We start from the raw sequence: 411,332 nt of genomic DNA on the forward strand, positions 1-411,332 counted from the left end.
CGACGTGCGTGCCCTGCGGACGGGTGATCCGGCCGCGCATCGCGTCGCGATCTTCTTCTCGGACATCACCGAGCGTCGGCGGGTCGAGCGGCGGGCGGAGGCCGGCGAGCGAGAGCTCCGCCTCATCACCGACGCGCTCCCGGTCCTGATCTCGTTCATCGGCGCGGACCACGTCTACCGCTTCGCCAACAGGGCCTATGACTCTTGGTTCTTCCTCCCGTCCCAGGAGGTCGTCGGCCGGGATGTCCGCGACCTGCTCGGTCCCGAGGGCTACGCCGCGCGAAAGCCCTTCATGGACCGGGCGCTTGCAGGCGAGGCCGTCACCTTCGAACTCGACTGGCCGCACCGCGACGGCCGGCCCCGGGTCGCCGAGATCCGCTACCTGCCCCGCAGGTCTACGGACGGCGGCGTCGACGGCTTCCACGTGTTCGTGCACGACGTCACCGACCGCAAGCGCACGGAAGTCGAGCTCGCGCGCCAGGTCGCCGACCGCACGGCCGAGCGGGACCAGATCTGGCAGGCGTCGTCGGACCTGCTCTGCATCGCCAGCCTCGACGGCTACTTCGTCAGCCTCAACCCGGCATGGCCGGCGAGGCTGGGCTGGTCGGAGGCCGAGCTCAAGGCCCACCCGTTCCTGGACTTCGTGCATCCCGACGACGTCGCGGCAACCGTCGCGGCCGCGGGGGGGCTCTCACGCGGCGAGGCTCAGCTTACCTTCGAGAACCGCTACCGGCACAGGGACGGTAGCTACCGCTGGCTTTCCTGGAACGCGGTGCCGCGCGACGGCCAGATCTACGCCTCCGTGCGCGACGTCACCGAGATCAAGGCCCAGGCCGAGGCCCTCGCCAGGACCGAGGAGGCGCTGCGCCAGTCCCAGAAGATGGAGGCCGTCGGCCAACTGACCGGCGGCCTGGCGCATGACTTCAACAATTTGCTCGCGGGCATCTCCGGCTCGCTCGAACTGATGCAGACCCGGATGTCGCAAGGGCGGATGGGCGACCTCGACCGCTACATGAGCGTGGCCCAGGGTGCGGCCAAGCGCGCCGCGGCGCTGACCCACCGGCTCCTTGCCTTCTCCCGGCGCCAGACCCTCGACCCGAAGCCAACCAACGTGAACCGCCTGATCACGGACATGGAGGAGCTCATCCGACGCACGGTGGGGCCTGCCATCCATCTGGAGGTGGTCGGCCTCGCCGGCATCTGGCCGGCTCTGATCGATCCGGGCCAGCTTGAGAACGCGTTGCTGAACCTGTGCATCAACGCGCGCGATGCCATGCCGGATGGCGGCCGCATCACCATCGAGACCGCCAACAGGTGGATCGACGAGGCCGGTGCCCGACAGCACGATTTGCCGCCCGGCCAATATCTCGGCGTCTGCGTCTCGGACACCGGCACCGGCATGTCGGCGGAGCTGATGAACAAGGTCTTCGAGCCCTTCTTCACCACGAAGCCCTTGGGCGAAGGCACCGGCCTCGGCCTGTCGATGGTCTACGGCTTCGCCCGCCAGTCCGGAGGTCAGGTCAGGCTCTATTCAGAGATCGGGGAAGGCACCACGGTGTGCCTGTACCTGCCGCGCCACTACGGCGATGCCGACGAGGACGAGGTTAGCCGCAAGCTCGCCGAGGTCGGGCGTGCCGGACAGGGTGAGACCGTGCTGATCGTCGACGACGAGCCCTCGGTCCGCATGCTCGTGACCGAGGTGCTTGAGGATCTCGGCTACACCGCCATCGAGGCCGCAGACAGCGTCGCCGGCCTGAAGGTGCTTCAGTCCGACGTGCGCATCGACCTGCTGGTGACGGACGTGGGCCTGCCCGGCGGCATGAACGGGCGCCAGATGGCGGATGCCGGCCGCGAGAGCCGGCCCGACCTGAAGGTGCTGTTCATCACCGGCTACGCCGAGAATGCGGTGCTCGGGAACGGCTACCTGAGCCCCGGCATGCAGGTCCTGACCAAACCGTTCGTGCTGGAGACGCTCGCCTCGCGCATCAAGGACCTGACCACGGCGGCGTGAGGGAGGATAATCGAGGCATCGGCCGTGTCCCGTCGGCGTGTAGGTACGGATGTCATCTCGAACGGCAATTGTCGGATTGTGGGCGTAGGCATTGCATGACATGCGTAACCCAGTCGACGATGAGCCGTCGGCCGGATCTTCCACGCATGACCAGCGATGCCGTTCACCCGTTCGAGGGCAACTTGCTGCTCGCCGCGCTCGCGCCGCGTGACGTGGCACTTCTCGCGCCGCATCTCGCCCGGCAGGAACATGACCGGGGAGACCTGCTGTTCCGCGTCGGCGAGGACGTCTCGCACGTCACCTTCCCCCTCGACCGGACCGTCGCCACCCTGGTGGTGCCGCTGAGCGGTGGCCGGACCGCCGAGACGGCCACGGTCGGGCACGAGGGGGCGGTCGGCGGCGTGGTCAGCCACGGCTACCTGCCCGCCTTCACCCAATGCGTGGTCCAGGTCGAGGGTGCGGTCCTGCGCATGGACGCGGGCCGCTTGCGCGAGGCCAAGCGCGCCTCCCCGACCCTGAACGACCTGTTCGTGCGCTACGCCGACTGCCTCCTTGCGCAGGTCCTGCAATCGGTCGCCTGCAACGCCGCCCACCCCATCGAGCAAAGGGTGCTGCGATGGCTCCTAGGCCTCCAGGACCGGGTCGGCACCGACGCCTTGCCGGTCACCCAGGTCGTGCTCGCCGGTATGCTCGGCATCGGGCGCACCTACGTCACCACGGTGCTGACCAAGCTCCAGGACCAGGGCCTGATCCACGTCGGACGCGGCCGCATCCACATGCTCGACCGGGCACGGACGGAAGCCGCCTGCTGCGATTGCCACGCCCGGGTGCGCGGGCACTTCCGCACCGTCCTCGGGGCGATCCACGCGCCCGACGGCGAGATCGTCGCCGTCGAGGCGACGGAGCCCGGAACGGAACCGCCGCCCCGGCCCGATGCAATCCTTCCGGAATTCCGGGAGGCTGGTCGATGACCGCCCCGACGGCCACCCCGTTCGAGGTTTCCCGACCGTCGAGACTTGCGGCGCTCGACGCCTACGGCATCCTCGATACCCCTCCCGAGAAGGAGTTTGACGACATCGTCCAGCTGGCTCGGAAAGCCTGCGCGACGCCTGTGGCCCTGGTCAGCCTGGTGGCCGGCGACCGGCAGTGGTTCAAGGCCCGCGTCGGGTTCGAGCCGTGCGAGACCACGCTCGACAAGTCGGTGTGCGCGCATGTCCTCGGGCAGCCTGACCTCCTCGTCATTCCCGACCTGCGGGAGGACCATCGCACCAGGGATAACCCGCTGGTCACAGGCGACCCGTTCCTGCGCTTCTACGCTGGCGCGCCGCTGGATGCGGCGATCGGCGGGTGCCTCGGCTCCCTGTGCGTCATCGACGTCGAGCCGCGACCCGATGGCCTGACCACGGACCAAGCGGAGTCCCTCCGGGCCCTGGCCCGTCAGGTCATGGCCCAAGTGGAGCTCCGGCGGTCGCTGGCCGAACGCGGCGACATGATCGCCATCCAGCGTCCGACCGTGGCCCAGCACGAGGCCCTGCTCGCCGCCCAGGCCGCCGTCGTGGGTTCGGGTGGCCGGCACCATGACGTCCTCGACGCGGTCGTCGGCGGCGTCCTGCGGGCCCTGCCCCAGGCCGAGGGCGGCGTCGTCGAGATGCTGGAGGGCGACGAACTCGTTTACCGGCACGCGGCCGGAAACCTGCTCCGCCATGCCGGCCTTCGCCTACCGCTCCACGGCAGCTTGGCGGGTGCGTGCCTTCTGTCCGGACGGGCACGGGCGGTGTCGGACGTGCTCGACGACCCCGACGTGAAGCGCGACCTGGTCGAGCGACTCGCGTTGCGGTCGTGCGTGGTCGTTCCGATCACGCGGGACGGAGAGGGCATCGGCGTCCTCAAGGTCCAATCCAGTCGGGCCGGCGCCTTCTCGCAGCGCGACGTGGAGGTCGTCGGCCTGTTCGCCGGCACCGTCGCCGCCGGTCTCTACAAGGTCGGTGAGGCCGAGGCCCGGAGCCGCGCGAAGGACGCTGACAAGCGCTACAAGACGGTGTTCAACAGCGCCATCGACTACGCGATCATCGTGATGGGCCTCGACGGGCGCGTCGACGACTGGAACGAGGGCGCCACCCGCATCCTCGGCTGGTCGCCGGCGGAAATGGTTCAGCGGCCGGCCGACGTGTTCTTCACGCCGGAGGACCGGGCGAACGGCATCGCCGGCAAGGAGATGCAGGGCGCCCTCGACCATGGTCGCGGCGTCGACGAGCGCTGGCACCTGCGCAAGGACGGAAGCCGCTTCTGGGCCAACGGCGAGATGATGGCGCTGCGCGACGAGACCGGCGCCGCCGTCGGCTTCCTCAAGATCCTGCGCGACCGCACCGAGCAGCGCGAAGCCGCCGCTAGGCTGCAGGCAAGCGAGGGCTTCCTGCGCAGCGTGCTCGATTCCTCGGCCGACTGCATCAAGGTGCTCGATCTCGACGGCCGCATCGAGTCCATGAACGAGGGCGGTCGGCGCGTCATGGAGATCGACGACTTCGCCGGCATCGCCGGGATGGACTGGACCGGGTTCTGGGATCAGGCAGACAAGGCCGATGCCCGGGCGGCCGTAGACGCAGCCGTGTCGGGTGGCGTCGGGCGCTTCACCGGGCCGGCCTGCACGATGAAGGGCACCCGGAAGTGGTGGGACGTGCAGTTGACGCCGCTCCGTGACGGCGACGGTGCGGTCGCCAAGCTCCTGGCCGTATCCCGGGACGTCAGCGCGAACCGGAAGGCCGAGGAGGCCCTGCTCGCCAGCGAGACGCGCTACCGCGACCTGTACGACAGCATCGACGCGGGCTTCTGCGTGATCGAGGTCAAGCTCGACGCGACCGAGCGGCCGCTGGATTATCGCTTCGTGGAGGTGAACCCGGCCTTCGAGCGGCAGTCAGGCCTTAAGGGCGTTCTTGGCCAATGGATGCGCAGCCTGGCCGACGGCCACGAGGAGCATTGGTTCGAGATCTACGACCGCATCGCCCGCGGCGGCGCACCTGAGCGGTTCGAGCACGTGGCGAATGCCCTCGGGGACCGCTGGTTCGAGGTCTACGCCTATCCCTTCGGCGGGCCCGGCTCCCATCAGGTCGCCGTGCTGTTCAACGACATCACCGCGCGCAAGCGCATCGAGGACGCGCTCAGGGCGAGCGAGGCGAGCCAGCGCTCGATCCTGGCGACCGTGCCGGTGGGCATCCTGTTCGCCGAGGCGCCCTCCGGCCGCGTGGTCGGGGGCAACGCCTTCATGGAGAGGGTGATCGGCCGGCCGACCATCGAGCCTGGCGGCGCCGAGAGCGACAGCGAATGGGTCGCCCGTCATGCGGATGGTCGCCCGGTCGCCCCGACCGAGTTCCCGGTCGCGCGCGTGATCCGCGAGGACCTGGAGCGCGCCGAGCTTGAGGTCGAGTTCGAACGCCCGGACGGCAGCCGCATCTGGACCCAGATCGTCGCCACGCCGGTGCGTGACGCGGCTGGGGCCGCCACCGGGGTGGTCGCGGCCATCTCCGACATCGACGCGCGCAGGCGGGCCGAGGAGCAGCGCGACCTGCTTAACGCCGAGCTCAGCCATCGCATGAAGAACCTCCTGGCGATGGTTCAGGCCATCGCCTCGAACACGTTGCGCGGAGCCACCGACATCGAGGTCGCCAAGGAGGTGCTGGCCGACCGCCTGATTACCCTCGGGCGGGCGCATGACCTTCTGCTTGGAGGGGCCGCGGAGCATGCCGGAATGGAACACGTCATCCGCGGGGCGGTCGGCCTGCAGGACGACGGTTCCGGCCGGGTCCGCTACCGCGGCCCCGAGGTCGAAATCGGCGGCAAGGCCGCGCTCGCCCTCGCGCTGATGGTCCACGAGCTCGCGACCAACGCCGCCAAGTACGGTGCGCTCTCGACCGAGGAAGGCCATGTCGACATCGTCTGGACCCTGGCGGGCGAGGAAGCGGGACGGACGCTCGCCGTCTCGTGGTGCGAGAGCGGCGGCGTGCCCGTCGTCCCGCCATCGCGAAAGGGGTTCGGGACGCGCCTGATCGAGCGCGGCCTCGTCGGTGCGGTCGACGGGAAGGTTTCGCTGACCTACCCGCCGGACGGCGTCCGATGTGTCGTCCAGGCACCACTGCGCAACTTCCAGGATGCGCTTTGAGATCGTCCCGCAACACCTCGCCGACCTTGTCGTTGTCGCTGCGGCCCTTCTTTCCCCGGAGCCCCGAACCCCCGCCGCATGCTCGTTGAACCAACGTCACGAACGAAGCCATTTCCGCGTGCCGGCGGTGAGATGGGTGCGCTCATGCGCGCCCATGAATGGTCCCGCACGCCGGTGGGCCTTCCACAGGGCTGGCCCACCGCCCTGAAGGTGACCGTCAACCTGATCCTGGCTTCGCCCGAAAGCATGTTCCTGGCCTGGGGCCCGGACCTGACGTTCTTCTTCAACGACGCCTACCGCCCGATCCTCGGACCGAGGCTCTCCCAAGCGCTCGGCGCCTCGTTACCCGAACTCTGGCCCGACGCCTGGGAGCAGGTCCGGCCGATGGTCGAACTCGCGCTGGCCGGCACCGCGAGTCGCTATGACGACCTGCCACTCATCACGGCTCGGAACGGCGTCGGGGAGCGGACCTGGTGGTCGTTCTCGTATTCGCCGGTGTTCGACGAGGATGAGGATATCGGCGGTTTCCTCTGCGTCGTGTCGGAGACGACGCAGCGGGTCCTGTCCGAACGTGCCCTGCGGGCGCGCGAGAGGGAACTCCTGCTCATCACCGACACGCTTCCGGTGCTGATCGCCTTCATCGATCAAGACCTCGTCTACCGGTTCGCCAATCGTGCCTACGAGGATTGGTTCTTCAGGTCGCCCGAAGAGGTGATCGGACTGAGTGTCCACGACCTTCTGGACGAGGCCGGCATCGCCGCACGGCGCGCCGCCTTCGAAGCCGCGCTGGCTGGTGAGCCGGTCAGGCTCGAACTGGATTGGCCGCATCGTGACAGGCGCCCGCGGATCGCCGACATCCGCTACCTGCCGCGCCGGGCGGATGACGGGACCGTCGATGGTTTCTACGTCTTCGTCCTCGACGTGACCGACCGCAAGCAGGCCGAACATCACCTGCGCGAGATGAACGAAGCCCTGGAGCGTCGGGTCGCGGAGAGGACGAAGGACCGCAACGCCCTCTGGCAGCTCTCGTCGGACATCATGCTCCGGTGTGGGTTCGATGGCGTCATCATCGCGGTCAATCCGGCGTGGACCGAGGTCCTGGGCTGGGGCGAGGGGGATTTGGTCGGGAGCAACATCTTCGAGTTCATCCACCCCGACGACCTCAAGCATACGGCGGAGGGTGCATCCGCATCCTCCGATGGACATGCCTTCACCCGTTTCGACAACCGCTACCGACACAAGAACGGGGAATACCGATGGATCTCGTGGTCGACCCGACCGGACGAGGACGCCATCAACGCCGTCGGGCGTGACTTCACCGACGAGCGCGCCAAGGCCGATGCGCTACAGGCCGCCGAGGACGCCTTGCGCCAAGCCCAGAAGATGGAGGCCATCGGTCAGTTGACCGGAGGCGTCGCGCACGATTTCAACAACCTCCTCACCGTTATCAAGTCGTCGACCGACCTGCTCAAGCGGCCGGACCTGCAGGAGGAGCGGCGTCTCCGCTACGTCGGCGCTATCTCGGACACGGTGGACCGAGCCGCGAAGCTGACGGGCCAGTTGCTGGCCTTCGCCCGCCGGCAGGCGCTCAGACCGGAGGTGTTCGAGATCGGGCACAGCCTGTCGTCCATCGGCGACATGGTCGGCACGCTGACGGGATCGCGCATCGATGTCGACGTGCGCGTCCCGGCCCATGCCTGCTTCGTCGATGCCGACCCGAGCCAGTTCGATACCGCCATCGTCAACGTGGTCGTCAATGCCCGGGACGCGATGGCCGGCGAGGGACGGCTCGTGATCGCGATGACCGAGGTTTCCGGCATCCCGGCGGTCGGCGTGCATCCCGCCGCGCCAGGTACGTTCGTCGCCGTGTCGATCACCGACACCGGCGCTGGCATCGCCCAGGCGGATATGGACCGGATCTTCGAGCCCTTCTTCACCACGAAGGGTGTCGGACACGGGACCGGGCTCGGCCTTTCGCAGGTCATCGGCTTCGCCAAGCAGTCCGGTGGGGACGTCCATGTCGAGAGCGAGGCCGGCCACGGGACCACCTTCACGCTCTACATCCCGCGCGTGCCCGATCCCGTCGCCTCGGACATCCCGGACGACGAGCCCGAACCCCTGGTCGACGGCCACGGCACCCGCGTGCTCGTGGTCGAGGACAACGTCGACGTGGGTAGGTTCGCGACCCAGGCGCTGGCCGAACTCGGCTACGTGACCGTCTGGGCCGCGAACGCCGACGAGGCACTGGCCGAGTTGGCCAGGGACGCGGCCCGGTTCGACGTGGTCTTCTCCGACGTCGTGATGCCGGGCATGGACGGGATCGACCTCGGGCATGAGATCAGGCGGCTTTACCACGACCTGCCGGTGGTGCTGACGAGCGGCTACAGCCACGTGCTGGCGAAGAACGGCACCTACGGATTCGAGCTGCTGCACAAGCCCTACTCGGTGGAGCAGCTATCACGCATCCTGCGCAAGGTCGCGATGTGGCGTCGGCGTAAGAGCGCCTTGGGCCTCTAGTGGTCGGAATCTAACAGTTGATACCGTCCACTCTCGACCCTTCTCAGACCCGTGGAAGGTCCGCTTCTCGGCAGCTAAGTCGAGGATGACCCACGTCCAGGGTGGTGGATTTCCGCTGGTCCGCTTAAGGAAGTGAGGGCTGAGAAAGTAGCCCTCACTCGATCGAGCAACCGCAGTGATCAGCCTTCATCCGCGTTCCCGAAGAGCGGTGTTCCGATCCGGGCCCATAAGGCGTCAGGCGATACAAATGCCGGGAACCTCGACCTTACGGAACAGATGGGGGCTCGCCCTCGCGCTCTCTGGATACTCCGAGAGTTTCGCCCGAAACTCGGGGTTGGCGAAGGCGGCCCGGAAATGGGCGACGGACTGCCAAACCGCATAGTTCAGAAAGACACCGCTTCCCGCGATGCCGCGATGGAGCTGTGTCGAGATGAAGCCCGGCTGCCGCTTCATGATCGCCGCATCGCGGCTCCAGACCTCCAGAAGCGCGTCCGCGTCCTCTGGCGGGACGACGAAGGTGTTGATCAAGACGACCGGACCGGCCTCCTCGTCGGCCAACTGGTCGGCGAGGGTCACGGTGCTGTCCATTTCGATGAATGTCGACATCGGGTGCTCCCTGGGCAGGCAGGCCAATGAGTTGCCCGCGTGATGCCCACATGGCATCATGGTGTCATTATCAGCGAAATGGCATCATGATGTCAATAGGGCGGTGATCTCTGCGATGTCCGAAGTTTCTCCCTCTGCTGAAGCGCTGACCGATCTCGTTCTCACGCTCTTCCGGGTCAACAACGCGACGCTGATCTGGGGCGACCGCCTGGTCCAGCCCTTCGGGCTCACCAGCGCGCGCTGGCAGATCATGGGGGCCATCGCCTATGCAGATCGGCCGCAGCCAGTGGCTTGGCTGGCCCGGGACCTCGGCGCGAACCGGCAGAACGTGCAGCGCATCGTCAACGAACTCGCCAAGGACGGCTTGGTGGCCTTCGAGACCAACCCACACCACAAGCGCGCACAACTCGTAGTTTTGACCATGGCAGGTCGGCAGGCCTACGAAGCCGCCGTTCGGGCTTGGTTTCCGGCGGCCGGCGACTTGGCTAAAGACATCCCTTCCGACGATGTCGCCACGGCGCTGCGTGTTCTCGGAACGCTGCGTAACAGGCTCGCGGAGAGCGGCGCCGATGCCGAGGAACGGAGCGCGTAGCTCACGGTCGGCTGACGCCCCCGACGCCCCGGGTATCGTCCACAAGCCCGGCTGCTTTCGGGGATCGCTGGCGGAACGTCCGCTTGAGGGCGAAGGGTCAGGGTCTGCTCCCCACCCTTCTCGGACGATCACAAGGTCTTTTAGCGGGTGGTCGTGTATGCACAAGCAAACACAATAAGTAATAAATTTACATTCTGTCTCAAATCGGGACCAGATGATAAAGGATATACGACATTAAGCGATTGCCATTCTTTCCATCGATCGCCATATATTCACCGTGGTCGGCTCATTTCAGGGCGCTGACGATTGAGGGACCGCGTGTGCTCTTGCCCCCAGCACAACGGCACACGTGGCACCCCTCAAGCAGACTGAACTTCGCAATCGCCTCCTGCGCGCGCTGCCGCCGGAGGACTTCGCTGCCTTAGCGCCTGCGCTGCGCCCCGAGGTGATACCCCTCCAGCGAGTACTCATCTCAGCCAACACGCAGATTAGGACCGTCCACTTCATGGAGGCGGGCATTGTCTCCGTCACCTCCGATGCGCCCAGCGGCCGCGTCGAGGTCGGTTTGCTCGGCCGCGAGGCCCTGGTTGGTGCCTCTCCAGTTCTGCTCGGCGACGATCGCAGCCCGTTCACCCACTTCGTGCAGGCGGCCGGGCACGTCTTGACGGTCGATGTGCCCGACCTGCGCGCCGAAGTGGAGCGACGCCCCGCCCTGCGCAGTCTCCTGCACCGCTACATCCAGGCCCAAATCGTCCAGACCGCGCAGACCGCGTTCGCGAACGCCCGGTGCGGTACGCCGACCCGCCTGGCTCGCTGGCTGCTGATGTGCCACGATCGCGGCGAGGGCGACGACATCACGGTCACGCAGGAGTTCATGTCGCTGATGCTGGGCGTCGAACGGCCCGGCGTGACGATGGCGATGCGGACGCTGGTGAAGGACGGCCTCGTCGCCAAGGGCCGGGGCCGCGTCCAGATCATCGACCGGGAACGCCTACTCGACTTGGCGGGGGACGGCTACGGCTTGGCTGAGACCGAGTACGCCCGGCTGATCGAAGGGAGTGCCGACCCGGAAGCGCCGTAGCCCGAGCATTCACCGCATCATGGGTGGGGCTCATCAGCCAGTTCGCGCAAGTATGCTAACGCGCGGTGGCGATCCTCTGCGGTCTTGATCCGGTCCCAGAGCCGTGCGCACTCACTTGCCCCGGCAAGGCGTTCGGTCGCCTCGGTGTCGGCGAAGAAGCTCCCAACAGGAATACCGAGGCTGGCGGCCATCGCGGACAGCTTCGCCAGACGGGCGACATCTGCGGGATCGCTCATGCTCACCTCCAGCAGTCGCATCCGGATACGTCCGCAACCTTATAGCCCCCGAAGCGGAGTGTAAAATTCTTACACTTTTAGTGTGATTGCATCAGAGGTGGTATATCAGCATCAGTCTCAGCTCACATGTCGCTCGCTGATTGGGTAACTTTTCTTGATGTGTTGGACGTCAGGGAGCCTTCTCAGGCTTCTGCATCGCGTGCGCGAGGGCCACGGGCTCGCCAGATGTCGGTGCTCTGACCTCATCCAGGGCTCGCGCCTTGGTTTTCGCGTTCCGCAGAAACGACATCGCCTTCGCCCGGTCCTGGGGCTCTTCCAGCGCGAACCACAGGTTCAGCAGTTCAAGGGTCTCACTCAATTGGTGTTGGTTCTGACCATAGAAGGCTTCCGGGGAGCAACCGAGTGATGCGGCAAGGCGATCAAGCAAAGCATTCGCCTTCTCGCGCTGGATGGGCGTCAGATTGCTGGAAGACATAGGCCCTCGAAGTCACAACATGGGATATGTAAAAAATTTACAAAACCTCAGCGTAAGAAAATTGCATATCCCGCATTGCTTTCCACGCCGTGCGGCTCATACCTACCCAACCAGATTGAGGAAACATAGCCGACTGCGATGCCGATGACGGACGAAATGGTCGCACTGGCCGAGGTGTGCCTTGAGGCAAACGAGATCGTGCAGGCGTATGGCACACCTGAGATGATGACCCTCATGCGCTTGCTATTGTTTCAAATCGGCCAAGAGATCGCGCGTTGCGAAGTTGAGCCCAGGGCGAAGCTCGACGGTGGCTAAGAGCGGCGGCTCCATGCAGGCGCCTATGCGAATTTGACCCGGCTTGTTCGATGATCCGCTTGCGACAGCGGAAGAACGTCCGCTTCAGGGCGAAGGGTCAAGGTCCGCTCCCCACCCAGCGCGGACGTTCGGGCGGATGCCATGCGTCAGATTTTCAGTACTTGGGCAGCGGAGTCCGTCCCACCCCGGCGCGTGGACCTGCCGTAAGCTTCGAGTGCGATCACGACGGGAGCCGGTGCCGGTCCAACGCCCTTCGTCGAATTCGACCACCCGCCACATACTTAACGAACCGTCGATCCCGGCAACGGGCACCGGGAAGCGCTTCCTGATGCCCGTTGCCCTCGGAGTCGCGAATCCCGCGCTCGAACCGATGGGGAACCAAGGCGGCTTGCAACGGGGGTTCCCGCTCCCGGTCACGTCATCCCCGGCCTGAGCGCAATCACGGCGCGTGTATGAGATCCCGTATCCGCGTGGCCAGGGCCTCCATCGCGAACGGCTTGGTCAGCACCCGCATCCCAGGGGCGAGATGCCCGTGTCCGACCGCGGCGTTCTCGGCGTAGCCGGTGATGAACAGGACCTTGAGGTCGGGCCGGTGTACGAGGGCGGCGTCCGCCATCTGACGCCCGTTCATGCCCCCCGGTAGCCCGACGTCCGTCACCAACAGGTCGATGCGCACGTCCGACATCAGCACCTTCAGTCCGGCGCCGCTATCCGAGGCCTCGATGGCGCCGTAGCCCATGTCCTCCAGGATCTCGGTCACCAGCATGCGCACGGTCGGCTCGTCGTCGACGACCAGCACCGTCTCCCCCCGTTCGGCGCGTTGGAAGCCAAGCGCTGCGGTTGTGGTCTCGTCGAGCTCTGCATCGCCGTGGTGGCGCGGCAGGTAGAGGCAGACGGTGGTGCCCTGGTCGATCTCGGAATAGATCCGGACTTGCCCTCCCGACTGGCGCACGAAGCCGTGGATCATGGACAAGCCGAGGCCGGTGCCCTGTCCTGTCGGCTTGGTGGTGAAGAACGGTTCGAACGCCTTCTCGATCACCTCGGGACGCATGCCGCCGCCGGTGTCGGTGACGCAGAGCGATAGGTACTGACCCGGTGCCAAATCACGTTCTGCGGCCGCGCGCTCATCCATCCACTTGTTGGCGGTCTCGATGGTGATCCGACCGCCATCCGGCATGGCGTCGCGCGCGTTGATGCAGAGGTTCAGCAAGGCGTTCTCAAGCTGCGGCGGGTCGACGAGGGCTGACCAGAGGCCCGCCGTCCCGACCACCTCGATGGCGACGGACGGCCCGACAGTGCGCCGGACGAGATCCTCCATCCCGCCGACCAGTCGGTTCACGTCGGTCGGCTTGGGATCGAGGGTCTGCCTCCGCGAGAACGCCAGCAGCCGGTGCGTCAGGGCGGCGGCGCGCCTGGCCGCACCCTGGGCGGCGTTGATGTAGCGGTCGAGCTCCGTGAGCCGCCCCTGGCTCATTCGGGCCTGCATCAGTTCCAGGCTGCCGGAGATGCCGGCGAGCAAGTTATTGAAGTCGTGCGCGAGGCCTCCGGTCAGCTGCCCGACGGCCTCCATCTTCTGCGATTGCCGCAATGCCTCCTCGATCCTGAGACGCTGCTCAATCCCTTCCGTGACCCGGGCTTCCAGCGTGGCGTTGAGGTCCCGCAAGTCGGCGCTCGCCTGCTCGGCGGCCTTGCGGGCCTCCAGGATCTCGCGCTCGTAGCGGCGGCGTTCCGAGGCGTTGAACACCGTGATCCGGATGAACCGGACCTGCCCATGCTCGTCCATGCGCGCGACGGCGTTGGCCAGGACCGGCAGGACGCCGCCGTCGGCGCAGCGCAGGTCGAAGGCGACCTCGTCGAAGTGGCCCTGCATCCGCAGCAAGGGCGCGAATTGGGTCTCGTAGAAGATCTTGCCGGGGACGGTCAGCAGGTCGAGGACGCGGCGGCCCACGAGGCTCTCGGCGTCGTAGCCCGTCCATGTCGAGAACGTGCGGTTGGCCCGGGTGATGCGGCCGCCCGATCCTATCGAGAGGTACCCGCAGGGCGCGTTCTCGAACAGGTCCTCCAGGTCGTCGGCCTCGGGCGGGGCGACGGGTGCACTCATCGAAGGAAGGCTTCGATGGCGGCGACCGTCGCGTCCGGGGCGCTCAGGTTCGGGCAGTGACCCTCCGCCTCGATCACGACAAGCTCGCTCGCGGGAAGGCGACGGTGAAGGTATTCGCCGACGGCTCGGGGTGCGATCACGTCCTCGCGGCACTGGAGGATCAGGCAGCGCGCCGTGACCCCGTCGAGGTCGTCGCGGCTGTCGGACAGGAACGTCGTCCGGGCGAACGCCTTGGCGATCTCGGGGTCGGTGCGGCAGAAGCTGTTGGTGAGCTCTTCGGCGAGCTCCGGACGGTCGGGATTGGCCATGATGACCGGGGCCATCGTCTGCGACCAACCCATCGGATTGCTATCGAGGAACTCCAGCAGTTCGTCGAGCTCCTCCCGCTTGAAGCCGCCAACGTAGTCGCCGTCGTCGATGTAGCAGGGCGAGGGCGCGACCAGGACGAGGTCCGAAAAGAGTTCCGGGGCTGACTTCGACGCAAGCACGCCAACCATGGCGCTCACCGAGTGACCGACGAACACGCCGTCGGAGATGCCGAGCTCGCGGCCGATCTCGACCAGGTCGGAGGCGTAGCCGTCGAGGGAGGCGTACTTGGCGGGGTCGAAGGCCGACAGGTCCGATCCACCGGCGCCGACGTGGTCGAACAGGACGGTGCGAAACCTGTCCCGAAAGGCCGGCTCGACGAAGCGCCACATGTTCTGGTCGCAACCGTAGCCGTGGGCGAAGACCATCGCCCGCTCGCCGGGCCCCAGGCCGTTGGCCTGGACATTGTTCCGTCTGAGAACCGACATGGCTTGACCGAATCCATCGTAACGCCGGTCGGGTGACGTTGCGGGACGCATATCCTCGCCGACGCAGCCTGCACGGATTGAGACCAGACAACGCTTCCAGGTGCCGGATCGACCGTATCGTCGATCCGGCACCTGGAAGCCGAGAAGAGCGATTTGTCTAGGACGCGCCTGCGCCCTGGCACGTCGCTTTCCTACTTGGCAAACGAAAGGGTTCCCCGACCGCGGAGGTCTCACGCAGCGTCTCGAAGCACTGAGCGCCGTTCCGCGCGAGCACCCGTAGGGCACCGTCGATCCCGGCGCTACTGCGTCGGCACCAGCATCGCGCTCACGGCAGGGTCCAGCGGCACGTCGAGACGGCACCTTACGCCACCCGCCTCGAAGTCGAGATCGATCTCCCCGTCCAGTTCCCGCCGAACGCCGCCGGCGATCAGGCGGGTGCCGAAGCCCGCCCGCCTCGGGGCGGCGACCGGCGGCCCGCCACTTTCCCGCCACGCCAGCCGAAGGCGAAGCATTCCGGATTCGCCCGTCGTGACCGACCACTCGACTCGTACGCGCCCACCAGGGGCGGAGAGCGCACCGTACTTCGCCGCGTTGGTGGCTAGCTCGTGCACCGTCATGCCCAAGGCCAGCACGTGGCGCGGCGGCAAGGACACCTCGGGACCGTGGAGGGTGATGTGGTCCGGTCCAGTGCGATAGGGCGAGAGCTCGTTCTCCAACACCTCGGTCAGGGACGCGCCGCTCCATTCGTCACGGGTCAGCAGGTCGTGCGTCTTCGAGAGCGACAGGATGCGCGCCTCCAGGCGCTCGCCGGGGGCCTCGCCGCCGCGGGTCGATTGCCTGGCCAGAGCCTGGACCGTGGCGAGCGTGTTCTTCACCCGGTGGTTCAACTCGTGCAGCAACGTGACCTGCCGCTCCTGCATCTCCCGACCGCGGGCGACCTCGTCCTTCAGTTCGGTCTCGTTGCGCCGGAGAACTCCGGCCATGGCGTCGAGCTTGCCCCCGAGCTGCCCGAACTCGTCCGGACCGGATAGTCCGGTGCGGGCGGCCAGATCACCCGTCTGCCAAGCGGTGGCCGCCCGCAGCAACCGCCCGAACGGGCGGCGAATGAACAGGCGTCCGGCGGCCAGCGCCGCGCCGACGGCGAGCGCCGCGCTGACGGCGATCAGGATCAGGCCGCGTCGCGCGGCGGCATCGACGTCCGCGAAGGCCACGTCCCGGTCGCGCCCGACGGTGACCCATGCCCGCACCGCTGTGCCCCGCGGCCGGGCATTGGCGAGGACCCGCTCGCGCCCGTCGATGCCGAGGTCGATGCGCACCCCCTCGCCGCGGGATGCGAGCCGGCTCTGCCGCTCGGCGGGGACGGGCCGGCCGATCCACTCGAGGCCGTCCGGCCGGCGTGCGATGATGACGTTGTCCTCGTCCGCCACGGTCAGCGAGGTGCTCGGCATGCGCAGGGCCTGCTGCAGGTGCTGGGACAGCCATGCGAGGTCGACGGAGGCCACCACCACGCCGCTGATCGTGCCGTCTGTTCCATGGATCGGCTCGGCGAAGTGGATCGAGTCCTTCCCGGTGGCGACGCCCCGGGCGTAGTTGCCCATGACGAAGCCGTTCTCGGACATGGCACGGCGGTGGTAGGGCCGCGCGGCGTTGGTGTAGGCGTCGGGAAGCGATCCGATGCTGTTGCACACCACGGCGCCGTCCGGGCGCGTCAGCGCCAGGAGGTTGACGTGGGGGAGCACCGAGGCCGCGCGGCGCAGGTAGTCCGTGCAGGCGGCGGGGTCGAAGCCGCGCACGCTCGGATCCTGGGCCACTAGGTCGAGGGATTGGCGGACGCCCTCGGCGAGTTGGGCGAGGTCGTCGGCCACGGACCGCGCGGTGGCCATCGTGTCGGTCCGCACGGCCTCGTCGCGGGCGGCGCGCAGGGCGAATTCGTTATAGCCCTGGATCGCCAGCGCCGGGGCGAGGGCGAGCAGGACCAACAACAGGATACGGGTCGTCAGCGACATCGGGCGGCCCGGACCATGGCTCGGCGCCGGGCGCGCGAACGCTGGTCGTTCGAGGAAGGTTCATGACTATCGCCGGCATGTCCGAGATGCCGGCGAGATATGTTGATGGTCTCTTCCGACCGCCGGCCTTCTTCGTCCCGCCTACTCGGCCGCATTCTTGCGGCTCCGCGGTTTCGATGCCGCCCGATGAAGGATGCGACCGAGCGCCTCGACCGAGTACGGCTTCTGAAGGAGCTCGAAGCCGTGGTCGCTCTCCTGGGCGAGGACGTGGCTGTACCCGCTGGTCAGGACCACCGGCAGGCCCGGATACAATCGCCGGACCTCGCGTCCCAGATCGACCCCGTTCATGCCCGGCATGACCACGTCCGAGAACACCACGTCGTAGGTTCCCGGTTTCTCGGCCAACGTCGCCAGTGCCTCGTCGGCGTTCGCGACCCAGTGCGTGCCGTAGCCGAGCTCCTCCAAAGTCTGAGTCGAGAAGGTGCCGACGTCCCGGTTGTCCTCGACCACGAGGACACAGGTGCCACGTCCGTCGAGTACGGCTTCGACCGATGCCGGCTCGTCGGTCCTGTCCGCGATCCCCTCCGCCCGAGGCAGGTAGAGCGCGAACGTGGTGCCGCGCCCGACCTCGCTCTCGACCTTCACCTCACCGCCCGACTGCTTGGCGAACCCGAACACCTGGGACAGCCCGAGCCCGGTGCCCTGGCCGACGCCCTTCGTCGTGAAGAACGGCTCGAAGATCCGGTCGATCTGCTCGGCCGGGATGCCGGAGCCGGTGTCGGACAGCGCGATCCGGACGTAGTCCCCGACCAGCGCGGGATGCGAGCGCATCGCCGGCACGACCCCCACCGCCTCCACCGTGATGTCGAGGCGGCCCTCGCCGTCCATCGCGTCGCGGGCGTTGACCGCCATGTTCACCAGCGCGGTGTCGAACTGGCTCGGGTCGGCGTTGATGTGGCACGTCTCCTCGCCGACCTGGATCGAGACGGCGATGCGGGCGCCGGTCAGGGTCCCGACCATCTCGCCGATGGCCCTGACGCTTCGACCGACATCGAACACCTCCGGTCGCAACGCCTGGCGGCGCGCGAAAGCCAGAAGTTGCCCGGTGAGCTTGGCCGCCCGGTCGACCGTGTCGGAGATCGCGCCGATGTACCTGTCCCGCCGTTCCTCGGGGAGGTCGGGTCGCTTGAGGAGGTCCGTCGACGACTTGATGACGGTGAGCAGGTTGTTGAAATCGTGCGCGACGCCCCCGGTTAACTGTCCGACCGCCTCCAGCTTCTGCGATTGCCGCAACGCCTCCTCGGCCTGGAGCAGGGTCGCGGCCCGCTCCTTCTCCTCAGTGACGTCGCGAGAAACGCAGTAGAGCAGCCCGTCGACCGGCACCGCCGTCCAGGACAACGTGCGGTAGCCACCGTCGCGGGCGCGGAAGCGGTTCTCGAAGGCGAGGGTCAGGCCGCCCGTGGCGAGGCGGGCGACCTCGGTCCGGGTCCTCTCGCGGTCTTCGGGGTGTTCGAGCCACTCCGAGGTCTTGCCGACGATGTCGTGGTAGTCCCACCCCAGGATGCGGTGCCAGGCCGGGTTGATGCTGATCCAGACGCCGGCGGCGTCGGCGACGCCGAGCATGTCGCGGCTGACGTGCCAGATCCGGTCACGCTCCTGGGTGCGCTCGGCGACCTGATGCGCCAGCGTCTCGTTGAGGGCGCGCAGGTCCGCGGCGACGCGGTCGCGCTCGGCCTCCACGGCGCGCCGCGCATCCACGTCAAGAAGCACCCCGGGAAAGCTCAGAGGCGTCCCGTCCGCGGCATGCTCGACACGGCCGTTCGCCTCCAGCCAGTAGTAGTTCCCGTCGGCGCGCCGGACCCGGTACTGATGGGCGTAGGGGCCCCCGCGCGCGATGGCCTCGGCGATAGCCTCGGCCAGCCCGGCTTGGTCGTCGGGATGGACGGTCGCGACGATCCGGGCGAGCGGGATGCCGTCCCGGCCAAGCGCGGGGTCGAGGCCGAAGGCGCAGGCGAACGCCTCGTCGACCGTGAACCGATCGTTGGGCAGATCCCAGAACCAAGTGCCGATGATCGCGCCGGCCGCGAGCGCCAGCTGGACGCGCTGCACGTTCTCTCGCGCCACCGCCTCGCTGGCACGCAGGGCCGCCTCCGCCTCCTTGCGGGCGGTGATGTCGGTGAACAGCACCGCGACCTCCCGGCGGCCGGCCGGCTCGACGCGATGGGCGGCGACCTCCAGGTGACGGCCATTCGGCGCGAACTGGCGCTGGAACCGGACGGGCTCGCCGCTGTGTAGCACCTTGCCGTAGATCCCGAGCCAGCCGTCGGCGCCCTCGTCGGGGATGATCTCGCGCAACGTCCGCCCGACCGCATCCGCGATGCCCAGGTGATGCGCGAAGGCGGGATTGGCCTCGACGTGCACGTAGTCGCTGAGAGGACCGCGCGGCCCGTCCAGAAAGCGGATGACGCAGAAGCCCTCGTCGATGCTGTCGAACAGGGTCCGGTAGCGCTCCTCGCTGACCGCGAGCGCGTCGCGCGCCGTGCGCTGCTCGGTGACGTCGCGTGCCACTCCGGAGAACCGCACCGGACGGCCGGAGGGGTCACGCTCGATTTCGCCCTTGCGGGCGATCCAGCGCAGCTCGCCGGTATCCGGGCGACGGATGCGGTACTCGACGTCCCGGGGCGGGCCGCCGAGCCGGCGGGTCTCCGCCGTCGAGACGAGGTGCGCGTCCTCGGGGACGACCAGCCCTTCGAGCGCCGTCGCGGGATAGCTCGCCCGCTCGGGCAACCCGTAGAGACGGCAGAGCTCCGGGGTAGGGGTGAGGACGTTGTCGGCCATGTCGACGGTGAACAGGCCGACGCCGCCGGCCGCCTGCGCCTGACGCAGCCGCGCCTCGGACTCTTCGAGCGCCTTCCCCGCCAGATGTTGGCCGGTGCGGTCGCGCAGGATCTTGAGATAGCCGACGAGGCCGCCGTCCTCGGCCTGGAGCGGCATCATCTCGCCCGAGGCGTAGATCCGCGAGCCGTCCTTGCGCAGATGCCAGCGCTCGTCTGTACCGCCGCCCTTTTCCCGAGCGCTCTTCATCTCCTGCTCGGGAATGCCGGCGGCGACGTCCTCCTCGGTGAAGAAGACGTGGGCCGGCCGGCCGCACATCTCCGCCTCCGACCAGCCGAGGATGGCCACGGCGCCCGCGCTCCAACCCGTCACGCGCGCGTCCAGGTCCATAGTCACCATTGCGTAGTCGATGGCGCTGTCGAGGATCTGCCGGTGACGGGTCTCGGTCTCGCGAACCCGGCGCAGGGCGTCGTCGCGGACAGCCGCCGACCGCCGCAGCTCCATCTGCGCCATGACCTGCCGGGCCAGGGCCTGGAGGGAATCGGCCTGCTCCGGCGTCAGCCCTTCCGGTCGCGGCATCCCGTCGATCACGCACAGGGTCCCGAGCGCCACGCCCTCGGGGGTCTCCAGGCGGGCGCCGGCATAGAACCTGAGCCGGGGCTCGCCCGTGACCAGCGGATTGTCCCGCGTGCGCGGATCCTCGGCCAGGTCGGGAATGACCAGCAGGCTCGGCCGCACTAGGGCATGCACGCAGACCGACTGGTCGAGGGGCGTCTGGCAAGGATCGAAGCCGATGCGGGCCTTGAACCACTGGCGGTCCCCGGCGGCGAGGCTGACCAGGGCGACCGGCGTGCCGCAGATGCGGGATGCAAGCAGCACGATGTCGTCGAAACCCTGCTCGGCCGGCGTGTCGAGGATGCCGTATTCGTCGAGGGCGGCGAGGCGGGCCGGATCCCGCGCGGCGTCCTCAGGCGCGGTCACGGGCGGCCTCGGAATTGGCGGCTCCGCGGATCGCCTTCGCCTCGTCTCGCTCGATCAGCAGGCGCAGCGCCGTCCTGACGACCTCGCTGATGCAGGTGTACTCGCCCCTGGCGACCTGAGCCTCGACATACGCGATCAGCGGTTCGGTCAGGGCGATGTGTCGGGAATGCTTGGCGGCCATCCTGGCGCCTATAACAGCTGGACTCTCGGGTGTCGCAGTTGCGACACCGGCCTCACAACGACGTGCACGGGCAGGATGTCGCGCCGGTGCCGAGACCGTCGTGATGCGGATTTCGAGAAACTGGGTTTCCCCGGGCTCATCGCTTGGGATGGCGCCGGACACGCCCCCCCGCGACGGGACATCCCTGCGCCGGCGGATCGAGCGATGACTTCGGCGGCGAGCAGGCCCCGCGTCGCCGTTCGCATGCCCGCGACCGGCGGCGACGCCATGAAAGCCGACCTGCGAGGCCATCCCTGATCGGACCGTTAGGATCCCGTGACGGTCGATGCGGCGTGCATGGTGCGGGAAATGGGCAGCCGGAACAGGAAGGTCGTCCCCCGGTCGACGGCGCTCCTGACTTCGAGCACGCCACCCTGGCGCTCGACGAGATCTCGGCACAGCAGCAGGCCCAGGCCGCTCCCGCGCTCGCCCGCCGTTCCGTTCGTCGTCGTCCGCCGGTCCAGCCTGAACAGGTCGTCGACCCTGCCCGGCGGCATGCCCACGCCGGTATCCGCGACCGAGATTTCGACCTCGTCGCCCTCACGTCGGGCGGCGACCGTAATGGTGCCGCCGGGCAGCGTGAACTTGATCGCGTTGCTGACGAGGTTGCGCAACACCGTGGCGAGCATGTCCCGCTGCGCCCGCACCACCGTGCGGCCGCAGGACGCTTCCAAGCTCAGCCCCTTGTCGGCGGCGGCCTCGGCGGCTCCCTTCATGACGTCTCCGGCCAGCGTGCCGAGGTCGACGTCGGTGAGCGTGACCGCCATCGTGTCCATCTGTAGGCTCGCCCAGGAGAACAGGCTTTCCAGAAGGGCGTAGGCCTGCGTCGCCGCCTCGTGGATACCTTTGGCGCGGCGCTCGATGGAGGCGGGGTCGCGCGCCGCGACGGCCTTTCCGAGCACTTCCGACAGTCCGAGCAGCGCCTGGAACGGGTTGCGCAGGTCGTGGGCGATGATCGAGAACAGCAGCGACTTCTGCCGGTTCAGCGTGTCGAGTTCGAGGGACTTCGCCTCCGCCTCACGACGGGCTTCGGCGAGTTCTGCCTGGAAGGCGCGTCGAGCCTCGGCGAAGCGGATCGCCCGCGCCAGGCCGGAAGGCGTGACCTCGGCCTTGTCGATGTAGTCCAGCGCGCCGGTCCGCATCAGCCGCGTCGCCAGGTCCGGGTCGGCCTCGCCGGTCAGCATCAGCACCGCCCGCGCCTCGCCCTCGGCCGCCAGCAGGGTCTTCAGGAGCGCGAACGTGTCGATGCCCGGCAGGCGATAATCGAGCAGGATACAGTCGAACGTTTCCTCGGAGGCGAGGCGCTCGCCATCCTCGCCGCCGGCGGCCTCGGTCAGGGTGTGGGCGAGGCCGGACTTGGCGAGCGCCCGCCGCACGGCCGCGCGGTCGACCGCGTCGTCGTCGATCAGCAGGATGCGGGTCGGGTTCGTCACGATGGGGACTATGCAGGAAACTCGACCACCTTCCAGTAGTGCTCCAGGAGCGCCACCGCTTCCATGAAGGTGTTGGCCGGGTCGCGCTTGACGATGTAGCCGGCGACGTTGTGGCCGTAGGCCCGCATCCGGTCCTCGTCGGCCTTCGACGTGGTGATCATGAACACCACCGCCGAACGCAGGTCCTGGTCGGCGCGGATCGCCTCCAGGAACTCGATGCCGTTCATGCGCGGCATGTTCAGGTCGAGCAGGATCAGGTGAGGCCTCGGCAGCTTGGTATGTCCGTTCTCGCCGCGCAGGATCTCCAGGGCCTCGACGCCGTCGCGGGCGACCGTGATCGGGTTGCCGATCTTGCTCTTCTTGAAGGCGCGCTTGAGCCCCTGAACGTCCACCTCGTCGTCGTCGACCAGTAGGATGTTAACCGTCGAGCCCATCCGCCTGTCCCTTCCGGCCGTCTCGCGGCCACGTGAAATGCACCGCCAAGCCGCGCCCGTCGGGCCCGTCGGAGAGCCAGACCTTGCCACCCTGGCGGTCGACCAGCTTGCGCACGATGGCCAAGCCCATGCCGCTGCCCTCGACCTCGTCGCGGGGCTTGAGCGTCTGGAACATGCCGAAGACGCGCTCGCGGAACTGCTCGGGTATGCCCGGCCCGTCGTCGGTCACGACGAACTCGAACGCGTCCCCCGCAGGCTTGGCCTCGACCCGGATATGCCCCTCGGCCGGCCGGTCGTGATGCTTGATGGCGTTGCCGATCAGGTTCTGCAAGGCCTGGGTCAGCGGAGCCCGGGCCGCCGGTAACGTCGGCAAGGAATCGTCCGCCGTGATCGCGAAGCCTTCGGGAGGGCTGACCAGGATGGCGAGTTCCTCGACGAGCGCCTTCGTGTCGACCGTGTCCATCGTCGCGTCGGCCCTTCCCGCCCTGGAGTAAGCCAGGAGGTCGTCGAGCAGGCTGTCGAGCCGCCGCACCCGGCTCTTCAGCAACTCCATGTTGGTCTGGACCTCACCGGTCAGCGAACCCTCCAGATCCTCCTCGATCCAGCCGACGAGGTTCTCGATGCCACGCAAGGGCGCCTTGAGGTCGTGCGAGGCGACGTAGGCGAACTGCTCCAGTTCCTCGTTGGAGCGGCGCAGATCGATGGCGTGGCGGGCGAGCCGGCGCTCAAGCGCCTTGCGCTCGGTGATGTCGGTGTTGGTCCCGAACCAGCGCAGGATGGCCCCGTCCGGCCCGCGATGAGGTTGTGCCAGCGACAGGAACCAGCGGTACTCGCCGTCGGCGCCGCGGAGCGGGAAGGTGTCCTTCCACGGCTCGCCGGTCCGGAACGCCTTGCTGATGCGCTCCACGACGCGCTCGACGTGATCGGGGTGGTGGACGTCACGCCAGCCCCAGCCAGCCATCTGCTCGATGATGGTTCCGGTATAGTCGTACCAGCGCTGGTTGTACCAGATGATTTCGCCGTTCGGCTCGGCGACCCAGGCCATCTGGGGCAGCGTGTCGGCGAGGGCGCGGAAGTCGTCCGTGGTGAGGTTCGCGGCTCGCTCCACGCGAGGGGCTCCCATTCTTGCAGGCGAAGCTGCGGCGATAGGCACATACACCCAGGCTGAGGCTACGTCATCAATGCGTGGCATCCCAAAAACGACAACGGCAACTACAAACGTGGCGTTCAACGTCAGTTTCTAGGCGTGGGACCAACTACCGTCTCCCACTCCAAGCCGAAGTTGACGGACGGCTGACGAACGGCCGCTTTGGAGTAACTTCAACTGCGCTTCCGGCGGCCGGGTTGGGTCGCATGCGGAATGACCGCTCGGGGTGGATTTCCGCCAGTCCTGTGTGGATGGCTCCCGTATTGCAAGCGGCGAATTGAGCTTCTGACGCGTTGGTCGGGTGCAGTCTTGTGTCCGGCCTTTTGATGCAGTCGTTCATGTGACCGCTGGCCCTGATGGTATCCGCGAGCTGGGTCCCACTCTGCTTTGCGGGCTTTCACGCCCTGGACTAGCGGCGGGGTGTCCCGGCTCCCGGGCTGACCGGTTCGCCATCAACTCTCATCGTCCTCGCAACCTGGAAAAGTCTCCTTGCCGTGCTGTCAGGCGGCCGCGGCCAGGGGTGCGCGGTAGGTGCCGCCGCGGGTCATGATCGCCCAGGCGACCCGTGCGGTGCGGTTGGCCGCCGCAACGGTTACCACGCGCACTGGCTTGCGCTTGAGCAGCGCCGGCAGCCGCGGGTCGACCGAGGTCGGAGTCGCCTTCGCGCGCCGGATCAGAGAGGTCATGCCGACCACGAGCAGGCGACGCAGGTAGCGGTCGCCCATGCGCGAGATCCGGCCCAGGCGCTCCTTGCCGCCGCTGCAGTTCTGCAGCGGTGTCAGTCCCAACGAGGCCGCGAACTGCCGACCGGAGCGGAAGCGCTCGGGCTCGCTCACCGAGGCGGCCAGCGCCGTTGCCGAGACGATGCCGACACCGGGGATCGTCGCCAGGCGCTGTGACAGGTCGCTGTCCCGATGCCAGGCCAACAACTCCTTCTCCAGCCGGGTGAGCTGGATCTGTACGGCGCCGATCTGATCGGCCAGCCCGGTCACCACGCGTTGCGCCAGTGGTGGCACCTCGGCTGCGTCTCCGGCCGAGAGCCGGGCTGCCAGTTCGAGCGCGTGCCGCAGGCCCCGCGCCATCTCGATCCCGAACTCGGCGAGCAGGCCGCGGATCATGTTCACCAACTGCGTACGTTGCTTGACCAGCAGGTCGCGCGTCCTGTGCAGCGCCAGCGCTGCCTGCTGCTCGGTCGACTTCACCGGCACGAAGCGCATGCTCGGGCGCGTCACCGCCTCGCAGATGGCAGCGGCATCGTTCGCATCGGTTTTACCGCGCTTCACATACGGCTTCACGTAAGCGGGCGGCATCAGCCGCACGTCGTGGCCGAGGCTCATGAGTTCCCGGGCCCAGTGATGGGACGTTCCGCACGCCTCCATGCCGACCAGGCATCGAGGCAGCTTGGCGAAGAACGGCACGACCTGCGCCCGGCGTAGCGCCTTGCGAACGACGACGTGCCCAGCTGCATCAACGGCGTGAACCTGGAAAATGCTCTTGGCCAGATCGATGCCGACGGTGGTGATCTCCATGGGGATGGCTCCTGCATCTGCGTGGCTGCTGCTTTGACAGCAACCACATCTTGGCACCGAGATGCCGTCAGTCGGAGCGGGAGCCATCCACCCCATCTGCTTTCGGACGGCAACGTACGTGAGCAGACGTTGCCGCCGCACCCGTTCACGACATCTCTCGGACGTTCGAGTTGGCGCGTATCTCCGGCCGGCGGTGATCGGGAGCGGACGCTTGTGCAACACGTACTGTATCGACTTAGGCGGAACCGCCGATTCTGCGCCCCATGGCACCCCGGCGACGGTCAGTTGCCGAGGCGTGGGCGTAGCGAGACCACGTTGCCGTCCCCGGCTGTGGTCGGAGTGGAATGACCGAGCGTCTCCGCGACCTTGACGGCGAGTTGCTCGCGCTTGAACGGCTTGCCGATCAGGCGGACGCCATCGTGCAGCCGGCCGTGATGGACGATGGAATTCTCGGTGTAGCCCGACATGAAGAGGACCTTCACGTCGGGACGCATCGCCGTGACGCGCTCAGAGAGCTCCCGGCCCCGGACCTTGCCCGGCAGGATGACGTCGGTGAGCAGCAGGTCGACGGAACCGGTGTATGCGCCGAAGATGCGTAGGGCCTCCTCGCCGTCGGCGGCTTCCAGGACGCGGTAGCCTAGGTCCGAGAGGATCGCACAGGCGATCTCGCGCACGGCCGGCTCGTCCTCGACGACAAGGATCGTGGCGTTCCCGCGAGGCAACTCGACCGGGGCCGCGGAACGCTGACCCGCGGCCGTGACCGCGCCCACCGCCCGCGGCAGGTAGATCTTCACCGTCGAGCCCTCACCAGGCTCCGAGTAGATCTTCACATGGCCACCCGACTGCTTGACGAAGCCGAACACCATCGCGAGCCCCAGGCCCGTGCCCTTGCCGTCCGGCTTGGTCGTGAAGAACGGTTCGAACACGCGCTTGATCACGTCGGAGGTCATGCCGTGACCGGTGTCGGAGACCGCCAGCATGGCGTAGTCGCCGGCCGTCACCTCGGCGTGGTCGCGGGCATAGTGCTCGTCGAGGATCTTGTTGCCGAGCTCGATGGTGAGACGGCCGCCACCCGGCATGGCATCGCGGGCGTTGAGGGCGAGGTTCAGCACGGCGCTTTCCAGTTGCGCGGGATCGGCCATCGCCGGCCAGAGGCCCGCGCTCTCGACGTAGCGCACCTCGATGTGCTCGCCGAGGGTGCGCCGGAGGAGCGGTACGAGGTCCGGCATCGCCGCGGCGAGATCGATAGCGGCAGGCGCTAAGGGTTGCTTACGGGCGAAGGCCAGGAGCTGGCCGGTCAGCGTCGCCCCGCGTTGCGCCGCCCAGGCCGCCCGCTCGATCCGAGTCTGTAGCTTGAGGTCCTCAGCCCCGAGCTTGGACCGTACGAACTCCAGGTTACCGAGGATCACCTGCAGCAGGTTGTTGAAGTCGTGCGCGATGCCGCCTGTCAGCTGGCCGATGGCCTGCATCTTTTGCGCTTCGCGCAGGACACCCTCGGCCTGGGCGCGCTTGGTCATGTCGGTCACGGTAAGCACGAACCCGCCGTCCGGCATCGGGGTGCGGCGGAGCTCCAGGTGGTGCTCATCGGCGCGGACGCGCTCGTAGACCACGGGCTCGCCGGTGGCATTGCGACTGTGGTGGATCTGGTCCTCGGTCTCCAGGGCGGGACGGCCCGCCTCGGAGGTGTGCTCGACGAATGCGACGTAGGGCGTGCCGGGACGGAGCATCGCCTTCGGGATGTCGAGCAGGACCTGGAAGCAGTGGTTCCAGTTGGTCATCCGGCGGTCGGCGCCGAAGACGGCGATGCCTTGGCTCAGGCTGTCGAGGGAGGCGCGCAGGCGAAGCGCCAACGTGCGCTGCTCGGCCTCGACCTTGTTGGAGCGCGACCATGCCTGGTTCAGGAGGCGTGCCGCCACGATCAGGACAAGTGCCGCGAGGACGGCTCCGCCGAGCACGAGCCAGCGCACCCAGGCGGCGCGGGCGTCGTTCTCTGCCAATCGGGTGTCCAACAGGCCCTGCTCCTCGACCAGCATGGCTTGCAGGACACCCTCGGCATGCGTCTGGTAGGTGCGGCCCGCGTCGGTGTTGACGATGCGCAGCGCCGCATCGAGACCGCTGTCGCGCCGTGATTGCACGGTCTGCGCGAGCTCCTCCATCTTGTGCTGGATGACTGGCGAGAGATCGCGCAGGCGACGTTGCTGCGCCGGGTTATCGATAGTGAGCTTCTGCAGGTCGCCTTGCAGCAGGCCGACGCGGTCGCGGGCCTCGTTGTAGGGCGTGAGGTAGTCGTCCTTGCCCGTGAGCAGGAAGCCGCGCTGTCCGGTCTCGGCGTCGCGCAGTGCGATGGCGAGGTCCTTCATCGACGCGAGAACCCGGTAGCTGTGCTGCGACCACTCCCGTGCCTCGCGCGAAGCCCCGAGACGCTCCCAGGTCACGCCACCGACGAGCGCCAGTATCGCGAGCAGCACCGCGAAGACGAGGAGGTTGGCACGGGCGACGAGGTGCTTGGTCATGTCGTTTCCGTGACCGACCGCGCCGCCGTACGGGAAGGGGGGCGACGGTGCGGCGAACCGGGCAAGGCCCCGGAACGGGGACCGACGCGGCCTGTCGATGCATTTGGTAGCGCAATGCCGAATGATTGCGGGGGAATTAGGGTCTTCGTTTGAGAGCCCCCTGCATTGGGGCAGCCATACGAATTGCGCTGGAAGCGGAGATTTGAGTCGGCGGTGGAGGGAAACGAGAGCTCCGATCGGATCGATGCATGACGGCTGCCTCCGATACTGGTCCGCTTGGAAAGAGTACATCGCGTTGAAAAGACACCGAAAACGAACCGATAATTCGCAGAAACGATCTTATGACGAGTCCAGCAAGCGCGATCCCGGTATCCTGTGATCACCGCATGTAGCCCGGCCATCGACAGGCTACGAAGGGCCAGGCCATGACCCAGGGTACCGGCCGGGGGCCGAGCTCGAACGTGGTCCCGTTGCGGGCCGGCGGAGCCCTCTCCGACGGTGAAGCCGACGGTCCTTATCGCCTCGATCTTCCATCGAGCGAGGCCGCGGACAATCCCTACGATCCGTGGAACGCCTGGAACTTCGGTCGTGAGCTTATCTCCGCGAGCCAAGACTGCGTCGAGGTGATCGACCAAATGGGTCATCTACGTCTTCGGAACCCGATGGCGCGCCGTGTGCTCGGCGACGGCGACCTGGTCGATGCTGACCATGAGCCATGGTCGTTATCGTGGCCCCCGGCCATTCGCGAGACGGTCTCGGACGCGTTGGCGGTGGCGGCAACGGTGGGCACGGCGCGCTTCGATGGATGTCGCCCGGCGCCCCAGGGTGGAACCGTGTACTGGGACGTCGTCCTGTCCCGGATCGTCGATGTCGACGGCCGGCTCGTGGGCGTGATGGCCGTTTCGCGGGACATGACCCAGTTGCGGCGGATCGAAGACGGACATGACCTGCGCAGCCGCGAATTGAGCCATCGCCTCAAGAACATGTTCGCCCTGGTCAACGGGCTCGTCACCCTCTCGGCGCGGAACCTCCCGGCCGTGCAATCCTATGCCGGGACCCTGCGCGACCGCTTCACGGCCATGAGCCGGGCACTCGAATACCTGCACGTTCCACAGGTGGACGAGCGCTCGTCCCGTCCGCAACAGACCCTTCAGGGCCTGCTGTGCGCGCTGCTACGACCCTATGACGAGGCGGGCAGCGCGGAACGCCGGTTTGTCCACGGCGCGATGGACGACGTCCCGGTCGGCGATGGATCGGTGACCGGCCTGGCCCTCGTCATCCACGAACTGGCCACGAACGCGATCAAGCACGGTGCTTTGTCGGGGAACGGCGGCACCGTCACCGTCGATTGCCGACGCGTCGGCGCGGACATGAGTATAGTCTGGACCGAACGCGGAGGTCCTCGCATCGGATGCCCGCCCCGCAACGAGGGGTTTGGATCGAAGCTCACCGAGCGAACCGTCTGTGGGCAGCTGTCGGGGACCATCTCCCACCATTGGGAATCGGATGGTCTTAAGGTCGTCATAGGCCTCCCGTGGGCGAGCCTGGCGTCCTGAGCCTGGGCACAAGCAAGGAGGTGCGCGACCTCCCAGGCCCTCCCGAGGGACCGTGTCCGTGCACGGCGGCCAGGACGGACGCCGTCGCCTGGCCCGTGGCAGATGGACCGTGGCGGAAACTGCGGGCCCCGTCGCCGGTTGTCGCATCATTCGGTATCCCGGAGGCGTCGCCGTCCTGGACATGGGGGGCGATCCTAGTCCGCTACCTCGGGAGTTCGTCCAGGTGTCGTGTACGAACGAGGACTGGCCTGACGGGGTGGATCTCCGGCTCCTTAGGGCGGCTGTCGAGGCGGCCGGCGAGGCCATCCTGATAACCACCGCCGACCTCGATGAGCCGGGACCGATCATTGTCTATGCGAACCCTGCCTTCGCCCGCATGACCGGGTACGAGGCTCACGAGGTAACGGGGCGCAGTCCACGCTTCCTGCAAGGGCCAGGGACCGACCGCGCCTTGCTGGAGGGGACCCGCGCCGCGCTGACTGCTGGGAATGCCTTCCAGGGCGAGACGCTCAACTACCGCAAGGACGGCACGGCCTACATGGTCGAGTGGCTGATTACGCCGGTCCGCGGCTCCAACGAACGCATCACCCATTGGGTCTCGGCCCAGCGCAACGTGACCGACCGGCGCGCCTTCGAGGACCGGCAGGCCATGATGGTCCGCGAGCTCCATCATCGGGTGAAGAATACGCTGGCCACCGTGCAGGCGGTCCTGAACGCGACCATGCGCTCGTCCGCGTCGATGGCGGAGTTCGGCCGCGCCTTCACGGGTCGGATCGTCTCCCTGGCCCGGACCCACGCCCTGATCACCGAGGACCACGCCCAGGCCGCCTCGTTCGAGGGCCTGCTCCGGGCCGAGCTTGGCCCCTACGACGAGAACGGCCGCGTGACGCTAAGCGGACCGGACGTGCGGCTTCCCTCCGAACTCTCGGTGCCGATCGGCATGGCGCTTCATGAAATGACCACCAACGCCCTGAGGCATGGGTCGCTCGCCCACCCGGCCGGACGCGTCTCGGTGTCGTGGACGGTCGAGGACACGAACGGCGGCCGACACCTGGTGTGGGTTTGGGATGAGCGCGGGGGGCCGCCGCCAGGCCCCCCGACCCACGAGGGTTTCGGCACGCGACTGATCAATAAGATCCTAACCGCGCAGGTCGCGGCAGAGGTGAACGTCGCCCTCGATGGCGGCGGCCTGCGCATTCATGTGCGCGTTCCGCTCGGCCGATGACGGGCAATAAGGCCTCAGACTGCTTCCATACCCTGTTGATCGTGCCGTGGAGCCGATGGGTCCGAACACGAGAGGAGCTTGCGATGATCAAGCTCTAGACCTGGTCGCCCCCGAACGGGGGCAAGATCCTGATCATGCTGGAGGAGTGCGGCCTGCCCTACACGGTGGCGGCGGTGAACATCGGCAAGGACGAGCCGTTCACCTCCGACTCCTGAAGGTGGCGCCCAACAACAAGATCCCGGCCATCGTCGACGACGAGGCCGAGGGCGGGCCGCTCTCCATGTTCGAGCGCGGGGCGATCCTCGCCCAGTGCTTGTGTCAGGGCCGCTGGAGCGGGTCCAATCGCTAATTTTTAGGGTTCGATAGACGGGCGGAATGATCCCAAGGCGGCCCAAGCGACTCCAAATAAGGGGCATCGCAGGCTGACTGAGGACGCTCGGTGCTCCTCTTACCAAGCTGGACAAAACGAAGTGGCCCGCTGCGGCAGTAGATCTAGAGGTCCACTTTCAGGCGGCTGTCGCAAGACCCTGTACGGCCGGGTTGGGGCGACATTCGGTGGACCGCTTTCCGACCGTATTGGGTGGATTTATGCTGACCTGACCGGTATTTTGGACCGAGCCAATTGAGAGGCTACTGCATGGTAGCGGCCATGGGTAGCCGGAAGGCCAGATCCGGGAAGGTGACAGGCGCGGGCGGCCGGTAGCCCAAGGACGAATGCGGTCGAACGCGGTTGTAGGTATTCTGCCAGATCCCAATCACGGTCCGTGCCTCCTTCAGCGAGTAGAAGATCTCTTGGCGTAGGCACTCGTCCTTCAGCTTGCCATGGAAGCTCTCGCAATAGCCATTCTCCCACGGGGATCCTGGCGCGATGTACTGGATCTGCGAGCCAGCTTTGGCGACCCACTTGCGCAACGCCTTCGAGATCATCTCAGGACCATTGTCGCAGCGGATGTTCTCCGGGATGCCGTGCAGGCACATCGCGTCGGCCAGCGCCTCGATCACGCCGAGGCTGTTGATGCGCCGCGCCACCTTCAGCGCGAGGCAGGCACGGCTGTGCTCGTCGATCAGCGTCAGGATGCGCAGGCTGCGGCCATCGTGCGTCTGGGCTTGCACGAAGTCGAAGCTCCAGACGTGATTGCGGTGAAGTGGTCGTAGCCGCACGCAGGAGCCATCGTTCAACCACAGCCGGCTTCGCGGCCGATGCTTTTGCGGAACCTTGAGCCCCTCACGACGCCAGATCCGCTGAACCCGGTCTTTCCCCACCTGCCAACCCGCTGCCTGCAGCAGCGCGGTGACGCGGCGGTAGCCGTAGCGCCCGTACTCGGACGCCAAGGCGATGATGGCGCGGGTCAGCGCATCCTCGTCAGCCGGTATCGTGGGCACGTAGCGTTGCGTGCCCCGGTGCTGGCCGACGATCCGGCAGGCGTGGCGCTCCGAGAGGCCGTACTTCTCCTGGATCGCGTCGACTGCCTGCCGGCGTCGCTCCGGGGCTACAAGTTTCCCGAGGCGACATCCGCCAGCACTTGCTTCTCGAGGGACAAGTCAGCCACGAGCCGGCGCAATCGCGCGTTCTCCCGCTCCAGATCCTTCATCCGACGGGCCTGATCAATCTGCAGGCCGCCGTACTCCTTGCGCCAGCGGTAGTAACTCTGCTCGGAGATCTCCGCCTCCCTGCATGCAAGGGCCAAACTCTTGCCCTGGGCCGTCTGCACCTCAATCTGACGCAGCTTGAGCACGACCTGCTCCGCGTTCGTCTTCTGGCCTCGCCGCATGTCCAACTCCTTTGGTCCTGGCTGATCCTCTCAATCAGCCCGGTCCAAAGCCAGCCGGTCAGGTCAATGCCAGTCTGCTTCCGGGAGACGAGATGGCGAAACCGGACGTTCGATAAGATAGCGTCAATCGGTGGCTTCGCATCCACTCTGATCATTTAGCTTTCTGCAACAACTTCCGACAACCGGACGCGATTAGCTGTCGTCTGTCAAAGCGGAACGGCTCGGGTGAGCGTGCAGACTGAGGAAACATTTTAGTGGAACTGGCAGCCAGCGAGCAATATTGTAATCGACGTCAAGTTTCATCTGCCCAAAACCCGGCGCCGACATTCTCCCGTCCCAGATAATCTAACTAATTTGGGGTTTTTCCGCTTCGTATCTCAATTCCCTGCATCGGCAGGCACGTTCCGGCAGTCGCGCGGAGAAAGTTCATGTGCGATCCCAGTGGCGGCTTTAGAATTTGCTAGGGTGGCGAATAGTGGCACTTCGGTCGGCGCAGACGTATCCCTAGGGACAAGCAGGGGCGTCCGATGTGCCGGGGAACGCCCGTCCGAGGGGACCAAGGCGCGCCAATCACCACGAATACGCCGTCCCTCCGCGATACGTACTGTGAACCCATGCGCATCGAAGAACTCCAGGAGCGGCATGGTTATGTTGCGACCGATGCCGGCCGTCTCGCGGAAGCGTCCGACAGTGAGCAGCCCCTCCGGATGTGCCCCCGCCACCGCGTCCGCGATCCGCGCGAGTTCGGCGGCCGCCTCTGGCAGCACGTAGTAGCTCTTCGAGATGCGCAGGAGCCAACCGAGGCGCCCGACCTTGTCGAGCAGGTGTCGGAGATCGTCCGGTTCGCGACCGAGGCGGTCGGCCACGACGGTGAGGCGGGGCTGGTCCAGTCCCGCCTCCTCCAGCACGGCGCGCGCAGCCTCGTAGAGCACCGCATCGGCCGGCCGCAGACGCGCCACGTGGTCGGGCAGGTGCAGGAGGGGTCCCCGGCGCGCGAGCCGTCCCGTTCGGACGAGTTCGTCGATGGCAGCCGGGAGGGCCGGGCGTTCGGAGCCTGGTACGGCCGCCGCGATCTCGTCGGAAGAGAGCCCGGGGTTGTCGGGCTGCGCCATGTGCGCCCGGGTCAGCTCCGACACGACCCCCGCGGCCAATGCCGCAACCCGCGCACCCTGGAACGCGATCCGCCGACCGGGCTCCACGACCGCCCCCGCCTCGGCGACGAGGGCGTCCAGGGTCGCCGCCGGCAGGTTGCGCAGGCGGGCGAAGCGGGTGAGGTCGACCCCGTCTTCGGAGGCGCCGAGAAGGCCGTGCAGCGCCTTCGCGTCATCCAGGGTGTCCATCGCGGCCACGACTGCCCGACGGCCGGGCGTCCACGGTCCGCGGCGGGGCCCGTCCACATCGATCACCCGACCGCCACCGAGCGTTCGCGTGGCCGAGACGTCGCGCAGGACGAACCGGTCCCCGGCCAGGGCGCCGACCTCGCGGTCGAGCGTGATCACCGCGTGCGCGGTCGCGCCGGGCTCGACCGCTCCGCCCTCGGCGAGAGACAGCCGCCCCGTCACCGCGACCGTGCCGAGGTGGAGCTGGACGGGGGTGCGGTGGCGCAGGGGCCGAACCTCGTGGGGCAGCACGCGCAGGGATACGTCGAGGCGGGTGGCCGGTCCGTGCAAGTCCGGCGCCAGGATCCACGCGCCGCGACCAACCTGTTCCGGGGACAATCGCGGGCCGGCCAGGTTCAGGGCGCAGCGTTCCCCGGCGCGCGCGGTGTCGGCCACCGTGTCGTGGACGCGCACGCCGCGCACCCGCACCTCGCATGCTCCGGGGGAGACGAGCAGCCGGTCGCCCACCCGCACGGCGCCTGCGTGCACCGCACCGGTCACGATGAGACCGGCCCCGGACACGGTGAATCGTCGGTCGACAGCAAGCCTGAAGCCGCGCCCCGCGTCGTCCGGAACGTGAGGCTTGGCCGCGGCTTCCAAGAGTCGGGCGACCTCGTCGATGCCCACGCCCGTGAGTGCGGAACAGGCGACCACTGGCACTGCGTCGAGCCTAGTGCCAGCGAGGAGGGCACCGATCTCCGCCTTCACCGCCGCGACGCGGTCCGGGCCTACCCGGTCGGCCTTCGTCACCGCGACGACGCCCGTGTCGATGCCGAGGAGGTCGAGGATGGCGACGTGCTCGCGGGTCTGCGGCATCACCCCGTCGTCGGCGGCGACGACGATGAGCGCGCAGGCCACGCCGGTGGCGCCCGCGACCATGGTGCGCACCAGCCGCTCGTGGCCGGGCACGTCGACGAAGCCGAGCGGGACCCGCAGGAGACCGCCCTCAGGCGCGTAGGCGAACCCAAGGTCGAGGGTGATGCCCCGGGCCTTCTCCGCGGGCAGCCGGTCGGCGTCGACCCCCGTCAATGCCTTGACCAGGGCTGTCTTGCCGTGGTCGATGTGCCCGGCGGTCGCGACGATCATGGTTTGCCTCGACCGAGCGGCATCCGGGTTGGAGGGGCCGGCGCGGGTGTCCCCGCGCCGGCTTCGTTCTCAGGCCGAAGCCCTCAATCTTTGATCCGGGTCTCGGCGAGCTCCGACATGCAGGTGTCGTAGGCCGTGAAGGCGACCCGGTCAGAGACCGCGAACAGGGTGAAGGGCGAGTACAGGAACAGGGCCTTGGACCTGTCCTGGACGTACCGCTCCACCTCGCGGGTCACGCCCTCCACATCCTCTCCCGTCGCGTGCAGGAGCTTGTCGTAGAGGGCGTCGAACGCCGGGTCCTCCGGACCCTGGCGCAGGGTCGCGTCCTTCCCGAAGAACTCCCGGTGCACGCAGGCGACCGGATATTGCGGCGTCCAGTCGAAGTACCATTCGAGCTTGACGTCGAAATCGTCCGGCAGGTCGCCCCGGTCGCTGACGAACCGGGCCGAGAAGCCGATCTCTGCCAGGTTCCGGCCAATTGCCTCGACCACGCCCTTCCAGGCGGGAGACGAGACGAACACGAGGTCCCGGCCCCCGAGCCCCGCCTTCTCCAGCACCGCCTTCGCGGCCTGGGGATCGTGCGGTAGGGGTGTCATGCTGGGATCCGCGCCGTAGCGGCCGGGTTGGATGAAGGCTGGGATCACCGTGCCGTAACCATGCGCCCCCTGGTCGAGGATAGCCCGCCGGTCGATGGCAAGGTTGAGCGCCTTGCGCACCTCCGGGTCGCGCCAGGGCGATTCCGGTCGGTTCTCGTTGAAGACGCCCGTGAGGATCGTCTTCGCCTTCTTGGTCTGGATCCTCCCCTTATCGGAGACGGGGAAGCCCTTGGCTTCGTCAGGGGTGAGGTCGAACACCACATCGACCCGGCCGTCACCGGCCGCGACCGACTTGATGCCCTCGGCCTTGCCGATGACGTTGTCGTAGACGATCCGGACCGTCGGCCTGCGGGCCGGGTTCCAGTACGTCGGGTTGGGCTCCATGACCACGCGGTCGGAGCGGCTATCGATGAGCGAGACGCCCTCGGTGAGCACAAACGGGCCAGTCCCCCACGGACCAGGCGCGTCGATGACTCACCAATGACCTTCTGCCGAGCCCGTCTTCGGGTCGACAAAACCCCACTCGTTCCAGAACCGCGTCGACGGCAGGTGCATGCCGCGCAGCTTCATCAGCGCCGCGGAATCACCACCGGGAAAGCGCATCCGCACGGTGCGGTCGTCGACCGCCTCGCAGGTCACGTCCCGGGCGAAGTTCAGGAAGGCGCCCGGCGGGTGCGGGTTGGTCCATTCCTGGACCTTGTCGAAGCCGAGCTTGAACATCGCCGCGTCGAAGGGCTCGCCGTCCTGGTAGACGGCCTCGCGCATCGTGAGTTCGAGGGTCTCCCCATCGAGCCAGCGCCAGCTCTCGGCGAGGCTCGGCTGGCCGATGCCGGCGTGATCGACGCGGTTGGCCTCCTCCATCGTGTTCCAGGTGATGGAGAGCCAGTTCACCGGCGACGGGTCGACCACCGTCACCGTGTTGTGGGGTCCCCAGGGCTGGCCGCCCCCGGGATCCCCGGTCGCTTGCGCGTCCATGTCTCCTCCTCGTTGTCATGACCCGCATGGCGTGCGGGTGGCGTCCGGCTCGACGTGAGCCGAATTGGTCGAACGCTGGCGCATCGCCGCCGCTCTGTCTGGCGGCGCCAAGGGACCATATACGCGATGGGACTTGTGCATCGCCGCTCGGCCCCTTGGCGGAAACCATTTGCCCTGTCGGCGCCTTGGGACGCTTTGGGCGTCCGAAAGCGTCAGTCGTTTGGCGCGACGGCGTTATCGGCGACGCGCGCAGCGAGATCCTTCAGTTCCTGGCGGAGGTCGGCGAGGTTGCGCTCGCCCAAGCCGGCGCGGCAGACGACGGCCTGCTGGGCCACCGCGACCTTGTCCTCCAGGAGCCGGCCAGTCTCCGTCAGGGCGACGAGGACGATGCGTCGGTCCGCGGCGCGGGCCCGGGTGACGAAGCCTGCCGTCTCCAGGCGGTCGACGAGGGGCGTGATCGCGCTGGATGTGAGTTGCAGCCGGGCGGCCAGGTCATGCACCGCCGTCACGCCGTCCTGCCAGAGCGCCAGCATGACGAGATACTGCGGGTAGGTCAGGCCGAGCTCGCCCAGCAGCGGCCGGTAGGCGCGCACGACCGCGTTCGTCGCCGCATAGAGGGCGAAGCAGAGTTGGTCGTCCAGTTTGAGCCCAGGTTCCTTCGTCGATCTTGCCATTGACCGGTGCTCCGTTCAGACCTTAATCATTCATGCGCGAACGATGCTGTCAACCTGTCGCGTTCTCTCGATTGGCGGGGCGCCGACCCCGCCGACGGTTCGACATCGTCCGCATCGAGCGAGACCTGACACAAGGGTCCGCCAACGGAGAGGAAACGACATGACGAGCAAGATCCTGTTCGCCGCGCTGACGTTCGCCGGTCTATCGGCCACCCCCGCGCTCGCGCTCGACGTGACCCGGACCGCCACGGTCGCGGCGCCCCCGGCCACGGTCTGGAAGACCATCGGCGAATTCTGCGGCATCGGCGACTGGCACCCGGCGGTCGAGAAGTGCGTCCTCTCCGAGAAGGGTAGCAAGAAGGTGCGCACGCTGTCCCTGAAGGGCGGCGGTACCATCGTCGAGGAGCAGGTCGCCCGCGACGACAGGAAGATGGATTACACTTACGCCATCCTGGAGAGCCCGCTGCCGGTCGAGGGCTACAAGTCGACCCTCTCGGTCGCGCCCGACGGCAACGGCTCGAAGCTGACCTGGACCGGCAGCTTCAAGGCCAAAGGCGCGCCCGACGCCAAGGCCGAGGAGGTCGTCGCCGGCATCTACGAGGGTGGCCTCAAGGGCATCTCCGAGAAATCCAAGTAGCGCCGCGTCTCCGCCCGTTGCGGCTGCCGTCGCGGGCGGGGCGAACTGACGACGGAGGAGCCACTCATGAGACACCACGGTCATTGCGCGATCCTCGCGGTCGCGGTCCTGCTCGCCGGCACCGGCTACGGCACCGCGGAAGACGGACACGATACGAAGGGAATGGTCGCCATCGGCGATGCCTCCGGCGTGATCTACGGGCCCGGCCCGTCAAATCTCCCCAAGGGCACGCAGCTGAGCAAGCTGGCTGGCGATCCGGCCAAGCCAGGCCCATTCGTGCTGCGCATCAAGTTTCCGGCCAACACCGTGATCGCGCCCCACACCCACTCTCTGCCGGAGACGCTGACCATCCTGTCCGGCTCGATCCATCACGAGCACGGCGAGACCATCGACAAGGCGGCCGGCAAGGTTCTGAAGGCCGGCGGCTTCGTCTACCTCCCGCAGGACATGCCGCACTCGCTCTGGACCACGGACGAGCCGGTCGAGCTCCAGGTCAACGGTTCCGGACCCTTCGGGCTGAACTACGTCAACCCAGCCGACGACCCGAGCCGCAAGACGGACTGAGGGCCGGCATCCCGAAGTCCAGGAACAACTCGCCGCGGCGGGTCCCTCCGTGGCGTTGCCGCCTATCGAGACCGGCTGAACCGGGATAGACCCTCCATTACCATGACGAGGACGGCTTGATGACGATGAATGGCGCCGAGGTCCTGAACAGGATCCTCACGGAGGACGAGGCTGCCATCCTCGAAGCCTGGAACGTGGCCCTGAAGGAGGGCACCTCACTCCAAAGTGGCCGCATCCGCGAGGCCGAGCTCCAGACACAGGCCAAGGCCGTGCTTGGTCAGCTCCAGGATGCTCTGGCCTCTGGAAGCCTCGACGCCGACGCCGCGGGCTACGCCCCCCTGCGGGAGACCCTCGCTGACATCTCACGCTCGCGGGCGATCCAGGGCTTCACCCCGACCGATACCGCCAACTTCGTCCTCTCGCTCAAGGAGCCGATCTTCGAGGCGCTTCGGCGCAAGTCCGACGCAGACGCCTCCGCGCTTGCAGCTGGCATCTTGGCGGCCGGCAAGTTGCTCGACCGGCTCGGGCTGCAGACCATGGAGTTCTTCATGGCGAGCCGCGAGGAGGTGATCGGACGACAGGGGCAGGAGATCGCCGAGCTTTCCACCCCGGTGGTGCGGCTTTGGGACGGCATCCTTGCCCTACCGCTCATTGGCACCCTCGACAGCGCCCGGACCGGCGTCGTGATGGAGAACCTGCTCCAGGCCATCGTCGACGAGGAGGCCGAGATCGCCATCATCGACATCACAGGCGTGCCGACCGTCGACACGCTGGTCGCCCAGCATCTCCTCAAGACAGTCGCCGCCGCCCGACTGATGGGCGCCGACTGCATCGTCTCCGGCATTCGCCCTCAAATCGCGCAGACCATGGTCCACTTAGGGGTCGAGCTGAACGTCGTCTCGAAGGCGACCCTGGCCGATGCCTTCGCGGTGGCCCTCAGGCGCACCGGCCGCAAGGTGGTGCGCCAGCAGTCTCCGGCTGAGGAGCGCCGCTGACGCCATGGACCGCATCCCGATCCTCAAGCTGGGCAGCGCGCTGATCGTCACCATCCAGGTCGACATGCACGACCGCCTTGCGATCGCCTTGGAGGAGGACCTCACGGCGACGATCGCGCGCACAGGCGCGCGCGGCGTGCTCATCGAGATTTCGGCGCTGGAGATCGTCGATTCCTTCATCGGCCGCATGCTGGTCAGCATCGCCGCAGTCTCGCGCGTCCTCGATGCCGAAACCGTCGTGGCCGGGATGCGCCCCGCTGTGGCCATCACCCTGGTCGAGCTTGGGCTGGAACTCACCGGCATCAAGACGGCTCTCAACGTCGAACGGGGCATGGCGCTGATCCAGGCCCAGCTTTCCGAGGAGGACGCCGGGCACGGGAGCGACCGTGACCGTCACGAAGACTGAGACCTTCCCCGTCCGATCCGGCGACGACGTGGTCCGCGTGCGCCAGCGCGTGCGTGCACTCGCCGTGGAGATCGGCCTGGGGCTCGTCGACCAAACCAAGATCATCACCGCCGCGAGCGAGCTTGCGCGCAATACCCTCGATTACGGAGGGGGTGGCGACGTCCGCATGGAGATCGTGCAGGCGGGGATGCGCAAGGGCCTGCGCCTGACCTTCGAGGACGAAGGACCGGGCATCGCCGACATCGAGCAGGCGATGACCGACCATTACACCTCCGGCGGCGGCCTCGGGCTCGGCCTCGGCGGAGCCAAGCGGCTCTCGAACGAGTTTCACATCGAGTCGACGCCTGGAGCAGGCACGCGCGTGACCATCGCGCGCTGGAAGTAGCCATGGACCGGGTCACCGTCACGGAAGCGAGCCAGGTGGCCGAGGCGCGGCGGCGTGCCGTGGCCGCCGCGCAGTCCATCGGGTTCGACGAGACCGCGGCTGGACGGGTGGCCCTCGTCGTGACCGAGCTCGCCACCAACGTCGTCAAGTACGGCGTGCCCGGCGAGATCCTCGTCGGGACCTACGAGGACGCCACCGGATCCGGGGTCGAGATCCTTGCGCTGGACAAGGGTGGGGGTTTCTCGGACCTCGGTTCGGCCCTGCGCGACGGGCACTCCACCGGCGGCAGCGCCGGCGAGGGCCTCGGAGCGGTGCAGCGCCTCTCCGACGCCTTCGACATCGCATCGCGGCCAGGCGTGGGCACGGCGGTTCTGGCGCGCCTGTTGGGCGTCCGGACGACCGCTGCGGCATCGGCAGCGACGTTCGGCGCGGTGACGGTGCCCCTGAGGGGCGAGACCGCCAATGGGGACGCCTACGCCGTGCATGAGCGGCCCGACGGCTGGACGGCCATCGTGGCGGACGGTCTCGGTCATGGACCCGAGGCAGCCAAGGCGTCCGAGGAGGCCTTGCGGTGGTTCCGCCATCATCGGGACAAGTCCCCCGGCGCGATCCTGTCCGCCATCCACGCGGGGCTGGCGCACACCCGGGGCGGGGCGGTCTCGGTCGCACGCTACAATCGGGACGCCGGCATCCTCACGTTCGCGGGCATCGGCAACGTCCTGGGAGCCGTCGTCTCTGGCGCAGTGACCAAGCGCACGGTCTCCCTCGCGGGCACCGCCGGGCACGCGGCCCGGCGTATCCAGGAATTCGAGTACCCGATGCGCCCGGACGACCTGTTCGTCCTGTGCTCGGACGGGATCGTCACCGGATGGTCCCTCGACGCCTTCCCCGGCATCGCGGGGGGCTATCCGTCACTGGTGGCGGGTGCGATCTACCGCGACTTCGCCCGGGCCCGCGACGACGCCACCGTGCTCGTCGTTCGGGAGGACGCGGCATGAGATGGCCTCTCCTCGCAAGCCAGGTCGAGCACGAGGACGACATCGTCACGGTGCGCCAGCGCGTGCGCCGCCTGGCAGAGCGCCTCGGCTTCGAGATCCAGGACCAGACCCGCATCGCCACGGCGGTGTCCGAGATCGCGCGCAACGCCTACGGCTACGCCGGCGGCGGCCGGGTCGAGTACGGCCTCGACGAGGGGCCTGGCGGCCAATCCCTGGTGATCCGCGTGATCGACAAGGGACCTGGCATCCCCCACTTGGACGAGATCCTCGAAGGTCGCTACCGCTCGACGACGGGCCTGGGCATCGGCATCACCGGCTCCCGCCGGTTGATGGACCGCTTCGAGATCGAGACCGAGACCGGCAAGGGCACGGTCGCCACCTTCGCCAAGCGACTGCCGCACGGCGCGGAATCCTTCACGGGAAAGCGGCTCGCGACCCTCGCCGAGGACGTGGCCCGCGCGCGGACCGAGGAACCGCTGGTCGCCCTGCGCGAGCAGAACCGCGAGCTCCTGCGCAGCCTCGCCGAGCTCGCCGAGCGCCAGGAAGAGACGGAGCGCCTCAACCGTGAGCTCGCGGAAACCAACCGCGGGGTCGTTGCGCTGCATGCGGAGTTGGAGGCGCAGGCCGCGCAGTTGCGAGAGGTAGGAGCTTCCCTTGAAACTCAGGTCGCCGCGCGGACGGCCGAGCTCGCTGAGGCGAACGCCCGTCTCCTCGCCGAGGCGGTCGAGCGCGAGCGGATGGAGCAGGACCTTCGGCAAGCGCAGAAGCTTGAGGCGGTGGGCCAACTCACCGGCGGCGTCGCGCACGATTTCAACAACCTGCTGACCATCATCCGGTCCTCCGTCGACTTCCTCCGTCGCCCCGACCTGCCCGAGGAACGGCGCAAGCGGTACATGGATGCGGTCTCGGACACCGTCGACCGCGCGGCCAAGCTCACGGGCCAGCTGCTGGCCTTCGCGCGCCGGCAATCCCTGAAGCCCGAGGTGTTCGACGCCGGCGAGCGCCTGCGTGGCGTCGCCGACATGCTCGACACCATCACCGGCGCCCGCATCCGCGTGAAGGTCGAGGCTTCGGACGCGTCTGCGCTGGTGCGGGCCGACGTCAACCAGTTCGAGACGGCGGTGGTGAACGCCGCGGTCAATGCGCGGGACGCCATGGACGGCGTGGGCACGCTGACGATGCGCGTGCTCGCCGGGCAGCCCATGCCGTCTATCCGCGGCCATGGCGGCTCGCGCGGGCCGTTCGTGGCCATCTCCCTCACTGACACCGGCTCGGGCATCCCACCCGGCGTTCTTGGACGCATCTTCGAACCGTTCTTCACGACGAAGGCCGTGGGACGCGGCACCGGGCTCGGACTTTCCCAGGTGTTCGGCTTCGCCAAGCAGTCCGGCGGCGACGTCGACGTGGCGAGCGAGGTCGGCGTGGGCACGACCTTCACGCTCTACCTTCCCGAGGTCTCGGACAGGCTGGCCGAAATGCCCGTCCTCGACCGCGACGCCGGAGTGGCGCCCTCGGGCCAAGGCCAGCCGGTGCTTTTGGTCGAGGACAACCTGGAGGTCGGGCGCTTCTGCGCCCAGATCCTGGAGGACCTTGGTTACGCGCCCGAATGGGTCGTCAACGCAGAGGAGGCGCTCGAACGCCTGGGCGCGGACGGGGCCGGCTTCCAGGCCGTCTTCTCCGACGTGGTGATGCCAGGCATGGGCGGCATCGAACTCGCCAGAACACTCCGCATCCGCATTCCCACTTTGCCGGTCGTATTAGCCTCGGGCTACAGCCATGTCCTGGCGCGCGAGGACAGCCATGGCTTCGAGCTCCTGCACAAGCCGTACTCTGCCGCGCAGATCGGCCGGGTCCTGGGACGGGTCATTCCCGCTTCGCCCTTGCCGGCGGATGGGTGACGACAGGCTCGTTATACTCAGCCCGTAGCCGCCCAAGGACCTCAATCGCCACTGCCTTGCCACCCTCGGCAAGTTGCTTGCGCACGGTCGCCCCGGTGAGGCTCATGGCCGAAGGCTGGCAATGGTTCAAGGCGCGATCCGGCTCGCGCATGCGCGGCAACGCCTTGATCGGACGACGGCCAAACGCCGTCGGTCAGGCGCGCGAACGCCCCGGTTCCTGGCCGGGTGAAACCTTTTTCTCCCCCTCTTCGTACAGGACCCATCGATGGTCTTTCAAAAGGCGAGGGTGCTACCCCTTTCGCCTGGCTTGGCGCGTGCAAATCACTATCGGCACAGTAATTTTATACTCATCACAGGAACTTCGAAAGAAGTTCGATGCTTTTCAGGCTGTCTAACGGGAAAACTACACTCCCAATAGGAGACAGCGCATGAAGACCTCCACGCTCGCCCTCGCCACCGCCATGATCGGTGGCCTGCTCCTGGGTGCCGGCTCCGCCTCCGCCGCCCCGATGGGCCCCAATGGCCTGAACGCCGGCCAGTCCGACGTAACCCAGGTCCGCATGATGCACGGCGACCGGATGATGATGAAGAAGCGCATGATGAAGAAGCGGATGATGCGCCGTCACATGATGAAGAAGCGCATGATGCACCGCATGTGATCGGTCAGCACTGATGCGGCGGGACGGTCTCCGGGCCGTCCCGCAGTACCCACCGAGCAGAAGGGAACGGCACGCCCGTGCCACGCATCTACCTGACACGCTCCGCGCCGGATGTCGGCGAGGTCGAGCGCCGGCGGTGGATGTTCCGACACCCCGCCGTCATCCGCGTCACCCACTGGGTCAACGCCGTCTGCCTCCTCGTGCTGCTGATGAGCGGCCTGCAGATCTTCAACGCCCATCCGGCGCTGTACTGGGGCAAGGCGTCGACCTTCAATGCGCCGCTGGTGTCGATGTCCTCGACCGAGGACGATCCGCCCAAGGGCGTGACCACCGTGCTGGGCCACAGCTTCGACACGACCGGCTGGCTCGGCTCGTCGGCCGGCGCCGACGGCCAGGCGGCGGACCGCGGCTTCCCGGCCTGGCTGACGCTGCCGAGCGACCAGGACCTGACCGGCGGACGCTCCTGGCATTTCTTCTTCGCCTGGGCCTTCGTCCTGAACGGCCTCGCCTACCTTCTCTACGGTCTGATCAGCGGCCAGCTCAGGTTCCGCGTGATCCCGTCCCGCGACCAGGTCCGGCACTTCGGCGCTTCGGTTCGGGAACACCTGACGCTGCGTTTCCCGCAGGGGGACGAGGCCAAGCGCTACAACGTTATCCAGAAGCTCACCTACCTCGTCGTCCTGTTCGTGCTCCTGCCCGTGCAGGTGCTGGCCGGTCTCGCGATGTCTCCGGCGATGGACGCGGCCTTCCCGTTCCTGCTCGCCCTGTTCGATGGCCGGCAATCGGCCCGGACGGTCCACTTCGTCGTGGCGGCGCTCCTCGTCCTGTTCGTGGTCGTCCACGTCGCCCTGGTCGTGCTCTCTGGCTTCTGGAACAACATGCGCGGGATGCTCACGGGTTGGTTCGTGATCGAGCGGAAGGTCGAGCCGGCATCCGGGCATGGGTCTTCGGAAGGCACCCCATGATCTCGCAGCCAAGCCGTCGCTCCCTGTTGCTCGGAGCCACCGCGGCGGCCGGGACCGCGATGCTCGGTGGTTGCGACCGGCTCGGGGAGGCCGAGTGGTTCCGGCGGACGCTCAAGACCGGCGAGGACGCCAACCTGTTCGTCCAGCGCCTGCTCCTGTCCGAGCGGACCCTCGCACCGGAGTTCGCCGAGGCGGACATCTCGCCCTGGTTCAAGCCGAACGGCACCGAGGGCCCGCCGGACAAGGCCTACAAGGCCCTGGCGAGGGGCAAGTTCGCCAAGTACCGCCTGGAGGTCGGAGGCCTCGTTGAGGCCCCGTTCAAGCTGTCCTTGGCCGACCTTCGCCAGCTTCCCGCACGCACGCAGATCACCCGGCACGACTGCGTCGAGGGCTGGAGCGCCATGGGCAAGTGGACCGGGGTGCCGCTCGCCGAACTCCTGACCCGGGCCAAGCTGAAGCCCGAGGCGCGTTACGTCGTGTTCCACTGCGCCGACACCATGGACCAGGGCGAGGACGACGACACGACGGCGGACGACGACGGGGCGCCGGCTGGCAACGCGAACCCCGCGATGACGAAGCAATCGGGCTCGGGCGAGGACAGGCGGGATTCCGGCGGCCAGCAGCCGTCCGGCGCCGCCTCGGCCGAGGGGTCCGAAGCGGTTCGATACTACGAGAGCATCGACCTGGTGGACGCCTTCCATCCACAGACCATCCTGGCCTACGCGATGAACGGGAAGGACCTTCCGGTGGCGAACGGCGCTCCCCTGCGCCTGAGGGTCGAACGCAACCTCGGCTACAAGCAGGCCAAGTACGTCATGCGCATCGAGGTGGTCGAGAGCTTCGCCGACATCGGGGACGGCAAGGGCGGCTACTGGGAGGATCAGGGCTATGCCTGGTACGCCGGGATCTGATGCGCGCCTTGCTATTGGGCGAACTCCCGCGGCGGCCATCCTCGGGGGCCCAGCGTCGCGATCAATCAACCTGTGACACCATGGCATACGGACGGGTTTCATGGCCCGGTGCCGCCACGTTGTACGACACTGTCATTCGGGCTAGCGCGTCGGCATGATCGAGCGAAGGCCCATCAGCGTATCGCTGACCCCGGAGTTGCACGCCTTCGTTAGCGACCTCGTCGCGTCCGGCGGATACGGCAACGCGAGCGAGGTGGTGCGGGCCGGCCTGCGCCTGCTCCGGCACGAGGAAGCCGCACGCCTGCGACATGGATCGAAGGGCGCGGCCGCGTCGGAACACCCCCCCATGCGAACTGGCTCCGGGCAAGGCCGGCGTGACGTCCGTGGCTGAGGCCGGGCACGGTACGCATCCCTTCCTGGTGGGTGGCGGGGCGATGGGCGCGTCGATGCGCGGCCACGACTGGTCGGGCTCTCCCCTCGGTTCACCCGAGTCGTGGCCGGCGCCCCTGCGCATGGCCGTCAGCCTGATGCTGAACTCGGCCTTCCCGATGTTCCTGGCCTGGGGGCCTGGCCTGGGTTTCCTGTACAACGACGCCTACGTCGAGATCCTCGGCGCCAAGCATCCGGCCGCCCTCGGAGAGCCGTTCGAGCGGGTCTGGTCGGAGATCTGGGACGACATTCGTCCCCTGGTCGAGCGGGCTACGGGTGGTGAGGCCACCTTCAGGGAGGACCTGCCTCTCGTCATGATGCGCAGGGGCTACCCGGAGGACGTGTGGTTCACGTTCTCGTACTCGCCGCTGCGCGGGGAGGACGGCTCGGTGCAGGGGATGTTCTGTGCCTGCACCGAGACCACCGCGAAGGTAAGGGAGGAGCGCCGCAACGCCTTCCTCCTGGCCCTCGGCGATGCCATGCGCATCCACGACGACCCCGACGATCTGATCGCGGCCGCCTGCGGCATGCTCGGCCGGCACCTCGGCGTGCAGCGGTGCGGGTTCGGCGAGGCCGATGCCGCCGGGGTCCATTACACGGTCGAGCGCGACTGGACGGACGGCACCATGCCGAGCCTCGTCGGGATCCACCGCCTTGCCGATTTCGGCGAGGCCGCGATCGGCGAACTGCGCGCTGGTCGCAGTCTCAGGGTGGACGACGTGCCCTCGGACCCCCGGACGGCGCCGAGCGCAGCCTCCTATGAAGGCATCGGCACCTTGCGGGCTCTCCTGTCCGTGCCGTTGGCCATGGAGGGACGCCTCTGGGCCTCGGTGTTCGTCAACCAGTCCGTCCCCCGCCGCTGGACCGATGACGAAGAGGCGTTGGTCCGCGACGTGGCCGGGCGGATCTTCACCGCCCTGCAGCGGGCGCGGGCCGAGGCCGGCCTCGCCGAGAGCGCGATGCAATTGGAGGAGGCCCTCGCGGCGACGCAGGAGAGCCGAACCCGGCTATCCGTCGCGCTGGACGTCGCGCGGCTGGGAACCTTCGACTGGAACACGGTGACGGGCGAGGTCGCCATGGACGAACGCGCCCGAGAGATCTTCGGGTTGCCATCTGTCGGCGTGATCCACCAGGGCGAAGTCTTCGGCGTCATCGCGCCTGACGAAGTCGCGGGCGTCACCGCCGCGGCCGAGGCAGGTTTCCGTGACGGGGCACGTGTGGACATCGGCTACACCATCATCCTGCCGGATGGGGACCGCCGTTCGATCCTCAGCGCGGGTCATCCGGTCGATACCTCCGGCCTCCGCCACATGGTTGGCATCTTCAATGACGTCACCGCCCTCAGGCAGGCCGAGGCGGACCTGCGCCAGGCGAACCAGACCCTGGAGCAGCGGGTTGGGGAGCGCACGCGCGAGCTCATGGCCGCCGAAGAGGCCCTGCGGCAGTCGCAGAAGCTTGAGGCCATCGGGCAGTTGACCGGAGGCGTCGCGCACGACTTCAACAACCTCCTCACGGTCATCAAGTCGTCGACCGACCTGCTCAAGCGGCCGGACCTCGCCGCGGAGAGGCGGGACCGCTACGTGGCCGCCATCTCCGATACCGTCGACCGCGCCGCCAAGCTGACCGGGCAGCTCCTCGCCTTCGCCCGTCGCCAGGCCCTGAAGCCGGAGGTGTTCGCCGCCTGCGACAGCGTTCGCTCACTCTCGGACATGGTGGGCACGCTGACCGGCTCTCGCATCGAGATCGTGACGGACCTTCCGGAGCGGACCTGTTTCGTGCACGCCGACCCGAGCCAGTTCGACACCGCGCTCGTCAACATGGCGGTCAACGCCCGCGACGCCATGGACGGCGAGGGTCGCCTCGACATCCGCGTGCGTGCCGTCGAGGCGATGCCGGCCATCCGAACCCACGCGGCCATCCCCGGCGCGTTCGTGGCGGTCTCGATCAGAGACACCGGCAGCGGCATTCCCGAGGAGCGGCTGGAGCGGATCTTCGAGCCGTTCTTCACCACCAAGGGCGTGGGCCAGGGCACTGGCCTCGGCCTCTCCCAGGTGTTCGGTTTCGCCAAGCAGTCCGGTGGCGAGGTCACGGTCGAAAGCGAGGTCGGTCGCGGGACCACCTTCACGCTCTACCTCCCCCAGGTGGCGGAGGAGACGCGAGCCCCGGACACGGGCGAGCCCGAGCCGCTCATGGACGGCCACGGGACCTGCGTGCTCGTCGTGGAGGACAATGCCGACGTCGGGACCTTCGCCGTGCAGACCCTGACCGATCTCGGCTACGTGCCGGTGCTCGCCGGCAACGCTGAGGAGGCCCTGGCTGAGTTGGCCCGGGACGCGGACAGGTTCGACGTCGTCTTCACGGACGTGGTGATGCCGGGGATGAACGGCATCGACCTCGCGCATCGCATCCGGGAGGAGCACCATGACCTCCCGGTGCTGCTCGCCTCGGGTTACAGCCACGTCCTGGCCCGGAACGGGACCTACGGCTTCGAGCTGCTGCACAAGCCGTACTCGGTGGAGCAGCTTTCGCGGTTGCTGCGCAAGGTCGCCACCTGGCAACGCCGCAAGCGCATCCTGGGCGCGACTTGATCCCATTCCGCAGCCGCATCCCAGCGCCGTATGGGCCGAAATGCCCTTCGTGCTGGCGCTGTCCGCCGATCCGAAGGGCGCCGCCGGCCTGGAGCCGCTCGCCGCCTTCATGACCAACCCGGCCGGCGCGGCCATCGTCAACGCGATCGGCCCGATCCGGCAGGTCACCCGCACGGATGCCAGCGCGAGCCGCCGCTACCTCGTGATCACCGCGGGCAAGCCCGGCGAACTCGGCGGGGTCGTCCAGATGCAGACGTTGGATTGATCGAGTGGGGGGCGGAAGTCCGGAAGGCGAACATCCATAAGAGTGCCGTCGCGGCGCGAGCCCAGTTTCGATGTCTGCTTTCGAGAACGACCTTGGACCGCTTCTACGGCGTAGTTGGGTCGCTAGGGGTCCGTCTGCTTTCCGAGTATGGCCTGGGGCGAAGCGGACCAGCATCCATCAGCTACGGACCGTTAGAACGATTGCCTGCGACCGCTGAGGATGGCAGCTGGCGCCGTGTCCGAGCCGCTGGCCAGGACGCCTAGGACGAGGGTCAGCACGTCCAGGCCGACCTCGACATCGGCAGGCTCGACCGAACCCGCCGATCCCCACCCCACAGAACCCCGGCACCGCAGCAGCACCGATCCAATCGGTGCGACCACAGACATATTGGAGGCATCGGTCGTGATGCCGTGCGGCAGTTGCACGATGGGGTGTCCCGACGCCTCGACGGCGCGCTGGAACAGGCCGACCAGACCCGGGTCACACCGGGTGGCATCGGGATCGATGCCTCGCTCGATGGCGATCTCCAGCCGGCGACGTCCTGCGATCCTGTCGAACGCCGCGACGAGTTCCGCGACGATCGCGTGCCTTCCGTCATCGTCGGAGGACTGGACGATGACGGCGAACGTCACGGAACCCGTCACCACGGAGACCGGGACCGACTGAGCGTCCACTCGCCCGACCGTGACGGTGGCACGATCCCGAGAGGGCCCGATGCGCTCGGCTTCGAGGACGCACTCCGCCATCCCAGCAAGCGCATCGTGCCGAAACGCCATCGGGACCGTCGCCGCATCGACGGCGGCGCCCTTCAGCGTGATCCGAAGGACTGACGACGCCGTCAGGGCCGGAACCACCCCGACCGGGGAGCCCGATTGTTCCAGCGTGGGGCCGGCCTCGGCCGCGACTTCGACATAAGCGAGCACATCGCCCACGGAACGCCTCGCGCCCGTGAGCCCCTCGGGGTCGAGGCCGTGCGCCTCCATGGCTTGGCGCAGCGTGACGCCGTAATCGTCATCGAAGTCCAGCATGTGCGGATCGATCCGGCCGACCACGGCCCTGCTGCCGAGCCTGGGTACGGGGAACCGGGACGCCGCATCCTCGACGAAGGCGATGACCTCGACGGCGTAGTGCAGGGGAGTGCCCTGCCGGACCATACGCTCGACCGCTGCGATGCCCATGAGGACGCCGAGCGTGCCGTCATGGCGGCTGGCGTCCGCGCGCGTGTCGACGTGCCCCCCGATCACGATGGCCGGGCCTCCCGGGATCGATCCCTCGATCCGGCCGACGAGGTTGCCGGCGGGATCGCGCCTGGCTGACAAGCCTGCCCCCTCCATCCAAGCGAGGACGAGTCCCTCGGCCTCCGCCTGCCTCGGGCTGAAGACGCGCCGGGTCAAATTCCAAGTGTAGGCGCTGATCCGGGCGAGGCGTTCGATGCGCTCGATGACGATTTCGGCCGTGCTCACGACGGGACACCCGCCGCTATGCCGACCGTGGTGCTGGCAGGTTGAGATCGCATGGGTGCTCCATGATCCTGACGATGCGGGATCCTTGAGGGACACGCCCACCTGAGGCCGATCCGTCGGTACGGTCAGGCAAGCGTCGAGGACGGGGCTGAGCGGCGCGACGCGTCACCCGAGCGGCCACGCACCCTCGACCCCAGGTACTTCCCCAGCATGACGTCCGGTTGAGCCCATGTAACGTTTTGTGACAACGGCGTGTTTCGCGTTGCCCGGCCGGCCGGCGACCGTATGTGGGGGGTATGAGCGAGGCCCCGACCATCGTCATCGTCGAGGATGACGCCGACATCCGCATCCAGCTCGTCGCCTACCTGGAGGGCGAGGGCTTTCGCGTTGTCGGCCTCGACGGGGGGGCGGGCCTCGACCGGCACCTGGCAGCCGGCCCGGCCCCGGACCTGATCGTGCTGGACTGGATGCTCCCGGGCGAGGACGGTCTCTCCATCTGCCGGAGATTGCGAGAGGCGGGCGGGCCGCCCGTCGTCATGCTGACCGCCAAGGACGAGGACATCGACCGGGTGCTCGGCCTGGAGATGGGGGCCGACGACTACGTCTCGAAGCCCTTCAATCCCCGCGTCCTGCTCGCCCGAATCCGCGCCGTCCTGCGCCGCACGCAGGGTACCGCCGCCCAACCGGCCGACGCCGGCCCGGAGACGCTCGCGGTGGCCGACCTCGTCGTCGACCTCGCCGCGCGTCGGGTCACGGTCGGCGAGGAAGCCGCCGAAATCCCCCTGACGAGTGCCGAGTACGACCTGCTGCACTGCTTCGTCACCCGGCCGCAGCGGGTGCTGTCGCGCGACCAGCTCCTCGACTGGACGCGCGGCCGCACGGCCGATGCCTTCGACCGCACCATCGACGTGCAGGTGAGCCGGCTGCGGCACAAGCTCGACGCCTCCGGCAGTTCCGTCGCGCCCCTGCTGAAGACCGTGCGCAACGCAGGCTACATCCTGGCCGCACCGACGCGTCGCGTTCCGTGATGGCCCGGGTCGGCCTGCTCGGACGGATCATGCTGCTCCTCCTGGGGGCGCTCTCGCTGCTGGTCCTCGCCACCGTCGCCCTGGATGGCTGGCAGCGGCGCCAGGAAGGCCCGCGTTTCGCCACGCGTTTTCCGCGTGTCGACCAGGCCGCGAACATCGTCACCCTGCTGCGGGATGCGGACCCGGCCCTGCGGCCGGCGATCCTGAAGGCCGTCAGCGGGGAGGCGCTGCGGGCCGAGATCGCCGACGCGGCCCCCGACGAGGCCGGCCTGATCCGTGAGCCGCGCCTGGAACGACGCCTGCGGCGGATGACCGGTGACCCGGAAGGCCCCCTGCGGGCTTACACCGACACGGCCATGCTGCATCGGGGCGTCGCCCCGGAGGACGTGAACGACCAGAGCCGGAACCGACCCATCGGCCAGCTTGCGACGGCGACCTACCGGCTGCCGGATGGCCGGATCCTCGTCATCTCGGCCGTCGAGAAGCATCGCTCGATCATGCCGTGGTTGCTCGGCCAGCCGCTGAGCCTGTGGGTGGCAATCCTCGGCGCCGTCGTCGCCGCCCTCGTCCTCGTCGGAACGCGCCACGAGCTCGCCCCGCTGCGCCGCCTCACCGAGGCGGTCACCCGGTTCGACGGGCGAGCCCATCAGCCGGTGGCGACGCCCAGGGGCGCCCCCGAGATCCGAGGCCTCTCGCGGGCGGTCCAGGACATGCAGGACCGCATCGTCGGCCTTCTGGGCGAACGCTCGCTGCTGATCGGCGCGATCTCGCATGACCTCAAGACCTACCTGACCCGACTGCGTTTGCGGGCCGAGGGGGTGGCGGACCCGGAACGGCGGGATCGGCTTGTCGAGGATCTCGACGCCATGACCGAACTGATCGACACGTCCCTCGGCTTCGCCAGAGGCACCGCAGTCGAGGTGGGCCGGACGGCGGTGGACCTCGGCGACCTCGTCGCCGTTGAGGTGGCCGAGCACGCCGCGCAAGGCGCCGATATCCGGCTGTCCGGCGAGGACGTGCAGGATGCGGTCGTCGCCGGCGACGCGGTCGCACTGCGTCGGATCGTGGCCAACCTGATCGGGAACGCCGTCAAGTTCGGACATTCCTCGGTCGTCGTCGCGGTGGAGCGCACTGGCGAGCTGTGCCGGGTCGTCGTCGAGGACGACGGTCCGGGCATCCCGGAGGCGGAGCGAACGGCCGTGTTCAACCCGTTCTACCGGATCGAGCAGTCTCGGAACCGCCGGACCGGCGGCACCGGCCTCGGCCTCGCCATCGCCCGACAGATCGCCGAGGCCCATGGCGGCACCGTGCGGGCGGACGTGAGCCCGCTCGGCGGCGCCCGTCTCGTGCTGACTCTGCCCGCCATCGTCTGAGGGCCGCGCCCGGCGGGCTTCGTTACAAAACGTTACGCCGACGCATCCGTCCGTCACATCTGGGAGGCAAGCGGGGACGATCCTGCCCTCATCGGTCGCAACGCCGGCTCAGGCGATGCGGCTCACGTGAGAGCAAAAGGATTCGACGATGTTGAAGCTCCTAGCCCCCGCCGCCCTCCTGGCCGTCCTCGCGGCCCCGGCCACGGCGCTTCCGCTGGTCCAGGACGCCGTCTCGACGGGATCGGACGGTGCCGAGATCATCCAAGTCTACGGTGGTTGCGGCCCCTACGGCCATCGCGGTCCCTACGGCGGCTGCCGCACCGGCGGACAGTGGGGCGGGTACGTCCGCGGCCGCTCGTGCCCTGCGGGCTTCCACATCGGACCCTACGGCCGCCGCTGCTGGCCGAACTGAACCGTCCCGCCCATTTCCCGAAACCGGCGTCCGGCCGCGTGCCGGACACGCATGGAGGCAGACATGATCCGCAAGCTCGTCGTACCCCTGGCCCTCGCCGCAGGGCTTCTCACGGCCGGTTCGGCCGCGGAGGCCCGGGACGGTTGCGGCCTCGGTCTCCACCGCGGCGTCTATGGCTGGTGCCGGCCGAACCTCGGCTATCGCCCTTACGCCTACGGTCCCGGCTACCGTCACTTCGGTTATCGCGGATGGGGCGGTCGCCGTTGGCACTACGGCTACCACTACGGCTACCACTACGGCTGGCATCGCCGCTTCGGATGGCACGGCGGACACCGCTGGGGCGGCTTCCGGCATGCAGGTTGGCATCACCGCTGGTGATGCCGACCACCCCGCACCGGGGCGACCACGCCTCCAAGGCATGACCCTCGTCCAGCAACCCCGCCGGAGACCTCGCATGCCCTGTGCCGACAGGATTGCATCGCCGCGGTTCAGCCGTCGCGGCGTGATCGCCGGATCGGCCCTCGGTCTCTCGGCGCTCGCCATCGCAGGGCTGGCGGCGATGGCGTCTCGGAAACCCAGGGTCGGCCATGTCGCTGATCCGGGCCTAGCCGGTCCGCTTGGCGACGTCTGGGTGGGATCGCCCCGGGCACCCGTGACGCTCGTCGAGTACGCCGCCCTGACCTGCCCGCATTGCGCGGCGTTCCACGACGGGACCTGGCCGGCCGTCAAGGCTCGCTGGATCGATACCGGACAGGTACGCTTCGCCCTGCGTGGTTTTCCCCTGAACTCTCTCGACACGGCCGGCTTCATGCTGGCCCGGGCCGACGGCGATCGGGACTACTACGCGCGCACCGACCTCCTGTTCGAGCGGCAGCGCGCCTGGGCGTTCGTGGAAAAACCGCTGGATGCCATGCGGGAGTTGATGCGGCAGGTGGGAATCGGTGGTGACCGGTTCGATGCCATACTGCGCGACCAAGCTCTCTACGACGGCGTGCAGGGCGTGTTCGCGCAGGCGACCTCCGCCCTGGGCGTCCACAGCACGCCGACCCTGTTCGTGAACGACGACCGACACGAGGGCGCACTGACGGCGGACGCGCTCGGCGAGACCATCGTGCGAGCCCTGGGACGGAAACCGCGTTGAAGCTCGCCGTTATGGTGCACGAGTGACCACGCTCGGTGGCCGCCCGTCGCTGCGACCGAGTTCCGCGAGATAGGTTCGCAGCAGCGACGCCCGACGCGGACGGAGACGTGGAGTCCTTCCGCACGATGGGCTGACGCTCGATCCCCCGCGTCTTCGCCGCGCTCTCCGGCCGGTGCCCTGATCCTGCGATCAAGGGTTCAGGTGTCGAGCAGGTAGGGCACGACGATGTCTTCGGCGGTGAAGCGGCGCTCCGTCAGGCCCTGCTCGTGATGGTAGCGCAGGACCGCATCGATGGCCGCCCGGTTGGCGGACATGCCGTAGGGCCACCAGTCCGAGCCGAGCAGCTCGCGATCCCGCAGCAGGAGATCCGACAGCCAGGGTATCATCACCCCCATGCTGTTGAAGGTCAGGCCCCGAACTAGATCCTCTTCGGCCACCGTTTTAGCCTCGCAGAAGCCGCGATAGACTGCCCGTACGATCGCTGGTTCCCGCTCGGCCAACTCGCGCGTGACCACGACGGTGTGCATGATTGGGAAGATGCCCGTGCGCCGATAATAGTCGCGCTCGACCGCTTCCGCGTCGGGGAACAGCCGACGGACCTTCGGCGAGCCGTCGAGAACGCAACGCGGCACGTCGGCGGAGATCAGGGCGTCGATTTCCCCAGTCTCCAGGAGGACGCCGAGGTCGGTACCCTTCGGCGCCACCGTGACCGGGACGTCCGCGGGGTGGGACTGGGGCACGAAATCGATCGGCTCCATCGGGAAGTCGATGCCGCCGACGATCCAGCGGTTGCGCTCGGGCCGGAAGCCGAACTCATCCATAAGGATGCCCTTCGGCATCACGCCGGCATCGTGCCCGTAGAGGGCCAACTCGCCGATGGTCCTGGCCACGAGGTCTTCAGGTCGTTCGATCCCGCTCGCGGCGTTCACGTAGATCGCCGAGTGACGGAACGCGCGGTTCAGGAAGACCGGCAGCGCCAGGAAGGGCGACGATCCCTGCGCGAACGTGCGCAGGAAGTAGGTCAGACCGAGTTCCGAGACGTCGTAGGCGCGCCGGCGGATCATCGCCTCGAAGATCTCGGGGACGATTTGAGCCGTGTGATATCGCGCCTCGACGCCCGCGATCCCGACACTGCCGTCGGCGAGCGGGCGGGTGCGGTCGTAGTTCCAGAAGGCGATGTCGAGGGTGCGGTCGGGCATTGGAGGCTCCTGTCCGTTCGCCCCAAGTTATAGTAAACGCGTTTATCATGTGAACCCCCGCAGGCCGGGGATGCGCGGCTTGCGCTGCGGTCGTAGGAAAGGCCATGGCCACCGATCCGCAGACACTTGCCGACCTGTTCGAGCACGAGACCCTCGGCGCACCCGAGAACGCGGTGGGGTTCGTGTTGTGGCGGGTCGTCCATCGCTACGTTCGCGAGATCGACCGAGCGCTCGCGCCCGTCCATCTCACCCACCTCCAGTTCACCGTGCTGGCGATGACCGCTTGGATGGCACGATCCGGCGAGCCCGTGACCCAGGTCGCCCTGGCGCGGTTCGGGGACGTCCACCCCATGCAGGTGTCGCAGGTCCTGGGGACGCTGGAGGACAAGGACATGGTGGCGCGCGCGCGCAGCGTCGCCGACACCCGGGCCAAATGCATCGCGGTGACCGAATCGGGCGTCGCCGCACTTCGGCGGGCCATGCCGCTGGCCATCGCGGTCCAGGAACGACTGTTCGGCGAGGCGGGCGCACCGGGCGGCAGCCTGCTGACGGCCTTGGCATGGTCGGACACGCGTTCCCCGCACTGATGACGTGTTCTCTATCAGGCCCGGAATGGGTTTACTTCGTCTCATCGGTGAAGGCGTCACGAGGTGGGGGACGGAGACCGCATGACCATGCTGTTCGAGGCCATCGCGTCGTGGCATGCGTCTTCCTTCGCGACCCGTTCGTCGGACGAGGCGTGGGATGTTGTCGCTGCGCTGCCGGGCATGGTCGTGAGGCTGCTCGGTACCCTGGATGACGGCTACGGCATCGAAGGCGGCATCGCCGTTCACCGGACGGCCGAGGTCGAGGGCGGGGCCACGTTGAAGGGTCCCCTGATCGTCGGCCCGAACTGCCGCGTGGCCGCCGGGAGCCTTCTGCGCGGCGGGTGCTGGCTCGATGGCGGCTGCGTCGTGGGGCCGGGGACCGAGGTCAAGTCGACCATCATGTTCCGGGGATCGAGGCTCGCGCACTTCAACTTCGTGGGCGACAGCATCCTCGGCCAGGACGTGAACCTCGAAGCCGGGGCGATCATCGCGAATTACCGGAACGAGTTGCGCGACCCGCACCTCCGGCTCACTTACCGTGGGGAGCTTATCGAAGCTCCCGTGCTAAAGTTCGGCGCGCTCGTCGGGGACGGATGCCGCATCGGCGCGAACGCGGTCGTCGCGCCGGGCGCCATTCTGGCGGCCGGGACGGTCGTTCCCCGCCTCGGATTGATCGATCAACGACCACCCTCCTGAGACGTTCGAAGTCATGTCCGCTTTTGAGGATCGCTGAAAACGGCCTGAGTGGCTGTTTCGGGTCGCCAGCGGAACGTCCGCTTCTGGGAGAAGGGTCCGCGTCCCACCCCATCTCGGACGTTCGAGGATGGGTGCCAAGCGTCAGATCATGACCACACGCACCCGTGGAAAAGGAGCCGCGACTGCTGGTCCTGAGCGGGGTCGCACGTGTCGGTTTACCGGCGAACGCATCGTGGACCGTAGACAGGTATCGCCAACCCCGGCCTGGGCTGGGAAAGAGCGTTCACCGCCCAGAGGCACCATTGGCGCGGGTGAACGGTGCTCAGGTGGCCGCGGTGGCACTAGCGCGGCAGCCGGGGCTGCCGGTCGTCTTCGCGAGCCGGTACTCCGAGACCGCGGCCAATGAGGAGGTCGTCGAATCGACGGCGGCCCTGCCGAGGATGCCGTTCGGCGTTTCGGACCTCGAAGAGGTGCTCGGCGTCGCGCTCGGAACGCCTTGACGTCCGACCCGGTGCGGGCGGCGCCCCTCGACGACCATCCGAACCAAGCATTCACGTGGCGACGAACGACGAAACGCAAAAAGCTGGAAGCAGGCCATGGGAAGCGCTACCCACTTCCCACTTCCCGTGGATCACGTTGGCGGCTGGAGGTGTCCTCGCTTCGGTGAGGGGTACGCTTCCCTATTCCCCGAGGTGACGGATCAGCTGTACCCCCTCCTGAACTGTACTGTCCTACAATCTCCCTCCGCGAACCGGTACCGATGATATCGCCAAACCCGTCATAGTCCTCGGACGCGAGTGACCTCGACCGCCGAACCGGTTGTGGTTCCGAGGGACTGATCAGGGAGGGTCGACGGATCAGGAAGCGGCATAGGACGCCGAGCTTCAAATGCCCAAGGCTGACGTCCGATGACGAACCCCAGCCTCAATTCACTCTAGATTGCTTCTGTGCGGAAATTTGGTGTTCGAACGCGCATCAAAGGGTCGGCGGTCAACACAGTAATGCGCGAGCGCGGCCAGCAGCAGCAGGGCGATGATTTTGGTGATCTTGATAGCCGGGTTTAGCGTCGTGCTTATCTTGATCCTCGAAAATAAACAAGTAGTGTTATCAGCCAATAGTGCCAATCGAGCCGCAGCTTTCCGGTAAGGCAACCCACACTCCTCGGCAACGATGGCTATGTGCCTCGCAATGTTACCAGCGTAGTGATCCGCCTGAGTCGGTCCTGTGACCTCATATCATCCCGGACCAGATTTTGACGGGAGGGCTCATCGCCTAGGCCCCGTCTTCGCATTGGAGGGGGACCGTCGCTTGCCCGAACGGGTGCTTATCGCGGAAGGCTTCGACGTAGGAGCTGTTTTCTTTGAGGGAAGACGTGGTTTCTTCGTCGGCGCAGGCCCGACGCGCCCGATCTCGGGACCTGTCACCGCACATTGGGTCAATTCGCTCCTGACCACGCCTGCGATGCCCTGGGCGATGTCCTCGTAGGCCTTGTCGCGACTGGGCCACTCGTTGGCCGGCCTACCGTCGCGCGGGAGGGACTTGAAACGTGCCATCGGCGTACCGAGCCATCCGCAGGTGCGGATGACCGCGGCGACCACATGCATGGTCTTTCGCTCCCGCCTGCCCAGGGCATAGCGGTATTCCTTTTCGAAGCAGTACGTCGATGCGATGTAGTCCGGGCTGATGACTCCGACGAAGATTCTTGCGCGGCGGAGTGCCCGCTTGATCTCCGGGGCCAGTTCGCCTCCGGCCTCTATGTCCCGGTCATACCAGAGTTCGATGCCCTTCCGCTCCAAAGGTCTCAGGTGCTTACGCAGGCGTTCGAGATGGATCTCGTCCTTGTGCGAGTAGGACAGGAAGATCGTCAGGACTGGTGGGACGTCGTCGCGAGCAAACTTTGCCTTCAACGGTTTCGTCTTGATCGCGGAGGCACGCGTCGATTTCGCCTCACCAACCTTTTTCGACGTCCGTACGTTTGCAGCCCGGGCAATGGACATTCGACAGCCCTTCGTTCCGCCGCCTTGCCTCACGAACCTCCTCGGCGGTCAGGATGCTCGTCTCGAACCTCGTGCCGCAATTCCGGCAGCGGTATCGCATCGCGAATGGCATTCTCGGCCTCCTCGACTTCGTGGTGACCGGCCGAGGGATCCGTCCTGAACTGGACGATTCCCACGTGCCCGTTTTGTTCCGTTTTCGACTTGGGCGGCCAAAGGACTTCGGCCGCCCAGGTGATTGATGAGTTGTGAGACCGCAAACAGGACCTACGTCCAGACTTCCCTATTGCGAACTATCAAACATCCTCTTTATACAACCAAACTCCCTTGTCGCCTTAAACAGCTATATCAACCCGGCATAATCAACTGCACCCCGTTGTGCTTCCGCAAATCTCGCCCTTTGAGCAGGATCCATTCCGGACTAGCCAAGCACGCGCTGACTTGAGCAAACTTTCGGTATTTCAGGAACACCAAAACCCGCGAGAAAGACCGAACTCAAAGGCGGCCCACACCTGCGCCGACCGCCGCGCCTACGAACAGCCGGTCGTGCTGCCGCAGGTGTCGCACTTCAGGCAGGTTCCGTTGCGGACCAGCGTGAAGTTCGCGCATTCCGGGCAGGCCTCGCCGACGTAGCCCTTCATCTTGGCCTCGGCGCGCCGGTCGGCGACGCTGCGCTCCGGCTTGGCGAAGGGCAGGGCCTCGATCGACGTCTCCGCGTGGCCGGCGAAGTCCGGCTCCGCCTTGAGCGCGGTGGCGCCGCGCATGGCGTGGACCACGCCGCCGGCCGGGGCCGACTGGCCCGCGTTGCCGGCGCCGACGCCGACGGTCGCGCCGGACGGGCCGCCCTGGATCAGGGTCAGCCGGTCGGCCGAGCCGCGCAGCAGACCGCGGGAGACGACGCTGGCGGCCGTCTGCTGCGGCTTGCCCGCCTCGCGGGTGGTGTCGCCCTCGCCGCCGCCGAGCACGGTCGAGCCGATCTCGGAGGGGTCGACATGGGCGAGGTCCATGCGGGCGAGGTACGAGATCGCCAGCTCGCGGAAGACGTAGTCGAGGATAGAGGTCGCGTTCTTGATCGCGTCGTTGCCCTGCACGAAGCCCGCCGGCTCGAAGCGGGTGAAGGTGAAGGCCTCGACGTATTCCTCGAGCGGCACGCCGTACTGGAGCCCGAGCGAGATCGCGATGGCGAAGTTGTTCATCAGGCTTCGGAAGGCGGCGCCCTCCTTGTGCATGTCGATGAAGATCTCGCCGATGCGGCCGTCGTCGTACTCGCCGGTGCGCAGGTAGACCTTGTGGCCGCCGACGACGGCCTTCTGGGTGTAGCCCTTGCGCCGGTGCGGCAGCTTCTCGCGCGAGCGGATGCGCTCGACCCGCTCGATCACCCGCTCGACGATTCGTTCGGCGAGCTGCGTCGCCTTGGCGGCGGCCGGCGCCTGCACCAGCGCCTCGACCATGTCCTCCTCGTCGTCCTCGTCCTGGATCAGGGCCGAGTTCAGCGGCTGCGACAGCTTGGAGCCGTCGCGGTAGAGCGCGTTGGCCTTGAGCGCCAGGCGCCAGGACAGGGTGTAGGCCGCCTTGCAATCCTCGACCGTGGCGTCGTTGGGCATGTTGATGGTCTTGGAGATCGCCCCCGAGATGAAGGGCTGCGCCGCCGCCATCATGCGGATGTGGCTGTCGACCGAGAGGTAGCGCTTGCCGATCCGCCCGCACGGGTTGGCGCAGTCGAACACCGCGTAGTGCTCCTGCTTCAGCCCCGGCGCGCCCTCGAGCGTCATCGCCCCGCAGATGTGGGTGTTGGCGGCCTCGACGTCCTTCCGCGAGAAGCCGAGGAACGGCAGCAGCTCGAAGGTCGGGTCGGAGAGCCTGTCCGCCGGCACCTTCAGGGTGTCGGTGAGGAAGGCGTCGCCCAACGTCCAGCGGTTGAACACGAACTTGATGTCGAAGGCCGACTTCAGGCCCGCCTCGATCGCGGCGATCTTGTCGTCGGTGAAGCCCTTGGCCCGCAGGGAGCCCGGGTTGATCGCCGGCGCCTGGCCCATCGAGCCGTGGCCGACCGCGTAGGCCTCGATCTCGGCGATCTCGGATTCGCGGTAGCCGAGCGCGCGCAGCGCATCCGGCGCGGCCTGGTTGATGATCTTGAAGTAGCCGCCGCCGGCGAGCTTCTTAAACTTCACCAGGGCGAAGTCGGGCTCGATGCCGGTGGTGTCGCAATCCATGACGAGGCCGATCGTGCCGGTCGGCGCCAGCACCGTCGCCTGCGCGTTGCGATAGCCGTGCTCCTCGCCGAGCCGCAGGGCGCGGTCCCAGGCGGCGCGGGCGTGGTCGCCGAGATTGCCCTGCGGGATGTTGGCGTGGTCGAGCGGCACCGGGGCGATCGAGAGGAACTCGTAGCCCTCCGCCTCGCCGTGCGCCGCGCGGCGGTGGTTGCGGATCACCTTGAGCATGGCGTCCGCGTTGTCCTCGTAGGCCGGAAAGGCCCCGAGCTCCGCGGCCATCTCGGCCGAGGTGGCGTAGGACACGCCGGTCATGATCGCGGTCAGCGCGCCGGCCAGCGCCCGGCCCTTATCCGAGTCGTAGGGCAGGCCCATCGTCATCAGCAGGCCGCCGATGTTGGCGTAGCCGAGGCCGAGCGTGCGGTACCTGTAGGAGAGCTCGGCGATCTCCTTCGACGGGAACTGCGCCATCGTCACCGAGATCTCGAGCACCACCGTCCAGAGGCGGTTGAGGTGCTCGAACGCCTCGACGTCGAACTGCTTGGTCTGGCGGTCGTACATCGTCAGCAGGTTGGCCGAGGCCAGGTTGCAGGCGGTGTCGTCGAGGAACATGTACTCGGAGCACGGGTTCGAGGCCCGGATCCGCCCGCCGGTCGGGCAGGTGTGCCAGTCGTTCATCGTGGTGTTGAAGTGCAGGCCCGGATCAGCCGAGGCCCAGGCCGCCTCGCCGATCTTCTCCCACAGCTCGCGCGCCGGCAGGGTCTTGGTCGTCTTGCCGGTGGTGCGGGCCTTCAGCTCCCAGGGCGCGTCGGTCTCGACCGCGCGCAGGAAGTCGTCGGTCAGCGAGACCGAGTTGTTGGAGTTCTGGCCGGCCACCGTGAGGTAGGCCTCCGAGTCCCAGTCGGTGTCGTAGACCGGGAAGTCGATCTTGGTGAAGCCTTGGCGGGCGAACTGGATCACCCGCTTGGTGTAGGAATCCGGCACGGCGTCCTTGCGGGCGGCCTTCACGGCCTTCTTCAGGGCCGGGTTGCGCTCGGGGTCGAAGCAGGCGTCGCCTTCCGCCTCGCACTGGGTGCAGGCCTTCATCACCGCGGCGAGGTGCTTGGAGACGATCTTGGAGCCGGTCACCAGCGCGGCGACCTTCTGCTCCTCCTTCACCTTCCAGTCGATGTACTGCTCGATGTCCGGGTGGTCGATGTCGACGATGACCATCTTGGCCGCGCGCCGGGTGGTGCCGCCGGACTTGATCGCGCCGGCCGCCCGGTCGCCGATCTTGAGGAAGGACATCAGGCCGGACGACTTGCCGCCGCCGCCGAGTTTTTCGTTTTCTCCACGAAGCATCGAAAAATTCGAGCCGGTGCCGGAGCCGTACTTGAACAGGCGCGCCTCGCGGACCCACAGGTCCATGATGCCGCCCTCGTTGACGAGGTCGTCCTGCACGCCCTGGATGAAGCAGGCATGCGGCTGCGGGTGCTCGTAGGACGAGGCGGACTTGGTCAGCTCGCCGCTGCGGTAGTCGACGTAGTAATGGCCCTGGGCCGGGCCGTCGATGCCGTAGGCCCAATGCAGGCCGGTGTTGAACCATTGCGGCGAGTTCGGCGCGACCATCTGCTTGGCGAGCATGAAGCGCAGCTCGTCGAGGAACGCGGAGGCGTCCTCCTCAGAGGTGAAGTAGCCGCCCTTCCAGCCCCAGTAGGTCCAGCAGCCGGCCAGGCGGTCGAACACCTGCGTCGCCGACGTCTCGGAGCCGGTGCGCTCGGCCTCGGGCAGCTCGCCGAGCGCCGCCTCGTCCGGCACCGAGCGCCACAGGAAGGACGGGACGTCGTTCTCCTCGACCCTTTTCAGGCGCGCCGGCACGCCGGCCTTGCGGAAGTACTTCTGCGCCAGCACGTCGCTCGCGACCTGGCTCCAGCTCTCGGGCACCGAGATCCCGTCGAGGCGGAAGACGGTCGAGCCGTCCGGGTTGCGGATCTCGGACAGTGCCTTGCGGAACGGGATCGCCGCATAAGGCGAGGAACCGGACGTGGTGTAACGACGCTCGAACCGCATGAGACGCACCTCTCCCGACGAGGCGCAGAGGCGCCCCGGGGTTGAATCCGGAGATCCGAAGAGCCGAATCCGGGCGCCTGAAGCGACGCTGCCCGGATCGGCCGACGTTGGTAAGAAGGTGGCTGGACGCGCACGGATCGAACGGATCGGCGCTCCCGAACCATGACCCGGACATTAACGCCGGGCCGGCCTTCACGTCAACAAGTGGTGTTCGGCCTCCCGGTTCCACGCTAGATGTTGTGGTCTTGGCGGTAAAATTGTGGATAAGTCGGCGCCGGCCGTAAGTGCTGTTTCCGCCTCCTGGATTTCGCGCGGAAAATTTTTGCGTCCACAGCGTCGTCGGGGCGCCCGAAAACGCCCGCGCCGCGCCGCCGCGCCGGCATGGCCGCCGGGCAACGGGGCCGGTCCGCGGCGACGCCCGCCCGGCGGCGTCACCGGCGCCCGGACTCGGGTTTCGGACTTGGTTCTGGACTTGCGGGCACCCGCTGCTCATAACCGCGCTCTGCATGCGCAGCCCGGATCGCGATCCCCGGCCGCGCGTGCGAGCAGGCTTCGGAGACGGCGATGGCGCTCAAGGACACGCTTCTGCGCATCTTCACGTGGTGGAACGGGCAGACGATGTCGCTCGCGCTCTACACCGCGCGCAGCGGCAACTTCGTCGGCAGCGACGACCACGGCAACAAGTACTACCGCGCGCAAGGGGCGCTGATCGACCGCTCGGTCGGCTCGGAGCGGCGCTGGGTGGTCTACAACGGCTACGCCGACGCCTCGAAGGTCCCGCCCGGCTGGCGCGGCTGGCTCTGCCACAACATCGAGCTGCCGCCGAGCGAGGAGGCCTACACCCCGCGCGAGTGGCAGAAGCCCCACGTCGAGAACATGACCGGCACGGCCGACGCCTACCGCCCGAAGGGCTCGCAGCTCTCCTGGGGCGCCCGCCCCGCCGCCACCGGCGACTACGTGCCGTGGACGCCGGGCGAATAGCCCCCCACCAGTCCGGCCGGCACGTCTCCCCTCCGGTTGGATAGGCCTCCGAGGCCGGATCTGCTTTGACGACCCGGTCTCCGTCATTCCGGGGCTGCGCAGCAGAGCCCGGAATCCAGGGCCGCCGCGAGGCGCAGACTGGAGCGAGACCCGCGGCGCTGGATCCCGGGCTCGCCTCCGGCGCCCCGGGATGACGGGGAGGGGCCGGAAACGAGACCTGCAGGCCCTGTCCGCCCGCGTCGCGACCACGGAGGCCGCGCCCTTTTTCCACCACCGTTTCCGTATTGAACGCGTCGATCCGCCGGCCGCGCGCCGCGTCGTTCACTTGCCGAGAGGGGCGTGCCTTGAGCCGCATCACCGCACGGGCCGCGTTCGGCCTCGCCGCCCTCGCGCTCTGCGCAGGCCCGGCCTCCGCCGACAAGATCAAGAACCCGACCGCGGTGTTCTCCGGCCTCGACAAGATCACCGGCCGCATCGTCTCGTTCGAGGTGGCGGTGGACGAGACCGTGCAGTTCGGCGCGCTGCAGCTCACCCCGCGGGTCTGCTACACCCGGCCGCCGACCGAGAGCGCCAAGACCACGGCCTTCCTCGAGGTCGACGAGGTGACGCTGGAGAACAAGTACCGCCGGATCTTCACCGGCTGGATGTTCGCCTCGAGCCCCGGCCTGCACGCGATCGAGCACCCGATCTACGACGTGTGGCTGGTGGATTGTAAGGGCGGCAGCGACATCATCGCCGAGGCGCGCGAGCAGGAGGACGTGCCGGCGATGGCCGCCAAGCCCGAGCGCAAGCGCGGCACGAAGGACGCCGCCAAGACCGTGCAGCAGGTCAACTCCGCCGGCCAGGTCGACGTCGAGGCGCCGCGCGGCGTCCCGGTCCAGCCGCGCCAGAAGCCCTCGCGCAAGTTCTTCCCGTCGAACGAGGGCCCGGCCCCGGCCCCGCCGCAGCCCCCGCAGCCGCAATCGATCTTCGACGCGATCTTCCGCTGACCGCATCCCCCCTTTCCCTCCCCCCTGAAGCGGGGGAGGGAAGGGGAGCCTCACGCCTCCGCGGAGCCCGGCCCGAGGGCGGCCAGGGCCTGCGCCCCTCCGACGCTGCCGTCCGTCGGCCAGGCGTTCCAGTCGGCGGCGTGGCCCAGCGCCTCGGCGAGCCGGCGCTTGTAGACGTGGCGCGGCAGCTCCTCGGCGCCGAACTGGGCGAGGTGCTCGGTGACGAACTGGGTGTCGGCGAGGCGGTATCCGCCGGCGCGGAGCCGTCCCATCAGGTGGACGAGGGCGACCTTCGAGGCGTCGCGCACCTCGTGGAACATGCTCTCGCCGAAGAAGGCCGCCCCCATCGAGACCCCGTAGAGGCCGCCGACGAGCCGGCGCGGCTCGCCGGCGTAGACCTCGATCGTGTGGGCGTGGCCGCGGTCGAACAGCGCGCCGTAGAGCTCGCGGATGCGGCCGTTGATCCAGGTGCGCTCGCTCTCGCGGCGCGGGGCGGCGCAGCCGCCGATCACGCCGTCGAAGTCGGTGTCGCTGCGGACCTCGAACACGTCCGAGCGCACCGTGCGCGCGAGCCGCTTCGACACGCGGAACCCGTCGAGCGGCAGCACCCCGCGGGCGCGGGGCTCGACCCAGTACAGCGTCGGGTCGTCGGCGTCCTCGGCCATCGGGAAGATGCCGGCGGCGTAGGCCTTGAGAAGGATCTCGGGCGTGATCTCCACGCGGGTGCCGTCGTGCATGGCGGCGATTCTGGCGTGCGCGCGTCCGGAACGCCAGTGGGGCGGCCGCGCAAATCCACGGCGCCGACGCCGCGGGCCCGACCGGCCGGCGATCGCGATCCTTCTGCGGTTCGATCCGTCCGCATCAGGACCGACCTGCAGGGGCGGCGATCTTTGGAAGCACATCCCCGGCCGCATTGGCTAGGATCATCAGCATCGAACCCAAGAGGTGGCAGCACGCCGCCCGGAGGCCGGCATGATCGTCGCCATGCGCAAGTCCCGACCCGAGGCCCGTCCGATCCCGTCGTGTCGTCGCACCGACGGCACGGGGAAGGATCGCAACACGGCACGGAAGGACGACGGCGATGGGCCATCACGACACGGCATTTGACGCATCCGGCGCGGGACGGACATTCGGATCCCGCACCTTCGCCCTGGCCGCGCGGGCGCACCGCCGGCATTACGGCCGGGCCGCCTTCGCCACCGCCATCGACGACGGCCTGATGCCCGACGAGGTGCGCGGCATCCTGGCCGGCCGCAGGATCGTCGACGCCTTCCCGGTGCGCCGGGGCGAGAGCCCGCCGGCCTATGCCGGCCGCGCCGTGGCCGAGATGATGGTCGCCTACCTCGCGAGCGAGACGCCCTGAGCGGCGAAGCGCCCTCGCGGGCGACCCGGCCGACGCGGTCGGCCCGACCCTGATCCCACCCCGAAGTCCAGTCCCACCCCGAAGTCCAGCCATCGGACGACCTGCGCGACGCCGCAGGCGAGAGGTTTCGGCATGCCGATCCACACCCGTCGCCGCATCCCATCCCGGTTCGCGTTCGCCTGCGCCGCCTCCGCCCTCGGCCTCGGTTGCCTCGTCGGCGCGGGCTCGGCCGACACGCGGACCTCCCTGCGGATGGCCTTCGCCGGCGCCTCGACCGATCTGGCGCAGCGTTTCGCCCCGGCGGACGCGGCGGCGCGGGTCGCCCTCGGGCCGGGCGGGGCGGACGTGCGGGTGGCCGGCGACCTGATGGACGGCGTCGCGCTGCGGGTCGAGGCCCTTCTGGCGGCGAACCCGCAGGCCCGCCGCATCCACCTCACCAGCGGCGGCGGCCTGGTCGAGGAGGGCCTGGCGCTGGGGGCGCTGATCGCCGAGCACGGGCTCGACACCTACGTCCCCGACGAATGCGCCTCGGCCTGCACCCTGGCCTTCGTCCGCGGCCGCGCGCGCTACCTCGGCACGGCCGGGCGCCTCGGCTTCCACGCCCCCTACGAGGCCGGCCTGTTCGGGCAGACCTTCGCCGTCGACGCCAGCCCCGAGCGGGCGGCCTATCGCGACGCCGGCCTCGCCGCGGACTTCACGGCGGAGGCGCTGGCGGTCGCCTCCGACGACATTTGGATGCCGGATGCTGAGCGCCTGATCCGGGCCGGCGCCGTCACCGAGGTGGTGGAGCCCGACCGCTTCCCCGACTCGACCCTCGACGACGACGACGGCCCGGAGGCGGCCCGCGCGCAGGTGCTGCGCAACCTGCCGATCCTCGCGCAGGCCGACCCCGCCGCCCTCGACCGCATCGCCGCCTGGTACCGCGACGGCTACCGGAACGGGCGCTCGGAAGCGGACGCCTTCGACGGGTTGCGCGCCCGGGCGAACGACCACCTCAGGGTCCTGTTCCGCCGGGCCGACGACGCGACCATCCGGGCGCTCGGGCATGCGGCGCTCGCAGCGTCGCGGGCGGTGGGGGCGGGCGACGGTGATGCGTGCGAAGCCATCGCCGGCGGCGACGTGGTCGCGATCGACGAGGCCCTGCGGCACGCCGCGCACCCGGTGCCGAGCCTGCCGGCGCTGATCGTGCAGGCGCGACGGCAGAATGCGGCGCCGACCGAGGGAGCCGCCGCGGGCGACGACGCCCGCCCGCGCCGGCACGCCCGGCGCCCGCCGGCGCGCTGCGCGGCCCGGATCGCGGCGCTGCGGCAGGCGCTGGACCGCCCGGCCCGCGAGGCGGCGGCCGAGGTGCGGGGGCTGCTCCTGACGGAGGCGCCGCAGGTCGCCGCGATCGCCGCGCCGTGAGCCTCGCGCGCCGTCCGTCGCCGGGCGACGACCGGTTCCGTCAGCCGCGAAACCGCGGGGACCGGAAGACGAAGGCCGTGGCCGCCCCCGGCACCGGTGAGGATGCGCGGCGCCCGCCGGAGCCGGCGCCGCGGTAAGCCGAGGCTGCACCCCTGATCCGGATTGCGGGCGTGGCCGCTGTCCGGCCGGGGCCGTTTCGGAGCGGACGCGTCCACGCGTCCCTCCCCTCGACGGATCACGGGCTTGCCCGGAATCCGCATCGCTTGCGTGCCCGATTCCGCGTGCCCCCGGTTCGGGCGGGCCCGATTTTGGGGGGGCGGGAAGATCCGAGCGGTGCCCGGGCCGTCTCCCGGCCCGGGCGTCGTCTCACGCCGCCTCGAGCAGGCGGCGGGCGATGACCTGGGCCTGGATCTCGGCCGCGCCCTCGAAGATCGAGAGGATGCGGGCGTCGCAGAGCACGCGGCTGACGGCGTACTCGAGCGCGAAGCCGTTGCCGCCGTGGATCTGCAGGGCGTTGTCGGCCGCCGCCCAGGCGACGCGGGCGCCGAGGAGCTTCGCCATGCCGGCCTCGAGGTCGCAGCGCTTGCCCTCGTCCTTCTCGCGGGCCGAGAAGTAGGTGAGCTGGCGGGCGATGTTGATCTCCACCGCCATCATCGCAAGCTTGTCGGCGACCCGCGGGAAGCTGATCAGGGCTTTTCCGAACTGCATCCGCTCCTCGGCGTAGCGAAGGCCGAGGTCGAGGGCCGACTGGGCGACGCCGATGGCGCGGGCCGCGGTCTGGATGCGGGCCGACTCGAAGGTCTGCATCAGTTGGGCGAAGCCCTTGCCCTCGACCTCGCCGAGGAGGTTGTTGCCCGGCACCTCGAAGTTCTCGAAGGCGAGCTCGTACTCCTTCATGCCGCGGTAGCCGAGCACGTGGATCTCGCCGCCGGTGAGGCCCTGGACCGGGAACGGCTCCGCGTCGGTGCCGCGGGGCTTCTCGGCGATCAGCATCGACAGGCCGCGGTGGCCCTTCTCCTCGGGCTTGGTGCGGACCAGCACCGTCATGATGTCGGCGCGGACGGGATGGGTGATCCAGGTCTTGTTGCCGGAGATCTTCCAGGTCTCGCCGTCCTTCACCGCCTTGGTGCGCAGCGAGGCGAGGTCCGAGCCGGTGTTCGGCTCGGTGAACACGGCCGTCGGCAGGATGTCGCCCGAGGCGATCTTGGGCAGGAAGCGCTGCTTCTGCTCCTCGGTGCCGCCGCACAGGATCAGCTCGGCGGCGATCTCCGAGCGGGTGCCGAGGGAGCCGACGCCGATATAGGCGCGCGACAGCTCCTCGGAGACGACGCACATCGAGATCTTCGGCAGGCCCATGCCGCCGTATTCCTCCGGGATCGTCAGGCCGAAGACGCCGAGCTCGGCCATCTTGGTGACGATCTCCATCGGGATGTAGTCGTTCTTGAGGTGCCACTCGTGCGCCTGGGACACCACCTCGGCCTTGCCGAAACGGCGCATCTCGGAGCGGATCGCCTCCATGTCCTCGTCGAGGCCGGAATCTCCGACGGTGGCCGACGCCACGCCGTCCCGGATCTTCTGGACCAGGGCGGCGCGGTTCTCCGGGGTGTTGCCGTCGGCGATCAGCGCCTCGACCGCGTCGGTGCGGAACAGCTGCACCTCGCGGGCGGTGAGCCCGAGCGAGCCGACCGGGCGCACCATCTCGCCCTGGCTCATCGGGATGCCCGAGACCATCTGCTCGAGGTACTCGCCCGCGCCGATCTTCACGAGCAGCGTCTCGGTCTCGCCGAGGCGGCCGGCCGCGCGCAGGTTGGCGGCGTAGGTGCCGAGCTCGCGCACCGCCTCGCCGTAGGTGGCGATCCAGGCGAGGCCGTGGGCGGCGTGCTGCTCGGCCTCCAGCTTGGCGGCGTCGACCTTGCCGTCCGTGCCCAGCACGCGGGTGCGGACCCGGCGGGTCGCCTCGGCGACGAGACGTTTCGCGGATTCGCCGGCGGCCTGCGTGAGGGCGACGAGATCCTGCGGCTCGGGCTGGAAGGCGGGCGAAGCGGACATGGCTAGCACTTTCGTCTGAACGTTTCCGGTTGCGAGCAATATAGGCCCGATCCACCGGGACGTAGCAAATTCTTGAGGCTCGGAGCCGCAATTCGTCTTGAATTTTCTATCCAGTCGCGTGCAATTTTCCTCAACGCCGCAACCGGTTGGCGAAACCGGCGCGACGTCGCGGGTGCCGTCGCCGCGCCCTCTCGCCTAGCCTCGGTTCGCCACCGCGACGCCGATCGCGGCCACCGCCATGCCGGCGACCTGGAGCCCGGTCAGCGCCTCGCCGAACATCAGGTAGGCCATGGTCGCCGAGACCGGCGGCACCAGGAACAGCAGCGCCGAGACGCCGGCCACCGCGCCGCGCCGGATCAGCACGAGCAGCAGCAGGATCCCGGCGACGGAGCTGACCAGCACCGACCACGCCATCCCGAGCCAGACCGGCAGCAGCGGCGGCACGGCGAGGCCGTCGCCCGACAGCAGCGCCAGCGGCACCGCGACGCCGCAGGCGCCGACGAACTGCAGGGTCGCGGTGGCCAGCAGGTCGGCGTCGGCACCGGTGCGCTTCTGCCAGAGCGTGCCGAGCGTGATCGCGGCGACCGCGCCGGCGCACGCGGCGAGCGCGACCGGCGGGATGCCGGCCGGGTCGGCGGCGCCGATCTTCGGGGCGAGCACGAGCCCGGCCCCGAGGAAGCCGAGCCCGATTCCGCACCAGCGGCGCAGGCTCACCGCCTCGCCGAGCACCGGCCCGGCCAGCATCGCCGTCGCCAGCGGCTGCAGGCTGCCGACGAGGGCCGCGATCCCCGCGGGCAGGCCGCGATGGATCGCCCAGAACACGCCGACGATGTAGCAGCCCTGCATCAGCACGCCCGCGACCATCGCGTCGCGCCATCCCGCGCGGGTCCGCGGCCAGCGGGCGCGAAGCGCGAGGGCGATCGCGCCGAGCACCAGGGCCACGCCGATCACCCGCAACGCCACGAAGGGCAGCGGCTGGGCATGGGGGGCCACGAACCGGGCCGCGATGAAGCCGGTCGCCCAGATCAGGACGAACAGGCTCGGGATCAGGACGTTTGCGAGGAGGGCGGGCATGGTGCCGCGCAGGCAGCACGCGCCGTCCGCGCTGACAACCGAAAAAGCCGGGGCGCCCCCGCCCCGGGACAGGGGGCGCCCCGCCGTTGCCCGAAGGCTTCACCCCGGCACCGAACGCCGCCCCCCGGCCCTCGACGCGTTGACGGGGACGGGAACGCGATCACGTATCCGAAAAACGCATCCTCCATCGGGTAGCATCGCCGCACGTGACAAACGCTTTGACGGAAGGATCTCGGCGATCACCGCGCATCCCCTCGCCCCGCACGCGGGGAGAGGCTCGCACGGACCTCGTCGTCCGTGCGGGAAGCGCAGGCGAAGCCGGAGCGGCGGTGAGGGGGCGGCCCCGAAAGAGCCTCCTCCGTCGACGCCCCCTCACCATCGGCTGCCGCCGCGCTTTGCCGACGACGTGGTCGGCAAAGCCCCCTCCCCGCGTGCGGGGAGCGGGGAGGGCGGCATGAAACCCCTCCGTACCGCCCTCGAGGTCGCGGGCATCGCCGCGCAGCGCTTCGTCTCCCATGACGGCTGGGCGATCGCGAGCCACATCGCGCTGTCGATCCTGACCTCGCTGTTCCCGTTCCTGATCCTGCTCGCGGCGCTCGCGGGGCTGCTCGGCACCAAGTCCCTGGCCGACGAGGCCGGCCTGCTAATCTTCGACGCGTGGCCGCGGGAGGTCGCCAAGCCGATCGTCGGCGAGGTCCACCGGGTGCTCACCGAGCAGCGCGGCGGGGTGCTGACGGTCGGCGCGCTGCTGGCGCTGTACTTCTCGTCCTCCGGCGTCGAGAGCCTGCGGGTGGGCCTGAACCGCGCCTACGGCCTGCGCGAGATGCGGCCGTGGTGGCTGACCCGGCTCGAATCGATCGGCTACGTCGTCTGCGGCGCCTGCGCGATGCTGGCCTTCGCGCTGCTAGTGGTGCTCGGCCCGCTGATCTGGCGCAACGTCGTCCTCGTCGCGCCGGGGCTCGAGCCCCTGGGCCTCACCGTCGCGATCGCCCGGATCGGCATCACCGCGCTGCTGCTTGCCGCGGTGCTGATCATCGCCCACAAGTTCGTCGCCGCCGGCCGGCGCTCGTTCCTGGCGGTGCTGCCGGGCATCGGCGTAACGCTGCTGCTGTGGTTCTTCGCCGGGCTCGGCTTCGGGTTCTACCTCGACCGCTTCTCGAACGCCTACGCCTCGACCTACGGCGGCCTCGCCACCGCGATGGTGTTCCTGGTGTTCCTGTACTGGCTCGCGGCGATGTTCCTGTTCGGCGGCGAGATCAACGGCACCGTGATCGCGGCCAAGCGCAGCCGGCTGCGGGCGCGGATGCACGCGCGCCAGGCGCGTCCGCCGGTTGCCTAGGACGAGACGCTTTGCCGGGAACCGAGTCCGCCTCGGGCTGTTGGCCCCAGGACTCCATGTGATCCGAAACCTCATCCGGTCAGCTTCCCCGAAACGGGAGGCGGGCCGTTTTCTTTTGGCCGCTCGCGCCGGCGTCAGCCGACGAGGTCGTCGAGCGTGACCGCGAGGGCGTCCGCGATCCTCCGAAGGGTCTCCACGGTGCCGTCGCGCTTGCCGGTCTCGATCTGCGAGAGGAACGGTTGGGCGATGCCGGCCTGTGCCGCGAGCGCCGCGATCGTGAGCCCGCGATGCTCGCGCCAGACCCGGATGCGGTTGTCGCCGCCGAGCAGCCGGTCCACGACCTCGGCGGGGATCAGCTCCTCCTCGCCGGTCGCAAGCTTCAGGCGGAACTGCGCGACGGCGGCCTGGTCGGCCGCGTCCTCCGCGGCCTGGGTCAGCGCGGTGTAGTCGGCCTCGCTCAGGATCACGAGTCGCTCGCCGGCCGGTGTCGTGAAGCGATGCGCGTTCATGGCAACGTCCTTCTCGGTCGGGCGCGATGGCGCGGGCATCGTGGGGATCGACCGCTCAATCGTGGGCACTTGCCCGGGGCGTCACCTTGATGATCGCGACGATCTCGCCGTCTTCGGTGAACAGGACGACCTCAGGCCGCCAGAGCCAGCACCGCTTCGCCCTCGTCCGCCTCGGCGGCCATGAACTGCGCCCGGGCGAGCTCGGCGAAGCGGCCGTTCTGCGCGACCAGGCCGTCGAAGGTGCCGCTCTCGACGATGCGGCCCTCGTGGAAGACCAGGATGCGGTCGGCGTTGCGGATCGTTGCGAGGCGGTGGGCGATGACGAAGGTGGTGCGGCCTTCCATCACGGCTTCCAGCGCGCCCTGCAGGCGGCGCTCGGTGGCGGCGTCGAGCGCGCTCGTCGCCTCGTCGAGGATCAGGATCGGCGGGTTCTTCAGGATCGCCCGGGCGATCGAGAGGCGCTGGCGCTCGCCGCCCGAGAGCGAGCGGCCGCGCTCGCCGATCACCGTGTCGAGGCCGTCGGGCTGGCGCGCCATGAAGGCGGAGGCCTGGGCGCGCTCCAGGGCGTCGAGCATCTCGGCATCGGTGGCGTCCGGGCGGCCGACCTGGAGGTTCTCGCGGATCGAGCGGGCGAACAGCATCGGCTCCTGGAACACCACGCCGATGTTGTGGCGCAGCGACGACACCGCGACGTCGCGGATGTCCATCCCGTCGATGCGGATCGCGCCGGCGCCCGGGTCGAAGCTGCGGTGCAGCAGGCCCAGCGTCGTCGACTTGCCCGAGCCGGTGGTGCCGACGAGCGCGATGGTCTCGCCGGCGCGGGCCGCGAACGACACCCCGTCGAGCGCCTTGCGGCGGCCGTCGTAGGAGAAGCCGACGCCCTCGAACTCGACCTCGCCGGCGAAGCGGGCGACCTGGACCGCGTGCGAGCGGTCGCGGACGGCCGGCACCGTGTCGAAGATCGTGAAGAACTCGGCGATCTTCGGCGCCTGCTGGAACAGGCCGTTGACGAAGCCGACCACGTGGTCGAGGCGCGTCACCAGGGCGGTGGCGAGGCTCATGAAGGCGACGACCTCGCCGACCGAGGTCTGGCCGGCCTGGTAGAGCATGATGCCGGTGACGAACACCGCGGTCATGGTGATGGTGGCCGACGCGCGGGTCGCGACGTTGGCCAGCGCCCACCACGACAGCACCGGGATCTGCGCGGCGAGCAGGTTGCCGATGATGTCGCGCATCGCGTCCTTCTCGGCCTTGGCGCGGGTGAAGGACTGGATCACGGCGACGTTGCCGAGCGCGTCGGAGGCGTGCGCGGCCAGGCCCGAATTGTAGAACTCGACCTCGCCCTGCAGCGTCTCGGTGCGGCGCATGACGAAGGTGGTCAGCGCGGTGAAGACCAGCACCAGCACGAGCAGGATCGAGCCGAGCTGCCAGTTCACGAACAGCGTCATCGGCAGCAGCACGCCGAGCGAGACCAGGGCCGCGAAGTGGTCGCGGAAGAAGCCGAGCCACAGGGCCGACATGCCGTTGGTGCCCTCCAGCATCGCCTTCAGCACGCGGCCGGAATGGTTCGCCGAGTGGAAGGCGAGCGGCAGGTCGAGGACGTGCTCGAAGTAGTTCGCCATGGTGGAGAGGCGATTGCGGTGGGCCAGCCGGTCGGCGTGGAGCGCGATGGCGACGCCCGCCGCGATGGTGAAGAAGCCGAACGCGACCCAGGCCGCGATCAGCGGCAGCATGGTCTGCAGGCCGTTGCCGCCGCGCTTGAGGTGGGTCAGCCCGTCGATGATGCGGCCCATGATCAGGGGTTCGGCGAAGGCCGCCACCGCCAGCGCGACGTTGGCGAACCCGAGGCCGATGGCGAGCCGCTTGTCGTTGCCCAGAAGGCTCAGAACGCGCGCGTATAGACGAAACAGCGACATGTCAGCTCCGAACACCGACCTCAGGCGCGCCCCGTGTTGTCCGGGCCCAGCGCGCTCTTCCCCCTCGAACCCGGTCCGCGGCTGCGGTCCGGGTCTTCCTTCTTCCGTCGCGCTCCGTCCGATCGCCGGAACGGTGAATTCGGGAATCCCGAGCTCCGGGCTCCCAAACGCTTGGCGCGACGGGACTTATGCCAGGGGCTGGCTGAACGGCGCCTGACGGATCCGCCGCGCTGCGGGGAGGCCTTTACGGTTCGTTCAGCAAGATTTCCTAACCTCGTCCCCGAGGGCTCCACAAGCGCGCGATGCGCGCAGGCGCGCGAATTTCTCGCATCGCGCGTCGTGCACGGGGATCTCGCGACCGCGACGTTCGGGCCGGCCGCGCCACAGGCCCCCGGGCCACATGATCGGGCGCCGACGGCGCCGGCCGGAACCTCGCGCGCCGACGCTGCGCCGGATGCCCGACCGCATCGCGGATCACGGGGATCGAGCCCGATCGAGGATGCGCCGACGGGGACCTGCCCCGGGCCGGCGGCTCAGCGCGCCGCGCCGATCTCGCGCAGGTACCGCGCCGTCCCGGGGTTGAGGCTCCCCGCCGGCACCGTGGCGGCGAGGTTCGCGGGATCGCTGTCGCGTCCCTGCGGCAGGCGTCCGGCCAGCCCGGCGCCGGCCCGTCCGATCGCCGCGATCAGGCGGTGGGCCGCCTCGGGGTCGAGGCCCGGCCGGGCGAGGACGAGGCTCCACGAGCCCACGGTCTCGATCGCCGAATCCTGCCCGCGGAAGCTGCCGGCCGGCACGGTCATGCGGCGCAGCGAGGGCCGCGCGGCGAGCGCCCGGTCGATCGCCTGCGGCGACGGGCCGACGAAGCGGGCGCCCCCGGGCATCGCCGCGACCGCCGCGAAACCCGGCCAGCCGATGCCGCCGCCCCAGAGCGCGGCCGCGCGCCCGTCGGCGACCATGGCCGGGCCGTCGCCGGCATGCTCCAGGAGGATCGGGACGATGTCGCGCTCCGGGTCGAGGCCGGAGGCGGCGAGCACCGCGCGGCCCATCACCGTCAGCCCGGAATTCCGGGTGCCGAGCGCGACGGGCATGCCGGCGAGGTCGGCGAGGGTACGGACCGGGCTCGCCGCCGCGACCACGAGCAGGCCGGGCGTGGCGTACATCGGCGCGACCGCGGTGAGCCGCGGGCCGTCACCCGCCGCCAGCGCGTCGTAGGCGAACTCGCCCTGCACCAGCGCGAGGTCGAGGGCGCCCTCGCGCAGCAGCCGGACGTTCTCGGCCGAGCCGCCGGTGGCGCGGGTCTCCAGGGTCAGGTCGGGGTCGACCGCGCGGACCGAGGCCGCCAGCGCCGCGCCGTAGGCCGGAAAGCCGCCGCCCGGGGTGGCGGTGCCGAGGACGAGGCGAAGCGGCTCGGCCCGCGCGGACGAGGCGAGCATCAGGCAGAGAGCGACCAGAACAGGCTTCACCCGCATCGCACGTGTCCGCCTCCGCGCCGGGGCCGTCGCTCGGCCGTCATTTCGCGGTCAGCAGCGCCCAGTAGACCTTGTACTTCGATCCGGGCGCGTAGGCGGTGGCGATGCCCATGCGGGCGGCCTTCGGATCGAGCATCACGGCGTTGTGGGGCGGGCTGTCGCGCCAGCCGGAGAAGGCCTCGGCGAGGGTGTGGTAGCCGGCCGACAGGTTGGCGTTGGCCGACGCGAAGCCGAGCCGCTCGACGGCGCCCTTCACGGTCTGCGCCTTGCTCGGCCGGTCGGCGAGCGCCATCGACGCCGCCTCGGCCTCGGCGAGCTTCTGGAGCTCGGGGTCGAGGGCGAGCGCCGCCTCGCCGCGGCCGCGGCGATAGGCCGAGATCATGTCGCGGGCGGCTTCGGTGTCGACGTGGGCCGCGTTGTTCGACAGGGGCAGGTAGAGGCTCGGCAGCGCCGCGGTGGTCTGCGTGTCGGTGGCGCACCCGGCCAGCAGCGCCGCGCCGGCGAGCAGCAGGGCGCCCGCGCCGTATCGTCCGATGCTGCCCACGTGTCCGATCCGCCGCTCGCCATCGGCCCGCGTCGATCGGGCCACCGCCGCGACATATAGGGTGCCCGGGGGCGCCGTGCAGCGGCGACGTGCATCAGGATTGACGAACCCTTCACCGGCTCGCGCTTAAGCTGTACCGAATGGAGCCGTCGATGCCGGGCCGTCCCGGCGCGCTCCGGTCCGGGTCGGGAATCGCGTGGGAATCATCGAGGCGAACCTGCGGGGCGGCTTCGTCGGTGCGACGTCGCCCGCCGCATGACCGGACCGCCCATCCACCCCGACGTCGCCGCGGCGTCGGCGACGATCCGCTCGGCCGAGGCGCAATTGCGCCTGATCCGCCGGGACGCCGAGCGGCTGGCCGAGCGCCAGCGCACCTTCGACCGGGCCGCGGCCGCGGCCGGGATCGGGGTGTGGGAATGCCGCCTGCGCGACGAGGCGATCGACTGGTCCTCCGGCGTCTACGACCTGTTCGGCATCCCGCGCGGGACGGCCCTGTCGCGCGGGCGCGCCCTCGAGCACTACCCGGAGGCCTCGCGCCGCGCCCTCGAGGCGGCCCGCTCGCGAGCGATCGCCGAGCGGACCGGCTTCCGCCTCGACGCCGAGATCCGCACCGCCGCCGGGCAACTCCGCTGGATCCGCCTGACCGCCACGGTGGAGGCGCGCGCGAGCGTCGCGGTCCGGCTGTTCGGGATCAAGCAGGACATCACCGACGAGAGGCTGGCCGCCGAGGCGGCGCGCCGACGGGCCGATCTCGACGGGATGACGGGCCTCGCCAACCGGATGTGCTTCGAGGACCGGCTCGCGTTCCTGTGCCGGCAAGGCGCGGGCCTGCTCGTTCTCGTCGACCTCGACGGCTTCAAGGCGGTCAACGACGGCTTCGGGCATGCGGCGGGCGATGCCTGCCTCCGGGAGGCGGCCGACCGCATCGCCGGGCTCTGCCGCCGGGCCGACCTCGTGGCGCGGATCGGCGGCGACGAATTCGCCATCCTGCTCGGCGGCCATGGCAGCGCGCGCGGCGCCGAAGCCCTGGCGGGGCGGATCGTCCATGCGATGGGCCGCCCGATGCAGGTCGGCGGCGTCACGATCCGGGTCGGCGCCTCGGTCGGCATCGCCGCCGTCGCGGGCGGCGGGCCGGCGGATGCCTTCGCCCGCGCCGACGCGGCGCTCTACGCCGCCAAGCGCGCCGGGCGGAACACCTTCCGCACGCACGGCGCATCGATCCGCTTCGCCTGACCGGCCGGCATCGCGCCGTCGAGCCCCGGGGGCGACGGCTACGCGCGTCCGGCTCCCGCCGCCATCGCCGCCGCCGCCGCGTCGAGCCCCCAGGCGAGGAGGTCCTTGGCTTCCGCGGCGGTCGGCGCCTCGGTGTAGCACCGCAGCTCGGGGGCGTTGCCCGAGGCGCGGAAGTGGATCGTGCGGCCGCCGCCGAGCGCGATCCGGATCCCGTCCTGCGCGTCGACCGCCTCCGGGGTGCCGACCGGCTGCAGGAAGGTCCGGCGGAACGACGCGTCGCCGAGGCTTTGCAGGAGGGCGCCGCTGCGCTCGGCCGGCGTGTCGGGCAGCCGGTCGCTCGCCATCTCGCCGACGTTCAGCGAGGCTACGAGGTCGGCCAGCGCCAGCCCCGCCTGCCGGGATGCGGCCAGCGTCGCCAGGATGGGCAGCATCGCGTCGCGCGTCGGCAGGGCGGGCAGGACCTTGTCGCCGACCGCGACGTCGGAGCCGAGCAGGAAGCCGCCGTTCGCCTCGAAGCCGGCGACCGCCTTCGCCCCCGCCCGCCGCGCCTGCTCCATGCCGGCGATGACGAAGGGCGAGCCGACGCGGGTGCGCAGCACCTGCCCGAACCCGCCGGCCTGCTCGATCGCCGAGCCGGCGGTGACGGGCACCACCACCGCGTCGACGCCGAGATGGCGCGCGGTGATCAGGCCGAGCACGTCGCCGCGCACGATCCCGCCGGCGGCGTCCGCGACCAGCGGCCGGTCGGCGTCGCCGTCGGTGGTGACCAGGGCGTCGAAGTCGCCCGAGGCCATGACCTCGGCGATGAAGGCGACGTCCTCCGGGCGGTGGGCCTCGGTGTCGATCGGGACGAAGGTCTCCGAGCGGCCGATCGGCGTGACCTCGGCGCCGAACGCCGCCAGCAGGTCGGCGAGCAGGTCGCGGGCGACCGAGCTCTGCTGGTAGGCGGCGACGCGGATCCCGCTCAGGGTGTCAGGCGGGAAGACGTCGCCGTAGCGGCGCCGGTAGCGGTCGATCACGTTCGGGTCCGGCGTCGCGGCGACGGGGGCCGCCATGGTCCCGGCCGTGGCGACGTCGCCGAGGGCGGCGAGGATCGCGACCTCGTCGGCCTTGGTGATCTCGCCGTCGGGCCGGTAGAACTTCAGGCCGTTGCGGTCCTGCGGGATGTGGCTGCCGGTGACCATCACGGCGCAGGCCCCGCGCCGCATCGCCTCGAGCGCCAGCGCCGGCGTCGGAAGCGCGCCGCAATCGATCGCCGCGAAGCCCGTCGCGGCGGCGGCGGTGGCGACGGTGGCGGCGATGCCGGCGCTGCTGTCGCGCAGGTCGCGCCCGATCACCACGGTGCGGCCCGGGCAGCACGCCGCGCCGACGGAGCGGAAGAACGCCCCGGCATAGGCGTAGCTCGGCCACCCGACGAGGTCCGTTACCAGGCCGCGCAGGCCGCTCGTCCCGAACTTCAGGCTGCTCACGACGGCCTCTCCATGCCTCTCACCGATCGTCGACGAAATTCCCCTACGGCACGGATCGGCCCAGCGTCGCCCTGGCATGTTCGAGCACGTCGGCGAGCGCCGCGTCCCAGTCGGCCTTGGGCGTCCAGCCGGTGGCCTCCGTCAGGCGCGTCGCGTCGCCGGCCGCCACCGGGATCTCCGACGGGCGCATCCGGTCCGGTGCGACCCGGACCTCGAACGGCACCCGCGCGTGCCGGCGCAAATCGTCCACCACGCTGGCGATGCTGCGCGGCCGCCCCGAAGCGACGTTGAACACCGACCCGTCCGCGATGTCCAGGCCGCGCCCGATCAGATCGACATAGGCCCGCACCACGTCGCCGACCGGCAGGAAGTCGCGCTCGGCCGCGAGATTGCCCACCGCCAGCACCGGCGCCACCAGCCCGGCCTCGATCCGCGCGATCTGGCCGGCGAAGGACGGCACCACGAAGCGCTCGTCCTGGCCGGCCCCGATCTGGTTGAACGGCCGCAGGATCACCAGCCGCACCTCCGCCTTGGCCAGCAGGTCGCGCAGGATCGCCTCGCCGAACCACTTCGAGCGGGCATACGGCCCCTGCGGATCGGGCACCGCCGCCTCGGTCAGCGGCCGGCCGGCCAGGAACGCCCGGCCGTAGACCTCGCCCGAGCTGACGAACAGGAAGCCCGCGCCGGGGGCGGATCGCGCCACCGCCTCGGCGAGGTTCAGCAGCCCGACGAGGTTGACCCGCCAGGTCTCCCCCGGCGCATCCGCCGATTGCTGCACCGAGGCCATCGCGGCCAGGTGCAGCACGTCGGTCGGGCGGAACGCGGCGACGCTGGCGTGCAGCGCCGCCTCGTCCAGCAGGTCGACCGTCTCGTAGGCGACCCGCTCCGGCAGGACGGCCGGGCGGCCGCGGCCGATGCCGAGGATCCGGTCCGCGGCCCCGGTGCCGGCCGACAGCGCCGCCAGCGCGTGCCGCCCGACGAAGCCCGCCGCCCCCGTGACCAGGATGCGCTTCACGCCCGCACGCGGCTCCGCACGCGGGCCGGGGCCGTCGCGCTGCGGCGCAGGCCGGTCACGCGCGCCCGCCCAGGCGCTTCAGGTCGGCCTCGACCATCTCCTGGATCATCGCCTCGAGCGAGATCTCGGCCTTCCAGCCGAAGGCGGCCTCGGCCTTGGCCGGGTTGCCCAGCAGCACCTCGACCTCGGCCGGCCGGTACAGCTTCTCGTCGATGACGAGGTGGTCGTCGATGGCGAGATTCACATGCGCGAAGGCGAGCGCGCACATGTCGCGCACCGTGGTGGTGCGGCCGGTGGCGATCACGAAGTCGTCGGGCTTGTCCTGCTGCAGCATCATCCACATCGCCCTTGTGTAGTCCTTGGCGTGGCCCCAGTCGCGCTTGGCGTCGATGTTGCCCAGCCACAGCTCCTTCGCCAACCCGAGCTTGATCCGCGCGACCCCGTCGGTGACCTTGCGGGTGACGAACTCGACCCCGCGCAGCGGGCTCTCGTGGTTGAACAGGATCCCGTTCGAGGCGTGCAGGGCGAAGCTCTCGCGGTAGTTGACCGTCATCCAGTGCGCGTAGAGCTTGGCGACGCCGTAGGGCGAGCGCGGGTAGAACGGCGTCGCCTCGCTCTGCACCTGCTCCTGGATCAGGCCGAACATCTCCGACGACGAGGCCTGGTAGTAGCGCGCGTCGGGCTTGAGGGTGCGCACGCATTCGAGCAGGTTGACCGCGCCGAGCCCGGTGATCTGCCCGGTCAGCAGCGGCTGCTGCCACGAGGCGGTGACGAACGACTGTGCGGCCAGATTGTAGACCTCGTCCGGCTGCACGGCTTGAACGATGCGGGCCAGGCTCGACAGGTCGAGCAGGTTGCCGTCGTGGAGCTCCACGTCGTTCTCGATCCCGAGCCACTTCAGCCGGTGGTCGAACACCCCGGCATGGCTCGAGCGCCGCACCACCCCGTGCACCGCGTAGCCCTTCGACAGCAGCAGCTGCGCCAGATACGCCCCGTCCTGCCCGGTGATGCCGGTGATCAGTGCCGTCTTGGTGCTCATCTGCGAAGCCTCTCCCTCTGAACGTGACATTCCGTCGGTCGATGAGCGAGAGCCGCCGCGATCCGCGACTGCATATCCGCCGGCACCCGGGCCTTCAACGCGTGTAAGGCCCGACATCCGTGGCCGATCCGCGGGCGGCGTGCGGGTCCGGGCCCCCGGCGGCCGTCGCGTCGCCCGCGGCGTCGCGCGTCCGCCGCCTGCGCGAATCATCCCGCCCTCTCGCGAACGATGCGGAAGGTTTGGCCAAGGACGCCCGTCCCTGCAACCCAAGCGAGTATGATCGCGCGAGATATCTACCGAGGCGTGCTTTCGGCGCCGCCGGCGCGCTACCGCGCGCCGATCGCGCTCAGGTCGCGCCGTCCGTCGCGGCCCTCCTCGGCGGCCGGCGGGCGGAACCGGCCGGCGATCTCCGAGAACGCATCCTGCATCCCGTCGAGGCCCTGCACCGTGACGATGCTGGAGCCCGGCCCGAGCGGCGGGATGAAGCCCGCCTCGGACAGGGTCCTGAACACCGAGAAGTTCAGGTCGTTCTGCACCTTCTGGCCGAGGCTGACGTCGACGATCATCACCACGAGCTCGAACTCGAGGAACGGGTCGCCGATCTTGCGGAACACCACGCGCGGCGCCGGCTCCTTCAGCACGTCGGCGTGCTGGGCGGCGCAGGCGAGCAGCATCTCGGCGGCGCGCGCCGGGTCCTGGTTGCGCAGCACGTTGACCACCAGCGAGACCCGGCCCGTCCGGTCGCCGCGGACGCGGTTCTTGACGATGCCGGAGATCAGGTTCGAGTTCGGGACGATCACCGCCGAGCGGTCGAAGGTCTGGATCTCGGTGGAGCGCACCGAGATGCGCTTCACGATGCCCTCCGAGTCGCCGATCACCACCTGGTCGCCGACGCGGATCGGCCGCTCCCAGAGCAGGAGCAGGCCCGAGACGAAGTTATTGACGATCGATTGCAGGCCGAAACCGATGCCGACCGAGAGCGCGCCGGCCACGATCGTCAGCTTCTCGAGGCTGAGGCCGAGATAGGAGAAGGCCAGCGCCAGGGCGAGCAGGAAGCCGCAATAGCCCGACACCGTCGAGATCGAGTTGCGCAGGCCCGCGTCGAGGTCGGTGGCGGGCAGGTAGACCTGGTCGAGCCAGCGCTGGACCGCGCGGGTGATGGCGATGCCGAGGACCAGGATCCCGAGGCCGAGCGCGATCGTCGAGAGCGAGATCGTGACGTCGCCGACCTTGAAGCCGAAGAAGGCCTGCCGGATCGAGGAGACGATGTCGGTCGAATCGAGGCCCCAGGGCGCGAGCACCAGGAGCGCCACGATCAGGAACAGCAGCACCCGCGCGGCACCGGTGGAGAGCACCGCGATCTGGTTGAGCGAACGCTTGCGCAGGCCGGTATTGGCCTGGAGCGCGGTGGCGAGCCGCGTGTCGTCCGAGAGCGAGCCGCCGACGAAGGTGTCGGCGCTCTGCACCAGCAGGTAGAGCAGCACCAGCAGGCTCGCGGTCCAGACCAGCTGGTCGATCACGAACGCCGCGAAGGCGACGTAGCCGACGAGGGCGGCGACGCCGATGACGGCCACCGCCGCCCAGCCGACGAGCCGCGCCGGGCCGCCGATGCCGGTGGTGGTCTTCGTCGGCACGTAGGGGCCGAAGCAGGCCTCCTCCTCCTCCTCCTTGTCGGCGAAGCGGTGCAGGCCGATGGCCAGGATCAGCGCGGTGGCGACCGCGCCGATGCCGCGGGTGGCGATCGAGATCGGCAGCGCCGCCGAGATGCCCGAGTTCAGCGCCTCGATCGACTTCACCACGGTGATCACCGTGGCGATGCCGACCGCGAGCCGCGTCACCCGGATCGCCGCCGCGTCGCTCACCGGCGCCGGCCGCCACTGCGGCTTGTCCGGCGAGAGCAGGCCGTCGCACAGGGCCTCGACGAAGGCGATGAAGGCGAGGCCGGCCAGGATCGCGCCGGCCACCGGAAGCAGCCGGGAGGGCAGCAGGTCGGTGGCGTCGAGGGCGTAGTACACCGTGTAGGATCCGATCACCGCCGGCACGGTGCCGAGCAGCAGCACCCGCCACGCGCCGAGCAGGGTCTGGCGCCGGCTCGGGTCGGTCATCGCCGCGTCGCGCCGGCCGAGCCGCGGGGCGATGTTGCGCCGGCCGAAATACAGCGCCACGGACACGCCGAAGGCGAGGCCAAGCATCAGCAGGTTGCCGAGCGTTCCGTTGCGCGAGAACAGCAGCAGGATGTCGGACAGCGCGCTCTGGAGCGAACGGATGTCGCGGGGGACGTCGGCCGCGACCCGGCTCCAGAGCTGCGGGCTGACCAGCGCCTGGCTGCGCTCGAACAGCCCCTTGGTGAAGGATTCCCGGCGCCGGTTCGAGACCCGGTCGATGATCTGGTCGCCCTGGACGAGGAGCGAGCGCGCCAGCCGCTGGGTCTCGTCGATGCGCGAGACCGCCGCGTCGCGCTCGACCCGCTCCTGGGCCACCTCCGGGCTCTCCTCGGCGTCCTTCGGCTTCGGCCCGAGCTGGGTCAGGCGCTCGCGCGCCGATTCCAGCGGCGCGTCGAGACGGCCGATGATCGTGCGGATCTCGTCGGTGACCGGGCCGACGCCGTCGCGGATGGCGGAGAGCTCCGGCGTGCCGAGATCGGTGCGGGCCAGCTCTTTCTCGCGCGCGGCGAGGTCGTTCTTGGCCGCGTCGAGCCTGGCCCGGACCGCCTTGAGCGCCTCGGACATCTCGGGTTTCGGAGGGGCCGGCTTGGCGTCCGCCGGTTTCGCCTCGACCGGCTTGCCATCCGAGGACTTGCCATCCGAGGACTTGCCATCCGAGGACTTGCCCTCGGCCGGTTTGCCGTCGGGCGCCTTCTCGGCCTTGGCGGGGGCCGTCGGCTGCGCGGCGGGCGCCTGCGCCTGCACGAGGCCGGGCGCGAGCAGCAGCGCCGCCAGCGAGGCGACGATCACCGGACGGATCGGGCTGCGCAGGCGCGTTTCGCGGGCGGTTCGGCTGCGCGCGGACGGGCGACGGCTCATCGAATTCCTTGGGTGCTCGGCGGCGGGGCAGGGTGGGGCGGGAAGGGGCGTGGGCGACGCGGCGCTCGTCCGCGGCGCCCTGCCGCAAAAGACGCTTCGTGTCGCCGATCAATGGGGCGAAAGCGTGCCACGTCGGCCCGAGGGCGCCAGGGGAGACGATAATCCTCTCTCCCGGCACCGTCCCGACGCGGTCGCGGAACGCGCCGACCATGCCGGTTCGCGATCGGCGGGCCTCCCCGCAACGGCGTATCGCTCGGGCGCGTTCACGTCGCCGTGAGATCGAAGAGGCGGCGGGCCGCGCCCGAGCCCGCCCGCCGAGACGACCGTGCGGGCGCCGCCGCCCTGTCCCTTTGAGAGGCAGCGCTATCATCTCCGCGCGTAGCATCGTTTTAATGATAACCAGTCATGAACAGCGCGGACCGAACAGCAAGGTAGGCTGAAATAGAGACCCGAGCGACGCAAATAGCGCCGAATGGGTCTGGAAATAAGAAAATAATCAAGCGTCACGATCGGGAAGTCGCGTCGAGCAAAGACACCAGCACACTTGCCTGAAACGTCGGGCGTCATCCGACGATCACGGCAGGATTTGACCAACAATCGAAATCCACCCCGCGCATGCGCGCCCTGCGCACGCGTGCCGGCGGCATCGCCTTGCCTGTCCAGATCTCTGCGTTGCGTTCCTTGAGGACATACCGGCCGTCATGCCCAGCCATCGACCCTGCGACCGCCCCGCTGCGCGCCTGCACCGCGACCTCCTGACCACGACCGCCTTGGCCCTGGCGCTCGGCCTCGCCGCGACGGGCTCGGCCTCGGCACAGGCCTACAATGCCGGCACCGGCGCCACCTCGGCCGGAGCGAATTCGACCGCGGTCGGCCCGAACGCGGCGGCCGGCGGCGACGAGTCCTTCGCCGGCGGCTACAACGCGAGCTCGTCCGGTGCCGGATCCGTGGCGATCGGCTCGGGCGCCGCCGCGCAATCGGCGACGACCAACCAGGGCATCATCAACTACCGGGACGCCAACGGCGTCGGCAACCCGACGGCCGGGACCGGGGGCGACATCCGGAACGGCGCGAACGGCAGCACCACGCCGCCGGGTCCCGGGGAGGTCAATGCCGGCGCGCAGCCGTCGGGCACCGCGATCGGCAAGAAGTCCACCGTCGGCGCCGCCGGCGGCGTCGCCGTCGGCTACAACAACGCAGCCGGCACCGGGACCTTCAACTCGACCGCGATCGGCGCCAACAACGCCGCGTCCGGCTCCTACGGCGTCGCGATCGGCTACGCCAACATCGCCACCGGCCGCTCGACCCTGTCGCTCGGAACCAACAACCAGGCGCTCGGCGACGTCGCCATCGCCCTGGGACGGCAATCCTACGCGGTCGGCGACTTCTCGTTCGCCCAGGGCTTCATCGCCAGCGCCTACGGGCAGGATGCGCTGGCGCTCGGCCGGCTCTCCGTCGCCGGCGAGACCGGCAGCAACCCGACCGCCAGCAACATCGCGATCGGCGACAATTCCAACGCCGTCGGCGGCTCGGCGCTGGCGCTCGGCAGCGGCGCCTCGGCGACCAAGGCGCGCTCGGTGGCGCTCGGCGCCGGCTCGATGGCGCTGCGCGGCAGCCTGAGCGGCACCGAGGCCTACACCACGACCACCCTCTCCTCGGCCAACACCGAGCTCTCGGTCGGCGCGGCGGGCGCGGAGCGGCAGATCACCAACGTCGCCGGCGGCCAGCAGGACACCGACGCGGTCAACCTGCGCCAGCTCCGCTCGGTCGGGAACGGCGTCGCCGGGAACGCGACCGCGCTCGGGGGCAGCTTCGGCAGCGACGGCACCTACACGGCGCCGAGCTACAGCTACAACGGAAAGCCCTACACCACCGTGCCCGGCGTCGTCGGCGCCATCGACCAGCTCGGCCTGCGCTACGACACCGACGGTTCGGGCAACCGGCTCGCCGGCATCGACCTGACCCGCGGCGGCAGCGTCGGCTCGGCGGTCGGCATCACCGGGCTCGCGCCGGCGACGACCGACAGCGGCGCCGTGGCGCTGTCGCAGATGCCGCTGCGATATTCCACGTCGGCGGACCCGACGACCGCGAACCCGGCCACGCCCTCGAACGACGCGACGCTGGTCGGCGCCAACGGCGGCGCTCCGGTCGCCCTGCACAACGTCGCCCCGGGAAGCCTCGCCTCGGGCTCGACCGACGCGGTCAACGGCGGCCAGCTGTTCACGACGAACCAGGCCGTGGCGACGAACGCCGGCAACCTCACCGCGCTGCGCAGCGGCCTCGACGCCGGCACGATCGGCCTCGTCCAGCAGGATGCCGCGAGCCGCACCATCACGGTCGGCTCGGCCACCGACGGCAGCGTGGTCGACTTCACCGGCACCGCGGGCGCGCGCCGCCTGACCGGGCTCGCCGCCGGCAGCGCCGACGGCGACGCGGCGACGGTCGGCCAGCTTCGCCTCGGCGGCAACGCCGTGATGCAGATCTTCGGGGCGGGCGCCGCGTTCAACCCGGTGACCGGCGCGTTCACCGCCCCGGCCTACGCCGTCGGCGGCCAGACCTACGGCGACGTCGGCTCGGCGCTCGCGGCGACCAACCGCCTCGCGGTGCAGTACGTGCCGGACGGCGCGAACAACCCGACCGGCGTGGTCGACCTCGCCCGGGGCAACGGCGGCAACGCGGTCGCGCTGCGCGGCGTCTCGGCCGGCCGCCTCGCCGCGGGCTCGACCGATGCGGTCAACGGCGACCAGCTCTACGCGACGAACCTGCGGGTCGCGACCAACACCAGCGACATCGCCACCAACGCGGGCGCGATCGGCACCCTGCGCCAGGGCATCACCGACGGCACGATCGGCCTGGTGCAGCAGGACCCGACGAGCCGCGCGATCCTGGTCGCCGCGGCGACGGACGGGGCGCTCGTCGACTTCCGCAACAGCGCCGGCAACGGCCGCGTCCTGCGCGGCGTCTCCGCCGGCGCGGTCGCCGCCGGTTCGGACGAGGCGGTCAACGGCAGCCAGCTCTACGACACCAACCAGGCGGTGGCGGCCAACGGCGCCCAGACCAGCACCCTGCAATCGGCGATCGGAGCCGGCACGATCGGCCTGGTGCAGCAGGACCCGACCACCCGCGACATCGCCGTCGGCGCGGGTACGGACGGCACCCGCCTGACCCTGCGCAACGCCTCGGGCGGCACCCGCCTGCTCACCGGCCTCAGCGACGGCACCATCGCCGCCGGCTCGGCCGATGCGGTGACCGGGGGGCAGCTCTACGACACCAACCAGGCGGTGGCGGCGAATGCCAGCGGGCTCGCCGCCACGAACGGCAACCTCGCGAGCCTCCAGAGCGGCATCGTGCAGGGCACGATCGGCCTGCTGCGGCAGGACCAGGCCAGCCGCGAGCTGAGCATCGGCGCCGCGACCGACGGCACGGTGCTGAACCTCGCCAATGCCGGCGGCACCGGCCGCACCGTCGCCGGCGTCGCGGCGGGGACGCTGTCGGCGGCCTCCAACGAGGCGGTCAACGGCAGCCAGCTCTACGCGACGAACCAGGCGGTCGCGGGCCTGTCGGCGGGGGTCGCCAACGGCACCGTCGGCCTAGTCCAGCAGGACCAGGCGACGCGCGGGCTGACCGTCGGCGCCAATACCGACGGCACCACGGTGAGCTTCGCCGACCGCAACGGCACGGCGCGCACGCTCACCGGAATCGCCGGCGGCCGGATCGCCGCGGGCTCGACCGAGGCGGTCGACGGCGGGCAGGTCTACGGGCTCTCCGCCTCGCTGGCCAAGAGCCTCGGCGGCGGCGCGGGCGTGGCCGCCGACGGGTCGGTGACCGCACCGAGCTACGCGATCCAGGGCTCGCGCTTCGGCGACGTCGGCTCGGCGCTCGGCAGCCTCGACGCCGCGGTGACCAACCTCAACACCGTCGGCAGCCGCTACGTGGCGGTGCGCAGCACCGGTGCCGCGGCCCAGGCCACCGGCGCCGACAGCGTCGCCATCGGCCCGGCCTCGGTGGCGAGCGCGGCCGGCGGCGTCGCGCTCGGCGCCAACGCGGTCGCCCGCCGCGCCGGGCTCTCGGGGGCCGCCGAGGCGTTCTCGGGGGCCGCCGTCGCCTCGACCGCGGGCGCCGTCTCGGTCGGGGCCGAGGGCGCGGAGCGGCAGATCGTCAACGTCGCCGGCGGCACGCAGGACACGGATGCGGTTAACCTGCGCCAGCTCCGCGCGGTCGGCGGCAACCTCGCCGGCGCGCTGGGCGGCGGCGCGGGCTTTGCCGCCGACGGCAGCTTCACCGGGCCGACCTATGCCATCGGCGGCAAGGCGTATTCCGGCGTCGGCGACGCGCTCGCGGCGGTCGACACCTTCGCCGTCAAGTACGACGTCGACCCGGCGACCGGCGGGCGCGGGCAGTCGCTGACGCTGGCCGGCAGCGACCCGAACCAGCCGGTGCTGATCCGCAACGTCGCCGCCGGCGTGCTGGCGACCGACGCCGCCAATCTCGGCCAGGTCACGGGGCAGGTCGCGACCGCGAAGGCGCAGAGCTTCGCCTATACCGACCAGCGGGTGCAGGCGAGCTACGCCGCGAGCACGGCCTACACCGACGCCCGCGTCGCGCCGCTGGAGAAGCAGATGACCGCCTTCGGCAGCCAGCTCGCCGGCCTGCAGAACGAGGTCGGGCAGGTCCGCCAGGAGGCGCGCCGCGGCGCGGCGATCGGCCTGGCCGCCGCCTCGCTCCGCTTCGACGACCGCCCGGGCAAGCTGAGCATGGCCGCCGGCGGCGGCGTGTGGCGCGGCGAGGGCGCGGCATCGATGGGCATCGGCTACACGCTCCCCGACGGGTCCGCGCGGGTCAACGCCACCGGCGTCGCCGCCGGCCGCGACTTCGGGATCGGCGCCGGCGCCAGCTTTACCCTCAACTGAGGCCGGCGATGCGCGCGCACGCCACCGCGGCGGCCGCCCTCGCGGCCCTGCTGCTCGCCGCGCCCGCGTGCGGCCAGGGGCACGAGCCGTCGGGCGGAGACGGCCTCCTCGGGTCGATCGCGATGCGCGGCACCGTCTCCACCGACGACCCGCCGCGCGCCCAGTTCGCGGCGCCGGCCTACCGCGTCCACCCGCCGGAGGGGGCGCCGCCGCCGGGCGAGGCGCCGGGCGACACCCGCCGGATGATCCAGGCCTTCGGCGGCTGGACCCTGATCTGCGACGAGAACCTGCGCCGGCGCCGCCGGGTCTGCAACGCGTCGCAATCGATCGTCGACGGCGACGGGGTCTTCGCCTTCAGCTGGTCGCTCGCCGCCACCAGCGCCGGCGCGCCGGTCTTCGTGGTGCGCGCGCCGGTCGGGGCGTGGTCGGCCCACACCGTCGGGCTGACGTTCGGCACCGCCGAGGAGACCGTAATCCGCCTGGAAAGCTGCAACGCCAGCCTGTGCCTCGGCTTCCTGCCCGTCGACGAGGCCCTGCGGCGGGCCATCGCCGGGCGCGCCGCCGTCCGCGTCCGCTATCGCCGGAGCGAGAGCGCCGCCCCCGTCGCCATCGCGACCTCCCTCGACGGCCTCGCCGCGGCGATCGCGGGCATCAGGTAGCTCGCGCGCCGGTCTCGGCGCCTCAGCGCGGGGCGCGGGCCAAGTACCCGCGCCAGCCGCCGTAGCGGCCGATCTCCTCGGCGCCGACGACGCCCTCGGCCTCGACCAGGAACCCCTTCGGCCGGGTGCCGTCGGACAGGTGCAGGGTGCCGATGCCGAGGGGCTCCGGGATGGCGGACACGAAGCGGCCGAAGGCGTCCGGCGACAGTTCCCAGACCTCGGTCTCGATCGCGACGCCGGTGCCGGCCGCCACCCGCAGCAGGCCCGGCCGGTGCGGCGGGCCGCCGGGGAGCGCGTAGAAGCGGTAGTCCGGTGCCGTCGCGACCGCGCGCAGGAAGCGGGCGCCGAGGCGCGTGAGCTCGCCGTTGAGGGCGAGGCCGGAGAGGTGCGCGCCGACCACCGCCAGCTCGATCGCCTCGCCCGCCGCCCGCCCCGCCGGCTCGGTCGCCGCCGGCACCGGCACGGCGCTCGCCCCGATCGGCACGCCGGACGCCGCGTGCAGCCGGGCGCCGAGCGCCGCGAGCAGCCCGTCGCGGCCGCGGGGGGCCAGCAGCGTCACCCCCGCGGGGAACGTGTCGGCCCGGAAGCGCCCGGGCACGGCGAGCGCGCACCAGTCGAGCAGGTTGACGAAGTTGGTGAAGGTGCCGAGCTCGCTGTTCGGCCCGATCGGGTCGGCGGCGAGGTCCGCCACCGTGCGCGGCCGCGGATAGGTCGGCACCGCGAGCACGTCGACCGCGTCCCAGACCGCGTCGGCCGCCCGCCGCAGCTCGGCGAGGCGATAGAGCCCGCCGAAGGCGTCGGCCGCCGAGAAATGCTTGGCGTTCTCGATCACGGCCCGCGTCGTCGGATGCAGGATCTCGGGCCGCGTCTCGATCACGGCGCGGATCGCCTGGTAGCGCTCGGCCACCCACGGGCCGGTGTAGAGCAGGCGCGCGGTCGCGAACATCGGCGCGAAGTCGACCGGGCGGCCGGCGCCGACGAGGGCTTCGAGGTCGGCAAGGCTCGCGGCGAAGGCCGCCTCGGACAGGGCGTCGCCGGCGAAGTCCAGCCCCTGCGCATCCGGCACGCCGAGGCGCAGGCCGGGCGGGACCGCGGACGCGGCGGGCACGGGCAGGCTCCGCGAGAACGCGTCGGCGGGATCGTAGCCGGCCATGGCGCGGAAGGCGGCGTCGGCGTCGGCCACGGTGCCGGCGAAGACCGAGAGCGTGTCGAGCGTTCGGCAGGCCGGGACCATGCCGCGGGCCGAGACGCTGCCGAGCGAGGGCTTCAGGCCGACGACGTTGTTCAGCCCGGCCGGCACGCGGCCCGAGCCCGCCGTGTCGGTGCCGAGCGCGAAGGCGACGAGGCCGCGGGCGACCGCCACCGCCGAGCCGCTGCTGGAGCCGCCCGGCACGTAGGCCGGGTCGAGGGCGTTGCGCGGCACCGGGTAGGGCGTGCGCACGCCGACCAGCCCGGTGGCGAACTGGTCGAGATTGGTCTTGCCGACGAGGATCGCGCCCGCCGCCAGGAGCTTTTCGACCGCGTGGGCGGTCTCGGTCGCGGTGTAGGCGAAGCCCGGGCACGCCGCCGTCGTCGCCATCCCGGCGACGTCGACGTTGTCCTTCACCGCGAACGGGATGCCCCAGAGCGGCCTGCCCACCGGATCGAACGGGCCGAGCGCGGCGAGCGCCGCCGCGGCCTCCGCCTCCGGCACCAGGCTCAGGAAGATGCTGGGATCGCCGGCGGCCGCGATGCGGCGGTAGACTTCCGCCAGGATCGTGCGCGGGTCGTCGCCGGCGGCGTAGGCCGCGTGCAGGGCGGGAATCGTCGGGAACGGGGGCATGGCGTCTCGCGGTGTTGCTTCTCGAAAGCGATCCCATCCCGCCCCGCGTCCCGAGGCGCCCGCCCCGGCGGGCCTCGAAGGCGGCCTCCTTCGAGGCCTCCGCTCGGCTGCGGCACCTCAGGACGAGGGGGGTGGGAGCGTCGGCGCTACAATCCGGCTAGCCGCGCCGCCGTCCGGGCGATCGCGCCCTCGGGGTCGATCAGCGCGTCGAGCACGGTGAAGTGGTTCGCGCCCGTCACCGGGATCAGCGGCCCGTCCAGCCCCAGGGCGCGGCGGGCGGCGTGGTAGGCGTCCGACTGGCGCCGGAGCTCGGGCAGCTCGTCGGCGCCGTACAGCACCGCGACGGGCGGCGCGCCCGGGCTCAGGTGGCGGATCGGCGAGAGCGCCGCGATCTCTTCCGCGCTCAGGCTCAAGGCGTCGTTGAGATTCGTGCCGGCGATCGGCGCGAGGTCGAAGAGGCCGCTGATCGCGAGCCCGGCATCGGCCCCGTCGGCGACCTGCGCGGCGAGGTGCCCGCCGGCCGACCAGCCGGAGACCACGAGCCTGCGCCCGCCGCCATCGGCGCGCAGCAGCGCCAGGGCGGCGCGGGCCTCGGCGACGATCGCGGTCAGGCTCGCCTCCGGCGCCAGGGTGTAGCCGACCAGCGCCACGTCGAGCCCGAGCGCCAGCGGCCCCTCGGCCATGCAGGAGAACCCGCGCCGGTCGTTGCGCTGCCAGTAGCCGCCATGGAGGAAGACCAGCATCGGTGCGCTCGGCTGCCCGCAGCGGAACACGTCGATGCGCTGGCGCTCGCCCGGCCCGTAGGCGAGGTCCAGCGCCTCCGCATGGCGCTCGCGGAACGCGGCGCTGCGCGCGCGCCAGCCGGCGACGATGGCGGCGCTGTCGGCCACCGCACCGGAATTGTCGTAGGCCCGGCTCAGCGCCGCGCGGTCGAGGTCTTGCCAATCGGTCGTCTCGGGCATGGTCGCCGGCCTCTGGTTTGCGATCGTGCTCATGCCGCAGCCGTTCGATCAGGCGCCAGGCCCTCCGAAGCAGGCGCGGGCCCCCTCTCCCGGGCGGGAGAGGGCTGGGGTGAGGGATGAGAACCGTCCGGAGAGGTCACGCCCCTCACCCCCACCCTCTCCCCCTGGGAGAGGGGGCCGCGTCGCGGCTCCGAGACGGATACGATCCTCGCTGCCGCAGCCACCTCAGGCCGCCTTCGGCGCATGGTGGCTGTGGAGCTGGGCCGAGAGCATGCGGCGCACGTCGTTGAAGGCGGGGCTCGACACGTCGCGGCGGCGGGGGAGGTCGATCGCGTGCACCGCCTCGATCCGGCCGGGGCCGGGCGACATCATCACGATGCGGTCGGCGAGGAAGATCGCCTCCTCGATCGCGTGCGTCACGAACAGCACGGTGAGGCCGGTGCGGCTCCACAGGTCGAGCAGCTCGTCCTGCAGCCGTTCGCGGGTCATCGCGTCGAGCGCCCCGAACGGCTCGTCCATCAGCACCACCTCGGCCTCGTTGGCGAGCACGCGGGCGATGGCGACGCGCTGCTTCATGCCCCCCGAGAGCTGGTGCGGGTAGGCGTCGGCGAAGGCCGCGAGGCCGACGAGGTCGATGTAGCGGGCGGCGGTGTCGCGCACCTCCGCGGCCGGGCGGCCCCGCGCCTTCGGGCCGAAGCCGATGTTGTCGCGCACGCTGAGCCAGGGGAACAGGCCGTAATCCTGGAACACCATCCCGCGGCTCGGGCCCGGGCCGGGGATCGGCTTGCCCCACATCAGGGCCTCGCCGCCGGTGGCCGCCTCGAAGCCGGCCACGATCCGCAGCAGGGTGGACTTGCCGCAGCCCGAGGCCCCGAGCAGGCAGACGAACTCGCCGCGGCGCACGGTGAGGTTGGCGCCGCGCAGGGCCTCGGTGCTGCGCCCCTGCGAGCGGTAGGTCTTGGAGACGTCGCGCACCTCGACGATCGGCAGGGTCGGGTCAGCCATCCGAGGATCTCCGGTTCTCAACCATGCGCGGGGCTCCACGCGAGCAGGCGGCGCCCGATCTCCATGACGATCCGGTCGGAGACGAACCCGGCGACGCCGATCACCACCATGCCGCAGATGACGATCTCGGTGCGGGAGAGCTGGCGCGCCTCCATGATGATCGCGCCGAGACCCGTCTGCACCCCGGTCATCTCGCCCACCACGATGACGACCCAGGCGAAGCCGAGGCCGAGGCGCAGGCCGGTGAAGATCGAGGGCAGGGCGGCCGGCAGCACGACGCGGGCGAACTGCGCCGTCCCCGTGCATCCGAGCATGGCCGCGGCCTCGAACAATCGCGGCTCGACCGAGCGCACGCCGAAGATCGTGTTGACGAGGATCGGGTAGAACGCCCCGAGGAAGACCAGGAAGTAGGCCGAGCGCGGCCCGAGCCCGAACAGGATCATCGCCAGCGGCAGCCATGCGGTGACGGGCACCGGCCGCAGGATCTGGAAGGTCGGGTCGAGCAGCGCCCGCATCAGCTGCACGCGTCCGATCAGCAGCCCGAGCGGCAGGGCGGCGGCCGCGGCCAGCGCGAACCCGCCGAAGACGCGGGCGAGCGAGGCGGCGAGATGCGTCCACAGCGTGCCGCTGAAGGCGTCGTCGTTGATCCCGCCGACGGCCAGATCCCGCATCTCGGTCCAGACCTCGGCCGGCGGCGGGATCAGGCTGTAGGGTCTCCCGACGGTGGCGAGGTGCCAGACCAGCGCGAGCGCGACGGGGAGGGCGAGCGCGAGGGCGGGCGCCGTCAGGCGCCGGAGGATGTTCACGGCGAACGAGGCCCGGTCGCGGGCGGTCCCCGTCGTCGAGGGGACCGCATGCGGCGCGTTTCCCTCCCCCCTCTGTGGGGGAGGGTGGGCCTCGCGTGAGCGAGGGTCGGGAGAGGGGAGCGCGTTGTCCGGAAAGGTCGCTCCCCTCTCCCGACCCGCTTCGCGGGCCACCCTCTCCCGCAGGGGGGAGAGGGAGGATGCCGAACCCGGTTCGAGGGGAGAGAGTGCGGTCGGGCTCACGACGCTCACGCGTCCCGCATCGCGTCGACGAAGGTGGTGTCGATGAAGCCGGGCTCGGGCAGGCGCTTGATCTGCTTGAGGGCGAGCATGTGCTGGGCGTAGGCCTCGGCCTTCTTGACCTCGTCCGGGCCGAGCTGCCACGTCAGGTCGACGTTGGGGGCCGAGATCGCCAGCGCCTCGCGCTTCTGGCCGAGCTTGGCCACCGCCATGTCGATCATCGCGTCGCGGTTCTTGGCCGCGAACTCGGTGCCCTTGCGGTGGATCTCCAGCATGGTGCGCACGAGGTCCGGCTTGCTCGCGATCGTGTCGCGGTGGGTGCCGAACACCATGTTGAGCGAGCCCATCGCGGTGCCGTAGGGGTACTCGACGAGCTGGCCGACTCCGCTCGACAGGCTGACGCCGGGGGCGGGCTCGGCGCCGACATAGGCGTCGATGTCGCCCCGCGCCAGGGCGATGTGCATCTCCGAGAACGAGATCCGCACCGGCACGATGTCCCGGATCGACAGCCCCTCCATCCGCATGCGCTCGAGGGCGAACACCTCCTGCGTCGAGCCGGGCCACAGGGCGACGCGCTTGCCCTTGAGGTCCTTGATCGCGCGGATGTCGGAATCCTTCCTGGAGATGATCGCCATGCCGCCGTTGCAGGTCGAGGCGATCACCGTCAGCGGCTCGCCGGCGGCCGCGCCCAGCGTCGCCGAGGCGATGCCGAAGGTGCCGAAATCCACCGACTTGGTGACCACCGCGTTCTTGCACTCGGTCGGGCTCTCGAACGGGATCACCTCGACCCGGGTGCCCGCCGGCGTGAAGCGCTCGTAGAAGTACGGCGCGATCGAGTGGATCAGCTTGAGCGAGCCCATGCGGATCGTCACCGGCTCCGCCGCCCGGGCGACGAACGGGGCCGAGACCAGCCCGGCCCCGAGGCCGGCGAGGAGGGTGCGGCGGTCGATCATGGCTTCACTCCGGGGTCGGCGACGATTTGGAGCCTAGTTGCGCCGACCGTTGCAAACGAGTGCTCGTTCGGGATCGTGCCGTTGCGGTTCGGGCAACGGGTGGCCTAGGCTTGCCGGAGCGGGTTGCAGGACCCGTGCCCGAAGCGGGTCTTGGCGATGAAGCACACCCGGACGCTGGCCTGCATCGCCGAGATCGCCCGAAGCGGCTCGATCCGCCGGGCGGCCGAGCGCCTGAACATCGCGCCCTCGGCGCTGACCCGTCAGGTCCAGGACATCGAGTACGAGCTCGGCACGCCGATCTTCGAGCGGCTGGCGCAGGGGATGCGGCTCAACGCGGCCGGCGAGCTGCTGGTCCGGCACGCGCGCGACCAGCTCGCCGACCTCGAGCGGGTGCGCTCGCAGATCGCCGACCTCTCCGGGGTCCGGCGCGGGCACGTGGCGCTCGCCTGCAGCCAGGCCTTCGTCACGCAGGTGGTGCCGGAGGAGGTCCAGGCCTATCGCGCGCGGTTTCCGCTGGTCGGGTTCACGGTGCAGGTCCGCGACCACGTCCAGGCGGTGGCGGCGCTGACCGCGTTCGAGGCCGACCTCGCCCTGGTGCTGCAGCCGCCGCCCTCGGCCGACCTGCACGTTTTGTATTCCTGCCGCCAGCCGCTCTGCGCGCTGATGCGGGCCGGCCATCCCCTCGCCCGCGAGACCGGGCCGGTGCGCCTGCGCGACTGCCTCGCCCACGCGATGGCGCTGCCCGACCGGTCGCTGGCGATCCGCCTGCACCTCGAGCAGGCCCTGGCGCGGCGGGGGGTGCCGCTCGGGCCGGTGGTCGAATCGAGCTCGCTCGAGTTCCTGCGCAACCTCGTGCTGCGCGAGGAGGCGGTCAGCCTGCAGGTGCCGAGCGGCATCCCCGACGATCCCCGCCTCGTCAGCCGCCCGATCGACGGGCGCGACCTCGACCCGATGGTGATGATCCTCGGGCAGCTGCGCGGGCGCCTGCTGTCCGTCGCCGCGGCGAAGTTCGCCGATCAGCTCACCCAGAGCCTCGACCGGCGGCAGGCGGGGGCCTGAGGCGCGGGAGCGAAACCGCGGCCGCCGACTTTCCCGTGCGGGCCAACCAGGACAGCGACGCCATGAAGACCGACCGACGCCTGATCTACGCGAGCGAGAACGGCGACCGCTGGTGGCTCCGCCGCGCCGACGGCGCCGAGGCCGTGATCCTGCACGAGCCGAACGCGTCGTCCGGCGGCCGCACCTCCGAGACCGCGATCGGCGCCTTCCTGCGCGCCGGCGCGGGCGGGCCGGAGCACCGGGCCCTGCTCGACCTGATCGGCACGCTGGTCGACCAGCCGCCCGCCGCCCCGCCAGCCCCCGCGCCGGAGCCGGGCGCCGCCGCGGCCGAGCCGACGCCCGGCGAGGAGCTGGCCTGATCCGACGCGCCGGCAGACAAGCTCGGAAGACCGGGCCTCAGCGCGCCTTCAGCACCATCCGGCACTCGGCCGGCAGGGCCGCCATGGTCATCGGCGGCCGCGGCTTCGGCTTGGTCTTCGCCGGCTTCGGGTGGAGGATCGCGTCGCTGAACCAGTAGGCGAGCTCCTCGCCGCAGCCGTCGCCCGGGGGCGGGGCGGCCTGGTCGCCGCAGGAATCCTGGCCGTCCGGGCAGGCGAGGCGGATATGGTAGTGGTAGTTGTGCCCGTACATCGGGCGCACCTTGCGCAGCCAGCCGCGGTTGCCGTCCGCCTCGCGGCACAGGGCCTTCTTGATCGCCGGGTTGACGAAGATGCGCGCCACCTCCGGCTGCTCGGCGGTGAGGCGGATCAGGCTCAGCCGCTCCGGCGTCCAGGTGTCGGGGTCGATGTCGAGGCGGTCCGGCCGCACCATGTCGGTGGCCGAGGTCTCCTCGCGTTCCGCCCGCGTCATGCGCCGGTCCGGCATCGGGGTGAGCCACACGTCGGCGTCGAGCCCGAGCTGGTGCGAGGCGTGGCCGGTGAGCATCGGGCCGCCGCGGGGCTGGGACATGTCGCCGACGAGCAAGCCCGGCCAGCCGACCCGCGGCGCCTTGCCGGCCAGCCGTTCCAGGAAGTCGACGAGGTAGGGCGTGCCCCAGTTCCGGTTGCGCGACAGGCGCATCACCTGCCACGTCGCCCCGTCGATCGGCAGCGCGGCGCCGCCCGAGAAGCAGCCCTTGGCATAGGAGCCGTAGGCGTGGGTCGGGCCGGAGCTCGGGCCGGTGACCCGGCCGAACAGCGCCTTGGCCGGGGTCGAGGGCGCGTCGGGATTCTCCAGCGGCGGCAGGGGTTTGGGGTTGAGGCTGCCCTTGTCCTGGGCGTGGGCGGCGGAGGCCGCGAGCGCCGAGGCGAGCGCGAGGGCGGCGGGGAGGGCGAGGCGGCGCTTGTGCATGCGGGTCTGTGTATCCGGTCCGGCGGTCGCGCGTCGAGGATCGGAACGTCGCCCGCCGCCGGGGCGTTTTTCGGGCAGACCCGTGCCGCGCCCGCCGAGCGCGGGCGCACCCACCGAGCCCGAGGCCGCCGCATGACGCCCGCACCCGAGATCCCGGCCGCGAACCCCGACGAGCAGCCCCGCAGCCTGATCGCCCACGACCGCGTCGTCGGCACCGACGTGCGCCGCCCCGACGGCACCAAGGTCGGGCGGATCGAGCGCTTGATGCTGGACAAGCGCTCGGGCCAGGTCGCCTACGCGGTGATGAGCTTCGGCGGGTTCCTCGGTCTCGGCGAGGGGTTCCACACCCTGCCCTGGGGCGTGCTGCGCTTCTCGCCCGAGCACGACGCCTACGTCGTCGACATCACCGAGGCGCAGCTGCGCGACGCGCCGCCGCGCTCGCCCGAGGGCACCGATCCGGCCGAGGACCGCGCCTGGGAGGAACGGGTCCACCGCTACTACAACGCGGCGCCGTACTGGGGCCTGTGACGCGGGTGCGGCCCGGCTACGTCGTCGGCCCGCACCAGCCCGGCAGGTAGTTGGTCTCGGGCGCCTTGGCCAAGGCCATCGCCTCCTCGAGCGCGGCCGAGAAGTCGTTCTCGACCCGCTTGGGCTTGATGTGGCGGCGGAGATAGTCGGCCCAGAGGAACTCGCTGAACGGCGTGGTGTCCTTGGCGAAGCCGCCGGCCCGGCGCAGCTCGCCGGCGAGGCTGCGGAAGGGGTCGTCGGCGAGGTCCCCCATCGTCTTCGGGATCTCCTTGAACCCGACGCGGACGCCGTCCGCATCGTAGGGGTGGACCCACGATTTGTGGTCGCACACCGTCCAGAACGCATCCTTCTCGAGGTGGTGCAGGTCGGCGACCACGGTGACCAGAACGCTCTCGACGCCCTCCTCCATGAGGGCGCGGGAGAGGTGGTGGTGGTCGATGACGTAGTGGTGCTTCTTCGGCCCGAGCAGGGTCGGCACCATGTGCGCCCCGAGGAAGGCGGCGCGCTTGTCCTCGTCGTAGTCGCGCCAGCGCCGGCGCTTCTCGGCGACCTCCCGGTAGCCCACGGTCATCTGCGTCGGGCGCAGATCCGCGATCGGGACGGGCGCCAGCACCGGCTCTCGGATGGCCATCGATTCGGTGTTCCCACGGCCGGGCTCTCGAGGCCCCCGCGGCGATCTGTCATGATTCCGGTGCCGGCGGGAAGGCGCGATCGGCACCCCGCCGTTCACGGTTGCGACAGCCGGCGGCCTCGCAGCCGAGCCTCGCAGCCGAACCTTGCAACGGCTGATTTCAGCGATGCCGTCGCGCTGCCCGCGGCACGCGCATGCGCGCCGCCAGGGCCGGGTCTCAGGTCGAGACCGGGCTGTCCTTGCGCAGGTGCCGAAGCGCGCGGAACGGCAGCAGCAGGAACTTCACGAGGGCCCGGACCGCGAGGAAGGCGGCGACCGAGGCGACCAGGGCAATGGTTTTCAACAAGGGCTCGCGCGCTCCATCCGAGGGGGTCGTCCGAGGGGTCGTCCGGCAGAATCGTCATCGCGGCGGCCCCGGCCGGGCGCCGCATCCGCGGTGCCGCTGGGGCCACGCCGTCAGGACGCGCTCCAAAGCCGGCGAGATTAAGAGCGCCTAACAGAACGGCACCCTGAGCGTTGATGTGCGTTGGTGTTTCATGGCCCGCGCACTTCTTCCCGACGATCTCTGGGACGAGATCGCCCCGCTGCTTCCGCCTCCCCGACCCCGTCCGAAAGGCGGTCGACGGCCTATCAAGAACCGGGCGGCCCTGACAGGCATCCTGTTCGTGCTGCGCTCTGGATTGCCCTGGGAGATGCTGCCGGCCGAGATGGGCTGTGGCTCGGGCATGACGTGCTGGCGCCGCCTGCGGGACTGGCAGGCGGCGGGCGTCTGGACCCGCCTGCATCAGGTGCTGCTGGGGCGACTTTACGAAGCCGGCCAGCTCGACTGGAGCCGGGCCAGCCTGGACAGCGCGTCTGTCCCGGCGAAAAAAGGGGCTCTGCCACAGGCCCGAACCCGACGGATCGCGGCAAACCGGGCACCAAGCGCCACCTCGTCGTCGATGCCCGCGGCACGCCCTTCGGCCTGACCTTCACGGGGGCCAACCGCCACGACAGCGTGATGATGGCCCCGACCCTCGATGCGATCCCGCCCGTGGGCAGCGGCCGGCGCGGTCGCCCACGCCGCCGTCCCCACAAGCTTCATGCCGACAAGGCCTACGACGCCCGTGCCCGTCGCCAGGAGTGCCGCGCCCGTGGGATCGTCCCTCGCATCGCTCGGCGCGGGATCGACAGCAGCGAGAAGCTTGGGCGTCACCGTTGGGTAGTCGAGCGCACCCATGCCTGGTTCAACCGTTTCCGACGCCTGCCCGTACGCTACGAGCGCCGCGCCGACATCTACGAGGCCTTCACCAACCTCGCCGCCAGTCTCATCACCCTCAACCAAATCAGGCGGTTCTGTTAGGCGCTCTAAGCTCGACTTTGGCCACTCATGCGGCGTGGCAGAGGGCATAGGCCCAGGGCGCTGGCAAACGGAAGCCGGGTTTTGTTCGGGCGCGTCGGCGCGGTGATGTTGCCAAAGTCCGCTCGCGCCAGATCGCATAGCGCACGGCGGCCAGAGCATCGGCGAAGGTCGGGCGCGGTTTGGGGTACCACGCGGCGGCCGCGATCCGTTGCCGTTGGCGGACTGGGAGCCGTGCAGCCAGCAGCGTGACGATCGAGAACAGGGCGAGCAGGCAGGGCGTGGTGCGGGCGATGGCCTTGTCCGACCACTGCCGCTGCGTCTCGACACCGAGATGGGCGCGCGCTTCCTGGAAGGTGACCTCAACGGTCCAGCGCCGCACGAACCACCCCACGATCTGCGCGGGCTCGCGCACCGGTTCGGTGCAGAGCAGGGCCTGCGGTGCAAAGCGGCTCTCGGGATCGCGCACCAGCACCCATCGGATCGGCACGACCGGCAGACCGCCGTGCCGCCACACGGCGGTCCCGGAGGCGATCTCAAGGGTGCGCTCGCCCGCCCCGTACCAGCCGGGCACCACGACCGCGTGCCAGCGCGTGTCCTTGGCCGCGAGGATCGCGGCGAGCGTCGGCAGCCGCGCGCCTTTGGTCCGCGGGCGTCCAATCGTGCCGGGCGGCCGAGGTGGGGCCGGCTCGTAGAGAGCAGCATCCAGCCGCAGGCGGGTGATCGCCGTGATGCGAGCGCGGCGCATCGCGTCGAGGAACAGCAAGGCCGAGAAGCCGCTGTCGCCCACCACAACGAGGTCGCGTGCGCGCAGCCAGCGGCGAGCCTGGAGAGCGAGTTGGCGTCCGACGTCGAGCAGAGGCTTGTGCCGACGGCCCCGTTCGCGACAGGCGCGCTCTGACGGCACCAACGCGGTTAGGAACGGCAGCGCCCAGACGCGCCCCGCCCAGGGGATCGGGGCGAGCACCATGAGGCTCATCCAGCGCAGCCCGCTCGCCTTGACGAAATGGCTGTCGGAGGAGCGAACTGGATCACGGTAGATGCCCTTGGCCGCGATCCGCTTGCCGCGGCGGCGCTCGATCGTATCGTCCAGTCCCAGGACCACGGGGCCGCGTTGCGCGAACGCATCGACGAGGAGCCCGAGCAGGATACGGCTGCCGGAGCGCGGGCACCACGCCGCTCGGTTGAGGATACGGTGGACGTTCACGAACCGCCGCTCCTGCGCGCGGCCGATGATGCGCAGGACGCTCGTCACCGTGCGCCGCCCCGGCGTCAGGATCGCGCCGATCAGCAACAGCTGAGCATGGCGCCAGGAGCGGTGGACGAACAGCGGCGCGAACGCCAGGATGATCCCGGCAAAGCGGGTGGGCAGGGGCAGCATGGCGGTGTCTCTTGGCGGGGACGCCACCAGCCTATCCCTCACGCCCGCTTCGTCACCTCCGCCCACTCCACGCGCCGCAAATGGCCAAAGTCGAGCTAAGGGGCTCGATCCCGGAACCATGCGGCCGGCGGAGCGGGCCGCCGGGCCCGCCGCGAACACGCCGCCCGCTTTGAAACCCGTGCCGCGCCGGGCCCGCTCCGGCGGCGTTTCGGCTCGGCCTTGCCAAAGCCCTGCGACGATCTGTAATAATGGCAGGCCCTGTCCGGTCCTCACGGGATCGTTTGTGCGCCGACGCCCGCGAACGGGCGACGGCGCGCCCTCGGCGGCGACGCTTCTCCGCCGCTGCGGCCCTGGACGGCCGGGGATCTGCACACGCGACGGGCCTCGTCCCGGCGCATGAGTTTCATGGAATTCGCGGCCGCCTCGGCATGACGGGACGGTCGAGATGGTTTTCGCGAGGTCGGGAATACAGATGGACGGAGGCACAGCATCGATTGCCGTTGCCCGTGCCGTCAGCGTGCGCGATGCGCGTCGCGCCGATCCGTCCGTTCCCCCGATCAGGTTCAACCCCAGGCGCAGCGGAAGCGCGCGCCGAGCGGCGGTTGACGGCAATCCCTTCAGTTCAGCCCCCGCGGCCTCGGTTTCGAGGCCGGCGCGAGCCCTCTCCCTGACGGCCTTCAGGCCGGGCGAGGCTCCACCGGGACACGGGCCCAGGAGAGCGACGTCCGCCGCCATGTCGAAAGTTCGTCATGGCCAACAACAAGATGCTCATCGACGCGATGCATCCGGAAGAGACCCGGGTCGTCACGGTTCACGGTTCTAGGGTCGAGGAATTCGACTTCGAGGCGGCCAACCGGCGCCAGCTTCGCGGCAACATCTACCTTGCCAAGGTGACGCGCGTGGAGCCCTCGCTCCAGGCCGCCTTCGTCGAGTACGGCGGCAACCGCCACGGCTTCCTCGCCTTCTCGGAGATCCACCCCGACTACTACCAGATCCCGCTCGCCGACCGGCAGGCGCTGCTCGAGGACGAGGCCCGCGACGCCGAGGAGCACCGCGAGCGCGAGGAGCGCCGCCGCAAGTCGCCGCGCAACAACGGCCGCCGCGTCCGCGGGCGCCGGGCCGAGGCCGCCGCGGCCAAGCTCGACGAGACCGTGAGCGCCGAGGACGTCGCGCACGCGACCGAGACGTCGCACGAGGCTTCGCACGCGGACGAGCACGGCGCCCAGGCCGGCGAGCCCCGTCACGACGAGGCCCAAGGGCACGAGACGCAAGGGCACGAGACGCACGTGCACGAGGCGCCGGCGCACGAGACCGGGTCCGGCGCGGATCACGCCGGCGGGACGGCGTCGGGCGAGGCGCCGGCCGAGGGCGCCATCGCGCCGGGAAGCGACGCGTCCGCCAGCCTGCCCGAGACGGCGATCGGCGAGCCCGCCGCGGAGACGCAGGACACGGCGGAGGCCCACGCGCCCGAGGCCGACGCGCCCCGCGATGCGGTCGCTCCCGAGGCCGCCGACGCGGCGCCGCGCCCCGAGGCGATCGTCGCCGTGGCCGAGAGCCTCACCGTCGCCGAGGCGCCGGCGGCGTCCGAGGATGAGCCCGACGAGGACGAGTCCGACGACGAGGACGAGGACGACGATTCGGACGACGAGGACGAGGACGGCGACGACGAGGAGTCCGACGAGGACGAGGGCGACGAGGATCCCGACGCCGAGCCGAAGATCTCGCAGGTCGGCGGCAACGGCGACGCGCTCGGCGAGCTGCCAGAGCGCCCGCGCAGCCACCGCCGCCACTACAAGATCCAGGAGGTGATCAAGCGCCGCCAGATCATCCTGGTGCAGGTCGTCAAGGAAGAGCGCGGCACCAAGGGCGCGGCGCTCACCACCTACCTGTCGCTCGCCGGCCGCTACTCGGTGCTGATGCCGAACACCGGCCGCGGCGGCGGGATCTCCCGCAAGATCACCTCGGCCGCCGACCGCAAGCGCCTCAAGGAGACCGCCCAGGCGCTGGAGGTGCCCGACGGCATGGGCGTGATCCTGCGCACGGCGGGCGCCTCGCGCACCATGCCGGAGATCAAGCGCGACTTCGAATACCTGATGCGGCTGTGGGAGAGCGTGCGCGAGCTGACCCTGTCCTCGACCGCGCCGGCGCTGGTCTACGAGGAGGGCTCGCTGATCAAGCGGGCGATCCGCGACCTCTACAATAAGGACCTCGACGAGGTCCTGGTCTCGGGCGAGGCGGCCTACGCGGAAGCGCGCGACTTCATGCGGATGCTGATGCCGCAGCAGGCGAAGGTGGTGAAGCCCTATCGCGACCCGACGCCGATCTTCGCCAAGCATGGCGTCGAGCAGCAGCTCGACGCGATGTTCTCGACCCACGTGACGCTGAAGTCCGGCGGCTACCTCGTGATCAACCCGACCGAGGCCCTGGTCTCGATCGACGTGAATTCCGGGCGCTCGACCCGCGAGCACGACATCGAGGACACGGCGCTTCGCACCAACATGGAGGCGGCCGAGGAGGTCGCCCGCCAGCTGCGCCTGCGCGACCTCGCCGGCCTGGTGGTGATCGACTTCATCGACATGGAGGAGAAGCGCAACAACCGCGCGGTCGAGAAGAAGCTCAACGACTGCCTGAAGAACGACCGCGCCCGCATCCAGGTCGGGCGGATCTCGCCCTTCGGCCTGATGGAGATGAGCCGCCAGCGCATCCGCACCGGCGTGCTCGAATCCTCGTCGATCCCGTGCGTGCATTGCGGCGGATCGGGCTTCGTGCGCGCCACCGCGTCGGTCGCGCTGCACATCCTGCGGGCGATCGAGGAGGCGCTGCTCAAGGCGTCGAGCCACAACCTGATCCTGCGCACCCGCACCGAGGTGGCGCTCTACATCCTCAACCAGAAGCGCGGGCACCTGCACGAGCTCGAGATGCGCTTCGGCGTCAGCGTGACGATCGCCGCCGACGAGCGGCTCGGCGCCACCACGGCCTACCAGCTCGATCGCGGCGAGCCGGCCCAGCGCGCCGAGGGCCCGGTCACCGGGATCCGCGCCGTGGCGATCTCGCCGATCTCCGAGATCGAGGAGGACGACGGCTTCGAGGAGGCCGAGGACGAGACCGCCGAGGAGGCGCTCGCGCAGGACGCCCTCGGCGAGGCCGATGCGGACGACGAGGCCGAGGATGCGCGCGAGGCCGGTGCCGAGCGCTCGGAGAAGTCGGACGAGGGCGACGGCCAGCGCCGCCGCCGGCGTCGCCGGCGCAAGCGCGGCGGCCGGCCCGAGGGCGGCGAGGCCGAGCGCGGCGCGCAGGCCGGCGCCGAGGCGGGCGACGAGGACGCCGAGGGCGACGCCATCCCGGGCGATATCAACGAAGGCGAGGCCACGGAGGGCGGCGACGCCGAGCCCGCCGAGGCGCAGGCCCGCGAGTCCGCGGCGCCGGCCGACGGCGAGGAGGATGCCGGCGGCCGGCGCCGGCGCCGGGGACGTCGGGGCGGCCGCGGCCGCGCCGAGGGCCGCGGCCGGGACGGCGGCGAGGCCACACTGTCCGAGGCCCTCCTGTCCGAAGGCGCCGCGTTCGAAGCCGACGCGTCGCCCGACGAGGCCGGCGATCCGATCGCCGAGCTGCAGCCGGAGCAGCCGGTGAGCGCCGAGGCCGTCGCCGAGGCGATCGCCGCGGCCGTGCCGCCCGTCGAGACCGCGGTCGAGCTGCCGGTCTCGAGCCCGGTGGAGGCGCCGCCCGCCGAAGCCCCGGCGCAGCCTTCCCCCGAGCCGGCCGCCGCCGAGGAGCCCGCGCCCGCAGCCCCCGCACGGGCTCCGGAGCCGGTGGCGGTGGTGCTCAGCGAGCCGTCCGATCCCGACCGGCCGAAGCGGGCCGGCTGGTGGTCGCGCACCAAGGCGGCGCTCACCGGCGAATGAGCCTGCGCGAGACGGGCTGAACCGGATCCGGCTCACGACACCCCGTGTCGTGAGCCGAATTTTTTGGGAATGGACACCAATCGGCCGCGGGCGGCCGGGTGGAGCGCCGTTCCTGCGTCCGCCGCCGCCGGTCGCGCCGGGCAAGCCCCACGGCCCACGGCAACGGGTCGAGGTCCCGGGAACAGCCGAATGTCGGCCGCTCTCCGAGCAAACGCGCCCGGTCTAAACCCCTTATTGACCTATTCCATCTTAGGTTGAAGCTTTACGGCAGGGGACACAATCGATGTTGAGCTACTTCCGCAAAGCCAGGACTGAAAGGCCGGCCCTTTCGGTAGTCGCTCCCGCCAGCGTTGCCCCCGCCGTCCTCGACCGCGTCGCCGACGAGGCTCCCGCGCCGCTCGCGCCGCCGGCCGACCCCGAGACGTTGCGGCTGCCCGGGCGCCTGTCGGCCGCGGCCTCCTCGGCCGGGACCTCGATCGGCTGGCTCACCCACGATTCCGCCCAGGTCGCCGACCAGGCCCGGCTGATCGCGGCGGCGAGCGAGGAACTGGCCGCCTCGACCAGCGAGATCGCCGCCCGCTCGCAGACCTCGGCCGAGACGGCCGAGCGTGCGCGCGAGGGCATCGTGGTCTGCGCGGCCGACATGCGCCAGGCCGGCGAGCGGATGCAGGAGATCCAGGTCGGCACGTCCGAGATCGGCGGGCGCCTCGAAGGCTTCGCGGCGGCCGCGCGGCGGATCGAGGAGATGGCGACCGCGATCGCCTCGATCTCGGCCCAGACCAACCTGCTGGCGCTCAACGCCACCATCGAGGCGGCGCGCGCCGGCGAGGCGGGGCGGGGCTTCGCCGTCGTCGCCGGCGAGGTGAAGGCGCTGTCGGGCCAGACCGCCCGCGCCACCGACGAGATCCGCGCGCGGCTCTCCGCGCTCCAGACGGAGCTGTCGGCGATGCACGCCGCGGTCGGCCACAGCCGCGCCGCGGTCGCGGCGGGCTCCGAGGTGATGGACCGCGCCAACGCCCGCGTCGAGGCGGAGAGCGCGGCGGTCGCCGAGGCCGCCTCGGAGATGCGGGCGATGGCCGAGGTGATGGAGCAGCAGATCCTCGCCACCGGCGAGATCGCGACCAATGTCGGCCGGATCGCCGCCGGCACCGAGAAGTCCCGCGGCGAGATCCAGGACGCGATCGGCCAGCTGGAGGCGCTCGAAGCGATGAGCCGCACCCTGCTCGACCGCATGGACGGCGACCCGCTCACCCTCGCCCTCGCCCGCCTGCCGGCCGACTGCGCCGCCTGGAAGCGCCGCCTCGCCTCGGTGCTGATCGGCGCGGTGCCGCATACCGGCATGATGACGATCACCGTCGATCCGATCCTGCCCGCCGGCGTCCGCGCCGGCGTCGCCGATGCCGCCGCCCGCGCGGCTGCCCTCTGCGCCGGGGTGAAGGCGCAGGACTGGACCGCCGCGACCGCCGCCTTCCAGGCCTTCGAGGCGGCGACCGCGACGGCGCTGGCCGCCGCCTCGGTCGCGGACGCCGCCGTCCTGGCGGCCTGACCGGGGCGTCCGCGCCACGCTCACGCCAGCCAGGTTCGCAGGCGCCGCACCGCTTCCCGGCACTCGGCCTCCGAGCCGGCGAAGGAGAACCGGACGTGGTGGTGGCCGGCCTCCCGGTCGAAGTCGAGGCCGGGGGTGGCCGCCACGCCGGCCTCGTCGAGCATCCGCCGGCAGAAGGCGGAGGCGTCGTTGGTGAGGCGGGCCACGTCCGCGTAGAGGTAGAACGCGCCGTCGACCGGATGCGTCCGCCCGAGGCCGAGGCCCGGGAACGCGTCGAGCAGGATCGCGCGGTTGCGGGCGTAGCCGTCGCGCACCGCGTCGAGTTCCTCGGTGGCGTCGAAGGCGGCGAGCGCGCCGACCTGCGAGAGGGTGGGCGCCGAGATGTAGAGGTGCTGGGCCAGCCGCTCGATCGGGCGCACGAGGGCGTCGGGCACCACCATCCAGCCGACGCGCCAGCCGGTCATGCAGTGGTACTTCGAGAACGAGTTGATCACGATCGCGTCCGGGTCGAACCGCAGGGCGGTCGTCGTCGGCACGCCGTAGCCGAGCCCGTGGTAGATCTCGTCGGAGACGAAGGGCAGGCCGAGCGCCCGCGCCGCCGCGCACAGCTCCGCCAGCGCCGCCTCGCCGATCACCGTGCCCGAGGGGTTGGCCGGGCTCATCACCAGAACGCCCGAGAGGGCGTGCGCGGCATGGGTCTCCCGCAGCAGCGCAGCGGTGGGGGCGTAGCGGTCGGCCGCGCGGAGCCGCATCGGCACCGGCACCAGGTCGAGGGCCGCGAGGATGTTGTGATAGGCCGGGTAGCCCGGCTGGGGCACGCCGACGCGGGCGCCGGCGTCGAACAGGCTCAGGAACGCCAGGATGAAGCCGGCCGACGAGCCGGTGGTGACCACGACCCGCTCCGGCGCCACCGCGATGCCGTAACGCTCGCGGTAGTCCCGCGCGATGCGCGCGCGCAGCTCCGGCATCCCCAGGGCCTCGGTGTAGGGCACCCGGCCGCCCTCGAGCGCGCGCTGCGCGGCGGCGATCACCGCCCGCGGCGCCGGCGCCGAGGGCTGCCCGACCTCCATCCGCACCACGTCCTCGCCGGCGCGCGCCTTCCCGGCGGCGGCGGCCATCACGTCCATGGCGAGGAAGGGCGCGACGGCGGCGGCACGGCGGGAGATGGGGATCATCGGACGCTTGTACCCGGGCGGCGGCCGCGGGTCAGCCCTCGGACGGGTCGGCGATGCTGCGCAACCCCCCTCAATGCCCGACGAACCCCGCCGCCATGTTGACGGCGAGCGCCAGCACGCCGGTGTTGAACAGGTAGGCGTAGACCGTCTGCACGGTGGCGATCCGGCGCATGCGCTTGCTGGTGATGTTGGTGTCCGAGGTGGCCGCCGCCGCGCCGATGGTGACGGTGAAGTACAGGAAGTCCCAGAAGTCGGGGGCGTCGTCGCCGTGGAAGTCGAGGCCGCCGCGGCTCTCGCCGGGCGCGTCGTCGCCGTAGTAGACGTGGGCGTAGTGGATCGTGAAGACGAGCTGCACGAAGGCCCAGGTGCACAGCACGGTCGCCCCGGCGAGCGTCAGGTCGAAGACCTTGCCGGCGCCGCTCGCCTTGCCGCCGAGCACCAGCACGCCGACGGCGGCGAAGCTCGCCGCGGCCGCGAGCAGGGTGAACACCGTCACCAGGGCCGCGCTGTCGTCGAGGCGCGACGCCTGCAGGCGCAGGGCGTCGCGCGACTGCCCGGTGGATTGGTGGACGATCAGCACCGCGTAGGCCACGATCCCGGCGCACCAGCCGGCGAGCAGGCGGGTGACGAGGTCGGCGCCCGGCATCAGCAGCGCGCCCGCGGCCATGATGCCGAACGCCGCGAGCAGGCGCGGGCGGAGCCGGAAGGCCCGGATGGGATTGATCATCGGCGTGACGCCTCGCGGGAGAAACTTCGATCGGGCACGACAGGATTTGACCCGCCGCCGTGAAAACGCCTAACCCGGCCGATAGCGGACCGGCCAGACCCCGGTCCGGCCCGCCCGCCGCGCCCGCCCAGCGAGGACGTATGCCTCTCTCCCGTTTCCTCTCGGCCTCCCGCCGCGCGCTGCTGCTCGCCGTCCCCTTGGCCGTTCCCTTGGCCATGCCCCTCGGCCTCCCGGCCCGGGCGCAGACCGCGCCGGCCGCGCCCTTCACCGATGCGCAGCGCGCCGGGATCGAGGCGATCGTCAAGGACTACTTGATCAAGAACCCCGACGTGCTGCAGGAGGCGATCGCTGAGGGCGAGAAGCGCCAGGCCGAGACCCAGCGCCTGGCCCAGGCCGCCGCGCTCAAGGAATCGCAGAAGGCGCTGCTCGACAGCCCGCACGACGTCGTCGCCGGCAACCCGGCGGGCGACGTCACGATGATCGAGTTCTTCGACTACAATTGCGGCTATTGCCGCAAGGCGCTCGGCGACGTGCAGGCGCTGATCAAGGCCGATCCGAAGCTGCGCGTGGTGATCAAGGATTTCCCGGTGCTCGGCCCGGAATCGCTCGAGGCCAGCCAGATCGCGCTCGCCGCCAAGCAGCAGCTCAAGGGCGACAAGCTGTTCGAGTTCCACCAGAAGCTGCTCGAATCCAAGGGCCGGGCGAACGGCGCCAAGGCCCTCGACGTCGCCAAGGCGATGGGGCTCGACGTGGCCCGGCTGCAGAAGGACGCCCAGGGCCCCGAGGTGAAGGCGGCGCTCACCGAGAACCGCGGCCTCGGCGACAAGCTCGGCCTGTCCGGCACGCCCGCCTTCATCATCGGCGACGAGATCATCCCCGGCGCCGTCGGCGTCGACCCAATCCGCAAGACCATCGCCGACGTCCGCCAGTGCGGCCACGCCTCCTGCTGAGGCGAGAAAGGGTGTCGCGAACGCGCCCGGTCGTCTAAGACCGGCGCCTTCGCGGGATCCGGGCCCCGGTCGCGCGGCCGCGCCGGCGGATCGGCGCCGCCGCGGCGGTCACCCCAATCCCAGGTCAAGCCCCCAGAAGACAGGCCCGATGTCCAAGCACGACCCCATCGATGCCGATCTCGTGCGCGAGCTCGCCAACCTCGTCACCGAGACCGGCCTGTCCGAGATCGAGGTCGAGAAGGGGGATCTGCGCATCCGCGTCGTCCGCCGGCTCGAGCCCGTGAGCGTCCAGGTGGCCGCGCCCGCCGCGATGGCGGCCCCGGCGGCGCTCGCGCCCGTGCCGAGCCCCGGCCCCGGCGCCGCCCCCGAGCGCGGCAAGACCCATCCCGGCGCCGTGCCGTCGCCGATGGTCGGCACCGCCTACCTGCGCCCCTCGCCCGAGGCGAAGGCCTTCGTCGAGGTCGGCTCCCGGGTCGAGGTCGGCGACAAGCTGCTGCTGATCGAGGCGATGAAGACCTTCAACGAGATCGTCGCGCCCCGCGCCGGCACGGTGGCCGCGATCTTCGTCGAGGACGGGCAGCCGGTCGAGTACGGCGAAGCCCTGATCGTCATCGAGTAGTCGGGCGCGCCTGTCCCCACCCGAACCGCGCACCCTCCGCTCGAAAGCGCCCCTGCCATGTTCGACAAGATCCTGATCGCCAACCGCGGCGAGATTGCGCTTCGCATCCTCCGGGCGTCGAAGGAGCTCGGCATCAAGACCGTGGCGGTACACTCGACGGCCGACGCCGACGCGATGCACGTGCGGCTCGCCGACGAGAGCGTCTGCATCGGCCCGCCGGCCGCCCGCGACAGCTACCTCAACATCCCCTCGATCATCGCCGCCTGCGAGATCACCGGCGCCGACGCGGTCCATCCCGGCTACGGCTTCCTCTCGGAGAACGCGCGCTTCGCCGAGGTGCTGGCCCACCACGAGATCGGCTTCATCGGCCCCAAGGCCGAGCACATCCGGATCATGGGCGACAAGATCGAGGCCAAGCGCACCGCGCTCAAGCTCGGCATCCCGTGCGTGCCCGGCTCCGACGGCGGCATCGAGGACCCGGAGGAGGCCAAGCGCGTCGCGGCCGAGATCGGCTACCCGGTGCTGGTCAAGGCGGCGGCCGGCGGCGGCGGGCGCGGCATGAAGGTGGCGCGCTCGGAAGCCGAGCTGAGCCAAGCGCTCGGCATGGCCCGCTCCGAGGCCAAGGCGGCGTTCGGCGACGACGCGGTCTACCTGGAGAAGTACCTCACCAACCCGCGCCACATCGAGGTGCAGGTGCTGGGCGACGGCCGCGGCGGCGCGGTGCACCTGGCCGAGCGCGACTGCTCGCTCCAGCGCCGGCACCAGAAGGTCTGGGAGGAGGGCGGCTCGCCCGCGCTCAACGAGGCGATGCGGGCCGAGATCGGCGAGATCTGCGCCGACGCGATGCGCAAGCTCGGCTACCTCGGCGCCGGCACCGTCGAGTTCCTGTACGAGGACGGGCGGTTCTACTTCATCGAGATGAACACGCGGATCCAGGTGGAGCATCCCGTCACCGAGATGATCACCGGCATCGACCTCGTGATCGAGCAGATCCGGGTCGCGGCCGGCGGCGCCCTGTCGGTGGCGCAGGGCGACATCAAGGTCGAGGGGCACGCCATCGAGTGCCGCATCAACGCCGAGCACCCGGCGACCTTCCGGCCCTCGCCCGGCCTCATCACCTACTACCACCCGCCCGGCGGCCTCGGCGTGCGCGTCGACTCGGCCGCCTTCCAGGGCTACCGCGTGCCGCCGCACTACGATTCGCTGATCGGCAAGCTCATCGTCCACGGCCGCACCCGCAACGAGTGCCTGATGCGCCTGCGCCGGGCGCTCGACGAGTTCGTCATCGACGGCGTCGACACCACGCTGCCGCTGTTCCGCACCCTGGTGCGCAACCCCGACGTCCAGAACGGCGCCTACGACATCCACTGGCTCGAGCATTTCCTGGAGGGGGGCGGCCTCGACGCCTGATCTCGTCGCGGCGGATCGGCACGAAACCGGTCTTCCGCAGGCCCGCGCGGGGCTCGAGCCGGGCCCGAATCCAGGATCCCGCGGGGATGATCCGGATGCGATGCGGGGCGTCGGCCGGTGGAACCGGAACGGAAGCGCCCGCCGCCCGTTGCTAGGTCCCATCGCACGCCATCGAAACGGATCTCCATGCGCCTCGCATCCCTCGCCCTCGTCGGCGCCCTGATCTCAGGCCCCGCCCTCGCCCAGGATGCCGGCAACGTCGGCCAGCCCTCGCGCGCCGTGCCCCAGGCCGGCCAGACCACCGGCGGCCCGCGCGACACGGTACCCGGCGCCGGCGGCGCGATGACCACCGGCAGCACCGCCACCCGCCCGGCCGGCGCGATGGGCGCGACCCCCGGTGCCGGTGCCGTCGACTCCGCCAAGGGCGGCAACGCCGACCAGACCAACAAGATGGCCCCCAACGCCGGCGCGACCTCGGGCGGCCCCGCCCGCTGAATCGCTCCGCCCGTCGCGGATCGCGAGGCCGGTTCCCGGAAGGGAGCCGGCCTTTTCGTTTTCCCATCCTTCGCTGCGGCGACCCGGACAGATCGTTCGAGGCGCCGACCGGCCCCCTCTCCCGCACGGGAGAGGGGACCTGCGTTGTTTCCGGCCGCGACGCGGACGCATGACGGCCGGCGCGGTGGGCAGCGCAAGCCCGCCGCACCACCCAGGCTGGACATCCCACCGCCGCCGGACTGGAATGGCCGCATCAGGCGAAGGCCGGCACGGGAGGCGACGATGTCCGATCCGATCGTGATCGCGGGGGCGGCGCGCACGCCGATGGGCGCGTTCCAGGGGGAGCTGGCGCGCGTGGCGGCCCCGGAGCTCGGCGCCGCGGCGATCCGCGCGGCGGTGGCGCGGGCCGGGCTTCCCGCCGACGGCGTGTCCGAGGTGGTGATGGGCTGCGTCCTGCCGGCGGGCCTCGGCCAGGCGCCGGCGCGCCAGGCGGCGCTCGGGGCCGGCCTGTCCGAGGCGACCCCGTGCGCGACCCTGAACAAGGTCTGCGGCTCGGGCATGAAGGCGCTGATGCTCGGCCACGACATGATCGCGGCGGGCTCGGCCGGGACCGTGGTGGCGGGCGGCATGGAATCGATGTCGAACGCGCCCTACCTCCTCGACAAGGCGCGGGGCGGCCAGCGCCTCGGCCACGGGCGCATGCTCGACCACATGTTCCTGGACGGGCTGGAGGACGCCTACGATCGCGGCCGCCTGATGGGCACCTTCGCCGAGGACACCGCGCAAGCCTACCAGTTCACGCGGGAGGCGCAGGACGCCTACGCCCTCGAATCGCTGGCCCGCGCCACCCGCGCGACGGCGGAGGGCGCCTTCGCCGACGAGATCGTCCCCGTCGGCGGGGCCGCGACCGACGAGGGCCCGCGCCGGGCCCGGCCCGAGAAGATCCCGACCCTCAAGCCCGCCTTCCGGCCCAACGGCACGGTGACGGCGGCCAACGCCTCGTCGATCTCGGACGGGGCGGCGGCCCTGGTGCTGATGCGCCGGTCGCAGGCCGAGCGCGGCGGCGTCGCGCCGCTGGGCATCGTCCGCGGGCACGCGAGCCACGCCGCGGCGCCGGCCTGGTTCTCGACCGCGCCGATCGGCGCGATCGGCAAGCTGCTCGACAAGGTCGGCTGGCGGGCCGGCGACGTCGACCTCTACGAGATCAACGAGGCCTTCGCGGTGGTGGCCATGGCCGCGATGCGCGACCTCGACCTGCAGCCCGACCGCGTCAACGTCCACGGCGGCGCCTGCGCCCTCGGCCACCCGATCGGCGCCTCGGGCGCCCGCATCGTGGTGACGCTGCTGGCCGCGCTCGCCCGCACCGGAGGCCGCCGCGGCATCGCCGCGCTCTGCATCGGCGGCGGCGAGGCGACGGCGATCGCGGTGGAGCGGACGTCCTGAAGCAGGGTCGAGCGTGGCGGATACCGCCTCGCGTGACGACAATGCGACCACGCCATGAGCCGGTGCTCGTTCCGTGATACGAGGATCGCAAAAAGGGTGCTAGCCGGCGAGCCGACGGTTCGGGGCGGCCGCAACGGCGACCGCCGATTCCCCGAGGCGGGGTCGGTCGCCGAACCGGTGCACGACGTGGCGGCCCAGCGCGATCGCCGGCCTCTCGATCCATCGATACATCAGCGTCGCGACGCCGACGGTCACGAGCGCGGTCGCCGCGGCGAAGACGTGGACCGGGACGACCGGCTCGTATCCCGCCAGCGCGTGCTCGAGCACGACCTGGACCACGGGCCCGAACAGGTAGATCGAATAGCTGATCGCACCGAGGCCGACGAAGACCCGTCCTTCGATCCTGACCTTCACGGCGAGGAGCGCGAAGAGCGCCATCGCCAGCCAGTAGGTGATGACGTACTTCACCCAGCTCTCGTGAAAACCCATGTCGCGATTGTAGGCGAGCACGGACACCAGTGGCACGGCGAGGATCAGCGCCGCCGTCACCAGGGCCGATGCGGAGCCCCAGCCCGCCCGCTGCTCGAAGACATGGTAGCGCAGGCACAGGCCCCAGAACATCACGGCGAGCGAGAGCGGCACCGCCACGGGGAACTTGCGTTCCAGATGGAAGCGCAGGCCGGCCAGGACGACGGCGGCCGCGATGAGCGAGAGCGCGCAGACCACGGCACCCGTGCGGTCGTCGAGGCGACCGATGACGAACAGCCCCACGCAGATGGCGTAGAAGATCAGCTCGATCTGGAGCGTCCAATACAGGCCGATGATGTTCTCCACGCCGAGGAACTGCTGCAGCATGGTCATGTTGGCCGGCACGAGCAGGTTCGGCACGTCGCGGCCGGCCCACACGAACAGGACGAGCAGGCCGCACGGGATCGAGAGCCAGTAGGCGGGATAGAGGCGGAAGAACCGCGAGACGGCGAAGGCCAGGACCGGTCGGCGGCTCGGCTTGAAGAGCGAGAACGGGACGACGAAGCCGGAGACGGCGAAGAACAGCGTGACCGCGATCTTGCCGACGTCGAGATACGCGGTCAGGTGCCCGAGCAGGTCTCGCTCCAGCGGAGACGGCCCGAGCTGAGCCCTGAGACCGAATTCGACGGTATGGGCGTAGATCACCGCCAAGGCGGCTAAGCCGCGGATCGAATCGATGCAGTGGAGGCGGCGCATGACGGCATCGATCACGTTCGCCCTCGGATGCAGGGCGCGGCGACGATTGCAGGCGGTCCGAGTCTCGACAAGCCGCTTCGAAGGGCTTGGTTAAAGGCCGGCCGGCGACGCGACGGGTGCCCCGCGGAGGCTCGACGATCGGCAGGATTCGCCGTGGATCGGCGCAAGACACCTGAGGCGGGATCGTCGAGGCAGGCAGGAAGGCGAACCGGATCCGACCAGAGACGCACATCGAGCCCGATAGGTCCGATCGAACGCCGGAGCGGTCGTCCTCGATCGGGGAGCCCGGCCGTCGGGCGAAGGTCCGCGCGGCATCGTCAACGCAAGGCTTCGTCGCCCGAGGACGCCGGCTTGGCGGAGCGCCCGCCTCGCGGCCGCGGCCCTGCGAGGCGGGGTCGGCGGCGACCGAAGCCGAACGCGATGCGCGGTCCGCGTTCGGCCGCTAGCGTTTGCGGGAGGCTAGGCCGCCACGCCGGTCCCGATCGGGCAGGCGACGCCCGTGCCGCCGAGGCCGCAATAGCCGGCCGGGTTCTTGGCCAGGTACTGCTGGTGGTAGGCCTCGGCGAAGTAGAAGGTCTGGCCGGAGACGATCTCGGTGGTGACGTCCGGGAAGCCGCGGGCCTTCAGCGCGGCGGCGTAGGCCGAGCGCACGGCCTTGGCCGTCGACTCCTGCGCGGGATCGGTGAGGTAGATGCCGGACCGGTACTGCGTGCCGACGTCGTTGCCCTGGCGGTACCCTTGCGTCGGGTCGTGGCTCTCGAAGAAGGTCTTGAGCACGGATTCGAGCGGCAGCACCGCCGGATCGAAGGCGACCAGCACGACCTCGTTGTGCCCGGTGCGGCCGGAGCAGACCTCCTCGTAGGTCGGGTTCGGGGTGTACCCGCCCTGGTAGCCCACCGCCGTGACGAACACGCCCGCGGGCAGCTGCCAGAACTTGCGCTCGGCGCCCCAGAAGCAGCCGAAGCCGAGGCCGATCGTCTCGGTGCCCGGCGGGTACGGGCCCTTGAGCGGGTTGCCGTTGACGAAGTGGGTCTCGGAGGTCGGCAGCGGATCGGGGCGGCCGGGCAGCGCGTCGGCCGGGCTCGGCATCTCGGCCTTCTTGCGGAACATCTGCAGCATCGGGCATCCTTCGGGCGGCGGGTTCGCGTCAAACCCGTATATGGGGTCGCCCGCCCGGTTGATGAAGCGGCCGGTCGCCTCAGGAGCGCGTGAGGAACCCGATCGGCTCGCGCGCCGGCTGCCCGAGCCAGAGCAGCACCGCGCCGAGGCCGAGGCCGAGCAGTGAGGCCGGCGCCAGGGTGAGCGGCAGCACCGCGAGGTTCCACAGCCACGGCGCCACGCCCTCGACCGTGGCCTGGAGCGCGCTCGCCTTGTCCTTGAACAGCGTGAACAGCAATTCGCTCAGCGGCGTGATCCGCAGGCCGTTGTTGGCGACCGAGCGGGCGCCGTCGTAGACCAGGGCCACGAAGCCGCCGGCCAGCAGCACGAAGCCGAGGAGGCGCAGGAGGAAACGGAACATCGTCGGGTCTCGGGAGCACGCGCGTCGGCCGGTCCGGAGGGCGTACGAGCCCCGCCCCCGCCGCGCAAGCGGTTGCCGCGCCCGCGCCCGCCGTGCCACAGGGGCGGCCCCGGCGACAGGAACCGACCACCCGTGACCATCCGCGTACAGGCCCCGGTGCCGCCGGCCCTCGTCATCTTCGATTGCGACGGCGTTCTGGTGGACAGCGAGCCCCTGAGCCTCGCCTGCCTCACCGCCGGGCTCAACCGCATCGGCGTCGCGATCGACGTCGAGACCGTGCGGGCGCGCTTCGCCGGCACCTCCATGGCCTCGATCATGGGCCACGTCGCGCGCGACTACGGCGTCACGGCGCCCGATGGGTTCGTCGCGGCGGTGAAGGCCGAGACCCTGGCGATCTTCGACGCGGAGCTGCGCGCCATGGCCGGGATCGCCGAGGCGGTGGCCGCCCTCTCGCTGCCGACCTGCGTCGCCTCGAGCAGCGATCCCGTGCGGCTGCGCCACTCGCTCGGCCTCACCGGCCTGCTGCCGCTGTTCGACGGGCGGATCTACTCGGCGGTCGAGGTCGCCCGCGGCAAGCCGTTTCCCGACCTGTTCCTGCACGCCGCCGCCCGGATGGGGGTCTCGCCCAACGCCTGCCTGGTGATCGAGGACAGCGTGCCCGGCGTCACCGCCGCGCGGGCGGCCGGGATGCGGGTGCTCGGCTTCACCGGCGGCGGCCATTGGGGCCACGACCGCGACGGGGCCGACCTGCTCGCGGCCGGGGCCGCGCGGGTCTATCGCGACCACCGCGACCTCGCCGCGAGCCTGGCGGCGATCGGCGCGCAGGGCTGAGGCAGGATCGGGCTGCCGCCCGGGACGGCGGCGCGGGTTTGTGCCCGAAAACTGCAAAAAAACGGAAACGGCTTCCTTTGACGCCGCGCCGGCAGATCTCCATCTTAGCGAGGTCGGGCGATGCCAAGCATCGCCGACCGCGGTGATTTGAGGAGCATCGCTTGCGCCGCGTCATCAAACGCTAAAGCACTGCCGGACGACGCCGTCCTGCGGTCCTTCAACGTCAGGAGGACTCCTACCGTGATCCGATACCCCTCGACCCCCGCTCTCCCCGTGCACGGCGCGCGTATGCGCCGGCCTCGTGGTTGCTGTCGCGGCTGACGTTCGCGCGCCGACAGACGATCCGACCGCCCAGCACCGCCGGCATCGCGACCGGCCCCGGGAGACATCCGTCATGCCACAGCTTCATCCGGCCGCGCAGGCCGCCCCGACGCACGACCTGTTCGCCGACCACCTGACCCAGCGCGCCCGCAACCGCCTGCACGCGGAGCCGCCGCCGACCCGGATCATCGAGGTGGGCGAGATCGCCGCCGGCATCGCCGTGCCCGAGCCCGGCGGGGTGCGCTTCTTCTCCTCGGCCCGTGCCTTCGACGAGCTCGACGGCACGGTGTTCCGCAGCACCGAGCAGGCCGCCCGCGCCGCCCGCGAGCGGTTCCGGGCCCGCACCCGGGTGTCGGGCGCCCGACCGGGCGGGGGCAGGCCGGCCGCGGTCTGAGGGGGGCTACCCTTCCTCCCCCCTTACTTGCACTCCTCGCGGGTGCGCTTCATCGCCTCGCCGAAACCGGCCAGCGCGTACTCGTCGCTGGTCGGCCGGCCGCGCATCGAGATGGTCTTGACCAGGAGCTTGGGCACCCGGCCGCTCATCTCGGAGACGACGCGGGCCTCCTCCGAGGGGTTCTGGAGCCAGGCGTTGCCGTCCTTCACCACGAGGCCGTAGCGGGCGCTGCCCAGGGTGATCGCCGGGTCGCTCGGGGCGGCGGCGGCGCCGGGCCTGGCCTGGGCGGCCGCGGGCTTGGACGGGAAGCCGAGCATCACCGCGATCTCATTCTGGACGTTCTCGCCCTTGCGCACGGTGACGAACAGGTAGGCGGTGTCGCGCTTGAGCGTCGCCGGAGAGCGGGTCTGCGGCTGGGCGATGGCGTAGCACAGGCGGGTCTTGCCCTGGCCGCTGGCGAACACGTTCCAGTCGCCGAAGATCGCCACCGGCGTCGCCTGCTGCATGCCGGGCGGCGTCGGCGCTTCCTTCGGCGTCCGCTCGCGGCCGCCCCGGCGGCGGCGGTGGGAGGCGGCGGCCGGCGCCTCCGCCTCCTGCGCCGAGGCCGCCGAGATCCCGAGCAGCCGCGCAACCGTCGGTGCGCTGCCGGCGGGCAGCAGGCACGTCAGCGCGAGCGCGCCGAGCGGGAGCAGGCAGAGGGCTGAACGCATCGTCACTTCCCGGTCGGCTGGCCGGCGCGCCGGGCGCGCCGAGGGCTCGGTCGGCGCGACACCGGCACCGGACGCGGGAGTCATGAAGCCTGCGCGCCGCTTCGGCAAGATGGGGTCTCGGGCCGCCCGGATCGGCGCCGCCCGGCGCCGTCAGCCGGCGTGGATCTCGGCGGCGGCGTTCTGGGCCGCCATCGCCGCGACCGGCAGAGCCGGCGCCTCGCCGAGGTCGATCCGCACCGGGGGTTGCGGCGCGGTCGGCGCGGGGGCCGGCTTGGGCTGGGGATCGTTGTAGGGCGTGTTGTAGCCCTTGCGCACGGCGGCCCAGTAGGCGTCGCGCGCGAGGCCGGAGCCGACGAGGGCCGCGTCGATCATCGCGGTGGCGGTGGCGGCGAGTGCCGGGGTCTCTTCCGGCTTCGTCCAACTCTCGACGGGCATGCTCGCGGTCTCCGATGCGCTTGCGCCGCTGTAGCAGGGCTTACCTAGCTAGACCGTGAACGCGCCAGGCGGCTTTCGGTTGCTGTGCACCATTTTCAGGCAGCCGGCTCCGCGAGCCGCGTGAGCCAGCCCTCGGCCTGCGCGCGGACGTTGGCCGGGGCGGTGCCGCCGAAGCTGACCCGGCTCGCCACCGAGTTCGCGACGCCCAGCACCGCGTAGACCGCCTGCGTGATCTGCGGCTCCGCCTCCTGCATCTCGGGCAGCGACAGTGCCTCCAGCCCGACGCCCTTGGCCGAGGCCATGCCGACGAGGCGGCCGGTGACGTGGTGCGCCTGGCGGAACGGCAGCCCGAGCTCGCGCACCAGCCAGTCGGCGAGGTCGGTCGCGGTGCTGTAGCCGGAGCCCGCGGCCCGCGCGAGGACCTCCGCGTTCGGCTCGAGGTCGCGGACCATGCCGGTCATCGCGGCCAGGCACAGCGACAGCGCCTGCAGCGCGTCGAAGGTGCCCTCCTTGTCCTCCTGCATGTCCTTCGAATAGGCCAGCGGCAGGCCCTTCATCACCGTGAGCAGGCCCATCAGCGCGCCGACGATGCGCCCGCTCTTGGCCCGCACCAGCTCCGCCGCGTCGGGGTTGCGCTTCTGCGGCATGATCGACGAGCCGGTGGTGTACCCGTCCGACAGCTTGACGAAGTCGAACTGCGCCGAGGTCCACACCACCAGCTCCTCGGCGAAGCGCGAGAGGTGGATCGCGCAGATCGAGGCGGCCGAGAGCGATTCGAGGGCGAAGTCGCGGTCGGCGACGGAATCGAGGGAGTTCGCCGTCGGGCGGTCGAAGCCCAGCGCCGCGGCCGTGGCGTGCCGGTCGATCGGGAACGAGGTGCCGGCGAGCGCGGCCGCGCCCAGCGGGCACTCGTTGAGCCGGGCGCGCGCATCGCGGAAACGGCCGCGGTCGCGCGCCAGCATCTCGACATAGGCGAGGCAATGGTGCCCGAAGGTGACCGGCTGGGCCGATTGCAGGTGGGTGAAGCCCGGCATCACCGTGCCGGCATGGGCCAGCGCCTTCTCCGCCAGCGCCCGCTGCAGCCCGGCGGCCTGCGCGTCGAGGTTGTCGAGGGTGTCGCGCACCCACAGCTTCATGTCGGTGGCGACCTGGTCGTTGCGCGAGCGCGCGGTGTGCAGGCGCCCGGCGGCCGGGCCGACGATCTCGGTCAGCCGGCTCTCGACCGACATGTGGATGTCCTCGAGCTCGCGCTTGAACACGAAGCCGCCGGACTCGATCTCCGCCTGCACGGCCTTGAGGCCGCCCTCGATGGCTGCCACATCGTCGGTCGGCAGGATGCCCTGGGCGCCCAGCATCGCGACATGCGCCAGCGAGCCGCGGATGTCCTGGGGGGCGAGGCGCTTGTCGAATCCGATGGAGGCGTTGATCTCCTCCATGATCTCGGCGGGGCCGCTCGCGAAGCGTCCGCCCCACATCCGGTTGCTCATGGTCTTCCCGATCCTTCCGCTCGCGCTCGAGCATTCCCCGTGATCCCGCGATCACGGGGAATGCGCCCGCCTCTCGTGTGGTCGCATTCTCTTCACGCGCGCCGGCATCCGCCGCGCTCGAAAATGCTCTGGGGTACGCAACGATGATGCCTGGACGATTGATGGGCGCCGCGATCGGCGCCGGCCTCGTCACCGCCTTGGCCGCCGGCCTCGCCCTATACGGGACCGGTGCGGGGCCCGGCAACGCCCCCGCGCCCTGTGCCGCCTCGGCCGCGGCGGTGGCCCGGGTCGACGCCGCCGCCCGCGGGGACGTCGCGGCGATGCAGGCGCCCGAGAAGGCCCGGCCGGCACCCGACATCGCGTTCAAGGGGCCGGGCAACGGAGGGAAGGACGGGGGAGGGGAGGCCGACCTGCGGCTCTCGGATTTCCGCGGCCGCCTCGTCCTCCTGAACCTGTGGGCGACGTGGTGCGCGCCGTGCAAGGCCGAGATGCCGGCCCTCGACCGGCTCGAGGCCGCGCTCGGCGGCAAGGATTTCGCGGTGGTCGCGATCAACCTCGACACGCGCAACCTCGACAGGCCGCCGGTCTGGATGCGGGACAACGGCATCGCGCGGCTGGCCTACTACGCCGATCCCGGCGGCCGCGTGCTGCCGGCGGTGCAGCGCGACACCGGCTCGCCCGGCCTGCCGACGACCCTGCTGGTCGACCCCGCCGGCTGCACCATCGGCGTGATGAAGGGGCCGGCCGAATGGTCGAGCCCGGACGGGCTCGCGCTGATCCGGGCGGCCCTCGGGCGCACGTCCTGAGCCCGCTTCGGAGCGCGGGCGCGCTGTCCATTGGACTTTAAGGCAAGGCGCGAAGCCGGGGGCCGGCGGATGATTTGCCGCGATGCCCGATTGCCTGAGGCCGGACCCTGCGCCATAGCTCGGCTATAGCCGAGGTTGGGCCATGATCTTCGTAACGGATGCAGCCGGAAAGGTGGTCTATCTCAGTGATGAATGGACTGTTCTGACCGGTCAGCAGATCGAAGACGTATCGCAACAGGGATGGAGCAAGGTCATCCATCCGGACGACCTCGCCGTCGTGCGGACCGTGGTCGCCGAGGCGAGCGTCGCCCGCAGCGAGTTCACCGTGCGCTATCGCCTGCTGTCGCCGGACGGGCGGGCGACCTGGGTCGTGGCCGGCGCGGTGCCGTCCTTCGGGCCGCCCGAGCGGACCTTCCTCGGCTTCTTCGGCTCCATCAGCCGGCTCGCGTCGCCGCCGCCCAAGAGCACGGCGACCGGGTCGCTCGGCCGCTTCACCCTGCCGTCGCCGGTGGCGGATTCCGAGCCGCGCTCGGTCTTGGAGCTGGTCGCCGACCACCTGATCACCGCGCACGCGCTGATCATGCAGGGCGGCGGCACCTGCGCGCTGGCCGCGGTCGAGGTCGCCCTGCACGAGGTCGGCCGCGAGCTCGTCCGGGCCTCCGCCACCGCGCAGGACGGCTCGAACCTGCATTAGAGCCTCGTCGCGCGCGGCGGATTCCGGCTCGCGTGAGGACGATGCGATCTCACGACAGGCCCTGACGGCGCGGCGTCGGTTCGGCGCGCCTCACGCCTCGGTGTCGGCGTCGAGGTCGCGCCCGCGGGTCTCGTGCATCATCCAGGCGGCGATCGTGCCGAGCACGCTGAACGCGACGAGGTAGTAGGCCGGCGCCAGCCGGTCGCCGGTGATCGCGATCAGCTTGTTGACGACGTAGTTCGTGCTGCCGCCGAAGATCGAGACCGAGAAGGCGTAGACGATCGAGAGCCCGGTGCTGCGCACCGCCCGCGGCAGCGATTCGGGGATCGCGACGATGATCGCCGCCGCGTTGATCGAGGACAGCGCCGACATTAGGAACGTCACCGCGTAGACCGAGGCCGCGGTCGGCGCCTGCGCCAGCCACCAGAAGGCCGGCACCGCCAGCACCACGATCGCGGCCCGCGGCCACACCAGCACCGGGCGCCGCCCGAACCGGTCGGCGAGCCAGCCGCCCAGCAGCGGGAACACCACCGAGGCGAGGCCGAGGGCGATCGGCACCGCCGTCGACACCGTCTCGGTGAGCCCGAGGGTGGCGTGCGCGTAGACCGGCATGTTGGTGCCGATGGCGTTCGAGACGGTCGAGGCGGCGATGACGACGAAGGTCAGGAGCAGCAGGCGCCCGTGCTCGCGCAGCAGCCGCACCACCACCGCGCCGGTGGAGGCGGCCGCCGCCGGATCCTCGCCCTCGCCCGCGGTCTCGGGCAGGTGGCTGCGGATCACGAGGCCGACCGGCACGACGCCGATGCCGAGCAGGAACATGACGCGCCAGCTCCAATCCGCCATCGCCGCCTCGCCGAGGACGATGGTGAGGCCCGTCGCGACGATGCCGGCGAACAGGGCGGCGCAGCCCTGGCTCGCGATCTGCCAGCTCGCCACAAAGCCGCGGTGCCTCGGGGGCGCCGCCTCCAGCAGGTAGGCGGTGGAGGGGCCGACCTCGCCGCCGAGCGCCAGCCCCTGGATCAGCCGCCCGACGATGACGATCACCTGCGCCCAGCCGCCGAGCGTCGCGTAGGACGGCGCCAGCGCCAGCATCAGCATGCCGACCGCCATCAGCGCGATGGTGATCAGCATGGCGGGCTTGCGCCCGGCCCGGTCGGCGAAGGCGCCGATCACGATGCCGCCGATCGGCCGCATCACGTAGCCGATGCCGAACAGGGCGAGCGAGGCGAGCAGGCTGTCGGTGGCGTTGTCGGACGGGAAGAACGCCGCGCCGATCGGCACGGCGAAGAAGGCGTAGAGCGTGAAGTCGTAGAACTCGAGCGCGTTGCCGAGGACCACGGCGCCGACAGCCTTGCGGTTCAGGGCCCGGTGGTCCGGTGTCGTCGTGGCGGTCATCGCGCGTCCTTGCGTCATCGGTGCCCGCATAGACGTCCCGAGCCCGGACCGCCACCGGCAGGGCTTGCCCGTGGGCGCAAACCCGGGCACCCCCGGCGCCATGACGAAGCCGCGCCCCCGTTCCGCGATCCGCGCCGCGCTCGCGAGCGAGGCGGCCGGCGGCCTCGTGCTGATGGCGGCCGCCGCCTGCGCCCTCGTCGTCGCCAATACCGGGCTCGCCGGGACCTACGCCCAGGCGCTGCACGCGCCGCTCGGCCCGTTGAGCATCCAGCACTGGATCAACGACGGCCTGATGGCGGTGTTCTTCCTGCTCGTCGGCCTGGAGATCAAGCGCGAGGCGCTGGACGGCGCGTTGCGGACCTGGCCCGATCGGGCGCTGCCCGGCATCGCGGCGCTCGGCGGGATGGTGGTGCCGGCCCTGGTCTACCTCGCCTTCAATGCCGGCGCCGGGACCGCGCGGGGCTGGGCGATCCCGGCGGCGACCGACATCGCCTTCGCGCTCGGCGTGCTGGCGCTGCTCGGCCGGCGGGCGCCGGTCTCGCTCAAGATCCTGCTCGGCGCGGTGGCGATCGTCGACGACCTCGGCGCCGTGCTGATCATCGCGCTGGCCTATACCGGCGGCCTCGACCCGACGATGCTCGGGCTCGCGGCCGTGGTGCTGGCGCTCCTCGTCGGCCTGAACCGCTCCGGCGTCGTCGCGCTCGCGCCCTACCTGCTGCTCGGCCTCGTGCTCTGGGTGCTGGTGCTGCGCTCGGGCGTCCACGCCACGGTGGCGGGCGTGCTGCTGGCGCTGACCATCCCGATCCGCGTGAGCCCGGGCCGGCCGGAGGACGCGACCTCGCCGCTGCACCGGCTGGAGCACGCGATCACGCCTTTCGTCGCCTTCGGGATCGTGCCGCTGTTCGGCTTCGCCAATGCCGGGGTGCCGCTGCGCGGCCTGTCGCCCACCGCCTTCCTCGACCCGGTGACGCTGGGCGTCGCGTTCGGGCTGTTCCTCGGCAAGCAGGCCGGCGTGTTCGCCGCCCTGCGCCTCGCGGTGGCGCTCGGCCTCGCGCGCCGGCCCGGCGGGGCGAGCTGGGTCCAGGTCTACGGCGTCGCCGTGCTGTGCGGCATCGGCTTCACCATGAGCCTGTTCATCGGCGCGCTCGCCTTCTCCGATGCCGCCCACGAGACGGAGGTGAAGCTCGGGGTGCTCGCCGGCTCCCTGCTCTCCGGCCTGGTCGGCGCCGCGATCCTCGGGCTCCCGTCCGCGCGGAGCCCCGCCCGGGCCTGAGCCGGGCCCGGCGAGCCGGCTGGCGAATCCTCGAAAACGCCCCTTGCCAGCGTGGGCCGGGCGGGTCTAGCCTCTCCTCATGGCGACGCGGCCCCGATGCGAGGCTCCGTCGCCGGAGCGAGACGAAGAGGAGGTCTGCCATGCATGCAAGCCCCACCCACGTCCATTCCGCCGACACCGGTGCCGGTGACCAGGACGATCCGCCGAGCGCCCATCGACAGGGATAGAGGTTTTCGGGAGGGTTTTAGGCGCCCGACCCCGCGGCCCCGAGCGCCGCGGGACGCACGCCGGACAGCACCCTCGAACCCGGGAACGTGGCCCCTGCCACCGGCCCGTCGGCGAAAGCCGGCGGGCTTTTCGTTCGTGCCTCCCGCGTGCCGCCACGGTGCGTAGCGCGCCGCCCGCGCGTCGTCCCGTGCTCCATGCCGATCGAATGCAAAATTACTTACGTATCCGCGCCGCGCCGCCCTTGCGCGCGGAAGCCGAAGCGGTAACGTCGGGCATCATTACAGGATCGGAGAATCACCGCGGAAGAAGAGCGACGGCTAACGATTCGGTCAACGCAGCACAGGATGGTCCCCATGTCCGAGACGATTCGCGTCAAGCCTACCCAGGACGGCACCTATACGGTCTATCGTGGGTCCACCGCCCTGATCTCCGGCCTCACGCGCCTCCAGGCCGAACGCTACGAGGCCAGCATCGGCGACCGCCGGCGTTCCGGGCTTCTCGCCGCCACCGCCTGAGCCGAACGTCAGCCCAGCGCGAGCGGGCCGAGATCCATCACGGTTCCGCCCGCTCCGATCCCGCGCTGCGCCGCCGAGACGACGTGGCGCCCCCCGCTCTCAGAGAACGCGTACAGGATGTAGGCTGCCCGCCGGGCGGCCTCCGACCCGTGCCCGCCGGCCTGCGCGCCGGGCCGCGCCGAGGCGGATGCGCCGCCGACCACCGGGATCGCCCGCCCGCCCGGCCCCGCCACGTGGGCGACGCTCGCCACGTGGTTGTGCCCGTGCAGGACGAGGTCGGCGCCGACGCGGCCGAGCATCGCGCTGAAGGCCGCGGCATCGCGCAGGTCGCGGCCCGGGCTCGCGCCGCCGGGATGGGGCGGGTGGTGGATCATCACGACGCGCGCCGGCCGCGACGGGTCGGTCGCCAGCGTGCGCAGGAGCGATTCGGCCGCCGCGATCTGGCGCGGCCCGAGCCGGCCGGTGGCGACGAACGGCACCGTCGGGATCGCGCTCGACAGGCCGACCAGAGCCAGCGGCCCGCGCCGGCGCAGATAGGGAAACGTGCCGCTGCCGCCGGCGTCGTCGGCGGTCCAGGCACCGCAGGCCGCGAGCAGGCCCTCGAGGGAGCCGCGCACGTAGGCGTCGTGGTTTCCCGGCACGAAGCTGACCGCCTCGGGCGTGCCGAGCGCCTCCAGGAAGATGCGCGCGGTGTCCCACTCGCTCGGCAGGCCGATGTTGCACAGGTCGCCGGTGCAGGCGACGTGGTCGGGCGCCTGCAGCCTCAGATCGGCGACGAGCGCACCGAGCACCTCCATGTCGTGGCTGCGCGAGCGCCCGCGGCGCCAGTTGGCGTAGCCCGTCGCGCGCTTGCCGAAGAGCTGGCGCAGGCGCGGCCGCGGCAGGGGGCCGACATGCGGGTCGGTGAGGTGGGCGAGGCGGAAGGACACGGGGGACCGCATCGCGGTTGAGGCCGGCCGCGTCAAGCGAGCCGGCGCGTGCCGCGCGCCGGCCGAGCCTCACGCCGCGCGACGATCAGGGTTCATGCCGCGCGACGATCAGGGTTCATGTGAAGGCGACCATCCCGACGCCGACGATCATCAAGGCCGCCCCGAGCACGCGCCACAGGCTGGCCGGATGGACCTCGAACCCGACCCAGCCGTAGTTGTCGAGCACGATCGAGGCGACGACGCCGACCGTCACGATGAGGCCGAGGAACGACGCGGCGCCGATCGCGGGCGCGGCGTAGAGCTGGGCCAGGATCAGCAGGACGCTGAGGCAGCCGCCGAGCCAGCCCCACCAGGGCACCGCGGCGACCTGCTCCCAGCTCGGCACGGCGAGCTTGCCGAATGCCAGGCCGCCCAGCAGCATGAAGGCCGTGCTGACGAAGAGGATGACTACGGCCGCCGTGACCGGCAGGCCGAAGCTCTTCGAGAGGGTCGCGTTCTGCCCGGGCTGGATCGCGTTCGCGAGGCCGGCGAGGACGGTCAGTCCGTAGAGATACCACATGACTCGGTATCGCGCGGCCGAACCGCCCAGTTTCCCGATTCGGATCGCCTGCGACGAAATGGTGGCGGCCGGCGCCCCGTCGGATCGGGCGACGCGCTCAGGCGCTGCCGATCAGCACCCCCACCGCCAGCACCAGCGCGCCGCCGAGCACGATCTGCAGCACCGCGCGGCCGAACGGGGTCGCCATGTAGCGGGTGCGGATCGCGGCGATGGCGAGCAGCTCGATCGCCACCACCAGCACCGCGAGGCCGGTCGCGAGCGCGAAGGCGTTCGGCCAGTGGCTCGGGATCGCGTAGGGCAGGGTGTGGCCGAGCCCGCCGAGCGCCGTCATCGCGCCGCAGACCAGGCCGCGCATCCACGGGCTCCCGCGCCCGGTGACGCGGCCGTCGTCCGAGAGCGCCTCGGTGAAGCCCATGCTGATCCCGGCCCCGAGCGAGGCCGCGAGCCCGACGAGGAAGGTCGCGCCGTTGCTGTGCGTGGCGAAGGCGGCGGCGAAGATCGGGGCCAGCGTCGAGACCGATCCGTCGATCAGCCCGGCGAGCCCCGGCTGGACGTAGGCGAGCACGAAGGCGCGGTGGGCGTCGTCGTGGGGTTGCGGGGTATGGGGGTCGACGACGAGGGTCGCGTCCATGATCGATATCCTATTTAGATCGATTCTAAGCTACACATTGGAATTGATCCAAACAACCCGTTTCGCGCGGTTTCGAGGTGTTTTTGGGCACGCCGCGCAGCGATCGGCCGCCCCGGGACGCCCGGTCTCGGTTGCGCGGGCCGAGGCGACGGGTCTAGACAGCCACCGGGCGGCGCAGGACGGCGCCGTCCCGCTGTCGCGTCCGAACTGCCCGACCCGTCGCCAGGCGCGGTCGGCGCCTTGCCGCCCTCCGGCCGTCGCGCCCCCGCGCAAGCCCGGCCGAGCCTCGGAAAGCGAGACATGAATCCCACGCCGACCGTTCCCGCCGTTCGCGTGCCGCAGCATTGCGCGGCCTCGCCCGGCGATCGCGGCCCGTCCGCACGGGGCCCGGTGCGCCGGGCTTCGGCACGATGAGCCTGGGCAAGCGCGTCATCCGCCATCCGGCCGTGCAGGGCGCCCTGGGACGGCTCGCGGCCGGCTACCTCACGCTCGTGCGCCGCACCAACCGCTTCACCGTCGAGCCCGCCGGCGCCGATCCCTGGCTCGACGGGATGTCGCCGTTCATCGCCGGGATGTGGCACGGCCAGCACATCATGGTGTCGTTCGCCGGGCGGCCGGTGGACCGGGTCGCGACGATCATCTCGAAGAATCCCGACGGCAACATCAACACCATCGCCCTGGAGCGGATGGGCGTGCGGGTGATCCGCGCCTCCGGCGCCCGCGGCCGCATGGTCAAGGACGCCAAGGCCAAGGGCGGCGCCGAGGGCTTGCGCGCGATGATCCGGGCCCTGAAGAACGGCGAGATCGTCGCCTTCTCGGCCGACGTTCCGAAGGTCTCGCGCCGGGCCGATGCCGGCATCCTCACCCTGGCGCGCTTCTCCGGCCGGCCGATCGTGCCGGTGGCGGTGGTGACGAGCCGCCACATCCGCTTCGGCAGCTGGGACCGCGCCTGCCTCGGGCTCCCGTTCGGCCGCGGCGCGGTGGTGTTCGGCGAGGCGGTCTTCGTGCCGCGCGATCCCGACCCGGAGACGTTCGAGGCCCTGCGCGCCCGCCTCGAGGCCGAGATGAACCGGGTCCACGACCGCGCCTACACCCTCGTCGGCCGCCTCGACCGGGTCGGGGACAACTGGCTCGGGGCCGCCGCGCCGCGCGCCGAGGCGGCATGAGGAGCCCGGCATGAGGATCCGGGCATGAGGGCGCCGCCCCTCACCTTGGCCCTCAAGGCCTATCGCGGCGGCCTGTGGCTCGGCGAGCCGGCGGTCGCCGGCCTGCTGGCGTGGCGGGCGCGGCAGGGCAAGGAGGACCCGACGCGGCTGCCCGAGCGCCGCGGCCTGCCCGGGCGGGCGCGGCCGGTCGGGTCGCTGGTCTGGATGCACGGGGCCTCGGTCGGCGAATCGCTCTCGCTGGTCGGCCTGGTCGAGGGCATGATCGCCCGCGGCTTCTCGGTGCTGGTCACCACCGGCACCCGCAGCGCCGCCGAGCTGATCGGCGCGCGCCTGCCGGCCGGCGCCGTGCACCAGTACATGCCGCTCGACGCGCCGCGCTGGGTCGAGCGCTTCCTCGACCATTGGCAGCCCGACCTCGCCCTGGTGGCCGAATCCGAGATCTGGCCGAACACGGTGGTGGCGCTGCATGCCCGCGCCATCCCGCTGCTGCTCGTCAACGGGCGGATGTCGGAACGCTCGTACGTGGGCTGGGCGCGCGCGCCGCGCACGGCGCGGGCGCTGCTCGCGCGGATCGCGATCTGCCTGACGCAGACGCGGGACGACGCCGAGCGCTTCGTGCGCCTCGGCGCGCCGCGGGTGAGCGTGGCGGGGAACCTCAAGTACGACGCCGCCGTGCAGCCGGCCGATCCGCAGCAGGTGGCCTATCTCGGCGACATGATCGGCGACCGCCCGGTCTGGGTCGCGGCGAGCACCCATCCGGGCGAGGACGCGGCGGCGGCCGAGGCCCATGCCGCGCTCAAGGGCCGGTTCCCGCGGCTCCTGACCATCGTCGCCCCGCGCCACCCCCATCGCGGCGGCGAGGTGGCGGCCTGCGCCACGGCGCAGGGCCTGCGCAGCGCGCGCCGCTCGGCGGGCGGGCGCCCGCACCCGTCGATCGACCTCTACGTCGCCGACACGATCGGCGAGCTCGGGCTGTTCTACCGCCTGAGCCCGCTGGTGTTCCTCGGCGGCTCGCTGGTGCCGCATGGCGGCCAGAACCCGATCGAGCCGGTGCGCCTGAGCAGCGCCGTGCTGCACGGGCCGCACACGGAGAACTTCACCGAGGTCTACCGCGCCCTCGATGCCGGAGGGGGCGCCGCCGCGGTCGCCGACGCCGCCGAGCTCGCCGCGACGCTGGCCGACCTGATGGCCGCCCCCGACCGCATCGACGCGATGACCCGGGCCGGGCAGCGCGCCCTGGTGCCGTTCGAGGGCGCGGTGGAGCGGACGCTGGCGGTGCTCGACCCCTTCATCGCCCAGATGAAGCTCGCCGCCTTCCATCAGGGCTGATGCGCCCGCCGCGCTTCTGGCAGGACGGCCCGGACCATCCGGCCGCACGTCTGCTGGCGCCGCTCGGGCGCGCCTACGGCCGCCACACCGCCGCCCGCATGGACCGGCCCGGCGCGCGGGCGGAGTGCCCGGTCCTGTGCCTCGGCAACTTCACCCTCGGCGGCGCCGGCAAGACCCCGAGCGCGATCGCCCTGGCCGCGCTGCTGCGCGACCTCGGACGGACGCCCGCCTTCCTCAGCCGCGGCTACGGCGGGCGCCTGCCCGGGCCGGTCCTCGTCGATCCCGCCCGCCACGGCTGGCGCGACGTCGGCGACGAGCCGCTGCTGCTCGCCCGCCACGCGCCGGTCGTCGTCGCCCGCGACCGCGTCGCCGGCGCACGCCTCTGCGTGGCGGCGGGCGCCGACGTCGTCGTCATGGACGATGGCCTGCAGAACCCGACCCTGGCGAAGGACCTCGCGCTCGCCGTCGTCGATGCCGGCGTCGGCACCGGCAACGGGCTGGCCTTCCCCGCCGGGCCGCTGCGCGCGCCGCTGGCGCGGCAATGGCCGCATGTCGGCGGCCTCGTGCTGATCGGCGAGGGCAGGGCGGGCGAAAGCGCGGCCGGCGAGGCGGTGGCGGCGCAGGCCCTGGCGCGCGGCCTGCCGGTCCTTCGCGCCCGGCTGGTCCCCGAGGGCGCCGCGGTCGCCGGCCGCCGCGTGCTGGCCTTCGCCGGCATCGGCCGTCCTGAGAAGGTCTTCGCGTCGCTGCGCGAGGCCGGCGCCGAGATCGCCGCGACCCGCAGCTTCCCCGACCACCATCCCTACCGCGACGCCGACCTCGCGCGGCTCGCAGCGGAGGCCGACCGTCTCGGCGCGGAATTGGCCACCACCGAGAAGGACCACGTCCGCCTGCCCGAAGCCTTCGCCGCGCGGGTGCGGGTGCTGCCGGTGCGCCTGGCCTTCGCCGATCCGGACGGCGTGCGGGCGCGGGTGCTGGCCGGGCTCCGGATCGGGCCGTGAGCCGCCGGACGATCCGCCCTCCGCGTTGCCATCGGGGCCCAACCCCGCTATAGGCGCTCCACGCCCGCCAGACACCCTTGGAGGCACGGGCGCGTGGGGTTTCGGTTCGGCCGTCCGTCTCGGGCGGCCTTCGTCGTTTCCCCGACCATTCATCAATCGAAGGATCACGCCATGAGCGCAGTCAAGACGCTTGAGGCCGTGGCACGCGACCGGGTCGGCAAGGGGGCCGCCCGGGCCGTTCGTCGCCAGGGCCAGGTTCCCGCCGTCGTGTACGGTGGCGGCCAGCCGCCGCAGTCGATCGCCATCGACCTCATCCGCACCCGCACCCTGATCTACGCCGGCGGCTTCAAGACCACGCTGTTCGAGATCAACGCCGGCGGCAAGAAGACCCGCGCGATCCCGCGCGACTTCCAGCTCGACCCGGTCAGCGGCGTGCCGATGCACGTCGACTTCCTGCGCGTCGTCGCCGGCCAGACCGTCACCGTCGAGGTGCCGGTGCACTTCCACAACGAGGACGCGGCCCCCGGCATCAAGCAGCAGGGCGGCACGCTCAACATCTCGCTGCACACCTTAGCCGTCGAGGTCGCCCCCGACCAGATCCCCGACGGGATCGAGATCGACCTCACCGGCCGCCAGATCGGCGACGTGATCCACGTCTCCGACGTCACCCTGCCGGCCGGCGTCACCTACACCGGCGAGGCCGCCGACCCGATCGCCAACGTCGTGCCGCCGACCGTGCTCGGCGCCGAGGTCGAGGCCGAGGAGGCCGCGATCGCCGAGGCGCAGTCGGCGGAAGCCGAGGCCGAGAAGGTCGAAGCCGAGGCCGAAGAGGCCGAGGCCACCGAGGAGAAGAAGGAGGACTGAGCCCTTCGCGGGCGCGATCCTCCCGCGCCGCCGCCCCGCGGCGGCGCGGCTTCGAGACGATGCCCCGGCCGCGAGGCCGGGGCATCGTCGTTTCGGGAAGGTCGGAGACAGTCGTCATGCGGCTCATCGTGGGCCTGGGCAATCCGGGCAAAGCCTACGCCCGCAACCGTCACAACATCGGGTTCCTCGCGGTGGACGAGATCGCCCGGGTCCACCGGGCGAGCCCGTTCCGGCGCCGCTTCCAGGGGGAGGCGGCCGAGGTGTCGTTCGGGGCCGAGCGCGCGATCCTGCTGAAGCCGCAGACCTTCATGAACGAGTCCGGCCGCTCGGTCTCGGAGGCGCAGCGCTTCTACAAGATCGCGCTGTCGGACGTGATCGTCCTGCACGACGAGCTCGATCTCGCCGCGGCCAAGATCCGGGTGAAGCTCGGCGGCGGGAATGCCGGGCACAACGGCCTGCGCTCGATCACCGCCCAGTGCGGCAACGACTATCGCCGGGTGCGCCTCGGCATCGGCCATCCCGGCGACAAGGCCCTGGTGCACGCCTACGTGCTCAACGACTTCGCGAAGTCCGAGGAGCCGTGGGTCGAGGACCTGTGCCGGGCGATCGCCGACGAGGTGGCCCTGCTGGCGGCCAACGAGAACGAGAGCTTCCAGAACAAGGTCCACCTCGCCATGGTCGGCCGCGGCTGGGCCGACGTGAAGCGGCCGGGCGAGAAGGCCACCAAGAATTGACACGAAAACACGAGGACACGATATCGAAGGCCGTTGGAGGCCGTCCGATGAAGAACGTGACCGTGACGATGGACGAGGCGGTGCTCCGTCGCGCGCGAATCGCCGCCGCGACGGAGGGCAAGAGCCTGTCGAAGTTCATCAGCGAGACCGTCGAACGTCGGATCGGGCATCCGACGACCCAGACGGAGGCTTTGGAGCGGTTCCTCGCCGGGCCGCCGCTCCACGTTCTGGACGAGAACGGGAAGGCGCCGCCGAGGAACGAGCGCTATCGTGACGAGTGATCCGGCCTTCGCTGCCGGATCCGCGATCGTCGACCCGCGCGTGTTCGTCGACACGAACGTGTTCCTGTATGCCCGGGACGACCGATTTCCGGAGAAGCAGGCCGAAGCCTTGCGCTGGCTCGCGGCGTTGGCGAAACGAGGTTCGATCGTCGTCGGTCCGCAGGTTCTCGGTGAGATTCACGCCGTCCTCCTGCGGGGAAAGCTTCGAATCGCGCCGGAGGAGGTGCGCCGTACGACGCTCGCGCTGGAAGGCTGGTCCTCCGGTGCGACGGATCTCGATCTGATCGCCGATGCATGGTCGTTGCGCGAGCGGACCGGTTTTCAATGGTGGGACTGCGTGATCCTCGGGGCGGCGATCCGATCGGGTTGCCGGTTCCTGCTCTCCGAGGATTATCAACACGGCCGCGAGGTCGAGGGAACGACAATCATCAATCCGTTCCGGGTTTCACCCGAGACGATCCTGATGGACTCTTGAGGAATATCATGGGCTTCAAATGCGGCATCGTCGGCCTGCCGAACGTCGGCAAGTCGACCCTCTTCAACGCGCTGACGCAGACGGCGGCGGCGCAGGCCGCCAACTATCCGTTCTGCACCATCGAGCCCAACGTCGGCGACGTGGCGGTGCCCGACCCGCGGCTCGACGACCTGGCGAAGATCGCCGCCTCGAAGGAGATCATCCCGACGCGGCTGACCTTCGTCGACATCGCCGGCCTCGTGCGCGGCGCCTCGAAGGGCGAAGGGCTCGGCAACCAGTTCCTCGCCAACATCCGCGAATGCGACGCGATCGCCCACGTGGTGCGCTGCTTCGACGACGGCGACGTCACCCATGTCGAGGGCAAGGTCGACCCGGGCGCCGACATCGAGACGATCGAGACCGAGCTGATGCTGGCCGACCTCGACAGCCTGGAGAAGCGCGTCTTCGCCCTGGAGAAGCGGGCCCGCGGCGCCGACAAGGAGGCCAAGGAATTCCTGGACCTCGTCAACCGCGCCCTGCCGTACCTGCGCGAGGGCAAGCCCGCCCGCATGGTCGCGCGCAAGCCCGAGGAGGAGCGCCTGTTCCAGCAGCTCGGCCTGATGACGGCCAAGCCCGTGCTCTACGTCTGCAACGTCGACGAGGGCGACGCCGACAAGGGCAACGCCTACTCAAAGGCGGTGCAGGAGCGCGCGGCGGCGGAGGGCGCCCAGGCGGTGGTGGTCTCGGCCAAGATCGAGAGCGAGATCGCGGTGATGCCGGCCGCCGACCAGGGCGACTACCTCGAGGCGGTGGGGCTGGCCGAGCCCGGCCTGAACCGGGTGATCCGCGCCGGCTACGACCTGCTCGGGCTGATCACCTACTTCACCGTCGGCCCGAAGGAGGCTCGCGCCTGGACGATCACCAAGGGCACCCGCGCGCCCGCGGCGGCCGGCGTGATCCACACCGACTTCGAGAAGGGCTTCATCCGCGCCGAGACCATCGCGTTCTCCGACTACACCGCGCTGAAGGGCGAGTCCGGCGCGCGGGACGCCGGCAAGCTCCGCCTCGAGGGCAAGGAGTACCTCGTGCAGGACGGCGACGTGCTGCATTTCCGCTTCGCCAACTGAGGCGCTCGCCCATGCCCGGCCCCGACACGTCCGGCCTCCACTTCGAGGATTTCGCCGCCGGCCAGGTCCGCACCGGCGCGCCGCTGACGGTGAGCCGCGACGACATCGTCGCCTTCGCCCGCGCGTTCGACGCGCAGCCGTTCCATCTCGACGAGCGGCTCGCGGAGACGACCTTCGCCGGGCGGCTGATCGCGTCGGGCTGGCACACGGCCTCCCTCGGCATGCGGCTGCTGCAGGCCGGGCCGATGGGCGGGCACTCCTCGCTCGGATCGCCCGGCATCGCCGAGCTGCGCTGGCTGAAGCCGGTGCTGCCGGGCGATACGCTCTCCGCCACCCTGCGCGTCGACGAGACCCGCGCCTCGGCCTCGAAGCCCGACCGGGGCTTCGCCGCCTGCCTGCTCACCCTGGAGAACGGCCGCGGCGAGGCGGTGATGACCCAGGCCTTCACCGTGATGCTCGCCCGGCGCGGGGCCGAGCCGGCGCCGCCGCGGATCGTCGAGACCGGCGTCCCGCCCGCGGTGGTCGAGCCGGACGACGCCGAGATCCTGTCGTTCCTGAAGGACGCGGCGATCGGCGCGACCCGCGATCTCGGCGCCTACGCCTTCCTGGCCGAGGCGATCCTGGCCTTCGGCCGCGCCTACGACCCGCAGGTGTTCCACACCGATCCCGAGGCCGCCAAGGCGACGCATTTCGGCGGGCTGTGCGCCTCGGGCTGGCACACGGCCGCGGCCTACATGAAGCGGCTGCTCGCGACCCGCGCCCGCGACCACGCCCACACCGCCGCCCGCGGGCAGGCGCCGACCACCGGCCCGTCGCCGGGTTTTCGCGACATGCGCTGGCTGAAGCCCGTCTATGCCGGCGACACCGTGCGCTACGCCACGACGCTCACCGACAAGCGCGCCTCCGCCTCCCGCCCCGGCTGGGGCCTCGCCTTCGCCGACAACGTCGGCGTCAACCAGCGCGGCGAGACCGTATTCTCGTTCAAAAGCTCGGTGTTCTGGCAGTGGGCGCCGTGAGGCGGGCGCGGGGTCAGTCCCGCGGGCCGGCATCGCGCCGTGCCTCGGAGGGCGTGCGCCCATAGGCACGCCTGTAGCGTTGCCCGAAGTCGCTCATGTGCACGAAGCCCCACCGCCGGGCGATCTCCGCGATCGTGATCTCGGGATCGAAGGCGGAGGTCAGGTCCTCGTGGGTGCGCGCGAGCCGCCGCTCGGTGATGAACGCGATCGCCGTCTGCCCCATCCGTTGACGGAACTGGCTCTGGAGGGAGCGGACGCTGAGCCCGGCCGCCGTCGCGATGAGCGACAGGGTCATGGGCCGCGAGAGGTTCGCCTCGATGAACTCGAGAGCGATGCCGAAGCGCGACGCGGAAGGTCCGTCGCCGGGGCCGGTGCTACGCGCGCGCGCTTCGGCCAGACGGACAGCAGCTGATAGCTGAGGATCTCCTGGATCAGCGGAAACGCGATGTCGCCGCCGCGATCCGACGCCTGCCCGCGGCGCTGCACCTGCCGCATCATGTGGAACAGGGCGATCATGCCCGGCGTCGAGACATCGGCGATCGGCTCGAAGGACGGCACGCCGTGCTGTCCGCCCGTCAGCGCGGCGTTGGCGGCCGCGAGCGCTTCGAACGTGATCGTGCCGTTGATCGCGTTGAAGGCCTGCGAGGCCTGGATCTCGCCGACCTCCTCGAAGCCGACGAGGGTCGCATGTTTCGGCGTGCCGCGCGTCCTGCCCGCATGATTGCGGTAGGTGATGTGCCCGTTCGCGATGAACCGGACCGTCATCATGTCGGAATCGACCCTGGGCTTGCTGATGAAGCCGCTGGACGAGCGGGTTTCCCACAAGCACAGGGTGCTGCCCTTGCTGCCGATCATCTGGATGTCGGGCTTGACCGAGCGGAGCACGTCGAAGTTGATCGCGAAGCTGCTCAGGTCGTTGAAGCTCTGAAGCTGGCGCGCGGAAGCGATGCGGGCGGCGAATCCGTTCTGCGGAAGCCACGCGGCGCGGTGGTTCGAAGCCTGACCCGTCATCCCGTCAACGTGAAGCCCGTGCCTGCGAACCTGTCCCGATCGCGTCGCCCATGATGACATCCCGCGGCCGCGTCCGCCAATCGCGGGCGTCCACGCAGGGATCCCGGGCGGAGCGCACCGTGCGAAAGCCCCGCCGGGACCCGCCCCGCTGGACGATGCCCTAGGCACCCCCGCGCTGCGCCTGGTGGTGCAGCAGGTTGACGATCAGCGCGGTCCAGCCGGTCTGGTGCGAGGCGCCGAGACCGCGGCCGGTGTCGCCGTCGAAGAACTCGTGAAACAGCAGCGCCTCCTCGGCGCCTTCGGCCGACGGGATCGGCGCGCGCGCGCCGTGGACCGGGCGGCGGCCCTCCGCGTCCTTGGCGAACAGGCCGATCAGGCGCTCCTGCAGGGCGTCGGCGATGGCGGCCAGCGTGCACATCGCGCCCGAGCCGGTCGGGAACTCCACCAGGAAGTCAGTGCCGTAATAGGAGTGGAAGCGGCGCAGCGCCTCGATGATCAGGTAGTTCGTCGGCATCCACACCGGCCCGCGCCAGTTCGAGTTGCCGCCGAACATGTTCGAGGTCGAATCGGCCGGGTCGTAGCGCACCGTGAAGGAGGCGCCGAACTCGTTGAGCACGTAGGGCTGGTCGCGGTGCGCCTTGGAGAGCGAGCGCACGCCGAAGGGCGAGAGGAACTCGGCCTCGTCGAGCATGCGCCGCAGCAGCGCCTTCATCCGGTGGCCGCGCAGCAGCGACAGCAGCTTTCGGTCGCCGACGCCGCCCTCGTCCCAGCGCGAGACCAGGCAGGCGAGGTGCGGGCGGTTCTCCAGGAGCCAGTTGAGGCGCCGGGCGAAGTCCGGCAGGCGCTGGAGCACGAAGGGCTCGATCACCTCCACCGCGAACAGCGGCACGAGCCCGACCATCGAGCGCACGCGCAGCGGCAGCATCCCGCCGCCGGGCATGTCGACCTCGTCGTAGTAGAACGCGTCCTCCTCGTCCCAGAGGCCGAAGCCCTCGCCGCCCATGTCGGTCATCGCCTCGGCGATGAGGAGGAAGTGCTCGAAGAACTTCGAGGCGGTGCTCTCGTAGACGTCGTTGTGGAGCGCGAGCTCGAGGGCGATGCGCATCATGTTGAGCGCGTACATCGCCATCCAGGCGGTGCCGTCGGCCTGGTGCACCATGCCGAAGCCCGGCGGCGGGCGCGAGCGGTCGAACACGCCGACGTTGTCGAGCCCGAGGAAGCCGCCCTGGAAGACGTTGCGGCCGCCGGCATCCTTGCGGTTCACCCACCAGGTGAAGTTGATCAGCAGCTTGTGGAAGACGCCTTCGAGGAAGGCGAGGTCGCCGCGGCCGCCGCGCCGGTCGCGGTCGATCTCGAACACCCGGTAGGTCGCCCAGGCGTGGACCGGCGGGTTGGTGTCGGAGAACTCCCACTCGTAGGCCGGGAGCTGGCCGTTGGGGTGCATGTACCATTCGCGGGTCAGCAGCAGGAGCTGCTTCTTGGCGAAGTCCGGGTCGAGCAGCGCCAGCGGCAGGCAGTGGAAGGCGAGGTCCCAGGCGGCGAACCACGGATATTCCCACTTGTCGGGCATCGAGAGCACGTCGGAGGCGGCGAAGTGGCGCCACTGCGTGTTGCGGCCGCCGTCGCGCTCCCGCGGCGGCACCGGCTGGAGCGGGTCGCCCTGCAGCCAGCGCCGCACGTCGTAGGCGTAGAGCTGCTTCGACCAGATCAACCCGGCGGAGGCCTGCCGGAAGATCGCGCGCGCGTCCGCATCCGCGATTCCGTCCTGCAGGTCGTCGTAGAACGCGTCCGCCTCGGCGATGCGGCGGTCGCGCACGGCGTCGTCGGCGTCGATCGGGCGCGTCCGCGTCCCGGCGGAGAGCCGCAGGCGCACCCGCCGGGTCTCGCCGGGCGCGAGGCGAAGCGCGTAGTGCAGGCCGAGCTTGGTTCCGGCGTCGCGGCGGACCGCCGCGGCGTCGCCCTCGACGATCGCGGCGTGGAGCCCGTCCTTGAACGGGCCCTCGGCCTCCGGCTGGCCGGCGTGCCGGCGCAGGTTGGTGTCGTTCTCGCAGAACAGCACCTCGGGCTCGCCCTCGAAGGCCAGCCGGTAGCGCCCGAGCCGCGGGTGCTCGCAGGCGATGCCGCCCTCCGGATGACGCGCGATCCGGGGCCGCGGCAGCGCACCGTCGTTCCGCCACGACCAGGTGTTGCGGAACCAGAGCTGCGGCACGAGGTGGAGGTCGGCGGCGTCCGCGCCGCGGTTCGTCGCGGTGATCGTGGCGTGGACGTCGTCGACGTCCGACTTGGCGTATTCCACCGTCACGTCGAAGAAGCGCGACCCCTCGAACAGGCCGGTCTCCTCGATCTCGTATTCCGGCACCTCGCGGCTGCGCTGCAGCCCCTCGCGCACGAGGTCCTCGTAGGGGTAGGCCCCCTGCGGATAGCGGTAGAGGAACTTCAGGTAGGCGTGGCTCGGGACCGCGTCGAGGTAGTGGTAGATCTCCTTGACGTCCTCGCCGTGGTTGCCCTCCTCGTTGGTGAGGCCGAACAGGCGTTCCTTCAGGATGCGGTCGCGCCCGTTCCACAGGGCGAGCCCGAGGCAGAGCTGCCCGCGCTCGTCGCAGATCCCCGCGAGCCCGTCCTCGCCCCAGCGGTAGGCGCGCGAGCGGGCCTCCTCGTGGGTGAGCGAGCGCCACGCGTTGCCGTCGCGGCTGTAATCCTCGCGCACGGTGCCCCATTGCCGCTCGCTGAGATACGGCCCCCACAGCGACCACGCCCGCTCGCCGCGCGCCTGCTCGGCGATGCGGCGGCGCTCCGCCCAGGCGATCGCCTCGCTCATGCGCGGGACCCGCAGCCCGGCGCGGGGCGGGCGTCGGCCCCGGCGCCGCGAAGGATCGCCCCGACGGGCCTGGGGGAATGCGGAGGAACGGTCATGACATCCCGAGGGGCCGATGGGTCGATGCCCCGCCCCGGATGCATCATCAGAGCCAGTCGGCGGGCCGGCACGGAAATCGGGCCGACCGCGCGTCCCGGGCGTCCGGAGCTTCGGCGCGCGGGCCGGCCGGATCGAACCCGTGCCGAGGCTCGAGCCCGGGCCGACACCTTCGTCTGCGGATGACGAGGTCTGTCGACCGGCAGCAACGTCGGCGGCTCGTGCGATGAAGACTGCCTTTAATCTGGGCAGAACCTGCGCCGGAAGCACGCCTGATCTGCGGAACCTCGCGTATCGGCTCGGTGTTCAACGGCTACCTGCGACCCTACCTGCGACACCACGCGCGGCTTCCACGGATCTACGATGCTCGTCCAGACCGGTTTCACCATCGCCTTCAACACCTTCGGCCAGACCCCGATGAACCTGCTGCTGAACGTGCGGCCGGAGCGCCGGGCCGACCTCGTCACGCCCGAGGTCATCGCCTTCGATCCGCCGGTGCCGGCGACGCAGCACGTCGACGCCTTCGGCAACGTCTGCACCCGCATCGTCGCGCCGGGTGGCCGGATCACCATGTCGGCCGACTTCACCGTCGGCGATTCCGGCGAGCCCGACGCGTTCGCGCCGCAGGCCCGCCAGCACCCGGTGCAGGACCTGCCCGACGACGTGCTGCCGTTCCTCCTCGGCTCGCGCTACTGCGACACCGACAAGCTCTCAGCCACCGCCTGGTCGCTGTTCGGCGCGACGCCGGAGGGCTGGGCCCGCGTGCAGGCGATCGTCGACTTCGTCCACAACCACCTGCGGTTCGACTACCAGCTGGCCGACAACACCCGCACCGCCCATGACGGCTACGTCCAGCGCGTCGGCGTCTGCCGCGACTTCGCCCACCTGGCGATCGCGCTGTGCCGCTGCATGAACATCCCGGCCCGCTACGCCACCGGCTATCTCGGCGACATCGGCGTGCCGAAGGACCCGGCGCCGATGGATTTCTCGGCCTGGTTCGAGGTCTATCTCGGCGATCGCTGGTACACGTTCGACGCCCGGCACAACACGCCGCGCATCGCCCGCATCGTTATGGCGCGCGGGCGCGACGCGACGGATTGCGCGCTCACCACCAGCTTCGGCACCGCCTACCTGATGCAGTTCGACGTGCACACCGACGAGGTGTCGCCGGACGCGGGCGCCATGGCCGAGGCGGCCTAAGGCGCGCCGGCACCCGTCTCGACCAGCCGGTCGAGGAAATTGCCGATCTCGCGGCGTCTCTGGTCCGGCTCCAGGACGTCGGCGCCGAGCCCGTGCCGCCAGGCGAGCGGGCCGGCCGCCGCGCCGCCCGCGTGGAGCGCGGCGATCTCCGCGGCATAGGCCGAGACCGCGGCGGCATCGGGCGCGAGGCCGGCCTCGACCACGTCCGCGGCGCTGACCCGCAGCATCGCCGCGAGCTCGTCGAAGTCGAGCTCGGGGTGGTACTGCGTGCCCCAGAACAGGCCGCCGCCGTGCGGGATCTCGATCGCCTGCACCTCGAGCAGCGCGTTCCCGGCCAGCACCCGCGCGCCGGGCGGCGGCGCGATCACCGCGTCCGAATGGATCGCCGGCGCGTCCCAGGCCGCGCCCCGGCCCGACAGCAGCGGGTGGCCGCGGCCTTCCGCCGTCGCCGTGATGCGGCGGGCGAAGCCGTATTCCGGCCCGCGCGGATTGGGGCCGACGTCGCCGCCGGCGACGACCGCGGCCAGTTGCGTCCCCCAGCACGAGCCGAACACCGGCAGCCCGGCCTCCAGAGCCACGCGCATCAGGTCGCACTGGCGCGTCACCGCCGGGCTGCGCTCGCCGACCTTCAGGGGCGAGCCGGTGAAGATCACGCCGTCGTAGGCGGTAAGCGCCACGCCGTCGGGCAGGGCGGCGTCGGCATCGGCCGGGCTGAGCAGCCGGCATTGCGCCTCCGGGCGATAGGCGTGGACGACGTCGGCGTAGGATTCGGCCGAGGTGCGGCCGGTGACCGCGACGTGCTGGGCGCGGTCGTCGCGCGTGTTGCCGTCCGCGATGAGCAGTCGAAGCATGGGGGCCTTGCGGGAGATCGTCGGAATCCGGTCACGGGCAACGTCCGGCGCCGCCCGATGGTGCTGCGACATAGGCGCAGTCTCACCGCCGGGCGTGATCCGGAGCCGGTCCGGGCGACCGCCGCGCAGCCCGCCATCCGCGGGTCTCGGGACCTATCGACGGCTGCCGCGTTGAGGCAGGGCCGTTCCTGAGGCAAAGCATTCCATCAGGGGCCGGCGGACAACGTGCCGCCGGCCGAGCGCCCGATCCACCCTGCGTGATGACGATGACGACTGATCAGACACCGCGCGTCGCACCCTACGTCCGGGACACCCTGTCGACCGGGATCGCCGGGCTCGACGACGTCCTGTCCGGCGGCCTGACCAAGGGGCGGCTCTACCTGCTCGAGGGCACGCCCGGCGCCGGCAAGACCACGCTCGCCCTGCAGTTCCTGCTCGACGGCGTCGCGCACGGCGAGAAGAGCCTCTACGTCACCCTGTCGGAGAGCGCCGAGGAGCTGCGGGCCTCGGCGGCGTCGCATGGCTGGTCGCTCGACGGCGTCGAGCTCTACGAGCTCGTCAACGAGCTCGGCCTCGACCCCGAGAGCGAGCAGTCGATCCTGCACCCCTCCGAGGTGGAGCTCGGCGAGACCGTCCGCGAGGTCATCGAGCGGGTGGACGCGCTGCAGCCGAACCGCGTGGTGTTCGACAGCCTGTCCGAATTGCGGCTGCTCGCCCAGAACCCGCTGCGCTACCGCCGCCAGATCCTGGCGCTGAAGCAGCTCTTCGCGGCGCGGGGCTGCACGGTGTTCCTGCTCGACGACGGCACCACCGACGTGCAGCTCCACAGCATCGCGCACGGCGTCCTGCTCCTGGAGCACACCCCGCGCGAGTTCGGCGCGGGACGGCGCCGCCTCCGCGTCCTAAAGATGCGCGGCGTGAAGGCGCGGGGCGGGTACCACGACTTCGTCCTCGAGACCGGCGGGATCGAGGTGTTCCCGAGCCTGATCGCCGCCGAGCACCACGCCGACTTCGCGCCGGTGACCGTCACGACCGGCGCGCCGGGCCTCGACCTCCTGCTCGGCGGCGGGCTGGTGCGCGGCACCAACACGCTGCTGCTCGGGCCGTCCGGGGCCGGCAAGACCACGACCGCGGTGCGCTGCATGCTGGCGGCCCTGGAGCGGGGCGAGAAGGCCACCTACTTCCTGTTCGACGAGGGCCGGGCGACCCTGCTGGCGCGCGCGGCCATCCTCGGGATGGACCTGCAGCCGCACATCGCCGACGGCGACCTCAGCATCGCGCAGATCGATCCGGCCGAACTGGCGCCGGGCGAGTTCGCCTGCCGCGTCCGCGAGGCGGTGGAGCGGGACGGCGCGTCCTGCGTCGTCGTCGACAGCCTCAACGCCTACATCCACGCGATGCCGGGCGAGCAGTTCCTGATCCTGCAGATGCACGAGCTGCTGACCTACCTGAACCAGAAGGGCGTCACGACTCTGCTGGTGCTCGGGCAGCACGGCGTCATCGGCGAGGTCCGCTCCGACATCGACCTGAGCTATCTCAGCGACGGCATCCTCCTGTTCCGCTACTTCGAGGCCAAGGGCGAGGTCCGCACCGCGCTCTCGGCGGTCAAGAGCCGGGTCAACGCGCACGAGCGCACGATCCGCGAGCTGAGGCTCTCCCGCAACGGGATCCAGGTCGGGGAGACGCTGACCGACTTCGAGGGCGTGCTCTCGGGCCTGCCCGCCTACGGCGGCAAGGTCGCGATGCTGCGCAGCGACACGGCGGAATGAGCCGGCCCGGCCCCGACGAGACCCGCGTCCTTATCCTGGCGCCGCGCGGACGCGACGCGGTGGTGATGGAGCAGCTGCTGGCCAAGTCCGGCACCGCCGCCACGGTCTGCGCCGACGGGGCCGCGTGGCTCGCCGGCCTCGAGGCCTCGGCCGGCTCGGCGATCGTCACCGAGGAGGCGCTGGCCGAGGTCGACCCGGACTCCCTCGCGGCCTGGATCGAGCGCCAGCCGCCCTGGTCGGACTTCCCGTTCATCATGCTGGCGACGCGTCAGGCGGGGCGCCGCCCGGCGCGGGGCGCGGCCATGGTGGAGCGCCTCGGCAACGTCGTGCTGCTGGAGCGCCCGATCAACGCCGAGACCCTGATCAGCGCCGTCGCCTCGGCGCTGCGGGTGCGGCGGCGCCAGTACCAGGCCCGCGGGCACATCCGCGAGCGCGAACAGGACCAGGAGCGCCTGCGCGTCGCCAACGAGACCCTGGAGCGGCGGGTCGCCGAGCGCACCCGCGAGGTCGAGGCCGCCCGCGAGACCCTGGCCTTCGCCCTCGATTCCGCCGGCATGGGAACCTGGGACCTCGACCTCCTCACCGACACCGCCCGCCGGTCGGCCCGCCACGACGCGATCTTCGGCTACGACGCGCCGCTGCCGCATTGGGGCCGGCAGACCTTCCTCGCCCACGTCCACCCGGAGGATCGGGAGGCGGTGACGGCGGCCTTCGCGCAGGCGGCGCGGGCGGGGACGCTCGACATCGAATACCGGATCGTGCGCCCCGACGGGGCCGTGCGCTGGATCGCGGCCAAGGGCCGGGCGGAATACCGCGCCGACGGCACGCCGGTCCGCATGGCCGGCATCGTCCTCGACCGCTCCGACCAGCGCAACACCGAGGAGGCGCTGCGCCAGGCGCAGAAGATGGAGGCGATTGGCCAGCTCACCGGCGGCGTCGCGCACGACTTTAACAACCTCTTGACGGTCATCGTCGGCGGCCTCGACATGGTCCTGCGCAAGCCCGACAACGTCGAGCGGGTCAAGCGCCTCGCCGACGCCGCGATGACGGCGGCCCGGCGCGGCGAGCAGCTGACGCAGCAGCTCCTCGCCTTCTCGCGCCGGCAGATGCTGCGGCCGCAGACGCTGAACCCGAACCGCCTGCTCATCGACTTCCGGCCGCTGGCCGAGCGCGCCGCCGGCGCCGCGATCGAGCTCGCCTTCGACCTCGACCCCGCCCTCGACCCGATCCGCGTCGACCCCGCCCAGTTCGAGGCGGCGATCCTCAACCTCGTCGTCAACGCCCGCGACGCGATGGAGGCGGGAACCGGCAGCGCCCGGATCGAGGTCCGCAGCCGCAACGTCCGGCTCGACACCGCGGCCGTCGCCGACAAGGGGGTGCCGCCGGGCGCCTATGTCGAGATCGCGGTGTCCGACACCGGCAGCGGCATCGCGCCGGACCTGATGGCGCGGGTGTTCGAGCCGTTCTTCACCACCAAGGAGGTCGGCAAGGGCACCGGCCTCGGCCTGAGCCAGGTCTACGGCTTCACCCGCAGCGCCAAGGGCTTCGTCGCGATCGAGTCCGAGGTCGGGCGCGGCACCACCTTCCGCCTGCGCTTCCCGCGCTCGGCCGACCCCGCCGGCGAGGAGACGGGCATGGGCGAGCGCGGCGTGCTGCCGCTGCGCCGCGCCGGCGAGGGCGAGACCGTGCTGCTCGTCGAGGACGACGAGCAGGTCCTCACCATGGCCGTCGAGAGCCTGGAGGAGCTGCGCTACAAGGTCGTCGTCGCGCGCAACGCGGCCGAGGCGCTGGCCCATCTCAAGGACGTCCAGCGCATCGACATCCTGTTCTCGGACGTGATGATGCCCGGCGGCATGAACGGCTCGCAGCTCGCCGCCGAGGCGCAGCGCCTGCGGCCCGGCCTCAAGGTCCTGCTCACCTCGGGCTACGTCGCCGACCTCGACGAGGGCCAGGTCATCGGCCGCGGCGAGCTCCCGGTGCTCAACAAGCCCTATCGCCGCGACGAGCTCGCCCGGTCGCTCCGCCTCGTCCTCGGGGCCGACGACGCCTGAATGGGCCGCCGATCCGACGAACCGGGAGTGCAGCGGCCGTGAACTGGATCTATCTGGCGATCGCGATCGTCGCCGAGGTGATCGGCACCAGCGCGCTGAAGGCCTCCGCCGGGTTCTCGCGGCCGGTGCCGCTGCTGATCACGGTCGCGGGCTACGGCGTCGCGTTCTTCTTCCTCGCGCTCACCCTGCGGACGATCCCAATGGGGGTCGCCTACGCGGTCTGGTCGGGCGTCGGCATCGTCCTGATCTCGCTCGTCGGCTGGCTGGTGTTCCGCCAGGGCCTCGACGCCCCGGCCCTGATCGGCCTCGGCCTGATCGTCGCCGGCGTGGTGGTGATCAACTGCTTCTCGAGCACCGCCGGGCACTGAGCCGCCGGCCGCGCGGCACGGTTGACACGCCGCCCCCCCCTCACCATAAGGGCCCGCGCGGCCCGATGGGCTGTCCTTTGGGGGAATGTCCCGAGCGGCAAAGGGGGCGGACTGTAAATCCGCTGCGTAAGCTTCGTAGGTTCGAGTCCTACTTCCCCCACCACGTCCTTCCTTGCGATCATCACCGGCATCGTCCTGCTTCGCACGGGCCTTGCCGCGCCGGGCGAGCCTCCGGGCGGTCCGTGACGGCGGCGGATTTCGCCCTGCGACCGCAGGGTCCGCCGGCTCGCCCGGGCAACCTTCCGTCGTCGTTACCGGCCACGACACGGCCCGGCGCGGATCAGGCCTTCCGCGTCCGCGCCCCGAAGATCGACGTGCCGACCCGGACATGGGTCGCGCCCATCTGGATCGCGGCCGGGTAATCGGCGCTCATGCCCATCGAGAGGATCGGCAAGTTGTGCCGCCGGGCGAGCGCGGCGAGCAGGGCGAAGTGGGCCGAGGGCGGGTCCTCCACCGGCGGCACGCACATCAGCCCCTGGATCGCCAGCCCGTGGGTGCCGACGCATTCGGCGAGCAGGACGTCGAGGGCGTCGGGCGAGACGCCGCCCTTCTGCGGCTCGTCCCCGGTGTTGACCTGGATCAGCAGCTTCGGCGTGCGCCCCGTGCGGGCGATCTCCTTGGCCAGCGCCGCGGCCAGGGACAGCCGGTCCAGCGAATGGATCACGTCGAACAGCTCGACCGCCTCGCGCGCCTTGTTCGATTGCAGCGGCCCGACGAGGTGGAGCTCCACGTCCGGGTAGCGGTCCTTGAGCGCGGGCCACTTGGCGCGCGATTCCTGCACGTAGTTCTCGCCGAACAGGCGCTGGCCGGCTTCGAGGGCCGGCAGGATGCCCTCGGCCGGCACGGTCTTCGAGACGGCGATGAGGCGGATGCCGGCGGGATCCCGCGCGCAATCCTCGCTCGCCCGGGCGATCCCGGCCAGCACCTCGGCGAGGCCCGCGGCGACGTCGGCCTCGCCGACGGGCGGCTTGCCGGAGATCGGCGGCTCCGAGGTCGGGGGCGTATCGATCGGCGTGTCGGTCATTGAAGTCCTTTGGGCGGGTCGTCCGGCCATCGCCGGGGAAAGGTGGGCGGGCCCGCGGCGCTGTCCAACGCCGCCGCGCGGGTGAGGGCGATTCTGCACCTCAATGCCGGGATCGCGCGCCCGGCGCAAAGCCATCTGTGCTTGCATCCGCCACAGGGATCACGCGCCGATGGATCGGCCTCGATTGCCACGCCGGCAGATCCGTTGGCCGAGCCCGCCGCGAATGTGCTAACGCCGCCGCTTCCCCGGTCCGCCCCGCCCGATCCCGGTTTTCGACGACGCCATGACCCATCCTCCCAGCCACCAGACCCTCGAGCGCTACAACGCCAAGGATTCCGAGCCGCGCTGGCAGGAGGCCTGGGCGCAGGCGCGGCTGTTCGAGACCGACAACGCCGACGCCCGCCCGAAATACTACGTGCTGGAGATGTTCCCCTATCCGTCGGGGCGCATCCACATGGGCCACGTGCGGAACTACGCGATGGGCGACGTGGTGGCGCGCTACAAGCGGGCAAAGGGGTTCGCGGTGCTGCACCCGATGGGCTGGGACGCCTTCGGGCTGCCGGCCGAGAACGCCGCGATCGAGCGGAAGACCAACCCGCGGGACTGGACCTACGCCAACATCGCGACGATGCGCGGGCAGCTGCAATCCATGGGCCTGTCGCTCGATTGGAGCCGCGAGATCGCGACCTGCGATCCGGACTACTACAAGCACCAGCAGCGCATGTTCCTCGACTTCCTCGGCAAGGGGCTGGTCACGCGCCGCACCGCCAAGGTGAACTGGGACCCGGTCGACCACACCGTGCTCGCCAACGAGCAGGTGATCGACGGGCGCGGCTGGCGCTCGGGCGCGCCGGTCGAGCAGCGCGAGCTGACGCAGTGGTTCTTCAAGATCACCGACTTCGCGCAGGATCTCTACGACGCGCTCGACGGTCTCGAGCGCTGGCCGGAGAAGGTCCGGCTGATGCAGCGGAACTGGATCGGGCGCTCGCAGGGGCTGCAGGTCCGGTTCGCCCTCGCGACGGCGGTCGAGGGGGTCGGCGAGGCGATCGAGGTCTACACCACCCGGCCCGACACCCTGTTCGGCGCGCGCTTCCTGGCGATCGCCGCCGACCATCCCGTGGCGGCGGCCCTGTCCGGCGCGAACCCGGCGCTGCAGGCCTTCGTCGACGAATGCCGGCGCATGGGCACGGCGCAGGCGGCGATCGACACGGCGGAGAAGCTCGGCTTCGACACCGGGCTCACCGTGCGCCATCCGCTCGACCCGTCCTGGACGCTGCCGGTCTACGTCGCGAACTTCGTGCTGATGGAGTACGGCACCGGCGCCGTCTTCGGCTGCCCGGCGCACGACCAGCGCGATCTCGACTTCGCCAACAAGTACGGCCTCGGCAACACTCCCGTGGTCTGCCCCGAGGACCAGGATCAGGACAGCTTCGTCATCACCGACACCGCCTTCGACGGCGACGGGCGGATGATCAACTCGCGCTATCTCGACGGCATGACGACGGGCGAGGCCTTCGAGGTGGTGGCGAACCGCCTGGAGGCGGAGGTCCTCTCCGGCCGGCCGGTCGCGGCCCGCAAGGTGCAGTTCCGCCTGCGCGACTGGGGCGTGTCGCGCCAGCGCTACTGGGGCTGCCCGATCCCGATCATCCACTGCGAGGCCTGCGGCCCCGTGCCGGTGCCGGTCGCCGACCTGCCGGTGAGGCTGCCCGAGGAGGTCTCGTTCGACCAGCCCGGCAACCCGCTGGAGCGCGACCACGCCTGGCGCACCGTGCCGTGCCCGTCCTGCGGCGCGGCGGCGCGGCGCGAGACCGACACGATGGACACCTTCGTCGACTCGTCCTGGTACTACGCCCGGTTCACCGCGCCGTGGCTCGCGGACCGGCCGACCGACCCGGCGGCGGTGAATCGCTGGCTCGCCGTCGACCAGTATATCGGCGGCATCGAGCACGCGATCCTGCACCTGCTCTACGCGCGCTTCTTCATGCGGGCGATGCAGGCGACCGGCTGGTCCGGCGTCTCGGAGCCGTTCGCCGGCCTGTTCACCCAGGGCATGGTCGTCCACGAGACCTACAAGGACGCGGCCGGCGCCTGGGTGCCGCCGGCGGAGGTGCGGTTCTCGACCGAAGACGGCGAGCGCCGCGGGTTCCACGTGAAAACCTCGGCGCCCATCGCGATCGGCCCGATCGAGAAGATGTCGAAGTCGAAGAAGAACGTCGTCGACCCCGACGACATCATCGCCTCCTTCGGCGCCGACACCGCGCGCTGGTTCATGCTCTCGGATTCGCCGCCGGAGCGCGACGTGATCTGGACGGAGGAGGGCGTGCAGGGCGCCGCCCGCTTCGTGCAGCGGGTGTGGCGGCTGGTGAACGCCGCCGTCTCGGCCACCGGATCGGGCGGCGGCGACGCGGCCTTGCGCAAGGCCGCGCACAAGGCGCTCGCCGCCTTCGGCGAGGATGTCGAGCGCCTGCGCTTCAACCGCTGCGTCGCCCACGTCTACACCCTCGCCAACGCCCTTGAGGACGCGTTCCGCGGCGGCGCCTCGGCGGCGGCCGGCCGCGAGGCCGCCGGCATCCTGGTCCAGCTGATCGCGCCGATGATGCCGCACCTGGCCGAGAGCTGCTGGGCGGTGCTCGGCCGCGACGGGCTGGTCGCGCAGGCGCCGTGGCCCGGCTTCGACCCCGCTTTGCTGGTCGAGGATACGGTCGCGCTCCCGGTGCAGGTCAACGGCAAGAAGCGCGCCGACGTCACCGTCCCGCGCGACGCCGACGCGGCGGCCGTCGAGGCCCTGGTGCTCGCCGACGAGGCGGTCCGGCGCGCCCTCGAAGGCCGGACGCCCCGCAAGGTCATCGTCGTGCCCGGGCGGATCGTGAACCTGGTGGTGTGAGGAGGGGCTGCCCCCTCCCCCCTTAAGCGGGGGAGGGTGGCCCGCGCAGCGGGTCGGGAGAGGGGAGCGGCATTTCCGGATACGGCGCTCCCCTCTCCCGACCCTCGCTGACGCGAGGCCCACCCTCCCCCGCTTAAGGGGGAGGGAAGAGGCGTGCGATCGCTCGTGGATCGACCGAACGTCGTCTCAGGCCGCGAGCGCCCGGCTCACCGTGGCGCGCAGGTCCGCCAGCGAGAACGGCTTCGTCAGCACGTCGGTGACGATGGCGTCGAGGCCGCGCGCGCGCTCGCGCTGGTCGGCGAAGCCGGTCATCAGCAGGATGGTCAGGTCGGGGAAGTCGCGCTTGGCCGCGAGCGCCAGCGCGATGCCGTCCATCAGCGGCATGCGGATGTCGGTGAGCATCAGGTCGAAGGCGCCGTCGGATTCGTTCAGCCGGTCGAGGCCGTCGCTGCCGTCGATCGCCGTGACCACGGCATGGCCGTCGATCTCGAGGCCTCGCTTGAGGAAGCCGCGGACCGTCTCTTCGTCATCCACCAGAAGGATGCGCGCCATGTCGCCTGTATTCGATCCACCGAGGGAAGGCCGTCCGGCCCGGACACGTCTAGAGATCGTCTAAACATCGGCCGTCCTGTCAAGACATTTGAGGACGAAAAGCCTGGAAGTGCCGGAGGGTTGCGAAAATGCCGCGTCCCGAAACGCGGTTCAGGCCCCGCCGAACAGGTCCGGATCTTGGCTGTCGTAGTCGACGACGCCGACGAAGGGGAGCTGGCGGAAGGCGTGGGCCGCATCCATGCCGTAGCCGACGACGAAGGCGTCGGGGCAGGTGAAGCCGACGAAGTCGGCGTCGATCTGCACCGCGCGCTTGCCCGGCTTCTCGAGCAGCACCGCGGTGAGGACGCGCGAGGCGCCGCGGGCCATCAGCAGGTCCTTGGCGAAGACCACCGTGCGGCCGGATTCGAGGATGTCGTCGACGAGCAGCACGTCGCGGCCGCGCACCTCGCTCTGGACGTCGCGCAGGATCTCGACCTGGCCGGAGGAGATCGTGCCGGTGCGGTAGCTCGACAGGTGCACGAACTCGACCTGCGGCGACAGCCCGACCCGGTGCAGGGCCCGCAGCAGGTCGGCGGCGAACATGAAGCTGCCCTTCAGCACCGCCACCACGAGCAGGTTCTGCGGGGCGGCCGCCTTGATCTCGCGGGCCAACGCCTCGTTGCGCGTGGCGATGGTGGCTTCGTCGAAGAGGACGCGGACGCGTCGGGAGGGCGTGGTCATGCGCCTCCATACCCTATTCCGGCGCCGTCCGGCCACGGCCCGCCGGCGGAAAATCGACGGCGGCGCGGTCGCCCGCGACCTACTCCGCTTTCGCCGTCTCGGGTCTGGCCGTCTCCGGCCTGCCCGACTCCGGCTTGCCCGCATCCGAGAACCGGACCTCGATGCCGCGGCCCTGCTCGGGCGGATCGGAAAACCGGCCGGCGAATCGCGCGGTCTCGCCCTGCGCCAGCCGGCTGCGCGGCGGGGCGATGGTGTAGGTCCTCACGACGCCCGCGGCGGCGTCGCGCATCACGACGCTGATCGGCGGCACCAGCACCCCGCCGCGGGCGATGCCGACGAGGTCGCCCTCGACCGCGAGCTCGGCCGGCTTCTCGCCGTCGGCCGGGGTGCGGACCGCGGCGACGTCCCGGATCTCGAGGCCGCGCAGGTTCACCGGCAGGCCGATGCGGGCGAACAGCCCGGCCGCCTGCGGCAGCGCCTGCACCACCGGCACGCGGGCGAGGCAGGCGAGCGGGATCGCGGCCAAAACCACGAGGCAGGCGGCCAGGGCCGGCGACAGCCCGGCGATCCCGCCCTTGCCCTGGTTCCGGCCGAGCGGCTTGTAGCCGAGCTTGGCCTTCTTCGCCCGCGTGCCGCGCGGCGGTGCGGGGACGTTGTCGATGGTGTCGGCCGTCGCGGCGCTGCGCACCGCGGCGGAGGCCTCGGCCCAGGCATCCTCGGAGACCGTCTCGTCGGCGCCGGGGCTGGCGGCCTGCAGCTCGGCCTCGTGGGCGGCGATCACCTCGGCCGGCGACACGAACCAGGTCTCGCGGCAGGCGGCGCAGCGCACCGAACGCCCCTCGGTGCCGACGCGGGCGGTCTCGATGCGATATTCGCTGGCGCAGGTCGGGCAGACGATCAGCATACGCGGCACGCTCGTTGGCGGGGGCAGCCGGGCGGGACCTGCGGCGAAAACCCTTGGGCGATCGTCTTCGGTTAGGGTTAAGCTCCGGTGAAACCGCCCGGAGCCGGCTTGAAATGGCCATGCGCGGCGGTCATCCCGGTGCGGACGGCATGGACCGGGACGGAACGGGAGCGAACGGGCCCTTGCGCGAAACGGCGACGACGAAAAGCCTGCTCTCCGGGGCGGAAGGGCCTGTGGTCCAGTTCGAGAACGTCGGCATGCGCTACGGCCTCGGGCCGGAGGTGCTGTCCGACGTGAGCTTCCGCATCCAGCCGCACTCGTTCCAGTTCCTCACCGGGCCGTCGGGGGCCGGCAAGACGACGCTGCTGCGGCTGATCCTGCTCTCGGTGCGTCCGACCCGCGGGCTGGTCTCGGTGTTCGGCAACGAGGTCAGCGGCATCTCCAGCGCGTCGCTCACCGGCCTGCGCCGCCGCATGGGCGTGGTGTTCCAGGATTTCCGCCTGCTCGACCACCTCACGACCTACGAGAACGTGGCGCTGCCGCTGCGCGTCCAGGGCCGGGCCGAGACCAGCTACCGGGCCGAGGTCGTTGAGCTGCTGCGCTGGGTCGGCCTCGGCGAGCGCATGCACGTGCTGCCGCCGCTGCTCTCGGGCGGCGAGAAGCAGCGCGCGGCCATCGCCCGGGCGCTCATCGCCCGGCCCGACCTGCTGCTCGCCGACGAGCCGACCGGCAACGTCGACCCGAGCCTCGGGCGCCGCCTGCTGCGGCTCTTCCTCGAGCTGAACAAGCTCGGCACCTCGGTGATCATCGCCACCCACGATTTCGGGATCATGGACTCGGTCGATGCCCGCCGGATGGTGATCGGCGACGGCCGCCTGCGGATCGAAGGCTGATGGACACGACCCGCGAACGCAGCCAGGCCGCCAGGACGGCCCCGGACAGGGCCGCGGTCGATCCGGCGCTGCCCCCGACCCTGCGGCGCAACGCGCCCCTGGTACCGACCGATTCGGCCGCGAGCCGCTCGCTCGCCGCCGTCATCGCCATCCTCACCTTCCTCGCGGGCCTGTGCGCGGGCGCGGCCGAGATCGTCGCGTCGAGCGCCTGCCAGTGGCAGGGCACCGTGGCGCAGGAGGTGACGATCCAGGTACGCCCGGCCCCCGGCCGCGACCTCGACGCCGACATCGCCCGGGCCGACGCCATCGCCAAGGCCGAGCCCGGCATCGCCGCGACGCGGGTGTTCTCCAAGGCGGAGGCCGAGCGCCTGCTCGAGCCCTGGCTCGGCAGCGGCCTCGACCTCTCCGACCTGCCGGTGCCGCGCCTGATCACCCTGAAGCTCGGCGACCAGTCCCCCGACCTCAAGCACCTGCGCGCCGGCCTCGCCGAGGCGATGCCGGGGGTCGCCAGCCTCGACGACCACGCGCTCTGGCTGCAGCGGCTCTCGACCGCGGCCAACACCTTCGTCGGCATCGGCGTCGGCATCGTCGCGCTGGTGCTGGTCGCCACGGGCCTCGCGGTGGCGTTCGCCACCCGCGGCGCCATGGCCGGAAACCGCGAGGTGGTGGAGGTGCTCCACTTCGTCGGCGCCGACGACGACTTCATCGCCCGCGCCTTCCAGCGCCGCTTCTTCGGGCTGGGGCTGCGCGGCGGGATCATCGGCTCGGCCGCGGCGCTCGCCGCCTTCGCGCTGGCCGGGCTGCTCGCCCGCACCTGGCGCTCGGGGCCGGCGGGCGACGAGGTCGAGGCTTTGTTCGGCGCCTTCCACATCGGCTGGCGCGGCTATGCCAGCGTGATGGCGATCGGCGTCATCGCCTCGCTCGTCACCGCCGTGATCTCCCGGCTGACCGTGCGGCGGTTCCTGGCCTGAGTCGCGCGTCCGGCCGGTCCGGCACCGCGCCCCGTCGGGCATCGGGGACGAACGGTTCCGAAAATCCCCGTGATCGGAAGTGCTTGGCCGTGCGTTAACCCTCCGGAAAGGCTTTGCGTCCGCAAATGCCGCCTCCGCCCCGCCGCAATCGGCGCTATTCTCCCGGAGCATGACCACGCGTATGGCGCGCGCCTTCGATCCGAGACAGGCCGGCCCCGGCGCCGAGCTCACGGGCTGGGCCTGGGACGCCCGCCCGAGGGCGATGCCGGCGGCCGCGCCCGCCGCGCGGCCCGTCGGCCCGGTGGCGCTGACGATCCTCGGCCTCGCCGGCCTCGGCGCGGTCGCGCTGCTCTCCGGCTTCCTCGCCTTCGTCGCCGCGCTCGACCGCAGCGAGCGGGTGCCGCAGGGCCGTGCCGACGGGATCGTCGCGCTGACCGGCGGCGCCCAGCGCATCGGCGACGCGATCGACCTGCTGGCCGGCGGCTACGGCCGGCGCCTGCTGATCACCGGCGTCAACGAACGCACCAGCCGCGACGAGATCGCCCGGCTCAACCCGACGCAGCGCCACTGGATCGATTGCTGCGTCGACCTCGACTACCGCGCGCGCAACACCATCGGCAACGCCATCGAGACCCGGCGCTGGATGCGCCACAACCGCTTCAGCACCGTCGCGGTGGTGACCTCGAACTACCACATGCCGCGGACCCTGATCGAGCTCGACCACGCGCTCCAGGGCGCCGACCGGATCGTGCCCCATCCGGTGATCGCCGAAGGCTTCGACGCCGCCGATTGGTGGCACAGCCCCTCGGCGACCAAGCTGCTGGCGTCCGAATACCTGAAGTTCCTGGTCGCCTGGGTCCGCACCCGCTTCGAGACCGACCCGGAAAGCTCGCGCGTCGCGATCCTGATCGGCCGCGGCAAGCCGGTGAAGGCGCCGGTGCGGATGGTCGCCGAGCCGCTGCTGCGCGATCTGCAGTAGGCCGCCCGCGCCGCTCGCCGGCCCCACCTCATGAAAAAGCCCTGCGTGCCGGGGCATCGCAGGGCTGATCGGGGGCACCGTCGCCGAGGCGACGGGCCGATCGAAGGCTGAGCGTCGCTCAGAGCGGCTTGGCGGGGTAGGTGCGCACGCCGGGGCGGGCGGCCGCGCCCGAAGGAACGCCCTGGCTCGCCGTCGCGCCGGACGGGTCGGTCGCGGTCAGCGCCGGGCCGCTCCAGCCCTCGGACCGCCAGCTCTGCGACCGCTCGTCGACGTTGACCGAGCCGTGCTGCTCGAGGATGTCCATCGCCGTCGTGGCGTGGGCGTCGTCCGTACGCACCGTCACCAGGGTGCCGCCGCGGCGGATGCCCTCGTTGTAGGTGTGGGCGTCGTTCTCGCTGATCCCGGCGCCGGTGAGCGCGCCGACGAGGCCGCCCGCGGCCGCGCCGATGCCGGCGCCCGTCAGGGTCGCGACCAGCCAGCCGGCCGCCACGACCGGCCCGACGCCGGGGATGGCGAGCAGGCCGAGGCCGGTGAGGAGGCCGGTCGCGCCGCCGACCACCGTGCCGAGCGAGGCGCCGGTCCCAGCTCCCGTCTCGGCCTTGTGGGCGGTCTCGGCATGGTCGCCCGTGCCGAGCCGGCCGGCATGCCGGTCGCCCTCGTTGTTGCTGACGACGCTGATGTCGCCGTGCGAGATGCCGGCCGCCTCGAGGCGGGACACCGCGGTGCTGGCCGCGTCGTAATCGTCGTAGAGCGCCGTGATGGTTTGCTGAGCCATGGTCAAATCCTGGATGTCGTGGGAATTGCGTGCCTGCGCCTCAGCCGTCCGGGGACGGCGATCACTGCGCGGCGACGTTGCCCTTGAAGTCGACGCCGACCTTGACCGGCTTGCCGTTCAGCATCGCGTCGCCGCGCCAGATGCCCTTGTCGTCCTTCATCAGGCCGCGGACGTCCTTGTAGCCGGCATCCTCGAGACGCTTGTGCGTCTGGGCTTCCGTGAAGCTGTTGGCGCCTTCCTCCAGCTTGGCATGCGCGGCCGCGTTGGCGGTGGCGGGCTTGCCGGCGTCGGGCCGGTCGGTGTTCGGACGCGTGACGGCTTCCTGGCCACCGGACTTCTCGCTGGACTTGGCGTCCGGAGCGGGGTTGCCCGTCGTCGTGGTCTGTGCGGACACGGTGCCCGTACCGAGAAGGGTGACGAGCGCGATGGCGGTCAGATAGCGTTGCAAGGCGGTTTCCTCTACTGTTGGTCCCCTTCAATTCCTTCGTGGCGCGAAGCGTTCCACTTTATATTTTGCGAGAACATCGTGTCGGCGGCTAACGACGGCGACGAGCTTTGCGATCACGCACGGCTTGCTTGGGAAATATTTCGCAGCAGTTGCCACAGCGTGCGCGATGACCAGGACGCGCGCGAAACATCGCGCTCTTCCCTCCCCCCGACGGATCTCGGGCTTGCCCGAGATCCGCACCCTGTGTGCCCAAGTCGGGCAGGCCCGACTTGGGGACGGGGGAGGGAAGAGGCGTCGCCGCTTCGGTTGCAGGGATGAGAGCCGGGAGCGAAACGACGGCACGGGGCCGGGCCGATAGGAACCGGCCTCCACCCCCCTTCACGATCACCCGCGGCAGCGGGCCTTGATCGCGGCGGAGAATTCCTTCTCGGAGTCCTGGACCTGGGTCAGCCGGGCGCCGCGCTCGAAGCCCGAGAGGCAGCGACCGTAGACGCCGGCGACGCGGCGCATGGTGTCCACGTGGCGGCGCCAGATCCGGCAGGCCTTGGCGTCGTCGCCGTCGGCCTGCTCGAGCTGGTCGAGCGCCTGCCGCTGCATCGATTGGGCGACGAGCACGTCGCGGGCGCAGGTGCCGTCGGCCGCGCCCTGCTGCGCCGCGGCCGCCGCGGGCATGGCGAGGAACGCCGCGAGCGCGGCCCGGCGCAGGATGCGAGGCCCGCTCATGCGGCCTGCGAGGCCGAGGTGTGGGTGAGCAGCGCGTAGAGGGCGTGCCCGTCGCGGGCCGCGCGGATCCGGTCGAGGATTCCCGGCTCGCGCAGGATGCGCGCGACCTGGGCGAGCGCCTTCAGGTGGTCGGCGCCCGCGCCCTCGGGGGCGAGCAGCAGGAAGGCGAAGTCGACCGGGCGGCCGTCAAGGGACTCGAAGTCGACCGGGCGGTCGAGGCGGGCGACGAGCCCGAACAGCCGGTCGAGCCCCGGCAGCTTGCCGTGCGGGATCGCGACGCCGTCGCCGATGCCGGTGGAGCCGAGGCGCTCGCGCTGGAGCAGGGTCTCGTAGACGTCGCGGGCGTCGAGCGCCGGCAGGCGGCGGACGGCCTGGGCGGCGAGGTCCTGCAGCACCTGCTTCTTGGCCCGGGCGCGGAGCGAGGGCACCACGGAATCCGGATCGAGGAATTCCAGCATCGGCATTGAAGGACCGCCCGTCCGATCGAAAGCCATGGGGGCCCCGCCCCCATGAAGAGGGGGCGCGCCGCGTTGTCCGCGCGGCCCAGCCCCGAAAACATCAATCCCCGCGCCGACGGGCCGGTTCCGGCTCCCTCGGCTCAGGCCGCGGCGCTCGGCGGGTCGACCCAGCCGATCGCGCCGTCGCTGCGCCGGTATACGACGTTGATGCGGCCGGTGCCAGCATGGACGAAGACGATCACCGGGGCGCCGGTGAGGTCCAGCGCGGTGACCGCCTCGCTCACCGAGTGGCGCTTGAGGGTCTTGGTGCTCTCGGCCACGATCGGCGGATGGTTCGAGCCGTCGTCGGGCTCGTCCTCGTCCTCCTCCGGCGCGGCGAAGACCGCATAGGCCGCCTCGACCGCGGCGCCGTTCGGGCCCCCGTTCGGCCCTTGGGCGTGCTCCTTGAGCCGGTGCTTGTAGCGGCGCAGGCGCTTCTCCAGCCGGTCGGCGGTCTGCTCGAAGCTGGCGCGGGCGTCGTGCGCGGTGGACGACGCCTCGATGGTGAGCCCGGAGACGAGGTGCAGCACGCAGTCGGTGCGGTAGGCGGTGCCGTCGCGCCGGAGCGTGACGTGGCCGGTGCTCGAGTCGTTCATGTGCCCGTCGAGATACTTGGACAGGGTCGCCGCCATCCGCTCGTCGACCCGGCCCCTGAGGGCTTCGCCGAGGTCCAGGCCGTGGCCCGTGACGCGCAATGACCCCATGTATCCTCCGGTTTGGTTGACCCTGGTCTCTTGCCCGCGGATCGAGGCCCGCGGGCTTCGGCGGAACGCCGACCCGCCGTCGCGGCGGGGGACGGAGTTAAGGAGCCGGCGCAGGGGAAGTCAACGGAGAGGACCGGCCCCTCCGGCGACGGCCGCGACCCCGGGGCGAACCCGAAGCCGCGGCGCCCGAGCGCGCACCGGCCTCGACTGCCGGCGCGTCACCCGCCCGCTCGGTCGCCGCCGGCCGGCTCGTGGATCGGGCAGCCGTTGAAGCGCTCGCGGAACGCGGCCGAGTGCTTGTAGGGCGCGTTGCGCGCCCGGTTGATGTTGCCGAGCGGCCGGTGCGCGGCGAGCCCGGTCCAGACGCTGAAGCGCATGCCCTCGTCGACCGCCTGCACCCGGCCCGGCTCCCAGCTGTCCTGCGGCCGGACGGTGATCAGGCCGACCCGCTGGAACGGCGCCTCCGCCTCGTCCCACTCCACCGTCGGATCCTCCACCGGCTGGCGTTCGAGGTCGCGGCAGAGCTGGACCCGGAACTCCCACACGCCCTCGATGCCCCACATCTCGGACTGGACCGTCTCGCGGATCGCGTTCGGTCGCCCCGAGGCGTCGATCTCGGTGCCGGTGAGCGCGGTCAGCGCCGGGGCGACGGGGGCGACCGAGAACTTCGCGATGTGGTCGCCGTACCGGAACGGGGTGACGCTGTAGTAGGTCTCGCCGAGCGGATCGACGTTCGGTGCGCCGCCGAGCGCGCCGATGGTCGGGCTGTCGATGCCGACCGCGTGCAGCGCCTTGTTGACCCCGCGCAGCACGGTGGAGGCGGCGACCTTCAGGCCCTCGGCCCGGTCGGTGGTGCCGGCGAGCAGCTTCAGGCTGCCCAGGAACTTGTCGGCGTTCGGCGCCTGGAACACCGTGCCGTTGACGAAGATGAAGTTCTGCGTGGTGCCCTCGGCGTCGGGCAGCCGCTCGCCCGCGACGTCGAGCACCTTCAGGGCGAGGCCGCGCGGCAGCGAGACGGCGTCGGGCAGGATGTCGCCCGCGTTCGTCGAGAGCCGCAGGTAGACCTTGTGCTCGCCGGGCGTGGCGAACAGACCCTGCGCCAGCTCGGGCGGCAGGTCCGCGTCGATCCTGAGCACGCCCTCGAGGATGCCGTGCGCCTTGGCGTGGACGGAGCGCACCGCGTGCCCGGAATCCTCGGCCACCGTCTTGAGGATGGTGTCGAAGGTCTCGTTGAGCTTGTCGATCGTCCGCCCTTCCTCGACGGTCACGGTCTCGACGTCAGGATTGTAGTGAACCGGGCTCGCGAGCATGCAACGTCTCCTGAACTTGCTTGCGCACAACCAATCATGTCCGGATCCGTTCCCGGTTCGAGCCTCGGATCCAGGCTATAGGCCGCCGCGGACGGCGCACGCGACCGGTTCGCGGGCTCTCAGCGCGCCATCATCGCCCCGGGCTGCACATCCCGCCCTGCGCATAGCGCTCGCGCCGGCGCTCGATCGAGGACGGGATCCGCAGCGATTCCCGGTACTTCGCCACCGTGCGGCGGGCGATGTCGACGCCCTCGCCGCGCAGCTTCTGCACCAGGGCGTCGTCGGAGAGCACGTCGTCCGAGGTCTCGCCGTCGACGAGCTGCTTGATGCGGTGGCGCACGGCTTCCGAGGAATGCGCGGCGGTGCCCGCCGCGCCCGGGATCGCGGCGGTGAAGAAGTACTTCATCTCCAGGGTGCCGCGGCTGGTGCCGATCGCCTTGTTGGAGGTGACGCGCGAGACGGTGGATTCGTGCATCCCGATCGCCTCGGCGACCGTCTTCAGGTTCAGCGGCCGCAGGTGCGCGACGCCGTGGACGAAGAACCCGTCCTGCTGGCGCACGATCTCGGTGGCGACCTTGAGGATCGTGCGCGCGCGCTGCTCCAGGCTCCGGGTGAGCCAGTTCGCGGTCTGCAGGGCCTCGGAGAGGAAGGCCTTGTCCCCCTCGGCCTTCGCACCCCGGACCACGCGGGCGTAGTAGCTCTGGTTGACCAGCACCCGCGGCAGCGCCTCGCCGTTCAGCTCCACCAGCCAGGAGCCGTCGGGGGCCGCGCGCACGAACACGTCGGGGATCAGCACCTCGACGCCGCTGGAGCCGAAGGCCCGCCCGGGCTTGGGGTCGAGCCGGCGGATCTCGGCCAGCATCTCGACGAGGTCCTCGTCGTCGACACCGCACAGGCGCCGCAGCGCCGAGAAATCGCGCTTGGCCACGAGGTCGAGGCGGGAGACCAGCGCCTGCATCGCCGGGTCGAACCGGTTCTGCTCGCGCAGCTGGATAGCCAGGCACTCGGCGAGGTCGCGCGCGGCGATGCCGGCCGGATCGAAGCTCTGGACGAGCTTGAGCACGCCCGCCACCCGGTCGAGGGAGGCGCCGAGGCGCTCGGCCACCGCGTCGATCGATTCGCGCAGGTATCCGGCCTCGTCCACCGCATCGATCAGGAAGCCGCCGATCAGCCGGTCGGTGGCGTCGCGGGTGGCGAGGTCGAGCTGGCGGCCGAGATGCTCGCGCAGGGAGGTCTCGACGGTGAGCGTCGCCTCGAAGTCCGGCGCCTCCGAATCGAAGCTGCCGCCGGTGCTGCCGTAGGGCGCGGGCGTCAGCGAGAGCATGTCGCCGGTGGCCGCCTCGCGGATCGGGCTCGGCGCGTCGTCGGGGTAGACGTTGTCGAGGCGGGCGTCGAAATCGCCGTCGATCTCGCCGCGGCCCGGGTCGACCTCGGCGGCGGTCCACTCGGCGGCGCCCTCGAAGGTCTCGGCGGCGGGTTCCGCGCCCTCGGCCGGCCCCTCGGACGGCTCGGCCTCGGCGCGCTCCAGGAGCGGGTTGCGCTCCAGCTCGGCATCGACGTAGGCCGCGAGATCGAGCTGGGAGAGTTGGAGAAGCTTGATCGCTTGCAGAAGCTGCGGTGTCATCACCAGGGACTGGCCCTGGCGCATTTCCAGCCGTTGCAGCAAACTCATCGCGTGGCCTCGGTCCTCTTCGGTGAACAGGCCGCGCCCCGCGTTATTACGCTATAGGCACGGTTCTTGCTTAAGCCCTAGTGAAACGCTGTAAACCGATCCCGGCCGCGCGTCAAAGCGTGATGGCCGGTCGTCGCGTTGGTTCGGGGGACGGTGGCACCGGCGCCACAGCCACGGGGGGCGCCCGTCCCGCTCGCCGACCCGGCGGGCCGATGGGCTCGGCCCGGCCGCCCACGCAGACCTCGCATGCCGAAGCGGCGCGATCCCGCTCGGGAATCGTGCCGGCTCGACCGGCCGGCGGGGGCGCGGTTCGGCACTCGCGCATGCGGCGATCGGGGGCGATGGCCGCCACCCTGCAGCCGTCGCCAGGGCGGCGCGGGACGTCGCGGATGCGGTCGAGGCGCCGCAGCTCGTGCCGCGCTCCGGTCCCGTGCTCAGCTGCGCAGGCCGGGCGCCTCCTGGCCCGTGCGGGCGACGTACTCGGTGTAGCCGCCGCCGTACTGGTGGATGCCGTCGGGCGTGAGCTCGAGCACCCGGTTCGAGAGCGCGGCCAGGAAGTGGCGGTCGTGGCTCACGAACAGCATCGTGCCCTCGTAAGCGGAGAGCGCGTCGATCAGCATCGCCTTGGTGCCGATGTCGAGGTGGTTGGTCGGCTCGTCGAGCACCAGGAAGTTCGGCGGGTCGAACAGCATCTTGGCCATCACCAGCCGCGCCTTCTCGCCGCCCGAGAGCACCCGGCAGCGCTTCTCGACGTCGTCGCCCGAGAACCCGAAGCAGCCGGCGAGCGCGCGCAGGGAGCCCTGGCCGGCCTGCGGGAAGGTGCTCTCCAGGTCCTGGAACACGGTGAGGTCGCCGTCGAGCAGGTCCATGGCGTGCTGGGCGAAGTAGCCGAGCTTGACGCTGCCGCCGACCGCCACCGTGCCGTCGTCGGGCTGGGCCGAGCCCGTCACGAGCTTCAGCAGCGTCGACTTGCCGGCGCCGTTGACCCCCATCACGCACCAGCGCTCGCGCCGGCGGATGCCGAAATCGAGGTTTTGGTAGATCGTGCGGCTGCCGTAGCGCTTGTGCACGCCCTTCAGCATCACGACGTCGTCGCCCGAGCGCGGCGCCGGCTGGAACTCGAACGCCACCGATTGGCGCCGCTTCGGCGGCTCGACGCGCTCGATCTTGTCGAGCTTCTTCACCCGGCTCTGCACCTGGGCGGCGTGGCTCGCCCGCGCCTTGAAGCGCTCGATGAACTTGATCTCCTTGGCGAGCATCGCCTGCTGGCGCTCGAACTGCGCCTGCTGCTGGCTCTCGTTGAGTGCGCGCTGCTGCTCGTAGAAGGCGTAGTCGCCCGAGAAGGTGGTCAGCGTGCCGCCGTCGATCTCGATCACCTTGCCGACGATGCGGTTCATGAACTCGCGGTCGTGCGAGGTCATCAGCAGCGCGCCCTCGAACCCCTTGAGGAAGGATTCGAGCCAGATCAGGCTCTCGATGTCGAGGTGGTTGGAGGGCTCGTCGAGGAGCATCACGTCCGGGTTCATCAGCAGGATGCGGGCAAGCGCCACGCGCATCTTCCAGCCGCCGGACAGCTTGCCGACGTCCCCGTCCATCATCTCCTGGGAGAAGCTCAGGCCGGCCAGCACCTCGTAGGCCCGGCCTTCGAGCGCGTAGCCGTCGAGCTCCTCGAAGCGCGCCTGGACCTCGCCGTAGCGGGCGATCAGCGCGTCCATCTCGTCGGCCCGGTCGGGATCGGAGAACGCCGCCTCCAGCGCCTTCATCTCCAGGCCGACGGCGCTGACCGGGCCGGCGCCGTCCATCACCGCCGAGACGACGCTGCAGCCCGACATCTCGCCGACGTCCTGGCTGAAGTAGCCGATGGTGACGCCGCGATCGGTGGCGACCTGGCCCTCGTCGGGCTCCTCCTCGCCGGTGATCATCCGGAACAGGGTGGTCTTGCCGGCGCCGTTGGGGCCGACGAGGCCGATCTTCTCGCCCTTCTGCAGGGCGGCGGACGCCTCGATGAAGACGATCTGCCGGCCGTTCTGCTTGCCGATCTTTTCGAGGCGTATCATGCGGTCAGGGACCCTCGGGATGGTCCCGCGGGCCTTACGGCATCGGGCCCGCGACCGGAAGGGCGCCGGGCTATCGCGCGAAGCGGGCCTGCAGGCTGTGCCCGTGCATCCGCGCCGAGAACACCACCTTTGCGCCGGCGGGCAGCGGCCCCTTGAGCGCGCCGACCATGCGGTTCGGCGCGGCGCCGGCGAGCGGCACCGTCTCGGTCCCGGCCCCGGTCTGGACGAAGGCCTTGCCCGTCAGCCCCGCGGTCGCGGCCGGGCCGCCGTCGTCGTCGGTGACGAAGAACGTCAGCGCGGTCTCCGACGCGACGAGCTCGATCGGATGCCCGTCCGCCACCACCACGACGCCGCCGTTCGGGCCGGCGGCGCGGGCCGGGGCGGCGAGGGCAAGGAGGAGGGCGATGGCGAGGACGGGGCGCATGGACGGCTCCTGGGTTTTACGGGGTGGCGACATTGGTTCAGCAGGACTAGGTGCGTCTTCCCTCCCCCCTTTGCGGGGGAGGGAAGTGACGCACCGTCAAAACGCATCGGCCGTCGCAACCCCGGTCGGCGCCTCCGCCCGGGCGGCGGCGCGCAGGCGCTCCACCGGCCGGCGGCCGAAGCCGAGGAACAGGATCGGCGTCAGCACCGTGTCGAGCAGCGTCGCGCTGATCAGGCCGCCGAAGATCGTCACGGCGACCGGGTGCAGGATCTCCTTGCCGGGCGCGTCGGCGCCGACGAGCAGCGGCGCCAGCGCGATGCCGGCGGCGAGCGCGGTCATCAGCACCGGCGTCAGCCGCTCCAGGCTGCCGCGGATCACGAGGTCCGGCCCGAACGGCAGGTCCTCGTGGATCGCGAGGTTCAGCCAATGGCTGATCTTGAGGATGCCGTTGCGCGTCGCGATGCCGGTCAGGGTGATGAAGCCGATCATCGAGGCGACCGAGAGCGGCTGCCCGGCGAGCCACAGGGCGACCACCGAGCCGATCAGCGCCAGCGGGATGCTTCCGAGGATGATCAGCGTCAGCACGGCCGAGCGGTAGCGCCCGTAGAGCAGGGTGAAGACCAGCGCCAGCGACACGAGCGAGTGCAGGCCGATGGTGCGCGCCGCCTCGCCCTGCGCCTGGAACGCGCCTTCGAGGCTGGTCGCGTACCCGGCCGGCAGCTGCGTCCCCCCGACCTGCTGGCGGATGGCGGCGACGACCCGGCCCATGTCGGCGCCGGGCGCGGTGTTGGCCTGGACGACGATGCGCCGGCGCGCGTTCTCGCGAAGGATCTGGTTCGGGCCGTCGGTCTCGCGGATGTCGGCGATCTGGCGGGCCGGCACCCAGCCGGAGGGCGTCTCGACCAGGAGGTCGCCGAGCGCCTGGGTGGTGCGCTGGGTGTCGGAGAGCCGCATCACCACGTCGAAGCGGCGGATGCCGTCGACCACGCGCGAGACCACCTGGCCGTTCGAGAGCCGGCTCAGCTGGTCCACGAGCGCCGCCGGCTGCACCCCATAGAGGGCGGCCCGCGCGTAGTCGACGCGGACCTCGAGCTGCGGGATCAGCACCTGCTTCTCGACCTGCAGGTCGGCGATGCCGGGGATCGCGGACAGGCGCTGGCGCAGGTCGTCGGCGAGGCGCCGCAACGTATCGAGGTCGTCGCCGAAGATCTTCAGCGCGATCTCGGCGCGCACCCCCGAGAGCATGTGGTCGAGCCGGTGCGAGATCGGCTGGCCGACGTTGACGGAGACCGGCAGCAGGGCGAGGCGGGCGCGGATGTCGGCGACGAGGGCGTCCTTGGGCCGGGCGCCGGGCTTCAGGTCGACCTCGAGGTCGGAGGAGTGGACGCCCTCGGCATGCTCGTCGAGCTCGGCCCGGCCGGTGCGGCGGCCGACCGAGCGCACGTCCGGGATCTCGAGGAGCAGGCGCTCGGCCACCAGCCCCATCCGGTTGCTCTCGGGCAGCGAGATGCCGGGGTTGAACGCCATGTTGACGGTGAACGAGCCCTCGTTGAACGGCGGCAGGAAGGCGCGCGGCAGCCACGTCGCCGCGACGGCGGCGGCCGCGACCGCGAGCCCGGCCGCGAGCAGGATCGGGCGCCCGCGGGGCAGGGCGACGCGCAGGGTCGCGGCGAGCGCGCGCTTGAGCCCGCGGATCAGCCCGCTCTCGTGCTGGTCGAGGCGCTTGAGGCCGGGCAGGAGGTAGTAGGCCATCACCGGCGTCAGGGTGATCGAGACCACGAGGCTCGCCAGGATCGCGACGATGTAGGCCTGCCCCAGCGGCGCGAACAGCCGGCCCTCGATGCCGGAGAGCGCGAACAGCGGCACGAACACCAGCACGATCACCATCGTCGCGTAGACGATGCCCGAGCGCACCTCCTGCGAGGCGGAGACCACCACGTCGAAGGTCGAGCGCGGGTCGCCCGCCGCGCGGTTCTCGCGAAGGCGCCGGAAGATGTTCTCGACGTCGACCACGGCGTCGTCGACCAGCTCGCCGATGGCGATGGCGAGCCCCCCGAGGGTCATCGTGTTGATCGACAGGCCGGCGAGGTGGAAGGCGATGGCCGTCGCCAGGATCGAGACCGGGATCGCGGTGAGCGAGATCGCCGTGGTGCGCAGGTTCAGCAGGAACGCGAACAGGACGATCGCCACCACCGCGATCGCTTCCGCCAGCACGTGCTCGACATTGCCGATCGAGGTCTCGATGAAGTTCGCCTGCCGGAAGATCAGCCGGTCGGCGCGCACGCCCTTCGGCAGGGTGGCGGTGATCTCGGCGAGCGCCGCCTCGATCCGCGCGGTGAGCGCGACGGTGTCGGTGCCGGGCTGCTTCTCCACCGAGATCACCACCGCCGGCGCGCCCATGTAGCCGGCATCGCCCCGCTTCACGCGCGCCGAGAACGACGCCTCCGCCACCTGCCGCAGGAAGACCGGCCGGCCGTCGACCGTGGCGACGACCATGTTGCGCAGGTCGTCGAGGTCCATCGTCCGGCCGAGGTTCCGGATCAGGTATTCGCGGGCGTACTGGTCGGTGAAGCCGCCGCCGGTGTTGGTGCCGAACTGCGCCAGGGCCGCCTCGAGCTGGGCCTGCTTGACGCCGAGCGCCCGCAACGCGGCGGGCTGCGGCGCGACGCGGAACTGGCGGACCTCGCCGCCCATCGGGATCACCTGCGCGACGCCGGGAATCGAGAGCAGGCGCGGCCGGATCGTGAAGTCGGCGATCTCGCGCAGGCGCATCGGATCGACCGTGTCGGCGGTGAGCGCGACCATGACGATCTGCCCCATGATCGAGGAGATCGGCCCCATCGTCGGGCTCACCTCCGCCGGCAGCTGCGGCCGCGCCATCGCAAGGCGCTCGGCCACCTGCTGGCGGTTGCGGTAGATGTCGGTGCCCCAGTCGAACTCGACAGTGACCACCGACAGCCCGACGCCGGAGACCGAGCGCACCCGGGTGACGCCGGGCAGCCCGTTCATCTGCGTCTCGAGCGGGAAGGTAACGAGCTGCTCGACCTCCTGCGGCGCAAGCCCTTCGGCCTCCGACATGATGGTGACGGTGGGCCGGTTGAGGTCGGGGAAGACGTCGACGGGCAGCCGCGTGACGGTGAAGGCGCCGTAGACGACGAGGATCGCGGCGACGGCGAGAACCGCCAGCCGGTTCCGCAGGGCCTGGGTGACGAGGAGCGTGAACATGCGCGGGCTCCCCGTCAGCGGATCTGGTTGAGGAGCTCGGCGCCCTGCGTCACGATCCGCCGGCCGGGCTCGAGCCCGGAGACCACCCGGACGCGGGCGGCGTCGAGGGGCTCGACCTGGACCTCGCGCGGCGCGAAGCGCTCGGGGGCGACGTGCTCGTAGACCAGGGTCTGGCCGTTGCCGCCGCGGACCACGCCGAGCCGCGGCAGGGCGAGGCCGGTCTGCTGCGTGTCGGTGGCGGCGAGCACCGTCACGAACTGGCCGGTGCGCAGCTCGGGCGGCGCGTCGCGCACGGCGAACTGGATCGGCACCGCCTGGGCCCGGTCGGCGAGGCCGGCGCCGCGATAGGCGAGCTCGAGCCGTCGGCCGTCGGCGAGCCGCGCGGTGGCGTCGGCGGTGCTGGCGAGCGCGTCGAAGCTCAGCGCCTCGACCCAGAGCCGGGACGGGTCGACGATCTTGAACACCATCGCGCCCGGGCTCGCCATCTGGCCGGCGACCGCGTTGGCCTCGGCGATCACCCCCGAGACCGGCGCGGACAGCGCCTCCGGCTGCGAGCGGACGCCGTCGAGCGCCGTGCGGCGGTCGACGAGGCCCTTCAGCTCGGCATCCGCGTCGTCGATCTGCACCTGCGAGACCGCGCCGCCGGGGCTCAGCTTGCGGTAGCGCTCGACCCGGCGCGCGACGATGGCGATCTGCTGGTCGAGCTCGCCCTGGCGCTGGCGCATGTCGGACACGTCCACCGCCTGGACCGGCGGCGTGACGAAGGCCAGCACCTCGCCCTTGCGCACGCGGGTGCCGAGGCGCGGGAACAGGCCGGATTCCGGCGGCGACAGCCGGCCGCCGACCGAGGATTGCACCACGCCGCTGCCGTTCGGGTCGGCGATGATCCGGCCGGGCAGCTCGGTCGTCCGCGCCAGCACGCCCGACGCGGTGACGAGGGTGCGCAGGGTCAGCACGCGCTGGGTGGGTTTCGGCACGAACACCGACCCGTCGGGCAGGCGGCGGGCGAGGTCCTGGGCGCCGGTGGCGGCCATCGGGGTCGGGGCCTCGTGGTCGTCGTCGCCGTGCGCGAAGGCCGCCGGCGCCAGCACGAGCCCGGCCGCGAGCACGACGAGGGCGAGTGCCGCGCCGCTCCGGCGCCCGCGCATCAGCACCGTCGCGAGGATGCCGAGCACGAAGCCGGCGCCGCCGACGAGGAACGGCATCGGGTCGGCGCTGCGCAGGTGCAAGCCGAAATCGTGGGCGACGGCGAGGCCGGCATGCCACGGCGCGGGCTCGGGCGTCGGGGCCGGCGGCACCGGCACGTCGAGGTCGATCGGGAACAGGTCGGTCTTGCCGCCGACGGTCACCGTGAACAGCACGTCGTAGTCGCCGGGCACCGCGCTCCAGGGGGCGTCGAGGCGGTAGCTCCCGTCGGGGTCCGCGACCGCGGCGGCCTTGCCCGCCGGCGTCTCCGCCTCGACCGTCGCGTCGGCCACGGGCTCGTTGGTGTCGGCACGGTCGAGGAACAGCGTCAGCCTGCCGTCGCGCGCCACCGCGACGAGCTCGAGCGCGTCGGTGCTCGACGCGCCGCGCGGGGCCTCGACGGCGGGCGCCGCCTTCGGCCCGTCGGAATGGTCGTGGCCTTCGTGGGCGCGCGCCGCGCCGGCCCACAGGCCGAGGGTGAGCGCGGCCGCCGCGAGGGCAGCCGGGAGCCGGATCGTCATGGGAGAGCAACCTTCGCATCGGGACGGGCGCGACTCGTCGGGACGAGCCGCGTGGCGCGCGCCGGGGCGGCGCGCGCAGCCTCAGGCGAAGGGTCTGGGGGGCTCGGGAAGGGCCTCGGATACGGCGCTCGGGCGCACGGAATCCGGCCCCATCGCGACGCGGTCGCCGCTCGGGCGGTCGGCGCGGACGCCGTCCCCGTCCGAGGCCGCGACGAAGACGTGGGCGCAGCAGCAGCCCGGGCAGGCGAGGCAATCCGCCCGGTCGGCGGCGGCCTCCGGCGCGGCGATCACGGCGGCGACGCCCGGGGCGGCCTTCGAGGCGTGCCCGACGCGCGCATGCCCGGCGCCGGGGTGGTGGGCGTGCCCGGCATGCGCCTGGGCGAAGGCCGGGACCATGACGAGAAGCGCCGCGACCCGAAGGATCGCAGCGAGCCGTCGCAGAAGGTGCCGGGCCTGTCGCATCGTGCGTGAGCCTAGCACGATTCGGGCTTCTGGACAGGGCGTCGAAGCGGGTCCACCGGGGCGTGGCCTTCCCCGGCGCGAAGGGCGGACGCCGCATCCGCTTCGGTCGCGGCTCCGCAGGTGGCGAGGGCATCGACGACCGCTTCGGGGTGGCGATGGATCGTCCAGATCAACGTCATGGCCGTGGCGTTCGGCCTGGACTTGCCCTGTTCCCAGTTCTTGACGGTCGCTTCCTCCAGCCCGAACCGGAGCGCGAACTGGGCTTGCGAGAGATGCAGGGCCTCGCGCACGCTTCGGACGGAGATCGGGTCGGGTGCATGCTTGCGGACGGCGATGCCCAGCGCCGTCAGTTCCGACGTCAGCCGGCTCAGGCTCTCGACCTTCGGCACCTCGACATAGGCCTCGCCGGTGTCGAACACGTCCGTCATGACCGCGTGAGCCGCCTTCACCGGAAGATGCCTACGGACCAGGGCGCGGGCCGCCGCCACCGTGTCGAGGTGCGCGTCCGGCAGCCGCTTGAGGCTGAGGCGCTCTACGGAGCCGTCGGGGACGAGGGTCCCGTCCCGGATTTGCACCCGTGGTCCGAACGCCGCCAACAATGTGGATCGCGTCGACATCCAATTCCTCCATGACCCCCTGCGCGATGTCGCGGAGCACGGACGCGCACCACTTCGTCATCGGGTCGCCGCCGACGTGCATGCCGTTCAGCTCGAGGGATCGCCCCGAGAGCGTCACCTCGGCCATCACAGCGAGCGAACCCCAGGGGGGCCGCACCTCGACCGTGAAGATCGGGTCGTCGCTGTTGGCATGATCGACGACGATCCGAACCTTGCAGGCCGACAAGGAGCTCTTCCTGTGCGCAGATTGCCTATAAGATAAAAAGATGCGCAGACGTCAAGGCCGCTGCAGCCCCGATCGGGATCGAGGCTCGGAAGGCGATGGCTCCGAATCGCGGGCGCAAGGGTGCCATGACGGAGGGAGGGACGTCGCTTCGAGCGCCGGGCGCGGGGGCATCCGAGGCTGCGGCTCCTACTTCCCGCCCGTCCGCGCCAGGATCGCCCGCATCTGGGCGATCTCGCGCTTCTGCGCCTTGACGATCTCCTCGGCGAGCGCCCGCACCTCCGGGTCCTTCGAGTATTGCAGCGCGACCCGCGCCATGCCGACGGCGCCCTCGTGGTGGGGGATCATGCCGCGCACGAAGTCGGCGTCGACGTCGCCGCTGTAGCGGATCGCCATGTCGGCGTGCATCCGCGCGTCGACGGCGCGGAACGCCCGGGTGGAGGGCGCCTCGCCCGCGGCCGGCGCGGGATGACGGCCGGCGTGGTCCATGTGCTCGTGGTCCATGCCCTGTGCCAGCACCCTGCCAGCGAGGAGGACGGCGACGGCGATCAGGGCGGGCCGGACGGTGTTGCGCATGGGGTCGGGTCTCCTCACGGGGATGCGCCGCACCGTGGAGCTTGCCGGCGTGGCAAGGTCAACCGCCACGGTCGCGCCGGGATGAGTCCGGGCCGCCGCCGAGCAGCCGGCCGCCAAAAATCCCGTTCAGCCCGATCACGCCGAGCACGGTGACCGCGTGGATCAGGAGGTCGGTCGCGGTGGCGTCGTGCGGGTGGAACGGCACGAGGAGGGTCGCCGCGGCCGCCGCCGCCGCGAGGCCGCCGAGCGCTGCGGTGAGGTTCGGGTGCAGCGGGCAGGCGCGGCGCAGCATCGCCACCAGCAGCACGGAGAGCGGCAGCGAGACGCCGACGAGGAAGGCGAAGCAGCCGCCCATCGCGTGCCCGTCGGCCGGCGTGGTGCCGGGGGCGAGCCAGCCGCGCAGGCACCCGAGGCCGCTCGCGCCGATCCAGAACGCGGCCGGCGCCAGCGGCAGCAGCGCCCAGCGCAGGGAGCGGCCGGGCACGCTCGTCATGAAGGCGGCGAGCGCGGCCGCGACCGCGGTGAGACCGGCGCCGAGGGCGGCCACGCGCAGGTCCGGCGTGGCGAGGCGGATGCGCAGGCCGTCCATGTCGGCCATCGGCATCAGGATCGCGGCCAGCGCCAGCACCGCCGCGAGCCAGGCCGCCGCGCGCCAGGCCGGCGGGCTGAGCCGGCGCACCGGCGCGAGGCCGCCGACGAGGTCGTCGACCAGGGACTCGTGCACGGATTCAGACATCGCCGCCCTCCTTGTCCCGGGCCAGCGTCCCCCGCAGCGCCTTCAGGGCGCGGTGCAGGTTCACCTTCAGCGCGCCCTTGCTGCGGCCGGTGAGCGCCGCCGCCTCCTCGAGCGAGCGCTCGGCATAGGCGAGCTGCTCCACCGCCTGCCGCTGCCCGTCCGGCAGCGCCGCGACGGCCCGCGCCAGCGCGGCGTTGCGCTGGTCGGCCTCGATGCGCATGCCCGGGGCGGGGCCGGCATCGGCGTGGGCCTCGTAGGCGAGGGGATCGTGCACCTCCTGCGGGCGGCGCCCGGCCCGGCGCAGCCGGTCGATCGCCCGGCGCTGGGTGATGGCGCGCAGCCACGGCAGGAAGGGCCGCGCCGGGTCGTAGCTCGCCCGCGCCTTGTGGATCGTCAGCAGCGTGTCCTGCACCACGTCGTCGACCGCCTCGCCGCGCACCCCTTGCGCGCGGGCGATGCCCGCGATCACCGGCAGGCAGGCGTTGAGCAGCCGGCGATAGGCCGCCGCATCGCCCCCCTGCGCCGCGGCCATCGCCGTCGCCAGACTGTCCTCGAGCGCCATCGCCGCCCTGTCGCCGCGTCGTGTCCCGGACCCTAGCGCAACGCGGCCCCCGGGGGAACGCGCCAGCAGCGGTGGAACCGGGCCGATGGCGGGCAGGTACATCGGCAAGCCTCGCGGGAGACGTCGGGCGCCCATCGCCCGCGTTCGTCTTCGCCGAGGAACGCGCGACGGTTACGCTCGGGCGGCCGGCCCGAGCCGCGCCGCGCCGAGGATCCGCCCGTCGGCGCCCTGCACGATCACCGCGGCGTCGGCGCCGGCCGGCAGCGGCACTTCCAGCGTCGCCGCCTGCCCGGCCCAGCGGCCGATCTCGGACACGGCGCGGACGATGTTGGCCTGGGCGAGGGTGCGGCCGGCATTCTCGCCGCGGGCGACCCGGGTGGCGTGGCTCGGATCGAACCCGACCAGCGTCACGGTGCCGGCCCCGCGCCCGGCGCCGAGCGTGACGACGAGGGCGTTGCCGCGCCGTGCCAGCGCCACCGGCGCCTCGGCGGCGGCGGCGGCCTGCGCGCGGGCGATCGCGGCGCGGACCGCGCCGGCGTCGGAGCCGACGAGCCCGACCTGCCCGTCGATCACCGCCTCGGGGGTGTACGAGCCGCCGCCGAGCCTTTCGGCGTAGGCCGCCTGCCGACGGGTCGCCGCCGGCAGGGCGAAGGTGTCGCGCCAGTCGAGGTGGTCCCAGTAGGTGACGTGGAAGGCGAGCGGCAGCACGGCGCCGCCCTCGCGCGCGATCTGCCCGAGCAGCGCCTCGGCCGGCGGGCAGGACGAGCAGCTCTGCGAGGTGAACAGCTCGACCACCACCGGCCGCCCGGCCGCGTCCGCCGGGGAGACGGCGGAAGGGGAGAACGGGGCGCCGAGCAGGGCGGCGAGGAGCGCGAGCGGGATCGTGCGGCGCATGGCGGGTCTCCGGACGGGTGCGATGCCGTGCCCTTCGCGGCCCGGCCGGGCCGGTTACCCGGGCTTACCCCTCGGTCTCCTCGCCGGCCGGCTTGTCGTCGTCGCGGGCGCGGTGGAGCAGGAAGATCGAGGCCACCATGGTGAGGATCAGGCCGGCGAGCACGCCGAGCTCGATCATCGAGGCCTGGAACAGGGCCGCCTTCTCCTGCGTCCAGTCCTTGCCGTGCATGATCTCGGAGGATTGCAGGGTGATCACCAGCACCCGCCGGATCGAGGCGATCAGCCCGACGATCAGGAACGGCTCGCAGGTGAGCTTGCCGGAGCGCATCGAGACCCGCACCGTGTGCAGGATCTCCACCAGCATCAGCAGGAACAGCAGCCGGTCGACCACCTCCAGGGTCTGCGCGGCGCCCCCGAGCGAGCGCAGCGCCTCGAAGGTGAGCCCGACGGCGTCGACCAGCGCGATCAGCGCGGTGAAGGCCAGCAGCAGGCCCAGGGCCGCGTAGATCGCGTGCTCGGTGTGGAGGAAGACGAAGCTCGACGCGCGGGTCAGGCGCCCCTGCGATTGCGGATCGTCGGCCATGGCGTGCCTCCCGGACGCGTCTTCGTTCCGATGAGACAGGATCGTGCGGCCGGCGTCCAGCGGAAGCCTGGCGGCGGGCGGGGATCGCGGGCGTCCGCGCGGCGGAACGGTTTCCCGGATGGTCCCGTTGCTCTCGTGCAACATAGGAGAAAGACATGCTGACCGGCGGCCTGCTGTGGCTCATCGGGATCCCGATCCCCGTCATCCTCCTGATCTGGTTCTTCTTCCTGCGCGGCCGCTGAGGGCGGAGGGCGCCTCGCACGGGACCGCTCGGCGTCCCCGTGCCTTCTCCGTCCGCGCGTGCTTGCGTCGTCCGCGCCCGCAGCGGAAGCACTGCAACGAAAAGGGCCGGCGCGCCTCGCGCGCACCGGCCCCGAACGCCTGCGGATCGCGCTACTTGGTGATCTTCACCGAGACCGGGTCGCTTGACGGGAAGGTCTCCTCGAGGGCGTCGTCGAGGCGCTCGCCCATCTTGTCCTGCTGGTTGGCGGGGTTCTTCTCGTCGCCGGGCTTGGCGCTGCCCTGCTGGAACCCCGGCTTGTCCGCGCCCTGCGGCGTCTTGGTGTCGTCGGTCATCGGGGCTGCTCCTGCCGTCACGAGGCGCCGAGGGCGGCGCCGGTGCCGGATCAACGCGAGGCGGCCCCGGGTGTTTCACGCCGCGTCGGCCGGGGGAGGGCGGCGCGCGAGGTCGCCCGGCCCGGCGCCGCCTCGCGCAGCACCGCCTCGTAGACGCCGGCGAGGCGGTCGAGATGGGCGTCGAGGGTGAGCGGCGCGGCCCAGTAGCGGGCATGCGCGGCCCGGCCCATCCGGGCGGCGAGCGCGTCGTCGGCGAGCCGGCGCAGGTGGGCGGCGAGCGCGTCCGGGTCGCCGGAGCGGAACAGGAAGCCGGTCTCGCCGTCGACCACCGCCTCGCGGCCGGCGCAGGCGTCGCTCACCACCACCGGCGTGCCCAGCGCCAGCGCCTCGTAGACCGTGAGCGGCTGGCCCTCGTACCAGACGCTGGGGAAGACCAGCGCGCGGGCGGCGCCCATCAGCGCCTGAACGCCGGCGGCATCGCGCCAGCCGAGCATCGCGGCCTCGGGGTAGCGCGCGGCCAGCGCCGCCCGTTGCTCGCCGTCGCCGACGAAGACCGCGCGGATGCCGGCCCGCCGCGCCGCCTCCGCGAAGATCGGCGCGCCCTTCTCGGTCGAGATCCGCCCGACGAACAGAAAGTCGCCCGGCGCCCGCTCGGTCATCGGCCGGTGCGCCACCGCGATTGGGTTGTCGACCCGGTGGAAGCGGGTCCCGCGCGGCAACAGCGGGCCGACCACCCGCTCCTGCAGGTCGCTGATCGTGATCACGTGGCGGAAGAGCGTCGGCAGCTCCGCGACCTGCGTCATGCCGAGGTGGCGGACCACCCGCGCGAGCTTGCGCGGGAAGCTCTGCGCATCGCAGTTCGTCGTCAGGCACGCGCCCGACATCGGCGTGCGGTGGCAGATCGCGGCGGCCGGATATTCGTAGAACCCCCCGGTCGGGCAGACCAGGAAGAACTCGTGCATGGTGTAGAGCAGCGGCAGCCGCGCGCGCCGCAACGCCACGCCGATCGACGGCGACAGCGCCTTGGCGAAGGCGTGGACGTGGACCACGGTGTCGTCGGGGTCGCACGCCGCCAGTTCCGCGGCGAGCGCGCGGGCCGCTTCGCGGTTCCAGATCGCCTGCGCCAGGAAGGCGAGCTTGTTCGTCGTGGTCGAGATGTCGTCCTGGTTCAGGCAGACCACGCGGATGCCGGCGGCGGCCAGGCGCGGGTCGGCCGGGCCGCAGGCGGCGAACAGCGTCACGCGGGTGCCGCGGGCGGCGAGCCCGAGGGCCGAGTCGAGCGCGACCTTGGCCTGGCCGCCGTTGACGTAGGCGTGGTCGGCGACGAGGACGACGTGCACGAGGCGGCTCCCGCTCCCTGGATGTCCCCACGTTTACCGGACCGCAGTTGATCCCGCGTAAACCTCGGGCACGCCGCCGATCTGCGGTTGTTCCCGCTCGGATCGTCCCCGCTCGACCGCCTGATCTCTCGATCTCCTGCGCCGGTGTCGCCATGCACGTCGTGATCCTGGCCGAGTTCGCGAGCCCGAGCGGCGGTGCCGAGAAGGTCGCCGTCGAATCGGCCCGCGGGCTGGCCGAGGCCGGGCTCCGGGTCACCTACGTCCAGGGCATCACGGGCCCGGTCGACCCGCTGCTCGACCATCGCAACCTCACCCGGATCTGCCTCGACCTGCCGGACGTGTGGGCGCGCAACCCCGTCGCCGCGGCGGTCGCCGGCATCTGGCACGCCCGCGCCGCGCGGGCGCTCAGCGACGCAATCGGGCGGATGGCGCGCGCGCCGGACGTCGTCCACGTCCACCAGTGGACCCGCAGCCTGTCGCCCGGGATCTTCCCGGTGCTGCTCGCCACCGGCGCCCCGGTGGCGCTGACGCTGCACGACTACTTCCTGGCCTGCCCGAACGGCGTCTACTACCGCTTCGACACGGCCGAGCCCTGTGCCCTCGCGCCGATGTCCGCCGCCTGCATCCTGGCGCCGTGCGATGCCAGGAGCCGCCTGCACAAGCTGGTCCGCGTCGCCCGCACCGCGGCGGCGCGGCGGGCGGTGTCGGGACGCGGGCTCCACGTCGTCCACGTCTGCGACGCGAGCCGCGCGCGGATGGGCGCGATGCTCGGCGGCTACGGGCTCACGCATCACCGCATCGACAACCCGGTGCGGGTCGCCCCCGGCGCCCCGGCCGCGCCGGAGCGGGGCGACGCCGTCGCCTATGTCGGGCGCCTGACCCGCGAGAAGGGCGCCGACCTCGTCGCGGCGGCCGCCCGCGAGGCCGGCCTGACGGCGTTGCTCGTCGGCACCGGGCCGCTGGAGGCGGAACTGCGGGCCATGCCCCACGTCGAGATGCTGGGCTGGCAGGCGCCGGAGGCCGTGCAGGCGGTGTTGCGCCGCCGCGCCCGTGCGCTCGCCGCGCCGTCGCGCTGGTTCGAGACCGGGCCGCTCACCGTCTACGAGGCGCTCGCCGCCGGCATCCCGGTCGTCGCCTCCGACCGCTCCGGCGCCGCCGAGAAGGTGCTGGACGGCACGAGCGGCTTCGTCGTGCCGCCCGAGCCCGCCGCCCTGTCGGCGGCCTTCGTGCGCCTCGCCGACGACGCTCGCGTCGCCGCGATGGGCCGGGCCGCCCACGGCCGCTTCTGGGCCGCGCCGATGACCATCGCCCGGCACGCCGAAGCCTCGGCCGCGCTCTATGCCGGCTTGCTGCGGACGCGGCGTGACGCGATGCAGCACGCATAGGCCGGCGCGGCGCCCGACCCGCGCCCGCCCTGAGGACGATGCGAAGCGATCGGCCGATCAGATCAAGTTTCCGTGCGGTTTCGCGATCCCCCGCGACGTCACGATCGCGCCGTCGTCGCCATCGCGACCCTGTGCCCGACGGATGATTGCAGCAACATCGGGGGCAATCTGTCAGGTGTGGCGCTTGGTGGGGTCCCGGATCGATGCCGAAGCAAGAGTCTCTGCTTAATAAGCGCGGCTTTCGCCTCGAAAAGCGGCGTCTTGACTTATTATTGCAATGCAACATAAATCCGCCTCGCACGGGCGATCGCTTCGAGACCGCCGGTGACGACGCCACCCGAGGAGCCGATTCATGCAGACCCCGAATTTCGAGATCCCGACCGAGATGCGCGATTTCGCCGAGAAGAGCGTCGACCAGGCCCGCACCGCCGTCGGCACCCTGATGGGCAACGCGCTCAAGGCCGCCGAGCAGGTCCAGAGCTCGGGGCTCAACCTCCAGTCCTCGATGCAGGCCGCCGTCGCCAAGGGCTTCGACCACGCCCAGACCAACGCCAACGCCACCTTCGACTTCGCGCAGAAGCTCGTGCGCACCAAGGACCTGCGCGAGGCCTTCGAGCTGCAGTCCGAGTTCGTCCGCAGCCAGATCGCCGCGATGCAGGCGCAGGCCAAGGACCTCGGCGCCCTCGCGCAGAACGCCGCGCGCTGAGCCGCCGCTCGGCCCCGTGCGGGGCCGAGGATCTTCCGCCGCGCACCGGCGCGGCGGCCCCGGCCTTCGGTCGGCACCGGGCTGGATCGTCCGGTCTCGCGGCCGTCGCGTCGGCGTGCCGATCCGCGGGCGCCGATCGCCGCCGCACCCCCGATGCATTGCGCCGGCCGGCAACTGGACTACGTTCGGCCCGTGCGATTCGGGCTCGAACGGAACGACACGCGGACGGCCTCTAGGGATCTCGACGATGGGCAAGCAACGGACGCCGCAGGGACGATCGACCGGCCGCCGCTCCTCCTCGACCCCGCCCGGCACCCTGCAGGGCAAGACGGGTGAGGCCAAGACGGGTGAGGCCAAGGCGGGTGAGGCCAAAAGCGCTCGCGCCGCCGCGCTCGAGGCGGCGCTGCACCCGCCGGAGGAGTCGCTCCCGCCGGTGCCCTCCGAGGCGCCCCCCGAGCCGCTTCACGCGCACCTGATGGACACGGTCTCGCCCGAGGCCCTCGGCACCGCGACCGGCACCCCGACGTCGGCGCCCGAGCCGGACGCGCCCCCGGCCGAGATACCGGTCCCCGCCGACGCCAACCTGGCCGAAGCCGCCTTCGCCGAGATCCCGAATCCCGAAGCGCCGCCGGTCTCCGAACCGGAAGTTGCCGGCCCGGCTGCGGACACGGCGGCCGCACCTGTCGATGAGCCCGTGCCTGCCGACGAGCCCGTGCCGGTCGCGGCCGCCGCGCCGGAGCCGGAGGCTCCGCCCGCCTACACCAACGTGGTCCCGCTGAAATCCGCCGCGCCGGCGCGGCCGCCCGAGCCCCGGTCGGCGCCCCAGCCCGGCGAGGCGCCGGTGCAGCTGTCGGACGGTGCGCTGCCGTCGCCGGCCTCCTGGCGCGCCGGGCGCCGACCCGTCCCGGCCCTGCGTCAGGACCTCGAAGGCCTCGGCGAGACCCTGTTCGCCTTCATGCGCGACGAGAGCTCGGCGGTGCTGACCCATCTCAACGCGCTGAAGGACGCGCGCTCGCCGGCCGACGCGATCCGCCTGCAGGTCAACGAGATGCAGCGCGTCGCCGACGCCTCGCTCACCTGCTGGAGCGAACTCGCCCGCCGCGCGACGCGGATCGTCGGCCACCGCTGAGGCTGCCGCGCCGCCGTCCGCTCGCCAACGCGCGGATCCCGGCAAATCCGACGCGTCGTCGCGCCGAAGGCGAGCCCGGGAGCCAGGACCGCCGGTCGCGCCCCGATCGGTCTCGTCGGGGGGGGCGGATCCCGGGTTCTGTTGCGCAGCCCCGGGATGACGGAAAGGAGCCGGTTCGGTCGGCGCGCGGCATCCGTGCACGAGACCGCCGGCGGCGGAACGTCCCTGTCGCCTCCCGGTCACAGCGGCTGCCGGAATGGAGCTTGGCCGGAAACCTCCGGTTAACCATGTCGCTCCTATGCCGTATCGGAGGCTCGGGAGGCCGACCGATGCTGCGATCCGCGCGCCTGATCCGTTCCGCGATCCTGACGGCCGCCGTCGCGCTCGCCGCGATGCCCGCCTGCGCGCAGAACGGCGACCGGGCTCCGCCCGCGGTGGCGATCGCGGCCGACCTCGCCGCCTCGCCCGCGGGCACCAAGCTCACCCTCACCCTGTCGAAGCCGGTCGATGCCCGCGCCTTCGTGATGGAGCGCCCGGACCGGGCGGTGATCGACCTCGCCGAGGTCAACTTCCAGCTCGCGCCCGAGACCGGCCGCCGCCGCGAGGGCCTGGTGCAGTCGTTCCGCTACGGGCTGTTCGCGCCGGGGCGCTCGCGCATCGTCGTCGATCTCGCCGGCCCCGCCACCGTGGGGCGGATCGAGACCGCGACGCGCCCGCGCGACGGCGCCGTGATCCTCACCGTGCCGTTCCAGCGCGCCGACCGCGAGAGCTTCCGCAAGGCGGCCACCGCCGGCGACCTCGCCCCCGCGGCCGGCAAGGCCGTGGCGCCGGCCGAGCCCGCCGACCGGCGCCCGCTGATCGTGGTCGATGCCGGCCACGGCGGCATCGATCCCGGCGCGATCGCGGTGGGGGGCGTGTTCGAGAAGGACATCGTCTTCGGCTTCGCCCAGGCGCTGGTCGCCCGGCTCGAGGCCGGCGGCCGCTACCGGGTGGCGATGACCCGCGACCGCGACGTCTACGTGCCGCTGTCCGAGCGCGTGCGCATCGCCCGCGACGCCAAGGCCGACCTGTTCGTCTCGATCCACGCGGATTCGATCTCGTCGGCGCCGCAGGTGCGCGGCGCGACGATCTACACCGGCTCGGAGAAGGCGACCGACAGCGAATCTGCCAAGCTTGCCGAGCGCGAGAACAAGGCCGACGCCGCCGCCGGCGCCGAATCCGGCGACGGGCCGCCCGAGATCGCCGACATCCTGCAGGAGCTGACGCTGCGCGAGACCCGCGGCTTCTCGTCCGGCTTCGCCAAGACCCTGATGGGCCAGCTCGGGCCGGTGATGGAGATGAGCACGAAGCCGCACCGCGAGGCCGGCTTCAAGGTGCTGCGCTCGCCCGACGTGCCGAGCGTGCTGGTCGAGCTCGGCTACCTGTCGAGCCAGCGCGACCTCGACCTGCTGCAATCGGCCGAGTGGCGCGCCTCCGTCACCGGCTCGATGGCCAAGGCGATCGACCAGTTCTTCGGCAACCGGGCCAGCCTGGTCCGCCCGGTGGTGCCGAACCGCCGCTCGGCGGCAATCGCCCCAGTTTCACCATAGATCCGGTGTCGATACGGGGCACTCGAGACCCCGTCGCGCCGTCCATTCTTCGGTCATCGTCGGCGGGGATCTTCCAGGCTGCGGGCATGCCGGATCGGCGTGCGCCTCGCGGGCAGCCCCGACCCCCCTAGCCGAATGCGCTCCGCGCGCGGCCGAAGAAACCGACGGACGGGAAACCGGATGCGCCTCATCCTTCGCTTCTTCGGCTTCCTGTTCAGCGCCTTCGCGGTGCTGTTCGTGATCGCGGCCGCGGGCGGCGCGTTCTTCTACTGGAAATACAGCCAGGACCTGCCGGACCACGCCGTGCTCGCCAACTACGAGCCGCCGGTGATGACCCGCGTCCACGCCGCCGACGGCTCGCTGCTGGCCGAGTACGCCAAGGAGCGCCGGCTCTACCTGCCGATCCAGGCGATGCCGAAGATCATCGTCGCCGCCTTCCTCTCGGCCGAGGACAAGAACTTCTACAAGCACGGCGGCATCGACCCCGAGGGCATCGTGCGCGCGGCGCTGACCAACGCCAAGAGCGGCAAGCGGCAGGGCGCCTCGACCATCACCCAGCAGGTCGCGAAGAACTTCCTGCTCTCGAACGAGCAGACCTTCGACCGCAAGATCAAGGAAGCGCTGATCGCGCTGCGGATCGAGGCGACCTACTCCAAGGACAAGATCCTCGAACTCTACCTCAACGAAATCTTCCTCGGCACGATCGTACCGGGCCGCAACCTGCACGGCGTCGCCGCCGCGGCGCTGGATTATTTCGGCAAGTCGGTGCACGAGCTGACGATCAACGAGGCGGCCTACCTCGCCGCGCTGCCGAAGGGGCCGAACAACTACCACCCCTACCGCAAGACCCAGGCGGCGCTCGACCGCCGCAACGAGATCATCCGCCTGATGGCGGAGAACAACTACATCACCAAGGAGGAGGCGGACGCCGCCAAGAAGATGCCGCTCGGCGTCAACCCGCGCGTCGCCTTCCCGAACGCCGCCAACGCCAACTACTTCACCGAGGAGGTCCGCCGCGAGATCTCCGAGCGCTACGGCGAGAAGAAGCTCTACGAGGGCGGCCTGTCGGTGCGCACCACCCTCGACCCGAAGATGCAGGCCCTCGCGCGCAAGGCGCTGGTCGACGGCCTCGTGCGCTACGACCAGTCCCATGGCTGGCGCGGCCCCGTCACCAAGGTCGACCTGACCGGGCGCGACTGGGGCATGGCGGCGGCCGAGGTGAACGCGCTCGGCGACGTCGCGCCGTGGCGGCTCGCCGTGGTGCTCGGGCAAGGCGGCGGCGGCGTGCAGATCGGCCTGCAGCCCAAGCGCGAGGCCTCGGGCCAGGTCGCCAAGGACCGCGACACCGGCACGATCCCGCCGGACGGCATGCGCTGGGCCGGCCGCCCGAACCTCGCCGCGGGCGACATGATCTACGTCGAGGCGATGGATGGCGGCCGCGGGCAGTACCGCCTGCGCCAGAAGCCCGAGGTGTCCGGCGCCATCGTCGCGATGGACCCGAACACCGGCCGCGTGCACGCGATGGTCGGCGGCTTCTCCTACGACGAATCCGAGTTCAACCGCGCGACCCAGGCGATGCGCCAGCCCGGCTCGTCGTTCAAGCCGATCGTCTACTCGGCGGCCCTCGACAACGGCTACACCCCGTCCTCGATCGTGCAGGACTCGCCGATCACCATCGAGGCCGGCCCCGGCCAGGAGGCGTGGACGCCCTCGAACTACGACGGCAAGTCCGGCGGGCCGCACACCCTGCGCTACGGCATCGAGCACTCGAAGAACCTGATGACGGTTCGGCTCGCCAAGGACGTCGGCATGCCGCTGATCGCCGAGTACGCCCGCCGCTTCGGCGTCTACGACGACATGCTGCCGGTGCTGCCGATGTCGCTCGGCGCTGGCGAGACCACCGTCATGCGGATGGTCACCGCCTACTCGATGCTGGCCAATGGCGGCCGCCGCATCCGCCCGACCCTGATCGACCGGATCCAGGACCGCATCGGCGAGACGATCTACCGGCACGACAACCGCAAGTGCGTCGGCTGCGATGCCGAGAAGTGGTCCGGGCAGGACGAGCCGAAGCTGGTCGACGATTCCGAGCAGGTGCTCGACCCGCTGACCGCCTACCAGATGGTCTCGATCATGGAGGGCGTCGTGCAGCGCGGCACGGCGACGATCCTCAAGCAGATCGGCAAGCCGCTCGCCGGCAAGACCGGCACGACCAACGACGCCAAGGACGCGTGGTTCGTCGGCTTCTCGCCGGACCTCGCGGTCGGCATCTACATCGGCTTCGACAAGCCGCGCTCGCTCGGCGACCGCGCCACCGGCGGTGGCCTCGCCGCGCCGATCGCGCTCGACTTCCTCAAGGTCGCCCTCAAGGACAAGCCGCCGACCCCGTTCCGGGTGCCGCCGGGCATCAAGCTGATCCGCGTGGCGCTCGGCTCCGGCATGCGCGCCGGATCGGGCGAGGGCGCCGGCACCATCCTCGAGGCGTTCAAGCCCGGCACCGCGCCGCCGGATTCCTACGTCGCCCCGGCCGGCCAAGCCGCGGCGCCGGCCACCGTCCCGGCGGATGCCGACCGCGCGGTGCAGGCCGGCGGGCTGTACTGAGCGGGATGCCTCTCTTCCCTCCCCCTGAAGCGGGGGAGGGTGGCCCGCGAAGCGGGTCGGGCGAGGGTCAGCGCGCCGTTCGGAACCGTGGCTCCCCTTTCCCGACCCTCGCTGACGCGAGGCCCACCCTCCCCCGCTCCAGGGGGGAGGGACGTAGTTCCGATGCGGAACAAAAAAAGCCGCCCCTGACGGGCGGCTTTGAAGTCTCAGGGAGGCATCAAACAGAGCGGGACGGAGGTCTCACTCGACATCCAGACATCTGGAATGCCCCGACATTCAATCGAAAAAGTTAACGCGCGGTTAAGGATCCGGCGTTCCTCAAATCATCGCCCGGTTCGACCGGGCCGACATCAGTATCGGCGGCCGCTCAGGCGGCGAGGCTGGTGAAGAGACCACGCCCGTCGGTGCCGCCGACCAGGCCTTCGACGAAGTTCTCCGGGTGCGGCATCATCCCGAGGACGTTGCCGCCCTCCGAGTAGATCCCGGCGATGGCGTTGAGCGAGCCGTTGCGGTTGGCGGCGATCGTCACCTGCCCGTCGGCGTCGCAGTACCGGAACGCGACCCGTCCCTCGCCCTCGATCCGGGCCAGCGTCTCGGGGTCGGCGAAGTAGTTGCCCTCGCCGTGCGCGACGCAGACGTCGATGACCTCGCCCTTCGCGTAGGCGCCGGCGAAGCGCGTGTCGGTGCGCTCGACGCGCAGCGTCTGCCGGTGGCAGATGAAGCGACGGTCGACGTTGCGCATCAGCACGCCCGGCAGCAGGCCGGATTCGCACAGGATCTGGAAGCCGTTGCAGATGCCGAGCACCAGCCCGCCGCGGGCGGCGTGCGCGCGGACCGCATCCATCGCGGCGGCGCGGCCGGCGATGGCGCCGCAGCGCAGGTAGTCGCCGTAGGAGAAGCCGCCGGGCAGGACGGCAAGGTCGGTGCCGGCGGGAAGCGCGGTGTCGGCGTGCCACATGGTCGTGACCTCGGCCCCGGCAAGCCGGAGCGCGCGGGCGACGTCGGCGTCGCGGTTCGAGCCGGGGAAGACGACGATCGCGGCACGCATCACGCGATCTCGATCGCGTAGTTCTCGACCACGGTGTTGGCCAGGAGCTTCTCGCAGGCGGTCTTCAGCGTCGCCTCGGCGCCGGCCCGGTCCGCGGCCGCGACCTCGATGTCGAACACCTTGCCCTGGCGCACGCCCTCGATCGACGCGATGCCGAAGGACTTGAGCGCGGCCTCGATCGCCTTGCCCTGCGGATCGAGGACGCCGGTCTTCAAGGTGACGACGATGCGGGCTTTCATGATGGGCCACTCAGCAGGGTCTGGATCGGAAGAAGGCGGTGACGAACGTCGGGGCGGCCGAGCCGGGCGCGGGGATCGACACGGGACGTGCCGAGACCGGGCATCACCGGCGCGCGGCCCGAGGTGCCGTGCGCAGGGGCTCGATGCTGGTCGCGCGCTGCCAGAGCTGGAGCATGATCCAAGCCGCGACCACGCTGAACAGCCCCATCAGCACGTGGCCGACGGTATCGCCGAGCTCGAACAGGCCGGCGATCGCCCAGCCCGCGGCGATCGCCACCGCGAAGACTTCCGTTCCCACCAGCACCATCATGCTGAGGATCGTGATCAGGTTGCGGGTGTTCACGAGGACCCCTTCCTCCGGCGGCACGGATGTGCGTCCCGCTTGCGAAGGCGGCAGTACCCCGATTGTCGCATCCTGTGCAACCGATAAGCGGAGGGCCGGGAGGCCCCCCGCCTCAGCGCGGCGCCCGCTTGGCGAGGATGCGCTGGAGGGTGCGGCGGTGCATGTTCAGCCGCCGCGCGGTCTCGCTGACGTTCCGTCCGCACAGCTCGTAGACCCGCTGGATGTGCTCCCAGCGCACCCGGTCGGCCGACATCGGGTTCTCGGGCGGGTCGGCCCGCTCGCCGGGCTGCGCCATCAGCGTCCCGTGGATTTCGTCGGCATCGGCCGGCTTGGCGAGGTAGTCGAACGCCCCGAGCTTCACGGCGGTGACGGCGGTGGCGATGTTGCCGTAGCCGGTGAGGATCACGCCGCGGGCCTCGGGCCGGCGCTCCTTCAGGCGGGCGATCACGTCGAGCCCGTTGCCGTCGCCGAGCCGCATGTCGATCACCGCGAAGGCCGGGGCCCGGGCCTCGACCACGGAGACGCCCTCGGCCACGCTCTCGGCGACCTGGACGTGATAGCCGCGCGCTTCCATCGCGCGGGCAAGGCGGGTCGAGAACGGCTTGTCGTCGTCGACGATCAGAAGGCTGCGGTCGGAAAACGCGGCGAGCGGGTCGGCGTCGTTGAGCGCCACAGCATCCGGGGCGCCCGACGAGCTCGATTGCGTCAGCATGAGAAGCTCCTCAAACATTTCGTTGTATTCGTTGAAAGTTTATATAGGCGCGACATCGCCCGCGGGCAGGGGTGGCCGGGTACCGAATTCGGGGGCATGACGGAGCGCCGCACCCCGCTCGAAGATGTGGCGCGCCCAGGAGATCCGGACCTGCGCCCCGTGCGTTCCCGGCTTCGAGGCGTTGGCCAGGGTGATCTGCGCGCCCGAGCGCTCGATCAGCGTCTTGGCGATGAACAGCCCGAGGCCGAGGCCGGCGCCGACCGTGCCGCCCTGGTTCTGGCCCGCCGTGCGGTCCGGGCTGCGGGTGGTGACGTAGGGTTCGCCCGCCCGCAGCAGCACCTCGGCGGAGAAGCCGGGGCCGTCGTCTCGGATCTCCAGGGTGACCCGGTCCAGGGTCCAGCGCCCCTCGATCACCACCCGGGCGTCGGCGAAATCGACCGCGTTGTCGAGGATGTTGCCGAGCCCGAACATCACGCCGGCGTTGCGGCGGCAATCCGGCTCCGGCGCGTCGCCCGCGCTCGATATGTCGAGGGCGATGCCCATCGCGCGGTGCGGCGCCACCAGCTCCTCGATGAGATGGCTGAAGCTCAAGGTCTCGAGGAAGCCGGCCCCGTCGCCGTCGAGCGAGGTGAGCTTCGAGAGGATGCCGCGGCAGCGATCGACCTGCTCGCGCAGCAATTGCAGGTCCTCGGCGACGGCCGGCGGCGCGTCGGGGCCGAGCTGGCGCACCAGCTCCTTGGTCACCACCATGATCGTGCCGAGCGGCGTGCCGAGCTCGTGCGCCGCCGCCGCCGCCAGCCCGTCGAGCTGCGACAGGTGCTGCTCGCGGGCGAGCACCAGCTCCGTCGCGGCCAGCGCCTGGGCGAGCTGTCGCGTCTCCTCCGAGACCCGCCAGGCGTAGACGCCGGTGAAGGCCGTGCCGAGCAGGATCGCCGTCCACACCCCGGAGACGTAGAGGAACGGCAGCTCGATCCGGCCGTCGGCGAACCACGGCAGCGGGCGGTGGACGAGGGCCAGCAGCGTCGCCAGCCCGATCGCCAGCAGGCCGAGCGCCAGCGTCCGCTCCGGCGGCAGCGCGGTCGCCGAGATCAGCACCGGGGCGAGGAACAGCAGCGAGAACGGGTTCTGCAACCCGCCGGTGAGGAACAGCAGCACGGCGAGCTGCACGATGTCGAAGGCCAGCAGCAGCGCCGCCGAATCGGCGCTCAGCCGGTAGCTCGCCGGGAAGCGGATGCGCAGGCCGAGGTTGAGCCACGACGAGGCGGCGATCGCCAGGAAGCACCAGCCGAACGGCAGCCCGAGCCCGAGCCCGAACTGCGCCCCGACCACGGCGGCGCTTTGCCCGGTGATCGCGAGCCAGCGCAGGCGCACGAACGTGTCGAGCCGCAGGTGGCGCGCGTCGCGGACGAAGCCGCTCGGATCGGTGTCGAGCATGATGTGTTCTACGATAGGGCCGCGGCCCCTCCCATCCAGGGCCCGCGACGCTCCGGCGGCCGCCGCGTCAACCCGCCTCGTCCAGCTCGGGGCCGCGGGTGGCGTCGAGGCCGGCGCCCGGGATCGGCGCGATCGGCACCGGCGCGCCGGTGCGGGCCGCCTCGTAGATCGCCTCCATCAGCACCTGGTCCTGCAGGCCCTCCTCGCCGGGGGTGCGCGGCCGGCGGTTCTCCTGGATGCAGCGCGAGAAGTGATCCATCTCCAGGGCGAACTGGTTCTTCGCGCCGAGCACCTTGGTGTCCTGCGACACCGCCTTGCCGTCGCGATGGGTGATGACGAGGCGCTGGCCGACATAGGCGAAGGCGTTCTGCAGATCGATGTCGGCGCCGCCGGTATGCACCGACAGGCGGCGCGATTCGTGGACGCCGTAGCTGGTCATGCACTGCGCCAGCACGCCGGAGGGGAAGCGCAGGGTGAAGCTCACGCTCTCCTCGACCTCGCGGAACTTCGGGTCGTCGGGCGGCGAATAGGTGTGCGCCTGGATCAGGTCGGGCTCCTCGCCCAGCAGCGCCCGCACGCCGTTGAGGCAGTAGAGCCCGATATCCGGCAACGCCCCGCCGCCGGACAGCGCCTTCTTCAGGCGCCACTGCTCCGGCAGGCCCGAGGTCTGGCCGTTGAAGGCCTGGATCATCCGCGGCTTGCCGAACTCGCCCGAGCGCACGAGGCGCACGACCTCTCGGTTGTAGGGCTCGTACTGGCAGCGATAGGCGATCATCAGCTTGACCTTGGCCTGCTCGCACGCCGCGATCATCGCGCGGGCTTCCGCGGAGGAGGCCGCCATCGGCTTCTCGCACAGCACGTGCTTGCCGGCCCCCGCCGCGGCGACGACGTCGTCGCGGTGCACCGCGTTCGGGGTGACGATGTAGACCGCCTGGATCTCGGGATTGGCCTTGAGCTTGTCCCAGTCGCCGTAGCCGTAGACCGCGCTCTCGGCGACGCCGTACTGCTTGGCCACGAGCTTGGCCTTGTCCGGCGTGCCCGACATGAGCGCCACGAGCCGCGAGCGCTTGGCCTCTCCGAGCGCCGGGAGGATCTCGTCGAGGCTGAGGCGCCCGAGGCCGACGACGCAGTAGCCGACCCGCTGGCCCGGCGGCTGCGGCGCGGGCGTCGGCGCCGGAGGCCGGTCGCCCTGGCCGCGCCAGTTCGGGAACTGCACGCGGCCGCCCTGAACCGCGCCGGTGTCGGCCGGCACCGTCGGGCCGGGCGTCGTCGCGGCGCGGGCCGCGTCCGCAGCCGCGAGCGCCGCGCCGGTGAGGGTGACGCCGCCGGCCCGCAGAAGGGTCCGTCGCGAGAGCCCGTGATCGTCTGCCATGCATCCCCGTCTCGGTCGGTGAGAAGCGGGGAAACCCGGGGCCGGATCGCAGGGTTCCGCCGGGCGCCGGCGCGCTCAGTGCAGCCGGTCGGGCGGGGCGGCCGCATTCCAGGCGGCCCGGGCTTCGGCCGCCGCGCCGTCCTCGCGCGCCGGTTGATCGAGGAAGGCAAGGCCGGCCTGGGTGCCGTCGCGCCAGACGACCTCGGCGCGGCGGGTCTCGTTGCGGCCGGTCACGTTGCGGCCGGTCACCGTGAGGTCGACGACGCGCGGCAGGACCACGTCCTCCGCGACGACGATGCGGGCGCCGGTCAGCGAATGGTCCCGCAGGCGGCACGCCGTCTCCGGCAGGAACGCCGCGAGGCGCAGGGTGCCGCCGAGGCAGGCCCGGCGGCGGTCGCTGTGGCGGCGCTCGATCTTGGGCGTCGTCAAGGTCACGAAAGTCATCCCGGATCTTGTTGGCATTTCATCAATGCAAGGGAGCACGAAAAGCTTCGTCTCGTCAGGTTTAAGTGATGGTTAACCCTAACGGCGCCGGGCGGGCATGCGGCCGTCATCGGGCCGGCGGCGGGTCCGGCGCCTCGACGCCGCCGCTGCGCTGGAGCTGGAGCGCGACGAACCAGCACAGGGCCGCCCAGGCGGCGCCGATGCACCACCCGGCCAGCACGTCGCTCGGCCAGTGGACGCCGAGGTAGATCCGGCTGATCCCGACGAGGAGGGTCATGGTGACGCCGAGCGCCAGCACCAGCGCCTTGACGCGGCGGTAGCGGTCGATCCGCGCGAGCAGCGTCGCCAGGGTCAGGTAGGCGATCGCCGACATCATCGCGTGGCCGCTCGGGAAGCTCGCCGTGAACACGTCCATGCCGTGCGGCACCAGGTCCGGCCGCGGGCGATGGTAGAACAGCTTCAGCACCGTCGAGACCAGCTCGCCGCCGCCGACCGCGCCGATCACGAACAGACCGACCCGGCGCTTGCCGGACAGGGCGAGGTAGGCCGCGACCGACGCCGTCAGGAACACGATGGTGAAGACGCTGCCGAGCCCGGTGATGTCGCGCATCGTCTCCTCGAGCCAGCGCGGCCCGATCGGATCGGACAGGTCGGCCGGGTTGCGCAGGGCGAGCAGGATCTTGCGGTCGAGCGCCTCGGTCGAACCCTCGCCGACCTCGTGCGCCAGGGCGAAGAAGGCGTAGCCGAGCCCGCTGACGCAGATCAGCGCCAGCAACGGCCCGACCTCGTTGAGGCGCAGCCGGAGCCAGACGGAGGTGGCGTGGGACAGGAACGGGATGCGCCGCAGCGGGGCGGGGGGGCTCATCGCGCCGTGCCCGATCGATCGCGGGCGCCGTGGGGAGGATTCATCGAGACCATCACGCGTTCTCGCCGAAGGCGAAGCGCGCCCGCTCGGCCCAGGGACCGCCGAGGTAGCGCCACAGGCGGGTGGCCGGCGCGGTGAAGCGGAACGGCGCGAAGTCGTCGGCGAGGGCGGCGTGGAGCGCGCGGGCGGTGTCGGGGTCGACCTTGTTCTGCACGGTGACATGCGGGCGCCAGCCCTGCTTGTCCTGGGCGGTGAGGTGGGCGTCGAAGGTCTTGGCGAGGCGCGCGCGGAAGGCGGAGAGCGGCTCGGAATCGAGGACGTAGGCCACGCCGCGGCCGGTGAAGCGCAGCCCCGTCACTGCGACCTCGGGCGGCGGCACGGTGCGCGCGAGCATCGCGATCGTCTCGCGCACGCCCGCCTCGGCGGCGCCGGGCAGGTTGTGGAACAGCGTGGCGTGGGCCGGGATGCGGTTGAGCGCCTTCGGGAAGTGTTGGCGCCGCAGGCCGTCGAACCGCGCGAACGTGTCCGCGTCGAACTCGAGCGTCAGGATCAGGGGCGCCTGCCGGGCGTCCTGTCCCGGCTCCTCTTGCTTCAGCGCATCTTGCGTCGGCGTCTCTGGCATGCGGGCTTCCTGTCGCGGCCGGACGGAGATGGCGCGGCGCGCGATCAGGTCCAGTAGAGGATCCGCGCCGCGGGCAGGTCGCGGGCGAGCGCGGCAAACAGCGTGTCGCGCATCGACCGCATCAGCTCCTTGGGGAAGACGTACTTCACCGAGCCGAACTTGGTGAGCTTCTTCGCGCGCTCGGCCTCGTCGAGCGGCAGGTCGGAGCCCGGGTACCAGCCCTGGAGCACCTGCTTCGAGCCCGGGGTGAAGCGGTGGGTGATCAGCTCGGCGGTGAGGTCGAGGTCGGGCACGTCGGCGAGCGCCGCGGCGGCCTCGCGGATCAGCCCGGCATAGCCGGCCTCCCAATCCGGCACCGGCAGGATCGGCGCGATCGTGAGCCCGACGGGATAGCCCGCCAGCGCCACGGCCCGCATCGCCTGGAGCCGCGCGTCGAGGCTCGCGGTGCCGCCCTCGTAGCGCGTCGCGGTGCGGGCGTTGACCGAGAACCGGATGCGGGTGCGGCGGTTGTGCGGCAGGTCGAGCAGCGGCTCGACCGCGGCGAACTTGGTGGTGAAGCGCAGCTGCACCGGCGCCTCCCAGGCACCGAAATGCCGGATCGCCGCCGAGAGCGAGCCGGTGAGGTGCTCGATGCCCAGCGGATCGGTGTAGCACGAGGCCTCGAAGGTGGTGCCTTCCTGTGCCCGCTCGGCCTGCGCCGAGGTCACCGCGCCATGGCCGAGATAGGCGCCGAGATTGGCCAGGATCGCGTCGAGGTTGGCGTAGGCCCGCGTCACCGGCGGCCCCGACAGGGAGCCGGCGAGGTAGCAGTACTGGCAATGGGCCGGGCAGCCCTCGGCGAGGTCGAAGCGCCAGTCGGCCGAGGGCGGGATCGGCTGGAGCCGGAGCTTGGTCGGCGGTGCCACGACGAGGGCGAGCGTCGCCTTCGCCTCGATGTAGGCCCGGCGCGGGTCGGCCTGGCGCAGGCCGGTGAGGCGGTTGGCCGTCAGGCGCTCGACCGTGAGCCCGAGCGCTTCCGCGCGGGCGAGCATCGCCCGGCCGTGCGCGTGCTCCAGGGCGGCCGGCGTCGCCAGGACGCGCCGCGGACGCCACAAGCGTGCCGGCCGCGCCGTCGACGAGACGGCCGGCGCGGGCGGCGGCGAAAGGACGGGCGGCGAAAGCACCGGTGGCGCGAGGGTCTGGGCGGGCTCCATGAGGGCCGAACGCCCCGGCACCCGTGCCGGCTCCTCACTTCCGCCGGGCGCGGCCTGCGGCTAAAGCACCGGCCATGGCCCCGAAGCGTTCGCCCGTCCCCCCCGTCCGGGAAACCGTCCACGAGGGGCGCGACGGCTGGCTGTTCCTCATCGGCGGCAGCAACGACGTCATGCAGCGCTACCGCGGGACCCTGCGGCAGTGGTGGACCCTGCGCGGCTGGACCCGGCTGATCACGGCGCGCGCCGCCCGCGCGGCCGGGCTCGGCATCCGCTGCGTCCAGCTCATCGTGCCGGAAAAGCTCTCGGTCTACGATCACAAGACCATCGACCTGCGCTACGATCCGGCCCGGGCCTCGACCCGTCGCCTCGCCCGCAAGCTCGCGGGGCAGGCCACCTATCTCGACCTGCTCGGCCCGTTTCGCGCGGCCCGCGACGGGCCGGTGCCGCTCTACCTCAAGACCGACACGCACTGGTCGGCCGAGGGATGCCTGCTCGCCTATCGCGAATTGATGCGGGCGCTCGCCGCGGTCCCGCCGGCCGACATCGGCACCCGGCCCGTCCTCGTGACGGAGCGGGTGATGGATCTCGGCGCGAAGCTGCCGGGCCGGCCGGTCGAGCGCCTGGTGCGCCCGCAGATCCACCGGGACGCGGTGCGCGTCGAGACCGGGGCGCTGCTCGCGGCCTCCGAGGAAGCGGGAACCGAGGTCGACCTGCATGTCGGCGCGCACGTGGTCTACCGCAACGCCAACCCCGCCGCCGACCCGCGGCGCGTGGTGCTGTTCGGCGATTCCTACGCGCATTTCGCGCCGATGCTGCTCACCGGGCTGCTGGCCGAGAGCTTCGCCGAGGTGCACTTCGTGTGGTCGTCGAGCTTCGACTGGGCTTACGTCGAGCGGGTGCGCCCCGACATCCTGCTGTTCGAGCTCGCCGAGCGCTTCCTCGCCCGCCTGCCCGCCGACGACTTCGATGTGGCCGCCGGGCGCCGGGCCGGCGCGGCCGGCTAGAGCATTCTCCGCGATCCCCGGATCACGTGGAATGCTCTCCCGTTGCAAGATCGCGTCAGGGGATCGGCTGGCTCAGGGTGGTTTCGACGAGGACGTCGTCAGTCTGGGCCGCGAGGTAGAGGTCCGGCGTCCACGCGATGCCGAGGAGCAGGACGACGATCGCGAGGAGGCCGGCCAGGCCCAGCGTCACCCCGTCGGCCTGCCGCCGCAGCGCGTGGATCGCGGCGCATCCGGCGGTGAACACGGCCGCCTCGGCGGCGGGGATCGCGAGGGCAAGCGACATCGGGCCTTCTCTCCGGACGTTTCGGCGGGATCGTGCCACCCGTCTCACGGTCCGGCATCGAATGCGAGATGCCGAGGCCTGCGCGGGGCGACGACCGAGGAAGACATCCAAGCAGGAAACGGGCTAAGTGCACCTCACAAAACCCCCGACCTCCGCGGCCGTTCACTATGTCGGCGATGCCACGACGGGGGTTTTGTGAGAGGCACCAAGCCTGCCACAACCTTTCCCCCTCGCCGCGTCGCCCTCCCGACGGACGGCGCGACGCGCGAAACAACGGATCGCACCCATGGGATTGCTCGTCGACGGCGTCTGGCAGGATCAGTGGTACGACACGGCGTCGACCGGCGGCCGCTTCGAGCGCTAGGCCTCCGCCTTCCGCAGCTGGGTCACCGCCGACGGGTCGCCCGGCCCCTCGGGCGAGGGCGGGTTCAAGGCCGAGCCCGGGCGCTACCACCTCTACGTCTCGCTCGCCTGCCCGTGGGCGCACCGCACCCTGATCGTGCGGGCGCTGAAGGGCCTCGAGGACGCGATCTCCGTCTCCGTCGTCGACCCGCACATGGGCGCCGAGGGCTGGGTGTTCGGCGACAGCCCCGGCGCCACCCCCGATCCGATCCACCATGCGACGCGGCTCTACGAGGTCTACCGCGCCGCCGACCCGCGCTATACCGGCCGCGTCACCGTGCCGGTGCTGTGGGACCGCGAGCGGAAGACGATCGTCTCGAACGAATCGGCCGAGATCATCCGCATGCTCGACGGGGCCTTCCACGGCGGCGGGCCGGACCTCTGCCCGGACGACCTGCGCGGGGAAATCGATGCGGTGAACGCCCGGGTCTACGACCGGGTCAACAACGGCGTCTACAAGGCCGGCTTCGCCACCGCGCAATCCGTCTACGTGGAGGCCTTCGCCGCGCTGTTCGCCGAGCTCGACGCGCTGGACGCCCGCCTCGACCGGTCGCGCTACCTGTGCGGCGCGCGGCTCACCGAAGCCGACATCCGGCTGTTCACGACGCTGGTGCGGTTCGACGCGGTCTATGTCGGGCACTTCAAGTGCAACCGGCAGCGCATCGCCGACTACCCGAACCTGTCGAACTACCTGCGCGACCTCTACGCCCTGGCGGGCGTCGCCGGGACGGTGGACCTCGTCCACATCAAGCGGCACTATTACGAGAGCCATCCCACCATCAACCCGACGGGCATCGTCCCGGTGGGGCCGGCGCTGGACTTCGCCGCGCCCAACGACCGGGCCCTGCGCTTCGGCGGGTGAGGCGAACGCGCGCCGGGCTCGACGGATGCGCGCGGCGCGTTAGATCGGACGGCATGACGCTCGCACAGACCTCTCGCCGCCTCGCCCTCGCCCTGCTCGCCGCGCCCTTGGCGCTGTCGGGCCCCGCCCGGTCCCAGGCCGCGGTGCAGCTCGACGGCACCTGCGAGAAACTGACGATCGAAGGGAAGGACGCCACCTCGGCCTGCAGGCCGACCCTTGGGAACAGCGCCGAGCGTCGGCGCACGACCTTCGACTTCACCACCACGGACGGGCGCACGCTCAGCTTCAGCGGCACCGGCGCGCAGCAGGAGCGCACCGAGGAGACCGACCCGCTGCAGCCGATCAACCTCGTCACCACCGGCACGTCGAGCGACAAGGGCATCGTGCGCAACCCGACCCCGGCGGTCGGCGCCTGCACCTTCTCGACGCCGGCACCGGGCAAGACCACCATCGCCTGCGAGGCCTCGACGCCGGACGGCCGCACCTTCGCCGGGACCTTCGTGACGCAGGCCAAGGCCGCCGCCGGCGCCCCCGCGCAGTAGGCCCGGCGTTTCGAGGGTCGGGGCGCACCGCACGACGCGCTCCACCCTGGGATGCAGCGATCCGGTCTCGGCCCGGCACCGCGCGCGGGACAGCCCTCGGGGACCGGCGAAAACCCGACGAAACCTGCGGATTTGCCCGATTCCGCCGCGCGAGAGCGCGCGCACCGCACTGGTCAGCCGCGTGCCCGAGTCCCATGTACCCGGTCTGGCGACATTTGGTTCCAAGGCCCGACACCGCATGCTGAACGACACGCTCGCGACGGACGCGCACCCGGGTGCGTCCGACCTGATCCGGGAGACCACCACGGCCGGTTTCCGGCAGGACGTCATCGCCGAATCGGCGAACCGTCCCGTTCTGGTCGCGTTCTGGTCGCCGCGCGCACCGTCGAGCAAGACGCTGCTCGCCGTGCTGGAGAAGCTCGTCCGCGCCGCCGCGGGCAAGGTCGTGCTGGTCAAGATGAACGTCGACGAGCATCCGGCGGTCTGGGGCCAGATCGGCCAGCAGCTCGGCCTGCAGGGCGTGCCCGCCGTGGTCGCCATCGACCAGGGCCGCCCGGTCGACATGTTCGAGGGCGCCCTGCCGGAAGCGCAGATCAAGACCTTCTTCGACCGTCTCGCCGGCCCGAGCGAGATCGATCAGGTGATGGCGGAAGCCGCGCAGGCGCTGGCGGAGGGCGACCTCGCCGGCGCCTCCGAGCTCTACGCGGCGGTGCTCGGGCAGCAGCCCGACAACGTCGCGGCCCTGGCCGGCCTGGCCAAGATCCAGCTCGACGCCGGCGAGCTGGAGAACGCCAAGCAGGTGCTGGCGATGGTGCCGGAGGCCAAGGCCGCCGACCCGGGGCTCGCCGGCATCCGCGCCGCGATCGTCCTGGCCGAGCAGGCCGCGGCGCTCGGCGACCTCGCCGGCCTGGAGGCGGAGGTCGCCGCGAACCCGGACGCGCACCAGGCCCGGTTCGACCTCGCCCTCGGCCTCAATGCCGGGAACGAGCGCGAGAAGGCGGTCGATCACCTGATCGAGATCATCCGCCGCGACCGGACCTGGAACGAGGACGGCGCGCGCAAGCAGCTGCTCCAGTTCTTCGAGGCCTGGGGCCCGATGGATCCGGCCGCGATTCGCGGACGGCGCAAGCTCTCGACGCTGCTGTTCGCGTGAGGGCGGATCTGCGGGTGCAGAGGGAAGCCGAAGGTTCTGTCTTGCTGGAGGCATCATGAGCACGCATGCGGGCTACAAGGGGCCGGGCGATTGCCCGCCCGTCATCCCGGTCTTCCCCCTGCCCGGCGCCCTGCTGCTGCCGCGCGGGCAGATGCCGCTCAACATCTTCGAGCCGCGCTACCTCGCGATGGTGGACGACGCCCTGCGGACCGACCGGGTCATCGGCATGATCCAGCCCGACGCCGAGGGCGGCGCCTCGCCGTTGAACCCGAAGCTGTACCGCGTCGGCTGCGCCGGGCGGATCACCCAGTTCGCCGAGACCGGCGACGGGCGCTACCTGCTCTCGCTGACCGGCATCGGCCGCTTCCGGGTGATGAGCGAGCTGGCCACCACCGGCGCCTATCGCCGCTGCCAGGTCAGCTACGACGACTTCGCCATCGATTTCACCGCGCGTGCCGGCGAGGACGCGGTGGACCGCGAAGGCGTGCTGCGGGCGCTGCGCGACTTCGTCGATTCCAACGACCTCAAGGTCGACTGGGCCGGGATCGAGGAGGCGCCGAACGAGGCCCTGGTCAACGCGCTGTGCATGATGAGCCCGTTCGGCGTCCGCGAGAAGCAGGCGATGCTCGAGGCCGCCGACCTGAAGACCCGCGCCGAGATCCTGGTCGCGGTCACCGAGATGGAGATGGTGCGCAGCACCGGGCCCGAGCCGACGATGCAGTGACGGCTCGAAGGACGGCCCGGCGGCGACGAGCGCCTGCGCCTTCGCGACCGACCGGCACGGCTTCCCATGGAGAACCAGAGCATGACGCAGGACATGACCACGCAGAGCACCGCCGTCGAGGCGACCCGCGTCGACCCGAAGCTCCTCGAGCTGCTGGTCTGCCCGCTGACCAAGGGCACCCTCGATTACGATGCCGGCCGCCAGGAGCTGATCAGCCGCTCGGCCAAGCTCGCCTACCCGATCCGCGACGGCATCCCGATCATGCTGCCGGAAGAGGCGCGCCAGCTGACGGACTGAGCCGGGGCGAGGACGAGGGCATGGCGTTCAAGGCGAAATCCGCCTCCGAGACGAAGGCGGCCGAGCTCGCATCCGCGATCGTGCGCATCGCCGACCGGGACGGCGCGCCGCTGCAGATCGGCGTCGACCGGCTGCGCCAGGGCAACCCGCGGCTGACGCCGCTGGCGATCGGCCAGCTCTACCGCAAGCATCGCGACCACCTCGACGCCGCCCTCGCCGAGCGCGGCTACACCCTCGTCGGCTATGCCGACCAGGGCCCCGGCCGCGGCATGGAGTTCGAGATCGACCCCGCCTGACACGGGACCCGGCCGGGGCGTCGAACGTGCCGCGGTACCGGCCATCGCCCGCCCGTGGTAGGGGAGGCGATGCCCCGCTGGCTTTTCCTCACCTTCGTCGCCGCCGTGGCGCTGGCCGTGCTCGGCAGCGCCATCATCGTGCTGCGCGCCCCGCCGTCCAAGCCGCCGGCCGCGAGCCTGTCCTGCGCACCGATGCCCTGCCCGGGGACCGCGCCGACGGCGTGAGCCCCGGCCGAGCGGCCTTCGCCGGCCATTTCCGCACGGGCCTCGGACGAGCCGCGGGGCCCCCCTCGCCGCCGCGGGCGGGGAGGCCTGCACGATGCGGCACCGTCGCGAAACGCCTCAGAAGAAGATCGGCCGCGCGCTCGCGTGGTGCTCGCCGAGCACGGTGCCGGTGGCGGGCTCGATCTCCTTGAGCACCACGTCGTAGCCCCAGAGGTCGGCGAGGTGCTGCAGCACGCGCCGGGCGTCGTCCTTCTGCAGGGTGATCTTGTTCAGCGCCTTGTGGTGCAGGATCAGGCGGCGGTCGCCCTCGAGGTCGACGTCCACCACCTCGATGTCGGGATCGAGCCAGGCCACGTCGTACTGGCGGCCGAACGAGCGGCGCATCTTGCGGTAGCCGCGCTCGTCGTGGATCGCGGCGACGTGCAGCTCGGGCTGCTCCGGATCGTCGGCGACGTGGAACAGCCGCATGTCGCGCATCAGCTTCGGCGACAGGAACTGGGCGATGAAGCTCTCGTCGCGGTAGTTCTCCCAGCAATCGCGCAGCACCGCCATGCCGTCGCCGGTGCCGGCGATGTCGGGGAACCACTGCCGGTCCTCCGCCGTCGGCTGCTCGACGATGCGGGCGATGTCCTGCATCATCGCGAAGCCGATCGCGTAGGGGTTGTGGCCGCTGTAGCTGCGGTCGTCGTAGTTCGGCTGGCGGATGACGTTGGTGTGCGACTGCAGGAACTCGAGATAGGCCGCCTCGCCGATCAGGCCCTTCTCGGAGAGCGCGTTCATGATCCGGTAGTGGCAGTAGGTGGCGCAGCCCTCGTTCATCACCTTGGTCTGGCGCTGCGGGTAGAAGTACTGCGCCACCAGCCGGACGATGCGCAGGATCTCGCGCTGCCAGCGCTGCAGGCGCGGGGCGACCTTCTCCAGGAAGTAGAGGATGTTCTCCTGCGGCAGCTCGAGCAGCGCCTTGCGCCGCTCGATCGCCTGGTCGGCGCGCGTCGCCCCCGCCTTCGCCGGCAGGGTGCGCCACAGGTCGTTGTAGATCTGCTCGCCGTGCTCGACGCGCTCGCGCTCGCGCCGCTGCTCGGAGGCGAGGTCCGGCCGCTTCTTGCGCGGGTAGCGGTGCACGCCCTGGCTCATCAGCGCGTGGGCGGCGTCGAGCACCTGCTCGACGGCCTGATGGCCGTAGCGCTCCTCGCAGCGGGAGATGTAGGTCTTGGCGAAGTCGAGATAGTCGAGGATGCCCTCGGCGTCGGTCCACTGCCGGAACAGGTAGTTGTTCTTGAAGAAGTGGTTGTGGCCGAACGCGGCGTGGGCGATCACCAGCGTCTGCATCGTCGCCGTGTTCTCCTCCATGATGTAGGAGATGCATGGGTCGGAGTTGATGACGATCTCGTAGGCGAGCCCCATCATGCCGCGGCGATAGCCGGATTCGTGCTGGGCGAAGTGCTTGCCGAACGACCAGTGCTTGTAGAACAGCGGCATGCCGATCGACGCGTAGGCGTCGAGCATCTGCTCGGCGGTGATGATCTCGATCTGGTTCGGATACCACGACAGCCCGAGCGCCCGCGCCTCGACCTCGCAGGCGTCGTGGATGCGCCGGATGGTGTCGAAGTCCCAGTCGTTGCCGGTGAACAGCGGTTTTGGGGCGCCGGACGTCGCGCGTGTCTTGAGAGCAGTCATATCGCCTCCCGATCGGCCGGCCGAAGCGCGACGTACCCCCTCTCCCGTGCGGGAGAGGGTTGGGGTGAGGGGGCAGGTCCGTCCGGAGAGGTCGCCCCCCTCACCCTGTCCCTCTCCCAACCGGGAGAGAGGATCCGCGCCCCGACATGACGACCTGCGAAGCTCAAGACTCCGCCTCCGCCCGCGCGTCCTTGCGCCCGAACAGGTCGCGGAAGACGGCGTAGATCTCGCGGCGGTGGTTGACCTTGCGCATGGCGATCGGGCCGCCGGCCTTGGCGATAGCCTCGTAGGTCCGCCACAGGGTGGTGCGGTGCTCGACGAAGCCGGCGCGCGGGCCGTTCTCGTCGCCGACCTCGAGATAGGCGAAGTGCTGGCAGGCCGGCAGGATGTGGGCGCGCAGCAGCTCGGTCGAGGTCGGGCCGTCGGAGGAGACGTTGTCGCCGTCCGACGCCTGCGCCGCGTAGATGTTCCAGTCGTTGGGGTCGTAGCGCTCGGCGATGATGCGCTTCATCTCCACCAGCGCCGAGGAGACCAGCGTGCCGCCGGTCTCGCGGGAGCCGAAGAAGGTCTCCTCGTCGACCTCGGTCGCCCGGTCGGTGTGGCGGATGAACACGATCTCCACGTGTCGGTAGCGGCGCGTGAGGAAGATGTGCAGCAGGATGTAGAACCGCTTGGCGAGGTCCTTCATGTGCTCGGTCATCGAGCCGGACACGTCCATCAGGCAGAACATCACCGCCTGCGCGATCGGGCGCGGATACGGCTCGAAGCGGCGGTAGCGCAGGTCGATCGGGTCGACGTAGGGGATGCGCCGCGTCCGCTCGCGCAAGCCCGCCAGCGCCTCGGCGAGGTCTGGTAGCGCCGGGTCGCCCTCGTCCAGGCCGGCGATGCGGGCTTCGAGCGCCGCCACCTCCTCGGGCTTCGGCCGCTTCAGGGCGATGCGCCGCGACATCGAGTTGCGCAGCGTCCGGGTGAGGGCGAGGTTGGCCGGCGAGCCGGTCACGGTGTAGCCGGCCCGGCGCAGCCCCTCCGTCTCCACCACCGCCAGGCGGCGCTTGGCGAGGTCGGGCAGCTCTAGGTCCTCGAGGAACAGCTCGAGGAACTCCTCCCGGGTCAGGACGAAGCGGAACGCGTCCTCGTTGTTCTCGCCGCCGTCCCCGCCCTCGCCGGAGCCGCGGCCGCCCCCGCCGCCCTGCGGCCGCTCGATGCGGTCGCCTTCCACGTAGGTCTTGTTGCCGGGCAGGATGTGGTCCTGGAGGCCGGTGCCCGGCTGGCGGGAGAAACGCGGCTCGCGCACCCCGTCGGCCGGCACCGTGACGCGGCCGTCCTTGCCGAGGTCCTTGATGTCCTTCTCGCGGGCCGACTCGCGCACGGCCCGCTGGGCCACGTCCTTAACCCGCCTAAGGAAGCGCTGCCGGTTGGCGAGGCTCTTGCCTCCTGGATTCAATCGACGGTCGACGATGTGCATTCGGTGATCAAATCCCCGCCCGCAAGATCCGACCGGGATAACGCGCCGGCCGGTCGTCCGAAATCATGGCGGATCTCGATCAGGTCCCCGAGGGGACCGAATCATCCCGCCTGCTTCACCCGCATGTACCACTCGACCAGGCGGCGCACCTGCCGCTCGGTGTAGCCGCGCGAGACCATCCGGTCGACGAACTCGCCGTGCTTCTTCTCGGTCTCGCCGTCCTTCTTCGAGCCGAACGAGATCACCGGCAGCAATTCCTCGACCTGGCTGAACATCCGCCGCTCGATGACCTCGCGCAGCTTCTCGTAGGACGTCCACGAGGGGTTGCGGCCGCCGTGCTGGGCCCGCGAGCGCAGGGCGAACTTCACTACCTCGTTGCGGAAGTCCTTCGGGTTGGCGATCCCGGCCGGCTTCTCGATCTTCGTCAGCTCCTGGTTGAGAAGCTCGCGGTTGAGCAATTGCCCGGTCTCGGAATCCTTGAAGTCCTGGTCCTCGATCCAGGCGTCGGCGTAGTCGATGTAGCGGTCGAACAGGTTCTGGCCGTAATCGTGGTAGGATTCGAGGTAGGCCTTCTGGATCTCGTGGCCGATGAACTCGGCGTAGCGCGGCGCCAGCTCGCCCTTGATGAACTCGAGGTAGCGCTTCTCGGTCTCGGGCGGGAGCTGCTCGCGGCGCAGCGACTGCTCGAGCACGTACATCAGGTGCACCGGGTCGGCCGAGACCTCGGTGGTGTCGTGGTTGAAGGTCGCGGCCAGCACCTTGAAGGCGAAGCGGGTCGAGATCCCGTCCATGCCCTCGTCGACGCCGGCCGAATCCTTGTACTCCTGCATCGAGCGGGCGCGGGGGTCGACCTCGCGCAGGGACTCGCCGTCGTAGACGCGCATCTTCGAGAACGCGTTGGAGTTGGCGTGCTCGCGCAGGCGCGACAGCACCGAGAACCGCGACAGCATCTCCAGGGTGCCCGGCGCGCAGGCCGCATCCGAGAGCTCGGAGCCCGAGATCAGCTTCTCGTAGATGTGCTGCTCCTCCTGCACGCGCAGGCAGTAGGGCACCTTGATCACGTAGATGCGGTCGATGAAGGCTTCGTTGTTCTTGTTGGTCTTGAAGGTCTGCCACTCGGACTCGTTCGAGTGCGCCAGGATGATGCCGGTGAAGGGGATCGCGCCGATGTTCTCGGTGCCGACGTAGTTGCCCTCCTGCGTCGCCGTGAGCAGCGGATGCAGCATCTTGATCGGCGCCTTGAACATCTCGACGAACTCGAGGACGCCCTGGTTGGCGCGGTTCAGGCCGCCCGAGTAGGAGTACGCGTCCGGGTCCGCCTGCGACAGCGTCTCCAGCCGGCGGATGTCGACCTTGCCGACCAGCGAGGAGATGTCCTGGTTGTTCTCGTCGCCGGGCTCGGTCTTGGCGATGGCGATCTGGCGCAGGCGCGAGGGCCGGACCTTGATCACCTTGAACTGCGAGATGTCGCCCTCGAACTCGTCGAGACGCTTCAGCGCCCACGGGCTCATCAGGCCGGTCAGGCGCCGGCGCGGGATGCCGTAGCGGCTCTGGATCTCGGCGCCCATGGTCTCGGGGTCGAACAGCCCGAGCGGGCTCTCGAAGACCGGCGAGACCTCGTTGCCGGCCTTGAGCACGTAGACCGGATGGACCTCCATCAGGGCCTTGAGACGCTCGGCCAGGGAGGACTTGCCGCCGCCGACGGGCCCGAGCAGGTAGAGGATCTGCTTGCGCTCCTCCAGGCCCTGCGCCGCATGGCGGAAGAACGAGACGATCCGCTCGATCGTCTCCTCCATACCGAAGAACTCGTGGAAGGCCGGGTAGGTCCGGATCGTCCGGTTCATGAAGACGCGGCCGAGGCGGGCGTCCTTCGAGGTGTCGACGAATTCCGGCTTGCCGATCGCGTCGAGGATGCGCTCGGCGGCGCTCGCGTACATCAGCGGCTCGTCGCGGCACGCCTCGAGGAATTCGGAGAGCGTCATCTCCGTGTCGCGGCGCGCTTCGTACCCGCGGGCGAAGCTCTGGAAAAGGTCGTTGGTCGCATGCATCGGCATTCGATAACCCTCTCAGACCGTCAACAGCTTCATCCTGTCCTGCCGCGAACGCAACCGACAGGCCCGCATTTGTCGCAGTGCGGCGAACACGGTGACGCTGCGTGTGCTGGATGCAACACCCGTCGGGCTGAAATGCGGCATCCGTCAAGCTTCCCCGTGGTCGTCCGGCCGGATCGAAAGAACGATCCGGCCGAAAAAACGTGCACTCCGAGCTTTCGGTTGCCTCCGATCAGAGATCGCTGCTGTCTTTCTTGGCATCGGTGTCCTTCTTGGCCGACGCAGCCTCGACGGTGATTTTGATATTCTGCGTCTGCACTTGACCGTCCGCGTTCTTGATTTCGAACGTCACCTCGTCGGCGCCGGTGTAGCCGGCCTTCGGCTGGTAGAAGAGACCCTGGACCGCGGTGTCCTTGTTCGGGCAGCGATAGGAAGCGGGCGTCTTCTGCTTGCCGACCTTGGTGATCAGCGCGCCGTTCTTCGGCGCGCCCGAGACCTTGAACTCCGGCATCGGGCCGGGCGAGCAATCCTTCTTCAGGTTCGGGACGATGGCGATCCGAACCGTCTTGCCGGAGGCGACGGTCTCGCTCTTGGTGATCGTCGTCTGCGCGAAGGCGGGCGCGGCCAGCAGGAGAGCGCCGGCGGCGAGCGCGCGGACGGGGCGAAGGGCGGACAGGGTGGCGCTCACGGGCGTGTCTCCGAACATCTCTTGGCGCGGCATCCGGAGCCATGGGGCCACGTGCCGGCCGAGCCGATGTGGGGATGCCCACGACGCCCGTCGAGGCCGCAGGCCCGTGCCGGCAGCCGGGACCGCGATTATTGCTGAAGCGCGGCCGCGACCACGCCGGTGACGCGGGCGATCTGCGTGGCGTCGAGCTCGCCTTCCAGGGCCGCCGCGAGGCTGCGCTCGACCCGCGCCCGCTCGCCCGCATCCGAAGTCGGGGTGACGGGGATGTCGGTCTCGTCGAGGCCGCAGACCCGGCGGATCGTCTCGGCCGCGGCCAGCAGCGCGCCGCGATCGGTCGGCCCCATCTCCCAGAGCGGGTTGCGCAGGCGGCTGACGACGCGCCGCGCGTCGCGATAATCCCGGTCGACGTGGGTCGCGGCCTCGATCTGGCTGACGAGGAACATCAGCTCCAGGACCTCGGAGGCCGCGTCGGGGCACGCGCGCACGATCCGCATCACGCGGCTGATGAGTTCCTGCGTCGGCGTCATCGAACGGCGGGGTGCGCTCATGCGGCGATCAACGCGGATCGGCCCGCAAAGTTCGCCGCGCCGTGACGCATCGCGCGGCGTCGTCGCGACGCAGCCCGGGCGCCGCTCAGGCCTCGGGCGGGGCGCGGAAGGCCGCCAGCGCCTCGCGGCAGGCGTAGAGGTCCTGCAGCGCGCCGGCCAGCGCCCCGCGGTCCAGGGCCTCATGATCCGAGGTTTCGCGATTCGACCCGTCGCGATCCGGGGTCTCGGGTTCGGCGCCGTCGGGGGACGACATGGCCGGGCCGCTCGTCTCCTGCATCACCGGCGCGGCCGCCACCGCCTCGCCGCGGCCAACCGCCTGGACGAAGCGGACGCCGTTCTCCTTGAGGACGCGCTGCGCCCCCTCGATCGTGTAGCGCTGGACGTGGAGCAGGTGGCGGATGCCCGCGACGAGCGCGACGTCGCCGGGACGGTAGTAGCGCCGCCCGCCGGCCCGCTTCACCGGCCGGATCTGGCCGAACCGGGTTTCCCAGAACCGCAGGACGTGCTGCGGCACGTCGAGGGCTTCGGCCACCTCGGTGATCGTGCGGAACGCGCCCGGATCCTTGTCGACGGGTCCGGACGCCTCGGTGAGGGCAGCGAGCGCCATGGATCGATCCGGCTACGAGGGCGGCGATGGGCGAGCGGTCAGTCGTCGGCGTGGGCGGCGCCGTTTAGGCCGTTGATCCGGGCCTTGAGCACGTTCGAGGGCTTGAACACCATCACCTGGCGCGGCTCGATCGCCACCTCGACGCCGGTCTTCGGGTTGCGGCCGACGCGCTTGCCCTTCGACCGCACGACGAAGGAGCCGAACGAGGACAGCTTCACGGTCTCGCCCTCGGAGAGGCAGGCGCAGATCTCGGACAGGACCGTCTCGACGAGGGCGGCGGATTCGGTGCGGGAGAGGCCGACCTGCTGGTAGACGGCCTCGCTCAAATCGGCGCGCGTCACCGTCTTGCCTGTCATGCCTCGACCCCTCGCGGTTCTTCTTGCCGGGAGCGGTCGTTTCCGACGTATCCCTATGATCTGCCACGCTAATCCCCGGTCGGGCCCGGGTCAACCGGGGCGGCTCCGGAAATTGTTTTCGGCTACCAGCGGATCAGCGCTGCGCCCCAGCTGAAGCCGCCGCCGATCGCCTCGATCATCACGAGGTCGCCGCGGCGGATGCGGCCGTCCCGGCGGGCCACGTCCAGAGCCAGCGGGATCGATGCGGCCGAGGTGTTGCCGTGGCGGTCGACCGTCAGCACCACCTTGTCGCGCGGGATGCCGAGCTTGTCGGCGGACGCCTCGATGATGCGGCGGTTGGCCTGGTGCGGCACGAACCAGTCGAGGTCGGCCGCCGTCGCGCCGCCCTTCTCGAGCGCGTCGACGATCACGTCCATCACCGAGCCGACGGCGAAGCGGAACACGTCCTTCCCCTCCATCCGGAGATGGCCGGTGGTGCCGGTCGAGCCCGGGCCGCCGTCGACGTAGAGCTTCTCGCGGTGGCGCCCGTCCGAGCGCAGGCTCGCGCTGATCACGCCCCGGTCGCCGCTCGCCCCCGCGGCCTCCTGCGCCTCCAGCACGATCGCGCCGGCCCCGTCGCCGAACAGCACGCAGGTGGTGCGGTCCTCCCAGTCGACGATGCGCGAGAAGGTCTCGGCGCCGACGACGAGCGCGCGCCGGGCCGCGCCGGTCGACAGGAACTTGTCGGCGGTGGAGACGGCGAAGACGAAGCCGGCGCAGACCGCCTGCAGGTCGAAGGCGGCACCCGCCGTGATGCCGAGCGCCGCCTGGATCTGCGTCGCGGTCGAGGGAAAGGTGTGGTCGGGCGTCGAGGTGGCGCAGATCACGAGGTCGATGTCGTCGCCGGTGAGGCCGGCATCGTCGAGCGCAGCGCGGGCCGCGCGGATGCCGAGCACCGACGTGGTCTCGGTGGCGTCCGCGAGGTAGCGCTGCCGGATGCCGGTGCGCTGGACGATCCATTCGTCCGAGGTATCGACCCGCTCGGCGAGCTCGGCGTTGGTCACCACCCGCGCAGGAAGCCCCGAGCCGGTGCCGACGACGACGGAACGCAGGGTTGTCATCGGATTCCTTCCCGTCGCGACGCCGGCGCAACAACCATCGGTTGTTAGACCTGCATCGCTCCGATCTCCATCGCATTCGTTCACCGACCCCGATCCCGGGCCGGTGCAGGCGTCTCGTGCCGGTGCAGGCGGCCCACGCCGGCGAAGGCCCGGCCGGGCACCCATCCGGGCCGGGGCGAAGTCAGGCCGGCGCGAGCGTCGGCGTCTGGTCGAGCATCTCGCGGATCGTGCGCATCAGGTCGTGGCGGGCCATGTCGTGGGCGAGGTCGACGGCGGCCGCGAAGCCTTGCGCGTTCTCCGAGCCGTGGCTCTTGATGACGATGCCTTCGAGCCCGAGGAACACGCCGCCGTTGGCCCGGCTCGGGTTCATCTTCTCGCGCAGCGCGCGGAACGCCTGGCGGGCGAACAGCGCACCGATCTTGGCGGACAGCGTCCGCGTCATCGCGGAGCGCAGGTACGTGCCGATCTGCTTGGCGGTGCCTTCCGCGGTCTTCAGCGCGATGTTTCCCGTGAAACCTTCGGTGACGACCACGTCGACGGTGCCGCGGCCGAGGTCGTTGCCCTCGACGAAGCCGTGATAGGCGAAATTCGGCAAATCGATCTCGCGCAGCAGGCGCGCCGCCTCCTTCACCGCCTCGTTGCCCTTCATCTCCTCGGTGCCGACGTTGAGCAGCCCCACCGTCGGGCGCTCGAGGTCGAACACGATGCGGGCCATGGCGGAGCCCATCACCGCCATCTCGATCAGGTGCTCGGCATCGGTGCCGATGGTGGCGCCGACGTCGAGCACCACGCTCTCGCCGCGCACCGTCGGCCACAGGCAGGCGATGGCCGGGCGCTCGATGCCGGCCATGGTCTTCAGGCAGATCTTCGACATTGCCATCAGCGCGCCGGTGTTGCCGGCGGAGACCGCGGCATCGGCCTCGCCGTCCTTCACCGCCTGGATCGCCTTCCACATCGACGACTTGCCGCGGCCCTGGCGCACCGCCTGGCTCGGCTTGTCGTCCATGGCGACGGCGTAGGTGGTGTGGCGGATCTCGACGCCGCCCTTGAGGCGCGGCTCGGCCGCCACGAGGGGGGCGACCACCGCCTCGTCGCCGAAGATCAGGAAGGTCGTCTCGGGATGGCGCTCGCGCGCGAGCGCGGCACCGGGCACGACGGTCGAGGGGCCATGGTCGCCGCCCATGGCGTCGAGCGAGATGCACACGCGTTGGGACATGAAGGGGTTGTCGCGGCCTTTGACGGAACGCCGTCGCGGGGGCGACGGCCGGGATCGGCGCGGCGGAAAATAGCGATCCAGCCCCGGCGGGCAAACGAATTCTCGCGCAGGGGCAGGGTGCGGCCCGATTTGGCGGCCCGCGGACCCGGGAGCCCGCTACGGCTCCTCGGAGCGGAGCGTCCGCAGGACGTCGAAGGGTTTCACGTCCTCGCCGAGCTGGACCGCCTCGAACACCACCCCGGGCTTGCGCGGATAGGGGTCGATCCCGAGCGCCAGGAACTCGGCGGTCAGAAGGCCGAAGTCGATCCGCCCGCCGACGATCGGGTCGGGGATGTCGGCATCCTCCGCGTCGGTGCCGGCGAGGCGGTCGGTGTCGGTGAAGACCACCTCCACCGGCTCGGAGACCCTGGTCTCGAACGGCTCGAGGCTGACGGTGCAGACCAGCGTCACGGTGCCCTCGACGGTGCCGGTGACGACGAGGCGGCTCGTCGGGCCGGACACCGAGAACTGCCCGGCGAGGTCGCGGATCGCCGGAATCTTGAAGTCGGCGGCGAGCGCCGTGCACTCGGCCGGCGTCGCCTCGACGGTGACGGCGCCGCGGCCCTGCGGCAGCCGCGCCACGCTCACCCATCGGGACAGGGGGGTCTCGCTCACGCTCATCGGGCTTCCAGGTCGAGTGTCGGGGCATCGCCCGCATGCGGGAAGGACGGGCCGGCGCCGAGCAGGCCGTCGAGGTCGGCCTCGGCCAGCGCGCGGTCGGCGGCGAGGACGTAGTCGGCGAGGCCGGCGGCGGCTTCGGGATCCTCGCTGCCGAGCACGTTGCGGGCGAGCGCAATGCGGAGCGCGGCGGCATCGCCCGCGTCGAGCGCCGCGTCGTAGTTGGCGGCGCGGCCGTAGAACGCCGCGCCGAGCTTCTTCATGCGCTTGGGCACGCCGAAATCGCCGACGCCGAGCTCGCGCAGGGACGCGTCGAGCTGGAGGAAGACCGAGTTCACGAGGTCCTGCGCCACGTCCGCCGCCGGCGCCGGCAGGCGGTTCAGGCGGCGCAAAGCCAGGATGACGTGGAGGATGAGCGATTCGAAGCGGCCCTCCACGCCGTCGGGCACGCCGAGCGCGGTGTAGAGGCCCGGCTGCCGCGAGGCCGCGTTGAGGCGCATGTGCAGGGTCTCGATGGACCGCCGCCGCGCGTCGTTGCGCCGGAAGAACCGGGTGATCATGGGGTCCGCCCTCGGCCCGGAGGCCGGCCCCCGGACCGCGCCCGGCGGAACGGCCATGCCCGGTCGCGCAGCGTTGTGGCCTGTGGCCGAGCTTGCCTTGTCAAAGCCATAACCCCGCGGTACGGCAACCCACGGTCAAGGTGCAAGCATTCATCAGACCGCCCCTGGTGTCGCGCTCCGGCGTGCCTAGCGGCGTCCCGTCCCATCAGCAACATAGGGTGGCCGATGTCGCGCCGTCTCGTTCCGTCTCTCGCGCGCCTCGGCCTCGTCGGCCTGCTCGGCCTCGGCCTGTCGGGCTGCATCGGCGAGGAGCTTCGCCACGGCTACCAGATCGACCAGGCGGCGCTCGCCACCGTCAAGCCCGGCATGAGCCCGGAGCAGGTGCTGCAGACGCTGGGCACCCCGTCCACGGTCTCCACCGTTGGCAACAAGTCCTGGTACTACATCTCCCAGAACACCTCGCGCACGGTCCTGTTCCTTGGCGAGCAGGTCGAGGACCAGAAGGTCACGGCGGTGTACTTCACCCCCGCCTTCAAGGTGGAGCGCGTCGCCCTGTACGGCCTGCAGGACGGCAAGGTGTTCGACTTCATTGAGCGCACCACGCCGACCAGCGGCGCCGACCGCGCCTTCCTGAGCCAGCTGTTCAAGGGCCTGACCAAGTACGAGCCCTTCGGCAGCGGCAACGGCGCCAGCGTGGTCCCGGGCGCCCAGCGCGGCATGTGAGGCGTCGGGCGAAGGCCCGACCCCGAACCGTCCTTCCCCCGTTTGCGGGGGGAGGGAGGCGGCCCCGCGAGGGCTCATCGTCGTGCCGACAGGACGGCCTCCACGATCTGCGCGGGTTCGGCGAACATCAGGTCGGGGCGGGCCGCCGACAGGGTCGCCGCGTCGGTGTAGCCCCACGCGACGGCGCCGAAGGCGCAGCCCACCGCGCGCGCCGCGTCGAGATCGCGCAGCTCGTCGCCGACGCAGAGCACCGCACCCGGCTCGATCCGCGCATGGCGCAGCAGGCTTGCGAGACGCCGTGCCTTGCCGAACACCGACGCGCCGCAGGCGTAGCGGCCGATCCGGGCGGCGTCCGGCCCGAGCACGCGCCGGACGTTCGCCTCGGTGTTCGAGCTGAGCACGGCCGTCGCGACGCCCGCTTCGCCGAGCCCCGCCAGCATCTCCGAAGTTCCGGGAAACGGATGCAGCAGCGCGGCGTCGCGCGCGGCGAGCCCGTGCATGTGGCGGGCGATCAGCGGCAGCTTCCAGCGCGGCACGCCGAGGCGCGCCATGATCGCCCGCGCCGAGAGCCTGCGGAGCTCGTCGGTCTCGTGCGCCGCGACCCGGCGGAAGCGGTAGCGGTCGGCCACCGCGTCGAGCACGCTGCAGAACCAGGGAAAGGTGTCGGCGAGCGTCCCGTCGAAATCGAGGACGACGAGGCGATATCCGCGAGCCGGGGCGGGACGGATCAGAACCGCAGGGTCTCCGCCGGGACGTCGAGGCGCAGCACGAGGCCGCTCGGCGTCCAATCGTGCTCCAGGATGCCGTCGAGCTGGCCCGTGACGCTGCGCTCGGCGAGTTCCGTGCCGAAGCCCTTGCGCGTGGGGGTCGAGGGAACGGGTGGCCCGCCGCGCTCGGCCCAGGTCAGGCGGTAGCGCGAATCGGTCCGCCGCCCGGTCAGCGTGACGGTGCCGGCCTCGTTGGAGAGCGCGCCGTACTTCACAGCGTTCGTCGCCTGCTCGTGCATGATCAGCGCCAGCGCGGTCGCCGCGCGCTCGCCGACGACCGCATCGTCGCCGTCGACGGCGATGCGGCAGCGCCCATCCTCGGCATAGGCCGACAGGATCAGGCGCATCAGCCCGAGGACGGTCTGGCCGCCGACCCGCGGCGCGCTGCCGGCGGAATGCGGGCGGACGTATTCGTGGGCCTGGGCCAGCGCCCCGAGCCGCTCGCGGAACGCCTTCGCGAACGGGCGCGCGCCGGGATCGCTGCGGGCGCTGAGCGCGGCGATGCCGCCGACCACGGCGAAGATGTTCTTGATCCGGTGCGACAGCTCCTTGATCAGCAGGTCGCGCGCCTCCTCGGCGCGCTTGCGCTCGCGCAGGTCGCGGGTGACCGTCCCGTAGCCGGCATGGCGGCCGGCCGCATCCCGCACGGCGAACACCGTGAACAGCACGGCGATGGCCTCGCCGGTGGCGAAGTGCCGGAACGCGAGCTCGCCCTCCCACCAGCCGTCGCGCTCGAGCGCCGGCATTGCCACGCCCTCGAGGGCTTCGCGGCTCTCGAGGGTCACGTAGTCGGCGATCGTGGTCCGCAGCGCGGCGTCAAGGTCGGGCAGCCCGACCAGCGCCAGCGCGGCCTCGTTCAGGTGCGCGATCCGCCCGTCCTCGGTGGCCAGCCCGATGAAGTCCTTCGAGGTCTCGACGACGGCGGCGAGCTTGCGCGCGTCGGCGACCGCCTGCCTCAGGTCGTGGATGTCGGTGCAGGTCCCGAACCAGCGCTCGATCCGCCCGTCGGCGCCGCGGATCGGCATCGCGCGCCCGAGAGTCCAGCGATAGGCGCCGCTGTGGTGGCGCAGGCGGTACTCGACCTCGTAGGGCGCACCGGTCGCGAGGCTGTGGCGCCAGCGGCTCCAGGCCTCCGCCTGGTCGTCGGGATGGAACATGTCGGTCCAGCCGGCGCCGTCGGTGGAGCCGTGGGGCACGCCGGTGAATTCGTACCAGCGGTCGTTGTAGAAGTCGTGGAAGCCGTCGGGCTGCGTGGTCCAGACCATCTGCGGCATCGCCGAGGTCATCACCCGGAAGCGGCGCTCGCTCGCGGCCAGCTCGCGCTCCCGCGCATCGACGTCGGCGAGGGTGCGGCGATGCTCGACCAGGGTCGAGATCTGGCGGGCGAGCGCGGCCAGGGTGTCGCCCTGGGCCCTGGTGAGCCCCTCGGGCCGCGCGGTGCGGTCGAGGACGCACATCGTGCCGATCGGGGCGCCGATCCGGCTGCGGATCACCGCCGCGGCGTAGAAGCGGAACCCGTTCTCGGCCCGGATCGCCGGGTTGTCGCGGGTGCGGGAATCGACGGTCAGGTCGGTGATGACGAACAGCCCGTCGGCGTGCGAATCGTCGGCCTGGAGGGCGTGGACGCAGACCGAGCGGTCGATGCCGGTCTCGCGCTCGCCGTAGCCGATCTCGGCCTTGAACCACTGCCGATGCGCATCGACGAAGCCGATCAGTGAGACCGGAACGGCGCAGACCAGGGCGGCGATCCGCGCGAGGTCGTCATAGGCCGGGTCCGGCTCGGTATCGAGGATCCGCAGCGCGCGAAGCTCCGCGAGCCGCTCGGCCTCGTTCCAGCGCTCTCGTTCGGTCGCATGCGTCTGGCTCGCGATCGTAATCGGCAGCTCCCGAATTCCCGAGCCAGAGATAGGCGGCTTGCGCCGCCGCGCCTAGGTTCGGGAACGGACGAAGCGCCGGTTTCGTTCGAAGCGGGCCGCGAGCGCCCGTTCGTGGGCGCGTTCGCGGCCCGCACCCCGACGAGGGACGGGAGCGGGCCGCGGGAGTCGCCTCAGGCCGCCTTCGCGGCGTCGAGCGTCGGGTAGTCCACGTAGCCCTCCGGGCCCTGGCTGTACCAGGTCGCGGCCACGTCCTTCTGGAGCGGGGCGTCGGCGGCGATGCGCGCGGGCAGGTCCGGGTTGGCGATGAACGTCCGGCCGTAGGCGATCGCGTCGGCCTCGCCGGCATCGAGCGCCGCCTGGCCGCTGCGGCCGTCGTAGTCGGCGTTGAGGATCAGCGCGCCGTCGAACACCCGCTTCATCGCCGGGGCGATCGGCGGATGGTCGGCCTTACCGAAGGTGCCGTTCGGGCCGGGCTCGCGCATCTCCAGGAAGGCGATGCCGAGTTCCGACAGCGCCTTCGCCGCGGCCACGAACAGCAGCTCGGGATCGGAATCGTTGGCGCCCTGGATCGCGCCGTTGGGCGACAGGCGCACGCCGGTGCGGTCCTTGCCGGCGACCTCGGCCACGGCCTGCGTCACCTCGCGCAGCAGGCGCACGCGGTTCTCGATCGAGCCGCCGTAGGCGTCGGTGCGGTGGTTGGTGCCGTCGCGCAGGAATTCGTCGATCAGGTAGCCGTTGGCGGCGTGGATCTGCACGCCGTCGAAGCCGGCGGCCAGCGCGTTGCGGGTGGCGTTGCGGTAATCCTCGAGCAGCCGCGGGATCTCCTCGACCGGCAGGGCGCGCGCCTCGGCATAGGGCTTCTTGCCGGCGTAGGTGTGCGCGTCGTCGGGCGCGGTCGTGGCGGAGGACGAGATCGGCGCGGCGCCGTTGAGGAAGTCCGGGTGGACGAGGCGGCCCATGTGCCAGATCTGGCAGACGATGCGGCCGCCCTTGTCGTGCACCGCCTTGACGATCGGCTTCCAGGCCTCGACCTGCGCCGCGTTCCAGATCCCCGGGGCGTAGGGCCAGCCGAGCCCCTCCTGGCTGATGCCGGTCGCCTCGGTGAGGATCACGCCGGCGCTCGCGCGCTGGGCGTAGTATTCGATCATCAAGGGGGTGGGCACGTGCTCGCGGCTGGCGCGTCCCCGCGTCAGCGGCGCCATCCAGATGCGGTTCTTCGCGTCGATGGCACCGACGCGGATCGGATCGAGCAGTGAAGGCATGGGCTTCCCGTGTTTGGATGGGGTGGGGGCGGCACGCCGCACCCCGTGTGACGCATAGGTGGCGGGAACGATGCCGCCCGCAAGGCACTGGACGCATGGGCGACCCTGCCGGGGTGCGCGGGCGCACATGGTGTCGCGGGCGGCCTTCCCTTCGCTCCGCGGATCACAGGATCCGGGCATGCAGGGAGCGGGCATGACGGGCGCGCATTCGCGTTCGCGTCGCGGATCGCGTATAGCTCGACGCCTCATTTCCAAGGTCTTTGCAAGAACATGGCGACGGCGTCGTTCGACACCGCCCGGCGCGCGGGCAGCGATTTCTCCGGCATCGAGAAGGCGCCCGAGTTCCGGCCCGAGCCGGCACCTGCGGCGGTGCCCGGGCAGCGCAGCTCGCTCGTCGGCCTGCCGCGGGCGGCGCTGAAGGAGCGCCTGCTCGCCGTCGGCGTCGGCGAGCGCGAGAGCAAGATGCGCTCGGGCCAGCTCTGGAACTGGCTCAACGTCCGCGGCGCGCAGGACTTCGACCAGATGACCAACGTCGGCAAGGCGCTGCGGGCGCAGCTCGCCGCCGCCTACACCCTCGACCGGCCCGAGGTGGTCAGCCAGCAGGTCTCGCGCGACGGCACCCGCAAGTGGCTGCTGCGCATGGCCCCGACCGGCCGGCACGACCACAACCGCGGCGCCGAGATCGAGTGCGTCTACATTCCGGGGCCCGACCGCGGCACGCTCTGCGTCTCGTCCCAGGTCGGCTGCACGCTGACCTGCTCGTTCTGCCACACCGGCACGCAGCGCCTGGTGCGCAACCTGTCGGCGGCCGAGATCACCGCCCAGCTCGTCGTCGCCCGCGACGCGCTCGGCGACTGGCCCGGCCTGATCCCGTCGCGCGACGCCTCGGGCAGCGGCGAGGTCGGGCGGCTCGTCACCAACATCGTGTTCATGGGCATGGGCGAGCCGCTCTACAATCTGGAGAACGTCGTCGACGCGGTGGCGACGATGTCGGACCCGGAGGGGCTCGCGCTGTCGCGCCGGCGCATCACGGTGTCGACCTCCGGCGTCGTGCCGCAGATCCGGCGGCTCGGCGAGGAGGCGCACGCGATGCTGGCGATCTCGCTCCACGCCGTGCGCGACGAGCTCCGCGACGAGCTGGTGCCGCTGAACCGCAAATACCCGATCGCCGAGCTGATGCGCGCCTGCCGCGAATATCCCGGCCTCAACAACGCCCGCCGCATCACCTTCGAGTACGTGATGCTGAAGGGCGTCAACGACACCGACGGCGACGCGCGCGAGCTGGTGCGGCTGCTCAAGGGCATCCCGGCCAAGATCAACCTGATCCCGTTCAACCCCTGGCCCGGCAGCCGGTACGAATGCTCGGACTGGGAGCGGATCGAGCGCTTCTCCGAGATCGTGTTCGACGCCGGCTACGCCTCGCCGGTGCGGACCCCGCGCGGCCGCGACATCCTCGCCGCCTGCGGCCAGCTCAAGAGCGAGACCGAGAAGCTGCGCGCCCGCGAGCGCATGCTGCTCGACGCGGGCGGCGACGCGGCCGGCGCGGTCTCGGCCCAGGGCTTCTACGCCCTTCACGACGGCGAGGAATGAGGGGGCCCGGCACCCCTCCGGTGTGGGCCTTCTGGCAGAGGTAACCGTCTCTTCCCTCCCCCGCCGAGGGGGGGAGGGGGAGCCGGCCTCGCTCAGCCCTGCGGCAGGTCCGGCGTGATGCCGAGGGCGTCCATGCCCTCCTCCAGGAGGTCGCCGGCATCCGGCGTGCCGAGCAGCGTCTTCACCGCGCCGTCGCCGGCGCCTTCGCGCTCGCGGGCGAAGCGGACCGCGTCGGCCCATTCCTCCGGCTCCATGTCGCCGCGGCCGACATAGAGCAGCGCCAGCAGGTCGGCGCGCTCGTCGTCGTTGAGGCCGGCGATCATGCCGCGCAGCTCCGATTCGGTGGCGTCGTCGGTGCCGGAGGTGAGCACGTCGGTGGCGCCGTCGTCGATGGCGTTGGAGCCGGAATCCGGATCGGTCGCGCCCTCCTTCACCTCGACCGCGCGCAGGCGCAGGATGATCTCGGTGACCGTATCGGGGGCGATGTCCATGTCGAGCTCCGGTTGGCGGTCCCGTCGGGGGCCTGAAGCTGCGACAACTGGCGAGAGCGGTGCCGGTTCGCCCGGCCCGGCGCCGTCGTGCTTCCGCGCGGTCGGATTTCGCCGCCCGTTCGCTCCGCGGCGCCCGTGAAGATGCGCGCACGTCGCGGCGCCACGCGGTGCTACGCTGTCGCCGGGGCGGGCACGCGCGGGGGCGGGGGATGAAGCGGGACGGGCTCGTCGGCTGCCTCGCGCTCTACGCCGCGCTCTACGGCGCCTACGGCTGCATCTCGCCGATCCTGCCGAACGTGCTCGCCGCGGGCGGCCTGCCCCCGGAGCGGATCGCGATCCTGCTCGCCGCCGCGACCCTGGTGCGGCTCGTGGCGGGCCCGCTCGCCGGGCGCTCCGCCGACCGGCACGCGGCGACCCGCCCGATCCTCGCCGCCGCCTGCGGCCTCACCGCGCTCGCGGTCCTCGGGCATCTCCCCGCGCGCGGGTTCTGGCCGTTCCTCGCTGTCGGCCTCGCCTACGCGGTGACGACCGCCCCGCTGGCCCCGCTCGCCGACGTGCTCGGGCTCGCCGCGGCGCGGGGCGGCGCCGCGTTTCCCTACGGCTGGGTGCGGGGCGCCGGCTCGGCCGCCTTCATCGCCGGCGTCGGTGCCGCCGGCTGGCTGGTGCAGGGGTTCGGGCTCGCGGCCGGCCTCGTCGCTGGAGCGGTGCTGTTCGCGGCCGCCGGTGCGGCGGCGCTCGCCGGGCGGGACCCGGGCCTCGCGCGCGACCGGCCCGTCGCCGCGCCCGGGATCGGCTTCGCCGACGTCCTCCGCCTTCCCGCCTTCCGCCGCACGGTGCTGGTCGCCGCCCTGGTGATCGGCGCGCATGCGATGCACGACGCCTTCGCGATGATCCTGTGGCGCGAGGCCGGCATCGGGGCGGGCGCCGCCGGCCTGCTCTGGGCCGAGGCGGTGGCGGCGGAGGTGTTCGTGTTCCTGATCGCTGGCCCGCCGCTGCTGGCGCGGATCGGGTTGCCGGGCGGCCTCGCGGTCGCCGCCGGCGCCGGCGCGCTGCGCTGGGCGGTGCAGGCCGAAACGGTGGCGCTGCCCTGGCTCGCCGCGATCCAGTCCCTGCACGGCCTGAGCTTCGCGCTCCTGCATCTCGCCTGCCTCGGGCTGATCGAGCGGACCGTGCCGCCGGCCGCCCGCGCCACGGCGCTGACGCTCTACGGCACCGTCGGCCTCGGGCTCGCCGGCGCGGCGGCGACGCTCGCGTCCGGCCCGCTGTATTCGGCCTTCCACGGCCGCGGCTTCTGGGCGATGGCGGTGCTGAGCCTTGCCGCGCTGCCGCTCGTTCCGCGCTTGCGCCCGCCGTCGGAAGGCACGACCTCTGCGTGACGGCGCGTTTCATGGTACAAAACCGGAACATGCCGTCGGTCCCCGCAACCCAACGCCCAGGTCCATGCCGCACGTCGCCGAGATCCTGATCCCGCTCGCGATCGACACCGCCTACAGCTACGCGGTGCCCGCGGGCCTGGCGCTGGCGGCGGGCGACGTGGTGCAGGTGCCGCTCGGGCCGCGCGAGACGGTCGGCGTGGTCTGGGGCGTGGCGGAGACGGCGGGCGGCTCGAACCTGCGGCCGGTCACCGGCCGTCTCGGCGTGGCTCCGCTCTCCGAGCCGCTGCGCAGGCTGGTGGACTGGATCGCGCGCTACACCCTGGCCCCGAAGGGCTCGGCCCTCGCCATGGTGCTGCGCCTGCCCGACGAGGCGGCCGCCGCCGAGGTGGTCCGCGTCGGCGTCCGCACCACCGGCAAGCTCCCGGCCCGCCCGACCAAGGCCCGGGACAAGGTTCTGGCGGTCGCCGCCGACGGCGAGATCCGGGGCAAGAGCGGGCTCGCCAAGACGGCCGAGGTCTCGCTCTCGGTGGTCGACGGGCTGATCGACGACGGCGCGCTGGAGACGGTGGCGCTCGCGCCCGAGCCGGTGGCGCTCCCCCCCGACCCGGAGTTCCCGCGGGTGCCGCTGTCGGAGGCGCAAGCCGCGGCGGTCGCGGACCTGGTCGCCGCCCCCGCGGAGGCGGGCGGGAGCGGCGCCGTCCTGCTCGAGGGCGTCACCGGCTCGGGCAAGACCGAGGTCTACTTCGAGGCGGTGGCGGAGTGCGTCCGCTCAGGCGGGCAGGCGCTGATCCTGATGCCCGAGATCGCGCTGACGGCGCAGTTTCTCGACCGCTTCGCCCAGCGCTTCGGCGTCCGTCCGGCGGCCTGGCATTCCGGCATCGGCGGGCGGCGGCGCGAGCGGCTGCGCGCCGGGGTCGCGGCCGGCGAGGTCCGGGTGGTGGTCGGCGCCCGCTCGGCCCTGTTCCTGCCGTTCCGGAAGCTCGGCCTGATCGTGGTCGATGAGGAGCACGAGAGCGCCTACAAGCAGGAGGACGGCGTGCACTACCACGCCCGCGACATGGCCGTGGTGCGGGCCAAGCTCGAGGGCTGCCCGGTGGTGCTGGCCTCGGCGACGCCCTCGATCGAGACGCGGGTCAACGTCGAGCGCGGGCGCTACCGGCGCGTGCGGCTGCCCGAGCGCTTCGGCGGCCGCCGCCTGCCCGACATCCAGGCGATCGACATGCGCCTCGACAAGCCGGAGCGCGGGCGCTTCCTGTCGCCGCCGATGATCAACGCGGTGAAGGCCAACCTCGCCGCCGGCGAGCAGGCGCTGCTGTTCCTCAACCGCCGCGGCTACGCGCCGTTGACGCTGTGCCGCGCCTGCGGCCACCGCTACCAGTGCCGGAACTGCTCGACCTGGCTGGTCGAGCACCGCTTCCGCAAGGCCCTGGTCTGCCACCAGTGCGGCTACAGCGAGCGCCGGCCGGACGCCTGCACGGAATGCGGCACCTTCGACAACCTCACCCCCTGCGGCCCCGGGGTCGAGCGCATCGCGGAGGAGGCCGCCGAGCTTTTCCCGGATCGCCGGATCATCGTGCTGTCGAGCGACTTTCCCGGCGGCGCCGAGCGGCTTCGGATGGAGCTCGAGGCGGTGGCGGCGGGCGAATGCGACATCGTCATCGGCACCCAGCTCGTGGCCAAGGGCCACAACTTTCCGCACCTGACGCTCGTCGGCGTGCTCGACGCCGATATCGGCCTGACCTCGGGCGATCCGCGGGCGGCCGAACGCACCTTCCAGCTGCTGCAGCAGGTGACCGGCCGCGCCGGCCGCGGCGAACGGCCGGGCCGCGCGCTGGTGCAGACCTACCAGCCCGAGCACCCGGTGATCGCGGCCCTGCTGTCGGGCGATTCGGAGCGCTTCTACGAGGAGGAGATCGCCGCCCGCGAGGCGGCCGGCCTGCCGCCGTTCGGGCGGCTCGCGGCGCTGATCGTCTCCGCCAACGACCGCGCGGCGGCCGAGGCCCACGGGCAGGCGCTGGCCCGGGCCGCCGAGCCGCCGGACGGCGTGATGGTGCTCGGGCCCGCCGAGGCGCCGCTGGCGCTGGTGCGCGGGCGCTACCGCTTCCGCCTCCTGGTCAAGACCGAGCGCAACGTCGACCTGCAGAGCTACCTGCGCGACTGGCTAGCGCGCGGGCCGAAGGTGCGCGGCAACGTGCGCGTCGCGATCGACGTCGACCCGCAGAGCTTTTTGTAGGCGACCGGGATCGCGTTTTGTAGGAAGGTGCGGCGCCGCCGAAGTCCCGACCGGCGGCGTCCATTTCAGGAGCGCGCATCGTGCTGAGCTACACCAAGAAGCCCGAGTCCAGCGTCGCCGAGATCGTGGTCGACGGGAAGATCACGGACGAGGAGATGAACGCGGTGATGACCGCGATGAAGGCCGACCTCGACAAGGGCGGCAAGCTCAAGCTGCTGGAGGACATCCGCGCCTTCGAGGGCATGGAGCCGGCCGCCTTCTTCAAGGACCCGCGCTTCGGCCTGTCGATGATGAAGGGCATCAGCCACGTGGCGCTCGTCACCGACGCGCAGTGGCTCAAGGTCGTCGCCGAGACCTTCGGCTTCGTCTCGCCGGCCCAGATCAAGGTGTTCGAGCGCGCCCGCCTCGACGAGGCCCGCACCTGGCTCGCCGCCGCCTGAGCGGCGAGAAACCGTCCCGGGGCGGCCTGCCGCCTACTCGGCCTGGGCGGTGCGCGTGGTGTTGCGCCGCGCCGTCCAGCGGCCGGAGCACAAAGCCGAGACCTTCCAGGTCCCGGCCCCGCCCTGCGCCTGCAGCCGACCCGAGGCCGCGCCGCTCGCGGCGCCGTTCGAGACGCTCAGGCCCACCGTCCCGTCAGCCCCGACCTGCCCGCTGACCCGGGCGGCCGTCGCCGCCGACGCGGCGCGCACCTGCCCGTCGCGGATCGCGACCGAGGTGCTGTAGCGCGCGTCGCACAGGCCGCTCTCGGTCACGAGATCGACGGCCCAGGTCCCGTTGAAGGCCCCCGGCTCGCCGGCGGCGGCCGGCGTGAGGATCGCGCCCAAGAGGAGGCCGACGAGGGCGATCGGGGTGAGCTTCGACATTCGGGACCTTGCTGTTGAGCGGGAGCGGCCGGCGGACGGACCGTCGGGGTGCCGGGGAATCAAACCTCGACTCTACATCTTGTGCGGTGACGCGCAGATGAACGACGGAAACGGCAAGAGTATGACGACGCGCGCGAGCGCCGGATACAAGCTGGACCGTTGACGCAAGCCGGCGATGACTGGACGCGCCCCGTCGGATCCTTGCCACGCTTTCGCAAGCCGGTTCGCTGAACGGGATGGCCTGCGCTGGACCGCTCTTGAGACGCTCTTCCGCGCGATCGAGGGCGTGGCCGACCGCGCGGTCGCGCGCCGCACCGTCATCATCCGACGGCGCGCACCACCTCCGCCATCGCCGGGCGCGCGCCGACCTCGGCCTGCACGCAGGCGCGCTCGAGATCGCGCAGGGCCGCCGCCTCCGGGAAATCGGCGGGCGCACGGTCCAGCACCTCGCCGATCAGCAGCCCGAAGGCGCGGACCTCGACCCGCTGCAGGGCTACGCCGGGCGGCCCGTCGGGCAGCACCGAGGCCGCGCCGAAATCGCTGAGCACCGCCTCGCCGGTGGCGGCGTCCCACAGGATGTTGTGGCCGTAGACGTCGCCGTGCAGCAGCCCGCGCGCGTGGAGATGGGCGAGGCCCGCGGCGAGGCCGCGGACGAGGCGCAGCAGCGCCGCCGGGGCGAGGCGCAGGGCCGGGTCGTAGACGTCGCGGCTGCAGCTCGCGAGGCTCGGCGGCCCGGCGAGCACGCGCCGGTCCGGCGGCAGGAGCGGCATCAGCAGCCCGTCGGTCCCGTCCGGGTGGCCGGTGATCCGCCCGAGCGCGCCGGTGAGGTTCGGGTGCGCCCCGGCCGCGAGGCAGGCCTCCATCTCCCGCTCGGGCAGGCCGTCGCTGGTCATCGTCCCCTTGAACAGCTTGAGCGCGACCGGCCGCGGCGGCGCGGTGCCGCCGGGGCGCCACAGCGCGCGGTGCACCCGGCCCGACGTGCCCTCGCCGAGGAGCGCGCCCGCGTCGAGGTCGGCGAACGGGACCAGGGCGGCCGAGGCTCGCGGCGCATCGCCCTCGAACGCGTTGCCGGCCCAGGAGGTCCAGGCGAGGGCGGGGAGGGCCGGAAGCCAGGCGGGCAGCGCGTCGAGGCGGTTGGCCGCGAGACGGATCAGCTCGAGGTCGTCGCAGCCCGCCAGGCTGTCCGGAAGGCTGCGCAGGCGATTGCCCGAGAGCATCAGCTTCCGCAGCCGCGGCCGGTGCCCGAGCGCGTCGGGCAGGTGCGCGATCCGGTTGTCGGTGAGCGTCAGCCAGCGCAGGCGCGGCGGCAGCGCCTCGCCCGGCACCTCCGCGAGGCCGCAGCCGCGAAACCCGACCTGGCTCAGCGCCCTGCAATCCCCCAGGACCGGCGGCAACGTCGCGAACGGGTTGCCCGAGCAGAACAGCACCTGCAGCCGCGTCAGGCGGCCGAGATCGTCGGGGAGGGCGGTGAGCGCGTTGCCCGAGAGGTCGAGCACCTCCAGCGTGTCGGCCAGCCCGAAGATCTCGGGCGGGAGCACGGTCAGGCCGGCGGCCGGCAGGCGCAAGGTGCGCGCCCCGGCAAGGTCGCCCCGGCGGAGGGCGTCGAGGGTGTCGTGCGTCGCGTCCTGCATCGTCGGTCGGCGCTCCGGCCCGCCTGGGAAGCCGGCCTCGTCGCACGAACCGGGATCCTGCAGCAAACCCTTACAAAAAGGAAAAAATATCGTTCTTAGGATTATGGGCTTGACATCGGCACGCTCCTCCGGCATAAGAACCGCACGCTCCAGAAGTGTGACGAGACGGTCTCGGGAGGCGGCGGATGGGCAGCGCAGCCGGGGCCGTCCCGCCGGAGGTCGTCGCCGCCGTGGAACGGCTGGTGCGGCACGGCGAGGCCAGCCTCGCGCGGATCGCCGCCGCCGCCGGGCTCCCGCAGACGACCGTGACGGGCTGGATGCGCGATCGCGGATGGGCGCGGACGCGCCCGGTCCGCCCGCGCGGGACCGACGACATCCTGGCCGATCTCGCCGCCCTCGAACGGTGCGGCGATCCGGTGCGCGTGCCCGCCGACCTCCCGGTGCTGCGACGGCGGCTGCGTGCGCATATCGGCCGGCAGATCGCGACGTTCGATGCGGCTCTGCGCGGCGAGGGGGCGGCGGTGATCGATTCCGCGCGGACCCTGCGCGATCTCGGGGGCCTGAAGCGTCTGCTCGACGACCTCGCCGCCGACGATCCCGCCAGCGAAGGGGAGGGCGATGGCGACGGCCGAACCCCTTCCGCCCTCGACCTTCCGGGCCTCCGCGCGGAGATCGCGCGCCGCTATGGAGGATGCCGCGGCGACCGGCCGGATGGCCGCCTTCCTGGCGAGCCTGCCGCCGCCGCTCCTCCGGGCGCTGGCGCTTGACTGGCTGCATCAGGCGCGGCCCGACCAGCTTCCGCCGCCCTGGGAGGACGACTGGACCACCTGGGCGGTGATCGGCGGCCGCGGCTGCGGCAAGACGCGGACGGGGGCGGAGTGGGTCGACGCGCTCGCCCGCGGCGACCCGGCCTTCACCGACAGGGCGATCGGCCGGATCGCGCTCGTCGGCGAGACCTTCGCCGACGTGCGCGACGTGATGATCGAGGGCCCGTCGGGCCTGCTCGGGCTGCCCGAGCGCGGCGGCCGCCCGCGCTGGTCGCCGAGCCGGCGCCGGGTCGAGTGGGCGAACGGGGCGGTGGCGTCGGCGTTCTCGGCCGAGGAGCCGGATTCCCTGCGCGGTCCGCAATTCGGCGCGGCGTGGTCGGACGAGATCGCCAAGTGGCGCCGGCCGGATGCCGCCTTCGACATGCTGCAATTCGGGCTGCGGCTGGGCGCCCGCCCGCGCAACCTCGTCACCACCACGCCGCGGCCGATCCCGCTGATCCGCCGGCTGATCGCCGACCCGCGCTGCGTGGTCACGAAGGCCCGTACCGCCGACAACGCCCGAAACCTCGCCCCCGCCTTCCTGGAGGCGGTGGTCGGACGCTACGCCGGCACCCGCCTCGGGCGGCAGGAGCTCGACGGCGAGCTGATCGACGACCGGGCCGACGCCCTGTGGACGCGCGAGACGATCGAGGCGGCCCGCGTCGCCGCGGCACCCGATCTGTCCCGCATCGTCGTCGCGGTCGACCCGCCGGCGAGCTCGGGCCGCGCGGCCGATGCCTGCGGGATCGTCGCGGTCGGGGCGTTGGGCGAGACCGCCTACGTGCTCGCCGACGCGACGGTGGCGCGCGCCAGCCCGCAGGCCTGGGCCAACGCCGCGCTCGCGCTCTACCACCGCCTCGGCGCCGACGGGCTCGTGGTCGAGGTCAACCAGGGCGGCGAGATGGCCACCGCCGTGCTCGCCCAGTGCGATCCGGCGGTGCCGGTGACCCCGGTGCGGGCCACACGGGGAAAATACCTGCGGGCCGAGCCGGTCTCGCTGCTCTACGCGCAAGCGCGCGTCCGCCACGTCGGGGCGCTGCCGGCGCTCGAGGACGAGCTGTGCGATTTCGGGGCGGACGGGCTCTCGTCCGGCGCCTCGCCCGACCGCCTCGACGCCCTGGTCTGGGCGGTGACGCACCTGCTGCTCGCGCCCCGCGCCGAGCCGCGCATCCGCAGCTTCTGATGCCGGCCCACGCGACTGCGGGGCGGCGGCCATCCGCCGGGCCTCATGGGTTTCGACCCATGAGGCGTCGGACAACACGCATCTCGAGGAGGCGCCCGATGCCGACCCTGCTGACGAGGCTGGCGCGGGCCGCCGGCTACGTGCCGGCCGTGAAGGCGGCCCCGCTCTCCGGGCCGAGCGTCGCCCTCTACGGGGACGCCCGCGCCGTCTGGACCGCGCGCGACGGCACCGCGCTCGCCCGCGAGGGCTACCAGCGCAACGCCGTGGTCCACCGCGCCGTGCGGCTCGTCGCCGAGGGCGCCGCGTCGATCCCGCTGGTCGTCACCGGCGCGGAGGCGGCCGACCACCCGATCGCCGCGCTGCTGGCGCGGCCGAACCCGCGCGAGGGCGGCACCCGCCTGCTGGAGACCCTGTACGGGCACCTGATGGTGTCCGGGAACGCCTATCTCGAGGCGGTGTCGCTCGACGGGATCCCGCGCGCCCTGTTCGCGCTGCGCCCCGACCGGATGCGGGTGGTGCCGGGGCCCGACGGCTGGCCGGCCGGCTACGTCTACGAGGTCGGCGGCCGCCGCGTCGCCTACGACGAGTCCGGCGCCGTGCCGCCGATCCTGCATCTCGCCCTGTTCCACCCCACCGACGACCATTACGGCCTGTCGCCGATGGAGGCGGCCGCGATCTCCCTCGACATCCACAACGCGGCCGGGGCCTGGAACAAGGCGCTGCTCGACAACGCGGCGCGCCCCTCCGGCGCGCTGGTCTTCGCCGGTGCCGGGGCGAGCTTGAGCGAGGCGCAGTTCGTGCGGCTGAAGGCCGAGCTGGAGGCGAACTACCAGGGCGCCGGCAATGCCGGGCGGCCGCTGCTGCTCGAAGGCGGGCTCGACTGGAAGCCGCTGGCGCTGTCGCCCAAGGAGATGGACTTCGTCGAGGCGAAGGCCGCGGCCGCGCGCGAGATCGCCCTGGCCTTCGGCGTGCCGCCGCTGCTCCTCGGGCTTCCGGGCGACAACACCCACGCCAACTACGCCGAGGCCAACCGCGCCTTCTACCGCCAGACCCTGGTGCCGCTCGCCCGCCGCACGGCGGAGGCGATCGCGCACTGGCTCGCGCCGGCCTTCGGCGACGTCCGCCTCGAGCCGGATCTCGACGCGATCGAGGCGCTGGCCAGCGAGCGCGAGTCGCTGTGGCGCCGGGTGCAGGCGGCCGACTTCCTGACGCCGGCCGAGAAGCGCGCGGCGGTGGGCTACCCGCCCGAAGCCCCGGAGCCCGGGGCCTGAGGCCCCGGCGCAGCCCGATCTTTCCCTGCCCGCCACGGGAGACCGCCATGGACGGCCACTTCACCGGCTATGCCAGCCTGTTCGGCGTGCCCGACCTCGGGCGCGACATCGTGCAGGCGGGGGCCTTCGCCGCGAGCCTGCGGCAGCGCGGCGCCGCCGGCGTGCGGATGCTGTGGCAGCACGATCCCGCCGAGCCGATCGGGCGCTGGCAGGCGCTCGCCGAGGATGGGCGGGGCCTGCGCGTCGAGGGCCGCCTCAACCTCGCGGTGCAGCGGGCGCGCGAGATCGACGCGCTGATGCGGGACGGCGCCCTCGACGGTCTGTCGATCGGCTTCCGCACCCTGGAGGCGCGCCCGCGCGGCGGCTTCCGCCAGCTGCGCGCGGTGGATCTCTGGGAGATCTCCCTGGTGACCTTCCCGCTGCAGCCGGGGGCGCGCGTCGCGAACGCCCCGCTGCCGGCGGAACTGCGCGCCTTCGCCCGGCGCCTCGCGCCGGTGCGTGCCGCCGGGCGCTCCGCCACCCCCGCCGGGTGGTGAGAGGCGGCGTCCGCGCTCTTCCCTCCCCCCCCTCTGCGGGGGAAGGGAAGAGGTCCCGCGGGCACGAAGGGCGCACCTCCAAATCCCGGTTCATCCCCTCGTTTTCCAACGGTGAGGCTCACATGACCCGTCACGAGACCTTCGAGACCAAGTCCGATCGCGTGCTGCTGGAGAACAAGGCCGGGCGGCCCGGCGCCGAGCCGGGCACCGCGCGGGACGCCTTCGACGGGCTGACCCAGGCCTTCGAGGCCTTCAAGGAGACCAACGACACCCGGCTCGCCCAGATCGAGGGCCGGCTCGGGCCCGACGTGCTCACCGAGGAGAAGCTCGCGCGGATCGATGCGGCGCTGGACAGTGCTCGGACGCGCCTCGACCGCATCACCCTGGACCGCGCCCGCCCGCCGCTCGGCCGGCCCGAGCAGCCGCGCGATGCGGCCGCCGACGAGCACAAGACGGCGTTCGACCTCTACGTCCGCGCCGGCGAGAGCGGCGGCCTGAAGAGCCTGGAGGCCAAGGCGCTCTCGGCCGGATCCGGGCCGGACGGCGGCTACCTCGTGCCGCAGACCATCGAGCGCGAGGTGCTCAAGCGCCTCGCCGACCTGTCGCCGATCCGTGCCATCGCCAGCGTCCGCACCATCTCGGGCGGCCAGTACAAGCGCGCGGTGGCGACCGGCGCCCCAATCGCCGGCTGGATCGCCGAGACCGCGCCGCGCCCGGCCACCGACGGGCCGGTGCTGTCGGAGCTGAACTTCCCGGCGATGGAGCTCTACGCCATGCCGGCCGCGACCCAGACCCTGCTCGACGACGCCGTGGTCGACATCGACGCCTGGCTCGCCGACGAGGTCGAGACCGCGTTCTCCGAGCAGGAGAGCGTCGCCTTCGTCACCGGCAACGGCGTCAGCCGCCCGCGCGGCTTCCTCAGCTACGACACCGTGGGCAACGACGCCTGGGTGCCGGGCAAGATCGGGATCGTCGGCACCGGCACGGCCGGCGCCTTCCCGGCGGCGAACCCGGCCGACGTGCTGTTCGACCTCGTCTACGGCCTCAAGGCCGGCTACCGCCAGAATGCCGGCTTCGTGATGAGCCGGCGCACGCAGAGCGCGATCCGCAAGTTCAAGGACAACGAGGGCAACTATCTCTGGCTGCCGCCGACCGCCTCGGACCGGGCCGCGACCCTGCTCGGCTTCCCGGTGACGGAGGCCGAGGCGATGCCCGACATCGCCGCCGGCAGCCTCGCGCTCGCCTTCGGCGATTTCCGCCGCGGCTACCTCGTGGTCGACCGCACCGGCCTGCGGGTGCTGCGCGACCCGTATTCCGCCAAGCCCTACGTGCTGTTCTACACCACCAAGCGCGTCGGCGGCGGCGTGCAGGACTTCGCCGCGATCAAGCTGCTGAAGTTCGCCTGATCCGGGCCGCGGGCGGCGTCCCCGCCCGCGTCGACGGCCCGCCCCCGGGCCGGCCTCACGCGCCCTGGCGCCGTGCCAGGGCGCGGCCCACCTCCAGCAGCAGCGTATCGACGAGGGTGCGCAGGCGCTTCTGCCCGGTCCGGTCGATCGCCACGCGGGCGGCCAGGATCTGGTCGGCGGCCTGCTCCAGCGGATCGGCCGGGGGCAGCAGGCGGAGCTTCGGCCGGGGCAGGACGTCGAGCCTCGCGCGCGTGTCGGTGACGTCGAAGAAGGCGCCGTGGCCGTGCATGCCGGTCTCCGTCCGGGTCACGTGGCCGCGGTTGCGGATCCAGCGGATGTCGCCGCCTTCCGTGACGATCCGGAAGTCGGCGGAGAACGAACCGCCGGTCTCGCGCACCTGCCTGATCCGGTCGAACACCCAGTCGCGATCCTCCGGGTGGATGCGCGCGAGCGACTCGTCGAGCGTGAGGGGCTTGCCGGCGAGCGACGCGTCGCCCGCCATCACGTCGCAGGCGCCCTCGTCGAGGACCGAGCGCCCGGCCGCGACGTTCGTCTCCCAGGCGCCGACGAACCCGAAGGCGATGAGCGCCGAGGCGAGCGAGGGCGTGGCGGGTGTCGAGCCGTCGAACATGAGCGATGCTCCCGGGAGCGAAGCCGCATCGCGTTCCGGTTGAGGCCGGATGCGTCGGCGCCGTCGCATCAAGCGGTATCATTCACTGATTTGAAAATGCAATCGACCAGATGCATGGGCGACGATCGCGCGACCGCACGTGAAACCTGGTCCTTCTGCAAATTCCGGTTCGGGTCGGGGTTCAGCGGTTGCGCCCGGGCCGGGCCATCCAATCCGAGCGGTTGCCGCGGCCGGCCGGCATCGCCTGGCCGACCTCGATCCGGGAAAGCTCGGCCGAGCGTGCCGCGATCCACCCGGTGTGCTCGGCCACCGGCGTCACCGCCGTGAACCCGCCGCAGGCGGTGCGGCGGCGGGCGTCCTGACGCATCGCCCCGCTCGACCAGCTCACCACGCCGACGATCTGGTAGCCGCCGGGGCCGCCCGACAGGATCGGGCCGCCGGAATCGCCGAGGCAGGCGCCGGCGCCGGCGGTCTCGGCCATGCGGCGGCGGTCGGTGACGACGGTGACCCGGTTGGCGACCTGCAGCGACCCGATCGAGACGAGGTGCGCCTGGCGCAGCGTGCGGGCGGTGTTGCGGCGGTTCTCGGCGACGACGCCGAAGCCGGCGATGTCGACCGCGTCGCCGTTGCCGATCGAGCCGGCGCCGCGCGGATCGAGGGGCGCGTAGTCCGTGCCGAGCGGCTGCTCGAGCTTGAGCAGGGCAAGGTCGACGCCCGGCTGGTCCTCCGGCGTGGTGCCGGGGACGAATTCGGGATGCATCGAGGCGGCGATCACCGAGACGCGGCGCTGGCGGAAGCCGCGGTCGACCGCCACGATGCTGTAGCCCGCCGGCTGCATCACGCAATGGGCTGCGGTCAGCACGAGATCGGGCGCGATCAGCGTGCCCGAGCAGATCTCGCCCTGGGTGCTCTCGATCCGCACCACGAAGTTGCGCGTGCCGTTCGGGTCGCGGGTCACCTCGCCGTTGATCACGGCCGAAGCCGGTGCCGGCAGCGAGCCGAGGAGGCCGACGGACAGGCCGCCGAGCAGGGCGCCGCGGAGCACAGTGGCGAGCATCGTTCTCTCCGGGGGCCGAGGGCGCTCTCGGCAGGTGGGACTGAAGCCTAACGTAAAGCAATCCGTCGGCCAAGGTTCGGTTCCTCGGGGCCGGCGGGACCGCCGGCTCAGTGCCAGCGCGCCGTCCGGTCCCAGCCGGCGAGCGTGCGGTCGAGCCAGTCGCGCTGCGGCGCGACGCGGACGGCCTGGGTCAGGCCACCGCAGGCGCCGCCGATCCAGGCGGTGACGGCGACGACGCCCGCCGCGTCCGAGACCGGGCCGCCGGAATCGCCCTGGCAGCCGCCGGCGCGGCCCGCTGCCTTGAGCCAGACCAGGATGCGGCTCGGGCCGTAGGGCTCGATCACCGGCAGGGCGACGCTGCGGAAGGTGCCGGTCGAGCGCGGGTCGCCGGGCCGCTCGGCGCCGTAGCCGGCCAGCGTCAGCGTCTCGCCGGCCCGCGGGCTCGCGGTGCTGAACGTCGCCGGGGAAAAGCGCGGCGGCAGCGGCGTCGCCGTGCGCAGCAGCGCGAGGTCGATCGAGCGCCGCCGGCCGGCGATCGCCCCGGCATCGTAGCCCGGATGGACCGCCCGGGCCGCGACCTCAACGAGGACCGGCTGCCCGGACGCGTCGCGGAAATGGACGCGGTGCTCGAGGCCCGCGCCGGCGCAATGGCCGGCGGTGAGCACCGTGTCCGGCGCCACCACCACGGCGGAGCAGACCCCGCCCTTCGACGACAGCACCATCACCGCGCCCTCGGGCGTCGCCTCGGCGCCGCCGACCACGGCATGCGCCGGCCCGCCGGCCCACGCCAGGGTCGCGAGCCACGCCAGGCCGATCGCGGCCGGGCGGGGAACGCGCTGTCCGAACACCATCGAGACCCCTCGATCCACGCTTCATGGAGATGCGCGATGATGCCGATACGCGTGGCCGGCGCCGTCGTCGAGCCGGTGAGCGTGCCCGAGCTGCGCGGCTACCTGCGCCTCGACCCGGACGACGCCACCGAGGACGACCTGCTCGCCGGCCTGATCGCGGCCGCCCGCAGCGAGGTCGAGGCCGAGACCCGGCGCATCCTCGTGCCCGGCACCTGGCGGATGGTGCTGGACCGGCTGCCCGCGGACGGGCGCGTGCCGGTACCGCTGAGCCCCCTCGTCGCCCTGGTGCGCGCCGGGTTCTCCGCGGCGGATGGCAGCATCGCCGAATTCGCCGCGGGCTCGGCGAGCCTCGCCGCCGACCGGATCGAGGCGCCGGGCCTGCTCTTCGCCGCGATCCCCGATGCGGCCGGGCGCGCCGTGCTAGTCGATCTCGTGGCCGGATACGGCGGCGACGGGCCTCCGATCCCGCCGCCGCTGAGGCTCGCCGTGCTGCGGCGGGCCGCCGCCCGGTACGAGCACCGCGGCGACGACGCCTTCTCGGACGGGGCCGACCTCGCGTCGGCGACCGCGCCGTTCCGCCGGCTGCGGCTGTGATCCGCGCCGCCGGACGTGCTCGCCCGAACCCGCTTCGCGATGTCCCGTACCCCGGAGGCCACCATGCCCGACACCGTTCCGCGGGCGATCGGCACGCGCCGGCGCCGGCTCGTGCTGGAGCTGCCGGTGGACGAGCCCGACGGGTTCGGCGGCATCCTCCGGCGCTACGTCGCCGGGCCGGTGCTGTGGGGGGCGATCGAGCCGGTCGGCGCCGTCGAGCGCCTCCGCGGCGGGCGCGACGACAGCGTCGCGACCCACCGCATCACCCTGCGGGCGCGCACCGGGCTCACGCCGGCGATGCGGCTCGCCGCCGGCCCGCGCCGCTTCGCCATCCGGACGATCGTCGATCCGGACGAGCGCGACCGCGACCTCGTCTGCCACGTCGAGGCCCTGTCGGAGGCGAGCCCATGACCGACGCATCGCCCGGCACGGCCCTCGCCCCGCCGGCGCCGAGCCCGCTCCTCGCCCTGCGCGCGGCGCTCATCGCGCGGTTCTCCACCGATGCCGCGCTCGCCCGGCTGATGGGGGGCACGTTCCGGCTCTACGACGAGCCGCCGGCCGGCGCGCAGCCGGTCTACGCCCTGTTCGGCGACGCCGAGATCCGCGACGATTCCGTCGACGGCGCCGTCCGCTGTAGTTTCTCAGAGAAGTTTCCGGTTTCTCGCACAAGCTTATACCAGTTCTCAAATAAGTTTGTTTGCGGCCTCGTAGATGCATGCTGGAAAGCGCAGATCTACCGCACCGTCATGCTATCCGGCCGTTCCTCTTACGCAGTGCGCTTTCAAATTTTTGGGGACAGGAGGGAATTTTTACCTTGAGCGTCAGAGCGGTTTGACTCAAAGATCTAGTTTTTTTGGCAATTTTCTTGCTCTAATGGGGCCATAAATCTGATTCTTCGGCGATAGCGAGAGTGAATAATAATTAGAAGCGAGATTTTCCAGCTAATCTGAATATAAAAATATCTTCACGTCAAATAGCGGAAATTGGCATCAGCTTGTCCACGGGTTTCGACCACCGGCATTCTGCCTTGTTCGCTAGTGTGAACTGTGACGGACTGCTCTTGGGCTTCCGTATCTATCCACAGGCCAGGCGACAGGAGGCAAACGGAAGCTTGCGCTTTGTTCTTTGTCCGTTCTACATCCATTCTATCGCCTATGAAGCAGGCGATCTCCTGAAGCCGACGCTTGCCGTGTGCTCTGATTCCTTCGAGCCAGCCGCGTCGCTGCATTCGATCCAGCCCTCACGCTGACGGCCGGCGCTGCTGCCTGGCCGTGGGAGATCATGACATGTTGCCGTCCTCGACGACCCCGAACGACCAGCATCAAGATGCCCAGGTGCCCGATGCGCTCGCCCGCGCGTTCCTGCGTACCCTCGAGCAGGAGGAGCGTAGGAAGACCAAGCTCAAAGGCGATCTCGGGTTAGATTGCGATTTTAACCAGGAGAGTGAGGATCCGGTCGAGCGCATCCTGGCGCAGACCGAGGGCGAGAGAAAAACCGAGCACGTGCCCCTTCCTGCGGATCTCGCCGCGGTAGCTGTCCTCGTCGCTCGCGCTATTGAGGCGGAAGACGGTCTCGTTCGCCGACTGCGGCGAGAGGCGCCGGTCGTCGTCATCACCACCCATCTGCCCGATCTCGTCGAGCCAGTGCGGGATATCCTCGAGAGATGCGCCTTCCGACCCGGTGTCCGCGCGATGGATCTGAGCGGAAACCGACCGGTTGCTCTGGGAGCAAAGCAAGCGGGCCTGCTCGTCCGCGACGGCTCGCACAAAGAGCACAGGACGGATGTCGGCAACTCGATGGTCGCCTCGGCACTCCACGCGCGCGTTCCCATCGTCGGCGTCGCTCCCGACCCGATGCGCCAGTTGCCGCGCGATCTCCTTCGCGCGGCCGAGCATCGCCTTATGCTCCCGGGCCTGGATCGGAGCGGGCTCGATCTCGTCATCGATGCGGTCACCGGCGGTTGTCCGACACGCCGGATCGATCCCGATCTGGTCCGTACCCTCGACATCGCAGACCTGCCGATCGCATTCCGAGGCGCCGCTTCGCCTGACGCCTGCATCGATGCGATCGCACGGGTCATGGCTGCCAAGGCCGACTACCTCCAGTCGGGGCCGTCACTCGAGGAACTCGACGGGTATGGTGTGGCCAAGGATTGGGGTCTGGCCCTTGCCGTCGACTTGCAGACGTATCGGATCGGCCGCCTCGCCTGGGCCGACATCGACAATCGGGGCCTGCTGCTGTCGGGGCCGCCGGGGGTCGGCAAGACCAGCTTCGCACGCGCCCTGGCAAAATCCGCGCGTGTCCCTTTGGTGGCGACTTCGGTCGCGGAATGGAACGCATCGGACTATCTTTCCGGCACCCTGCAGTCGATCCGCAGGGCGTTCGCACAGGCTCGGGCCCAGGCTCCTTGCATCCTCTTCATCGACGAGCTCGATGGGATCTCGGACCGCGCGCAGATTCGCGGCGAGCACGTGCAGTACTGGACCCAGGTGGTGAACCTGTTCCTCGAGTTGCTCGCCGGCGTCGAGGAGCGCCCGGGCGTGGTGGTCGTTGCGGCCTCGAACCATCCCGAGAAGATCGATCCCGCCGTGAAGCGAGCCGGACGCCTCGATCGGGAGATCACGATCAAGCGGCCGGACACGACGAGCCTGGCCAGGATCTTCCGGCATCATCTCGGAGCCGACGCTCTGGCCGGGGCTTCGTTGCTGCCGCTCGCCCTCGCCGCGCGCGGCAAGACCGGAGCCGATGTCGAGGCCTTCGTGCGCCGCGCCAGGGGGGCAGCGCGGCGTGCAGGGCGCCAGATCGATCTGGAAGACGTCCTGGCCGAGATCCGCCAGGGACGGCTCGCGATGTCCGAGGAGGCGCGGCGGCGCGCTGCCATCCACGAGGCGGGCCATGCGATCGTGGGCCGGTCGCTCGGCCACAGCGCAATCGTCGACCTCACGCTCCACGACGGAGGCGGCGAAGCCCAATTCGAAGCTCCCGTCGATGGTGCTGCGACACTCCCGCAGCTCGAGGCGGCGCTCGCTATGCTGCTCGCCGGCCGCGCGGCCGAGGAGATCGCGTTCGGCGACATCTCGATCGGCAGCGGCTTCGGTTCGGGCTCGGACCTCGCCCAGGCGACAGCGTTGGCCCGCAACATCGACCTGCAGTTCGGGCTCGGCAAGCTGGGACCCTACTATGTCGACCCGGCAGATAGCCCACTCTACCTCGTCCACGGTCTCGTCGAGACGGTGGCTGCGCGGCTGCGTGCGGCTTATGCACGAGCTCGTACTGTTCTGGAGACACAAATGCCGGCGTTGCGCGCGATCGCCTCGGAACTTGCCGCGGCAGGCTACCTTTCCGCCAAGGATGTCGACCGGATCATGCAGGTTCATGCTGCGCCTGCGCATCTGGTCGAGATGCCCGTACCGGCCTTTGCGATGGGGGAGGCGTGATGTTCGCGCTTCCTCCCGATGAACCCGATCTCGGCGATTTGCAGCTGTTGGCCGAGGCCATCGAAGAATTGTGCGCGATCCTCGACGGCGACCGCGAAGCTGTCATCGAAGGCTTGGCCGAGCTTCTGAGACGACGCACCGCGTTCGAGGCCCTGAAGCGTCGCACCGAATTCCACCGCGACGCTCTGAAAGACCCGCGGATCTGAAATCGGAGGCGAATTGCTGCCGGGGCCGTCGTTTCCCCGGTTCGTGCGACGCCGCCGCTGACCCTTCTCCACGACCAGAAACCACCACCGAATGTCCTGCCCGAACCGGCCGCAACGTGTGCCGGAGCAATGGAGCACGTCCATGTCCGTCCTGAACCAGGGGAATGGCCCCTTTCCTCGTCTCGCCGAGAACGCGCGGAAGTATCGCGCCATCGCAGACGATCTCGATCGCATCGCCCGAGGGTGGCATCCGGGTGAGGACGAACTGCGTGATGCGCCGAGAATGTGGAAGTGGCGCGTAGTCGAGTATCCCGTCCCACATCTGGTCGGAACCGTCCTCGGCCATCCGCTGCTCCGAGACGGCGAAAACCGGACGAGCGAGATTTTAACCTATGATCCCGAGAGAGGCTACGCCCGTACGATCTCAAGGTTTTATAGGCTAGAGTCGGCATCGGCCGATTAATGCCTGACGTCCCATCATTGCTCTGGTCCGGCCTGAGTGAGAGCTTTGCAGTTTTGTGGAACCCAGATGGGAGGATCGGGACGATTACGAACACATCCACTCGTGAGCAGATCGCCTTTGCGCTAAAGTAGGTCGAGACTGAAATGCAGTTCACAGAATCGAAAAGAAGCCGAAATCTGCGCTTGCCTGAGATTGTCCGCCAACAGATGATTTGAGGCTCTTGCATCAAGCTCGGATCATGGCTGTTCGCGGAGGAGACCGCACCCCTCACGAGTGCCAAGGCGACAAGGTGCTGGCAGTTCACGTCCTGCATGGACTGTGGCCTGCGATGCCGACCGCATCGGTCGGCAGATTCATCACCACCTGCCGGACGTCTTCGGAGTACAAGCCATGCCGGCTGCATAGTGTCAGCACGGCGTCGAGCGGCGACTGGATGGGATAGCCGACCGAAAACGTGTTGATCGCCGTCTCGGGGACGGAGAAGCGGCTGCCGATGCCCTCCAGCATCGCCTCAGGTTTCGGATCGGTGGAGAGCGCGATGAAGAGGTTGTGCGTGCCGTCAAGCACGTCGGAGACGCCTGTTAGGCCGACTTGAACGGAGACCGCGGTGACGCCGTTGCAGGCGCCCATGCCGGCGAAATCAAGCGCCTTCTAGATGTGATCCTCGTCCTTTACCCAGCGAGTAATGTTCGTGTTGTCACAGAATAGATAGGGGCGCTAGAACTTCGTTCTGCCAGAAAACCGGAAGGCCTGGGTCTGATCTGCGCCAATATGGCCATACTTGCCCAGGGTCGGGACATACACCTTCACGCCATCGTCTTTAGTGAGCGCGTAGGCATAATCGAAGCGGATGGGTCCGAGCGGCGAATTCCAGAGGATCGAGGCACCGATGGATGATCTGATCACCGCCTTGTCGCGGACGTTGACGCACTCCGGCTCGACACCGATCGTGTAGGCACTTTACTTGCAGCCTGTCGTCGCGCTGTACCCGTTGATGAAGCCGTCACCGTTCACATCGAAAGTGCGCTTGCCCTTATAGCCGAACAATGTTCCAGCATCCGCAAACAGAGCACCCTTCAATCCGAGGTCACGCGGCACGTAAGGCAACGGGAACTGGACCTCGAGGGTGCCGCCGACATAGGTCGAGCCGCCGATGGCGTTGGAGCGGGCGTCGGTGGTGCCGACGTCGCGCGGGCCGATGCCGTTCGGGGCGAAGCCGCGGACGAGCGACGGTCCGAGGAAGAACTGGTCGGTGATGCGCAGCGGGTTGCTGTCGAGCGCCTCGATGTGGCCGCCCTGGATGCGCACGAAGCCGACGACGTCCTCGTAGATCTCCTTGTAGTACCGGGCGTCGCCGGTCACGCGGAAGAACTTCGAGTCGCCGCCCAGGCCGGCGAGGTCGGGCTTCAGTTCGGCGTAGAGGCCGTTCCGGGGCGCGCCGATCACGTCGAGCGTCGAGTAGGCGAGCGTCAGGCCGGCGAGCGAGGTGAGCGTGTTGCCCTGCGAACCCTTGATCGCGATCGAAGCTTCGCCGTTGTAGGCGCAGTCCGGATACTTGGCGAGGCCGCCGACGTCGCGACCGTTAAGGATCTGCCCCGGCGCATAGACGGTGGTGAGGCCCGGGATCGGGTTCGAGCAATCGTTGTAGGGCTGCTTGATCGAGTTCGGGACCTTCAGCTCGGTGTTGTGGAGCGAGTAGCGCAGGGTCACGCCGAAGGCTTCCGTCACCGGCAGGCCGATGCGGATCTGGCCGCCGTAGACGGTCGTCTCGTAGCGCGAGTAGCGGGTCAGGTCGCTGTACTTGTAGAACGCGTCGAAGCCGGCCGCGAGGCGGTAGCCGAGGAAGTACGGCTCGGTGAACGAGAAGTCGACCCCGCGCGAGTACTGGCCGCCGGTCCCGGCGACGCGGACGTACTGGCCGCGACCGAGGAAGTTCGACTCGGAGACCGAGACCTCGCCGATGATGCCGTCCTGGGTGGAGTAGCCACCCGCCACCGAGAACGAGCCCGTGGGCTGATCCTCGACGTCGATGTTGATCACGACGCGGTCGGGCGAGGAGCCGGGCTCGTTCGAGAAGCGGACCTTCTTGAAGAAGCCGAGGCCGTTCAGGCGGCGCTCGGCGCGGTCGGTCAGCACGCGGTTGTAGGCGTCGCCCTCGGCGATATCGAGCTCGCGGCGGATGACGTAGTCGCGGGTGCGGGTGCTCGCGAGCGCCGCCGGCGCACATGCGTCGAAAGGCCCACCGTGTAGCAGCTGTTCAGCCGCTGAACAGCGATTGGCAGAAGAGTTGAGCGGGGCGATGTCCACCGCGGAAGGGTGTCGGGCATTTTACCTCTCCTACAGGGTGGCAGGTGTATCGTCCCGCCTGAACCTTGAAGTTCCTGGATCGTGATCGCCTGCCCGTGGTCTCGCCGGGCAGACACCTACACGGCACGCCGGTCCAAATGCAGCCTTCCCCCTTTTTCCCGATCGATCCTACGGACCAAACTGAAGCTGCCGCTGCCACTCAGGCCATTATCCTCAATCAGCTCGCCGAGGGCGTAATCGTTACCGATACGGTGGGCAGGATCACGATGGTGAACGGGGCTGCGGCTGCCATCCACGGTGTCGCTCGACTCGATGTCGAGCCGGATGCCTACAGCGACACTTACCACCTCTTAACCGAGGATGGCCGACCGTATCCGCCGCTTGATTTGCCGCTTGCTCGTGCAGTGCGGGGAGAGACAGTCCGAGAGGCACGGTGGCGGATCGTTCGACCGGATGGTGTCGGGGTGCTTGCGATCGGCAATGCACAACCCCTTCGCGGGGTGAATGGCGAGCAGATCGGAGCCGTGCTGACGTTACGAGATGAGACTGCGAGGGAGTCCGCGGAGCGCGCCTTGTTCGAACTAAACGCGACACTCGCACAGCGTGTCGAGGAGCAGACGCGCGTTGCGGAACAGGCACGCATTGAGGCCGAGCGGGCAAGCGAGTCCAAGAGCATATTCCTAGCGGCGATGAGCCACGAGATCCGCACACCGTTGAACGGCATCCTCGGCTACACCGACTTGCTTCTTGACGGGCCCCACTTGCAGCCGGAGGACCAACGCCGATTGGAGCTGATCCAGGGTTGCGGCGCTGCACTCGTCACCGTCGTCGACGACATCCTCGACTTTTCGAAGATTGAGGCCGGGCAGCTCACCCTCGACCCGGTGTCGTTCCCGCTGTTTTCGATGATCGACAACACCGTCTCGATCGTCCGCGGCGGCGCCCTCAAGAGCGACCTGCGGATCGAGACCCGGATCGACCCGGACCTGCCAGCTTTCGTCCACGGAGACGTGAACCGCCTGCGCCAAGTGCTGCTGAACCTTTTGAACAATGCCGTGAAGTTCACCCCCGCCGGCTCGGTGACCCTAGTGGTCACCCGCGAAGGCTCTGACAAGCGCGGGCACGACCTACGCTTCGAAGTGACGGATACCGGCATCGGCATCGATCCGGCGCAGCAGGACAGGTTGTTCAAGCGGTTCAGCCAGGTCGACGGCTCGATCAGCCGTCGCTTCGGCGGCTCTGGGCTTGGCCTTGTCATCTGCCGGCAGCTGCTTTCGCTGATGAACGGCGAGATCGGCGTGGTGAGCCGCCAGGGTGTCGGCTCGACCTTTTGGTTCACCCTAACACTGCCCAGCGGCGAGTCGCCGGTAGCCAAGCGGCCTACCTCGACACCAGCCACGTTGGAAGCTGGCACCGTGGTGCAGTCTTTACGCTTACTGCTGGTGGAAGACGTGCCGATCAACCAGGAGCTTGCTTGCGCCGTACTGGAAGCTCAGGGCCACGTGGTCGACGTGGTCGGAGACGGCGCCGAAGCGATCACAGCGGTCCAGGTAGCGATCAAGACCGGGCGTACCTACGACCTCGTTCTGATGGACGTGCAGATGCCGGTGATGGACGGCCTGACTGCGGCCCGTCACATCCGCGCACTACCACCACCGGCCTGCGAGATCCCGATCATAGCAATGACGGCCAATGTGCTGCCTCAACAGGTCAGCGCAGCTCGGGCAGCTGGTATGGACGACCACGTCAGCAAGCCGTTTCGCCAAGCCGACCTCTACGCCACCATCGCTCGCTGGACCGGAACCCAGCGCGAGCCCCGCCTTGCGCTGGCATCCGCGGCGATGGATGGGTCCGAAACCGTTCTCGACAGTGCGGTGTTCGGCGCTCTGAAGGACGGGTTCGGGGCCGAACGCGTGGCGTCGCTCCTCGACCTGATGGGCAGCGAACTGCGCGACCGCTTCCGATCCGCCGAGAGCGACCGGGTCCAGGTCGCCCACGACGCCCACGCGCTGGTCTCGGCCGCCGGCATGCTCGGCTTCACCCGGTTGTCGCGCCTCTGCCGCGAGATCGAGGCGGCCGCTCAAGGCGAGGCGGACCTGCGCCCGCTTATCCACCGCTTGGAGGTCCATCGGGCTGAGGTGCTCGGCACGATCCGTCACCTACAAGCGGCGTAAAATGCATCCCAAGAAGAGATCACCCTTCAGAGGGACACTCATGATGACGTGGCAGTTGACTGCCATCTTATCGCGGCGACAAGCGGTCCAAGTCAGATTGCCGATCGAGAAGATTCCTCACCAACAATAGATCAGGCTTCCGATGACGGTAGTTGGCTGGTTGCGATTACAAAATCCGAACGAGCAGGTCTGGAAGTTGCGATCAAAAATGTTGTAGCCGTTCACCTGTACACGGAACCCATTGTATCGCGGGTCGAGGGCGGCGAAGTCGTAGGCGACCAGTGCGTCGTAGAGCGTCACGGCGGTGTTGCGTACCGTGTTGAGATCGTCCGCGTAGCTCGAATCGATGTAGCGGATGCCGCCGCCAAGCTGGAGGCCGCGCAGAAGTGAGGATGGCGGGAAGGCGTAGGTCAGGAACGAGGCATATGTGTCGCCGGGGATGCCGGAGACTCGGTTGCCGTTGATCGAGTCCCCGGTCGAGGCGATCGCATTCACGAACCGGAGGTCGACATGCGTGTAGGCGACAGTCAGGTTCGTGCCCGGCGCGAGGTTGGCGGTGGCCTCGGCCTCGAAGCCACGGGAGCGCACCGACCCTACCTTTCAGCGCGTTATGGAACGGCTCATTGCCTTAGTCGCGACGCGTAAGCGGACCGGCAGAAAGCCACCCCGAACCAAGGTTGCCGGAGGGCCGATGAACGGCCGCTTTGAATAAGCGCCGACGGCGGTCCGGGTGGCTGGGGTGGGTCGGGATCGGAATGGCTGCTTGGGGTGGATTTCCGCCGGTCCGCTTCCGCAACGACAGGCAGCAGAAGCGGACATTCGTACAGATGATCTGGGATCAGGCTACGCGCACTGTAGCTAGGAAGCGGGCCACCTCCGCCCCAAGATGCTCGGATTGGCGCGACAGTTCGGAAGCCGCGCCCAGCACTTGGGTCGCCGCTGCACCGGTCTCCTCGGCTGCGCCTGCGACACCAGCAATGTTGGCCGTGACCTCGCCGGTCCCCATCGCGGCTTGCGAGATATTGCGGACGATCTCCTGCGTCGCCGCGCCCTGCTGCTCCACGGCGGCGGCGATCGAGGCGGAGACGGCGTTGATCTCGGCGATGCGGGCGGAGATCCCGGCGATCGAGTTCACGCTCTGCTCGGTCGCGGCCTGGATCCGGCCGATCTGCGCGCCGATCTCGCCCGTCGCCCGCGCGGTCTGCCCGGCAAGTTCCTTCACCTCGGAGGCGACGACGGCGAGTCCCCTGCCGGCCTCGCCGGCCCGCGCCGCCTCGATCGTCGCGTTGAGCGCGAGCAGGTTCGTCTGGCCCGCGATGTCCGAGATCATCTTGACCACGTCGCCTATACGGGTAGTAGCGTCGCGCAGTTCCTGGACCAGGACCGCGGTCTGTGCGGACTCCTGCACCGCAATGTCGGCGAGTTCGGCCGAGCCCTGGACCTGGCGGCCGATCTCCTGGACCGAGGAGCCGAGCTCCTCGGCCGCCGCGGCGACCGTGCCGACGTTGGACGCCGCCTCCTCGGCCGCCGCGGCGACGGTGGTGGACTGGCTCGCAGTCTCGGTTGCCGTTGCCGTCATGGTCTGGGCGGTGGCCTGCAGCTGCGTCGCGGCCGCGCCGACAGTACCGATGATACTGCCCACCGCAGTCTCGAAGTCGTCGGCCATCTGGCGCATTCCGGCCTTGCGCTGCGCCTCCGCCGCCAGCCGCGCCTCCGCCGTGTCTGCCTCCAGCTTGCGCGTCCGGATCAGGTTCTCCTTAAACACTTGGACTGCATCAGCGATTGTGCCGATTTCAGTGTTTGCCCCCTGATGCGGGATCGTCACCGCCTCGTCCCCCGATGCCAGTGCCTGCATGGGACGCACGATCGAGCCGATGCCATGCGAGATGCTGTGAACAATCAAGACCGTGACGAGGAGCGTGAGAACGGTCGCTGCTACGATGATCGTCAACATAATAGCTCGCGCCATCACAATGGCGCGTTCGCTGTCCATCACCGTCGCGTCGGCTGCCGCGTCGTTGAGGGCGACGATCGCGTCGAGGGCCGCCGCTGCTGCCTTGACGCGCGGACGCACATTGGCGGTTGTTTCAGCAAGAGCAGTGGCCTTGTCACCCTTGCGGGAGTGGGTGATCACCGCTGGCACTGCATCGAGGTATGCTTTCCAATTCGTCTGAAACGTTTGAAACAACTGCTGTTCCTACGACAAACTGATCAGTGGTTCGTAGACCTTAATGAGCTTTGCAACGACAGCAGTTTTCTTGCGAAGCTCATCCTCTTCGAACTCCATACGTTCTGCTTCGGGGTACAGAATGTGATTGACGACGCTGACACGCACGTCGATCACGCCTGCGCGCAGTGATGCGGCAGTTTTGACGCTCGGTAGGCTATCCCGGCCAACCTTCTCGACCGAGTAGCCTAAGGTGGAGATGCCATTCCAGCCAGTTCCTCCTACGGCTAGAACGAACAGAAGGATGCCAGAGAAAGCGAGCACGAGTTTTGTGCGGATGGAAAGATTCGACGTAAACAAGTCAGTGAATCCTATTAGGAAACTATTTTGCCGATGAACGACCTAAAAGATCATACGATATCATAGTTAAAAGTAGCTTATCAAAACATTCCAGCGACTTGATATTATAAAAATGCACAGTTTTTGAACGCATATAAGGTGATTCTCTAGCAGGCCACTCGATCGTAGCGGCCAGCCGGCACCTCGGAGTCATTCGTCACTATCGGAGTGCCTGGCTCCTATGCATTCATGAAATTAAAGATTTGACGTAGCTAATGCATTGTAGGCGTAATTTTTTATCTCTTATCATTTGGAATGCTTCCAGTAATTCTGAGCAGTCTTTCAAACGCTCGGATCGCTCATCGTCAAGACGAGAAAAATTCCAAAACGCTTCAATTGGTACATCCAATATATCTGCTATTTTAATAAGGGTATTTTGTGTTTCAGGCATTTGTATTAATGTCTCCGATGTTTAACATGGGCGTTGTTTTTTGATAGACTTTCATCCGCGCAGCTCTCAGATCTTCCGAGATGCGAGATTTCTGCTTCAGAAGCTCAGCTGCTGCGCGATACGGTATCGGTAAATTCGCGGGTGGGCTGGATGTCGTTTAGGGACGCTGCGAATGCCTCGACCAGGGCTGCCTCTAGACGGTCCGGCGTCATGCGCCTCAGGATCGCGATGGCCTCGACCTGCGTCATGGCTGGGCGATAGCATCGATGCTCGGTCAAGGCGGCATAGATGTCACAGATGGTCAGTAGGCGGACTGGATCGGAGATAGATGCATCGCTCAACCCGTCCGGATACCCCGAGCCATCCAGCATCTCGTGATGGTGGCGCGTGACGGCCAGCGCGAAGACGTCCGTCATCCCCGCTGCCATCAACATATCGTGCCCGAGAGCGGCGTGCGTCCGCATCACTCCCAACTCATCGGCGTCGAGGGCACTCGGCTTTTGCAGGATGGCCAGCGGGATCTTCGCCTTTCCCACGTCGTGCACCAGCGCTCCACGAACGAGCGAGGTCCGGTCATCGTGCGAAAGGCCGAGATGAAGCGCGAAGTGAGCCGCGAGCCCGGCCACGAGGAGGCAATGGCGGACGGTCATATCATCATGCGCTCGGACAAGTTCGAGCCACGGCCGAAGACCTCCCACCTTCACGGCGCGGAGAACAGGGTCGATCTCGTCGTCGATCGCCTCCAGGTCGACGCGCCCGTGTCGAGCCGCCTTGAACATGTCCGTGAACAGCAAATCCGCCCGGTCGAAGCTATGCTCGACCAGAAGGTCGGTCATGGCCTTGCCGGGTGCGATTTGACGAAACAGTCCTGTCACAAGTGCGCTCGGCAGAGTCTGAGGAGGAAAGCACGCGGTCGCGCCAAGTTGTTCAGCCTGCCGGAGTTCCTCACTACGCATCGTCTGCAACACACAGACCATCGGCAATGCGCGTCCGCCGAGGCGGTCGGAAAGCTTGCCGAGGCAGCGCCGCGCCTCGGCGCGTTCCAACGAGACGTCTGCGATCACGCCGCGGACGCGATCGAGATCGAGATCGGTCCAATCGTCGGCCAGCCCGGCCATCCGACAATGAGTGACGTGTCGGGCGGCATCCGCAAGGGCACGGCTGCGATCCGGCCTGTCGGCCAGCATGACAACACTACGGAATGGCATCGCTCAGACCGCCTTGGAACTACGAGGGATCCGCTTGGAGATGCGCGAGCGAATCTTGGCGTAGGCGGGCGATACCATGGGGTAATCCTCCGGTAGGCCATAGCGGCTCCGATACTCGCTTGGCGTCATCCCTTTAGCGGTCAGATGGCGCTTGAGTGCTTTGTATGCTTTGCCATCGATGAAGCTCACGAGGCGGTCATGCCTGATGGAGGCGGCAATCGCCGAGCGGGTCGGAAGGACAAAAACAGGCGTCTGGGCCTCGCCGCTCTGCAAAGCTTGCAGGGTCGCGTAGATGTGCCGGATTGTATCTGCTAGATCCGCGGGGGGGTATGGCATTGTGAGAGACGTACGAAGTCAAAACAGCTACAGTTTTATCCATTATTGACATATTTTCCAGTCCTAATCGTTGATAATGAATAATAAAATCTCGGATTCATGTCTAGTACGAGAAATTTAAGCAAATCCATCAACTAGATCTGCTCGGATTGGTAGTATGGTCTCAAAAGTCGGCACCGATTTTCACGCGCGATTTAGTGATTTGACCCGCTCCAGGCCACGGTTATTTATATCCAGCGTGGAAAGAGAGAATTTGCTCCACAGCGCGAAAAATCATGCCTGAGAGCGAAATAAGTTCTGGATTGCAGTTCCTAGATGCTTACGCTGTTAACGACTTCTAAAATACATCCGAGGGATAGTTTTCGGTTCTGGCAAGCCGCCCTCTTCGAGCGAGTCGTACCGGTCGAGCTGAAAAAAATAGGCTTTAAGCCGTTTGAGGGCACGCTCGAAGGCGTGAATGTCGGTCCGCTCACAATGACACGTGTCACCCAGAGTGCGATCCGCACCGAGGCGACGCCTGGAACGATCCGACAGCACGACAAGCATGAGACGGTTTCGGTTGTGCTGATGCTCTCCGGGACGCTGGCCTGCGCGCAAGGAGGGCGTGAGTCAGTGCAGCGGCCCGGTGAGTTCGTAGTGCTCGATCGTAAGCCGACTGTCATGGAGACTAAGGAACACAGCCGCTCGCTCATCGTCGAGGTTCCGCGCGAGCGCTTGGAGCGGATGCTGGGCCCCGTCTCGCAATATGCAGGGCTGACGGTCGGCTCCAATCAGGTGACCACATCTCTGGTCACGAACTTCATCGACGAGCTGACCCGGATCCAGGGGCAGCTCAGTCCGGATCTAGCCGAGCGCTTGTCCGGCATTGGGATCGACCTGCTCGTTGCGGGCCTATCCGAGCGCATGGCCCGGGAGGCACCGAGGCCGTTGGCTGGCACGCTCTTGATCCAGCGGGCGAAAGCGTACGTCGCGGCCAATCTCGGCGACCCGACCCTTGATCCATCTCAACTCGCGATTGCCATGGGGGTCTCCCTCAGGCGGCTGCAGCAGCTGTTCCAGGAGCACGGCGAGAACATTGGTAGCTGGATCTGGCAACGGCGGCTGGAGTTAGCCGCCTCCCGGTTGTCTGACTCAGGTTGCATCCGCCCCTCTCTCGCGGCGCTGGCATACGACTGTGGCTTCATCAGCCAGTCACACTTCTCCAAGCGTTTCAAGGATCGCTATGGCATGACGCCTGGCGAATACCGGGCCAGCGCGATCGGGATGCGATAAGAGCGGTGCTTAGGGGATTTTGACGCAAGTGTCCGTTTCAACGTGTGGGAAGATACGATCTCAACGACGAGTTTGGGTCGGAGGCGGAACGTCTGCTTCGGGGCGGACGGCTAAAGCCCGCTTCCCACCCCGAGCCGAAGTTTCCGGACGGCTTACGGACGGCCGCTTTGGAGGAACGCTTACTTCGCCTCCGGCGGCCGGGTTGGGTCGGAAGCGGGATGGCTGCTCGGGGTGGATTTCTCTCGGTCAGCTTTGGGCAGGCGATCCATGGAAGCGGACATCGTCGGTGAGCCTACTCCCGACGCGTAGGCCGCCATTCGCAAAATCAGGAGCGTTGTACAGTGGGTGCCTCGGTCGTATGTCCAGGCGGGCCGCGTTGGATACCCTGGTAGCCGAGCCAGCCGGTATAGAGGCCAACCAGCACGATCAGCGCCGCCGAGGCATAGGGTGCCTGCCGCGCGAAGCTGCTGAACCTGGACCAGCGGCTGGCGATGTGCTTGACGCTCAACGCCGCGATCACGCCAGCCGACACCATGGTGATCGCCAGCCCGATGCTGAAGCACACCACCAGCACGAACCCTAGGCTGAGCTGCTTTAGCTGGATGCAGAGCAGCAGCACCGTGATCGCCGCCGGACAGGGGATCAGACCGCCCGTCAGGCCGAACGCCACGATCTGTCCCGTCGTCACCTGCCTGCCCGCGAACCGCCGCCGGATATCGTCGGCATGGGCTCGTGCATGGGCATCGTTCTCTTCGCCCAAGTTCATGTGGTCGTGGTCGTGGTCGTGGTCGTGTTCCTCGAACGCCACTTCGTGGATTTCCGTGCCGGCCGACCCAATCAGGTCCAGCCTCGCCGTGAAGGCATGCGGCTCCGGGATCTCCTCCATGCTCTCCAGGAAGTCGCCCCCGTTCGTGAAGGAGTAGGTCTCACGGAAGCCATCCGGTCGAATGGTCTGAAGGCTGACGCGCTGCGGTGGGGGCAGCACGCCCTTGACCCGGCCCAGGCGCCAACGGGGTTGCACGCCGTCCTCGAACACCTCCAGCTTGAACACGCCGTCGCGGGCGGTCACGAGCTGCGCCTCATCGTGGTGGTGATGTTGATGCTCGGCGTGCTGCTCGCGCCACGTCCGCCAGAGCATCCAAAGCGCAATGCCGACGATGATGACGGCGGAAGCGAGCTGGAAGTACGGCTCGCTGGTCTCGCCGCCCCACTGCTGTCCGAGGTACTGTCCGCTCAGCGCGATCACCCACACCACCGCCGTGTGTGAGAGGGTCGCCGCAAGACCCAGCAGTACCGCCTGCGTGACCGTGCCTCGCACCGCGATGATGAACGCCGCCATCATCGTCTTCGAGTGACCGGGTTCGAGGCCGTGTAGGGCCCCCAGCAGGATCGCGGACGGGACGAATAGCCATGCGTGTGCGGTCCCCTGCTGGAGCAGGTCGGTCAACGGCATCATTGGGCAGACCCCTCGTTATTTGAGGTAGGTGCGAACCACCTCGATCAGCTCGGTCGCGCCCCGAGCGCGGTCGGGATCGGTCTCGGTGGCTGGGTTCACGACGTGATGGCGGATGTGATCCTCCATCAGCTCGGCGGTCAGGCCGTTGATGGCCCCACGCATCGAGGCGACCAGCATCAGCACGTCCGTGCAGCCGATCTCGGCCTGCAGGGCTCGCTCGACGGCTTCGGCCTGTCCTTTGATCCGTCGCACGCGCGCCAGCAGCTTGGTCTTGTCCTTGACGGTGTGAGACATCGATGGTCCTTCCGGATAGGTCATATAGGGGGGTACCCTATATGATGTCGAGTGTGGGTATCGCCTTGGAGGCGGAGGGTCCTCGTCGCGGGCGGCTGCGTCGTTCACACATGGCGCAACCCCGTCACCGGCGGGGACGAGATCCTAAGGGGCCCCCTCGGTTTCTTTGGTCGCTCGGTCTGCCGGTAGCCGCGGTCGCGTTCGATGCGCACATGCATGCGCCTCGGTCATTCGCTGAGCGGTTTCCATGAGACTCGTGCCAGCCGTCTGACGGGAGCATGCCGGCGGCCGACAATGTGGCTCTGTGAACGGTCGATGGGATCCCCTCGTGGTCACGGACCGATTTACGAGAGGGGCTGACCGGATGCACCGCCTACCAGCGCGAAGGCTTGACCGAGGTCGGCAGGCGCAGCCGCCTCGGGGAAGGGAAGCGGTTCTGTTGCTCGGTGCCCAGCGTCAAGTCACGGTCGGGTCGTGCAGAGCAGGAACGGCGCGTGCAGCGTCGCGAAGCCGAGGCGCTCGTAGAAGGCTTCTAGACTGCCAGCGGCGCATTGCAGGAAGACGGTGGCGGCTCCACGGCTGCGCGCCTGCTGCAGGGCGGCGGCGGTGATGCTGGCCCCGAGGCCGCGGCGCTGCCGGTCGGCGCGGGTGCTGACGTTGTAGAGACCCGCAAGGTCACCCCGGATCATCAGGCTGGCGCAGGCGGCCGGGCCGCTTTCATCCGACAGCACGAGGTGGAGCGGCACGACGTCCGGCCGGCCTCGCGCCACCCGGAAGGCCGGTAGGTAGTAGCGGCGCAGATGCGCCTTTACCGCCGGCACGTCCGAGAGCTGGGCGAACACGCTCTCGAAACCGGCCGGCGGCACGGGGCCTACCTGCACGGCGATCGACACGTCCTCGGAGGCCGCGGCGTAGGCGGTCTGCGCTGCCATCCAGCGGGCTTGATAGGTCACGGCGGGCTCGAACAGCGTGCGCAGGGCGACATACTCGTCCGCGTCCCGCGCCAGGAACGCAGGGTCCCGGCCTCGCCCAAGGGCCGCCGCACCGGCCCAGGCGAACTCTTTGGATGTGCGGATGCCGAAGGCGAAGTTGAGGGTCGGATCGGTGATGTTGCGCGACCAAGCATAGCAGGCGCCGTTCGGGCCGCGCTCGACCCCATCGATTAGGCTGCCGGTCAGTGCCGCGAGGTGGGCATCGCGCAGGGCCTCGAAAGAGGGACGGGCCGAATAGGGGATCACGCGGCACTCGCCTCATCGTTGAAGCTTCGGAGCGTCAGCAGATCGGCGACCCGCGCGTGCAACTCCGGCGACAACACAATGTCGAGATGGTCGGTCTCAGGGATCGTCTCCGTGGACAGCAGCCGCGTGGTCAGCCCGCTCCAATCGATCACCGGCAGGCCGCGGGCGAGCGAATCACTCGCTGTGAACGCGCGGATCGGGACCGCCGAGGGTGCGAGCGTGAGGTCGCGGAACTGGATTGCGTGGTCGACGAGGGTCCATAGCATGCGCTCGCGGCTGCCGACCTCGGGGCCGTCGGCGGGCAGGGGCTGCGGCTCGGCGGCCATGAAGCGCAGGAACTGCACCTCGGCCTCCGAGTCCATGCGGGCACGCAGGGTCTCCCAATGTGAGCGCATCAGAGAGCGATCCGACGACGCGGCGATCATCGCCTCGTGTATCGCCCGCTCATTGGGCTCGATCGGCCGACCGGCGCCGACTGCAAAATTTGGCTCCAGACCGCAGGCGTCAAGCATGCCGACGAAGGCCAGCGGGAAGTCGGGGCCGAGCAGCCGTGCCGTCTCGTAGGCGAGCACTCCGCCCCAGGACCAGCCGATGAAGACGCAAGAGCCTTTCCGACCGCGCATCAGCTTTCGCACCCGCTCGGCATAGGCTTCGGCGAGATCGGTCGGAGACGGCAGTGGCCGTACGTCCTCGACCAGTGACGCGCAGAGGAAGCCGTAGGCGGCATGACCGGCCCCGAGATGGGCGACAAGCGGCTCGTACTCGCGTGTGCTGACGAGGAGGCCGGGAAACAGCACGAGGAGCGCAGCGTCGGATTTCGGCTCACCGCTTGCGAGCCTTACCATCGGCGCAAGGCCGTCATCTGAGGCCCCAGCATCAGCTTCGATCCTGGCGGCCAGCTCGACGATCGTCGGATCGCGCAGGAGATCGGCGACGCCGATGCCGCCCTGGGGGGCGATCAGGCGCAGGCGCGCGACGAGGCGCAGAGCCGAGAGCGAATCGCCGCCGAGGGCGAAGAACGAGCGGTCGACTACGGGAACGTGATTGCCCAGCACCTCCGACCAGATCGCTGCCAGACGGCGCTCAAGGGCGGTGCCAGGTGGGCGCCCGCGACGGTCGTCGGCGGCCGGGTCGGGGAGCGCATTCCGGTCGAGCTTGCCGTTGATGGTCACCGGAAGCCCGGGCAGGATGGTGAGGCTCGCCGGGACCATGTAGCTGGGCAGCGTGCGGGCGAGGCCGGAACGCAGGCGGCCGGCCTCCGGGCGACGCCCGCGGGCAGGGACCGCATAGCCGGCAAGATACGCGCCGCCGGGGCCAGTGCGGTGCAGGACGACGGCTTCCGAAACGTCGGGCAGGGCACGGAGGGCCGCCTCGACCTCGCCGATCTCGACCCGGTACCCGCGGATCTTGACCTGATCATCCGCTCTGCCGGCAAAAGCCAGCGTCCCGTCAGGGCGCAGACGTACACGGTCGCCGGTGCGGTACATCCGGCCGCCCCCCGGGGTGAACGGGTCGGGTAGGAAGCGCTCTGCTGTGAGCGCCGGACGACGCCAGTAGCCCCGGGCGAGGCCGCCGCCAATGTAGAGCTCGCCGGTCTCGCCTTCGGGAATGGGCTCAAGATTGGGCCCGAGCACGTAGGTCGCACGCGCCCCGACCGCGCGGCCGATCGGCGCGTAGGCTTCGTCGAAGGCCGCCCCCGGCGCCACCGCCCAGATCAGCGGCGAGATCACGCATTCGGTCGGGCCGTAGCCGTTGATCAGCATCCGCGGCTTCAGGGCGCGGCCGAGGGTGTGGAAGGTCTCGCGGGGCATCGCCTCGCCGCCGAAGGAATAGACCTGGACGTTCGGGGCCTCGCCGAGGCGTTCGGCCCAGTCGGCAAGCTGCCCGACATAGCTCGTGGGGAAGCCCGCATGGGTCACCCGGTAGCGGCGGATACGGGCCAGCGTCTCGGCCGCGGTCCACAGTTCGGCCCCGCGCAGTACGATGCAGCCGCCGGCCGAAAGCGGCGTCATCCAGCGCTCGTGCGCGCCGTCGAAGGCGAAGGACAGGAAGTGCAGTTCGCGCGAAGCCTCGCCCATCGCATAGGCTTCCGCCGTGGTGCGGCAATGCATGGCCAGCGGCCCGTGCTCGACGAGTACGCCCTTCGGTCGCCCGGTCGAGCCCGAGGTGTAGATTAGGTAGGCGGGGTCGTCCGGCCCCGGCATCGCGGGCGGCGCGGCGCCTGGCGGGGCGGTGAGGTCGGCGAGATCGAGGCGCGCGACAGTCGCTTGTAGGTCAAGGCGGGCGGCGATGTCGGCAGTGGCGATGCACTGCGCGATGCCGGCATTCTCCAGCATCATTCGCACGCGGGCGGGCGGGTATTCGGGGTCGAGCGGCAGGAAGGCGGCGCCGGCGCGCAGGATCCCGAGCAGGGCGACGATCATCTCCGGAGAGCGGTCGAGGGCCACCGCGACGAGATCGCCCCGGCCGATGCCGCGGGCCGCGAGACCGTCCGCGACGTTGGCCGCCCGTGCGTCAAGGTCGCCGCGCGTCAGCGTGCGGTCCTCGAACAGTACCGCTGGGTGTCCGGGAGCCGCTGCGGCGAGGCGCGCGAGCCGGGCCGGTACGCTTTCGGCATCCGCGTCGGACGCAGGCAAGCCGGCCACGCGGGAAGGCGTATTGGCAGGATCGTCGAGCCACGCCCGCGCATCCGCGATCCCGCAGGGGCCGTGGATTGTGGTCCAGCCGGCCGGTAGGTCGCGGGCTGAGGGCCAGAAGGCGCCGTGCCCGGCGCGATCGACCACCACGACCAAATCGGCCGCGGTCCATTCCGTCCCGTTCGGTGCGTCCAACGCGCCCTCCCTTCCGTACCCCTGCCTCCTGTCTGACGGTCGGCCCCGCCCGCGGTTCACGAAAAAATCCTGCGGCGGCCTGAGAGAAATTCCTGAACCGCGGCCCGGCCCGTCCGTCATGGGGGTGTCGGCACCAGACGGAGGACGGGTTTGAGCGAGGTCGAGACAATGACGATTGGGGAGGTAGACCTCCGGGTGGAGGGCACGCGCGAGGCCCCGATCGTCTTCGCGTCGGGTGCGGCAGGCCCCGAGCTCGCGGCGGGCGCGCTGCTCGCCCGCGCCGAAGCTTTGACGGCCGAGGACCCGGCGGTGACGCACATCGGCGTTGAGACTGACGACCCGCGAATCGCAGCCCGCCTTCTCACGCTCGGTGCCGCGCGGCGGATCGGAGCCCAAGTCGAGATCCTGCCCGGCCTGCTCTGGCAATGCGCCGGGCGCTGGCTGCCCGAGGCGCGGCCGCCGTTCCCCGAACTGCACACGGTCACCGACGGCCGCCGCCATCCCCTGCGGCCCGAGACGCCGCGGGGTATCGTCTATGCACGCGCCATTCCCTGGCTCGGGCGCACCTTGAGCTTCCGCACCCTCACCGAGTCCGGCGATGCAGCCCTGTTCTCGAACTGGATGAACGACGCCCGTGTCGCCGAGGTCTGGGAGGAGCGCGGGACATTGGACGAACATAAAACCTATCTCGCGCGGCTCGACGCCGATCCGGCGAGTGTCGCGCTGTTCGGCTGCCTCGATGGCGTGCCGTTTGGTTATTTCGAGCTGTACTGGGCGCGCGAGGGCCGCCTCGGTCCGCTTTACGAATCCGGACTGTTCGACCGCGGCTGGCACGTGGCGATCGGCGATCCTGCGGTGCGGGGGCGCGCCCACCTCTCGGCGTGGCTACCCTCGCTGATGCACTACCTGTTCCTCGACGATCCGCGCACGCAGCGCATCGTCGGCGAGCCGCGGGCCGACCACGCCCAGCAGATCCGCAACCTGCACGGCTCCGGCTTCGGCACGATCGCCACGGTCGACTTCCCGCACAAGCGCGCGGCGCTGGTGGCGCTGTCGCGCGACCACTTCTTCCGCGACCGGCTCTGGATCCCCGGAGCGGCGGCGGCCGACGCAACCTCGCGCCCACCCGCCGTCCCCATCGCCTGAACCAGACCGTCCTCAACGGCCGCACGCGGCCGGCCCCGTCGCAACGCAGCCTGAGACCCCCATGACGGATCAACCCACCACGGACGACATCATCGGCATCGGCTTCGGGCCGGCCAATCTCTCCCTCGCCATCGCCCTGCAGGACGCGATGCGCGACGGCACGGTGCGACCGAGCCTACGCTTCCTCGAACGGCAGCAGAGCTTCGGCTGGCACCGGGCGATGATGCTGCCCGGCGCCGACATGCAGATCAGCTTCGTCAAGGATCTCGTGTCGCTGCGCGATCCTACGAGCCCGTTCAGCTTCATCAACTACCTGCACGTGAAGGGACGGCTCAACGCCTTCCTCAACCTGAAGACGTTCAACCCCTCGCGGATCGAGTACAACGACTACCTCGCCTGGGCAGCCGACCACTTTTCGGACATCGTCGCCTATGGAGAGACCGTTGAGGCGGTGGAGCCTGAGACCCGCGACGGCCGGCTCGCCGCCTTCGTGATCGCCGCGCGCGACGCCGACGGCACGATTCGACGGCGGCGCTGCCGCCACCTCGTGATGGCGGCCGGCGGCGACCCAGCGATCCCTTCGCCGTTCGCCTCCTTGCGCGAAGACCCGCGCCTGATTCACTCCTCATGGTACCTGCCGGGGATCGCCGCCGCGCTTGGGCCCCCGCGTCTCGACGGCGGGCAGCTGCGCATCCTCGTGGTCGGTGCCGGCCAGAGCGCCGTCGAAATCGCAACGGACGCCGGCGAGCGCTACCCGCGGGCGCTCGTCGACCTCGCGATCCGCGGGCCGGCCCTGAAACCCGCCGACGACAGCCCCTTCGTCAACGAGATCTTCGATCCGGCCGCCGTCGATCGGGTCCACGACGCGCCGGAAACGGTGCGGGCGGACCTGCTGGCCGCGCATCGCGCGACCAACTATGCGGTGGTCGATGCCGACCTGATCCAGTCCTTCTACGCTACGCTCTACGATCAGGAGGTTCGCGGCGAGACGCGCTACCGCCTGCGCCGCGGCACCCATGTAACCGCGCTCTCCAGCGATGCCGACGGCCTTCACGCTACACTCTACGACGAAGTCGCCGGCACCGAGGAGACGCAGAGCTATGCTGCGGTGATCTGCGCCACCGGCTACGAGCGCGCGGCGGTGCCGGCGGCCCTCGACCCTCTGCGACCCTTCATGAGTTCAGAGACCGTCGACCGGCACTATCGCCTACCGCTGGGACCGTGCGAACCGCGGGTGAGCCTGCACCTGCAGGGGGTGAGCGAGCCGAGCCATGGTCTCACAGAGACTCTGCTCTCGATCCTTCCCATTCGGGCCGAAGCGATCGCGCAAACGATTCTCGCCGACGAGCAGGCGGCGCGCGCCGCGATCCGGCCCGCCATGGGTGCACGATGACGAGAATCGGCCGCCGCCCAATCGACCTCGACGGCGACCGGGTCGTCGCCCTGGTGCTGCGCCTGTCGGGGCCGGCGATCCTCGGTATCTCGGCTCACTCTCTGCAGATGCTAGTCAATGCGTGGTTCGTCGCCGATCTCGGGGCTTCGGCCATCGCCACCATCGCCATCGCCTATCCGGTAACGTTGCTGGTCGCCGCGCTGGGCTACGGCGCTGGTATCGCCGCCGCCTCGCTGATCTCACGGGCGCTCGGCCTCGGCGATCGCGGCCTCGTCGACGAGGCCGCCTCTCTCGGCTTTTGGCTCAGTCTGCCCGCAGGCTTCATGCTGAGCGCGGTGATCCTGGCCGACACCCCTGCCTGGCTCGGGCTGCTCGGCGCCGATCCGACACTGGCCGCGGCGGCCGCCCCCTACACCGCGCTAGCGACGGTCGGCACCGCGCTGATGCTGGTGATGATCGTCGGCGGCTTCGTGGTGCGGGCGCAGGGCCATGCCGCCTTGAGCGGCGCGGTGATGGTCGGAAGCTTTGGCCTCAACATCGTGCTCGACTGGCTGTTCATCCGGGTGGTGGGGCTCGGCACCGCGGGAGCGGGCTGGGCGGCGGTCGGCTCGCAGGCCGCGGGTGCCCTGGTCTATCTCGTCCACTTCGCTGCCGCGCGCGGGCCCGACCGGGTGCGATTCCGGATGCCATGGGGCGGCAGGATCAGGTCGGACCTCCTTGGGCAGACCCTATGGCTGTCTCTGCCGGTCACGGGCTCGAGCCTGCTCGCCGCCTTTGCCATGGCTCTGTTCGTCGAGGCCGCCGCCCCCTACGGCGACGCAGTTGTAGCCGCGCAGGGGCTTGCCCTGCGCCTCGCCATGGTCGCGGCCCTGCCGCTACTCGGCATGATGGCTGGCGCTCAGGCGGTGTTCGGCCATGCCAGCGGCGCGGGCCGGCACGACCGGCTTCACCGCGCGCTCGGCTTCGTCGTGGCCGCCTCGCTCGTCTACGGTGTGGTCGTTGGCGCAGCGATGCTCGCATTCGCCGGGCCGCTCGCAAGCCTGTTCGCGCATGATCCGGCCACCGCCCTCGAAGGCGCGCGAGCGCTCGCCGCCTTCGCAGTGGCCTTCGTGCCGATCGGGCTACAGCTGGTTGCGGCGACCCTGTTCCAGGCGATCGGCGCGCCGCGGCGGGCGGCCGCGGTGTCGCTCGCGGCGCAAGGGCTCGCCCTGATCCCGCCGCTGCTGATCCTGCCGCGATTCCTCGGCTACGACGGCGTGCTCGCAAGCCGGGTCGCGGCCGAGTTCGTCGCCGACGCGCTGGGGCTCGCTCTGCTGATGGCGTGGCTGCGCGCCGGCGCGGGTACCGGCCGGACATCCGGCACAGCGGCGGTCGAGCGCCGCGAGGCAGTGCAGGTGGCCGCGGCGCACGAGCCCGCACACCAGCGCGCGTGAGACCCCGAGCCGGGCAGCGACGATGGTCTGCGGTACGCCCTCGAACCGGTGCAGCCTGAAGGCGGTGCGCGCGGGCTCTGGCAGCTCGGCCACCGCCGCCTCCACCTGCCGCAGCGACTCGCGCGAGACAGTCACGTTCTCGGGCGTCGCCGCCTCCAATGACAGGCCAGCCTCCGTGAGGTCTAGGGGCATGAAGGTGCGGCGCTCGAAGCGTTCGCGGCGTGCACGGTCGATGGCGAGGTTGCGTACCATGCGACCGACATAGGCGCTCTCGGAGCCGGCGCTGATCGAAGGCGGATCCGCGGCGAGCCGGAGCATCACGTCCTGCACCACGTCCTCGGCCTGCGCGGCGCAGCCCAAGATCCGCCGGGCGCCGGCGAGATAGCGCTCGCGATTGCGCTCCACCGCCGCGAAGCTCCACGGCCTCTCGGCGTTCGCACAAACCGATCGTGCAAACGAGACCGTGCCCGCTTTCGAAACCAGTCCTCGGCTCATCATCGTCGCACCCGCATCGTGCCTCGGCAAGACTCGGCTAGCATAGGCGTTAGGTCACAAACAGTAAAAATCCAATTCTTTATCTTAAATAGTTACAATCTAGCGTATTATGGATATGAAGACGCTGATACGTCGAAATTTGTTGCTCGATCGTGTCTACGGAGGGATCGAAGCATGCGCTCCCCCCACTGGTGTGGCAGGTCGTCGGATCGAGAGGCGCACGCTACCAGCGGTAGATCAGGCTTCCGATGACGGTAGTTGGCTGGTTGCGATTACAAAATCCGAACGAGCAGGTCTGGAAGTTGCGATCAAAAATGTTGTAGCCGTTCACCTGTACACGGAACCCATTGTATCGCGGGTCGAGGGCGGCGAAGTCGTAGGCGACCAGTGCGTCGTAGAGCGTCACGGCGGTGTTGCGTACCGTGTTGAGATCGTCCGCGTAGCTCGAATCGATGTAGCGGATGCCGCCGCCAAGCTGGAGGCCGCGCAGAAGTGAGGATGGCGGGAAGGCGTAGGTCAGGAACGAGGCATATGTGTCGCCGGGGATGCCGGAGACTCGGTTGCCGTTGATCGAGTCCCCGGTCGAGGCGATCGCATTCACGAACCGGAGGTCGACATGCGTGTAGGCGACAGTCAGGTTCGTGCCCGGCGCGAGGTTGGCGGTGGCCTCGGCCTCGAAGCCACGGGAGCGCACCGAGCCGCCCGCGGTCTGGAACAGGATGTTCGTCGCGTCGGGGATCAGGATGCTGGATTGGTTGATCTCGAAGCCGGCGAACGCCGTCTGGATGCTGGTACCGGGGATCAGGTACTTCACGCCGGCTTCGATCTGATCGCCAGTGGCCGGCTTGAACGCTTGGCCGTTCCGGTCGAGGCCGACCTGCGGCGTAAAGGTTGTGGCGTAGCTGGCATACGGCACGAGGCCCGGCGCGAGCACGTAGCCGAGGCCGACGCGGCCGGTGAAAGCGTTGTTGTCCTGTCGCGAGACCGCGGTGTCGGGCGAGGATCGGGTGTCCTGGAAGACCTGATCGTACCGTCCGTTCACGGTGAGGATGAAATTGCCGAACTTCGCCTGATCCTGCAGGTAGATGCCGACTTGGTCCTGGGTTTGGCGCGCCGCCGCTCCGAGGGCTGGCGTGGCGATGAACTGCTGCCCATAGTTGCGCGTGACGAGGTTCAGGTCCGGTACTGCGACGTTGTCGTCGTAAAAGGAACCGAAGCGGGTGGTCAGGCTGTAGCGGGCGTAATCGACGCCGCCAACTACCGTGTGGGCGACCGGGCCTGTAACGAAGTGCGCCTCGATCTGATTGTCTAGGGTCTGTTGGACGAGTCCGGCGCGGAGATATCCGTTGTCGCGTGCAGCGATGGTACGCTCGGCGTTGATGGACGTGATATCCACGTACTTTGCGTTCAAGTTCAGGCCGTAGTTACGAAAATTCTGGCGGAAGATCAGGTCAGGCGTGAATTTATGCTCGAAGGCGTAGCCGACCCGGTACTGAGTTTGGTCGAGGCCCGCGAAGCGCGGATCGCCCATGTAGAAGTTCGTCGCACGGAACCCGGGGTCGTTGTAGAAGAACGTCGTCGCCGGCGTGTTGGTAATCTGGAACTCGCTCAGGAAGGTGAAAGTGGTGTCGGCCGAGGGCTTCCAGGTGAAGGCCGGGGCGATGTTGAACTGGTCGTCGTTTGTGCCAAGACCGATAAACGAGCCGGCTTCGCGGCGTACGCCTGTCAGGCGGTAAGCCATCGTTCCGTCGGACCCAGCGAGTGGGCCGCCGACATCGAAGTTGCCCTGGAAGCGGTCGAAGCTGCCGGCCTGAAACTGCACCTCGCCGAACGGCACGAAGACGGGGCGCTTGCTCGTGATGTCGAGGATGCCGCCGGGTGAGCCGAGTCCGTAAAGGCCCGATGCTGGCCCACGGAGGATCGTCAGCGCCTCGGCACCGTAGGGCTCGCTCTTCGGGTAGGCGAAGCCGCTGCCGATCACGCGCAGGCCGTCGCGATAGATGCCCTGGTTCGTGAGTACGTCAAAGCCGCGGATGAAGATCTGGTCGAATCGCGAGTCGAAGCCTGAGCGGGCGGAGATGGCACCTGGAACGTAGTTGATGGCGTCGCTGAAGGTCTGGACGTTGCGATCGTTGAGCTGCTCGCGGGTGACGACGGAGACCGATTGCGGAACCTCGATCAGCGGGGTGTTGGTTTTGGTCGCGGCCGTAGCGACCCGGGCGGTGTAGCCGGTGATACCGGATGGTCCGCCGCCGCCGCCGCTCGTCGCCGCGGTGCCACCGTCGCCAGCGCTGAGATTCAGCCCGCCGGAGCCGGATGACGAGGTCACGTTGCCCGGTACCACCGCCTCGACTGAGAGCTGGTCAAGCTGAACGGCAGCGTCCTGCGCCATCGCATTCCCAACCAGAGCGGTTGTGGTCATGAGTACGGTGAGAAAGGCAGAACAGTGAGGCATGGCGCACGCTGACTCGCGCCTGGATCGGCGCAACGCCGAACTCATCTCGGTTCAAGAATAATGTGGCAAGTCAGAAACGTGATGTAAATCACACACTTAGAGCGCTTCAAATCTGAAGCTATTCTAAGATTGAGCTTGCCTGACTGGACTGGCTTTTGCGACTCATGCCGCTAAGCGGTTCGATCCACTTGCCGAGGTCTGCGCAATTGGCTTGGCGCTTCATCACAATGTTCCGCTTCTCACCGTGGTAGCTGTCCCGCACCGGGATGAATCCAAGCTTTGCATAGAATGGCTCGGCCGTGACAGATGAAGGCACTGCCAGCACAGCGCCCCCCTTCTCCACGGCAGCTCTCTCGATCCGAGCTATCAGGACCCTGGAAAATACCATAGCCCTGGAATATAAGATCGACGAAGACCGTCCGCACCACCCTATCATACAAGCTTGCCTTGCCGACGATGGTGGTTTGATCGGGAGCAACAAACACGAGCCGACGCGACAGCAGCTCGGACACTGCCACAGGGAAGAAGATTTACTCCACGCGGGCAATCACTGCTTCGGAGTAGTCCTTGGCATTGGTGTCACGTAGCGCCGCGATAATAACCCGACTGATGCCATCCGCATCGCCGAAGCTCGCAGGACGAATGACGCAATCCATTCTGAGACCTCCACACCGCCCGACGGGCTGAACCTCCCGATATGATAACATGACCGCTTTCAGGTGATCCCGGCAGTCCGACGGATGCCCGAGTTGGGGTTGGAAGCGGGATGGCTGCTCGGGGTGGAACTGAGACGGTCCGCTTATGGGCGACCAAGGTGCCGGAGCGGACATCGCGCCCTTCCACCACGTGTCGCGGCCTGCCGACAGTGGCGGTGCATCGTAGAGGTCTCACGCCGGAGGCATGGGGATACGCGCGATGACCTTAATCTCGAAGTCGAAGCCGGCCAGCCATGTCACGCCGACAGCCGTCCAATTCGGGTAGGGGGGCGCTCCGATCTCAGCATCGCGCACCGCCATAATCGTCGCAAACTGCGCTTCCGGGTCGGTGTGGAAGGTGGTGACGTCCACCACGTCGTCGAAGGTGCATCCCGCCGCCGCGAGGACGGTGCGCAGGTTAGCGAACGCACGCCGGACTTGGGCCTCGAACGTCGGCTCGGGCGAGCCATCCTCACGGCTACCGACCTGGCCGGAGACGAAGAGCAGATCCCCCGAGCGGATGGCGGCGGAGTAGCGGTGCGCGTCGTAGAGCGCATGACGGGCGGCGGGCGACACGGCTTCGCGCTTCGACATGGTCGGATCTCCTTGGGTACTGCAGCACGAGGCACGAAGATCGCGCCGTTCGGATGGGCGGCAAGCGTGTCACCCCGCGCCCAGGATTAGGGGGACGGCGCCGGCGATCATCAGCGCAGCCGTGACCCCGTGGATGCCGAGTGCCCTGCCGGCCGAGCCTCGGGCCGCGAGGACGAGCGACATGTCGCCAGCCGGGATCAGAGCTTCCACCAGGAGGACGATCCCAACCATGCGCGGCCCGTCCCACGCCATTACGGCCAGCACCACGAGCCCGGAGACAACGTCGCGCACGCCCTTAAGGCGTAGCCACCACGCGACGTTTGCCCCCGCCTCGGGCAGCGGTAGACCAAAGCTTTGTGTCGCCCCCCGCGGATTGGCGAGGTACATGAAGCCGATGGCGATGATGCCGATCGCGGCCAGCAGCGCGACACCCATCGAGAACCAGTACATCAGCATCTCCCATCTTGGCGAGGCAGCAGGGTACCTTGGCAGTTCATGCCGTACAGATGCCGGGAACCTCCACCTTGCGGAATAGGTGCGGGCTCGCTGTCACGTTGTCTGGATAGGCTCCGAGCTGCGCTCTGAACTCGGGGTTTGCGAAGGCTTCCCGGAAGTGCGCCACGGATTGCCAGATCGCATAGTTCAAGAACGTGCCGCTGCCGGCTGTACCTCGATGAAGCTGGGTCGAGATGAAGCCCGGCTGACGCTTCATGACCTCGGCATCGCGGCTCCAAGCCTTCAGCAGCGTGTCGGCATCCCCGGGTGGGACGACGAGCGTATTGATCAGCACCACCGGACCGTTCGTGTCGTCACGTAATTGGTCTGCGAGCGTGATGGTCGCGTCCATTTCCACAAACCTAGGCATGTCGAGTTCCTTGTCACAACGAAGCCAAAATGGCATCGTGATGTCAAAGCTCGCAGATCGACATTATGGTGTCAACAAGGTTCACGTATGCCTCGTAGAACGCCCTCGGCCGAAACGCTGACGGATCTCATCCTCACGCTCTTCCGCGTGAACAACGCTACACTCGTCTGGGGCGACCGGTTGGTTCGACCCTTCGGCCTGACGAGCGCCCGCTGGCAGGTCATGGGGGCCATCGCCTACGCCGACCGACCGCAGCCGGTGGCATGGCTCGCCCGCGACCTTGGGGCGAACCGGCAGAACGTCCAGCGCATCGTCAACGAGCTTGCGCGGGAAGGCCTGCTCCAGTTCCAAGACAATCCGCACCACAAGCGGGCGCAACTGGTCGTGCTGACCGAGGCGGGCAAGCGTGCCTACGACAACGCGATCCGATCCTGGGACCCGGCCGCTGACGAATTGGCGACGGGTCTATCCTCAGACGAACTGGGTACCACCCTTCGCGTGCTGAGCGTATTGCGCACCCGACTGACGGCAAACAACGCGGGCGAGGGCGAAGCCGATATATGACGCACGCCGAGCGTCTGCTTTCCGGAACGAGGCGAAGCACCCGCGATGTCGAGGTTGGGTCGGGACCCGCCGGTCCGCTCTACGACCGAATTGGGTGGATTTTTGCCGGTCTGCTTTCGAGACGTGTAAAGATATTTAAGTAATTAAAGGTGATATTTTTGATGATTTTCGATCATGGTATCAGGCATTTGGACAGATGTGGGATAGGAATAATTTTATAGATTGATTTGGGATGGCTTTCAAATTTTGAATTTAGGATCATTCCCGTGGCGGCTAGGACCACTGTGGATAGGAACGATCATGAGTAACGCGGCTACTGCGCAAATTCTGCCTTCTTCTCTACAGGGCGTCCCCGGCCTCAAAATGCGATCAGTCAACATCGCTCTGGCGTTGGCGACGCTGGCGCTTCCGGTGGCGGTCGCGAGTAGCTTCGGTATTACCACCAGCGTGGGTTTGAGCAACGTACTCGTTGCGGGGTCTTTCGCTTACCTGCTGCCCGCCGCCTTCGCGGCTACACTCATCGTTCCTGCCGTAGATGCCGCCCGCCCGTGGACACGGGTTGTCGACATCGCCGCCGCTGCGCTCGCCTGTGGGTTCCTGGCCTTCGTTGCATATGCAATCATTAGCGCCATCGGCCAAATTAACGACGCACAGCGCGCATTCGGATCAATGATAGGCGGTTATCCCCGTCAGTCGTTCGCGAGCATCTTTCCTGGTATCGGTGCAATTCCCATCGCAATCCTCGCACTCATGTCTTCATGGAAGGCTTGGCGCGGGCGCTGATGGGGGCACTTTGTTAGTGGGAGAGACGCGATAGGAGAGCAGTTTATCGCCGTTTTATTACGCAGTGAGCGGCTCAGTACTGTGAAAACTAAACCGTTGAATGGCAGCAGGCCACGTGCGTCGCGCAGGGCCTGCTTCCACAATGCAAGCTTTACTGAACGATCCACCGGCTGGTGAAATGCTCGTTCTGTTTGTACCGAGCTAGCTTGGGTCCAACGTCATCGCAGACCTCACCGAAGGGATCGCGTGTGACGCTGAACTCGGCGTCGTTTACATATCCAGTGACGTAGCAGACGTCCTGATATTCCCCCTTGATGCGGTTGCGCATCCTGACCCGCGTGGTGACCAGCGCCGTCTCCAGGGGGCGGTTCTTGTAGAGTGAGGTGCCGTAGTCGAGGATGCGGGTCTCGATCGACATGAACTCCCAGCGATCGTCGCGCTGGGCCGCGTAATGCCGGGCCAGCCTCGGGTACCGTTCGAAGAAGCCGGCCGGCTGCTCGCCGGTGGCAAAGCTCCGGGCCTCGTCACCGAAGGTCTGCTCGAAGAAGCGGGCACGTTCGTCATATTGCTTACGGAGGTCTCGTTCCTGCACGTCACGCCGGGCGCTTTCCGCTTTTTCCTTTTCCCGATCGAGCTTCTTCCGCTCCTCCAACTCGCGTTGGCGCGCGAAGATCTGCTCGGCGCTACGCGTCTTGTCCTGCTCGATTCCGGCCCTGGTCTGGGCCACCTCGGCCGGCTCGATCCAGAGCGGCAGAAAGCGATAGTTGAGACTATCCCGGGTCATGGCCTCGGTCAGCGTGGCGAGATCCACCGTCGAAGCGTAGACGGCACCGCACTCGCCGCGCTTCACCGCAATGAACGCACCGTCGGCTGAGGTTGGCGTAATGACGGGTGTGCTCGGCAGCTCATCGCCGATGCGATCTGCCAGCCGGCTGAGGATGGCCGCGTGTGCCTCCGCGGCGTCCGTCGTGACCTGGCACAGGGCACTCGACGTGTTCGGTCCGACAACGAGACCAAAGCCGTTCCCGGTGCGACCACGGACGCGCGCCTCAACCTCATTGGCCTTGGCGGCCTCGGCTTGCTTGGCATTTGCAAGCGCGGCCGCGTCGATGACCTCGAGCCGCGCAAACAGGTTCCCGTTCACGGCCTCGACCAGGGTGATCATCCGGTCGACCGGCTCGCGCAGAAGGCGTTCGCGCTCGGCAAAGATCAGATCTTGCTTCGCGAGGTCGTTTGCGCCGCAGGTCGCGAGTGGCAAGGCGAGCTTAGCTCCGAGTGCTGCGCTCCGGTCGCGGATCTGTCGGTTCAGGAACACGTCCGACAGCGGTGCATGGAACAGGCAAGCGGCAGCGCGCCCGTCCTCAAAAACGAGTTCGCCGCGCAGGTTGCGCACCACCGACGGGGCCTTGCCGCTGTCGTTATACAACACGATGAGGTCGCCGCGGCCGCCTTCGATCAGGAAGCGGCTCTTGGCGGTGACCGCTCGTGCGAGCCGTGCCGCCTCGTCGATGCGAGCACGTTTCCCAGCGTAAGCTTCGGTGAGCTCCTTCAGGCGGGCATCAGGCGTTTCGGCCGTGATCCCGGCGACCTCGGCAACGAAGCCACCCAGGAAGGTCTGAAGGTCCTGTGGGATGCCGCCTTTCAGGGTGGTCTCCGCTTCACTCTGATCCCGCTTCAGGCGCTCGACGAGCGCGCTGCGGCTGCGCTCGGCCTGGTCGCGCTCGCGCCGACGCTCGTCCTCTTCGCGCTCGCGGCGCTTGGTGGCGTCTTGATTGGTTAGCGCGGCCTGGGCCTTGGCGACCGTGTCCGGTGCGATCCAGATCGGCAGGTAGCGGAAGGTCAGGCCGTCCCGTGCCAGCCCTTTGACGAGAAGAGCCAAATCTTTGGCGGTGCCAAGGACGGCTCCACATTGCCCCCGCTTGATCGATAGGAAGGCCCCGTCGGCCGTGGCCGACACCATGGTCGTCGCCCCGCGGAGCTCGGCCTTCAGCAAGCCCTCGAAGGGCTGCAGAACCTGATCGTGAAGTGCTTTATCGCCGGCCGCGATCCGACAGATCGTGCGTGAGCCGTTGCTGAAGGCGAGCACGGTGAGGCCGTCCGAAGTCCCGCGGGCGACCTCGGTCTCGGCTTCAGCGGCGCGGATCCCTTCGGCTTGCCGCTCGGCCTCGATGTCAGATTTCAGGACCGTTCCGGCAAGGCCGTAGACGCCCGTGTCGACGGCTGAGGCGATGGTGCCGAACAGGCTGGCATTGGCACGCAAGCCGCCGCGCTCGAAGGCGATGAGGTCAGCGCTCTGCTGTTGCGCGCTCGAGCAGGGAGCCAGCGTCTCCTTTACCGGAGCCCCGAGGCTGCGCGCCTTTGCGGTTAGCTGCTCCAGGGCAATGCGGTCGGCCGGCGCTTCGGGGAGGGCGCAGGCCACCGTGCGTTCGGGATCGAAGACGAGGTTGCCGTCGAGACCGCGCACCACCGCGACCGCCCGCGGCGAGCTGTTGTAGAGCAGCACGATGTCGCCGGCCTCGCCTTCGACAAGGAACCGATTTTTGTCGGTGACGGCACGCTGGACCGCCTCGGCCTCGCGGACCCTTGGTTCGATCTGCGAAAATCGCTGCTGAATGGTCTCGGCAAGCCGCGGTACGTCCTGCGGGGAGGCCCCCTGGGCCTGCTGGAGCAACACAGCCAATTCCGGGCGAAGGTCGTCCGGTACGGGTCCGGTCAGGAGCGTCTCGACGCGTTTGCGTTGCTCATCGAGGTTGCGCTGCGCCTGCTGGCGTGTCGCGCGATCCCGCTCGTCGACACCAAGATCCGAGAGATAGCTTTCGTACCGCCGCGCGACCGCGTCGATACGCATGGGCAGGCTCGGATCCGTTACGATGGCGACACTTGGAGCGGAGGACGACCCACGACCGAGCCGGCTGGCGATCGCATTGCTGAGAAAGCCATCGCCGGTAAGGCCCTCGGCGTCGGCGAACGCTGTGATGCCTCGGCGCGTGATGCTGCCGTAGACGCCGTCGGCGGTGGCGTCCGCAGGCAGATGACCGGCGTTGAGCAGGGCCTCCTGCAACCGCACGTGCTCCTCGATCGGTCGATCGAGTTCCTGTCTCGCAGACGTCGGACCCTCACGGTTCACCCGCGCCGCCCAAGTGTCCTTCTGGCGCTTATACGAGGCCGCAATGCAGGGGACGGCTTTAGCGCGGAGCGCTGCCGTCACCTTGCCCGTCTCAGGAACACGGCAGGCGTCGATCGTCCGTTTGATGAGATCGTTTGAATCGGCCTTGAGCTCAGCGCCGGCGTCGGGCTTGAGGTGGCGAAGCGCATAGAACGTCCGCGCCATCTCGAGATCGATGCGTCGCAGCCCAGCATCCTCGCAGATCAGGATAGGAAGCGGCGTGTTTGCGCGCTCGCAGTCGAAAGAGGGACCGAGATCGCGCGGTCCGGAGGCTGGCTTCACCGGTTGGATCACGCGCGGCGGCTCGGCCACAGCGAGGGCCTCGCGGCGCAACTCGCCCAGGCGCTTGCGCAGGGCCTCGGGCGTCTCGGTCTTCGTGCGGGCCTCGGCCTGGGCGCGCAAGCCGCTCATCCGATCGAGGGAAGCTACACGTACGGCCTCGGCCTGGGACAGCGCGCTGAGGTTGCTGATCTCGCGGCCGATCGCATCCGTGTCTGGCGCTGAAGGCCCGGTCCGGGCATTGATCTGTTGATCGATCCGGCCCTGGATCCGGGCAACCTCGGCCCGGACGACAGGGGAGGCGTCGCGCTGATAGTTCGCGAGCGATCCCTTGAGCACCTGAAGCTGCTCGGAGCGTCCCTGGGCCTCGGCGCGCGCCTGGCGCATCTCACGGGCTTCGCTGGTTTCTACGTCGGCGACGAAGATCCGCGTGCCTGAGAAATGTAGGTCGATCGCCTCGCGCGGCTCGACGGCGTGGATGTGATTGTCGCTATCGCGATAGGCGAAGGACTGATTGCATGTGGTCGCGACCGACCAATTATTTTCGTCCGGGGCCGTGCAGCTGAAGCCGCGACGCAGGTTCGGTTCGGTGAAGCGTCGGCATTCGGTGAACAGGCCGCCAAGCCGGCCGTCGTCCGGACCGATGCCGCGTTGGATCAGTCCGGCGATGTCGGAATTTCGCCGCGCCAGCGCTCGGTCCAGGCAAGATCGGTCCGTGGCGGGCAGGCGGGACCACGCTTCGCGTGCCGCCTGACCCTGGGCTGCGCCGAGCAGGCCCCCAAAGATGTCGAGCGGCGTCACCTGCGCGGAGGCGGAGCCGATGGTCGTGGCCAACACAACGACATGCCAGAAACCGCGCGTACCGAGCCAGGCCATACCGTCCCCCGTTTGACGGGGATGTTCGCCGGTTGCGTCGTCTCATTCAAGGTTGCAGACGCCACAGTCAAAGCGATAGTGCAGGCGGCGGACGTGGCCGGGAAAGCTTTATGTGCGATCGCAGACCAGCGCATGGACGAAACGGCATGATCGTCGACCAGCCGCCTCACATTTTTGTCCGAGCGCTGCCCAATTTAATCAGAAAAATGTCGGCAGCTCAAAGCGGATGAGCCAGCGCAATGCGATAGTGTCCCATGCGCTGTATTTTCGCGGCCTGACGAATTCCTTAGATTTGACTGTACTAGCGGACCGGAGATTTAGTTCGGGTTACCTTACCGTCAAAGCCACATGAAAATCCGTGATAGGGCATGCACCCCGATTCATTAAGGCTTACGCTACAATAGTCTTTCGAGAAGCTTGCGTCGATTTCGCAGGTGGTCACGGAGGTTTTCTTTGTGAACACGACCATGCCGTCAAAGCGGATTTTTCCGATGATGTCGATGCCACCGCTGCAGCCGTCGGTGCCGACACTGATCTCGGCCTTCACGCTGTCGCCGCGGCCCTGGGTGATGATCATGGTCATTAGCGCGGGGGTCTTCTGCTCGTAGGTGCCGAGCATCTTGGCGCGGGCGGCGGCGATCGCCGCACCTTCCGTGGCGATCCAGTTGATCGCGCTGGCATGCAGGGTGCTCGGCTTGGGCGCATCAGGGGTGTAGATGATTTCATCCAGCCGCCACGCTCCGCCCTCCTTGATCAGCCGGTAATGCTGCGTGTGGCGGCGCGGGCCGTCCTCGTTCTGAGAGACGAGCGTGGCAGCGATCGTTACCGCTGTGTCGGATTCTGAGACGATGCGAAAGTCCGAATAGGTCGAGAAGCTATCGCTCGGCCGGCCGGTAAAGGCATTGGCGTCGAAATTGTTCTCGCCGACGTCGCAGGAACGGATCCAGTCCCTGGCCAGAGCGGTGGAGATCAGGCGCTTCATCACCGGTGTGACGGTGGTGCGATTCAAAACGATGGTTTCACCGCCTTTGCGGTCGTAGGCCACGATCGCGCGCAGGACCGCCTCGGGCGTGTCCGAGGATGGTACGGCCAGTGCTGGCAGGCAGAGAGCACCGACGAAGAGCGTCACCAAGGCGAGAACGGAGTGTTTGAGCATCGGGTCGTACAAGTTTGTGAAGACCGGCCAGATGATGCCCTCGATCAGTGAAGATTTTCTTGAGCTGCTCGACGGTCTTATAAAAAGCTCTGAGTAATAGGGTTTTTCTCGTGCTGGGATACCGGGTGCGTTTGTGGGTGTTAGCGTCCGGACCCATAACGGTAGCGTAGATGGGCCAGAGGTGACTCACGGCTCCCGCGGGAGGGGCAGATGGACCATTTCTGGCTGACTGGCCAGCAGAGGGAGCGCAATGCCAAGCCAAAGACCGTACGCGCGTCAGTCTGAGCGCATCGAACCTACGGCGAGCCTGCTTTGCCCTGAACGAAACCAGAGATCGTCCTGCCATCGAGAGATGCGCGGGGCTTTCCGTTCCCGACATGACCGTCTTGAATGAGAACGGATCAAAATTTTCAATGCACAGGACCCCTTAACTGCGTCGCGGCGTTGGCCTTCGTCGTACCCGGATGGATCAAATTTTATCGGTTTTTCTGACGCCTTCACAGGTTGTGTCTGGCAGTTTTCCTTCCGCGCCGGTGAGAGAGACCAGGCAGGGGAATACGGACATGAAGAAGCTTCTTGCTGCGGCCACGGCCGCCCTCACGCTAACGGTTGCGGCAGCACCGTCGGCAGAAGCGCGCGGATTTCATGGCGGTGGCGGAGGCTTCCACGGCGGTGGCCGCGGCTCCGGCGTTTACCATGGTGGTCGCGGCTTCGGCGGCGGTCATGCATTCGGTGGCGGCTATCGCCATTTTGGCGGCTACCGCGGCGGCTACCGCCACTATGGCTACCGGGGCTACTACGGTCCGCGCTACGGCTATGGCTATGGCCCGGGTTACTATGGTGCTGACGCTGGCGCTCTCGCTGCTGGTGCCGCTCTCGGGCTCTTTGGTGCCGCGATCGCTGGCGCGGCCGCTGGTTACTGAGAAGCCCGGCAGATGACAATCTCACGAACCTTCCTGGTCGCGTCCGTGGCTGTTGTCGGCCTGAGCTCTGCATCCGCATCCAAGGCGGACGAAAAGATGTATCTGAGCCTGGGTAGCCGAACGCCGGCTGCCCGGATCATCGCCTCGAGCGGGCTCGGCACCGCCGATGCCCAGGCAACGGGCCGGGTCCGAGTCGAGGAGGCGCGCGAAGTCTGCGAGGGCTTCATCATCGGCTCACCTAGAAAAATCCGAGATTGTGCTCGCGGGCTGATGGCGGACCATGCAGGGCCAGTCCACGCCAGTGCCGACTGCATGGCCGGCGTCTTGAGGGACACGAGCGGCGATGTTCTTCGCTATGCCGGTGAATGGTCTAAGGAGGATGCGTACGGGTCAGAACGCTCGAAGTGGCGTGGCTCCGATGGAAAAGTGCTCGGCAATTTTATGGCGTCCGGCGCAGCGACCGCATCCGCTCAATGGGCCGCCCTCTGCGGCCCGAATGCCAAACCGGGCCATCCGACCTTCGCCGACGAGATGCGGGCGCGGGTAGCCCGTCGCTCGAATGGTACACCCCGAGAAGCCTTCAAGGACTTGATCAGCTTCGATCGTCTTGGCGGCTGGAACGCCCTGTTCGCTCCCGAATCAAACCCAGCCATGAAGCGGTTGCTCTCCGCAGAACTGGCCAAAAACTGGGTCCTTGCCACCAGTCACGGCGAGCCTGTCTTCGATGCGAGTCCGTTCACAGGCAAGCAAAACGACGGCTTCTCGACCTACTCCATCACGAAGATCTCCGAGGCGGACGATAGCACCAGCGCTCAAATCGAAGCTGTGTTGGATACCTCGCAAGCGGTCGGTATCCAACGTCACAAACAACTTTATATGTTTGTCAACGAGGATAATCGCTGGAAATTGAATGAGATCAACTACGACCTCGAACATGGTCCACGGTTCCTTCATAGCTACCTTCGCGATTATCTTCGCCGGGTTGCCGAGCAGCCCATAAAAAAGACGGCGCGATCGCGATAGATCCGTTCCTGTCGCAAATTACTGAGTCGATCGATCATCAGCTTTTGTACCGGTGGAGCATTCTCGTGCGCGTATGGGTCCTGCTGACAGCGATCTGTGGCGGTCTCATCGTCTCAGGCGGCACTATGGCGGCTGAGGTGACGTACTCGGACACGCACGGCTCGCATTGCCGTCAGCTCGTCGAACACAGCGAGCTCAGCACCTACACCTGCCGCTGCCCTAAAGGGCGAAGCTTGACCGTCTTTGATGCTGGCATGATCGGTGGCCTGACCCATGGATCGGGACCGGAGGCGCAGAAGTGGCAACCGGCGACCCGCATCACCGGCGATGGCATTGGCAAGAAGGTGGAATGGCGAAGTGTGGCTGGCGTTCCCTACGCCGCCATCCATCGGGTCCATACACCGCGCGGTTCGGTCTTGGTCATCACCCACCTGTCAGTGGCCGGTGGCTGCCATGTGGGTTATGTCGATGGCGCTCTTCCCGCTGCAAATGCCCGTGCGGCGGCGATCGCTGATGCTTCGCGGGACAGGTTCCGTTGCGGAACGGATAAAGCTGAGACCGTTGGGCGAAAGCTATACGACGCAGACTAATTCTACTATTTGAGACAAAATGGGATCAAATTGATATTGATGATTCCCAAAATTCATCTGTTTTCTGGAGAAAACCGTGAAACAGTGCGTATTGCTTTCCGCGGTGCTAGTGTTCCTCGCCCCTGTGTCAGCGATCGCAGATACACTGCAAGGGCCTGCAGCCAACATCGTGAAGACGTGGTTCACAACCGATCGTTCGTTGCAATGTTACGATCGTCAGGGAAATGACGCAGGTTGCGAATTCGGGCCCGACGCCAACGTGTTCGTCAAATATGCCCCCTCGGGCGACACGGCGGTGGCTTTCGCGACCTACGTCAACGATCCGACTGGGAACGCGGAGCAGTTCGCGGTCGCGATTTTCCGGAAGAATTCAAATGGTTGGCGGTTCGTGCGCAACGTGCAAGGGCCTTCCGGCAAATCGGCGTCCAACGTGACGTTCCGAGGCGACAATGTCGGGTTTGATACGGAAGTCTGGCGTAAGAACGATGGCCGTTGTTGCCCAACAGGCCGGAAACATTGGACCATTCCGCTCCGTTGAGCGTCGGCACTCATCGGGTGGGCTGACCTGACCGGCTGGCTTTGGACCGGGCTGATTGAGAGGATCAGCCAGGACCAAAGGAGTTGGACATGCGGCGAGGCCAGAAGACGAACGCGGAGCAGGTGGTTCTGAAGCTGCGCCAGATCGAGGTTCAAACGGCACAGGGCAAGTGTTTGGCCCTGGCCTGCAAGGAGGCCGAGATCTCCGAGCAGAGTTACTATCGCTGGCGCAAGGAGTACGGCGGCCTGCAGATTGATCAAGCCAGGAAGATGAAGGATCTGGAGCGGGAGAACGCGCGATTGCGCCGGCTCATGGCTGACTTGTCCCTGGAGAAGCAAGTGCTGGCGGATGTCGCCTCGGGAAACTTGTAGCCCCGGAGCGACGCCGGCAGGCAGTCGACGCGATCCAGGAGAAGTACGGCCTCTCGGAGCGCCACGCCTGCCGGATCGTCGGCCAGCACCGGGGCACGCAACGCTACGTGCCCACGATACCGGCTGACGAGGATGCGCTGACCCGCGCCATCATCGCCTTGGCGTCCGAGTACGGGCGCTACGGCTACCGCCGCGTCACCGCGCTGCTGCAGGCAGCGGGCTGGCAGGTGGGCAAGGACCGGGTTCAGCGGATCTGGCGTCGTGAGGGGCTCAAGGTTCCGCAAAAGCATCGGCCGCGAAGCCGGTTGTGGTTGAACGATGGCTCCTGCGTACGGCTGCGGCCTCTCAATCGCAATCACGTCTGGAGCTTCGATTTCGTCCAGGGCCAGACCCATGACGGTCGAAGCCTGCGCATCCTGACGCTGATCGACGAGTATAGTCGCGCCTGCCTGGCGCTGAAGGTGGCGCGGCGCATCAACAGCCTGGGCGTGATCGAGGCGCTGGCCGATGCGATGTGTCTGCATGGCATCCCAGAGTGACCCTGACCTGACGTCCCCCCATCGCTTTGGTCCGGCTTGAGTGCGAGTTTTCCGGTTTTGTGAGACCCTGACGGGAGGAGCGGAGCCGTGAAGAAGAGTAGGTTCACCGAAGAGCAGATCGCCTTTGCGCTGAAGCAGGCCGAGACTGGGACGCCGGTCGCGGAGGTACTGCGCCGGATGGGCATCTCCGAGCAGACATTCTACCGCTGGAAGAAGCTTTATGGCGGTTTGGGCACGGGCGAACTGCGGCGGCTGAAGCAGCTTGAGGAGGAGAACCGCAAGCTCAAGCAGCTCGTGGCCGATCTGAGCCTCGACAAGCACATCCTGCAGGACGTGCTTGCAAAAAAGCTCTGACGCCTGCTCGGCGACGCGACCTCGTGCACCAGGTTCAAGAGGCGCACGGGGTGAGTGAGCGGCGCAGCTGCGTCGCGCTCGGCGTCGGCCGGTCGAGCATCCGCTACCGCTCGACCAAACCCGATCAGGCACCGCTGCGGATGCGCATCTGCGATCTGGCCAAGAGCCGGGTGCGCTACGGCTACTACCGGATCTACATCCTGCTGCGCCGGGAAGGTTGGCGAGTGAACCATAAGAGGGTTCACCGTCTCTACCGGGACGAGGGGCTGAGCCTGCGGCTCAAGCGGCCGCGCCGGCACGTCAGCGGGGCACACCGGGAGCGTCAGCCTGCCGCGCTCCGGCCGAACGAGCGGTGGTCGATGGACTTCGTCTCCGACGCGTTGTTCGACGGCCGCCGGCTGAGGGCCCTGACGGTCGTCGATGCATTCACGCGCGAGGCTCTGGCGATCGAGGTCGACCAAGGCATCAAAGGCGAGCAGGTCGTGGCTGTCGTCGGACGCTTGGCACTGCTGCGCGGAGCACCGAGCGCGATTCAGGTCGATAACGGGCCTGAGTTCGTCTCGAAAGCACTCGACCGCTGGGCCTACGAGAACGGTGTCACGTTGGACTTCTCGCGCCCTGGCAAGCCGACCGACAATGCCCTGGTCGAGTCGTTCAACGGCCGCCTGCGCGACGAGTGCCTGAACGCGAACTGGTTCTTGTCGTTGGCCGACGCCAGGAGCAAGATCGAGACGTGGCGGCGGCAGTACAACGAGAGCCGACCTCACACCGCCCTGGGGTGGCGAACGCCCCAGGAATTTGCCTTGGCGGCGGCCCTGCAGGCCGCCGAATGAGACCCGGAAGCTCACCTTTCGGACGGACCAAGATCCGGGGGACCCTCATGAGACCCGGAAGCTCACCTTTCGGACGGACCAAGATCCGGGGGACCCTCAAGCCGACGATGCACTAACTTCGAACTTGGGCCACAGGATAGGGGCAGGCCAATTGATAGAGCCGCTTCACCACCAAACGCGGCACCCTCACCGCTGACTCACGGCAGCTTGGACGCGCGCTACGCTGCCGGCCTTACAGCTCCATACGATCACCTTCCCGTCAGCAGACAAGTAATGACATATGTTGGCTTTTTGGATACCCTCAAAGCTATCAGCGCTACGAAGCCTGTAAGCTCGCGTAGCGCTGGTGCCGCGTAACATTTGCGTGGTGGAGAGCTTAGAGCTTCGGTCCGCTATCGGCGTTGGCGACCGCCGATAGCGGAGATCTCGTCAACTGAACGATGAGGACGTAAATATCCTTCTCAGGATTAAGTAAATACGCTTCAATCGGCCAGTTCCTCTTCTGATCAGTGTACTTCGTTGCACCAAATTTATCTGTAGCCTGAAAAGACCTGCCCCATACAAATTGTTTACCTCTATAATTCGATCCCTCCATACGCCCGCTGATCGAAGCAACGGTCTCAAAACTATCTACGTAGTTCCCGTATTTCCGTACAAGGGCATCTGTAACAGATGATTCCGTAACGCCGACAAGCGTTTGGACGCCGATAATCGTAGTGACTTTGCGAGGAGAAGCCGATGTTTCACGCTGCAGGATAACAGTTCCGCAATTCCGCTCAGCATCAAGCTCAGCTTGACACTTAAGATTGGTTCCCATTACTTGTGGAGAGCTACCCATCCACATTCTATTTTCAATGTCGACGCCCTTTATTTGAGCAAATTGGTGATTCAAACGGTCTAGGCTGTCGAAGCTTTTAGAGCTGTACGATCCATAATTCGACTTAACCCATGCGAGATATTTCGACTCATCATCACCAATTTTAAGCCCACGAAATTCCATTTTATCTGCGGGAACATCTTCATGCGCCGCATTGGCGGCCGACAACAGTGGGCGAAGAGCCTCATTGCTTTTCATCGCCGCAATGGCATTACCGTTTCTTGGATCGAGAATGCGAACCTCGCGTACCTGCATCCGAAGTCGGTTCTCACCAACTGCATCGTTTGCGAAAGGCCGAGCCTGTAGCTCGTAGACAACAGATCTGCTATTACGAAGATCGGCCAGAGTTTTTCTGGCCGCCGTTGATTCGATCTTCCAAGTCGAAAACTCTTTGTAATTTTCGAATGATACTGTGTACGGCGCGCGACTATAAAAGTTTAACCCTATGTTCGGCTGGAATAGGTCTAACGGGAAACCACCGTTCGCCGAATCGTACTCATTGAAAGAGCCGCTAACTCGCAAGGTGACAGTATCAACGTCACGCATGGACTCATACTCCCGCCGTAGACGCTGAGTTTGCTCACCAAGCACGGAGCTACGATCAAACTCAGAAGCTTGACGAAACTGCTGACTATCACGTGCTAAAGCATCAAAATCGGGTGGCTGAGCACCAATAGAACGATATAGGAGCTCGATTTGGTATGGACTGGGCGAAGTAAGTGCCCGAGATGAAGCGCTGGATGAAAGCAGAAGAAGGGCAACGCCGGCTTGGCTGAACAGCTTCATGATCATTGACAAACTCAGCGGAAAATTGGCTATGTGACGGATGTATCTGGCCCTCGCAAACTTAATGACCCGGCCAACTTTCTTGGTTGCCAATATTTTAAAATCAAAAATTATGGTTTCTGACTAAAAAACTCTAATCATCTGTCGTTTGGTAGAGGAACGCACCTAAGTCAATCAGTTAATGGACCAGAGATGCTGGTGCAGCTTTTCCTTGCTGCTTTCCTTTTTGCGTCTAATTTTCAGATGTCTTGCAGTCCGCAGCGGTATCCCAGGCACGCAAATGCAGCGCAACGCACAATCGCCCCGGGTAAGACGTCCCAAATTCTAGTGATTTTGAAAACGTGATCTCAGGTTGCCTCTGCCATCTTCCTCGTCAGCACCAAAACCGTAGATCGGTCAGGGGATTGCAGAGATGAAGAAGTTTTTCGTCACCGCCACGGCTGCCCTCACGCCGTCCCTTGCAGCAGCTCCAGTCGCCGAGGCGCGCGGCTTCCACGGTGGTGATGGTGGTGGCTTCCACGGCGGTGGACGTGGTTTCGGCGGCTTCCATGGTGGGCGTGGCTTCGGCGGTGGTTACCGCCACTTCGCGGGATACCGGGGCTTTTATCGCCACTACGGCTACCGGGGCTACTACGGTCCCCGCTATGGCTACTATGCTCCGGGTTACTACGGAGCCGACGCCGGCGCGCTTGCCGCAGGTGCAGCCCTCGGCCTGTTCGGGGCTGCCATCGCCGGCGCGGCCGCAGGCTACTGAGACCAGCGCCCATGACGATCTCGAGAGGCTTACTGGCAGCGGCCACCGCGATGGTCGCCATGGGCGTGCCCTTTTCGGCCAAGGCCGAAGAGAGGATGTTTTTAAGTCTGGGCAGTCCCGCTACCACGCCCCGCCTTCTGGCTGAGTGCCCGAACGGCGCGTTCCGCCTTAGGTCCGCTTTTGGGCATCGTGTTGGTGCACCTGATCGGCTGGGTTGGGTCGCTATTAGAAGGGCGGCTTTGGGTGGATTGTTGCTCGTCTGCTCTTGGGTACGTTCCCAATAAAGCGGACCGTGCACGAATGGTGGAACGTGAACCGCGGCGATCTAGCCTCTCACAAGCAGCGCGCCCACTCGTTCGATTAAATTACAGCATCCGTTGATACGCTGCAGCTAAGGTGTTGACGGGGTAGGGTCGGCGTGCCAGATTTTGCGGCGCTGCGTCACCCTCGGTGCGCTGCCGTAGGCGTTACCGTCATCCAACGCGTCCTTCCGCCGAGCGGATCCCAGCAGGGAAAGCCTCGGCCCGTAAGGCGCACCGGTATGACTGCATCCCCACACCCCCATTCTGTTTGTTCTTCCGAGATCGGCACCCTTCCGGCGCTGGCGCCGGTTGTCGCGGCCGTCTTCCTTGGCTTCCTCGCGGTCGGCGTGCCCCTCGCGGCCATCCCGATCGCGGTCGGCGAACGCCTGGGCTACGGCGCCGCGACCGTCGGCGCGGTCATCGGCCTTCAGTCGCTGGCGACCCTGCTGACCAGGCACCAGTCCGGCACGCTCAGCGATCGTCGCGGCGCGCGCAACGCCGTTCTCCTCGGCTGCCCCGTCGCGGCGGGGTCTGGGCTGCTCTACACCGCCGCGGGCCTCCTCCCCCTCGCACCGAGCGGCGTCCTCGCGCTCCTCGGCCTCGGCCGCTTGCTGATGGGCCTGGGCGAGAGCCTGTTCCTCACCGGACTGATGAGCTGGGGCATCTCGCGCGTCGGCGCGGCGCGCACCGGCAAGGTCATGTCCTGGGTTGGAATCGCGATCTACGCCGCTCTTGGGCTCGGCGCCCCCCTCGGGCTGGCCCTGCAGTCGGCCGGTGGCATGGTCGGCGTCGGCGCGGTGGCAGCGCTCGCCCCGCTCGTCGCCTACGCCATCGCGCTCCGCCTTCCCCCGGTGCCGGCGACCGGGGGCCAGCGCGTGCCGTTCCACCACGTGCTCGGCCTGATCTGGCGTCCGGGCCTCGTGCTGGCGCTGGCCACCGTCCCCTTCGCCACCATGGCGGCGTTCCTCGTGCTGGCCTACGCCGCGCACGGCTGGGTGCAGGCTGGCACGGCGCTCTTCGGATTCGGCGCGGCCTACGTGCTCGTACGTCTCGTGGCCTCGGGTCTGCCCGACCGCTTGGGCGCGGTCCGGGTGGCTGCTGGTTCGCTGACGTTCGAGGCACTGGGTCAGGCGCTGATCTGGTCTGCACCGGCGCCGGACGTCGCGGCCCTTGGTGCCACGCTGACCGGGCTCGGGTTCTCTCTTGTGTTCCCCGCCATGGGGGTGCTGGCGACGCGCGCCGTGCCGCCCGAGCAGCGCGGACGCGCGGTAGGCAACTTCATCGCCTTCGCCGACATTGCGCTCGCCGTGACCGGCCCCATGGTCGGCTTGGCCACGGCGTGGTTCGGGGTGTCAGCCGCGTTCCTCGTCGGCGCCCTCGCGACTGTGCTGGCCCTCGGCCTTTTGCCCGCGCTCGGGCGGGCCGGCGCGCGCTGACGCGCGTCCTTCCCCTGCCGTCTCCCCTTGCCGCGACCGCCGGTGCGCGGGACCGCGCACGACCTCACCCATCACTGAGAGCTTCGAACCATGTCCACCCTGACCTCGCTCCCCGTCACCACGCTCCTCGACCGCCTGTACGCGGAGGCGGAGACCTCCTGGACGGGCTACGACGCCGTGCTCGGCGGCTTGTCCGAGGATGAGCAGGACCGGCTAATGCGCAGCCGGACGGAGTATCGCGACCTCTACGAACGCCTTCAGGGGATGCCCTTGGCCGTCTCTCGCGAGACGGGCCGGCTCCTCTACATGCTGTCCCGTGGGGCGCGCGCGCGCACCATCGTCGAGTTCGGCACCTCGTTCGGGCTCTCGACGATCCACCTCGCCGCGGCGCTGCGGGACAACGGGGGTGGTCGCCTCATCACCTGCGAGTTCGAGCCGACCAAGGTCGACCGGGCGCGAGAGCATCTGAAGGCCGCCGGCCTCATCGACCTCGTGGAGTTCCGCGAGGGCGAGGCGCTGCAGACCCTGTCCGTCGATCTCCCCGAGACGATCGACCTCGTGCTGCTCGACGGCGCTAAGGCGCTCTACGCGGACGTGCTGGGCCTCTTGGAGCGCCGCTTGCGCGCCAGCGCGTTCGTGGTCGCCGACAACGCCGACGCCTGCCCCGACTACGTCGCCCGCGTCCGCCACCCGGGGCGGGGCTACCTCTCTGTGCCGTTCACCGACGACGTCGAAGTGTCCATGCGCGTGGGCTGAGCCTCGCGGTCGCTCATCCTCCATCCCCTCATCAACGAGAGCCCGATCCCATGAAGATGTCCGGCAACACCATTCTGATCACCGGCGGGACGAGCGGCATCGGCCGCGCGCTCGCCGAGGCGTTCCACGACCGGGGCAATACGGTCATCGTCACCGGCCGCCGTCAGGCACTGCTTGACGCGATCACGACGGAGCGCCCAGGCCTCGTTGGCCTGCCGCTCGACCTCGACGATCCTGCCTCTTACGCGCGTCTGGCGGAGAGCGTCCGAGCGCGCTTCCCCGCGCTGAACGTACTGATCGCCAACGCTGGCGTGTCGCGCACCGAGGACCTGACGGCGGACGCATGGGACGCCGCAGCCGCGCAGGCGATCCTCGACACCAACGTCTCGGGCGTGCTGCGCACCGCGGCGGCGCTGCTCCCCATCCTCAAGCGCAACGCGGACGCGACGTTCATGGCGACGAGTTCGGCGCTCGCCTTGGTGCCGCGCGCCGACTTCCCCACCTACTGCGCGAGCAAGGCCTTCTTGCACTCCTGGCTGATCTCGCTGCGCCATCAGCTCCGCGACTTCCCGGTCGAGGTGCTCGAACTTTCGCCGCCCTACGTCCAAACGGAACTCACGGGGGCACAGCAGGCCGCCGATCCGCGGGCGATGCCGCTCGGTGCCTACGTGGCCGAGGTGATGCAGCTCCTGGAGCGGGGGGATCACCCGCGGGGCGAGATCCTACTTGAGCGCGATCAGCCGCGCCGCTGGGCCGAGCGGGACGGAACCTTCGACGTGCTGTTCGCTGCGATGAACCCAACTGCATAGCCGCCTTGGCGGCGTTCACTTGCGATTGCCCTCCCGAATATGACGAGGCCGGCAACCAAACGACTGCTTCCAAGCGTGTTGCGGACGACCTCGAACGACGAGGTTGGGTCGCTAACGGACTGGCCGCTTGGGGTGGAGTTCTGCCGGTCCGTTCCTGGGCCATAATGCGTAGAGGCGGACGTCCTCCCAAGCGGGCACATCCACTGCTTCGTGTCAGCAGCCGGGCCTCGCCCTGGCAGGCCTCCCGTCGTTCAGACTAGCTCACGATCATCGGGAGGCGAACCTCGTGGTCGCACATGCCCGGTCCCGATCCGGTGACCTCCAAGACGCCCGCCTCGCCGAGCGCGAGGACACGGGCGAACTTGAACTTCGTCGCCGGTGCCCGCCCTGTTGGGTCCGCTGCAAAATTTAGGGGGTTGAGTGCGCGCCCGATCAGCGTGATGAGCAGCTTCTGTTTCCGCGTGGCTTGTGCCATCAGAACGGCGTCGAGCCATCTCCACACCTGCGCTTTGAACTAGATTCGACACGCGGACCAATCAAGAGAGACCTTGTTTTGTCCACGCGCAAAGCAGTGCACGGCGCTTTGAGATAACTACCTGCTGCTCCCACAAAGGCATGAGGGCTATTTGCCTCAACCCATACCGGCCCACTCCTCCTTTGGGTCAAGAATCTCCCATCCTCAAAAAATATGAAGTCATTTTTGCAAACGTTTGCCTCCACAATCTTGGCTGATACAAAACGTAACATGCAGGTCGCTTTTTGGGATGGTATACGCTCCGCATCACGCTCAAATCCACGATCATTGTAGAAAGAAAAGCGATGGCGGCAGGTGCAACCAATCAGGGCTCAGTTGTCAGCCAAGGCGATCATGCGATGGGCACTGATGCCGCACGAGCGACATATGGCTATGATGGAACAGGCATTACGATCGGTATCCTGTCATCAAGCTTCAACACTCTCGGAGGGGAGGATGCGGACGTAGCGAGCGGTGACCTTCCTCGCGATACACGGATACTGCCAGGACAGGACGGTCAGGGCGATGACGAGGGTCGAGCCATGGCTCAGGTCGTCCATGATATTGCCCCCGGAGCGAGCATCCTGTTCGCCACCGCTAAAGGTGGCCTGCAGGCCTTCGCCGACAACATCGTGAGGCTGGCAGAGGCCGGCGCCAAAGTCATCGTCGACGACTTTTTTTACGCTAACGAGACGAGCTATCAAAACAGCGTCGTCACGCAAGCCATTGATCATGTCGTGAAGCAGATGGGCGTGACCTATGTGACGTCAGCAGGCAATAACGGCAACAAGGGCTACGAATCGCCTTTCATTGCTGCGACGGCGTCCGTTTCGATCGCGGGTCAGACGGAAACTTGGCATCAGTTCGCTTCAGGACAGAACTATTTACCTATCACCGTGGGCGGATCAGATGGCACGAAGACGTCGGCGACGTTCAGCCTGCAGTGGGATAGTCCCTCCGCGTCTGTGAGCCCCGACCATGGCGCGACCGCCGACCTCGATGCCTTCGTTTTCGACAGTTCCGACAAGCTGTACAGATCCTTCACGGAAATGGGATCGGTCGGCGGCAACGCGTTCCAGACTTTCTCTCTTCCGATCGCGTCGACGACAGCCACCTACTATGTCCGGATCGGCCTCCACGCCGGATCGGCGCCCGACGATTTTCGTCTGATTGACGAGAGCAACGGCGCCCAGGTCACCCTAGGTGACGTTCCGACCAACACCAGTCACGCGACCAGCAACGGCCACCATGCGGCCCCCGCCGCGATCAGCGTGGGCGAGGCTATCTACGAACATACGCCCGCTTACGGGACGAACCCGCCAAGGCTGGATCCCGGCTCCGCCCTTGGGCCGTCCACCATCACCTACGATACGGATGGCAATCCCCTCCCGACCCTCATCCATCCCAATGCCCCGACCCTGGTCGGCCCAGACGGCATCGACACGACCTTCTTCGGAAACGGGGATCAGGATCAGACCGGTCATCCCAATTTCTTCGGCACATCCGCAGCGGCCCCGCATGTCGCGGGACTTGCCGCCCTCATGCTGGAGGCCAACTCCATGCTAACCAGCGAGGACATCCGCGCTCTGTTGCAGGATGGTGCCATCGACATGAACAACCCCTACACGCCGGGTTTCGATAAGGGATTCGATGCTGCGAGCGGAGCGGGCTTTGTTCAGGGGAGCTCTCTCGGCTTTGCCTCGACCGGAACCATCACGAATGATCAGCACAAAGTGACGCTGTTCGGGACGCACCTCGCCGATACGTTCGTTGGCGGGAACGGTGCGCAGACGTTCCACGGTCAAGGGGGCACCGATACCTACGCAGGCAAGGCAGCCGACCTTAATGGCGATACGATCGCCGACTTTATCAACGCCGACACGATCCATGTTACCGATGCGAGCGCGCAGGTTTACGACTTACGCGTCGCGGACGGGCACTTGTCGTTCGCCCTGTCGATGGACGGGACGCAGGTCACGACAATCGCCCTCGGCGGCAACGCCTTCTCGGGATCCGTCCACCAACATGCGGATGCGCGGGACGGGGTGGATATCACCGTTTCGAGCGACCCGACCGTTTCCGACGTATTTCGTTTCTACGACCCGACAACGGGCGATCACTTCTTCACTGCAAGTCCGGTCGAGGCGACTGCGGTCATGCGCAACCTGCCCGAGTACACGGTCGAAGGTGCGCCTTGGGCCGCACCCGAAAAAGGAGCCGACACCATCGATGTGTTCCGCTTTTACGATACATCCTCAGGGACGCATTTCCTGACGACCGATGTCGCAGAACGAGATGCAGTGCTCTCGAGCCTACCCAGCTACCATTACGAGGGCGTTGCCTTCGAGGCCTACGCCCATGCTGGAGCAACTGACACCTTCGCCCTGGAGCGCTTCTACAACGACGATACGCATGCTCACATGTATGCCGCGACGGATGAAGCCGCTTCCATCCGTACGGGCGAAGCGGGTCATGGCTGGCAGGATGAGGGCGGGGCCTTTATCGTTCACGCACCGAACCATGATGTTTTTGGAGTATAGCTACGAGCAGGATGATCGGTATTGCCAAGAATACTTTATTTGCTCGCGCTCATATGACCAATCCAGAAACTGGCTTTCGTTTTCGAGTGGCAATTAGGCCGGTTTGCCAGAGGGCTGGGGCGTCCATGCCACGCTAGCCCTATTCCTGAGTGGCAGATGGCATGAGGGCGCACTGTCTAGCAAAGCACTCGACAAGGTCGTTCACACCCTGGCCAGCGAAGGCCGAGCACGACCGTATAGGGATCGCGAGCGGCTCCCGACGATCGGCGTGTAGTGCCCGCTTGCGCCTGGCCAGCACCGAATTGTGTAGTGGACGCTTGCGAGATCGGCCGATCGACGCCCCCCGCCTGGACAACGGACGTTGCGATTTCAATGCGGTCGATTTGCGTTGCGATGGAAGGAGAACACGATGGTGACGAGTAACAGGCTTCGCTCAGTCGCGACGGCGACGCTCATCGCCATGGCGGCAGCGATGCCGCCGGCGATGGCCGATGAATCGATGTCTGCCATCACCGGTCATTGGCACGTTGCGAAGGTTGCAGTGCCCGACAGCGGCGTCCAGGCGCTCGTTGACAACGACCCGAGCCTGATGGGCAAGCGGCTGACATTTACGTCTGCCCAGTTGGTTTGGAACCAGATGCCGTCCACCGGCGATGTCTGCACCAGCCCCAGTTTCGAGCAGCTCGATCAGTTGTCACAGGACGTGCGGCCCGAGCTACGCAAGCTCGGCATGCGCCAGCCCGTTGCCTACACGCTTCATTGTCGATCGGGCGGTTGGGGTCCGAGCCGTGAACCGACGATCTACCAGGGCGCGGCAGGGGCTCTAGCACTCCCCTGGTATGACGGCACGATGCTGATGCTCGTTCGCGACCCCGGTAAGCGTCCATGAGACGACAGGGCCTAGCAGGCGGCGAGGGTGGTTCAGCATATAGGCGTGTTAGCCATCTCAACGTCCGCTTCGGAGTATATGATTTTGCAGTCTGAACGACCGGGTTGGGTCGGGACCCGTCCGACCGCTCTACGAGCGGGTCGGGTGGGAGGCCGCCCGTCCGCTTATATTAGGTATGTGTTCGAAAGCGGACGATGGCTATGCAATCACGTTAAGGCACCAATCATGTGTAAGAAAAACAGGTAGTTTCTGCCGCAACAGTCCCATCTTCCGCCCTTTCGTCCGCAAGGCGTTGGATAGCGTCATTGACCTGCATGCGGGCCCTGTCGAGCAACAAGCCGAACCGTAGCAATTTTACTCTGCCCAGCTTTAATATGCAGTATTATCGTCTAATTGCGCAGCCAAATATGATATAAAATCCTTTTGACACGCAGGTATCTTCGTAGTAAATTATCTATTACTAAGCATTATTGATGCGGTGCTTACTTAGCAAGCGTGTTAATTATTATTTAGGTACAAATTTACACCAACAGTATTGCTGTATATCTTGTAAGTTTTTCGAAAAAAAATTTATAATGAGAATCTCGAAATAGTCGGAAGTGCGTCGTGTTCAGTTTTAATGAAATAAGCAAAAGTTATAAAGGTCGTGCAGATAGCACAACTTGCCTAGCGCTTTCGAACGTAACCTTCGATGTGCGCGACGGGGAGTTTTTATGCCTTATTGGTCCGTCTGGATGCGGCAAGTCGACCCTGCTGAATATCATGGCAGGATTTGACCGCCCGTCGAGCGGCAACGCGCTGTTCAGGGGATCTCAGATTGAGGATCCAGGACCCGATAGGACGGTGATCTTCCAGGATTATGGGCTTTATCCTTGGCTGACCGTCGAGGAGAACGTCGGATTTGCACTGAATGCTAAATCCTTGTCGAAACAGGAACGACGACAAATCATAGCGCGCCTCGTAGATTTCGTTCGACTGAATGGTTTCGAGGATCGCTTCCCGGACGAACTGTCAGGCGGTATGCGCCAGCGCGTGAGCCTGGCGCGTGAGCCTGGCGCGTGCGCTGGCGCCTGATCCGAGCGTCGTCCTGATGGACGAGCCCTTCGCGGCGCTCGATTCGATCACGCGCGACCTGCTGCAGGAGGAACTCCTCCGCATCTGGGCCGTCTCACGGCAAACATTCGTCCTGATCACCCACAACATCGAGGAGGCTGTCTTCCTCGCAGATCGGGTCCTGGTCATGAGCGGCCGCCCCGGGCGCATCGACAGCACCGTCGAGGTCGATCTTCCTCGACCGCGTACGAACGCGATCCGGGTCGATCCCCGCTTCGTCTCAATTAAGGAGGCGATCTCGGCACGGTTGCGGGCCAGCGTCCTCGCGCAGCACGGCGGGAGGCACTGAGCCATGGCCGAAGGCGTCGCAACGACAACCGCCTCGTCCCTGGCCTCCTCGGGCATCAGGGCCATACCGTTCGCGGCGTGGGGATGGATCGCCGGGGCCGCCTACGAGGCGAGGCGCTTCGTCCTCATCCCGCTCCTTCTCGCCGCCTGGGAACTGGCGGTGCGCGGCGGATGGCTAAACGGAGACCTCGTGCCCCCGCCCTCGGCCGTGCTGCGCGCGCTTCGTGACCTCGCCGCGAGCGGCATGCTCTGGGAGGACATCGGCGCCAGCATCCAGCGCGTGACGGTCGGCTTCGGAATCGCGGCGACCGTCGGGATCGCGTCCGGCCTTCTGCTCGGACGCATCCGGTGGCTGGCCTTCTACGTCCTTCCCCTCGTCGACCTCGTCCGTCCCATCTCCGTCATCGCATGGATCCCGCTCGCCATCCTGTGGTTCGGCCTCGGCGACCGACCGGCCTGGTTCATCATCGCCCTGGGCGCGTTCTTCCCGATCTTCAGCAACGCCTACCTGGGCGCGGTTTCGGTGGCCGAGATCCACCTGCGGGTGGCGCGATGCTTTGGAGCGGGTCGCTGGTTGACCCTGAGAAAGGTGCTGCTGCCCTCGGCGCTCCCGTACATCCTGACAGGGCTGCGTGTCGGACTGGGCGTGGGGTGGATGTGCGTGATCGCGGCCGAGCTGATCTCGTCGACGTCCGGGCTCGGTTACATGATCCAGCTCGCACGCACGACGATAGAGACCGAGAAGGTCCTCGCCGGCATGGTCGTCGTCGGACTGCTGGGTCTGTGCATGAACGGGATCATGCTCGGGCTCGAACGAGCCCTCGTTCGACGCCGGTGACCACCCCCCATCCTCGCACACCAACGGATGACTTCCATGCACCGCAGGCACTTCCTCGTCGGCTCGGGCCTCGCCGTCGGGGCCTGGTCCGGCCTTGCGCCGGCCCCGACCCGGAGCCAGGACCGCATTAAGGTCACGCTCGGCTACCAGTCCCTGTGGGCGGGCGGCGGCAGCATCTTCGAGACGCTTCGGCACACCAACATCCTTGAGCTGCACGGCATCGAGGCAACCTTCAGGACGTTCACCTTCGGTGGGCCCCTGGCGGAAGCCGCCGTGGCAGGCGCCATCGACAACGTCTTCGCGGCCGATGCCCCGACCCTTCGGGGGATGGCGAGGATTCCCGGCTCGAAAGTCCTTCACCGCACGCACGACCAGCGCTTCGCCGTGGTTGCGCGGCCCGATTTCACGGGCGGCCTGGCCGATCTGAAGGGCAAGCGCATCTCCGGACCTTTCGCGACGACGGTCTTCCCGCGCTGCGTCCAGGCCATTGTCGCCGCAGGGGTCAAGGAGCCCTTCAAGGAGATCCGCATTGTCAATCAGGACGTCGCGGAGCAGGCCGACGCGATGCGGGCCGGCGCCGTCGATGCCGTGACGACTTGGGATCCCACCCTTGAAAACTTGATCCGGCAGAAGCTCGGTCGCGTCGTCTGGCAGGCCCCGCTGGGGGCCGGGTCCGGTATCCAGGGTTTCTCGGGTTCATGGTTGCAGCGCTATGGCCAGGACGGAGCCGTGAGGTTCCTGAAGGCTTGGATCGTCGCCACCTGGTGGACCTCTAGGAACATCGAGCAGGCGGATGCCTGGTTCAGCAAGACGTCGCGTCTCGACGCCTCGATCCTGGATGTGGCGAGCAAGGCGGACCGCTATCTTCGGGCGCCGGTCGCCGACGTGAAGGCCCTGGATTTCCTGGTCTCGCCGCAGGAGGTGCAGGACACCCAAGGGGTCCTCGACTTCCTGCATGAGCAGAAACTCCTGTCGAACCGGATCGAGGCGGCGCGATTCTACGACATGGCGCCCCTGGAACGGGCCCAGCGGGAGATCGCTGCCGGCGACCACGTCGATGTCGGCCGCATCGACATCACCGCCTGAGACGAGCGCAATGGACCTACGACCCGATCTGCCGGACCCGCCCGAACCGGGCAGTTTCGGCGACAGCCCGCTGTCGCGGGCGCTCGCGCAACCCCTGATGCTGGGGCTGTTTCTGCCGATCCAGAGCGGGGGGTGGTCGCCCTCCCTCGAACCTCGCTCAACCACCTGGACCTTCGACTACAACGCCGAACTCACGCTCCGGGCCGAGGCCCTGGGCTTCGATCTTGTCTTCGGCCTGGCGGAGTGGGTCCGTCACGGCGGGTATGGCGGCGTGTCCCGGTTTCGCGAGGAGTCGCTCGATCCGTTCATCACGGCTACGGCCTTGGCCGCGCTGACCAAGCGGATCATCCTCATCTCGACGATCCACATCCTCTACGGCCCGTGGCATCCCCTTCATCTGGCGAAGTTCGGCGCGACCCTCGACCACATCGCGGGCGGGCGTTGGGGCGTCAACGTCGTTACCGGCTACGCTCCGCGCGAGCCCGTGATGTTCGGCATGCAGAAGGTCGAGCACGACCTGCGCTACCGCATGGCCGACGAGTTCACGACCATCCTGAAAAAGCTGTGGCGTTCGAGCGAGAACGTCTCTCTCTCGGGAGCGTACTGGCAGCTGGAAGATGCGTTCGCGCGCCCGCAGCCGCGCTTCGGCCGGCCGATTCTCGTGAGCGCGACGGGCTCCCCCGCCGGCTTCGATTATGCGGGACGCCATTCCGACATCGCCTTCATCACGAGTCCGGCCGGTGCCAAGCTTGAGAACGCCTTGCCGGCCCTGCCGGACCATATCGCCGCGATCAAGGCCGCGGGCCGGAAGCATGGGCGTGACCTGCGAACGCTGATCAACCCCATGATCGTCTGCCGGGACACCGATGCGGAGGCCTGGGATTACTACGACCGGATCGTCAGGAATGCGGATCAGGGCGCGGTCGATGGCTACGCCCGACACCATGCCCTCGCCGACAGCAAGGCGTGGAAAAACCACCGGCCGCAGGATCGCATCCTGGGCGGAAACATCCACATCATCGGGGGGCCTGACTACGTGACGGAGCAACTCGCCAACCTGAAAAGCGCTGGCTGCGACGGCTTGCAGATCTCGTTCTACGATTTTCAGCCGGACCTCGACTTCTTCGGGAAGAGGGTGCTGCCGCTGATGCGTCAGGCGGGTCTCCGCAACTGATGATTTCCCAAACTGCCGCCCTGCCGATATTATCATTATTAGCATTGGGGCGCTTGGCAGCAGATAGCCTAAAAATCTAATTCTCCCTTCTGCCGAACGATAGCAAAGGGTGAGATCGCTTCCGAATTGTACCTGATTGCGTTTCTACCACGAGGCTGGATTAGTTGAGGCTAGTCCACCTCTCTGGCGGATCATTTCCAACGGTGACTGGCAGCTTTCGGCTACCTCTAGCCGTCCAGATGAGCCTCCCTAAATGTCCGGTTCCCGGCATCGCGTGAAGTAACTTGAATGGCTGGGTCGGGTGGAGAGCAGTCTGGCTGCTTTTGAGCAGTGATGCCACGAAAACGGACCTCAGCTCGCACCGGGAAAGTCGACGGCTTTGCGCCCATCTTGGGCGTTCGGTAATCAAGAGCACGGTCAGGTCCCTCTAGGATCGACGTCGGGATTTTTTCATGCTTACCGAAGGGACTTAGATTTAAGCGTCCAGCTCCTCGAATGCAGCGTCGAGAGGTTTCGAAACTGGTAAGGCAGGTGTGCGACTCATCCGACCGTAGGTCCATGCTTTCCCCAAGCATCCGGCAAACGGACCTCCCTGGAACTTGCAAAGGACTGCGAGAGCTCTTCACAAGTCGATCGCCCCAGTGGTTCATCGATTGTCGAGATACGCCTTCATGCGCTCGGCCGTCGGTCCGGACGAGGCCGGGTTCTGGCCGGTGATCAGCAGCCCGTCCCCGACCACGTACGGCTCCCAGTCGCCGGCCTTGGAGAACACGCCGCCCGCCCGCTTGAGCTCGTCTTCGACGAGGAAGGGGACGATGGCAGTCAGGCCTACGGCCTCCTCCTCGGTGTTCGTGAAGCCGGTGACGGCCTTGCCGGCGACGAGCGGCTTGCCGTCGGGCGCCTTGGCGTGACGCAGAACGCCGGGGGCGTGGCAGACGAGGGCGACAGGCTTGGCGGCCCGGAGCGTCGTCTCGATCAGCCGGATCGAGGCGGGGTCCTCGGCCAGATCCCATAAGGGGCCATGCCCGCCGGGATAGAACACCGCGTCGAAGCCCTCGTGGGTGACGCCGTCGAGGCGGCCTGTGTTCGACAAGGCGGCGCTGGCTTCGCCGTCCGCCTCGAAGCGTCGGGTCAGGTCGGTCTGGGCGTCCGGCTCGCTGCTCTTGGGATCGAGCGGCGGGCGGCCGCCCGCGGGCGAGACCAGCACCACCTCCGCACCGGCATCCTTGAACACGTAGTAGGGCGCGGCCAACTCCTCCAGCCAGAAGCCGGTCTTGCGCCCGGTGTCGCCGAGTCGGTCGTGCGAGGTCAGCACCATCAGGATCTTCATCGTCGGTCTCCGGGGGCGGTCTGAGGTCTATCGTTCTGGATGCCGTCATCGACTTTGGCGCTGATCAAGCGCAGATTCCGTATCAACGACGGGTCGTCAGGGACGCTGCGGGACCGCGCCCCCGCCTTCGTAGGCATCAAGCTCTTCCCGGAGATAGGGTGCCGTGCGGCTCGCCCGCGCCTCGGCGACCACTTCGGGACGGCCGGCCGCGACGACAATGCCACCCAGGTTTCCGGCACCGGGCCCCACGTCGATGACGTGATCGGCCCCCGCGACGACGCGCATGTCGTGCTCGACCATGACGACCGTGTTGCCCGCATCGACCAGGCCGTTGAGCTGGAGCATCAGGCGATCCACGTCGGTCGGGTGCAGCCCGGTCGTCGGCTCGTCGAGGACGTAGAGCGTGCCGCCGCGCTGGCCCCGCTGCAGCTCGGTGGCGAGCTTGATGCGCTGGGCCTCGCCGCCGGAAAGTTCGGTCGCCGGCTGGCCGAGGCGCAGGTAGCCGAGGCCGAGATCGCGCAGCACGGTGAGCGGGCGTAGCACGGATGGCTCGTCCGCGAAGGCAGCGCAGGCGCGCTCGACGGTGAGCCCGAGCACGTCCGCGATCGTCAGCCCGTTCCACGTCACCTCCAGGGTCGCGGGCGCATAGCGGGAACCGTGGCAGGTCGGGCAGGGGGCGTAGACGCTCGGCATGAACAGGAGTTCGACGCTGACGAACCCCTCGCCCTCGCAGGCCGAGCAGCGGCCCTTAGCGACGTTGAAGGAGAAGCGGCCGGCGTCGTAGCGGCGGCGCCGCGCCTCGGGGGTGGCGGCGAACAGCTTGCGGACGGCGTCGAACAGGCCGGTATAGGTCGCGAGGTTCGAGCGGGGCGTGCGCCCGATCGGCTTCTGGTCGACCTGGACCAAACGCCGGACCCCTTCCAGGCCGCCGACGATGCGCCCTTCCGTCGGGCCCGGCGCGTCGTCGAGGGGATCCTCCGGCTCGTCGTCGGTCTCGACGGGCCGTCCGAGGCGGTCGCCGACGAGTTCCAGCAGGGCTTGGCTCACGAGGCTCGACTTGCCGGAGCCGGAGATGCCGGTCACGGCGGTGAGGCATCCGAGCGGGAACGCGGCCGAGACCCCGCGCAGGTTGTTGCGGACGATCCCCTCCAGGCGCAGCCAGCCCGAGGGCTCGCGCCGCGGACGCCGCGGCGGCTTGACCAACCCGAACAGGTGCAGGCGCGTGCGCGACGCCTCCACATCGCGAAGACCTTCCGGCGGCCCGCTGTAGAGCACGGTGCCGCCGTGCTCGCCCGCCGCCGGGCCGACATCGACCAGCCAGTCGGCGCGGCGCATCGTGCCGATGTCGTGCTCGACGACGAACAGCGAATTGCCCGCGGCGAGCAGGCCCGCCAGCGCTTCGTGCATGGCGTCGCCGTCGGCGGGGTGCAGCCCGGCCGTGGGCTCGTCGAGCACGTAGGCCACGCCGAAGAGCTGCGAACGGAGCTGGGTGGCGAGGCGCAGGCGCTGCAGCTCGCCCGAGGACAGGGTCGTGGTGACCCGATCCAGCGACAGGTAGCTGAGACCCAGCTCCGCCAGCGTCCCGATCCGATCGACCAGGTCGGCGGCGAGGCGCTGGGCGGCGAGGCGCTTCTCGATGGAGAGGTTCGGCGTCGCGCGCACGTCCGGCGCCCCCGCATGGGCCGACGCGCCCGCAGCGGCGCGCCGGGCGCGATCCCGTCGGGCGGCTTCGCGGTCGAGGGTCTCCTGGGCGGCATCCTTGGCGGGGCGGTCGTCGGGCAGCCTGTCCTCGGCCGCCGGCCGCATCGCCTCGGCGAGCTCGGAGAGCGTCATGCGCGACAGCTCGCCGATGTCCAGCCCGGCGAAGGTGACCGAGAGCGCCTCGGGTTTCAGGCGCTTGCCGTGGCAGGCGGGGCAATCCTCGCTCACGAGGTAGCGCGCGGCGCGGCGGCGCATGAGGGCGCTCTGCGAGTTGGTGAAGGTGCCGAGCACGTGGCGGCGGGCGCTCGTGAACGTGCCCATGTAGCTCGGCTCCAGGCGACGCCGACGGGCTGCCTGCGTCTGCTCCGGGGAGAGTCCGGCATAGACCGGCTCCTGCGGCTGGTCGTCGGTGAACAAAATCCAGTCGCGAACTGCCCGCGGCAGATCCTTCCAGGGCGTGTCGACGTCGATGCCCCGGCTGACCAGGATGTCGCGCAGGTTCTGCCCGCCCCAGGCCTGCGGCCAGGCCGCGACGGCCCGCTCGCGGATCGTCAGCGAAGGGTCGGGCACCATGGACGTTTCCGTGGCGTGGTAGACCCTTCCGAGCCCGCCGCAGGACGGGCAGGCGCCCTGGGGCGTGTTGGGCGAGAAGTCCTCCGCGTAGAGCATCGGCTGGCCCGGCGGGTAGGTGCCGGCCCGCGAGTACATCATCCGCACGAGGCTCGACAGGGTGGTGACGCTGCCGACCGAGGAGCGGGCGCTGGGCGTACCGCGCTGCTGCTGCAGGGCGACGGCGGGGGGCAGCCCCTCGATGGCGTCGACGTCGGGCACCCCGACCTGATCGATCATCCGCCGGGCATAGGGTGCGACCGACTCGAAGTAGCGTCGCTGGGCCTCGGCATAGAGGGTGCCGAAGGCGAGTGAGGACTTGCCGGAGCCGGAGATGCCTGTGAACACCACGAGGGCATCGCGCGGCAGCTCCACGTCGACGTCGCCCAGATTATGCTCGCGGGCGCCCCTCACCGTGACGTAGCCCGGCCGTCCCGCGCCTGATCGAGCAATCCTCACCGGTTCTCTCGGCTTCGGCTGGTCCATGGGACATCCTCTCGACATATCAGTTCTCGCAGGGCACCGGGCGTTGCCGCGCCGACGAGAGGTTTAGGAGCGCGGGAACCACGCGCCAGTCGATCGCTCGGAATGCACGCAGGCGGTTCAAACGAAATCCGCAGTTTTCATCCTCGGCAAGCGGGTAAGTACGGCCGAAGGAGCGTTTGCACGGCTTGGGTCGGAAAAGATCCCGAACAGTCGGCCAGGAAACAGCCCCGGCAGCACAACCGCATTGCCAGTGAACGACAAACGTCTGTGGTGGGCCGTCTTGGGCGACGCCTGGAGGGCCGCGTTTTGATGGCCGCTGTATGCGGCGCGAAATCGCTCGCGCCGACGATGGAGAAGGCTGCCGCCGCCGGGGTAGACGGCGGCAACAAGGTCCGTGGGCGTCTCACCGCTGCTGGCCCGGACGCCGGTGCCGCGTTCGGGCTGCATGATCAATCCAGCGTCGAACACTCGCTCCGAGGCGCGCATCGCGATCCGTTCCTTCCGCCTGCAGCGGATTTTCATGGGCCCTACAGCATGGGAAGTCGGCGTGGCCGGGAGCCGAGCGGGAATGCCGCGTCGATCCGGGCAAGTTCGGCTTCCGTCAGCTGCAGCGCGGCGGCGGCCGCGTTGTCGGCGACGTGCTCGGGGCTGGACGCCTTGGGGATCGTGAGCAACGACGGTCGCCGCACCAGGAAACGGAGCGCCACTTGACGTGCGGTCGCGCCGTGGCTCGACGCGATCTCCCCCAAGACGCGGTACCCCGACGTGTACGGGCTGGGAAAGCTGCCATGGCCGAATGGGCTGTAAGCGACCGTGGCGATACCGTGCTCCTCACACCACGGCAGTACCGCGTGCTCGATGGCACGCTCCTGGAGATGATAGAGGACTTGGTTGCAGGCGATCCGGCCCTCGCCCCCGGCTTTCCAAGCGGCATCGAGGTCGGGCACGTCGAAGTTGCTCACCCCCCAGGACAGGATCTTGCCCTGCTCGCGAAGCCGCTCGAAGCCGGCGAAGGTGTCCTCCAGTGGGTGCGGACCGGGCCAGTGCAGGAGGTAACAATCCAGCCTGTCGGTGCGCAGGCGCGCGAGCGAGCGCTCGCAGGCCGCCACGGTCCCCGCGCGCGTCGCGTTGCTGGGGAGGACCTTGGAGACGAGGAAAACCTCCTCGCGCCGTTCAGCGATAGCCTCGCCGACCACGGTCTCGGCGTCGCCGTACATCTCGGCCGTGTCGATGTGGGTCATGCCGAGGTCGAGACCCCGCCGCAGGGTCGCGACAGCGGTGGGTCGGTGCGCGTCGTCAATGTACCAGGTTCCCTGGCCGATCACCGCAATCTCGCGTGGCACAGGACCGAACGGACGCCGCTCCATGCTCTTCGGTCCCGACGGAGAGGGCGTTTGCTGTGCAGCGTCAACGGCGGCTTTCGGTTTCATTGGGCGGCTGCCTGTCGCGACGGTCCCCGTGCGCTCGCGAACAGCTTGATCACCTCCGGGTTGAAGGCCGGGATGTCGTCGGGTTTGCGACTCGTGACCAAGCCCTGATCGACGACAACCTCCTCATCCACCCACTCCGCGCCGGCGTTCTTGAGGTCGGTCATCAGCGACGGCCAGGAGGTCAGGCGCCGTCCGCGTGCGGCCCCCGCCTCGATGATGGTCCAGGGGCCATGGCAGATCGAGGCCACGGGCTTGCGGGCGTCGAAGAAGGCCTTCACGAACGCGACCGCCTCGGGCAGCGCGCGGAGCATGTCGGGGTTGATGACGCCACCCGGCAGCAGGAGCGCGTCAAAGCCTCGGACCGGGCACTGTCGAGGGGCATGTCCACCGGGAAGGTGCCGCCCCAATCCGTAAAGTTCCAGGCCTTCACCCGACCGTCCTTGGGCGACACGAGCCGGGTCTCGGCACCCGCCTCGTCGAGGGCTTTGCGCGGCTCGGTCATCTCGATCTGCTCAGAGCCGTCCGTCACCAGGATCGCGACCTTCAGGTCGTTGAGGGTTTCAGAAGTCATGTTCCTCTCTCCGTTCGACAAGGATTGGGTTCGGGACGGCCCTCACCGCCCGCTCGGACGCCGCGGCCCGCTCGAGGAGAGGGCGGGCCCTTTGAGGCGACGCCGGGCTGAAACGGCTGAACGCTCAAATCGTAGTTCCTGCGGCCAGCATGAGCGCGTTCCCGGCGTCGGCCTGCGATCCATGGGGCACCGGCCCCCCGCTACCGGGGAAGCTTCGAGGCGAGCACGTCGAATTCCTGGATCGAAGGCGGCTCGGAGAATAGTTCGGACGCCTGTGCCTCCAGCGCCTGCGCGACGCCGCCGGACAGATGGGCCTGCCGGCCCGCCTCGTCGGGGAAGGCGTCAAAAATTCCGAAGGTCGACAGTCCGATTCGAACGGCGAACCAAGCTGTTGTCGCCGGCTCCTGCTCGACAATCGAAAGGCCGCCGCGCAGAAAACTTTCCACGTCGGCCTCTCTTCCGGGCTTCGCTTCCAGTCGTACGAAAAGCGCTTTGGTCACCATGGTAGGCTTCCTTGGAGGGTGAGGATTGGTCGTTCCAGCCCCGAGCATTGGATGGATTTCCCAACCTGAAGCCGCGGCTTCTATGAGAAGCGTGTCATGCATTCCGCGATTGTATGATCCGGTAGAGTCCTAAGGTGTTGTCCGCAGCCTGAATCGAATATTCCTCAATTTCAGACAATTGCTTTACGTCGCAGAAACAGCGATGTCCTGCCGACGTTCGAAACCGGCAATGAAGGTTGAGGCGACCCGTCTTCGGGGATCAAGACGCTGGGCCAAAGTCAGCTCTTCCGGTGCTATTTCTCGGCGGCGGAGCAGCGGCTCTCGAGTGCGCGTTCGACGAAGCTAACAGACCAGCAATAGCGAGCGCGTGCGGGCGCTGTTTTCGATACGCTCGGACGAAGCGTTTCAGGGGTGTGACTCCCTCCCGGGTCTGAACTCTTCGATGTGGTAGGCCATCGCAGGGGCCAGTCGTGCGATGTGTGGCTGCCACCGCGCCCGCAACCCGACATAGGTCTCTGGATCCGGCCCGCCCGGTATCGGCTCGACGCCGGCTTCCGAAAGCCGCCCGACGGCCGTTGCGTAGCGGGTACGCCATGCCTCGCGCTCGGGACAGTTTGCGTCGGCGGGCGTTGGCAGATCCCCGGGCTGGAACGTCGTTTCGAGCGTGACGACAAGCAGCATGGCGACGCGCCAGATCGCATCGACAGCGGCGCTCTCCTTGAGCCATGCGGCCTGACCATCCACAATTCCGCTTCGGATCAGCGACACCGTGTCGAGCGCGATGAACGCCTGCGCCGAGACGGAATAGAAGGGCTGCCGGAACCGGAAGTAGAACAGCACCGGATAGAAGTGATGCGCCTCCTTCATTTCGGCGAGGGACCCAGCGACATCGGCCAGGTGGGTGTATCCGGAACTGAACTGTCCTCCGGGCCCGAGACGTACCAGGAGTTCGGCCGCATCCGAGGTCTCAGCCGCCAGCAGATGCAGCTTCAGGCCGAGGGCATTGCGCTGCCGAAGCGCGCTGTAGACCTGCATCACGTAGGTCAGGACCAGCGACGTCACCGACATCCCGATGAGCGAGTTCACGAGGTAGAGGACCCGGTAGGCATCCGTGGCCGGTTTGAAGTCGCTCGCCCCCACGATCGCGATGCTGCTGCCGCCCGCGTACAGGGCGGTCACGAAGTCGGCCGGGGTTTCGCCCCCGCTCGCCCGAACGGCCGTTCCCAATGCCGGGTGGATGATGAGGCCGGCTCCGACGGTCAGCCCCATCGACCAGAAGAGGACGTAGACGATGAGGATGACCGGGCCGCAGGTGGAGAGCACCGCACCCCGTCGCCCTGCGAAGAGGTCGCCAGCACGGCGGAAGATCGCCCAGATGAGATGGGCCACCCGGTCCGCGAACAAGCCCGTTCCGATGCGTGCGTAGAGGACAGTTAGGAAGACGTCGGCGAGGACGAGCCCCATCACGAGCGCGCCTGACACCTGCTCGAGAACAGGGAGCATCTGGCCTACCATTCCGTTGCGTTCAGGCGTTGGCCAATGTCCAGGGACGCATCGCCTCCGGGCCGATGATGTCGGACGGTTGCGTGAAGTCGCGAGCCGCTCCCCGCATCGCCTCGGCAGGACGCCGAAATCCGCTGCGGCGGCGGTAGTCCCGTTTGACCTTCTCGGATGGAGCGAGGGGTGCCTTCGCGAGATTCTGCGCGCAGATCACGTCGACGGCGGTGACGCTCACCAGAGCCAGTAGTGCCAGCAGCACGTTGTGCTTGCGGGGATTGGGGTCTTCAAGCCCGGGCAGAACCGTGGCGATGTCGAGCGCGTCCCCCGCGACGCGTGCCGAGATCCAGGGGGTCGGATCGCCTGAGCCCAAGATCCCGGCTCCTTGGACGAGTTCGCGCACGCCATAGGCCCGGATGACCGGGGCCGAGCGCGGCATTCCGAGCCAGCGCGCAATGGAACCGCCATAGGCGAGTTCGGTGAGACCGAGACCGATCGAGAACCAGCCGAGACCTTGGGCGAGTGCCCGGGTTCCGGGATCTGGCCTACGGCGCGGGTCCGAGGTGAGATAGCTCGGCAAAGGCGTCTGCGCGGGGGGGCGGCTCCGGTCGCGTGGGTACGTGGACTCGGACATGCTGGCTTCCTCGGTGGACACGGGGGCGAAGCGGCAGAGCCGCCGCAGCGCAGCGCGCTGCGGCACCAGTCACGGCCGGAGCACGACCTTGATGCAGTTGTCCTTCTTGTCGCGGAAGGTCTTGTACATCTCCGGTCCCTGTTCGAGCCCCGCCCGGTGGGTGATGACGAAGGAGGGGTCGATCTGCCCGTCGGCGATCCGCTTCACGAGGTCGTCGGTCCAGCGGTTCACGTGAGTCTGGCCGGTGCGGACGGTGAGGCCCTTGTTCATCAGGGCACCCATCGGGATCTTGTCGACGAGGCCGCCATAGACGCCGGGGATCGACAGGATGCCGGCGGGACGGCAGACGTAGATCATCTCGCGCAGGACCGTGGCGCGGTCGCTCTCCAGCATCACCGCCTGCTTGACGCGGTCGTAGACCTGTTCGAGCGCGCGCGGTGAATGGGCCTCCATGCCGACGGCGTCGATGCACTTCTCCGGACCCTTGCCGGCCGTGAGTTCGTTCAGCCGCTCGACGGTGCTCTCCTGCGTGTGGTCGATGGTGATGGCGCCGCCGGCCCGGGCCATCTCCAAGCGCTCGGGCACGCTGTCGATGCACACCACCTGCTTGGCGCCCAGCAGGATCGCCGAGCGGATCGTCATCTGGCCGACCGGGCCGGCGCCCCAGATTGCCACGGTGTCGGTGGGCTGGATGTCGGCCTGCACCGCCGCCTGCCAGCCGGTGGGAAAGATGTCGCCGAGGAACAGCACCTGCTCGTCGGTGAGCCCCTCCGGCACCTTGATGTGGGTCTTGTCGGCGAAGGGCACGCGGACGTACTCGGCCTGCCCGCCCTGGTAGCCGCCGGTGAGGTGGGTGTAGCCGAACAGGCCCGCGGTGGTGTGCCCGAAGGCCTTCTCGGCCAGGTGCTTGTTGCGGTTCGAGCGCTCGCAGACCGAGAAGAAGCCGCGCTTGCACTGGTCGCACTGGCCGCAGATGATCGTGAACGGGATCACCACCCGCTCGCCCTTCCGGAGGGCGCCGTTCACGCCCTTCCCCGTCTCCACCACCTCGCCCATGAATTCGTGGCCCATGACGTCGCCCTTCTCCATGCCGGGCATGAAGTGGTCGTAGAGGTGCAGGTCCGAGCCGCAGATCGCGCAGGCCGTGACCTTGATGATCGCGTCCCGGTCGTCCTCGATCCGCGGATCGGGGACGGAGTCGCAGCGAATGTCTTGCGTGCCGTGCCAGACCAGAGCTCTCATTGTGATCTCCTCGGAAGCGTCGGTGACGATTCATCTCCGTCGCGCGAGCGGCGAGCCATCCGGAGGATCCCTAGGGAGATTCCCGAGTCGCGGCTCGTGGAGCAGCCTCACCCGGTCGAGCCGGGCCTACCTGTTGCGGCTCCGGGCAGTGCCCCGGGGAACAGGCACGACAGCATCGACGATGTCGTGCCGGCGCTGAAATTTTCATCGATGCCGATCGTCTATTCGCCTATCGCGCGAGAGCAGAAGACGTGCGATACGCATGGGTACCGAGAAAATGCGGAACATCAGCCCGTTGTAACTTAGGAGGGCGGATGTCATGCTGAGTCGTTCGCGATCAGAAGCTGGGCCGATGGCGACCCTCGACTACGCCCTCGGGGGAGTCGAGCGAGCGCTTCGCGATCAAAGCCCCCTGCTTGCATCGATCCTGAACACCCTGCCCCTCGGCGTCGGCATCTATGATCATCACGGGCATCTCGTTCTTTCCAACGCGCTCATGCACCCTTACGTCGGGCTGATCGGGCAGGCCTCGCGCGATCCGACTCAGATGAATCGCTGGCGCGGGTACGAGGGCGACGATGGGCCGATCACGCCCGATCGGTACCCGGGCAACCGGGCCTTGCGCGGCGAGACGGTCTTGCCGGGAGTCGACTTCCTCCACATCGAGCAGGACGGACTGGAACGCTGGCTTCGTGTCGCCGCGGCGCCCTTCCTTCGCGACGGCAGCAATGAAGCGGTCGTCGTCATCCAGGATGTCGATGATCTCAAACGGGCCGCGAAGCGGATCGAGGCTGCATCGGCGGAACTGGCCAGTCAGTCCCGCTTTCTCGAGGCAACGCTCTCGTCGATTCCGGATTTCGTCTACGCCTTCGATCCCTAGAAGCGTTTGGCCTACGCGAACGCGGCCATGCTGGCCCTGTTCGGCCTGCCTGCCGAGGAGATGCTGGGCAGAACGTTCGCTGACCTCGATTACCCGTCCGACCTTGCCGCTGAACTCAACGGGCACGTCGATCGCGTCCTGAATGAGGGCGTGACCACGGAGGGCGAGGTCTATTACCGGAGCCCGACGGGCTACGGCGCCTACTTCGACTTCCACTGGGGGCCCGTCCGCGCCGATGACGGCTCGGTCGAGTTGGTCGTTGGCGTTTCCCGAGACACGAGCGAGCGGCGCGCCATGGAGGAGAAGCTCAGGCGGAGCGAGGCTCGCCTCAGGGCCGCAACCGAACTCGTCGGTCTCGGCATCTACTCATGGGACCCGATCACCGGCGCCCTCAACTGGGACGCGCGCGTGCGCGAGATGTGGGGCGTCCCCCCTGACGCGCCGGTCGACGTCGGCGTCTTCGAGGCGGGAATCCACCCGGAGGAACTCGCGCGGGTCCATGACGCCATCGCGGCCTGTGTCGATCCGGCCGGGGACGGGTGCTACAACATCGAATATCGGCTGATGAGACGCGACAGCGGCGAAATCCGGCATGTCGCGACGTCCGGTCGGACGACCTTCGCGGACGGTCGCGCCGTCGGATTCATCGGCGCCGTGATCGACGTCACGGCGCAACGCTGTGCCGAAAGGTTTGTCCGAGAGAGCGAGGCACAGTTCCGCAGCTTCGCGGAGCATAGCCGGAGCCTCCTCTGGATCGGCGATCCGGAAGCGGGACAAATCGTCTATCGAAGTGCCGCCTTCGAGCGGATCTGGGGCGTGCCGTGCGCGGAAGGGCCGACCGCGTTCAGTGAATGGATAAAAGATGTCCACCCCGCCGATCGGCAGCAGGTCGAACGGTCGCTCGAGCTTGTCCGAGCCGGTGAGGCGGTTCAGTTCGAGTACCGGATCATCCGTCCCGGGGATGGCGCGATCCGCTGGCTGCGCGAGACCAGCTTTCCGATCCGGGACGAGAACGGTACAGTCCATCGATTGGGCGGGATCACCGCCGATCTGTCGAACCAGGACGAGCATCAACTCTACATCGTCAGCACGAAAATCGGTGAGGCGCGACGGCTCGCAAACATGGTTCGAAGCCTTGAATATCGTGTCCGAACCTTCGATAGCGCATCTGCTTTCCTCGACATGGCCCCGGTCCTCACGCCGGGTTGCGTACTTGTCGACGTCCGGCAGTCGAGGAATGAATGCCTTGCGATCCCGCGGGAACTCAGGGCGCGTTCCATCGCGTTGACGACCATCGCGCTCGGTTCGCCCACGGCAGATGTCGCTTCGGCGGTCGCCGCCATGAAGGCTGGCGCCATCGACTTCGTGAGCCTGAGCGATGAGGATGCACCGCAATCCGCGCTGCTGATCGCGATATCCGAGTGTCACAGTGACGCCCGGCCGACGACATCCGATGAGAGCGCCGCGGCGCGGTTGGCGCGGTTGACGCCTCGAGAACGCCAAGTCCTCGTCGGCCTCGTCGACGGTGGAACCAACAAGACGATCGGCCAGCACCTCGGTATCAGCCCCCGCACGGTGGAACTGCACCGCGCCCAAGTCATGAACCGCCTCAACGCAGCCAGCCTAACGAACCTGCTCCAGACCGCGCTGGCCGCAGGGATCGTGCCGTCAGGCTGCGTCGGTCGCGATCAGCAAAAGCTTACCTAGGATCGCTCCGATCCTGTTCGGCCTGCCCTGGCAGCCCCAGGGGGAAGAAGCTTCTGAGAGCATTTTCGCTCAGCCGATGGCGATCGCATGTGCCCCGGCAGGCAGATTCGACGATCGCAATCGCGAGCTGACGTCGTGTCTCCGCCGCGAAGCGATCAGCCGCGCAAGCGAGGTTTGCAGCGAGCATCGAGGTCCAAGCCAGATCGAACCCTTTGCACATCGCTTTGACAATATCGGGAGTGAAGACCGCAGCGTTGGGGTCCATTCGTTCGAGGTGCGAGCCCTCCCAAATCCCCGTTGTCCGACCAGCCGAAGACCACCGATGTATACTGCCCTTCATTCGTGCCTCCCCTGATCAGTCAAGAAGGCATTCTGTCAAGGCCAACGCTACCCGGTAGCTCCCTAAGGGAAGCTACATACGGCAGAGGTGGCGGCTCCTTCCCCGGCAACGCGGCGGCGAACATGCGTCCAGGGACAACGAGGGAGAGCGAGGTCGCCGTGTTTTCGAAAAGGCCTCATCTGCCGTAGGCATGCGCTGCTCATCGGTTCAGACTTGTTCCCCCGGCTGTCATGTCCGTAGCTTATGGCGCACGATCGCCGGCATGCTCCGCGTGCATCGAAATAATCTCAGAACCGCTCGAAGCGAAAGCGGCCTTGGTAGACAAACTTGCTTCAATGAGACGCCATTCCCAACCGGAAGGCCGATATTAGGCAGTGGCAGCGGATCAGAGGTGTCACGCCACATGTCCGCTTCTGCACACCGCATCGGGGAACGCGAACGACTGCGTTGGGTCGGTATCCGCCGGTCCGCTCAATGGCGGGCTTAGGTGGATTTTTACCTGTCCGCTTCCGGAAAGCAATTCGCTGAAGCGGACGTCTGACAGAATCACGAAGCGCGACAGATCATCGCCTCAAGGCGATCCACAGACTTGTCGTGGGATCAGTCACCCGCTTTGATGTTTTCCAGCTGAACGTCGCTCGCCTTTACCGCAAACGTAAGTACTTCGAGACCGCGGGTTCTCAAATAAAACGGCATGGCGCCGACCGATCTGGCGATGGCCCGGACGCTTACGGCTCAGATAGCGTTCTGCCTGGGGCCAACAGCGAGAAACAGCCTTTCACCGCCCGGTTGCGCCACTCATGGACACTAAAGTCATTTATATGTCGCCGGGATGCATATCCGCGCTCATTGTAATTCCACCCCGGGGCAATGACGTATCATAATTTGGTGCTAGCAGCGCGCCGCCTCTGCTTTCAGAACATGAAGCTCAGATCATATCGCTCATAGCTTCGTAGGAGGGCAAAGATGTGGTGCCACCTCTGTCATTGGGAAAGGCAGGCCAAGCAGGGTGGCAATCTCGATCCCTTCATTTCCACCCAGCAGATCGGCCAGGGTATAGCGGTCGAGAACCGCGAGAAACGCCAACAGGGCTTCACCGAGCGCACGCCGAAGGCGGCAAGGAGCCGTGATCAAGCAGGAGCCGCCTGCGAAGCACTCGACCAGCGCGAGGTCCTCCTCGGTCTGGCGCACCACCACCCCAACGACGATCTCCGCCGGGGATTTCGCGAGCCGCATGCCGCCGCCGCGGCCCCGGATCGTGCGGATCAGTCCAAGCCGTCCGAGTTGGTGCACCACCTTCGTCAGATGGCTTTCGGAAATGCCGTAGGCCCGCGCGATCTCGGCAATCGAGCTTTGCCGCGGCTCATGCAAGCCGACGTAGATCAAGGTTCTCAGGGCGTAGTCGGTGTAGCGCGTCAGACGCATGGCAGCTCCCGTCGAGCCATAAGGTATATATCTATTGCACCTTTTCAATCCGGCGTTCATAAGGTGTATTCCATATATACCTTATGAGAGATGCAGATGTCGATCCCGCTCTCCCCGGCCACCATTGCCCTGATCAAGGCCACCGTACCTGCCCTTGAGGGACACGGCCTCACCATCACCCAGCGCATGTACGAGCGCCTGTTCGTCGACGCGGAGATGCGTGCCCTCTTCAATCAGTCCCATCACGGCGAGACCGGGTCTCAGCCCAAGGCGCTGGCCCAGGCCGTGCTCGCCTACGCACGCAACATCGACAACCTCGGCGTGCTCGCCGGCGCCGTCGAGCGGATCGCGCAGAAGCACGTCGCCCTAAGCATCCTGCCGGAGCATTACCCCCACGTGGCGGAGGCTCTGCTCGGCGCGATCCGGGACGTGCTCGGCGAGGCAGCCACGCCCGAGATCTGCGCCGCCTGGGGAGACGCATATTGGTTCCTCGCCGAACTGCTGATCGGCCGCGAGGCCACGATCTATCGCGACCTCGCCACGAAGCCCGGCGGCTGGAACGGTTTGCGCGAGTTCGTCGTGGAGAGCGTCACCCGGGAGAGCGAGACGATCTGCTCCCTCGTGCTGGTCCCGTCCGACGGGAAGCCGGTCCTGCGTCATGAACCGGGGCAGTATCTGGGCTTCCAGTTCGACCTCCCCGGCCACGGCGTGCTCAAGCGCAACTACTCCATATCCTGCGCCCCGAACGGTCACGCCTATCGCATCACCGTGAAGCGGGAGGCCGCGCCGGGCGTGCCCGCCGGCGTCGTCTCGAACTGGATGCATGACCATGCCGGACCGGGAACCTCGGTCCGGGTCGCTCCGCCGGCCGGGGATTTCTTCCTCGACCGAGGCACGGACGGGCCGGTGGTCCTGGTCAGCGGCGGCGTCGGGCTTACCCCCATGATCAGCATGCTGGAGACGATTGCCGAAACCTCGCCGGAGCGTCCGACCTGGTTCGTCCATGGCGCGCTGAACGGACGGGTCCACGCCATGGGCGCACACGTACGAACCCTGACCGACGGCCACGCGAACCTGCATTCCCGCTTCTTCCATGCGGAGCCGGACGAGCGGGAGCCCGCCGACAGGCACTCCGCGGAGCCCGGCCTGGTCACCGCGGAGTGGCTGGTGGCGAACACCCCGCGGGAACTGGCGACCTACTACCTGTGCGGCCCCAAGCCCTTCCTGGCCGCGCTCGTGAACGGGCTCGGGCGCCAAGGCATCCCCGTCGAGCGTATCCGATTCGAGTTCTTCGGTCCGGCCGATGAACTGGTCGAGGCACCGAGACGGGCCGCCTGAGCCCCATCGCGTCGCCGCACGAAGTGCGGGCTGACCGAGACACCCCACAGGACCTCGTCGAGATATGACGAGGGCCGCCGGATGAGGGATCCATGAGCAACCAATCGGTTTCATCCCCGGCGCTCGACCGGTCCGCGTGGTTTGTCGTCGGCAGCGGCCTTGTCGCCCTCGGCGTCGCCATGGGCATCGGTCGTTTCGCCTTCACGCCGTTGATGCCGCTGATGATGCGCGACGGCACCCTCAGCGCCGCGGCCGGTACGGAATGGGCGGCCGCCAATTACGGTGGTTATTTCATCGGCGCCCTGACGGCGTCCTGGTTCTCGTCCGATCCGCGCCGCGGGCTGCTCCTGAGCCTCCTCGGCGTCGCGCTGACCACCCTTGCGACCGCCCAGGTGGGTGCGGAGGGGGCGCTCGCCGGCGCCCTGCTGCGGGCGGCGGGCGGCCTGTTCAGCGCCTGGGCATTGATCTGCGCCAGCAGTTGGTGTCTGGCGGAACTGGCCCGGCGGCAGGTCTCGCACCTCGGCGCCTGGATCTACACGGGCGTCGGCCTCGGAATCGCGCTTGCCGGCATGTTGTCCTGGCTCGGCGGTCGACAGCCGGCGGCTTGGTTGTGGCTGGAACTCGGGGCCGCCGCCGGTGCAGGTGCCCTGTTCGTCTGGATGCGTTCCCGGGCCCCCGGCGTGACCCCGGCGCCGGTCGAGGAACACGAGGCGACGGCCATCGCGAACAACGCCCGCGGGGGACACCTGTCCCTGGCCCTCTGCTACGGTGTCTTCGGGTTCGGCTACATCGTGCCGGCCACCTTCCTGCCCGCCATGGCACGCACGCTCACGCCCGACCCGCTGGTGTTCGGGTTGATGTGGCCGCTGTTCGGCCTGGCCGCAGCGCTGTCCGTGGCGGCGGTGGCACGCTGGCTGCCGACGTGGTCACGCAAGCGGCTCTGGGCGGTGGCACAGGGGACCCTGGCCCTCGGAACCGCCCTGCCGCTGATCGCGCCGTCCCTCTGGGCCATCGCCGCGTCGGCGGTCCTCGTGGGCGGAACGTTCATGGTGATCAGCATGGCGGGCCTGCAACTCGCGCGCGAGGAGCGGCCAGACAACCCGACCCCCTTGCTGGCAAGGCTGACGGCGGCCTTCGCCGCCGGTCAGATCGGCGGACCGGTATTGATCTGGATGATCGGGACCCGGCAATGGGCCGGCCTGGACGCGCTGGGCCTCGTCGGCGCCTGGGCCACCGTGCTGCTGCTGCTTAGCGCGGTGTGGCTATGGCACGACGCCCGTCGTTTCCGGGCGTAGGCGGTCGGGCCTTACCGGTCGTGGGGTGGATCCCGACCGGTCACACCCATGCGGTCGCGAACTCAAGGCGTGCGCCGACCGGCATCGCGTGAATGAAATGTCGGACGGGCGAGCCGGCTCCCATTGGAACGGGGCGGCTCGACCATGACGTCGGGATCGGGGCCGGACCCAGCCATGGCCGGCATATCACTCGGCCCACGATTCCCGGGGGATGCTACCTCGCCCCGCGAACGCCCTTGGGGTCGTCCCCGGGCTGCGTCAGTCTGGCCATGAATGTCCGCGCCAACTGCGCGACGTCTTCGGTCTTCTCGTCGAGCGCAAAATGTCCGGCATCCAGGATATGCACGTTGGTATCCGGTACATCGCGCTTGTAGCCTTCGGCGCCCGGCACGATGAACGACGGGTCGTACCGGCCCCACATGACCAACATGGCCGGTTGGTGTTCCCGCAGCCAGGCTTGCCATAGGGGATAGGAGGCCACGTTGGTCCGGTAGTCGTAGAGGAGCGCCGCCTGGATCTCACGTTGACCGGGGCGGGAGAGCCACGCAAACTCATCGTCCCACGCGTCCGGATTGTACCGCTCCGGATTTGGGCTGTTGCCGAGATGCCTCTGCTTGGTTCCTTGATACCCGACGAAGGCGTCGATCTGTTCGGGATGGGCGGCCGGATCTTCCCAGAATCTGGCGATATTCGACCACTTGGGGCCCAGCCCCTCACGATAGGCATTCGCGTTCTGAATGATGATCGCCTGCACCTTTTCGGGTGCCGCCATTGCCATGCGGAAGCCAATCGGGCCGCCGTAGTCCTGCATGAACAACGTGTACCGTGTAAGACCCAACTGGTTCAGCAGTTGCGCCGTGGTCTCGGCGAGATGTTCGAACGTGTAGCGATAACGGTCCGGGGTGGGTGCCTCACTCTGCCCAAATCCCGGATAATCCGGTGCGATCAGATGATACTTGTCGGCCAGGAGTGGGATCAGGCTCTCCCACATCCGCGACGAGGAGGGATAACCGTGCAGGAGCACAATCGTCGGCGCATCCTTCGGACCCGCTTCGCGATAGAACAGCTTCACACCTTCAACTTCGGCCGTCTTGTAGACCGTTGTGGCCGTCGTGTACGGCAGGCTTTGCGCCGGCAAGGAAGACAGCAGAACACTCAAGGCTATGGCTCCGATCATTTTCATGGGATTGTTGGCAATCTTTGAAGCATGATGCGGCATAACACCCTGTACGGTTGACCAGGGTGCTGTGAGTTTTGCTAAAACCGCGGATCGGCAACTAAGCGGATTACTGCATCGTCGGCATGACGAAATCGGCGCCCGCGCGGATTCCGGTAGGCCAGCGGGTCGTGATGGTCTTGAGGCGGGTGTAGAAGCGCACACCCTCGGGGCCGTGCATGTGGTGGTCGCCGAAGAGGGAGGCCTTCCAGCCGCCGAAGGAGTGGAACGCCATCGGCACCGGGATCGGCACGTTGATGCCCACCATGCCGACCTCGATCTGGTGGGCGAACTCGCGCGCGGCGTCGCCGTCGCGGGTGAAGATCGCGGTGCCGTTGCCGAACTCGTGCTCGTTGATGAGCTTGGCCGCGGTGGCGTAGTCGGGCACCCGCGTGACGGCGAGCACGGGACCGAAGATCTCCTCCTTGTAGATCGTCATGTCGGGGGTGACCCGGTCGAACAGCGACCCGCCGATGAAGTAGCCGTCCTCGTAGCCCTGGAGCTTGAGGTCGCGGCCGTCCACCAGGAGTTCGGCACCCTCGGTCACTCCCTGGTCGATGTAGCCCCGCACCTTGTCGCGATGCTGCTTCGTGACGAGGGGGCCCATCTCGGCCTCCGCGTCGGTGCCCGGGCCGACCTTCAGCGCGCGGATCTTCGGGATCAGCTTGGCGACCAGCGTGTCGGCGGTCTTCTCGCCCACCGGAACGACAACCGAGATGGCCATGCAGCGCTCGCCGGCCGAGCCGTAGGCGGCGCCCATCAGCGCGTCGACCGCCTGGTCCATGTCGGCGTCCGGCATGACGATCATGTGGTTCTTGGCGCCGCCGAGGCACTGGGCCCGCTTACCGTTGGCGGTCGCCGTGGCGTAGATGTAGCGGGCAATCGGGGTCGAGCCGACGAAGCTCACGGCGCCGACGTCGGGGTTGTGGAGGAGCGCGTCAACCGCCTCCTTGTCCCCCTGCACGACCTGGAACACCCCGTCGGGCAGCCCGGCTTGCTTGAGCCACTCGGCCATCAACAGGGCCGTCGAGGGGTCGCGCTCGGAGGGCTTCAGGATGAAGCAGTTGCCGCAGGCCAACGCCACCGGGAACATCCACATCGGCACCATGGCCGGGAAGTTGAACGGCGTGATGCCGGCGACGACGCCCAGCGGCTGGCGCAGGGAATGGCTGTCGACGCGGGTACCGACGTTCTCGGTGACCTCGCCCTTGAGAAGCTGCGGAGCGGAGGTCGCGAATTCGACCACCTCGATTCCCCGCTGGATTTCCCCGGCGGCGTCGGAGAGCACCTTTCCATGCTCGGCGGTGATGACCGCGGCCATCTCGCCGATGCGGTCCTGCAGGATGCCGAGGAACTTGTTGAGGATGCGGGCGCGGCGCAATGGCGTCGTGGCGGCCCAGCGCGGGAAGGCGGCGCGTGCGCTGGCCACGGCGGCGTCCACCTCGTCACGGCTTGCGAGCGCGACGGCGCCGGTCTGCTCGCCGGTCGCGGGGTTGAAGACCGGAGCGGTGCGTCCGGAACGGCCAGGCACGCGGGCGCCGCCGACGAAGTGCTCGATGGATCTGACCTGGGCCATGGTTTCCTCCCGGTACCGGCAATGCATGTCGTCGCCTGTTTGGCTCGCCCCTTCTCGTCCTTCGATTTTTGCTGTTCAACAGGCGTTCCCGCCAAACCGATGTGCACGAATGGATGCCCATGAATTGGGACCACCTGCAGGTCTTCCTCGCCGTCGCCCGACATGGGCAGATGCTTGAAGCCAGCCGCAAGCTCGGCCTCAACCACGCCACCGTGGCGCGCCGCATCGAATCCTTGGAGGCTGCGCTGGGGGCCCCCCTGTTTCACCGCCGACCCAACGGTTCCGCGCTGACCGACGCCGGCGAAAACCTGGTACCGACGGCCGAACGCGTCGAGGCGGAGATCGTTGCCGCGGCTGCACGTCTGAGCGCGATGGAAGCCGAACCGAGCGGGACCGTTCGCATTGGCGTGCCGGACGGCCTCGGCAACCTGTTCCTGGCGCGCGAGCTCGGCCTGTTGGCGACGCGGTATGCAAACCTCGTCATCGAGCTCGTCCCGCTGCCCCGCTCGTTCTCGCTCTCAAGACGTGAAGCCGATCTTGCCATCGGTCTCGACCGGCCGGCGCACGGGCGCCTTATCCTCTCGAAGCTCACGGACTACACGCTGGGACTCTATGCGGGGCAGGCCTATCTCCAGCATGCGGGGCATGTGGAGAGCGAGGAGGATCTAGCCGGGCATGCCGCGGTCATCGGCGTGGACGACTACGCTTACGCATCCGCCCTCGACTACATGACCTTCCTGCAAGGCAAGACGCGGAGCGTATTTCGATGCGCCGGTGCCGTCGGTCAGCTGGAGGCGGTACGCGCCGGAGCCGGAATCGGCATCCTCCACGACTTCGCCGCGTCCGACTGCCCGGACCTCGTCCGCGTGCTTCCACACATCGTGTTCGAACGAACCTATTGGTTGCTGTCCCACCCCGATAGCCATGAGGTCCGCCGCGTCTCGGCCTGCCGGGAATTCATCATGCGACGCGTGCGCGAGGAGCGTGGACGCTTCCTGCCCAGGGACGCCTCGAACTATGCGACGCCCTGAAGGCCGTTGCCTGCCATCACGAGATCGAAGCCTTCCTTGGGCAGAAGATCGAAGATCTCGTAGGTGCAGTCGAGGAAACGTTCGAACGCGGCGGTCAGCAAGCTATCCCGGCGATAGACGATCAGCGTCTGTGCGAAGCCCGCCCCGTCCGGAAGCGCATGGATCGAAACCCGCCCGCTCCGCTGCATCGGTTCGGCGACGACCCGTGGCAGCAGCGATATACCCATGCCGGCCTCGACGCAGCCGATGATCCCGTCGAGGGTGCCGAACTCCATCCGTCGAACGTGCACCAGACCGTGAGTTCCGAGGAACGTCTCCAGCCGCAGTCGGTAGGAGCAGCCGGTCTTGAACACCAGCACCCGCGCTTCCTGCTTGCTCGCCAGCATGGCGACGACCTCGTCGTGTGTGCGAAACTTCGCGCCTGCGACAAGCACGAGTTCCTCCTCCAGCACCGGGACGGCGGTCAGGTCGTCCTGGCTGATCGGCCCGGAAACGAACGCGGCCTCAACCTTCCGATCCAAGACCGCGGAAATCAGCGATTTGGTCGGGCCGAGTTCCAGTTCGATGTCCACCTCGGGATACTTGCCGGTATAGGTCGTCAACAGGCGCGGCAGCCGAAGCGCGGCGGTGGTTTCCATCGAACCCAGGCGCAGCGATCCGCGCGGCGTCTCGTCGGACAGGACGGCCTGCTCGGCATCGGCCAGCAAGCGCGCCACCTGCGTTGCATAGGGAAGCAGCCGCTCGCCGGCTCGGGTCAGCGTGACGCCCCGCGTGCCGCGATAGAACAGGGGTGTGTGAAGGGCCTGCTCCAGCGCCCGTATGCGCCCCGTGACGTTTGACTGGACCGTATTCAGTACCGCTGCCGCCCGCCCGATCCCGCCGGCTTCGGCGACAGCCGCAAAAAACATCAGGTCTGCACTATTCATGACATCTCGATCCAAGATGGGTGCCATCAGAAGGAATCATTATTCCTGAAATCATGGCTCGGCTACATGATTTTTCCCAGCACCGAATCGGCACCAGGGACCGACGGGCGCCGGGGACAATCATGGCACTGCGAACCCGTCTGACCGAGGCGTTCGGGATCCGTCATCCCATCGTTCTCGCACCCATGGACCCGGCTTCGGGCGGCGCCTTGGCCGCGGCCGTCAGCGCCGCCGGCGGCCTCGGGCTCATCGGCTGCGGCTACGGCAACCGCGAGATACTTGAGAGCGAGTTCGCCAAGGCGGGCAATCAGCGCGTCGGCTGCGGGTTCATCACCTGGTCGATGGCGAAGGATCCGGTTCTGTTGGACATGGCGCTGGCGCACGAGCCGGCGGCGATGATGCTGTCCTTCGCAGATCCGACCCCGTTCGCGGAGAAGATCCGGGCGGCCGGCGTACCGATGATCTGCCAGGTGCATAGCCTGGAACATGCCCGTCGCGCGCTCGACGCCGGCGCCTCCGTCCTGGTGGCCCAGGGCACCGATGCCGGCGGTCACGGCCTGACCACCCGTGGCACCATCACCCTCGTCCCGAGCGTGGTGGACCTTGTGGCAAGCGAGCGCCCGGAGGTCCTCGTCCTCGCGGCCGGTGGCATCGCCGATGGGCGCGGCATCGCCGCGGCGCTGATGCTCGGTGCGGACGGCGCACTGCTGGGCAGCCGGTTCTGGGCCACGCAGGAAGCCCTGATCCATCCCTCCGCCAAGGATCGCGTCCTCGCCGCCACCGGCGACGAGACCGTGCGGACGTCGGTCTACGATATCGTCCGGGGTCGCGCCTGGCCGGTCGAGTACACCGGACGCCTGATGCGCAACCGGTTCATCGAGACCTGGCACGGCCGCGAGGACGAGTTGCGCGGCCTTGCGGCCGAGGAGCGCGAGAAGGTCGAGGCCGCCGACCGGAGCGGTGACCACGACGTCTCGAACGTGACCGTCGGCGAGGCGATAGGCCTGATCCGGGACCTGCCCCCGGCGGGTGCGCTCGTCGAGCGCCTGGCCGCGGAGGCCGAGGCGCAGCTCGCATCGGTCTCCCGCGCCTTCATCGCCGCCTGACTTCCACTCGATTCACGAGGTGACCCATGCCCTTGCTACGCTTTGACCTGGTCCAGGGCCGCAGCCCGGCCGAGATGCAGACGCTGCTCGATGCCGCCCACGATGCGATGCTGGAGGCCTTCCAGGTGCCTCCCGGCGACCGTTACCAGATCGTGCATGAGCATCCACCGGCACACCTGGTTGTCGAGGACACTGGCCTGGGCATCCCGCGGACGGACAAGCGCGTGGTCCTGCAGGTGACGACACGACCCCGAAGCCGCGAGATGAAGGAAGCTTTCTACCGGCTCCTCTGCGAGCGGTTGCAGGAGAAATGCGGGATACCGCCCACCGACGTGGTCGTATCGATGATCAGCAACACCGATGACGACTGGTCGTTCGGACACGGACGCGCGCAGTTCCTGACCGGTGAGCTTTGAAAGCTCCCGAAGCTGGAAGGCCATGCCGCACACGGGAAGAATCATGATCGGCATTTATTGACCTGATCGATGAAATCATAAGCTCGGCCTCGACTTGCATGTGACGTGCGGTCTTGGATCTTCATTGTTCGAATATTGGAGACGGCACGTCATGGAACCAGCCACCCCCCCGCTGCGCGGGCATGATACGCAGAACGTCCATTTGGGCGTGGTCCTCACCGTCATCCTCATGGCGGCCTACTTCGGCTTCGTTACGATGGGTGCGTTCGCGCCCGCGCTTCTGGCCCGCCCGGTCCTATCCAACGGCACCGTCACCTGGGCTTTCGCCTATGGCCTGTTCGTCATCGTCCTCGGCGTCGTGCTGACCGGCATCTACGTGCTGGCGGTCAACCGCGCCGATGCGCGCCTGTCGGGGGAGTGAAAGTCATGCCCATCGGTCGACACGCCGTTCGCGCCGCGCTTGCCTCCGTTTCCATCCCACTTGCCACGCCGGCGTTCGCGGCGGCGGGCGAGACCTCCAGCCTCAACCTGACGGCAATCGGGCTCTTCCTCACCTTCGTCCTGCTGACCCTCTGGATCACCTGGAAGGCGGCCCAGCGCACCAAGTCGGCCGACGACTTCTACGCCGCCGGCGGTAACATAACCGGTTTCCAGAACGGCCTCGCCATCGCCGGCGATGCGATGTCGGCCGGTGCCTTCCTGGGTCTCACGGCCCTGGTGTTCACCTCGGGTTTCGACGGTTTGATCTACGCCATCGGCTACACCACCGGCATGCCCATCGTGGTGTTCCTGCTGGCCGAGCGCCTGCGCAAGCTCGGACGCTACACGTTCACGGACGTGGTCTGCTCGCGGCTGAGCGAACGCCCGATCCGGATCTTCGCGGCCTGCGCCTCGCTCGTCGTGGTGGCCTTCTACCTGATCGCCCAGATGGTCGGCGCAGGACAGCTGATCCAGTTGCTGTTCGGCCTCGACTACCTCTATGCGGAGTTCCTCGTCGGCGTGCTGATGGTCTGCTACGTGATGTTCGGCGGCATGGTCGCCACCACCTGGGTGCAGATCATCAAGGCCGGCCTGCTGCTCGCCGGCGCGTCGCTGATCGTGCTCCTGGTGCTTGCCGCCTACGGCTTCGACTTCGGAGCGCTGCTGGCACAGGCCACCAAGGTACATCCCAAGGGAGCGGCGATCCTGGCTCCGCAGGCCGCACCCAAGGACCCGCTCTCGGCGCTGTCCCTGGGCCTGGCGCTGATGTTCGGGACGGCGGGGTTGCCGCATATCCTGATGCGCTTCTTCACGGTGCCGGATGCCCGTGCGGCGCGCGTATCGGTGTTCTGGGCGGCGACGTTCATGAACTACTTCTACGCCCTGGTGTTCGTCCTCGGTTTCGGCGCGCTCGTCATGACCGCCGGCAACCCGACCTACATCGACGTGGGCGGTGCGCTGCGCGGCGGGGGCAACATGGCGGCGATCCACCTCAGCCATGCGGTGGGCGGCAACGCGATGATGGGGTTCATCTCGGCGGTCGCCTTCGCGACCATCCTCGCGGTCGTCTCGGGCCTGACGCTGGCCGGCGCCTCGGCGGTCAGCCATGATCTCTATGCCGGAGTCATCCGCCGGGGACGCCTCGACGAGAAGAGCGAGGTGCGCATCTCACGCATCGCGACCTTCGCGCTCGGCCTGATCGCCATCGGCCTCGGCATAGCCTTCAAGGGGCAGAACGTCGCCTACATGGTCAGCCTCGCGTTCGCGGTGGCCTGCTCCTCGACGTTCCCGGTGCTGTTGCTGGCGCTCTACTGGCGGGGTCTCACCACGACGGGCGCCGTGGTCGGCGGCACCGTAGGCCTCGTCAGCGCCCTCGGCCTGACCCTGGTCGGACCGGCGGTCTGGGTGAAGGTGCTCGGCAACCCGGCGCCCCTGTTCTCCCTGGATCCGCCGACGCTGGTGACCCTGCCGCTGGCCTTCGCGACCTGCTGGCTGGTCTCGCGTCTCGACAGGAGCGCACAGGCCGCCAACGACCGCGAGCGCTTCGACCTGCAGCAGGCCGTCTGATCCGCCGGCCGACCGCCTGCATGTGCCGACCATGGTTCTCGCCGTGGTCGGCACATTCCGATGGCGAAGGCATCGGAATGTCCGATGAGGGGGGTCTGTAGGAAGCATTATCCACGAGCGGGCGCGGCGACTATACGCCGGCCCAGGCGGTCGCCCGCACCGCCACGAGGCCGTTCCGGGGATGCGGATATGACCTTCAAGCTGTTCGCAAGGCGTGCCATCGCGCAGATCGTCGAGGCGCGGGTCCGCGAGATCGTCTCCGTGCTGGATGAGGACAAGGTCGCCCATGACGCAGGGGCGCCCGCGGGCGAAGCCTCCGCCCCGCGCCTGATCCATCATATGCGGACGGACGTCACGACCTGCGACGACGCCCCCGACTGGGCCGAGATCTCCGTGGGATTCGGTTCGCTCAATCCGGGTATCGCCGGCGAACTATGGGGACTTATCGTCATGCCGCGGACGATGCGCACGTTCGACCCTGCGGAAGTGACGTTCGTCGCCCCCACCTATCTGGCATCGGGAAGAACGCGACGGGGCCCGAGCGGCCAATGATCGCCGGACAGGCGATCCCGTCCATTCAAGGGTTGGACATCATGCCTCGAACGGCGCGCCTGACCGATTTGCTCGGGCTCAGGCACCCCATCGTGCAGGCCCCGATGGCTGGCGTCTCGACGCCTGATCTGGCGGCAGCCGTCTCGAACGCCGGGGGCCTGGGCTCCATCGGCATCGGGGCGAGCACCGTCGCGCAGGCTCGCGAGATGATCGAGGGCACCCGAGCCCGGACCGACCGGCCGTTCAACGTCAACGTCTTCTGCCATCCGGCCGCCCAACGCGACCCGGAACGCGAAGCCGCGTGGCTCGCCCACCTGGCACCCTTGTTCGCGGAGTTCGGTGCGACCGTCCCGGAGACCCTCACCGAGATCTACAAAAGCCACCTCGACGACGACGAGGCATTCGAGTTGCTGCTGGAGACCCGGCCGCCGGTGGTGAGCTTCCATTTCGGGCTTCCGCGCGCAAGGAGCCTGGCCGCTTTCCGGGAAGCCGGCATCAAGACCATGGCGTCCGCCACCACGCCCGACGAGGCGGTGCGGATCGAGGCGGCCGGCATCGACGTCGTCATCGCCCAGGGCATCGAGGCCGGGGGGCATCGCGGCATGTTCGACACCGAGGCCCACGACCCTGGGCTGAGCACTTCGGTGCTCGTTAGCTTGCTTGTGAAGCGGACCAACCTGCCCGTGGTCGCTGCCGGCGGGATCATGGATGGGCGGGGCATCCGTGCCGCGCTTGAACTGGGAGCCGCCGGCGCGCAGTTGGGCACGGCGTTCATCCTCTGCCCGGAAAGCGCGGCCAATGAGGCCTACCGCGCCTCGCTCCGAAGTGACCGGGCCTATGACACCCGCCTGACCACGGCGATCTCCGGCCGGCCTGCGCGTGGTCTCGCGAACCGCTTGATCCTCCACGGCATCGCCGCTGGTTGTCCGCCGGCCTGTGCCTATCCGCTTGCGTATGATGCCGCGAAATCCCTTCATGCGGCTGCCTCGGGTAGCGGTAGCGACGCCGCCGCGGCGCAATGGGCCGGACAGGGGGCCCCCTTGGCCCGGGAAATGCCGGCGGCCGACCTCGTCGCTCAGCTTGTCCGGGAGGTTCGGGAAGCCTAGGTTTTAATCTCAGTAAGCTTGACCACGTGGAGGGCTGCGAAGGGTGGATTTTTGCCTGTACGCTTCCGAGCGGCAACGCACGGAAGCGGACGTTGCCGTCCCGCCCGCTCACGACCCTTCTCGGACCCCCGAAAGGTCTGCTTCGCGGCAGGTTAGCGGAGGATGACCTACGTCTGGGTCGGGTGGTTTCCCGCCATTCTGCTTTCGGGCAGTGATCGATGGAAGCGGACATCGCCTACGCGCCCGCTCACGACCCTTAAGCGACCCTCGGAAGGTCCTGTGTGGATGGCTCCCGCATTGCAAGCGGCGAATTGAGCTTCTGACGCGTTGGTCGGGTGCAGTCTTGTGTCCGGCCTGTTGATGCAGTCGTTCTTGTGACTGCTGGCCCTGATGGTATCCGCGAGCTGGGTCCCACTCTGCTTTGCGGGCTATGATGCCCTGGACATTCAGCGGGGTGTCCCGGCTCCCGGGCTGACCGGTTCGCCATCAACTCTCATCGTCCTCGCAACCTGGAAAAGTCTCCTTGCCGTGCTGTCAGGCGGCCGTGGCCGCTGGTGCGCGGTAGGTGCCGCCGCGGGTCATGATCGCCCAGGCGACCCGTGCGGTGCGGTTGGCCGCCGCAACGGTTACCACGCGCACTGGCTTGCGCTGGAGCAGCGCCGGCAGCCGTGGGTCGACCGACGTCGGCGCAGCCTTCGCGCGCCGGACCAAAGAGGTCATGCCGACCACGAGCAGGCGGCGCAGATAGCGGTCGCCCATGCGCGAGATCCGGCCCATGCGCTCTTTGCCGCCACTGCAGTTCTGCAGCGGTGTCAGCCCCAACGAAGCTGCGAACTGCCGACCGGAGCGGAAGCGCTCGGGCTCGCTCACTGAGGCGGCCAGCGCCGTTGCCGAGACGATGCCGACACCGGGGATCGTCGCCAGGCGCTGTGACAGGTCGCTGTCCCGATGCCAGGCCAACAACTCCTTCTCCATCCGGGTGAGATGGATCTGTACGGCGCCGATCTGATCGGCCAGCCCGGTCACCACGCGTTGCGCCAGTGGTGGCACCTCGGCTGCGTCTCCGGCCGAGAGCCGGGCTGCCAGTTCGAGCGCGTGCCGCAGGCCCCGCGCCATCTCGATCCCGAACTCGGCGAGCAGGCCGCGGATCATGTTCACCAACTGCGTACGTTGCTTGACCAGCAGGTCGCGCGTCCTGTGCAGCGCCAGCGCTGCCTGCTGCTCGGTCGACTTCACCGGCACGAAGCGCATGCTCGGGCGCGTCACCGCCTCGCAGATGGCAGCGGCATCGTTCGCATCGGTTTTACCGCGCTTCACATACGGCTTCACGTAAGCGGGCGGCATCAGCCGCACGTCGTGGCCGAGGCTCATGAGTTCCCGGGCCCAGTGATGGGACGTTCCGCACGCCTCCATGCCGACCAGGCATCGAGGCAGCTTGGCGAAGAACGGCACGACCTGCGCCCGGCGTAGCGCCTTGCGAACGACGACGTGCCCAGCTGCATCAACGGCGTGAACCTGGAAAATGCTCTTGGCCAGATCGATGCCGACGGTGGTGATCTCCATGGGGATGGCTCCTGCATCTGCGTGGCTGCTGCTTTGACAGCAACCACATCTTGGCACCGAGATGCCGTCAGTCGGAGCGGGAGCCATCCACCCCATCTGCTTTCTAGCTGCTTGCCAAACGATCATCTACGACTGGCCTGCGGCACGACGGCTTCGAGACGGAAGCTCAGGGACTGGTTGCCACGCTGAAAAGGAAAGCGGCGCGTCCCCAATGAGGACGCGCCGGAGAGTGGGCTTGTGGTCTCAGGAACAAGCAGACGTACGGCATATCAAAATTCAGCCGGATCGCTGTAGCCGATTGGATACAGCGTTCTTCAACCTCTTGCTTCGCCTCCTTAGGGCATTCGTTTAGGCGTGAGCGTCAGATCGTGCTTGGTTCGAACCAGGCAGCACAGCGTGGACGTAGCTTGCGAGACTCGCGCTGCGCAGCGGGTGGAAAGGTTTTGCACCGTCGCCGCAACTGCGCTTGACCCAGGCGGTCGCTTCGTGACTGACGCATTCGACGGGGAACAGCACCAGGTCGCTTTGTCCGACGAGACCCGGAAGCAGGCTGAGGCTTTCCTCGATGCCGCCGTCATGGCTCAAAAGCCGGCCGCCGCGCTCCGACGTGAAGCGCCGGAGGTTCGCGACCTGACGCGGACGGCCACCGACGTACAGGAAGGTTCGACCTTGGAGACAGGCGGGATCGATCGCTGACGTGTCTGCCGAGACGGAAGTGGTCTCGATCACGGCCTCCAGCGCGGCGACCTCAGCTGCAAGCGCTCGACAACGACCGCCCTCCGCTTCGAGGTCCTGGCTCAGCCGATGAGAGGCCTGCATCAAGATCGCAACCTTCTCCTCCAACGCCTCCGCATGTGCCTGTTCGCGTGCAAGGCGGCCTTCCAGAGTTTTCATCGCTGCCTTGAGCGACGCTTCGGGGTCGTCAGACGGACGGGGCAACGGCGCTGAGCGATCTGTGTCGGCGGCGCGGGCCTGCGAGCTGAGGGCGTCGCGCTGCTCCATCAGTTCGAGGATGCGCCGCTCCTGCCGTAGGGCTTCCGCCTCCTGCGCAGCCAGATCCGCTTCGAGCTGGCGCAGGCGTCGGATGTCGGCACGGTTCGACTGCCCGACGAGATGCGAGAGCATGTGCACCTCGCCGAAGACGTCCTGCACCAGGGGCCAATCGGTGGCCGGATGGGTGATCGCGGCCCAGTAGGCACCGGGGATCTCGCCGCGTTCTAGATACTCGCGCCAGAGTGTGCGGACTTCCGCGGCAGTGCTGGCCTCCGTGAAGCGCTTGATCTCGCGCTCGTGGCGGCGATCCAGAGTCTTCTGCAGGAGCTTGGCGCCGCCATCGCGCCGTCCGGCCATCTGCACGATCTCGCCGTGCAGCCGGTGCTCCGTCATCGTTCGGGCATCCAGCCGGCCAAGCTTGGCCAGAATGCTACGCGCCTCGGCGTTGGTCAGACACGTGCCGACGATCGAGCAGTGCAGGTTGTCGGCCAGTTCCCAGATCCGGTCGCGGGGCCTCTCGGCCGGGTCGGCCACCGGCGGCAGGAAAGTCGACCTCACGGCGCCAGCCGCAAGCGCCTGGAGCGCTGGTCCGCTGATGTGAGGGCCTTGGGTCACGCCGCACCTCCGCAATCGCTATATTCCGTCAGATATAGCCAATCTGTCGTAAAGGTGGTTGCTTGCCTAGGGGGGTAGGCATGAGGGCCGAACGAATTCGGGGAGTCAGCCTGCTACCGAGGCCGAGGTCAGGCGTTGCAGGAAGGGGGAGGCCGCACGCTCGGCCGCGCGTTCGATCGCTCGATAATGCGCGACGACCTCGATCCCAAATGCCGAGAGCTGCGCCCCGCCGCCACTCTTGCCGCCGATTTGCGCGGCGACCACGGGCTGTCCGAACCCCTTGTTCATCGCCTCGACCAGCATCCACGCTCGCCGATAGGACATCCCGATCGCCCGGCCGGCCGCCGAGATCGAGCCGTGCTCGGCGATCAGCTCCAGAAGTTGCACCTTGCCTGGCCCGAGCTGGTTGTCGGGTCCGAGATCGATGCGGATGCTCAACCGTGCCATCGGGTCCTTTCGTCCTGCAGGTGACCATAACCCGGATCGAACGCCGACGCTTCCATCCGTAACTGGCGCCCGATGTATCCTGCGGTATATAGCGTGCCGTACCTACTGCAGCGATCGCTGCCATGATCGCCCCTTCGGAGACGAGCCTGCATGTTCACTTGCACCGGATACGCGTCATCGAGTGCCGAGGCGCCGCTCGCGCCCTTCACCTTCCAGCGTCGGGATCCCGGTCCGTCCGACATCGAGATCGAGATCGTCTATTGCGGCGTCTGCCATTCGGACCTGCACCAGGCCCGCAACGAGTGGCAGAACACCCTCTATCCGTGTGTGCCCGGCCACGAGATCGTCGGGCGCGTCACGCGCGTCGGCGCCGAGGTCTCGACCTTCAAGGCCGGTGACCTCGCCGGCGTCGGCTGCATGGTCGGGTCCTGCCGGGAGTGCGCGAGCTGCAAGGAGGGGCTGGAGCAGTATTGCGAGCCCGGCTTCACCGCGACCTACAACGGCCCCGAGCCTCAGACCGGTGGCCACACCTTCGGCGGCTATTCGAGCCATGTCGTCGTCGACAGCCATTTCGTCCTGCGCATCCCGCAAAACCTCGACCTCGCCGGGGTCGCGCCGCTGCTGTGTGCCGGCATCACGACGTACTCGCCACTGCGCCACTGGAAGGCCGGACCCGGACAGAAGGTGGGGATCGTGGGCCTCGGCGGCCTCGGTCACATGGGCCTCAAGCTCGCACATGCCATGGGCGCGAAGGTCACCCTGTTCACGACCTCCCCAGGCAAGGAGGCGGATGCCAAGCGCCTCGGCGCCGACGCCGTGGTGATCTCGAAGGACGCGGACGCGATGGCCGCCCAGGGGGAGACCTTCGACTTTATCCTCGACACGGTGGCGGCCGAGCATGACATCAACGCCTATCTCGGCTTGCTGAAACGCGACGGCACGCTCGTGCAGGTCGGCGCACCCGAGAAGCCGCTGCCGATGCAGGTGTTCAGCGTGATCTGGCGCAGGCGGAACTTTGCCGGGTCGCTCATCGGCGGGATCGCTGAAACCCAGGAGATGCTCGACTTCTGCGCCGAGCACGGCATCACCTCGGACATCGAGATGATCCCGATCGACCAGATCGAGACCGCCTACGCCCGCATGCTGAAGAGCGACGTGAAGTACCGCTTCGTCATCGACATGGCCTCGTTGTCGAAGGCTGCCTAAGGTCCGGGCGATCGTCGCCACGGAACTTCGTCGCGACGATCGCGTGGATGGCGAGCGGGATCACCTCGTCGCCAACCGCGCCGAAGCACAGGCCCCAAGGACAGGCCATGGCCACCTGGCTCGACACGACACAGCGCTATGGCCGCATCAGTCGCGGCTTCCACTGGCTCATGGCCGCGCTCTTCGCGTGGCAATTCGCGGGGGCGCTGCTCTACGTCGGCATCGGCGACACCGCGCTCACGCGGTTCGTCGGTGGAAGCCACTTCACCTTGGGCTTCACCCTGTTCGTTCTGGTCCTGCTACGCGGAGCCTGGGGGCTGATGAACCTGGGCCGACGACCTCCACACCCTGGGCGCCTCGGCCGCGCGGCGGTGGCCGGTCACGGCCTGATCTACGCGCTGATGATCGTCGTGCCGGGGATCTCGCTTCTACGCCAGTATGGGTCGGGCAAGGGCTTTTTTCCCTACGGGATCCCGCTCATGCCGGTGCGGGACGACAAGATCGCCTGGATGATGGTTCCCGGTGACCTGTTCCATTACTGGCTCGGCTTCGTCCTCATGACGGTCGTGCTCGGTCACATCATCATGTCCGTCCTCCACCGCGTCCTCTGGAAAGAGAACGTGCTGGTGCGCATGACGTGAGCGGATGGCGACGAGGACGATCGTTCCTGACCGCGGCCGACGCATCTCCTGCTGACCACGCAAACGACCCGGAGAACACATCCTCGATGCGCAACCTCACTCGTGCCCTCCTCGTCACCGGTCTTCTGCTGGGTGCCTCGATCACGCAAGCCGCCGAAACCGCGACGGTCTTCGGGGCGGCGAGCCTGAAGAACGCCCTCGACAATGCCGGCAAGGCTTTCACCGCGCGGACCGGGATCGAGATCAAGGCGAGCTACGCCGCCTCCTCGGCGCTCGCACGCCAGATCGAGGCGGGCGCGCCGGCCGACCTCTTCGCCTCGGCCGATCTCGAATGGATGGATTACCTCGACAAGAAGACGCTCATCCGACCCGAAAGCCGGGTGAACCTGCTCAACAACCGCCTCGTCGTCGTTGCGCCCAAGGACGCGAAGGAGAGCGAGGTCCCGTTCACCGTAGAGGGCTTCGCCAAGGCGCTTGGCTCTGATGGGCGGCTTGCCACTGGCGAGGTCACGTCGGTGCCGGTGGGCAAGTACGCCAAGGCGGGCTTCGAGAAGCTCGGGCTCTGGGCGACGATCCAGCCGCGGTTGGCGCAGGCCGACAACGTGCGCGCGGCGCTCGCCCTGGTCTCGCGCGGCGAGGCGCCGCTCGGCGTCGTCTACGAAAGCGACGCGAAGTCCGATCCGGGCGTGAAGGTGGTCGGCGTGTTTCCGGCGGACAGCCATCCGCCGGTGGTGTACCCGTTCGCCGTCACGTCCGAGGCTAAGGGTGACGGCGCGGCCCGCTTCCTCGACTTCCTGAAGGGGCCGGCGGCCAAGCCGTTCTTCGAGGCTCAGGGCTTCACGGTCATCACAGTAGAATAGGCAATTCCGGTATGAAAATCTCCGCACGCAACCTCATCAAGGGCAAGGTCGTCGCCGTCGAGAAGGGCGCGACCACCGCGCACGTCAAGATCGAGATCGCTGGCGGTCAGGTCATCACCTCGGCGATCACCAATGAGGCGGTCGACAGCCTGAAGCTCACGGTCGGCGGGGAGGCCTACGCCGTGGTCAAGGCGTCCGACGTGATGATCGCGGTCGACTGAGCATGTCCATTTCCCGCGCCCTCCTCGTTTCTGGATTGTTGGCCTTTTCAGGCAGCACGGCCATGGCCGAGGATGTGCCCGCCTGCGCCAGCTTCGCGTGGTCGGTGGCGCGGGAACGGACGGCCTTTGCAGCACCCGACCTGCCGACAGTAACCTCCGGGTCTGCGCTGTCGGGCGGGACGGGTGCGGCGCGCCTCGTGCTGAAGCCGATCGCCGATGTCACGCTCCTGTTCCCGTCGGAGAAGGCATTGAAGCCGGGTACGTTCGCCGGTTCCGTGACGGCTACGATCCCGGCCGCCGGCACCTATCAGGTGACGCTCTCGGACGACGCCTGGATCGACGTCAGCCAGGACGGCCGCACGTCTCTCAGACCCTCGGCTCACAGCGGCAAGGCCGCTTGCCCGGATGTCCGCAAAAGCCTGCGCTTCGTCCTCGATGCCGGCGCGGTAACCATCGAAGTCAGCCGTGCACCAGCTCCGGATATCAAGCTCGACCTCCTCGAGGCCGAATAGCTTCTCGGCTGCGTAACGCGAGGCGCCTCAGGGCGCCGCGATCGGTTCAAGCTCATGTCGGGCGAGGATCGCCTGTGCCTTCTCCGAGACGAGGAACACCGCGAGGCGGGCGGCGTCCGGGCTGTCGCTCAGGAGCGCCATGCCATAGGTCGCCGGCACCGAGAGGTGTGGGGGCAGCGGGACGAGGCTGAGGCCGGGCGCCTCCTGCATCGTGCCTTCCTGTCCGCTGCAATAGTACAGCAGAGCGTCGGCGTTATTGCCGAGGAACACGGTGGCAGCAGGGCTTCGCCCGGCCACCGGCACCATCGTGTTGGGGGAGCCGAGCAGCCTCAGGGCCTTCTTCTCCAGGATCGCCTTGGCGCCGGGGTGGATGGTCTCGGCTCGGTCGAACACGGCCTGGGCGTAGTCACCGCCGGGATCGGCACCCGGTGTCGAGGTCGCGAGCCGCAGGTCGGGCTTGAGCAGGCGGTCGAGGAGGTTCTCGGACGTCAGCCCGAGGTCGGCACGGGCGAGAACGCATAGCTTGTTCCGAGCGAAGGGCACCACGTCCCTGGCCTTGCCGGCTTCTGCAAGGCGACGTGGCCCCGTGAGGTCGGCCGAGAGAAAGAGGTCTGCCTTCTCCCCGCCCTCGATGCGCTGACGCATCAGGCCGGCTGGCCCGAACACCGGAGCCGCGACGGCATCGGAGGGAAGGCCCGAGGCGGCGATGACGTCCTTGAGCGCCGCCACGAGACTGCCTGCGGCGAAGATCCGAACAGGCTCCGCTCGGGCCGGGGCGACAGCCGCGAAGGCGATAGTCCCGATCAGTGCGAGGGTCCCAAAGGTACGATGGGTCTTCGAAAGGCGTGTGTCGGGCAACGTCGGCTCCGGCTCGATACAAGCGCTGTATCTGCTGGGATATAACCGGGCGTAGGTCAAGGTGGCTGATGGCGTCGCTACACTGCCAATAGGCTTCGTTCAGGCACCGGTTTCGTAGTCGCCCAGCTGCGGTGGTGCGATCGGCGTGAAGAGGGATCGATCGGGCTTGAGGTCGAGCAGCGGCGTGCCGTCGAGGCAATCGAGCCCTCGCACGGTCAGGATGCCTCCCTCGATCGCGATGAGCGTAACGATCGAGGTCCCGATTGGGTTCGGCCGGACGGGCGAGCGTAGGGCGAAGGTGCCCCGCGTCGTGCCGTCGTTGGCTGGGCTTTGGCGCACCAGATCGCGCCGGGAGGCGTCGAGCCAGTAAAGAACCTCGATCCGAGCAAATTCGCCCAGGCCGTCGAGTGCGGCGATCCATGGCTCGAAGACCTCGATCCGGCACGACGGGCCATCCGCTCGTCCTTGCCGCGGACAAGCTAGACGGTCGGTCCAGGGCGTGCGGATACGGCCGATGTAGGTCAATCCGGCGTCGCGCCCCTCAGGAGGGGTGATCGCAACTTCACCGGTACGGATCTCGTTGAGGCGCACCATGCCTCGTGTTGTCCCACAGGTGCGACCTATGCGCCATTGCGAGGGCGCCAGTCCTCACACCGCACGGCATACAAGTGAGGCACGTCCACTTGCCGGACGATGTCCGCTTCCGGGAGAAGGATTAGGGTCCGCTTGCCAACCTTCTCGGACCTTGCTGCACGCAGCCGTACGAGTCGGGAAAACGGTCCGATACCCGACATATCGCTCAGGTTGCTATCGACCCTTCTCGAACCCGCGGGAGGTCTGTTTCTCGGTAGCTTTGTGAACCAGGATCTACGACCAGGACGGGAAGAAAGCAGATCTTTGATAATGGGGCCATTATGCTCTAACGGCGCGCTAAGAACGGATGCTGGTCGGCAAGCAACACGCCGGGAACGATAAGTATCGGTCCTTCGGGTCTACCGAACTCTGGCGGTGGGCCTGGCGGACGACCTTGTCCGAATGCACCCCGGGGTGGGCCCCCGGGTGGAGCGCCATCAGGCCCCCCCGACAGCACCACGCCCTGACGATTCACGCCCACGACCAACGTCGCCGCGTAGTGATCGGCAGCCTCCTTGATGTCGCAGAACGCTATGCGACCCGGATCCATTCGGGCGAGCATATCGGTGCTGTTGAACGTGTCGCGAGGGCGCGTCCGTCCGCCATACGCGGAGACGTTAGCGAACAGGTACTCGCTCAGTGCATCTGGGAAGTAGGTCTGCCCCATCAGCACGTTGCGGCCGTCCAAGAAAATCTTGAAGTGAATGTGCGGCGTTCGTCCGGGATACCAGGCCGGATAGATCGTGCGGAACGCGACCGAGCCAGACCCGTCGGTCATCTGCGTACCACGTAGGAACGCACCCTGCGTGCGAGACCCGCCGGGTCCTCCAGCGTAGCCTGAGTACTCGCCATCGGCGCCCGCACTCCAGATATCGACTCTTGCTCCAGGTAGCGGGCTGCAGGGTCCTGCTTCTATCACGGACATGCGAAGGATCAGCGGGACCCCGGGGAGCCCTTCCGTGACGTCCGATCGCTCAAGATGCGGATCGAAGTAGAAAGGGCCTTCGACGGCCTGCGGCGTCAGCACGCAATGTTGAGTTACCGGGGCGGGCGGTGAAGCGTTTGCCGTAGCCGGCCGAGCGCCGACCATGGTGAGCGGGAGCCCAAGAGAAGCGCCGAGGGCACTGCGTCGATTGAAGCTAGAGGCGGGGTTGAATGTATTTTTCATGGCGACCGAGTAGTGGGTAAAGGCACCAAAAGATGCCCAGATTGCAGGCGGCCGTACTCGGGACGCCAACGATGATACGTGACTTCTGTTACCTCGACGGGTCTAATTACTCCCGTGCCCTCGCGACACTAAAATATCAACATAGCTCAGTTTGGCAACAATCTTTTCAGCCGGATGCTTATTACGTCTCATTGCAAAATCATCTTTTACTCACATAACCGACTTATATAATAAATACCAGCATTAATGTATATCGGTTTGCATGCTGACTAGAATTTCGATCCGCCTGAAAAACGGAAGGCCTGGGTTTGATCTGCGCCAATGTGGCCGTACTTGCCCAAAGTTGGAACATACACCTTCACGCCATCGTCTTTAGTAAGCGCGTAAGCATAATCAAAGCGGATCGGCCCGAGTGGAGAGTTCCATAGGATCGAGGCGCCAATGGACGATCGGATGACCGCCTTGTCGCGCACGTTGACGCACTCCGGCTCGACGCCGATCGTGTAGGCGCTGTACTTACAGCCCGTCGTCGCGCTGTAGCCGTTGATGAAACCGTCCCCGTTCACGTCGAAGCTGCGCTTACCCTTGTAGCCGAACAGCGTGCCGGCATCAGCAAAGACTGCACCCTTCAGGCCGAGGTCGCGCGGCAGGTAGGGAAGTGGGAATTGGACTTCCAGGGTGCCGCCAACGTAGGTCGAACCGCCGATGGCGTTGGAGCGGGCGTCGGTGGTGCCGACATCGCGCGGGCCAATGCCGTTGGGGGCGAAGCCGCGGACCAGCGACGGCCCGAGGAAGAATTCATCGGTAACGTTCAGGGGCTTCCCGTCGAGCGAGTCGATGTGGCCACCCTGGAATCGGATGAAGCCGACGACATCTTCGTGGAACTCCTTGTAATAGCGCAGGTCACCCGTCACGCGGAAGAACTTCGAGTCGCCGCCGAGGCCCGCGACGTCTGGCTTGATTTCAGCGTAGAGGCCATTGTGCGGGGCGCCGATGACGTCCAGCGTCGAGTAGGCGAGCGTCAGGCCGGCGAGCGAGGTGAGCGTGTTGCCCTGGGAGCCCTTGATCGCGATCGAGGCCTCGCCGTTGTAGGCGCAGGACGGGTAGATCGCCTGTCCCCCGACGTCCCGCCCGTTCAGGACCGTGCCTGCGGCATAGACCGAGGTGTATCCCGATATGGGGTTCGAGCAGTCGTTGTAGGGCTGCTTGATCGAGTTCGGGACCTTCAGCTCGGTGTTGTAGAGCGAGTAGCGCAGGGTCACGCCGAAGGCTTCGGTCACCGGCAGGCCGATACGGAGCTGGCCGCCGTAGACGGTGGTCTCGTAGCGCGAGTACCGGGTCAGGTCGCTGTACTTGTAGAACGCGTCGAAGCCGGCCGCGAGGCGGTAGCCGAGGAAGTACGGCTCGGTGAACGAGAAGTCGACGCCGCGCGAGTACTGGCCGCCGGTCCCGGCGACGCGGACGTACTGGCCGCGACCGAGGAAGTTCGACTCGGAGACCGAGACCTCGCCGATGATGCCGTCCTGGGTGGAGTAGCCGCCCGCCACCGAGAACGAGCCCGTGGGCTGATCCTCGACGTCGATGTTGATCACGACGCGGTCGGGCGAGGAGCCGGGCTCGTTCGAGAAGCGGACCTTCTTGAAGAAGCCGAGGCCGTTCAGGCGGCGCTCGGCGCGGTCGGTCAGCACGCGGTTGTAGGCGTCGCCCTCGGCGATATCGAGCTCGCGGCGGATGACGTAGTCGCGGGTGCGGGTGTTGCCGCGGATGTTGATGCGCTCGACGTAGACGCGCGGGCCGTCCTCGACGACGAAGCCGAGGGAGACCTGATGGGTCGCGCGGTCGCGCTGGCCGGTCGGGCGGACCTGGGCGAAGGGATAGCCGGCCCGGGCGACGTCGTTGGTCAGGCCCGACAGGGTCTTCTCGACGTCCTCGGCGTTGTAGACGTCGCCGACCGTGGTGCGGATCTCGCCGTCGAGGTTCTTCGTGTCGAGGCCCGGCAGGCGGGAATCCACCGCCACGGCGCCGACCGTGTACTGCTCGCCCTCCTCGACCGTGACCGTGATCACCCAGCCGTTGGCGTCCGGGCCCTCGACGTAGCGGGCGTCGGCGTTGACGATGCGGAAGTCGGCGTAGCCCTTGCGCAGGTAGTAGCGGCGGACAAGGTCGAGATCGTTGGCGATGCGATCGGGATCGTAGACGTCGGAGGTCTTGATGAACGACAGGAAATTCATCTCGGACGAGGAGACCAGCCCCTTCAGCGTCCGCTCGCTCACGGCGTTGTTGCCGACGAAGGTGATCGACACGATGCCGGTCTTATCGCCCTCGTCGATCTGGTAGATCACGTCGATCGAGCCGTTGGGCAGGTCGACGGTGCGGTAGGTGACCTTGGCGGTCCCGCGGCCGGCGCGGCGGTAGACTTCCTTGATCCGCGCCATGTCGGACTTGATCACGGCCTCGTTGAAGGCGCCGCGGGCCTTGGCCTCGACCTGCCCTTCGAGCGTGGCCTTCTCGATCTTCTTGTTGCCCTCGAACACGACCCGGTTGATCAGGTTGTTCTCGCGGACCGTCACGACGGTGCGGCCGCCGCTGGCGGCGACCTTCACGTCCGCGAACATGCCGCTGGCGAGCAGGTTGCGGCGGGCTTCCTCGGCGGAGCCCGATGCGGTGCCGGTGACGTAGGAACGAATGACATCCGCGTCGACGCGTTTGTTACCCTGCACAATGATCTCGGCGGCGATCGCGTCGCTAGCGACTAGCACCAACATGAGGCCGATAGCCCAGACCGGACGAGGCGATGTGCGCAAGTTATTTTTTGAAGATCCGCGTGCCGGTCGCAGGCAATGGGGATGCACGGGCGAACTCGCTTCCGATAAGCCGAATGGCGACTGCGCTTATGAGTGGGAATTTTACCCACGGCAATCGATGGCCTTCTGGTGCGTGCGATTTGGCACGGCTACGGTCAGATCCCAGTGGGGATGCCCGTCGACGAGACAGCGGTGGGTCGGCGACGGCAGATCGTGTGGTCCATGTCCCTGATGCTTTGGCCTGCAGGCCTTCAAAAGCCTAGGCGTCATCTTTGGAAGACGATGTAGGGTCGTCGACCGCATCAACGCATAGCAACGTAATGTTAAGGTGCTTGTGGGTAAATTTCACACTCAATGACGACCGGGCGATCCGGTCCCTCGATCTTCGGGTAGCTCAATGAGCAGTATCTCATCCTCGACATCACAGATCTTCGCTCAGCGGTCTCCACCGCCGCCACGGCCTCAGGGGTCGATGAAGGATCAGATGTCCTCGACGATCAGCACTGAGTTGTCTGCGGGTTCCCTCAGCAGCACAGATGCCACGGCCCTCACCTCAGCCCTCACCTCGATCGACACGAGCCTGTCCGCAGACTCCACGAGCGCGACGGCGAGCAAATCTACCTCGAAGCTCGATCCCTCTTCCATGAAAGATAAGATCGACGGCTTGATTTCTGACCAAGTCAGTGCCGGAAGCCTCACCGACGATCAGGCTACCGAACTGAAGAACCTGTTCGCGAGCGGTGGTCAGAGTACGAGTTCCGGGACGGCCAATGATGTCGGTGGCGCTGGCGCACCTCCGCCCGGGCCGCCTCCGGGACCGCCCCCGGATGGCTCCAGCTCCGATACCTCATCGAACGATGATTCGAACGGCACGACATCCGGCAGTTCATCGGTCAGCGACCTTCTCAGCTCATTCATCAAGCAATTGCAGAGTTCCCAGTCCAGCAGCTCGGCTTATGGCGCAAGTGGGACGAGCAGGAACAGCTACGCATCGTCGGCCTTGGTACTCGATACCAGCGCTTGAACAAGAGATGGGTGAGGGCACGTCGAGAGGTTGGCGAAAGTTGCAAGCACGAAGATTAGGCGTGTAAGGGCGTTGATCACGAGATGATCCCGCCTTTTTAAAAGCCTCTCGGTCGATCTAAGCCTCTGCCTTCGCCCACGTGTGACGGCAAGTCGATTTGGGCCGACCGTGCAGCCAGGATGGCCGAGCGGGCAGACCGTCCCGCCGTTATGAGACGATGCTACCCGCCACACTCCCCGCGATCTTTAGCGTACACTCCGTAAAACGACTGTCACGATTTGCTTGCGTCGGCGTTCCAGCAGTTACCTGGAACGCCGACGTATGTATATTGGATGACGCCCGCCTAAGGACAGGCCGGACGACCGAGGCCATCAAGGCGACCGTGCAGGGCGTCGTCGCGGCCGGTGATGGGGTTTCGCCAGGTTTGAACGAAACAGCCGCCCGCCACGAGCAACCCGTGGCTCGGCACGAACCACACCGGCCATGCTAGCAACAGTAGGACGGCATAGACGAAGGCCGCCGTCCAACAAGCGAGTCGTCTCCGATGGTGGATGACGAGAGCGAAAATCCCGCGTCGATCCGGGGTATCGCCATCATCGGCGCCGATACCCCCGCGAGGTAGGTCATCATCCCCGCGGTCCGGAACGTCGGGCTGGCCGGTCATCAGAAGCGGTAGTTCAGCCCAGCGCGCACCAGCCCGAAGCCGGCATCATTGCGGCCGGCGCCGTAATAAGCGGCGTTGGTCGCGTCGTAGTAAGTGGTGCCCGAGGATCGCTTGCCGAGGTTGAGGTACAGCGCCTCGATCTTGGCCGAAAGCTTGTCGGTGAATGCGTACTCGACGCCGCCGCCGACGGCGTAGCCGGTCCGCGTCGTGTCCGGCAGCGTGTAGGGATAGGCGGCCGCGTTGGCCGAACGCGATCCGCCGCCGTAGGCGAAGCCGCCAGTGCCGTAGATCAGCACCCGATCGAAGGCATAGCCGACGCGGCCGCGCACGGTGCCGAAGTAGTCGAGGCTTGGGCGGACAGAGTAGTAAGGCGTCGTGCCGAGATAGGCCGCATCCGCCTTGGCGAAGGCGGTACCCTGGATGTCGGTCTCGACACCGAGCACGAAGCCGGAGCCCGGGGTGAATTGATAGTTGTAGCCAACCTGCCCACCTCCGGCGAAGCCACCCTTCGCCCCCCCGCCGGTAACGGTGCCGTAGGTCGGGTCGGTGAAGCCGCTGCTGGAATTACGGAACGCGTAGCCAGCGTTCACGCCGGCGTAGAACCCGGACCAGGTGAAGGCGGGCGGGAGCGGCAGGGGCAGCGGCGGCGCTCGTCGGGGCAGGTCGGCGGCCTCGACGGTCGAGAGCGCACCGACGAGGGCGGCGGCGGACAGCAGGGTGCGGACGAGCGCCGGGAGGGCGACCGGGATGGATGTCGACATTGGGGTTCTCGTGTCGGAAGTAGAGGTTTTAAGCGCCGTGCATCTGCTGGCCGTGGTATCCCCCTCCACCTGAGTTGGAGGATGGCCCACGCGTTACCGACGCACGATAGGATGAGCTGTCAGTTCACGCTCGATTACAGTGTCGACATCAACAAACTAACGATGGCGACGGCCACGATCATGCAGAGCGCGAGATCGAGGATGCGGGCGCTCCCGCACGCGGTTCGATTGTAAGGGGAAATGGCAGACTGCCTCGGAGCAGTGGCGGTATTCATCGGCGCCAATCCCAATTGGAGGTGATGAGAAGTGCCTCCCGGACCGGGTTTCCGGCTCGGGAGGCACCGTCGTACGCCGCAGCCTGTCGGGAGGGGAATCCTGGGGCTGCGGCCTGCATCGCCCCCGGGACCGCGACGCGGTGGACCCTGTCCGCGGCGACGACCCCGATAGCGGGCAGGGCAAGGGCGGCGAGGCAGGCGGCGAGCCGGCCGAGCCGCGAGAGGTCCGCCCCCGCCGGGATCTGGCGCGCGCCGCGCAGGTCCGCGATGAGGGGCGGCATGCGGAGACCGACGAGGATGCGTTTCGGTTCGGTCATCGTCTTCTCAGGCTTAACCACGTGGGAAATTTGACCACGCGATAAATCTATGTGTGCAAAATTCCCACGTCAATTAGTAATTTGTCGAACTGGGTGCGCTCGCGCACTATGTGGGATTGTGTCCCACGCTGTGCCCAGTAATGCTGCCGCCATGTCCGAGACCGTCAACGACCCTTCTGAGGGAGCTGCCCTGCACGCGCCGGTGGCGCGCCTGCTGCGCCCTCTGGTCCGGCTGTTCGTGGCGCGCGGCATCACCTTCCCGGCGCTGACGAACCTGCTGCGCGAGCTCTACGTCAACGTCGCCGAGTACGACTTCGCGCTGCAGGGCAAGGAGCAGACCGACAGCCGAGTCTCGCTGCTCACCGGCATCCACCGCAAGGAGGTGCGGCGCCTGCGCGGAGCCGGGGCGCCGGTGAGCGCGGTGCCGGCGGTGGTCTCGCGTACCAGCCGGATCATCGCCCGGTGGCTCGCGGACCCCGCCTTCACCGACCCGGACGGGCGCCCGCTGGCGCTGCCTCGCGTAGGCGAGGACGGCCCCTCCTTCGAGGCCCTGGTCGCCGGCGTGACCCGCGACCTGCGGCCCCGCGCCGTGCTCGACGAATGGCTCGACCGCGGGCTCGCCACCCTCGACGGCCAGGACCGGATCGTCCTGGCCGAGGCCGCCTACGTGCCGCGCGGCGGCGGTGAGCCGCAGCTCTACTATTTCGGGCGCAACCTCCACGACCACATCGCGGCCTCGGTCGCCAACATCCTCGGCGAGGCGCCGCGCTTCCTCGAGCGCGCGGTGCATTACGACGGGCTGTCGGAGGACCTGGCGCGGCGACTGGAGGCGCGCGCCAAGGAGATCGCGATGGAGGCGCTGACCCAGGCCAACCGCGAGGCCCACGCCGCCTGCGCCACCGACCCCGGCGGCCCCCACCGCTGGAACTTCGGCCTCTACGTCTACGCCGAAGCCGTGCCGCCGCTTGAGGGTGCCCCCTCTGCCGAGGACGCCCTGCCGGACGCGTCGGCGGATGAACGTTGAGGGGGCGGACCATGCGTGCGTTCCCGACCCGCCGGCTCGTGCTGCGTCTGCTCGCGGGTGTCTGCACCGTGCTGCCCGGCGCAGCGCGTCCCAAGGACGCCGTACGCGACCAAGGGATCGGCGGCACGGGCATGAAGCGCACGGACGAGCTGCGCGAGGGTCCCCTGGGCGAGGGCGACCGCGGCATCGGCGGCACGGGCGTGATCGGCACGATCCGTGGCTTCGGCTCGATTTTGGTCAATGGCCTGCGCATCGCCTACCCGGCCGATGTCGGCGTACTCGTGGACGGTGAGCCGAGCAAGGTCTCGGACCTAAAGGTCGGGCATGTCGTCCGCGTCGTAGCCCGTCCCGAGGGTGGCGGGCTGGCGACCCAGCGCATCGACGTGACGAGCGAGGTTGTCGGAGTTGTCGAGCGGGCGGACCCCGGTCGGCTCACGGTGTTGGGACAGCGCGTCACGACGGCGGGCCTGTCCGGGGACTGGCGACCCGGCACACGCGTGGCGGTGAGCGGCCTGCGCCGCCCGGACGGGGTGATCGTTGCGAGCCTGATCGAGCCTCGCGTCGGCGGTCCCGAACGTGTCGCCGGCCCAGTACGGCGCGGCGCGGACGGGACCTCGATGATCGGTGATCTGCGGCTCAGTGGGGATGGGACGCTGCCACCGGGCCAGCGTGCCTCGGTTATCGGCATGGCGGCGGACGGCGGGCTACGGGTCACGAACGCGGCCAGCGTCGCCTTCCCGCCCGGCCTTCGGCGGGCGTCAATCGAGGCGTATATTGGACGAACCGGGGCTGGGCTCGCCCTTGGCTCCGGCCTCGCAGTGGCAGGGCAGGCCGGGTCATCGGTGCCTCGTCAGGGGAGCGTGCGTGCCGTCCTCATCGCGGACGTAGCTCGCGACGGGGTGCTCACTCTGGAGCGACTGCGATTGGAGGGGTGGATCGCGCCCCAGGAGCCGCAGGTCAGGCCAGGCAACGAGACGCCGCGCTTCGAGCGCGAGCGCGACCGGCTCGATTTGCGCGGGCTGCCTGCCGAGCGGCCTAGCGACTTCAGCGCTGCGCCCAGGAGTTGGCCGAGGGCCTTGGAAGGGACCAATCCTCCGGGCCCTGTCATCGACACGCGGCCAAGCTCCGGCGGCATCCCAGGCAGTGGACCGGGTCCCGGGGGCGGGGCGGCCGGACCCGGAGGCGCGGGGACGGGCTTCGGTCAGCCCGGCGGCATGCCGGGGACCGGCTTCGGCGGTCCGGGCGGGCCTGGAAGAGGGCGGTGACGGTCCGCCGGCGGCGGGCCGAGGATCATGACTCGCTTGCATCATCGGAATGACCACGGTCCACGAGGGTGCTCGAACGCGATCATGCCAATCGTTCGTGCATGTAGACCAAGGGGGGCTACACGGTGCCCCGTTTGCAAGACGTCCCATGATTCGATCTGTTATCGTCGGGAAGCGGAGCAACGCCCGAAAGGTCTATCTGATCAGCACGACCCCGGTCTGGGATGACGCCGTGTTGGACGAGCACACGGCCTTGAACGTTGCGGCATAGGATCATGCTGGCATTTACTCAGCCATCTTCAGACCGAAGGGCTTGATCGCTGATCGATACCCAGCATCTACAGATGCGTTCAGATCATATCGGCCGTTCGCACTCCTGGGCGGTAAGCACATCGGAACCGGCATATTTGATTTATATTAGTATTAACAATATTATACAAATTAATAATCTCGAAAGTATGCACTGTATTCTTTACTATCATTAGTCGCCTGTCCAGAACGAATTGCGTATTGTATGCTTCTATGTATAGACACCAAATTAATCAATCGTTTTGACATTAGAAAAACCAGTTCATTTTATAAACTCATCGATCCTCTTCGTCCGACGGCGGTCTAATAACTGTTGATCGACGTAGTGGCTCAATGGCTTCTCAAATCACATATCATGTTTGCCGTTTGTAAGCCGCGTTCAAGACTCAACGTGGATCCCCGTCGGGCCCAGCGGATGAACAGACGGGAAAATTTCGCCGATGAACCGCAGTCGCCATCAGATTACGTTATTCTACCATGGGTTGTAATGATATCATTCTTCGTGTTGCAGTTTAAAACGGAAATGTGATCATAGTTTTTAGGTAGGGCGTGCACAAACATGAAACGAATCGATGTTTTTACTCAGGCTCCAATAATGGCCTATCGAGTGGGATCGTGAGTTTACTTGACCTATCCAGTGCGTGGGGGCTGGGTTTAGCGAAGGGCGGTACCCGGCTGTATCGGGCCAGAGACGGTGCCACGGCCGTGGAGTTTGGTCTCATCGCGCTGCCGTTCTTCGCTCTGCTCGGCGGTTGCCTTGAGAACGGTCTTGTCTCTTGGGAGCAGGAAATTCTTCAACAAGCCGTCGTTGACGCTGGCAGGCAAATTTACACGGGCAACTTTCAGACCACAAATGCCGGCGTTACCGATGCTGCGACTTTGATCAGTCGGTTCCGTACCGCGATCTGCACTCAGCCCAGCGGCGCGGCGCGCATAACAATCTTCACCTGCTCCAACGTTCGAGTGAGCATCACGCAAGCGTCGAACTACGCGTCCGCCACGACAGTTTCGCCCGTAGCGACCAATGCTAATGGCGTCAGCGACTGGAACGCAAATTTTCAGAGTTATACCTGCGCCGGAGCATCTGCTATTATGGTGGTGCAGGCCGCCGTGGATATTCCAGTGTTCTTCCCACTGTTGGGGGCCACTTCGTCCAGTTTACCTAACAAGCGACGCGTGTTGCAAGCCGCTACAGTGTTTAAGGTTGAGCCGTACGCGACAAAGTCTGTGTGTTCGTGATGGGAAAAAATTTCGAAAGATATTCGCATTTTAAGGAAGATCAGCGCGCAGTCGCGGCGGTCGAATTTGCCCTTGTCCTGCCGGTACTTATCGTCATTTATTTTGGAACAGTCGAACTCACGCGCGCCGTGGACGCAAGCCGCAAACTAACGCTATTCACTCGGACACTAGGTGATCTGTCAGGCAGGGCAGACAACCCAAACCCTACGACGAATGACATGGCAACAATCGCGGGGGCAGCGACGGTGATCCTCAAACCGTTGGACGCATCAGGGCTGCAGATCGTCGTCAACTCCATGGGCGTGGAGTCCATCTACGGAGGACTCTATGGCGGTGTCTGCTCCAGTTGGTCGCAAAACGCGACCAAGCGTCCGGCATTACAGATCAACGGCACCAATGGATTGCCGGCGACACCGGCAGCCTACCAGTTCGACGGCGCTCGTTACATACTTGCCGAAGTCACGATGAATTACACGCCGATCATCGGTAGCTCGCTCTACAAGTGGATTTTCGGTGCACGTGGCCTGTCTTTCACAAGACAGATCCCTTGGTCGCAGAGAACCGTCAACGAGATCATCATGCCGGGTGGCTCAGCCTGCCCGAACTATAACTGACGCCTGAGAGAATGCCGTGTCCCTACCGCTGGATCAGGTAAGCTGTTGGCTCAGGCGAGCAGCGCGAAGCTATACGCGCGCTCGATCTGGCCAGGTCGCTCTTATCTTCTCTCTCGTGGCCATACCGGTGCTGTTCGCCTCTGCCGCGGCGGTTGATTATGGGCGACGTAACGCCGCCAAAGCGCAGCTTGACGCGGCTCTGGACGGAGCCGTGCTGGCGGTGATGTCGCAGAAGAGTAACACTATTTCGACAACCAACCTCCAAAATATGGAAACGCAGTTTCGTACCGAAGCCGCCAAGGTTCCCGGCATCGCGGTCACTTCCTTCACTCCAGGTTCACCGGTTAACGGGGCTTCGTCTTTAAGCTTGACGGCAAATTATACTGCAACTGTCAAAACTAGCTTGGCGTCAATGATGAATATCATGACGATGAATATCAGCGGATCGTCATCGAGCACAAGAAATCTGTTTCAGTACATCAATTTTTACCTGCTCCTAGACAATTCGCCTTCGATGGGTCTGGCTGCCACCGATACTGACGTTAGCAATATGAAGATTGCCACGGGAGGCTGTGCCTTTGCCTGCCATCAACATACATTCGACAGCAAAGGAAACATTACTGGCGATAGTCAGAATGACAACTATCACATTGCGCAGAAAAATAATATCAAACTTCGCATACAGGTTCTGAGGGATGCCGTCTCTGCCTTGGTGGACCAAGCCAATTCGAGCATGTCGTTATCTCAACAATTCCAGATGGAGATGTGGACGTTCAACGACTCCACGACACAGACCAGATTGCAGTCGATGACTCCGACGCTTAGTCAGATAAAGTCCGCTACAAGCAGTATAGATATCGCATATGCTTATTATAATCAATCCGATAATCAAACGGACTTTGAGCGCGCTATCGCAAAGATGAACTCTACCATCCCTGCCAGCGGCACGGGTACCACGTCAGCTTCACCGATCCGGTTTTTGTTTTTTGTTACTGATGGCGTCGAGGACACCGGCGGCAGCGTAACCAATCAAAGCGCAGGATTTCAATATCAAAGCAATCGGTTCATTGGTCCGTTTAGCCCTTCGACTTGTAACGCACTGAAGAATAATAACGTCAGGATCGGCATCATTTACACGCAGTATCTTCCGATCTACGATAATGATTTTTACAATTCCTATGTTCGGCCTTATGAAACGAACATCGGTCCCGCTCTCAAAGCCTGTGCATCGGACGGGCTGTATTTCCCTGTAGTGTCGGGCGGTGACATCACCGCCGCCATGCTGCAGTTGTTTTCGACAGCAGTGGCATCTGTCAGACTCAGTAATTAATAAAGCTGGTAAGGCGGTTTTGCAATGTTAAGGACACACAAGAGAAAAGTCTCTTACGCCTCGTATAGGCCAAAAATTCTAATAACTGCACTTTCCGCGGCTTCAGTACGGCGCCGGTCTATTAAATTAATGTTTCGGGAATCGAGGTCCTGATTAGCGCGGTTGTCACGTCAGACTACGGTTTTGACCGCTTTAGGAAAGCCTCGACGTTCATCGATATGCCTGACATGGGTCCGTTGCGGGAGGACTGCTCATGTTGGGCAGCAGCTTGGCTGCTTTCAGTCACGGGATGTCTTTAAGCGGACATAGGTCTTACGGTCGAAGCCCGACGCCCGAACTTCTGACCTCATCGGCCAAGCTGATAATGATACTTGCGACCGGCGTCACGGAGCTATGCTAAGGTCCGTCGGGACGATCTGCGAACGCAGCGATTTAGATCACCAACATCGTTGTGTTCCTGCACGTTAGCGGGAGCGGTTCATGTCTGTTGATAGCCGACCCAAAGATCCGCCTTCCGCCCAAAAAGGTTTCCACCAAGGAAATCGAAATTTACTCAGGTCTGCCGGTCTGAAATGGTTGGCAAACCTGTTAAGCTTCGGCGCAACGCCCCGCGCTGCCTATCGATTCAAGATCACGGGGCTGCCAGGAGTAATCGTCGACCCACGAGTGAGAGGGGTTGCGTAGAATGAAGCGTCGCGAGGGAACCGAGGCCCCGCTTCCGGACGCATCCCTTGGAGTCGGTTACGACAGGATGCCCTCGAACACGACGGCGCAGAAACACAGTGCGACGGCGACGTCCCAGTCCGTGAGCCGTGTGCCTGTGGGACTCTGCCTTCGCAAGGCCGCCGAAAGGCCCGCGCAGGCGGCGATCGCCATGACGGCGATGAGCCCCGAGCCCGGCCACAGAGTTGCCGCCATCAGACCGACCGGCAGGGTTCGCATCGCGACCACCATTACAGGCCGGCAAACCCGCGATGAAGTGGTCGCCTACACTCGGTCTCGGGCGGGTCCCGAGGCGTTCCGAGCCATATGCGCTCCAGTTCCCGCTCGAAGCGCGATCCACGCGGCCCGAGATGTGAGCGCATCCGCGACGGCGAGGAAAAGACGCGTCGGGCCCGGTCCGAGCCGGCCCTCGCTGAAAGCCGAGACGCTGCGGCGCCGCACCATCCTCGACAGGGCGAGCAAGCCAAGCACCATGAGCGTCACGGGCGAGTGCCGGCGCGTCCTCATTTGGGGTCCTCCAGGCTGAAGGTCCTGGCCGCCTCGTCGTAGGCGAAGGCCTCGGCGTAGCGGCCCCATGAGATCAAAGCGTGAAGGGTCTGGTCCGCGTACTCCTCAGACATGTGGTCCTCCAACTCGACCTGGAAGCGGGATCGTGGCGCGGTGTGCGCGGCGCGGTCGTCGAGTGGCCTGACCGGCTGGCTTTGGACCGGGCTGATTGAGAGGATCAGCCAGGACCAAAGGAGTTGGACATGCGGCGAGGCCAGAAGACGAACGCGGAGCAGGTCGTGCTCAAGCTGCGTCAGATTGAGGTGCAGACGGCCCAGGGCAAGAGTTTGGCCCTTGCATGCAGGGAGGCGGAGATCTCCGAGCAGAGTTACTACCGCTGGCGCAAGGAGTACGGCGGCCTTCAGGTCGATCAAGCCAGGAAGATGAAGGATCTGGAGCGCGAGAACGCTCGTCTGCGCCGGCTCGTCGCCGACCTTTCTTTAGAGAAGCAGGTGCTGGCGGACGTCGCCTCGGGAAACTTGTAGCCCCCGAGCGACGCAGGCAGGCGGTGAACGGCATCCGTGAGAAGTACGGCCTCTCGGAACGTTACGCCTGTCGGATCGTCGGCCAGCACCGCGGCACGCAACGCTACGCGCCTACCGTGCTGGCCGACGAGGATGCACTGACCCAGGCCATGATCGCCCTGGCGTCCGAGTACGGACGCTACGGCTACCGCCGAGTCACCGCGCTGCTACAGGCAGCCGGCTGGCAGGTAGGCAAAGACCGGGTTCAGCGCATCTGGCGTCGCGAGGGGCTGAAGGTCCCCAGCCGACATAGACCCCGCAGCCGCTTGTGGCTGAACGATGGCTCCTGCGTGCGGCTACGACCGCTTCATCGCAATCACGTCTGGAGCTTCGACTTCGTGCAAGCCCAGACGCACGATGGCCGCAGCCTGCGCATCCTAACGCTGATTGACGAGCACAGCCGTGCCTGCCTCGCGCTGAAGGTGGCGCGGCGCATCAACAGCGTCGGCGTGATCGAGGCGCTGGCCGACGCGATGTGCCTGCACGGCATCCCGGAGCACATTCGCTGCGACAATGGCCCAGAGATGATCTCCAAGGCGTTGCGCAAATGGGTCGCCAAAGCTGGCTCACAGATCCAGTACATCGCGCCAGGATCCCCGTGGGAGAATGGCTACTGCGAGAGCTTTAACGGCAAGCTGCGCGACGAGTGCCTACGCCAGGAGATCTTCTACTCGCTGAAGGAGGCGCAGATCGTGATCGGTCTATGGCAAACCACCTACAACCGCGTTCGACCGCATTCGTCGCTGGGCTATCGGCCGCCCGCGCCCGTCAGCTACCCGGGTCTAGCCTTCCGGCTACCCATGGCCGCCACCATGCAGTAGCCTCTCAATTGGCTCGGTCCAAAATACCGGTCAGGTCAGGCGCTGGTCAATCGAAATAAACGCGCACTCCCCTGTTGGCCTCCACAGTACAATTTCGGACTTATCGCGAAAACTCTTGGCTGGTGCTATATTTAGGTGAGGACGTGCCAACCTGGCTGTAACCGGGCTGTAGTTTGAGCCAGCCAATCTCCTGAGTGTTGACGATGCGAGGCAACGGAAAACCCTTCGAGCAAGGCCAGAGTGGCAATCCGGCCGGACGCCCCAAAGGTGCTCGTCACCGGACGACGCTTGCCATGGAGGCGTTGCTGGAAGGTGAAGCTGAGGCCCTGACCCGCAGGGCCATCGAACTCGCCCTGGACGGTGACGGCCCGGCGCTGCGGCTCTGCATGGACCGCCTCGCGCCGGTTCGGAAGGACCGGCATGTCATCTTCGATCTGCCGGCGATCGACACCACGGCCGACCTGCCAAAGGCCACACACGCCCTCCTGCAAGCCATCGCAGCCGGCGAGCTAACCCCGTCCGAAGCCGCCGACATCGGCAAGGCCGTGGACGCCCATGTTCGTGCGATCGAGGTCACGGACCTGCATCAGCGCCTCGCCCGCCTCGAAGAAGGAATGCAGCAATGACCTCCCGCGTCATCGACCTCCGCCTGCGCAAGATCGAGAAGCAGCAGAGCGTCAATCGCTTCGACCGCATGTCCGAGGATGAGTTGAACGACGACATCAATCAAAGCCTTGTTGTGGTCTGTGAGGGCTACCCATCGGTCAATGCCGCCGCAGAGGCGTTCCGGGCTTCACCCAGCCTCGAAGACCACCAGCTTGCGGACCAACTCGACTGGTATATCGGCTATGTCGCCGAGGAGCGCGCGGCCGGCCGCATGAACTGAAGACAGGCTGGCGAAGGCGCCCCGACCCTGATCCTAACCGATCGCCCCCCAGGCGTCGGACCCGACATCTACGTCGAGGACTGGCAGGCGTGGATCGCCGACAGCCTCGGCATCATCACGAACGGCGTCCTGTGCGTCACCAGTCCCGAGCTGACGGCGGACGAGTGGGAGGCGCGGCATGTCGCGGCGTGTTGATATGGACTGCTGGAGGGTTCGATCACTCAGCGGCGACCGATGCGCCTCCATCCTCGAAGCGATGGGCGAACTGTGCCTCGTAGAGGCGGTGATAAGTACCCCCAGCAGCTAGCAACGCATCGTGGCGCCCCTGCTCGACGATGCCGCCCGGGCCCACCACTACGATGCGATCGGCATTGCGGATCGTAGCGAGGCGATGGGCGATGACGAGCGTCGTTCGGCCCTTTGCTAGTTCGGTCAGCGAGTCCTGGATCGCTCGTTCGGTCTCGCTGTCGAGTGCGGAGGTAGCCTCGTCCAAGATCAGGATCGGCGGGTTCTTGAGGAAGACGCGGGCGATGGCGAGGCGCTGCTTCTGGCCACCCGAGAGCTTCACCCCGCGTTCGCCGATCACTGTGTCGAGGCCGTCCGACAGGCCGTCGATCAGCGCGTCGAGCTTGGCCCGGCGCGCGGCCTCTACGATCTCGGCCTCACCCGCGTCGAGCCGACCGTAGGCGATGTTGTCGCGGATCGTGCCAGCGAATAGGAACACATCCTGCTGAACGATGCCGATCTGCCGCCGCAGCGAGGCCAGCGTCACGTCGCGGATGTCGAGGCCGTCGATCGTGATGCGGCCCGCCTCAACCTCGTAGAAGCGCGGGACGAGCGAGCAGAGGGTGGTCTTGCCGGCCCCCGACGGGCCGACGAAGGCTACGGTCTCGCCAGCGTCGATCGCAAGGTCGAGGTTCGATAGGACTGGGCGATCCGCCGTGTAGCCGAAGCGCACGCCCTCGAAGCGGATGTTGCCGCACAGGGTCGAGACCGCCACCGCACCGGGCCGGTCGACGATGTCCGGCGCCGTGGCCATTAGCTCGGAGTAGCGGCGGAAGCCGGCGATGCCCTTGGGATAGGTCTCTACAACCGCGCCGATCTTCTCCAGCGGCCGGTAGAACACCCCAACGAGCAACAGGAAGCCGACAAACCCTCCGGGTGAGAGTTCGCCCCGCACTACGAAGGCTGCGCCGCCGAGCAGCACCACGATCTGCACCAGCCGCATGCCGAGGTAGTTGATCGACAGGCTGGCGGCCATGATCCGATAGGCTTCGAGCTTGGTTTCGCGGTACTTCCGGTTGTCGCTCGCGAACAGGCGCTTCTCGTGCGGCTCGTTGGCGAAGGCCTTCACCACGCGGATGCCGCCGACATTCTCCTCGATGCGTGCATTGAAGGCGCCGACCCGACCGTACTGGGCCTGCCAGTTCCGGGTCATTCGGCCGCCGTAGCGTAGGCTAACGAAGGCGATCACCGGCACGATGCCCGCGGTGAGCAGGGCAAGTGGTAGATGCACGAGGATCATGAGGGCGAAGGCGCCGACCAGCGTCATGACAGCGATGAACAGGTCTTCCGGCCCGTGATGGGCGACCTCGCCGATCTCCTCCAGGTCCTTGGTCACCCGGGCGACGAGGTGGCCGGTCTTCTGGTTGTCGTAAAAGCGGAACGAGAGCTCCTGGAGATGATCGAAGGCGCGCGCCCGCATCTCGGTCTCGATGTTGATGCCGAGCACGTGGCCCCAGTAGGTTACCACCACCATCAGGCCGGCATTCGCGACGTAGATCGCCGCCAGCGCCGCCGCCGCGACGAGGATCAGCGTCCAGTCCTGGCGCGGCAGCAGCTCGTCGACGAAGCCCTTCACCGCCATCGGGAAGCCAAGCTCCAGCAGGCCCGAGAGGACGGCGCAGCCGAAGTCGATCAGGAACAGGGTCCGATGAGGGCGGTAATAGGCGAGAAAGGCCTTCAGCATGGGGCTTTCGAGTGATCGATCGGGCACGCGCCGCCGCAGGAGGCAACGCCGGGCAGCCGGTAGCGCATACAGCACACGCGGCGGCGGCGCTCCCCTGCGGCGAAGGCCTGCGCCAACGGGCAGCGGTCGAAGGCGTCCGCATCGCAACGGCTGAGGCATGCCTGAGCCTGGGCCGCGATCGGCGCGGCGAGTCCCGCATCGAGGTTCAATGCGTGTAGGGTGACGTCGGCGGCGACGCCCGCATTGCCCCAAAGCACGCGGCGCGACAAACCCGAATGGGCATGGCAGAGGTCGAAGAACGGCCGCAGGTGCCCATCGACGAGCGGCACCAGCGCGGCCTCGGACCCCGCCGGCGGGCGATCGGCATCGAAGAGCAGGAAGCGCGAAACGGTCCCGGTCTCGTCACATTCGAACCCGGTCCGATCGAAGGCGATCGGGAGCGCCTGCCCGAGGCGGCTCAGGGCGGTGAAGTACGGGATGATCAGGGCAGCGAGGTAGGACTGGGTCCAGAGCGAGACCACCGCGCGCCGGTCCACCGGTCCAAACGGTTCGCCGAACGCGTTGATCACGGCGTCGAAAGCCGCCCGGGCGCGCAGGGTCGAGAGCGACCGGGCGCCGGGACGGCTTGGCCCCGCGGCGATCCGGCCGCCGAAAGTCGCGAGCGAGGCCGGCACCTGCGCGATCACCGCCTCGATCATGCGAGCCCCATGGCGCGATCGCCGTCCAGAGTCCGGCCGATCGCCGCCCGCAGGCACAGGACCGCGACGGCGTAGAACGGGATCGCGAGGGCGAAATAGGCTGCCCAGCCGACGAGGCCGGCTAGCGCCGGAGCCGCTACGCGCAGCGGCATCGCGGCGAAGAACGCGGCCCCGAACAGCAGCGCGTAGTCGGTCGCGGGGCGGGGCCCCTGTGCCCAGCGATAGATCGTGTTGAATACCGGCACGCCGAGGCCGCCGCCGCAGACGAAGCCGAGGATCGTCGCCGCGATGGCGAGGCTGGATAAGCCAGCGGCGCTCGCCGCCAGCATCGCGCTGCCGCAGGCGATCACGCCGACGGCCGAAATGGTGATCAGGCGGATCGTCCCAACCCGCCGGACCAGGGTGCCCGAGAACGCCGCCATGACGAAGTTGATGATCGGCGCGACACTGCCGGTCACGAACCCCACCTCGGAGAGCGGCACCCCGAGATCGAGCAGCACGAGGTTGTTGACGCCTGACACCGCGAACATCGCCGCGAAGTACAGGCCCAGCACCAGCACCTGCGGCGCTAGGATGCGGAGGCGGCGAAGGGACCCGTTCTCGTGCCGCGCCGCGGCGTCCGGCCGCCGGAGGCGCGCCTCGGGGTAGCGCAACATTGGTAGCAGGCAAAGGGTGTTGAGGCCGGCGACGGCGAGAACCGCATTCTGCCAGCCGATGGCCTCGTAGCATGCGATGAGCAGGCCGGCGCCGGCGGCGCCGCCGAGCGAGGCGCCGCAGAGTTTGGCCGAGGCCGCGTAGGGGCGCCGGTCGTCAGGCACAGTCTCGACCACGAGCGCCTCCAAAGCGACGTCCATGGTCGCTACGCAGAAGCAGGTCGCCACCGCGACCCCGAGCAGCACGAGAAGCGGCCACGTCTCACCTAGGCTCAGCACAGCGAGTAGCGCGATGGTCGCGGCCTGCATTACGGCGATCCAGCCGACGCGGTGCGGAAGACGGGGAAGCCGGATCCTGTCGACGGCGACTGCCCAAAGGAAGGTCAGACCGACGGGCAGGTTGATCAGCTGCAGCAGGCCGATCTGGACCAATTCGATCCCCCGTGCCCGAAGGATTAGGGGTGCGCCGCTCGACAGGAAGCCGAGCGTCGTGCCGAACGTGATGTAGAGGCAGAAGAACGGGACGAGGGGTCGTACCCAAGCCAGCGTTCGAACCGTATGCATCGGTGACGATCGCCTATGATGGGGCGCGGGATCGCCGAGACGGCGATCCAGGTTTGTTTGCCCGCGAGGTGGCCCGCACCGAAGCGGAGGGGCCTTCGTCGGGCGCATTCGAGCTAGAACGCCGTCGTACGGAGTGCCGAAGTACGCTCAAAGCAAAAAGCCCATAAAACGCTCCGAAATTACTTTAGAATTGGACTAAACTGTGGATGGCCTGAGTGTTATTAACAGCAATCCTTGATGGTGTCGCGACCTTGATCTGCCAATTGAGGCAGTGACCCTGCGTTGCAGAACCGTCACACCGACCGTATGCCTGTTTGATCCCCCCTTGTCTCTCGCCTGGCTTGTCCGTAGCCAGAGGCCAGAAACGCTAGTTAAATCAGCAGTTTAGGATTGTTATAAACTACGACCTGTTGGCTTGGCAGGCCGGCGCTGGCGTATGTCTTTGGGGCGGTATCATGTGTGATTTTCGGCCAAACATCTTCCACAAGCAGCGTGGCGCGGTAGCTCGTGTGGCTCTTGCCGGTGTGTCGCTTGCAAGCCTGAGCATTGCTGCGCTCGCACAGGAGGCGACGTCACCGCGCCGTGGCATCACCAATCCTCCGGCCGAGGCAAGCGTGCAGCTTGAGACGCTGACTGTCGAAGGTCAGGGCGGTCCGGCCGCGTCCGTGACGCCAGGCGCTGCCGTACGCCGGATCGAAAGTCCGACGGGTCCGGTGGACGGCTACGTTGCGACTCGCTCGGCCACTGCGACGAAGACCAACACGCCGCTGATCGAGACGCCGCAATCCATCACCGTCGTCGGCCGCGAGCAGATCGATGCACAGAAGGCCCAAACCCTAACCCAGGCGACGCAGTACGTTGCCGGTGTCTATTCAGGCACCTTTGGAGCCGACTCCCGTGTGGACTATTTCACAATCCGCGGTTTCGTCGCGAGCGATTACGGCATCTATCGCGACGGGCTGCAACTCCTGAACTACGGGTTCGGTACCTTCAAAGTCGAAACCTTCGGCCTGGAGCGCATCGAGATCTTGCGTGGACCCGCGGCTGTTCTGTTCGGTGCGGGATCGCCGGGTGGTATCATCAACCAGATCACCAAGCGCCCGACGCTGGATCCATTCGGCTACGTCGAGGTCGGCGGCGGCTCATTCGATCAGAAGTACGCCGCCTTCGATGTCGGCGGTCCGGCCGACGAGTCGGGACACTGGTTCTACCGGCTGACTGGTTTCGGTCGCACCGGGGGGACCCAGGTCGACGGTGCGCCGGAGGATCGCGGCTACATCGCGCCGGCCTTAACCTACAAGCCGGATGGAGCGACCAAGCTGACCGTGCTGACGAGCTACCAGTACGACAACACGGCCGTGACCTCAAACTTCCTGCCCTACTCCGGCACCGTGCGCCGGAACCTCTCGGGCCTTTACATCCCGCGTTCGCTTAACCTGGGTGATGCCAACTTCAATACATTCCGCCGTCAACAGGCCTCAGCTGGCTACGAGTTCGAGCACGCCTTCGACGAGACCTGGACCATCCGGCAGAACTTGCGCTACTCGTTCAGCGAAAGTTTCCAGAACTCGGACATTGGACAGCTCGGCTACAGTGATGCCGCCCAGACCCGGCTTGCCCGCTATCAGTTCCTGACATCGAGCAAGATTGGGATCTTTCAGATCGACAACCAAGCTGAAGCACGCTTTTCCGATGGCCTGTTTCGTCACGATCTTCTCTTCGGGCTCGACTACAAGAATTTTCAGTTGCACGACAACCAGGGTACTAATTTCGGCAACTTTTATGCTGTGCCCGATATTAGCATCATCAATCCGAGCTATGGACCAGCGACGGGCCGTCCCTCGCCCTACCTCGTCAACGCGGACTCCTTCACGCAGCTCGGCTTGTATTTTCAGGACCAGATCAAGCTCACCGATCGTCTGACGCTCGTCCTCGGCGGCCGCCAGGACTTCGCGGACAACCGCGTGGTCGACAAGCTTGCCGCCGGGGCCAGCAGCAACGGTCGCAGCGACAATGCCTTCACCTATCGCGCAGCGTTAATTTATAATTACGATTTCGGGCTGGCACCATACATCAGCTACTCGACCTCGTTCCAGCCGCTACTTGGGACGGACGCCAACAACCAAGCGTTTAAGCCAGAGACGGGCGATCAGATCGAGGGCGGCGTCAAGTTCGAGCCAATAGGCGCGGGCTACTTCCTGACGCTCGCCGGCTTCGACATCCATCGCCAGAACGTTCAGACACCCGTTCCGAACACCTTCTTCTCGTCCCAGATCGGACAAGTCCGCTCCACGGGCTTCGAGGCGCAGTTCACCTTGAACCTCGCCGAAGGCCTGAACGCGGTCGCGGCCTACACCATCTACGGCCTGACCACGGAGAGGAGCGCTGACCCGGCCACTATTGGCAAGGTTCCGGTCAACGTGCCTGAGAACTTCGCATCGTTGTTTCTTGATTACACGATCCCCGTCGGCGAGTGGCGCGGCTTTGGCTTCGGTGGCGGTGTGCGTTACATTGGCCGATCCTATGCCGACACGCTCAACACGTTGCGGGTGCCAGAATACGTGCTGTTCGACGCGCAGGTGCACTACAACTGGGACCGGTGGCGTCTGACTGTCAACGCGACCAACATCGCTGACCGACGCTTTGTCTCTTCATGCCAGTCGTCTCTATCATGCTTCTACGGCGACGCCCGTCGTGTCGTCGCTAGTCTCGCTTACAAGTGGTGAGGTCGTTGAGCGTCTTCTGCCGATGGACGCTCACTAATCTGTCTCACAAATCGTGTCTTTGGTTCGGTCGGCCAATCGACGTATTCTTGATTGACGCCATGCCCGATCCGGCTTGCGCCCACGTGTCGGTCGAACCAAAGTCATTGCTAAAGGATCCATGGCACGAGCCTCCTCGTGCCAACCCGCTTCTGCCATTGCTAGGAGCATCTGAGTCCAAAATGGCCGATGACGCCAGCGACGAAAACGTTGATATACAGTGCTGTGTGAGCCGTACGCTTTCGGACAATCTGTCCATCTACGCCCATTCATAGAAACGTAGATAATGCCTGATAGTGCATGGCGATCGTTCGATCTTGGTTGCTTGTCATCAGGAAGGTAAGCAGAAATTATATCCCATTGCGCATCGTTGAGCCAAAATAGCCCATCTTGATCCCCCAGCCCACACATTACAAAAACCCACTCCCCGAGTGCCCCTTGAAGGCGTTCGCCCGGCGGATGTAGCCGACCACCGTGCGTGGATCGCGGTGGCCCGACTGATCCATGATGCGGGCGAGGTCCGCACCGCGCTCTGCCGCAGACGTGATGTAGCCGGCCCGCAGGCTGTGCGCCCCGAACGTCGAGGCATCGAGCCCGGCGGCCGTGCAGTAACGCTTGATCGAGATAGCATGGTATGCCTCTCCCGGCTGTTCGCCTCCTTACCAGGGCGCAGGCGGCATCGTACTGCGGCCTGTCAGCGGCAGCTTCCACAGCGCGGTGTTCGGTGGCCCCGATTGATTTTTGCGACAAGCGCCTGGAGCGGTTTGACCGTCAGGATTTAGACGTGTGGATTGATGCTCTGAAGACACCCACGTCTGGAATGAAAACCGTTGCCGAGGCGCTGGCGGAATGGAGACAGAGCAACAACGTTCCGCGTTCGCCGCGAGGGGGGCGAAACCGTTAGCCCGAGAACGGGGGAGGGGTCGGCATCCAGTTCCGGGAGCAGAAGGCGCCGTGAGGGCTCGATAAGATGAAAGGTAAGCTGCGGCCCAGCCAGCATTACCGGCTGACGCTACTGGCTGGCGGACCACGTCGATATGCCAAGGGGGACCAGGAAATCCCCGGGCTGATGAAGGTGGGTCTTGTTGAGCCGACCGGAGCCGGTTGGGCAGACGGATCACGGGAGTGGGAGATCACGGAGGCAGGTCGCGTGGCATTGCGGGACCATGCCACGAGTGAGAGGGGATGAGCGCTGACCGACATCCGGTTCCGGGGGCGGAAGGCGCCGTGATCATCTCCGACGACGCGACGGACCCCGCCGTCATCGAGAGCCAGGTTCGGACAGCCCTCGCGGCAGAACGGGCGGCCGATCTTCAAGGCGCTAGCGCATTCGCTGCGTCATGCCGAACCGGCGACGTGGATGCGATGCTGCGAGCGGCCGACTTCCTGAACGACCGGACAATTGACGGATGGCGCCTTGCCATGGGGCGGGTCGCACGCCTGTCTGCGGTTAGTCCCGAGATCCGCGCTGCGTTCGTCGATATATGGATCAAATCGAAGCACATACCCGTGAAGGTAGGCCGCAGGCCCACGATGGCGCGAGCGCTCCGTGTCCTGATGCCGCCCATCCCACTGGCCGAGCCTCTACGCCTGTTCCGCGGAACGTCGGACACCGAGCATCGCCGTCACCTTTACGGCTTCTCATGGTCAACGCGGAGCGAAATCGCGGAGAGGTTCGCTGCGCAGGCTAGCCTTGGACCAGGAGGCGCAGTGCTCCTTGATACCCTTGCGCCGATCGGGTCCCTACACCTCCGGCGCGAGGATGAGGGCTACGACGACGAGGGCGAAGTTGTCGTGAACCCCTAGGCCCTAAGCACGTCAAGGGTGTGGCACGCATCGCCGAAGCTGTACAGGGCACTGATCCGTACCAGCGATAGCGTTAGTTACTGGGCACGGTCCGCCGCGACCTCGACCAATGGATAGACCGCCGAAAGGGAGAGCCTGATGACGTCCCCCCATCGCTTTGGTCCGGCTTGAGTGCGAGTTTTCCGGTTTTGTGAGACCCTGACGGGAGGAGCGGAGCCGTGAAGAAGAGTAGGTTCACCGAAGAGCAGATCGCCTTTGCGCTGAAGCAGGCCGAGACTGGGACGCCGGTCGCGGAGGTACTGCGCCGGATGGGCATCTCCGAGCAGACATTCTACCGCTGGAAGAAGCTTTATGGCGGTTTGGGCACGGGCGAACTGCGGCGGCTGAAGCAGCTTGAGGAGGAGAACCGCAAGCTCAAGCAGCTCGTGGCCGATCTGAGCCTCGACAAGCACATCCTGCAGGACGTGCTTGCAAAAAAGCTCTGACGCCTGCTCGGCGACGCGACCTCGTGCACCAGGTTCAAGAGGCGCACGGGGTGAGTGAGCGGCGCAGCTGCGTCGCGCTCGGCGTCGGCCGGTCGAGCATCCGCTACCGCTCGACCAAACCCGATCAGGCACCGCTGCGGATGCGCATCTGCGATCTGGCCAAGAGCCGGGTGCGCTACGGCTACTACCGGATCTACATCCTGCTGCGCCGGGAAGGTTGGCGAGTGAACCATAAGAGGGTTCACCGTCTCTACCGGGACGAGGGGCTGAGCCTGCGGCTCAAGCGGCCGCGCCGGCACGTCAGCGGGGCACACCGGGAGCGTCAGCCTGCCGCGCTCCGGCCGAACGAGCGGTGGTCGATGGACTTCGTCTCCGACGCGTTGTTCGACGGCCGCCGGCTGAGGGCCCTGACGGTCGTCGATGCATTCACGCGCGAGGCTCTGGCGATCGAGGTCGACCAAGGCATCAAAGGCGAGCAGGTCGTGGCTGTCGTCGGACGCTTGGCACTGCTGCGCGGAGCACCGAGCGCGATTCAGGTCGATAACGGGCCTGAGTTCGTCTCGAAAGCACTCGACCGCTGGGCCTACGAGAACGGTGTCACGTTGGACTTCTCGCGCCCTGGCAAGCCGACCGACAATGCCCTGGTCGAGTCGTTCAACGGCCGCCTGCGCGACGAGTGCCTGAACGCGAACTGGTTCTTGTCGTTGGCCGACGCCAGGAGCAAGATCGAGACGTGGCGGCGGCAGTACAACGAGAGCCGACCTCACACCGCCCTGGGGTGGCGAACGCCCCAGGAATTTGCCTTGGCGGCGGCCCTGCAGGCCGCCGAATGAGACCCGGAAGCTCACCTTTCGGACGGACCAAGATCCGGGGGACCCTCACTGACGCCCCTTCGTTCGACCAGTGGCTGGACACCCTGGATACTCGCGTTCCGCCCGATGGGCCTATACAGGAGCGCGAACCTCACTAAGGGCGTCCGCCATCCCTGGCTGAGACTTTTGCACGCCGTGTCCGTTCGGCTTTGGCGAACCGCTCCCCCATGCCCTCGGCCTTCCGAGCCTCCACGAACCGCTCCCCCCAATCTATACGAGGGGCAGGCTCAACAGCGGGTAGGCCGGGCTGCACCTCGGGATAGAGGTCGGGCCTCTGCCGCTTCCGCCACCGGTCAATCGCCTCGATGTCGTACAGGCCGGTTGTCTCGTCGGGCACGGGGAAACCGCGGGCGTAGAGGCGTCGCCGGTACTCCCCGAACTGATCTGGGGTCCGCCCCATACGGCGTGCGGCCTTGTCGGCCGGGACATAGGCCGGATCGACCCGGAACCGGACGGCCGGCGCTGGTGGGAGCTTCCTCGTGACGACGCGGCCTCGCCGCGCCTGCTGTTCGCGTACCCGTCCAGAACTCCCAGAGCGCGGGCCAAGCCATCAACCTGGCGCTTCGCATGGGCGACCTCACGCTCCATCCGATCCAGCAGCAGCAGGTAGACCGTGCCGTGTTGGACGACGATGCGGGCAACCAGTTCGTGCGCCTGCTCAATCTCCGGCAGGGTGTAGGGATGGCCGTAGCCGAGACTGTCCGCCATCATTGGCAACGCCTGGTCCAAGATGAGATCGTTGCCATGTTCAAGTGATCGGCGACATGACGGTGGAGCCATGTCCGACATCGACCTCACTGCCTTTGCTCACCCCGCGATCTCACCCGATCACCCCCTATAAGATACCAAGACCGAAACCGGGTGCGCTCACCGGGTTTTCGGGAGCCGACTAGGAGTATGGCGAGGGGCCGCGCCCATCCTGAGGTCGGAGTACGTAGTGGCGCGTTCTCTGCTCCCGACTTTCATCGTTCTGGCGATGATCCATCAGCACAGGCAGCAGAGGAGCGCTGTGCGATGGACTGGCACGATCAGCAGGACCTGGCGCGATACCGGCGCCGGAAGCGGAAGCAGCGGGACTACCAAGCCGATTACCGAGCGAAGCTGGCCGAGGCCAAGACGCCTGAGCGCGACGACGTAGCGGCCGTACTGATGGGGGTCTACCTCGACGTGCTCGTGCTCGATCACAAGGCCGCCGTAGAGTTCTCCCGACGCTTGGTCGAGGGGCTGGTCGCAGATGGCTATGACCGGCAGGCCAGCATGGAGCGGATCAGGGCGATGGCACGAAGAGTGCGAGCCCGGATGCAGGCGAAGGGCGGGCTGACTGCGACGGAATAGCGGGGCCCGGCGAGGGCTTTCGAAGCCTCACACCGTTGACGGCTGATTAACCGATCGCGGGCAGCTTGCCCCCAAGCCGGACTCAGAACCGGTTCGCTGGTGACACATGCGAAGAACCCGTCCTCCGTGATCAGATCGGGGGACGGGCCTGCTGCCTATCGCACGGCCTGCCACATTGGCACGCCAACGGGACGCCCAGGTCGGTCCCGCCGGAAGGTCTGGTTCCCGTACCGGATCCAAGTGTCGCCGATCGTCTCGACGCGGCGGGCGTTGATCATCAGGCCGCCCCAGTAGTCGACGTGGATTACAATTAGCAATCTGGGTTATTTTCCGATATTTTTTGCTTCGAGCATACTGTCTTACTCTTCTGTATGTAGCGGCGACCTTTCGCTGGCATAGGCTCACAATTATGCGCTACCATAGAAAAAGTTACCATTGGGCAGTGCTCATCTGCCATGCAGTTGCAATGCTGCTGGCGGTCCTGCAGTTTGACTTGGGTAATCGCGCAATCCGTTCCGAAGTAAATTAGTATATTAATACCACACGAACGGCAGGTATCTCTTGCGATCCGCATCGTCGCCCTCCGCTCCCTTCAAGAGGACCCAGAGCAAATTTCGCCTTTAATAGCTAGGAATTGAAAAGCGTTCCAAAGAAAACTACAATCTTAACTTGTAGTTGACAGTCAGTACAGATAGCCGGCATCCGAATTGCGCCATAATAGCCTAGGTTAATCTGCCGCAGTAGTCGACGCGGACCACGCCGACGGTCGGGTGCACGCCGAACAGGTTGGTGGCCGTCCAGTCGAGGGCGATGGCGTCCTCACCGAACCGGTCGAGGAAGTCGATCGCCGCCTCGCGCATCTCCTGCCAATGCGGGCTGCCAAGCGACCGCCTGGCGAGTCGCTCAATCAAAAGCGTCCACCCCATTCGCGACGGCCACGTCGTACGACCAACGGCTCAAGCATTCGACAGCGCATTACGCTTGGAAAAGGCTTGACGATCATCCGCGACAGGTAGAGCGGTGGGCCTCCGCCCGTGGAGAAGACGACCTTGAACGATCAAGCCGAAGCTCAGCCCAACAATTTCGTCGAACTCGCTGCCGACCTCGTGGCGGCGTATGTGTCGAACAACAACGTACCCGTGTCCGAACTACCTAAAGTCCTTGCCAGCGTGCACGCTGCCTTGTCCGGGCTTGGCAACGCGGCACCCGCGGAGTCCGATACCCTTGAGAAGCCGACGCCGGCTCAGATCAAGAAGTCGGTCACGCCGGATGCGCTGATCTCCTTCATCGACGGCAAGCCCTACAAGACGCTGAAACGGCACCTGACCGGGAACGGTCTGACGATGCACGAGTACCGGAAACGCTACGGCTTGCCGTCGGACTACCCTACGATCTCGGCCACCTACTCTGCACAGCGCTCCGAACTGGCCCGATCCATTGGCCTCGGGCAGCAACGGCGCAAGGCAGCTCCCAATGCAGTGGAAGCCCCCGAGGCAGCCCCGAAAGCCCGCGGCCGGAAGAAGGCCTGAGGCCTCTTAGTGGGCTCCGTTCCGGCGTACCGCGGCATCCGTCGCGGTACCATGCTTCCAACCGTGCGCCCGCATCCTGCATCCCGGCCAAGTTGCGTATCGGCCGCGCTCGTGAGATCCGGGCCCCCCCACCGCATAAGCAGATCGCGGCGGGGGCGAGCCGTTCAGCCTAACAGATCTCGATGCCGATCGCGCGGAGGGCTTCAACTGCTTCGTGGAACGGATCATCGATCACGGTGCCGTCGGTCGGCCCAGCAGGATCGCGGTCCGCACGGCCAATCGCCGAGCGCCATCCTTCGCCGTGGGTTCGGACAGAGTGGCACTGGCATGGCGGCTGGCTTTCACCGTGGCAGCAAGGTCCAGCGTGTGGCCGCTCGCGAACCCAAACAGGCCCACCGCGCCACCCTTCAGGAACGCCTCCACCGCAGCGTTCACCTCGTCGGAGGCGATCGTCTTAGCCTTGATGAGGTCGCCGGTCGTTAGGTCAGTCATGGGGCGAGTATCCAAGCATCCCGATTTGATCGACGGGTTTGCCGAGGGGCAACAGATTGGAGCACCACTTGCTGCCTGCGAAGGCGACGTGTTGCCTCCTTATCTCGCCTGCGCCTCGCCGAGCCCTTACCGTTGACTTAGCTCGACTTTGGCCACTCATGCGGCGTGGCAGAGGGCATAGGCCCAGGGCGCTGGCAAACGGAAGCCGGGTTTTGTTCGGGCGCGTCGGCGCGGTGATGTTGCCAAAGTCCGCTCGCGCCAGATCGCATAGCGCACGGCGGCCAGAGCATCGGCGAAGGTCGGGCGCGGTTTGGGGTACCACGCGGCGGCCGCGATCCGTTGCCGTTGGCGGACTGGGAGCCGTGCAGCCAGCAGCGTGACGATCGAGAACAGGGCGAGCAGGCAGGGCGTGGTGCGGGCGATGGCCTTGTCCGACCACTGCCGCTGCGTCTCGACACCGAGATGGGCGCGCGCTTCCTGGAAGGTGACCTCAACGGTCCAGCGCCGCACGAACCACCCCACGATCTGCGCGGGCTCGCGCACCGGTTCGGTGCAGAGCAGGGCCTGCGGTGCAAAGCGGCTCTCGGGATCGCGCACCAGCACCCATCGGATCGGCACGACCGGCAGACCGCCGTGCCGCCACACGGCGGTCCCGGAGGCGATCTCAAGGGTGCGCTCGCCCGCCCCGTACCAGCCGGGCACCACGACCGCGTGCCAGCGCGTGTCCTTGGCCGCGAGGATCGCGGCGAGCGTCGGCAGCCGCGCGCCTTTGGTCCGCGGGCGTCCAATCGTGCCGGGCGGCCGAGGTGGGGCCGGCTCGTAGAGAGCAGCATCCAGCCGCAGGCGGGTGATCGCCGTGATGCGAGCGCGGCGCATCGCGTCGAGGAACAGCAAGGCCGAGAAGCCGCTGTCGCCCACCACAACGAGGTCGCGTGCGCGCAGCCAGCGGCGAGCCTGGAGAGCGAGTTGGCGTCCGACGTCGAGCAGAGGCTTGTGCCGACGGCCCCGTTCGCGACAGGCGCGCTCTGACGGCACCAACGCGGTTAGGAACGGCAGCGCCCAGACGCGCCCCGCCCAGGGGATCGGGGCGAGCACCATGAGGCTCATCCAGCGCAGCCCGCTCGCCTTGACGAAATGGCTGTCGGAGGAGCGAACTGGATCACGGTAGATGCCCTTGGCCGCGATCCGCTTGCCGCGGCGGCGCTCGATCGTATCGTCCAGTCCCAGGACCACGGGGCCGCGTTGCGCGAACGCATCGACGAGGAGCCCGAGCAGGATACGGCTGCCGGAGCGCGGGCACCACGCCGCTCGGTTGAGGATACGGTGGACGTTCACGAACCGCCGCTCCTGCGCGCGGCCGATGATGCGCAGGACGCTCGTCACCGTGCGCCGCCCCGGCGTCAGGATCGCGCCGATCAGCAACAGCTGAGCATGGCGCCAGGAGCGGTGGACGAACAGCGGCGCGAACGCCAGGATGATCCCGGCAAAGCGGGTGGGCAGGGGCAGCATGGCGGTGTCTCTTGGCGGGGACGCCACCAGCCTATCCCTCACGCCCGCTTCGTCACCTCCGCCCACTCCACGCGCCGCAAATGGCCAAAGTCGAGCTTAGAGCGCCTAACAGAACGGCACCCTGAGCGTTGATGTGCGTTGGTGTTTCATGGCCCGCGCACTTCTTCCCGACGATCTCTGGGACGAGATCGCCCCGCTGCTTCCGCCTCCCCGACCCCGTCCGAAAGGCGGTCGACGGCCTATCAAGAACCGGGCGGCCCTGACAGGCATCCTGTTCGTGCTGCGCTCTGGATTGCCCTGGGAGATGCTGCCGGCCGAGATGGGCTGTGGCTCGGGCATGACGTGCTGGCGCCGCCTGCGGGACTGGCAGGCGGCGGGCGTCTGGATCCGCCTGCATCAGGTGCTGCTGGGGCGACTTTACGAAGTCGGCCAGCTCGACTGGAGCCGGGCCAGCCTGGACAGCGCGTCTGTCCCGGCGAAAAAAGGGGCTCTGCCACAGGCCCGAACCCGACGGATCGCGGCAAACCGGGCACCAAGCGCCACCTCGTCGTCGATGCCCGCGGCACGCCCCTCGGCCTGACCTTCACGGGGGCCAGCCGCCACGACAGCGTGATGATGGCCCCGACCCTCGATGCGATCCCGCCCGTGGGCAGCGGCCGGCGCGGTCGCCCACGCCGCCGTCCCCACAAGCTTCATGCCGACAAGGCCTACGACGCCCCTGCCCGTCGCCAGGAGTGCCGCGCCCGTGGGATCGTCCCTCGCATCGCTCGGCGCGGGATCGACAGCAGCGAGAAGCTTGGGCGTCACCGTTGGGTAGTCGAGCGCACCCATGCCTGGTTCAACCGTTTCCGATGCCTGCCCGTACGCTACGAGCGTCGCGCCGACATCTACAAGGCCTTCACCAACCTCGCCGCCAGTCTCATCACCCTCAACCAAATCAGGCGGTTCTGTTAGGCGCTCTAAGCTCGACTTTGGCCACTCATGCGGCGTGGCAGAGGGCATAGGCCCAGGGCGCTGGCAAACGGAAGCCGGGTTTTGTTCGGGCGCGTCGGCGCGGTGATGTTGCCAAAGTCCGCTCGCGCCAGATCGCATAGCGCACGGCGGCCAGAGCATCGGCGAAGGTCGGGCGCGGTTTGGGGTACCACGCGGCGGCCGCGATCCGTTGCCGTTGGCGGACTGGGAGCCGTGCAGCCAGCAGCGTGACGATCGAGAACAGGGCGAGCAGGCAGGGCGTGGTGCGGGCGATGGCCTTGTCCGACCACTGCCGCTGCGTCTCGACACCGAGATGGGCGCGCGCTTCCTGGAAGGTGACCTCAACGGTCCAGCGCCGCACGAACCACCCCACGATCTGCGCGGGCTCGCGCACCGGTTCGGTGCAGAGCAGGGCCTGCGGTGCAAAGCGGCTCTCGGGATCGCGCACCAGCACCCATCGGATCGGCACGACCGGCAGACCGCCGTGCCGCCACACGGCGGTCCCGGAGGCGATCTCAAGGGTGCGCTCGCCCGCCCCGTACCAGCCGGGCACCACGACCGCGTGCCAGCGCGTGTCCTTGGCCGCGAGGATCGCGGCGAGCGTCGGCAGCCGCGCGCCTTTGGTCCGCGGGCGTCCAATCGTGCCGGGCGGCCGAGGTGGGGCCGGCTCGTAGAGAGCAGCATCCAGCCGCAGGCGGGTGATCGCCGTGATGCGAGCGCGGCGCATCGCGTCGAGGAACAGCAAGGCCGAGAAGCCGCTGTCGCCCACCACAACGAGGTCGCGTGCGCGCAGCCAGCGGCGAGCCTGGAGAGCGAGTTGGCGTCCGACGTCGAGCAGAGGCTTGTGCCGACGGCCCCGTTCGCGACAGGCGCGCTCTGACGGCACCAACGCGGTTAGGAACGGCAGCGCCCAGACGCGCCCCGCCCAGGGGATCGGGGCGAGCACCATGAGGCTCATCCAGCGCAGCCCGCTCGCCTTGACGAAATGGCTGTCGGAGGAGCGAACTGGATCACGGTAGATGCCCTTGGCCGCGATCCGCTTGCCGCGGCGGCGCTCGATCGTATCGTCCAGTCCCAGGACCACGGGGCCGCGTTGCGCGAACGCATCGACGAGGAGCCCGAGCAGGATACGGCTGCCGGAGCGCGGGCACCACGCCGCTCGGTTGAGGATACGGTGGACGTTCACGAACCGCCGCTCCTGCGCGCGGCCGATGATGCGCAGGACGCTCGTCACCGTGCGCCGCCCCGGCGTCAGGATCGCGCCGATCAGCAACAGCTGAGCATGGCGCCAGGAGCGGTGGACGAACAGCGGCGCGAACGCCAGGATGATCCCGGCAAAGCGGGTGGGCAGGGGCAGCATGGCGGTGTCTCTTGGCGGGGACGCCACCAGCCTATCCCTCACGCCCGCTTCGTCACCTCCGCCCACTCCACGCGCCGCAAATGGCCAAAGTCGAGCTAAGAGGATCGGCCAGGACCTAAGGAGTCGGACATGCGGCGAGGTCAGAAGACAAACGCGGAGCAGGTTGTGCTCAAGCTGCGCCAGATTGAAGTGCAGACAGCACAGGGCAAGAGTTTAGCCCTTGCATGCAGGGAGGCGGAGATGTCCGAGCATGTCCGACGTCAGCACCTGTGGGACAGAATGAGGGTCTTCACGAACGGAGGATGGCTGGTTCATCGTAGCCCCTGAGGAGCGAAGATGAAGCAGACATCCGGACCGGCCAAGAAGCCGGCAGAAGCGGTGATCAAGGACATCCGTCGGGCCACACGTCGGCAGTTCTCGTCCGAGGAGAAGATCCGTGTGGTGCTGGAAGGCTTGCGTGGCGAGGACAGCATCGCGGAGTTGTGCCGACGTGAGGGGATTGCCGCCTCGATGTACTACGGCTGGTCCAAGGAGTTCCTGGAGGCTGGCAAGAAGCGCCTGTCCGGTGACACGTCTCGTGCGGCCACCACGGATGAGGTGCGGGATCTCCGTCGCGAAGCGGGGGCGCTGAAGGAGGTCGTAGCTGATCTCGTCCTGGAGAACCGTTTGCTTAAAAAAAGCATGAGCGGGGCTGGGGGCGACGAGGCATGAGGTACCCGGCCCCCGAGAAGCTGGAGATCATCCGGCTGGTCGAGCAATCCCACCTGCCGGTGCGTGCCACCCTGGACAAGCTCGGCATCACGCGCTCGACGTTCTACCGCTGGTACGACGCCTACCAGCGCGGCGGCCCCGAGGCGTTGAATGACCATCCTTCGCAGCCGAGCCGGGTCTGGAACCGTCTACCTGCAGAGATCCGCGAGCAGATCGTTGCCTTGGCTCTGGAGCAGCCTGAACTCAGTCCGCGTGAGCTGGCGGTGCGCTTCACCGACGAGCGGCGCTACTTCGTCTCGGAAGCGACCGTCTACCGGTTGCTCAAGTCTCAGAACCTGATCACCAGCCCGGCCTATATCGTCATCAAGGCCGCCGACGAGTTCCGCGATAAAACCACCGCGCCCAACCAGCTTTGGCAGACGGACTTCACCTACTTGAAGGTCGTTGGCTGGGGCTGGTACTACCTGTCGACGGTCCTGGACGACTTCTCACGCTACATCGTCGCCTGGAAGCTGTGCACGACGATGCAGGCCAGCGACGTCACCGCCACGCTCGACCTGGCGCTGGGTGCGGCTGGGCTCGATCAGGCGCGGGTGATGCCGCGGCCACGCCTGCTCTCCGACAACGGTCCAAGCTACGTCGCCAGCGACCTGGCTGACTGGCTCGGCATTCGGGGCATGACCCACATCCGCGGTGCGCCATGCCATCCGCAAACGCAGGGCAAGATCGAGCGTTGGCATCAGACACTCAAGAACCGCATCCTGCTCGAACACGCGTACTTGCCCGGCGAGTTGGAGACGCAGGTTGCCGACTTCGTCGAACACTACAACCATGCCCGAGCCCATGAGAGCCTGAGCAACCTCACGCCCGCCGACGTCTACTTCGGACGCGGCGAAGGGATCCTGGCCGAGCGGGAACGCATCAAGCGCCAGACCCTGATGGATCGCCGCTTGCGCCACCACGCGCAGGCTGCCTAACCTCTTACCCCAGATGAACCAGAGCCTCCGCTCCTGAACACCGCTGAATGTCCCAAATCATCTGACGACGGACAGATCACCCGGAACGCCCCATTCGCCTCTCGGATCCTGATTTCCCGGACACCCGGCCCGACCGTCGCCATCGGCTTCCAATCGTCCGGCTCGTAGCCTTGCTGGAGCCGATCGATCTGGTGCCCGCCCGCTTGGCGCGCGTCGCGGGGGAAGCCAGGCAGGTCGTCGAGCGAACCACCGCGAAACACAACCGCCTTCGCACGATCCGCCATGTCGGGGCCTCACGACGCAGAACGATCCCCAAGACTATACAAAAATTTGTATGAGCCGCAATCGCGGCTCGCTCGGTCCCACGGAGCCCGCCATGGCCACGCTGATCCTGTCCACGGCGGGGGCGGCGGTCGGGACCGCGCTCGGCGGGCCGATCGGGAGCGTGGTCGGGCGGGTGGCCGGCGCGGCGGCGGGGGCCGGGCTCGACGGCGCCCTGTTCGGGGCGGGGACGAGCCCGCGCTTCGTCGCCGGGCCGCGGCTGTCGGACGTCGCCGGCCTGTCCTCGACCGAGGGCGATCCGGTGCCGCGCGTCTACGGCCGGGCGAAACTCGGCGGCACCCTGATCTGGGCGACGCGGCCGCTCGAGGTCGCCAACACGGCCGTCGAGCGGGCGTCCTCCCCGGCGAAGGGCGGCGGCGGCCAGAAGACCGTGCGGACGCGCTACGCCTACTTCGCCAACCTCGCGGTCGGCCTGTGCGAGGGCGAGATCGCCCTCGTCCGGCGGATCTGGGCGGACGGGATCGAGCTCGACCGCACCGCGATCACCTGCCGGGTCCATGCCGGCGCGGCCGACCAGGCGCCCGATCCGCTGATCGTCGCCAAGGAGGGCGCCGACGCGCCGGCCTATCGCGGCCTCGCCTACGTGGTGTTCGAGGGGCTGCCCCTGGCCGATTACAGCAACCGCATCCCGCAATTCGCCTTCGAGGTGGTGCGGCCGGTCAACAGCGTCGCGCCGCTGATCCGCGCGGTGAACCTGATCCCCGGCGCGTCCGAGTTCGGCCTCGACCCGATGCCGGTCACGGTCGATCTCGGCCTCGGCCGGACGCGGGCCGCCAACCGGTTCCAGCTCCAGGCGGCGACCGACGTGGTCGCGTCGCTAGACGCGCTGCAGGCGTTGTGCCCGAACCTCGCCCGCATCGCGGTGGTGGTGGCGTGGTTCGGCGACGACCTGCGCGCCGGGCACTGCACGGTCGCGCCCCGCGTCGAGATCCGCGACAAGGCGACCACCGGCGACGGCTGGCTCGTGGCCGGCCTCGACCGCACGCAGGTCGCGCCCGTCTCCGCCGCGCCGGACGGCACGCCGGCCTATGGTGGCACGCCCTCCGATGCCGGCCTCGGCCGCCTGGTGGCGGAGCTGGCCCGGCGCGGCCTCGCGGTGGTGCTCTACCCGTTCGTGATGATGGACGTCGCCGCGGGCAACGCGCTGCCCGATCCCTACGCGCCCGGCAGCGTCGGCCAGCCGGCCTACCCCTGGCGCGGCCGCATCACCTGCGATCCCGCCCCCGGCCAGCCCGGCAGCCCGGACGGGACGGCGGCGGCCGAGGCGCAGGTGCTGGCCTACTTCGCCGGCGCGCAGGGCTATCGCCGGCAGGTGCTGCACTATGCCGACCTCGCGGCCGGCTGGGCGGCCGCCGGCACGCCGCTCTCCGGCTTCGTCCTCGCCAGCGAGCTCGTCGGCCTCACCCGCGTGCGCGGCGCGGGCGAGACCTGCCCGGCGGCAACGGCGCTGATCGACCTCGCCCGAACGGTGCGCCGGAGGCTCGGGCCGTCGGTGAAGCTCGTCTACGCCGCCGACTGGACCGAGTACGGCGCCCAGGTCCGCGACGGCGGCGCCAGCGTGCGCTTCCCCCTCGACGCGCTGTTTTCCGACCCGAGCATCGACGCGGTCGGGATCGACTATTATCCGCCGATCTCGGACTTTCGCGACACGCCCGTGCAGGCCGACCTCGCCGAGACCGACACGATCTACGACCGCGGCTTCCTCAAGGCCCGGCTCGGCGGCGGCGAGGCGTTCGACTGGTACTACGCCGACGACGAGGCCCGCGCCGCGCAGCGCCGCAGCCCGATCACCGACGGCGCCTACGGGAAGCCGTGGACGTTCCGGCCCAAGGACCTCGTCGGCTGGTGGTCGAGCGCGCACGTCGAGCGGGCGGGCGGGGTCGAGACCCGCGCCACGGCCTGGGTGCCGCGCGGGAAGCCGATCTGGCTCACCGAGATCGGCGTGCCGGCGGTCGACAAGGGCACCAACGGACCCAACGTCTTCCCCGACCCGAAATCCTCCGAGAGCGCCTTTCCGCCCGCCTCGCGCGGCCTGCGCGACGAGCTGATCCAGCTGCGCGGCCTGGAGGCGATCCTGTCGCGGTTCGATCCCGCCGCGGCGGGCTTCGTGGCCGCCGACAACCCGCTCTCGCCCGTCTATGGCGGGCCGATGGTCGACCCGGGCGCGGTCTTCGTCTGGGCCTGGGACGCGCGGCCCTACCCGGCCTTTCCCGCCCAGGGCTCGGTCTGGGCCGATGCCGGCAACTGGCGGGTCGGCCACTGGATCACCGGCCGGATCGAGGGCTGCGACCTCGACCGGCTGATCGAGCGGATCCTGTCCGACCTCGGCGTCGCCGTGCCCGTCGCGATCGAGGCCGCCGCCTACCTCGACGGCGCGGTGATCGACCGGCCGCTCTCGGCCCGCGCCGCCCTGGAGCCGCTGGCGCAGCTCTACGGCCTCGACGTGTCGGCGGTCGCCGGCACCCTGCGGCTGCGCGGGCCGCGGCGCGAGGCGGCGGTGATCATCGCCGACGACGACCTCGTGCGCGTCTCCGAGGACGAGGCGCCGCTGCGCCGGGTGCGCGCCGAGGAGAGCGGCCTGCCGCGCTCGATCGAGATCGGCTTCACCGATTCCGAGAACCCGGACTATCGCCGCGCGTCCGCCGCCGCGATCCGGCCGGCCGGCGGCCGGCGGCGCGAAACCCGGATCGAGGCGGCGGTCGTCACCCGGCGCGAGACCGCAGAAAACCTTGCCGAGGCGCTCCTCGACCGGGCCATCGCGGGCCGCGACACCGCCGGGCTGACGCTCAGCCCGCGCCGCCTCGATCTCGAGCCCGGCGACCTGCTGGCGACGTCGGCCGGCCTCCAGCGCATCGTGCGCATCGACGACGGGCCGGCCGGCCGCCGGCTCGAGACCCGCGGCGTGCCGCTGCACGGGCCGGGCACGCGGCCGGCGCGCCGCGCGTCGACGACCCGGCCCGTCCGGCCTCCGCTGCTCGCCGGCGCCCCGTTCGCGCTTGCCCTCGACCTGCCCGCCGACCGCGGAACCCCGACCGCGCTTCAGTACCTCGCGGCGACCGCCGAGCCGTGGCCCGGCGCGCTGGCGATCTGGCGCTCGGACGGCGCGGGCGCGCCGCTGACGCTCCACGGCACCGCCGACTACCCGGCCTGCCTCGGGCGGACGCTGACGGCGCTGCCCCCGGGGCCGCTCTGGCGTCTCGACCGCGCGACGCGCCTCGATGCGACCCTGCGCAACGCCGGCGCGCTCGGCAGCCTCGACCTGCCTGCGATGCTGGCCGGCGGCAACCTGTTCGCGGTGATCGCGCCGGACGGCAGCGTGGAGGTGATCGCGGCGCAGGAGGCCGTGCTCGTCGGGCCCGAAACGTTCCGTCTCGGCCGGTTGCTGCGCGGGCTCGCCGGCAGCGAGGCGGCGGCATCGCGCCCGGCCCCGGCCGGAAGCCTGATCGTGCGCCTCGACGACGGCGCGGTAATTCCCCTCGTCGACCGGCTCGACGAGGCCGGACGCCGGTTCCGCTACCGGATCGGCCCGGCCTCGCGCGATCCCGGCGACCCGTGCTTCGTCGAGATCTTCGCCGCCGCCGGCCTCGCGGCGCTAGCGCCGTCGAGCCCGGTCCATCTCCGCGCCCGGCGCGAGCCCGGCGGCGTGCGCCTGTCGTGGATCCGCCGGGCGCGCCGCGACGCCGACAGCTGGGACGTCGCGGACATTCCCCTCGACGAGGCGGTGGAGGCCTACGCCGTCACCGTCTTCGCCGCCGACGGCCACGGGCTGCGCAGCCTCGCCGCCGCCGGGCCGAGCCTGCTCTACGCCGACGAGGCCGCGGATTTCGGCGGCCCGCAGGCGGTGCTCGACATCGCCGTCGCGCAGGTCGGGGCGGTGTTCGGGCCGGGCCCGGCCACCCGCGCGCGCGTCGCCGTGCGCCGGGGCTGACATCTCGATCCCTCGACGGAGCCCGCCGATGCCGGACACCACGCAGAACCTCGCGCTGCCGCTGATCGCGGCCAACCAGGCGCAGAAGCACGTCACCCACAACGAGGCCCTGGTGCAGCTCGACGCGCTGGTGCAACTCGCCTGCCTCGACAAGGACCTCGCCGCGCCGCCGGCCGCCCCGGCCGAGGGCGACCGCTACCTTGTCGTCGCAGCCGCGCCCACCGGGGCCTGGGCCGGGCTGTCGGGCCAGGTCGCCTGCTTCCGGGACGGGGTCTGGGTCGGGCTCGCGCCCCGACCGGGCTGGCTCGCCTTCGTGGCCGACGAGGGCGACCTCTACATCTTCACCGGCAGCGCCTGGACGAGCTTCCGTGCCACCCTGGCGAGCCTCCAGAACCTCGCCCGCCTCGGGATCGGCACCGCGGCCGACGCCGTGAACCGGCTGGCGGTGAAGTCCGAGGCCGCTCTGCTCTCCTGGGACGACGCGACGCCGGGCTCGGGCAGCGTGCGGCTCACCCTCAACAAGCAGGCGGCGGCGCGCGATGCCGGCCTGGCGTTCCAGACCGGGTTCTCGACGCGGGCGCTGCTCGGCACCTTCGGCGCCGACGACGTGGCCCTGAAGGTGAGCCCGGACGGCGCGAACTTCTCGACCGCGCTCTCGGTCTCGGCGGCGACCGGCCGGCTCGCCCTCGGGCGGATCGCCGGGCCGGTGGAGATCGGCACCCATGCCGGCGCGCTTCCCGACGCGCCGCCCCAGACGGTGCTGCGGGTCTCCGGCGCCGACGGGACGACGCCGCGGCTCGTCCTCGACGGATACGGCGCCAACGCCGCGGGACACCTCGCCTTCCGGGCCGCGGCCGGGAACGCCGCCGCGCCGGCTGCCCTGCCGCCGGGTGCCGCGATCGGGCAGCTCTCCGCATACGGCTACGGCGCCTCCGGCTACGCGTCGGCGCCGCGGGTGCAGGTCGCCTTCCTGGCCTCGGAGGCGTGGTCGGACGCGTCGCAGCCGACGCGGATCAGCCTGCGCACCACGCCGGCCGGCACCACGGCCACGGCCGAGGCGTTCGCCGTCGAGGCCAGCGGGGCGGTGCGCCTCGCGCCGCTGGCCGCCGACCCGACGACGGGGCTCGCGCAAGGGCAGCTCTACGCCGACAGCACCGCGACCGCGCTCAAGTGGTACACCGGCACGGGCTGGGCGCGGATCAGCAATTTCGCCAAGGCGGCGGCGACCACGAGCTTCGACAACTACGTCCCGGCCGGCGCCTGGACGAAGGTGCAGTTCAACATCGCCGACAGCAACGACCAGGGCGCGTTCGCGGCCGCGACGAACCGCTTCACCGCCCCCGAGGCCGGCCTCTATCGGGTCTCGGCCATGCTCACCTACAAGCGCAACAACGCGAGCGCGCCGACGGCCTTCGAGGTCCAGCTCTACCGGAACGGCGCCCCCGCCGGGCGCGGCCGCGCCGCCGCGACCGGTGCGCTGGTGGACGGGGTCACCGCCCTGTCGCTCGCCACGACCCTGAAGCTCGCGGCCGGCGACGGCGTCGAGGTCTGGGTGCGGTTCACGGGGGCCGACGGCTACGTGGCCGCGGCCGACGCGTCCTTCGGCGCGCAGCAGCTGGGCTGAGGCCGGGCGCCCGCCGCACCGTCCGCCGTTCCCCGCCCCGGAGATCCCCATGAATCTCACCCCCATCGGCGAGGCGTGCCTCATCGCGCGCGAGGGACGGCGGCTGACGGCCTACCGCGATTCCGTCGGCGTCTGGACCATCGGCGTCGGCCACACCTCCGCGGCGGGGCGCCCCCGCGTCGTCTCCGGCCTCGCGATCACCGCGGCCGAGTGCGACGCGATCTTCGCGCGCGACGTCGCGGCCTACGTCGCCGCGGTCCGCGACGGCCTGACGGCGGCGGTCGGGCCGCACGCCTTCGATGCCCTCGTCTCGCTCTGCTACAACATCGGCCCGGCGGCCTTCGCCGGCTCGACCGTCCTGAGACGGATCAACGCCGGCGACGCGGCCGGTGCCGCCGACGCGCTGCTGCTGTGGCGCAAGCCCGCGGCGATCCTGCCCCGCCGCCGCGCCGAGGCCGAGCAGCTCGTCACCGCCTACGCCGTCGCCCTGCCGCGCCCGACCGTGAACGCCGCGCGGCTCCGGATCGCGGCCCCCGTCGCCGCGGTCACGGACCCGGGCGTCGCGACCCCGGTCCTGGTACCGACCGTGCCGCGGCCGGGTCGGCTCGCGCGGCTGCGGCACCGGATCGAGGCCTGGCTCGCCGCGGCGGCCGCGCCGGCGAAGGCCCGGGCCTGATCCGCCGCGCCCGATCCCAGATCCCGTGCCGGCCGGGTCCAGCCGCGCAACCCCAGCCGAAGGATTCGACCATGTCCCGCTTCTCCGCGGCGCCGGCGCTCGCCGGTGCCCTCTCGATCGGCCTCGCGGCCCCGCCCGCCCTCGCCGCGGCGGGGGGCGCCGTCGTGCTGCCCTGGGGCGACTGGATCGTCGGCTTCGTCACGACGGCGCAGGCGGTGCTGACGCCGCTCCTCGTCGCCCTGGCGACCGGGCCGATCGCCCGGTTCGCGCCGCTGCTCGGCTATGTCCTGTCGAAGTCCGTCGTGGAGGGCATGGTCCGCCGGGTCACCGACTACGCGCTCAACGCGGTGGCCGGCGCCGCCAAGGGGCAGGTGCTCACCGTGCCGGTCGGCTCGGCCGTCATCGCCGCGGCGGCGGTGCAGCGGGCGTCCGACCAGGTGCCGGGCTTCGTCGTGAAGGCCGCCGGAGGCCTGCCCGGCATCGCCGAGAAGGTGTTCCGCCGCCTCGCGTTGGAAGACCGCGCGACCGCCGCCAACACGCTCGCGCCGGCCCTCGCCGCCGCCGGCCTCGCGGCGCGATAGCGCCGGAGCGACCGCCCCGTCCGCGGCCGGGACGCCCGTGCGGGTGCTCGAACGACACGCTGGCATCCGCGGAGGGACGGCATGGACGCGACACCACGAAGCCCGGCGGAGCGCGACCCCGCCTGCCGCCGGGCGGCCCTCGCGGCGATCGGCGAGGGCGTCGGCCGGGTGCTGCCGTCCCCCGACGACGGCCTCGGCGAGACCCTGATCCGCCGCGCCTACGCCGAGCGTGCCGCGACCGAGCCGGACGAGGACCGGCTGGTCGTCCGGTTCGGCACCGAGTGGCGCAGCTTCATCCGGCACCAGACGCCGGACCGCCTCGCCGCCCTCGACGCGGTGATCGACGACCGGATCGAGCGGCGGGCGCTGGCCCGGTACTACCGGCGGATGAAGCATGCGGCGGTCGCCGTCGCCGTCACGGCCTTCGCGCTGGCGCAGTTCGGGATCGACCGGCTGCCGCTCGTCCGCCAGATCTGGCGGCTGTTCCGGGGAGATCTGCGATGAGCGCCGCCCTCGACCGCTGGCTCACCCGGCTCTACCACGCGGTCGGCGGGAGCCTGTTCCTGGCGCTGTGCGCCTTCGTCTCCTACACCGCCGGCGACTGGCACTGGCCCTACCGCGTCCGCTCGACGGACCTGCTGACGCCCGAGGTCGCGCCCGGCGGCGCCCTGCGCCAGACGCGGGTGATCGCCTACGGCGCCGAATGCGCGCTGCACGTCACGCGCCGCCTGCAGAGCCTCGGCGCCGACGGGCGCCGGGTGATGCTCCCCGAGATCGCCTTCGATGCGCCGCCCTGGGACCGCGACGGCCGGCCCCAGACCATCGAGACCGAGATCCCGGCCGACTTCCCCTGCGGCCCCGCGATCCTGGTTGAGAGCCCGTCGGCCGCCTGCAACTGGCTTCAGCGCACCGTCTTCCGCCACCGCCAGCCGGACGCGATCACCCCGTTCCGGGTGACCTGCGGCGGGGTCACAGGTCCAGCATTCCGGGCGACGGCGCGTGCACCGTGAAGGCCGCCCCCTCGTGAATCCAGCTGCCGCCGGCCTGGGCCTTCTCGAAGGCCGCCGTCTCGGCGGTGCCGGCCGTGTAGTGGTGCTCGCCGGTCGCGGTGTCGAGGAAGCGCTGCACCGTCAGCGCGTCTGCGCCGGCCAGCGCCGGGTCGGCATAGGCCTGGAACGCCACGCCCTCGTCGTGGAAGCTCGGCATCATCGCGTCGATGTGGTCGCGCTCCGTGGGGCTCGCCGTATAGAAGTGCTCGCCCGTCCGCGTATCGACGAAGCGGAACACGTCCACCGTGTCCGCGCTCGCGGCGGGCGCCATCCAGGCCACGCCCTCCGCGGTGTAGGACGGCAGGTTCTGCGCGACGTAGGCCCGTTCGCTCGCGCTCGTCGTGTAGAGGTCGTCGCCGGTGCTCGCGTCGCGGAAGTGGAAGGTGTCGCTCGGCGACGCCGCGGTCGGCGCGCTCGCATAGGCCCGGATGTAATCGATCGTCATCTGCGCCGACGCCGCGTCCGGGTCGCCGGCCCAGGCCCCGCCGACGGCGAGGTTGGCGATCAGGTACATCGGCTTGTTGAGATCGGCCGGCGTGGCGGCCTGGAAGGTCGGGTGCCCGTCGTAGTACCAGGTGATGGTGTCGGGTTCCCAGTCGACGCCGTAGGTGTGGAAGCCCGACGTCATGTCCGGCACGGCGACGTTCGCCTCGTCCAGGTAATGCGTCGCGTCGACCCGCTGGCTGCCCGAGACCTCGCTGTGGACGGTGTTGCGCAGGGTGTTCGGGTCGCCGCCGACCATCTCCATCACGTCGAGCTCCGGCGGCCAGCTCCCGTCCGCGGGCAGCATCCAGAACGCCGGCCACATGCCGTGGGCCGCGGGGAGCTGCGCGCGGATCTCGAAGTAGCCGTAGGTCTGGCTGAAGCTGTGGTAGGTGTTGATCATCCCCGACGTGTAGGTCTGCCCCTCGATCGAACCCTGGATGTCGGGGGCGGCCGGCGCGGCGGAGATCGTCAGCGCGCCGTCGGAGACCTGGAACGGGTCGGGCAGGCCGGCCGTGCCGCCCGCGGCGCCGTCCGCGCCGGCGACGTAATATTGCAATTCATCGTTGTATGGCATCGTCCCGGTCGCGCGGACCTTCGTCGACCATTGCGGCGCCCCGACCGTGTCGAGGCCCGTCGTGCCGTTCCACGGCGTGAACGCGTCGAACTCTTCGGCGAAGGTCAGCGTCGCGGTCTGCGACAGGTGGTTCGGATCGATCGCCATGACAGGTCCCGCCTCACGCGGGCGGCCGAAGCCGCCGCGCATGATGAATACAACCGAGAGTAGAATAATCGGTTTACAAACTTGGTTCCGCGGTGCGCTGGGTCGTTTGCGGTCTTCGGCCGCCGCTTCGGGCGCCATCTGCGTCTTCGTTGGGCGGGTTCGCGTATAAACTACCGACGGCCTCGGCGTTCGACAGTCGTCGCGCATGGCCTCTTCGTCGCCGATCCTCGCTCCGTCCGGCGGCGGCCGGACGCGCATCCCCGTGGATCGCACGGGGTATGATGGAACCGCTGCGGTTCTCGGCCGTAACGCTTCGCAGCTTCCCACGGACCTTCGATGAGACCCGCCGCCGCCCGAGCCACCCTCCGCCCGCACGGCCCCGGTCATGGGTCCGCGGCCGGCGGCATTCAGGGCGCATTCAGTGCCTCGGGCCGACAGTCCCTCCCCATGCGCTACCCCCTCGCCCTCGCAGCGATCTGCCTGACCGCCGCGGCCCTTGCGGCGGGCGGCCTCGGCATATCGGCGGAGGAGACCCGCGAGGCGGCCCCGGCCGTCGCCGCGCCCGGCCCGCCGCAGCTGCGGGTCGAGGAGTGCCTGTCGCCCGCCGACATGCGCGAGGAGGTGTCCGAGCGCCGGGTGATCGCGCCGGTGACGGCGATCAAGGCCGCGCGCACGGTGATCCCGCGGGCCGAGATCCAGCGGGCGAGCCTGTGCCGCCACGCCGACGGCCTCGTCTACATGCTGACCGCCTTGCGTCGGGACGGCCACTTCGTGCACGTGATGGTCGACGCCAAGACCGGCCAGGTGGCGGGCCAGTACTGACGGCCGGGAAGGCCGTCGCTCGAGGGAGGGTGATCCGTGCGTCTGCTCGTGGTCGAGGATGACCGGGACATCAACCGGCAGGTGGTCAGCGCGCTGGAGGAGGCGGGCTACGTCGCCGACAAGGCCTTCGACGGCGAGGAGGGCGGCTACCTCGGCGAGAGCGAGCCCTACGACGCGATCATCCTCGACATGGGGCTGCCCAAGGCCGACGGCGTCAGCGTCCTGCAGAAGTGGCGCCGCGCCGGGATCAAGACCCCCGTCATCATCCTCACCGCGCGCGACCGCTGGTCCGACAAGGTCGACGGGTTCGATGCCGGCGCCGACGACTACGTCACCAAGCCGTTCCACATGGAGGAGCTGATGGCGCGCGTCCGCGCGCTGCTCCGCCGCGCCGCCGGCCACGCCACCAGCCAGATCGCCTGCGGCCCCGTCACCCTCGACACCCGCTCGGGGCGGGTGTTCGTCGACGGCAACCCGATCAAGCTGACGAGCCACGAATACCGGCTGCTCTCCTACCTAATGCACCACACCGGCCGCGTCGTCTCCCGCGCCGAGCTGACCGAGCATCTCTACGACCAGGATTTCGACCGCGATTCGAACACCATCGAGGTGTTCGTCGGCCGCCTGCGGAAGAAGCTCGCGGTGGACCTGATCCAGACGGTGCGCGGGCTGGGCTACCTGGTCGACCCGAGCCAGCCGCCGGCACGGGTGTGACGGAGCGGGCTACAACCGAGCGCGACCGTCATGTCGGCTCGAGGGGAAGCCTTCCCGCCGAGCCGGATCACGGTATCCCACCCGGCGGTCGGTCCCGCCGCCCGTGCCGCAGCATGCGCCACCCATGAACGCCGTCCTCAGCCTGTTCTCGCTCCGCCGTCGCTCGATCGCCGTGCGGCTCGCCGTCTCGGCGCTGCTCGCCAGCTCCGCGATCCTGCTGATCGCCGCCTGGATCCTGACGACGCTGTATCGCGAGACCACCGAGCGGGCCTTCGACAGCCGGCTGCTGGTCTTCGCCAACAACCTCGCCACCGACCTCGTCACCCCGAGCGACACCGAGAGCCGGGCCTTCACGCTCGGCGACCCGCGCTTCGACCTGCCGCTGTCGGGCTGGTACTGGCAGGTCGGCAAGCCCGACGCCCGGCCGCGGGACCTGCGCACCTCGCGCTCCCTGGTCGGCGTGCCGTTGAAGCCGGCCACCGATCCCGACGGCAAGGCGGGGGTCGGGCAGATCCGCCAGGGCTACGGGCGGGCGCAGGACGACCGGCTGCTCCGCATCATCGAGCGCGACGTCGACCTCGGCGAGGACGGGCGCTACACCGTGCGCGTCGCCGGCCCCGCCGACGAGATCGTCAACGACGTCGAGCGCTTCCGAAATTCCCTGTTCATGACCTTCGGCCTGCTCGGCCTGTCGCTCGCGCTGACGACCCTGCTGCAGATCCGCTTCGGCCTGGCGCCGCTGAAGAAGATGCGCGCGGCCTTGGGCGCGATCCGGCGCGGCGAGGCCGACCGGATCACCGGCACCTATCCGCGCGACATCGCCCCGCTCACCGGCGAGGTGAACCTCCTGATCGAGACCAACCGCGAGATCCTGGAGCGCGCCCGCACCCAGGTCGGCAACCTCGCCCACGCGCTCAAGACGCCGCTCTCGATCATCGTCAACGAGGTCGGCGCCTCCGACGCCCCGGCCGACCTCGCCGAGAAGATCCGCGAGCAGGCGGCGGTGATGCGCGACCAGGTGAACTACCACCTCGACCGGGCGCGCGCCGCCGCGCTCGCGGGCACGCTCGGGACCTCGACCGACGTCGAGCCGGCGCTCGCCGGCCTGGTGCGGACCTTCGGGAAGATCTATCGCGACAAGGACATCGCCTACGAGGTCCATGTGCCGCCGGGCCTGCGCTTCCGCGGCGAGCGCCAGGATTTCGAGGAGATGGTCGGCAACCTCGTCGACAACGCCTCGAAATGGGCGGCCGGCCGCGTCGCGATCCGGGCCGAGGCGGTGGATGCCCACGATTATCCCCACCTTCTCGTGGCGATCGAGGACGACGGCCCCGGCCTGCCGGAGGAGGCGCGCTCGGCGGTGCTCGGGCGCGGGCGGCGGATGGACGAATCGAAGCCCGGCTCCGGCCTCGGCCTCTCGATCGTCGCCGACCTCGCCACGCTCTATCGCGGCCGCTTCCGCCTCGAGCAGGCGGCGCTCGGCGGCCTGCGCGCCGTGCTCGAGGTGCCGGGCGACGTGCCCAAGGGTGCCGCCGGGCATTGAGCCCTGCGGCCGTGGCGGCGGCCACCCCCGCCCCGTCGCTCCCGTCCCGTCGCCCTTGCCCTGTTTGCTCTCGTCCCGTCCGCCCTTGTCATCGCGAAAAACTTGCGTGACACCGTGACGCCGAGGGCGGGCATCGTGCCGCCCGTGCCCGCTCTCTACCATCAGCGGCACGGCCATTCGGCTCCAGCGGGGGCCGTCTTATCAATCGAAGGGATGGAGCGGCCGCGGCCTCGCCTTGCGCGAACCGGGACCGCTTCGAAGGTGCGATGACGGCGATCTGGTTCATTCTGGCGGGCATGACCGCCGCGGCCGTCCTGGCCCTGCTCTGGCCGATGTCGCGCCGCGTCGCCATCGTCCCCGATGCGGCCGGCACCGTCACCGAGACGGCGTTCTACGAGGACCAGCTCGCCGAGATCGAGCGCGACCTCGATCGTGGGCTGATCGCCCCGGCGGAGGCGGAATCCGCCCGCACCGAGGCCGCCCGCCGGCTCCTGCGCGCGAGCCGCGCGCCGGGCCCCGGAGAGGCGAGCGTGGCCGAGCCGCGCCTGCGCCAGCGCCGCGCGGCCTCGGCCTTCGCGCTCTCGACGATCCCCCTGGTCGCCCTGCTCGCCTACGGCCTCTACGGCTCGCCCGACCTGCCGGCCCAGACGCCGGCCGACCGCCAGGCGGTGCAGTCGGGCGCGCAGGACCTGATGAAGGCCGTCGGCCAGATCGAGGCGCGGCTGGCCGCCGACCCGAACGACGCGCGGGGCTGGGCCGTGCTGGCGCCGGTCTACATGCGGCTCGGGCGGTTCGAGGATGCCGCGCGGGCCTACGCGGCGATCGTCCGGATCAAGGGCGAGACCGCCGAATCCCTGTCCGACTGGGGCGAGGCGATGGTGGCGGCCGGCAACGGCATCGTGCCCGAGGAGGCCAAGGCCGCCCTCACCCGCGCCCTCGCCCTCGACCCGAAGGCGCCCAAGCCCCGCTTCTACCTCGCCCGTGCCGCCGAGCAGAACGGCGACACGGCCGAAGCGATCCGCCAGCTCACCGCCCTGAACGACACGAGCCCAGCCGACGCGCCCTGGCTCGGGCTGGTGCGCGAGAACCTGGCGCGGCTCAAGGGCGAGCCCGCACCGCAATTGTCCGGGACGCCGTCGAAATCCGCCCCCGGGCTGCCGCCCGAGCAGCGCGCCGCGATCCAGGGCATGGTCGACGGCCTCGACGAGCGGCTCGCAGCCAAGGGCGGCAGCGCCGACGAGTGGCTGCGGCTCGCCCGCTCCCGCGGCGTGCTCGGCGAGCCCGAGCGGGCGCAGGCGGTGCTGGAACGCGCCCGCGTCGCGCTGAAGTCCGATCCCGCGGCGCTCGCGAGCCTGGAAGCGGGTGCGCGCGACCTCGGCCTGTCCGGCAGGCCGGCCGATGGCATGGCGCGCGATGGGCGCAGCGCCGCGCCTCCGGCCGCCCTGAACGCCACGACACCCGAATCCCGCGCCGAGACCGAATCGGCGGCCGCCGCGGTGTCGGCGATGCCGCCGGCCGAGCGCGACGCCGCGATCCGCGGCATGGTCGCCGGCCTCGATCGCCGGCTAGCGGCCAAGGGCGGCAGCGTCGACGAGTGGCAGCGCCTGGTGCGCTCCTACAGCGCCCTCGGCGATCCCGAGCAGGCCGGCAAGGTCCTGAGCCGCGCGCGGATGGCGCTCGCCGCCGACCCGGGCGCGGCCGAGAAGCTCGACACCCTGGCCAAGGAGCTCGGCCTTCCGGTCCGCCCCTGACGATCTGTCCCGGCACGGGCGACTTGACCCGGGACGCGTCGCGTCCGACATCCGAGGGACAAGAATGAGGACGGTCCCGCACCGGGCCGACCTCCGTGAGGTCGGCACCGGGGCCGGACCAACCCGCCGGGGACGGACCCACTCGTGACGCGCAAGAGCCGCCGCCTGATCCTGATCGCCGCCTGCGGCGCCGTCCTGGCGCTCGCCGTCGGGCTCATCATGTCGGCGATGAGCGGCTCGATCGTGTTCTTCCGCTCCCCCAGCGAGGTGGCGGCACAGGGCGTCGGGCCGGGCACGCGCTTCCGCCTCGGCGGCCTGGTCAAGGACGGCTCGCTCCAGCGCGGGCCGAACCAGACGGTGGACTTCGCCGTGACCGACACCAACGCCACCGTCCAGGTCCAGTATACCGGCCTTCTGCCCGACCTGTTCCGCGAGGGGCAGGGCGTGGTCGCCGAGGGGACGCTCGAGCCGGGCGGCATCTTCCGCGCCGACATCGTGCTGGCCAAGCACGACGAATCCTACATGCCGCGCGAGGTCGCCGACGCGCTCAAGGCGCAGGGGCGCTGGCAGGAGGGCGGCAAGGACGGCAAGGGCTCCGTGAGAATGGACCCGCCGAAGGCCGCCGACGCCGCGCGCCCGAACCTCGGACCGCGCACCGAGCGCTGAAACCGATGTCCGAACGCCGAAAACCGATGTCATTGACTCGAGGAACCGCCGCTTGATCGTCGAGGTCGGACATTTCGCGTTGGCGCTCGCGCTGGCGCTCTCCCTGGTCCAGTCGGTGATGCCGATCTGGGCCGCCCGCTCGGGCGACGCCGCCCTGCGGCAGGTGGCGACGCCGGCCGCGCTCGGCGCCTTCGCCTGCGTGCTATTCGCGTTCGCCGCGCTGACCTACGCCCACGCCACGTCCGACTTCTCGGTCCAGAACGTGGTCGAGAACTCGCACACGACGAAGCCGTTCATCTACAAGCTCTCCGGCGTCTGGGGGAACCACGAGGGCTCGATGCTCCTCTGGATCCTGATCCTCACCCTGTTCGGCGCGATGGTGTCGGTGGCGCGGGACTCGGTACCGCCGGTGCTGCGGGCCAACACCCTGGCGGTGCAGGGTTTCATCACCTTCGTCTTCGTGCTGTTCGTGATCACCACCTCGAACCCGTTCACGCGGGCGGTGCCGGCGCCGGTGGAGGGCAACGACCTCAACCCGCTGCTGCAGGATTTCGGCCTCGCGGTGCATCCGCCGCTGCTCTACGTCGGCTATGTCGGCTTCTCGATCACCTTCGCCTTCGCCATCGCCGCGCTGATCGACGGGCGCATCGACGCCGTCTGGGCCCGCGCCGTGCGCCCGTGGACGCTGACCGCCTGGAGCTTCCTGACGCTCGGCATCGCGATGGGCAGCTACTGGGCCTATTACGAGCTCGGCTGGGGCGGCTGGTGGTTCTGGGACCCGGTCGAGAACGCCTCGCTGATGCCGTGGATCGCCGGCACGGCGCTCCTGCACTCGACCGTGGTGATGGAGAAGCGCGACGCGCTGAAGGTCTGGACGGTCCTGCTCGCGATCCTCACCTTCTCGCTCTCGCTGCTCGGCACCTTCATCGTGCGCTCGGGCGTGCTCACCTCGGTGCATTCCTTCGCCACCGACCCGACCCGCGGCATCTTCATCCTCGCGATCCTGATCCTGTTCATCGGCGGCTCGCTGACGCTGTTCGCGTGGCGCGCCCCGATGCTGCGGCAGGGCGGCCTGTTCGCGCCGATCTCGCGCGAGGGCGCGCTGGTGATGAACAACCTGTTCCTGGTGGCCGCCTGCGCCACCGTGCTGGTCGGCACGCTCTACCCGCTGCTGCTCGAGATGCTGACGGCGGAGAAGATCTCGGTCGGGCCGCCGTTCTTCAACTACACCTTCGTGCCGCTGGCGATCCCGCTGCTGCTGATCGTGCCGTTCGGGCAGACGCTGGCCTGGAAGCGCGGCGACGCGCTCGCCGCCTCGCAGCGCCTGTTCGCCGCGCTGGGCCTCGCCCTGGCGATCGGCCTCGGCACCCTGGCCTGGACCTGGGGCGGCCCGGCGATGGCACCCGTCGGCGTGGGACTGGGCGCCTACCTCATCGTCGGCTCCGTCCTGGAGATCGTCTCGCGGGCCCGCGGATACGGCAGCAGCCGCACCCGCGCGGTCGGCGTGGTCTGGCGCCGGGCGCTCGGCCTGCCGCGCTCGGCCTGGGGCACGGCCATCGCCCATGCCGGCGTCGGCGTGGTGGTGCTCGGCATTGCGGCGCAGGGCTGGGCCACCGAGGGCCTCGCCACCCTGAAGCCCGGCCAGACGCTGGCCACCGGCCCCTACGTCGCGACGCTCGATCGCGTCGCGCCGCGCCCCGGCCCGAACTACGAGGAGGTCGCGGCCTTCCTCACCATCCGCAACAAGGCCGGCGACGAGATCGGCCGGGTCGACACCGGCAAGCGCTTCTACCCGAGCCGCAAGATGACGGTGACGGAATCGGGCCTGCTCACCCGCGGCGTGAGCCAGGTCTATGCCAGCCTGGGCGAGATCGCGCCCGACGGCAGCATCGGCCTGAGGCTGTACTACAAGCCGCTGGTGCTGCTGATCTGGCTCGGCGCTGTGGTGATGGCCCTCGGCGGCGGCCTGTCGCTGACCGACCGGCGCATGCGCGTCGGGGCGCCCGCCCGCGCCAAGCTCAAGCCGGTTCCCCCGCACGCGGTCCCGGCCGAATGAGCCCCGCGCGCGCGCTCCGCCGCGTCCTGCTCGCCGGCCTCGTGCTCGGGGGGGCGACCGCGGCCCAAGCCGTGCAGCCGGACGAGGTGCTGAAGGACCCCGCCCTCGAGCATCGCGCGCGGGACATCTCGTCGGGCCTGCGCTGCCTGGTTTGCCAGAACCAGTCGATCGACGATTCGGATGCGCCGCTGGCCAAGGATCTGCGGCTGATCGTGCGCGAGCGGCTCAAGGCCGGCGACACCAACCAGGGCGTCGAGAATTACGTGGTGAACCGCTACGGCGAGTTCGTGCTGCTGCGCCCGGTCCTGGCCCTGCATACCGTCCTGCTGTGGCTGACGCCGCTGCTCGCGGTGCTGCTCGGCGGCTTCGGCATCTGGCGCCTGTCGCGCCGGAAGGCGCCGGCGCCGGAGCGCGGCCTGTCCGCCGCCGAGGAGGCCGACGTCGCGGCGCTGCTCCGCCGGGAGTGATCCGCGCGCCGTGGCGTTTCCCGGACGTCCGGCGCATGATGCGCGCCGGCGGATTCGAGACGGCGCGTTCGAAACGGCACGAGTCTTGGATCCGCCTTTCGCGAGAAGAACCCGCGAAGGGGAACGCGCATGGCCACGGCGACTCTCACCATCTCGAGCCGGAACTACTCGTCGTGGTCGCTTCGCGGCTGGCTGATCTGCAAGATGGCCGGTCTCGACTTCGAGACCGAGGTGCTGCCCGGCGGCGACGAGACCTCCCGCGCCGAGCTCCTCCACCTGTCGCCCTCATTCCTCGTGCCCCGCCTGCACCACGAGGGCATCGTGGTGTGGGACACGCTGGCGATCGCGCAATACCTCAACGAGACCTTCCCCGAAGCCGGCTTCCTGCCGAAGGACGCCGCCGCGCGGGCGCATTGCCGCTCGATCAGCGGCGAGATGCATGGCGGGTTCATCAACCTGCGCTCGGCCCTGCCGATGAACCTGAAGGCCTTCCACCCGCGCTTCCGGGTGTTCAACGGCGCCAGGGGCGACATCGAGCGCATCGTCACGATCTTCGACGATTGCCTCGCCCGCTACGAGGGCCCGTTCCTGTTCGGCGAGCGCCCGACGCTGGCCGACGCGATGTACGCCCCGGTCTGCACCCGCTTCCGCACCTACGACGTGACCCTGCCGCCGCGCGCCACCGCCTACCGCGACGCGATCCTGCACTGGCCGCTGATGGTCGAGTGGGCGGAGGCCGCCGCCGAGGAGCCGGAGGAGATCGAAGAGCTCGACATGGAGTTCTGAGGACGGGCTTCTTCCCTCCCCCGCAGAGGGGGGAGGGGAGGTCGCGCGCGAACCTGCCGAAGTGCCTACCCCTTCGGCCAGGCCCGGATGTCGACGAAGCGGCCGGCCACCGCCGCCGCCGCGGCCATGGCCGGGGAGACGAGGTGGGTGCGGCCGCGATGGCCCTGGCGGCCCTCGAAGTTGCGGTTCGAGGTCGAGGCGCAGCGCTCGTTCGGGCTGAGGCGGTCGGCGTTCATGCCGAGGCACATCGAGCAGCCCGGCTCGCGCCAGTCGAAGCCGGCGGCCTTCAGCACCGCGTCGATCCCCTCGGCCTCGGCCTGCGCCTTCACCAGCCCGGAGCCCGGCACCACCATCGCCGAGACGCCGGCGTGGACCTTCTGGCCCGCGACCATCTTGGCGACGATGCGCAGGTCCTCGATCCGGCCGTTGGTGCAGGAGCCGATGAACACCCGGTCGAGGGTGATGTCGGTGATCTTGGTGCCCGGCGTCAGCCCCATGTAGGACAGCGCCTTCTCCTTCGAGGCGCGCTTGTTCTCGTCGAGGATCGTCGCCGGATCGGGCACCGAGCCCAGCACCGAGATCACGTCCTCGGGGCTCGTGCCCCAACTCACGATCGGCGGCAGGCTCGCGGCGTCGAGCCGGACCTCGCGATCGAAATGCGCGCCCTCGTCGCTGACGAGGCTCTCCCAATAGGCGCGGGCCCGTGCGAAGGCCTCGCCCTTCGGCGCCATCGGCCGGCCCTCGCAATAGGCGTAGGTCGTGGCGTCGGGCGCGACGAGGCCGGCGCGCGCGCCGCCCTCGATCGACATGTTGCAGATCGTCATCCGGCCTTCCATCGACAGCGCGCGGATCGCCTCGCCCGCATATTCGATGACGTGGCCGGTGCCGCCGGCGGTGCCGATCTCGCCGATGATCGCGAGCACGATGTCCTTGGCGCTCACGCCGGCCGGCAGCGCGCCGTCGACGGTGACGCGCATGTTCTTGGCTTTCTTCTGCAGCAGCGTCTGCGTGGCGAGCACGTGCTCGACCTCCGAGGTGCCGATGCCGTGGGCCAGCGCCCCGAACGCGCCGTGCGTCGAGGTGTGGCTGTCGCCGCAGACGATGGTCTGGCCGGGCAGGGTGAAGCCCTGCTCGGGGCCGATGATGTGGACGATGCCCTGGCGGCGATCGAGCGCGTCGTAGAACTCGATGCCGAAATCCTGGACGTTCTGCGCCAGCGCCTCGAGCTGGATCCGGCTCTCCGGGTCCTCGATGCCCTTGGAGCGGTCCGAGGTCTGGACGTTGTGGTCGACCACCGCCAGCGTCTTCTCCGGGGCGCGCACCGTGCGGCCGGCCACGCGCAGGCCCTCGAAGGCCTGCGGGCTCGTGACCTCGTGGACGAGGTGCCGGTCGATGTAGAGCAGCGTCGAGCCGTCGGCCTCGACGTCGACGACGTGGTCGTCCCAGATCTTGTCGTAGAGGGTGCGCGGGCTCGTCATGGCTCTGGTCGCTTCGCGGCGTGTCTGTGGCCGGCCTCTAGCCGGCGCGGAGGTCTTTAGTAAGGTTCGAAACGCGATTTCGGAAGTGCTCGCCGGCCGGCCGCCGCAAATGGCTGACCGGCATCGGCTGCAGGGGTGGCGGCCGGCCGCCTCCGGTCACGGCCGCCAGAACGGCTTGTCGGCCTCCGCGCGGACGGCACGGCGGTCGAGGCCGGCGTCGCGAAGCTGGTCGTCCCGCAGGCCGGCGAGTTCGCGGCGCGCCCGGTGGCGCCGGATCCAGGTCCGCACCACGGACGGATCGAGACCGAAGATCCGCCAGCGGTCGGAGGCAGGTGGCGACTGGGGTAGGGCCGTGACGGCGGGCATGATCAGCGGTCCGAAGCGGGGAGGGGAAAGCGATCCGGCCGGGATTGCCCGGGCAGGATTGAACCGATACGAACCTCGGTTCAATGTGTTTATTGGCCTCGGATCAATTTGGCGTATGACCGATTATCGGAGCGTCGCCGACGCGGTCGCGGCTGAGATCGCCAGCGGGCAGATCAAGCCGGGCCATCGCCTGCCGCCGCAGCGCGCCTTCGCCTACGAGCGCGGCATCGCGGTCTCGACGGCGAGCCGCGTCTACGCCGAGCTGGCCCGGCGTGGCCTCACCCTCGGCGAGGTCGGGCGCGGCACCTACGTCCGCTCGGACCTGAGCGCTCCGGTCCGGATGCAGCCGGAGCCGGCCCCGGGCGCGGTCGACCTCCAGCGTACCCATTCCAACCTGCCGGAACAGGACGTCGTGCTGACCGAGGGGCTGGCCGCCCTCTCGCGGGCCGGCGCCACGGGCGCGGCCCTGAACCAGTACGGACCGGCGGGCACGCCCCGGGCGCGGGCCGTCGCCGCCCGCTTCCTCGCACGCGGCGATTTCGCCCCCGATCCCGACGGCGTCCTGTTCACCGGGAACGGGCGGCAGGGCTTGGCCGCGGTCCTGGCGGCGCTGGCGCGGCCCGGGGACCGCATCGGCTGCGAGCCGCTGACCTATCCGGTGGTGAAGGGCATCGCCGCCCGCCTCGGGATCGCCCTCGTCCCGCTCGCCCTCGACGCGGAGGGCATCCGGCCCGACGCGATCCTGCAGGCGCATCGCGCCGCCCCCTTGAGCGGCCTCTACCTCCAGCCGACCCTGCAGAACCCCCTCGGCCTCACCATGGGGCCGCATCGCCGGTCCGAGATCGCGGCGGTGCTGGCCCAGACAGGCCTCGTCGCGATCGAGGACGCGGTCTACAGCTTCCTCTCGGATGCGGTGCCGCTGGCGGCCCGGGCGCCGGGCCGGACGATCGTGATCGACAGCCTGTCGAAGCGCGTCATGCCGGGGCTGACGGTCGGCCTGATCGCGTCGCCACCCGATTGGACCGACCGCCTCTCGGCCTCCGTCCGCCAGGGCGGATGGGCCGCGACCGGGTTTCCGCTCGCCGCCGGAACCCACTGGATGGGCGACGGCTCCGCCGTGCGGCTCGCCGTGGTCAAGCGCGCGGATGCGGTCGCGCGGCAGAACCTGGCCCGCGACTGCCTGGGCGACCTGTCGATCGGCGGCGACCCCTGTGCCTATCATCTCTGGCTCGACCTGCCCGAGACCTGGCGCGCCGAGGCCTACGCGGCGGCGGCCCTGCGGCAGGGCATCGCCATCACGCCGGCCTCGGCCTTCGCCATCGTCCCGGGGCATGCCCCGAACGCCGTGAGGCTCGCGCTCGCCGCGCCGCCGCGCGACGACCTGCGCCGCGCCCTCACGGCGCTGCGCCGCCTGGTCGATGCGCGCGACGACCAGATGATCGACGAGATGGGATAGCCTGGACCCGGAGCCGCGCGGCCCGTACGGCCTTGTCGCCACCGCATGGGGCGCCCATCATCGCGCCGGAACCACGCCCCGACGGCGCCAGGAGCCGACCTTTGAGCCTTCGACCCGAACTCCTGATGCTGAAGCCGATGCTTGCGAGCGTCGGCGAGGCGTTGACGCCCGCCTTCGACCTGCATCGGCTCGACGCCGCGACCGACCGCGACGCGTTCCTCGCCGAGGTCGGCCCACGCATCCGCGGCCTCGCCGTCAACGCCCAGGCCAAGGTCGACGGGCCGCTGCTGGACCGGCTGCCCAACCTGGAGATCGTCGCCAATTTCGGGGTCGGCTACGACACCATCGATGCGGCCGAGGCCGGGCGGCGCGGCGTCGTCGTCACCAACACGCCGGACGTGCTCACCGACGAGGTCGCGGACCTGGCGATCGGCCTGCTGCTCGCCACGGTGCGGCAGATCCCGCAGGCGGACCGGTATCTGCGCGCCGGGCGCTGGCCGGAGAAGCCGTTCCCGCTCACGGCGTCGCTGCGCGGGCGCCGGGTCGGCATCCTCGGGCTCGGGCGGATCGGGCGGGCGATCGCGAGGCGGCTCGAAGGCTTCGGCGTCGCGGTCGCCTATCACGGGCGGCGCCCGCAAGGCGACGTGCCCTACGCCTATCATCCGACCCTGGTCGGGCTGGCGCAGGCCGTCCACGTGCTGATGGTGGTGGCGCCGGGCGGCGCCGGCACGGACGGCCTGGTCGATGCCGCGGTGCTCGCCGCCCTCGGGCCGGAGGGCCTCCTGATCAACGTCGCCCGCGGCAGCGTGGTGGACGAGGCGGCGCTGGTCGCGGCGCTGGAGGCCGGCACGATCCACGCGGCCGGCCTCGACGTCTTCGCCGCCGAGCCGCACGTGCCGGAGCGGCTCGTCGCCCTCGACCGGGTGGTGCTGCTGCCGCATGTCGGATCGGGCACGCACGAGACCCGCGCCGCCATGGGGCAACTCGTCGTCGACAACCTGATCTCGTGGTTCGAGGGCCGCGGGCCGCTCACGCCGGTGGCGGAGACGCCCTGGCCGGCGGCGGGCGCCCGGGCATGAATCCGGCCCGGAACACCGTCTGCCTGCGGCTGGCCGCCGGGGCCTGGCTCGCGCTGGTCGGCGCGGCCGCCGGGCAGGATGCTCCCGCCCCGTCCGCTCCTCCGGCCGTGCCTGCATCCGAGCCTCCGGCCGCGCCCGCACCCTTCGCGATCACCCTGCCCGAGGGGCGCGGCGGCGTGCCCGGCACCTGGGACCTCTCGCGCGACGGCACCAACCGGCGCTGCGTGATGACGCTGGCCTCCGAATCCGGCGAGGCCGGGCAGAAGGTGTACTTCCCGGCCGGGTGCCGGCGGTCGGTGCCGGTGGTGGGCGCGGTCGCCGGCTGGCTCTTCGCCGACGGCGTCGTCCGCCTCGTCGACCGCAACGTCCGCCCGGTGCTGGCCTTCGCCAAGCGGCTCGACCAGCGCAGCTACGTCGCCACCGCCGAGGCGGGCGAGAGCTACAGCCTGGTGCCCCTCGAGATCGCGGCGATGCGCGCGTCGAGCCCCCTCGACCCGACGGCGATCGCCGCGGCGCCGCCCGAGGCCGCGCCCGATCCGGTGCCGGCGCAAGCTCCGCGGTCGGCCCCGGGGCCCGGGGCGCCGGCGGGGATCTACGCGCTCGACCGCCTGCTCAACCGCGACGTCTGCCGCCTCGATCTCGGCGACGGGCCGGGTGCGCCGGTGCGCCTCCTCCCGGGCTGCCGCGACAGCGGGATCGAGGTGTTCGATCCGGCGACGTGGCGCACGAGCGAAGGCCGCATGACCCTGGTGGCCAAGCGCGGGCACGTGGTGAACCTCGTGCCCGCCGGCGACGGAACCTGGCGGCGCGACCCGGAGACCGGCGTCGCCTTCGTGCTCCGCCGGGTCGCGCCCTGAGGCTTGCCGCCGCCGGGCTCGTCCGCTGCTCGCGACGGGCCTTTACTTGGCAGCGTCCGCCTTACCGGCATCGTCCTTCGGCTTCTCCTTGCCGAGGTAGATGTATTCCGGCGCCGCGCGGAGCTGGTCCTTGTCGGTGTTGATCATCGCCCGCAGCGCCTTGCCGTCGACGCGCTGCAGATGCATCGCGCTCGGGTCGACCGCGACGTACTTGGTGCCGATCCCGAGGAAGCCGCCGACGCCGACGACCCAGGCCTTCACCTTGCCGTCGAAGCCGATCACCACGTCGGCGATCTCGCCGATGGTCTCGTTGGCGCCGTTGATGATGGTCTGGCCGACGAGCTTCGAGCTGACCATGTCGTCGGGCGACTGCGCGACGAAGGTCGGCCGCAGGTTGTCGGTGAAGGTCGCGGGCTGCCCCGGCACCGCCTCGACCGGCTTCATCGGCGCCGCCGACGCGTCGGGCTTCACCGGATCGGGCTTGACGGAGTCGGGCTTGACGACGTCGGGCTTGGGCGCATCCGGCGAGGCCGTCGCCGGCTTCTCGGGCGGCACGGCCTGGGTGCCCGGCGCGGCCGTGGTCGGGGACGACGTCTGCGCGAGCGCGAGGCTCGGTCCCAGGGCGGTCGTGCCCAGGGTGAGGAGGACCGTTCCGGCAATCAGGCTGCGCATCGCGTCTCGTCTTTCCATCGTCGCCCCGAGCCCGATCCGGCCCGGGGTCTACAGTGAAGCTCCCCCGCAAAAGGCCCGCCGCATCAGAAGGTTCCACCGTGCCCGCGTGGTGCGCCGGCTCCGGAAAACGCGCGGGGCCCGCCCTGGACCTCGCGGCCGCGTGCGCCATCTGGTCGTGGGCCGAGCCCGCGACCGCTCCGGAGGCCGTACCCGCCCATGACCCTGCTCCGCCGCGAAGCCCTCACCCTCCTCGGTGCGGCCATGGGTGCCGCCGCCGGCAGCGCCCACGCCCTCGATGCCGGGACGCGCGCCACCGCCTTCGCCTTCGACGGGCCGGAGGGCGGGGCGATGCCGCTGTCGGCCTATGCCGGGCGGCCGATCCTGGTGGTCAACACCGCCACCGCCTGCGGCTATGCCGGGCAGCTTACCGGGCTGCAGACGCTGTGGACGCGCTTCCAGGAACGCGGGCTGACGGTGATCGGCGTGCCCTCGCCGGATTTCGGCAACCAGGAGCCCCTCGACGGCGCCGCCATCGCCGAGGCCGCCCGCAAGAACCACGGCGTCACCTTCCCGCTCACCGCCAAGACGCGGGTGAAGATGCCGGGCGCCCACCCGTTCTACCAATGGGCGGCGCTGGAGAAGCCCGGCGAGACGCCGCGCTGGAACTTCCACAAGTACCTCGTGGCCCGCGACGGAACGCTGGCCGCCGCCTTCGCGACCCAGGTCGAGCCGACCGACCCGCGGGTGATCAGCGCGATCGCCGCGGCGCTCGACAAGGCTTGAGCGTCACGGCCTGAGGCTCACGCCGCCGGCGCCTTCTCCCGGTCGGCCCCGCGCGACACCTTCAGCAGCGCGTCGAGCTCGCGTCCTGCCGCCTCGATGCGCGCGGCCACGGTCGCGTCAGCGACGACGCCGTCCGCGATCTCGTCGCCGCCGGCATAGACCGAGGTCGGCGCGATGTGCGCGGAGAAGAACCCGAACAGCGGCCGGAGCGAGTGCTCGACCACCAGCGCATGGCGCAGGCCGCCCCCCGTGGCGGCGAGCGCCACCGGCATGCCGACGAGGGCCTCGGCGTCGACGAAATCGAACACGTGCTTGAACAGGCCGGAATAGGCGCCCTTGTAGACCGGCGTCCCGACGATCAGCGCGTCGGCCCCCTCGATCGCCGCGACCAGCGCCTCGGCCGCCGGCGGGAGGCCGTCGCGCGTGAGCGCGCCGAGGCCCGGCCCGGCATCGATCAGGTCGATCACGCTCAGGTCGATGCGGCGACGGCGGCCGAGCTGCGCGCCGATCGCCTCGACGAGCGTGCGGGTGCGCGAGGGCCGGTTGATGCTCGCCGAGAACGCGACGACGCGGGGCAGGGGCACGGATGGAACCTCGGGACTCGCCGGAGCGCCCCGGCCCATGGAGGCCGGCGGCGCGATCGGTCCGTTGTGACCGGTCCGGCGACGCTTGGGAACCACCGCGGGCCGCGACTCCGGCACCGTGTCAGGGCCTGTCCGTCCGCTCCCTGGGGGCCCCGACGGAAGACCCGAGGTCATGGCGCCGGTCCTTCGAGCGCGGGGGACGATCCGGCGGAGCGCCGGATCGGAGGCTGAGGACGGCGCCCACGAGACCGGGACCGGTCGGCCCGTGCTTCGGGCCGAAGCCGCGCAGCCGCCGGAACCGGACCGCGCAGGGGGGGCGAGCCGGTGCGCAGGGCGACGACCGCCTCGATGCGGTCGACATCCGATAAGGATCGCGACGTCGACCAGCGCCGGCCGCCACAGCCGCGGCGCGACCGCCCACGCGATGCCGAGCGTGCCCGCTCAGGCGGAGAACGGCTCCGGTCCGCCCGCCGCACGCTCCTTGGCCCGTGCCATCGGGGCGGTTCGTAGCGGGACGCCGAAGGCGATGTGCTTCGCGATCGTCGTCACCGCGAGCGCCGCCGGCGTCGAGACCGGAACCAGCGGCATCGTTCCCCCGAGCGTCGCCCCAGGCCGGAAGCGTTGCACGCGCCGGTTGGCATCTCCTGAACCGGCGCGGGCGCGCGGGCGGCGTTCCGTTCCGCAAATGCGAAAGCTTGACAGGCGGGGCGAAGTCCTCGCGATGGTGCCTCCCCGAAGCGTCGGAGACCGGTCCGCCCATGAACTCGCTCGTCCCGCGCCTGAACGGCTACGCGCCCTACGCCCTGTCGCTGCTGCGCGCGGTGACCGGCCTCGTGTTCCTGCAGCACGGCACGCAGAAGTTGCTCGGGCTTCCGCCGCGGACGATGCCGGCGCCCGAGCTGCTCTCGCTCGCCGGTGCCGCGGGCCTGCTCGAGCTGGTCGGCGGCACGCTGATCGTCCTCGGGCTGTTCACCCGGCCGGTCGCGTTCCTGCTGTCGGGCCAGATGGCGGTGGGCTACTTCCTCGTCCACGCGCCGAAATCGCCGTTTCCGGCGGTGAACGGGGGCGATGCCGCGATCCTGTTCTGCTTCGTGTTCCTCTACCTCGTCTTCGCGGGCGCCGGCCCCTTGAGCGTGGACGCCGCCCGCGCCGGCCGCCGCTACTGAGCGAGGCCGTCGACCGGGTCGGCATCGATCCGCACCCGCAGGATCGCGTAGGGCGGCTCCTGCAGGTCGCGGCCGTGGTTGTACTCGGGCCGGCGGTTCACCTGGGCGGCCGAGATGTAGAGCCAGCGGTCGGCGGTGATCCAGAACGTGTCCGCCCAGATCAGCCGCGGATCGGAGGCGATCACGGTGATCGTCCCGTCGGGGTCGCGCCGCCCGACGGCGTTCTGCTCCTGCAGGCTGAGATAGACCCGGTCCTTGGAATCGGTGGTGAGGCCGCCGGTCATCCCCTTCTCGCCGAGGTCCTTCACGGTCGCGGCCACCTCGGCATCCGAAACCTTCGGGTCGAGCAGGCCTGCCGTCTCGACCGAATACAGCCGGCGCGCCATCAGCGGCGCGTAGTACAGGCGGCTGCCGTCGGGGCTGAGCGCGATGCCGTTGGCGCCGCCCTTCGGGTGCTGCGGCGGGCTGTCGCCCTTGGTCTGCATCACCGGGCGCTCCTCGACGAACTTCACCACCCCCTTCTGCGACTTGGTGCTGGCATGCTCGGCCAGCCGCCGCGCCACCTGGCCGGTGGCGAGGTCGACGGCGAGGATCGCCCCGTCCTCCCCCTGGCCCTGGTCGGTGATGTAGGCGCGCTGGCGCCCAGGCCTGATCTCGACGCGCAGGTCGTTCAGCGACGAGGTCGGCACGATGCCGGCCTCGAGCGGGATCATGCGGACGATGCGGTTCGTCGCCAGGTCCATCTGGACGAGCTTCGCCCCGCCCGGCACCGGCGCGCCCTTGCCCTCGGGCAGGCCGGAATCGAGCAGCCACAGGCTGTCGTCGGGGGCGAAGACGCCGTTCGGAACGTGGAAGAACGTCGCCTGCGGCCGGCCCGCGTCGGGGGTGTTGGTGGCCTGGTCGGGATAGGGCTTCACCGAGCCGTCGGGCAGCACCTCGCCGACGGTGACCGTCTCCTTGCCGGTGAAGCGGGGCATCATCACGAAGACGCGGCCCCCGTGCGAGATCGCCAGGCCCGTCGGCGTCGAGGGCGCGTGCGCGGCGAGCGCCAGTTCCATCCGCGGCGCGGTCCGGCTCGCCACCGCGGTGCCGCCCGGCGCGGGCGAGCCCGTCTCGGCCGCGGCCGCGGGCAGGGCGAGGGCGGCGAGGCCGCCGGCGAGGAGGTGGCGTCGGACGAGGGGCATGGAGCTTACCGTTTCAGCCGCGAGGCGCGACGCGCAGGTCGATGGCGAGGATGGCGTGGCCGGCGGCGACGAACAGCCGCCGCCCGTCCGATCCGCCGAAGGCGAGGTTCGCGGCCGGCGTCGGCGTGGCGATGCGGCCGAGCGGCGTGCCGTCGGGAGCGAAGATGCGGATGCCGTCGCCGCAGGCGGCGTAGACCCGCCCGGCGCCGTCGACCTTCAGGCCGTCGGGCACGCCGGCCTCGATCGGCGCGAAGGTCCGCGGCGGCCCGAGCCGGCCGTCCGCGCCGACGGAGAACGCCATCACGGCCCGGCCGGCCTCGGGGTTGAGCGACGCGCCGGATTCGCTGACGTAGAGGGTGCGCCCGTCGGGTGCGAAGGCGAGGCCGTTCGGCTGGTCGAGGGCGTCGGTCATCGCCTCGACCTTGGCCGCCGGCGTGCCCGGCGCGGTGATCCGGTAGACGCGGCGCGCGCCCTGCTCGGGCTCGGCCAGGATGCCCTCCTCGGGCTGGGTGATGCCGAAGACCGGGTCGGTGAACCACACCGCCCCGTCGGCGGCGACCACCGCGTCGTTGGGCGAGTTTAAGCGACTGCCGGCGAAGGCGTCCGCCAGCACGATCTTCGTCCCGTCCGGCTCGCGCCGCACCACCCGCCGGGTGCGGTGCTCGCAGGTAATCAGCCGCCCCTGCCCGTCGAGCGTGTTGCCGTTGCCGTTCTCGGAGGGGTCGAACAGGGTTTTCACCGACCGGTCGTCGGCGAGCACGCGGATGCGGTTGGCCTTGGTGTCGCTGAACACCAGCCCGCCGAGCCCGGGTGCCCAGCACGGCCCCTCGCACCAGCGCCCGTCGTCGAACAGCGTCCGGATCGGGGCGGCGGGATCGATCAGGGCGTCGAGCCGCGGATCGTCGACCCGCACCACCGCGCCCGCTGCCCGCACCGTCGAGGCCGCGAGCAGGCCGAGGCCGGCCGCGAGGACGACGCGTCTGTGAAGGTTCGGCATGGCATTCCAAGGACCCGAGCCCATCACCCGGGACCGGGTGAACGCCCAAGGCCCGCAAGCGATCCCGGATCCGATCCGCGCCCGCATCCGGGACCGACGCGTGCCGCGCGGACCTTCGGAATGCGTGGGGATCCTCGGGCTGGCGGTCGTGCGCATTCGGCATGGCCGACGGGCGAGAACCGCTGGCCTATCCGACTATCCTCCCATAAGCACCTCCCTACGGACAGGTGACGGAATGGATTCCTGTGGCGGATCGGTCCCACCTCGCTCGCCTCCGCGAAGGTCGCGGACGGCCGCGGAGCACGACCGCGCCGCGCATGGATCGAGATCGAACGGGCGGGACGCACATGGCCCTCGAAGGATCCCACCCGCATCCGCCGATCGGGAGCGGCCTTCTGCGGCCCCGGGTCGTGGCCGTCGCGGTGCAGAAGGGCGGCACCGGCAAGACGACGCTCGCAGCCTCGTTGGCCGTCGCCGCGGCGGAGGCGGGCGAGCGCGTGATCGCCCTCGACCTCGATCCGCAGGGCTCTCTCGCGTCCTGGGGGGCGATGCGCGCGACGGGCTCGGTCGCGGTCGACCGCATCCAGCCCTGGGAGATCGGGCAGCTCGACGACGTCCTCGTTCAAGCCGCCGACGACGGCGCGACGCTCGCCGTGGTCGATACCGCGGGCGCCATGGCCGGGGTCGCCCACGCCTTGCGGATCGCCGACCTGGTCTTGATGCCGGTGCGTCCCTCCCGCCTCGATCTCATCGCGGCCGGGCCTACGCTGCAGGCCCTGGTCGGCCTGGGGATGCGGCGGAAGCTGGCCTTCGTGCTGAACCAATGCCCGCCGCCGCCATCGCCGCGGACGGAGGCCTATGCCGTGCAGATGCGGACGCTCGGCGTGCTCGCCGAGCCGAGCATCATCCAGCGGGTCGACCACCAGGATGCCCTGGCCATGGGCCTCGGCGTCACCGAGTGCGCCCCGGGGGGCCAGGCCGCCGCCGAGATCCGCGCGCTCTGGGCGTGGATCGACGCGAAGATGGGGCATCCGGTGCCGGCAGCCTGACCCCGTGCCCCGCCGCGCGCGCGCGGGGGTCAGCCCCGTCCGAGCGCCGACAGGATGCGCGCCCACGAGCGCGTGCCCTTGTGGAAGCTGCGCAGGTCGTACTTCTCGTTCGGCGAGTGGATGCGGTCGTCGTCGAGGCCGAAGCCGATCAGCAGGGTGTTGCGGCCGAGCAGGCGCTTGAAGTCGCCGACGATCGGGATCGAGCCGCCGGCGCCCACCGTCACCGCGGGCACGCCCCACTCGTCGGCGAGCGCGGCGCGGGCGGTCTCGAGCTCCGGCATGTCGAAGGGCAGGCTGATCGCGCGCGAGCCCTTGTAGCAGATCACGTTCACCGAGCAGTCGGCCGGGATGCGCTCGCGCACGAAGGCCTCGAAGGTCTCCGCGAGCGTCTGCGGGTCCTGGTCGTCCACGAGGCGGAACGAGACCTTGGCGCTTGCCTTGCCGGCGATCACCGTCTTGGTGCCCTCGCCGGTGTAGCCGCCGATGATGCCGTTGACGTCGCAGGCCGGCCGGGACTGCACCAGCTCGATCAGCAGCCGGCCGCGCTCGCCGGCCGGCTCCGACAGGCCGATCGGGCCGAGGAACTTCTCGGGGGTGAAGTCGAGGCCGCGCCACTGCTCCAGCACCTCGGGCGGGCGCTCGTGCACCCCGTCGTAGAAGCCCGGCAGGGTCACCCGGCCGTCGGCGTCGTGCAGGTCGGCGAGGATGCGCGACAACACGTGGATCGGGTTGCGCGCCGCGCCGCCGAAGAAGCCCGAATGCAGGTCGCGGTCGGCGCAGGTCACCTCGACCTCGAAGTACGCGAGCCCGCGCAGGGACGAGGTGATCGCCGGCGTCGTCGGGTTCCACATGGAGGTGTCGCAGACCAGCACGACGTCGGCACCGAGCCGGTCCTTGTTCTGCGCCACCCATTCGGGCAGCCCCTGCGAGCCGTTCTCCTCGGCGCCCTCGATCAGGATCGTGACCGCGCAGGGCAGCTCGGCGTTCATCGCCAGATGCGCCCGGCAGGCCTCGACGAAGGTCATCACCTGGCCCTTGTCGTCCGAGGCGCCGCGGGCGACGATGGTCTTGTTGCCCTTGGCGTCGGTGGCGATCCGCGGCTCGAACGGCGGCGTCTCCCACAAGGCCAGCGGATCGACCGGCTGCACGTCGTAGTGCCCGTAGAACAGCACGTGCGGCGCCCCCGGCTTCGGCTTGTGCGCCAGCACCACCGGATGGAGCGAGGTCTCCTCCACCGAGGTCTCGAACCCGAGCGCCGTCAGGTCCGCGGCGAGCCAGGCCGCCGCCTCGCGGCACGGGCCGGCATAGGCTGGATCGGTGGAGATCGACGGGATCCGCAGGAAGGCGAACAGGCGCTCCAGGGCGTTGTCGAGATCCTTGTCGATGTCGTTGAGGACGGAATCGAGGGCGGCCATCGGGGCTCCTGGGACGGTTCGGCTGTCCGGCCCAGGGTTAGCCGAGGCGTGCGCAAACGGAAACCGTTTCGCCCGCAGCGCGATCGCCCGCCCCGGGGAACAGCCGCAGATTGGAACCGTTATCGGGAGGAACGGCGGCCGAGGCGCAGCCTGGCCGGACGCAAGTCCTGCGACACGTCCCGCGACCCGTCGCGAGACCGGGCGGTGCCCGACGTCGGTCGCCCTCCCCCGCGCGGTTCGTGCGGAAACCCCTTTTTCTTGGAACGCCCCATGCTCATCGAAAGCGGCTCGCCCGTCGCGGCGGACAACCGGATCGGCATCCGCCTCACCATCAACGGCCAGCCGCGCGAGCTTCAGGTCGCGCCCTGGACCACCCTGCTCGACCTGCTGCGCGAGCACCTCGACCTCACCGGCACCAAGAAGGGCTGCGACCACGGCCAGTGCGGCGCCTGCACGGTGCTGGTCGACGGCACGCGGGTGAATTCCTGCCTGGCGCTGGCGGTGATGAAGGACGGGGCCGAGATCACCACCGTCGAGGGCCTCGCCGGCATCGCCAACGCGGGCGCCGGCTCGAACGGGCTCCACCCGATCCAGGAGGCCTTCATCGAGCACGACGCGTTCCAGTGCGGCTACTGCACGCCCGGCCAGCTCTGCTCCTCGGTCGGCCTGATGAACGAAGGCCACGCCCACTCGCGCGACGAGATCCGCGAGGCGATGAGCGGCAACATCTGCCGCTGCGGCGCCTACACCAACATCGTCGACGCGATCGAGGACGTGATGCAGGGGGAAGCCCGATGAACCGCTTCGACTACGTCCGCGCCGACACCGTGGCCGAGGCGGTCCAGGCCTTCGCCGCCGCGCCCGGGGCCCGCTTCATCGCGGGCGGCACCAACCTGATCGACCTGATGAAGTACGACGTCGAGCGGCCCAGCCGCCTCGTCGACATCACCCGCCTGCCGCTCGGCGAGATCGTCGAGCACGACGGCGGCCTGCGCCTCGGCGCGCTGGCGACGAACGCCACCGTCGCCTACGACGCGCGCGTCCGCGCCCGCTACCCGCTGCTGTCGAACGCGATCCTGGCCGGCGCTTCGGCGCAGCTGCGCAACGCCGCCTCGACCGGCGGCAACCTGCTCCAGCGCACCCGCTGCTATTATTTCTACGACACGTCCACGCCGTGCAACAAGCGCCAGCCCGGTTCCGGCTGCCAGGCGATCGGCGGCGTCACCCGCATCCACGCGATCTTCGGCACCAGCCCGAGCTGCATCGCGACGCACCCTTCCGACATGTGCGTGGCGCTGGCCGCGCTGGAGGCGGTGGTGCAGGTGAGCGGGCCGGACGGCGACCGGGCGATTCCCTTCTCCGAGTTCCACCGCCTGCCGGGCGACGCCCCGGAGCAGGACACCACGCTGAAGCCCGGCGAGATCGTCGTGGCGGTCGACCTGCCCGAGCGCGATTTCGGCCAGCACGTCACCTACCTGAAGCTGCGCGACCGGCTCTCCTACGCCTTCGCGCTGGTCTCGGTCGCCGCCGCCCTCGAGCTCGACGGCGACACGGTTCGGACCGCCCGCCTCGCGCTCGGCGGCGTCGCCCACAAGCCCTGGCGCAACCGCGAGGCCGAGGCGCTGCTGCAGGGCAAGCCCGCCACCCGCGAGAGCTTCCAGGCGGCGGCCGACCTGATCGTGGCCGAGGCCCAGCCGCAGGCGGGCAACGCCTTCAAGGTCGAGCTGGCGCGGCGCGCCATCGTGCGCGGCCTGGAGCAGGCCGCCGCCGGCACGCCGCAATCGATCACCGACAAGCGCATCCAGTGAGCCCCCGATGACCCAGACCTTCTCCTCCACCGGCCGGGACACGTTCGTCGGCAGCGCCCGCAGTCGCGTCGACGGCCCCGCCAAGGTGACGGGCCTCGCCAAGTACGCGGGCGAGTTCGCCGCCCCCGACCTGCTGCACGGCTACGTGGTGTCGAGCGGCATCGCCAAGGGCCGGATCAGGACCATCGACACCGGCAAGGCCGAAGCCGTGCCCGGCGTCGTCAAGGTGTTGACCCACGAGAACCGCACCCGCACCGCCTGGCTCGACTACAATTACCAAGATCAGGTCGCGCCCCCCGGCTCGCCCTTCCGCGCCCTGTACGACGACAAGATCCACTACAGCGGCCAGCCGATCGCCCTGGTGGTGGCCGAGGATTTCGAGACGGCCCGCCACGCCGCGGCGCTGGTGGCGGTCGACTACGAGGTCGAGGAGCCGCTGACGGATCTCGAAGCCGCCAACGCCTTCGCTTACGAGCCGCCGATGCGGCGCAACGGCATCAAGCCACCGCCCAAGCCCTGGGGCGACGCGGATGCGGCGTTCGACGCCTCGGCGATCCAGCTCCAGCAGGAGTATCGCCTCGCCACCGAGCATCACAACCCGATGGAGCCCCACGCCTCGACGGTGATCTTCGAGGGCGACGGCAAGTACACGGTTTACGACAAGGTCCAGGGCGTCTCGAACAGCCATGCCTACCTCGCGAAGGTGTTCGGCATCGCCAAGGACGACCTGCGGGTGCTCAACCCCTATCTCGGCGGCGGCTTCGGCTCGGGCCTGCGCCCGCAATACCAGCTCTTCCTGGCGATGCTGGCCGCGCGCGACCTCGAGCGCTCGGTGCGCGTTGTGCTGACCCGCGACCAGATGTGGAGCATCACCTACCGGCCGGAGGCGCTGCAGACCATTAGCCTCGGGGCCGAGCGCGACGGCACGCTCCTGGCGCTGCGCCACGACGCGGTCGGCGCGACCTCGACCTTCGAGGACTACCAGGAGGTGGTCGTGAACTGGTCGGGCGTGATGTACCGCTGCGACAACGTCCTCTTGACCTACAAGATCGCCAAGCTCGACACCTACACCCCCGGCGACATGCGCGCGCCCGGCGCCGTCACCGGCGTCTTCGCGATCGAGACCGCCATGGACGAGCTCGCCTACGCGAGCGGCCTCGACCCGATCCAGCTCCGCCTGAAGAACTTCACAGAGGCCGACGCCACCGCCGAGAACAAGCCCTTCGGCTCGAAGGCGCTGAAGAGCTGCTTCTCGGAGGGCGCCGCGCGCTTCGGCTGGGACCGGCGCAACCCGGAGCCGCGCTCGATGCGCGAGGGCCGCGAGCTCGTCGGCTGGGGCATGGCCTCGGGCGTCTGGGAATCGATGATGATGCAGACGAGCGCCCGCGCCATCCTCACCCCCGACGGCAAGCTCGAGGTCGGCAACTCGACCGGCGACATCGGCACCGGCACCTACACGATCCTCACCCAGATCGCCGCCGACACCCTCGGCCTGACGATGGAGGACGTGACGACGAAGCTCGGCGACACCGCGCTGCCCGAGGCGCCGGTGGCGGGCGGCTCCTGGACCGCGGCCTCGTCCGGCACCGCCGTGATGAAGGCCTGCCGCGACGTCGGCGAGCAGGTGTTCAAGCTCGCCCGGCAGATGAAGGATTCGCCGCTGGCCAACGTCGACTTCGAGCGCGTCGCCTTCGCCGACGGGCGCATCGCGGTGGCGGGCGACCCCGCGCGCAGCGTCGCCCTGGTCGACGTCCTGCGGGCGGCCGGCGTCGACAAGGTCGAGGCCACGGCCAACGCCGCCCCCGACAAGGACTTCAACGCCAAGTACGAGGCCTACACCCACTCGGCGATCTTCGTGGAGGTGAAGGTGGACGAGGAGCTGGGCCAGGTCCGCGTCACCCGCGTCGTCTCGGCGATCGCGGCCGGAAAGGTGCTGAATCCCAAGACCGCGCGCAGCCAGATCCTCGGCGGCGTGGTGATGGGCATCGGCTCGGCGCTGGAGGAGGAGTCGATGATGGACGACCGCATCGGCCGCTTCATGAACCACAATCTCGGCGAGTATCACGTGCCGGTGAACGCCGACATCCACGACATCGACGTGATCTTCGTCGACGAGGAGGACAAGGCGAACCCGCTCGGCGTGAAGGGGCTCGGCGAGATCGGCATCGTCGGCACCGCGGCGGCGGTGGCCAACGCCGTGTTCCACGCCACCGGCAAGCGCATCCGCAACCTTCCGATCACGGTCGACAAGATCCTGGGCTAGCGGACCCGGCCCGAGCGACGTCCGCTCGGCGACGGTCCGGTCGAGACGGCCTCGGCCGCGGCACCCGCCGCGGCCGAGGCCGTTCGCCTGCGAGGAGATCGCGACGGGCCCCGGGCGCCCGTCCGAAGCCGGCGGCCCGGATGCGGGCCGTCGCCGCGGTCCCGAATGTGCTACGGCGCCCGCTCCGAATCCTCGGGCCGTGCGGTCGTCATGAACCTCCTCCTCGTCTTCGTCGGTGCCGGGATCGGCGGCGTGGCGCGCTACGGCGTCAGCACCGCGTCCCTGCGGCTCGGGTCGGGCTTTCCCTACGGCACCATGGCGATCAACATCGTCGGCTCGGTGCTGATGGGCCTGTTCACCGGCTGGTTCACCCTGCGGGGCGGCGGGCAGCCGCTGCGGCTGTTCATCGCCACCGGCGTGCTCGGCGGCTTCACCACCTTCTCGTCCTATTCGCTTGAGGCCGTGATGCTGCTGGAGCGCGGCCAGGCCGGCGCGGCGGCGATCTACATCGTCGGCTCGGTCGTGCTCGGCCTCGCCGGCCTGTTCGCCGGGCTGCTGCTGATGCGCGCGATCCTGTGACGGGCCCGGCGTGATGATGGCCTTGATGCAGTCCTGGCGCTTCTGGGCGCTGCTCTCGGCGGCCTTCGCCGCGCTCACCGCGATCCTGGCCAAGGTCGGCGTCGCCGGCGTGCCGTCGGACGTCGCCACCCTCGTCCGCACGGTGGTGATCCTCGGCCTCACGGCGGCGATCGTGGCCGTCACCGGCCAGGCGGCCGACCTCGCGCGGATCCCGGGGCGGAGCGCGGTCTTCCTCGTCCTGTCGGGGCTCGCCACCGGCGCCTCGTGGCTCTGCTACTTCCGCGCCCTGTCCCTGGGCGATGCCGCCCGCGTCGCCCCGATCGACAAGCTCAGCGTCGTGCTGGTGGCGATCTTCGGCGTGGTCCTGCTCGGCGAGACGCTGAGCCCGACCAACTGGCTCGGCGTGGCGCTGATCGCCGCCGGCGCCGTCCTGGTCGCGATCGGTGCATGACGGCCGCGGCGTACCATGGAATCGTTTCAACTATAAACTTCGATATCGCCCGACGAAGATTGAAATTACAACGTTTCCAATATTGTCGACGTCGCTTGATTGTCGATTTCCATCCCTGCTAGACCGTTCTCCGGCGATGTACTTCCGCCTTGCTCTCAAGGTGGCGTGCTCGCCGAGCGCTGGAGGCCGGAATGGGACGGGTGATGGACCTGATCGATGCCTGCGTGACGGTGGCGTGGTGGGACGGCTCGTGCCTCGGCCTGCGCCTGCACCGCCTGCCGGACCTGATCGACCACGTCGCGGCGGGCCCGCAGCCGAAGCGGGGGCGCCGCCTCGGAGGCCGCCGATGATCGCCGAATCGAATCGGTGCCGCTGCGACGAGACCCGCGGGCAGGCGGCGGTCGAGCAGGCGCTGACGCGGGCGTTCTGGCACGCCCTCGATGGTCAGGGCCTGTCGGTGATGGCCGCCCTCGAAGCCGCGTCGCGCACCATCGGCGTGCTCTACGGCCAGATCGCCGCGGCGCACGGCGCCGGCACGACCTGCACCTGCGGCTGGGTGCCCGACCCGGACACCGACCTGATCGTGCTGGAAGCGCATCTCGCCGCCGCCCTGCTTCAGCCGCGTGCGCCGGACCTCGCCCGGATGGAGGCCGCCGGCAGCGCCTGACGGCCCGACCCGCCCCGGCGCACGGCGCCCGCTGGCCTTCCCCCGGACAAGCCGGGCGGGCGGACGTTACGGTTCGCTTAACCCACCCGCGCGATCATCGCCCCCTGATGCGAGGTCGGAGCTCGGGCGATGGACGCATTCTACCACGGCCTCGAAACGTCGCTGCTGGCCTTCGGCTTCGCCCTGAGCGTCGCCGCCTTCGCGCTGCTCGCGAGCCCGCCCGCGCCCGCCGGCACGATCACGCTGCCGATGCTGACCGTCGACGTCCCGCAGAACGCCCGCTGATCCGGCTGCGTCGCGGCTCCTGCGTGACACGACGAAGACGTGGGACAGACGTGGTCATGCGTCCGGGACGGCTTGGACATGCCGGATTCAAGGGAGACCATCGCGCAGCCTTGCGCTATCAGCCGGGACAGCCCTGATCGGCCTGCGACTACGCGGCGGTGTCACCGACGGCCCTGAGCGGATACCTTCCGGTCGCGGTCCCGGCGCACGCCTCGCGTCGATCGCCGCACCGCGTCACCGTCGTCATCGAGCAAGCCGGCTGTCCGACATGATCCCTGAGCCCGCCCTGGCAAACTCCTCGCCCCTCGAGCGCGACGCGCACCTCGTCTCGACCGACCACAAGGTCGCGCCGGGAGAGATCGCGGCCGGCGTGGTGATCGGCCGGGCCTCGGAATATTTCGACTTCTTCGTCTACGGCATCGCCTCGGTGCTGGTATTCCCGAAGGTGTTCTTCTCGTTCGAGCCGGATGCGCTCACGGCCACGCTGTACTCCTTCGCGGTGTTCTCCCTCGCCTTCATCGCCCGGCCGATCGGCTCGGTGATCTTCATGGCCGTCGACCGGCGGCACGGCCGCGGCGTCAAGCTGACGATCGCGCTGTTCATGCTCGGCGGCGCCACCGCGGCGGTGAGCTTCCTGCCGAGCTACGCCAGCATCGGCCACGCCTCGATCTGGCTGCTGGCCGGCCTGCGCATCCTCCAGGGCCTCGCGCTCGGCGGCGCCTGGGACGGGCTCGCCTCGCTCCTGGCGCTGAACGCCCCGCGCGAGCGCCGCGGCTGGTTCGCGATGATCCCCCAGCTCGGCGCGCCCCTGGGCTTCATCGTCGCCAGCGCCCTGTTCTCGTTCTTCCTCGTCAACCTCGATTCGGCCGACTTCCTCGATTGGGGCTGGCGCTTCCCGTTCTACTGCGCCTTCACCATCAACGTCGTGGCGCTGTTCGCCCGCCTGCGGCTGGTGGCGACCGACGAGTTCGTCCGCCTGATGGAGAAGGGCCGGCTCGAGCCGGTGCCGGTGATCGAGGTGGTGCGCCACCATGCGGTGGACGTGTGGATCGGTGCCTTCGTGCCGCTGGCCGCCTTCGCGCTGTTCCACCTCGTGACGATCTTCCCGATCAGCTGGCTGACCCTGTTCACCGATCGCTCGCCCGGCGAGTTCCTGATCGTGCAGTGCTCGGGCGCCATCGTCTGCGCCGGCGCGGTCGCGGCCTCCGGGCTGATCGCCGACCAGATCGGCCGCCGCAACGCGCTGCTGCTCAGCTCCGGCCTGATCGCCGTCTTCGCCCTCGGCAGCATCATCGCGCCCCTGGTGTTCGGTGACAGCGCGATCGGCCAGACCATGTACGTCACCATCGGCTTCATGCTGATGGGCCTCGCCTACGGCCAGACCGCCGGCGCGGTGACGGCGCGGCTCGGCGCGCGCTACCGCTACACCGGCGCGGCGCTGACCTCGGATCTGGCGTGGCTGTTCGGCGCAGGCTTCGCCCCGCTGGTCGTCCTCTGGCTCTCGTCCCGCTACGGGCTGTGGATGGTCGGCCTCTACCTGCTCTCGGGTGCGGCGGCATCGCTCCTTGCCCTCACCCTCGACCGTTCCGAGATGCGTCAGATGTAGTCGGGAGGCCCGCGTCGTCCCTCACCCGTTCCGATACATGTTCGCGCCGAACGGCCCCAGGGCCCGCCGGCCAGGCAAACCGAGTTGATCGCCGTGGCACGCTCCGCCTCACCTTCCCGTCCCCCGGCCCGCACGGCCGCCCGGCTCCTGCGGGGCCTCTGCGCCGTGTCGCTCTCCGGGCTGCTCGCCGGCTGCAACCTCGTGGTGATGCAGCCCTCGGGCGACGTCGCCCTGCAGCAGCGGAACCTCGTCCTCGCCTCGGTCGGGTTGATGCTGCTGATCGTGCTCCCGGTGATCGCGCTGACGCTGATCTTCGCCTGGCGCTACCGGGCGACCAACGAGTCGGCCCCCTACGATCCGGACTGGCACCACTCGACCCAGCTCGAGGTGGTGATCTGGACGGCGCCGCTGCTGATCATCATCGCGCTCGGCGCGCTCACCTGGATCAGCACCCACACCCTCGACCCGTTCCGGGCGCTCCGGCGGATCGACTCCGCCCGCCCCGTGGCGGCCGGCGTAAAGCCGCTCGCCGTCGAGGTCGTCGCCCTCGATTGGAAGTGGCTGTTCTTCTACCCGGAATACGGGATCGCCACCGTCAACGAGCTCGCCGCCCCCGTCGACCGGCCGATCGACTTCAAGATCACCGCCTCCTCGGTGATGAACGCCTTCTACGTCCCCGCGCTGGCCGGGATGATCTACGCGATGCCCGGCATGCAGACGCAGCTCCACGCGGTGATCAACAAGCCGGGCGAGTATGCCGGCCTGTCCTCGCACTACAGCGGCACCGGCTTCTCGCGGATGACGTTCAAGTTCCACGGCCTCGACGATGCCGGGTTCGACGCCTGGGTCGCCAAGGCGAAGGCGCAGGGCTCCGACCTCACCCGCGAGGACTATCTCAAGCTCGAGAAGCCGAGCGAGGCCGAGCCGGTGAAGTACTACAAGTCCGTCGCCGACGGGCTGTTCGACACCATCGTCAACATGTGCGCCGTGCCGGGCAAGATGTGCATGAGCGAGATGATGACCATCGACGCCAAGGGCGGCGCCGGCAAGGACTCCACCGAGAACCGCGAGCGCCTCCGCTACGACAACCGCCACATCGAGCAGGGCGACGAGGCGCCGGGCGCCACAGCACCCGCGTCCGGCCGCACCCCGCACGGCCAGGAGCAGCCGCAGGGCATGAAGCCCGACGGCAACAACCCGCACGTCCACGAAAACGGAACGAAACCCGAGAACCAGATGCCGGCGCCGGAGCGGGACTCGGTCGCCCCGTCGCAGCTCAACAACAAGTAGGACCGGCGCCCCGCCGCCGAACCACCCTCAACGGATCGAACCCATGTTCTCCAATCCGGATCTCCAGAAGCTCGTCTTCGGACGGCTCTCGCTGGAAGACATCCCCTACCACGAGCCGATCCTTCAGGTGACCTTCGCCATGGTGGCGCTGGGTGGCCTCGTCGTGCTCGGCGCGATCACCTACTACCGCTTCTGGGGCCCGCTCTGGCGGGACTGGCTGACCTCGGTCGACCACAAGAAGATCGGCGTGATGTACATCGTGCTGGCCTTCGTCATGCTGCTGCGCGGCTTCGCCGACGCGCTGATGATGCGCGCCCAGCAGGCGGTCGCGTTCGGCGCCAACGAGGGCTACCTGCCGCCGCACCACTACGACCAGATCTTCACGGCGCACGGCGTGATCATGATCTTCTTCGTGGCGATGCCGTTCGTCACCGGCCTGATGAACTACGTCGTGCCGCTGCAGATTGGCGCCCGCGACGTGGCCTTCCCATTCCTCAACAACTTCAGCTTCTGGATGACGGTCTCGGGCGCCATGACGATCATGGCCTCGCTGTTCGTCGGCGAGTTCGCCCGCACCGGCTGGCTCGCCTATCCGCCGCTCTCGGGGGCGGACATGAGCCCGGGCGTCGGGGTCGATTACTACATCTGGGCGCTGCAGATCGCCGGCATCGGCACGCTGCTCTCGGGCATCAACTTGATCGCGACCATCGTGAAGATGCGCGCGCCGGGCATGACCATGATGAAGCTGCCGATCTTCGTCTGGACCTCGCTCTGCACCAACGTGCTGATCACGGCGGCCTTCCCGATCCTCACCGCCGTCCTCGCCCTGCTGTCGATGGACCGCTACGTCGGCACGCACTTCTTCACGAACGACCTCGGCGGCAACCCGATGATGTACTTCAACCTCATCTGGATCTGGGGCCACCCGGAGGTCTACATCCTCATCCTGCCGGCGTTCGGCATCTTCTCGGAGGTGACCTCGACTTTCTCCGGCAAGCGCCTGTTCGGCTACGCCTCGATGGTCTACGCGACCGTGGTCATCACCATCCTCTCGTACCTCGTCTGGCTGCACCACTTCTTCACGATGGGCTCCGGCGCCGACGTGAACTCGTTCTTCGGCATCACGACGATGATCATCTCGATCCCGACGGGCGCGAAGATCTTCAACTGGCTGTTCACGATGTATCGCGGCCGGATCCGGTTCGAGCTGCCGATGATGTGGACCGTGAGCTTCATGGTCACCTTCACCATCGGCGGCATGACCGGCGTGCTGCTTGCCGTGCCCCCGGCCGACTTCGTGCTGCACAACTCGCTGTTCCTGATCGCGCACTTCCACAACGTCATCATCGGCGGCGTGCTGTTCGGGAGCTTCGCCGGCGTGACCTACTGGTTCCCGAAGGCCTTCGGGTTCAAGCTGGACCCGTTCTGGGGGAAGATGTCGTTCTGGTTCTGGACGGTGGGGTTCTACTTCGCCTTCATGCCGCTCTACGTCCTCGGCCTGATGGGCGTGACGCGCCGCGCCAACCACTTCGACGATCCGTCGCTGCAGATCTGGTTCGTGATCGCCGCCTTCGGCGCGGTGCTGATCCTGCTCGGCATCCTGTCGATGATCGTCCAGTTCGTGGTCTCGATCCGCAACCGCGAGTCGCTGCGCGACCTCACGGGCGATCCCTGGAACGGCCGCACCCTCGAGTGGTCGACCGCCTCGCCGCCGCCGGACTACAACTTCGCCTTCACCCCGGTCATCCACGATCTCGACGCGTGGTCCGACATGAAGAAACGCGGCTACGAGCGCCCGCTCAAGGGCTACAAGCCGATCCACATGCCGAAGAACACCGCCACCGGCGTGATCCTCGGCGTGGTCTCGATCGGCTTCTCGTTCGCGATGATCTGGTACATCTGGTGGCTCGCGGCCGCGACCTTCGCGACGATGTTCCTCGTCACCGTGATCCACACCTTCAACTACAACCGCGAGTTCTACATCCCCGCCGCCGACGTGGTGCGGGCCGAGGGGCAGCGGACGAGCGTGATGGCGGGACGGGCCTGAGCCGATGATGCACACCGACACGGCCCCGCCGGGCACCGAGGCTCCGGCCTTCTACCTCGACGAGGACCACGCCCACGAGTCGAGCACCATGCTCGGCTTCTGGATGTACCTGATGAGCGATTGCCTCATCTTCGCGGTGCTGTTCGCCACCTACGGGGTTCTCGGCCGCAACTACGCGGCCGGGCCCTCGCCGCGCGACCTGTTCGAGCTGCCGCTCGTGGCGCTCAACACCTCGATGCTGCTCCTCTCCTCCATCACCTACGGCTTCGCCATGCTGGAGATGGAGAAGGACAACGTCCGGACGATGCAGGTCTGGCTCGCGATCACCGGCCTGTTCGGCGCGTGCTTCATCGGCATCGAGCTCTACGAGTTCGCCCACCTGATCCACGAGGGCGCGACGCCGCAGCGCTCGGCCTTCCTGTCCTCGTTCTTCGCCCTGGTCGGCACCCACGGCCTGCACGTCTCGCTCGGCATCGTCTGGCTGATCGTGCTGATGGTGCAGACCGCCCAGAAGGGGCTGATCGTCGAGAACAAGCGCCGGCTGATGTGCCTGTCGATGTTCTGGCACTTCCTCGACGTCGTCTGGATCGGCGTTTTCACCTTCGTGTACCTGATGGGAGTGCTGCAATGAGCTCGGCGACGGGGGCGGGGCACCACGCCGAACCGCACGGTCACGGTCACGGCCACGACGCGCACGGCCACCCGGCCGGGGCGCACGGCTCGTTCAAGAGCTACATGACCGGCTTCGTGCTCTCGGTGATCCTCACCGCGATCCCGTTCTGGCTGGTGATGAGCGACGTGCTCGGCAACGCCGTGCACACCAGCCTGATCATCATGGCCTTCGCAGTGGTGCAGATCGTGGTCCACATGATCTACTTCCTGCACATGAACACGAAGTCCGAGGGCGGATGGACGATCCTGGCCCTGATCTTCACGCTGACCCTCGTCGTGATCACGCTGACCGGCTCGATCTGGGTGATGTATCACCTGAACACCAACATGATGCCGACGTCGCCGCACGACCTGATGCACCACAAGCCCTGAGGACGTCCCGCCTCGGCCTGACGGCCTTCAACCTCGCGAGCGCGCTGGCGGTCGCGGGGCTCGTCGCCCTCGGGATCTGGCAGGTCGAGCGCCGGGCATGGAAGCTCGACCTGATCGCGCGGGTCGAGGCCCGAATCGGCGCGGCCCCGGTCCCGGCGCCCGGGCCGGCGGCGTGGCCGAGCGTGACCGAGGCCGCCGACGCCTACCGCCACGTCCGGGTGGCGGGCCGCTTCCGCCACGAGTCCACCACGCTGGTCCAGGCGGTGACGGTGCTCGGCGGCGGGTTCTGGGTGCTGACGCCGCTGGTCGCCGACGGCTTCACGGTGCTGGTGAACCGCGGCTTCGTCCCCTCCGATCGCCGCGATCCTGCCGGCTGGCGCCGGCCCGAGGGCGAGGTCGACGTCACCGGCCTGTTGCGCCTCACCGAACCCGGCGGCGCGTTCCTGCGCAGCAACGCGACCGCCGAGGATCGTTGGTATTCCCGCGATGTCGCCGCGATCGCTTCGGCCCGGGGGCTCTCCGGCGTCGCGCCCTACTTCATCGATGCCGATGCGTCGGCGGATGATCGCTTGCCCGTCGGCGGGCTGACGGTGGTCGCCTTCCACAACAACCACCTCGTCTACGCGCTGACCTGGTTCACCCTCGCCGCGATGACGCTGGGCGCCGCGATCTACGTGAACGTGGAGCGGCGGCGAGAGGGGTGAGGGGATCGTGCGCCGGACCGTCGTCCGTTGCCGCGCAGATCTGTCGCTGCTCATCGTTCAACGCGAGCGACCGGTCCGCATTCCCTCTCCCCGCTTGCGGGGAGAGGGCCGCGACGACCTCGTCGTCGTCGCGGCGAGGCGGAAGCCGACGGTGAGGGGGCTTCCGACGCGTGAGGCTTGTGCGGACGCGCCCCCCTCACCGCCGCTGCGGCTTCGCCTCCGCTTCCCGGCTGCACGACGGGGTGCAGCCGGGCCTCTCCCCGCGTGCGGGGAGAGGGGAAACCTGAGCCCTATCCGATGCCCCATCGGGCCGTTCGGTCAGCCGGCCTGCAACACGTTCGGCTGCTCAACCCGCGTTGGCCTTCGGCGTCAGCTTCAGGATCCGTCCGTCCAGGCCATCGGTGACGGCGTAGACCGCGCCGTCGGGGCCGACGCGCACGTCGCGGATGCGGGCGTCGAGGGGAACGCGCTCCTCGGTGACGACCTTGTCGCCGTCGCGCTTCAGCACCACGATCCCCTCGCTGACGAGGCCCCCGACGAGGAAGTCGTCCGTCCAAGCGGGAAACAGCGTGCCGGTGTAGAGCGCCATGCCCGACGGCCCGATCACCGGATCCCAGTAATAGACCGGCTGCACCGTGCCGGCGGCCTGGGTCACGCCCTCGCCGAGGGGCTCGCCGGAATACTCGATGCCGTAGGTCGCGACCGGCCATCCGTAGTTGAGGCCGGGCCGCGGACGGTTGAGCTCGTCGCCGCCGCGGGGCCCGTGCTCCACGGTCCAAAGCCGGCCCTGGCCGTCGAGCGCCGCCGCCTGGACGTTGCGGTGGCCGTAGGACCAGATCTCGGGCTTGGCCTTGTCGCTGCCGTAGAACGGGTTGTCCTTGGGGGCTTGGCCGTCGGCGTCGATGCGGAACACCTTGCCGAGGCCGCTGGCGAGGTCCTGGGCCTGGACGCGCGTCGCCTTGTCGGAGCGCTCGCCCACGGTGACGAACAGCTTGCCGTCGGCGGCGAAGACCAGGCGCGAGCCGAAATGCTTGTCGCCGTCGTAAGTCGGCATCTGCCGGAAGACGACCTTCACGTCGTCGAGCTTCGCCCCGCCCTCGCCGTCCTGGACGAGCTTGGCCTTCGCCACGGTGGTGCCGTTGCCCTTGTCGCGGGGCTCGCTGTAGCTGAAGAACACCAGCCCGTCGGTGGTGAAGCCGGGGCTCAGGGCGATGTCGAGCAGGCCGCCCTGGCCGCGCGCGTCTACCTTCGGCACGCCGGCGATCGCCGGGCCGACGGTGCCGTCCTTGGACACGATCCGGATTTTTCCGGCCTTCTCGGTGACGATCATCCGGCCGTCCGGCAGGAACTCCATCGCCCACGGGCTCGCCAGCCCCTTCGCGACCGTCGCGACCTCGACCTTCGTGGCGTCCGCCGGCTTCGGGGCGCGGGTCTGGTTCGGCAGCAGCGGCTTGTAGCCAGTGTTCGGCGGGGCGGTCTCGGCGGGGGTGTCGCCGGCGCTCTTCGCCGCGGGTGCGCTGAAGGCGTCGCCCTCGATGCGGGACGGCCGCTGGGCGGCGCTGTCCTCGGCGAAGGCACCCGGTGCCAGCGCGACCGCCGCCACGGTGGCGAGCGCGAGGGATCGGAAGCGCGGCACCTGCAAAAATCCTGTCACCGTCAAGAATCCTCCTGGATCGTCTCGGCCGCACGCGCGGCATCGGTCTGGCGTCCTCGGTCACATGGGGCGGGGGCGCCGCCAAAGCGAGCGCGGGACGGCCGGAGCCGCCGCGTCCGCTGCGCTGTGGACCGAATCGCCATGAACCGGGTGGGCAGCCGGCATGCGGTCCGGTCGACCGCCTTGACCGCAGCACGGCGGGTCGCCAATTCTTCCTTCACCGATCGGCGGGCGGCCTGCTGCAGGCGCTCGCGCGGTCCTTGAGAAGGGTATTTTCCGATGGCGACGGTGAAAGTGACCGACGCGAGCTTCGAGCAGGACGTCCTCAAGTCCGTCGAGCCCGTGGTTGTGGATTTCTGGGCGGAGTGGTGCGGTCCCTGCCGGCAGATCGGTCCGGCGCTCGAGGAGATCGCGTCCGACATGCAGGGCCGCGTGAAGATCGCGAAGGTGAACGTGGACGAGAATCCCGGTATCGCCTCGCAGTACGGCATCCGCTCGATCCCGACGCTGCTGCTGTTCAAGAACGGCGAGCGGGTCGACCAGAAGGTCGGCGCGGCGCCGAAGGGCGACCTGTCCCGCTGGATCAGCGCGCAGACCGCCAGCGCCTGACGCGGCGACCGATCAGGACGAGCCCGCCTCCTCACGGAGGCGGGCTTTTTCGTGCGCGTCGGTTTTCTCGGTGCGTCGACGGTGCGCGCAAAAAGAAAGCCCGGCCGTGAGGCCGGGCTTTCTCGCGTTTCGAAACCCAATTCGAATGATCGGAGCCGACCCCGGGCTCTGAGCGGCCCGTGGGTCGGAGGTCGGATCCTAGTAGGAGCCGAACTTGTAGTTCAGGCCGGCGCGGACGACGGCGAACTCGGTGTCGTTGCGGCGGGCGACGTAGCCCGGAGCGAAGAACACGGCGCCGGCGGCGTTGGTGGCGTAAGCGCCGTTCAGACGGTTGTTCTGATCGAGGTTCACGTAGAGGGCTTCGACCTTCACCGTCACGGCCGACGAGCGGAAGAAGTTCAGGAACGAGTCGGTCGGGAGGGCGTACTCGACGCCGCCGCCGGCGGTCCAGCCGGTCCGGAAATCGTCACGGCTGCTGTTCGGCAGGCCGAACTCGCGGCCACCGCCGGCGCCGTAGGCGAAGCCGCCGGTGCCGTAGAACAGGGCCTTGTCGACCGCGTAACCGATGCGGCCGCGCACGGTGCCGAAGAAGTCGAGGCTGGAGATGCCGTTCGGGCTGAACGCCTGGACGCCGGGCGCGAGGGCGAACCCGGGGGTGACGACGTAGCGGTTCCGGTTGCGACCGAAGTCGACGTACTGGGCGTCCGCCTCGATACCGATCACGACGCCGGAGCCCGGGGTGAACTGGTAGTTGTAGCCGACCTGGCCACCGCCGGTGAACCCGTCGGTGGAGTTCGAGCCGCCGAAGGCGATCTGGGTCGGGACGGCGGCCGCGACGGCGGTGCCCGGAGCCACGTTCACGACGGTCGCGCCGGAGCGGTCGTTCGCGTCGAAGCCGTAGCCGGCGTTGATGCCGAAGTAGAAACCGGTCCAGGTGAAGACCGGCACCGGCGTGAACACCGGCGGAGGCGCGCGGCGCGGCAGGTCGGCGGCCGAAGCGGCGGCGGTGAGCGCCGTGAAGGCGGCCAATGACGTCAGAAGCGTTTTCATGTTTTTTTGATCCCCAGCGTGTTGCCCGATCGATGCTGAGGATAAGTGATTTCCCACGGCCAAGATGTAACATCCGGGCCACAGCTGCCTGGTGTCTGCATTGTTGCAACGATCGCGTGTGCTGTGCAGCAAAATAAGTCTGAGGTTTACCGCAGATCAACGCAAGGTCACGTCGGCGGCGTGCCGTTGGCGGTCAGGACGGCGCCGACGAGGTAGAGCGAGCCGCAGATCAGGATCCGCGGCGGCTGCTCGAAGGCGATGTCGGCGACCATGGTCAGCGCCGCCTCGATGCTCGGCGCGATGCGCGCGCTGAGGCCGACCTGGGTCGCGATCTCCTCGACCTCCTCGGCGGGCCGCGCCGCCATCGATCCGGCGATCGGCACCGCGATCAGCGCGCGCGCCAGCCCGACGAAGTGGCGCAGGAAGCCCTCCGCGTCCTTGGTGCCGAGCAGGCCGACGATCAGGACCAGCGGCACGTCGCTGCGCTCGCCGAGGTCGGCCAGCGCCGTCGCGAGGATGCGTCCGCCGTCGATGTTGTGGCCGCCGTCGAGCCAGAGCTCGGAGCCGGGCGGCACCAGGGCCGCCAGCCGTCCGCGGGCGAGGCGCTGCATCCGGCCCGGCCAGTCGACGTTGCGCAGGCCGGCTTCCACCGCGCCGACGCCGATGTCGCCGAAGCCCGCCGCCCGCAAAGCCGCGATGGCGGTGCCGGCATTGGTGAACTGGTGGCGGCCGACGAGCTTGGGGCGCGGCAGGTCGAACAGGTCGGTCTCGTCCTGGTAGACGAGGCGGCCGCTGTCCTCGTGGACCGAGAAATCCTGGTTGCCGACCCAGACCGGCGTGGCGCCGACCGCCGCGGCGCGGCGGCACAGCACCGCGTCCGCCTCGGCGTAGTCCTGGGCCGCGATCACCGCCGGGCAGCCGCGCTTGAAGATGCCGGCCTTCTCGATCGCCACCAGCTCGACGGTGTCGCCGAGATACTCGGCGTGGTCGCGCCCGATCGGCGTGACGACCGCCGCCGCGACCGTGTCGATCACGTTGGTCGCGTCCACGCGGCCGCCCAAGCCCACCTCGAGCAGCAAGACGTCGGCCGGCGCCTCGGAGAACAGCAGCAGCGCCGCCGCAGTGGTGATCTCGAACACCGTGATCGGGTCGCCCGCGTTGGCGGCCTCGCAGCGCGCGAAGGCCTCGGCGAGCCGGTCCTCCGGGACGTAGTGGCCGCCGCCGATGCCGCCGAGCCGGATGCGCTCGTGGAAGCGCACGAGGTGGGGCGAGGTGTAGACGTGCGCGGCCAGGCCCCCGGCCTCCAGGATCGCCCGCATGAACGCGATGGTCGAGCCCTTGCCGTTGGTGCCGCCGACGTGGATCACCGGCGGCAGCCGGCGCTCGGGGTGGTTCAGGCGCGCGAGCAGGCTCTGGATTCGGCCGAGCGACAGGTCGATCGTGCGCGGGTGCAGGGCCAGGAATCGCGCCATCAGCGCATCGGAGGAATCCATGGGCGTGCGGCGCGTCAGGCGGGTTCGAGGATCGGTGCGGATGCGGCCGGCGCCGGCGCGGCGGGCGGGCTTACGTTCATCAGCAGGCCGCAGATCCGCACGATGGTGTCCTTCAGCGCGTGGCGGTGGACGACCTGATCGAGCATGCCATGCTCGAGCAGGTACTCGGCGCGCTGGAAGCCGTCGGGCAGCTTCTCCCGGATCGTCTGCTCGATGACGCGCGGGCCGGCGAAGCAGATCAGGGCGCCGGGCTCGGCCAGGTGCACGTCGCCGAGCATCGCGTAGGAGGCGGTGACGCCGCCGGTCGTCGGGTTGGTCAGCACGACGACGTAGGGAAGCCTTGCCGCGCGCAGGCGCCGGATCGCCACGGTGGTCCGCGGCATCTGCATCAGCGAGAGGATGCCCTCCTGCATCCGCGCGCCGCCCGAGGCCGCGAACATCACGTAGGGCGTGCGCTTCTCCAGCGCCGTCTCGGCGCCGCGGATGAAGGCCTCGCCCGCCGCCATCCCGAGCGAGCCGCCCATGAACGCGAAGTCCTGGACCGCCAGCGTCATCGGCTGGCCGCCGACCCGGCCGAACCCGACCTTGAACGCATCCTGCATCCCGGTCTTGGTGCGCGCCTCCTTGAGGCGGTCGGCGTAGCGCTTCTCGTCGCGGAACTTGAGCGGGTCGACGGCGACCTCCGGCAGCGGCACGTCGATCCAGGTGCCCTCGTCGAACATCATCTTGAGCCGCGCGCTCGCGCTCATCTTGAGATGGTGCTCGGAGCCGGGGATGACCCAGTGGTTCCCCTCGACTTCCTTGTGGAACACCATCTGCCCGGTATCCGGGCATTTCACCCAGAGGTTCTCGGGCGTCTCGCGCTTGAACAGGGTCTTGATCTTGGGGCGCACGACCTCCGAGATCCAGTTCATCGGTTCGACCATCATGAAGCGCCCGTCCGGTTCGATCGGGCCGACATCGTCGATCGGCCCCGCGTAGCTCAGGCTTGCATATCGGGGCCGGTGCCCCGGTTGACCAGCGCCCGCCGCCTCAGGCGGCGCGGGCCGAGGCCGAGCGCACCCCGGCGGCGAGCTCGCGCACCAGCGTCGAGACTGCCTCGACGCTGCCGCCGGTGGCCTGGCCCGCGCCGTCGAGCGTCCGATGCAGCGCGTCGACGAGCGCCGAGCCGACGACGACGCCGTCGGCGCCCTTGGCGATGGCCGCGGCATGCGCCCCGGTCCTCACGCCGAAGCCGACCACCACCGGCAAGGCCGTGTGGCGGCGGATGCGCCCGACCGCGGTGCCGACCGCGGCGAAATCCGGCGTCGCCGTCCCGGTGATGCCGTTGATCGACACGTAGTAGACGAAGCCCGCGGTGTTCGCGAGCACGGCCGGCAGGCGGCGCTCGTCGGTGGTCGGCGTCGCCAGCCGGATGAAGGCGAGGCCCTTGGCCAAAGCCGGCAGGCAGAGCTCGTCGTCCTCCTCCGGCGGCAGGTCGACCACGATCAGCCCGTCGATGCCGGCCGCCGACGCGTCGTCGAGGAAGCGCGCGACGCCGTAGGTGTGGATCGGGTTGAAGTATCCCATCAGGATCACCGGCGTCTCGGCGTTGCCGGCGCGGAACCGGCGCACGAGGTCGAGCGTCTTCGCCACGCCCTGGCCGGCCTTGAGCGCCCGCAGGCCCGCGGCCTGGATCGCCGGGCCGTCGGCCATCGGGTCGGTGAAGGGAAGGCCGAACTCGACGATGTCGGCGCCCGACGCCGGCAGCGCCTCCAGCACCTTCAGCGAGGTCTCGGGATCGGGATCGCCCGCCATCACGTAGGTCACGAGGGCGGCGCGGCCTTCCGCGCGGCAGCGGGCGAAGGTGGCGTCGATGCGGGCGGCCATGGTGCCTGTCCGTTCCTGGTGTCGAAGAAGGAGATCGCGAAGGGATCGAGGAGCGATCGAGGGTTGGCGGACGGGATCGCCCGAGGGATTGGTGCCGCGCCTACACCATCGGCGGCGGCCCGTGAAGCGGAGGCGGTTTGGCGGCCCGTCCTCGCGTGCGCGAGGCGGCCGGGTGCGCATGCCTCGAAAGCGGGCATGGACGTTCGCGCGCCAGCCGCCTATTGTGCAGGCAGGCGGGAATACTTTGCACACTATTGTGGCAGATCAAGAAAAACCCTAGGTCTCGAATCACGGTCGCCAAAGATCGACAATCGAATCCGAGGACACGCCATGACCAATCCTTCCGAGATCAAGAACCGCTTCCACGCCAGCCTCGAGGCCTCCGAGGCCCGCGAGAACGGCTTCCGCAGCCGTCTGCTCGCCGAGGGCGCGCGCGCGCTCCAGCCGGTGCTCGGCGTCCTGACCCTGATGTCGGAGGTGCTCGACGAGCGCGACAACGTGCACGGCAGCATCACCGGCCTGGATTGCGCGATCGACAGGGAAGACTTCGTCACCCTGCGCGCGGTCCTCAGCGGCACCTCGCAGCCCGAGCAGCGGATCGTCATCAAGTACGGCCCCGAGCTCGGCGGCCGCAACCTGATCTCGGTTTCCGGCATCGGCCAGGCCTACGCCGAGAAGCTCGTCGCCAAGACCCATTGCGCCGCGAGCCTCGGCCGCTCGGTCGGCAGCGACCTGCAGCTCGACGTCGCCCGCGCCGAGGACCTCGCCGAGGTCGTGCGCGAGATGGTCGAGGCCTACTTCGTCGGCCAGGCCCAGGTGCCGGTGCAGCACCATGCCGGCGCCATCGAGGGCCACGCCCGCTACGCCGTGCAGTGATCCCGCGCCGCAAGGCCCGCCCGACCTCCGCTCCGGCGACGGTTCCCCCGTCGCCGGAGCGTCGGCGCGTCCTATCTGCGTGACGACGCAGCGTGTCCCGGCCCCTGCCGGACCCGCGACTCCCTCACGCATCGCCCCGGTTCTCAGGGCGCACGGGACGCTCCGCATGGCTTCCATGATCACCCCCGTCTGGTTCATCACCGGCTGCTCCACCGGCTTCGGCCGGGACCTCGCCCGCGCCGTGCTCGCCCGCGGCTGGCGCGCGGTGGTGACGGCCCGCGACCTCGGCCGCGTCGCCGACCTCGCCGAATCGTCCGGCGACCGCGCCCACGCGCTCGCCCTCGACGTCACCGACCAGGGCCAGGTCGACGCCGCGGTCGCAGCCGCCCACGCGGCGTTCGGCCAGGTCGACGTGCTCGTGAACAATGCCGGCTACGGCTACCAGGCCTCGGTGGAGGAGGGGGTCGAGGCCGAGATCCGCGCGCAGTTCGACGCCAACGTGTTCGGCCTGTTCGCGCTGACCCGCGCGGTGCTGCCCGGGATGCGGGCGCGGCGCAGCGGCCGCATCCTCAACATCACCTCGGTGGCCGGCTTCATCGGGTTTCCCGCGTCCGGCTACTATTCGGCGAGCAAGCACGCGGTCGAGGGCTGGTCGGACGCGCTCGCCGCCGAGACCGCGCCGCTCGGCATCAAGGTGACCTGCATCGAGCCGGGCCCGTTCCGCACCGACTGGGCCGGGCGCTCGCTGAAGCAGACGCCGAGCGCGATCGCCGATTACGCCGAGACCGCCGGCGCCCGCCTCACGGCTACGTCCGAGAAGAGCGGCACCCAGGCCGGCGATCCGGCCCGCGCCGCGGAGGCGATGATCCATGTCGCCGAGATCGAAGATCCGCCGCGCCACCTCGTCCTCGGCGCCTGGGGCTACGATGCGGTGACCGCGAAGCTGAAGGCGCGGCTCGCCGAGATCGAGGCCTGGCGCGAGACCAGCCTCGGGGCGGATTTCCCGGAGGGCTGACGCGGTCTCGCGTCCATTGGCGCAACCTCCGGTTAAGCGCCCTTGCAAACCCATCGTTCAGCCTCTGCTGCGATGGTCGCTCCGCCCGGACGCGTCACGCCGGGGGAGATCCGCATGGACCCCAGGGACCTCGTCGTCGCGCTCGCGCTCCTCGTCGCCATCGCCAGCCTCGCCTTCGCCTGGGCGCGGCGCGGGCGGGCGGGCGCCCTGGACGACGCCGAAGACCTCCACGACCGGATCTGGCAGGTCTCCGAGAGCGAGGACCGCTACCGCGCCCTGGTCGAGGCCACGACCGACGTGATCGTCCAGCGCGACGCGGCCGGCCGCATCACCTTCGCCAACGAAGGCTACGCCGCGCTGTTCGACCGGACGCCGCTCGCGATGATCGGCGCGACCCTCGATCTCCAGGTGCTCGAGACCGCCGGCGCCGAGACCGGCCCGGACGGCGTGCGCCGGAGCGAGGCGCGGGTGATGCCGGCCGACGGCGTGCCGCGCTGGTTCGCCTTCGTCGAGGTGCCCGTCGCCCGCGGATCCGAGCCGATCCAGTGGCTGCGGGCCGGCCGCGACGTCACCGGCCGGGTCGAATCGGCCCGCGCCCTTGACGTGGCGCTGTCGCGCGCCGAATCGGCGAGCGTCGCCAAATCGCGCTTCCTCGCCACCGTCAGCCACGAGTTCCGCACGCCGCTCAACGGCATCCTCGGCATGGCCGACCTCGTCCTCGACACGAGCCTCGACGGCGAGCAGCGCACCTACGTCCAGGCGGTGCGCACCAGCGGGCAGGCGCTGCTGGCGCTGATCGACGGCATCCTCGACTTCTCCCGCATCGAGGCCGGCCGCATCGACCTCGCCGCCGAGCCGTTCGACGTCTCCGCCACCGCCGAGGCGGTGGTCGAGCTGCTGGCGCCGCGCGCCCAGGACAAGGGCATCGAAATCGCCCTCGACGTCGCCGACGGCGTGCCGGGCCTGGTGATCGGCGACGGCGACCGGGTGCGGCAGATCCTGGTCAACCTCGTCGGCAACGCGGTGAAGTTCACGCAGGGCGGCGGCGTCGGCGTCAGCGTGGCGCAGGCCGACGGCGCGATCGTGCTCGCGGTCGCCGATACCGGGCCGGGCATCGCCGACGACCGGGTCGGATCGCTGTTCGAGGAGTTCGAGCAGGGCGACGGCAGCGCCAGCCGCAGCCACGAGGGCACCGGCCTCGGCCTCGCCATCACCCGCCGCCTCGTCCTGCGGATGGGCGGGCGGATCGAGGCGGAATCGAAGCTCGGGCGCGGCTCGACCTTCCGCGTCGTGCTGCCGCTGCCGGCGGCCGAGCATCAGCCCGCCGCCGTGCCGCGCCCGGTGCTCGCCGCGCGCAAGGTGCTGATCGTCGCTGATTCGCCGTTCCAGGCCCCGTTCCTCGCGCGCAACCTCGCGCGCACCGGCGCGTCCGCGGTGGTGATGCCGAACCTCAAGGACGGGCTCGATGCGCTCGCCGGCGTCGGCTTCGACGCGGTGATCGCCGACCGCGCGCTCGGCGACGACGCCGTGCGGCGCCTCGCCGACCAGGCCAAGGCCTGCGGCGTGCGCTGCAGCCTCGTCCTGCTCTCGCCGTTCGACCGGCGCGAATTCGGCGCGCCGAATGCGGCCGGGTTCGACACCTACCTGATCAAGCCGGTGCGCGCCCGCTCGCTGTTCGACCGCCTGCTCGCGCCCACCCCGCCGGCCGAGCCCGCGCCCGAAGCGGCCAACGCCGCGCCCGTGCGCGCGGGCACGGGCCTGCGCGTGCTGCTGGCCGAGGACAACCCGATCAACGCGCTCCTGGCGACCAAGGCCCTGGAGCGCCTCGGCGCCGAGGTGGTGCACGCGGCCGACGGGCTCGAGGCCCTGGCCCGCCTCGCGGAGGGCGGCACGTTCGACCTCGCCCTGATCGACATCCGCATGCCGAATTGCGACGGCCACGAGACCGCCCGCCGCATCCGCGCCGTCGAAGCCCGCGGCAAGGGCGGCCGGCTCCACCTGGTCGCGCTGACCGCCAACGCGGGCCGCGAGGACGAGAAGGCCGCGCGCCGGGCCGGCTTCGACGGGTTCCTGGCTAAGCCCCTCGACCTCAAGCTCCTGCCCGGCCTGCTCGAGCGGCGCGTCGCGCGGGCGGCTTGACGGACGCGTCCCCCCGCGCGAACACCGTCGTCATGCCTTCCGACACGCCCGCCAACCTGCCCGCCGACCCGCACCCGACGTCCCGCGACCCCGGCGGCCTGGCCGCCTGGGGCATCGCCGCCCTCGTCGCGGCGACGGTGCTGCTCGGCGTGCTCCTGCCCAACCGCGCCCCCCACGGCCCGGCCTCGCCGGCCGACGACGCGACCTGCGCCGAATGGGGCGACGGCTGCCGCGTCTGCCGGCGGCTCGCCGACGGGCCGGCCTGCTCGCTGCCGGGCATCGCCTGCACGCCCGGCCCGCTGCAGTGCCTGCATCGCGTCGGCGGTTGAGGCCGGACGCCGAGTCGCGGCCCGTCTTCCGCTTCGCCCCGAGCCCGAACGGCCGGCTGCATCTCGGCCACGCCTATTCCGCGCTGCTCAACGCCGCGCTCGCGTCCCGCACCGGCGGGCGCCTGCTGCTGCGGATCGAGGACATCGACCCGACCCGCTCGCGACCCGAGCTGATCGACGCGATCGGCGCCGACCTCGCCTGGCTCGGGCTCGTCTTCGACCCACCCGTCCGCCGCCAGTCGCAGCACATGCCGGACTATCGCGCCGCCCGCGACGGGCTGATCGCGCGGGGCCTGGCCTATCCCTGCTTCTGCACCCGCGGCGACATCCGTGCCGCCGCCGGCGGCAATGCCGCGCGCGACCCGGACGGCGCGCCGCTCTATCCCGGCACCTGCCGGGCGCTCGATCCTGAGACCGCCGCCGCCCGCCGCGCCGCCGGTGAGCCGCACGCCTGGCGGCTCGACATGGCCCGGGCGATCGGGCAGGCGCCGGGCCCCCATGTTTATACGAACCTGGCGCTTCTCCCTCCCCCCGACGGATCTCAGGCTTGCCCGGGATCCGCACCTTGCGTGCCCAAGTCGGGCAGGACCGACTTGGGTGCGGGGGAGGGTGGGCCTCGCGTCGGCGAGGGTCGGGAGAGGGGAGCGCCCTTTCAGGCATCGTCGCTTCCCTCTCCCGACCCGCTTCAGGGGGGAGGGGAGGGCGCGTTTCACGAGATGGTCCGGGTCGTTGATCCCGCCCGCTGGGGCGATGCCGTGATCGCCCGCCGCGACGTGCCGACGAGCTACCACCTCGCCGTCGTGGTCGACGACGCGCATCAGGGCGTCACCCACGTGGTCCGCGGCCGCGACCTCGAGGCGGCGACAGACCTGCACGTCCTGCTCCAGGGGCTGCTCGGCCTTCCGACCCCGCGCTACCACCATCACGCCCTGGTCCTCGGCCCGGACGGGGGCAAGCTCGCGAAGTCGAAGGGCTCGGAAAGCCTCGCCGACCGTCGCGCGCGGGGCGAAACACCGGAGACGATCCGCGCGGCGCTCGGCTTCGCCTGAAGCGCCGGCTCGCTGCGGGAAGGCCGCCTCAGCGCACCGCCGCGTCGCGCTGCGCCATCGCGGTGGCGCTCTTCGACTTCTGCATCACCGCGTCGATCTGCTCGCGCTGGCGCTTGAACTCGGCGAGCATCCGCCCGTCGAGCTCGCGCCCGCGCGGCACGCGGATCTTCATCGGG

374 protein-coding genes, 1 tRNA gene and 12 pseudogenes (2 of these 387 only partly in view) are annotated in these 411,332 nt (G+C 69.2%); 202 read left to right on the forward strand and 185 right to left on the reverse strand.

The window, feature by feature from the left end:
• The 4 genes from ACFZ8E_RS01345 to ACFZ8E_RS01360 form a co-directional block, all read left to right on the forward strand.
• Window positions 1-2,011, forward strand: the 3' portion of a protein-coding gene (locus ACFZ8E_RS01345; protein WP_405041772.1) for a PAS domain S-box protein. It extends 1,043 nt beyond the left edge of the window; only the last 2,011 of its 3,054 coding nucleotides appear in the window; its start codon lies beyond the left edge, outside the window; it ends in the stop codon at window positions 2,009-2,011.
• A gap of 146 nt (window positions 2,012-2,157) precedes the next feature.
• A complete protein-coding gene (locus ACFZ8E_RS01350) occupies window positions 2,158-2,982 on the forward strand; it encodes a Crp/Fnr family transcriptional regulator (RefSeq protein ID WP_405041773.1) in 825 nt (274 codons plus the stop codon).
• A complete protein-coding gene (locus ACFZ8E_RS01355; RefSeq protein WP_405041774.1) occupies window positions 2,979-6,164 on the forward strand; it encodes a PAS domain S-box protein in 3,186 nt (1,061 codons plus the stop codon). Before ACFZ8E_RS01350 ends, ACFZ8E_RS01355 begins: the two co-directional genes overlap by 4 nt.
• A 144-nt stretch (window positions 6,165-6,308) precedes the next feature.
• Complete coding sequence (locus tag ACFZ8E_RS01360) at window positions 6,309-8,681, forward strand: PAS domain-containing protein (protein ID WP_405041775.1); 2,373 nt, start codon at window positions 6,309-6,311, stop codon at window positions 8,679-8,681.
• Window positions 8,682-8,915: 234 nt separating this feature from the next.
• Here the strand turns inward: ACFZ8E_RS01360 and ACFZ8E_RS01365 are convergent, their stop codons facing one another.
• Window positions 8,916-9,287 (reverse strand): antibiotic biosynthesis monooxygenase family protein, encoded by a 372-nt coding sequence (locus tag ACFZ8E_RS01365; protein ID WP_405041776.1) that lies wholly within the window; start codon window positions 9,285-9,287, stop codon window positions 8,916-8,918.
• Between the two features lie 115 nt (window positions 9,288-9,402).
• Between ACFZ8E_RS01365 and ACFZ8E_RS01370 the strand changes: the two genes are divergently transcribed.
• Together ACFZ8E_RS01370 and ACFZ8E_RS01375 are read left to right on the forward strand one after the other, a co-directional pair.
• Entirely contained in the window at window positions 9,403-9,879 is a 477-nt protein-coding gene (locus tag ACFZ8E_RS01370) for a MarR family winged helix-turn-helix transcriptional regulator (protein ID WP_405041777.1), read from the forward strand.
• 349 nt (window positions 9,880-10,228) lie between these two features.
• Window positions 10,229-10,960, forward strand: a complete 732-nt coding sequence (locus tag ACFZ8E_RS01375; RefSeq protein WP_405041778.1) for a Crp/Fnr family transcriptional regulator — start codon at window positions 10,229-10,231, stop codon at window positions 10,958-10,960.
• Window positions 10,961-10,977: 17 nt separating this feature from the next.
• Here the strand turns inward: ACFZ8E_RS01375 and ACFZ8E_RS01380 are convergent, their stop codons facing one another.
• The gene (locus ACFZ8E_RS01380) at window positions 10,978-11,196 is read right to left on the reverse strand and encodes a hypothetical protein (protein ID WP_405041779.1); all 219 of its coding nucleotides are present in this window, start codon (window positions 11,194-11,196) and stop codon (window positions 10,978-10,980) included.
• A 169-nt stretch (window positions 11,197-11,365) separates the two neighbouring features.
• Window positions 11,366-11,671, reverse strand: a complete 306-nt coding sequence (locus ACFZ8E_RS01385; protein WP_405041780.1) for a hypothetical protein — start codon at window positions 11,669-11,671, stop codon at window positions 11,366-11,368.
• A gap of 138 nt (window positions 11,672-11,809) precedes the next feature.
• On the opposite strand from ACFZ8E_RS01385, the gene ACFZ8E_RS01390 reads away from it, so the two are divergent.
• Window positions 11,810-11,986, forward strand: coding sequence for a hypothetical protein (locus ACFZ8E_RS01390; protein ID WP_405041781.1), 177 nt, complete (start codon window positions 11,810-11,812; stop codon window positions 11,984-11,986).
• A gap of 439 nt (window positions 11,987-12,425) precedes the next feature.
• Here the strand turns inward: ACFZ8E_RS01390 and ACFZ8E_RS01395 are convergent, their stop codons facing one another.
• The 10 genes from ACFZ8E_RS01395 to ACFZ8E_RS01440 form a co-directional block, all read right to left on the reverse strand.
• Entirely contained in the window at window positions 12,426-14,087 is a 1,662-nt protein-coding gene (locus ACFZ8E_RS01395) for an ATP-binding protein (protein WP_405041782.1), read from the reverse strand.
• The gene (locus ACFZ8E_RS01400) at window positions 14,084-14,881 is read right to left on the reverse strand and encodes an alpha/beta fold hydrolase (RefSeq protein ID WP_405041783.1); all 798 of its coding nucleotides are present in this window, start codon (window positions 14,879-14,881) and stop codon (window positions 14,084-14,086) included. The genes ACFZ8E_RS01395 and ACFZ8E_RS01400 overlap by 4 nt, the downstream gene beginning before the upstream one ends.
• Before the next feature lie 299 nt (window positions 14,882-15,180).
• Complete coding sequence (locus ACFZ8E_RS01405) at window positions 15,181-16,887, reverse strand: sensor histidine kinase (protein WP_405041784.1); 1,707 nt, start codon at window positions 16,885-16,887, stop codon at window positions 15,181-15,183.
• Between the two features lie 141 nt (window positions 16,888-17,028).
• Window positions 17,029-20,703: a PAS domain S-box protein gene (locus ACFZ8E_RS01410; RefSeq protein WP_405041785.1), complete on the reverse strand. Its 3,675-nt coding sequence runs from the start codon at window positions 20,701-20,703 to the stop codon at window positions 17,029-17,031.
• Window positions 20,690-20,884 (reverse strand): type II toxin-antitoxin system ParD family antitoxin, encoded by a 195-nt coding sequence (locus tag ACFZ8E_RS01415; RefSeq protein WP_405041786.1) that lies wholly within the window; start codon window positions 20,882-20,884, stop codon window positions 20,690-20,692. The genes ACFZ8E_RS01410 and ACFZ8E_RS01415 overlap by 14 nt, the downstream gene beginning before the upstream one ends.
• A gap of 305 nt (window positions 20,885-21,189) precedes the next feature.
• A complete protein-coding gene (locus tag ACFZ8E_RS01420) occupies window positions 21,190-22,356 on the reverse strand; it encodes an ATP-binding protein (RefSeq protein ID WP_405041787.1) in 1,167 nt (388 codons plus the stop codon).
• 8 nt (window positions 22,357-22,364) lie between these two features.
• Window positions 22,365-22,790 (reverse strand): response regulator, encoded by a 426-nt coding sequence (locus ACFZ8E_RS01425; protein ID WP_092045648.1) that lies wholly within the window; start codon window positions 22,788-22,790, stop codon window positions 22,365-22,367.
• The gene (locus tag ACFZ8E_RS01430) at window positions 22,774-23,898 is read right to left on the reverse strand and encodes an ATP-binding protein (protein ID WP_405041788.1); all 1,125 of its coding nucleotides are present in this window, start codon (window positions 23,896-23,898) and stop codon (window positions 22,774-22,776) included. The genes ACFZ8E_RS01425 and ACFZ8E_RS01430 overlap by 17 nt, the downstream gene beginning before the upstream one ends.
• A gap of 539 nt (window positions 23,899-24,437) precedes the next feature.
• Window positions 24,438-25,466, reverse strand: coding sequence for an IS110 family transposase (locus ACFZ8E_RS01435; protein WP_405041789.1), 1,029 nt, complete (start codon window positions 25,464-25,466; stop codon window positions 24,438-24,440).
• 281 nt (window positions 25,467-25,747) lie between these two features.
• Entirely contained in the window at window positions 25,748-28,270 is a 2,523-nt protein-coding gene (locus ACFZ8E_RS01440) for a CHASE3 domain-containing protein (protein ID WP_405041790.1), read from the reverse strand.
• Between the two features lie 134 nt (window positions 28,271-28,404).
• Here ACFZ8E_RS01440 and ACFZ8E_RS01445 point away from each other — a divergent pair, with 134 nt between their 5' ends.
• From ACFZ8E_RS01445 to ACFZ8E_RS01455, 3 genes and pseudogenes are all read left to right on the forward strand, one after another.
• Complete coding sequence (locus tag ACFZ8E_RS01445; RefSeq protein ID WP_405041791.1) at window positions 28,405-29,535, forward strand: HWE histidine kinase domain-containing protein; 1,131 nt, start codon at window positions 28,405-28,407, stop codon at window positions 29,533-29,535.
• 256 nt (window positions 29,536-29,791) lie between these two features.
• Window positions 29,792-30,760, forward strand: coding sequence for an HWE histidine kinase domain-containing protein (locus tag ACFZ8E_RS01450; protein ID WP_405041792.1), 969 nt, complete (start codon window positions 29,792-29,794; stop codon window positions 30,758-30,760).
• 134 nt (window positions 30,761-30,894) lie between these two features.
• Window positions 30,895-31,064 (forward strand): annotated as a pseudogene (locus ACFZ8E_RS01455) (glutathione S-transferase family protein); the annotation flags it as partial.
• A gap of 326 nt (window positions 31,065-31,390) precedes the next feature.
• On the opposite strand, the gene ACFZ8E_RS01460 reads toward ACFZ8E_RS01455, so the two are convergent.
• The 4 genes and pseudogenes from ACFZ8E_RS01460 to ACFZ8E_RS01475 all read right to left on the reverse strand — a co-directional run bounded on the left by ACFZ8E_RS01460 (window position 31,391) and on the right by ACFZ8E_RS01475 (window position 37,242).
• Window positions 31,391-32,532 (reverse strand): IS3 family transposase gene (locus ACFZ8E_RS01460; RefSeq protein WP_405041793.1). Its coding sequence is split into 2 segments (ribosomal slippage): window positions 31,391-32,265 and window positions 32,265-32,532, totalling 1,143 coding nucleotides; the frame shifts between segments, so codons are not numbered across the junction.
• A gap of 377 nt (window positions 32,533-32,909) precedes the next feature.
• A complete protein-coding gene (gene selB / locus ACFZ8E_RS01465; RefSeq protein WP_405041794.1) occupies window positions 32,910-34,997 on the reverse strand; it encodes a selenocysteine-specific translation elongation factor in 2,088 nt (695 codons plus the stop codon).
• An 83-nt stretch (window positions 34,998-35,080) separates the two neighbouring features.
• A pseudogene (locus ACFZ8E_RS01470) lies at window positions 35,081-36,568 on the reverse strand (ABC transporter substrate-binding protein).
• 212 nt (window positions 36,569-36,780) lie between these two features.
• The gene (locus ACFZ8E_RS01475; RefSeq protein WP_405041795.1) at window positions 36,781-37,242 is read right to left on the reverse strand and encodes a MarR family winged helix-turn-helix transcriptional regulator; all 462 of its coding nucleotides are present in this window, start codon (window positions 37,240-37,242) and stop codon (window positions 36,781-36,783) included.
• A gap of 160 nt (window positions 37,243-37,402) precedes the next feature.
• Here ACFZ8E_RS01475 and ACFZ8E_RS01480 point away from each other — a divergent pair, with 160 nt between their 5' ends.
• The 13 genes from ACFZ8E_RS01480 to ACFZ8E_RS01540 all read left to right on the forward strand — a co-directional run bounded on the left by ACFZ8E_RS01480 (window position 37,403) and on the right by ACFZ8E_RS01540 (window position 48,942).
• Entirely contained in the window at window positions 37,403-37,879 is a 477-nt protein-coding gene (locus ACFZ8E_RS01480) for an SRPBCC family protein (RefSeq protein ID WP_405041796.1), read from the forward strand.
• A gap of 66 nt (window positions 37,880-37,945) precedes the next feature.
• Window positions 37,946-38,443, forward strand: coding sequence for a cupin domain-containing protein (locus tag ACFZ8E_RS01485; protein WP_405041797.1), 498 nt, complete (start codon window positions 37,946-37,948; stop codon window positions 38,441-38,443).
• Between the two features lie 119 nt (window positions 38,444-38,562).
• On the forward strand, window positions 38,563-39,438 hold the full coding sequence (locus ACFZ8E_RS01490; RefSeq protein ID WP_405041798.1) for an STAS domain-containing protein: 876 nt from the start codon (window positions 38,563-38,565) through the stop codon (window positions 39,436-39,438).
• 4 nt (window positions 39,439-39,442) lie between these two features.
• The gene (locus tag ACFZ8E_RS01495) at window positions 39,443-39,844 is read left to right on the forward strand and encodes an STAS domain-containing protein (protein ID WP_405041799.1); all 402 of its coding nucleotides are present in this window, start codon (window positions 39,443-39,445) and stop codon (window positions 39,842-39,844) included.
• Entirely contained in the window at window positions 39,825-40,229 is a 405-nt protein-coding gene (locus ACFZ8E_RS01500; protein ID WP_405041800.1) for an anti-sigma regulatory factor, read from the forward strand. The genes ACFZ8E_RS01495 and ACFZ8E_RS01500 overlap by 20 nt, the downstream gene beginning before the upstream one ends.
• 2 nt (window positions 40,230-40,231) lie before the next feature.
• Window positions 40,232-41,227 carry an ATP-binding protein gene (locus tag ACFZ8E_RS01505; RefSeq protein WP_405041801.1) on the forward strand — a complete coding sequence of 332 codons (996 nt, stop codon included), beginning with the start codon at window positions 40,232-40,234 and terminating at the stop codon, window positions 41,225-41,227.
• Window positions 41,224-43,125, forward strand: a complete 1,902-nt coding sequence (locus tag ACFZ8E_RS01510) for an ATP-binding protein (protein ID WP_405041802.1) — start codon at window positions 41,224-41,226, stop codon at window positions 43,123-43,125. Before ACFZ8E_RS01505 ends, ACFZ8E_RS01510 begins: the two co-directional genes overlap by 4 nt.
• 428 nt (window positions 43,126-43,553) lie before the next feature.
• Window positions 43,554-43,784 (forward strand): hypothetical protein, encoded by a 231-nt coding sequence (locus ACFZ8E_RS01515; protein ID WP_405041803.1) that lies wholly within the window; start codon window positions 43,554-43,556, stop codon window positions 43,782-43,784.
• Window positions 43,785-43,861: 77 nt separating this feature from the next.
• A complete protein-coding gene (locus tag ACFZ8E_RS01520) occupies window positions 43,862-44,749 on the forward strand; it encodes a cytochrome b/b6 domain-containing protein (RefSeq protein WP_405041804.1) in 888 nt (295 codons plus the stop codon).
• Window positions 44,746-45,660: a molybdopterin-binding protein gene (locus ACFZ8E_RS01525; protein ID WP_405041805.1), complete on the forward strand. Its 915-nt coding sequence runs from the start codon at window positions 44,746-44,748 to the stop codon at window positions 45,658-45,660. The genes ACFZ8E_RS01520 and ACFZ8E_RS01525 overlap by 4 nt, the downstream gene beginning before the upstream one ends.
• A 154-nt stretch (window positions 45,661-45,814) precedes the next feature.
• The gene (locus ACFZ8E_RS01530; protein ID WP_405041806.1) at window positions 45,815-46,051 is read left to right on the forward strand and encodes a type II toxin-antitoxin system ParD family antitoxin; all 237 of its coding nucleotides are present in this window, start codon (window positions 45,815-45,817) and stop codon (window positions 46,049-46,051) included.
• A 121-nt stretch (window positions 46,052-46,172) separates the two neighbouring features.
• The gene (locus tag ACFZ8E_RS01535; protein ID WP_405041807.1) at window positions 46,173-48,677 is read left to right on the forward strand and encodes an ATP-binding protein; all 2,505 of its coding nucleotides are present in this window, start codon (window positions 46,173-46,175) and stop codon (window positions 48,675-48,677) included.
• 49 nt (window positions 48,678-48,726) lie between these two features.
• Window positions 48,727-48,942 (forward strand): hypothetical protein, encoded by a 216-nt coding sequence (locus ACFZ8E_RS01540; protein ID WP_405041808.1) that lies wholly within the window; start codon window positions 48,727-48,729, stop codon window positions 48,940-48,942.
• A 191-nt stretch (window positions 48,943-49,133) separates the two neighbouring features.
• Here ACFZ8E_RS01540 and ACFZ8E_RS01545 read toward each other — a convergent pair whose 3' ends face one another.
• On the reverse strand, window positions 49,134-50,405 hold the full coding sequence (locus tag ACFZ8E_RS01545) for a hydantoinase/carbamoylase family amidase (protein ID WP_405041809.1): 1,272 nt from the start codon (window positions 50,403-50,405) through the stop codon (window positions 49,134-49,136).
• Between the two features lie 296 nt (window positions 50,406-50,701).
• Between ACFZ8E_RS01545 and ACFZ8E_RS01550 the strand changes: the two genes are divergently transcribed.
• The 5 genes from ACFZ8E_RS01550 (at window position 50,702) to ACFZ8E_RS01570 (ending at window position 54,359) form a co-directional block, all read left to right on the forward strand.
• Complete coding sequence (locus tag ACFZ8E_RS01550) at window positions 50,702-51,433, forward strand: response regulator (protein ID WP_405041810.1); 732 nt, start codon at window positions 50,702-50,704, stop codon at window positions 51,431-51,433.
• A 29-nt stretch (window positions 51,434-51,462) separates the two neighbouring features.
• Window positions 51,463-52,806 (forward strand): sensor histidine kinase, encoded by a 1,344-nt coding sequence (locus ACFZ8E_RS01555; protein ID WP_405041811.1) that lies wholly within the window; start codon window positions 51,463-51,465, stop codon window positions 52,804-52,806.
• 148 nt (window positions 52,807-52,954) lie between these two features.
• Window positions 52,955-53,218, forward strand: a complete 264-nt coding sequence (locus tag ACFZ8E_RS01560; RefSeq protein ID WP_405041812.1) for a GCG_CRPN prefix-to-repeats domain-containing protein — start codon at window positions 52,955-52,957, stop codon at window positions 53,216-53,218.
• Between the two features lie 63 nt (window positions 53,219-53,281).
• Window positions 53,282-53,596 carry a GCG_CRPN prefix-to-repeats domain-containing protein gene (locus ACFZ8E_RS01565; protein WP_405044306.1) on the forward strand — a complete coding sequence of 105 codons (315 nt, stop codon included), beginning with the start codon at window positions 53,282-53,284 and terminating at the stop codon, window positions 53,594-53,596.
• A gap of 76 nt (window positions 53,597-53,672) precedes the next feature.
• Window positions 53,673-54,359 carry a DsbA family protein gene (locus tag ACFZ8E_RS01570; protein WP_405041813.1) on the forward strand — a complete coding sequence of 229 codons (687 nt, stop codon included), beginning with the start codon at window positions 53,673-53,675 and terminating at the stop codon, window positions 54,357-54,359.
• A 197-nt stretch (window positions 54,360-54,556) separates the two neighbouring features.
• Here ACFZ8E_RS01570 and ACFZ8E_RS01575 read toward each other — a convergent pair whose 3' ends face one another.
• Window positions 54,557-55,558, reverse strand: a complete 1,002-nt coding sequence (locus tag ACFZ8E_RS01575) for an ABC transporter substrate-binding protein (protein WP_405041814.1) — start codon at window positions 55,556-55,558, stop codon at window positions 54,557-54,559.
• Between the two features lie 104 nt (window positions 55,559-55,662).
• Here ACFZ8E_RS01575 and ACFZ8E_RS01580 point away from each other — a divergent pair, with 104 nt between their 5' ends.
• The 3 genes from ACFZ8E_RS01580 (at window position 55,663) to ACFZ8E_RS01590 (ending at window position 57,341) form a co-directional block, all read left to right on the forward strand.
• Entirely contained in the window at window positions 55,663-56,145 is a 483-nt protein-coding gene (locus ACFZ8E_RS01580) for a MarR family winged helix-turn-helix transcriptional regulator (RefSeq protein ID WP_405041815.1), read from the forward strand.
• A gap of 81 nt (window positions 56,146-56,226) precedes the next feature.
• Window positions 56,227-56,841, forward strand: a complete 615-nt coding sequence (locus ACFZ8E_RS01585) for an LpxA family transferase (protein WP_405041816.1) — start codon at window positions 56,227-56,229, stop codon at window positions 56,839-56,841.
• A gap of 302 nt (window positions 56,842-57,143) precedes the next feature.
• On the forward strand, window positions 57,144-57,341 hold the full coding sequence (locus tag ACFZ8E_RS01590) for a hypothetical protein (protein ID WP_405041817.1): 198 nt from the start codon (window positions 57,144-57,146) through the stop codon (window positions 57,339-57,341).
• A 765-nt stretch (window positions 57,342-58,106) separates the two neighbouring features.
• Here the strand turns inward: ACFZ8E_RS01590 and ACFZ8E_RS01595 are convergent.
• Window positions 58,107-58,838: a TIR domain-containing protein gene (locus ACFZ8E_RS01595; protein ID WP_405041818.1), complete on the reverse strand. Its 732-nt coding sequence runs from the start codon at window positions 58,836-58,838 to the stop codon at window positions 58,107-58,109.
• 53 nt (window positions 58,839-58,891) lie between these two features.
• Here ACFZ8E_RS01595 and ACFZ8E_RS01600 point away from each other — a divergent pair, with 53 nt between their 5' ends.
• Complete coding sequence (locus ACFZ8E_RS01600) at window positions 58,892-59,077, forward strand: hypothetical protein (protein ID WP_405041819.1); 186 nt, start codon at window positions 58,892-58,894, stop codon at window positions 59,075-59,077.
• A 288-nt stretch (window positions 59,078-59,365) separates the two neighbouring features.
• Here ACFZ8E_RS01600 and ACFZ8E_RS01605 read toward each other — a convergent pair whose 3' ends face one another.
• Window positions 59,366-63,094, reverse strand: coding sequence for a vitamin B12-dependent ribonucleotide reductase (locus ACFZ8E_RS01605; RefSeq protein ID WP_147858943.1), 3,729 nt, complete (start codon window positions 63,092-63,094; stop codon window positions 59,366-59,368).
• Between the two features lie 564 nt (window positions 63,095-63,658).
• On the opposite strand from ACFZ8E_RS01605, the gene ACFZ8E_RS01610 reads away from it, so the two are divergent.
• Together ACFZ8E_RS01610 and ACFZ8E_RS01615 are read left to right on the forward strand one after the other, a co-directional pair.
• The gene (locus ACFZ8E_RS01610; RefSeq protein WP_147729816.1) at window positions 63,659-64,075 is read left to right on the forward strand and encodes an NADH:ubiquinone oxidoreductase subunit NDUFA12; all 417 of its coding nucleotides are present in this window, start codon (window positions 63,659-63,661) and stop codon (window positions 64,073-64,075) included.
• Window positions 64,076-64,419: 344 nt separating this feature from the next.
• Window positions 64,420-65,064 carry a DUF2155 domain-containing protein gene (locus ACFZ8E_RS01615; RefSeq protein ID WP_147729817.1) on the forward strand — a complete coding sequence of 215 codons (645 nt, stop codon included), beginning with the start codon at window positions 64,420-64,422 and terminating at the stop codon, window positions 65,062-65,064.
• Window positions 65,065-65,114: 50 nt separating this feature from the next.
• On the opposite strand, the gene aat is transcribed toward ACFZ8E_RS01615, so the two are convergent.
• Window positions 65,115-65,801, reverse strand: coding sequence for a leucyl/phenylalanyl-tRNA--protein transferase (gene aat, locus ACFZ8E_RS01620; RefSeq protein ID WP_405041820.1), 687 nt, complete (start codon window positions 65,799-65,801; stop codon window positions 65,115-65,117).
• A 344-nt stretch (window positions 65,802-66,145) separates the two neighbouring features.
• Here aat and ACFZ8E_RS01625 point away from each other — a divergent pair, with 344 nt between their 5' ends.
• Both ACFZ8E_RS01625 and ACFZ8E_RS01630 read left to right on the forward strand, forming a co-directional pair.
• Window positions 66,146-66,427 (forward strand): hypothetical protein, encoded by a 282-nt coding sequence (locus ACFZ8E_RS01625; RefSeq protein WP_147729864.1) that lies wholly within the window; start codon window positions 66,146-66,148, stop codon window positions 66,425-66,427.
• A 132-nt stretch (window positions 66,428-66,559) separates the two neighbouring features.
• The gene (locus tag ACFZ8E_RS01630; RefSeq protein ID WP_405041821.1) at window positions 66,560-67,831 is read left to right on the forward strand and encodes a hypothetical protein; all 1,272 of its coding nucleotides are present in this window, start codon (window positions 66,560-66,562) and stop codon (window positions 67,829-67,831) included.
• Window positions 67,832-68,197: 366 nt separating this feature from the next.
• On the opposite strand, the gene ACFZ8E_RS01635 is transcribed toward ACFZ8E_RS01630, so the two are convergent.
• Together ACFZ8E_RS01635 and ACFZ8E_RS01640 are read right to left on the reverse strand one after the other, a co-directional pair.
• A complete protein-coding gene (locus ACFZ8E_RS01635) occupies window positions 68,198-69,880 on the reverse strand; it encodes an acyl-CoA dehydrogenase family protein (RefSeq protein ID WP_405041822.1) in 1,683 nt (560 codons plus the stop codon).
• A gap of 195 nt (window positions 69,881-70,075) precedes the next feature.
• Window positions 70,076-70,954: a DMT family transporter gene (locus ACFZ8E_RS01640; RefSeq protein ID WP_147860325.1), complete on the reverse strand. Its 879-nt coding sequence runs from the start codon at window positions 70,952-70,954 to the stop codon at window positions 70,076-70,078.
• A 454-nt stretch (window positions 70,955-71,408) separates the two neighbouring features.
• Between ACFZ8E_RS01640 and ACFZ8E_RS01645 the strand changes: the two genes are divergently transcribed.
• Entirely contained in the window at window positions 71,409-72,293 is an 885-nt protein-coding gene (locus ACFZ8E_RS01645) for a YihY/virulence factor BrkB family protein (RefSeq protein WP_147844290.1), read from the forward strand.
• Window positions 72,294-72,427: 134 nt separating this feature from the next.
• On the opposite strand, the gene ACFZ8E_RS01650 is transcribed toward ACFZ8E_RS01645, so the two are convergent.
• From ACFZ8E_RS01650 to ACFZ8E_RS01665, 4 genes are all read right to left on the reverse strand, one after another.
• Window positions 72,428-72,802: a helix-turn-helix domain-containing protein gene (locus tag ACFZ8E_RS01650; RefSeq protein ID WP_405041823.1), complete on the reverse strand. Its 375-nt coding sequence runs from the start codon at window positions 72,800-72,802 to the stop codon at window positions 72,428-72,430.
• Between the two features lie 131 nt (window positions 72,803-72,933).
• Window positions 72,934-74,718, reverse strand: a complete 1,785-nt coding sequence (locus ACFZ8E_RS01655) for a glucan ABC transporter ATP-binding protein/ permease (RefSeq protein ID WP_147728370.1) — start codon at window positions 74,716-74,718, stop codon at window positions 72,934-72,936.
• Between the two features lie 533 nt (window positions 74,719-75,251).
• Window positions 75,252-76,187, reverse strand: a complete 936-nt coding sequence (locus tag ACFZ8E_RS01660; protein WP_405041824.1) for a TAXI family TRAP transporter solute-binding subunit — start codon at window positions 76,185-76,187, stop codon at window positions 75,252-75,254.
• 40 nt (window positions 76,188-76,227) lie between these two features.
• Window positions 76,228-76,731, reverse strand: coding sequence for a CAP domain-containing protein (locus ACFZ8E_RS01665; protein WP_147729617.1), 504 nt, complete (start codon window positions 76,729-76,731; stop codon window positions 76,228-76,230).
• Between the two features lie 255 nt (window positions 76,732-76,986).
• On the opposite strand from ACFZ8E_RS01665, the gene ACFZ8E_RS01670 reads away from it, so the two are divergent.
• A complete protein-coding gene (locus ACFZ8E_RS01670) occupies window positions 76,987-77,964 on the forward strand; it encodes a diguanylate cyclase domain-containing protein (RefSeq protein WP_405041825.1) in 978 nt (325 codons plus the stop codon).
• A 38-nt stretch (window positions 77,965-78,002) separates the two neighbouring features.
• Here ACFZ8E_RS01670 and ACFZ8E_RS01675 read toward each other — a convergent pair whose 3' ends face one another.
• The 4 genes from ACFZ8E_RS01675 to ACFZ8E_RS01690 form a co-directional block, all read right to left on the reverse strand.
• A complete protein-coding gene (locus tag ACFZ8E_RS01675) occupies window positions 78,003-79,433 on the reverse strand; it encodes a phosphomannomutase (RefSeq protein ID WP_405041827.1) in 1,431 nt (476 codons plus the stop codon).
• 43 nt (window positions 79,434-79,476) lie between these two features.
• Window positions 79,477-80,448, reverse strand: coding sequence for a GDP-mannose 4,6-dehydratase (locus ACFZ8E_RS01680; protein WP_405041828.1), 972 nt, complete (start codon window positions 80,446-80,448; stop codon window positions 79,477-79,479).
• Window positions 80,449-80,503: 55 nt separating this feature from the next.
• Window positions 80,504-81,487: a GDP-mannose 4,6-dehydratase gene (gene gmd, locus ACFZ8E_RS01685; protein WP_405041829.1), complete on the reverse strand. Its 984-nt coding sequence runs from the start codon at window positions 81,485-81,487 to the stop codon at window positions 80,504-80,506.
• A 326-nt stretch (window positions 81,488-81,813) separates the two neighbouring features.
• On the reverse strand, window positions 81,814-84,510 hold the full coding sequence (locus ACFZ8E_RS01690) for a DUF3772 domain-containing protein (RefSeq protein ID WP_405041830.1): 2,697 nt from the start codon (window positions 84,508-84,510) through the stop codon (window positions 81,814-81,816).
• 701 nt (window positions 84,511-85,211) lie between these two features.
• On the opposite strand from ACFZ8E_RS01690, the gene ACFZ8E_RS01695 reads away from it, so the two are divergent.
• Both ACFZ8E_RS01695 and ACFZ8E_RS01700 read left to right on the forward strand, forming a co-directional pair.
• Window positions 85,212-89,420: a beta strand repeat-containing protein gene (locus tag ACFZ8E_RS01695; RefSeq protein ID WP_405041831.1), complete on the forward strand. Its 4,209-nt coding sequence runs from the start codon at window positions 85,212-85,214 to the stop codon at window positions 89,418-89,420.
• Window positions 89,421-89,428: 8 nt separating this feature from the next.
• Window positions 89,429-90,079, forward strand: a complete 651-nt coding sequence (locus ACFZ8E_RS01700) for an invasion associated locus B family protein (protein ID WP_244030041.1) — start codon at window positions 89,429-89,431, stop codon at window positions 90,077-90,079.
• A gap of 22 nt (window positions 90,080-90,101) precedes the next feature.
• Here ACFZ8E_RS01700 and atzF read toward each other — a convergent pair whose 3' ends face one another.
• The 5 genes from atzF to ACFZ8E_RS01725 form a co-directional block, all read right to left on the reverse strand.
• Window positions 90,102-91,901, reverse strand: a complete 1,800-nt coding sequence (atzF, locus tag ACFZ8E_RS01705; protein WP_405041832.1) for an allophanate hydrolase — start codon at window positions 91,899-91,901, stop codon at window positions 90,102-90,104.
• 146 nt (window positions 91,902-92,047) lie between these two features.
• Window positions 92,048-92,896: an alpha/beta hydrolase gene (locus tag ACFZ8E_RS01710; RefSeq protein WP_405041833.1), complete on the reverse strand. Its 849-nt coding sequence runs from the start codon at window positions 92,894-92,896 to the stop codon at window positions 92,048-92,050.
• Between the two features lie 192 nt (window positions 92,897-93,088).
• The gene (locus tag ACFZ8E_RS01715) at window positions 93,089-93,868 is read right to left on the reverse strand and encodes an ABC transporter ATP-binding protein (protein ID WP_147728329.1); all 780 of its coding nucleotides are present in this window, start codon (window positions 93,866-93,868) and stop codon (window positions 93,089-93,091) included.
• 17 nt (window positions 93,869-93,885) lie between these two features.
• A complete protein-coding gene (locus ACFZ8E_RS01720; protein WP_405041834.1) occupies window positions 93,886-94,674 on the reverse strand; it encodes an ABC transporter permease in 789 nt (262 codons plus the stop codon).
• Window positions 94,675-94,919: 245 nt separating this feature from the next.
• Entirely contained in the window at window positions 94,920-95,864 is a 945-nt protein-coding gene (locus ACFZ8E_RS01725) for an ABC transporter substrate-binding protein (RefSeq protein WP_147728326.1), read from the reverse strand.
• Window positions 95,865-96,020: 156 nt separating this feature from the next.
• On the opposite strand from ACFZ8E_RS01725, the gene ACFZ8E_RS01730 reads away from it, so the two are divergent.
• Both ACFZ8E_RS01730 and ACFZ8E_RS01735 read left to right on the forward strand, forming a co-directional pair.
• Complete coding sequence (locus ACFZ8E_RS01730) at window positions 96,021-96,923, forward strand: LysR family transcriptional regulator (protein WP_243937080.1); 903 nt, start codon at window positions 96,021-96,023, stop codon at window positions 96,921-96,923.
• 62 nt (window positions 96,924-96,985) lie between these two features.
• Window positions 96,986-97,282 carry a hypothetical protein gene (locus tag ACFZ8E_RS01735; protein WP_187274936.1) on the forward strand — a complete coding sequence of 99 codons (297 nt, stop codon included), beginning with the start codon at window positions 96,986-96,988 and terminating at the stop codon, window positions 97,280-97,282.
• Window positions 97,283-97,319: 37 nt separating this feature from the next.
• On the opposite strand, the gene mepA is transcribed toward ACFZ8E_RS01735, so the two are convergent.
• Window positions 97,320-98,252: a penicillin-insensitive murein endopeptidase gene (gene mepA, locus ACFZ8E_RS01740; RefSeq protein WP_243938312.1), complete on the reverse strand. Its 933-nt coding sequence runs from the start codon at window positions 98,250-98,252 to the stop codon at window positions 97,320-97,322.
• Window positions 98,253-98,384: 132 nt separating this feature from the next.
• Between mepA and ACFZ8E_RS01745 the strand changes: the two genes are divergently transcribed.
• Window positions 98,385-98,780: a PRC-barrel domain-containing protein gene (locus ACFZ8E_RS01745; protein ID WP_147729430.1), complete on the forward strand. Its 396-nt coding sequence runs from the start codon at window positions 98,385-98,387 to the stop codon at window positions 98,778-98,780.
• Between the two features lie 16 nt (window positions 98,781-98,796).
• Here ACFZ8E_RS01745 and ACFZ8E_RS01750 read toward each other — a convergent pair whose 3' ends face one another.
• Together ACFZ8E_RS01750 and ACFZ8E_RS01755 are read right to left on the reverse strand one after the other, a co-directional pair.
• Window positions 98,797-99,411 (reverse strand): ParB-like protein, encoded by a 615-nt coding sequence (locus tag ACFZ8E_RS01750; RefSeq protein WP_147844405.1) that lies wholly within the window; start codon window positions 99,409-99,411, stop codon window positions 98,797-98,799.
• A gap of 217 nt (window positions 99,412-99,628) precedes the next feature.
• A complete protein-coding gene (locus tag ACFZ8E_RS01755; RefSeq protein ID WP_279593292.1) occupies window positions 99,629-99,754 on the reverse strand; it encodes a hypothetical protein in 126 nt (41 codons plus the stop codon).
• Window positions 99,755-99,947: 193 nt separating this feature from the next.
• Here ACFZ8E_RS01755 and ACFZ8E_RS01760 point away from each other — a divergent pair.
• Window positions 99,948-100,753 (forward strand): IS5 family transposase gene (locus ACFZ8E_RS01760; protein WP_405041835.1). Its coding sequence is split into 2 segments (ribosomal slippage): window positions 99,948-100,278 and window positions 100,278-100,753, totalling 807 coding nucleotides; the frame shifts between segments, so codons are not numbered across the junction.
• 25 nt (window positions 100,754-100,778) lie between these two features.
• Here the strand turns inward: ACFZ8E_RS01760 and ACFZ8E_RS01765 are convergent.
• Window positions 100,779-102,131, reverse strand: a complete 1,353-nt coding sequence (locus ACFZ8E_RS01765) for a transposase (RefSeq protein ID WP_405041836.1) — start codon at window positions 102,129-102,131, stop codon at window positions 100,779-100,781.
• 749 nt (window positions 102,132-102,880) lie between these two features.
• Here ACFZ8E_RS01765 and ACFZ8E_RS01770 point away from each other — a divergent pair.
• Both ACFZ8E_RS01770 and ACFZ8E_RS01775 read left to right on the forward strand, forming a co-directional pair.
• Window positions 102,881-106,033 carry an Rne/Rng family ribonuclease gene (locus ACFZ8E_RS01770; protein ID WP_405041837.1) on the forward strand — a complete coding sequence of 1,051 codons (3,153 nt, stop codon included), beginning with the start codon at window positions 102,881-102,883 and terminating at the stop codon, window positions 106,031-106,033.
• Window positions 106,034-106,316: 283 nt separating this feature from the next.
• Window positions 106,317-107,579, forward strand: coding sequence for a methyl-accepting chemotaxis protein (locus ACFZ8E_RS01775; protein WP_405041838.1), 1,263 nt, complete (start codon window positions 106,317-106,319; stop codon window positions 107,577-107,579).
• Between the two features lie 20 nt (window positions 107,580-107,599).
• Here the strand turns inward: ACFZ8E_RS01775 and ACFZ8E_RS01780 are convergent, their stop codons facing one another.
• Together ACFZ8E_RS01780 and ACFZ8E_RS01785 are read right to left on the reverse strand one after the other, a co-directional pair.
• Window positions 107,600-108,754 carry a pyridoxal phosphate-dependent aminotransferase gene (locus tag ACFZ8E_RS01780; RefSeq protein ID WP_405041839.1) on the reverse strand — a complete coding sequence of 385 codons (1,155 nt, stop codon included), beginning with the start codon at window positions 108,752-108,754 and terminating at the stop codon, window positions 107,600-107,602.
• Between the two features lie 70 nt (window positions 108,755-108,824).
• Entirely contained in the window at window positions 108,825-109,481 is a 657-nt protein-coding gene (locus ACFZ8E_RS01785) for a DUF1345 domain-containing protein (RefSeq protein ID WP_243937057.1), read from the reverse strand.
• Window positions 109,482-109,696: 215 nt separating this feature from the next.
• Between ACFZ8E_RS01785 and ACFZ8E_RS01790 the strand changes: the two genes are divergently transcribed.
• The 5 genes from ACFZ8E_RS01790 (at window position 109,697) to ACFZ8E_RS01810 (ending at window position 114,398) form a co-directional block, all read left to right on the forward strand.
• Complete coding sequence (locus ACFZ8E_RS01790; RefSeq protein ID WP_147729710.1) at window positions 109,697-110,431, forward strand: DsbA family protein; 735 nt, start codon at window positions 109,697-109,699, stop codon at window positions 110,429-110,431.
• A 148-nt stretch (window positions 110,432-110,579) separates the two neighbouring features.
• Entirely contained in the window at window positions 110,580-111,050 is a 471-nt protein-coding gene (accB, locus tag ACFZ8E_RS01795; protein WP_405041840.1) for an acetyl-CoA carboxylase biotin carboxyl carrier protein, read from the forward strand.
• A gap of 57 nt (window positions 111,051-111,107) precedes the next feature.
• Window positions 111,108-112,460: an acetyl-CoA carboxylase biotin carboxylase subunit gene (accC, locus tag ACFZ8E_RS01800; RefSeq protein ID WP_147729490.1), complete on the forward strand. Its 1,353-nt coding sequence runs from the start codon at window positions 111,108-111,110 to the stop codon at window positions 112,458-112,460.
• A gap of 186 nt (window positions 112,461-112,646) precedes the next feature.
• Complete coding sequence (locus tag ACFZ8E_RS01805) at window positions 112,647-112,955, forward strand: hypothetical protein (RefSeq protein WP_243951653.1); 309 nt, start codon at window positions 112,647-112,649, stop codon at window positions 112,953-112,955.
• Between the two features lie 282 nt (window positions 112,956-113,237).
• A complete protein-coding gene (locus ACFZ8E_RS01810) occupies window positions 113,238-114,398 on the forward strand; it encodes an acetyl-CoA C-acyltransferase (protein ID WP_243951652.1) in 1,161 nt (386 codons plus the stop codon).
• Between the two features lie 99 nt (window positions 114,399-114,497).
• Here the strand turns inward: ACFZ8E_RS01810 and ACFZ8E_RS01815 are convergent, their stop codons facing one another.
• From ACFZ8E_RS01815 to ACFZ8E_RS01825, 3 genes are all read right to left on the reverse strand, one after another.
• Window positions 114,498-115,637, reverse strand: coding sequence for an acyltransferase (locus tag ACFZ8E_RS01815; RefSeq protein WP_147728518.1), 1,140 nt, complete (start codon window positions 115,635-115,637; stop codon window positions 114,498-114,500).
• A 444-nt stretch (window positions 115,638-116,081) separates the two neighbouring features.
• On the reverse strand, window positions 116,082-116,738 hold the full coding sequence (gene msrA, locus ACFZ8E_RS01820; RefSeq protein ID WP_405044307.1) for a peptide-methionine (S)-S-oxide reductase MsrA: 657 nt from the start codon (window positions 116,736-116,738) through the stop codon (window positions 116,082-116,084).
• A gap of 82 nt (window positions 116,739-116,820) precedes the next feature.
• Window positions 116,821-117,141 carry a PetM family of cytochrome b6f complex subunit 7 gene (locus ACFZ8E_RS01825; protein WP_147728517.1) on the reverse strand — a complete coding sequence of 107 codons (321 nt, stop codon included), beginning with the start codon at window positions 117,139-117,141 and terminating at the stop codon, window positions 116,821-116,823.
• A 132-nt stretch (window positions 117,142-117,273) separates the two neighbouring features.
• Here ACFZ8E_RS01825 and ACFZ8E_RS01830 point away from each other — a divergent pair, with 132 nt between their 5' ends.
• Both ACFZ8E_RS01830 and ACFZ8E_RS01835 read left to right on the forward strand, forming a co-directional pair.
• Window positions 117,274-117,972, forward strand: coding sequence for an HAD family hydrolase (locus ACFZ8E_RS01830; protein ID WP_405041841.1), 699 nt, complete (start codon window positions 117,274-117,276; stop codon window positions 117,970-117,972).
• 394 nt (window positions 117,973-118,366) lie between these two features.
• Complete coding sequence (locus tag ACFZ8E_RS01835) at window positions 118,367-118,687, forward strand: hypothetical protein (RefSeq protein WP_243937044.1); 321 nt, start codon at window positions 118,367-118,369, stop codon at window positions 118,685-118,687.
• A gap of 23 nt (window positions 118,688-118,710) precedes the next feature.
• Here the strand turns inward: ACFZ8E_RS01835 and ACFZ8E_RS01840 are convergent, their stop codons facing one another.
• The 3 genes from ACFZ8E_RS01840 to argH all read right to left on the reverse strand — a co-directional run bounded on the left by ACFZ8E_RS01840 (window position 118,711) and on the right by argH (window position 121,319).
• Entirely contained in the window at window positions 118,711-119,397 is a 687-nt protein-coding gene (locus ACFZ8E_RS01840) for an invasion associated locus b family protein (protein WP_187274900.1), read from the reverse strand.
• A 150-nt stretch (window positions 119,398-119,547) separates the two neighbouring features.
• Window positions 119,548-119,832 carry a hypothetical protein gene (locus tag ACFZ8E_RS01845; RefSeq protein WP_147729634.1) on the reverse strand — a complete coding sequence of 95 codons (285 nt, stop codon included), beginning with the start codon at window positions 119,830-119,832 and terminating at the stop codon, window positions 119,548-119,550.
• Between the two features lie 95 nt (window positions 119,833-119,927).
• The gene (gene argH / locus ACFZ8E_RS01850) at window positions 119,928-121,319 is read right to left on the reverse strand and encodes an argininosuccinate lyase (protein ID WP_244030021.1); all 1,392 of its coding nucleotides are present in this window, start codon (window positions 121,317-121,319) and stop codon (window positions 119,928-119,930) included.
• 146 nt (window positions 121,320-121,465) lie between these two features.
• Between argH and ACFZ8E_RS01855 the strand changes: the two genes are divergently transcribed.
• Both ACFZ8E_RS01855 and ACFZ8E_RS01860 read left to right on the forward strand, forming a co-directional pair.
• Window positions 121,466-122,125, forward strand: a complete 660-nt coding sequence (locus ACFZ8E_RS01855; protein WP_405044308.1) for a TlpA disulfide reductase family protein — start codon at window positions 121,466-121,468, stop codon at window positions 122,123-122,125.
• Window positions 122,126-122,267: 142 nt separating this feature from the next.
• Complete coding sequence (locus ACFZ8E_RS01860; RefSeq protein WP_147844284.1) at window positions 122,268-122,819, forward strand: PAS domain-containing protein; 552 nt, start codon at window positions 122,268-122,270, stop codon at window positions 122,817-122,819.
• 90 nt (window positions 122,820-122,909) lie between these two features.
• Here the strand turns inward: ACFZ8E_RS01860 and ACFZ8E_RS01865 are convergent, their stop codons facing one another.
• Window positions 122,910-124,214 (reverse strand): MFS transporter, encoded by a 1,305-nt coding sequence (locus ACFZ8E_RS01865; RefSeq protein WP_405041842.1) that lies wholly within the window; start codon window positions 124,212-124,214, stop codon window positions 122,910-122,912.
• A gap of 100 nt (window positions 124,215-124,314) precedes the next feature.
• On the opposite strand from ACFZ8E_RS01865, the gene nhaA reads away from it, so the two are divergent.
• Together nhaA and ACFZ8E_RS01875 are read left to right on the forward strand one after the other, a co-directional pair.
• Window positions 124,315-125,487: a Na+/H+ antiporter NhaA gene (nhaA, locus tag ACFZ8E_RS01870; protein WP_405041843.1), complete on the forward strand. Its 1,173-nt coding sequence runs from the start codon at window positions 124,315-124,317 to the stop codon at window positions 125,485-125,487.
• Window positions 125,488-126,068: 581 nt separating this feature from the next.
• Complete coding sequence (locus ACFZ8E_RS01875) at window positions 126,069-126,230, forward strand: hypothetical protein (RefSeq protein ID WP_187274899.1); 162 nt, start codon at window positions 126,069-126,071, stop codon at window positions 126,228-126,230.
• An 8-nt stretch (window positions 126,231-126,238) separates the two neighbouring features.
• Here the strand turns inward: ACFZ8E_RS01875 and ACFZ8E_RS01880 are convergent, their stop codons facing one another.
• The 3 genes and pseudogenes from ACFZ8E_RS01880 to ACFZ8E_RS01890 all read right to left on the reverse strand — a co-directional run.
• A complete protein-coding gene (locus ACFZ8E_RS01880) occupies window positions 126,239-127,171 on the reverse strand; it encodes a metallophosphoesterase (RefSeq protein WP_243938337.1) in 933 nt (310 codons plus the stop codon).
• 103 nt (window positions 127,172-127,274) lie between these two features.
• The gene (locus tag ACFZ8E_RS01885; RefSeq protein ID WP_243951647.1) at window positions 127,275-127,718 is read right to left on the reverse strand and encodes a DMT family transporter; all 444 of its coding nucleotides are present in this window, start codon (window positions 127,716-127,718) and stop codon (window positions 127,275-127,277) included.
• Between the two features lie 97 nt (window positions 127,719-127,815).
• A pseudogene (locus tag ACFZ8E_RS01890) lies at window positions 127,816-128,295 on the reverse strand (VIT family protein); the annotation flags it as partial.
• A 464-nt stretch (window positions 128,296-128,759) separates the two neighbouring features.
• Here ACFZ8E_RS01890 and ACFZ8E_RS01895 point away from each other — a divergent pair.
• The 9 genes from ACFZ8E_RS01895 (at window position 128,760) to ACFZ8E_RS01935 (ending at window position 136,318) form a co-directional block, all read left to right on the forward strand.
• Window positions 128,760-129,515, forward strand: a complete 756-nt coding sequence (locus tag ACFZ8E_RS01895; RefSeq protein ID WP_243938339.1) for a lysophospholipid acyltransferase family protein — start codon at window positions 128,760-128,762, stop codon at window positions 129,513-129,515.
• A gap of 24 nt (window positions 129,516-129,539) precedes the next feature.
• A complete protein-coding gene (locus ACFZ8E_RS01900; RefSeq protein WP_405041844.1) occupies window positions 129,540-130,844 on the forward strand; it encodes a 3-deoxy-D-manno-octulosonic acid transferase in 1,305 nt (434 codons plus the stop codon).
• Window positions 130,844-131,842, forward strand: a complete 999-nt coding sequence (gene lpxK, locus ACFZ8E_RS01905; protein WP_405041845.1) for a tetraacyldisaccharide 4'-kinase — start codon at window positions 130,844-130,846, stop codon at window positions 131,840-131,842. The genes ACFZ8E_RS01900 and lpxK overlap by 1 nt, the downstream gene beginning before the upstream one ends.
• A 171-nt stretch (window positions 131,843-132,013) precedes the next feature.
• Window positions 132,014-132,706, forward strand: a complete 693-nt coding sequence (locus ACFZ8E_RS01910) for a 50S ribosomal protein L25/general stress protein Ctc (protein ID WP_147727247.1) — start codon at window positions 132,014-132,016, stop codon at window positions 132,704-132,706.
• Between the two features lie 116 nt (window positions 132,707-132,822).
• Window positions 132,823-133,440 (forward strand): aminoacyl-tRNA hydrolase, encoded by a 618-nt coding sequence (gene pth, locus ACFZ8E_RS01915; RefSeq protein ID WP_405041846.1) that lies wholly within the window; start codon window positions 132,823-132,825, stop codon window positions 133,438-133,440.
• A 47-nt stretch (window positions 133,441-133,487) separates the two neighbouring features.
• Window positions 133,488-133,721, forward strand: a complete 234-nt coding sequence (locus ACFZ8E_RS01920) for a hypothetical protein (RefSeq protein ID WP_147727245.1) — start codon at window positions 133,488-133,490, stop codon at window positions 133,719-133,721.
• The gene (locus ACFZ8E_RS01925) at window positions 133,711-134,196 is read left to right on the forward strand and encodes a PIN domain-containing protein (RefSeq protein WP_405041847.1); all 486 of its coding nucleotides are present in this window, start codon (window positions 133,711-133,713) and stop codon (window positions 134,194-134,196) included. Before ACFZ8E_RS01920 ends, ACFZ8E_RS01925 begins: the two co-directional genes overlap by 11 nt.
• Before the next feature lie 8 nt (window positions 134,197-134,204).
• Complete coding sequence (gene ychF / locus ACFZ8E_RS01930) at window positions 134,205-135,302, forward strand: redox-regulated ATPase YchF (protein ID WP_147727243.1); 1,098 nt, start codon at window positions 134,205-134,207, stop codon at window positions 135,300-135,302.
• An 11-nt stretch (window positions 135,303-135,313) separates the two neighbouring features.
• Entirely contained in the window at window positions 135,314-136,318 is a 1,005-nt protein-coding gene (locus ACFZ8E_RS01935; protein ID WP_405041848.1) for a MaoC family dehydratase, read from the forward strand.
• 13 nt (window positions 136,319-136,331) lie between these two features.
• Here the strand turns inward: ACFZ8E_RS01935 and ACFZ8E_RS01940 are convergent, their stop codons facing one another.
• The 3 genes from ACFZ8E_RS01940 to ACFZ8E_RS01950 all read right to left on the reverse strand — a co-directional run bounded on the left by ACFZ8E_RS01940 (window position 136,332) and on the right by ACFZ8E_RS01950 (window position 140,147).
• Window positions 136,332-136,613, reverse strand: coding sequence for a helix-turn-helix domain-containing protein (locus ACFZ8E_RS01940; RefSeq protein WP_405041849.1), 282 nt, complete (start codon window positions 136,611-136,613; stop codon window positions 136,332-136,334).
• Window positions 136,610-137,329, reverse strand: coding sequence for a hypothetical protein (locus ACFZ8E_RS01945; RefSeq protein ID WP_405041850.1), 720 nt, complete (start codon window positions 137,327-137,329; stop codon window positions 136,610-136,612). The genes ACFZ8E_RS01940 and ACFZ8E_RS01945 overlap by 4 nt, the downstream gene beginning before the upstream one ends.
• A 160-nt stretch (window positions 137,330-137,489) precedes the next feature.
• Complete coding sequence (locus ACFZ8E_RS01950; RefSeq protein ID WP_405041851.1) at window positions 137,490-140,147, reverse strand: MGH1-like glycoside hydrolase domain-containing protein; 2,658 nt, start codon at window positions 140,145-140,147, stop codon at window positions 137,490-137,492.
• A 456-nt stretch (window positions 140,148-140,603) separates the two neighbouring features.
• Here ACFZ8E_RS01950 and ACFZ8E_RS01955 point away from each other — a divergent pair, with 456 nt between their 5' ends.
• Window positions 140,604-141,440 (forward strand): transglutaminase family protein, encoded by an 837-nt coding sequence (locus tag ACFZ8E_RS01955; protein ID WP_405041852.1) that lies wholly within the window; start codon window positions 140,604-140,606, stop codon window positions 141,438-141,440.
• On the opposite strand, the gene ACFZ8E_RS01960 is transcribed toward ACFZ8E_RS01955, so the two are convergent.
• Complete coding sequence (locus ACFZ8E_RS01960) at window positions 141,437-142,291, reverse strand: type 1 glutamine amidotransferase (RefSeq protein WP_405041853.1); 855 nt, start codon at window positions 142,289-142,291, stop codon at window positions 141,437-141,439. The two genes, ACFZ8E_RS01955 and ACFZ8E_RS01960, sit on opposite strands and share 4 nt — an antisense overlap.
• A gap of 266 nt (window positions 142,292-142,557) precedes the next feature.
• Between ACFZ8E_RS01960 and ACFZ8E_RS01965 the strand changes: the two genes are divergently transcribed.
• From ACFZ8E_RS01965 to ACFZ8E_RS01980, 4 genes are all read left to right on the forward strand, one after another.
• Window positions 142,558-144,060 carry an ATPase domain-containing protein gene (locus ACFZ8E_RS01965; protein WP_147727226.1) on the forward strand — a complete coding sequence of 501 codons (1,503 nt, stop codon included), beginning with the start codon at window positions 142,558-142,560 and terminating at the stop codon, window positions 144,058-144,060.
• Window positions 144,057-146,111 carry an ATP-binding protein gene (locus tag ACFZ8E_RS01970; RefSeq protein WP_405041854.1) on the forward strand — a complete coding sequence of 685 codons (2,055 nt, stop codon included), beginning with the start codon at window positions 144,057-144,059 and terminating at the stop codon, window positions 146,109-146,111. Before ACFZ8E_RS01965 ends, ACFZ8E_RS01970 begins: the two co-directional genes overlap by 4 nt.
• Before the next feature lie 38 nt (window positions 146,112-146,149).
• Entirely contained in the window at window positions 146,150-146,479 is a 330-nt protein-coding gene (locus ACFZ8E_RS01975) for a DMT family transporter (RefSeq protein WP_405041855.1), read from the forward strand.
• 79 nt (window positions 146,480-146,558) lie between these two features.
• Window positions 146,559-146,642 (forward strand) — tRNA-Tyr (locus tag ACFZ8E_RS01980).
• A gap of 177 nt (window positions 146,643-146,819) precedes the next feature.
• Here ACFZ8E_RS01980 and ACFZ8E_RS01985 read toward each other — a convergent pair.
• Window positions 146,820-147,563 carry a YggS family pyridoxal phosphate-dependent enzyme gene (locus ACFZ8E_RS01985; RefSeq protein ID WP_243951642.1) on the reverse strand — a complete coding sequence of 248 codons (744 nt, stop codon included), beginning with the start codon at window positions 147,561-147,563 and terminating at the stop codon, window positions 146,820-146,822.
• Between the two features lie 283 nt (window positions 147,564-147,846).
• On the opposite strand from ACFZ8E_RS01985, the gene leuS reads away from it, so the two are divergent.
• Window positions 147,847-150,447, forward strand: coding sequence for a leucine--tRNA ligase (leuS, locus tag ACFZ8E_RS01990; RefSeq protein WP_405041856.1), 2,601 nt, complete (start codon window positions 147,847-147,849; stop codon window positions 150,445-150,447).
• 186 nt (window positions 150,448-150,633) lie between these two features.
• Here the strand turns inward: leuS and ACFZ8E_RS01995 are convergent, their stop codons facing one another.
• The 3 genes from ACFZ8E_RS01995 to ACFZ8E_RS02005 all read right to left on the reverse strand — a co-directional run bounded on the left by ACFZ8E_RS01995 (window position 150,634) and on the right by ACFZ8E_RS02005 (window position 152,623).
• Entirely contained in the window at window positions 150,634-150,999 is a 366-nt protein-coding gene (locus ACFZ8E_RS01995; protein WP_147727221.1) for a response regulator, read from the reverse strand.
• Between the two features lie 150 nt (window positions 151,000-151,149).
• On the reverse strand, window positions 151,150-151,719 hold the full coding sequence (hpt, locus tag ACFZ8E_RS02000) for a hypoxanthine phosphoribosyltransferase (protein ID WP_147727220.1): 570 nt from the start codon (window positions 151,717-151,719) through the stop codon (window positions 151,150-151,152).
• A gap of 79 nt (window positions 151,720-151,798) precedes the next feature.
• Window positions 151,799-152,623 (reverse strand): zinc-ribbon domain-containing protein, encoded by an 825-nt coding sequence (locus ACFZ8E_RS02005; RefSeq protein ID WP_243951641.1) that lies wholly within the window; start codon window positions 152,621-152,623, stop codon window positions 151,799-151,801.
• Between the two features lie 149 nt (window positions 152,624-152,772).
• Between ACFZ8E_RS02005 and ftsE the strand changes: the two genes are divergently transcribed.
• The 3 genes from ftsE to ACFZ8E_RS02020 all read left to right on the forward strand — a co-directional run bounded on the left by ftsE (window position 152,773) and on the right by ACFZ8E_RS02020 (window position 155,466).
• Window positions 152,773-153,516 carry a cell division ATP-binding protein FtsE gene (gene ftsE, locus ACFZ8E_RS02010; protein WP_147729645.1) on the forward strand — a complete coding sequence of 248 codons (744 nt, stop codon included), beginning with the start codon at window positions 152,773-152,775 and terminating at the stop codon, window positions 153,514-153,516.
• Window positions 153,516-154,487 carry a cell division protein FtsX gene (locus ACFZ8E_RS02015; RefSeq protein ID WP_405041857.1) on the forward strand — a complete coding sequence of 324 codons (972 nt, stop codon included), beginning with the start codon at window positions 153,516-153,518 and terminating at the stop codon, window positions 154,485-154,487. The genes ftsE and ACFZ8E_RS02015 overlap by 1 nt, the downstream gene beginning before the upstream one ends.
• A gap of 181 nt (window positions 154,488-154,668) precedes the next feature.
• Entirely contained in the window at window positions 154,669-155,466 is a 798-nt protein-coding gene (locus ACFZ8E_RS02020; RefSeq protein ID WP_147842706.1) for a YdcF family protein, read from the forward strand.
• Window positions 155,467-155,584: 118 nt separating this feature from the next.
• Here the strand turns inward: ACFZ8E_RS02020 and ACFZ8E_RS02025 are convergent, their stop codons facing one another.
• The 20 genes from ACFZ8E_RS02025 to ACFZ8E_RS02120 all read right to left on the reverse strand — a co-directional run bounded on the left by ACFZ8E_RS02025 (window position 155,585) and on the right by ACFZ8E_RS02120 (window position 175,576).
• Window positions 155,585-156,241, reverse strand: a complete 657-nt coding sequence (locus ACFZ8E_RS02025; RefSeq protein ID WP_243951640.1) for a hypothetical protein — start codon at window positions 156,239-156,241, stop codon at window positions 155,585-155,587.
• Window positions 156,242-156,302: 61 nt separating this feature from the next.
• Complete coding sequence (locus ACFZ8E_RS02030) at window positions 156,303-156,689, reverse strand: hypothetical protein (RefSeq protein ID WP_147729483.1); 387 nt, start codon at window positions 156,687-156,689, stop codon at window positions 156,303-156,305.
• Window positions 156,690-157,073: 384 nt separating this feature from the next.
• Window positions 157,074-157,412, reverse strand: coding sequence for a hypothetical protein (locus ACFZ8E_RS02035; protein ID WP_405041858.1), 339 nt, complete (start codon window positions 157,410-157,412; stop codon window positions 157,074-157,076).
• Complete coding sequence (locus ACFZ8E_RS02040) at window positions 157,409-157,876, reverse strand: PTS sugar transporter subunit IIA (RefSeq protein WP_147729862.1); 468 nt, start codon at window positions 157,874-157,876, stop codon at window positions 157,409-157,411. Before ACFZ8E_RS02040 ends, ACFZ8E_RS02035 begins: the two co-directional genes overlap by 4 nt.
• A 134-nt stretch (window positions 157,877-158,010) precedes the next feature.
• Window positions 158,011-158,613: a ribosome hibernation-promoting factor, HPF/YfiA family gene (gene hpf / locus ACFZ8E_RS02045; RefSeq protein WP_147729861.1), complete on the reverse strand. Its 603-nt coding sequence runs from the start codon at window positions 158,611-158,613 to the stop codon at window positions 158,011-158,013.
• 218 nt (window positions 158,614-158,831) lie between these two features.
• A complete protein-coding gene (locus ACFZ8E_RS02050; RefSeq protein ID WP_243951639.1) occupies window positions 158,832-159,923 on the reverse strand; it encodes a catalase family protein in 1,092 nt (363 codons plus the stop codon).
• Between the two features lie 130 nt (window positions 159,924-160,053).
• The gene (gene rpoN, locus ACFZ8E_RS02055) at window positions 160,054-161,595 is read right to left on the reverse strand and encodes an RNA polymerase factor sigma-54 (RefSeq protein ID WP_405041859.1); all 1,542 of its coding nucleotides are present in this window, start codon (window positions 161,593-161,595) and stop codon (window positions 160,054-160,056) included.
• Window positions 161,596-162,029: 434 nt separating this feature from the next.
• Window positions 162,030-163,652 (reverse strand): ABC-F family ATP-binding cassette domain-containing protein, encoded by a 1,623-nt coding sequence (locus ACFZ8E_RS02060; protein ID WP_147843958.1) that lies wholly within the window; start codon window positions 163,650-163,652, stop codon window positions 162,030-162,032.
• A 70-nt stretch (window positions 163,653-163,722) separates the two neighbouring features.
• Complete coding sequence (locus ACFZ8E_RS02065) at window positions 163,723-164,076, reverse strand: hypothetical protein (RefSeq protein ID WP_187274913.1); 354 nt, start codon at window positions 164,074-164,076, stop codon at window positions 163,723-163,725.
• Window positions 164,077-164,172: 96 nt separating this feature from the next.
• Window positions 164,173-167,301: an efflux RND transporter permease subunit gene (locus ACFZ8E_RS02070; protein ID WP_405041860.1), complete on the reverse strand. Its 3,129-nt coding sequence runs from the start codon at window positions 167,299-167,301 to the stop codon at window positions 164,173-164,175.
• Between the two features lie 14 nt (window positions 167,302-167,315).
• Window positions 167,316-169,007, reverse strand: a complete 1,692-nt coding sequence (locus ACFZ8E_RS02075) for an efflux RND transporter periplasmic adaptor subunit (protein WP_405041861.1) — start codon at window positions 169,005-169,007, stop codon at window positions 167,316-167,318.
• A gap of 81 nt (window positions 169,008-169,088) precedes the next feature.
• Window positions 169,089-169,469: a hypothetical protein gene (locus ACFZ8E_RS02080; protein ID WP_243934503.1), complete on the reverse strand. Its 381-nt coding sequence runs from the start codon at window positions 169,467-169,469 to the stop codon at window positions 169,089-169,091.
• Window positions 169,470-169,480: 11 nt separating this feature from the next.
• Window positions 169,481-170,044 carry a DNA-binding transcriptional regulator gene (locus tag ACFZ8E_RS02085; RefSeq protein WP_187274912.1) on the reverse strand — a complete coding sequence of 188 codons (564 nt, stop codon included), beginning with the start codon at window positions 170,042-170,044 and terminating at the stop codon, window positions 169,481-169,483.
• 454 nt (window positions 170,045-170,498) lie between these two features.
• On the reverse strand, window positions 170,499-170,885 hold the full coding sequence (locus ACFZ8E_RS02090) for a DUF305 domain-containing protein (protein WP_405041862.1): 387 nt from the start codon (window positions 170,883-170,885) through the stop codon (window positions 170,499-170,501).
• A 58-nt stretch (window positions 170,886-170,943) separates the two neighbouring features.
• Window positions 170,944-171,621 carry an NrsF family protein gene (locus ACFZ8E_RS02095; RefSeq protein WP_405041863.1) on the reverse strand — a complete coding sequence of 226 codons (678 nt, stop codon included), beginning with the start codon at window positions 171,619-171,621 and terminating at the stop codon, window positions 170,944-170,946.
• On the reverse strand, window positions 171,614-172,183 hold the full coding sequence (locus tag ACFZ8E_RS02100) for an RNA polymerase sigma factor (RefSeq protein ID WP_147844732.1): 570 nt from the start codon (window positions 172,181-172,183) through the stop codon (window positions 171,614-171,616). The genes ACFZ8E_RS02095 and ACFZ8E_RS02100 overlap by 8 nt, the downstream gene beginning before the upstream one ends.
• A 171-nt stretch (window positions 172,184-172,354) precedes the next feature.
• On the reverse strand, window positions 172,355-173,077 hold the full coding sequence (locus ACFZ8E_RS02105) for a DUF1223 domain-containing protein (RefSeq protein ID WP_405041864.1): 723 nt from the start codon (window positions 173,075-173,077) through the stop codon (window positions 172,355-172,357).
• Between the two features lie 64 nt (window positions 173,078-173,141).
• Window positions 173,142-173,660, reverse strand: a complete 519-nt coding sequence (locus ACFZ8E_RS02110) for a phosphate-starvation-inducible PsiE family protein (protein WP_243934509.1) — start codon at window positions 173,658-173,660, stop codon at window positions 173,142-173,144.
• A gap of 393 nt (window positions 173,661-174,053) precedes the next feature.
• A complete protein-coding gene (locus tag ACFZ8E_RS02115; protein WP_147844753.1) occupies window positions 174,054-174,236 on the reverse strand; it encodes a hypothetical protein in 183 nt (60 codons plus the stop codon).
• 50 nt (window positions 174,237-174,286) lie between these two features.
• On the reverse strand, window positions 174,287-175,576 hold the full coding sequence (locus tag ACFZ8E_RS02120) for a glycosyltransferase family 4 protein (protein WP_405041865.1): 1,290 nt from the start codon (window positions 175,574-175,576) through the stop codon (window positions 174,287-174,289).
• A gap of 152 nt (window positions 175,577-175,728) precedes the next feature.
• On the opposite strand from ACFZ8E_RS02120, the gene ACFZ8E_RS02125 reads away from it, so the two are divergent.
• The 5 genes from ACFZ8E_RS02125 to ACFZ8E_RS02145 all read left to right on the forward strand — a co-directional run bounded on the left by ACFZ8E_RS02125 (window position 175,729) and on the right by ACFZ8E_RS02145 (window position 182,986).
• Window positions 175,729-176,961 (forward strand): glycosyltransferase, encoded by a 1,233-nt coding sequence (locus tag ACFZ8E_RS02125; protein ID WP_405041866.1) that lies wholly within the window; start codon window positions 175,729-175,731, stop codon window positions 176,959-176,961.
• A gap of 352 nt (window positions 176,962-177,313) precedes the next feature.
• A complete protein-coding gene (locus ACFZ8E_RS02130) occupies window positions 177,314-177,667 on the forward strand; it encodes a phasin (RefSeq protein WP_147729981.1) in 354 nt (117 codons plus the stop codon).
• Window positions 177,668-177,914: 247 nt separating this feature from the next.
• Complete coding sequence (locus tag ACFZ8E_RS02135; protein WP_405041867.1) at window positions 177,915-178,796, forward strand: hypothetical protein; 882 nt, start codon at window positions 177,915-177,917, stop codon at window positions 178,794-178,796.
• A 329-nt stretch (window positions 178,797-179,125) separates the two neighbouring features.
• Window positions 179,126-180,385: an N-acetylmuramoyl-L-alanine amidase gene (locus ACFZ8E_RS02140; RefSeq protein WP_147728853.1), complete on the forward strand. Its 1,260-nt coding sequence runs from the start codon at window positions 179,126-179,128 to the stop codon at window positions 180,383-180,385.
• Window positions 180,386-180,565: 180 nt separating this feature from the next.
• Window positions 180,566-182,986 (forward strand): penicillin-binding protein 1A, encoded by a 2,421-nt coding sequence (locus tag ACFZ8E_RS02145; RefSeq protein ID WP_147843715.1) that lies wholly within the window; start codon window positions 180,566-180,568, stop codon window positions 182,984-182,986.
• A 367-nt stretch (window positions 182,987-183,353) separates the two neighbouring features.
• On the opposite strand, the gene purQ is transcribed toward ACFZ8E_RS02145, so the two are convergent.
• The 10 genes from purQ to ACFZ8E_RS02195 all read right to left on the reverse strand — a co-directional run bounded on the left by purQ (window position 183,354) and on the right by ACFZ8E_RS02195 (window position 191,279).
• Window positions 183,354-184,034, reverse strand: a complete 681-nt coding sequence (gene purQ, locus ACFZ8E_RS02150) for a phosphoribosylformylglycinamidine synthase subunit PurQ (protein ID WP_147843714.1) — start codon at window positions 184,032-184,034, stop codon at window positions 183,354-183,356.
• Window positions 184,034-184,273, reverse strand: a complete 240-nt coding sequence (gene purS / locus ACFZ8E_RS02155; protein WP_147728648.1) for a phosphoribosylformylglycinamidine synthase subunit PurS — start codon at window positions 184,271-184,273, stop codon at window positions 184,034-184,036. Before purS ends, purQ begins: the two co-directional genes overlap by 1 nt.
• 103 nt (window positions 184,274-184,376) lie before the next feature.
• Window positions 184,377-184,616, reverse strand: a complete 240-nt coding sequence (locus tag ACFZ8E_RS02160; RefSeq protein ID WP_147843713.1) for a hypothetical protein — start codon at window positions 184,614-184,616, stop codon at window positions 184,377-184,379.
• A 112-nt stretch (window positions 184,617-184,728) separates the two neighbouring features.
• Window positions 184,729-185,328: an ActR/PrrA/RegA family redox response regulator transcription factor gene (locus tag ACFZ8E_RS02165; protein ID WP_147728650.1), complete on the reverse strand. Its 600-nt coding sequence runs from the start codon at window positions 185,326-185,328 to the stop codon at window positions 184,729-184,731.
• Window positions 185,329-185,367: 39 nt separating this feature from the next.
• Window positions 185,368-186,762 carry an ActS/PrrB/RegB family redox-sensitive histidine kinase gene (locus ACFZ8E_RS02170; protein ID WP_147728651.1) on the reverse strand — a complete coding sequence of 465 codons (1,395 nt, stop codon included), beginning with the start codon at window positions 186,760-186,762 and terminating at the stop codon, window positions 185,368-185,370.
• Between the two features lie 67 nt (window positions 186,763-186,829).
• Window positions 186,830-188,134: a Gfo/Idh/MocA family protein gene (locus tag ACFZ8E_RS02175; RefSeq protein WP_405041868.1), complete on the reverse strand. Its 1,305-nt coding sequence runs from the start codon at window positions 188,132-188,134 to the stop codon at window positions 186,830-186,832.
• 75 nt (window positions 188,135-188,209) lie between these two features.
• Window positions 188,210-188,569: a PilZ domain-containing protein gene (locus ACFZ8E_RS02180; RefSeq protein ID WP_243951615.1), complete on the reverse strand. Its 360-nt coding sequence runs from the start codon at window positions 188,567-188,569 to the stop codon at window positions 188,210-188,212.
• Between the two features lie 115 nt (window positions 188,570-188,684).
• Window positions 188,685-189,443, reverse strand: a complete 759-nt coding sequence (locus ACFZ8E_RS02185) for a phosphatase PAP2 family protein (protein WP_147858874.1) — start codon at window positions 189,441-189,443, stop codon at window positions 188,685-188,687.
• A 52-nt stretch (window positions 189,444-189,495) separates the two neighbouring features.
• The gene (locus ACFZ8E_RS02190; protein ID WP_243951613.1) at window positions 189,496-190,065 is read right to left on the reverse strand and encodes a 2'-5' RNA ligase family protein; all 570 of its coding nucleotides are present in this window, start codon (window positions 190,063-190,065) and stop codon (window positions 189,496-189,498) included.
• Between the two features lie 44 nt (window positions 190,066-190,109).
• A complete protein-coding gene (locus tag ACFZ8E_RS02195; RefSeq protein WP_405041869.1) occupies window positions 190,110-191,279 on the reverse strand; it encodes a radical SAM protein in 1,170 nt (389 codons plus the stop codon).
• A gap of 53 nt (window positions 191,280-191,332) precedes the next feature.
• Between ACFZ8E_RS02195 and ACFZ8E_RS02200 the strand changes: the two genes are divergently transcribed.
• On the forward strand, window positions 191,333-192,262 hold the full coding sequence (locus ACFZ8E_RS02200; RefSeq protein ID WP_405041870.1) for a hypothetical protein: 930 nt from the start codon (window positions 191,333-191,335) through the stop codon (window positions 192,260-192,262).
• A 55-nt stretch (window positions 192,263-192,317) separates the two neighbouring features.
• On the opposite strand, the gene ACFZ8E_RS02205 is transcribed toward ACFZ8E_RS02200, so the two are convergent.
• On the reverse strand, window positions 192,318-192,545 hold the full coding sequence (locus ACFZ8E_RS02205) for a hypothetical protein (RefSeq protein WP_243936939.1): 228 nt from the start codon (window positions 192,543-192,545) through the stop codon (window positions 192,318-192,320).
• Window positions 192,546-192,831: 286 nt separating this feature from the next.
• On the opposite strand from ACFZ8E_RS02205, the pseudogene ACFZ8E_RS02210 reads away from it, so the two are divergent.
• From ACFZ8E_RS02210 to ACFZ8E_RS02240, 7 genes and pseudogenes are all read left to right on the forward strand, one after another.
• A pseudogene (locus ACFZ8E_RS02210) lies at window positions 192,832-193,809 on the forward strand (glutathione S-transferase family protein).
• A 53-nt stretch (window positions 193,810-193,862) separates the two neighbouring features.
• Window positions 193,863-194,351 (forward strand): hypothetical protein, encoded by a 489-nt coding sequence (locus ACFZ8E_RS02215; RefSeq protein ID WP_405041871.1) that lies wholly within the window; start codon window positions 193,863-193,865, stop codon window positions 194,349-194,351.
• Window positions 194,352-194,589: 238 nt separating this feature from the next.
• Window positions 194,590-195,504: a co-chaperone YbbN gene (locus tag ACFZ8E_RS02220; protein WP_243936937.1), complete on the forward strand. Its 915-nt coding sequence runs from the start codon at window positions 194,590-194,592 to the stop codon at window positions 195,502-195,504.
• 55 nt (window positions 195,505-195,559) lie between these two features.
• Complete coding sequence (locus tag ACFZ8E_RS02225) at window positions 195,560-196,228, forward strand: LON peptidase substrate-binding domain-containing protein (RefSeq protein WP_147725636.1); 669 nt, start codon at window positions 195,560-195,562, stop codon at window positions 196,226-196,228.
• Window positions 196,229-196,321: 93 nt separating this feature from the next.
• A complete protein-coding gene (locus ACFZ8E_RS02230) occupies window positions 196,322-196,525 on the forward strand; it encodes a Trm112 family protein (protein WP_147725643.1) in 204 nt (67 codons plus the stop codon).
• Between the two features lie 20 nt (window positions 196,526-196,545).
• Complete coding sequence (locus ACFZ8E_RS02235) at window positions 196,546-196,821, forward strand: adenylosuccinate synthase (protein ID WP_147725635.1); 276 nt, start codon at window positions 196,546-196,548, stop codon at window positions 196,819-196,821.
• Window positions 196,822-196,890: 69 nt separating this feature from the next.
• The gene (locus tag ACFZ8E_RS02240; protein ID WP_187274747.1) at window positions 196,891-197,046 is read left to right on the forward strand and encodes a hypothetical protein; all 156 of its coding nucleotides are present in this window, start codon (window positions 196,891-196,893) and stop codon (window positions 197,044-197,046) included.
• Window positions 197,047-197,163: 117 nt separating this feature from the next.
• On the opposite strand, the gene ACFZ8E_RS02245 is transcribed toward ACFZ8E_RS02240, so the two are convergent.
• From ACFZ8E_RS02245 to ACFZ8E_RS02295, 11 genes are all read right to left on the reverse strand, one after another.
• Complete coding sequence (locus tag ACFZ8E_RS02245; RefSeq protein WP_147725634.1) at window positions 197,164-198,723, reverse strand: SpoVR family protein; 1,560 nt, start codon at window positions 198,721-198,723, stop codon at window positions 197,164-197,166.
• Window positions 198,724-198,886: 163 nt separating this feature from the next.
• Window positions 198,887-200,188, reverse strand: coding sequence for a YeaH/YhbH family protein (locus tag ACFZ8E_RS02250; RefSeq protein ID WP_147858878.1), 1,302 nt, complete (start codon window positions 200,186-200,188; stop codon window positions 198,887-198,889).
• Between the two features lie 101 nt (window positions 200,189-200,289).
• Window positions 200,290-202,242: a PrkA family serine protein kinase gene (locus ACFZ8E_RS02255; RefSeq protein ID WP_147842192.1), complete on the reverse strand. Its 1,953-nt coding sequence runs from the start codon at window positions 202,240-202,242 to the stop codon at window positions 200,290-200,292.
• Between the two features lie 229 nt (window positions 202,243-202,471).
• On the reverse strand, window positions 202,472-202,915 hold the full coding sequence (locus ACFZ8E_RS02260) for an Ig-like domain-containing protein (protein ID WP_243937175.1): 444 nt from the start codon (window positions 202,913-202,915) through the stop codon (window positions 202,472-202,474).
• A 140-nt stretch (window positions 202,916-203,055) separates the two neighbouring features.
• Window positions 203,056-203,475 carry a hypothetical protein gene (locus ACFZ8E_RS02265; protein ID WP_405041872.1) on the reverse strand — a complete coding sequence of 140 codons (420 nt, stop codon included), beginning with the start codon at window positions 203,473-203,475 and terminating at the stop codon, window positions 203,056-203,058.
• An 85-nt stretch (window positions 203,476-203,560) separates the two neighbouring features.
• Window positions 203,561-204,082, reverse strand: a complete 522-nt coding sequence (locus tag ACFZ8E_RS02270; protein WP_147842191.1) for a MerR family transcriptional regulator — start codon at window positions 204,080-204,082, stop codon at window positions 203,561-203,563.
• Between the two features lie 38 nt (window positions 204,083-204,120).
• Window positions 204,121-204,438, reverse strand: coding sequence for an integration host factor subunit alpha (locus ACFZ8E_RS02275; protein ID WP_147725630.1), 318 nt, complete (start codon window positions 204,436-204,438; stop codon window positions 204,121-204,123).
• Window positions 204,439-204,560: 122 nt separating this feature from the next.
• Window positions 204,561-205,538, reverse strand: a complete 978-nt coding sequence (locus ACFZ8E_RS02280; RefSeq protein WP_147725629.1) for a beta-ketoacyl-ACP synthase III — start codon at window positions 205,536-205,538, stop codon at window positions 204,561-204,563.
• 181 nt (window positions 205,539-205,719) lie between these two features.
• Complete coding sequence (gene plsX, locus ACFZ8E_RS02285; protein WP_147725628.1) at window positions 205,720-206,754, reverse strand: phosphate acyltransferase PlsX; 1,035 nt, start codon at window positions 206,752-206,754, stop codon at window positions 205,720-205,722.
• 156 nt (window positions 206,755-206,910) lie between these two features.
• A complete protein-coding gene (locus tag ACFZ8E_RS02290; RefSeq protein ID WP_147842190.1) occupies window positions 206,911-207,414 on the reverse strand; it encodes a DUF177 domain-containing protein in 504 nt (167 codons plus the stop codon).
• Window positions 207,411-207,971: a ubiquinol-cytochrome C chaperone family protein gene (locus ACFZ8E_RS02295; protein ID WP_147842189.1), complete on the reverse strand. Its 561-nt coding sequence runs from the start codon at window positions 207,969-207,971 to the stop codon at window positions 207,411-207,413. Before ACFZ8E_RS02295 ends, ACFZ8E_RS02290 begins: the two co-directional genes overlap by 4 nt.
• Before the next feature lie 225 nt (window positions 207,972-208,196).
• Between ACFZ8E_RS02295 and ACFZ8E_RS02300 the strand changes: the two genes are divergently transcribed.
• Entirely contained in the window at window positions 208,197-208,694 is a 498-nt protein-coding gene (locus ACFZ8E_RS02300) for an outer membrane protein assembly factor BamE (RefSeq protein ID WP_147842188.1), read from the forward strand.
• A 74-nt stretch (window positions 208,695-208,768) separates the two neighbouring features.
• Here ACFZ8E_RS02300 and ACFZ8E_RS02305 read toward each other — a convergent pair whose 3' ends face one another.
• From ACFZ8E_RS02305 to ACFZ8E_RS02315, 3 genes are all read right to left on the reverse strand, one after another.
• Window positions 208,769-209,425 (reverse strand): HAD hydrolase-like protein, encoded by a 657-nt coding sequence (locus tag ACFZ8E_RS02305; protein WP_147842198.1) that lies wholly within the window; start codon window positions 209,423-209,425, stop codon window positions 208,769-208,771.
• Window positions 209,422-211,344 (reverse strand): PAS domain S-box protein, encoded by a 1,923-nt coding sequence (locus ACFZ8E_RS02310; RefSeq protein WP_405044309.1) that lies wholly within the window; start codon window positions 211,342-211,344, stop codon window positions 209,422-209,424. The genes ACFZ8E_RS02305 and ACFZ8E_RS02310 overlap by 4 nt, the downstream gene beginning before the upstream one ends.
• A gap of 164 nt (window positions 211,345-211,508) precedes the next feature.
• On the reverse strand, window positions 211,509-212,600 hold the full coding sequence (locus ACFZ8E_RS02315; RefSeq protein ID WP_244029974.1) for an alkene reductase: 1,092 nt from the start codon (window positions 212,598-212,600) through the stop codon (window positions 211,509-211,511).
• 270 nt (window positions 212,601-212,870) lie between these two features.
• On the opposite strand from ACFZ8E_RS02315, the gene rlmN reads away from it, so the two are divergent.
• Complete coding sequence (gene rlmN / locus ACFZ8E_RS02320; protein WP_147725622.1) at window positions 212,871-214,190, forward strand: 23S rRNA (adenine(2503)-C(2))-methyltransferase RlmN; 1,320 nt, start codon at window positions 212,871-212,873, stop codon at window positions 214,188-214,190.
• 92 nt (window positions 214,191-214,282) lie between these two features.
• Here the strand turns inward: rlmN and ACFZ8E_RS02325 are convergent, their stop codons facing one another.
• The gene (locus ACFZ8E_RS02325; protein WP_147725621.1) at window positions 214,283-214,681 is read right to left on the reverse strand and encodes a DUF3775 domain-containing protein; all 399 of its coding nucleotides are present in this window, start codon (window positions 214,679-214,681) and stop codon (window positions 214,283-214,285) included.
• 209 nt (window positions 214,682-214,890) lie between these two features.
• On the opposite strand from ACFZ8E_RS02325, the gene ACFZ8E_RS02330 reads away from it, so the two are divergent.
• The 3 genes from ACFZ8E_RS02330 to ACFZ8E_RS02340 all read left to right on the forward strand — a co-directional run bounded on the left by ACFZ8E_RS02330 (window position 214,891) and on the right by ACFZ8E_RS02340 (window position 218,730).
• Window positions 214,891-216,057, forward strand: a complete 1,167-nt coding sequence (locus ACFZ8E_RS02330; RefSeq protein WP_405041873.1) for an MFS transporter — start codon at window positions 214,891-214,893, stop codon at window positions 216,055-216,057.
• A 64-nt stretch (window positions 216,058-216,121) separates the two neighbouring features.
• The gene (locus tag ACFZ8E_RS02335) at window positions 216,122-218,290 is read left to right on the forward strand and encodes a primosomal protein N' (RefSeq protein WP_405041874.1); all 2,169 of its coding nucleotides are present in this window, start codon (window positions 216,122-216,124) and stop codon (window positions 218,288-218,290) included.
• Window positions 218,291-218,370: 80 nt separating this feature from the next.
• Window positions 218,371-218,730: an STAS/SEC14 domain-containing protein gene (locus tag ACFZ8E_RS02340; protein WP_147729390.1), complete on the forward strand. Its 360-nt coding sequence runs from the start codon at window positions 218,371-218,373 to the stop codon at window positions 218,728-218,730.
• Between the two features lie 33 nt (window positions 218,731-218,763).
• Here the strand turns inward: ACFZ8E_RS02340 and ACFZ8E_RS02345 are convergent, their stop codons facing one another.
• Together ACFZ8E_RS02345 and ACFZ8E_RS02350 are read right to left on the reverse strand one after the other, a co-directional pair.
• Window positions 218,764-219,153: a hypothetical protein gene (locus ACFZ8E_RS02345; protein WP_405041875.1), complete on the reverse strand. Its 390-nt coding sequence runs from the start codon at window positions 219,151-219,153 to the stop codon at window positions 218,764-218,766.
• Between the two features lie 320 nt (window positions 219,154-219,473).
• Window positions 219,474-220,784 carry a leucine-rich repeat-containing protein kinase family protein gene (locus ACFZ8E_RS02350; protein WP_243986925.1) on the reverse strand — a complete coding sequence of 437 codons (1,311 nt, stop codon included), beginning with the start codon at window positions 220,782-220,784 and terminating at the stop codon, window positions 219,474-219,476.
• Window positions 220,785-220,969: 185 nt separating this feature from the next.
• Between ACFZ8E_RS02350 and ACFZ8E_RS02355 the strand changes: the two genes are divergently transcribed.
• The 5 genes from ACFZ8E_RS02355 (at window position 220,970) to ACFZ8E_RS02375 (ending at window position 225,986) form a co-directional block, all read left to right on the forward strand.
• Window positions 220,970-221,551, forward strand: a complete 582-nt coding sequence (locus ACFZ8E_RS02355; protein WP_405041876.1) for a hypothetical protein — start codon at window positions 220,970-220,972, stop codon at window positions 221,549-221,551.
• Window positions 221,496-222,773 carry a DNA-packaging protein gene (locus ACFZ8E_RS02360; protein ID WP_405041877.1) on the forward strand — a complete coding sequence of 426 codons (1,278 nt, stop codon included), beginning with the start codon at window positions 221,496-221,498 and terminating at the stop codon, window positions 222,771-222,773. Before ACFZ8E_RS02355 ends, ACFZ8E_RS02360 begins: the two co-directional genes overlap by 56 nt.
• Before the next feature lie 98 nt (window positions 222,774-222,871).
• Complete coding sequence (locus ACFZ8E_RS02365; protein WP_405041878.1) at window positions 222,872-224,044, forward strand: phage portal protein; 1,173 nt, start codon at window positions 222,872-222,874, stop codon at window positions 224,042-224,044.
• Between the two features lie 47 nt (window positions 224,045-224,091).
• Window positions 224,092-224,580, forward strand: coding sequence for an HK97 family phage prohead protease (locus ACFZ8E_RS02370; RefSeq protein ID WP_405041880.1), 489 nt, complete (start codon window positions 224,092-224,094; stop codon window positions 224,578-224,580).
• Between the two features lie 122 nt (window positions 224,581-224,702).
• Window positions 224,703-225,986 (forward strand): phage major capsid protein, encoded by a 1,284-nt coding sequence (locus ACFZ8E_RS02375; RefSeq protein ID WP_147843742.1) that lies wholly within the window; start codon window positions 224,703-224,705, stop codon window positions 225,984-225,986.
• A 55-nt stretch (window positions 225,987-226,041) separates the two neighbouring features.
• Here the strand turns inward: ACFZ8E_RS02375 and ACFZ8E_RS02380 are convergent, their stop codons facing one another.
• From ACFZ8E_RS02380 to ACFZ8E_RS02390, 3 genes are all read right to left on the reverse strand, one after another.
• The gene (locus ACFZ8E_RS02380; RefSeq protein WP_405041881.1) at window positions 226,042-226,617 is read right to left on the reverse strand and encodes a PAS domain-containing protein; all 576 of its coding nucleotides are present in this window, start codon (window positions 226,615-226,617) and stop codon (window positions 226,042-226,044) included.
• Between the two features lie 181 nt (window positions 226,618-226,798).
• The gene (locus ACFZ8E_RS02385; RefSeq protein ID WP_147843740.1) at window positions 226,799-227,674 is read right to left on the reverse strand and encodes a trypsin-like serine protease; all 876 of its coding nucleotides are present in this window, start codon (window positions 227,672-227,674) and stop codon (window positions 226,799-226,801) included.
• A 107-nt stretch (window positions 227,675-227,781) separates the two neighbouring features.
• On the reverse strand, window positions 227,782-228,525 hold the full coding sequence (locus ACFZ8E_RS02390; RefSeq protein ID WP_147858888.1) for a trypsin-like serine protease: 744 nt from the start codon (window positions 228,523-228,525) through the stop codon (window positions 227,782-227,784).
• A gap of 36 nt (window positions 228,526-228,561) precedes the next feature.
• Between ACFZ8E_RS02390 and ACFZ8E_RS02395 the strand changes: the two genes are divergently transcribed.
• The 6 genes from ACFZ8E_RS02395 to ACFZ8E_RS02420 all read left to right on the forward strand — a co-directional run bounded on the left by ACFZ8E_RS02395 (window position 228,562) and on the right by ACFZ8E_RS02420 (window position 233,225).
• Window positions 228,562-229,119 (forward strand): hypothetical protein, encoded by a 558-nt coding sequence (locus ACFZ8E_RS02395; protein ID WP_405041882.1) that lies wholly within the window; start codon window positions 228,562-228,564, stop codon window positions 229,117-229,119.
• Window positions 229,120-229,182: 63 nt separating this feature from the next.
• Entirely contained in the window at window positions 229,183-229,530 is a 348-nt protein-coding gene (locus ACFZ8E_RS02400; RefSeq protein WP_405041883.1) for a head-tail adaptor protein, read from the forward strand.
• Complete coding sequence (locus ACFZ8E_RS02405) at window positions 229,527-229,937, forward strand: DUF3168 domain-containing protein (RefSeq protein WP_405041884.1); 411 nt, start codon at window positions 229,527-229,529, stop codon at window positions 229,935-229,937. Before ACFZ8E_RS02400 ends, ACFZ8E_RS02405 begins: the two co-directional genes overlap by 4 nt.
• Before the next feature lie 468 nt (window positions 229,938-230,405).
• Window positions 230,406-232,556 (forward strand): AAA family ATPase, encoded by a 2,151-nt coding sequence (locus ACFZ8E_RS02410; RefSeq protein ID WP_405041885.1) that lies wholly within the window; start codon window positions 230,406-230,408, stop codon window positions 232,554-232,556.
• On the forward strand, window positions 232,556-232,762 hold the full coding sequence (locus ACFZ8E_RS02415) for a hypothetical protein (RefSeq protein ID WP_405041886.1): 207 nt from the start codon (window positions 232,556-232,558) through the stop codon (window positions 232,760-232,762). Before ACFZ8E_RS02410 ends, ACFZ8E_RS02415 begins: the two co-directional genes overlap by 1 nt.
• A 142-nt stretch (window positions 232,763-232,904) precedes the next feature.
• On the forward strand, window positions 232,905-233,225 hold the full coding sequence (locus ACFZ8E_RS02420) for a DUF6634 family protein (RefSeq protein WP_405041887.1): 321 nt from the start codon (window positions 232,905-232,907) through the stop codon (window positions 233,223-233,225).
• 205 nt (window positions 233,226-233,430) lie between these two features.
• On the opposite strand, the pseudogene ACFZ8E_RS02425 reads toward ACFZ8E_RS02420, so the two are convergent.
• Both ACFZ8E_RS02425 and bamA (ACFZ8E_RS02430) read right to left on the reverse strand, forming a co-directional pair.
• A pseudogene (locus ACFZ8E_RS02425) lies at window positions 233,431-233,903 on the reverse strand (MmgE/PrpD family protein); the annotation flags it as partial.
• Between the two features lie 39 nt (window positions 233,904-233,942).
• A pseudogene (gene bamA / locus ACFZ8E_RS02430) lies at window positions 233,943-235,430 on the reverse strand (outer membrane protein assembly factor BamA); the annotation flags it as partial.
• A 167-nt stretch (window positions 235,431-235,597) separates the two neighbouring features.
• Here bamA (ACFZ8E_RS02430) and ACFZ8E_RS02435 point away from each other — a divergent pair.
• Window positions 235,598-237,706, forward strand: coding sequence for an ATP-binding protein (locus ACFZ8E_RS02435; protein WP_405041888.1), 2,109 nt, complete (start codon window positions 235,598-235,600; stop codon window positions 237,704-237,706).
• Window positions 237,707-237,823: 117 nt separating this feature from the next.
• On the opposite strand, the pseudogene ACFZ8E_RS02440 reads toward ACFZ8E_RS02435, so the two are convergent.
• The 6 genes and pseudogenes from ACFZ8E_RS02440 to ACFZ8E_RS02465 form a co-directional block, all read right to left on the reverse strand.
• Window positions 237,824-238,300 (reverse strand): annotated as a pseudogene (locus ACFZ8E_RS02440) (TonB-dependent receptor domain-containing protein); the annotation flags it as partial.
• 244 nt (window positions 238,301-238,544) lie between these two features.
• On the reverse strand, window positions 238,545-239,699 hold the full coding sequence (locus ACFZ8E_RS02445) for a methyl-accepting chemotaxis protein (RefSeq protein WP_405044310.1): 1,155 nt from the start codon (window positions 239,697-239,699) through the stop codon (window positions 238,545-238,547).
• 3 nt (window positions 239,700-239,702) lie between these two features.
• Window positions 239,703-240,233, reverse strand: a pseudogene (locus ACFZ8E_RS02450) (MCP four helix bundle domain-containing protein); the annotation flags it as partial.
• A 226-nt stretch (window positions 240,234-240,459) separates the two neighbouring features.
• Entirely contained in the window at window positions 240,460-240,663 is a 204-nt protein-coding gene (locus ACFZ8E_RS02455; protein WP_405041889.1) for a hypothetical protein, read from the reverse strand.
• Window positions 240,664-240,767: 104 nt separating this feature from the next.
• A complete protein-coding gene (locus ACFZ8E_RS02460; RefSeq protein WP_405041890.1) occupies window positions 240,768-241,781 on the reverse strand; it encodes an HD-GYP domain-containing protein in 1,014 nt (337 codons plus the stop codon).
• Between the two features lie 93 nt (window positions 241,782-241,874).
• On the reverse strand, window positions 241,875-242,207 hold the full coding sequence (locus ACFZ8E_RS02465) for a MucR family transcriptional regulator (RefSeq protein WP_405041891.1): 333 nt from the start codon (window positions 242,205-242,207) through the stop codon (window positions 241,875-241,877).
• A gap of 315 nt (window positions 242,208-242,522) precedes the next feature.
• Here ACFZ8E_RS02465 and ACFZ8E_RS02470 point away from each other — a divergent pair, with 315 nt between their 5' ends.
• Window positions 242,523-243,479: a helix-turn-helix domain-containing protein gene (locus ACFZ8E_RS02470; protein WP_405041892.1), complete on the forward strand. Its 957-nt coding sequence runs from the start codon at window positions 242,523-242,525 to the stop codon at window positions 243,477-243,479.
• A 325-nt stretch (window positions 243,480-243,804) separates the two neighbouring features.
• Here the strand turns inward: ACFZ8E_RS02470 and ACFZ8E_RS02475 are convergent, their stop codons facing one another.
• The 4 genes from ACFZ8E_RS02475 to ACFZ8E_RS02490 all read right to left on the reverse strand — a co-directional run bounded on the left by ACFZ8E_RS02475 (window position 243,805) and on the right by ACFZ8E_RS02490 (window position 249,298).
• Window positions 243,805-244,935 carry a nickel/cobalt efflux transporter gene (locus ACFZ8E_RS02475; RefSeq protein WP_405041893.1) on the reverse strand — a complete coding sequence of 377 codons (1,131 nt, stop codon included), beginning with the start codon at window positions 244,933-244,935 and terminating at the stop codon, window positions 243,805-243,807.
• 15 nt (window positions 244,936-244,950) lie between these two features.
• Complete coding sequence (locus ACFZ8E_RS02480) at window positions 244,951-245,229, reverse strand: metal/formaldehyde-sensitive transcriptional repressor (RefSeq protein WP_405044311.1); 279 nt, start codon at window positions 245,227-245,229, stop codon at window positions 244,951-244,953.
• Between the two features lie 461 nt (window positions 245,230-245,690).
• A complete protein-coding gene (locus ACFZ8E_RS02485; RefSeq protein ID WP_405041894.1) occupies window positions 245,691-246,467 on the reverse strand; it encodes a GNAT family N-acetyltransferase in 777 nt (258 codons plus the stop codon).
• A complete protein-coding gene (locus tag ACFZ8E_RS02490) occupies window positions 246,464-249,298 on the reverse strand; it encodes an amino acid adenylation domain-containing protein (protein WP_405041895.1) in 2,835 nt (944 codons plus the stop codon). The genes ACFZ8E_RS02485 and ACFZ8E_RS02490 overlap by 4 nt, the downstream gene beginning before the upstream one ends.
• Before the next feature lie 150 nt (window positions 249,299-249,448).
• On the opposite strand from ACFZ8E_RS02490, the gene ACFZ8E_RS02495 reads away from it, so the two are divergent.
• The 3 genes from ACFZ8E_RS02495 to ACFZ8E_RS02505 all read left to right on the forward strand — a co-directional run bounded on the left by ACFZ8E_RS02495 (window position 249,449) and on the right by ACFZ8E_RS02505 (window position 253,270).
• Window positions 249,449-250,444 carry a GNAT family N-acetyltransferase gene (locus ACFZ8E_RS02495; protein ID WP_405041896.1) on the forward strand — a complete coding sequence of 332 codons (996 nt, stop codon included), beginning with the start codon at window positions 249,449-249,451 and terminating at the stop codon, window positions 250,442-250,444.
• 61 nt (window positions 250,445-250,505) lie between these two features.
• Window positions 250,506-251,837, forward strand: a complete 1,332-nt coding sequence (locus ACFZ8E_RS02500) for a lysine N(6)-hydroxylase/L-ornithine N(5)-oxygenase family protein (protein WP_405041897.1) — start codon at window positions 250,506-250,508, stop codon at window positions 251,835-251,837.
• Complete coding sequence (locus tag ACFZ8E_RS02505; protein WP_405041898.1) at window positions 251,834-253,270, forward strand: MATE family efflux transporter; 1,437 nt, start codon at window positions 251,834-251,836, stop codon at window positions 253,268-253,270. The genes ACFZ8E_RS02500 and ACFZ8E_RS02505 overlap by 4 nt, the downstream gene beginning before the upstream one ends.
• 24 nt (window positions 253,271-253,294) lie before the next feature.
• Here the strand turns inward: ACFZ8E_RS02505 and ACFZ8E_RS02510 are convergent.
• The 5 genes and pseudogenes from ACFZ8E_RS02510 to ACFZ8E_RS02530 form a co-directional block, all read right to left on the reverse strand.
• Window positions 253,295-253,768 (reverse strand): annotated as a pseudogene (locus tag ACFZ8E_RS02510) (sigma-70 family RNA polymerase sigma factor); the annotation flags it as partial.
• 220 nt (window positions 253,769-253,988) lie between these two features.
• Complete coding sequence (locus ACFZ8E_RS02515; protein WP_405041899.1) at window positions 253,989-256,157, reverse strand: TonB-dependent siderophore receptor; 2,169 nt, start codon at window positions 256,155-256,157, stop codon at window positions 253,989-253,991.
• 950 nt (window positions 256,158-257,107) lie between these two features.
• Complete coding sequence (locus ACFZ8E_RS02520; RefSeq protein WP_405041900.1) at window positions 257,108-257,509, reverse strand: RidA family protein; 402 nt, start codon at window positions 257,507-257,509, stop codon at window positions 257,108-257,110.
• A gap of 69 nt (window positions 257,510-257,578) precedes the next feature.
• Entirely contained in the window at window positions 257,579-257,959 is a 381-nt protein-coding gene (locus tag ACFZ8E_RS02525) for a DUF4267 domain-containing protein (RefSeq protein ID WP_405044312.1), read from the reverse strand.
• 43 nt (window positions 257,960-258,002) lie between these two features.
• Window positions 258,003-258,374 (reverse strand): antibiotic biosynthesis monooxygenase family protein, encoded by a 372-nt coding sequence (locus ACFZ8E_RS02530; RefSeq protein WP_405041901.1) that lies wholly within the window; start codon window positions 258,372-258,374, stop codon window positions 258,003-258,005.
• Window positions 258,375-258,461: 87 nt separating this feature from the next.
• Here ACFZ8E_RS02530 and ACFZ8E_RS02535 point away from each other — a divergent pair, with 87 nt between their 5' ends.
• Window positions 258,462-258,938 carry a MarR family winged helix-turn-helix transcriptional regulator gene (locus ACFZ8E_RS02535; protein WP_405041902.1) on the forward strand — a complete coding sequence of 159 codons (477 nt, stop codon included), beginning with the start codon at window positions 258,462-258,464 and terminating at the stop codon, window positions 258,936-258,938.
• Between the two features lie 300 nt (window positions 258,939-259,238).
• The gene (locus ACFZ8E_RS02540; RefSeq protein ID WP_405041903.1) at window positions 259,239-259,721 is read left to right on the forward strand and encodes a hypothetical protein; all 483 of its coding nucleotides are present in this window, start codon (window positions 259,239-259,241) and stop codon (window positions 259,719-259,721) included.
• A 151-nt stretch (window positions 259,722-259,872) separates the two neighbouring features.
• Here the strand turns inward: ACFZ8E_RS02540 and ACFZ8E_RS02545 are convergent, their stop codons facing one another.
• Both ACFZ8E_RS02545 and ACFZ8E_RS02550 read right to left on the reverse strand, forming a co-directional pair.
• Window positions 259,873-264,042 carry a hypothetical protein gene (locus tag ACFZ8E_RS02545; protein ID WP_405041904.1) on the reverse strand — a complete coding sequence of 1,390 codons (4,170 nt, stop codon included), beginning with the start codon at window positions 264,040-264,042 and terminating at the stop codon, window positions 259,873-259,875.
• A 301-nt stretch (window positions 264,043-264,343) separates the two neighbouring features.
• Window positions 264,344-265,198, reverse strand: a complete 855-nt coding sequence (locus tag ACFZ8E_RS02550; protein ID WP_405041905.1) for a hypothetical protein — start codon at window positions 265,196-265,198, stop codon at window positions 264,344-264,346.
• A 563-nt stretch (window positions 265,199-265,761) separates the two neighbouring features.
• On the opposite strand from ACFZ8E_RS02550, the gene ACFZ8E_RS02555 reads away from it, so the two are divergent.
• From ACFZ8E_RS02555 to ACFZ8E_RS02580, 6 genes and pseudogenes are all read left to right on the forward strand, one after another.
• Window positions 265,762-266,121 carry a hypothetical protein gene (locus tag ACFZ8E_RS02555; RefSeq protein WP_405041906.1) on the forward strand — a complete coding sequence of 120 codons (360 nt, stop codon included), beginning with the start codon at window positions 265,762-265,764 and terminating at the stop codon, window positions 266,119-266,121.
• Window positions 266,122-266,133: 12 nt separating this feature from the next.
• Complete coding sequence (locus ACFZ8E_RS02560; protein WP_405044460.1) at window positions 266,134-267,144, forward strand: hypothetical protein; 1,011 nt, start codon at window positions 266,134-266,136, stop codon at window positions 267,142-267,144.
• Window positions 267,145-267,209: 65 nt separating this feature from the next.
• A complete protein-coding gene (locus ACFZ8E_RS02565; protein ID WP_405041907.1) occupies window positions 267,210-267,734 on the forward strand; it encodes a hypothetical protein in 525 nt (174 codons plus the stop codon).
• 76 nt (window positions 267,735-267,810) lie between these two features.
• Entirely contained in the window at window positions 267,811-268,272 is a 462-nt protein-coding gene (locus ACFZ8E_RS02570; RefSeq protein WP_405041908.1) for a hypothetical protein, read from the forward strand.
• An 89-nt stretch (window positions 268,273-268,361) separates the two neighbouring features.
• Window positions 268,362-269,179 (forward strand): annotated as a pseudogene (locus tag ACFZ8E_RS02575) (IS3 family transposase); the annotation flags it as partial.
• Window positions 269,180-269,269: 90 nt separating this feature from the next.
• Window positions 269,270-270,369 (forward strand): IS3 family transposase gene (locus ACFZ8E_RS02580; RefSeq protein WP_405041909.1). Its coding sequence is split into 2 segments (ribosomal slippage): window positions 269,270-269,522 and window positions 269,522-270,369, totalling 1,101 coding nucleotides; the frame shifts between segments, so codons are not numbered across the junction.
• 376 nt (window positions 270,370-270,745) lie between these two features.
• Here ACFZ8E_RS02580 and ACFZ8E_RS02585 read toward each other — a convergent pair.
• Window positions 270,746-272,038 carry a hypothetical protein gene (locus ACFZ8E_RS02585; RefSeq protein WP_405041910.1) on the reverse strand — a complete coding sequence of 431 codons (1,293 nt, stop codon included), beginning with the start codon at window positions 272,036-272,038 and terminating at the stop codon, window positions 270,746-270,748.
• Window positions 272,039-272,444: 406 nt separating this feature from the next.
• Here ACFZ8E_RS02585 and ACFZ8E_RS02590 point away from each other — a divergent pair, with 406 nt between their 5' ends.
• From ACFZ8E_RS02590 to ACFZ8E_RS02605, 4 genes are all read left to right on the forward strand, one after another.
• Window positions 272,445-272,786, forward strand: coding sequence for a hypothetical protein (locus ACFZ8E_RS02590; RefSeq protein WP_405041911.1), 342 nt, complete (start codon window positions 272,445-272,447; stop codon window positions 272,784-272,786).
• Window positions 272,787-273,327: 541 nt separating this feature from the next.
• The gene (locus tag ACFZ8E_RS02595; protein ID WP_405041912.1) at window positions 273,328-274,524 is read left to right on the forward strand and encodes an MFS transporter; all 1,197 of its coding nucleotides are present in this window, start codon (window positions 273,328-273,330) and stop codon (window positions 274,522-274,524) included.
• Between the two features lie 90 nt (window positions 274,525-274,614).
• Window positions 274,615-275,280 (forward strand): O-methyltransferase, encoded by a 666-nt coding sequence (locus tag ACFZ8E_RS02600; protein ID WP_405041913.1) that lies wholly within the window; start codon window positions 274,615-274,617, stop codon window positions 275,278-275,280.
• Window positions 275,281-275,330: 50 nt separating this feature from the next.
• Window positions 275,331-276,089, forward strand: coding sequence for an SDR family oxidoreductase (locus tag ACFZ8E_RS02605; protein ID WP_405041914.1), 759 nt, complete (start codon window positions 275,331-275,333; stop codon window positions 276,087-276,089).
• Between the two features lie 256 nt (window positions 276,090-276,345).
• On the opposite strand, the gene ACFZ8E_RS02610 is transcribed toward ACFZ8E_RS02605, so the two are convergent.
• Window positions 276,346-276,564 (reverse strand): hypothetical protein, encoded by a 219-nt coding sequence (locus ACFZ8E_RS02610; RefSeq protein WP_405041915.1) that lies wholly within the window; start codon window positions 276,562-276,564, stop codon window positions 276,346-276,348.
• 581 nt (window positions 276,565-277,145) lie between these two features.
• Between ACFZ8E_RS02610 and ACFZ8E_RS02615 the strand changes: the two genes are divergently transcribed.
• The 7 genes from ACFZ8E_RS02615 (at window position 277,146) to ACFZ8E_RS02645 (ending at window position 284,531) form a co-directional block, all read left to right on the forward strand.
• Window positions 277,146-279,143, forward strand: coding sequence for a S8 family serine peptidase (locus tag ACFZ8E_RS02615; RefSeq protein WP_405041916.1), 1,998 nt, complete (start codon window positions 277,146-277,148; stop codon window positions 279,141-279,143).
• A gap of 409 nt (window positions 279,144-279,552) precedes the next feature.
• On the forward strand, window positions 279,553-280,032 hold the full coding sequence (locus ACFZ8E_RS02620; RefSeq protein ID WP_405041917.1) for a hypothetical protein: 480 nt from the start codon (window positions 279,553-279,555) through the stop codon (window positions 280,030-280,032).
• A 606-nt stretch (window positions 280,033-280,638) separates the two neighbouring features.
• On the forward strand, window positions 280,639-281,106 hold the full coding sequence (locus ACFZ8E_RS02625) for an ABC transporter ATP-binding protein (RefSeq protein WP_405041918.1): 468 nt from the start codon (window positions 280,639-280,641) through the stop codon (window positions 281,104-281,106).
• The gene (locus ACFZ8E_RS02630; RefSeq protein ID WP_405041919.1) at window positions 281,078-281,434 is read left to right on the forward strand and encodes a hypothetical protein; all 357 of its coding nucleotides are present in this window, start codon (window positions 281,078-281,080) and stop codon (window positions 281,432-281,434) included. The genes ACFZ8E_RS02625 and ACFZ8E_RS02630 overlap by 29 nt, the downstream gene beginning before the upstream one ends.
• A 3-nt stretch (window positions 281,435-281,437) precedes the next feature.
• On the forward strand, window positions 281,438-282,271 hold the full coding sequence (locus ACFZ8E_RS02635; protein WP_405041920.1) for an ABC transporter permease: 834 nt from the start codon (window positions 281,438-281,440) through the stop codon (window positions 282,269-282,271).
• Between the two features lie 36 nt (window positions 282,272-282,307).
• A complete protein-coding gene (locus ACFZ8E_RS02640; RefSeq protein ID WP_405041921.1) occupies window positions 282,308-283,357 on the forward strand; it encodes an ABC transporter substrate-binding protein in 1,050 nt (349 codons plus the stop codon).
• Window positions 283,358-283,367: 10 nt separating this feature from the next.
• Window positions 283,368-284,531, forward strand: coding sequence for an LLM class flavin-dependent oxidoreductase (locus ACFZ8E_RS02645; RefSeq protein WP_405041922.1), 1,164 nt, complete (start codon window positions 283,368-283,370; stop codon window positions 284,529-284,531).
• 646 nt (window positions 284,532-285,177) lie between these two features.
• Here the strand turns inward: ACFZ8E_RS02645 and ACFZ8E_RS02650 are convergent.
• The 10 genes from ACFZ8E_RS02650 to ACFZ8E_RS02695 form a co-directional block, all read right to left on the reverse strand.
• Window positions 285,178-285,861 carry a type 1 glutamine amidotransferase domain-containing protein gene (locus ACFZ8E_RS02650; protein ID WP_405041923.1) on the reverse strand — a complete coding sequence of 228 codons (684 nt, stop codon included), beginning with the start codon at window positions 285,859-285,861 and terminating at the stop codon, window positions 285,178-285,180.
• Window positions 285,862-285,957: 96 nt separating this feature from the next.
• Window positions 285,958-288,657, reverse strand: a complete 2,700-nt coding sequence (locus ACFZ8E_RS02655) for an excinuclease ABC subunit A (protein ID WP_405041924.1) — start codon at window positions 288,655-288,657, stop codon at window positions 285,958-285,960.
• Window positions 288,658-288,774: 117 nt separating this feature from the next.
• Window positions 288,775-289,143, reverse strand: coding sequence for a hypothetical protein (locus tag ACFZ8E_RS02660; protein WP_405041925.1), 369 nt, complete (start codon window positions 289,141-289,143; stop codon window positions 288,775-288,777).
• Between the two features lie 41 nt (window positions 289,144-289,184).
• The gene (locus tag ACFZ8E_RS02665) at window positions 289,185-290,024 is read right to left on the reverse strand and encodes an aldo/keto reductase (protein WP_405041926.1); all 840 of its coding nucleotides are present in this window, start codon (window positions 290,022-290,024) and stop codon (window positions 289,185-289,187) included.
• Between the two features lie 59 nt (window positions 290,025-290,083).
• Window positions 290,084-290,398: a DJ-1/PfpI family protein gene (locus ACFZ8E_RS02670; protein WP_405041927.1), complete on the reverse strand. Its 315-nt coding sequence runs from the start codon at window positions 290,396-290,398 to the stop codon at window positions 290,084-290,086.
• Window positions 290,362-290,658 carry a DJ-1/PfpI family protein gene (locus ACFZ8E_RS02675; RefSeq protein ID WP_405041928.1) on the reverse strand — a complete coding sequence of 99 codons (297 nt, stop codon included), beginning with the start codon at window positions 290,656-290,658 and terminating at the stop codon, window positions 290,362-290,364. The genes ACFZ8E_RS02670 and ACFZ8E_RS02675 overlap by 37 nt, the downstream gene beginning before the upstream one ends.
• Before the next feature lie 200 nt (window positions 290,659-290,858).
• Window positions 290,859-291,161: a putative quinol monooxygenase gene (locus ACFZ8E_RS02680; RefSeq protein ID WP_405041929.1), complete on the reverse strand. Its 303-nt coding sequence runs from the start codon at window positions 291,159-291,161 to the stop codon at window positions 290,859-290,861.
• Between the two features lie 405 nt (window positions 291,162-291,566).
• Window positions 291,567-292,664 carry a two pore domain potassium channel family protein gene (locus tag ACFZ8E_RS02685; RefSeq protein ID WP_405041930.1) on the reverse strand — a complete coding sequence of 366 codons (1,098 nt, stop codon included), beginning with the start codon at window positions 292,662-292,664 and terminating at the stop codon, window positions 291,567-291,569.
• Between the two features lie 22 nt (window positions 292,665-292,686).
• The gene (locus tag ACFZ8E_RS02690) at window positions 292,687-293,292 is read right to left on the reverse strand and encodes a cyclase dehydrase (RefSeq protein ID WP_405041931.1); all 606 of its coding nucleotides are present in this window, start codon (window positions 293,290-293,292) and stop codon (window positions 292,687-292,689) included.
• A gap of 69 nt (window positions 293,293-293,361) precedes the next feature.
• Window positions 293,362-294,534 carry a zinc-dependent alcohol dehydrogenase gene (locus tag ACFZ8E_RS02695; RefSeq protein WP_405041932.1) on the reverse strand — a complete coding sequence of 391 codons (1,173 nt, stop codon included), beginning with the start codon at window positions 294,532-294,534 and terminating at the stop codon, window positions 293,362-293,364.
• A gap of 352 nt (window positions 294,535-294,886) precedes the next feature.
• Here ACFZ8E_RS02695 and ACFZ8E_RS02700 point away from each other — a divergent pair, with 352 nt between their 5' ends.
• Together ACFZ8E_RS02700 and ACFZ8E_RS02705 are read left to right on the forward strand one after the other, a co-directional pair.
• On the forward strand, window positions 294,887-295,414 hold the full coding sequence (locus tag ACFZ8E_RS02700) for a hypothetical protein (RefSeq protein WP_405041933.1): 528 nt from the start codon (window positions 294,887-294,889) through the stop codon (window positions 295,412-295,414).
• Window positions 295,415-295,420: 6 nt separating this feature from the next.
• Window positions 295,421-297,121 (forward strand): PAS domain-containing protein, encoded by a 1,701-nt coding sequence (locus tag ACFZ8E_RS02705; protein WP_405041934.1) that lies wholly within the window; start codon window positions 295,421-295,423, stop codon window positions 297,119-297,121.
• Between the two features lie 1,282 nt (window positions 297,122-298,403).
• Here ACFZ8E_RS02705 and ACFZ8E_RS02710 read toward each other — a convergent pair.
• Window positions 298,404-298,886: an Rrf2 family transcriptional regulator gene (locus ACFZ8E_RS02710; RefSeq protein ID WP_405041935.1), complete on the reverse strand. Its 483-nt coding sequence runs from the start codon at window positions 298,884-298,886 to the stop codon at window positions 298,404-298,406.
• 96 nt (window positions 298,887-298,982) lie between these two features.
• Between ACFZ8E_RS02710 and hmpA the strand changes: the two genes are divergently transcribed.
• Both hmpA and ACFZ8E_RS02720 read left to right on the forward strand, forming a co-directional pair.
• Entirely contained in the window at window positions 298,983-300,224 is a 1,242-nt protein-coding gene (gene hmpA / locus ACFZ8E_RS02715) for an NO-inducible flavohemoprotein (RefSeq protein ID WP_405041936.1), read from the forward strand.
• Window positions 300,225-300,316: 92 nt separating this feature from the next.
• Window positions 300,317-301,519 carry a YbfB/YjiJ family MFS transporter gene (locus ACFZ8E_RS02720; RefSeq protein WP_405041937.1) on the forward strand — a complete coding sequence of 401 codons (1,203 nt, stop codon included), beginning with the start codon at window positions 300,317-300,319 and terminating at the stop codon, window positions 301,517-301,519.
• A 214-nt stretch (window positions 301,520-301,733) separates the two neighbouring features.
• On the opposite strand, the gene ACFZ8E_RS02725 is transcribed toward ACFZ8E_RS02720, so the two are convergent.
• Window positions 301,734-302,702, reverse strand: a complete 969-nt coding sequence (locus ACFZ8E_RS02725) for an alpha/beta fold hydrolase (protein ID WP_405044313.1) — start codon at window positions 302,700-302,702, stop codon at window positions 301,734-301,736.
• Window positions 302,703-302,805: 103 nt separating this feature from the next.
• The gene (locus ACFZ8E_RS02730; protein WP_405041938.1) at window positions 302,806-304,311 is read right to left on the reverse strand and encodes a CoA-acylating methylmalonate-semialdehyde dehydrogenase; all 1,506 of its coding nucleotides are present in this window, start codon (window positions 304,309-304,311) and stop codon (window positions 302,806-302,808) included.
• A 119-nt stretch (window positions 304,312-304,430) separates the two neighbouring features.
• Between ACFZ8E_RS02730 and ACFZ8E_RS02735 the strand changes: the two genes are divergently transcribed.
• Window positions 304,431-305,342 carry a LysR family transcriptional regulator gene (locus ACFZ8E_RS02735; protein ID WP_405041939.1) on the forward strand — a complete coding sequence of 304 codons (912 nt, stop codon included), beginning with the start codon at window positions 304,431-304,433 and terminating at the stop codon, window positions 305,340-305,342.
• On the opposite strand, the gene ACFZ8E_RS02740 is transcribed toward ACFZ8E_RS02735, so the two are convergent.
• Window positions 305,327-306,295: a LysR substrate-binding domain-containing protein gene (locus ACFZ8E_RS02740; RefSeq protein WP_405041940.1), complete on the reverse strand. Its 969-nt coding sequence runs from the start codon at window positions 306,293-306,295 to the stop codon at window positions 305,327-305,329. The two genes, ACFZ8E_RS02735 and ACFZ8E_RS02740, sit on opposite strands and share 16 nt — an antisense overlap.
• A 95-nt stretch (window positions 306,296-306,390) precedes the next feature.
• On the opposite strand from ACFZ8E_RS02740, the gene ACFZ8E_RS02745 reads away from it, so the two are divergent.
• From ACFZ8E_RS02745 to ACFZ8E_RS02770, 6 genes are all read left to right on the forward strand, one after another.
• Window positions 306,391-307,374 carry an NAD(P)H-dependent flavin oxidoreductase gene (locus ACFZ8E_RS02745; RefSeq protein WP_405041941.1) on the forward strand — a complete coding sequence of 328 codons (984 nt, stop codon included), beginning with the start codon at window positions 306,391-306,393 and terminating at the stop codon, window positions 307,372-307,374.
• Between the two features lie 26 nt (window positions 307,375-307,400).
• A complete protein-coding gene (locus tag ACFZ8E_RS02750) occupies window positions 307,401-307,790 on the forward strand; it encodes a tautomerase family protein (RefSeq protein WP_405041942.1) in 390 nt (129 codons plus the stop codon).
• Between the two features lie 151 nt (window positions 307,791-307,941).
• The gene (locus ACFZ8E_RS02755) at window positions 307,942-308,211 is read left to right on the forward strand and encodes a DUF485 domain-containing protein (RefSeq protein WP_405041943.1); all 270 of its coding nucleotides are present in this window, start codon (window positions 307,942-307,944) and stop codon (window positions 308,209-308,211) included.
• Between the two features lie 5 nt (window positions 308,212-308,216).
• Window positions 308,217-309,836 carry a cation/acetate symporter ActP gene (actP, locus tag ACFZ8E_RS02760; protein WP_405041944.1) on the forward strand — a complete coding sequence of 540 codons (1,620 nt, stop codon included), beginning with the start codon at window positions 308,217-308,219 and terminating at the stop codon, window positions 309,834-309,836.
• 189 nt (window positions 309,837-310,025) lie between these two features.
• Window positions 310,026-310,388, forward strand: a complete 363-nt coding sequence (locus tag ACFZ8E_RS02765) for a hypothetical protein (protein ID WP_405041945.1) — start codon at window positions 310,026-310,028, stop codon at window positions 310,386-310,388.
• On the forward strand, window positions 310,385-311,494 hold the full coding sequence (locus ACFZ8E_RS02770; RefSeq protein ID WP_405041946.1) for an NAD(P)H-dependent flavin oxidoreductase: 1,110 nt from the start codon (window positions 310,385-310,387) through the stop codon (window positions 311,492-311,494). Before ACFZ8E_RS02765 ends, ACFZ8E_RS02770 begins: the two co-directional genes overlap by 4 nt.
• Before the next feature lie 534 nt (window positions 311,495-312,028).
• Here the strand turns inward: ACFZ8E_RS02770 and ACFZ8E_RS02775 are convergent.
• From ACFZ8E_RS02775 to ACFZ8E_RS02785, 3 genes are all read right to left on the reverse strand, one after another.
• On the reverse strand, window positions 312,029-313,057 hold the full coding sequence (locus ACFZ8E_RS02775; RefSeq protein ID WP_405041947.1) for an IS110 family transposase: 1,029 nt from the start codon (window positions 313,055-313,057) through the stop codon (window positions 312,029-312,031).
• 348 nt (window positions 313,058-313,405) lie between these two features.
• Window positions 313,406-314,584 carry a DUF2325 domain-containing protein gene (locus ACFZ8E_RS02780; RefSeq protein WP_405041948.1) on the reverse strand — a complete coding sequence of 393 codons (1,179 nt, stop codon included), beginning with the start codon at window positions 314,582-314,584 and terminating at the stop codon, window positions 313,406-313,408.
• A 186-nt stretch (window positions 314,585-314,770) separates the two neighbouring features.
• A complete protein-coding gene (locus ACFZ8E_RS02785) occupies window positions 314,771-315,112 on the reverse strand; it encodes a winged helix-turn-helix domain-containing protein (RefSeq protein WP_405041949.1) in 342 nt (113 codons plus the stop codon).
• Window positions 315,113-315,262: 150 nt separating this feature from the next.
• On the opposite strand from ACFZ8E_RS02785, the gene ACFZ8E_RS02790 reads away from it, so the two are divergent.
• The 5 genes from ACFZ8E_RS02790 (at window position 315,263) to ACFZ8E_RS02810 (ending at window position 318,552) form a co-directional block, all read left to right on the forward strand.
• On the forward strand, window positions 315,263-316,318 hold the full coding sequence (locus tag ACFZ8E_RS02790) for an NAD(P)-dependent alcohol dehydrogenase (RefSeq protein ID WP_405041950.1): 1,056 nt from the start codon (window positions 315,263-315,265) through the stop codon (window positions 316,316-316,318).
• A 107-nt stretch (window positions 316,319-316,425) separates the two neighbouring features.
• Entirely contained in the window at window positions 316,426-316,959 is a 534-nt protein-coding gene (locus ACFZ8E_RS02795) for a cytochrome b (RefSeq protein ID WP_405041951.1), read from the forward strand.
• Window positions 316,960-317,045: 86 nt separating this feature from the next.
• A complete protein-coding gene (gene modA / locus ACFZ8E_RS02800) occupies window positions 317,046-317,819 on the forward strand; it encodes a molybdate ABC transporter substrate-binding protein (protein ID WP_405041952.1) in 774 nt (257 codons plus the stop codon).
• Between the two features lie 11 nt (window positions 317,820-317,830).
• Window positions 317,831-318,040 (forward strand): molybdopterin-binding protein, encoded by a 210-nt coding sequence (locus ACFZ8E_RS02805; protein ID WP_405041953.1) that lies wholly within the window; start codon window positions 317,831-317,833, stop codon window positions 318,038-318,040.
• A gap of 2 nt (window positions 318,041-318,042) precedes the next feature.
• A complete protein-coding gene (locus ACFZ8E_RS02810) occupies window positions 318,043-318,552 on the forward strand; it encodes a hypothetical protein (protein ID WP_405041954.1) in 510 nt (169 codons plus the stop codon).
• 27 nt (window positions 318,553-318,579) lie between these two features.
• On the opposite strand, the gene ACFZ8E_RS02815 is transcribed toward ACFZ8E_RS02810, so the two are convergent.
• The 6 genes and pseudogenes from ACFZ8E_RS02815 to ACFZ8E_RS02840 all read right to left on the reverse strand — a co-directional run bounded on the left by ACFZ8E_RS02815 (window position 318,580) and on the right by ACFZ8E_RS02840 (window position 324,660).
• Window positions 318,580-319,470, reverse strand: coding sequence for a substrate-binding domain-containing protein (locus tag ACFZ8E_RS02815; RefSeq protein ID WP_405041955.1), 891 nt, complete (start codon window positions 319,468-319,470; stop codon window positions 318,580-318,582).
• Between the two features lie 39 nt (window positions 319,471-319,509).
• Window positions 319,510-320,004 (reverse strand): tRNA (N6-threonylcarbamoyladenosine(37)-N6)-methyltransferase TrmO, encoded by a 495-nt coding sequence (tsaA, locus tag ACFZ8E_RS02820; protein WP_405041956.1) that lies wholly within the window; start codon window positions 320,002-320,004, stop codon window positions 319,510-319,512.
• 325 nt (window positions 320,005-320,329) lie between these two features.
• A complete protein-coding gene (locus tag ACFZ8E_RS02825; RefSeq protein WP_405041957.1) occupies window positions 320,330-321,211 on the reverse strand; it encodes an intradiol ring-cleavage dioxygenase in 882 nt (293 codons plus the stop codon).
• A 41-nt stretch (window positions 321,212-321,252) separates the two neighbouring features.
• A pseudogene (locus ACFZ8E_RS02830) lies at window positions 321,253-321,403 on the reverse strand (IS3 family transposase); the annotation flags it as partial.
• 77 nt (window positions 321,404-321,480) lie between these two features.
• Window positions 321,481-323,976: an outer membrane protein assembly factor BamA gene (gene bamA / locus ACFZ8E_RS02835; protein WP_405041958.1), complete on the reverse strand. Its 2,496-nt coding sequence runs from the start codon at window positions 323,974-323,976 to the stop codon at window positions 321,481-321,483.
• A 519-nt stretch (window positions 323,977-324,495) separates the two neighbouring features.
• The gene (locus ACFZ8E_RS02840) at window positions 324,496-324,660 is read right to left on the reverse strand and encodes a hypothetical protein (RefSeq protein WP_405041959.1); all 165 of its coding nucleotides are present in this window, start codon (window positions 324,658-324,660) and stop codon (window positions 324,496-324,498) included.
• Here ACFZ8E_RS02840 and ACFZ8E_RS02845 point away from each other — a divergent pair.
• A complete protein-coding gene (locus tag ACFZ8E_RS02845) occupies window positions 324,659-325,039 on the forward strand; it encodes a hypothetical protein (RefSeq protein WP_405041960.1) in 381 nt (126 codons plus the stop codon). The genes ACFZ8E_RS02840 and ACFZ8E_RS02845 overlap by 2 nt on opposite strands.
• Before the next feature lie 663 nt (window positions 325,040-325,702).
• On the opposite strand, the gene ACFZ8E_RS02850 is transcribed toward ACFZ8E_RS02845, so the two are convergent.
• A complete protein-coding gene (locus ACFZ8E_RS02850) occupies window positions 325,703-326,464 on the reverse strand; it encodes an outer membrane protein (protein ID WP_405041961.1) in 762 nt (253 codons plus the stop codon).
• 271 nt (window positions 326,465-326,735) lie between these two features.
• Window positions 326,736-327,056: a hypothetical protein gene (locus tag ACFZ8E_RS02855; protein WP_405041962.1), complete on the reverse strand. Its 321-nt coding sequence runs from the start codon at window positions 327,054-327,056 to the stop codon at window positions 326,736-326,738.
• 151 nt (window positions 327,057-327,207) lie between these two features.
• Here ACFZ8E_RS02855 and ACFZ8E_RS02860 point away from each other — a divergent pair, with 151 nt between their 5' ends.
• From ACFZ8E_RS02860 to ACFZ8E_RS02880, 5 genes are all read left to right on the forward strand, one after another.
• Window positions 327,208-328,080: a DUF6502 family protein gene (locus ACFZ8E_RS02860; protein WP_405041963.1), complete on the forward strand. Its 873-nt coding sequence runs from the start codon at window positions 327,208-327,210 to the stop codon at window positions 328,078-328,080.
• 11 nt (window positions 328,081-328,091) lie between these two features.
• Window positions 328,092-329,345, forward strand: coding sequence for a DUF5666 domain-containing protein (locus ACFZ8E_RS02865; protein ID WP_405041964.1), 1,254 nt, complete (start codon window positions 328,092-328,094; stop codon window positions 329,343-329,345).
• Between the two features lie 1,014 nt (window positions 329,346-330,359).
• Window positions 330,360-330,893 (forward strand): TadE/TadG family type IV pilus assembly protein, encoded by a 534-nt coding sequence (locus ACFZ8E_RS02870; RefSeq protein ID WP_405041965.1) that lies wholly within the window; start codon window positions 330,360-330,362, stop codon window positions 330,891-330,893.
• Window positions 330,893-331,507, forward strand: a complete 615-nt coding sequence (locus tag ACFZ8E_RS02875) for a TadE/TadG family type IV pilus assembly protein (protein ID WP_405044314.1) — start codon at window positions 330,893-330,895, stop codon at window positions 331,505-331,507. The genes ACFZ8E_RS02870 and ACFZ8E_RS02875 overlap by 1 nt, the downstream gene beginning before the upstream one ends.
• 16 nt (window positions 331,508-331,523) lie before the next feature.
• Complete coding sequence (locus tag ACFZ8E_RS02880; protein ID WP_405041966.1) at window positions 331,524-332,837, forward strand: TadE/TadG family type IV pilus assembly protein; 1,314 nt, start codon at window positions 331,524-331,526, stop codon at window positions 332,835-332,837.
• Between the two features lie 741 nt (window positions 332,838-333,578).
• Here ACFZ8E_RS02880 and ACFZ8E_RS02885 read toward each other — a convergent pair.
• Window positions 333,579-333,779 carry a hypothetical protein gene (locus ACFZ8E_RS02885; protein WP_405041967.1) on the reverse strand — a complete coding sequence of 67 codons (201 nt, stop codon included), beginning with the start codon at window positions 333,777-333,779 and terminating at the stop codon, window positions 333,579-333,581.
• Between the two features lie 284 nt (window positions 333,780-334,063).
• Window positions 334,064-334,384: an AAA-associated domain-containing protein gene (locus ACFZ8E_RS02890; RefSeq protein WP_405044315.1), complete on the reverse strand. Its 321-nt coding sequence runs from the start codon at window positions 334,382-334,384 to the stop codon at window positions 334,064-334,066.
• Here ACFZ8E_RS02890 and ACFZ8E_RS02895 point away from each other — a divergent pair.
• The 3 genes from ACFZ8E_RS02895 to ACFZ8E_RS02905 all read left to right on the forward strand — a co-directional run bounded on the left by ACFZ8E_RS02895 (window position 334,310) and on the right by ACFZ8E_RS02905 (window position 336,337).
• Window positions 334,310-335,451 (forward strand): IS3 family transposase gene (locus tag ACFZ8E_RS02895; RefSeq protein WP_405041968.1). Its coding sequence is split into 2 segments (ribosomal slippage): window positions 334,310-334,577 and window positions 334,577-335,451, totalling 1,143 coding nucleotides; the frame shifts between segments, so codons are not numbered across the junction. The two genes, ACFZ8E_RS02890 and ACFZ8E_RS02895, sit on opposite strands and share 75 nt — an antisense overlap.
• 203 nt (window positions 335,452-335,654) lie before the next feature.
• Window positions 335,655-336,077 (forward strand): DUF5681 domain-containing protein, encoded by a 423-nt coding sequence (locus ACFZ8E_RS02900; RefSeq protein WP_405041969.1) that lies wholly within the window; start codon window positions 335,655-335,657, stop codon window positions 336,075-336,077.
• Complete coding sequence (locus ACFZ8E_RS02905) at window positions 336,074-336,337, forward strand: hypothetical protein (RefSeq protein WP_405041970.1); 264 nt, start codon at window positions 336,074-336,076, stop codon at window positions 336,335-336,337. The genes ACFZ8E_RS02900 and ACFZ8E_RS02905 overlap by 4 nt, the downstream gene beginning before the upstream one ends.
• Window positions 336,338-336,554: 217 nt before the next feature.
• Here the strand turns inward: ACFZ8E_RS02905 and ACFZ8E_RS02910 are convergent, their stop codons facing one another.
• The 3 genes from ACFZ8E_RS02910 to ACFZ8E_RS02920 are packed head-to-tail and all read right to left on the reverse strand — an operon-like array spanning window position 336,555 to window position 340,221.
• The gene (locus ACFZ8E_RS02910; RefSeq protein ID WP_405041971.1) at window positions 336,555-338,306 is read right to left on the reverse strand and encodes an ABC transporter ATP-binding protein; all 1,752 of its coding nucleotides are present in this window, start codon (window positions 338,304-338,306) and stop codon (window positions 336,555-336,557) included.
• A complete protein-coding gene (fhuF, locus tag ACFZ8E_RS02915; protein ID WP_405041972.1) occupies window positions 338,300-339,004 on the reverse strand; it encodes a siderophore-iron reductase FhuF in 705 nt (234 codons plus the stop codon). The genes ACFZ8E_RS02910 and fhuF overlap by 7 nt, the downstream gene beginning before the upstream one ends.
• Window positions 339,001-340,221, reverse strand: coding sequence for an MFS transporter (locus ACFZ8E_RS02920; protein ID WP_405041973.1), 1,221 nt, complete (start codon window positions 340,219-340,221; stop codon window positions 339,001-339,003). Before ACFZ8E_RS02920 ends, fhuF begins: the two co-directional genes overlap by 4 nt.
• A gap of 455 nt (window positions 340,222-340,676) precedes the next feature.
• Here ACFZ8E_RS02920 and ACFZ8E_RS02925 point away from each other — a divergent pair, with 455 nt between their 5' ends.
• Window positions 340,677-342,947 (forward strand): TonB-dependent siderophore receptor, encoded by a 2,271-nt coding sequence (locus ACFZ8E_RS02925; RefSeq protein WP_405044316.1) that lies wholly within the window; start codon window positions 340,677-340,679, stop codon window positions 342,945-342,947.
• Window positions 342,948-342,980: 33 nt separating this feature from the next.
• Here ACFZ8E_RS02925 and ACFZ8E_RS02930 read toward each other — a convergent pair whose 3' ends face one another.
• Entirely contained in the window at window positions 342,981-343,394 is a 414-nt protein-coding gene (locus ACFZ8E_RS02930; RefSeq protein ID WP_405041974.1) for a transposase, read from the reverse strand.
• Complete coding sequence (locus ACFZ8E_RS02935; protein WP_405044317.1) at window positions 343,394-343,609, reverse strand: tyrosine-type recombinase/integrase; 216 nt, start codon at window positions 343,607-343,609, stop codon at window positions 343,394-343,396. Before ACFZ8E_RS02935 ends, ACFZ8E_RS02930 begins: the two co-directional genes overlap by 1 nt.
• Window positions 343,610-344,210: 601 nt before the next feature.
• Between ACFZ8E_RS02935 and ACFZ8E_RS02940 the strand changes: the two genes are divergently transcribed.
• From ACFZ8E_RS02940 to ACFZ8E_RS02955, 4 genes are all read left to right on the forward strand, one after another.
• Entirely contained in the window at window positions 344,211-344,789 is a 579-nt protein-coding gene (locus tag ACFZ8E_RS02940) for a hypothetical protein (RefSeq protein WP_405041975.1), read from the forward strand.
• A gap of 218 nt (window positions 344,790-345,007) precedes the next feature.
• Window positions 345,008-346,107 (forward strand): IS3 family transposase gene (locus tag ACFZ8E_RS02945; RefSeq protein ID WP_405041909.1). Its coding sequence is split into 2 segments (ribosomal slippage): window positions 345,008-345,260 and window positions 345,260-346,107, totalling 1,101 coding nucleotides; the frame shifts between segments, so codons are not numbered across the junction.
• 606 nt (window positions 346,108-346,713) lie between these two features.
• Window positions 346,714-346,902, forward strand: a complete 189-nt coding sequence (locus ACFZ8E_RS02950; RefSeq protein ID WP_405041976.1) for a hypothetical protein — start codon at window positions 346,714-346,716, stop codon at window positions 346,900-346,902.
• A 258-nt stretch (window positions 346,903-347,160) separates the two neighbouring features.
• Window positions 347,161-347,481, forward strand: coding sequence for a hypothetical protein (locus tag ACFZ8E_RS02955; RefSeq protein ID WP_405041977.1), 321 nt, complete (start codon window positions 347,161-347,163; stop codon window positions 347,479-347,481).
• Window positions 347,482-348,203: 722 nt separating this feature from the next.
• Here the strand turns inward: ACFZ8E_RS02955 and ACFZ8E_RS02960 are convergent.
• Entirely contained in the window at window positions 348,204-348,392 is a 189-nt protein-coding gene (locus tag ACFZ8E_RS02960) for a hypothetical protein (protein WP_405041978.1), read from the reverse strand.
• Between the two features lie 138 nt (window positions 348,393-348,530).
• Between ACFZ8E_RS02960 and ACFZ8E_RS02965 the strand changes: the two genes are divergently transcribed.
• On the forward strand, window positions 348,531-349,010 hold the full coding sequence (locus tag ACFZ8E_RS02965; RefSeq protein ID WP_405041979.1) for a MucR family transcriptional regulator: 480 nt from the start codon (window positions 348,531-348,533) through the stop codon (window positions 349,008-349,010).
• 231 nt (window positions 349,011-349,241) lie between these two features.
• On the opposite strand, the gene ACFZ8E_RS02970 is transcribed toward ACFZ8E_RS02965, so the two are convergent.
• Together ACFZ8E_RS02970 and ACFZ8E_RS02975 are read right to left on the reverse strand one after the other, a co-directional pair.
• The gene (locus ACFZ8E_RS02970) at window positions 349,242-349,502 is read right to left on the reverse strand and encodes a hypothetical protein (protein WP_405041980.1); all 261 of its coding nucleotides are present in this window, start codon (window positions 349,500-349,502) and stop codon (window positions 349,242-349,244) included.
• A 156-nt stretch (window positions 349,503-349,658) separates the two neighbouring features.
• Window positions 349,659-351,011, reverse strand: a complete 1,353-nt coding sequence (locus tag ACFZ8E_RS02975) for a transposase (RefSeq protein WP_405041836.1) — start codon at window positions 351,009-351,011, stop codon at window positions 349,659-349,661.
• 148 nt (window positions 351,012-351,159) lie between these two features.
• On the opposite strand from ACFZ8E_RS02975, the gene ACFZ8E_RS02980 reads away from it, so the two are divergent.
• Window positions 351,160-351,965, forward strand: a protein-coding gene (locus ACFZ8E_RS02980; RefSeq protein WP_405041981.1) for an IS5 family transposase whose coding sequence is annotated in 2 segments (ribosomal slippage) — window positions 351,160-351,490 and window positions 351,490-351,965 — 807 coding nt in all. Because the reading frame shifts where the segments join, the coding sequence is not laid out codon by codon here.
• Window positions 351,966-351,990: 25 nt separating this feature from the next.
• Here the strand turns inward: ACFZ8E_RS02980 and ACFZ8E_RS02985 are convergent.
• Entirely contained in the window at window positions 351,991-353,343 is a 1,353-nt protein-coding gene (locus ACFZ8E_RS02985) for a transposase (protein WP_405041836.1), read from the reverse strand.
• 129 nt (window positions 353,344-353,472) lie between these two features.
• Here ACFZ8E_RS02985 and ACFZ8E_RS02990 point away from each other — a divergent pair.
• Both ACFZ8E_RS02990 and ACFZ8E_RS02995 read left to right on the forward strand, forming a co-directional pair.
• Window positions 353,473-353,592, forward strand: a pseudogene (locus ACFZ8E_RS02990) (IS3 family transposase); the annotation flags it as partial.
• Between the two features lie 87 nt (window positions 353,593-353,679).
• Window positions 353,680-355,031 (forward strand): IS3-like element ISMex16 family transposase gene (locus ACFZ8E_RS02995; RefSeq protein ID WP_405041759.1). Its coding sequence is split into 2 segments (ribosomal slippage): window positions 353,680-354,016 and window positions 354,016-355,031, totalling 1,353 coding nucleotides; the frame shifts between segments, so codons are not numbered across the junction.
• Here the strand turns inward: ACFZ8E_RS02995 and ACFZ8E_RS03000 are convergent.
• Window positions 355,028-355,315 (reverse strand): type II toxin-antitoxin system RelE/ParE family toxin, encoded by a 288-nt coding sequence (locus ACFZ8E_RS03000; protein ID WP_405041982.1) that lies wholly within the window; start codon window positions 355,313-355,315, stop codon window positions 355,028-355,030. The two genes, ACFZ8E_RS02995 and ACFZ8E_RS03000, sit on opposite strands and share 4 nt — an antisense overlap.
• A 92-nt stretch (window positions 355,316-355,407) precedes the next feature.
• Between ACFZ8E_RS03000 and ACFZ8E_RS03005 the strand changes: the two genes are divergently transcribed.
• From ACFZ8E_RS03005 to ACFZ8E_RS03030, 6 genes are all read left to right on the forward strand, one after another.
• A complete protein-coding gene (locus tag ACFZ8E_RS03005) occupies window positions 355,408-359,301 on the forward strand; it encodes a glycoside hydrolase/phage tail family protein (RefSeq protein WP_405041983.1) in 3,894 nt (1,297 codons plus the stop codon).
• A gap of 28 nt (window positions 359,302-359,329) precedes the next feature.
• On the forward strand, window positions 359,330-360,925 hold the full coding sequence (locus ACFZ8E_RS03010; RefSeq protein ID WP_405041984.1) for a DUF2793 domain-containing protein: 1,596 nt from the start codon (window positions 359,330-359,332) through the stop codon (window positions 360,923-360,925).
• A gap of 49 nt (window positions 360,926-360,974) precedes the next feature.
• Window positions 360,975-361,601: a lysozyme gene (locus tag ACFZ8E_RS03015; protein WP_405041985.1), complete on the forward strand. Its 627-nt coding sequence runs from the start codon at window positions 360,975-360,977 to the stop codon at window positions 361,599-361,601.
• Window positions 361,602-361,672: 71 nt separating this feature from the next.
• Entirely contained in the window at window positions 361,673-362,182 is a 510-nt protein-coding gene (locus ACFZ8E_RS03020; protein ID WP_405041986.1) for a hypothetical protein, read from the forward strand.
• An 81-nt stretch (window positions 362,183-362,263) separates the two neighbouring features.
• Window positions 362,264-362,686: a hypothetical protein gene (locus ACFZ8E_RS03025; protein WP_405041987.1), complete on the forward strand. Its 423-nt coding sequence runs from the start codon at window positions 362,264-362,266 to the stop codon at window positions 362,684-362,686.
• The gene (locus tag ACFZ8E_RS03030) at window positions 362,683-363,192 is read left to right on the forward strand and encodes a hypothetical protein (RefSeq protein WP_405041988.1); all 510 of its coding nucleotides are present in this window, start codon (window positions 362,683-362,685) and stop codon (window positions 363,190-363,192) included. Before ACFZ8E_RS03025 ends, ACFZ8E_RS03030 begins: the two co-directional genes overlap by 4 nt.
• On the opposite strand, the gene ACFZ8E_RS03035 is transcribed toward ACFZ8E_RS03030, so the two are convergent.
• Window positions 363,152-364,438: a family 16 glycosylhydrolase gene (locus tag ACFZ8E_RS03035; RefSeq protein ID WP_405041989.1), complete on the reverse strand. Its 1,287-nt coding sequence runs from the start codon at window positions 364,436-364,438 to the stop codon at window positions 363,152-363,154. The genes ACFZ8E_RS03030 and ACFZ8E_RS03035 overlap by 41 nt on opposite strands.
• Window positions 364,439-364,885: 447 nt before the next feature.
• Here ACFZ8E_RS03035 and ACFZ8E_RS03040 point away from each other — a divergent pair, with 447 nt between their 5' ends.
• The 8 genes from ACFZ8E_RS03040 to ACFZ8E_RS03075 all read left to right on the forward strand — a co-directional run bounded on the left by ACFZ8E_RS03040 (window position 364,886) and on the right by ACFZ8E_RS03075 (window position 373,243).
• Window positions 364,886-365,260, forward strand: coding sequence for a PepSY domain-containing protein (locus ACFZ8E_RS03040; protein WP_147844218.1), 375 nt, complete (start codon window positions 364,886-364,888; stop codon window positions 365,258-365,260).
• A 36-nt stretch (window positions 365,261-365,296) separates the two neighbouring features.
• Complete coding sequence (locus tag ACFZ8E_RS03045; protein ID WP_147729507.1) at window positions 365,297-365,974, forward strand: response regulator transcription factor; 678 nt, start codon at window positions 365,297-365,299, stop codon at window positions 365,972-365,974.
• A 124-nt stretch (window positions 365,975-366,098) separates the two neighbouring features.
• The gene (locus tag ACFZ8E_RS03050) at window positions 366,099-367,517 is read left to right on the forward strand and encodes a sensor histidine kinase (RefSeq protein WP_147729508.1); all 1,419 of its coding nucleotides are present in this window, start codon (window positions 366,099-366,101) and stop codon (window positions 367,515-367,517) included.
• A gap of 266 nt (window positions 367,518-367,783) precedes the next feature.
• The gene (gene ccmI / locus ACFZ8E_RS03055) at window positions 367,784-369,268 is read left to right on the forward strand and encodes a c-type cytochrome biogenesis protein CcmI (protein ID WP_405041990.1); all 1,485 of its coding nucleotides are present in this window, start codon (window positions 367,784-367,786) and stop codon (window positions 369,266-369,268) included.
• Window positions 369,269-369,412: 144 nt separating this feature from the next.
• A complete protein-coding gene (gene ccmE / locus ACFZ8E_RS03060) occupies window positions 369,413-369,934 on the forward strand; it encodes a cytochrome c maturation protein CcmE (protein WP_405041991.1) in 522 nt (173 codons plus the stop codon).
• A gap of 52 nt (window positions 369,935-369,986) precedes the next feature.
• Complete coding sequence (locus ACFZ8E_RS03065) at window positions 369,987-371,990, forward strand: heme lyase CcmF/NrfE family subunit (RefSeq protein ID WP_147842916.1); 2,004 nt, start codon at window positions 369,987-369,989, stop codon at window positions 371,988-371,990.
• Window positions 371,987-372,457 (forward strand): cytochrome c-type biogenesis protein, encoded by a 471-nt coding sequence (locus tag ACFZ8E_RS03070; RefSeq protein WP_243945585.1) that lies wholly within the window; start codon window positions 371,987-371,989, stop codon window positions 372,455-372,457. Before ACFZ8E_RS03065 ends, ACFZ8E_RS03070 begins: the two co-directional genes overlap by 4 nt.
• 129 nt (window positions 372,458-372,586) lie before the next feature.
• Complete coding sequence (locus ACFZ8E_RS03075; RefSeq protein WP_147728451.1) at window positions 372,587-373,243, forward strand: glutathione S-transferase family protein; 657 nt, start codon at window positions 372,587-372,589, stop codon at window positions 373,241-373,243.
• 65 nt (window positions 373,244-373,308) lie between these two features.
• On the opposite strand, the gene leuC is transcribed toward ACFZ8E_RS03075, so the two are convergent.
• Both leuC and ACFZ8E_RS03085 read right to left on the reverse strand, forming a co-directional pair.
• Window positions 373,309-374,721 carry a 3-isopropylmalate dehydratase large subunit gene (gene leuC, locus ACFZ8E_RS03080; protein ID WP_147728450.1) on the reverse strand — a complete coding sequence of 471 codons (1,413 nt, stop codon included), beginning with the start codon at window positions 374,719-374,721 and terminating at the stop codon, window positions 373,309-373,311.
• A gap of 156 nt (window positions 374,722-374,877) precedes the next feature.
• On the reverse strand, window positions 374,878-375,087 hold the full coding sequence (locus ACFZ8E_RS03085) for a DUF1127 domain-containing protein (protein ID WP_405041992.1): 210 nt from the start codon (window positions 375,085-375,087) through the stop codon (window positions 374,878-374,880).
• 115 nt (window positions 375,088-375,202) lie between these two features.
• Between ACFZ8E_RS03085 and ACFZ8E_RS03090 the strand changes: the two genes are divergently transcribed.
• From ACFZ8E_RS03090 to ACFZ8E_RS03100, 3 genes are all read left to right on the forward strand, one after another.
• Complete coding sequence (locus tag ACFZ8E_RS03090; RefSeq protein ID WP_405041993.1) at window positions 375,203-376,543, forward strand: PLP-dependent aminotransferase family protein; 1,341 nt, start codon at window positions 375,203-375,205, stop codon at window positions 376,541-376,543.
• 125 nt (window positions 376,544-376,668) lie between these two features.
• Window positions 376,669-377,622 (forward strand): 2-hydroxyacid dehydrogenase, encoded by a 954-nt coding sequence (locus ACFZ8E_RS03095; protein WP_405044318.1) that lies wholly within the window; start codon window positions 376,669-376,671, stop codon window positions 377,620-377,622.
• A complete protein-coding gene (locus tag ACFZ8E_RS03100; protein WP_405041994.1) occupies window positions 377,619-378,479 on the forward strand; it encodes an AprI/Inh family metalloprotease inhibitor in 861 nt (286 codons plus the stop codon). The genes ACFZ8E_RS03095 and ACFZ8E_RS03100 overlap by 4 nt, the downstream gene beginning before the upstream one ends.
• A gap of 42 nt (window positions 378,480-378,521) precedes the next feature.
• Here the strand turns inward: ACFZ8E_RS03100 and ACFZ8E_RS03105 are convergent, their stop codons facing one another.
• Window positions 378,522-379,151: a PRC-barrel domain-containing protein gene (locus ACFZ8E_RS03105; RefSeq protein WP_405041995.1), complete on the reverse strand. Its 630-nt coding sequence runs from the start codon at window positions 379,149-379,151 to the stop codon at window positions 378,522-378,524.
• A gap of 216 nt (window positions 379,152-379,367) precedes the next feature.
• Here ACFZ8E_RS03105 and ACFZ8E_RS03110 point away from each other — a divergent pair, with 216 nt between their 5' ends.
• On the forward strand, window positions 379,368-379,934 hold the full coding sequence (locus ACFZ8E_RS03110; RefSeq protein WP_243937263.1) for a glutathione peroxidase: 567 nt from the start codon (window positions 379,368-379,370) through the stop codon (window positions 379,932-379,934).
• A 17-nt stretch (window positions 379,935-379,951) separates the two neighbouring features.
• Here the strand turns inward: ACFZ8E_RS03110 and ACFZ8E_RS03115 are convergent, their stop codons facing one another.
• A complete protein-coding gene (locus ACFZ8E_RS03115) occupies window positions 379,952-380,557 on the reverse strand; it encodes an NAD(P)H-dependent oxidoreductase (RefSeq protein ID WP_405044319.1) in 606 nt (201 codons plus the stop codon).
• A gap of 402 nt (window positions 380,558-380,959) precedes the next feature.
• Window positions 380,960-381,106, reverse strand: a complete 147-nt coding sequence (locus ACFZ8E_RS03120; RefSeq protein WP_405041996.1) for a hypothetical protein — start codon at window positions 381,104-381,106, stop codon at window positions 380,960-380,962.
• 170 nt (window positions 381,107-381,276) lie between these two features.
• Between ACFZ8E_RS03120 and ACFZ8E_RS03125 the strand changes: the two genes are divergently transcribed.
• Window positions 381,277-381,684 (forward strand): DoxX family protein, encoded by a 408-nt coding sequence (locus tag ACFZ8E_RS03125; RefSeq protein ID WP_147842910.1) that lies wholly within the window; start codon window positions 381,277-381,279, stop codon window positions 381,682-381,684.
• Here ACFZ8E_RS03125 and ACFZ8E_RS03130 read toward each other — a convergent pair.
• Together ACFZ8E_RS03130 and ACFZ8E_RS03135 are read right to left on the reverse strand one after the other, a co-directional pair.
• Complete coding sequence (locus ACFZ8E_RS03130; RefSeq protein ID WP_405041997.1) at window positions 381,678-382,868, reverse strand: SMP-30/gluconolactonase/LRE family protein; 1,191 nt, start codon at window positions 382,866-382,868, stop codon at window positions 381,678-381,680. The genes ACFZ8E_RS03125 and ACFZ8E_RS03130 overlap by 7 nt on opposite strands.
• Window positions 382,869-382,881: 13 nt before the next feature.
• A complete protein-coding gene (locus ACFZ8E_RS03135) occupies window positions 382,882-383,865 on the reverse strand; it encodes an SMP-30/gluconolactonase/LRE family protein (protein ID WP_405041998.1) in 984 nt (327 codons plus the stop codon).
• A 347-nt stretch (window positions 383,866-384,212) separates the two neighbouring features.
• Between ACFZ8E_RS03135 and ACFZ8E_RS03140 the strand changes: the two genes are divergently transcribed.
• Entirely contained in the window at window positions 384,213-384,914 is a 702-nt protein-coding gene (locus tag ACFZ8E_RS03140) for a ParA family protein (protein ID WP_279604110.1), read from the forward strand.
• Between the two features lie 29 nt (window positions 384,915-384,943).
• On the opposite strand, the gene ACFZ8E_RS03145 is transcribed toward ACFZ8E_RS03140, so the two are convergent.
• On the reverse strand, window positions 384,944-386,329 hold the full coding sequence (locus tag ACFZ8E_RS03145) for a M20/M25/M40 family metallo-hydrolase (protein ID WP_405041999.1): 1,386 nt from the start codon (window positions 386,327-386,329) through the stop codon (window positions 384,944-384,946).
• Between the two features lie 270 nt (window positions 386,330-386,599).
• On the opposite strand from ACFZ8E_RS03145, the gene ACFZ8E_RS03150 reads away from it, so the two are divergent.
• From ACFZ8E_RS03150 to ACFZ8E_RS03215, 14 genes are all read left to right on the forward strand, one after another.
• Entirely contained in the window at window positions 386,600-387,127 is a 528-nt protein-coding gene (locus ACFZ8E_RS03150; RefSeq protein ID WP_147727412.1) for a (2Fe-2S)-binding protein, read from the forward strand.
• Complete coding sequence (locus ACFZ8E_RS03155) at window positions 387,124-388,137, forward strand: FAD binding domain-containing protein (RefSeq protein ID WP_405042000.1); 1,014 nt, start codon at window positions 387,124-387,126, stop codon at window positions 388,135-388,137. Before ACFZ8E_RS03150 ends, ACFZ8E_RS03155 begins: the two co-directional genes overlap by 4 nt.
• Before the next feature lie 7 nt (window positions 388,138-388,144).
• Complete coding sequence (locus ACFZ8E_RS03160; RefSeq protein ID WP_405042001.1) at window positions 388,145-390,400, forward strand: xanthine dehydrogenase family protein molybdopterin-binding subunit; 2,256 nt, start codon at window positions 388,145-388,147, stop codon at window positions 390,398-390,400.
• Window positions 390,401-390,610: 210 nt separating this feature from the next.
• Entirely contained in the window at window positions 390,611-390,979 is a 369-nt protein-coding gene (gene crcB / locus ACFZ8E_RS03165) for a fluoride efflux transporter CrcB (RefSeq protein WP_405042002.1), read from the forward strand.
• A gap of 13 nt (window positions 390,980-390,992) precedes the next feature.
• On the forward strand, window positions 390,993-391,430 hold the full coding sequence (locus tag ACFZ8E_RS03170; RefSeq protein WP_243937256.1) for an EamA family transporter: 438 nt from the start codon (window positions 390,993-390,995) through the stop codon (window positions 391,428-391,430).
• Between the two features lie 203 nt (window positions 391,431-391,633).
• The gene (locus ACFZ8E_RS03175; RefSeq protein ID WP_243937254.1) at window positions 391,634-391,780 is read left to right on the forward strand and encodes a hypothetical protein; all 147 of its coding nucleotides are present in this window, start codon (window positions 391,634-391,636) and stop codon (window positions 391,778-391,780) included.
• Window positions 391,777-392,097 carry a hypothetical protein gene (locus ACFZ8E_RS03180; protein WP_147841997.1) on the forward strand — a complete coding sequence of 107 codons (321 nt, stop codon included), beginning with the start codon at window positions 391,777-391,779 and terminating at the stop codon, window positions 392,095-392,097. Before ACFZ8E_RS03175 ends, ACFZ8E_RS03180 begins: the two co-directional genes overlap by 4 nt.
• Before the next feature lie 129 nt (window positions 392,098-392,226).
• Complete coding sequence (locus ACFZ8E_RS03185; protein ID WP_187274828.1) at window positions 392,227-392,382, forward strand: hypothetical protein; 156 nt, start codon at window positions 392,227-392,229, stop codon at window positions 392,380-392,382.
• Between the two features lie 268 nt (window positions 392,383-392,650).
• Window positions 392,651-393,988 (forward strand): MFS transporter, encoded by a 1,338-nt coding sequence (locus ACFZ8E_RS03190; RefSeq protein WP_147728166.1) that lies wholly within the window; start codon window positions 392,651-392,653, stop codon window positions 393,986-393,988.
• A gap of 93 nt (window positions 393,989-394,081) precedes the next feature.
• Window positions 394,082-395,278, forward strand: coding sequence for a ubiquinol oxidase subunit II (cyoA, locus tag ACFZ8E_RS03195; protein ID WP_147841996.1), 1,197 nt, complete (start codon window positions 394,082-394,084; stop codon window positions 395,276-395,278).
• A 43-nt stretch (window positions 395,279-395,321) separates the two neighbouring features.
• The gene (cyoB, locus tag ACFZ8E_RS03200; protein WP_405042003.1) at window positions 395,322-397,325 is read left to right on the forward strand and encodes a cytochrome o ubiquinol oxidase subunit I; all 2,004 of its coding nucleotides are present in this window, start codon (window positions 395,322-395,324) and stop codon (window positions 397,323-397,325) included.
• Between the two features lie 4 nt (window positions 397,326-397,329).
• Complete coding sequence (gene cyoC / locus ACFZ8E_RS03205; protein WP_147728169.1) at window positions 397,330-397,956, forward strand: cytochrome o ubiquinol oxidase subunit III; 627 nt, start codon at window positions 397,330-397,332, stop codon at window positions 397,954-397,956.
• Window positions 397,953-398,369, forward strand: a complete 417-nt coding sequence (gene cyoD / locus ACFZ8E_RS03210) for a cytochrome o ubiquinol oxidase subunit IV (protein ID WP_243937808.1) — start codon at window positions 397,953-397,955, stop codon at window positions 398,367-398,369. Before cyoC ends, cyoD begins: the two co-directional genes overlap by 4 nt.
• A gap of 44 nt (window positions 398,370-398,413) precedes the next feature.
• Window positions 398,414-399,073 (forward strand): SURF1 family protein, encoded by a 660-nt coding sequence (locus ACFZ8E_RS03215; protein WP_405044320.1) that lies wholly within the window; start codon window positions 398,414-398,416, stop codon window positions 399,071-399,073.
• A 346-nt stretch (window positions 399,074-399,419) separates the two neighbouring features.
• Here ACFZ8E_RS03215 and ACFZ8E_RS03220 read toward each other — a convergent pair whose 3' ends face one another.
• Complete coding sequence (locus ACFZ8E_RS03220) at window positions 399,420-400,709, reverse strand: PQQ-dependent sugar dehydrogenase (RefSeq protein ID WP_405042004.1); 1,290 nt, start codon at window positions 400,707-400,709, stop codon at window positions 399,420-399,422.
• Between the two features lie 297 nt (window positions 400,710-401,006).
• On the opposite strand from ACFZ8E_RS03220, the gene trxA reads away from it, so the two are divergent.
• The gene (trxA, locus tag ACFZ8E_RS03225) at window positions 401,007-401,336 is read left to right on the forward strand and encodes a thioredoxin (RefSeq protein ID WP_147751865.1); all 330 of its coding nucleotides are present in this window, start codon (window positions 401,007-401,009) and stop codon (window positions 401,334-401,336) included.
• 198 nt (window positions 401,337-401,534) lie between these two features.
• On the opposite strand, the gene ACFZ8E_RS03230 is transcribed toward trxA, so the two are convergent.
• From ACFZ8E_RS03230 to trpA, 4 genes are all read right to left on the reverse strand, one after another.
• Window positions 401,535-402,386, reverse strand: coding sequence for an outer membrane protein (locus ACFZ8E_RS03230; protein WP_147728404.1), 852 nt, complete (start codon window positions 402,384-402,386; stop codon window positions 401,535-401,537).
• Window positions 402,387-402,553: 167 nt separating this feature from the next.
• Complete coding sequence (locus ACFZ8E_RS03235; protein ID WP_147728403.1) at window positions 402,554-403,879, reverse strand: folylpolyglutamate synthase/dihydrofolate synthase family protein; 1,326 nt, start codon at window positions 403,877-403,879, stop codon at window positions 402,554-402,556.
• Window positions 403,880-403,893: 14 nt separating this feature from the next.
• Window positions 403,894-404,805: an acetyl-CoA carboxylase, carboxyltransferase subunit beta gene (gene accD, locus ACFZ8E_RS03240; protein ID WP_147728406.1), complete on the reverse strand. Its 912-nt coding sequence runs from the start codon at window positions 404,803-404,805 to the stop codon at window positions 403,894-403,896.
• Window positions 404,806-404,911: 106 nt separating this feature from the next.
• The gene (gene trpA / locus ACFZ8E_RS03245) at window positions 404,912-405,748 is read right to left on the reverse strand and encodes a tryptophan synthase subunit alpha (protein ID WP_243937627.1); all 837 of its coding nucleotides are present in this window, start codon (window positions 405,746-405,748) and stop codon (window positions 404,912-404,914) included.
• 330 nt (window positions 405,749-406,078) lie between these two features.
• Here trpA and ACFZ8E_RS03250 point away from each other — a divergent pair, with 330 nt between their 5' ends.
• From ACFZ8E_RS03250 to ACFZ8E_RS03270, 5 genes are all read left to right on the forward strand, one after another.
• The gene (locus ACFZ8E_RS03250; RefSeq protein WP_243945598.1) at window positions 406,079-406,624 is read left to right on the forward strand and encodes a hypothetical protein; all 546 of its coding nucleotides are present in this window, start codon (window positions 406,079-406,081) and stop codon (window positions 406,622-406,624) included.
• Window positions 406,625-406,790: 166 nt separating this feature from the next.
• Window positions 406,791-407,639 (forward strand): oxidoreductase, encoded by an 849-nt coding sequence (locus ACFZ8E_RS03255; protein ID WP_243945600.1) that lies wholly within the window; start codon window positions 406,791-406,793, stop codon window positions 407,637-407,639.
• Between the two features lie 114 nt (window positions 407,640-407,753).
• Complete coding sequence (locus ACFZ8E_RS03260; protein ID WP_405042005.1) at window positions 407,754-409,778, forward strand: ATP-binding protein; 2,025 nt, start codon at window positions 407,754-407,756, stop codon at window positions 409,776-409,778.
• 32 nt (window positions 409,779-409,810) lie between these two features.
• On the forward strand, window positions 409,811-410,107 hold the full coding sequence (locus ACFZ8E_RS03265; protein ID WP_243945604.1) for a hypothetical protein: 297 nt from the start codon (window positions 409,811-409,813) through the stop codon (window positions 410,105-410,107).
• Entirely contained in the window at window positions 410,104-411,156 is a 1,053-nt protein-coding gene (locus tag ACFZ8E_RS03270; protein ID WP_243945606.1) for a glutamate--tRNA ligase family protein, read from the forward strand. The genes ACFZ8E_RS03265 and ACFZ8E_RS03270 overlap by 4 nt, the downstream gene beginning before the upstream one ends.
• Window positions 411,157-411,184: 28 nt before the next feature.
• On the opposite strand, the gene ACFZ8E_RS03275 is transcribed toward ACFZ8E_RS03270, so the two are convergent.
• Window positions 411,185-411,332, reverse strand: the final stretch of a protein-coding gene (locus ACFZ8E_RS03275) for a M23 family metallopeptidase (RefSeq protein ID WP_243945616.1). It continues 1,925 nt past the right edge of the window; only the last 148 of its 2,073 coding nucleotides appear in the window; the start codon falls outside the window, past its right edge; its stop codon occupies window positions 411,185-411,187.

The sequence above is a fragment of the Methylobacterium sp. HMF5984 genome, from assembly GCF_045033435.1.
Lineage (GTDB): Bacteria > Pseudomonadota > Alphaproteobacteria > Rhizobiales > Beijerinckiaceae > Methylobacterium.

Bases quoted from the DNA above. Each gene is read 5' to 3' on its own strand.
- ACFZ8E_RS01935 (WP_405041848.1), top strand. From the start codon at position 135,314: ATGCCCGGCCCCGACACGTCCGGCCTCCACTTCGAGGATTTCGCCGCC.
- ACFZ8E_RS01390 (WP_405041781.1), top strand. From the start codon at position 11,810: ATGCCGATGACGGACGAAATGGTCGCACTGGCCGAGGTGTGCCTTGAG.
- ACFZ8E_RS02710 (WP_405041935.1), bottom strand. From the start codon at position 298,886: ATGCGTCTGACGCGCTACACCGACTACGCCCTGAGAACCTTGATCTAC.
- ACFZ8E_RS02720 (WP_405041937.1), top strand. From the start codon at position 300,317: ATGAGCAACCAATCGGTTTCATCCCCGGCGCTCGACCGGTCCGCGTGG.
- ACFZ8E_RS01765 (WP_405041836.1), bottom strand. From the start codon at position 102,131: ATGCTGCCCCTGCCCACCCGCTTTGCCGGGATCATCCTGGCGTTCGCG.
- ACFZ8E_RS01650 (WP_405041823.1), bottom strand. From the start codon at position 72,802: ATGAACGCGCATCGCTTCACGACACCGGCCGGCGAGCGACTCGTGATC.
- ACFZ8E_RS02690 (WP_405041931.1), bottom strand. From the start codon at position 293,292: ATGTCCGAGTCCACGTACCCACGCGACCGGAGCCGCCCCCCCGCGCAG.
- ACFZ8E_RS03185 (WP_187274828.1), top strand. From the start codon at position 392,227: ATGGACGCATTCTACCACGGCCTCGAAACGTCGCTGCTGGCCTTCGGC.
- ACFZ8E_RS01985 (WP_243951642.1), bottom strand. From the start codon at position 147,563: ATGACCGACACGCCGATCGATACGCCCCCGACCTCGGAGCCGCCGATC.
- ACFZ8E_RS02845 (WP_405041960.1), top strand. From the start codon at position 324,659: ATGAAAGATAAGATCGACGGCTTGATTTCTGACCAAGTCAGTGCCGGA.
- ACFZ8E_RS02145 (WP_147843715.1), top strand. From the start codon at position 180,566: ATGCGCCTCATCCTTCGCTTCTTCGGCTTCCTGTTCAGCGCCTTCGCG.
- ACFZ8E_RS02675 (WP_405041928.1), bottom strand. From the start codon at position 290,658: ATGACTTCTGAAACCCTCAACGACCTGAAGGTCGCGATCCTGGTGACG.
- ACFZ8E_RS02245 (WP_147725634.1), bottom strand. From the start codon at position 198,723: ATGACTGCTCTCAAGACACGCGCGACGTCCGGCGCCCCAAAACCGCTG.
- ACFZ8E_RS02385 (WP_147843740.1), bottom strand. From the start codon at position 227,674: ATGCTCGCCACTGTGCTCCGCGGCGCCCTGCTCGGCGGCCTGTCCGTC.
- ACFZ8E_RS01480 (WP_405041796.1), top strand. From the start codon at position 37,403: ATGACGAGCAAGATCCTGTTCGCCGCGCTGACGTTCGCCGGTCTATCG.
- ACFZ8E_RS02725 (WP_405044313.1), bottom strand. From the start codon at position 302,702: ATGAAAATGATCGGAGCCATAGCCTTGAGTGTTCTGCTGTCTTCCTTG.
- ACFZ8E_RS02205 (WP_243936939.1), bottom strand. From the start codon at position 192,545: ATGTCGCTTGCCCTCGCGATCCCCGCCGCCGAGGCGGCCGTGTTCACC.
- nhaA (WP_405041843.1), top strand. From the start codon at position 124,315: ATGACGAAGCCGCGCCCCCGTTCCGCGATCCGCGCCGCGCTCGCGAGC.
- ACFZ8E_RS02415 (WP_405041886.1), top strand. From the start codon at position 232,556: ATGTTCGCGCTTCCTCCCGATGAACCCGATCTCGGCGATTTGCAGCTG.
- ACFZ8E_RS02850 (WP_405041961.1), bottom strand. From the start codon at position 326,464: ATGTCGACATCCATCCCGGTCGCCCTCCCGGCGCTCGTCCGCACCCTG.
- ACFZ8E_RS02790 (WP_405041950.1), top strand. From the start codon at position 315,263: ATGTTCACTTGCACCGGATACGCGTCATCGAGTGCCGAGGCGCCGCTC.
- ACFZ8E_RS01955 (WP_405041852.1), top strand. From the start codon at position 140,604: ATGCTCGTCCAGACCGGTTTCACCATCGCCTTCAACACCTTCGGCCAG.
- ACFZ8E_RS02905 (WP_405041970.1), top strand. From the start codon at position 336,074: ATGACCTCCCGCGTCATCGACCTCCGCCTGCGCAAGATCGAGAAGCAG.
- ACFZ8E_RS03005 (WP_405041983.1), top strand. From the start codon at position 355,408: ATGGCCACGCTGATCCTGTCCACGGCGGGGGCGGCGGTCGGGACCGCG.
- ACFZ8E_RS01505 (WP_405041801.1), top strand. From the start codon at position 40,232: ATGGACCGGGTCACCGTCACGGAAGCGAGCCAGGTGGCCGAGGCGCGG.
- ACFZ8E_RS03265 (WP_243945604.1), top strand. From the start codon at position 409,811: ATGCCTTCCGACACGCCCGCCAACCTGCCCGCCGACCCGCACCCGACG.
- mepA (WP_243938312.1), bottom strand. From the start codon at position 98,252: ATGCACAAGCGCCGCCTCGCCCTCCCCGCCGCCCTCGCGCTCGCCTCG.
- ACFZ8E_RS01605 (WP_147858943.1), bottom strand. From the start codon at position 63,094: ATGCGGTTCGAGCGTCGTTACACCACGTCCGGTTCCTCGCCTTATGCG.
- ACFZ8E_RS01700 (WP_244030041.1), top strand. From the start codon at position 89,429: ATGCGCGCGCACGCCACCGCGGCGGCCGCCCTCGCGGCCCTGCTGCTC.
- ACFZ8E_RS01865 (WP_405041842.1), bottom strand. From the start codon at position 124,214: ATGACCGCCACGACGACACCGGACCACCGGGCCCTGAACCGCAAGGCT.
- cyoC (WP_147728169.1), top strand. From the start codon at position 397,330: ATGATGCACACCGACACGGCCCCGCCGGGCACCGAGGCTCCGGCCTTC.
- ACFZ8E_RS02200 (WP_405041870.1), top strand. From the start codon at position 191,333: ATGGCCCCGAAGCGTTCGCCCGTCCCCCCCGTCCGGGAAACCGTCCAC.
- ACFZ8E_RS03000 (WP_405041982.1), bottom strand. From the start codon at position 355,315: ATGGCGGATCGTGCGAAGGCGGTTGTGTTTCGCGGTGGTTCGCTCGAC.
- ACFZ8E_RS01880 (WP_243938337.1), bottom strand. From the start codon at position 127,171: ATGCGGTCCCCCGTGTCCTTCCGCCTCGCCCACCTCACCGACCCGCAT.
- ACFZ8E_RS02860 (WP_405041963.1), top strand. From the start codon at position 327,208: ATGTCCGAGACCGTCAACGACCCTTCTGAGGGAGCTGCCCTGCACGCG.
- ACFZ8E_RS02215 (WP_405041871.1), top strand. From the start codon at position 193,863: ATGACGCTCGCACAGACCTCTCGCCGCCTCGCCCTCGCCCTGCTCGCC.
- ACFZ8E_RS02230 (WP_147725643.1), top strand. From the start codon at position 196,322: ATGACCACGCAGAGCACCGCCGTCGAGGCGACCCGCGTCGACCCGAAG.
- ACFZ8E_RS02460 (WP_405041890.1), bottom strand. From the start codon at position 241,781: ATGGCCGGGCTGGCCGACGATTGGACCGATCTCGATCTCGATCGCGTC.
- ACFZ8E_RS02605 (WP_405041914.1), top strand. From the start codon at position 275,331: ATGAAGATGTCCGGCAACACCATTCTGATCACCGGCGGGACGAGCGGC.
- ACFZ8E_RS01510 (WP_405041802.1), top strand. From the start codon at position 41,224: ATGAGATGGCCTCTCCTCGCAAGCCAGGTCGAGCACGAGGACGACATC.
- ACFZ8E_RS02930 (WP_405041974.1), bottom strand. From the start codon at position 343,394: ATGTGTGGGCTGGGGGATCAAGATGGGCTATTTTGGCTCAACGATGCG.
- ACFZ8E_RS02590 (WP_405041911.1), top strand. From the start codon at position 272,445: ATGAAGAAGTTTTTCGTCACCGCCACGGCTGCCCTCACGCCGTCCCTT.
- ACFZ8E_RS02765 (WP_405041945.1), top strand. From the start codon at position 310,026: ATGACCTTCAAGCTGTTCGCAAGGCGTGCCATCGCGCAGATCGTCGAG.
- ACFZ8E_RS01805 (WP_243951653.1), top strand. From the start codon at position 112,647: ATGCGCCTCGCATCCCTCGCCCTCGTCGGCGCCCTGATCTCAGGCCCC.
- accC (WP_147729490.1), top strand. From the start codon at position 111,108: ATGTTCGACAAGATCCTGATCGCCAACCGCGGCGAGATTGCGCTTCGC.
- ACFZ8E_RS01640 (WP_147860325.1), bottom strand. From the start codon at position 70,954: ATGCCCGCCCTCCTCGCAAACGTCCTGATCCCGAGCCTGTTCGTCCTG.
- ACFZ8E_RS01355 (WP_405041774.1), top strand. From the start codon at position 2,979: ATGACCGCCCCGACGGCCACCCCGTTCGAGGTTTCCCGACCGTCGAGA.
- ACFZ8E_RS02530 (WP_405041901.1), bottom strand. From the start codon at position 258,374: ATGCCTAGGTTTGTGGAAATGGACGCGACCATCACGCTCGCAGACCAA.
- ACFZ8E_RS02035 (WP_405041858.1), bottom strand. From the start codon at position 157,412: ATGAGCGGGCCTCGCATCCTGCGCCGGGCCGCGCTCGCGGCGTTCCTC.
- ACFZ8E_RS02855 (WP_405041962.1), bottom strand. From the start codon at position 327,056: ATGACCGAACCGAAACGCATCCTCGTCGGTCTCCGCATGCCGCCCCTC.
- ACFZ8E_RS01910 (WP_147727247.1), top strand. From the start codon at position 132,014: ATGAGCGCAGTCAAGACGCTTGAGGCCGTGGCACGCGACCGGGTCGGC.
- ACFZ8E_RS02795 (WP_405041951.1), top strand. From the start codon at position 316,426: ATGGCCACCTGGCTCGACACGACACAGCGCTATGGCCGCATCAGTCGC.
- ACFZ8E_RS03255 (WP_243945600.1), top strand. From the start codon at position 406,791: ATGGCTTCCATGATCACCCCCGTCTGGTTCATCACCGGCTGCTCCACC.
- ACFZ8E_RS01860 (WP_147844284.1), top strand. From the start codon at position 122,268: ATGATCTTCGTAACGGATGCAGCCGGAAAGGTGGTCTATCTCAGTGAT.
- ACFZ8E_RS02640 (WP_405041921.1), top strand. From the start codon at position 282,308: ATGCACCGCAGGCACTTCCTCGTCGGCTCGGGCCTCGCCGTCGGGGCC.
- ACFZ8E_RS03120 (WP_405041996.1), bottom strand. From the start codon at position 381,106: ATGCCGCTGGTTCCGGTCTCGACGCCGGCGGCGCTCGCGGTGACGACG.
- ACFZ8E_RS02315 (WP_244029974.1), bottom strand. From the start codon at position 212,600: ATGCCTTCACTGCTCGATCCGATCCGCGTCGGTGCCATCGACGCGAAG.
- ACFZ8E_RS02655 (WP_405041924.1), bottom strand. From the start codon at position 288,657: ATGGACCAGCCGAAGCCGAGAGAACCGGTGAGGATTGCTCGATCAGGC.
- ACFZ8E_RS01875 (WP_187274899.1), top strand. From the start codon at position 126,069: ATGTCCGAGACGATTCGCGTCAAGCCTACCCAGGACGGCACCTATACG.
- rpoN (WP_405041859.1), bottom strand. From the start codon at position 161,595: ATGAGTTTGCTGCAACGGCTGGAAATGCGCCAGGGCCAGTCCCTGGTG.
- ACFZ8E_RS02685 (WP_405041930.1), bottom strand. From the start codon at position 292,664: ATGCTCCCTGTTCTCGAGCAGGTGTCAGGCGCGCTCGTGATGGGGCTC.
- purS (WP_147728648.1), bottom strand. From the start codon at position 184,273: ATGAAAGCCCGCATCGTCGTCACCTTGAAGACCGGCGTCCTCGATCCG.
- ACFZ8E_RS02070 (WP_405041860.1), bottom strand. From the start codon at position 167,301: ATGTTCACGCTCCTCGTCACCCAGGCCCTGCGGAACCGGCTGGCGGTT.
- ACFZ8E_RS03015 (WP_405041985.1), top strand. From the start codon at position 360,975: ATGAATCTCACCCCCATCGGCGAGGCGTGCCTCATCGCGCGCGAGGGA.
- ACFZ8E_RS02265 (WP_405041872.1), bottom strand. From the start codon at position 203,475: ATGAGCGCACCCCGCCGTTCGATGACGCCGACGCAGGAACTCATCAGC.
- ACFZ8E_RS02550 (WP_405041905.1), bottom strand. From the start codon at position 265,198: ATGCTCAAACACTCCGTTCTCGCCTTGGTGACGCTCTTCGTCGGTGCT.
- ACFZ8E_RS01780 (WP_405041839.1), bottom strand. From the start codon at position 108,754: ATGATCCCCATCTCCCGCCGTGCCGCCGCCGTCGCGCCCTTCCTCGCC.
- ACFZ8E_RS01715 (WP_147728329.1), bottom strand. From the start codon at position 93,868: ATGGCTGACCCGACCCTGCCGATCGTCGAGGTGCGCGACGTCTCCAAG.
- cyoB (WP_405042003.1), top strand. From the start codon at position 395,322: ATGTTCTCCAATCCGGATCTCCAGAAGCTCGTCTTCGGACGGCTCTCG.
- ACFZ8E_RS01385 (WP_405041780.1), bottom strand. From the start codon at position 11,671: ATGTCTTCCAGCAATCTGACGCCCATCCAGCGCGAGAAGGCGAATGCT.
- ACFZ8E_RS02335 (WP_405041874.1), top strand. From the start codon at position 216,122: ATGCCGCACGTCGCCGAGATCCTGATCCCGCTCGCGATCGACACCGCC.
- ACFZ8E_RS02250 (WP_147858878.1), bottom strand. From the start codon at position 200,188: ATGCACATCGTCGACCGTCGATTGAATCCAGGAGGCAAGAGCCTCGCC.
- ACFZ8E_RS01560 (WP_405041812.1), top strand. From the start codon at position 52,955: ATGTTGAAGCTCCTAGCCCCCGCCGCCCTCCTGGCCGTCCTCGCGGCC.
- ACFZ8E_RS01630 (WP_405041821.1), top strand. From the start codon at position 66,560: ATGCCGATCCACACCCGTCGCCGCATCCCATCCCGGTTCGCGTTCGCC.
- ACFZ8E_RS02225 (WP_147725636.1), top strand. From the start codon at position 195,560: ATGAGCACGCATGCGGGCTACAAGGGGCCGGGCGATTGCCCGCCCGTC.
- ACFZ8E_RS02095 (WP_405041863.1), bottom strand. From the start codon at position 171,621: ATGTCTGAATCCGTGCACGAGTCCCTGGTCGACGACCTCGTCGGCGGC.
- ACFZ8E_RS01750 (WP_147844405.1), bottom strand. From the start codon at position 99,411: ATGGCCATCCGAGAGCCGGTGCTGGCGCCCGTCCCGATCGCGGATCTG.
- ACFZ8E_RS02975 (WP_405041836.1), bottom strand. From the start codon at position 351,011: ATGCTGCCCCTGCCCACCCGCTTTGCCGGGATCATCCTGGCGTTCGCG.
- ACFZ8E_RS02280 (WP_147725629.1), bottom strand. From the start codon at position 205,538: ATGACAACCCTGCGTTCCGTCGTCGTCGGCACCGGCTCGGGGCTTCCT.
- trxA (WP_147751865.1), top strand. From the start codon at position 401,007: ATGGCGACGGTGAAAGTGACCGACGCGAGCTTCGAGCAGGACGTCCTC.
- ACFZ8E_RS01970 (WP_405041854.1), top strand. From the start codon at position 144,057: ATGAGCCGGCCCGGCCCCGACGAGACCCGCGTCCTTATCCTGGCGCCG.
- ACFZ8E_RS01550 (WP_405041810.1), top strand. From the start codon at position 50,702: ATGAGCGAGGCCCCGACCATCGTCATCGTCGAGGATGACGCCGACATC.
- ftsE (WP_147729645.1), top strand. From the start codon at position 152,773: ATGGACCGGGACGGAACGGGAGCGAACGGGCCCTTGCGCGAAACGGCG.
- ACFZ8E_RS02255 (WP_147842192.1), bottom strand. From the start codon at position 202,242: ATGCCGATGCATGCGACCAACGACCTTTTCCAGAGCTTCGCCCGCGGG.
- ACFZ8E_RS02470 (WP_405041892.1), top strand. From the start codon at position 242,523: ATGCTTACGCTGTTAACGACTTCTAAAATACATCCGAGGGATAGTTTT.
- ACFZ8E_RS01730 (WP_243937080.1), top strand. From the start codon at position 96,021: ATGAAGCACACCCGGACGCTGGCCTGCATCGCCGAGATCGCCCGAAGC.
- ACFZ8E_RS03025 (WP_405041987.1), top strand. From the start codon at position 362,264: ATGGACGCGACACCACGAAGCCCGGCGGAGCGCGACCCCGCCTGCCGC.
- ACFZ8E_RS01565 (WP_405044306.1), top strand. From the start codon at position 53,282: ATGATCCGCAAGCTCGTCGTACCCCTGGCCCTCGCCGCAGGGCTTCTC.
- ACFZ8E_RS02365 (WP_405041878.1), top strand. From the start codon at position 222,872: ATGCCGACCCTGCTGACGAGGCTGGCGCGGGCCGCCGGCTACGTGCCG.
- ACFZ8E_RS01400 (WP_405041783.1), bottom strand. From the start codon at position 14,881: ATGTCGGTTCTCAGACGGAACAATGTCCAGGCCAACGGCCTGGGGCCC.
- ACFZ8E_RS02330 (WP_405041873.1), top strand. From the start codon at position 214,891: ATGAAGCGGGACGGGCTCGTCGGCTGCCTCGCGCTCTACGCCGCGCTC.
- ACFZ8E_RS01710 (WP_405041833.1), bottom strand. From the start codon at position 92,896: ATGAGCACGATCGCAAACCAGAGGCCGGCGACCATGCCCGAGACGACC.
- ACFZ8E_RS02985 (WP_405041836.1), bottom strand. From the start codon at position 353,343: ATGCTGCCCCTGCCCACCCGCTTTGCCGGGATCATCCTGGCGTTCGCG.
- ACFZ8E_RS02620 (WP_405041917.1), top strand. From the start codon at position 279,553: ATGGTGACGAGTAACAGGCTTCGCTCAGTCGCGACGGCGACGCTCATC.
- ACFZ8E_RS02110 (WP_243934509.1), bottom strand. From the start codon at position 173,660: ATGGCCGACGATCCGCAATCGCAGGGGCGCCTGACCCGCGCGTCGAGC.
- ACFZ8E_RS02785 (WP_405041949.1), bottom strand. From the start codon at position 315,112: ATGGCACGGTTGAGCATCCGCATCGATCTCGGACCCGACAACCAGCTC.
- ACFZ8E_RS03020 (WP_405041986.1), top strand. From the start codon at position 361,673: ATGTCCCGCTTCTCCGCGGCGCCGGCGCTCGCCGGTGCCCTCTCGATC.
- ACFZ8E_RS01530 (WP_405041806.1), top strand. From the start codon at position 45,815: ATGATCGAGCGAAGGCCCATCAGCGTATCGCTGACCCCGGAGTTGCAC.
- ACFZ8E_RS03095 (WP_405044318.1), top strand. From the start codon at position 376,669: ATGCTGAAGCCGATGCTTGCGAGCGTCGGCGAGGCGTTGACGCCCGCC.
- ACFZ8E_RS02410 (WP_405041885.1), top strand. From the start codon at position 230,406: ATGTTGCCGTCCTCGACGACCCCGAACGACCAGCATCAAGATGCCCAG.
- ACFZ8E_RS03155 (WP_405042000.1), top strand. From the start codon at position 387,124: ATGAACCGCTTCGACTACGTCCGCGCCGACACCGTGGCCGAGGCGGTC.
- ACFZ8E_RS02875 (WP_405044314.1), top strand. From the start codon at position 330,893: ATGGGAAAAAATTTCGAAAGATATTCGCATTTTAAGGAAGATCAGCGC.
- ACFZ8E_RS03130 (WP_405041997.1), bottom strand. From the start codon at position 382,868: ATGCCCCTCGTCCGACGCCACCTCCTCGCCGGCGGCCTCGCCGCCCTC.
- pth (WP_405041846.1), top strand. From the start codon at position 132,823: ATGCGGCTCATCGTGGGCCTGGGCAATCCGGGCAAAGCCTACGCCCGC.
- ACFZ8E_RS02390 (WP_147858888.1), bottom strand. From the start codon at position 228,525: ATGGTGTTCGGACAGCGCGTTCCCCGCCCGGCCGCGATCGGCCTGGCG.
- ACFZ8E_RS02695 (WP_405041932.1), bottom strand. From the start codon at position 294,534: ATGAGAGCTCTGGTCTGGCACGGCACGCAAGACATTCGCTGCGACTCC.
- ACFZ8E_RS02395 (WP_405041882.1), top strand. From the start codon at position 228,562: ATGATGCCGATACGCGTGGCCGGCGCCGTCGTCGAGCCGGTGAGCGTG.
- ACFZ8E_RS03125 (WP_147842910.1), top strand. From the start codon at position 381,277: ATGAACTCGCTCGTCCCGCGCCTGAACGGCTACGCGCCCTACGCCCTG.
- ACFZ8E_RS02130 (WP_147729981.1), top strand. From the start codon at position 177,314: ATGCAGACCCCGAATTTCGAGATCCCGACCGAGATGCGCGATTTCGCC.
- ACFZ8E_RS02615 (WP_405041916.1), top strand. From the start codon at position 277,146: ATGGCTCAGGTCGTCCATGATATTGCCCCCGGAGCGAGCATCCTGTTC.
- ACFZ8E_RS01425 (WP_092045648.1), bottom strand. From the start codon at position 22,790: ATGGGCTCGACGGTTAACATCCTACTGGTCGACGACGACGAGGTGGAC.
- ACFZ8E_RS01570 (WP_405041813.1), top strand. From the start codon at position 53,673: ATGCCCTGTGCCGACAGGATTGCATCGCCGCGGTTCAGCCGTCGCGGC.
- ACFZ8E_RS02445 (WP_405044310.1), bottom strand. From the start codon at position 239,699: ATGGACAGCGAACGCGCCATTGTGATGGCGCGAGCTATTATGTTGACG.
- ACFZ8E_RS03085 (WP_405041992.1), bottom strand. From the start codon at position 375,087: ATGCCCGCCGTCACGGCCCTACCCCAGTCGCCACCTGCCTCCGACCGC.
- ACFZ8E_RS01835 (WP_243937044.1), top strand. From the start codon at position 118,367: ATGCCACAGCTTCATCCGGCCGCGCAGGCCGCCCCGACGCACGACCTG.
- ACFZ8E_RS02040 (WP_147729862.1), bottom strand. From the start codon at position 157,876: ATGCCGATGCTGGAATTCCTCGATCCGGATTCCGTGGTGCCCTCGCTC.
- ACFZ8E_RS03230 (WP_147728404.1), bottom strand. From the start codon at position 402,386: ATGAAAACGCTTCTGACGTCATTGGCCGCCTTCACGGCGCTCACCGCC.
- ACFZ8E_RS02380 (WP_405041881.1), bottom strand. From the start codon at position 226,617: ATGTTCGACGGCTCGACACCCGCCACGCCCTCGCTCGCCTCGGCGCTC.
- ACFZ8E_RS02090 (WP_405041862.1), bottom strand. From the start codon at position 170,885: ATGCGCAACACCGTCCGGCCCGCCCTGATCGCCGTCGCCGTCCTCCTC.
- ACFZ8E_RS02610 (WP_405041915.1), bottom strand. From the start codon at position 276,564: ATGGCACAAGCCACGCGGAAACAGAAGCTGCTCATCACGCTGATCGGG.
- ACFZ8E_RS01775 (WP_405041838.1), top strand. From the start codon at position 106,317: ATGTTGAGCTACTTCCGCAAAGCCAGGACTGAAAGGCCGGCCCTTTCG.
- ACFZ8E_RS03260 (WP_405042005.1), top strand. From the start codon at position 407,754: ATGGACCCCAGGGACCTCGTCGTCGCGCTCGCGCTCCTCGTCGCCATC.
- purQ (WP_147843714.1), bottom strand. From the start codon at position 184,034: ATGCGTGCCGCGATCGTCGTCTTCCCCGGCTCGAACCGCGACGCCGAC.
- ACFZ8E_RS02730 (WP_405041938.1), bottom strand. From the start codon at position 304,311: ATGGCCCAGGTCAGATCCATCGAGCACTTCGTCGGCGGCGCCCGCGTG.
- ACFZ8E_RS02015 (WP_405041857.1), top strand. From the start codon at position 153,516: ATGGACACGACCCGCGAACGCAGCCAGGCCGCCAGGACGGCCCCGGAC.
- ACFZ8E_RS02050 (WP_243951639.1), bottom strand. From the start codon at position 159,923: ATGCTCGCGAGCCCGGTTCACTACAATCCTGACGTCGAGACCGTGACC.
- ACFZ8E_RS01625 (WP_147729864.1), top strand. From the start codon at position 66,146: ATGGGCCATCACGACACGGCATTTGACGCATCCGGCGCGGGACGGACA.
- ACFZ8E_RS01785 (WP_243937057.1), bottom strand. From the start codon at position 109,481: ATGATCAATCCCATCCGGGCCTTCCGGCTCCGCCCGCGCCTGCTCGCG.
- ACFZ8E_RS01485 (WP_405041797.1), top strand. From the start codon at position 37,946: ATGAGACACCACGGTCATTGCGCGATCCTCGCGGTCGCGGTCCTGCTC.
- ACFZ8E_RS01525 (WP_405041805.1), top strand. From the start codon at position 44,746: ATGATCTCGCAGCCAAGCCGTCGCTCCCTGTTGCTCGGAGCCACCGCG.
- ACFZ8E_RS02805 (WP_405041953.1), top strand. From the start codon at position 317,831: ATGAAAATCTCCGCACGCAACCTCATCAAGGGCAAGGTCGTCGCCGTC.
- ACFZ8E_RS01535 (WP_405041807.1), top strand. From the start codon at position 46,173: ATGGCCGTCAGCCTGATGCTGAACTCGGCCTTCCCGATGTTCCTGGCC.
- hmpA (WP_405041936.1), top strand. From the start codon at position 298,983: ATGTCGATCCCGCTCTCCCCGGCCACCATTGCCCTGATCAAGGCCACC.
- ACFZ8E_RS01405 (WP_405041784.1), bottom strand. From the start codon at position 16,887: ATGTCGCTGACGACCCGTATCCTGTTGTTGGTCCTGCTCGCCCTCGCC.
- ACFZ8E_RS01725 (WP_147728326.1), bottom strand. From the start codon at position 95,864: ATGATCGACCGCCGCACCCTCCTCGCCGGCCTCGGGGCCGGGCTGGTC.
- gmd (WP_405041829.1), bottom strand. From the start codon at position 81,487: ATGAGCACCAAGACGGCACTGATCACCGGCATCACCGGGCAGGACGGG.
- ACFZ8E_RS01360 (WP_405041775.1), top strand. From the start codon at position 6,309: ATGCGCGCCCATGAATGGTCCCGCACGCCGGTGGGCCTTCCACAGGGC.
- ACFZ8E_RS02670 (WP_405041927.1), bottom strand. From the start codon at position 290,398: ATGCTCCGCGCGCTGCCCGAGGCGGTCGCGTTCGTGAAGGCCTTCTTC.
- ACFZ8E_RS01670 (WP_405041825.1), top strand. From the start codon at position 76,987: ATGACCGGACCGCCCATCCACCCCGACGTCGCCGCGGCGTCGGCGACG.
- ACFZ8E_RS02100 (WP_147844732.1), bottom strand. From the start codon at position 172,183: ATGGCGCTCGAGGACAGTCTGGCGACGGCGATGGCCGCGGCGCAGGGG.
- ACFZ8E_RS02735 (WP_405041939.1), top strand. From the start codon at position 304,431: ATGAATTGGGACCACCTGCAGGTCTTCCTCGCCGTCGCCCGACATGGG.
- ACFZ8E_RS01600 (WP_405041819.1), top strand. From the start codon at position 58,892: ATGCTCGTCTCGAACCTCGTGCCGCAATTCCGGCAGCGGTATCGCATC.
- ACFZ8E_RS02825 (WP_405041957.1), bottom strand. From the start codon at position 321,211: ATGAAAAATACATTCAACCCCGCCTCTAGCTTCAATCGACGCAGTGCC.
- ACFZ8E_RS02350 (WP_243986925.1), bottom strand. From the start codon at position 220,784: ATGCAGGACGCGACGCACGACACCCTCGACGCCCTCCGCCGGGGCGAC.
- ACFZ8E_RS02970 (WP_405041980.1), bottom strand. From the start codon at position 349,502: ATGACTGACCTAACGACCGGCGACCTCATCAAGGCTAAGACGATCGCC.
- ACFZ8E_RS02900 (WP_405041969.1), top strand. From the start codon at position 335,655: ATGCGAGGCAACGGAAAACCCTTCGAGCAAGGCCAGAGTGGCAATCCG.
- tsaA (WP_405041956.1), bottom strand. From the start codon at position 320,004: ATGGTGCGCCTCAACGAGATCCGTACCGGTGAAGTTGCGATCACCCCT.
- ACFZ8E_RS03175 (WP_243937254.1), top strand. From the start codon at position 391,634: ATGGACCTGATCGATGCCTGCGTGACGGTGGCGTGGTGGGACGGCTCG.
- ACFZ8E_RS03145 (WP_405041999.1), bottom strand. From the start codon at position 386,329: ATGGCCGCCCTCGATTCCGTCCTCAACGACATCGACAAGGATCTCGAC.
- ACFZ8E_RS01575 (WP_405041814.1), bottom strand. From the start codon at position 55,558: ATGCCCGACCGCACCCTCGACATCGCCTTCTGGAACTACGACCGCACC.
- ACFZ8E_RS03115 (WP_405044319.1), bottom strand. From the start codon at position 380,557: ATGGGCCGGGGCGCTCCGGCGAGTCCCGAGGTTCCATCCGTGCCCCTG.
- ACFZ8E_RS02660 (WP_405041925.1), bottom strand. From the start codon at position 289,143: ATGCGCGCCTCGGAGCGAGTGTTCGACGCTGGATTGATCATGCAGCCC.
- ACFZ8E_RS02650 (WP_405041923.1), bottom strand. From the start codon at position 285,861: ATGAAGATCCTGATGGTGCTGACCTCGCACGACCGACTCGGCGACACC.
- ACFZ8E_RS02525 (WP_405044312.1), bottom strand. From the start codon at position 257,959: ATGTACTGGTTCTCGATGGGTGTCGCGCTGCTGGCCGCGATCGGCATC.
- ACFZ8E_RS02190 (WP_243951613.1), bottom strand. From the start codon at position 190,065: ATGCCAGAGACGCCGACGCAAGATGCGCTGAAGCAAGAGGAGCCGGGA.
- ACFZ8E_RS02220 (WP_243936937.1), top strand. From the start codon at position 194,590: ATGCTGAACGACACGCTCGCGACGGACGCGCACCCGGGTGCGTCCGAC.
- ACFZ8E_RS01415 (WP_405041786.1), bottom strand. From the start codon at position 20,884: ATGGCCGCCAAGCATTCCCGACACATCGCCCTGACCGAACCGCTGATC.
- ACFZ8E_RS02745 (WP_405041941.1), top strand. From the start codon at position 306,391: ATGGCACTGCGAACCCGTCTGACCGAGGCGTTCGGGATCCGTCATCCC.
- ACFZ8E_RS02925 (WP_405044316.1), top strand. From the start codon at position 340,677: ATGTGTGATTTTCGGCCAAACATCTTCCACAAGCAGCGTGGCGCGGTA.
- ACFZ8E_RS01855 (WP_405044308.1), top strand. From the start codon at position 121,466: ATGCCTGGACGATTGATGGGCGCCGCGATCGGCGCCGGCCTCGTCACC.
- ACFZ8E_RS02005 (WP_243951641.1), bottom strand. From the start codon at position 152,623: ATGCTGATCGTCTGCCCGACCTGCGCCAGCGAATATCGCATCGAGACC.
- ACFZ8E_RS02545 (WP_405041904.1), bottom strand. From the start codon at position 264,042: ATGGCCTGGCTCGGTACGCGCGGTTTCTGGCATGTCGTTGTGTTGGCC.
- atzF (WP_405041832.1), bottom strand. From the start codon at position 91,901: ATGCCCCCGTTCCCGACGATTCCCGCCCTGCACGCGGCCTACGCCGCC.
- ACFZ8E_RS03090 (WP_405041993.1), top strand. From the start codon at position 375,203: ATGACCGATTATCGGAGCGTCGCCGACGCGGTCGCGGCTGAGATCGCC.
- ACFZ8E_RS03250 (WP_243945598.1), top strand. From the start codon at position 406,079: ATGACCAATCCTTCCGAGATCAAGAACCGCTTCCACGCCAGCCTCGAG.
- accD (WP_147728406.1), bottom strand. From the start codon at position 404,805: ATGGTCGAACCGATGAACTGGATCTCGGAGGTCGTGCGCCCCAAGATC.
- ACFZ8E_RS01515 (WP_405041803.1), top strand. From the start codon at position 43,554: ATGAAGACCTCCACGCTCGCCCTCGCCACCGCCATGATCGGTGGCCTG.
- modA (WP_405041952.1), top strand. From the start codon at position 317,046: ATGCGCAACCTCACTCGTGCCCTCCTCGTCACCGGTCTTCTGCTGGGT.
- ACFZ8E_RS02770 (WP_405041946.1), top strand. From the start codon at position 310,385: ATGATCGCCGGACAGGCGATCCCGTCCATTCAAGGGTTGGACATCATG.
- ACFZ8E_RS02600 (WP_405041913.1), top strand. From the start codon at position 274,615: ATGTCCACCCTGACCTCGCTCCCCGTCACCACGCTCCTCGACCGCCTG.
- ACFZ8E_RS02680 (WP_405041929.1), bottom strand. From the start codon at position 291,161: ATGGTGACCAAAGCGCTTTTCGTACGACTGGAAGCGAAGCCCGGAAGA.
- ACFZ8E_RS02885 (WP_405041967.1), bottom strand. From the start codon at position 333,779: ATGCGAACCCTGCCGGTCGGTCTGATGGCGGCAACTCTGTGGCCGGGC.
- ACFZ8E_RS02355 (WP_405041876.1), top strand. From the start codon at position 220,970: ATGGGCAGCGCAGCCGGGGCCGTCCCGCCGGAGGTCGTCGCCGCCGTG.
- ACFZ8E_RS01690 (WP_405041830.1), bottom strand. From the start codon at position 84,510: ATGAGCCGTCGCCCGTCCGCGCGCAGCCGAACCGCCCGCGAAACGCGC.
- ACFZ8E_RS02520 (WP_405041900.1), bottom strand. From the start codon at position 257,509: ATGTCGAAGCGCGAAGCCGTGTCGCCCGCCGCCCGTCATGCGCTCTAC.
- ACFZ8E_RS02025 (WP_243951640.1), bottom strand. From the start codon at position 156,241: ATGGCTCAGCAAACCATCACGGCGCTCTACGACGATTACGACGCGGCC.
- ACFZ8E_RS02595 (WP_405041912.1), top strand. From the start codon at position 273,328: ATGACTGCATCCCCACACCCCCATTCTGTTTGTTCTTCCGAGATCGGC.
- ACFZ8E_RS02585 (WP_405041910.1), bottom strand. From the start codon at position 272,038: ATGATCATGAAGCTGTTCAGCCAAGCCGGCGTTGCCCTTCTTCTGCTT.
- ACFZ8E_RS02175 (WP_405041868.1), bottom strand. From the start codon at position 188,134: ATGGCAGACGATCACGGGCTCTCGCGACGGACCCTTCTGCGGGCCGGC.
- ACFZ8E_RS02370 (WP_405041880.1), top strand. From the start codon at position 224,092: ATGGACGGCCACTTCACCGGCTATGCCAGCCTGTTCGGCGTGCCCGAC.
- ACFZ8E_RS01810 (WP_243951652.1), top strand. From the start codon at position 113,238: ATGTCCGATCCGATCGTGATCGCGGGGGCGGCGCGCACGCCGATGGGC.
- ACFZ8E_RS01585 (WP_405041816.1), top strand. From the start codon at position 56,227: ATGACCATGCTGTTCGAGGCCATCGCGTCGTGGCATGCGTCTTCCTTC.
- cyoD (WP_243937808.1), top strand. From the start codon at position 397,953: ATGAGCTCGGCGACGGGGGCGGGGCACCACGCCGAACCGCACGGTCAC.
- ACFZ8E_RS02420 (WP_405041887.1), top strand. From the start codon at position 232,905: ATGTCCGTCCTGAACCAGGGGAATGGCCCCTTTCCTCGTCTCGCCGAG.
- ACFZ8E_RS02910 (WP_405041971.1), bottom strand. From the start codon at position 338,306: ATGCTGAAGGCCTTTCTCGCCTATTACCGCCCTCATCGGACCCTGTTC.
- ACFZ8E_RS01885 (WP_243951647.1), bottom strand. From the start codon at position 127,718: ATGTGGTATCTCTACGGACTGACCGTCCTCGCCGGCCTCGCGAACGCG.
- ACFZ8E_RS02540 (WP_405041903.1), top strand. From the start codon at position 259,239: ATGAGTAACGCGGCTACTGCGCAAATTCTGCCTTCTTCTCTACAGGGC.
- ACFZ8E_RS01370 (WP_405041777.1), top strand. From the start codon at position 9,403: ATGTCCGAAGTTTCTCCCTCTGCTGAAGCGCTGACCGATCTCGTTCTC.
- ACFZ8E_RS02535 (WP_405041902.1), top strand. From the start codon at position 258,462: ATGCCTCGTAGAACGCCCTCGGCCGAAACGCTGACGGATCTCATCCTC.
- argH (WP_244030021.1), bottom strand. From the start codon at position 121,319: ATGAGCAACCGGATGTGGGGCGGACGCTTCGCGAGCGGCCCCGCCGAG.
- ACFZ8E_RS01435 (WP_405041789.1), bottom strand. From the start codon at position 25,466: ATGGAGATCACCACCGTCGGCATCGATCTGGCCAAGAGCATTTTCCAG.
- ACFZ8E_RS01950 (WP_405041851.1), bottom strand. From the start codon at position 140,147: ATGAGCGAGGCGATCGCCTGGGCGGAGCGCCGCCGCATCGCCGAGCAG.
- ACFZ8E_RS01745 (WP_147729430.1), top strand. From the start codon at position 98,385: ATGACGCCCGCACCCGAGATCCCGGCCGCGAACCCCGACGAGCAGCCC.
- ACFZ8E_RS01695 (WP_405041831.1), top strand. From the start codon at position 85,212: ATGCCCAGCCATCGACCCTGCGACCGCCCCGCTGCGCGCCTGCACCGC.
- ACFZ8E_RS01995 (WP_147727221.1), bottom strand. From the start codon at position 150,999: ATGGCGCGCATCCTTCTGGTGGATGACGAAGAGACGGTCCGCGGCTTC.
- ACFZ8E_RS02060 (WP_147843958.1), bottom strand. From the start codon at position 163,652: ATGATACGCCTCGAAAAGATCGGCAAGCAGAACGGCCGGCAGATCGTC.
- ACFZ8E_RS01845 (WP_147729634.1), bottom strand. From the start codon at position 119,832: ATGCCCGTCGAGAGTTGGACGAAGCCGGAAGAGACCCCGGCACTCGCC.
- ACFZ8E_RS02270 (WP_147842191.1), bottom strand. From the start codon at position 204,082: ATGGCGCTCGCTGCCCTCACCGAGGCGTCCGGACCCGTCGACAAGGAT.
- ACFZ8E_RS01965 (WP_147727226.1), top strand. From the start codon at position 142,558: ATGACGACTGATCAGACACCGCGCGTCGCACCCTACGTCCGGGACACC.
- lpxK (WP_405041845.1), top strand. From the start codon at position 130,844: ATGCGCCCGCCGCGCTTCTGGCAGGACGGCCCGGACCATCCGGCCGCA.
- fhuF (WP_405041972.1), bottom strand. From the start codon at position 339,004: ATGATCGAGGCGGTGATCGCGCAGGTGCCGGCCTCGCTCGCGACTTTC.
- rlmN (WP_147725622.1), top strand. From the start codon at position 212,871: ATGGCGACGGCGTCGTTCGACACCGCCCGGCGCGCGGGCAGCGATTTC.
- ACFZ8E_RS03150 (WP_147727412.1), top strand. From the start codon at position 386,600: ATGCTCATCGAAAGCGGCTCGCCCGTCGCGGCGGACAACCGGATCGGC.
- ACFZ8E_RS03050 (WP_147729508.1), top strand. From the start codon at position 366,099: ATGAACGCCGTCCTCAGCCTGTTCTCGCTCCGCCGTCGCTCGATCGCC.
- ACFZ8E_RS02865 (WP_405041964.1), top strand. From the start codon at position 328,092: ATGCGTGCGTTCCCGACCCGCCGGCTCGTGCTGCGTCTGCTCGCGGGT.
- ACFZ8E_RS02555 (WP_405041906.1), top strand. From the start codon at position 265,762: ATGAAGAAGCTTCTTGCTGCGGCCACGGCCGCCCTCACGCTAACGGTT.
- ACFZ8E_RS02275 (WP_147725630.1), bottom strand. From the start codon at position 204,438: ATGACAGGCAAGACGGTGACGCGCGCCGATTTGAGCGAGGCCGTCTAC.
- ACFZ8E_RS02810 (WP_405041954.1), top strand. From the start codon at position 318,043: ATGTCCATTTCCCGCGCCCTCCTCGTTTCTGGATTGTTGGCCTTTTCA.
- ACFZ8E_RS01790 (WP_147729710.1), top strand. From the start codon at position 109,697: ATGCCCCTCGGCCTCCCGGCCCGGGCGCAGACCGCGCCGGCCGCGCCC.
- ACFZ8E_RS01920 (WP_147727245.1), top strand. From the start codon at position 133,488: ATGAAGAACGTGACCGTGACGATGGACGAGGCGGTGCTCCGTCGCGCG.
- ACFZ8E_RS02775 (WP_405041947.1), bottom strand. From the start codon at position 313,057: ATGGAGATCACCACCGTCGGCATCGATCTGGCCAAGAGCATTTTCCAG.
- ACFZ8E_RS01895 (WP_243938339.1), top strand. From the start codon at position 128,760: ATGAGCCTGGGCAAGCGCGTCATCCGCCATCCGGCCGTGCAGGGCGCC.
- ychF (WP_147727243.1), top strand. From the start codon at position 134,205: ATGGGCTTCAAATGCGGCATCGTCGGCCTGCCGAACGTCGGCAAGTCG.
- bamA (WP_405041958.1), bottom strand. From the start codon at position 323,976: ATGTTGGTGCTAGTCGCTAGCGACGCGATCGCCGCCGAGATCATTGTG.
- ACFZ8E_RS03135 (WP_405041998.1), bottom strand. From the start codon at position 383,865: ATGCCGAACCTTCACAGACGCGTCGTCCTCGCGGCCGGCCTCGGCCTG.
- hpf (WP_147729861.1), bottom strand. From the start codon at position 158,613: ATGGGGTCATTGCGCGTCACGGGCCACGGCCTGGACCTCGGCGAAGCC.
- ACFZ8E_RS01960 (WP_405041853.1), bottom strand. From the start codon at position 142,291: ATGCTTCGACTGCTCATCGCGGACGGCAACACGCGCGACGACCGCGCC.
- ACFZ8E_RS02075 (WP_405041861.1), bottom strand. From the start codon at position 169,007: ATGACGATCCGGCTCCCGGCTGCCCTCGCGGCGGCCGCGCTCACCCTC.
- ACFZ8E_RS02080 (WP_243934503.1), bottom strand. From the start codon at position 169,469: ATGCGACAGGCCCGGCACCTTCTGCGACGGCTCGCTGCGATCCTTCGG.
- crcB (WP_405042002.1), top strand. From the start codon at position 390,611: ATGAACCTCCTCCTCGTCTTCGTCGGTGCCGGGATCGGCGGCGTGGCG.
- ACFZ8E_RS02135 (WP_405041867.1), top strand. From the start codon at position 177,915: ATGGGCAAGCAACGGACGCCGCAGGGACGATCGACCGGCCGCCGCTCC.
- ACFZ8E_RS02290 (WP_147842190.1), bottom strand. From the start codon at position 207,414: ATGAGCGTGAGCGAGACCCCCCTGTCCCGATGGGTGAGCGTGGCGCGG.
- ACFZ8E_RS03180 (WP_147841997.1), top strand. From the start codon at position 391,777: ATGATCGCCGAATCGAATCGGTGCCGCTGCGACGAGACCCGCGGGCAG.
- ACFZ8E_RS01490 (WP_405041798.1), top strand. From the start codon at position 38,563: ATGACGATGAATGGCGCCGAGGTCCTGAACAGGATCCTCACGGAGGAC.
- ACFZ8E_RS01580 (WP_405041815.1), top strand. From the start codon at position 55,663: ATGGCCACCGATCCGCAGACACTTGCCGACCTGTTCGAGCACGAGACC.
- ACFZ8E_RS02115 (WP_147844753.1), bottom strand. From the start codon at position 174,236: ATGACCGACGACACCAAGACGCCGCAGGGCGCGGACAAGCCGGGGTTC.
- trpA (WP_243937627.1), bottom strand. From the start codon at position 405,748: ATGGCCGCCCGCATCGACGCCACCTTCGCCCGCTGCCGCGCGGAAGGC.
- ACFZ8E_RS02020 (WP_147842706.1), top strand. From the start codon at position 154,669: ATGGCGCGCGCCTTCGATCCGAGACAGGCCGGCCCCGGCGCCGAGCTC.
- ACFZ8E_RS02105 (WP_405041864.1), bottom strand. From the start codon at position 173,077: ATGCGCCGCACGATCCCGCTCGCGCTCCTCGCCGCCCTGCTCGGCGCC.
- ACFZ8E_RS03100 (WP_405041994.1), top strand. From the start codon at position 377,619: ATGAATCCGGCCCGGAACACCGTCTGCCTGCGGCTGGCCGCCGGGGCC.
- ACFZ8E_RS01900 (WP_405041844.1), top strand. From the start codon at position 129,540: ATGAGGGCGCCGCCCCTCACCTTGGCCCTCAAGGCCTATCGCGGCGGC.
- ACFZ8E_RS01495 (WP_405041799.1), top strand. From the start codon at position 39,443: ATGGACCGCATCCCGATCCTCAAGCTGGGCAGCGCGCTGATCGTCACC.
- ACFZ8E_RS02755 (WP_405041943.1), top strand. From the start codon at position 307,942: ATGGAACCAGCCACCCCCCCGCTGCGCGGGCATGATACGCAGAACGTC.
- ACFZ8E_RS01660 (WP_405041824.1), bottom strand. From the start codon at position 76,187: ATGCGGGTGAAGCCTGTTCTGGTCGCTCTCTGCCTGATGCTCGCCTCG.
- ACFZ8E_RS02300 (WP_147842188.1), top strand. From the start codon at position 208,197: ATGTCGCGCCGTCTCGTTCCGTCTCTCGCGCGCCTCGGCCTCGTCGGC.
- ACFZ8E_RS03075 (WP_147728451.1), top strand. From the start codon at position 372,587: ATGGCCACGGCGACTCTCACCATCTCGAGCCGGAACTACTCGTCGTGG.
- ACFZ8E_RS02465 (WP_405041891.1), bottom strand. From the start codon at position 242,207: ATGCCATACCCCCCCGCGGATCTAGCAGATACAATCCGGCACATCTAC.
- ACFZ8E_RS02955 (WP_405041977.1), top strand. From the start codon at position 347,161: ATGGACTGGCACGATCAGCAGGACCTGGCGCGATACCGGCGCCGGAAG.
- ACFZ8E_RS02665 (WP_405041926.1), bottom strand. From the start codon at position 290,024: ATGGAGCGGCGTCCGTTCGGTCCTGTGCCACGCGAGATTGCGGTGATC.
- ccmI (WP_405041990.1), top strand. From the start codon at position 367,784: ATGACGGCGATCTGGTTCATTCTGGCGGGCATGACCGCCGCGGCCGTC.
- ACFZ8E_RS02505 (WP_405041898.1), top strand. From the start codon at position 251,834: ATGACGAGAATCGGCCGCCGCCCAATCGACCTCGACGGCGACCGGGTC.
- ACFZ8E_RS02750 (WP_405041942.1), top strand. From the start codon at position 307,401: ATGCCCTTGCTACGCTTTGACCTGGTCCAGGGCCGCAGCCCGGCCGAG.
- actP (WP_405041944.1), top strand. From the start codon at position 308,217: ATGCCCATCGGTCGACACGCCGTTCGCGCCGCGCTTGCCTCCGTTTCC.
- ACFZ8E_RS02500 (WP_405041897.1), top strand. From the start codon at position 250,506: ATGACGGATCAACCCACCACGGACGACATCATCGGCATCGGCTTCGGG.
- ACFZ8E_RS01440 (WP_405041790.1), bottom strand. From the start codon at position 28,270: ATGTACTCTTTCCAAGCGGACCAGTATCGGAGGCAGCCGTCATGCATC.
- ACFZ8E_RS01350 (WP_405041773.1), top strand. From the start codon at position 2,158: ATGACCAGCGATGCCGTTCACCCGTTCGAGGGCAACTTGCTGCTCGCC.
- ACFZ8E_RS01940 (WP_405041849.1), bottom strand. From the start codon at position 136,613: ATGACCCTGTCGCTCATCGCGACGGCGGCCGGGCTCAGCGTCCGCTCC.
- plsX (WP_147725628.1), bottom strand. From the start codon at position 206,754: ATGTCCCAACGCGTGTGCATCTCGCTCGACGCCATGGGCGGCGACCAT.
- ACFZ8E_RS02560 (WP_405044460.1), top strand. From the start codon at position 266,134: ATGACAATCTCACGAACCTTCCTGGTCGCGTCCGTGGCTGTTGTCGGC.
- ACFZ8E_RS01840 (WP_187274900.1), bottom strand. From the start codon at position 119,397: ATGCGTTCAGCCCTCTGCCTGCTCCCGCTCGGCGCGCTCGCGCTGACG.
- ACFZ8E_RS01380 (WP_405041779.1), bottom strand. From the start codon at position 11,196: ATGAGCGATCCCGCAGATGTCGCCCGTCTGGCGAAGCTGTCCGCGATG.
- ACFZ8E_RS03170 (WP_243937256.1), top strand. From the start codon at position 390,993: ATGATGGCCTTGATGCAGTCCTGGCGCTTCTGGGCGCTGCTCTCGGCG.
- ACFZ8E_RS03105 (WP_405041995.1), bottom strand. From the start codon at position 379,151: ATGCGCAGCCTGATTGCCGGAACGGTCCTCCTCACCCTGGGCACGACC.
- ACFZ8E_RS01610 (WP_147729816.1), top strand. From the start codon at position 63,659: ATGGCGCTCAAGGACACGCTTCTGCGCATCTTCACGTGGTGGAACGGG.
- ACFZ8E_RS02240 (WP_187274747.1), top strand. From the start codon at position 196,891: ATGCCCCGCTGGCTTTTCCTCACCTTCGTCGCCGCCGTGGCGCTGGCC.
- leuC (WP_147728450.1), bottom strand. From the start codon at position 374,721: ATGACGAGCCCGCGCACCCTCTACGACAAGATCTGGGACGACCACGTC.
- accB (WP_405041840.1), top strand. From the start codon at position 110,580: ATGTCCAAGCACGACCCCATCGATGCCGATCTCGTGCGCGAGCTCGCC.
- ACFZ8E_RS02480 (WP_405044311.1), bottom strand. From the start codon at position 245,229: ATGTCTCACACCGTCAAGGACAAGACCAAGCTGCTGGCGCGCGTGCGA.
- ACFZ8E_RS03235 (WP_147728403.1), bottom strand. From the start codon at position 403,879: ATGGATTCCTCCGATGCGCTGATGGCGCGATTCCTGGCCCTGCACCCG.
- ACFZ8E_RS01365 (WP_405041776.1), bottom strand. From the start codon at position 9,287: ATGTCGACATTCATCGAAATGGACAGCACCGTGACCCTCGCCGACCAG.
- ACFZ8E_RS02700 (WP_405041933.1), top strand. From the start codon at position 294,887: ATGGCGACCCTCGACTACGCCCTCGGGGGAGTCGAGCGAGCGCTTCGC.
- ACFZ8E_RS01655 (WP_147728370.1), bottom strand. From the start codon at position 74,718: ATGTCGCTGTTTCGTCTATACGCGCGCGTTCTGAGCCTTCTGGGCAAC.
- ACFZ8E_RS01770 (WP_405041837.1), top strand. From the start codon at position 102,881: ATGGCCAACAACAAGATGCTCATCGACGCGATGCATCCGGAAGAGACC.
- ACFZ8E_RS02515 (WP_405041899.1), bottom strand. From the start codon at position 256,157: ATGGCGCAGGACGCTGCCGTTCAGCTTGACCAGCTCTCAGTCGAGGCG.
- ACFZ8E_RS02295 (WP_147842189.1), bottom strand. From the start codon at position 207,971: ATGATCACCCGGTTCTTCCGGCGCAACGACGCGCGGCGGCGGTCCATC.
- ACFZ8E_RS02920 (WP_405041973.1), bottom strand. From the start codon at position 340,221: ATGCATACGGTTCGAACGCTGGCTTGGGTACGACCCCTCGTCCCGTTC.
- aat (WP_405041820.1), bottom strand. From the start codon at position 65,801: ATGCACGACGGCACCCGCGTGGAGATCACGCCCGAGATCCTTCTCAAG.
- ACFZ8E_RS02740 (WP_405041940.1), bottom strand. From the start codon at position 306,295: ATGGCACCCATCTTGGATCGAGATGTCATGAATAGTGCAGACCTGATG.
- ACFZ8E_RS02950 (WP_405041976.1), top strand. From the start codon at position 346,714: ATGGGCGACCTCACGCTCCATCCGATCCAGCAGCAGCAGGTAGACCGT.
- ACFZ8E_RS01645 (WP_147844290.1), top strand. From the start codon at position 71,409: ATGAAACCCCTCCGTACCGCCCTCGAGGTCGCGGGCATCGCCGCGCAG.
- ACFZ8E_RS03070 (WP_243945585.1), top strand. From the start codon at position 371,987: ATGAGCCCCGCGCGCGCGCTCCGCCGCGTCCTGCTCGCCGGCCTCGTG.
- leuS (WP_405041856.1), top strand. From the start codon at position 147,847: ATGACCCATCCTCCCAGCCACCAGACCCTCGAGCGCTACAACGCCAAG.
- ACFZ8E_RS02125 (WP_405041866.1), top strand. From the start codon at position 175,729: ATGCACGTCGTGATCCTGGCCGAGTTCGCGAGCCCGAGCGGCGGTGCC.
- ACFZ8E_RS03035 (WP_405041989.1), bottom strand. From the start codon at position 364,438: ATGGCGATCGATCCGAACCACCTGTCGCAGACCGCGACGCTGACCTTC.
- selB (WP_405041794.1), bottom strand. From the start codon at position 34,997: ATGATCGTCGCGACCGCCGGGCACATCGACCACGGCAAGACAGCCCTG.
- ACFZ8E_RS02345 (WP_405041875.1), bottom strand. From the start codon at position 219,153: ATGTCGAAGCTCACCCCGATCGCCCTCGTCGGCCTCCTCTTGGGCGCG.
- ACFZ8E_RS02185 (WP_147858874.1), bottom strand. From the start codon at position 189,443: ATGAGCCCCCCCGCCCCGCTGCGGCGCATCCCGTTCCTGTCCCACGCC.
- ACFZ8E_RS02840 (WP_405041959.1), bottom strand. From the start codon at position 324,660: ATGGAAGAGGGATCGAGCTTCGAGGTAGATTTGCTCGCCGTCGCGCTC.
- ACFZ8E_RS02475 (WP_405041893.1), bottom strand. From the start codon at position 244,935: ATGATGCCGTTGACCGACCTGCTCCAGCAGGGGACCGCACACGCATGG.
- ACFZ8E_RS02325 (WP_147725621.1), bottom strand. From the start codon at position 214,681: ATGGACATCGCCCCCGATACGGTCACCGAGATCATCCTGCGCCTGCGC.
- ACFZ8E_RS02455 (WP_405041889.1), bottom strand. From the start codon at position 240,663: ATGCCTGAAACACAAAATACCCTTATTAAAATAGCAGATATATTGGAT.
- ACFZ8E_RS02140 (WP_147728853.1), top strand. From the start codon at position 179,126: ATGCTGCGATCCGCGCGCCTGATCCGTTCCGCGATCCTGACGGCCGCC.
- ACFZ8E_RS01595 (WP_405041818.1), bottom strand. From the start codon at position 58,838: ATGTCCATTGCCCGGGCTGCAAACGTACGGACGTCGAAAAAGGTTGGT.
- ACFZ8E_RS02065 (WP_187274913.1), bottom strand. From the start codon at position 164,076: ATGCGCCCCGTCCTCGCCATCGCCCTCCTCCTTGCCCTCGCCGCCCCG.
- ACFZ8E_RS03010 (WP_405041984.1), top strand. From the start codon at position 359,330: ATGCCGGACACCACGCAGAACCTCGCGCTGCCGCTGATCGCGGCCAAC.
- ACFZ8E_RS03190 (WP_147728166.1), top strand. From the start codon at position 392,651: ATGATCCCTGAGCCCGCCCTGGCAAACTCCTCGCCCCTCGAGCGCGAC.
- ACFZ8E_RS02360 (WP_405041877.1), top strand. From the start codon at position 221,496: ATGGCCGCCTTCCTGGCGAGCCTGCCGCCGCCGCTCCTCCGGGCGCTG.
- hpt (WP_147727220.1), bottom strand. From the start codon at position 151,719: ATGACCACGCCCTCCCGACGCGTCCGCGTCCTCTTCGACGAAGCCACC.
- ACFZ8E_RS01395 (WP_405041782.1), bottom strand. From the start codon at position 14,087: ATGAGTGCACCCGTCGCCCCGCCCGAGGCCGACGACCTGGAGGACCTG.
- ACFZ8E_RS02400 (WP_405041883.1), top strand. From the start codon at position 229,183: ATGCCCGACACCGTTCCGCGGGCGATCGGCACGCGCCGGCGCCGGCTC.
- ACFZ8E_RS03140 (WP_279604110.1), top strand. From the start codon at position 384,213: ATGGCCCTCGAAGGATCCCACCCGCATCCGCCGATCGGGAGCGGCCTT.
- ACFZ8E_RS01945 (WP_405041850.1), bottom strand. From the start codon at position 137,329: ATGACGGGTCAGGCTTCGAACCACCGCGCCGCGTGGCTTCCGCAGAAC.
- ACFZ8E_RS01555 (WP_405041811.1), top strand. From the start codon at position 51,463: ATGCTGCTCCTCCTGGGGGCGCTCTCGCTGCTGGTCCTCGCCACCGTC.
- ACFZ8E_RS02165 (WP_147728650.1), bottom strand. From the start codon at position 185,328: ATGCTGACGCAATCGAGCTCGTCGGGCGCCCCGGATGCTGTGGCGCTC.
- ACFZ8E_RS03040 (WP_147844218.1), top strand. From the start codon at position 364,886: ATGCGCTACCCCCTCGCCCTCGCAGCGATCTGCCTGACCGCCGCGGCC.
- ACFZ8E_RS01735 (WP_187274936.1), top strand. From the start codon at position 96,986: ATGAAGACCGACCGACGCCTGATCTACGCGAGCGAGAACGGCGACCGC.
- ACFZ8E_RS01635 (WP_405041822.1), bottom strand. From the start codon at position 69,880: ATGTCCGCTTCGCCCGCCTTCCAGCCCGAGCCGCAGGATCTCGTCGCC.
- ACFZ8E_RS01445 (WP_405041791.1), top strand. From the start codon at position 28,405: ATGACCCAGGGTACCGGCCGGGGGCCGAGCTCGAACGTGGTCCCGTTG.
- ACFZ8E_RS02645 (WP_405041922.1), top strand. From the start codon at position 283,368: ATGGACCTACGACCCGATCTGCCGGACCCGCCCGAACCGGGCAGTTTC.
- ACFZ8E_RS03160 (WP_405042001.1), top strand. From the start codon at position 388,145: ATGACCCAGACCTTCTCCTCCACCGGCCGGGACACGTTCGTCGGCAGC.
- ACFZ8E_RS01475 (WP_405041795.1), bottom strand. From the start codon at position 37,242: ATGGCAAGATCGACGAAGGAACCTGGGCTCAAACTGGACGACCAACTC.
- ACFZ8E_RS03030 (WP_405041988.1), top strand. From the start codon at position 362,683: ATGAGCGCCGCCCTCGACCGCTGGCTCACCCGGCTCTACCACGCGGTC.
- ACFZ8E_RS03110 (WP_243937263.1), top strand. From the start codon at position 379,368: ATGACCCTGCTCCGCCGCGAAGCCCTCACCCTCCTCGGTGCGGCCATG.
- ACFZ8E_RS01825 (WP_147728517.1), bottom strand. From the start codon at position 117,141: ATGTTCCGTTTCCTCCTGCGCCTCCTCGGCTTCGTGCTGCTGGCCGGC.
- ACFZ8E_RS02235 (WP_147725635.1), top strand. From the start codon at position 196,546: ATGGCGTTCAAGGCGAAATCCGCCTCCGAGACGAAGGCGGCCGAGCTC.
- ACFZ8E_RS02170 (WP_147728651.1), bottom strand. From the start codon at position 186,762: ATGCTCGACACCGATCCGAGCGGCTTCGTCCGCGACGCGCGCCACCTG.
- ACFZ8E_RS02635 (WP_405041920.1), top strand. From the start codon at position 281,438: ATGGCCGAAGGCGTCGCAACGACAACCGCCTCGTCCCTGGCCTCCTCG.
- ACFZ8E_RS02375 (WP_147843742.1), top strand. From the start codon at position 224,703: ATGACCCGTCACGAGACCTTCGAGACCAAGTCCGATCGCGTGCTGCTG.
- ACFZ8E_RS02405 (WP_405041884.1), top strand. From the start codon at position 229,527: ATGACCGACGCATCGCCCGGCACGGCCCTCGCCCCGCCGGCGCCGAGC.